A 461373-nucleotide genomic window follows, 5' to 3' on the forward strand; every position below is an offset into this window, starting at 1 on the left:
TTTGATGCTGTTGATACAGTTATTATTGATATTATCAACAATCAATATGGAGGTTTGCTATCTTTTGGTTTTATAGGGTCTATTTTTTTAATGACTAATGGTGTAAATGCAATTTTTGGTGGATTTGAATTTTCGTATCACGTAAAAGAAATTCGTAATATTTTTAGAGCCTACTTTATAGCCATGTTTGTGTCTTTTGTAATTGTGGCTTTTCTATTAATAACTGTGGTTATAATAATCTTTTTTGAATTGATTTTAAAAGATTATGTAACCCTAGCTTGGTTAGAAGATAATTTAATTTGGATTCAATTAGTGCGTGGTTCTATATTCTTAGCCATGATATTTATTACAGTTTCTATGCTTTATCATTATGGAGTAAAAGAAGGTAAATACTCTAGATTCTTTTCTCCAGGAGCTGTTTTTACAACAGTTTTATCAGTATTGTCATTTTACCTTTTTGGTTTTTATGTTACTGAATTTGCAAAGTACAATGAGTTGTATGGTTCTATAGGTACCTTGTTAATTTTAATGCTATTTATTTGGCTAAATGCCATTATTCTTCTTTTAGGTTTCGAGTTAAACGCATCTATTTATTCTTTGCGTGTTCGAAATAAAAGCAAAGCTAGCCCTGAAAATTTGTAAGATTTTCACGATATTTGCACTCGCAAAAAAGTATCCATAAACAATATTTAGATTTTTTATTTACAAACAATGAATAACTAAATATTGATAACTGAATTATATGAAACCAAGCATTCCAAAAGGAACTAGAGATTTTTCACCAACAGAAGTAGCCAATCGTTCTTATATTATGAACACTATTAAAACTACTTTCGAAACTTTCGGATTTCAGCCCATAGAAACTCCGAGTTTTGAAAACTCATCAACTTTAATGGGTAAATATGGTGAAGAAGGTGATAGGCTTATTTTCAAAATTTTAAATTCTGGAGACTTTCTTAAGAAGGCAGATGCACAATTATTGGCAGATAAAGAAAGTACAAAAGTAACTTCACAGATTTCTGAAAAAGCTTTAAGGTATGATCTTACTGTGCCTTTTGCAAGGTATGTAGTTCAGCATCAAAATGAAATCACGTTTCCTTTTAAACGTTATCAAGTACAGCCTGTTTGGAGAGCAGATCGTCCTCAAAAAGGTCGTTTTAGAGAGTTTTATCAGTGTGATGCAGATGTAGTAGGTAGTAAATCTTTATGGCAAGAAGCAGAATTTATACAATTGTTTGATACTGTTTTTACTAAATTAGGTTTAACAGAAACTACTATAAAAATTAATAATAGAAAAATCTTATCTGGAATTGCAGAAGTAATTGGGGCTCAAGATAAACTGATAGATTTTACTGTTGCTTTAGATAAGTTAGATAAAATTGGGCAAGCTAAAGTAGAAGAAGAAATGCTAGCAAAAGGTATTTCTGAAGAAGCCATTCAAAAAGTACAACCATTATTTAATTTTAAAGGCTCTAACCTAGAAAATTTAGATGCTTTAGATCTTATGTTAGCTGCTTCAGATGAGGGCTTACAAGGTGTTAAAGAATTAAGATTTGTAATAAATGCAACTACAGAATTAGGCTTGCAATCTGCAAATTTAGAAGTAGATGTAACTTTGGCCAGAGGTTTAAATTATTACACAGGAGCAATTTTTGAAGTTTCAGCACCAAAAGGCGTGAAAATGGGTTCTATTGGAGGAGGAGGAAGATATGATGATTTAACTGGTATTTTCGGAATGAAAGATGTTTCTGGAGTAGGAATTTCTTTTGGTTTAGACCGAATTTATTTAGTGCTAGAAGAACTGGGTTTATTCAAATCTGTAGATTTACCTAAGCCTAAAGTATTGTTTATTAATTTTGGAGATGCTGAAGGTTTGTATTGCATGAAAGCCATTTCTGAACTTAGAAAATACAATATTAAAGCAGAATTATATCCAGATGCTGCTAAGATGAAAAAGCAAATGACGTATGCTAATAACAGAGCAATAGAATATGTGGTTTTAGCTGGTTCTCAAGAAGTAGCACAAGAGGTATTCACATTAAAAAATATGATTACTGGAGAACAACAACAATGTTCTAAAGCAGAATTAGTAAATAAATTACAATAAAGATTTCTTTTAAGAGGCAGTAGTTGTCAATAATTATACATCAATAATGATTATTGATACAAAAGATGATAAAATACGTTGCAAACACGTAAATTTGCAAAATAATTACGTTTCAATAAGTTTGAATTAAATACCATAATGAACGAAGAAAGAATTGAAGAAATAGGAGAAAACCACGTAGGTACTTCTGCAAAAACTCCATTAAGAGCAGATGCTTTTGATATTTCTGATGATGAAAAAATAAAGAGAATTGAAGAAAGTGTTAAAGATATTTTAAACACTTTAGGTATGGATTTAACAGATGATAGTTTGCAAGGAACTCCAAAGAGAGTGGCTAAAGCCTTTGTAAATGAAATCTTTATGGGTTTAAATCCGAAACATAAACCAAAGGCATCTACATTTGATAATAATTACAATTATGGTGAAATGTTAGTAGAAAAAAACATTGTGGTTTATTCTACTTGCGAGCACCATTTATTACCTATCATTGGTAGAGCACATGTTGCTTATATATCAGATGGTAAAGTAATAGGTTTATCTAAAATGAATAGAATTGTTGAGTACTTTGCAAAAAGACCTCAAGTTCAAGAGCGTTTAACAATGCAAGTTGTACAAGCAATGCAAGAAGCACTTGGTACAGATGATGTAGCTTGTGTTATTGATGCAAAGCATTTATGTGTAAATTCAAGAGGAATTAAAGATATTGAAAGCTCTACAGTAACTGCAGAGTTTGGTGGTAAGTTTAAAAATAAAGAAACAAAAAGAGAGTTTTTAGATTATTTAAAACTAGAAACAGAATTTGATTGATTTTAGCCATAGACTTCAATAAAAAAAGAGCTTGTGTATTTTATACAAGCTCTTTTTTTATGAGGCAATTTTATATTTTAATTGGAGTTTACCTTTTTCATTTTGAAAATCAAATTCAATTTTTCCAAGCTCAATTTGATGCTTAGCTTGAATCTCATTTATAAGTAATTGGTATTTAAGTTGTGTTTTATTTACTTCTTCTGCATACTTACTTTTATTTATAGATAATTTTATTTCATTAGATCCATATTTAGTTTCTAGATTAATCAATTCTTGTTTCATTTCAAAACTTAATTTGTCAATCTTTACTGTTGTTGAATGATTTAAAGCTGTAGACTTTGTCTTTAACCTATATTCTAAAACATTGTATTCCTTTTTAAATTTTAACAAAGCCATTTTATTAGTTTGACTAAAAACAGATAGCGATAAAAAAAATAATATTGTTGTAGTTAATACTTTCATTTAAATAGATTTTTTATAAAAATAAGAATTTGATTGACGATTTAAACTATTTTTAGAATTATTCTATATTTTTTGCGACACTTTTAAAATTTTCACGTTCTTATAGTGTAAACAAAATCAACCAACTAATTTTTTGAATACCAAACAACTCATACAAGGATGTAAATCTAACAATTACCAAGCCCAAATGCAGGTTTATAATGCTTATAAAAATATGATGTTTGGAACAGCAGTAAGAATTTTAAAGAGTAGAGAAGAAGCCGAAGATATAGTTCAAGATTGTTTTATAAAAGCATTCGAAAAAATAACTCATTTAAAAGAGGATGCAAATTTAGGTGCTTGGTTAAAAAGAATTGTAATTAATAAATCTATAGATGTTTCTAAATCAAAACACAAGTTCATAGTATCTGACGAATACGATGCTTTAGAAAAAGAAGAAGAAGAAATTAATGATAATTTAGAGCAAACTCCATCTATAAAATTTGTTAAAGAATGTATGGCTAGTTTAAAAGATAAATACAGTGTTGTGCTTTCTCTTTATTTGATAGAAGAGTATACTCATAAGGAGATAGCAGAAATGCTAAATACCAAAGAAAGTACTATTAGAAATCAATTTAGAAGAGGAAAACAACAACTATTAAAATTGATTAAAAAACAAGATTTATGAAATTAGAAGATTTTATTAAAGACAATAAAAGCTCCTTTTCAAATGAGCAAATATCTAAAAAAGCTGATGCTAATTTTGAGAAAATGTTAAAACAAAAATTACATCAACCTAAAAAAAGTAGAGTTGTGTATTTAAGATATATGTCTGTAGCTGCCTGTCTTGCAATCATTTTTTCTCTTGCGTTTTGGTTTACAAACAGAGACTCAATTTCTAAAGAAGAACAAGAATTATTGGCAAACTTAGATGCAGATTCAGCAGGAAAACGTTTAGAAGGTGTTTATGCCTTTAATGATGAATATCAAAAAGAAGATACTAGAATAATAAACAGACTAATTCAAATTTTGCATCAAGATGAAAATGCAAATGTAAAAATTGCAACGATTGATGGTTTATTGCAATTTCCAAAAAATGAAAAAATAAGAAAGAATTTAATAACTGCTCTAGAGAATGAAGATAAACCTTTGGTGCAAATTAAATTAATAAAAGCATTAAGTATTTTAAGAGAAAATCGTGCACAAAAACCTCTTGAAAAAATCATTAATAGTAAACAAACATATCCTATAGTTAAAAATAATGCAACATTAGCTATGGCAAATATTAATAAATAATATCATGAAAAATATAAAATTAATTTTTACAGTAATATTTCTAATTGTGTTTTGTGCGATAAATGCACAAGAGAAAAAAATAAAGTTTAATAAAGGAACTTTAAGAATTTGTTCCTCTAAACAGTTTCAGATAGAGGGTTATGATGGAGATGAAGTTATCATTAAAAGTCTACATGAAAAAAGAGAAGAGAACTCACCTTGGGTTGTAAGGGGATATGCTAAATCAAAAAATTTAGCCAAAGTAAGTTCAACAACAATAAAAAGTAAAGACTCCATATCAAATTCTAATTTTGTTTTTTTTAATGTAGATAATGATAGAAAAAAGGGACTTAAGAAGTTAGGTAAAAAGAATCAAAATGCTGATTTGGGTATTTATTTTACTATAGAGGAAAGAGATGGAGAACTGCTTTTCAAAGACCAAAATCAAGTTCGTTTTATTATGGCAAGCAATGAAAGATATTTGGTGAAAATTCCAAACACAATAAAACTAAATTGGTCTACAAATAATTGTAGTGAAGAATCTAAGAATAGTCAAGTTCGATTTTTTAATTCAAAAGCCTCAAGTTTATCATATTTTAAAGGAGAGGTAGAAATAACATCAACCCTTAATAATATGAAATTGAAAGATGTTTCTGGTCCTGTTACTGTAAATACAATTGGAGGAAATGTTACTATCGAATTTGAAAAAGAATATCCTAAAGGTATCTTTTCTATATACAGTAATAACGGATTTATAGATGTTCAAATTCCTAATAAGTCTAGTTTACTTATAGATGCTATTGGTAAATCTGTTTATAGTGATGTAGATTTTAAGGTGTTAGAAGAAAAAGAAATGGATGATTTTGGTCATATAAATACTAGGATGAAATTAAAATATAACACAGGTAAATATAAGATGAAATTAAATAGTGGTTATGGAACTGTTTACTTAAGAAAACTTTAGTTTAATTAAGTTATAACAAAAAAACCGTTTAGATATTTCTAAACGGTTTTTTGTTTTTTATAAACGGATTAAGAATACGTTTAAAATTATGTTTTGTATGGTTTTTGTATGGCTCAATATTTTCATTTATATAAACTATTCAGTTAGCTTTACAAATAGCGTATTCACTAAATTTACTCTTATGTTAAAATACTTTCTTAGTGCACTAATTATTTTTCTTAGTTTTTCAATAAACTGTCAAACAACACAAGTTGGTAGTGGTAGTTATACAAATTCACATCCTGGAACAGATGAAGCAGGTAGAAATGGTTTTCCTTCAGGTACACCACAATTGTCTGGTAATGCTATAGGTAAACCAGTTCCAACAAATGACTGGTGGTCTAAGTTAGTTAAAGAAAATCATGCAGATAATTTATTCAATTATCCAATGACAATGAAAACTACAAATACAGGTTTAATTGTTACGTATATTCCTTGGGGAGTTATTGGAGATTCTGCTCCCATAGAAGTTAGTCTTCAAGGTTTGTCTACAGATAAAACCACAGTTTATGATTATTCAGATTGGACAGTTACCATGAATTGGAAAGATACAGACAATGAAATGAATGTAACTTCAGGAATTGGTATGCCATTTTTATATTACGAAAAAGATGCAGATGATGTTGTGGAAATAAAAGTGAATTCAGGTTCAGCAACTGTTAATAATGAAGTATTAATTATAGAAAACGCATCTGGAGACGAAGATTTTGTATTCTATGCACCAATTGGTAGTGTATGGAATCAATCAGGTGCAACCTATACATCAACCTTAAATGGTAAAACGTATTGGTCAATGGCAATGTTGCCACAAAATACCAGTAATGTTAATGATGTAGTTGAAGATCTAAAAAAGTATGCGTACGTTTTTCCAACAAATACAACTACAAATTGGAGTTATGATGAAGCAACATCTAAAGTGGCTACAACTTTTACAGTTACCACAGATGTTAAAGAAGGATCTAACTCCAATATGTTACTAGGCTTATTGCCTCATCAATGGTATAATACAAGTTCTAATTCTCCTGTACCAAGTTCTTATACTTATGCATCTGTAAGAGGTGAGTTAAAAATGCAAGAAGGAAATAGCTTTACAGTAGAAAATACATTTAAAGGAATTTTACCAACAATACCTTATTTAGCAAATTACAGCACAGGATTTAGTCCTGCTGAGCTTGAGAGTAAAATTTCTCAAATTGAAAATGATGGTTTAGCAACTTGGACGGATTCTTACAATGAAGGTCAAGTTATGAATCGTTTAATTCAAACAGCCAGAATTGCTGATCAAACAGGAAATACAGCTGCAAGAGATAAAATGATAGCCACTGTTAAAGAGCGTTTAGAAGATTGGTTAAGTTATGAGTCTGGAGAAAAAGCATTTTTGTTTTATTATAATGATACTTGGTCTGCTTTATTAGGTTATCCTTCAGGTCATGGACAAGATACAAACATCAATGATCATCATTTTCACTGGGGATATTTTATTCATGCTGCTGCTTTTATGGAACAGTTTGAACCTGGTTGGGCTTCAAAATGGGGGCCAATGATAAACACTTTAATAAAGGATGCAGCTTCAGCAGATAGAAGTGATGCCTTATTTCCATTTTTGAGAAATTTTAGTCCCTATGCAGGCCACAGTTGGGCCAATGGCTTTGCAACCTTTCCTCAAGGAAATGATCAAGAATCAACTTCAGAAAGTATGCAATTTGCTTCGTCTTTAATTCATTGGGGAACAATTACTGAGAACGATGCAATAAGAGATTTAGGAATATATATTTATACCACAGAACAAACAGCCGTAGAAGAATATTGGTTTGATGTTTATGAACGTAATTTTCAATCATCACAACAATACAGTTTGGTGTCTAGAGTTTGGGGTAATTCTTATGATAATGGCACTTTTTGGACAGCAGATATTGAAGCAGCTTATGGTATTGAGATGTATCCCATTCATGGAGGTTCTTTTTACCTTGGGCATAATCAACAATATGCACAGAAATTATGGGCGGAAATCGAAGCAAATACGGTTGTTTTAAATAATCAAGAACATCCAAATTTATGGTACGATACTTATTGGAAATATTTGTCTATGTCAAACCCACAAAAAGCAGTCGATTTATATAATGATTATCCAGAAAGAAACTTAAAATTTGGTATTTCTGATGCTCAAACTTATCATTGGCTACATTCGGTTAATGCAATGGGTGTTGTAGATGCTACAATTACAGCAAATTATCCTATTGCAGCAGTTTTTAAGCAAAATGGAGAAACAACATACGTTGCGCATAATTATTCTGATAATGAAATTACGGTTTCTTTTTCAGACGGATTTCAATTAACGGTTCCTTCAAATCAAATGAAAACAAATAGAGATTTAGATGTCTCTGGAGTTTTATCATCAGATTTTGCCCAAGCTTTTCCAAATGGTAGTGTAAATTTAACAGCCACTGTTTCTGGAAGTGGAATTACTAAGGTTGAGTTTTTTGATGGAACCACATCTATAGGTGAAGACACATCAGCTCCATACGAACTTAAAGCAGCTAATTTAGGATTGGGTATTCATGGTTTTTACGCTAAAGTTTATGTAAACAATCAATTTAGTGTTACCAATATTGTTGAAGTACAAATAGGGGAACAAGTACCTTATTTAGGTACTCCTAATAGTATTCCTGGTGAAATTGAAGCAGGTTTTTATGATAAGTTTGAAGGTGGAATTGGGCAAGGCATTACTTATGTTGATACATCTGTGGGAAATAATGGAGATTTCAGAACAGAAGAAAATATAGATGCCATTTCTGTAAATGGAGAAGGAGCAACAATAGGTTGGATTACTGCAGGAGAATGGATGGAGTATACAGTTGATGTACAAACTGCTGGAGTTTATGATCTAAGTTTTAGATATACATCTGGTAATGAAAGTGGAGGAGGTCCTTTTTATTTTGAAATTGATGGCACTAAAATTAGTCCAGATATGTCTGTGGGCTATACCTCAGATTGGGATGCTTGGCAAACTAAGAATGTTTCAGATATTCAGTTAACTAAAGGTGAAAATGTGTTGAGATTATTTATAGAAAATGGGGAGTTCAATTTAGGTAAAATGACATTTAGTTATAAAGAAGCACTGCCTTTTGTTCCTCCAGTTGCTAATGCAGGTACAAACGTTTCTGTGATACTACCTGATTCAACTGCAATGCTAGATGGTTCTGCAAGTAATGATCCTGAAGGACAAAATATAACTTATAATTGGGAGCAAATTTATGGGCCTTCAACGATCATTTTTGATAACAATACAATTGCTTCACCAACTATTTCTAATTTGGTAGATGGTATTTATAAATGCAAATTATCTGTAGATGATGGTACTTATCAAGATTCTGATGAGGTTTTGGTAATAGTTTCAAATAATGGAAATGTAAATCCGACTATTTCAATTACAGCACCAAATAACAATGCTGCCTTTAAAGAAGGAGAACAAATTACTATTTCAGCATCTGCTAGTGATTTAGATGGTACAATTGCTTTAGTAGAGTATTTTAGAGGTACTACAAAATTGGGTGAAGTTTCTAATTCACCTTATAGTTTTGTTTGGGAAAATGCAAGTATTGGTTCACATCAAATTAAAGCTGTAGCTACCGATAATTCTGGGGCAACAACTACATCAGAAGAAATTTCAATTACAGTATCAGAAGAACAAAAATGTGAAGAGGTTTCCTCTGAAGCAAGTCAAGGAAGTTTTTCACAAGGATATCGTGTGTCTTTTGAAACCATAGGAACTTCGGTTAAAATTCAATTTGAGTTGTTAGATACAGATAAAAATGGTGTCGTAGCTTATTTATGGAAACAAACTCCATTTACAGAATCTCAGATGAATCAAGAATCAGGAAATATATTTTCTAGTACAGTTGGTGGTTTATCAATAGGTGAAACTATTAGTTATGCATGTAAATTTGCTTATGCAGGTGGCTTATCTGCGACTAAATATTTTAACTATGTTGTTGGGAATAGTTGTTCAGGTAGTAATTCTGATACAACTCCCCCAGATAATTTTACGGCAAGTATTGGCAATGTGAGTGCATCAACAGTAGAAATTTTTTTAAATTCTACAGATGATTCAGGAAAAGTAATTTATGACGTTACTTATGGCAATAATACTGAATCTATAAATAGTGATTCTGGAGTTCAAAAATCAATAATGATAAGTGGTTTAACAGCAGATACTTTATATGATTTTAGTGTTTCTGCAAAAGATTTATCTGGAAATGAGGCTACTAATAATTCAATAAGTTTACAAGCAACCACGTTAGAAAATACAAATTCTGAATGTTCAGGAACAGAAAGTGAAGCAATACAAGGTGAGTTTTCTTTAGGTTATACTTATGAATTTATCACAAATGGCTCAGAAGTTACTTTTACTTTCGAATTGTTAGATACAGATAAAACAGGAGTTGTAGCTTATTTATGGAAGCAATCTCCATTTTCGGAAACTCAAATGAGTGCTGAATCTGGTAATCGATTTTCAACAACTGTAAGCGGATTTTCAGCAGGTGAATCTATTAGCTATGCTTGTAAATTTGCTTTTGCTGGTGGTTTAGCAGTTACTAAATATTTTACTTATACTGTTGGTGAAAGTTGTTCTTTAAGTACTGCAGAAAATGTTTTAAAATCGGCTTTAAAGATGTATCCTAATCCTGTGATTAATGAATTAAATATTGATTTACAAGATATTGCACTTTCAAAAATAGAAATCTACTCAGTAGTTGGTAAACGATTAAAGGTTTACAAAACAGAATTAAATAAAATAAATCTTGAAGACCTTTCTAGTGGGTTGTATCTAATAAAAGTATACGCTGATGGCCTCAGTTATACTTCAAAGTTTATCAAAAAATAGAGAATACATCTAATTACAGCATCATATAAAAAAACCGTTTAGAGATTTCTAAACGGTTTTTTTAAATGTATAATAGTTTGGTTAAATTAATTTACCAAAACCCATTCACCTTTTTGAATTAAAGGAATTGCTTGTTTAAATTTTACAACCTTTTCTTCTCCACTCATTACATTTTTAATAGTAACGCGTTCATTTCTACCAATTTTTGGTTGTTCTCTCACAACAGTTTCTACAGGTTCTGAAGATTGCTGACGAGAATTTTGAATGGCTTGTTCTGTGGTATTTTGCACATCAGCTTTACTAGTACTTAAGTTTTCTCTTTTTTGCTGACGAGCTTCAGATATCTGATTTCTATCTTGTGCAGGTAATTCACCTTTGAATAAGAAAGATAAAACCTCTCTATTAATCTCGTCTACAGTTCTCTTAAACAATTCAAAAGCTTCAAACTTATAGATTAATAAAGGATCTTTTTGCTCATAAGATGCGTTCTGTACAGATTGTTTTAAATCATCCATTTTACGTAAATGATCCTTCCAGTTTTCATCTATAATTGCAAGTGTAATATTCTTTTCGAAATCTGTAACTAAACTTTCACCTTCAGTTTCGTATGCTTCTTTTAAATTGGTAACAACTTGTAAAGATTTAATTCCGTCTGTAAAAGGTACTACAATACGTTCGTATCTATCACCTTCATTTTCGTATACATCTTTAATTACAGGGTATGCCAATACTGCATTTCTTTCAATCTTATCTTTGTAATGTTTAGTTACAATATCATACAATTGATCTGTAATTTCTTTTTCTGATAATTTGTTGAACTCATCTTCAGAAATAGGTGAAGTCATAGAAGAAAAACGAATTAATTCAAATTCGAAATTCTGAAAATCTTTAACTCCTTTATTTTTTTGAACAATAGCTTCGCATGTATCGTAAATCATATTTGCAATATCTACTTGCAAACGTTTACCATCTAACGCATTTCTTCTTCTTTTATAAACAAACTCACGTTGAGCGTTCATAATATCATCATACTCTAACAAACGCTTACGAATACCAAAGTTGTTTTCTTCTACCTTTTTCTGCGCTCTTTCAATAGATTTAGAAATCATAGAATGCTGAATTACTTCACCTTCTTTAAGGCCCATTCTATCCATCATTTTAGCAATTCTATCTGAACCAAATAAACGCATTAAATTATCGTCTAAAGCTACATAGAATTGAGAAGAACCAACATCTCCCTGTCTTCCTGCACGTCCTCTAAGCTGTCTGTCAACACGCCTAGAGTCATGTCTTTCTGTACCAATTATAGCTAAACCACCAGCTTCTTTTACTTCCTGAGATAGTTTAATATCTGTTCCACGACCAGCCATGTTTGTTGCAATAGTAACAACACCAGGTTTACCTGCTTCTGCTACAACATCTGCTTCACGCTTGTGTAATTTTGCATTTAAAATATTATGTGGAATTTTACGCATTTGTAACATTCTACCTAATAATTCAGAAATTTCTACTGATGTTGTACCTACTAAAACAGGTCTTTTTTCAGCAACTAAATTTACGATATCGTCTATAACTGCGTTGTATTTTTCACGAGCAGTTTTATAAACTAAATCATCTTTATCATCTCTTGCAATTGGCTTATTTGTAGGAATTTCTACAACATCTAATTTATAGATTTCCCAAAATTCACCAGCTTCTGTAATGGCTGTACCTGTCATTCCAGAAAGTTTTCTATACATTCTAAAATAGTTCTGTAGAGTTACAGTTGCAAAAGTTTGTGTAGCATCTTCAATTTTTACATTTTCTTTAGCTTCAATTGCTTGGTGTAAACCATCAGAATAACGACGACCATCCATGATACGTCCTGTTTGTTCATCAACAATCATCACCTTGTTTTCCATCACTACATACTCAACATCTTTTTCAAAAACAGTATATGCTTTTAAAAGTTGATTCATGGTATGAATACGTTCGCTCTTAATACTAAAGTCTTTATACAAGTCTTCTTTTAAAACTGCTTTTTCTTCTGCAGTTTTTTCAAGAGCATCAATTTCACCAACTTTTACACCAATATCTGGTAATACAAAGAAGGTGTCATTATTCGTTTTTTCTGATAAATGTGCAATCCCTTTATCAGTTAAATCAATCTGATTGTTTTTTTCTTCTACAACAAAGTATAAATCTTGATCTATTTCTGGCATCAATTTATTATTATCTTGCATGTAGGTATTCTCTGTCTTTTGCAGAATTTGTTTAATACCTTCTTGAGATAAAAATTTTATTAATGCTTTATTTTTTGGTAGACCTCTGTGAACTCTTAGTAACAATTTACCACCTTCTTTTTCATCGCCTTCTGCTAATAATTTCTTAGCTTCTGCTAATACTTTTACCAAGTTTTGCTTTTGTAAAGACACTAAATCTGATACTAAGGGTTTTAGCTCGTTAAATTCATGTACATCACCTTTTGGTACAGGACCTGAGATAATTAAAGGTGTTCTTGCATCATCAATTAATACAGAATCTACCTCATCTATAATTGCATAATTTGGCGCTCTTTGTACCAAATCGTCTTTAGAGCTAGCCATATTGTCTCTCAAATAATCGAAACCAAATTCGTTATTTGTACCATAAGTAATATCTGCATTATAGGCTTTTCTACGTGCATCTGAGTTTGGTTGATGAAAATCGATACAGTCTGTAGATAAACCATGAAATTCAAAAATAGGAGCCATCCAAGCTCTATCACGTTTTGCCAAGTAATCATTTACGGTTACTACATGAACTCCATTACCAGTTAAGGCATTTAAGTAAACAGGTAGTGTAGAAACTAACGTTTTACCTTCACCTGTCATCATTTCTGCAATTTTACCTTGATGCAAAACAGAACCACCAATTAATTGCACATCATAATGAATCATATCCCAAGTTACAGGCTTACCTGCAGCATCCCAAGAATTGGCCCAATACGCTTTATCATCTTCTAGAGAAACATTGTCTTTTTGTGCAGATAGTTCTCTATCAAAAGGAGTTGCAGTAACCTCTAATTCTTCGTTTTCTACAAAACGTTTTGCAGTTTCTTTAATAACAGCAAATGCCTCTGGCATAATATCTGCCAAAACTTTTTCTGATATCGTATATGCTTCGTCTTTTAAAGCATCTATTTCTGCATAAATATCTTCTTGTCTGTCTATATCTGCAGCTTTAGCCTCTGCCTCTAAAACAGTAATTTTATCATCTAAGGTTTTTGTAGCTTCTTTTATTTTTTCTTTGAAGGCTAAAGTTTTTGCTCTTAACTCATCATGAGAAAGATTAGCAATCTCTGCTTCAAATTTCTTAACATTGTCTACAATTGGCTGTAATAATTTTAAATCTTTCTCTTGCTTATCACCAACAAAGAGCTTTATTACTGAATCTAATATACCCATTATCAAATTTTTTTATCAGTTAAAATTAACTGTATTATGTGTTTTACATCAATAAAATTCTATTTGATTTTTTTCTACAAAAAAGCAGAAAAGAAAACAAAAAAAAAGCCTCTTTAGAGACTTTTTATATTTTTATTGAGTTTAGTATTCGTCCTCATTCCAAAGATAATCATCTTCAGTTGGATAATCTGGCCAAATTTCTATAATTGAATCATAAGCATCACCTTCATCTTCAATGTCCTGTAAATTTTCAACAACTTCTAAAGGAGCTCCAGTTCTAATAGCGTAATCTATTAATTCGTCTTTGGTTGCTGGCCAAGGTGCATCTGCTAAATAAGATGCTAATTCTAACGTCCAATACATTTCTTATTGTTTAATTTTTGTGCAAAAATAATTTTTTTGCTGAATTATGCAAGTCTTTTTTAAGAAATATAACATCAATAAAAAAAGAACTTAATTATTTTTGGTAGGAATCCATTTAATTTCGTCTACCCGTAGTTGTTTAGACAACATTCGTGCCAACACAAAAAGGTAGTCAGAAAGTCGGTTTAAGTATTTTAAAATGTCAGAATTTATAGTTTCTTCGTCATTTAACTCAACACACAAACGTTCTGCTCTTCTACAAACACATCTTGCTACGTGACAGAATGACACAGCCTGATGTCCTCCAGGTAAAATAAAATGCGTCATTTGAGGAAGCTCAGCATCCATAGCATCAATCTTGTTTTCTAAATATTGAATAGAGTTTACATTTACCTTAGGTATATTTAAACGTTCTTTTCCAGATTTTAACGTTTCTTTTTCTGGTGGAGTAGCTAACATAGCTCCTAAAGTGAACAATTCGTTCTGAATATTTAATAAAGTTTCTTTAGTGGCTTCATCTATATCTTGATCTTTAATTAAACCAATATAAGCGTTTAATTCATCTACAGTTCCATAACTATCAATTCTTAAATTGTATTTTTTAACTCTTGTACCACCAAAAAGTGCAGTTGTACCTTCATCACCAGTTTTAGTATATATTTTCATGAATTGTTTGTATTATTTACAAAGGATCAAAGTTACGAACTTTATAGGTTTAGATATGTTAAACTCTTATTATAAAATGCTCTTTGGCTTGTTCAGGTCTTAAGAAGATTAATCCGTAAAAATAATTGTTTACAGTTACTATATTTTCTGTGTCTTTAATGAAGTTTAACCAAGTTGATGTATTCTGTTTTTTTTTGTATATGTCTGTAATTATGATAATTAAATCTTTTTTTAAGTCGATAAACTGTAGTTCATCCACATTTATGAAAACTATTTTAAAGTTATCATTTTCTGTATTTTTAACTTTATCACTTGCAAAGTAAATTTGCTCTACTTCGAAATAATTGATAATTTTTGAAAGTATTTTTACTTTTTTCTTACTTAATTTTTGAAGCTCTACATTCTGCTCAATTAAACTAGATTTTTGTGATTTTTTGTAAAGACCTTTAGTTACAAAGTTGTAAACAAAAGGAGAATGAACTCCATGTTGATTGGTAGATTGAATTAAAAATTTTAAATAAGAGAAGAATGGATATAACATTAATCTTATTGGTTTACAAAATATTTAAGTTTTGCAAAAATGACTAAATTCGTTGTATTAAACTATAAAATAGCAAGAAATGGTTCCTAAAAATGAGTATGCACCTTATTTTGAACAGTATTTACAATTAGTAAATCAAGAAAAAAGTATAGTAGAAAATTTAGTAGCATCACAAAATGATTTTGAGCAGACACTAAGTAATATTGATACCTCAAAACATAATTTTGCATATGATAAAGGTAAGTGGACCTTAAAAGAATTGATACAACACACCATAGATACTGAACGCGTTTTTATTTATAGAGCCTTATGTTTTGCTAGAAATGATAAAACAGATTTACCAGGTTTTGATCAAGATATATTTACACAAAATGACAATGCTAACCAAAGGGAATTTGATGAGTTATTGAACGAAATGAAGGTGGTTAGAGAAAGTTCTATTGCACTTTTTAAGAGTTTTTCTGATGAAGCATTTCAAAGAATTGGTGTAGCTTCTAATAATAAGATGTCTGTTAGAGCTTTAGGTTATTTATTTTCTGGACATCAAATACATCATTTAAACATAGTTAAAGAAAGATATTTGTAACTTTGTGGTATATATTTTTATACAATGGAATTACCTAAATTTTTATTAGCAGATAACAGTCAGTACCCAGAAGATATTTTTGTACTGCATACAGAGTTTCCTAGATTCATGATTAATCTAAAGGATGATGAAGTAGAGTGGTTTGAAGATTTAACAGGAGAAAATGAAGAAGATATTGCTACAGAATTGGCTGTTTTAATGGATAAAGCAGGCGAATTCTATGATGAGGAAATGAAAAATTACGAATAAAAAAAAGCCCAATTTAGTTACTTAAAACTAATATTGGGCTCCAACTAACCAACCAGTTGTTATTTTAATTTCAGTTTTACAGGAACTTTGTAAACTTCTCCCTGTTTTGCGCCTACAGCGTTTAATTTTTTATAGTTTAATTTATTCTTTACGTAAGTATTAAACTCAGTTTGATTGCAATCAACAGTTAAAATGACAATTTCATTTTCTTTGTTAATCATAAATGAAACTTCAACTTTTTCTGCTTTTTTAAATTCGATTGGAATTTTTTTACCAAGCATAGAAACTATTTCAGTTCTAATTTCTTTGGTTACTTTAGAAGGGTTTTTCTCTGATGCTGATGTAGCAATTACGGTTGATAAGCTAAGAGCAATAATGGCGATGATTGATTTTAAATTTCTCATAATAAGTGTGTTAAGTTAAACGTATATCAATAAGACTTGAGAATTTTAAAAACGTTTCAGCAAAAAGTGCACTTTAGTAATTTCTTAACATCATTTAACTGAAATTAAGAATTTTACTAAGTTTTATTAAGAAAGTTTAAGAGACGAGTTGCTACTTATTTAGCCTTTTCTACCAACTCAATTTTATTAAGTGTAGTTTTTGTAGTAAAAACACCGTAATTAATGGTAACGTTTTTTCTGTCTATTTTATCTATGGTACCAACAGAGTTAGAATCTATGATTCTTACTCTATCATTTAGTTTATAAACGTATTCAGATTTTGCTTTTGCAATTTTAGCTTCTTCTTTTTTCTTTTCTTTTCTAACTTCAACTACTTTTTCTAAAACCTCTTTTTCTACCTTTTTAATTACTTCTTGAATTTGTTTTTCTACAACTTTGGCTTTGTGTTTTTGAGATTTTGTCTTTGGCTTAATTGGGTTCTTCTTGGCATGTTTTACTTTTTCATCTGCAACCCATTTATTAAAGCTCGCATTTAATTGCTTTTTATTATTGGTCTGAAAGTATTTATTTAATAGCTCATTAACCTTTCTACCCAGAGAAAGCATTTTTTGATTTTTATCATAAAGTTCTTGAAAACCAGATAACTTTTCTTGAATTCTCAATTCTTTCTCCTGTAAACTTTCTAAATGTTCTTTACCTTTTTCTTTTTGGTTTTCTAAACTATCAGAAGTTTTTTGTAAACGATTTCTTTCTTTCTGCAATTTAGAAATGGTTTTATCTAGACGTACTTTTTCTGTTTCCACACGTTTTTTAGCTTTATTTATTAAGCTAAATGGTATACCATTTTTCTGTGCAACTTCAAAAGTGAATGAACTACCAGCTTGACCTATAAAAAGCTTGTATAAAGGCTCTAAAGTGCGCTCATTAAACTGCATGTTTGCATTGGTTACATTATCTAATTCATTGGCTAGAACCTTAAGGTTAGAGTAGTGGGTTGTAATAATTCCGAATGCTTTTTTATTATAAAATTCTTCTAAGAAAATCTCGGCTAAAGCTCCACCTAATTCAGGATCTGACCCTGTACCAAATTCATCAATTAAGAACAACGTATTTTCATTACATTTTCTCAGAAAGTATCGCATGTTTTTTAAGCGATAGCTGTATGTACTTAACTGGTTTTCTATAGATTGATTATCACCAATATCAGTTAAAACAGTATCAAAAATATAAGTTTCACTTCGTTCATCAACAGGAATTAAAATTCCACTTTGCACCATAATTTGAAGTAAACCTATGGTTTTTAGAGTAATACTCTTACCACCTGCATTTGGTCCTGAAATTACAATGATCTGCTGTTGCTCATCTAGATGAATGGTTTGAGCTACCGTATTTAATTTTTGTTCCTTATTTTTTTTCCATAAAACAGGATGATAGGCATCTTTAAAAAAGATTTTCTTTTCCTTAGAAATTTTAGGCAGAATTGCATCCATATCTTGAGCATATTTGGCTTTTGCACCAACAGCATCTAAATGAATTAAAAATTCTAAATACTCTTCTAGCAAAGACACCATTGGTCTAATTGTATCTGCTAAAGCTCTTAAAATTTTAATTACCTCTTGTTTTTCTTCGTAAACTAAATTTTGATATTCTCTGCTGTAACCCAAAGTAGCTTGAGGAGCAATATATACAATTCCACCAGATTTTGAAGATCCTAATAAACTACCAGCAACTTTTCTTCTATTCATGGCAGAAACAGCCAAAACTCTTTGATTGTCTACAATAGTTTCTTTAATATCATCTAAATAACCTGCAGCAACTGCCTTAGATAAAGCTGATGAAAAACTAGAGCCAATTTTACCTCGAACATTATTGATATCTCTTCTAATTTGTTTTAGTGCTGAAGAAGCATTGTTTTTAACTTCACCAGAAATATCAATAATTCGTTTAATCTCATCATCTACGTAAGTAGTAAATTCTATTCCTTGAGTTAATTTATAAAATGTAGGAAATAGAACTTGAAATTTTTTAAAAAACTTAATTTGTTCGTTAACTGTAAGTGATGTAGCTGCAATTTTTAAAAAAGCATCTGTTTCAATAAAACTATTTTCAATAGCCAACCTTTTTATGCTTTCAGAAATATTATCAAAACCATGATTCGGAATTCTATTTTCGTTCTGAAATGAAGATAGGTACTCATCTACCAAATGCAATTCTTTAAATAAGTATTTTCTACTATAAATTGGTTTGGTTTCTAGTACTCTTTGTTTTCCTAAACCAGAAATACAAAACTCTGAAATGTGTTGTAATACTGTAGAAAATTCTAAATCTTGGAGTGTTTTTTCTGATATATTTTTGCTCAAAATGGTATCTTTGACTTTATTACAAAAATAAGAAACAATGCAGGTAAAAATAGCTGAACCTTGGAAAAATATTTTAAATCAAGAATTTGAGAAAACCTATTTTAAAAAGTTGGCTAATTTTGTGAAAAACGAGTATAGCCATTTTACTTGCTACCCAAAAGGTAATGATATTTTTGCTGCATTTGATTACTGCAATTTTAACGATTTAAAAGTGGTTATTATTGGGCAAGACCCTTATCATGGACCAAACCAGGCAAATGGTTTGTGTTTTTCTGTAAAAGATGGCATTGCTCACCCACCTTCATTAGTAAATATTTTTAAAGAAATTGCTTCTGATTTAAATGTTGATTATCCTAAAAGTGGCAATTTAGAAAGATGGGCAAAGCAAGGTGTTCTGTTATTAAATGCTACCTTAACAGTTAGAGCACATGAAGCTGGTAGTCATCAAAAAAAAGGTTGGGAAACTTTTACAGATGAAGTTATACAACAAATTTCTAAAGAGAAGGAAAATGTAATTTTTTTATTGTGGGGTGGTTTTGCAAAGAAAAAGGCAAAATTGATTGACAAAAAGAAGCATCACATTTTAGAGTCAGGGCATCCATCACCCTTAAGTGCAAATAGAGGATATTGGTTTGGCAACAAACACTTTTCTAAAACCAACGAAATCTTAACTTCTTTAAATAAAACTAAGATAGAATGGTAGGCAAAATGGTTTCATTGTAATAAGGCAAAAGAATTGATTCTATAATATCTTCTGTAGTATCTCTATATTCAATGTTTTTTACGGGTTCTGAGCTTAACCATTTGGCAATTTTTGGAATTCTTTTTTTATTTAATTTTTTAAGAACTGGCACACCCATTTGTTGTAAAGCTAATGCATTGCATTTTTGCTCATATTGGTTTTTCATAGGTATAACCATCAAACGTTTGCCTAAATACAAAGCTTCTGCAGGTGTTTCAAAACCTGCACCACATAAGACTCCGTTAGAAGATGCCATACTTTTTATAAAGTCAAATTCATTTACAGGATAAATAGTAATATTCTTTTTAAATATTAAACTTGTGGTTTCTCTAGAAAAAATATGCCATTTAACAATCGGAATCTGTGAAAGGATTTTGGCAATTTTATCGTGATTATATGCTGGTAAATACACAGTATAATGCCCTTTGTTAGATACTTTAGCGTTTCTAATTTTCTTTCTTATTATTGGTGTAAATATTGACGAATTGAAACTTGTAAAATGAAAACCAAACTTATTTTTAGAGGGTGCATAATATTTTAAAATCCATTTTTCTATCAAATGCTTATTATATTTTGGAGATGCATCATTCAAAACTGCATTTTGATGACTCAATGAAACCAGTTTACAGTTATTTAATTTTGCAGCCCAAGCAGAAACAGGTTCAAAATCATTCAGAATTAAATCATATTCTTTAAGAGAAAGACTTTTCACTTCCTTAAAGAATCTTCTTAAATTCATTTTTTTATAGCTGTTCCAAAAATCAATACCACCTTTTTTACCATGGGTAAAGTTTAATCCGAAGAATTTATATTTAATTGGATGATCTAGTTTTAATTCACAGTCATTCCCACTAATTAATAAATCTAGTTCGCCTTTTGCTTTTAAAAAGGGTATAATTTCTTGAGCTCTTGTGATATGACCATTTCCTGTGCCTTGTATTGCATAAAGTATTTTCATATTGTTGGTTTTTTTGTGCCTTGAATATCAAATTCTTTTAACAGCTCGTTAAATAATATATTATGATCTTTTTTCTTTTTCTTTTTTTTCTTTTTTGAAGTAAGTTCTAAGCCTTTAGCTAAATCATCTTTCTGATATTCATACAATGTCCATTCATTGTTATTGTATTCTAAAGCCGTTAAATTCTCTATCCAATCTCCAGAATTTAAATACAAAGTTTCACCCTTATTATTTTCTATTTTTCTTATTTCTGGTTGATGAATATGACCACAAACCACAAAATCGTAATTATTATCAATAGCTATGTCTGAGGCTGTTTTCTCAAAATCATTTACAAATTTTATTGCGCCTTTTACACTGTTTTTGATTTTTTTAGAAAGAGATAACTTTCCATATCCTAATAGTTTACTGCACCAATTAAAAAAGGTATTTAGAATAATTAGTAAATCGTAACCTTTACCACCTAATTTTGCTAACCATTTTGAGTGTTTCATGGTAACATCAAAAACATCACCATGAAAAATCCAGGCTTTTTTATTATCTAGATTTAAAACCAATTTGTTTACAATTTCTAAATTACCAAGCTTAAAACCTTTAAATTTTCGAAGCATTTCATCATGATTACCTGTTATGTAATACACTTCTGTTTCTTTGGTTAATAAAGAAGTAATATGCTTTAAAACATTCATATGACTTTTAGGAAAGTACCTTTTATTAAATTGCCATATGTCAATAATATCGCCATTTAATACTAATGTTTTAGGTTGGATGGTTTTTAAATAGTTTAATAATTCTTTTGCTCTACAACCATAAGTACCTAAATGTACATCTGAAATTACTACTAATTCTACTTGACGTTTTTTGATTTTTGCCATTCTTTGATGTTAAATAAAATGCAATGGAAATAGGATTATTTTAGAAGTTAATATTGTTAAAAACAATGCTTAAAACTAATTTCCTTTGCTTTGGTTTAACCAAATATAAAATGGTAATGTGTTGTTATTGTGAAGTTAAAATGATTATTGAGTAAGCTAAACTTTATGAAATTGTATAATAAATGTTTCATAAATATTAAGCAAAGAAAAATCCACTTAGAGAAGTGGATTTATTGAATTTGAAATTAAGAAACAAAAAGATTTAAACTAAATCTTTCTGCTTTACGATTGTTTGGGTAGTTACATCATCAGCCAAACCACATGAACTCGATGTGCTTCTGCAAGAAGAAAAACAAATTATTCCTAAAATACAAACTGCAATAAATACTACTTTTTTCATTCTATTTTATTTACGATTTAAAGGTACATATTTTTTATGAAATCACTAGAATTTTTCTTCTTTTCAATAACGTTAAAGGTTATCATTTTATTTTGAATGCGAGTTATTAAATTTTTTGTGATAGGTTTTTGGCTATTCCAATGAGTAATTTTTAGCCATTTTTGAATGTCTTCTAGTTTCTGCTTGTATCTCTTAGCCAATGTTTTATCTATATTTGGTATGGCTTTGAAATTACTTGTTTTAGCATTAATTATTTTTAAAACTTTTTGAACTTCTTCAAAATTATTTTCTAATATTTCATCTCTAACTGCAATTACAAAACAAGGCCAAGGAGTAGGGCAGTCATCTATTCTTCTAAAAACACCCTCATCTACCAAAGGTTTTGTGGTAAAATGCTCCCACATAAAATAATCGGCTTCTCCATTTGTTAAAGCTTCAATACCCCCTTCTAAATTTTTAATCACTTTAAATTTTAGCTTTGATACATCCCAACCTTGATTATAGGCATTTACAATGGCCATTAGGTGAGAGCCTGAGCCATACCTACTAATTGCAATAGTAGCATGTTCTAAATCAGCTATGGTTTTAAATTTAGATTTTGCACCCACATGAATACCCCAAACTAATGGTGATTTCACAAATGTTTGTACAATCTTAGAAGGATTTCCATTAGAAATATCCTTTATAATTCCTTCTGTTAATACAATTGCAATATCTACAGTGCCTTCTCTAAGTGCTTTGCACATTTGACCTGTGCCTCCAGGATAATCTTGCCAACGTAAATTTATGTTGTGTTCTGTATACTCTTTATTTTTAAGGGTTAAATACCAAGGATAATTGAAATGTTCAGGTACTCCACCAACTTTTAAATTCGTCATTTATTCAACTATTTTATCTAAGGTATAAACAATTAAATCCGCTACAACTTGTGCAGGTTTTTTACTAAAAGTACCATTTGCTCTATTTGCAATAATGGCATTCATAGATACAGCTTTATGGCCTAAAAGTTTAGAAAGTCCATAAATAGCAGAAGTTTCCATCTCTAAATTGGTAATTCTATTTCCTTCAAAATTAAAACTATCAATTTTACTATTTAAATTGGCATCTTGTAAGGCAAGTCTTAAAACTCTTCCTTGAGGACCATAAAAACCACCTGCAGTTGCTGTAATTCCTGTAAAAATGTCATCAGAAATAATTTTTTGAGCAAGTTCTTTGCTATTAGAAATAACTAAAGGTGCTGCTTTTTTAGGGCTCCAATTGGTTTGTTTTATAAAAGCATTCTCAATTTCTTGATGCGCTATTTCGTCTATTTGGTATGCTTGTAACATTCCATTTAAATCTATAGCATGAGAGCTCAATAAAAAAGAATCTACAGGAATGTTAGCTTGTAAAGAGCCAGAAGTACCAATTCTTAAAATATTTAAAGCTGTATGATCTTCCTTTATCTCTCTTGTTTTAAAGTCGATATTTACCAAAGCATCTAATTCATTTAAAACAATATCAATATTATCTGGCCCAATACCTGTAGACTGTACAGATAAACGTTTGCCTTTATAAAAACCAGTAGTTGTTTTAAATTCTCTTTTTTGCGTTGTAAATTCAATACTATCAAAATGTTGTGTAATTTGATCTACTCTGTCTTGATCTCCAACAAAAATAATATCATTTGAAATATGTTCTGGTCTTAAATTAAGATGATAAATACTTCCATCAGGATTTAAGATTAATTCAGATTCTTTTATAGGCATTTAAGAGGTAATTTGTAAAAGCTTATTTGCTTTGTTGTAATGCAAAAAGCTATATTTTTTAGTACCACCAAGATAAGAATTGTCATTTCTTAATTGGGCGTAATAATTTATTTGATTTTCTAAAACCTGTTTTCCTTTTTTGCTTATTTTGATTGGATTAAAAGAGGAAAAAAGACTTTTTAATTCATTAATGCTATTCGCATATTGGATATCACCAAAACCATAATCGTTTTGTTTTAATAGTTCACCTACTAATTTATCTTTAGATTTAGGTAACTTTTTGGCTGCAGTATTAAGAATTCTATTTTCAACTTCATTTAATCCATTTTCAACAGAAGGAAAACGTTTTAAATGCATTTCTATAGCTGATGCTAAATATTGAAAAGGAGAGTTGCTTTTTATTTTATAGAATGTTTCTAATCTTAAAGGAGAATCTGAACAATACAATTGCCAAATATAATCTGCATAGGCAATATCATCATCTGTGAGTGAAATTCTTTTAGTAAAATGATTCTGTATTTGATTTTCATTTAAATCTACTAATGAAAACATCTTTTTTGAATTGCCTACTTTACCACTACAAACTAAAGAAATATGATAACCCTTTCTATAACGTTTTAACCAACTTAAAACTGCAATCATATTAATTTGACAGAACAAATCGTACTCAAACCACAACACAATTTCTGTATGATCTTTTTTGTTACATAGCGCTCTATATTCTTTGAGGGTATAATCAATAAATTTTTTCTTACTTACATTATATGATGATTTTAGAAATTGAAATCTGTTTTTCCAAAAAGATTCGCTTCCCACATCTGTAGTAGTTTTACCTTCACAAAGCATTTCTCTCCAAGTAATAAATTCACCCGAAAACTGTAAACTTTTTAGATAATTTGTTGTGCTATCACCATTGGTAATATGTAAAATTGATGCCCCCATAATTTAATAACAAAAAATTTTAAATTTTGTTGTAGGAATTTTTAACCTCCAACTCGTTTTACATTAAATCCTTTTTCTTTTAACATAGCCATTATTTTGTCTCTATAATCACCCTGAATGATTATTTTATCATCCTTAAAACTACCACCAACAGAAAGTTTCTTTTTAATTTCTTTGGCTAATTGTTTAAAATCTGATGTTGCACCAGTATAACCATCTAAAATGGTTATTGGCTTTCCTTTTCTTTTTTCGTACTTGCAAAGTATTGGGTCTTCTTGCAACCAAATATTCGACTTTTCTTTTGGAGGATCAGGGGTTTCTTGATGTTCTGGAAATAAGTTTTTTAGTTGATCTTTTAAATCCATGTTTCAATGATTATCAGCGTAAATTTCTGAAATTTATTTTTTAAGTCCTAATTCTTTTAAACGCTCATCTAAAAACTCACCAGCTGTAATATCTTCGAATTTTTTAGGATTATCTTCATCTATGCAATTTTCTAAAACATCTAATTTCATATCTGAAACAGGGTGCATAAAAAATGGAATTGAATAACGTGAAGTACCCCATAATTCTTTTGGAGGATTTGTTACTCTATGAATTGTTGATTTTAATTTATTATTACTATGTCTAGATAGCATGTCACCAACATTTATCATCAATTCATCTGGTTCAGCCATTGCGTCTATCCATTCACCTTCATGATTTTGCACTTGTAAGCCTTTACCTTGTGCACCCATTAAAAGTGTAATTAAATTAATATCTCCATGTGCAGCAGCTCTTTCAGCTCCTTTTGGTTCAGTTTCTATGGGTGGATAATGAATTGGTCTTAAAATACTATTACCATTTTTTATGTAATTGTCAAAATACGTTTCTTCTAAACCTAAGTGTAAAGCTAAAGATCTTAACACGTACTTTGCAGTTTTCTCTAACATTTGATAAGTTTCTTTACCAATTTTATTAAAGTTTTCTAACTCTTCTACAATTACATTTTCTGGATATTCATTGGCGTATTTAGAGTCTTTATCTACATACTGACCAAAATGCCAAAACTCTTTTAAATCGCCTTCTTTTTTACCTTTTGCAGATTCTTTACCAAAAGATACATAACCTCTCTGACCACCAATTCCTGGAATTTCGTATTTTTCCTTAACCTCTGTAGGTAAATTGAAAAAGTTTTTAATTTCTTTATAAAGATTGTCTACTAAATTATCATCTAAAAAATGACCTTTGAGAGCTACAAAACCTATATTTTCATATGCATGACCAATTTCATCAATAAATTTTTGCTTGCGTGATTCATCATCAGATAAAAAATCGGCTAAATTAACGCTTGGTATTTTATTCATTCTATTTAATTTTTACTAAAAAGAGATTTTAAAGTTACAAAAAAAGTTAATAAGTATGCACGAATGCAACCATAACAATTTTGAACGTATTATTTGTGATGTTTACTTTCTAAAATGGAAATTATTTTTTTGAAAACGGAATTAAATAGCTAATAGTATAGTTAAATCCGAAGCCAGTTCCACTATCAAAGATTCTATTAAACCCTGGTGCATATAAAGTTTTAAAACCTTCTTGCTCTTTTACACTTATCATAATTTTATAGCTAAGGCTAAAACCAACAAATAAATTGTTAAAGGTTTCTACTTTTGCACCTACCATAAATTCAGACCAGTGAGCATTTAAATCTGCAGTTGTGTTGGGTGTAAAAGTGTTTGCAGGAAAATATTCATTGCTAATATTAGGTGTATAACTATTTAGAGTTTGTTCAAATAAACTAAAGCCATATCTAAATCCTACAAAAATTTCGTTATTCATATCTAACCAATTTTCGTAAGCGTTGTAATTAAATCCTAAACGCATATAACTACCTTTTGCTCTAGAGTTGCTGTAATCTTCTTGGTTAGTTTCATCTTCATAACCAAGTTCTGCAGCAATGTAAAATCGTTTAGAAATTCTGTAATCTCCTACAAATTCTAAACCTGAGTTATAAAAACCGTCTACAGCAGATTTAATAGGTTTGCTAATATCTAAACCCAAACGTAAACCGTACGCAGTTTTGTAAGTAATAGAGTCTTTCTCTAAGTCAGTTTGTAAGGGTTCCGTTTCTTGGGCAAAACCACTTACAAAAACGAAAAATAGAAATAGGCTAATGATATATTTGTACATGAGCTTCATTTTGGTTTTCTATAGTGGTTAAATTGCTTGGTTCAAAATCGGTTATCCAAGTATTGTCTGATGTAAAATTAACATCATTAAAAATTACTTTAAAGCCACAAGATCTTGATACAAAATCGTTTTCTGTGGTATATTGAATCGTAAACTGATTTACAACGTTATTTTTAGAAAAATTATACACTGTTTCTGTAGCTGCTGAATTTAAAGGTATAAAAAGTGAGTCTAAACTAGCGTTTATAAATAGACTGTCTTTACCTTCTGCCCAAACATATAAATTATCTACTGTTTTTACAGATTCTCTATTGGTATCGTCATAAAAACGTAAAATTAGTTTAGGTGTTACAGGGTTCTGAGTACAAAAATCATCTTTTTCGCAACTCAGAAATGTAAAAATTATTAAGCTTAAAAAAACAAATGTTTTTCTCATATTATTCTTCTACTTCTACAATTTTGTTGATGGCTTCTAACAATTTAAAATCTAATTCAGTAACACCATCAGCATCATGAGTAGTTAAAGTAATATCTAAAGTATTGTAAACATTAGACCATTCTGGATGATGATTTAACGCTTCACATTCAAATGCAATTCTATTCATGGCAGACATACAGTCTTTAAAGTTTTCAAATTCAAAATCGGTATGCAAAGCGTCTTCGTAAAATTCCCAATCTGGATAGTTTTCTAATCTTGAGTAAATTTCTTTTTCAGTAAGTTTTATCATGATGTTATTTTTAATTGCTAAAATAAAATGATTTTATGTAAATAACTGTTAAACAAATCAAGTAATTCTATCTATCAAACAAAACTACAGTTTCTATATGTGCAGTATGAGGAAATTGATCTACCAAGCTAATTTTTTTAATTTCATAGCCAGCCTCTCTTAACAATTCTGTGTCTCTTGCTTGTGTTGCTGGGTTGCAAGATACATAAACCATTCTGTCAGCATTTAAATTTATAATTTTTTGCAAAGTTTTTGGCATAATTCCAGCTCTTGCAGGATCTAAAATAATTGTTTTAATTTTATCTTGATATTCAGGATGTTGAGTTAAAAACTTACCAACATCTGCAGCATAAAATTTTAAACCTTCTATATTATTTCTTTTTGCATTTTCTTTAGCATCTTCAATTGCAGAAGCAACAATATCAACCCCAACAATTTTAGCATTTTCACTTTTAGAAGCTACTATTTGACCAATTGTACCTGTACCACAAAATAAATCCATAACAACTGTGTTGTCTACTTTAGATTTATCCTCTAAAACGTAATCTACTACTTTAGAGTATAGTTTTTCTGCGGATTTTGGATTGGTTTGAAAAAAGCTTTTCATGCTAATTTCAAAATTAAGGCCTAAAAGTTCCTCAACGATTTTATCTTTACCAAATACCAATTCTATACTTCCAGATGTTGCAATGGTTCTATCACCAACTTCATCGTTAATAGTATGTAACAAACCAGCCACTCTATCTCCAAAAAGATCCACTAAAAAGCTAGCAAATTTATTCAGATCGAATTTTGGTAAATCATAAGAAGTAGTTACTAAATTGAATAACAGTTTATTGGTTTTGAATGATTTTCTAACTACGAAATACCTAAAAAAACCATCTTTTCTTGGCCCATGCCAAGGAGCTAAACCAGTATCAAAACAATATTTACGTATGGTTTTTAAATGGTCTTCAAATTCTTTATCAAATAAACCAGAATCTTTTTCTAGATTATCTCCCATCCACCAAACTCCACGTCTTTTAAAACCAAGAGTAAACTCATCTTTATCTCTTTTTGCAACTCTATCATAACCAATTGCAGAAAAACCATATTCCATTTTATTTCTGTAATGAAATACGTTTGGTGATGTTATAAATTCATCAAATAAATCTTCGATGTTTTCGACTTTACCAATTCTTTTAAAAAGAGATAATGTACTTTCTTTTTTATACTGATGTTGTAATTCAATAGGCAATTGAATGTAAGGTGCTCCAGGTATGTCTTGAAAAGGTACTTCTACCTCATTTTCAGAAGGAACTAAAACATCAATTAATTTGGCTTCAGCATATTTTTTGCTCGATTTTTTAATCTGTGCTTTTACTAATTGCCCAGGCAATGTATTTGGCACGAAAACAACAAAACTACCTTCTTCAGAATGAATTCTTGCTATTCCTTTTCCTCCAAAAGCATAATCTTCAATTTTAAGCTCTAAAACCTGATTTCTCTTTACAAATTTGTTTCGTTCTCTTCTTGGCATTCTAAATTATTTGGATTGCAAAATTAGGAAAATTGAACACTATTTAGATTAATTTCTTATTTTTGTTTTTCTTCGAGGATGATTTCTTTCCCACGCTGAATTTCTGGTCAAAATTATTTAGACTTCAGAAGGATAAAGGTAGAACAGGAATGTTTTTAGTATAAACATTTAAATAAATTAAAATGGCTGTTTTAGACAAGTTAACATCGCAACAAGCGATTGAATTAGAAAACAAATATGGTGCTCATAATTATCATCCACTACCTGTAGTTTTAAGTAGAGGAGAAGGGGTACATGTTTGGGATGTAGAAGGTAAAAAGTATTACGATTTTCTTTCTGCATATTCTGCAGTAAACCAAGGGCATTGTCATCCTAAAATTGTAGATGCAATGACCAATCAAGCCAAAACATTAAGCTTAACATCTAGAGCATTTTATAATGATATGCTTGGTAGATATGAAAAATTTGCCTCAGAATATTTTGGTTTCGATAAATTGTTACCAATGAATACTGGTGCAGAAGCTGTAGAAACAGCTTTAAAAATTGCAAGAAAATGGGCGTATGAAGTAAAAGGAATTGATGAAAATAAAGCAGAAATTATTGTCTGCGAAAATAATTTTCATGGTAGAACAACTACTATAATTTCTTTTTCTAATGATCCTGTTGCAAGAAAAAACTTTGGTCCTTACACTAAAGGATTTTTAAAAATTGAATATGACAATCTTCAAGAATTGCAAGAAGCCCTTGAAAGTAGTAATAACATAGCAGCATTTTTGGTAGAACCTATTCAAGGTGAAGCTGGTGTATATGTACCATCTGAAGGTTATTTGGCAGCAGCTAAAAAAATGTGTGAAGATCATAATGTATTGTTCATTGCAGATGAAGTACAAACAGGTATTGCAAGAACTGGTAGGTTATTAGCAACTTGTGGTAATTGTACTTGTGAAGATAAAAACTGTTCTGGAACACCAGAAGTAAAACCAGATATCTTAATATTAGGTAAAGCATTAAGTGGTGGTGCCTATCCTGTTTCTGCTGTTTTGGCAGACGATGCTATAATGAATGTAATTAGACCTGGAAATCATGGTTCTACATTTGGTGGTAATCCTATTGCTGCTGCTGTAGCAATGGCTGCATTAGAGGTAGTTGCTGATGAAAGATTAGCAATTAATGCTGATAAATTAGGGAATATTTTTAGAGCAGAATTAACTGAGTTTTGTAAAGAAAACGATTTGGTAAAATCAGTTAGAGGTAAAGGTTTGTTAAATGCTATTTTAATAAACGATACAGAAGATAGCTCTACTGCTTGGGATATTTGTATTAAACTAAGAGATAATGGTTTATTAGCCAAGCCAACTCATGGCAATATTATTCGTTTTGCTCCACCTTTGGTAATGAATGAAGAGCAATTAAGAGAATGCATACAAATTATAAAAACTACTATTTCTGAATTTGAGAAATAGAGAATAGTTATTTCTTTATAAAGCCATGATTTTAAATTTTTAAATCATGGCTTTTTTTTATTTTTGTTAGAAACTAAATTTATTTTCATGAAAGCACACAACCCAATTACCCAATTAGAACAATTAGTTTTAACTTCTGATGCTAAACGATTTTTAAAGGAAACTGCAGGTTGGGCTTTCTTTATAGCAATATTAGGAATTATAGGTATTGCGTTTATGTTAATAGTTGGTTTAGTTTCCTTTTTTGCCTTAGATGCAATGCCTGAGGCAACTCAAGCTCAATTACCTTTTGATATGGGCTTAGCAATGGGTATCTTTTATTTGGTAATGGCATTATTGTATATTTTTCCTGTATACTATTTATTTCAGTTTTCTAATAAACTGAAAAAAGCATTAGCAAGTAAAAACGATGAAGTTTTAGCCAATGCTTTTGAGATGTTAAAGTCCCATTATAAGTACATAGGAGTGCTATTTATCATTGTCATATCACTGAATATACTAAGTGTAATTGCAGTAGCTTTAGGCGCTTTTGCAATTTAATATCTAATTACTTTTAGTTGTATCCCTTTTTCTATTGAATAAGTTTTTTAAGGTATTTTTAATTTTATCTTTTGTATCGTCTTTGTCAGTAGTTTTGGTTGAGTCTGTATTATCTGAATTAGTGTTTAATAAATCTTTCAATTTATCTTTACCTTGATTTAATAAACTCTGTTTTTGTTTTTCTACCAACTCTTTTACCAAATTAGAAGTGGCAGTTTTTAAATTTGTAGAAAAATTCGGACTAGTAAAATTACCTGTAATTGTAGCTTTTACAGGAATACTTTTAATTTCTGCAGCATCTTTAGGATTCAATTTTGCAATAATACTAGTTACATCAGAACCCAAATATTTTACAGGTACATCAAAGTTTACGTTATAATCAATGCTGTTTTCGAAAGTATGATTACCAGAAATTTCAATACCTACATCTTTATATTTTAAGGGAATTGGTTTTATGTTTACCACACCATTATCAAAAGAGAAATAGGCATTTATACCATCTAAATCTAAACGTTCTGCATCTAAGAAAGATACATTATTACTTAGTACTTGCAGTAGTTTTGAGTTTTCTGCAGTAAGCTTCGGATTTATTAATTTACCAAATAAATTACCTGTAATCGTTTTTAAACTAGGTGCCATATTTTCATCTAACACTCCAGATACATTAACTTTCGAATTCATTTTACCACCAATAGTATTTGCAATTGGAGCAATAGATTCTAACATTTCTAAACTAGAGAAAGACTCTTTAATATTTAATTCTTTTAAATCTAAATCAACCTTAAAGGTAGAGGCATTGTTTTTGGTAGAAACATTACCATTAAAACCAATTTTTCCGCCAAAAACGTCAGAATTTAGGTTTTGTAAATTAATAGTTTCGTCTTTTACATAGATGATACCTGAAACATTTTTTAAATTGATATTATCATAAGTTACACTATTGGCACTTGCAATAAACTTACAATCTGAAAAAGCAGGAATTTTAAGTGTAGATGAATTTGTTGATTTTGAATTTTGTTCAGTTGTAGTTGGCTTAGATAAAAAATCGGCAACTTTAAAATTATTCGAACTTAAATTAAAATTACCTTTTAAAACTTCATCATTAAACAAAAAGCCATAGAAATTATTTAAACTTCCGCTGATGTTTACATCTGAACTACCTGTTTTTGCTTTAAATTCATTAAGTTGAATTGTATTCGTGTTAAAATTTAAAGCGGTTTTACTGATTAAAAAAGGGTTTGCAACATCTGCAGCATCATATTTAAAATCACTTACAATGATAGCACCCGAATTTTTAATATTCTTGTAGATCCCTTTTTCAATAGAATTCATATCAAAACTGGTAGCTACATTTGCATTCACAATTCCTGCTAATTCTTGCTCTAACTGTACAGGATAAACTTGACTTAATTTGGCAAGATTCACAGTTCCTTTTGCATTTAAGTTAACAGTTGGGTTTGTAGTTAAATTAGCAATATTACCATTTGCAGCAAAAGTATCATCATCAATTTTAAAGGTTAGTTTGTTGACATCTACATAGCTATCATTAGCCAAACCAGTGCTGTTCATGATTTTAGCATCGATGTTAATTTGATTTACAGCTTTTGGTAAATCTTTGTATTTGAACATTGCATTTTTAGATGAAAATAAAATATTGAAAGTTGGTATGGTTTCATCAGACAACGTTCCTTTTACAACTCCATTTAAATCAAAATTACCTTCTGTTTTTATGCTAGCTAAATTACCTGAATATTGTTGAGGTAAAAGCGCAATTAAATTTTTGAAGTCTGAAGTTGGTGTTTTAAACTGTAAATCATAAAGTTGATTTTCATCAATTAACTGAATAAAACCATCGAACTCTAAAGGCAACTGATTTATGAAACCTTTATTTTCTTTAAAAGTATATTTTGTGTTTTTTAAATCTATACCAATTATGGCATCTAAGGTAATATTTACATCTGATAAATAATTTACCTTATTATAATCTAAACTTAGTAATGCTGTAGTTTCTGTGTCTAAATCTAAAATGTCTTGTGCAAAATTTCCTTGTCCTGAATGATTTATCTCTGATACCCTTAATTTTATATCTGAAATTTCATCAACATAATTAAATGTCATGTTCTCTAAAGCATAGTCTTCTATATCTAAAGCTATAGCATTTTGTGCTGTATCTTCTTCTACATTGCTTTGAATAGCAATGTCATAATTGTTGTTATTCTCTTTGTTGATGTAAATATTAATAAAACCGTCTTTGGTACTTATACTTTGTAATTTTAAAGCCTCATCTGCACCCTTAAATAATTCAGTAATTTTCATACTTAAATTCAGTTCATTTGCAGCATATAAAGTATCACCTAGAAAAGGAGCTTTATTAATCACTGCAATTTCTTTTACACTCAAACTAGCTAAAGGGAAATTGGTAAAAAAACTTAAATCTGTTTCAGTAAAAGAAACAGTAGCATTAATATTTTTGTTAATAGCATTGGTAACCATTTTTTCTATTTTGCCTTTAAAAATAAAAGGAGCTGTAAATAGTATAATTAATACTGTTAAAATAGATATTGAACCCCATTTTAAAACTTTTTTTCCTGTAGATGTTTTCTTAGCTGCCATTGATTTTGTTTAAGTAGTACAAAGTTACTTTAATGTTGCTATGAGATTTGTTCATATCATGTTAAATATAACTCAAAACAAAAAATCCAGCTTTATTAAAAAGCTGGATTGCATTGTAAAAAACAATAATTTCTATTGCTGATATTGTTGCATTTTTTCTTCGAATTCTAACATAAAGGTATCCCAATCTGTAGTAGCTAAACCATATAAGCTGTATAAGAAGTAAACTCCGTTAATACCTAAAGCAATTAATGCAAAAGTTTTTGCTTTGCTCATAGCTTGTATGTCATCTGCTTCATATTCTTCTGGATTTAACTCAGCCTCTTTTAATTTTTTATTGGCTATAAGGTAAGAAGGTAAGGCTAATAAAATACCTAAACCCAAACATATACAGCATACTAAACTGATAGAAGATAAAACATAAATTAAGGTAGTGTTTAGTTTTTTCATGTAAATTTTTTAAATACTAATTTTAATTAGATAGTTGATAATGATAATTGTTAAGTTTATGTACGCTAATCTACCAATAATTTTATTAGCATTTTTTATCTTTTTAAAAAAATTAAAAATTGCAAAACTAATTAGTAAAATAAGTGTAAAAATTGCAGGATACATTTTAAAAGCATCAAAAAAGTTACCATTTAAAAATAATAGAAAAGAACGTTGCAAACCACAGCCCAAACATTCTATATCTAAAAATGTTTTGCTAAAGCAAGGCAACATGTAACTTTCTAAATCCTGAAACATCTTTTATTTAAACATATCCATTCCTGGAATATTAGGCATACCACTTTTAGCTGCTATAGCCATTTCGTTTTCATTAATTGTAGAAGCTCTTTCTATAGCTTTATTTAAAGTGATAATTAAATAATCTTCTAACTCTTCTGCATCATTTAGCAAAGAATCATCTATAGAAATAGACTTTATAGTTCTATTTGCGGTAAGTGTTACTTTAATTTTGTTGTCGGCCGAATTTTCATCAACCAAAACAGTATCTAGTCTTTTTTTTGTTTCCTCTACTTTTTGTTGAGCCTCTTTTAATTTGCCCATCATTCCTGTAATATCTCCAAACATTTTTTCGTTTTATTGATTTGAAAGCAAATTTAATAAATCGATTCGAATTAAAATCAAACGAAAATCTTTAAAAGGCATATAATTAAGTCTTATTTTTGCTTTCGCCAAAAAATTACTAGAAATGAACAGCAACAATGCTAAACATCCTATTGCAGAGAAAAAGCCTACAAAATTAGAGAAACATGGAGATGTTAGAGTAGATAACTATTTTTGGATGCGTTTGTCAGATGAACAGAAATTAGCTCCTATAAAAGATGAACAAACTCAGAAAGTAACTAGTTATTTAGAGGAAGAGAATGCCTATTATAAAGAGGTTACAAGTTATACCAAAGATTTTCAAGAAAATTTATTTCAAGAAATGAAAGGTAGAATTAAAGAAGATGATTCATCTGTTCCCTATAAAAACAATGGTTATTTTTATAATACAAGGTATGAAGTAGGTAAACAATATCCTATTTACAGTAGAAAAAAAGGTAGCCTAGAAGCTCAAGAAGAAATAATTTTTGATGTTAACCAAATGGCTGAAGGTTTTGAATATTTCCAGTTGGGAGGTTTAAACGTTTCTCCAAATAATAAGTTGGCAGTTTTTGCTACAGACACTGTAAGTAGAAGACAGTATTTTTTAAGAGTTAAAAATTTAGAAACTGGCCAAATTTACGATGATATTATAGAAAATACTACTGGTGGTTCTGTTTGGGCAAATGATAACAAAACCATTTTTTATACAAAGAAAAATCCGGTTACGTTAAGAAGTGAAAAAATTTTCAGACATGTTTTAGGCACACCAACTTCAGAAGATGTTGAGGTGTATCATGAAAAAGATGACACGTTTGGAACGTATGTAACCAAGTCTAAGTCTAAGAAATTTATCATCATAAGTTCTTTTGCAACAATGACTACAGAGTCAAGATATTTGGATGCAGATAATCCAACAGGAGAATTTACTATAGTACAGCCAAGAATAAAGAATTTAGAGTATAATGTATCTCATTACAAAGATCATTTTTACTTTTTAACTAATAAAGATGATGCTACCAATTTCAAGTTGATGAAAACGCCTGTTCATCAAACAACTGTTGAGTATTGGGTTGATGTAATTCCTCATAGAAAAGAAACATTATTAGAAGATTTCTCTATTTATAGTGATTATTTAGTGCTTGAAGAAAGAACTAATGGTTTAAATAAAATACGCATTAAACGTTGGGACAACTCAGTAGATTATTACTTGCCTTTTGATGAGGAAACCTATTCTGCAGGTGTGTATGGGAATCCTGAATTTGATACAGAAATTATAAGGTATTCTTACAATTCATTTACTACTCCAAGTTCTGTTATCGACTTTAATATGGCAACTAAAGCCAAAGAAATTAAAAAGCAACAAGAGGTTTTAGGAGGTAAGTTTAAACAAAAAAAATATAGAAGTGAGCGAGTTTGGGCAACTGCAAGAGATGGAAAAAAAGTGGCCATTTCTTTAGTATATCATAAAGATACCAAGTTAAACGAAAATACACCTTTGTTACAGTATGCTTATGGTTCTTATGGTTATACAATTCCAGATAGTTTTTCTACAACTCGATTAAGCTTATTAGATAGAGGTTTTGTGTATGCATTAGCACATATTAGAGGAAGTGAATATTTAGGAAGAGATTGGTATGATGATGGTAAAATGCTAAATAAGAAAAATACTTTTTATGATTTTATAGATTGCTCTCAATTTTTAATTGATCATAAATATACTTCAGCCAAGCATTTATATGCAATGGGTGGTTCTGCTGGTGGTCTGTTAATGGGTGCAATTGTAAATATGAAGCCAGAAATTTATAACGGAATTATTGCTGCTGTGCCATTTGTAGATGTTGTTTCTACAATGTTAGATGATAGTATACCTTTAACGACTGGCGAGTATGATGAATGGGGAAATCCGAATGAAAAAGAGTTTTATGATTACATAAAATCTTATTCACCTTATGATAATGTTGAAGCTAAAGAATATCCTCATATGTTGGTTACCACAGGTTTTCACGATTCTCAAGTTCAATATTGGGAGCCAGCAAAATGGGTTGCAAAATTAAGAGAGTTAAAAACAGATAATAATCTTTTATTTTTAGATACAAATATGGAAACTGGTCATGGAGGAGCATCAGGTCGTTTTGAAGCTTTAAAAGAAACAGCCAAAGATTACACATTTATTTTAGCGCTAGAAAATAAGCTCGAAAATTAAAAAGTTCGTGCATTTTTTGTAATTCAAATAGGAAATGTACTTTTGCACTCGATTGAAATGACAAGAATGACAAGAAATCAAGGCATAAAAGATTCTATTTTAGATTTAGTTGGGCAAACTCCACTTGTAAAATTGCATAGAGTTACCAAAGATTTAAAAGGATCTTATTTCGCAAAATTAGAAGCTTTTAATCCAGGTTTATCTCAAAAGGATAGAATTGCCTTACACATTGTAGAAAATGCAGAGAAGAAAGGTATTTTAACCAAAGGTGCAACTATAGTAGAAACTACTTCAGGTAACACAGGTTATAGTTTGGCTATGATTGGTTTGGTTAAAGGGTATAAATGTATTTTGGCTGTCTCAGATAAATCATCACAAGATAAAATCGATTTGTTAAAAACAATGGGAGCAGAGGTGCATGTTTGTCCTGCAAACGTGCCTGCAGATGACCCAAGATCTTACTACGAAGTTGCAAAAAGAATTCATTTAGAAACGCCGAATTCTGTTTATATCAATCAATATTTTAATGAATTAAATAGCGAAGCTCATTACAAAACTACTGGGCCAGAAATCTGGAAACAGACAGAAGGTAAAATTACACATTTAGTTGTAGCAAGTGGTACAGGAGGTACTATTTCTGGAACAGGCCAATATTTAAAAGAGCAAAACCCAAATATTAAAATTTTAGGAGTAGATGCTGTAGGTTCTGTTCTAAAAAAGTATCATGAAACAGGCGAATTAGATTTAAATGAGGTATCACCTTATAAAATTGAAGGTTTAGGTAAAAATTTAATTCCTACTGCTACCAATTTTGATGTAATTGATATTTACGAAAAAGTAACAGACAAAGAAGCCGCTTTTGCTGCAAGAGAGATTGTACAACAAGAAGGTATTTTTTGCGGATATACTTGTGGTGCTGTTTTACAGGCAGCAAAACAATATAATGCGCAAGATTATTTTACAGAAGATGGTTTTGTGGTGTTAATATTTCCTGATCATGGTTCTAGATACATGAATAAGATTTACAACGCAGATTGGATGAAAAACCAAGGTTTTTTAGAATAATTGAATAAAATTTGTTCAAAACTTCACTAATTGCTTTAACTCTATTTTTTTGCTAACTTTGCAAACTTGAAAAAATAGTAGATAAAATGACGACAGATTTATTCGATAGAATTAAAAAAGACAAAGGTCCTTTAGGAAAATGGGCAGATCAAGCAGAAGGTTATTATGTTTTTCCTAAGTTAGAAGGTCCTATTTCTAATAGAATGTCTTTTAATGGTAAAAAAGTAGTTACTTGGAGTATTAACGATTATTTGGGTTTAGCAAATCATCCAGAAGTACTAAAAGTTGATGGTGAGGCTGCTTTAGAGCATGGAATGGCTTATCCTATGGGCGCAAGAATGATGTCTGGTCATACACCTTTACATGAACAATTAGAAGAAGAATGTGCTGCTTTTGTAGAAAAAGAAAAAGCATATTTATTAAACTTTGGTTATCAAGGTATCATGTCTGCAATTGATGCATTAGTTTCTAAAAACGATATTATAGTTTATGATATAGATACTCATGCTTGTATTATTGATGGTGTTCGTTTACATGCAGGTAAGCGTTTTGTATATCGTCATAATGATATGGAGAGTTTTGAGAAAAACATTAAGCGTGCTGCAAAAATGGCAGAAAAAACAGGTGGAGGAATTTTAGTTATTTCTGAAGGTGTTTTTGGAATGAGAGGTGAGCAAGGACGTTTAAAAGAAATTGTAGCTTTTAAAAAGGACTATAATTTTAGATTATTAGTAGATGATGCTCATGGTTTTGGAACACTTGGTGAAGGTGGAAAAGGAACTGGTTTTGAGCAAGGTGTACAAGATGAAATAGATGTATATTTTGCAACATTTGCAAAATCTATGGCAGGTATTGGAGCATTCTTAGCAGGAGATAAAGATGTAATTCAGTTTTTACAATACAATTTACGATCTCAAATGTTTGCAAAATCATTACCAATGGCAATGGTTAAAGGTGCATTAAAGCGTTTAGATATGATGCGTACAATGCCAGAATTAAAAGAGAAATTGTGGGAAAACACAAATGCTTTACAATCTGGTTTAAGAAATGCTGGTTTCGATTTAGGAACTACGCAAACTTGTATTACACCTGTATTTTTAAAAGGTGATATTCCAGAAGCAATGGCTATGGTTAATGATTTACGTGAAAATCATGGAATCTTTTGTTCAATAGTAGTTTACCCAGTAATACCTAAAGGATTAATTATTTTAAGATTAATACCAACAGCTACACATACTCAAGAAGATATTGATGAAACTATTACTGCTTTTTCTGCAATTAGAGAAAATTTAGAAAATGGAACTTATAAAAAGATTGCAGCTTCTATGATGTAATTTTTTTTGAAATACTTTAAAAAAGCCAAACAATCATGTTTGGCTTTTTTTATTTTATTTTTTTGGGTTTAAAGTGATTATTTTCTAATTATAAACCTCATTTCATTTGAATGTAGTGTTGGTAATTATTTATCTAATAGAACCTTTTCTCTTTCAACAAACGTTTTTAAATCAGTTGGATTTTTACCCGTCAATTTTTTATAACTACTTGATATTTTTGGTTCTTTCTGAAACCTAGGTAAGTAGTGTAATAATAGCATGACTATTATCATTCCTCTAGGCAAACCTTGTTGTTTTTTGATTCTGTAAAAATGAAAGGGACTAACATTTCGATATTTAATAGGATGTGTTACAATACTATTAATTATGCTAGTAACCGATTCAAAACTTTTGTTTTCTAAACCCGTAATTTCAACTATTTGATTTTTATAATGATCAAATTGGTTAAGCAAAATAGCAGTAGCCTCAGCAATATTTTTAATATCTACCCAATTGAACTTTGCATTTCCAGAAGGTAAAATAATTTCTCGATTATTTTGAATATCTGGAAGTAGAGTAGTGGTTAGGTTTTGCATAAAATAGCTTGGTCTTATAAAGACATAGTCTAGTTTATTATTAATGATTAATTGCTCTATTTTATGGTGTGGAATTACTTTACTTTTTTCAACTCCTTGCACAGATAAAAAAACGATTTTATTTACTTTATTTTCTTTTATTTTAGTAATGAAAGGTTTAAAATATTTATCTACGTTGGCAATGTTTGGTGGTCTTAATAAAAAGACTTTTTCAATTCCATTTAAGGCATTATCAAAGGTTTCTGGGTTCGTGAAATCAAAATGAGTGTATTCTAAATCTGAATACTTATGGAATTTTGCTTTGGCTCTATCAATATCTCTAACTCCAGCAACACTATTTTTTGGTGATTCTAATTTCGATAAAAAACCAATTAACTCAAAGCCAATATTGCCTGTAGCACCAGTAATTAAAATTTTAGACATTGCTGATTTTTACTTTTTATTGTTTGCTAATCGTTATTTAATCTTCCAATTGTTTTGCAATTTGATCATAGTATTCTTGAGTTACTTTATCTGTCCAAATAGTTGGTTCAGCACCATATATAGCTAAATAAGAAACATCCTTATTTTTAGAAGAGGTATGCCAATGTTCTGTATCTTTTTTACACTCAATCACATCACCCTTTTTTATGATAATAGGTTTTTTACCTTTCTCTTGATAATATCCTTTACCTTCTACAACAATAATTATTTGCTTAGTTTTATGCTTATGCCAATCTAAAGTTGAATTGGCTTTAAAAGTTGCTTTTGTAATATTTTGATTGAAATCCTGGTCAGCTTTAACCAAAAAATTAAGCCAAGCAGACCCTAAATGATGAGTATTAGGAGCTTTAATACCTTTTTCTAAATAAGAAATTGATTTAGAATTTGTTTGCTGGGCAATTGAGAAAAATGGAATTAAGCTTAGTATTATAATATAGAGATACTTCATATTTTTAATTATAAGGTCTTACAATGTAATAAAAAGTTTGATAAAGCTATTTATTTCTTTTTAAATCAGTGTAATTATACTCGCTGTCATAAAAATAAAAATACCATTACAAATAAATATAGTTTAGCTGTAATATATAAATATTGTTTACTTTTAAAAGAAACTACTATCTAATTAACTGTATTTCTTGTATTTGTATCTTTGAAATTCACTATATAAAATATAGTTTCCTATTTAAGTATAGTGTTTTATATTTGCATTATAGCAATATAATTAGCAATTAAATATGCATAAATTTAGAGGTAAAGAATATCCTTGCTGCGCAAGTCTTACAATGGGGCTAATTGGAGGTAAATGGAAAACAGTGATATTATATCATTTAATGAATAAAACACTACGTTACAACGAATTAAGAAAAGAAATGCCTACTGTTACTGAACGAACTTTAAGTTTACAGTTAAAAGCATTAGAAGAAGATGGCCTTATTAAAAGAAAAGTGTATACTAAAAAACCACCTCTAAAAGTAGAATATTCACTAACCGAATTTGGTAATACGTTAATTCCTTTAGTACAATCCATTGCCAATTGGGGAGATTTAGTGGCAGAAAAGTATGCTTAAATTTTTTAAATTGACACTGAAATTAAAAACTAATCATAGCTTAAAACTGATTTCTTTACCGTCTTTACTTTAGCATCTATCAATTTTAATTGTTTATTATAATCTGCAATTCTAGCATAGGCTGTGCCATCTATCAATAGAATTACAATTAACATAGCCATTGCTGTAATACTAATGGCTTTCCAAGTTGGAGTTTGAACCAATAAAAGAACCAAAGCAGCTATAATAATAAGAATTGGTATTACCTTAAATACCACTTTATATTCCTTTAAAGTGGCTTCTGTACGTTCCATTTCTGATTGATAAAAAGATGTTGCATTTTCGTGAAACGCTTTTTCAAATGCTGATATTCTTGATTTATTTGTGTAAAATAAACCAAGGCCAATCGTCATTAAAAGTAAACCAGCTACAAGACTGGGTATAAAATAGGCTTTTGCCAATTCTGTTTTACTCAACTGCCAAAAACCGATACTTGCTATTAAAAATAGCAACGCAAATATTATGAAAAATCGTGTTGAAAATACTTCAGATTTTGCCCAATCTGTAGCTAACTTTAATAATTCCATTTTAATTCAATTTATATTTTTCTCTGTATTCTGTAGGACTTACACCTTCCTTCTTTTTGAATAATCTAGAAAAATAGGGTGGATACTCAAAACCCAATTCATAAGCTACTTCAGCAATACTTTTATTAGGCTCTAATAAAATATTTTTTGCTTCGTTAATTAAATGCAGTTGCAAATGTTCTGTGGTAGTTTTACCAGTCTCTTTTTTTAGAGTATCACTCAAATAACGCTTAGAAACAGACATTAAACTAGCAATATTTTCAATACTTGGAATTCCGTTTTTTTCTAATTTACCTGTTGCAAAATAGTCTTCTAAATTAGCATTAAATCGTTCTAATAAATTATTAGATATTTCTTTTCTGTGCAAAAACTGTCTTTCATAAAATCGATTTGCATATTTTAAAAGAGTACTCAATTGCGATATAATAATGTCTTTACTAAACGCATCTTGATTATTTTGATATTCAATTTCTATGTTTTCTACGATGCTTTCTAATTGCTTTTCTTCTTTAGGTGAAAGGTGTAAAGCCTCATTTACAGTGTAAGAAAAGAAGCCGTATTTTTTAATTTGTTGCGCTAATTCTGTACCTTTTACAAAGTCTTCATGAAAATTAATAGAAAAACCTTTTTGTTCAAAAACTACGCTGCTATCCCATTGCAAAACTTGCCTTGGAGCAATAAGTATTAAAACTCCATTTGTAAAATCATATTTGGTTCGTCCGTAATTTAAATCACCCTCAATATATTTTTTAAAACTGATGGTATAACAATCATTAGTAATTGGAGGTGAACTTTCTCTAGGACAAGGTAAATACCCATCTTCCTTTGAATTAAATACACTTAACATAGGATGTTCAGGTTTAGGTAATCCTAAATAACTTAAAAACGATGATAGAGTTTTAAAATGTTGCATACTACAAATTTAAATATTCCATTTTATACCTGTTTCTTTTTCAGAAAGTTCCCATAATTTTTTAGCAACAGTTTTGTCTTTTGCATGGGGCTCTAATTTGTGTGCGCCAACAGGCCCAACCCAATTGCTTCTACCTGTAGGACCATAAAACAAGGTTTGATCTAAATTAGGTTCAAGAGCACACATTAGTTGAGGATAAGCACCTTTTACTGCAGATTGCGTTAATGGAGATAGTTTCATTAAATTAAAGATTATTTTCATTACAAAGCCACCACTTGTATTTATTAAGTTAGTTCTAGAAGACCCTGGATGACATGCATAGGCTTTAACATCCAATTTCCCTGCTTCTTTTAATCGATCTTGTAATTCATAAACAGTCATGATTTGCGCCAATTTACTTTGACTGTATGCATTGTTTGGAGTATAATCTTTATCCCAATTTAAATCATCAAATTTGATTGTTTTAATACCCATATCATAGCCCATACTTCCAACAGTTACAATTCTTCCTTTCGATTTTTCTATTAGAGGAAATAGTAATGCCTGAAGTGTCCAGTTACCAAAGTAGTTGGTTCCCATTTGACTTTCCCAACCATCTGTAGTTAACGTTTGTTTAGGAACTTGAGCAATGGCAGCATTACAGATAAGAGCGTCTATTTTTGGTACAGAACTTAGTACTTCTTCAGCCGCTTTTATTACAGATGCTTGTTCTGCTAAATCCATATTAATGGCCAAAACATCTATATGATTACCAATTTCTTCTTTTAATGTTAAAATAGTTTCTAAGGCTTTTCTCGCATTTCGATTTAGCATAACCACCCTAGCATTTTTAGATAGTAAAATTTTTGCGGCTTCAAAACCTGTACCACTTGTTGTACCAGTTATAACATAAGTTTTACCACTTAAATCTTCTATTCTTTCTGGTGTCCAGCCTTTATTACCAAATTGATTTGCGCTCATTTTTCTTGATGTTTATTATGAGTGACAAAGATCGGTTTAAAGCAAACAAAACCTCTTATACAGATTTTCGAATGTTGAATACTTTTTGGTAAATTGTATGTACGATGATGTTTTATCTTCTAAAATGTAACTGAATCTGAAGAATGAATTAAAGCAATCTTTAATTATAGTTGATGTTCATCAGCAGAAATAATTTTAGAGTTTAGCTAATCTGTGACTGTGATTATCTCGAATTTCCAACCTTTATCAACTTTGCGGTTTTTATTAAAGTTAGGAGATTTAATACCTGCATAAACCATTCCTGCTGCTGGAATTGTAAGCCAAAAAGCTGAGGAGTCTACTAAAACTCCAATAAGAACGCTTAAGCCAATGGTTACAGATCCAAGATAAATAAAAAAGCCTGAGGTGAAGAGGGTAGTAAAAAGAGGATTTCTTTTTAGTGCTTCTATATCAGCTAAATTAAATTGCTGGCCATTAATTGTTATTGTATTGTTGTCAGTTATGGTAAAACGTCCTTTAATTGTTTCACCATCAAATGTTTTAAGTTTAATTCTCTTGTTCTCTTTTATAACTTTTACTTTATTGGTATTTGTATTGGTGATTTTTATGGCTTGGTTTTGTGCCACAAATTGATTGAAGCAAAACAAACTGATTACTATTAGAACAAAATTTTTCATATAAGGTTAATTTAAAAGAATAAGATTGTTAATGTACATATTTTAAATACTTTAGAGTACTAAAATAGGTTTATTTTTTCTATTAAATTGGCCATTTTGTGTCCTGTAATTCTCAGTTTTAAAAGAACAAAGCAGAAAAGAATAAAATTTTAATTTTATTCTTTTCTGCTATATGTTACTTGAATTGATGTAAAGTAGATTTACCTTATTTCAATTGCGTTATTAGTTCTAATGTAAATTAATGCTTCTTCTTTCGTTGAAATTTGGTGAATGCTATTTCCTGTAGATTCAAAATAACTTCCAGGATCTAGATTTGTTATAGAATTTGCCTTAGGCATTTTATAATCAATATTTCCTGTTATAATTACTCCATAAAGAATAGTTCCTTTGCTGTAAATGTTACCTCTAAAATTTTTAGGTAACTTTACAAAAAGGCCACGAATATCATTTGAGTTTTTCCATAAAAAACTAATTTTGGCCTGATTGTTAGTTGAAATCCAATTTGTTTGAGAATGATCTAGCCAAACAATATTAGAAGCATCTATATTAATTGGACGTTCTCCATTGTCAAAAGCTTCAGTTACTGGTTCTACTAAATATGGCCCATTGTCAATTTCAATATAAGCCATAGTTTCTTCTCCTTTTGCAGAAGTAATATGAGGTTCTCCAGCAGGTTGTGTCCAAAATGAGCCAACAGGCATCCACATGTTTTCTGATTTAGGGTCATCATTATGTATTAATCCATTCATTACAATTGCACGATACGTTACATTATGGATATGAGGTGGAGATGAAAAACCGTCTTTAAATTTCCCAATATATCCAGTTGGAACCTCTGCTTTTCTATTACCCCAAATGGTGCCAGCTAAAGGACTTTTATCTTCTCTTGCTGGATTCATTTGTTCCCAAATAATATCAGAACTTAAGCCAACTTTATTTGTTGGGTTTTCTATAATTTTAGTCTTAATATTTTCATCTACATTTTCTTTTGATTCATTACAAGAAAATAGTAAACCTACAGTTAGACACAGGCATAAGATTAACTTTTTCATTATTATTTCAATTAGATTAAGGTTATTATCTCATTTTCTGATAACCTTGATTTTGGTGTTTTTTCGGTAGAATTGAAATCAGATTTAGCTCTATAACCTATAGAAACTGCAACTAAAGATGTGTAACCCTTTTCTCTTAACCCAAATTCCTCGTCTAACGCTTTTACATCTATACCTTCCATTGGTGTAGCATCAATTCCTAGAGAGGCCACTCCTAATAAAAAGCTACCTATATTTAAATAAACTTGCTTTTCCATCCAATGATTTAGATCTTTTAAGTCATATTTATGAATTCCTGCAAATGTTTTAACAGCGCCTAAAAAACCGTTCTTAACATCTTCATTAGGAAATCTTCCGCTTTTATCTTCTGTATCTGCAATATGTTGATAATATTTTTCATCAGCATCAACTTTAGAACAAAAAACTACAACTGCTGATGCATTTAATATTTTAGGTTCATTAAAATGAAAAAAGCCTTGTGTTCCCTTTGCCACTCGTTCTTTACCTTCTTTTGTTTCAGCAATGATAAAATGCCAAGGTTGAAGGTTTACGCTTGAAGGACTCATCCTCAATAAGTTTTTTACTTCCTTCATATCAGCTTCAGATATTTTTTTATTTGGATCAAATTCTTTGGTAGTGTATCTCCAGTTTAGTGTTTCTTTTAAATTCATATTATATTGTATTAAATTAAACTATCATTTTTATAGTCACAAAAGTAAGTATAGTATATTGTAATTCCAATAACGGTCAAAAATGATAGTATTCAAATTATGCAAATGAAACAGTCAATAATGCCTAAATTTTAGGGAAAAGTATTTATTAGTTGTTCAAATCTATCTTTTCAGATTGTAAATTTGAAGTGGAAAGCAGAGGCTATAATTTTGATCTTTAGAGTAAAATAGGTTGATATGAAAATGGTTACAGTTCGAAAGTAGAATTAACTAAAGGTACTCTAAAGTATTTTGTAAAAGATAAATACGTTTGCTCAATACATCAAATGAATGCCTTCATTTCAAGAGTTAAAGGTATTATAAGTATATATAATACAATAAGTTCCATTGTTATAAGAATCTAATTTTATGCTCATTGCCAATTTTTGCCTTTTCTTCAACACTAGAATCCAATCCAATTTCATTCATTTTAGTAAAGAATTCTTCAAAGTTTTTTCCAGGAATAACATAATTCAAAACTTTTGCAGTTTCATTTCCAAGGGTTTTAATTCCATGTGGAATTCCACGTGGTAAATAGATGATATCACCTTTTTTTCCTTGAATTGTTTTTTCTCCTAAAATCAATTCAACCTTACCTTCTAATACGTGAAATATTTCATCTTCTAACTCATGAATATGAAGTGGAACACTACTTCCTTTTGGCATTATTCCTTCTACAAGTTAAACATCTCCATCAGTTTCTTTAGAATTTAGTATTACATTTCTTAATCCGCCTAAAAAGTTGTTAGTTTGGTTTTCGGTTGATACTATTTTAGGTATTCTTTTCATAATTTTATTCTTATAGTAAATCAGGCAAATGTTATAGCATTTTATTTTTGAATAAATATTAAGTTTTTAATCAGCGGGTATATTTAAACTCTAGTAGGATAAATGATCCCTTAAAACAACTATTGTAAACGGATTTGGTTTAACTACCTTTTAATTTTTCACCTTTAGCTGATAGTTCAACAAGCTGATTTATCCTTTTTTGTCTTGTTTTTTCTGTCTTTGCTATTTTCAGCCAACGTAAAACAAACCTTTTACTTGAATCATTAATTGTATTAAAAAAATCGAATGCCTCAGTTTTTTGCATCAGTGCCATTTTTAAATCTTTTGGTATGATTAAATTATCAACGTCATCCATAAAATTCCACATACCATTTAATTTCGAATCTGCAATTGATTTTAACCCTGATTCGTGCATTTTATCTTCGTCAATTAGTTTTTCAACTCTTTCTTTATATGACTTTGCCCAATGTTCTACTTTTCGCCTAGAAATTAGTTGCATTGTTCTTTTATCATCTAGTTTTCTTCTAATACCATCTATCCATCCAAAGCAAAGTAATTCGTCTAAAACATCCCATCTTGATACATATTTTAGTTCGCTTTTCTTGAATGTTATCAACCAAAAACTGTTGGTATTCAAATAATTTTGAGTCAACCAATTTCTTAGATCTTCTGAAGATTCAATTTCAATCTTCTCAAATTTGTCAGTTGCTATCATTTTGGAATTTGTTTAAAAACTTAAATATTTATGATTTTATAAATTGATTTTGTTTTAAAGTTAACAAATTAATTGTAGATAGAGAGTTCGTATGGACTTTTGTCGATTAGCTAAAACGAGCAATTATTTATACACGTTGTTGTACACAGTTTTTAACTGTCCTTTTTTTATTAATTTAATTAATTCATCTCTTTTTTCCGAATTACTTTGTTCTGTAAAATTCTCTCCAATTCTTACAAAGTCGTATGGAATATATTTGATTGCTGATTCAATAGTTTTTTTAAAACTACTTTCTCCATAAGCTAAAAGTGTTGTTTTTTCAGAAGTTTCAGAACTTAATAAGACTTTTTTCAACTCTCCGTTTTTTTGTTTAAGAAAAACTCTAAACTTTGACCTGTCCAATTCTAATTCCGATGGATAAAATGCAATTCCGTTTTCATCGAATATTATTTGTTCACGTCTATGTTTTTTTTCGAAAGTTTGTCCAAAATCAGAATTGTCAATTATTATCGCTGTTCCTTTAAAATTTTCGGGTAGAATAATGTCGAATTTTTGAATGTCAGCAAAATAAAATGAAATGGAAGAATAAGTTTTCGAAACTGGAATAAACAAAATAGCTGGAATTAAAATCCAAAGTAATTTTTGTTTAATTTTTAAATTCCCAAATAGAAGTATAATAATTCCAATAACATAAATTGGAAGTCCGATTATGAAGCCAAAATAGATAAAGAATGGTATTAAAAACCCAATAATCAAAAATGATATTCCTATTTTATCTCTTGTGGTCATTCAGTTCTTTAATTGTGTACAACGTGTTTGTGTATTAAAATTTACGATTTTGTGCTATCGTTATTTTCCGAAGGAAAATATAAGATTGCAAAAAAGCTACTAACTTTGTTTAATCTAAATTTAAGCAATTTTTTACACACTTTGTTTTGTGTAGTTTATTAGCATCCTGGACAACTTATTACCATAGGTTCAATTATTTTAATCAATTCAGTTTTCTCAGGTTTTTTTGGTAATTTCCAACCATCTTTTTCAGTCCAATAATTTTTTCTTTTTTTTATATTTTCAATCCTTTTTTTTGCTTCGTGTTTCCAAAAAGAATTAGGATAATCTTTTATTAAATACTCATAATCTGAAATTATTTCATTCGGTGAGTTTTTAAATTCAAACAAAACTATTTTTTCATAAGCTTTAAAAGGTTTTAGAAATTCAGCATTCAAAGACTTTAAACTGTCTGATAGTATTTTATTTTGATTTTCAATATTAGAAATTCTACTTTCCAAATCTTTTAATTTCCTAGAATCATTACAAGAAGTAAAGATCAAAAAAGTAATTATAGTTGCGAATACGTTTTTCATTTTCTTGCCTTTTTTTTAATTACACACAACTTTGTTATATGCAGTTTTTTTATTTGTTCAGCTTATTAATTAATTCTAGAATTCTTATTCGAGTTAATTCAGATTTTTTGCTAAAAACAAACATTTTTTCATCATTTGAAATAAAGCCTATTTCATTCATGGATTCATTTAGTGGTTTCCAGATATTTTTGATTTGTATGTCAAACTGTTTAATCCATTTATTTTGTTCAATTTCTATATTTTTTACGTTAGTTTTTTTAACAACAATTAGGTCGTTGTATATAACTTTCATTAAACTATCCAATTTCATTGTATATTCAAGTTCAGTTTCGAGCATAAATTCACCAGAATCAAGTTTAAATTGATGATTTTTATCTAATTTCTTTAGTATTAAATCGTATTTGCCTTGTTGAGCAGAACAGTTCATTATTATAGTCGTAAAGAATAATAGAAATATTTTCATTCGTTTTTTGGTAACGGTTTGGTGTATGAGCAGTTGCGGATTTAAAGCGACTACCTTTCAGATTACAATATACTTTAATTAAATAGAAAAACGGTTTAAGTTAAAACTCAAACCGCTATTGTTTATACACATTGTTGTGCTAGTTATTTATGCAAGGACATAGTAGAAATCTAAATTCATAGATGTATCATCTAATAAGTTTAAAAATTCTATTCCAATTTTGTTTTTAAGATAACCATAGCAAATTTGCTTTGTTTTACCTAACGTTTGTCCAAAAGCTATTTCCGAAAATTTATTATCTTGTAATGAACCGATAAAATGTCCTTTAGAATTCGTAAAGTTATTTAAATAACCCTTTTCAAGTTCGTCACTTTTCGAGTTCAGGTTTTTTAACGAAGAAGTTGATTTTAGTAAAAATGTACCGTGCTCAACACAAGAAAAGTCTTCTGGAATTTCAAAGTTGTTTTTTTGAATGGAGTGTATATTCATTTTCACACTATCCCTTTTCATAACAGAGAAAAAGTCTTTCGCAACCTGTTCTTTACTTGCTGACTTTTGAATATTGATTAATACTTCTTCATTTTCAGCAAGTAGAACATTGGCATACGTTTTTTGTTGGTTTTTAACCAAACAATGAAATAGGATACCTTTTTGATTTTTTAAGAACTTTTCCTCAAAAGCAAGTACAGTATTGATTAATTCATCTTCTGTACTTGCGTCTTTAATTTCAAAAGATGCAAATTCCATTACTTTGGGTTGGTTGCCATTTAGTTTTATCATTTTCTTTAATTTATATGTTTAAGACAAAACTAAATTGCGTGAGTGACAACCTTATGTCAACTACGATTGGATTTTTTCAAAGTAATTTTCGAGGGAAAACGAAATATCTATTGAAAAAGGCATTAGCGTATTAGTTAACTTAATTATTTTGTCTAATCTAAATTCTCTCAATCCATTTCGTAAATGACAAAATGCAATTACAACCCAAGATGTATTCGTGAAATAAACTGATAGTGGTTCAATATCCCTAATTGTTGTTTGTTCTTTGGAAATGGAATGATAATTTATTTTTAATATTTGTTTTCTCAAAATTGACTTTTGAATTTCTGAAAGCCAACTACTTTCTGTATAATTCTGATTATTTAAGCTAAATGTTCTTGATGAAAGTAACTCAATATTATCTTTTTGAAAGTTCTTAAGTGTTGCTTTTACTTTAATTATGATTGAATTTAGATTTTTATCGATTGACTTATCTCCTTGTTTTTTCATCAATTCTTCAACAATAATTAAAGCATTAGCTTCTTCTTCAGTTAAAGCAATTGGTGGTATTCTATAACCGTCAACAATGAAATAACCAACGCCATTTTCTGAGCCGATAGGTATGCCAGCGTCTTGTAGTGTTTTAATGTCTCTGTAAACTGTTCTTAAACTAATTTCAAATCGTTGGGCTATTTCTTTGGCCGTAACAATTCTTTTAGATTGAAGCTGAATTAATATTGCTGTAACTCTGGTAAGCCTATTCATTTTTTAAATACTTATGGTTACTTCGATTTGGTCATTTTCTTTAAGTGAATTCTTTTTTCTCACCTCAGATTTTATAGGTAACAAGTAAGTATTATGTTTTTTGTCAAACCAAATTGAAGTTTCCCATTCTGAGTTTTTGATTTTAGCTGAAGATTTCATTCTTCCCCAACCTTCTTCTTGCCATTGTAAGTGTTCCTTTATTTCTTTTGAAATATGATTTGGAAGTGATACAAAATGCCATCCACTCGTCCCATTGTGTTTCCAAATTTTTGCTGAAAAGTTGTATTTTATTTTCGCTTGCAAGATATTTCTTAATTTTTGGTTTTAATTGGGCACAACGTTGTTGTGTATGATTAGTGGCGTATTTCAAGTACTAAAGTTAGCAAATAAAAACCGAATAGAAAATCCGCGAGGATTTTCGTAAGTAGGCGAGAACTAGCCATTAATTATACACGGTGTTGTGCACTGTATTTATTCTTTATTAAATTCAGCCATATTTCTTGATTCTTGATCATTTATTGAAAGAAAATGAATTGCAAGTAAAACTTGAATATTACTATCTTTCAAATCAAAATCTTTTTTGTTTTTATAAATCTGTTGCGGAAAATAAAGCGTGAATTCAAAGTCTCCAGATTTTATAAGTCGGTCAGCATATTCAGCTACTGATTTATTTTTTGTGCCTATTTCGGTCAGATAATTTGCATATTTTTTACCATATCCAGCTGCACATAAGCTTTTGTATTCAGATTTCGTTTGGTAGTTTTTAGTTTGGCAAAATACCCAAATTTCATTAAAAGTTTTCTTTGATATGCTTTTATATAATTCGTTTTGACTGTTAAAATCTAACCTTTCTAATATTGGGGAATATCCATTTTCAACCAAGTTTGGCAAATTGTCAAAACAGGTTTGAAAATCAGTCGATGCATTAGTACAAATTTGACTTTTGAAGAATTCAGTTATTTTATTAAGGTCTTCAATTTGTTCCGTTGAAAAATGATTTTTCATTTCCGTTGTTGCGAATTGACTCGAACAAGAAAATGATAAAAATGATAATATGATTATAAATAAATTTCTCAAAGTTTTTCTCATATAGTGCACAACGGGTTTGTGTATGATTTCGTTGCGTATTTCAGCAACTAAATTAGCAAATACAAACCGAATAGAAAATCCTCGAGGATTTTCGTAAACTTGCTAAAACCAGCAATTAATTTTATACGGTGTTGTGCGTTCGTTATTTTTTATTTCAGTTGTATGTGAATATGGTCATCGTGTCTTACTGCTCGACATCCGTGATATCTTATTTTATTATTCTTTAAATTCATTCTGCTTTTCAAATGTGGTTCAATAAATAATTTTCCTAAATTCTGATTTTTTAAGATTTTATCTATTAGTTTTTTTGTTCCTTTTTCTGAAAAGACTAATTCATTATTGATTTTCCCTAAAGTCAAATATTTTGGAAAGTCATATTGAAAATATCCGTTTTTTAAGCATTTTTCAATTTGATTATATTCATTTGATTTCGGATTTTCAAAAAGTCCGTAACCGCTTATAGATTTTTGTTTGTCCGTTATAATTCCGTTTTTAGTTTCGTAAATCAAACTTATATCAATTTTCTTACCGTCATTATGACTCAAATGAGGAAGTAGAGGGAATTTATTAATGAAAGGAAAATTAGCATCTAAATAATGAATTTCAATATTCGTTCCGTTTAGTTCTTTTTCCGTTTTGCTTAATAATTCATTTAGTTTTGGTCTTATATAATTTCTGTTTAATAAAACAGTCATATAGTTTGTTGGTTTTATTTTTTCCGAATGCTTTACTTTTTCTCGTCCAAAAACTGGTGCAATTAACGGAACAATTAAAAGTGTAGAAACCAAATAAAGGCTTACAAAAATAATCAGGGTTTTAAATTTCAGTTTTTTATTCCATTTTTTAGAAATCAACAGACTTATAAAATAAACTATTCCACCGATTTGAGTAATCGCAGTCAGAACGACAAAAAGGAATATTTGATATGTTGTTTTTAGTAGGATTTTCAATTTGGAATTCTGTTTTTTTAATGACGCACAACGTGTTTATATATGGTTTGTTGCGTGGTTTAAGCACATAATTTAGTAAATAATTACCAACCAAGAAAGTCCGCGAGGACTTTCGTATGTAGGTAAAAAGGCAGCAATAAATTATATATGGTGTTGCCACACGTAATTATTCAATTTTTTCTTTTTCTAAATATTCAAAACTTTGTTCAAAATATTTTTTTACAGATTGTTTCATAAATTTTGAATAATCTGTTTTTTCATTCCTTTCTTTAGATAACCAAGCCATTGAATAAGCAATTATTTGTTCAGGCAAATAACCTTGATTGCTTGATTGCCAACCAAAACCTCCATTTGTCGAAAATTGAGAAAACTTAAACCTTGAATTTCCAATAAAAATTCCAAAACCGTAAGTAATAGCGGTTAAATCTGTTAAAAATTCGTCATTCTCCTCAATTCGATTTTCTCCTAATAATATTTGATGCGATAATTCGTGAGAAATTGTTGCAATTAAAGAAATAGGATCTTTCAATTGTTGTGTTTCAATTGAAATTATTGTCTCATTTTCTTTCACTTCATACGTTCCAGAAGCACTTTCCCATTTTCCATTTATGTCAGCAGGTGTTGTAAGTATTCCTCCATTTTCAGACTCTATAATACCATCTGTAAAAAAGTCAAGTTTAATCTCACAATTTTCAATTCTCATTAGTTCCATTGTTCGTTTGAGAATAAATTCAGCGTCTTTTTCAGTTCCGTCAAAAGTTCTTTCGTAGAATTCTTTTGTTGGTGTAATTGTTCTAATTTCTTGAATATGTTCTTCTCCAAATTCAGTTCTTAACCAATTCAAATCTTCGTTAATCCAAATTCTATCTTCTTCAGTAATTGGCAGTTTCTTTTTTCTATTCCAGAACATTTTCGGTTCAGTTTTTTATGTGTGGCAACAGCCCATGTGTATCGTGTAGTAAGGCGCGCCTTACGGAGTCGATAATTGCGCCTTATTCACGATACATTTAGTTGATAGAAGTTTCGTATGTCGTAGACGCAGATATCTCTATTATAATCAATGTATTCGGCTTGCGCAATTAACATGGGCTGTTGAAAGGAATTAGCAGAAAAGGAAGAGTTTGTTAAAACTCGATTTCTGCGTGCCGTAGGCAATTGCTTTCAACGTGTTTGTGTATACTTTGTTGCGTGTTTCAGCAACTAATTTAGTAAACAAAAACGAACGCGAGAAAATTCCGAAGGAATTTTCCAAATAAGCAACGACCAAAGCAATTAATTATACACGTTGTTGTACACCGTTTATATTCTTGCGTCAATTTCTTCAATCGCCATTTTCAGACCTTCGAGATATTTTTTCTCCTTTAAAAATGGTTTTAAGATTTCAATAACTTCCTCACATTCTTTATTGGTTAATTCTTTTTTTAATTTATAATCAGTTGACAATCTAATATTTCTATCCTTTTTATCTAAAACTATAATTATTCCTCCGTTTACAGGGTATTTTCCAATTCCCCAAGAGTTTACTTGTTCAATTGAGTATTCGGTTAGGTCTTTGTAAGGATATAAATCATCTATTGTCACAATCATCAATTGAACTTTCTTTTTCGTTTCAAGATTCTTAATCTTTAATTCAATTTCGTTTTCCTCTTTATAATTTAGAGTATTGTCTATGTCTAGAACTCTTGTGAAAATACTTCCAAGAGCGTAGTGCTTAAGTTTATACTTTTTGCAGTTCTTCCACAATTCACGAGTCGTCTTGTAATTCAAAACATTTAAATCACTTAAAATATTTTCATTGAATGGATTCTTTTGAGACTCTTTTTGAATCATCTCCGTTTGTAATTTTGATTGATTTTCAAAATCATTATCAAACTGACTACATAATCGTTCAGTTATACTTTCTGTTGACATTAATTTATTCTCAGTAGTTGTTTTTTGTGCTTTACAACTAAGAAATATTGTCATTAAAATTATGATGGAGTATTTCATTTCTCAAATGGTGTACAACGTGTTTGTGTTATGGAAAGTTGCGTTTAAAGTGAACGGCTATTTTCCGCAGGAAAATAGGAGTTTACAAAAATGCAACTAATTTTGGTTAAGCTAAAAATAAGCAATTTTTTATACACGGTGTTGGCAGTAGTTTTTTAATTTATTCGGATTATTTCATTCATTTCTCTGCACCAATTAATAATATTTCCTTTGTCATTAAATTCAAAATGATAAATAACATATTTACTTTCATAAGTTTCGTAAATATTCACAAAAATTCGTTCATTTTCATTCTTTTCAATGTTTGGTGGTGTAATATATAATCTTGGGTGACTTCCCTTTCCTCTCTTTTTTATTCTGAATTTCTTTTTATTCAAATTTGAAAAGTCAAGCTCAAATCTGTCAGAGTCGATTTTGTGTTGACTTTCCACGTAAGATTCTATTTCCTTAAACTGCTCATTACTTTTCCAAACTATTCCTAAACAAGTCGGATTCGAGAATACATTTCCAGTAGGATGAAAATCTATAACATATGGATAGACTTTAACTTTCCTTTTAGTCGGAAAAGAGTTGATTATTTTTGATTGATAAAAGTCAAACGCAATTTGTTCGTAAAATGGAAATTCAGTTTGTGCAATTCCAATTCCAATTCCAAATCCAAATCCAAAGTTGAGTAAGAAAATCAGAAGTATTTTTTTTTTCAAAATCGTTTTTTTAAATTTAATTCCAACTTAATTAAATTTGTTTTTTTGAAAAGAAGTAATGAGTAAATCCTTAATTTCAATTAGTTAACGTGCTTTTTTTAATTACTGCCAACGTGTTTGTGTTATGGAAAGTTGCGATTTTGTGCCATCGTTATTTTCCGAAGGAAAATATAAGATTGCCAAAAAGCAACCAACTTTAATGTAAGCTAAAAGTAGCAATTTTTTATACACGGTGTTGGCAACTGGTTTTATTTTCCCATTTTCAGTTCGTTAATATTTATTTTCAGTTTTATAGTTTTTCGGTTGCTATAAATTCCGTATTCAATTTCAAATTCTTTTTCGTACTTTTTTTTATCAGTCCATTTTACAAACTTTGGATTATAAAAAGGTCCGATTTCGAAAAGACTTTGATTCGGTTCTTCGTCAAATTCTGAAACCGCAATTAATAAATTATGAGAAACTTCAGAGCTTTCAAATCCTGCGCTTCCAGTTCCGTTGTCAATTGTATATATTCTTACAGACAAATAATTCTCACTATTTTCTCCAATTAGTTCAGAATTATTTAAAATTTTAATCAATCGAGAATCTTCAGATTTCTTTATTTTCAGAGCATTCTGACCAAACGATATTTGTATGAAACAAATCGTTAAAATTAATATGAATGTTGATTTTATTTTCATTTTTCAGCTTGTTGCCAACGTGTTTGTGTTATGGAAAGTTGCGATTTTATGCTATCGTTATTTTCCGAAGGAAAATAAAAGATTGCAAAAAAAGCAACAAACTTTGATTTAGCTAAAAATAAGCAATTTTTTAAACACGTTGTTGCCAAAATGTTGCTTTATTTTTAATCTGATTATAAATTTTCTTAGAGATAAAACCTTAATAAAAAAGCCATTATTATTCCAAAAATAATTGTTAGAGTAATAATAATATTCGTTTTTATTTTGTCCCTTTTTCTTTTTTTAATCCATTTCTCTCTAAATTCCTTTAATTCTATTTCAGATAATTTAGGAAATTCATATTCTTTTTCTCCATTTTTTCCATATCCAATATAGTTTTCTTTAATTATCCGTAATTTTTTTCTTAAAGAAAATTTATGTTCTTCATTAGATTTTTCTTTTTTTTTCAATTCCCCAAAATGTGATAACATAAGAGTCTTTTTATTTAAGTTAGAAATTCCGTAAAGAATTTAATTCCGTACTTTCAAATTCGACATTTTGCTCAATTACGACAACTTTCTAAATTAAATATTTAAGTTACAACTCTATAATCTTGTTTTCAAAATTTAGTGTTTTCCTTTTTTATTTCTTTTAATATCGTAGTTTTCTATTTAGATTTTGCCTTATTCAGCAATTTTTGGCAACGTTGTTGTGTATTATTAGTGGCGTATTTCAAGTACTAAAGTTAGCAAATAAAAACCGAATAGAAAATCCGCGAGGATTTTCGTAAGTAGGCGAGAACTAGCCATTAATTATACACGGTGTTGTGCACTGTATTTATTCTTTATTAAATTCAGCCATATTTCTTGATTCTTGATCATTTATTGAAAGAAAATGAATTGCAAGTAAAACTTGAATATTACTATCTTTCAAATCAAAATCTTTTTTGTTTTTATAAATCTGTTGCGGAAAATAAAGCGTGAATTCAAAGTCTCCAGATTTTATAAGTCGGTCAGCATATTCAGCTACTGATTTATTTTTTGTGCCTATTTCGGTCAGATAATTTGCATATTTTTTACCATATCCAGCTGCACATAAGCTTTTGTATTCAGATTTCGTTTGGTAGTTTTTAGTTTGGCAAAATACCCAAATTTCATTAAAAGTTTTCTTTGATATGCTTTTATATAATTCGTTTTGACTGTTAAAATCTAACCTTTCTAATATTGGGGAATATCCATTTTCAACCAAGTTTGGCAAATTGTCAAAACAGGTTTGAAAATCAGTCGATGCATTAGTACAAATTTGACTTTTGAAGAATTCAGTTATTTTATTAAGGTCTTCAATTTGTTCCGTTGAAAAATGATTTTTCATTTCCGTTGTTGCGAATTGACTCGAACAAGAAAATGATAAAAATGATAATATGATTATAAATAAATTTCTCAAAGTTTTTCTCATATAGTGCACAACGTTGTTGTATAAGGAATGTTGCGTGTTTGTGTGAAAGGATTTTCCGAAGGAAAATCAGAAGCTAGCAAACGAGCAACTAACATTGCTTTAGGTAAAACTAGCAATTTTTTTTATACGGTGTTGTGCATAGTTTTTTATTCATCTACAATTCCGATAAATTTTAAATATTCAATTTCAGTATCGTAAATTTCTATTAATTCATTTTTTGTTAATTCAACTTTTTCCTTATTCAGAGTATATTCCACAAGTTCAGTCATATCCAATTCAGTATTGGATTCAGTTCCGTTTTCTGAATTCGGATTCTCGGAAATCAGTCCGATTTTATTCATATAATTTTCTTCCGCTACTAATGCGTCACGAATCAAATTTAAGTCAGATGCTTTTTTGTCCAATTTCAATGCTATAAAACAAGAAGCCTCGTCTAAATCATAGATTTCTTTTCCAGCATTATTTTCATTCACAGAACAAAATGATTCGTTTTTACAGGAATTCAAAGTGAGAATTATTAATAAAATTCCGAATATTTTTTTCATTTACTGAGTTTACTCAAATTATCCACAACGTATTTGTATAAGCTTTGTTGCGTGTTTTAAGGAGTTAATTTACTAAATAAAACACGAACTGTGAAATTCCGAAGGAATTTCCCAAGTGAGCTAAAAACAGCAATAAATTTTATACGGTGTTGTACACCGTTTTTTTATTTAATTATTTCTCCTTTTGGAATTTTGAAAATCCAAACTGCTATTACTATTGTTAAGGAATATATTAATACCCAAAATGTTTGTTCTGACCATCGGATTATAAATCCTTTATCAACTATGTAAAATGTAGTCCAAACTGATAAAAAGGAATAAATTGATAATATTAACTTTTCTTTCCAATTGGTGAATTTACTTTTTATGCTTCTTTTAATTAACCAAAAAATTATCATAGCTGGAATTGACAAAAGAAAGCCAACAATAATCATTACAAATATTATTTCATAAGAATTCAATATACTGTTGAAACTGGAATTATTAATGATGGCACCTAAAACCAATCCTATCAGAAACGGTGAAATTATTATTGTAAACAACCAAACTTTGATAAGATACTTCATTTATACACTGTTTTCTAATCTTTAAATTTCCAGTAGTCAACTGTTACATTTAGTTCAACCCATTTAATTTTAAGAGAATCTTTGCTAACTTTCAAAATTACACCATTTTCATAATATTCACTTCCCTTTACTTTGATCAAAATACCATCAAGTATAAATTCCGATGATTCAAAAAAATCTACTAGATAAAACTCGTTTTCTGTAATTCGAAAATCAGCATCTCCACCTTTTGTGGAATTCCAAATTCCATATATTAAAGTTTTGTCAATCTTATTTTTTTGAAATTTAGACGTTATATTTCTAGATTTTTTTGATTCAGTTTTCTGTTTACAAGAAATCAATATTCCAAATATTATTGCTATGTAGATTGTTTTTCTCAAATGGTGTACAACTTGTTTGTGTTATGGAAAGTTGCGATTTTGTGCCATCGTTATTTTCCGAAGGAAAATAAAAGATTGTAAAAAAAGCAACAAACTTTGATTAAGCTAAATATAGCAATTTTTTATACACGGTGTTGGTAGGCGTATTTATTTTAATGTTTTATAATATTCCTTTTTGTAGAAATTTTGCTTCATTTTTCTTTTTTTCAAAAGGTTCAAAATTTCCTTATTTTCAGTTTCAGTTAGGATTTCTTCTAGTTTAATATTTTCAGTCATTGGTAAATAAGAAACTACAAATTCACCAAGCATAAACCCTGTTCCAATGCAACCATTTTGATAATGAACAAAAGCTAATGTATCATTCAAAGCTTTTTCAAATAATTCCTTTTTCTCAACTTTTTCGTTCTTAAATAAATTCCAATAAGCGATTCCTTTTACACTTCCATTTGGATATTCAGTCAATTTTGATAATTCCCCTTCTTTCAAGTTCTCATTCAACCATTTTTGTCTGTACCATTGTTCCGTAGTTTTTCCAGCAATTCCAACAAATTCTGAAGTTAAACCTCCATATTTTTCAAAAGCAATGATTGAATCTTTAACTTCTTTTCTAATTCCATTCCAATTGAAATCATTTATTTGGTTATGAGAGAAAGAATAAATAAATAAAAGTAAAATTATTCCAACTGAAAATAAAGGAATATAATTCCCTTTTGTTTTCCTTCTATTTATTTTTTTGAACTTCATTTTCTGATATGACTACCAACGTGATTGTGTATGCTTTGTTGCGTTGGTTTAGCTTAAATTTAGCAAATAATTACTGAATAGAAAATCCGCTAGGATTTTCGTAAGTTGGCTAAAAGAAAGCAATAAAATATACACGTTGTTAGCATACGTTTTTTAATTCCTTATTTATTTAATTTAAATCTTCCTTATTAACAACAATAGTTTTTCCCCATAAATCTCCAACTCTTTGATTCAGTTCAGTATTTTTTATAGTTAAAATTCCTACAAGACCAAAAAAGAACATATCAATTGGGTCAAGTAAATGTCTTTTCAAAGATTCTACAAAAGTCAGTTTTCTATTAATTCCACTTTTTGGAATTGCTTTTAATCCTAAAATAAGATTTCCAATTGTTGCTCCAATTCCTATTTCAATTCCAATTGTCATAATTCCCCAAAAAATTATTGGAACAATTGCTGGTAATCCATTCACAGAATAACCTCCATCTTCATTTGGTTCTCCGACTGCAAAAACATAAAAGAAAAAGAAAGAATATATTAAAATATAGTCAACTAAACCTGCAACAATTCTATTTCCAATATTGGGTTTAGTCTTTATTACCTCAAATTCTTTAAATTCACTCATAGGTTTTGGTTAATGTATGCTAACGTGATTGTGTATGGTTAGTTGCGTGTTTCAGCAACTAATTTAGTAAACAAAAACGAACGCGAGAAAATTCCGAAGGAATTTTCCAAATAGGCAACGACCAAAGCAATTAATTATACACGTTGTTGTGCTTTCGTTATTTAATAATTTTTTAATTCTGATGTTATTAATTTTCTAAAATTATCATTCTCTTCAATTACTATCTCGAGTCGCGTGTTAAATTCATTCCATTTCGCATTCAGCTCAAACAAGAGTTGCTGAAATTCAATTGTTTTTGCTAATTCTATGAACCTATTTTTGTCAATTAGATTTTTATTATTTACTTTTTTGAAAGTATAATCTTTTTGGAAGTTTCTATTTTTTAGCCTGAACCAATTTTCGGTATTATATAGTTTGTGTTCCTTTAGTAATGGCTTTAAAGTGTGTTCTATTAATGGGTAAAGCTGTCTGAAATAGACTTCCTCAATATCATCGACCCTTTGTACATAAATAGTAAAGACTTCGTTAATTTTCGGATTATTAATTGGCCTTATATTTTGTATAAAATCAGAATCTACGAGTTGCTTAAAATATAGAGTTCTTCTGATAAGAAGGGGTTCAGAAATAGAATCTATTGTTTGTTCATTTTGTGCTAAACCATATAGTTCAAAATGTAGTTTATCAATCTGTTTAAACTGTTCTTTATAATAATCGAACTGAACAGAATCTATTGTTAAATTTTTGTTGATGTTATTCAGGATGATTTTTTCTGACTCTTTATTCTTTCGATTTTCATTCCAATTATTTATTCCCAACGCAATCAAAATTCCAATTACCACGAGTATAATTTCTCCAATAGCATATTTAAAATACTTTCCAGTTTTGTTTTCCATAAGTAAGTTCTGGCGAATTTTTCTAAAGAATTTTATCATTGATTAGTTGTTTCTCGAAAGTTAGTATAATTATTTCATTTTGAGTCAACTGAGTAATTACACACAACGTGTTTGTGTAAAGTTAGTTGCGTGATTTAAGCATTAAAGTTAGTAAATAAATCACAGATAGAAAGTCCGCGAGGACTTTCGTAAGTAGGCTAAAACCAGCAATTAATTTTATACGGTGTTAGGGCACGTTTAGGTTCGGTATTCAATTTTTCTTGTTTTAATCATTTTTATCTTTTTCTTTCTTAACTTCCCTTTTTTATCTTTAATATAACTAAATCTTTTTTTAGAAATCCAATTTCCTTTCTTATCATATTTATATTCGATTGTGTAGCAAACATTATCATTTTCATTCAAGTTCCTTTCCCAAAATATTAAATCACCATATTCATTGTACTTATATTGAGGTTTATGCTCGTAATCTTTTGAATATTCAATAGAATGAAAGTTTGATACAATAAATTTTCCTTTATTATTAAACTGAGAAATTTTCACTTTATTCTTTTTAATAAAGTATTCTGCTTTTTCATAACCAATTAAATTCCCATTTCCATTATAACTAGCTAATTGAATTAAATTGTTCTCCTTGTCAAACTTATACTCTAAGATATTTAATACTTGTTTGTTTGAGTTATATTGAATCTCTAAACAATTTCCAATAGAATCATATTCATATGTATTATATTTCTTTTGATAACCAACTATATTTACCCAATACTTATTTTCTAATTTGACTCTTCTATGCATGCTGTCGTAACTGTATATGTTTAACCAAGTAAGTTTCTTTTTTTCATTAAATCTCTTTAAACTAACTAGATTCATATATTCATTAAATCTTTTATATTCAGTTTCTTTCTTTATTTCATTTTTATTATAAAATTTAGTTTCTTCTATTATTTCAATGAAATTAGAATTCTTATCATATTTATAGAAGTTTGATAAATAACTTCCAATAGATTGTGAGTTACTTACAGAAATTGAAAAAAGAAAGAGAATTGTAAATGTTTTTTTCATATTTTTCAAATGTGCCCTAACGTATTTGTGTTATGGAAAGTTGCGATTTTGTGCCATCGTTATTTTCCGTAGGAAAATATAAGATTGCAAGAAAAGCTACAAAATTTGATTTGGCTAAAATTAAGCAATTTTTTATACACGTTGTTGTACGCTGGCTTTTATGTTATTATAATTAATTTCTTTCCGTTTATTTCTAATTCGACAAGTTGCAAATTATTACTCCTTTTAAAAACAAATCTGTTATTTCCTTTTTTCAATTCGGTATTAACAAAGAGTGTTGTGCTATGTCTTTTTAGTAAATGGTTTAATTCAAATTTAATGTCGTCCTCAATTTCAGATTCCAATTTGATAATTATTTTTCCTTTTCGCCTTTTTATCCGAATGTTTTTGAGTTCAGTTATTTCGTTAAGTACTGGTTTTTCAGGACGATTTATAAGAACAAATCCAAGATTACATTTTTCAGGATAAATTCCCTCGGATTCACATAGAGATTGCGTAATTTCAATGCTTTCAGCTGGAATTAATTTCAATTTTTCAAATTGTTCATTTGCAATGTCATTGGCTGTTGAAAAAATTCCACCATCTATAATTATTGTAAGCCAAAAGTCAATTTCGCCTTGTTCCGATTCTTGCTCATATTTAATTCTGTCGAAGATTTTGTTTTTACGCTCTTCAAGATTTAACTGTTTGATTTCCTTAATCCACTTTTGAGATTCCTCGTAATTTTTGAAATCTCCGCAGTTATTTTGTCCAAATGAAACTTGGCTAAATAATATAAATAGAATGAAGATTTTAATAGCTCTCATAAGTTCTCATCGCTTGCGTACAACGGTTTTGTGTATGGTTAGTTGCGTGTTTAAGTAACTAATTTAGTAAACAAAAACGAACGCGAGAAAATTCCGAAGGAATTTTCCAAATAAGCAACGACCAAAGCAATTAATTATACACGTTGTTGGCAACGGTATTTTTTATATTAAACATTGTTTGGTAATAAACACCAAGAACGATAGTTAATCTATTTTCAAATTTTTTCAGGTCATACTCGCTTGTCTTGAAAAGTTGTTTTTTAGCAAGCCTAGGACTTAATCGATATTTTGAGTTCATTCGTAAAAAACTGCTCGTTCCAATTCTCCAGTCGATTTTATTTGCAAGACAAGTTGAAAAATCAGAATTTAATTTTACTCGTATTGGATTCATCGAATTAACGTTGAATATTTTCATTTCTAAATCTGTTTCTTCTTCAGAACGTTTTGATTCAGTCCATAAATTTAAATTCCTAATTTTTAATTCCAATGAATCTTGAAAAAAGTCAATAGTTAATTCTTTATTTGCTAAATCAGATATAAATTCAAAATATGCAGCTTCAATAGAAATATCTGAATATTGCTTTTGCAGTTTATATTCAAACAATTTCACTGCTTTTTCTAATATTTCTTTTTGTTCTTTGACAACACAATCTTTCGACGATAAGACAGTCGAAGATGAATCAAATCCCGATTTACAGGAAAAAATTCCAAGAAATAATATGAATGCTAGTTTTTTCATATTGTTGCCAACGGCTCTGTATAAGCCTTGTTGCGTTGTTTTCAAGCTAAAAGTAAGCAAAATATTACTGATTAGAAAGTCCGTTAGGACTTTCGCAAGTAAGCTAAAAGCAAGCAATAAGGTTTATACCTTGTTGTAACCAGTACTTATTATGCGATTTTTAAAGTTGGATTACTTTCCGAATAAAATTCTCCAACACATAAATCAGAATTGTCAAGTTCAGGTGAAATCATAGATGTTGTTATTATTATCTGATGTCTTACTTCAATTTCGCTTGATATTTTAACCACTTCATTTTGAAAGCTCTGACTTCGAACTGGCTCCATTCCTTTGTCTTCTATATTGTCGCATAAAATAAATCTTGGATATCTAAAGAACTCTTTTTCCAGTGACGCAAAGAAAATAGCAAATCTGACACTATTCTTTAAATAGACATTTGAACTTTCCGAAAAATTATTTTCATCATCCAAAGTGAATGTGTTTTTTTCAAAGTCAAGCTTAATATTTTTACCTGTTTTAAACTCTGTTTGTCTGCCTAAATCACTATGCAAGAGTCTTAAACTATAATCTTGAATTAACTGGTATGCACTTTTAAGTCTTTTAAATTGTTCTGCTTCTTTAATTGAAATATTCGCTTTTAGTGCAGAAATTTTTATTCTTAAACTATTTAGTTCTTTCTTTAATACTTCAATTTGTTCTAAAGCTTTTAACTGTTTAATCAAATAATCATTCTTTGAACCAAGTTCACCTTTTTTAATTAATAGATTATCTAATTCTTGATTGCGTTCTGTTTTTACGTTTGAAAGTGCTTCATTTAATTCTCTTTGTAACCCTCTAACTTTTTGTTCTAAAGCAGGAAAACTGGATTTCAGCTCTAGTAAAGTATGTTCTTTTTCGATATACAATTTTTTTGATTCCCTTATTTGATTATCAATTTCTTGTTGCATTCGTTTTATTTGGGAAGAGCCTTTATCTTCTGGCAACTGCTGTTTGCATAGTTCGCAATGATTTTCGTCCAAAACAGGTTCTAATTGTGATAAACAATTAGGACAATGATTCATTTTTATGTCAACAAATGTTTCTCTTGTTAGTAGTGAATCTGATAAAGCAACTGCTCTTTTTTCTAAACTTTTTATAAAATCAGCGGAATCAATAAGTTCAAATTCATATTGATTTATATTTGATTGTAATACCGATAAACTCTGTCTTGTAGCTAGGATTTCCGTTTTGATTGAAACAATTTTCAATTCCTTTTCATTATCGTCTACTTCTACTTTTTCCTCTTCATTGTAAATCTTTTTGAGGTAGGAATCAATACTGTTAAGTTGACTGTAATTTTCTTCAATTAATGCATTTATAATTTGCGGATTAGTTTCAGTATCACTTGACTTAAAGATTTGTTCAATTCCTTCGAATTGTTTCTTCTTTACGTCAAAGTCTTTTTCAGATTCTCGAAGTGCAATTTTATCCGAATACAAAGAATCGTCATAAACACCAAATAATAAATCTGCTATGGTTTTTCTAGTTATAGCAGAATCAAAAGTATCTGTCATTAAAAGGTCAAGAGTTAAACTTTTCTGGTCAACATACAAAAGTCGAAGTATTTGGTGCATTGTAATATTGCTGTCAACATCACCTCTTAATTCAGGAAAGCCTAATGATAAGAAGAGAGCATTAGAAAAACTTTTTTTATTGCTCTTTTCGCTTCTACGATAAGGAAATATTTGCCAACCTTCACTTGCGGATTTTATTGCTTCTTCATATGTACCCCAAAAAATTGACATTGGTTGATTGCCAGAGGTTGACACAGTTCTTTTTATTGTTATTGGCTCTGTATTTACTAAAATTTCTGCATATACATCATTACAGGCTAATGATGCTTTTGTCCATTTTTTAAAATCACCTCCCAAAACATAAAATATAAAGTTGCCAATCGTTGATTTTCCAGAACTATTGTGACCTCTTATAATGTTTACACCATCGTGAAAATTTTCGTCATAGGCACTCTTTCCATCGTGAGTAAAAATAGAAAGCCTATTTAGTTTTAGAAATGGGTTATATTGAATCATATTTAAATTCTATTAGGTTAGTTCTTTCCTTTAAACCTAGATGACCAAAAAGATTCATTGATGCTAATGGACCAGTTATCAAAGTAATTAAGTTCGGATTTTCCTCGTTTGCTGACTGAATTCTTGAGAGTAAATCATCAGATAGCTTTTCATATGTTTTTTTAATATTTCCTTTTTTAAATTCTTCTGCATCGAAGATGCCATATGAAATTAAAGCCTTAATCGCAGACAATTGGATATGCTCCATTTTGAAAAACAGTCTCTTTCTGTCGATTACTCTTTCGTATTTGTTTTTTTCAGCTTTTATGTACTTTTTATATTTTTTAAAACCTCTAAAGCTTCTAATTTCCATTAATTCACTTGGAAAAGCTAAATAGAAATCCAAAATTCGCAACTTGTCAATTTCGATTACATCTTCAGTTTTCTCCATTATTTGAAGAACTCTAAACATTGTATGGTATAAATCGTACGCTTGATTATAGATTAACATATTAGTCCCATTTTATATGACAATTGCCTGTTAAAAAATATATCATTCCATTAATATCGTCATCATAAATCCTTAATAGATTTTCTCCCAATATATCTTCTAATGGTCTAATAATAAACTCACTTACTAACTCATTGATGAATATTTCAGGATGGTTTTCCTTTATTCTAGGTGCAATATTAAATTCAAAACTAGAGTAAACTTTTGCTAATAAGAATGCATAAATAAGTTGTGCTGTTTCAGAATGTTCGTTGCGTAAAAGTTTTTTAGCAAATTTTTCTTTTGATTTTTCAGCAAAATTTAAATAGCTTATTCTGTTCCCGTTTTCTAATTTCTTTTCAAGACCAATAAATTCATTTTCATCTGCATTTTTTTTGTAGTGTAAGAGGTCATCAACAATTTCACTAAAAATTGTTGAGCTTTCTCTTTCTTTTTCAAGTCTATCATATAACTTCTCCAATTGAGATTTTCCACCAATGGAGGTTCTGCCTATGTTATAGGTTGGCTTGTGAATGTCATTTCCAGCTAAATCGCCTTTAACTTCGTTGTTTGATTGACTTACTTCCTTTTTACTCATTTACGATTATTTGTTGATGTCTCTTCCTGCCATATCTCCACCAACTTTATTTTTCTTTTGAGTGACTTTATTCGATTTTTTATTTTTTCGAACTTTAATTACAATTCCAACAGCTGAAATCGCAATAATAGCAAGTATTATTTCCTTTAAATTATCTGTAATAAATTCCATAGTTTCAATTTTATTAGTTCGTTTCTCGTATTGGATACAACGTTTTTGTGTATGAAAAGTTGCGGTTTTGTGAACGAGGAATTTCCAACGGAAATTCAGAAGTTCGCAAAAAAGCAACCAATTTTAAATTAAGCTAAAAATAGCAATTTTTTATAAACGGTGTTGCCATTTCGTTTTTTTTTCAGGTTGTGATTATTCCTCCAAATTCAGTTTTCTAATTTTCTGTTTTATAGTTAATTCATTGAGTGTTTTGTTTCATTCTATTTTCAATTCCGACAAAGTGAGCAATTCCACATTTTGATAAATTCCTTCCTGAGTTGATATTAAAACAGTTAGATTTCATTTTTTGTCTTTTTTAATTTTAATTTCAATTCTTCAATTTCTCTATTTTTGTCTTTAATTTCCATTCTATAATAATATAAGCCTGTAATTAAGTAAATGATTACAAGAACATTTCTCAAACCACTACTATTCCATTCAAGTGATTCATTAAACTTACTTACAATTAGAGAAATTCCGAATAAAATAATTGAAATGTCAGAAATAATTTTTAAACCTTTTTTCATTCTTACAATTTTTCTTTTTTATTTCGTTCCGCCAATGAATGGCAACTAGTTATATGTTTATAAAATTACTCTTTTTTCATTAAATTTTACGGGATAACGTCACTTTTTTATGATCATTATCCGAAGATGCCACCTTTTGTAAAGCAACATCCAATGGATTCTGTATCTGCATTAAATCTTTTCTTTTAACATGCGTGTAAATCATTGTCGTTTCTGGCCTTGAATGCCCTAATAATGATTGTATATATCTTATATCAACACCATTTTCTAACAAATGGGTAGCATAACTATGTCTTAAAGTATGAGGCGTTACAGCTCTTTGAATTCCCGCTTTTTTACAACTTTTCTTTAGAAAAGCCCTAACAGAGCTGGCACTGTATTTTTCTCCATTCATACCTTCAACAAAAAACTCTTTAGGTTCATAAGAATAGTAGTAATTCTTTAACAAAGGCATAAAACTTTCGGCTAAACTAACATACCTGTCTTTTCTACCTTTGCCACTTTTAACAATCAATTGTTTTCTTTCTATATGAAAGTCTTTTAGTTTTAAGTTTATTAACTCACTAATTCGTAAACCACAAGAGTAGAGTAGGGCTATAATTGCTCTGTGCTTTAAATTTGTTGTTACACTTATAATGCGTAAAACTTCTTCTTGAGATAGTACTGATGGTAGTTTCTTAGATTTTTTAGGTCGTGTTAACTCTATATCATTAATTTTTGTAGAAGGATAATAATTAGTAAAAATTTTTAAAGCGCTAATAAACTGTCTTTGAGAACTTACAGAGTAATTACGTTCTATAAACACCTTTTCTATAAAAAGTTCAACATCTCTATTATCCAAATCGCTACAAGCCTTCTTGGAATGAAAATTAATGAAATCAGCAATGAAAAAAGTATAAGTTTTAAGTGTGCTTTCACTATATCTTTTACCTTTCATATAAAGATAGAATCCATTCAAGAGTTTCTTTTCGGGTTCACTCAAATTACGAGTAAACAATTGTTTTTTAGATAACTTTGAGGTGTCTAATTGAGCAATGTTTTTAAATAAGTTCTCTAAAATAGTTAAGTTTTCAGGGCTTGCTGAAGTATACCAACAAGCCAGACTTTTACTCCAATAAATATGTGGTGTACTTTTTAATTTATTGATAAGCTGCTGATGATAATCAAACTGAATTAATATTTTTAATTCTTTTCGATGAGTTTTATGTACAAGTATTACTTTGGGTAAGTTTGACAATTTTTCTTTTTTTAGCAGTCTAAATATAAGAAAAAAAATGATTATTTAATTGATTTTAACAGTTTGATTTTCAGTATTTAAAAATGTGTTAATTTGCATGCGGACGTAACTTTTATTGTATCCTGATTCAATTTGAGTTGCATCAGCATGCGATTAAAGTTGCGTCAGGGCTGATTTTTGAGGGCTATTTTACATAGTTCAAGATGAGCTGAAGGATAGTTTTTAGAAATAAAAAAACTCGATCAACATTTGTTAATCGAGTTTTATATAAATGTCTTGTAAATTTTTAGAATCTAAACTCTAAACCTGCATATGCTCCAAAAGGATGACCTGGTCTTAAACCTGCAGGAACTCTAGAAACTGCATAAGTTTCATCTAACAAATTAATAATGTTTGCAGTTAAATTTAAGTTTTTAGTTACATAGTACTTACCTGATACATCAACAATGAAGTTAGAATCTACACGTTCTGAATCTGCAATGGCTCCAGATCCTGCTAAGGTTCTAAACTCCCCATTGAAACGTCCATTAAAGTTTAATTCAAATTTGGTGTGTTCTAAAGAAAAGCCAACATTAAACTGGTGTTTTGGTATGTATGGCAATTCATCACCCACAGTTACTGTGCCCCATAAATCATTAGAACTACCAAAACTGTTTTGAAACTCGGTATTTGTATATGTGTAGCCAAAAGATAATGGTAAAGACAAGGCAGCATTTGCTTTTGCAAAATTATAGTTTACCAATAATTCTAATCCGTTTACATTAACCTCACCAGCATTAAATTGATCTAAGGAACCTGTACCACCTGTTGCAGCCAAATCGCTTCCTAATAAATTAGAATAATCATTAAAGAAACCAACTACTTCACCAGAAATACCCAAGAAATTAAAACGAGTTCCTAATTCATAGTTAATACTTTCTTCTGGCTCTTGACCATCTTGATTTCCTGGAGGCGAAAATCCTTTATGAATTCCTCCAAAAATAGAGAAGTCATTACTAAATTTATAATTTGTACCAATTCCTGGTATAAAAACGTCTACATTGTTTTCTCTTTCAGATAAATTTACACCTGTTCTATCAACATCACTTTTACCATAATCTTGTCTTTTTAAAGAGATGTTTTCATAACGTAAACCTGGGGTAAATGTCCAGTTGTTGTACTTTAATCTATAAGTAATGAAAGAGGCAAAAGCATTGGCACTAGATATTCTGTTGGCATCTGTACCAGGCACACCTGCAGTTGTTAATGTTAAATCTCCAGTATTAGAGATACTATATTGGTCTACCCATTGAAAACGATCTTCTTCATCATAATGAAAACGAACACCAAATTCAATATCATGGAAAGCATCACCATTATACCAGTGATAATCTAATTTTGACTGTATACCTTGTGAATAATATGCTCTGTTATTTGCTTTAACACCAATGGCATCTGCACCAGAATTTACGCTTCCGTTTACAATAGCAAAATGATCTGATAGTGTATTAGGATCGTCTAAAATGTTTGCAATAGATTGTTTATCGCCATTAAAAGTAATATCGTTTAATTTATACCAATTTCTAGAAAAGTTGTTACGATAAGCTGTAGTGGTTAAACGAACATTATTCGAAAAATCAGCTTTATGTGTTATAGCATATTGCGTATGATCTGTGGTCATTTTATCTTCATTAGAAGATGCATATCTAGAAAACGGATTGGCATTAAAATCTGCTTCTGTTAGTCCTAAATACGTTTCATTACCTACTTCATCTGAGTACTGAAATTTAAACTCTAAAGATTGTTTAACGCTTGCATTAGGAAATAGATTTACAGAGAATTTTGCAACAACATCATTTTTGTCAAAACCTGTATCTTTTCCACTTGGTAAAGTTTTAAAACCATCTGAACCATAGTTTAAATATTCTACCATATACCCAAAAGTGTTGTTTCCTCCACCCACTTTTGCATGCAATTGTTGTGAGTTAAAACTACCATAGCTAGCTCTAATTTTCCCTCCAAATTCAGTCGGAATTTGAGATGAAATCATATTAATAGCACCACCAGTTGTAAATGGGCCATATTGCACTTGGCTACTACCTTTTAATACTTCTACAGCTTCCATTCTTGCAATTGTAGGAAAATAATAGGCAGAAGAAGCACTATAAGGTGCAGGTGCTATTAAAATACCATCTTCCATTATTGTAATTTTAGAACTACGTTCTGGAGAGGTACCTCTTAAACTAATATTTGGCCTTAAACCAAAACCATCTTCTTCATAAATAGAAACACCAGGTACTGTTCTTAACGCTCTATTTACATCTGTAAAACTAAATTTCTGTAATTCTTTTGGTGATAAATAATAAGCAGAACCTGTTCTGTTTTTCGCTACGTATTTGTTACCAAAAATTTTAGTAGTAGAAATGATAACTTCGTCTAATTGTTGAATAGAATCTAAAGTCTTTGCTACTGCTTTCTTTTCTTGAGCGTTGATTGTTAACGTGATAAGTAATAAAATTAATACTGCTACCTTCTTCATTTTATTTAGATTAAGTATAAATAGTTTTTAAATCGGGTGCAAATATACAACCTCATAACAGTTTTTCCAAAGCTTATTTAGAATAAATTAAAATAAAATATCAGAATTATTCAAATTGATGAGAAAAGGCCTGAGAATCAAAAGAAAACGAATAAAGCATAAAATTAAATTAGTTTAAAATCATTATATATCGTAAATTTGCTCGCAATTATATCTTAATTGCCACATGATCGCACACGAAAACAAAATTTTAGGAGAAGGTCTTACTTATGATGACGTACTTCTAGTTCCAGCATTCTCAGAAGTCTTACCTAGAGAAGTTAGTATTCAAACAAAATTTACTAGAAACATTACTATTAATGTACCTATTGTATCTGCAGCTATGGATACAGTAACAGAATCTTCTTTGGCCATAGCCATAGCAAGAGAAGGTGGTATTGGTGTTTTACATAAGAATATGACTACAGAGCAACAAGCTCAAGAAGTTCGTAAAGTAAAACGTGCAGAAAGTGGTATGATTCTAGATCCTGTAACACTTCAAATGGATGCTACTGTTTTAGATGCAAAATTAAGCATGAAAGAACACAGTATTGGTGGTATACCTATTGTTGATAAAGAAGGTACGTTAAAAGGTATAGTAACCAACAGAGATTTACGTTTTGAGCATAAAAATAAAAGACCTATTGTAGAAGTAATGACCAGTGAAAACTTGGTTACTGCAGATGTTGGTACGTCTTTAAAAGATGCTGAGAAAATTTTGCAAAACTATAAAATTGAAAAGCTTTTAATTGTTGATGCAGATTATAAATTAAAAGGATTAATTACGTTTAGAGATATTACTAAAGTTACACAAAAGCCAATTGCCAATAAAGATTCTTTTGGTAGATTAAGAGTAGCTGCTGCTTTAGGAGTTACTGCAGATGCTGTAGATAGAGCTTCTGCTTTAGTAAGAGCGGGTGTAGATGCTGTAATTATAGATACTGCTCATGGGCATACAGCTGGAGTGGTTAAAGTATTAAAAGCGGTTAAAGATAAATTTCCTGAGTTAGATGTTGTTGTTGGTAATATTGCAACTGCAGAAGCAGCTAAATATTTAGTAGAGGCTGGTGCAGATGCTGTAAAAGTAGGTATTGGTCCTGGTTCTATTTGTACAACAAGAGTTGTGGCAGGAGTTGGGTTTCCTCAATTTTCTGCTGTTTTAGAGGTGGCAAACGCTATAAAAGGTAGTGGTGTTCCTGTTATTGCAGATGGAGGAATTCGTTATACAGGTGATATTCCTAAAGCAATTGCTGCAGGTGCAGATTGTGTAATGTTAGGTTCATTGCTAGCGGGTACAAAAGAATCTCCAGGAGAAACAATCATTTACGAAGGAAGAAAATTCAAATCATATAGAGGTATGGGATCTGTAGAAGCTATGAAACAAGGTTCTAAAGATAGATATTTCCAAGATGTAGAAGATGATATTAAAAAGTTAGTACCAGAAGGTATTGTAGGTAGAGTGCCTTATAAAGGTGAATTATTTGAAAGTATTCACCAATTTATAGGTGGTTTACGAGCAGGTATGGGATATTGTGGAGCTAAAGATATAGAAAAGCTAAAAGAAACAGGTAGATTCGTAAGAATCACAGCTAGTGGAATTAACGAAAGCCATCCTCATGATGTAGCTATTACAAAAGAAGCACCTAATTATAGTAGGAGGTAAGCTAACTTAATTAGATATATTTAAATCTTTTCTTGATGATGTATTCATTAAGAAAAGTTTTTTAATTGCTAAAATTCTGTTAATCCAAAAATTTCTTGTAACAAACTTTAAAACAAAACGTCATATAAATGATTGCAATAAGCGGTTTAAATTGTAGTTGTAATTTTATAACACAATTAGCTTATACCAATCATATTAGTTAGTTTTTAATAGTTTGTTAAGAGTCAGTGGCAGATATGCTTCTGGCTCTTTTCAATTAAGTTTGTTAGTTCTTTTTAGTCGGAATTTTATCTCTTTCTATCTTACCTTTTTTCAAGGCTTTGTAGTTTTCATAACAGTCTAAAACCGCTTCAATCATTTGTAAGTCAGAGGCTTTTCTAATAAAATATTCAGAGTAGTTACAATCTGTAAGCAATTCACTCAACTCTTGTCTATCCATATCAAGGTATTCCATCATAACCTCTCTATCAAACTTACCAGCTAACATTTTTCTTAAATCGTCTTCCTTTTTAAGCTTTTGTAACTTTTTAAGTTGTTTTGGTTTTTTACCAAACAGATTGTACAAATAATCTACTGGCTGAAATAGGGCAGCTAAAGGTGAAGAAAAGTCTCTTTTCTGTGGCTTACCAACCTCATAAGTTTGTCTTAACCCATTTATATGAATTCTTGTAAATCTATCTTTAGGTACTTGTTTTACATCAATTTCTAAAACTCCAATTAATTTAGTAGACTTTATAACAACTTCCTTAATTTCTTGAGGCTTTTCGTACAAAGCAATCTCTAGCTCATTACCTTTTAATAAATCGTTAGTTATTTTCAATTTTATGGATGAAAATCCAAGATAAGAAACAAGAATTGTATCATTAACACTTGTAGGTAATTCAAAAAAACCTTTATCATTAGTGATGGTTCCTTGTACTGTATTTAAATTTAAAACATGAGCAGCACTTAAAGCATCATTGGTATCAGCATGAATAATCTGACCTTTAAGAATGGTTTTTTGAATACTGTCATTTTGAGAAAATGCATTTAGCGTGAATACAAAACTCAATAAAAAGATAATTTTTCGCATAAAAACAAAATTAAGTATTAAACACGTTATAAAGGTTAATATTTTGTGAAGAAGTATAAAAAAGAGGCAAAAAGTGCGCACGAGAAGATTCGAACTTCCACAAACTTAAGTTTACAGCCCCCTCAAGGCTGCGCGTCTACCAGTTTCGCCACGTGCGCTTTGTATTTAGAAAACAAAAAAGTTAAGCAAATGCTTAACTTTTTCTCTTGTGACCGGGCTGGGGCTCGAACCCAGGACCCTCTCCTTAAAAGGGAGATGCTCTACCAACTGAGCTACCAGGTCAAAAATTAACAGGTGCAAATATACTATCAATCTTTGAAATTGAAATAGAAAAAAGCATAAATTTTTATCGATATTTGTAGAAAATTACAAATTATGAAAATTGTCTTGTTAGGTTACATGGCTTCAGGTAAATCTAGTATTGGTAAAAGATTGGCTAAATCTTTAAATATCAGTTTTATAGATTTAGATGATTATATTATTGAAAAAGAAAATTCATCTATCGCTGAAATTTTTAGTTCTAAAGGAGAAATTTATTTTAGAAAAATAGAACATGTTTACTTAAAAGAAATTCTAGATAACGAAAAAAACTTTATTCTAGCTTTAGGTGGGGGCACTCCTTGTTATGCAAATAATATGGATCTTATAAATAACAGTGCAGCAACATCTATTTACTTGCAGGGCAATGTGCCAACTTTGGTCGAAAGATTAATTAAAAAGAAAGCAAAAAGACCTTTGGTTGCCTCTTTATCTGATGAACAAATACCAGAATTTGTAGCGAAACATCTTTTTGAAAGGAGAGCGTTTTATGAACAAACAGAAATGACTTTTAAAATAGATCAAAAATCAAAGAAAGCAGTTGCTAAAGAAATTGAAGGTGTGTTGCTACTACATTAAATAAGCCTTAGCTTCGAGATCAGAAAAATCTACTTGAATATGTTCTTTAATAGAGGTGGATAGAGATACCCCTTTAAAATCTGCTTTTACAGGGTATTTTTTATGATTTCTGTTTACTAAAACTGCAGTTTTAAATCGCTTTAAAGGCACGTCTAAAAAATGCTTTACACCATATATTAAAGTGGTTCCTGAGTTTAAAACATCATCAACTAAAACTAGCGATTTATTTTTATAATCTTCTACTTTTAAAGAAGTTGTAATTGGTTCTAATGGTTTTTTCTTGTTGATAGTAACTTCACAAATGGTAACCTTTAAATTAGAAATTTCGGTTAGGGTAGCTACTAGTTTTTCAGCAAAAATATATCCATTACCAACAATACCTGCTATAATTACTTCAGTTTCATTACTATTGCTTTCAAAAATTTGATAGGCAATTCGCTTTATTTTTTGGTTAATTTGTACGTTGTCTAAAATTATATTGCTCTCAGTTGTCATTATTCTTCAGTATTATCTGTAAAACCTTCTATATCTCTTCTATCTTTTTTGGTTGGTCTGCCTGTACCTTTTTTACGGTAATAATCTTTAGAGTACTTTAATAACTCATTTTTCTGAAACTCCTCTTTTGGAGTCACGTCTTTTCGATACAGATCTACCAATTTTGCACCAACTCTACTTTCAGGTAAATCTAAAACTTTTATTTGATAATTGATTTGATTTTTTCGAACTCTTATAAGTTCATTTCCAAACACCTCTTTAGAGGGTTTAATATTAGCATCATCAATCTTTACTTGCCCTTTTTTACAAGCATTTGTAGCCAAACTTCTTGTCTTAAAAAGTCGAATACACCATAAGTATTTATCAATTCTCATAAAAAAAGTTAAAATATAGGTTTTGTCTTTTTACAAAGGTATAAAAATGGTAAATTGCGCGCTCAAATTTAAGCTATAAATGATAAAATTTAGAAATATAATTGTAGTTCTTGTACTATCAGTTTTAATATATGCATGTGGAGATGACGGTTTTTTAGTGAATCCGTTTGCAGATGTAAACCATATAGAACTTGCAAAAACAGATAACGACTCTATTGTAAAGTTTTTGCAGAACCATTATTATGATAAAGATTTAGATTCTGTAAAGCCTTTGGTAGATGGTGAAACTGCAATGATAAACGATGTTTCTAGTTTAAGAACTTTAGATATTACAGAAAATACTATTGATTATAAATTGTATGTTTATGTAGCAAGACAAGGAGATTCTGGTGCAGATCCTGATAAAGGTTTTCCAACTAGTGTAGATTCTGTTTTTGTAAAGTATGATGGACGAACAATGGGAGGTACTACTTTTTCTGAAAGCAGCTTTGATAGTAATATTTCTGGTATTTGGTTTACATTAGTAAACGTAATTAGAGGTTGGTCTTATGGTTTTACTCAAGTAAAAGGAGGTGAACTTAAGAAAGACGCGAATGGTGGTCCTTTTAATGGGCCTGTAACCTATTTAAATGGGGCAAAAGGTGTTTTATTTATTCCTTCTGGTTTAGCTTATCCATCATCTAACGTAAACAATCAAACAAATTCACTGGTAGACACGAATTTAATGTTCTATTTTGATTTGTTAACTATTGTACCAGACACAGATCATGATAATGATGGTGTACCATCAATAGCTGAAGATGTGGATGGAGATGGAATTGTAACTAACGATGATACTGATGAGGATGGTTTTCCTAACTATTTTGATGTTGATGATGATGGTGATGGTGTTTTTACCATAGATGAAGATGCTAACAATGATGGAGACCCAACTAACGATTTTAGTGATCCTAATAATCCTGATTTACCAGATTATTTAAATCCGGACATTAATTAGAATTTTTCTAATTGAATTCAATAAAAAATCGCTTTTCATAATGATGAAAAGCGCTTTTTTATGTTTGTACTTTTTTAATTAAGCTTATTTACTTTTACGTTTACAAGCCAATAAGGTATTCTTTAATAACATTGCAATTGTCATTGGACCAACTCCACCAGGAACAGGAGTAATAAATTCAGACTTTTCAGCAACTTCATCAAAAGCAACATCACCAATTAATCTAAATCCTCTTTTTTTGCTTGAATCTGCAATTCTAGTAATTCCAACATCAATTACAGTTACATTATCTTTTACCATATCTGCTTTAACAAATTCTGGTATACCAATAGCTGCAATAATGATGTCTGCCTGTAAGGTAATTTCTTTTAAGTTTTTAGTTCTACTATGACACATAGTTACAGTAGCATTACCTACTTTTCTTTTTTGTGATAATAGAATACTCATAGGGCTACCTACAATATGACTTCTTCCTAAAACAACTACATGTTTTCCTGAGGTTTCTACATTATACCTTTCTAACAATTCTAAAATTCCAAATGGAGTAGCAGAAATAAAGGTTGGCAAGTTTAAAGCCATTTTACCAACATTTGTTGGATGAAAACCATCTACATCTTTATCAGGATGAACAGCCATAATAACTTTTTGCTCATCTATATGTTTTGGTAATGGTAGTTGCACTATAAACCCATCAATATCATTATCTACATTAAGAACCGCAATTTCATTTAATAAGTCTTCTTCAGAAATATCTTCTGGTAATCGTATTAAAGTAGATTCAAAACCTACACGTTCGCAAGCCTTTACTTTTGCATTTACATAGGTTATACTTGCACCATCATTACCTACAATAATTGCAGCTAAATGAGGTGTTTTATGGCCTTTATCTTTTAAATCTGTTACTTCTAAGGCTATTTCTTCTTTAATATCTGCAGAAGTTTTTTTGCCATCTAATAATATCATGTGTTGTGTTGTTGGTGTTGTTTTGTTGTATTTGTTAACGCATTCCTTGCATCATTTGCATCATTTTTTTGCCTCCACCACCTTGCATCATTTTCATCATTTTACTCATTTGATTGAATTGCTTCATTAGCTGGTTTACTTCTTGAATAGATGTACCAGAACCTTTTGCAATTCTTTTCTTTCTACTTGCATTTATAGTTGATGGTGTGCTTCTTTCTTTTGGAGTCATTGAATGTATAATTGCTTCAATTCCTTTAAAAGCATCATCATCTATATCTACATCTTTCATGGCTTTACCTGCACCAGGAATCATACCTACTAAATCTTTCATGCTACCCATCTTTTTGATTTGCTGAATCTGATTTAAGAAATCATCAAAACCAAACTGATTTTTTGCAATCTTCTTTTGTAATTTTCTAGCCTCTTCTTCATCATATTGGTCTTGTGCTCTTTCTACTAAAGAAATAACATCTCCCATTCCCAAAATACGATCAGCCATCCTGTCTGGATAAAAGACATCAATAGCTTCCATTTTTTCACCTGTACCAATAAATTTAATTGGTTTATTTACTACAGATTTAATAGATAAAGCAGCACCACCTCTAGTATCACCATCTAATTTGGTTAAGACAACTCCATCAAAATTTAAAATGTCATTAAACGCTTTAGCAGTGTTAACAGCATCTTGCCCAGTCATAGAATCTACAACAAATAAGGTTTCTTGAGGTGTAATTGCTTTGTGAATGTTAGAAATCTCTGTCATCATTTCTTGATCTACAGCCAAACGTCCTGCAGTATCAATTATTACAACATTTTTTCCATTTGCTTTTGCGTGTTTAATTGCATTTTGAGAAATTTCAACAGGATTATTGTTGCCAACTTCTGCATAAACTTCAACGCCAATTTGTTCACCAACTACTTGTAATTGGTTTATGGCTGCAGGTCTATAAACATCACAACCAACAAGTAAAACTTGTTTAGATTTTTTTGTTTTTAAATAATTGGCTAATTTTCCTGAAAACGTAGTTTTACCAGAACCTTGTAAACCAGACATTAAAATTACAGTGGGTGAACCACCTAAATTTACACCAACAGTTTCACCACCCATTAATTTGGTTAATTCGTCTTTAACCAATTTTACCATTAACTGTCCAGGGTTTAATGTAGTTAATACATCTTGCCCAATTGCTTCAGTCTGTACTTTTTTTGTAAACTCTTTGGCTATTTTAAAGTTAACATCGGCATCTAATAATGCTCTTCTAACTTCTTTTAAAGTTTCTGCAACATTAATTTCTGTAATTTGGCCATGACCTTTTAGGGTGTGTAAGGCTTTATCTAATTTATCACTTAAATTATTAAACATAATTTGTATTCGTTTTTTGGAAACACAAATTTACAAATTACTGTTCGCTTATAAAAATTTAAAAACCTAATCTCTCTTTAAAAAAAGACTAGCTAAAAAGTTGATTAAATGAATGAAAATAGATACGAGGAATAGAAAAAATGAGATGAGAAACAAGCTGTTTAAATCGAAACTTAAGAAGGTTTCCGTTTGTAAGTTTCCTGTTTCATCTAAATTAAAAATGGCGTACAAATAGGGTAGAAGCGCAATTATTTGAAGTAAAATATGTAAAATAGTTAATATATTTTGAGGTGATTTATTCGCCCAGTTTAATGCTAAATAATTTAACCCAATTAAACCAAAATAGACAGCAGAAACATAACACCAAAAATCTACATTGATTAAATAATATATGTAAGAAATACTAACATCAATAGGTACATTTCGTTTTACAAACCCAAGAATTAAAAAAACTGGGATTAAATAAAAAAAGAAGAGATGGGGTTTGGTAATAAATTTTTTCAACTAGTAATATAATTTTAAGGAATCTAAATGGTGTTCTGTATGATGTGCTGTCCACATAATTATTTCTCTAACAGTCATTTTACCCATTAGAGGATGAGGGAGTATTAAGGTGTCTAAGTTCTTTTCGCTAATTTTTTTGGTTTTGTATTGCAGTTTCTTTTGTTGAATTTGATATCGAGTTAACAAACGATCTCTTTGTTTTAAGCTTGGTGTCTTTAAATCTTTATTAAATTTTGCAGCTCGCTCTTTATTGGCTAGTAATTTCTCTTGATATTTGTTTGCTACAGTTTCGTAATCTCTGCTTTCTCTATTGGCAACACCAAATTTATATTTAATGAAAAATCGCGGATAACTTAAAGCATTGTTCAATAATTGAATGCTATTTACCAGATGTAAAATATGCTGACCAACAGTCCATTTACCTTCTGGAGCTTCCATCCAGATCGCTCTTGGTTGTTCTTTTAACCATTCAAATAGTTCTGCATGTTTCTGTTCTAACAAGTCTGCAATGTCAACTTTATCCATCCTTCCAATATTAGTTACTAAAAGTATGAAAATTAATTAGATTCAGCATTATGATCAAGAATTTCAATCTCTTAATTCAAAAAAAACTCATTAGAAAGAAATATCTAATGAGTTTTAAAATTCGTGAAGTACAAAAACCTTATTCTTTTGGTATAAAGTTTAAAGCTACTCCATTAATACAATGACGCTTTCCTGTTGTCTTTGCTGGTCCATCATCAAAAGAATGCCCTAAATGACCACCACAGGTATTGCACTTTAATTCTGTTCTGGCATAACCAATTTTATAATCTACATCTAACTCAACATTGCCTTTTATTGCTCTATCAAAAGAAGGCCAACCTGTACCAGAATCAAACTTATGTTCTGATTTGTATAAAGGAGTTTTACATGCTGCACATACAAATGTACCCTCTTTATAATTCTTGTTTAAAGGACTTGTGAAAGGTCTTTCTGTGCCTGCTTCTCTTAAAACATAATATTCCTGAGGTGATAAAAGCTTTTTCCACTCAGCATTTGTTTTTTCAACTTTATAGGTTTTTTTATCTTTCTTTTTTGATTCTTGCGCATTTCCTGCACAGCTAATAATTAAAACGAATAGAAATAAACTTGCTATTTTTTTCATGTATGTTCTTTTATAAATTTTACAATTCTTAATGATATATTGTTATTCCTTAAAATTTTTGTGTGACCTAATCCATTAGTGATTATAAGTGCACCCTTTTGTAAACTTTGACGAATATTTATGGCACAACTTACAGCTACATCTCCATCTAAAACATCATGAACAATAAAAGAAGGAATACTTACTTTTTTGGCAGCTACACTTGTTGAATTGTCATCTAAACGAATGCCTAATTTTTTCTCAAATAGCGCTATAAATTTATTAGCAAACGAAGTATTCAATCCTATGTTTTTAATGAAGTTATAAAATATATCTGATACTTTGTCTGCAGCACCAATAGTTACTAAACATTTAAAAGCATTACAATCGGCTTGTACGTTCATCAAAACCATACCTCCAAAAGAATGTCCAATAGCAGCATCAAATGGTCCAAATTCTTTTTGAATACCCTTTACGCAATCTATATATTCAATTAAGTTTGTTGATTTACCTGAGGATGAACCATGTGCAGGTGCATCAAAAGAAATTACCATATAACCTTGTTCTAGTAAATGATTGGCAAGCATAAAAAGTTGGGTAGATCTACCTGACCAGCCATGAGCAAGCAAAACTTTCTTATCTGAAAAACCATAGGAAATAATTTGAATGGTTTTATCGATTTCTTTACAATAGAATTTCTTTTTTTGAGAACTGGCTAACATGCCTAATTCTCTTTCTGGCCTTGCAAATTGAATAGGAGTTGCAAATAACCTACTTATAACAAAAAGAGTTAATCTAGTAGATATTGCATTTAAGAATTTTATACCAACCTTTACAATCTTTGGAATGGCCAAATTAGATGAAAATTTTGGTTGTTTAAAAAACTGTTTCATGAATTACAAAATCAAATAGGTTCTTTTAATTTTCAATACAGCACAAATATTGGTTAATTAATTAATAAATTGCAGTCATTAACCGAAAAAATATTGAACAATGAAGAAAATAATAACTTTAGTAATTACCGTTTTTCTATTTGTAGAATGCAGTACAGTGCCAATTACAGGTAGAAAAAGAGTAAACTTTGTAAGTGACTCTCAGGTATTACCAGCAAGTTTTGCACAGTACAATACATTTTTAGAAGAGAATAAACTATCTACTAACAGAGCTATGAGCAACCAAGTACAAAGTGTTGGTGTAAAAATTTCTGAGGCCGTAGATCGTTTTATGCGAGCTAATAATATGGTAGAAGAAGCTAATGCATATAAATGGGAGTTTAACTTGGTAGAAGATAATACAGTAAATGCTTGGTGTTTACCAGGTGGAAAAGTAGTTTTTTATACAGGCATTATGCCAATATGTGATAATGAAGATGGAGTAGCTGCAGTAATGGGGCATGAGGTGGCACATGCATTTGCAAAACATGGGCAGGAAAGAATGTCTCAAGGTCAATTGCAACAAATTGGTGGTTTAGCAGTAGCTTTAGGAACATCTAGTCAAAACCCAGAAACACAGCAATTATGGAACACTGCTTTTGGTATTGGTTCTGGATTGGGAATGTTAAAATTTAGTAGAACTCATGAGGAAGAAGCAGATAGGTTGGGCCTAGTGTTTATGATTATGGCTGGTTATGATGGTACAGAAGCTGCAGAAGTTTGGGTTAGAATGAGCCAAAGAGCTGGAGGAGGAAGTCAAGGACCGGAAATTTTAAGTACACACCCACACAATGCATCTAGAATTCAAGATTTAAGATCGTATTTACCAACTGCTAGAAAATTAGCAGCACAATACAATACTCCTGTAAAAAGTTAAGAATTGTAAGAAATAAAATTTCTATATTGTAACCGCTCAAAATTTGTTTTGAGCGGTTTTTTTATAAAATAAAATATATGTTTAAAAAAGGTGATCAAAAACTGATAAATGCATGGGCATTTTATGATTGGGCAAACTCAGTATATTCTTTGGTAATTAGTACAGCTGTGTTTCCTTTATACTATAGTGCAGTTACAGAAGGTGAAACCGTTTCTTTTTTAGGCATGGACTGGGATCATCCTGATAGTTTATACAGTTATGCATTGTCATTTTCGTTTCTAGTGGTTGCTTTTATTTCTCCAATTTTGTCAGGTATTGCAGATTATACAGGAAGCAAAAAGAAATTTATGAAATTCTTCTGCTTTCTAGGGAGTTTATCTGTAATGAGCTTGTACTTTTTTGATGGTTTAGATACAGTATGGATTGGTATTGTATTTACAATTTTAGCCAGTATTGGTTTTTGGGCAAGTTTGGTTTTCTACAATGCATATTTGCCTGAAGTAGCTCACCCAGAACAACAAGATAGAGCAAGTGCTAAAGGATTTATGTATGGTTATGTGGGGTCTATCATTTTGTTGATTATCAATTTAATAATGATTCAAAAGCCAGATTTATTTGGTATTTCTGCTTCTTTAGCTTCTAGACTTTCTTTTGTGATGGTAGGTTTATGGTGGTTGGGTTTTGCTCAAATCACTTTTAAAAGATTACCTGATGATATTTATAACAAAAAACCAGAGAAAGACTACATATGGAAAGGTTTTAGAGAGTTAAAAATAGTTTCGAAAGAAATTGTGAATTATCCAACCTTAAAACGTTTTTTAATCTCTTTTTTCTTGTTAAGTGTAGGAGTACAAACTATTATTTTATTGGCAACCATTTTTGGTTCTACAGAATTAGGTTTGGCTACTATCGATTTAATTGTAACCGTACTTTTAATTCAAGTTGTAGCTATTTTAGGTGCTTTTTTATTTTCTAGATTGTCTGAAAGTAAAGGTAATTTCTTCGCACTTAAGGTTACTATTGTTATATGGATGGTAGTATGTTTCTGTGCTTTTCTTTTGCACAAAGATTTGCCAAATGTTTCTATTTACTTTTATTCTTTAGGAGCTATTTTAGGGTTGGTTTTAGGAGCAATTCAATCATTAACAAGATCTACTTATTCTAAATTGTTACCAGAAACAGAAGATCATGCAACCTATTTTAGTTTTTACGATGTAACAGAAAAGATTGCGATTGTATTAGGAACCTTTGTATATGGTTTGCTTTACGCAATTACAGATTCTATGCAATGGTCTGTATTATGTTTGGCGTTTTTCTTTTTAGCGTCCTTTATTATTTTAAGTACATTGAAACGTACTAAATATGTTAGCTAAAAAATAATCTTCGAATTAAGATATACACAAAGATTAAACCAGTATAAATGATAAAAAAAGGAATTATAATTTCTTTTAAATCTAATACTAGCAATGTACTAATAATAAGTAGCTGAAAGCCTAAACCAAAAGTAGAAATGCAAGACATTAACCAATTTGGTAACGGTTTTCCATTAGGTGCATTTCTATCTAAAGCATAAATGATTTTATCAAAAATTCCATATAATTTCTTGTAGATATTGAATAAGATATTTACCGATTTTTGAGTTTCACCTTTTAAGGCTGTAGGCGTAGTATCTTCAAAAACTCTACTGGTTGTATCGCCATTAAAACGATTTCTCAAAATTACATAGTAATAATTGTATAAAGTACCCTGCAATTGAATACCAAAAAAGGCCAATAAAGCGTATACAATGTTGATGTTTGTTAATTGCCAAATGGTTATGATAATGATAAAATTAAGAATAATATCTGCTATAGAATCAAAAAAACGACCTGTATAAGAAGGTGTATTTTTAATTCGGGCAAGTTCGCCATCTGCTGCATCTAAAACAGATTTAAATATGATAAAAAAAGCAGCAACAAAATAATAACTTTCAAATATGAAATACACACCTAAAAGTCCAGAGACTATGAAAGCCATGGTTAATTCAATAGGAGTTATGTTAGTGTTTTTTAGTGATTTGGCGATAATTTTGGCAACAGGTCTGCCATAATCAGATAAATCTAGAAATTGATATTCTTTAGGTAATTTAGACATAAAATGCTTTTGAAATGAGCATTTTTATTTTCTGCGAAGAATAAAACAGCACAATATTGGCGGCAAATTTAAAGAAATTAAATAGAAAAAGTCTGAAATATTTAATATTTCAGACTTTTTTAAAAAAAGAGTTTTGTTATTGTACTGTAATAGGGAAGGTAACTTCTACATCAGTACTACCTCCAGCACCAACAGAAGTTCCATCATTTGGTTTTGTTGGTTCGTGCTTTAAAATAATGGTTAATGAACCAGAGCTAGCTGCACCTGTTACTAAAGTAGTTTCAATTCCTATAGGATTTGTACCATCTGTATCTGTTTTAGTTACAGTTAAGCCAGCAGTATTTGTATAGAAAAACTCGTGCTCATCACCTTCAGCTCTTACTTCTAAGGTAATGTCTTCTGCAGGAGATTCAGTTCTGTTTAACAATTGAATAGTTCCTGTATAAGAGGTGTTTGCAGTTAAAGTACCAGAAGTAATTGTTGGTGCATTACCTGTATCACCATCTAAATCTTCCCATTCTAAAACTACAGAATTAGTTCCGTCTGTTAATGTATACAATACTGTTGTAATTAATTCTTCATCACTTCCATGGTCATGATCATCATCATGATCGTCTCCACAACTTGTAAGTACTAATGTTGATATAAATAATACTGCTAATAATTTAATCGTCTTCATTTTGTTTAAATTTTAGTAATTAATTTTAATTTTTAAATTCAAATTTCTTCCTAAGTCATCAGCAAAATAACGTAGTCTGTTTAAATTTTCTCTATAGCTTACATTAAATAGATTATCTACATTAAAACCAACTTCCATACTTCCTTTCTTAAAAGGATAAAAAACAGCAGAAGAGCTAAAGCCAAAAAGTGTGTAACTTGGTGGAGTAGAACTAATGTCTACAAAAACTTGTTGCTGTGTTACTGGATCTAAGGTTGTAAAATTATAATCTGGAAATCTATTTTGTTGTAAAACCGTTTTTTGATTTACACCAATTTTTAATTGATGAAAATCATTGTTACTATACATAATACTATTGCTAAAATTGGCAGAAGGCATATGAATTAAAGGGTTGTCATTGGTTAAGTCATCACCTTGTAATAAACTTAAACTTCCTTTATAATCGAAATGACTTGCTAATTTTTTGTTGATATCAATATCAACTCCAAAAATTCTAGCATCTACTTGGTTGTATTCCCAAACAGGAAAGGCACCTCTAATTGTAGTTCTAATTCCTGTAGGTATCAACTGTATAAAACCATCAATTTGTTTGTAATATGGACTAATAGAAAAGCCGAAATTTTCGTTATTCTTTTCTAGAGATAGTATAAACTTATTGGCAGTTTCTTTATTGATTGTTAAAAAACCAATTTCAATTCTTGCTGCACTATGATGCAAACCACCACTGAATAACTCAGATGGATTAGGCATTCTTTGTGCTAAGCCATAATTGAATAAAAAAGAGTAATCTTTACCAAATCTTTTAGAGTATCCTAAATTGGTTGAAAAATTATTGAATGTAAATTCAGGTCTTGTTAAAAGCTCTAAACCATCTACAATACCAGTATCAAATTCAGGAAATAGCACATCGTAATTCAAGGCAGTCCAATCAGACTCAACATACCATTTTCTAGCTTTTATTCTAGAATAATCATATCGAATTCCAGCACTAAATTCTGAAGTTTCGTTAATGTCAACATCTAATATAGCATATGTACCAACCTCATATTTATTGTAATCTGGTATTAACGTATTTGCACCTGTATTTACAATGGCATCATTGTTTTGGTATCTTACTAAAAAACCAGTATTAATCTTTAAATTATCAAATTTATTGATTTCTAAATTTGGTTGAATACTTGCAGTAAACAGTTGTAAATCTATAACTGGTCTGTCTCTTAAATCTCCTCTACGTAAATCAAACTCTTTTCTTCTATTTAATTGAGCATCTAACTGTAAGCTTAATTTGCCTAAGTTTTTAAAGCGTTTAAAAGCTTCTACTTTTGCTAAATGATGAAAAATGTTTTGTCTAGGAAAATTAATGTCGTAAGAAAAATCTTCTACAATTCTCGGTTCTCTATTGTTAATAGCTTCTACTAAGTCATTAACATTACCAATATGAGAAGATCTTAAAATACCTATTTTATTATTTACAAAACTATAGTAGGCATCAAACCCTTTTTCATAACTGTTAAATCCAGTTCTGAAAGATGCATTGATATTTTCTAAACCTGTATTAGTCAAATAATAATCTGGTGCTTTAAAATCTCCAAACCTCTTATAATTAGCTTGTAGTTTTGTATAATAGCCAGAATTAAATGTTTTAATAATTTCTGAGGTTACATTACCACCAAAACCATTAGAATTTATAGACGTAGTTGTGCTACCAAATAAACTATCTTTAATAGCATATTTTTTAGGTCTAATTAAAATTAAACCTCCAACTGCATCACTACCATATCTTAGAGAGTTTGCGCCCTTAATAACATCAATTCTATCACTAGAGCTAATGTCAATATTTGGTGCATGTTCATCTCCCCATTCTTGATCAAACATACGTACACTATTATTTATAATCAATAATCTACTACTGTGTAAACCGTGAATCATTGGTTTTACTATAGAGTTACCCGTATTTAAAGAAGATACACCACTTAATGTATTTAAAGCATCACCTAAAGATTTGTCTGTAAAATTCGAAATCACTTCTTTTTTCAATGATTTTTCAATACTAGTAACTTCTGTTTTCGTGTTAGTTTTTACAACAACTTCTTTAAGTTCTTCTAAATGATGTTCTAAAGATATTTCTTTAAAGGTGTTTTTAGTTAAGTTAATAACCAACCTTTTTGTTTCGCAAGCCACATGTTTTATTTCTAGTGTTAGTTTACCTTCACATAAATTATTAAATACAAATTCACCTTCTAAATTTGAGGTTGTGAATTTATTTAAATTAATAATCTGAATAGAAGCACCAACAATAAGACTGTTGTCGTGAAAATCAGTTATTTTTCCGCTAAAAGAGTAATTACAATCTTGTGCATTTGCCTGGTATATAACCATGCAAAGAGCACAAAAAATAAATAGTTTACGCATATTTGTTTTCTATATTCTAAATGAGTTTTTTAAGCTAGAATATGCAGAGGTGGCCCTCTTAAAGAAAACGATAATTGCTGATAGTTTTTTAAGAAATTATAAGGTGTACTATTGTTTGTTTTAACAATAGCTTGTGTTTGTAAACCGTAGCTGTTTAAAGCTAAATGAGGTGTGCTTTGTTTTAGAAGATTTAAATTACAATCAAAATCTTTTTCATGCAAATGTTGTACTACTTTTGAGCTACAAACTGAATGCTCATGATTCAATAACTCATGTGCCGAATTTATAGCCAATGGTAATAAAAATATTACCATTAATAAAGTACCTATATGTGCTTTTAACTTGCTGATATTAGCTTTTTTTTCTAATTCTTAAATTAAGCATTTCTACTCCTAACGAAAATGCGATTGCAAAATACAAATATCCTTTAGGAATTGCACCTACTGTTTTGTTAAAAAATTCTGTATGAGAAAGGTGAGCGCCTTCTGTAATTAGCATAAAGCCTATTAAAATTAAAAAAGACAAGGCCAACATTTGAATTGTAGGATTTCTATTTACAAATTTATTGATAGGTTGTGCAAACATCATCATTATAAGAATAGAAACAATTACGGCAATTACCATAATTATTAAAGCACCATTTACACCATTGGTCATACCAACTGCAGTTAAAATACTATCGAAAGAAAAGACAATATCAATTAAAATAATTTGAAAAATAACACTTTTAAAAGAGATTACTTTTGGTGATTTTATAACTTGCTCTTCATTGGTGTCTTCCATTTTTTGACGAATTTCATTGGTACTTTTGTACAAAAGAAAAATTCCTCCTAAAAATAAAATAAGACTCTGACCAGTTAAACCTGTCTTAAACCATCCAGCATCAATTGTCCAGAAAGGATCTTTCAAAGCAATTAAATATGAAACACTAAACAACAAAGCAATTCTTGTAATCATAGCCAATGCTAGCCCTACTAAAGTTGCTTTTCTAACTTGATTTTCGGGTAATTTATTAGCAGAAATAGATATAAAAATAATATTATCTATACCTAAAACAATTTCTAAAAAAGTTAGTGTTAATAATGAAACCCAAGTTTCAGCTTGCAAAAATATCTCCATTTATTTTACTTTATAAATTGTACCTTTTTTGGTAAATTTAGAAAAACCAATTTTAACAGTAAAATCATAAGAATCTTCTCTAATCTTATTAATCTGAATGTACATTGGGTCTTTCTGTAAGCTATTCTTAGGATTGATGTATTTTAACGTATAAAAGAAGTTATTTTTCCACTCAATAGATAAAGTATCTATATTGTTACCATACTTACTAATCTGAATACTATCTTTTCTAATGATTGTTTCTTTTACAAAGTTATCTCCAGCAGGAATTTCGAAAACGCCTTCTTTAAATTTGTCTGAATTGTCTTTAAATTCAGAATTACAAGAACTCAATAGTAAAACTCCGAAAAGAAAATAAAGTAAATTTCTCATTAGATACCTGTATAATTAGATGGTGTAATAGCTTTTAGTTCTTCTTTAATAGCATCAGAAACTTTTAAAGTATCAATAAAGTTAGCAATAGAATTTTGATTGATTTTTTCATTAGTTCTTGTTAAACCTTTTAAAGCCTCATAAGGATTTGGGTATGCCTCTCTTCTTAAAATGGTTTGTATTGCTTCTGCAACTACAGCCCAATTATTCTCTAGGTCTTGCTCAAACTTTTCTTTGTTTAATAAAAGTTTATTTAAACCTTTTAAGGTAGAAGTAAAAGCAATTATAGTATGTCCAAAAGGTACACCAACGTTTCTTAAAACAGTACTGTCTGTTAAATCGCGTTGCAAACGAGATATTGGTAATTTAGCTGATAAATGCTCAAAAATAGCATTGGCAATACCTAAGTTTCCTTCAGAGTTCTCAAAATCAATTGGATTTACTTTGTGTGGCATTGCAGACGAACCTACTTCTCCCTTTTTAATTTTTTGTTTAAAATAATCCATAGAAACATACGTCCAGAAATCTCTGTCTAAGTCTATGATGATTGTGTTTATTCTTTTTATGGTGTCAAATAGCGCAGCTAAATGATCATAATGTTCAATTTGTGTAGTAGGAAATGAATGTTGTAAACCTAATTTTTCTTGTACAAAATCAGTTCCAAATTGTTTCCAATCTGTAGTTGGATATGCTACTTTATGTGCATTGAAATTACCAGTTGCACCACCAAATTTAGCAGCACTTGGTATATCGTTCAATAAATTAAATTGTTCTTTTAAACGTACTACAAAAACATCGATTTCTTTACCCAATCTAGTAGGTGAAGCTGGCTGACCATGTGTTCTTGCCAACATAGAAATGTCTTTCCACTCAATTACTAATTCTTGTAATTTTTCTAGTACTTCTAGATAATGAGGTACAAAAACATCGTTCATTGCTTCTTTAATAGATAAAGGTATTGCAGTGTTGTTGATGTCTTGAGAAGTTAATCCAAAATGAATAAACTCTTTGTATTTCTGAAGGTTTAAAGCGTCAAACTGTTCTTTGATAAAGTACTCTACTGCCTTAACATCATGATTTGTAACCTTTTCAATGTCCTTAATTTTTTGAGCATCTTCAGCAGTAAAATCGATATAAATTTTACGTAAATCGTCAAATAAATCAGTATTGAAATCTTCTAATTGCGCTAAAGGAATTTCGCATAAAGCAATAAAATATTCAATTTCTACGCGAACTCTATATTTTATTAAAGCTTCTTCAGAAAAGTAATTAGAAAGTTTGGCTATTTTATTTCTGTAACGTCCATCAATAGGAGAGATGGCATTTAATTGAGTTAAGTTCATTTTATGATGTTATTAAATGCAAAAATAAGGATTTAAAGAGATTTATAATCTAGATTTTTGATGTTTTTCAATCAAATTTAAAATGTGTTTTCCTCTGGCTTTTGTGCCTTTGCTTTCATGAATTATTTTAGTTTCTATCAAGTGTTTTAATTCTGGATGAACCCAATCGTTTTCTAAGCCAAATAAATACAAAGTATTCATGGTATAGGCTCTCACAGCAATTTTTTGAGGGGTAATTAACCAATCAAAACCTGTTTCTATTATTTCTTGAATGTGTTCGTTTTTAAGTTTGCTTTTAAACTCATTATCTCTTTTACTGTAGTATGCATTAGCCAAATGCTCACAAATTTTTGCACAAGGTCTTATGGCACTATCAAAGGTTAAGTTTTTTAAGTTTTCTGTAAAAAAGGTTAAGTGTGGAATCATCCAACTGAGCTGATGATGTGTGCAAATCCATTCTAAAACCCATGCAGCTTTTACAGAAATTGGCTCATCAACTTGAAAAGTAACTTCTAATAAAGGCTCAAATAATTCTTTATTTTCAAGTACAATATTTGCTACCCTTTGTCTGTTGTCTTTACCAGCATTCCCTAAGTTTTGAAGTTCTTCTGTAATTTTTAGAATGCTCATTTTAATTAGAAAATTATATATTTACTTTAAATAGAAATTTCATGCTAAAGATAAAAAGACTTGGTTTTGTTATGGTGTTTTTCGCTTGCTTTTTTTTAAGTGAAAACTTTTATGGGCAAAAAATAAATCAGTTTGATGCCAATAAAAAACGAACTGGAGTTTGGAAAAAATATTATCCGAACAAAAGAATACGTTATCAAGGTCAATTTAAAGAGGGCAAAGAAGTAGGTGTTTTTAAATATTATGATATTTCTGATTCTAGATATCCAATCATCATTAAAAAGTTTAACGAAGAAAATGATTCTGTAGCAGTTTCATTTTATAGTATTTCTGGTAAAAAACAAAGTGAAGGTGTTTTTGTAAATAAAAAACGAGTAGGTAAATGGGTTTATTATTTTGATAAGGACAATATTATGTCTACCGAATTTTATGTGGATGGTAAATTGGATGGAAAAGTCATTAATTACTATCCTAATGGAAAAGCCACAGAAATTACACATTATAAAATGGGGTTTAAGGATGGATTGTCTCAAAAATTTTCAAGTGCAGGAATCTTAATAGAAGAGGTCAATTATAAGAATGATAAAGAGAATGGAATTGCCAAATATTTTGAATTAACGGGTTTGTTAAAAGAAAAAGGAGTTTACAAAGATGGAAAAAGAGTTGGTAAATGGGAGTATTACTTAGATGGTGAAATGGCTTCTGATGAAGATAATAAAAAGAAAAAAAGGTTTACTAAACCCAAAAAAAACAAATAACTATGAAATATTTTTTAACACTTGTATTAACAATTTTATTGTTTTCTTGTAATGAGAAAAACACTCACCAAAATGATAATATAGAAGGTCTTTGGCTTGTTAAAAAAGTAAATATGAACAATCAAGATTTAACTCCAATTGCAAAATGGATGCGTTTCAATGCTGATTCTACTCAAAGCTCAGGAAATGGCTGGTTACAACATACAGTAGGTTCTTGGAGCGTTTCTGCTAGCAATGAATTATCATTAACAAATACCTACGGAATTAAAGATAATGCAGAACCATTTAAAGTAAAGTTTTTGAATGGAAAAATGATTTGGAATAGAGTAGAAGAGGGTAACCCTATTGAAGTTGTTCTTGAAAGAACTGATAAATTACCAACTTCTGAAGCAAATAAATTATATGGCTTATGGAAATTTAATTCTATTATAGAAGATGATAAAGATGTTTCAAAAACTTTGAATCCGTCTAAAAATGCAATGCTTTTTTTAAGATGGGACAATACCTATGAACTTCGTAATTACCCTAAAGGAACTAAATATGGTATTTTTAAAACACATGGTCATAGATTACAATTAGATATGGTGAGTTATAGTAAAAAGCCAGAATTTCAATTTTACAACTATAATTTAAAAGATACTACGTTAGTATTAAAATCTACAAATAGTAAAAAAGAAGTCAAACTAACAAGAATCCATCAATTTTTACAATAAATCCATCAATTCTTTCAATTTATAGTTCACTTACAAAGTCGTAACTTTGCAACCTCAAAATTAAAAAATGAAACGAGTAGTTGTTGGTCTTTCTGGTGGAGTAGATTCTAGTGTTACAGCACATTTACTTAAAGAACAAGGGTATGAAGTTATTGGCTTATTTATGAAAAATTGGCACGATGATTCTGTAACAATATCTAACGAATGTCCTTGGTTAGAAGATAGTAATGATGCAATGATTGTTGCAGAAAAACTAGGTATTCCTTTTCAAGTGGTAGATTTAAGTGAGCAATACAAAGAGCGTATTGTAGATTATATGTTTGCAGAATATGAAAAAGGTAGAACTCCAAACCCAGATGTTCTTTGTAATAGAGAAATTAAGTTTGATGTTTTTATGGATATCGCCTTAAAATTGGGTGCAGATTATGTAGCTACAGGTCATTATTGTAGAAAAGCAGAAGAAATTATTGATGATAAACCCGTTTACAAATTGTTAGCAGGTAAAGACAATAATAAGGATCAATCTTATTTCTTATGTCAATTATCTCAACAACAATTAGCAAAAGCACTTTTTCCAATAGGTGAATTAACAAAACCTGAAGTTAGGGAAATTGCAAAAGAAGCAGATTTAATTACTGCAGAAAAGAAAGACTCACAAGGTTTGTGTTTTATTGGTAAAGTAAGATTGCCTGAATTTTTACAACAAAAACTACAACCTAAAAAAGGAGATATTGTTACAATACCCTCAGATTTTTCAGATTATATAAAAGAACAACCAAAGTTTGAAAGCAAAGAAGAGGAGTTAAAATATCTATCAACCAAATTTACCTATAATAAAACTGATGGTAAAGTTGTTGGAATTCATCAAGGAGCACATTACTTTACCAAAGGACAACGTAAAGGACTTAATGTCGGTGGTACAAAAGAGGCATTATATGTTATTGAGACTGATGTTGAAGAGAATGTGATTTATACAGGGGAAGGTAAACAGCATCCAGGTTTGTACAGAAATGTACTATTTGTAGCGAATGAAGAAATTCATTGGATTCGTGAAGATTTAACTTTAAAACCTAGCGAAACTATGCAAGTTGAAGCAAGAATTAGGTACAGGCAAGTTTTGGAACAAGCTACATTATATAAAGTAGATTCAGGTTTATATGTAGAATTTGAGAATAAACAATCTGCAATACAAGAAGGTCAATTTGTAGCTTGGTACAAAAATGAAGAATTGTTAGGTTCAGGTGTAATTTCTTAAATTTACCAAAAACCTTGTTTGAAAAAAGAATCGCTAATTCTATTTTTATTTATTTCATTTTTTAGTTTTTGTCAAAACAAAGAAATAATTACATATTATAATTCAAAGGGGCAAATTACCAAAGAAGCTTTAAAAGCAGTAATCATTCAAAAAGTTTCAAAAGAGAATGATTCTCTATGGTTATTTAGAAGATTTAGAAGAAATAATCAGTTGGCAGTTTATTGGTATTCCAAAACTAAAGACTCTCAGAATAAGATTGGTCAAATGGTTACTTTTGATTTGAATGATAGTATATCAAGTATTAAATATTTTAATCACCAGGGTTTAGAAAACGGAAAATTTTCCTCTTGGTTTGACAATCGAAATAAGAATTCTGAAGGGCGATATGTTAATGGTAAAAAAGAAGGACTTTGGAGACGATATTATTATTCAGGTGAATTATCTGCAAAAGCTATGTTTAAGAATGATTCATTAATTAATGAGAGATTTTATACCAAGGACGGTGCTGTAAAAGAAAAAGATAAAAATTGTTGTAGGAAGAAGCCAGAATTTAAAGGAGGAATTAAGAAATACAGGAAAATAGTTCAGAAATTTCTGAAAACTTTAGATTATAAAATTAAAGGAAGTATAACCGTTAATTATACTATTGGTATAGATGGGAAACTAACTAATGTTAGAATTTATGATGTTTTACCATTAGATTTAAAAAATAAAATAATTGATTTTTTTAATAATATAGAAGGTTGGCAACCTGGTTTTATTGGTGGTAGAGAAATGCCTTTTCAAAATTCGTTTACTATTCATTTTAAATAAATATGAAAAACAAAATCATTCAACTTTTTAATATAAAATACCCAATTATTCAAGGAGGAATGATTTGGGTGTCTGGTTACAAGTTAGCAGCTGCAGTATCTAATGCAGGTGGTTTAGGTTTAATTGGTGCTGGTTCTATGTATCCAGAAGTTTTAAGAGAACACATTCAAAAATGTAAAAAGGCAACAGACAAACCATTTGGTGTTAATGTGCCTATGTTATATCCGCAAATTGATGAAATCATGGATATCATTATTGAAGAAGGTGTTAAAATTGTTTTTACTTCAGCAGGAAATCCGAAAACGTGGACATCGCATTTAAAAGAACAAGGAATTACAGTTGTGCACGTTGTGAGCTCTGTAAAGTTTGCCTTAAAAGCGCAAAATGCAGGCGTAGATGCTGTGGTTTGTGAAGGTTTTGAGGCTGGAGGTCATAATGGACGTGAAGAAACAACTACGTTTGCACTAATTCCTATGGTAAAAGAACAATTAGAAATACCTGTTATAGCAGCAGGAGGTATTGGTTCTGGTAGAGGAATGTTAGCAGCTATGGTTTTAGGTGCAGATGCTGTACAAATGGGCAGCAGGTTTGCAGCTACAGAAGAATCTTCTGCTCACGCTAATTTTAAAGAAAGCATTGTTGCTGTAAAAGATGGGGATACTCATTTAACTTTTAAAGAATTGGCTCCTGTGCGTTTAATTAAAAATAAGTTCTTCGAGGAAGTCCAAGAATTATATCAGAAAAAACCATCTATAGACGATTTAAAAGAATTATTGGGTAGAGCAAGAGCTAAAAAAGGAATGTTTGAAGGAGATTTAGACAATGGAGAGCTGGAAATAGGTCAAATTGCAGGTTTAATTCATGATATAAAACCGGCAAAAGAGGTTTTAGAAGATATAATAACAGAATTTGAAAAAGTTAAAGCTAACGTGAGTAGGCTGTAACATGATTTTTAAAAGATTCTCTTTCTTTAACACCTTTCTAACTTAATTGGCACTATCTTTGCAACCAATATAAACGTTGCTAGGAATTAATTTAGCAGCACATAATTTTTTTATAATGAATAAAGGTACCGTAAAATTTTTCAATGAGTCTAAAGGATTTGGATTTATCACTGAAGAAGGAACAAACAAAGAACATTTTGTACATGTGTCAGGATTAGTTGACGAAATTCGTGAGAACGATGAAGTTGAGTTTGACTTACAAGATGGAAGAAAAGGATTAAACGCAGTAAACGTAAGAGTATTATAATATATATTTATTACTAGTTAAATTTTTATCTAAAAGCCTCGCAATTTGCGAGGCTTTTTTTATTTTAGTTTTTCAAGAATTATTATGATTGACGGTAGACAAAGAAAAAATATTAAAATTGGTTTATTTGTAGAAATAGTACAAAAGCCACATCAAAGATCTGGAGAATTAACTAAGGGAGAAGTAGCTAAAGTTTTAACCAAATCAATACAACATCCTCATGGAATTAAAGTTCAGTTAAAATCTGGTTTGGTAGGTAGAGTCAAAAATATATTAGCCTAATTATTATCTAATAGGTATCTTAATTTGATATAGTTTTCTACTCTTATTGTTTAAATGATTCTCTCTTAACCAAGGATTATACTTTTTAAACTCCTTATAATTTAAACCATAGTTTTTGGCAAACCTTGCAATGTTTGTAATTGCAGAATCAACTTCGATTTCTCTTGTTTTTTCTAAGGTATATAAATCACTTTCATCAAAAACAAAACCATACTTTCTAGGGTTTGAGATTACTTCTTTTAAAGCCAATATTCTAAAAATATAACGTTCAGTTTCATCTGGTAATAAAGCGTCATAATAGTTGTTAACCTGTTGTGTTTCTAATCTACTAGCCACTCCATAATTACCTGCGTTGTAAGCTGCTGCTGCAAGTGTCCAAGAACCCAATCTTTCTTTAGATTTTTTCAAATACTCAGCTGCTACTTTTGTAGATTTTTCAATATGGTAACGTTCATCAACATTCTTGTTAATTTCTAAACCATATTCTTTTCCAGTAGTTTTCATAAAATGCCACATTCCTGCTGCACCAACAGAAGAAGTTTCATCAATTAAGCCACTTTCTGCTAAAGCCAAAAACTTAAAATCGTCAGGTAAACCGTACTTTTTTAATAAGGGCTCTAGAATAGGAAAATATTGATTGGCCCTTTTTATCAATAATAAACCATTAGATTGCCAATAGGTATTTACCAATAATTCTCTATCCATTCGTTCTCTAACATCAGGAATTTCAATTGGTACTCTTTCACCTGCCAAGTTTAAATTTGCAGGTAATTCAAGTGCTTGAATTTTGTAATTTTTGTGTGTATTTGTAATTGATTGTACTTCGTTTTCATGAATAGCATTCATAAATAATACAGTCACTAGAACAATACTGGCTAAGGTTAAAAGGCGAAATGATTTTTTCATGCGAAATTTTAATTTTACTTTAAAAATAAATAAAATAATGAGTCTATGCAGTTAAAGTTTCGTGAATTATTTTAGTAATTTCTTTGGCTTTAATAATAATCATAGAATGGTTTGCATTCTCTATTCTTATACAGTTTGATATACTTTTGATTGGGAAGATTTCGTCTTTAGTACCATGAATATGAACTATACCATCTATTACATCTGTATGATTCCAGTTTATGGCATTATGAATAGACCATTTAATGTACTTTTCACCTCTAACAGATAAATATTTCTTATAAAGTTTGGCTTTCTTTTCTAAGGTTTTTCCCACAAAAAATTTAGAGTAATCCTCAAAATTAGTAACCAATTGTGTAGGAAATAATTTGTAGATTTTACTTTTACTAGCCAACACAAATCGTTTTGGTAACTCTTCTGATGATTTTACACTTGAGATGATAATCAATCTTTGAACAGCAATTAGTTTACTTATTTCTTGAACAATAATACCACCAAATGAAACTCCGACTAAAACAGGATTTTCATGTTTAATTTCTTTAGATAAGCGTAAAGCATAATTACTAATTTCTTCTTCTAAATCTAAAGGTTCAATCCAAGATAAATAATGACACTCATATATTTCTGGATTTAAAGCTAAGTTTTCAAAAATTTCTGGTCCAGCTGCTAAGCCAGGCATAAAATAAATATGAGTTTTAGCCTTATCCATGTTAATTAAATATTTACAGTTTGTTTAACGAAATCAAATCGAACTAAACCATCTTCATCAATTTTAGTAAGTTCTATGGTGTGTAGTGTATTTACTAACTCAGGATTCCAAGGCGTTTTAACTTTTACATAATTTTCGGTAAATCCATTAATATAGCCTTCTTTATTTTCATTTTCAAATAAAACAGTCAGCGTATTTCCTAACTGAGATTCATAGAAAGCCCTTCTTTTTTTAGCTGATAAGCCTCGTAACATTTTACTACGTTTTGCTCTAGTTTTTTTAGGTACAACACCATCAAAATCTACAGCTTCAGTATTTGGTCTTTCAGAGTACGTAAATACGTGTAAGTAAGAGATATTTAAATCATTCAGATAGTTATAGGTTTCTAAAAATAACTCATCTGTTTCTCCAGGAAAACCTACGATTACATCAACACCAATACAGGCATTAGGCATTACTTCCTTAATTTTATTTACTCTATTTGTGTAAGTATTTTTTAAATACCTACGTTTCATTTTTTTCAATAATTTATCACTTCCAGATTGCAATGGAATATGAAAATGAGGAACAAAAGAGTTTGATTTAGATACAAAATCTATAGTTTCATCTTTAAGAAGATTTGGCTCTATAGATGAAATGCGTAACCTATGAATACCTTCTACTAAATCTAACTCTTTCACCAATTCTAAAAAGGTATGTTCGTGCTTTTTATTACCAAACTCACCTTTTCCATAATCACCAATATTTACACCAGTTAATACAATTTCTTTAATACCTTTAGAAGATATTTCTTTGGCATTATTTATTACATTTTGTAAGGTATCACTTCTAGAAATTCCTCTAGCTAAAGGTATTGTACAATAAGTACATTTGTAGTCACAACCATCTTGAACTTTAAGAAAAGCACGAGTTCTATCACCTATCGAATAAGAACCTACATAAAAATCTGCATCTACAATTTCGCAGGAATGTACTTCTCCTAAATCATTTTTACTTAAATCATTTAAGTAACTGGTTACATTAAATTTTTCTGTAGCACCTAATACCAAATCTACACCATCAACAGCTGCTAATTCTTCTGGTTTTAATTGTGCATAACAACCTACTGCAATTAAAAAAGCATTTTCATTTTTCTTTAGTGCATTTTTTACAATAGATTTAAATCTTTTGTCTGCATTGTCTGTTACAGAACATGTATTAATTACATAAATGTCTGCAACTTCTTCAAAATCAACTTTTTCAAAACCTTCATTCACAAAATTTCTTGCAATAGTTGAGGTTTCAGAAAAATTTAATTTACATCCTAAAGTATAAAAAGCGACTTTTTTATCTGACATCATTCCTTTACTTTTATCGTGGGCAAATTTACAATAATATTGATGATTTTTGAAACTGAAAGGTTACGAATAAGATATCTTACTTTAAAAGATTTAAATTCTTTTCATAAAATGCAAAGCAATCCTAAAGTAATGCAATTTGCTGATGGTGAGGTTGATACTTTTGAAGGTCATAGAAAAGAGTTAATTACACTCATCAATAAATATGAAATAGAAAATAACGACTTCTGGATTTACGCTATAGAACGCAAAATAGATGAAAAATTTTTAGGTACATTGGCTTTGGTAAAAGATGGTGATGATGATGAAATCGGATATCGATTTTTAGAAGAATTTTGGAACAAGGGTTATGGAAAAGAAGTTTGCAAAGCTACTTTAGAGTATTGCAAACACAAAGGAATGCAGCAATTAGTAGCATATTGTATAGATGCAAATGTAGCATCTGCTAAAATATTAAAAGGTTTAAATTTTGATTCAGTTGATAAACTTACCTTTGATAATCAGCAGTTTTCAGAAACTAAATATAAAATTCAATTATGATTGTAGATCATCTTAAACCACCCTATTATGCTGTAATATTTACAACAATTATGGGCGATAATACAAAGGGTTATGCAGAAACTTCTAAAAGAATAGAAGCTTTAGCGAAACAACAAGATGGTTATTTAGGTTTGGAATTTGCAAGAAATGAAATAGGAATAACTGTTTCTTATTGGCAGAGTTTAGAAGCCATTCAAAATTGGAAAAATAACATAGAACATACAGAAGCAAGAACTTTAGGCAGAGAACAATGGTACAAGCAATACCAATTGAGAATTTGTAAAGTTGAACGTGAATATGGTTTTAAGAAATAATTAATGTACGCACAGATTCAAAAAGTTTTAGAGAAGTTTATGAGTAAAGCTAGTATTTATAAATACGGTTTTAACTTATCACCAATGTATAGAAGGTCTACAGGAAGAATTGTAGAGGTTTCTGATGATCTTTTAAAAGTAAAGATTAAGATAAAATTGAGTTATAAGAATAGCAACTATGTAGGTTCTATTTTTGGCGGAAGTTTATTTTCTGCTACTGATCCTATTTTTATGATTCAGCTTTTAAATATTTTAGATAATAATTATGTGGTTTGGGATAAAGCTGCATCTATTAAATTTAAAAGGCCAGCAAAAGAAACTTGCTATGTAGATTTTATTTTTACTCAAGAAGAAATAGCTGAAATTAAAGCAGATATTGCAATTAAAAAAGAAATTGATTTAGTCAAAAACATCAAATTAACCAATAAAGATAAAAGTGTTGTTTTTGCTGAGGTTTCTAAAACCATTTATATAGCAGATAAATCTTATTATAAGGAAAAACGGAAAAATAAAAAGCTTAAAAAATCTTCTCTTTAATTCTGTTTTTTAATTTTTCTGCAACGTCTGTTGGGAAGGGTCTATCTCCATGTAAAATATCAACCATTATGTTATTGAAATATTGGCCATATTTATCAAGCAAATAATTTCTTACAGGATTATTGTGATAGAAAAACTTAGAAAGTAAAGCTCCAGATTTTAGCTCTGGCAATAGTTTAATATTTAGTTTCTCTACATAGCGTTGTTCAGCTAACTTTGAATCTAAATTACTTTCAATAATTGCTTCAGCTACATATTTACCACTTAAAATAGCGTTTGAGATTCCTTCTGCTGTTATAGGTTCTGCAAAACCAGCAGAATCGCCTATTAAAAAGACATTATTTTTCACAAAACCATCTGTTCTTGGTGCAATCGGAATTTGAAAACCATGTGCATCTTCTTTTACAATTGAAGTTATGCCTAATGTTTTTAAGTAGGTTTGGTAATATTCTTTAAGATTTATTTTACCTTTTTTAGTGGTTAAAACTCCTAATGATAAATGATTTTTCTTAGGGAAACTCCAAGCATAGCCATAAGGAACAGCGTCTATATCAAAACGAACATTTTACTTAGTCTTTCAAAGTCTTCACTAGAAACTTCGACTTCATATTCTAAAGCAGGAATTAATTTACGAGTATCTTTTGTCCAACCAGCCATTTTTGCAGTAGGACTTAAAACTCCATCTGCAGCAATAATAAAATCAGCAGAAATATCTTGCTGTGATGTTTTTAAAATTGATTTGCCATCAATAGTAACAATACTTTTTAATTTGTGATTCTCTAATAAAGTAACTCCAAATTCTTTGGCTTTTTTCACAATTAAATGATCAAAAGAATCACGCATAATCATTGTAATTATGGGTTTATCTTTTTCTGATAGATAACATTTTTCACGATTATTAAAGTAGGTTTCAACTTTTAGAAATTCGCGTTCTACAACCGAAGAAATATCAAAAGGCATGTCTTTTTTACCTCTGTTTACAAAACCACCACCACAAGTTTTATATCTTGGTAATGTTTCTTTTTCTATGATAACTGTTGCAATACCTGCTTTTCCTAAATGAAAAGCAGTTGATGCTCCTGAAGGTCCACTACCTATAATAGCCACTGTAAAATGTTTCATAGCACTAAATATTTTACGAATTTATAATTACCAATTGATGCGAGCTTGTATTGGAAAATGATCGGAATTTTTCTCGTTAAATGAGGTAAACTGATTAATAATTGCATTTTCATCAGTTAAAATAAAATCTATTCTTAATGGAAATGCGTAATTATATGTTTTTCCAAAGCCTTTACCAGCTTCGATATAAGCGTCTTTTTTATTGTTTGATATTTGATTGTAAACCCAAGAATAAGCAGTATTGTTAAAATCTCCAGAAACAATTTTTTTACCTTTCCAATTGGCTTCATGTAGCAAGAACTCTTCTGTTTGTTCTGCTTGCTTTTTAAATCCTGCCCTTAATCTTGCCAATAATTTCTCTGAATTTTCTTGACCAAAATTCTCTGCTTCTGCATTTAATTCTAAAGATTGTAAATGTAAATTATAAATACGGATAGTGTCTTTACCTTTTAGAACATCAGCAAAAATAATATTATTAGAAGTGTCCGTTAATTCTAAAGAACCTTTGTTTATAATTTTATAGTTAGAGTAAATTGCCAAACCTATATTTGAATTGGTATTTTTAAGTTTGATGTATTTATAAGGATAATTAAATGATGGATTATCGCTATTATGAAATTCTTGTAATAGTAAAATATCTGGTTCTTTCGCAGATACAAACTCACTTATTTTATTAGGTATACCTTCTTCCTCAATCCATTGCCAATGATTAAACATCCTTACATTATAAGACATGATTTTTAAGTCGGAGTTCAATGAAGATCTGCTTTCATCAAATTTGTATAATGGCGAAGTTACAAAATAGCCAATGCCTAAAATTATGGCAGATAGTAACAATTGCTTTTTTAATTGAAGTAACCAATAGACTACAAAAAAGGCATTAACTAGTATTAAAACAGGTACTAACAAACTTAAAATGGCAAAGCTAGAGAGTGTTTTTGGAGAAACATAAGGTAATAAATAAGAGAGTAGGAGTGCAGTTGCTAACAAGGAGTTTAGCAAATAAATAATTTTATTTATGAATGACAAATTCTTCACGAATGTTATTTACTTTTTTCCTTGCTTGAATAGAAATTCCTTTTCAGCCTTAGTTAACGTGTCATAACCAGATTTACTAATCTTATCTAAAATAGCATCAACTTGCTTTTGAGTTAAATCTGTATTTTGTGAGGTAGTTTTTCTTGTTTTGTTCTTATTTTTATGAACTGTTCTTAATGGTTTTTCTTTCTTTTTGAATAAAGATGACAAATAATCGAATAGCTTAATTTCTTTATTACTAGCTTGGTTTACGTATAAAAATCCAAATAGTGCACCACCTAAATGTGCAAAATGACCACCTGCATTGTTACCAATTAAACTAATAATGTCTAAACCAATCCAAAAGGCAGCTAAATGCCAAAGTTTTACAAAACCAATAAAACGTAATTTTATTTGATAGTTAGGTATGTAAGTTGCAATACCAATAAAAATGGCAGATATACCTGCAGATGCACCTACTAAAACAGAATTATCACCTTCAAAAAGCGGAAAATAGTTTTGACTGAATAGATACAAAACACCTCCAAAAAAGGTACCTAACAAATAAAAAGTAAGCAACTGCTTTTGAGTAAAATACTCTAAAAAAAGGTTTCCAATATAATAGATAACTATTAAGTTCATTAGAATATGCAGAAAATCGGCATGCAAAAAACCATAGGAAAGTAGTGTCCAAGGTTTGGTAAAAAGTGCATTAATAGAGTTGTCTAAAGCAAACCAATTAACAATAAAGTTTGTTGAATTTGCATATAAACCCTGAAGCACATTTATTAAAATGGTAATTACAAATACAGCAATATTTATGTAGATTAGTTTCTCTACAATATTACCTTGTTTGTACCTTAATTTTAATTTATTTAAAATGCTCATTAGCTAATTTTAAATTGATTTCTTTTCCAATAATAGGCAATTATAAACCCAATTAAAGCACCTCCTATGTGTGCAAAGTGTGCAATGTTACCTACAGAATACTTGGTCATTCCAAAAAATAAATCACCTAAAATCATAATGGGTATAAAGTATTTTGCAGCAATTGGTACTGGAAAGAATATTAAAGCCAATTTTGCATCTTTAAAATACAAACCAAAGGCTACTAAAACGCCATAAACTGCTCCAGAAGCACCAACTGCAGGTGTATTGTATAAAGATGTGATTTTATTAAATTGTTCTTGAGTTATGGCATTTACCACTCTTGGATCATTTGTAGAACCAGATTTTAGAATAGATAAAATTTCAGAATCACTCAATCCAGCGTTTACAAACAATTCGAAAATTCCATTAAATTGATAATAGTTAACCAATGTATAAATAATACCAGCTCCTAAACCAGCAGAAAAGTAAAAGAACAAAAACTTTTTCTTACCCCACATTTGCTCTAAAGGTGTTCCAAAAGCCCATAAGCCATACATGTTAAATAAAATATGAGCAAAACTACCATGCATGAATAAATGCGTTACGTATTGCCACAAACCAAAATTATCATTCATTGGAAAGTGTAAAGCCAACATATTTGTAAAATCTAATTGCAATAGTTGTGGTGCAACAAATACAATTACATTAATTATAATTAGGTGTTTTATGGCATCTGTAAGTCTGTTCATACTTAGCTATTAAATAAATGATCTATTTCATTTAATGTTAATGTTTTAAAAGTAGATTTCCCAAAAGGCGAAATACTAGGCTCTTTACAAGAGAACAAGTTATTCACTAGACTTTCTTGTTCTTTCTCTGCTAATTGAGTACCAGTTTTAATAGATAATGTTTTTGCAAAAGATTTAGCCATAATATCAAAATGACTAAAACTAGTATCTGGTACTTCTAAATTCATATCATTTAATAATTCTTCTAGAATTATAGTAATTTTACTTTCAGTAACAGAAACAGGAATACCTTTAATAGTTACACTATCTTTTGTAAATTCATCAAAAGAGAAACCAGCATTTTCTAATTCTGATTTAATGGTATAAATCATTTCAATTTCTGCAGATGAAAACGAAATTTTTACAGGAAATAATAATTGCTGACTGTTCGCTTCTTTAACTGTAATACTTTCTAAAAACTCTTCATATAAAATGCGTTGATGAGCCAAAGATTGATGTATTAAAACTACACCAGATTTTATTAAGCTCATTACATATTTACGTTGAATTTGAAATGTTTTTTGTGTTTTTACCTCTTGCTGATCTGTAAATAATTCATCTTGTTTCTGCTCATCTAAAGTGGTTACAGAAGAGTATAAGGTTTCCCAATCTTGAGATTTCTGCTCTCGCTTATAAGGAAAATGTATTTCTTTCTGTTTTATTTCATTGAAAGGGTTAAAATCTGGATCTACAGTAATCTTTGGAGTACTACTTTTTACACTACTTACATTTTGATGATAAGATGTATCTAAATTAGCATCTCTATTAAAATCTAAAACAGGTGCAACATTGTATTGCCCTAAGCTATGTTTTACTGTAGCTCTTAACATCGCATACAACGCCTTTTCATTATCGAATTTTATTTCGGTTTTTGTAGGATGTATGTTGATATCTATAGTATTTGCAGGTACTTTTAAATATAAAAAATACGAAGGATGTGATCCTTGTTCCAATAAACCATCAAAAGCATTTACAACTGCATGATTTAGGTAAGAACTTTTTATAAAACGATCATTAACAAAAAAGAATTGTTCCCCTCTTTTGCGTTTGGCAAATTCTGGTTTGGCTACAAAGCCTTTAATGTCTAAAATATCTGTTTGTTCATTTATAGGAACTAATTTTTCGTTCATTTTAGCCCCAAAAACAGCAACAATTCGTTGTCTTAAATTACTGCTTTTTAAATGATAAACTTCGTTATTATTATGGTGCAATAAAAAAGCAATAGAAGGATGAGCCAATGCAACTCTTTGAAATTCATCTATTACATGCCTTGTTTCTACAGTGTCTGACTTTAAGAAATTTCTACGAGCAGGAATGTTGTAAAATAAATTTTTAACGGCAATACTAGCACCTTTTCCTGTAGATATAAAATCTTGAGAAATTACTGTACTCCCTTCAATTTTAAGGCAAGTACCTAACTCTTCATTTTCTTGTTTTGTTTTCAACTCAACATGTGCAATTGCAGCAATCGATGCTAAAGCTTCACCTCTAAACCCTTTTGTACATAAGTTAAATAAATCTTCTGCCTTTTGAATTTTAGAAGTAGCATGCCTTTCAAAGCACATTCTAGCATCTGTAGCACTCATTCCTTTACCATCATCAATAACCTGAATTAAGGTTTTACCAGCATCTTTTAATAATAATTTTATACTAGTTGCACCTGCATCTATGGCATTTTCTAACAGTTCTTTTACAACAGAAGCAGGTCTTTGCACTACTTCTCCTGCAGCAATTTGATTTGCTACATGATCTGGTAAAAGTTGAATGATGTCTGACATTATTTAGAGAAGAATATTGATAAATCAAAATCGATGATATACAAGAAACCAAAAACTAAGATTAAAATGATATAAATAATAGTTTTGTTAGTGCCTTTGTCTGATGTTTTTAAGTCATTAATAGCATCAGTAAACTTCGATTTTAATCCTTTATTTTTACCTGTGGTAGTTCTAAATTTATCTAATTTGTGCTCAATTTTAAAAGGACTTCCTTCGCCTTTATAATATCGAGGTTGATAATCAAATTTTTTATTTGTTCTTTTTAAAAATCCCATAGTTTATAGTAAAAATTGATAAAATTACACTTCTTAAAAGCAATTATTATACCAATTTAAAGGATTTCAAATTTAAAGAAATTAAAGGAATACATCAAGTATTGATGTTAAAACCTTTCTTAAAATATACGAATAGAATTAGGTTTAAAAACCAATACTTTCAGAACTACGATCTAAGTTTTTAATGGATGCCATTTTAACGGCTGCAACTGCACACTCAATACCTTTATTACCTAATTTACCTCCAGATCTGTCTAGAGATTGTTGTTTGGTATTGTCTGTTAAAACACAAAATATAACTGGTACATCATATTTTACATTTAAATCTATAATTCCTTGGGTAACACCTTCACACACAAAATCGAAGTGTTTTGTTTCTCCTTGAATTACATTTCCAATGGCAATAATAGCATCTAGTTTTTCAGCTTGAATCATTTTTTTACATCCGTAAACCAATTCAAAACTTCCAGGTACATCCCAAGAAATAATATTATTCTCAGTTGCTCCACAATCGATTAAAGTTTCTATTGCACCTTTTTTTAAATTCTGTGTAATTTCAGGATTCCATTCTGAAACAACAATCCCAAATCGAAAATTCTTCGCATTTGGGATTGTAGCTTTATCGTAATAAGATAAATTGGTTGTAGCCATAATTTTAATTATTCAGTTTACAGTTTATCAATTACAGTAGAAATAACTACTGAAAGTTAAAAAACTATTTACTTAATTTTGAGCATATTTTGCTGCATTGATAAATTTATCAATGTCTTTACCTTGGTCTGAAGTTGGATATTTTTCTTTAATTATAGAAAACATACTTTCAGCCTTATCATAATCTTTTAACAACATTGCAGTTTGTGCTCCTTTGTATAAGAATAATGGAGTAGTAAATTCATTACTTTCTACATTAGCTGCTTTTTCATAATACTCTAAAGCATCTTCTTGTTGGTCTATATCAGAAAAGGCATCTCCAATAGCACCTAAAGAAACTGCGTTTAAAACAGCGTTATCAGAGTCAAATTTACTTAAATAATCAATTGCTTTATCATACTGTTTCATTTGTAAATAAGAAACACCAGCATAATAATTTGCTAAATTTCCAGCATCTGTATTACTATAAGCATCTGCAATATCTAAGAAACCATAGTTACCATCTGCACCTTCTAAGCCTAAATTTAATAAAGAATCGATACCTGAACCTGCTGTTGCAGCTTCATCAAAATATTTTCTTGGAAAAGCCAATTCATTAGAAGCTTCTAATTCATTTGGTTCTACTATGTATTTATTGTATCCTAAAAAGGCTAAAAATACCACCACAATTGTAATTAAAGCACCAAATAACACTTTACTGTTTTTTTCTATCCATTGCTCAGATTTAGATGCAGTCTCGTCTAAAGTGTTAAAAACTTCAGCAGTTGTGCTGTCCATATCTTCTGCCTGTTGTTCAGCTTTTTTACCTTCTGGTTTGTATTTTTTCTTGTATGTTGCCATATTTCCTTAAAAATTAGTGGCGACAAAAATAGTTTTTTTAATTGGATTTTAAAAGCGGTTATTTCGCAAAATTTTCAATAATTTGCAGTCGGTTTTTAATATGATTTTTTCTACATGTATTTACAGCAACTTTCATTAGTTAATTTTAAAAATATAGCTTCTCAATCATTTGATTTTCAAGAGAAAATAAATTGTTTTGTGGGTAATAATGGAGTAGGGAAAACAAATGTTTTAGATGCCATTTATTATTTGTCTTTTACAAAAAGTTACTTTAATTCAGTGGCTGTTCAGAATATAAAGCACAATGAGTCCTTTTTTATGATAGAAGGAAATTACCTTTTAAATGATAGAAAAGAAACCATTGTTTGTAGTTTAAAAAAAGGGCAAAAAAAAATATTAAAAAGAAATGGTAAAACATATGATCGATTTTCTGATCATATAGGGCAGTTTCCTATTGTTATAATTTCTCCTGCAGATAGAGATTTAGTGACTGAAGGAAGTGATTTAAGAAGAAAATTTATTGATGGTGTAATTTCTCAGCAAAATAAATCTTACTTAAAAGATTTAATAGGCTATAATAAGGTCTTAACTCAAAGAAACGCTTTATTAAAATATTTTGCGGCTAACAGAACTTTTGATGCACTCAATTTAAGTGTTTATGATGAGCAGTTAAGCGATTTTGGTACTAAAATCTATGAGGTTAGAAGGCATTTTTTAGAAGAATTTATTCCCATCTTTAATGAAAAATATAAAGTTATTTCTGGTGATAAAGAAAATGTAAATCTCAATTATAAAAGTCAGTTACACGATTTTTCTATGCCAGATTTACTTCAAAAATCTTTAGAAAAAGATAAGATTTTACAATACAGTACTTCTGGAATTCATAAAGATGACCTAAATTTTGAGATTGGTGATTATCCTATTAAAAAATTTGGTTCTCAAGGTCAGCAGAAATCGTATTTAATTGCTTTAAAATTAGCACAATTTGAGTTTATAAAACAGCAAGCTAAAATAACTCCAATTTTATTATTAGATGATATTTTTGACAAACTAGATGAAAATAGAGTAGCTCAAATTATTGATTTAGTTAATAATGATGAATTTAGACAGATCTTTATTACAGATACTCATGCAGAAAGAACTGAGAATATTTTAAAAGAAGGAAATAAACAATATCAAATTTTTAAACTTTAAGTTTCAATAAGAAAAAGTAAAAGAAATGACTAAAAGAGAGAACGATTCTTTTTCAATAGAAGATTTAATGCAAAACTTTATCAAGGAAAATAACCTAAGTAAAGGAATGCAAAAAATAAAAGTAGAAGAGACCTGGACAAAAATGATGGGGCCAGGAGTTGCAAACCATACAACTTCTGTAAAACTGCAAAATAAAACCTTAATTGTACAGCTAAAATCTTCAGTATTAAGAGAAGAATTGAGTTATGGTAAGGAAAAAATTATCAAATTAATGAATGAAGAATTGGGTAGTTCTGTAATTTCTAAATTGATGTTGGTTTAGTTAATAAGGATAGTACTTCATATCAAACCTACCTTCGGAAACATCAAATAAAAACAACTTGAAAGCAGTGGTAAAAAATTAAGAAGAAAATAATTTTTGCTTTTCTCAATTAGCTTTTTATTTAAATGATAAAAAAAACTCATAACAATTAAGTTATGAGTTTTTATATTTTAAAAAGAATATCTATTCTTAGAATTGCTCTCTACCAGAAAAATGGAAGTTACTTTCAATTTCTGCATTTTCATCAGAATCTGAACCATGTACTGCATTTTCTCCCATAGAAGTTGCATATAACTTTCTAATCGTACCTTCAGCAGCATCAGCAGGATTTGTAGCACCAATTAAGGTTCTAAAATCATCTACAGCGTTATCTTTTTCTAAGATTGCAGCTACAATTGGTCCACGTGTCATAAATTCTACTAACTCTCCAAAAAACGGACGCTCATTATGCACAGCATAAAAAGTTTCAGCATCTGCTTTTGTCATTTGAGTTTTCTTTAAAGCTACGATTCTAAAACCTGCAGCATTTATTTTTTCTAAGATTGCACCTGTATGTCCGTTTTCTACAGCATCAGGTTTAAGCATTGTAAATGTTCTGTTTGTTGCCATTTTATTTTATAAAATTTTTGCAAAAGTACGTCTTTTAATGTGATTTGCAAGTTAATATGATTGTTTCATTTTTTGAATCAGTTTATTGTTTCTTCCTCTCATTTCTAAATCGATAAAATTCTTTTCGAAATTAAAGTTTAACACTCCAAAACTAATTTCATTTACAACCTTTAGTTTTCTAAATTTATTAGGCTCTCCTGAGTAACTGGTGTAAGAATGTGTTAACCCACTAGATGTAAAATCGGTAAGTTTAAATGGTAAATTAGGTACTTCTGTTTGTGAAAATTCAGAAATATGCCTGTCTCCAGACAAGATTAATACGCCTTTTGCTTTAGATTTAATAATTGTTTCTTTCAATTTTTCTACTTCATGAGGAAAATTACCCCAAGTTTCAAAACCATGTTCAGAAGATAAAACTTGAATACTGCTCACAATAATATTAAAATCTGCAGTCGAAGAATTTAGCTCTTTCTCTAACCAAGACCACTGTGATTTGCCTAAAATTGTTCCTTCACCTTTTTTGTTGGGCATATATCTTCTTTTACCCTTAGCTCTAGTAAGTGCTGTTCTAAAATAACGAGTATCTAATAAAATTACATTGATACTTCCTTTTGAAGTTTTAAATAATTTAGAATAGTGGATGCCTTCTTGATTTCTTCGTTCACTAGTTTTAGCAACACCTAAAAAATCTAAAAACAATTGTTGTGCCTCGTTTTTCTTTGGGAATTCTGTTCCACCATCATTCTCTCCATAATCATGATCATCCCAAGTTGCTAAAACTGGTATTTTGGTTCTAAGAGATTTATATCCATTTTGATTTAATTGTGTCTCATAATCATTTTTCATTTTATCCATATTTTCGGTATCCGAATAAATGATGTCTCCACCCCAAACCCATAAATCTGGATTATTTTTTTCTATTTCTTGCCATAAAACATTGGTTTTGTTCTGTTTATTGCAAGATCCAAAAGCAATAGTAAAATCGTGGTTTGTAGTTTGTTTAGCTAGGTCATTTTGTTTTTTTATATTGCAGTTAGAAAACAACAAACTCGACACAATTAGAACGAAATAATTTCTCATAAAAAAGAGTTAAATAAACAGTTAAATTTTTCAAATGTACTCGAAAATTTAATTAACCAATGTTAATAAATTGTATCTTCGCAACCTATGATTTTAAAAGGATTTGATGAGTTAAAAAAGTTTTTAGAAACTCCTAAAAACATTGTAATTGTAGGCCATAGAAATCCTGATGGAGATGCTGTAGGTTCTACATTAGCTTTAGGCCATTATTTAAGTAAAAAAGGGCACAATTCTACTGTTGTTATGCCTAATGATTATCCCGATTTTTTACACTGGTTGCCTGGTTCTGATAAAACATACAGATTCGATTGGCAAAACAAACAATCTCAAAGAGCAATTCAAAAATCTGATATTATATTCTTGTTAGATTTTAATGCATTCCATAGAGTAGGCTCTAACATGCAAAAAACGTTAGAAGAATATTCTAATGATTTTGCTATGATAGATCATCATCAACAGCCAGATGATGTAAAATATATGTATTCTGATGTAAATATTTGTTCTACTGCGCAAATGGTATACCAATTTATTGATATGAATAAAGATGTAGACCTAATTGATAAAGACATTGCTACCTGTTTGTATACAGGTATTATGACAGATACAGGTTCATTCAGGTTTAGATCTACAACAAGTACAACACACAGAATCATTGCTGATTTAATTGATAAGGGTGCAGAAAATGACAGAATACACAATAACGTTTATGATGCAAATTCGTATAATAGACTATTATTATTAGGTCAGGCATTAAGTAATTTGCAAATTTTACCTTCTTATAAAACCGCTTATATTACATTAACAGACGAAGAAAAGAAACGCTTTGATTTTCAAAAAGGAGATACAGAAGGAGTTGTAAATTACGCTTTGTCTTTAAAAGGAATTATTTTTGCAGCAATTTTTATTGAAGATAAAGAACAGAATATTATAAAAATTTCTTTTAGATCTAAAGGAAAGTTTTCTGTAAATCAATTTGCAAGAAACCATTTTGAGGGTGGAGGACATGATAATGCTGCAGGAGGTAAATCGCATTTATCTATGGAAGAAACTGTAACAAAATTCTCATCGCTTTTAGAGAATTATAAATCAGACTTAGAGTCGTCTTATGAAGTATAAAGTACTCCTTTTTTTACTGATGGTTTTCATGTTTTCGTGTTCTAAAATTGAACCTAGAAAGCCAATTAACCCTAAACCATCAACAACACTTTATTTTGAGGCGATGCAGCAAAATAAAATATTAAATAAAAATACAGATTTACTTATTGAGCAACTTATTCAAAAAGATTCTACACAAAATTACATACAATCTTCAGATGGTTTTTGGTATACTTACAATAATAAGATAGAAGAAGATAAACCAACACCTAAACAAGGAGATGAAATTACATTATCTTACTCCATTTCTGACCTTAATGATTCAATCATTTACAGTAAAGATGAGTTGGGTTTAAAAAATTATAAAGTAGATAAAGAAGATTTTATAACTGGCCTTCAAAAAGGAGTAAAATTGATGAAAGAAGGCGAAACAATAACATTTATATTGCCTGCTTACAGTGCATTTGGTATAACAGGAGATAACAATAAAATTGGTTTAAACCAATCAATAAAGAGTACAGTAACATTAATCAACATAAATAAATAGAAAATAATGAAAGCAATTAAAAGTTTAGCGTTAGTAGCAGGATTAGCTACTATGGTTTCTTGCAACAATCAAAAAGCAGATGTAAAATCTTTAGAAACAGAATTAGATTCAGCTAGTTATGCTTTAGGTATGGATATGGCCATTAAAATTAAATCTAATTTTAGCGAAGCTAAAACAGATATGTTTTTACAGGGCTACAGAAATGGAATGGATTCAACAAATATGTTGATGAAGGAAGAAGAAATTGGTAGTTTCTTAAGAACTTTTTTCCAAAAGCAACAATTAGAGAAAGCAGAAAACGAAGCATTAAAGAAGTTTGGTGAAGTTAAAGCTGCAGGTGAGCAATTTCTAGCTGAAAATAAAGGTAAAGATGGCGTAATTACTACAGATAGTGGTTTACAATATATGGTTTTAAAAGAAGGTGAAGGTGATGTTATAGACCCAACAAGTAAAGTAAAATTACATTATCATGGAACTACAATCGATGGGAAAGTTTTTGATAGTACAGTTGATAGAAATCAGCCATATGAAACAAAGGCAAATGTATTTATTCCAGGTTTTAACGAAGGTTTAGCTATGATGAAAGTAGGTTCTAAATACAAATTCTTTATTCCACAAGAATTGGCTTATGGAGCACAACAAAGAGGTGAATTAATCAAACCATTTTCTACTTTAGTTTTTGAAGTTGAGATTTTAGAAATTTTAGAAGACTAAATGAAAAAAGGAATATATAGCGTACTATTTTTAATACTACTTTTTAGTTGTAAGCCAGCCGAATATAAAGATCTAAATGATGGCCTTTATGCTGAAATACAAACTAATAAAGGTGATATTTTAATAGAACTTTACGCAAAAGATGTTCCTATGACTGTGGCTAATTTTGTGGCTTTATCTGAAGGTACAAATAATAGAGTAGCAGACTCTTTACAAGGTAAAAGATTCTACGATGGAATTAGATTTCATAGGGTTGTAGATAATTTTATCATTCAAGGAGGAGATCCTACAGAAACAGGAAGAGGAACTGCAGGTTATAGATTTGGAGACGAATTTACAAGAGATAAAGAAGGTTCTTTAAAGTACAAGCACGATGATGCTGGTATTTTATCAATGGCAAATGGAGGTCCGAATTCCAATGGTAGTCAGTTTTTTATTACACATAAACCAATTCCACATTTAGATGGTAAGCATAGCGTTTTTGGTAAAACTATTGTAAACTCTAAACAATTAGCAGCTTTAAAAAAGAAGTTTACAGATTCTCTTGCTTTACAAAAAGCAATAGATTCTGTAAGAATGGTTGTTGTAAATAGCATTCAAAGATTAGATACTATAGAAACTATCAAAGTTATTAGAATTGGTTCTGAAGCTAAATCTTTTGATGAAGCAGAAATTTTTGATACTAAATTATCTCAATTTGCAGAAAGCGAAGAAGATCGTCTAAAAAAGGAGAAAGATATTGAAACTGCTAGATATTCTAAATACTTAGCAGATAAAGATGCTTTTCTCGCAAAGATGGATGAATCTAAAGCTACTAAAACAGATTCAGGTTTACGTATTTTGAAGTTGAAGAGTAATCCTTCAGGCAAAAAGGTAGTAGATAATAAGCCAATTCAAGCACATTTTACATTGTATACTGCAGATGGTAAGAAAATTCAAACTACAGAAGAAAATAGCAAACCCTTTGTTTTTCAGTTAGATGATGAAGAAAGACCTATGATTACAGGTTTTAAAGAAGGAGTTAAAAACTTAAGAGTAGGAGAAAAAGTAAGACTTTTTATTCCCTATTACATTGGATTTGGAGAAGCCAAATATGGACCTTTTCCTGCCAAATCAGATTTAGTTTTTGAAGTAGAAATCTTAGAAATTGGTAAATAATTTGTTTGAAACAATATTACAGGTAGACAAGCAAGTTCTTATTTTTTTAAATAATTTAGGAACAGAACAATGGGATCCATTTTGGAGAGCAGTTACAAAGCAGTTCAATTGGATTCCATTATTTGCTACTATCATTTTTTTAGTAATTAAAGCTTTTGGATGGAAACGTGGTGGATTCATTATTCTAAGCATGATAGTTTTAGTTGCTTTTTCAGATCAATTTACCAATTTAGTTAAAAATTTTATTGAAAGGTTAAGACCGAATAACGATCCTCAAATAAAGGACTTGCTAAGAACTGTAAATGGTTATAGTCCTGGAGGTTATAGTTTTATGTCTGGCCATGCAACAACATCTACTTTTTTTACAGTTTACACACTGCTTTTACTAAAAGATAAATATCAAAAATATATATACTTAATGCTGATTTTTCCTCTAGTATTCTCTTATTCTAGACTCTACTTAGGTGTTCATTTTCCTATTGATATTTTAACAGGAATAAGTATTGGAATTATTTTTGCTAATTTATATTTTACATTGTACAAAAAATTAGATCAAAAGTTATTTAAAGTATAATTAAAGAATTTCTACCAAGTATCTGGTTTCTAATGCCTCTTTTCTAGTTTCTTTATTTACGAATTTCAAATTGAGCTTACTTACTTGAAAGTTATCAATTTTTTTTACAATCCTAAAATTTACATTATTTCTTATAAATAAATCATATTCAGTTTGATTAACGTAAAAAATACGTCCTTTTTCTTGATTTATTTTTAAAGTATCAACCCTTTTAAATCCACTATCTAAATAATATTCAAAAGCAAAATGTTTGTTTCTATTGTCTATTAAACTACCTTTCTTCTTATAATTTTCATTTACAAATCTTGCAGCAGATACTCCACCTTGATACTCTAAAATTGTTGGATAAAAATGCGTAAATAAGAAGGAATACACATTTAAAAACAGTAAAATAGTACTTAAAAAGATAAAACTAGTTTTATTTATTTTTGATTTGACAATTCTATAAAATGCAATTATAGATACTATTAAGGTTATTAAAAAGAATGCATTAAATTGTGGTTTTAGTAAATACCAAATAGCTGCAATTAAAAGTATAGCAACAGCATTTTGAAACCAAGTAATAAATTTAAAACCTTTGAATAGGTGTATTTTTCCTGTTTCTATTTTATAAATTAAATCAGCAACCATAACAGCCATAAAAGGAAAAATAATATTGGTATAATGTGCTAATTGAAATTTACTCAGCGAAAAAATAAATAAGGCAGACAGGCTTATAAAAATGGTAAAGAATTCTTCTTTAGCATTTACTTTTTTAATATTCTTTTTAATTTTAAAAAAAGTAGCTATGTAATAAAGAATTCCCCAAGGTAAAAAAGCCCATAAAATGGTATGTAGAAAAAAGAAAACATCACCTGATCCTTTTATTGGTGCTGTATTAAAAAAGCGTCCAAACTGGCTATCCCAAAAGAAAAATTTAAGACCAGAAGTGTTTTTAGAACCAAAGATTATTTTATTTGGTTGCGTATCAAATTGTATGTATAAGGTATAAAGTTCAGGCAGGATAAAAATAAAAATCAATACTATTGCTAATAACCAAATAGGATTGAATATTTCGTTCCATTTTCGTTTCACAATTAATTCTCCTCCCAAACCAATCATTAAGGGTATTATTGCAAATATACCTTTGGTCATAATTGCAAAAGCAGCAAACAAACAAGCAAAGATTAAATGCTTTATGTGTTTTGTTTTTAAGTACTTATCTATAAAATAAATGGTACTTATCATAAAAGCAGTTAAATAAGGTTCTGCTCTTACATCAAAATTAGAAATAATACTGTGTGTTGCTGTAGCCAATATTAAAGCTGCGTAAATCGCTGTTTTTATACTGTAATTTTCCCTAGTAAATTTATAGGTGAAAGAGATTCCAGAAAAAAATATTAAAACTGCAGGTAGTTTATAAGCAAAATTGGAAACACCAAAAAGTTTAAAAGATAGAGCAGTAATCCAAAATGGTAAATGTGGTTTATCTAACCAATCATGTCCTAAAGAATAAAGGTTTATAAAGTCATTATTTGTATAAATAGTCTTAGAAATACTGGCATAAAGAGCAGCATCAGGATCTATTAAGTCTAATGGCATACCAAACAAGGTAACAACCAAAATCAATAAAAATACTAGTAAGAATATTCTATTCTCTGATACTTGGAATTTTTTAAACATTTTTGTAATGCTTTTATTTTGTTTGTTTTTCTTCTAAAAGGGCATTTACAAAATTCTCAAATTCTTCTGTAAATTCTTTGTATTTATCTCCAGCTGCAGGACCATTAAAACCTGTATGTATTTTTCTAACTTTTCTATTGCTGTCTAAAAATAAGGTAGTTGGGTACGAAATTAAGTGGTTTAACATTGGTAATTTTTGTTGCGCCAAATCTTTATTGGCTGCATTGCCAAACTGAGCTAATAGTACTGGGTATTCAATACCCAATTTTTCTTTTAAGCGATTAATTCTATCATAAGCCTTTAATCTAGTTTTAGCAACTTCGAAGGCTAGAGAAATTACTTGTACATCTTCATTCAGATTTTCTTTTAAATAATTTACAAGAAACTTGCTTTCATCCAAACAATTAGGGCACCAAGTTCCCATAATTTGTATGATGATGATTTTATTTTGAAATTCAGGATCACTTAAAGAAACCACTCTTCCTCTAGTATCTGGAAAAGAAAAGTCGAAAAACTCATAACCTTCTTTTATGTAGGTTAATTCTTCTTCGTTAGGTAATTCGTAGTCAGGATTTAATTTTGCAGTAAAAGGCTCTTTCCAATGATTGTCTGAATAGAATAAACCATTTAACGTAGAATCTGTGGCTTTTGCTTTAAACAAAAAAGCATGTGCGCCATCAAAGGTGGAAAGCCTTAAAGTATCACCATCCATAACACCTTCTAAATAACGATAATCACCAGAAGTAGTTCTGAACGTTCCTGTAACAGTATTTCCTTTTTGTTCAAAAATTCCTTTTGCAATATATTTATCAACTTCAGAATTGTAACTAAAAACAGTTTCCCAATTTCCTGTTACAGAAACAATGGCTTTCTTTTTGACAGAAAAACGGGCAGAATCTTTAACCGCTTTAAAAGGAACAATTCTATCCAAACTAGGTTTATGAAAATTACCATTTAAACCATCATCATTTAATTTAGCTAAAATATATCCTTCAAAAACAGGGGTTTGAATTTTAATAGAATCATTGCTATAAGAGATTTCATCTACTTTAATTTTTTCATCAGCATTAAAAATTGTGAGTAAAGTATCATTTTCTACCTCAAATAAAAACGGAATTTCTTCATCATCTTGAATTTGTAAAAAACCTCTGTAATTTCCTTTTTCTAATGTTTTTGTTTTCTTAGAAGTACAAGAAAAACATATTAAAAATCCTATTAAGGCTACTAGTAATCGCATTTATTAAATTTAAAAGAAGGTCAAATTTACAATAAAATACTTACATCAATATTTAATAAAATAGCTAAAAAAGATTAATTTAGCCGCTGAAAAAATCAAGAGGAAAACATGAAGATATCTTACAATTGGTTACAACAATTTCTACAAATAGATTGGGATGCAGTCAAAACAGGTGAGTTGTTAACTGATTTAGGTTTAGAAGTAGAAGGTATAGAAACCAAAGAATCTATTAAAGGTAGTTTAAAGGGTATAGTTATCGGTAAAGTTTTAACCTGTAAACAACACCCAAATGCAGACAGATTAAAAGTTACTACAGTAGATTTAGGAGATGGAAACCCTGTACAGATAGTATGTGGAGCACCTAATGTTGCAGCAGGTCAAAAAGTACCTGTGGCTACTATTGGTACTTTATTGTATGATGATAAAGGAGAAAGTTTCAAAATTAAAAAAGGTAAGATTAGAGGTGAAGAGAGCCATGGAATGATTTGTGCTGAAGACGAGTTAGGTTTAGGTAGCAGTCATGATGGTATAATGGTTTTAGATGAAGAAATTAAAGAAGGTACTCTAGGTGCAGATGTTTTTAACGTAGAAACAGATTATGTTTTCGAAATAGGATTAACGCCAAACAGATCTGATGCCATGAGTCATTACGGTGTTGCCAGAGATCTAAAAGCAGGTCTAATACAACAAGACACAAAACTAGAATTAATTTCACCTTCTGTTAGTGATTTTCATGTTGATGAAAGAACGTTGCGTTTTGATGTTGAAGTAGAAGATAAAGATTTAGTGCCTCGTTATTGTGGAATTACAATTACAGATGTAACTGTAAAAGATTCTCCAGAGTGGATTCAAAATAGGTTAAAAGCAATAGGTTTAACACCAAAAAACAATATTGTAGACATTACAAATTATGTGTTGCACGAACTTGGGCAACCTTTACATGCTTTTGATGCTCAGAAGATTAAAGGAAATAAGGTAATTGTAAAAACTTTAGAAGAAGGTACAAAATTTACCACATTAGATGAAGTAGAAAGAACTCTTTCTGCAGATGATATAATGATTTGTGATGCAGAAGAAAATCCTCTTTGTATTGGTGGTGTTTTTGGTGGATTAAATTCTGGAGTTACAGAACATACAAATTCAATTTTCTTAGAATCAGCATATTTTAATCCTGTCTCTGTTAGAAAAACTGCAAAAAGACACGCATTAAATACAGACGCTTCTTTCCGTTTTGAAAGAGGTATAGATATCAATATTACAGAATATGCTTTGAAAAGAGCAGCATTATTAATTGAAGAATATGCAGGAGGTAAATTAGCCTCAGATATTTCAGATTTTTATCCTGTAAAATTAGAAGACTTTCAAGTTTTCTTGTCTTATGACAATGCATATCGTTTGATAGGTCAAGAAATTCCAAAAGAAACTATCAAGAATATTTTAGCTTCTTTAGAAATTAAAATTAATAGTGAAACTGAAGGAGGTTTAGGGCTAACCATACCATCTTATAGAACGGATGTACAAAGAGAAGCAGATATTATAGAAGAAATTTTAAGAGTGTATGGCTATAATAATATTGAGTTTTCTCATAAATTAAATACTTCTATTTCTTTTGATTCTAATAAAGAAACCAAAATAGAAAATGTAGTTGCAGAACAATTAAGTGCTTTAGGTTTTAATGAAACTATGGCAAATTCGCTTACTAAAGCAGATTATACAAAACTATCAGATAATATAAATGAGGAGGCTAATGTTGCAATGTTAAATCCTTTAAGTAATGATTTAGGAGTTTTGCGTCAGTCATTATTATTTAGTGGTTTAGAGTCAGTTTCTTATAATTTAAATCGAAAAAATAACGCTCTAAAGTTTTATGAGTTTGGTAAAACATATCATAAATATTCAGAGAAGTATCAAGAAAACAAACATCTTACGCTTTTTGTTACGGGTAACAGAACTAAAGATTCTTGGAATGCGAATGTTGCACAATCAGATTTCTTTTATTTAAAAGGTGTGTTAACTTCTGTATTTGAAAGATTAGGTATTGCTAAACTGAAAAGTACACCAACTAAAAATGATGTGTTTTCAGAAGGTTTATCTTTTAGTTTAGGTAAAATTAAGTTAGCTGATTTTGGTGTAATCAAAAGAAGTATTTTAAAAGAATTTGGTATTAAGCAAGAGGTTTTATTCGCAGATTTAAACTGGGAAAACATCTTACAATTGGCAAGTAAAAAGTCAATCAAGGTTTCTGAACTTTCTAAATTTCCTTCTGTAAAAAGAGATTTAGCTTTATTGTTAAATAATAAAACCGAGTTTAAAGAAGTATACAATTTGGCTTTTCAATCAGAAAGAAAATTGTTGAAAGAAGTTGATTTATTTGATGTTTATGAAGGTGATAAATTACCTGAAGGTAAAAAATCATATGCTGTTAGTTTTGTATTGCAAGACGAAAACAAAACTTTAGAAGACAAACAGATAGATAAAATAATGCAAAAATTGCAAGCAAGCTTCGAAAAGAATTTAGAAGCTGTATTAAGATAATTTCTAAGCTCCATTTATGGAGCTTTTTTTATATTTGTAAACTATGTATAAAGCAATCATAAGACCTATATTTTTTCTATTTGATCCGGAAAAAATTCATTATTTCACTTTTTCTTTAATTCGCACGCTTTCTAGAATTCCTGGATTTCCAGCTATTTTTAGAGGCATGTATCAAGTAAATGATAAGAAATTAGAAAGAAATTTATTTGGCTTAACTTTTAAAAACCCTGTGGGTTTAGCTGCTGGTTTTGATAAAAATGCGGTGCTATATAATGAATTAGCCAATTTTGGTTTTGGTTTTATAGAAATAGGTACTGTAACTCCAAAGGGTCAAGAAGGTAATCCTAAGAAAAGATTATTTCGTTTAAAAGATGACCAAGGAATAATTAATAGAATGGGTTTTAACAATGAAGGATTACAAGCAGCAATTCAAAAACTAAAAGGAAATGCAGGTAGATTAATTATTGGTGGAAATATTGGTAAAAACACACAGACCTTACCTGAAAATTATACAGCAGACTATATTGAATGTTTTAATGGCTTGCATCCTCATGTAGATTATTTTGTGCTGAATGTTAGTTGTCCTAATGTTGGTAGCCATGCAAAATTAAATGATAAAGATTATTTGATTGAATTAATAACTGCTTGTCAAAAACTGAATAATACTAAAGAAGTACAAAAACCTATTTTATTAAAAATTGCTCCAGATTTAAATGACATACAGTTAGATGAAATTATAGCCTTAGTTGCTGAAACTAAAATTGATGGCGTAATTGCTTCTAACACATCTACAACCAGAGCTAATTTAAAGGCATCTGAAGAACGTTTAAAAGAGATTGGTAATGGAGGTGTAAGTGGACAGCCAATTAAGAATCAGAGTACAAAAGTAATTCGTTATCTGGCAGAAAACTCTAATAAATCATTTCCAATAATAGGAGTAGGAGGTATACATTCTGCAGAAGATGCTTTAGAAAAAATTGAAGCTGGTGCAGATCTTGTGCAAATTTATACAGGATTTATTTACGAAGGTCCAAGCTTAATCAAAAAAATAAATAAGGCTATTTTAAAGACGGCTTAAACTCTTTTCTAGTGATTGAAACATTACTGTCTTTTGCTTTGGCAACATCAATCTTGGCAATTTCTCCTGGACCAGATAATATTTTTGTGCTTACTCAAAGTATTGTAAATGGTAAAAAATACGGTTTGGCTACTGTATTTGGCTTAATTACTGGTTGTTTGGTGCATACTACTTTACTCGCATTTGGAGTTTCTTTAATTATTAAAGAATCAGAAACTCTTTTTTTTATTATCAAGTTATTTGGTGCTTTCTATTTACTGTATTTGGCTTATAAAGTTTTTAAATCTGATGCAACTATTTTATTAAGTGATAAAAATGTGGCTCAAAAAACGACCAAGCAATTATTTAAACAAGGATTTATAATGAATGTTTTAAATCCTAAAGTATCAATTTTCTTTTTGGCATTTTTTCCTGGCTTTTTGTTTTCAGATGATCTTTCATCTGTAGTTCAATTTTATATTTTAGGTTTTATTTTTATGTTCGTTTCTCTAATTATTTTTTCTTCAATAGCTATTCTTGCAGGAGTAATTTCTAACAAAATAAAAGAAAATTCGAAAATAGGAGTGTACTTAAAATGGTTGCAAATAGTTGTTTTTGTTAGTATTTCTATATTTATATTGATATAAAAAAAAGCCTCACATATGTGAAGCTTTATTTTATTCAAGTGGTAATTTTTATTCTTTTACTTCAGGCTCTTTAATACCTAATTTTGCCATCACCTTTTTAGTAATGTCATAATTGTCATCTATATAAGCATATTGATTACCAGCTATGGTAAGTATTAAAGTAAAACCTTCTGCTTTTGCAATTTCATCAATGGCAGTGTTTAATTTTTTATATAATGGTCTCATTAACTCATCTTGTTTCAACTGCATTAACTTATTTCCATTTTCTTGATATTTCTTAATATCTTGTTCTAAGGCTGTTAGTTCTTGAATTAAGGTTTTCTTCATTAATTCACCCATTTCCTTCTCTTTTTCTCTAAAGTCTGCAACTCTTGTTTGATAGTCTTTCATTTTAATAGAAAATAAAGAATCTAATCTTGAACCATAAGATTGAGACCTTTCTATTACCACTTTTGCTTCTGGCATAAGGTTAATAATATAATCGCTATCAATTGTTCCTGTTTTAGATTGTGCAACAGAAATAGTACTAATTAAAGAAATAAATAAAAAGGTAATTTTGAATTTCATATTGGTGATTTTAGTGAGGCAAAGATATAAAAGAGAATGACTTACGAAAATGTGAATCCTTTAAAAAAAGTTAAAGTTTATTTGTTTAAAATTTTAGTAATTTATTGTAATCATATTCATTTTCAATTGATGATTTAGCGTCTTTTAAAAGATTTTCTATTTCAATATCTACAATCTCTTTTTTCTGATCATCATTAGTATAATTTTTTAAATCTTTTAGAAAGCTTAAAATTTTAGTTACAATAATTACATCGTGTTTGGTATACGTTCTTAAAGAAGCCATAACTCTATAAAGCAGTTCCTCAAAAGAAACGATATCTAATAAAACTACACAATTGTCTTCTTCAAAAATAAAATCGTTTTCTTGTTTTTGAATTCTTAATTTAAAAAGCTCATGTAAGTAGTCTATTGCATTCATTGCAGTTCCTGGATCATTAATTCCTGGAGACATGGCTTTTAAAGCAATTTCTTTTAGGTGTTTAAAGGCTATTAAATAGTTGTCTTCTATAAATTCATCATTAGAAAAATCGAAAGCTTTGTAAATTTTATCAATAGTATCTTCACTTAATTCTTTCTCAGTTTTGAATAGAATTTCACCTTTGTAACAAATGGCGCCTTTTTTTGAAATTACATGTAATTTACAGTCTTCTTCTAGCGCTACTTTTTTTAATAGTTGAATTGACACATCTTGAAAGTAGGCTGTGGTTTTGGTTTCGAAGGAATTCCAATTTTCTGAATCTGCAAATTCAAACGTTCTATTTTCTTCTAACTTTAATAATTTCTGTAATTTTTTCTTGGCAGTAGTACCAATTCTATTCATGATAAACTCAATTTGAATTTCTTGAGAAATAGAATGAATAAAGTAAATAAATGCGCCTAAAGAAAAGACCATTAAAACGATGCTCCATAAAACCGAAAAACCTGGTACTTGATATTTGCTTCCTGTTGGCTCTATAAAAACAAGAATAAAAATGCAGTACAAAATTGTAGCTATGTAAATACCTAATATAATTTGATGTTTTCTATTTGATATTAAACCAGGTAAAAGTCTAGGAGAAAAATTGCTAGATGCTTGATTTAATAAAATCATTACCATGGAAAAACTAAAAACCATAATCGATATTAGACCACCAATAAATGAGGTTAAAATAACTCTGGCAGTTTCTGTATCATTAATTACCAATTCTGGTAAAAACGCTATTAAATATTTAGAAATACCCCTATTTTCTGCATACATCATGAGATAAGCAAACAGAGCACCAGCAATAGAAATAATGGTAGGAAAGAAGGCTATTTTATCTTTTAGATGATAAATCCTTCTAAAAATCTGTATAAACTTATCTTTCATTTTTTATTTCTTCTTCAATAGTTGCTATTATTTTACTGCTACTCTCATTAAAATCAAACCAAATGGTATTTGGATCTTTTTTAAACCAAGTTAATTGTCTTTTGGCAAATCTTCTTGTATTTTTTTTAATTTCAGAAATAGCAAAATCCTTTGTAAATGTGCCATCAAAATAATTAAATAATTCTCTATAACCCACAGTTTGTAGTGCATTTAGGTCTTTATGCTCATACAATCTTTTGGCTTCATCAATTAAACCATTATTGATCATAATGTCTACTCGTTGATTAATTCGATCGTAAATCAAAGCTCTATCTGCAGTTAACCCAATTTTAATACTTTTAAAATTACGTTTTGCTTTTGGTTTGTTTTTAAACGAAGAATAGGTTTTGTTGGTACCAATACAAATTTCTAAAGCCCTCATTACTCTATGAGGATTTTCTAATTCGATGTTATTATAGGTCTCTATATCTAATTCCTTTAGCTTTTGCTGTAATGAGGAAATTCCATTTTCTTCTAATTCTTTGGTGAGGTCTACTCTAATTGTAGGGGCTACTTCTGGAAAATAATCCAAACCTTTTAAAACGGCATCAACATACAAACCACTTCCACCAACCATTATTTGGGTATTGTTTTCTTTAAATAAGTTGTTCAGTTTTTGCAAAGCATCTCGTTCAAATTCACCAACGTTATAAGGTTCAAAAATACTTCTATCTTGTATAAAATGATGTTTGGCTGCAGCAAGTTCTTTTTGATCTGGTACAGCTGTTCCAATTTCCATTTCTTTAAAAAACTGTCTTGAGTCACAAGATAAAATATCACTCTTAAAATGATTGGCTAATTTTATGCTTAGTGCAGTTTTACCAATAGCTGTTGGTCCAACTATGGTAATTAAAGTATTGTTTGCTTTTTTTATCATGGATTTAAAATGCTACCACAATTATAACAGAAAACTGCTTTTTCTCTATGCTTTTCCTTTAAACAATTTGGGCAAGATTGTGTGCTGGTATTGTGTTCTTCTGGTGTTTTGGTCATTTCAGAACTTACAATTCCTGTAGGTATTGCAATAATAGAGTATCCTAAAATCATTATAACACTAGAAATTAGTTGTCCTAAAGGCGTTTGTGGTGCTATATCTCCAAAACCAACTGTTGTAAGTGTTACTATAGCCCAGTAAATACTTTTAGGTATGTTATTGAAACCATTTTCTGCACCTTCTATCATATACATTACTGTTCCTAAAATGATACAGACAATTAAAACAAAAAATAAGAAAACCGCAATTTTTGCTTTGCTAGCTCTAAGTGCTAACAATAATTTATTACTTGCACCTATATATCTTGCCAATTTTAAGATTCTAAAAACCCTTAATAACCTAAGAGCTCTTAAAGCTACTAAACCTTGAGAACCTGCATATATTAGCGATAAGTAAATTGGTATGGTTGATAAAAAATCTATAATACCAAAAAAGCTAAAAATATATTTGGTTGGTTTATTGATTGATATGATTCTAAAAATATATTCTAAACTAAAAAGAATGGTAATTATCCATTCACCTATTATAAGCGTATCATGATATTTAGCATCGAAGCTATCTACACTTTCTAGCATTACAAGAATAATACTTGTTAAAATGGCTATTAGTAAAATAACATCAAACAATTTACCTTCACGTGTATCAGCCTCATAAATAATTTCATGAAGTTTATGTTTCCAGTTGCTTTTTTGAGGTTTTATTTCCAATTGAGTTTAAAATTTCTACTACAATACTACAAATATTTAATGAGTTTATAATTTTTTTTACCTCAATTTTCTCTTTGTTTATAAGGATTTTGAAAAAAAATAAAAAAAAATGAACTTTTTTAAAACCGTACTTTAAAATTCCTCGTAAGTATTAGTGAGATTCAATTATAAATAACTAAAACTCACACAATGAAAAAAACAAAAATTTTAGTAGGAGCCATTTTCGTAGCGATTATAGGTTTAATGACAGTTGCAGCAGATCATATTGATGCACCAGCAGCTGCAGGTACAAGTGCAGACATTACAGATTTCTATGCTTTTCAAGGAGAAGACACAGATAATTTAGTGTTTGTTGCTAATGTTCAAGGATTATTAAGTCCTTCAGCAACAGGTTCAGCATCTTTTGATGAAAATGTAATGGTAGAATTCAATATTGATATTGATAATGACAATATCGAGAATTTGGTAATTCAGGCAATACCAAAAGATGGTAAGATGTATTTCTTTGGGCCTTATCCTCCTCAAACAACAGGATTAAATAGTACTATCAATGAAATGGCTACAAAATCATCAGTAGATATTACTGCCTATGGTTCTAGTGCTGTAGTAAGTAATGAAAATGGTATGAAGTTTTTTGCAGGGCCAAGAGATGATCCTTTCTTTATGGACTTTGCTAGATATGGAGAAATTATTGGTGGTAATGCACCAGGTTTTAACAATCCAGGAGCAGATACGTTTGCAGGTACTAATGTATTATCTATTGTAGTAGAAGTGCCAAAAAGTCAAATAGGTAGAACAGGTACAATTAATACTTGGGTAGAAGCAAAATCAAGACAATAATTAACACAAACTTTAAAAATAATATCATGAAAATAAATATTCAAAAATATATAGCAATTTTAGCACTATCACTTATCGTAATTAGTTGTGATAATGATTCAGATGACTTAACCATAGATAGCGATTTCGCAGGAACTTTTGTTCAAAAAGATCAAATGGGTAGACCAGCAGTAAACACTGTATTTGTATCATCATCTAGTAAAGATGCATTTAATACTACAATTCCTTCTCAGCAAGGAGCAATGTTTCAATCTATGTTTGAAGCGAACTTAACTGGTTTAAGTCCTGCTTTTTCAAACCCTGGAGACACAAATGCATTAGGTTTAACAGCATCAGCATTTACAGGTTTATTAGCAACAGATGTATTAAACGTTTCTTTAGATGGTAAAACTACCTTTTTTGACGGTACAAATGTTTTAACTGGTAGAGCTTTAGCAGATGATGTAATTACAGTAGAATTATTGTTGATTTTTGGTGGAGAAGACTTTACTGAAAACCCAACACTTTCTGATGACAATGTTGATGCGAATGATAAAGACTTTTCAACGTCTTTTCCTTACCTAGCTTCACCTTGGTAAAAATATAAATAGCGAGAGCTATTACACTACTGGCGTATGTTGGGGGATGTACGTCAGTATTTTAAGAAATTTACAAAATACCCTAAAAACCCCTAGTTTAAAATTTATTTTAAACCAAAATCCCTTAAAATATACAGGTGTAAAATCCCTATTATTGCACCTGTTTTTTAATAAAAATCCAAACTAAAACAAACTACAAATCATGAAATATTTCCAACTTATTTTATTATTTGTAACTATTTCTACAACAATTAGTTGCAATACAAGTAAAACCAAACAAATAACAAACTCACAAGATTATCAAGCGTATTTAAATATTGAAGAAAATATATCGTTAAACTTGGTACAAAAAGATTTAGAATTTTGGACTGATAAAATTAACAGTACTCCAAATCAATATCCATATTATTCTAAAATGGCATCTGCCAATTCTCAAATCTTTAAATTAACAGCAGACATAAATCAACTAAAAAAAGCAGAAGAGCATTTAACTATTGCTAACGCTAAAACAAACTTTAATAATGCTGGTTACTTAAGAGCATTAGCAAGAAATTATATTTCTCAACATCGTTTTAAACAAGCTTTAGATTTATTAATAAAAGCAGAACAAAATGGTGAACATCTAAATAGAACTCAATTCATGTTGGTTGATGTTTATTTAGAATTAGGAGAAATGGATAAGGTAGAAAGCTACTTATCAAAATTAAAAAACTTTAATGATTTCGATTATTTAATCAGACTTTCTAAATACAACGATCATTTAGGAAATTTAGACAACGCAATTTTATATTTAGAAAATGCTTTAGAAATTGCAGAGAATTCTAATAATCAAAATCTTATTCAATGGAATTATACAAATTTAGCAGATTATTATGGTCATGCAGGTAGAATAGAAGATTCTTACAATGCTTATTTAAAAGCCTTGGCTATAAACCCAAATAATAGCTATGCAAAAAAAGGTATTGCTTGGATTGTATATTCTTATGAAAGAAATCCAGAAGAGGCTTTAAATATTTTAGATGCAATATCTAAGGAGAATACCTCTCCAGATTACTTCTTGTTAAAATCAGAAATTGCAGGTTTTATGGGAAATATTGTCGAAAAAGAAAAACTTGAGCAACACTATTTAAGTTCGGTTGCGAACGAGAAATATGGTGCCATGTATGCAAAATATAACGTTTTATTATTTGCAGACAAAGCCGATAAAAAACTAGAAGCAATTAATGTAGCTAAACAAGAAGTTATGGAGAGACCTACAGCACAATCTTACGATTTATTAGCTTGGTCTTATTACAAAAATGGAAATGTTGAAAAGGCTTTAGAAATCAGTAATGAATATGTTATTGGTAAAACCTTTGAACCAGAAGCATTATTACATACCGCTTATATTTTAAAGGCAAATGGTAATAAAACAGAGGCAAAAAAAATCAAAGAAGAATTATTAGGTGCTATTTATGAATTAGGGCCTGCTTCTGAAAGTGAAATAAAAAATATATAATCGATTTTAAGTTAAATAGCATGAAACAGTTAACAGTAATTTTTGTTGTGTTTGCCTTTAGTTTACAATCGGTTGCACAAAGTTTAAAAGGTAAAATTGTAGATCAATTTAATGAGCCTTTAGAAAATGTATATGTAGTAAATGATGCTACAAATACGCATACACACAGCAGTGAAAATGGTAATTTTACCATAGAAAAAACAAGAGTAAATGATGTAATTCAAATAAGCATTCTTGGGTTTGAAAAGAAAAATATAATAGTTACACAAGACAACCTAAAGAATGGAATTTTAATAAAATTAGAAACAAGAGTTTTTCAATTAGAAGAATTGGTTTTACGTAAAGAAATTAACGCTTTACAAACAATAACAAAAATAGATTTACAAGTAAACCCAGTTAATAATTCACAAGAAATTCTAAGAAAAGTTCCTGGTTTGTTTATTGGACAACATGCAGGAGGAGGAAAAGCTGAACAAATTTTCTTAAGAGGTTTTGATATTGATCATGGTACAGACATTACATTATCTGTAGATGGTATGCCAATTAATATGGTGTCTCATGCACATGGTCAAGGATATTCAGATTTACATTTTGTTATTCCTGAAACTATTAAAAATATCGACTTTGGTAAAGGACCCTATTATGCGAATCAAGGAGATTTTAATACTGCAGGTTATGTAAATTTTGCCACTAAAACAGGAATAAAAGATAATATGATATCTGTTGGTTATGGAGATTTTAACTCTTTTAGAACAGTTGCTATGTTTAATCTTTTAGAAAACTCTAAAAAAGATGATGCTTATGTTGCTATGGAATATATAGAAACAGATGGTCCATTTGAGTCTCCACAAAACTTTAACAGGCTAAACCTGTTTGCAAAGTATAATACTTTTTTAAGTGATGGAGATAGAGTAACACTAACTGCTTCTCATTTTACAAGTCAGTGGGATGCTTCTGGTCAAATACCAGAAAGAGAAGTTGCCAACGGAAATATTACAAGGTTTGGAGCAATAGATGATACAGAAGGAGGATTTACATCTAGATCTAACATCAATATTCAATTGCAAAAAACGTTAGCTAATAATTCAATTTTAGAAGCAAATGCATTTTACTCAAACTACAATTTTGAGTTGTATTCTAACTTTACTTTCTTTTTAGAAAATCCTATAGATGGAGATCAAATAAAACAATTTGAAGATAGAAATATATTTGGAATGAATGCCAAAATTATTACTGAGAAAAACTATGGTGATATAGAAGCTAAATTTACAAAAGGAGGAGGGTTACGTTTTGATAATATTACTGATAATGAATTATCTAGTACAAAGAATAGACAAGAAATATTAAATAGAATTCAGTTTGGAGATGTGCAGCAAACTAATGCTTACGCTTTTATAAATTCTGAATTTGAAATTGGTAAATTTAAAATATCACCAGCTTTAAGGTTTGATTATTTTAAGTTTTTATACAATGACAATTTAAGTACAACTTATGAAACTCTTAGTAAAACTAAGGCAATTGTTAATCCTAAATTAAATTTTTTATACACGCAGAATAACAATTTACAATGGTTTTTAAAATCAGGTATAGGGTTTCATTCAAATGATGCAAGAGTTGTATTGCAAGATAATGCAGACAAAGTTTTACCTAGAGCTTATGGTGCAGATTTTGGAAACATTTGGAAACCAACAAAAAATATTGTGTTAAACACAGCAGTTTGGTATTTGTTTTCAGAAGAAGAATTTGTTTATGTAGGTGATGCTGGTATTGTAGAACCTTCTGGAAAATCAGAACGTTATGGTTTAGATTTAGGAATTAGATATCAAATTACAGATAATATTTATTTTGATTCTGATGCTACTATTACAAAAGCAAGAAGTTTAGAAGCTAGTGCAGGCCAAGACTATATTCCTTTAGCTCCTAATTTTACGTTGGCAGGTGGTTTAGCATTTAATAATTTAGGAAATTTCTCTGGAGGATTAAGATATAGATATTTAGCAGATAGAGCTGCAAACGAAGATAATAGCATTGTTGCAGAGGGTTATTTTGTGAGCGATTTAAATATTAACTATAATCTTAAAAACATCACATTTGGATTAGCTGTAGAGAATTTATTCGATGTAGCATGGAATGAAACTCAGTTTGCCACAGAAAGCAGATTGCAAAACGAAGCAAATTCTGTAGAAGAAATACATTTTACACCTGGTACACCAATTTTTGCGAAAGCAACAATAACGTATCGATTTTAAAAATATATTGTTTGGTTAGTTTTAGTTGAATTGAAGTGCTTATAGCATTGTTACAATAAGTGCTTCTTTTCACTAAAACAATATCAACTTAAAAGTAAAACTATTGTTTGGTTAGTTTTAGTTGGATGAAATGTCTATTACAGTCTTGTAATAGGCATTTCTATTTTAGTAAACTTTAGTTTTTAGGCAAATAGAGTTGAATTTTCTCGAACTTCACATCATCTAAATGACCCATTTTTTGCTCATCATCTGTAATTAAATGCATGTGAAGATACGAATCATGATGCGTAAAAATTCCTTGGTGATTTTCTGAATAAAAACCTACAATTGTGCAATCTTCATCAAAAATTTTATAATTAACTTGCCCTTGATGTGCCTCTTTAGGAGAGCTAACCTTGCTACCTTTTGGTAAATTTTGAATATGAATTGTTGCTTTGCTAACTTTACCTTTTAACTTAAAGGTAAATGGTTTTTTAAGATCTTTGGAATTATCAGTTATAAAATTTTGTAGTTGAACAATTGATTGTATTTCTAAAGGTAAATCAACTATTTTCCAATCCTTTACGTTTGAATAAACAAAAAAGGGAGCAGAAATGGTGTTGTTCTTTTCAACACTCATTGTAGAGTCTGATGTTACTCTAGAAACATAAGTTTGGCCATCATTTATTAAAAGCTCTCCAGATAAATAACTTACTGGACCTAAACCATATAGACCTTGCGTATTTTTAATTGTATCTAGTTGAATAGAAGGGCCTAACTTACCTTTCCACATGACATCTTTCATTTGACCAACAATGTAAAATTCATTTTTCGTTTTTACAGAAGGTTTACAGCCAGATATAATTATAAGTGAAATTAAGACAAGACAAGTTTTAATACGATTCATTTTTTAAGGAAAGTTTAATCTTCAATACTTCTAACTGGTCTTACATGATTGTAACTAACAGGATTTACACGAGCTTTCTCTATAGGACCAACATTACCATTTAAAAAGAAAACAGCCATGGCATTATTAGGGTCTGAATCTTGTGTTTCTGAGCTCCAATAAAAATCATCGCTAAAATCACCTACCTTCAATTCTGCATACAATTTAGTTCTAATTTCACCTAATTCCTGCAAATCTGGTAAATACCAATCTGTAAAATCATTTACTTCGTAAGTGGAGCAGTAGTCTATTGCTTCTGGCCAATTTAATGTTTCAGGAGAATCTGTTTTTGCTGTAACTTTAATGGTTTTGGTTACCGTATTTAATTTAAAGATAATTCCATCTTGATATAGTTTTCCGTAAACACTATCTATAGGAATGTTTGCATCTAACAAATCAAAAGGAGAAACACCATCATTTAAATATTTTTGAGTAAAAGCCACATCTAAATCTTTGCAATCTACTCCAAAATAACCATCATCACAAAGACAATCACAATCTACAACAGAAGCATTTTCTTCGCAGACTAATAGGGAACAAGTATCAATTTCTTCTGTAGTTTCGTCTTCAGAACTAGAGCCAGAACAAGAAAAAAACAGAAAAGAAATGGCAAGAATACCAATTAATAAATATGTATATTTTTTCATTTTTTATAGGTAACTATAAGATTTGCAAAAATATAACAAATTTTTGTTTGGATGAAATTTAGAAATTTAATGGTTTAAGGTGCAACTGCTCCTAAAGTATATAGTTGCTCTAAGTTAGGAGATTCACTACCTCCAGCAGGTTCTAAAGTAATACCAAATGCTTCAGATTCGTTTGCGTTATCAATTGTAAATATCTTATTAGCATCAGCAGTAAAAGAGTCTAAAGTACCTAAACTTGTAGGTGTTAAAGGACTCAATTTTAAAGACCAAACTTGGTATACCTTACCTTTAGGTGGTTCAGGTAAACCCTTAGCATCTAAATAAATAGAGTTTGTTTTCTTGTCCCAATATACTTTTGCATAAGCTTCAGGATACACAGTTTGCCCATTTAAAGGAACAGAAACAATATCTTTATCTCTAAATACTTCAATTAATTTTTCAGCAGCAGCTAAACTGGTAGATGCACTATCTATTTGCGCTTCTAACGTTTGTTTTTCTAAAGCTAATTGCTCTTTTAATTGATTGTTCTGTAATATAGATAATATTAAAGTAGAGCCTAAAATAACAGCAGCAGCCCAACCCATATACGTTTTCCAATTCGATTTTGGTTTCGTTAATGGTATTACTTTTGGCTCGTTATTAGCTAACTTATCTTTAATATCTTCAAATGAATATTTAGCATCTTTTTTAGCAAAAGCAGTAAGTTGTACAATCGCTTTTTCTATCGATTCTACCTCCGATAGTAACTCAGGATTTTCTAAAATTGCATTGTGCACTTCCTCATTTTCCTTTTCAGAAAGCGAGCCTGCAACATACAGTTCTAAAATTCCAGATGCTATGTAATCTTTACTATTCATTTTTTATACGCCTAACATTGAACGCAATTCGCCAATGCAAGATCTATTTCTTGTTTTAATTGTACCAAGAGGCATGCTTAATTCTTCTGATGCTTCTTTTTGTGTAAAGCCTTTAAAGTATAAGAGTTCTATTACTGATTTACAGGTTTCTCCTAATTTGCTTACAAATTCTTTTAAACCTATTGTATTTGTAGAACTATCTAAACTTGAACTGCTCTCTAATATATCTACGAAAAAATCGGCATTAAGGTTTTGTTTAGACTGTTTAAATTTTTTAGAACGTGTATAATCTATAGCTGCATTTCTAGCTATATTAAGTAACCACGTGAAAAAACGGCCTTTTTTAGCAGAGTAGGTATCTGCTTTGTTCCAGGCTTTTATAAAAACATCTTGAGTAATTTCTTGTGCAACATCATCATTCTTAACAATATTATTTACAACACCAGAAATACTATCACAGTATAAACTGTATAGTTTTTCATAGGCCTTTACGTCCTTTTTCTGAAATTGTAATATAAGTTGTTCTTGCTCCATAAATTATTTCCGGTAGCTAAAATAGAATAAAAATATCTAATTAAATTATATTTTTTTTATAAAAATAAAATCTCCTCCTTCATCTCCAGTTCTGCTAATAGGTGCGTATTGTGGTTGGTTATCTCCAGTAGTATTATTAATTACAGGATCTTCTATCATGTTAAATAATTGACCTGCAGACAAGTACTTTTGTGTGTTCTGATTTAATCTCTTTAAAAGATATTTCATAAACACACTTTCATTAGGTACTGTGGTTAAAGTTCCGCTTGTAATTGCTTTTCTACTTGGTAACTCATATTTTTTCTGAACAGCTTTAGAGGCAGTTTTGTAAGACCTATTTGTGGTTAAAATGCTACCACTAAAACAGGCATCAGAAATAAGTAGCGTATGTTTAGAAGGTATAGCTTTAATATAGGTAACTATACTTGTGTTTAAGATGATGTTCTCTTCGAACTCCATATTAGCATTAGAAGGCATCCAATAACCCTTTTCTGTAGTTTTATCATAATTTCCATGACCTGCATAAAAAATAACTAAATTATCATTGTTGCCAACTTTTCTGCTTAGTTTTATAAACTCTCTATTGATTTGGTTTTCAGTAGGGTTTTTAAGTACTGTTACATTTTCTTTAGCAAAACTATAGTTATTGGTTAGCACATCTGCCAGTGCTTGTGCGTCTTTAGTAGGTTCACCTTTTAAACTTTGAATGGTGGTGTCTGTATAATCACTAACCCCAATTATTAATGCATAATATTTCCCAAAACCAATATCTAAATCTTTTTTAGTAGAATTATCTGTAATTACATCTTGATCTATGTTTGGTGAAGATCTTTTAATTACAAATGTTTTTGTTGATGATGCTTGCTTTAAGTCTGTTGCTTTTACAATTAGATCGTTCTTACCATATTTTAAAGGAACATTTGCAACAAAAGAACCATTTTCTTGTACGTTAGCCTCAATACCATTTACGCTTATTTCATAAATACCATCTGCATCTGTGGCTTTACCTTTAACTAAAATTCTTTTAGCTTGTACTACTTTAAAACCTCTTTTTAAATCTACATTAGGTTCAGAAATAGTAACTACTGGTGGGTTATTGTAGCTTAAAGATTGATAATCTGCCTTTAAATAATCTACAGCAATTTTTCTATCATAATAAATAGTATAACCGAATTTGTTACCAAAAAAGGGTTCAAAAGGTGCTTCATTTACATATTGATCATTAATATAGAAACGTAACAAAGCTCCTGATTTAACTATTTTAATTTTGTTAGCTTTATTTTCTCCTTGTACAATTGCAGATGAATTTGTTAAAGGAATAATTTCTTTATACTCATCATTATCAAATTTTCTGTATTTGTAACTTCCATTTCCTGATAGTAGAAACGAAAATTCATTTGCTGAATTTTTTCTACCAAATGTAAGTCCATACCAACCATCAGAAGTATTTTTTTCGTTAATGGCTGTTTCTATAATAAAATCTTTACTGGTGTTTAAATTTAAGTCTCTACTTATAAAAATTCCGCCTTTTGTTTTTCTAGATAAAAGTAATTGACCATTTTTTAGAGCTACAGCATAATCTGTGGCATCATCTAAATTCCAATTATTATTGTTGTTATTAAAATTATCTACAAGAGGTACCTCAAGCATTTTTGCTTTCTTAGTGGTGTTTTTTGAGTTATTAGACTTGGTACTTATAGTTAAATAGTCTACAGCTACCTTTTGCTTATAGTAAATAGCAAACCCCAAGTAAGTGCCATAAAAAGGCTCAAAATCTATTTTAGTCAAGAAATTATTATTGATGTAAAACTTGTAATAATCGCCTTCTTTTTTAAGTTTTAAAACGTTTATACCCTTTTTAACACTAGAAGATTTTACCCACTTAATAATATCTTCATTTTTATTATTAACGGTTCTAGTTATCTTGTAATAACCAGTATTTGTAATTAGAAAATTAAAATAGTTTGTGCCTTTCTTACCCCAAGTTATACCAAAAGGCGAATTATTATCACCTGATAAATGTTCTAATTTAGTTTCAATTTCAAAGTCTTTTTCAGTATCAAAAGACTTATTTAAATTGGTTAACCATCCTTTTTCATCTCGCTTATGATTTAAATAATATTTGCCATTTGAAACAGTTAATTCTACATTCTCTGAGTTGGTTGTAGACCATTCATTTGAGTTGTCATTAAAGTTCTCTGCAAGTACTTCTGTAAAATTGCCATCTTTTTTATAATTGCTATTACCATCATCTTTTAAATACGCGATGCTTAAATAACCAACTTTTATTTTCTGTCTGTCATAAACAATAAAGCCAACTCTTTTACCAAAATATTCAGGGCTATATTCTGTATAAACTAAATTAGAATTGATGTAGTATTTTAAGTTATTACTTTCTTGTCTTACCTCTAAATAGTTGTATTGACCTATTTCGTTTTTAATGTAACTACTTTCTGTCCAGTTTTTTACATAGGTTGTCTCGCCGTTTTTAACTTTTTTAATATTGTAAGAACCGTCTGCAGATATAAAAAACTGATTTTGATTATCGTTATTTAATCTACCAAATACAATTCCGAAACCATTGTTGGTAACTCCACTTATTTTTTTGATTTGAGCTGAAATTTTAAAATCTCTTTTGGTATCAATTTCTTTTTCTATACTTGAAGACCAACCACCAAAATCTCTTTTATGGCTTAAATGATAATCACCTTCTTTAATTTCAAAAGTTCTATCAGCATCATCTACAATAGCCCAATTGTTATTATTATTGTTATAGCCTTCAAATAAAATAGTCTTCCCTTTTTTAGTAACTGTGTTTTTTTTAGCAGCTGCGCTTTTAGCCCTAATGTAGTCTATAGAAATTTTTTGATTTTTATATAAAGCAATTGCCATTTTTTTACCTACAAATACTTTATGAGTTGTAGAGAAAGCGTATTTATTATTTATATAAAAGGTTACAGTATTTCCCTTTTTAGTTATTCTAAGAATATTTGTACTGTAATTGCCAGTGTTAACAATGCTAGATTTGGTCCAACCTTTTAAAGTAGAGTAAGAGCCATTTATTGATTGTGCTACTCTGAAATAACCATTAGTAGCAATACCCAACTCTTTGTAATTGTTTGCGTCTTTATAATCGTATTTAAAGGCGATACCTGAGTTTTCTGAACCTGAAATTTTTTGAATTTTAGTTTCTATGTCAAAATCTTTAGAACTATCTAAATCAAAAGCAGCAGTTATTATTTGCCAGCTTTTTTCTGTTCTTTTATGTTCAAAATAATATTTACCATTGTAAATACTTAGTTCTGTATTAGAGGTGTTTTCTTCTGGCCAAGAAGTACCACCATCAAAATTTTCTTCATAAACATAATTGGTTTGAGAAAAGATGGAAAGGCTTATAAAATAGAAGAATACAAATATGGATTTTAAAGTTTTCATGGCGATTTTATTGGTGATTGACTTCAATAAAAATAGGAATAATTTTTGAAGTTGCATTTTTTGAGCTGGCATTAAAAGCAATTTTGTCTTGATTAAACTTGATATCTGACCCTTTGTACATCTTGCCTGATAACACTTTTTTAACTCTTGATACAAAATCTTCAGAACCGTATTTTACTTTAGTTACTATACTATTTATGTTTAATTTTTCTTTACTGTATAAAACACATAAAATATCTCTACCAGGTTTATTATCAAACTCTATAAAGTAATCTTCATTAGGTAGCGCAATTTCGCTATTAGTATAATTAAAGAAATCGCTATAACTACCAAATGGATATAATTTATTTACGGATTTATCTGCAGAACCATAACCTAATAAATAGACATAACCTCTTTGTTTACTGTTTAGATAAATACGAAATTGTGTGCCAGAAGTATATGATTCCTTTACTCTATACGTAGTTTTAGAGGCTTTAACAATGTTGAAATTTCTAGATGCACCTTCAGTTAAAGTTACTGGCATATTCTTACCAGAGCCTAATCTAAGCTGTAATTCACCTCCTAATTTATTTGATGCAACAATATTTTTATCCTTATCTATTGTTGGGTTTGGAGTATTAAATTGATCTATTATAACATAGTTCTCTCTTGCTTGAGCTTTATAATCTTCATATTTAATCCAAAAGAAACCCTTGTTGCCCCACCAAGAACCCCAAGAATTCATAATTTCGAAAGCACCTCCATATTTATTATCATCATAACCAACTACAACTAAGGCATGCCCTTTATTTCCAGGATTTTTCTTGTAAACATAAGTGCCTGGCTCAAATATTATTTTTCCATAGCCAAACAAACCAAATAAAACAGGATGGTTTTTAGAAATTGCTTTTTTAACATTATTTACAAGATTTGCGTTGTAACCTCTATCATTTAATTTTTCGAAATGACTAATTTTATGAGCACTTGCTTTACTCACCAGATAATTTGTAGGTTTAGTAGAGCAGTTATTTACATTATATGGAAAGTCTGAATTTTTAACCACTCCAAATTTCTTAAGAACCAAGGCAGCACTAGTAAGGCTTGAGCCTGTTTCACAATTTACATCTAAACTATTGTCTCTTTTTCTTGGGTTTTTTATGGAATTGTAAATAAATGCTGGAGAAAACGTGTTTGCATCTATTTTAGTTTTATTATTCTCCCAACCATTTTTTATAGCATAAGAGATGGTTCTGGCTCCATGTGCACTTGCCCAACCAACACAGGATGACTGTGAACCTTGACTTTTTGGAGTAGGGCAGTAGGTTTTTAAACTATAAGAAGTGGGCATAGCTTTAAAACTTCTAGTAATTAGTGGAACTGTTGTTGCAATGCTGGAATAATCTTCATCTGATGCTGGTTCTAGGCCAGTAGCAAATTGAGAAAAAGAATTGATTGCGGTGAAAAATAGAAACGAAATAAGAAGTAATTGTTTCATCTGTAAAGTTTTATGGTTGCTTAACAAAGTTATTTAATTAAAGCAAATAAAAAAATACGTCAATTGACGTATTTTTTTTAAAGTGTTTCTAAGCTAATACTTGCTTTATATCATAAATTACTTTGCCTCTAAAACAATGTAAGATTTTTGACCTTGAATTATTGCATTAAACAACTGTTTTAAACTGTTATACTCGTTAGGTCTAAAAACTTCTTTATTGATACTTAATCTTGTATAAATAGTAATTGTATTTTCTTTTTGACTAGCATTTAGAATGAAACTAGCATCCTTATTGGGTAAAGCAATTGCGACATTTTCTGGTAAAGAAATAACCTTGTAATTCTCAGGAATTGTTAATTTGATATAAAAATTCACCTTTCTAGTATAACCAAAATCAACTTCGTAATTTCTTTCCTTTAGTTGAAAAGGATTAGTTTCTAATTTATCATAAAAAAATGGATTAATCCTAATTTTGTTTTGAAGTTCTTCAGCTATATCTAAGCTAACATCGTAATTTTCAATAAGAGGTTTTTCTAGTTCATTTTCAAACTTTACATTATAATCGTCTACTTCTATATTTAAATTACTGTTTTCAAAACTCTCCAAATAACTATCTTCATCAGAGTTAGAAATACTTTTTCTTTTGTTGATAGCTTCATAACCTTGACTTCTTACCAATAAGGAACCAGAAATTTCTCCATCTTCATTTAAGGTTAGTTTGGCATTACTATTCTTTGCTGTTTTAATTCTAGATTTTAAATTTACCCAGTTGCTAGATGATTTAAAATTAATAACCCTTGCATCTGGTACTAGGCATCTTTCTGGCAATTGGCCAAAAGGTAAAAACTTATCTGTAGCATCTAAATAAAAGATTTTGCCATCTATTGTAACTTGAACAACTACATAATTAAAATCAAAAATTATAGGATATAATTTAGTTGGTAATCCATTATTTCTAGTTGATAATATTGTTAAATTACAATCAATATCAGCTGCATTTAAGCTATTGTATAAAGAAATGTTGATTTCACCTGCACTACCTACCTTATCATCAAATGCATCTTTTACACTTTCATCATTACTGTTCCAATATCTCTTGTTCCAAGTGTAATGATTTTTTATAAAATTAAATATGCTTTTTGCTTTTGAGTATTTATCTTGGTTGTTTAAAATGGATTCAGGTAATCTTTTTCTAAAATATTTCTTTTTAGAGGTTTGATTGTTAAAAAAAATGGTTTTAAGTTTTTTATCAGCATTCTTCCAACTAGTGGTGTACTTAGTGACAACGCCTCTAGGACTTGTATATGTTTTTAAATCGAAAGATAATTTAGAGATATAATTCTCTTTACTTAACATATAATTTTCTTCTTTAAAAGCGGGAATATCATACATTCCAAAAGAATAGACTGAACATTCACCATCACCTATACCCTCTATATAAATACACCCTTTTTTAAGCGATGCGTTATTCTTGTTTAATTTTTGAGTACCCGTAATTCTAATATTATAATTGTAGTTACCTAATATAGCTGCATCAAATTCACTTTTTATTTTTGGAATATCTGATTGAAAATACCAATCCTTAATTCCTAAATAAGGATTTAAAATACTGTATGAATATTCAATTACGCTTCCTTCTTTAATGTTAGGTAAAGTGAATTTTTTTCGAGTATAATTTGCTGATGGATTAGTTGTGTAAATATCCTGACTAGCTAATGATGTAGTGGTTTTTGCTCCAATATCACTTAAGTTGTAGGTTGTTGCCTTAATATCTATAACGCTGTTTTCTTTATACAAGTCTATATTAACTTCAGCTAAATCAAAAGCAGTTTTATCTAAAATTTTAATTCTGAAATAGAAATCTGTTCTTGTTTTATAGTCATTTTCTTTATCTAAATAAACATTAGCATGCTCATAAAGAACTACAGCTTTTGCAGTTGGGTCTTTATCATATTTGGTTAGCTTAACTTCGTCTAAAGTAGCTAAACCCATTTGAGTAGATTTTTCTTTTTGTGCTTGTAAAAATTGGAAGGTAATTAGTAGGAGGATTAGGGGTAACTTTTTCATTTTATAATCGTATTATCTTTTTTACTTTATTTCTGTTTAGGTAATTTTTTATTATGGTTTTTGCAATTTGTTTTTCCTCTATAGGTGTTAAGACAGATTTTAATATGTCTAAATTATTTTCTTGATAAGCCAAGTTTGTGTAACCATAACTATCAACTTGATTGTTTTCTATAAGAATTACTGCATGTTCTTCAACTTCTCTGCCTTTATCAATAAGTAAAAAATCATCATTGTTAAAGTCGTCAAAAACATGTTTAAACTTCTTCTTAAAGTTAAATTTTGGAGTTAACGCTTCTAATTCTAAGTAGTATTTTAAGCGCGTAAAAAGTTCGTTTCCTGTTTTGTCAAAAGAAACAGATGTAGCTCTTTCTTGTACTCTTACAGAACGTCTTGACGTTTTTATAAAAAGGTTATTTATTTCTGCTTTTATATTTTTTCCTTTACCAATATAAATTACTTTACCATTAGCATCATGAATATAATATACCCCTAAGACAGCAGGAATTTCTTCTATTAAGTTCTTTAATTTTTGCTTTTCTAGTCGTTTATCAAAATACTTTATGGCATTCTGAATAATTGTCTTTTTATGGTCTTTCTCAAGTAAAAGTTTAAATAATTTTACGGTAGCTAAAGCATCTCCTGTAGCTCTGTGTCTATCAGAAATTGGGATTCCTAAAGATTTGGTAAGTTTTCCTAAGCTATAAGAAGGTTGATCTAAAATTAGAGCCTGACTCAATTCTACAGTACACAAAGTATTTCTTTCAAAATCAAAACCTAGTCTATCAAATTCAGTTCTTAGAATTCTATAATCAAATGCTGAGTTGTGTGCAACAATAATACAGTTCTTGGTAATTTCTACAATTCTCTTTGCAACCTCGTAGAACTTGGGTGCATTTTTAAGCATTTTGTTATTAATACCTGTAAGTCTAACAACAAATTCTTGAATTGGTTTTTCTGGATTTATAAGAGAAATAAATTGATCAACTATTTCTTGACCATCATATTTGTAAATCGCAATTTCTGTAATGCCTTCTTCATTAAATTTACCTCCAGTAGTTTCAATATCTAAAATTGCGTACAAAATTCTCTTTTTCTTTTGTCGAAATTACTAATTATAATTCCTACTGCCAAATATTGCATTTCCAACTCTAATCATAGTGCTACCATTTTTAATGGCTAGAGCATAATCTCCACTCATTCCCATAGAAAGAATTTGTAAATTACAGTTAGGTAAATTTAAGTGTTCTTTCTGTTTATCAAAAAAGGTTTTAAGTGATGAAAACTCATTATTTAATTGATTTTCATCCGAAGTAAAAGTAGCCATGCCCATAAAACCAGCTACATTAATATTTTCTAAACCAGCAAACTCATCAGAATTTAAGATGGTTTCAATTTCTGAAAAAGATAAACCAAATTTAGAATCTTCTTCTGCTATTTTTGCTTGTAATAAGCAATTGATTGTTCGATTGTGTTTTTTTGCTTCTTTATCTATAACTTTAAGTGTTTTTAATTTATCTACACCATGTATCAAATCTACAAAATGAGCCATGTACTTTACCTTATTGCTCTGTAAATGCCCAATCATGTGCCATTGAATATCTTTTGGTAAAACATCATATTTGTCTACCATTTCCTGAATTTTATTCTCTCCAAATACTCGCTGTCCTGCATCATATGCTTCTTGCAAATCTGCTACAGGTTTTGTTTTTGAAACAGCAACTAAGGTTACATTTTCTGGTAAAGTAGCTTTTATTTTTTGTAGGTTTTTTTCAATCATTTTTATAATTCGTAAATGGTTAAAGCACTTCTAAGTTTCGGTTCAATAAAGGTAGTTTTGGGTGGCATTAATAAACCAGCATCTACTATGTTTTTGAGCTCATGAATTGTTGCAGGTAACATGCCAAAAGATACTTTAAATTCTCCTGTGTCTACTTTTGTTTTCAATTCTAGGCTACCAGTTTTGTTTTGCGAATACACAATTTTAGAATCGTTTCTAATATCTTTTATGCCTAAAATTGGATTTAACACAGTACTGAATAAAATTTGAGCATCTAAACTACTCAAAGCATCTGTAATTTTATAAGCTGATTTTTTTAAATTCAGCGCATAAAATTCACCATCTAAATACATACTAAATTGATTTTTTTCTGATGGTTTAAAAATTTCTTGATGCTTTTTTTGAATCTTGAAAACTTTAGCTAATTCATCTAAAAATTCTTTGGATGACAATCCATTTAAATCTCTAATGAATCTATTAAATTCATAAATAGCTAGCTGATTATCGGGTAATAAATAACTCATAAAATAATTATAAGCTTCATCACCTGTATGGTTTTTGTTTTCTGCTGCTAACTTTTTCGCTAATAAACAAGAAGAAGTGGTTCTATGATGACCATCTGCAATGTATAAAGTAGAGATGCTTTTAAAAGCTTCTGTAATTTGACGAATTTCTTCTTTATCATCTATTACCCAAAGAAAGTGTGTATTCTTGTCTGTAGTAGCAAACTCGTATTCAGGTCTTTCTTTTTTATGCTTTTTGATGATATCTTCTATTACCTTATTTTCAGGATAGGTAAGTAAAACAGGTTCTGCATTAAACCCCGTTTTTTTTAAATATTTCTCAAAAAGAACTTCCCTTTTTTGAAGAGTATCTTCGTGTTTTTTAATTACATTATTATGATAATCTTCTGCTGAAGTTGCAGAAATAATACCACAATAAGAGTTGGCTGGAGTATTATTTTGATAAATATAAAAAGCAGGATTATCATCTTTCGAGAAGTATTTACTACTTTTAAATTCGTTATATTTTTTTTGTACTAATTGAAATCTTTGTTCACTTGAAACTTCTTGATGGTATTTGTAATCTGGATTTAAAATATGCAAAAAACTAAAAGGATTAAAGTTTAGTTTAGCACCTAATTCTGCAGGAGTATAAGCTTCATAAGATTTTGAAGAAACCAAAGCAGCTTTGTCTCTACTTGGCCTTACAGCTTTAAACGGTTTTACAATTGCCATTAATATCTTTTAGTTTATAAGAAGATGTTTAGTTTAGTAATTTTATAATTTGATTCGCCAATTCTAAACCAACTCTTTCTTGTGCCTCTTTTGTTGATGAACCAATATTGGGAGAAAGTGAAATTTCTGGATTCATTAAAAGTTGAACAGCAGGTGTAGGCTCAGTTTCAAAAACATCTAAACCAGCATATTGTACTTTTCCACTTTCTATGGCACTTACTAAATCAACCTCATTTAAAATTCCGCCTTTGGCTGTGTTAATAAAGCCAACACCATCTTTCATTTTTTCAAATTCTGTTGATGTGATAATATAATCTTCATGGTTTGTTAAATGCAAAGAAATAAAGTCTGATTCTTTTAAAACATCATCTATAGCAGTTGTATGAATAGTAAAATCTACTTTTTGATTATTATAAAAATCTAAAGTGATAGTTGCTTCTTCAACAAAATCATCATAAGCCATTACATGCATACCTAAACCAATAGCAATTTTTGCTACTTCTTGGCCAACTTTATCAAAGCCTAAAATACCAATGGTTTTTCCTCTTAATTCTGTACCTGAAGCATAGGCTTTATTTAGGTCGTTAAATCGCATATCACCTTCTAAAGGCATTTCTCTATTAGACGAATGTAAAAAACGAGCCATACCAAACAAATGTGCAAATACCAATTCTGCCACTGAACTTGCAGAAGCGTTCTTAGGATTAATAACGTGTAAACCATTATCGATTGCAAAATCAACATCAATATTATCCATATTAACACTTGAATTTCCAATCAATTTTAAAGAAGGACAAGCTTCTATTAATTCTTGTCTAATTTGCGTGTTTTTGTTTACTAAAACTGCATCTATATTATTATCGTTTATAAAATTTTCTAGCTGATTTTGAGCAACTTTAGTAATATTTACTTCAAAACCTGCTTTTTCTAAGGCTTCAATTCCTTTTAATGTAATTCCGTCGTTTGCTAATATGATCATTATCTCTCTACAAATTCAATTTCCGAAAATCTATCGTTAAAGATTTTCTAAGTATAGTTAATTATTACGTTCTAGTTCTTGCATTACATCTACCAAAGCTTGCACACTATATAAAGGTAATGCATTGTACATGCTTGCTCTGTAGCCACCTACAGATCTATGGCCATGTAAACCATTTATATTTGCATCTTGCCACATTTTATCGAATTTTTCTGATAAAGATTCATCAGTTAGCACAAATGTTGCATTCATAATACTTCTGTCTTCTTTAGCTACAATACCTTTAAATAAAGGATTTCTGTCTATCTCTGCATACAAAAGTTCTGCTTTTTTCTCATTTACCTTTTCTATAAACGGAATTCCACCTAAATCTTTTAACCACTGTAAAGTAAGCATAGAAACATACACAGGAAAAACGGCTGGCGTATTAAACATGCTTTCTTTTTCTAAATGTACTTGATAATTTAGCATAGAAGGGATGTGCCTATTTACCTTGCCAAGTATTTCCTCTTTAATTATAACTAAAGTAGTTCCTGCAGGGCCCATATTTTTTTGAGCACCAGCATAAATTAAATCAAATTTTTCAAAATCTAGTTGACGCGAAAAGATATCTGAACTCATGTCACAAACCAAAGGAACATCGGTTTCTGGGAAACTTTTCATTTGAGTACCAGCTACTGTATTGTTACTTGTACAATGAAAATAATCTGCATCTTTAGGTATTGAATATTCTTTAGGTATGTAGCTAAAACCTTTATCTTTAGATGATGCTACTTCTACAATTTTACCAAATTCCTTAGCTTCTTTTATAGCTTTAGTAGACCATGTACCCGTGTTTAAATAAGCCGCTTTTTTGTTGAGTAAGTTGTAAGCTACCATTAAGAACTCCATACTTGCACCTCCATGTAAAAACAATGCTTTGTAACCTTTGTTTTCTAATCCTAATAGTTCTAAAGCTAAACTTTTTGCCTTTTCAATTACGTTTACAAATGGTTTACTTCTGTGAGATATTTCTATTAATGATAAATTATCATCATTAAAATTTAGAATGGCTTCAGATGCTTTTTGTAAAACTTCTTCAGGCAAAATACAAGGACCAGCACTAAAATTGTGTTTTTTCATACTCTATAATTTAGATAAGAATTCTAATGTGTTTACACCATCTGCATAATCTGTTAATTTTGGATGTTGTGTTTGCCCAAAAGCAACTTCATTTTCTATAAAATCTTTAGCAACAATACATTGAATTTTTTCTTTGTCTTCATGTAACTTGATTTTTAAATCGATCTCATTATCATAATACTCGTAAAAAATTGTAGCAATAGGAGAGGAGTAGCTTTCATCTTCCTTTATCATTAAAAAACCATTTTCTAATAAATCAAATTCGCTCATTAAATAAACAGCCTTATTGTAATCGTAATTATTGGCGTATTTAGCATTATTTATAATGTCTTTTCTAGAGTACATACCATTAAAAAAGGCATCAAAATTATAATCTTTTGGAACATATAATTTAGATACAGATCTACAGCCTAGACCAAAATACTGAAAAACATCATTCGCTAAACCATCATAATCATCATCGGTTTCATTGCCTGTTATTACTGCAACAGAGTTTCTACTTTTTCTTATAATACTTGGTTTATTTTTAAAGTAATACTCAAAATATCTAGCTGTGTTGTTACTACCTGTTGCAATAACTGCATCAAAGTTGGTTAATTTTTCTTCTGGAAAAGTGATTTTATTCTTAAAATCTTCATGAACATACTCTAAGTATTTAGCTAAAAAAGGTAGTAAATGCTTATCGTTAGAAGATTGCTTTATAACAACTTTATACCCAGAAATTAATACCGATAAAAAGTCGTGAAAACCAACTAAGGGTATATTACCAGCCATTATTATAGCAACTTGTTTTTCTGATTTTTGCTCGGGATTTACATCTTTAGTAAAATCCTTTAAGTTTTCTGTAGTTAGTGCTTCTGCCCAACTTTGTAGCGCAAATAAAATATTGTCTTTTGTAAACCAAGAATTGTTTTCTTGAGCTAATTTAATTTGATGCTGGAAGCCATCAAAAAATAAATCATTATGCTCAATATTTTGTTTTTTCTCAATTTTATTTGGAGAAAACTGACTTAAAAAGTCACCTAATTTTGCGAATGCAGTAATTCTGTTTTGAATACTAGTCATTTATTTGGTTGTCTATTATTTTGGCTTTATTTTTGCAAGAGCAAAGGTACAAAAACAGAAAAGAAAATTATGGCAATTATAATAACAGATGAGTGTATAAATTGTGGGGCTTGTGAGCCTGAATGTCCTAATACTGCAATTTATGAAGGTGCAGATGATTGGAAATATGCAGATGGTACAGACTTAAGTGGAAATATTGTATTACCAAATGGAAAATCGGCAAACGCAGATGAAGACCAAGAACCTGTTTCTGATGAAATTTATTATATAGTTGCAGATAAATGTACTGAGTGTAAAGGATTTCATGAAGAACCACAGTGTGCTGCAGTTTGTCCTGTAGATTGTTGTGTGCCTGATGAAGATAATGTTGAAACAGAAGAAGTTTTGCTTGAAAAACAGGCATTTATGCATAATTCATAAAAACTTTAGAATAAGATAATAAGAAAAGCCTCTATTAATTTAGAGGCTTTTTTTTAGTTATATTTTTTAAGATATTCAGTAATTAACTGTCGATTTTTCCAACTAGTCTTGTCGTAATCTGCTTTAGAGAGGTAATTGTATTTTATGTTAGATTGGCCCTTTGCAACTTTTTCAACAGCCGTTTTTGGTATTTCACTAACATTTGTCAAGTAAACTTCTCTTATTTCTTGAGTATCAAGTTCTATTTTTATATCGAACTTTACCTTGCTTTTTTTACTCGAATTTTCTTTAAATTTTATAGGTCTATGAACATAAGCATAGGCAATCTTAGTTTCGTTATAATAAGAATTGAACACTTTATTTTCTTTATTTTTTTCATAATACAGCGTAATCTTATTTACATCTTCAGAGACTTTTATGCCTAAGAGCCATTTTAAGTTTATGTTCTGCCCTTTTTTGCCTTCTGCAAATTGATATTCTATTTTAGAGATGGTAAAATCTATAGGATTAATAAACATTTGACCTTTGTATTTTGCTTTCGATTTTCTAGGTGAAAAATTTAAAACATACATCATTTCTGAGCCTAAAAATGCATTGCTAGTTAAAGAATGTTTATAATATCTGTTATTGAGAAAATTTTGCTGTTTTTTGAAATAGAAGAATCTGCCTTTATATTTTGCGCTTGTGAATGCATTAGTAGCAGTAAAAGCATTAAAAGTATTAATTAAGTGAAGAGAATCTGCATCTTGAACTACTTCATTTATAGATAGGGAATCTTCAATTTTAAATAATCCAGAACTTATTTTATAGGTTTTATGTTTATTCAAATTTTTAAGGATGATATGCTGTAAATCCTTTTGTGCTTGTTTAATAGTAATTTGTTTGTTGTTTTTCATCGATTTAAACCCTTGAACAGTATCGATTTTATCAACATTGTAAAATTTCTTTATCTTATCTGAATACACTTTTTTGGTTTTAAATTTCCCATAAAATTCATTTGAAAAAACAGGGTCGCTATTTTGAAGATTATTGGCATATGCTGCCAATTCTTTCTCTGCTATTTTCTTGTTTTTTCTATTTAATAAAGCACTTTTATCTAAGTCTAATTCTAATTTTTTAAAATTGATGATACTATTTTCTCTAACATAAAAATCACTTATAGTTGGTCCAGAAATATAATTCTTCTTCATGCTCCTTAGTGTTTTGGTTACTATAGAGTCTACAGTGATTTTTTTAAGATTTAATTGAATTTCAGAGAGTTCATTTACTTTTTCTTCTAAGTAAATCGTATAATTTTTTGAAGTAAATTTTTGTTTGCTTATAACAACTGTTTTGTAATTAAGGTTTGTAAAAGTAATTGTATTTACATTAGAAATGTCTAATTTAAAAACGCCTAATTCATTTGTGGTAGTGCCGTTTTTTAAGTTTGTAATTATAGCAACATTGTTAATGGGTTTGCTAGAGTTTTTGCTAAGAACTTTTCCAGTAATAAACTGGGCATGAATACTCCAATTGGCAATAAAAATCAATAAAATGGTTTGTAATGTTTTTCTCATGGTTTAGTTGAATTTTTGAGAAAAATAAATCAATTTTAGTTTTGCAAATAAAAGTAAGTTTAAGTTTAACAAAGTATTATATTTGCATTCTTAAAATTTAAGAATACTTAACTTAATTTAAGTTAAATACCGTTCTTTAAACTGTAAATTTTATTTATGAAAGCTGGAATTGTAGGATTACCAAACGTAGGAAAATCGACATTATTTAACTGTTTATCTAATGCAAAAGCGCAAAGTGCAAACTTTCCTTTTTGTACTATAGAACCAAACTTAGGAGTGGTAAATGTGCCAGATACTAGAATTGAGAAGTTAGAAGAATTGGTAAACCCAGAAAAGGTGGTGCCAGCTACTGTAGAAATTGTAGATATTGCAGGTTTAGTAAAAGGTGCAAGTAAGGGTGAAGGTTTAGGAAATCAATTCTTAGCAAATATTAGAGAAACAGATGCTATTTTACATGTTTTGCGTTGTTTTGATAATGACAATATTATTCACGTTGATAACTCAATAGATCCTGTTAGAGATAAAGAAACTATTGATATTGAACTACAATTAAAAGATTTAGAAACGGTTCAAAAACGTTTAGAGCGTGTAAAAAGAACTGCAAAAACAGGTAACAAAGAAGCACAGGCTGAATTGGTTGTTTTGCAGAAAATAGAAGACACTTTATTACAAGGTAAATCTGTAAGAGCTTTAGATTTTAACGAAAAAGAAATAGAGTTTGTACAATCTTTACAATTTATTACAGCTAAGCCTGTTTTATATGTTTGTAATGTTGACGAAAACTCAGCAGTTTCTGGTAATGAATATGTAGATAAAGTAAGAGAAGCTGTGAAAGAAGAAGATGCAGAAGTTATTGTGCTGGCTGTTGGTACTGAAGCAGATATTACTGAATTAGACGACTATGAAGAACGTCAAATGTTTTTAGCTGATATTGGTTTAGAAGAAGCAGGAGTATCACGTTTAATACGTTCTGCCTACAAATTATTAAACTTACAAACTTACTTTACTGCAGGTGTAAAAGAAGTTAGGGCCTGGACAATTCCTATTGGTTCAACTGCTCCTCAAGCTGCAGGAGTTATTCATACAGATTTCGAAAAAGGATTCATTAGAGCAGAAACTATTGCTTATGAAGATTACGTTGCTTATGGTTCTGAAGCCAAAGTAAAAGAAGCTGGTAAAATGAGAGTAGAAGGTAAGGATTATATAGTTAAAGACGGAGATGTTATGCATTTTAGATTTAATGTATAATTGCTTAACTATCTAAAAAAACCATTTAACTATTAAATTATACCATTCACATAATAAGTAAAAGACAACATTCTTTAATTGTTTAGTTTTGAAGTGTTAAAACGTACAATTATGATGTTTCTTTTATTTAAAGTTATTCTGTTAAATACTTTCGTTTTTGGGTTGTTGAAATATGCAATGTCAACTCTAGTATTCTTTTTAATTTTTGCAGGAGCAAATACGCTTTTAGAAAAAGCTAAAGAAAATAGAGAACTTAAGAACGAATTACTAATAAATAAACATTAAAGATTTTCGAAATAGAATGCTTGTGGAAACACAAGTAGTGTTTGATAGCACTACCCCTACTTATTATTAAGTATCAAAACCTCAATGATCCCTAGTTATTGAGGTTTTGTCATTCTTATATTTTAGTAAGTTTTTACTTTTTGTAAAAAGGAAGTTTAACAACAGTAGCAGGAATTGCTTTCTTACGAATTTGAATTAAAATTTGTGAACCTACTTTTGAAGATGCTGTTGGTACATATCCTAAACCAATACCTTTACTCAAATTTGGACTCATAGTTCCAGAAGTAACATTACCAATCTTAGCACCTTCATCATCTACAATATCATAACCTTGTCTTGGTATACCTCTTTCATTTAGTATAAAAGCAACCAATTTTCTTGATGGTTTTTCTTCTTTTTGTTTTGCTAAAGCTTCAGAGTTTACAAAATCTTTAGTAAACTTTGTAATCCAACCTAAACCAGCCTCTATAGGAGAAGTGGTATCATCTATATCATTTCCATATAAACAATATCCCATCTCTAAACGTAAAGTATCTCTAGCAGCTAAACCAATTGGTTTAATTCCAAATTCAGCTCCAGCTAAAAATACACGATTCCAAATTTGTTCTACTTCTGAGTTTTTACAATAAATTTCAAATCCACCTGAACCTGTGTAGCCAGTTGCAGAAATTATTACATGTTCTATACCAGCAAAATCACCTACTTTAAATTTGTAGAAAGGTATATCAGCCAAATCTAAAGAAGAAAGCGATTGCATTGCTTCTACAGCTTTAGGCCCTTGAATGGCTAACAAAGAATAATCATCAGATAAATCTCTTAAATCAGCACCAAATTCTTCATTGTACTTAGAAATCCAATTCCAATCCTTCTCAATATTAGAAGCATTAACAACTAATAAATATTGATCTTCTTTAATTCTATAACAAATTAAATCATCTACAATTCCGTTTTCTGTGTTTGGGAAACAACTGTATTGTGCATCACCAATTTCTAATTTAGAAGCATCATTAGAAGTAACCTTTTGTATTAAGGCTAAAGCATTCTCTCCAGACACTAAAAATTCACCCATATGACTTACGTCAAAAACTCCCACAGATTCTCTTACAGTTAAGTGTTCTGCAGTTACGCCTTCGTATTGAACTGGCATGTTAAAGCCAGCAAAAGGCACCATTTTTGCTCCCAATTTCTCATGAACTTGATGTAAAGCAATATTTTTCATTTGTAGATTTCTTTAATTTTTGGCTAAATTATTGAAAAATCAGCAATAACCAAGCACTAAATTTGTGTTAATATTTGTACTTAAAAAAGAATTAATCTTACATTTGAGACTGTAACCAATAAATATTATTTAATGAAGGTTTTTAAAATATTCATCATACTATGTGTCGCTTTTTCATTAGACGCATTTTCTCAAGCTCCAGCAGATTTTTTGTCTAAAGATTTCCATAAAAATCGAAGAGAAGTTCTACGTTCTAAAATGCCTAAAAACTCAGTGGCTGTTGTGTTTGCAAATCCTTTAAGAAACAGAGCCAATGATGTAGATTATGTGTTTCATCAAGATCCTAATTTTTACTATTTAACAGGTTATAGAGAACCAAATGGAGTATTGGTCTTGTTTTCCGAAAATCAAACAGATGCTGAAGGTAATACTTATAACGAAATATTATATGTACAAAAGCGAGATGCCAGAGCAGAACAATGGAATGGAAAACGTTTAGGAATTGAAGGCGCTAAAAATGAATTAGGCTTTGATATGGCTTTTAATGCATCAGAATTTTTAAACTCAGATATCAACTTTAAAGGGTTTGATAAAGTTTACATAGAAAAATTTAATGATGATTATAGAAATTTAAGTGGCGCAGATATTTTTGATTTAGTTAAATCATTTAAAATCAAGGCTGAGTACAATCCTGATGCTTATTTATCTAGAATGAAAGAATATGTGTACAGTAATATTGCACAAGCTCCTGTAGAGAGTAGTGCTAACGTTATCAATATTATAGATCGCTTGGCAACAAGATCTGAAGATATTAAGAATGATGAATTATTAAAGGCTTACAAATCTGCAGAAACTGATGCAGTAAGAAAAGAAGTACAACAAAAAATTTCTTTGGCTTTAAAACCAAGTACGAATATTGATTTAAATTTTTTACCAGGAACTCTAGCTACAATGCGTGAAGTTAAGACTCAAGAAGAAGTTAAGTTATTAACAAAAGCTATTAGAATATCAGCAGTTGGTCAAATAGAGGTTATGAAAGCTATGAAACCACACATGTCTGAAACTGAGTTACAAGGTATTCATGAATTTGTGTATAAAAAATATGGTGCTGAGTATGAAGGATATCCGTCTATTGTAGGTGCAGGTAATAATGGTTGTATTTTACATTATATAGAAAATAATAAAACCAAGGTTGGTAACGATTTAGTTTTGATGGATCTTGGTGCAGAGTATAGAGGTTTTACAGCAGATGTAACACGTACAATTCCTGCTAATGGAAAGTTTACTGAAGAACAAAAACAAATTTATGATTTGGTTTACGAAGCGCAAGAAGCAGGTATTGCCTTGTATACTATTGGTGCAAAAATGAGTGCACCAAATCAAGCAGCCAGAAAAATTGTAAATGAGGGCTTATTTAAACTAGGTATTATTAAATCGGTAGATGAAAGACACAACTATTTTCCTCATGGAACTTCGCATCACATAGGTTTAGATGTGCATGATCCAGGAAACTACAATACGTTCGAAGAAAATATGATTGTTACTATGGAGCCTGGAATTTACATTCCTGATGGTAGTCCTTGTGATAAAAAATGGTGGGGAATTGGTATACGTATAGAAGATGATATTTTAGTAACCAAAAACGGGCCAGTTAATTTGTCTGGAGAAGCACCAAGAACTACAGAAGCTATAGAAGCAATGATGGCTAAAAAGTCTGTTTTAGATGAATTTATACTACCCAATTTAGATGAGTAAAGAGCAACCAAATAATCCATTGCATGGTATAAAATTGGCTACAATTCTAGAAGAATTGTATTTAGAATATGGTTGGGAAGAATTGGGTTATGCTTTAAATATTAATGCATTTAAGAACAATCCTACTTATAAATCTTCTTTAAAATTTTTAAGAACCACACCTTGGGCCAGAGAAAAAGTAGAAAAGTTTTATCTAAAAAATATGATTGATTAATTTTTAGAAGCTATTTCCAGCTTTCACTACTCGCTTTTTTAAGCTGAATAAGTTCAGCTTAAAAAGAGCTCAAACAAACCGTTCAATCTGGGCTAAACGTATTTACAAACATTTAGCATTAATCTTTAGCTAGATATAATTTTTAAAACTAATTCTTTCGTCAATGGTTTACCATTGGCGATTTTTTTTATGTTTTCGAAGGTAAACACAAAATCACAACCAGATTTGTAGTTAGAACAGCCATAAGCAGATTTACCTTTTAAAACAGTTCCTTCCTTACATTTTGGGCATGAAATTGCATCTTTATTTGCAGTTGTTTGAGTAGTAGCTACAGGTTTTATCTTAGGTTCAAGTTTTAGGTTAAAACTATCATCAAAACGAATTAAGCCTTCAACTTTTTCATCATTTAAAACAAAACCTTTAAGATTGGTTGTACAACCTTTATTTATAAGCCTTATAATTTGGTTTTCAGACACTTTTTTATCATAAATAACAAACGGAATTTTAAAATCGCAATTGTTTTTGTATTCGGAACAACCATAAGCAGAAGACCCTTTCAATAGCTTACCTTGTTTACATTTTGGGCAGGTTTTGCCTATAACTTGCTTTTTTGGTTTGCTTTTAGTCTTGGCTGCAGGTAAAGTAGCTTTTTGAGTTTCTGAAGAAATTCTTTTTTTAACTTTATTAGAACGCACTTCATAGACCAATTCATCAACCATTTTTTTCATATTGTTAATGAATGTTCCTGCATTAAACTCACCACGTTCAATTTCTTTTAAACGTTTTTCCCATCTACCAGTTAATTCAGCAGATTTTAATAGTTCATTATCGATAATGTTAATTAGATCAATACCAGTTTGTGTTGGTAAAACTAATTTCTTTTTACGTTCTATGTATTTTCTTCTAAATAGAGTTTCTATAATACTGGCTCTTGTAGATGGTCTACCAATTCCATTTTCTTTCATCAGCTCACGCATTTCATCATCATCTACCTGTTTGCCTGCAGTTTCCATGGCTCTTAGTAAACTTGCCTCTGTAAAATTTCTTGGTGGTTTTGTTTCTTTTTCTAAAAAAGAAGGCTCATGTTTACCCTTTTCACCTTTAAGAAATGAAGGTAAAGTAGCAGCTGCATTCAATTCTTTTTTGATCGAAGATTCTTTGGTTTCAAAAACAACTCGCCAACCTTTATTAATAATTTCTTTACCAGTAGTTTTAAAAGGCACTTCTGCAGCTTTGCCCATTACTGAAGTATTAGATACATCAGAATCTGGATAAAAAACAGCTATAAACCTTTTGGTAATAATATCATAAACTTGTTGCTGATTGTATTGCAAATTGCCTTGAATTCCTGTTGGAATAATAGCATGATGATCGGTTACCTTTTTGTCGTCAAAAACACGTTTGGTTTTCTTTATTTTCTTACCTAAAAGAGGTTGAGTCAGCTCGCTATAATTGGATAATTTTGATAAAATTCCGTGAATTTTTGGGTATAAATCATTAGGTAAAAAAGTAGTATCCACTCTTGGGTATGTTACTACTTTCATTTCGTATAACTTCTGCACAATTTTTAGAGTTTCATCTGCAGAAAAACCAAATTTATTATTACAATATACTTGTAAACCTGTTAAGTCGAAAAGTTTAGGAGCGTACTCTTTTCCTTTCTTTTTAGTAACCGAAACAATTTCAAAATCAGATTGAGCAACTTTGTCTGCCAATACTTGACCATCTTCCTTTTTTAGAAAACGACCATCTTCATAATTAAAAAGCGTATTTCTATAAGTAGTTTGCAGCTCCCAATAAGGTTGTGGTTTAAAATTCTGAATTTCATGATACCTATTCACTAACATTGCTAGGGTAGGAGTTTGCACTCTACCTACAGATAGCACTTGTTTGTAACCTCCAAATTTTACAGTGTACAAACGTGTAGCATTTAAACCTAAAAGCCAATCACCTATAGCTCTAGAATACCCTGCATAATACAAATTATCATATTTGTCTGCAGATTCTAAGTTATTAAAACCATCTTTTATAGCTTCCTCAGTTAAGGATGAAATCCATAAACGTTGCACTTTACCTTTGTAATTACATTGATTGATAACCCATCTTTGTATGAGTTCTCCTTCAGTTCCTGCATCACCACAATTGATAACAACATCTGCTTTTTCAAATAAAGATTTAACAATGTTAAACTGTTTTTTTATTCCAGAATCACCTGTAACTTTCGTGTCAAAACGTTCAGGTAACATGGGTAAGTTGTTCAAATCCCAACTTTTCCAATGTGGTTTATAATCTTTAGGTTCTAAAAGCGTACATAAATGACCAAAGGTGTAAGTTACAGCATAACCATTACCTTCATAAAAACCATCACATTTTGTTTTGGCTCCTAGAATATTAGCAATCTCTCTTGCTACACTTGGTTTTTCGGCTATACAGACTTTCAATATTTATAAATTAAAGAGTCGAAATTAATAAAATTAAAGGTATTATTAAGTAAAAAATGATTCCTAATTGTTTTGCTTTTATTGCATCTTCCAACTTTTTATCAAAACCATATTTTTTAAAACGTTCTATTTCAGAATCATTCATATCTTTCATTGGGAATAAGTCTGAGCCAAAACCAAAAGGAAACAAGAAGAATGGTATTTTCTCCACAAATGTCAAAGGTTCTAATTTTCTTTTATTTCTATTTCTTTTTTCTAAATCCATTATTTAACCAAAGCCAATTGAATTCTTTTGCGATGAACATCTACCTCTAAAACCTTCACTACTATTTGTTGTCGTAAAGCCACAATTGTATTCACATCTTTTACATAACTATCAGATAAATTGGAAACGTGAATTAAACCGCTTTCTTTAATGCCTATATCTACAAAGCATCCAAAGTTGGTAATATTATTTACAATACCTGGTAAGAGTTGACCAATTCTTAAATCAGCAATGGTTTTGATATTTTTGTCAAAAGAAAATACCTTGGTTTTTGCTCTTGGATCTAAACCTGGTTTTTCTAATTCGTTGACAATATCTTTGAGTGTAAGTAAACCAATACTTTCAGTAATATACTTTTCTAGTTTAATTTGCTGAATCAATTCTTTATTACCAATAATTTCTTCTACTTTTTTATTCATATCCTTGGCCATTTTATCGACTAAAAAATAACTTTCAGGATGCACAGCAGAATTGTCTAAAGGATTTTTACCATGTTTGATTCTTAAGAAACCAGCAGCTTGTTCAAAGGCTTTACCACCTAATCTTGGTACTTTTTTAATATCATTTCTGGAAATAAAAGCACCATTTTCATTTCGATATTTTATAATATTTTCAGCCAATCTGGGCCCTATTCCAGAAACGTAACTTAATAAAGATTCACTTGCAGTATTAATATTTACACCAACTGTGTTCACACAACTTTCAACTGTATTATCTAACGATTTTTTAAGTTTAGTCTGATCTACATCATGCTGATATTGGCCAACTCCAATCGATTTTGCATCAATTTTAACCAATTCAGCCAAAGGATCTTGTAAACGTCTACCAATAGAAACAGAACCACGAACTGTAACATCGTAATTAGGGAATTCTTCTCTCGCGATTTTGGAAGCAGAATAAATTGAAGCACCAGCTTCACTAATTACAAAAATATCTACAGGATTTTTAAACTGTATCTTTTTTATAAACTGCTCAGTTTCTCTAGAAGCAGTTCCATTACCAATTGCAATGGCTTCAATTTTATGAGCTTCAACCAAAAAACTAATTTTCTTGATGGCTTCTAGTTTTTTATTTTGAGGTTCATGAGGAAAAATAGTCTCATTATGTTCTAAATCACCTTGCGAATTTAAACAGACCACTTTGCAACCCGATCTAAAACCTGGATCTATTGCTAAAACTCTTTTTTCTCCTAAAGGAGCGCCTAAAAGCAATTGCTTTAAGTTTTTAGCAAAAACTAAAATGGCACTTTCATCTGCTTTTTCTTTGGCATTTGATAAAGCTTCGTTAGCTAAAGAAGGGAACAATAATCTTTTGTATGCATCTTTAATTGCCAACTCAATTTGTGCTGCACACTCATTTTGGGAACGAATAATTCTATTTTCAATTCTTTGCAATAATCTTTCTGAATCTACTTCTATTTTAATTCTGATAAAACCCTCGTTTTCAGCTCTTAAAATAGCCAATAATCTGTGAGATGGAATTCGGTTTAAAGATTCGCTCCAGTCAAAATAATCTTTAAATTTTTGTGCTTTTTCATCTTCTTTTTTAGCTTTAATCACTTTAGATGAAATCGTTGCAAAACGTTCTAATTCTCTTCTTATATTGTTTCGAATATCTGTTCTTTCATTAATCCACTCTGCAATAATAAAACGTGCACCTTCTAAAGCATCATCTATAGAATTAACATCATTTTTAATGTATTTTGATGCTGTATAGTCTAAATCATTAACACGTTGACTCATTATGATCTTGGCCAAAGGTTCTAGGCCTTGTAAACGTGCAGTTTCTGCTTTGGTTTTTCGCTTTTTCTTATAAGGTAAGTACACATCTTCTAAGGCAATTAAATCTTTAGATGTATTAACTTTTTCAGTAAGTTCTATAGTTAAAATATTCTGTTCTTCTAAGGCTTTTAAAATGGCTTTTTTACGTTTTTCTAATGCTTCAAACTCTTCTTTATACTTTACAATTTCTCCTATGTGCACTTCATCTAAGTTGCCTGTCATTTCTTTTCGGTATCTTGAGATAAAAGGAATTGTAGCATCTTCATTCAACAATGAAATAGTGTTTTCTACAGATTTTGAATTTAGTTGTGTTTGTTGAATTATATATTGATGTAGTTGCATTTGCTACTTAAGTTTATTGAAAAAAAAATCCTCATAAAACCGAATTTATGAGGATGTAAATATATTTTTAAAATTGATAGTTTTTAAGAAATAACCTTCTCAAAAGCCAAACGTTTGGCATTGTAGCTTGTGTAAATAATGCCACAATATTTATAGCCTAACTTTTTAATTAAAGATTGCATTCCAATATTATTTTCATGGGTATCAATCTTTAAACTTTTTATGTTTTGATTTTTTAGCTGTTGATGAAATTCATCAAATAAAAAGGTAGCTAAACCTAACTTTCTATACTCTTTTTTAATGGCCATTCTATGAACTACTCCATAAACTTCGTCTTCCGAAATTAACCAGTTACCTTCAAGTATTTGTTTGTAAGTAGGTTCTTTTCTTAGTGTAAACATAGAAGTTGCCATAATTGTGTTATCATCATTCACAACCACAAAACTTTCACCTTTTTTAATATCGTTTTCTACTTGTTCAGCATTAGGATATCCATTTTGCCACTGGTCAATATTTTGAGAAGCCAAATAGGTTTTAGCATCATTGATGATAACCATAATTTGTGCAACATCATTCAAGGTAGAAGGTCTAATTTTCATTTGTAAATGAATTTAAATCATTTTAAAATCTAGCAATAATTCTCCATTTACAGAACATTGTAAATGATCACCTTTAAAAATTTCTCCTTTTCCTAAAGCAGGTGTTCCTGTAAAAATTAAGTCTCCTGGTTGTAAAGTCATGTATTCAGAAATAAAAGAAATAATATCAGCAAAATTGTTAATCATGTATGCTGTATTGCTCTTTTGTTTTTCTTCCCCATTAATTTTTAAGTCAAAATCAATGTTAGCTAAATCATAATCAGTAATTGGTTTAAAACTAGAAATTGGTGCTGCTCCATCAAAACCTTTTGCAAACTCCCAGGGATGTTTTGTTTCTCTTGCATTGGTTAAGATATCTTTTGCTGTGTAGTCGATACCAATTGCAATTTCTGAAATGTAAGAATTGGCTTCTTCTTTGGTAATGTTCTTGCCTTCTTTACCAATTTTTACAACCAATTCAACTTCGTAAATTAGTTCATTGGTTATACTACTTGGGTAAGGGACATCACAATTCACAGCTAAGCTAGATTCTGGTTTTGAGAAAATAAATTTTTTACCTTTCTTTTTTTCTGGAATGTCTTTTAAGTCTGTAACGTAATTGCTTCCTATACCTAGAATTTTCATGATTTGGTTGATTTTATTGAGAGTAAATGTAAAAAAATATCCACTAAAATTTTTGATTTCTTAGTGGATTTGTAGTGATTAATAGTTATTGTTAGGCTGTTACTTCAGCTTTTTGAACTTCTTTTTTTGTTGGAAGTTCTACATTTTCTTGATTGTTTAAAATATCTTGAATGGTTTGTCTTTTTCGAATAAGGTAATCTTTACCATCTACAAGCATTACTTCTGCAGGCAAATAACGAGAATTGTAGTTAGAAGCCATAGAAAAGCAGTATGCACCAGCATTATGAAAACATAGTACATCTTCTTCAGATATTTCTGCAATTCTTCTATTAGAAGCAAAGGTGTCTGTTTCACAAATATAACCTACAACTGAGTAGTAACGATCTCTTCCTTCAGGATTTGAGATGTTTGTAATATGATGATAAGAATCATACATCATAGGTCTTACAAGATGATTAAAGCCAGAATCTACATGAGCAAAAACTGTAGATGTAGTTTGTTTAACCACATTTACTTTAGCTAAGAAGACTCCTGCTTCTGACACTAAAAATTTACCAGGTTCAAACATTAGTGTAATGTCTTTGCCATAATCTGAACAGAATTCGTTAAATCTTTCTGATAATTGAATACCTAATTGTTCAATGTCTGTAGAAATGTCTCCCTCTTTGTAAGGAACTTTAAATCCGCTTCCAAAATCGATAAAGTCGATATTCTTGAATTGACGAGCAACATCAAACAAAATGTCTGAAGCACGTAAAAAAGTATCAATATCTAGAATATCAGATCCTGTATGCATATGAATTCCGTTAATATTCATACCTGTATTCTCAACAACACGTTTTATGTGTGGAACTTGATGAATTGAAATTCCGAATTTAGAATCTATATGTCCAACAGAAATTTTAGAATTTCCTCCAGCCATAATGTGTGGATTTATACGAACACAAACTGGAATTTCTGGATGCTTTTGTCCAAAAATTTCAAGAATAGATAGGTTGTCAATATTTATTTGTACACCTAATTTTGCAACTTGTTCAATTTCCTGAAGAGAAACACCATTTGGAGTATAAATAATATTTTTAGGATTGATTCCAGTAGTTAAACCCAACTGCACTTCTTGATAAGAAACTGTATCTAAACCAGCACCTAAATTTTTAAAGAACTTTAAAATATTTACGTTAGATAAAGCTTTAACAGCGTAATTTAATTTTAAATTTTTAACGTTACTAAATGCGTTGGTTAATCTATTGTATTGAGAAGCAATTTTGTCTGTATCGTAAACATACAAAGGGCTTCCGTATTTATTTGCTAATTCTATAAGTTGAGTGTTTTCCACAATTCATCATTTTAATTCGGCTCAAAAGTAATTAAATTCAGACACCAAGCCCTATTTGTTTAAAAATACAACATATTGTTTTTTTTTGTGATTTTTAATGTTTTGATTGATGAAAATTTCGCTTCAATTATATAATTTTATTTGCTCATATTTAGCTCAAAAAATCGTTGAAATCCTGTTAATAACTAATTAATTTAGGTATTTTATTTTTAGGATGTTAATCCTATATTGCAAGTACTTCAATCCTAATAATAGTAAGCGATTACATGAGTAAAGAAACAAAATATACAGAAGATAATATTAGATCATTAGACTGGAAAGAGCATATTAGAATGCGTCCAGGAATGTATATTGGAAAATTGGGTGATGGTTCTTCTGCAGATGATGGTATTTATATTCTTGTAAAAGAAGTTTTAGACAACTCTATTGATGAGTATGTGATGGGTGCAGGTAAAACCATCGAAATTTCTATACATGGCAGTAAAGTTACTGTTCGTGATTATGGACGTGGAATTCCATTAGGTAAGGTAGTAGATGTAGTTTCTAAAATGAATACTGGTGGTAAGTACGATTCTAAAGCCTTTAAAAAATCTGTGGGTTTAAACGGAGTTGGTACTAAAGCTGTAAATGCACTATCATCTTATTTTAGAGTAGAGTCTTCTCGTGAAGGAAAATCAGCTTCAGCAGAATTTAGTCAAGGTAATTTAGAGAATGAAGAATTTTTAGAGGAAACTTCTCGTAGAAAAGGTACTAAGGTTTCCTTTATTCCAGATGAAACTATATTCAAAAACTACAAATTTAGAAATGAGTATGTAGCTAAAATGCTTAAAAATTATGTGTACCTAAATCCAGGTTTAACCATAATTTTTAATGGCGAAAAGTTTTTTTCTAAAAATGGTTTAAAAGATTTATTAGAGGATAATAATAATACAGATGATATGCTGTATCCTATCATCCATCTAAAAGGAGATGATATAGAAATTGCTGTAACTCATAGTAAAACACAGTATTCAGAAGAATACTATTCGTTTGTAAATGGCCAACATACAACTCAGGGTGGTACACATCAATCTGCTTTTAGAGAAGCTATTGTAAAAACTGTACGTGAATTTTATGGTAAAAGTTTTGAAGCTTCAGATATACGTAAATCTATAATTGCTGCAATTGCCATTAAAGTGATGGAGCCAGTTTTTGAAAGTCAGACTAAAACAAAATTGGGTTCTACAGAAATGGGAGGTGAGTTGCCAACAGTAAGAACTTATATCAATGATTTTGTTAAAACTAAGCTTGATAATTATTTACATAAAAATCCAGAAGTAGCAGACAAGCTTTTAAAGAAAATAGTTCAAGCAGAAAAGGAACGTAAGGAGTTATCAGGTATTCGAAAATTAGCTAGAGATAGAGCCAAAAAAGCAAGTTTACATAACAAAAAATTACGTGATTGTAGAATACATTTGGGCGATATCAAAAAAGAAAATTATTTAGAGACCACTTTGTTTATTACAGAGGGTGATTCTGCATCAGGTTCTATCACCAAATCCAGGAATGTAAATACGCAAGCTGTATTTAGCTTAAAAGGTAAACCATTAAATTCTTACGGTTTAAGTAAAAAAATCGTTTATGAAAATGAGGAGTTTAATCTTTTACAGGCAGCTTTGAATATAGAAGATGGTTTAGAAGATTTAAGATATAATAACATTGTAATTGCAACAGATGCAGATGTTGATGGTATGCATATTCGTTTGTTATTAATTACCTTTTTTCTTCAGTTTTTTCCTGAATTAATTAAAGAAGGGCATCTATATATTTTAGAAACGCCTCTGTTTAGAGTTCGTAATAAAAAACAAACTTTCTACTGTTATTCAGATGAGGAAAAAAGAGAAGCTATAGAAAAGTTAAAAGGAAAACCAGAAATAACTCGATTTAAAGGTTTGGGTGAAATATCACCTAACGAATTTGTACATTTTATTGGTGACGATATACGTTTAGATCCTGTTATGTTAGATAAAGAAATGTCTATAGAACAGATGTTACAATTTTATATGGGTAAAAATACACCAGACAGACAAAAATTTATCATCAATAATTTAAAGGTTGAATTAGATTACATAGAAGAGGAAGTTTAGAACATGAGCGAAGAAATTAACGAAAACGAACACGAAGAAGAGTTGACGAATCTAGATTCTAATACAGATTCGCCTCAAGAAGAAACCATTACCAAGGTTACAGGAATGTATAAAGAGTGGTTTTTAGATTACGCTTCTTATGTAATTTTAGAAAGAGCTGTACCTTCTTTAGAAGATGGTTTAAAACCCGTTCAACGTAGAATAATGCATTCTATGAAAGATCTGGATGATGGTAGATACAACAAAGTTGCAAATATTGTTGGGCACACTATGCAATATCATCCACATGGAGATGCCTCTATTGCAGATGCTATGGTTCAAATTGGTCAGAAAGAATTGCTGATTGATATGCAAGGAAACTGGGGTAATATTTTAACTGGAGATAGAGCTGCAGCATCAAGATATATAGAAGCACGTTTGTCTAAATTTGCTTTAGACGTAGTTTTCAATCCGAAAACAACTGAGTGGAAATTGTCTTATGATGGTCGTAGAAAAGAGCCTATAGACTTACCTGTAAAGTTTCCGTTATTACTAGCTCAGGGTGCAGAAGGAATTGCAGTAGGTTTATCAACAAAAATTTTACCTCATAATTTTAATGAGTTGATAGATGCTTCTATAAAATATTTAAAAGGCAGAAGCTTTAAACTTGTTCCTGATTTTTTAACAGGTGGTATTGCAGATTTTACCAATTATAATGATGGTAAAAGAGGAGGTAAGGTTAGAATTAGAGCTAAAATTTCTCAGCTTGATAAGAAAACCTTAGTAATTACTGAAATACCTTTTTCTACAACAACATCTTCTTTAATCGACAGTATTTTAAAAGCCAATGATAAAGGTAAAATTAAGATTAAAAAGATCGAAGATAATACTGCTGCAGAAGTGGAAATTTTGGTGCATTTACCACCAAACGTTTCTCCAGACAAATCTATAGATGCGTTATATGCTTTTACAAATTGTGAAACGTCAATATCACCTTTAGCTTGTACTATTAAAGATAATACTCCTGTTTTTACTGGTGTTTCAGATATGCTAAAACATTCTACAGATTTAACAGTAGAATTGTTAAAACGCGAGTTAGAAATTCAGTTAAATGAGCTAGAAGAACAATGGCACTTTTCATCTTTAGAACGAATTTTTATTGAAAATAGAATTTATAGAGATATAGAAGAAGAGGAAACTTGGGAAGGCGTAATTGAAGCAATTGACAAAGGATTAAAACCACACATAAAACATTTAAAACGTGCCATAACTGTTGATGATATTACACGTTTAACAGAAATTAGAATAAAGAAAATATCAAAGTTCGATATTGATAAGGCTAAGCAATTTATAGAAAGTTTAGAAGAAAAAATTGCGGGTGTAAAACATCATTTAGCAAATCTAATCGAATTTGCAATTGCCTATTTTAAAAGATTAAAAGACACTTATGGCAAAGGAAAAGAGCGTAAAACAGAAATACGAATCTTTGATGATATTGTAGCATCTAAAGTGGCTATGAACAATGCTAAATTATATGTAAACAGAGCAGAAGGTTTTATTGGTACTTCTTTAAAACGAGATGAATTTGTTACTGATTGTTCAGATATTGATGATATTATCGTCTTTAGAAAAGATGGTGTAATGTTGGTAACCAAAGTAGATGCTAAAACTTTTGTTGGTAAAGATATTATTCACATTGCTGTCTTCAAAAAGAAGGACAAACGTACTGTATATAATATGATGTACAGAGATGGAAAGGGTGGCCCAAGTTACATGAAACGTTTTAACGTGACTTCAGTTACTAGAGATAAGGAGTATAATTTGGCCAATGGAAGCAAAGGCTCTGTAGTACATTATTTTTCTGCAAATCCAAATGGAGAAGCAGAGGTTGTTACTATAAATCTAAGAGCTGTAGGTAGTGTAAAAAAATTAAAATGGGATATAGATTTTGCAGATTTAGCTGTGAAAGGTAGAGGTGTTCGTGGAAATACGATTACTAAATATGCCATTAAAAGTGTAGATTTTAAATCTGAAGGAGTATCTACATTAAAACCTAGAAAAATTTGGTTTGATGATGCTGTGCAACGTTTGAATGTAGACAATAGAGGAGAGCTTTTAGGTGAATTTAGAGCAGAAGATAAATTGCTTATTATTACTCAAAGTGGTAAAGCAAAAGCAGTTAAGCCAGATTTAGCAATGCATTTTGAAGATGATATGATTGTTTTAGAAAAATGGAAACCAGCTAAACCTATATCAGCAGTTTATTTTGATGGAGATAAAGAACGTTATTATGTGAAACGTTTTGTTATAGAAACGCCTGAAAAAGAAGAAGAGTTTATTTCAGATCATCCAAAAAGTCAATTAGAGATTGTAGCTACTGATCATAGACCAATTGCAGAAATACAATTTTCTAAAAGAAGTCTAGAAAATGAAAAACTTAACTTTGAGGAGTTTATAGCAGTAAAAGGAATTAAAGCTTTAGGAAACCAATTAACAACAGATAAGATTAAGAATATTAATTTGTTAGAATCTTTACCTTATGAAGAACCAGAAGAAGCTAAATCTGAGGAAATAGAGGTAGTTGATGAAGAGGTTTTAGAAGAAAAATTACCATTAGAAATTTCTGAATCTGATATTAAGAAACCAGTGGCTGATGAACTTTCTGCAGAAGAAAAAGCCAAGCTAGCCTTACAAAAATCTATAGCTAAGAAAAAAGCAGAACAAAAGAAACTAGATGATGAAAATCAAACAAAATTATTTTAAAGAATAAAGTTTAATCTATTTCATTTTTTCAAAAAACGTCAATTTATAATCTGGTAATTGTTCAGGATTTGTAATTTTAATAAGGTCTTTCAATACCAAATCTGGTCTTGTAGGTGCAATTTCGTAATAAATGATACCACCTGTGGCTCCTTTTTTAGTAGATGGTGTATAAATTTCATCATTCTTGAAAGCATTAAATTCCTTGTAAATTTCATTGTTTTTTAACATGTGCTCTTTTGATGAAAAATAACCAGGAGCAATCCAATAATTAGCTGTTGCTCCTTTGTCAAACACACTTTCAAAACTTAAGGATAAACTTCCTTTTCCTACCGTATTTTGCCATAGATAATTTAGGTTTGCATCCTTTAAAAATTGAGCAACAAAACTTTCACCAGCAGGTAAATTCCAAACATCTTTATTCATAATTGCGCCTGAGAGAATGGTTGGTTTATCTTTAAGGTTTTTTACCAAAGCTTTAGCCTCTAAATAATTCTGTTCTATACTTTTAAAGATACTATCTGCCTTTTTTTCTTTGTTATAAAGCACTCCAAAAAACTTGATCCACTCAGCTCTTCCTAAAGGAGTTTCCTCTAGCCAATCTCCATTATAAATAACAGGAATTCCGGATTTTTCAATTGTGGTTAGTGATTTATCTGCTGAGTTAACGCTATAACCAACAACTAACTGTGGCTGTAAATCCAATAAAATTTCGATATTTAAAGAAGATTCTTTACCAATTTCTACAATTTTACCATCATCAATTAATTGTCTTGTCTTTTTAGAAGAAACATATCTTGAGTAGGGGAACCCAACTATTGATGTTTGCTCATTTAAAAGCTCAACCATTGGTATATGAGTGGTTGAGGTCACCACCATTCTTTCTATAGGAACTTGAATAGAATTTGCGATTTTATTTTTTGGATTTGTATCCTTAGAGATAACAAACTCAAATGTTTTATTTGCATTCTGGAATGGAGCATTTACTAGTAGTTTCTTTACACCATTTTCTATCTTAACTTCAAAGCCTTTTGCATATTTTAGAGTTATTGCTGTTTTTGAAGTTGAGGTATTTTGTTTTACTTCCTTTTTACAAGCAATTAAACAACTAACCACCAATAAAACTTGTAGAATTTTTATTTTCATTAAGAATAAACTTGATTTTCTTGCTCTTGAACTCTGATAAACGTAGTCCTTTTTGTGAGCTCCTTTAATTTACTAGCACCTACATAAGTACAGGTAGATCTAATTCCTCCTAAAATATCAATAATTGTATTTTCTACATCTCCTTTAAACGGAACTTCAACGATTTTACCTTCAGAAGCTCTATAATTTGCGACTCCTCCTGAATATTTATTCATTGCAGTTTCTGAGCTCATTCCATAAAATGCTTTATATTTTTCGCCATTTTTTTCTATAGTATCACCACCACTTTCTGAATGACCAGCTAACATACCACCTAACATTACAAAGTCTGCACTTCCACCAAAAGCTTTAGATAAATCACCAGGAATTTTACACCCACCATCAGAAATAATATGTCCACCCATTCCATGAGCAGCATCTGCACATTCAATAATTGCAGATAGTTGAGGATAGCCTACCCCAGTTTTAACGCGAGTTGTACATACTGATCCTGGGCCAATACCAACTTTAATAATGTCTGCGCCAGCTAACAATAATTCTTCTACCATTTCGCCTGTTACTACATTTCCTGCAATAATTACTTTCTTAGGATGTTCTGAACGCATGTGTTTTACAAATTCTACAAAGTGTTCTGAATAACCATTAGCAACGTCAATACAGATAAAATTTATTTGAGGAAATTCTTCTAAGACTTGCTTTACCTTAATAGAGTCTTCTTTTCCTGTACCTGTGCTAATGGCAATATTATTTAATATTTCTTTCGGACTGTTTTTGGCAAATCTCCTCCAATCTTCAATGCTATAATGTTTGTGAATGGCTGTAAATAATTTGTGTTTTGCAAGTTCAGTTGCCATTTCAAAAGTACCAACAGTATCCATATTTGCAGCGATTATTGGTATACCTGTCCAAGTAATATCACTATGTAAAAATTTAAAATTTCTTTCTAGGCTCACTTGTGATCTAGATTTTAAAGTAGATCTTTTTGGCCTTATCATTACATCCTTAAAACCTAGTTTTAATTCGTTTTCTATTCTCATCTATCATTTTTAAAATAAGGTTTAAAGATATATAATTTGTTTGGCTTTTAATTAGATTATAATTAATAAAGCGCATATATTTGCCCCGATTTTTGGTTTTAATGTAAAAATCATTTTACATTAAATTAAAAGGGAATCTGGTTAAAATCCAGAACTGTACCCGCAACTGTAAGCTATAAAGCTTGTAACTAATTCTTTAGCCACTGACTATTTGTTGGGAAGGTTTGTTACAAGACGCAAGTCAGGAGACCTGCCTTTAATCATGAGTTAAAAACTTTCGGGATAAAAGTTTATGTACTATTTTTTTCTGTACACGAAATTTACCTGATTTATTGTAAATCAAATTTATTAAAAAATGAAAAAACAATTATTAATTGTTAGTGTATTGGCATGTAGTTTTGTCAGTACAAAAGTATTCTCTCAAGAAAAGAAAGAGAAAGTAGAAGCTTTAGATGAAGTAGTGGTAACTGCTACAAAATTTGCAACCAATAAAAAAAACGTTGGTAAAGTAGTTTATCAAATTACACAAGAAACTATTGAAAATAGTCAAGGTAAAACCATCTTAGACTTATTGAACGATGTCCCTGGAGTTGAAATTAATGGTAATTTTAGTACAAAAGGACAAAATTTAGGGTATTACATTAGAGGTGGACGAAATAGACAAGTTGCCATTTTGTTAGATGGTGTTAACGTAAATGACCCTAGTTCTTTCAATGGTGATTTTGATTTACGTCAAATAGATATCAATCAAGTTGAGAAAATTGAGGTTTTAAAAGGTGCATCCTCTACTTTATATGGAACAGGAGCTGCAACTGGGGTAATAAACATTATTCTTAAAAAAGCATCAAAGAAAGGTTTTAGAGGATCTTTTAGTTCATCAATTGGCTCTAACAGTTCAAGTGAGAACAATAGCTTATCTGCAGAAGAGTTTTCTACGAGTTTTAATTTTAATGGTACTTTAGGTAAGTTAGATTACCTTTTAGCTTTAAATGCGAATGGTTCTTCTGGTTTATCTGCAGCAGAAAGTTCAACAGCCACAGCATTTGAAGAAGATAATTTTGCTAGACAAAATGTTTTAGTAAAACTTAATTATGCATTGAGTGATCATTTTAAAATAGGATTATTAACCAGTTATGATGAGTTTTCAACAGATTTTGATGGTTTTGATTTCGATCCTGTAACTTTTGCGAGTATACCTGCAGATAGAGATAACAACTTAAACAGCGTTCAAAAGAGAGTAGGTGTGAATGCAGATTATACCTATGCTAATGGTTCTTTAAAAATTAGAACTTTTCTTACTGATATAGATAGAACAGAAACACCTTCTGAGAACTTTTTTAATGGTGAAGTGTATGGTTTTGATATTTACAACAACTACATGTTCAATGAGGAGTTTTCATTTTTAGTAGGTATAACTTCTCAATATCAAGACATGACTCAAAGAACATCTTTTAGTACTATAGAAGAAGGTTCAGGAAAACAACATTTTTATGATCCTTATTTATCTGTAAATTATATGTCTGAAAAAGGTTTAAATGTAAATGTTGGTGGTCGATTAAATATTCATAGTGAGTATGGAAATAACTTTGTTTACAACATTAATCCTTCTTATAATTTTAGAATTAATGAACATAATATCAAGTTATTTGCTTCTTACAGTACAGCTTTTATTACACCAACTTTATCTGAAATTTTTACAAAATTACCTAGTATAGATGAGTTGTTACCTGAAGAAACAACAACTGTAGAAGGTGGATTTGATATAGCTTTGGGTGATAAATTAACCTTTAATGCTACTTATTTTTATAGAGAAGAAACTAATAAAATTGGGTATGATCCAAACACGTTTCAAACCATAAACGATTTAGGAACTTTTTCTGCTAAAGGGTTTGAAACTGAAGTAATATATAGTGTTTCAAATAGTTTAAAGTTATTGGCGAATTACACTTATATAGATCGTGATGAAAATTTACTTTTGAAAATACCTCAAAATAAATTCTTTATTAAGGCCAATTATAATTTAGGTAAAAATACCTTTACTTCATTAAGCTATAGATGGGTAGATGAAACTCAAGATTTTGGAAATGTAGCTTTAGATTCTTACAATTTATTCGATTTTTTTATTAATCATAGTATCCTAGAAAATAAAGTTACTTTTTATGGAAGCTTAACCAATATTTTGAATGAAGATTTTCAAGAAATTGCAGGGTTTACTACCAGAGGAAGAAATTATAATTTAGGGGTGAAGATTCAATTATAGTAGTGGCTTATTTAATTTATTGATAATAAGTGAGTTAAATTTAACAAGCATTTATGATAAAAAAATCAATTACTGAATTAAATTTATTATATTTATACTGTAATTAAATACAACTATCTGTAAATAAATGAGTTAAAAGTTAAAGATAATTGACTTTTTTTAAAAATATATTGATGATAATTTAATGTCCCCCAATTTTTATTATTGTATGAAAAAGCCTTCTTTTAGAAGGCTTTTCTTATTAAATTAGTTTAGCAACTTCACTTTTAATAATTGCTGTTGCAGTTTCGATAACAGAAGATTTTTTACCATATTCAATTAAAATATTTTCTCTAAAATCTTGTGCTGAGTTAGATTCGTTTGCAATTAATTGTAAGTTTTTTATGATGGCTGTTTTTGTAGCGATAATTGCTTGCCAACTTTGCTCGGAAACATAAAGTTGTTGCACAAAATTATGCTCTAGCTCTTGTTCTATGTTTGCAATTAAAAGTTGAAGATAATCATTAGTATTATTAGAGATAGGTGCAACTCTAACCACTAGTTTTATGGGATTTATTCTATCACAAAATAATAACATTCTTTCATAAGCCTGCAATTTAATAGGTAAAGCTTCTTTCTTTTTATCGGAAATTAAGTCTAATTGTTTCTCTTTATTATTCTGATTAAGAAAACCTGTAAACATATAATAGGCTACAAATCCAGTTACTGCTGCAGGTAAAATGTAGGCGATACTTTCAAATAGTTTATCTTCCATGTACTAAAATAAATTTTTAAAATAGAAATAGGTAATTCCAATAATATCAGCTAAACCAATGTCCAGCAAGGTTAATATTAAAATCGATTTATTTATTTTATGTCTTTTAATGTTTTTTAAACTCCAAATATTAATATTGATTTTAAAGTCAATGAAAATATCCACCTTAAAAAATCAAGATTAATAACAAAAATAGATACAAAAAAATAAAAATATTCGGGTATTGTAACGAATTTTAATTTATTCTGATTTTCAAGCGAATTTTATTTTCATAAAATGTGAATAAAAACCAATGATCTTGCTTTATAAAAACGATTAGTTTCGCTAATTTCACACTTTCAAAAATTCTTTCAAAACAAACTATTGAATACCTATTTAGATTCTTTAAACGAACCTCAAAAACAAGCAGTATTGCAAAAAGATGGTCCTATGATTATCATTGCAGGTGCAGGTTCTGGAAAAACAAGAGTATTAACATATAGAATTGCACATTTAATGCAATCTGGAGTAGATGCTTTTAATATTTTGTCTTTAACATTTACCAACAAAGCAGCTCGTGAAATGAAAGAGAGAATTGCTGGTGTTGTTGGGCAAAGTGAAGCTAAAAATCTTTGGATGGGTACTTTTCACTCTGTTTTTGCCAGAATTTTAAGATCTGAGGCAGACAAGCTTGGTTTTCCATCAAACTTTACAATTTACGATACGCAAGATTCAGTTCGATTAATGGGTACCATTATTAAAGAAATGAATTTAGATAAAGAGCGCTATAAACCCAAGCAAATTTTGGGTAGAATCTCATCGTTCAAAAATAGTTTAATTACAGTAAGAGCCTATTTTAATAATTCTGATTTGCAAGAAGCAGATATGCATGCAAGCAGACCAAAAGTTGGTGATATTTATAGAGAATATGTAGATAGGTGCTTCAAATCTGGAGCTATGGATTTTGATGATTTACTATTGAGGACCAATGAATTGTTAGCTCGCTTTCCAGATGTTCTAGCTAAATATCAAGATCGTTTTCGTTATATAATGGTAGATGAGTATCAAGATACAAACCATTCACAATATATCATTGTTAGAGCTTTAGCAGATCGTTTTCAGAATATTTGTGTGGTGGGTGATGATTCTCAGAGTATTTATAGTTTTAGGGGCGCAAACATTCAAAACATTCTTAATTTTCAAAAAGATTATCCAGATGTTAAGACCTTTAAACTAGAGCAAAATTACAGATCTACAAAAAACATTGTAAACGCTGCAAATTCAGTAATTGCAAGAAATAAAACCAAATTAGATAAAGAAGTTTGGACAAGTAATGATGCAGGAGATTCTATAAATGTAATGCGTACCATTTCTGATGGTGAAGAAGGCAGATTTGTGGCTCAATCTATTTGGGAAAATATGATGAACCATCAATTAACTCCAGACAATTTTTGCGTACTATACAGAACAAATTCGCAGTCTAGAGCCATTGAAGACGCTTTAAGAAAAAAGAATATCGATTATACTATTTATGGTGGTATCTCTTTTTATCAGAGAAAAGAAATTAAAGACATTTTGTCTTATCTAAGAATTCTTATCAACCCAAATGATGAGGAAGCTTTAAAACGAATTATTAATTATCCTGCAAGAGGAATTGGAGCTACAACTATAGATCGATTAACGATTGCAGCCAATCATTATAAAAAATCAATTTTTGAAATTATAAAGTATATTGATAAAATTGATATTAAGATTAATTCTGGAACTAAAAAAAAGTTACAGAATTTTATGAACATGATTCTTAGGCTTCAAATAGAGGCACAAACCAAAAATGCATTCGAAATTGCAGAAGTTGTTGTTAAAGAAACTAGATTAATTAAAGATTTAGAAAAAGATGGCACACCAGAAGCTGTAAGTAAAGTAGAGAATGTTCAAGAACTTTTAAACGGAATTAAAGACTTTATCACAGATAAAATTGAGGAAGGTGAAGATGCCTCTTTAACCACTTTCTTAGAAGATGTAGCTTTGGCAACAGATTTCGATTCGAAAAAGGATAATGATAAGCCAAGTGTTTCATTAATGACCATTCATCAATCTAAAGGTTTAGAGTATTTATATGTTTATATAGTTGGTTTAGAAGAAAATTTGTTTCCTTCTGCAATGAGTATGAATACAAGAAGTGAGCTAGAGGAAGAACGTAGGTTATTTTATGTTGCATTAACAAGAGCCGAAAAAGTGGCGTATTTAAGCTATGCACAAACACGTTACAGATGGGGTAAATTGGTAGATGCTGAGCCAAGTAGATTTTTAGAGGAAATAGATGATCAATATCTGCATTATATTGCTCCTAAAATGCCTGAGCCGTCTATCAACAGATTTGTAGATAAAAGTTTGTTTGATGATGCTCCAAAAGGAATCCGTTTTCAGAAACCAATTCAACGTAAAAAAATGGAGCGAGATTTGGCAAAGAAGAAAGAAATTATCATTCCTAAAAACCTTAGAAAAGTGTCGCAAGCATCTACATCAAAAACCAATTTATTTGATGGTAATGTTGCTGTTGGTAATATTGTAGAACATAACAGGTTTGGTGCAGGAGAAGTAATTGCTTTAGAAGGTAAAGGCCCAAATCAAAAAGCAGAAATTAAGTTCAGTACAGTTGGTAAAAAGAAATTATTATTACAATTTGCCAAATTAAAAGTGATTGGTTAAAAAATAAACCATAAATAAAAATAAAGTGTTATTTTGCAACGTTTAAGAACTACAACAGTATAAGTTAGCAAATCGAAAACTTTCATTACTTAAAATGAAATTTATATTCGGTAATACACTTCACAAAAATAGATAAATGACATTCGATTTAGAATATAATTCAGAAAGAACATTAATGATTATTCCAGAGTATGGAAGACATATACAAAAACTTGTAAATCATTGTGTGGCTTTAGAAACCAAAGAAGAACGTAATAAAATGGCATTGGCAATTGTTGATGTTATGGGTAATTTACAACCGCATTTAAGAGATGTTCCAGATTTTAAACATAAATTATGGGATCAGCTTTTTATCATGTCTAAATTTAATTTAGATGTAGATTCACCTTATCCAATTCCGTCAAAAGAAGAATTGCAAGAAAAGCCAGAAGGTTTGGCTTATCCAAAATCAGCTTCTAGATATCGTTATTATGGTAACAATATTCAAACCATGATAGATGTTGCTTTAAGTTGGGAAGATGGAGATAAAAAAGAAGCATTGGTTTACACCATAGCCAATCATATGAAAAAATGTTATTTAAATTGGAATAAAGATACTGTAGATGATGCAGTAATTTTTAAACATTTATATGATTTATCCGATAAAAAAATCGATTTAAGAGATTCTGAAGAAGAACTTTCTGAAAGTAAAAACTTACTTAAGAAAAGAAATTCACAAGGACAAAATCATTCTAAGAGCAATCATAAAAAGTCTCACAGCAATAATAAAGGTAGAAAAAGATATTAAACCATGGCATCATTTAAAATAGAAGGTGGTCATAAATTAAATGGAACCATCACACCTCAAGGAGCTAAAAACGAGGTTTTACAAATATTATGTGCTGTTTTATTAACGCCAGAAAAGGTTATAGTAAATAATGTTCCAGACATTATAGACGTTAACAAATTAATTTTCATCTTAGGAGAATTAGGTGTTAAAATAGAAAAGTTAGGTAGTAATTCATATTCTTTTCAAGCAGACGAATTAAAGTTAGAATATTTAGAGTCTGAGAACTTTAAGAGAGATGGTAGTTCTTTAAGAGGTTCAATAATGATAGTTGGCCCTTTATTGGCAAGATTTGGTAAAGGTTATATACCAAGACCAGGAGGAGATAAAATTGGGCGTAGAAGATTAGACACCCATTTTGAAGGTTTTATAAGATTAGGAGCTAAATTTAGATATAATAAAGAAGAACATTTTTATGGTGTAGAAGCTGAGGAGCTTTTTGGTACAGACATGCTTTTAGATGAAGCTTCAGTTACTGGTACTGCAAATATTTTAATGGCTTCTGTTTTAGCAACAGGCACCACAACAATTTACAATGCTGCTTGTGAACCATACATACAGCAATTATGTAAAATGCTAAATTCTATGGGCGCTAACATAACAGGTGTTGGTTCTAATTTATTGGTAATAAATGGTGTAGATTCTCTAGGAGGATGTGAACATAGAGTATTACCAGACATGATAGAAATTGGTTCTTGGATTGGTGTAGCTGTAATGACAAAATCTGAATTAACTATTAAAGACGTTAGTTGGGAGAACTTAGGGCAAATTCCAAATGTATTCAGAAAACTAGGAATTCAATTTGAGAAAAGAGGAGATGATATTTATATACCAGAACAAGATTCTTATGAGATTCAAAATTATATAGATGGTTCTGTATTAACAGTAGCAGATGCACCTTGGCCTGGCTTTACACCAGATTTATTAAGTATTGTATTGGTAATTGCGACACAAGCAAAAGGTACAGTGTTAATACATCAAAAAATGTTTGAAAGTAGACTGTTTTTTGTAGATAAATTAATTGATATGGGAGCCAAAGTAATTTTGTGTGATCCTCATAGAGCAACAGTTATAGGGCATAATTTTCAAAGTGCTTTAAAAGCAACAACAATGACATCTCCAGATATTAGAGCTGGTATATCATTATTAATTGCAGCATTATCAGCCAAAGGTACTAGTACCATTCATAACATAGAACAAATAGACAGAGGTTATGAAAATATTGAAGCTAGATTAAAATCGATAGGCGCAAAAATAGAAAGAGTAGCGTAAAAAAATAAAATTCTTATTGCTAAGAAAAAGTTTCGAAAGAAGAAGAAGAGTAAATTTTGAATACCCCATAATTTAACTTTTTTAAACATGATTAGAAACTTGTATAATGAAGAATGGAAAGACATTCAGTTTGATGAAAAAATAGCCGTAAACGAGAAATACCAAATCTCTAATTATGGCAGGGTAATTAATTGTAATACAGAGGTTCCTTACCTTAGAAACAAAACCTTTATTAATGGTTATGAAACCATTTCTCTAAAACAAGAAGTGAACAAAAAATCTACAAGTAGATATGTTCACAAGCTGGTTGCCCAGCATTTTATTGACAAAGAAAATGAAGAGCAACGTTATGTAATTCATTTAGATTACGATAAAAAAAATAATGAAGTTAGTAACCTTAAATGGGCTACAAAAAGAGAAAAAGAACTGCATCAATTTAACAACCCAACTTGGGAAAGTGTGGTTAAAAAAAGAAGTAGAAATATAGGTAAACTTAGCGAAGGAAAAGTAAAAATCATTAAGCGTCAATTAAAGAATAATAGAACTAGAATTTCTATGATTGCTAAACGATTTGGAGTATCAGATATGCAAATTCATCGCATAAAAACAGGAGAGAATTGGTCTCATGTTAAAATTTAAAATAAATAGTGTCAAATTGGCACTATTTTTTTATTGGCAATGTTTTTGTCAATAAATTGTAGACAATTTAACGATTACAAAGAAATGAGTAAGAAAGAAAATATACAGGAAGAAGAAATAAAAAACGAGCAAGAAAATTCGCAAGTTGAAGAAAATCAAGATATTGAAACAAAGGAAGCTAAAAAAGAACCAACAGCAGAAGAGTTGATTCAGGCAGAAAAAGATAAGTTTTTAAGACTTTTTGCAGAGTTTGAAAACTATAAAAAGCGTACTTCAAGAGAAAGAATTGAATTATTTAAAACAGCAGGACAAGAATTAATGACATCTTTACTGCCAATTGTAGATGATTTTGAGCGTGCTTTAACACATATCGAAGATGATAAAGAAGCAGAAGAGTTAAGAAAGGGCGTACTTTTAATTTACAATAAGTTCTATAATACTTTAGAACAAAAAGGATTATCAAGAATTGAAACAAATTCTGGAGATACATTTGACGCTGAAATTCATGAAGCAATAACACAAATTCCAGCACCATCAGATGATATGAAGGGTAAGGTAATAGACTGTGTTGAAAAAGGTTATAAATTAGGAGATAAGGTTATTCGTTACCCTAAAGTTGTAATAGGACAATAATTATTGACGAATTCTTTACAAGTTAGTTATAACTGTAAATTACAAACCATAAGAAAATGGCAAAACAAGATTTTTACGAAATATTAGGTATATCAAAATCTGCAACTCAAGCAGAAATTAAAAAAGCCTATAGAAAAATGGCGATTAAATATCATCCAGATAAAAATCCAGATGATAAAGTTGCTGAAGAGAACTTTAAAAAAGCAGCAGAAGCTTATGAAGTTTTGAGTGATGAGAATAAAAAAGCAAGATATGATCAATATGGTCATGCAGCTTTCGATGGCCCTCAAGGTGGAGGAGGCTTTGGAGGTGGAGGCATGAATATGGATGACATATTTAGCCAATTTGGAGACATCTTTGGAGGTGGAGGCTTTAGTGGTGGTTTTGGTGGCTTTGGTGGTGGAGGCCAAAGGCAAGCTAGAGTTAAAGGAAGTAACATGAGAATTCGTGTTAAACTTACTTTAGAAGAAATCGCTAAAGGAATTGAGAAGAAAGTAAAAGTTAGAAGAAAAATACAGGCAGATGGTGTAAAGTATAAGACTTGTGATACTTGTAATGGATCAGGTCAAGTAATGAGAGTTACGAATACTATATTAGGTAGAATGCAAACTGCAACTACTTGTACTACTTGTTCTGGTGCTGGAGAAATTATTAGCAGTAAACCAAATGGGGCAGATGCTCAAGGTTTAGTGGTAAAAGAAGAAACAGTTTCTATTAACATTCCTGCTGGTGTAACAGAAGGAGTGCAGTTAAAAGTAGGTGGTAAGGGTAATGAAGCACCTGGTAAGAATTCTATTGCAGGAGACTTATTAGTTTTGATAGAGGAAATTCCACACGAAAAATTAAAAAGAGAAGGCACAAATATTCACTATGATCTATATGTAAACTTTTCAGAAGCAGTTTTAGGAACAAGCAAAGAAGTTGAAACGGTTACAGGTAAGGTTAAAATTAAAATAGATTCTGGTACTCAATCAGGTAAAATTTTAAGATTAAAAGGTAAAGGTTTACCAAGTATTGAGAGATATGGAACAGGAGATTTCCTAATTCATATTAATGTATGGACACCTCAAGAATTGAACAAAGAACAAAGAGAGTTTTTTGAAAAAATGTCTGAGGATGAAAACTTTTCACCAAATCCAAATACATCAGATAAATCGTTTTTTGAGAAGGTAAAAGACATGTTTTCTTAAAAAAATATTAAAATGATAATACTGAGTTAATTAATTCGATTTATCATAATAAAATATATTTTAAAATGTAGTATCTTTACAGTGTTATTGGGCAACCAATAACACTTTTTCTTTTTCATAGCAATTTTTCCCACTCAAATTTTTAATTTGAGTGGGTTTTGTTTTGAAGGATAAACTATAACATAATCATAATTTAAGCAGACTTATCTTATCGCTTTAAATATTTTTAAAGAGGAAAGTCCGGACACCAAAGAGTATTCATAGCGGATAACATCCGTCCAACGTAAGTTGAGGACAAGTGCAACAGAAAGCAAGTACAGTTAGGCTGTAGTGAAACCAGGTAAACTCTATGAGGTGCAATGTCATGTATATTAGAGCTTGAGGGCTACTCGCTCGATTCTAAAGGGTAGGCAGATAGATTTTAAAAGTAATTTTAAAACTAGATAAATGATAAGAACCAATTATATTGGAACAGAATTCGGCTTAAGAGTCTGCTTTTTATGATTAATTCAAAGAAATGCTGTTTTTCAGCGTTTTTTTTTGGAATTATACCCCAATTTTGAGCAAATAGCATTTTTTTATTTATTAATTACTGCAATCTATTATTTATTTTTCAAAATTGATTTTATTACCTTAAATTTGTCATACTAAATTTAAAAATCACAACTAAATATGGCATTTGATATTGACATGATCAAACAGGTTTACGCGAATATGACTGAACGTGTGGACGCTGCTCGTAAAATTACAGGTAAACCACTTACGCTAGCAGAAAAGATTTTGTATTCTCACTTATGGGAAGGCAATCCTACAAAAGAATTAGAAAGAGGTAAAGATTATGTAGATTTTGCTCCAGATAGAATTGCATGTCAAGATGCAACTGCTCAAATGGCATTATTACAGTTTATGCAAGCAGGTAAAGCTAAAGTAGCTGTGCCAACTACTGTTCATTGTGATCACTTAATACAAGCTAAAGAAGGTGCTGCAACAGATTTAAAGCACGCAAATAATACAAGTAGTGAAGTTTTTAATTTTTTAGAATCAGTTTCTAATAAATACGGAATTGGATTTTGGAAACCAGGAGCAGGTATTATTCACCAAGTAGTTTTAGAAAACTATGCATTTCCTGGAGGAATGATGATTGGTACAGATTCACATACAGTAAATGCTGGTGGATTAGGAATGGTAGCTATTGGAGTAGGAGGTGCAGATGCAGTAGATGTAATGGCTGGTATGGCTTGGGAATTAAAATTCCCAAAATTAATTGGTGTTAAGTTAACAGGTAAATTATCTGGTTGGACAGCTCCTAAAGATGTAATCTTAAAAGTTGCAGAGATATTAACTGTTAAAGGTGGTACAGGTGCAATCGTTGAATATTTTGGGCCAGGTGCAACTTCTATGTCTTGTACAGGTAAAGGAACTATTTGTAACATGGGTGCAGAAATAGGTGCAACCACATCTACTTTTGGTTATGACGAATCTATGGAGCGTTATTTAAGAGCTACAGATAGAGAAGATGTTGCAAATGCAGCAAATGAAATTAAAGATTATTTAACTGCAGATTCTGAAGTTTATGAGAATCCAGAACAATATTTTGATCAAGTAATTGAAATTAATTTATCTGAATTAGGACCGTTATTAAACGGACCTTTTACACCAGATTTATCTACTCCAGTAGGTGCTGCAATGGCAGATAAGGCTAATGCAAACGATTGGCCTTTAGCTGTTGAATGGGGATTAATTGGTTCTTGTACCAACTCTTCTTACGAAGATTTATCTAGAGCCTCTTCTATTGCACAACAAGCTATCGATAAAGGTCTTAAAATTAAGGCTGAATTAGGTATAAATCCTGGTTCTGAGCAAGTTAGATATACTGCAGAGAGAGATGGTATTTTAGGCATTTTTGAAAATTTAGATGCTAAAATCTTTACAAATGCTTGTGGACCATGTATTGGGCAATGGGCAAGATATTCAGATCCTAAAAATGCACCAAAAAATAGTATAGTTCACTCTTTCAATAGAAACTTTGCTAAAAGAGCAGATGGTAATCCAAATACTCACGCATTTGTTGCATCACCAGAATTAACAGCAGCAATTGCAGTTGCAGGTCGTTTAGATTTTAATCCTTTAACGGATAAATTAATCAACGAAAATGGTGAAGAAGTTATGTTTGATGAGCCAACAGGTTGGGAATTACCTCCAAAAGGTTTTGACGTAAAAGATAATGGTTACTTAGCTCCTGATGAAGATGGCAGTGGAGTAGTAGTTTCTGTAAGTGATGATTCAGAAAGATTACAATTATTAACACCTTTTACTCCTTTAGGTAGTACAATTAATGGTGCTAAATTGTTAATTAAAGCATTTGGTAAATGTACTACAGACCATATTTCTATGGCTGGACCTTGGTTACGTTTTAGAGGACATTTAGATAATATTGCAAATAATACGTTAATTGGAGCAGTAAACGCATTCAATAAGAAAACAAATTTTGTAAAAAATCAATTAACAGGTGAGTATGATGCTGTTCCTGCTGTACAAAGAGAGTATAAGAAAGAAGGTATTAAAACTGTTGTTGTTGGAGATCATAATTATGGTGAAGGTTCATCTAGAGAGCATGCAGCAATGCAACCAAGACATTTAGGTGTTGCAGCAGTAATTGTAAAATCTTTTGCTAGAATTCATGAAACTAACTTGAAAAAACAAGGAATGTTAGGTTTAACGTTTGCTAATGAAGCTGATTATGATTTAATTCAAGAAGATGATACATTCAACTTTGTAGATTTAAATGAGTTTGCTCCAGACAAACAATTAACTTTAGAGATTGTGCATAAAGATGGTAGTTCTGATACTATCAAATTAAATCACACATATAACAAAGCTCAAATTGATTGGTATAATGAAGGTTCTGCTTTAAATTTAATTAAAAAGCAAAACGCATAATCAATTAAATGATATGTAAAACTCCTGAAGAAATTCAGGAGTTTTTTTATGCTCTTTTTTTAAGAGCTATTATTCCCAATAAAGGTCCTATTCCTAGAAGCATATAAATAAAATTAGATTGAAAAGCCAAACTCAGTTTGGTAAAAATCAAGATACTTATAATGGTTATTGCGTAACCTATACAATTAACTATGGTTAAGGCAGTTCCTTTGTTTTTTGCATTTACGTTATTGGCAACCAAGGTTGAAAACATGGGTGAATCTCCAATCACTAAAAAGCTCCATATCATTAAAAAACTAATAAATAGGGTTTGATTCTCGAGCAAGAAAGCAAAAGGAGAAATTAAACAGCATATAAAAGATCCTGTTAAAAAGATAAATGAAGTTTTTTTTACGCCTATTTTATTTGAAATATAGCCTGTAAATATACAGGATATGCTACCTATACCTATAATTACAAAGGAGAGTAATGAAATATCAATATTTAGGTTAGCATACAATTGATTATAAGAAACTAATAACACAGGAACTAAGGCCCAAAAAGTATACAGCTCCCACATATGACCAAAATAACCAAAGGACGCTTGCTTAAATTTTGGTTGCTTAAAAACAGAAGAGATAATTGAAAGGTCAAAACTGTTAGATTTTTTTCTAAAAGGACCATTTTTAACAAAAAGAACCAATAATATACCACCAGAAATAGATAATACAGATGTAGTTGTAATTACAAATCTCCAAGAAGTTGTAACGAATAAATCTTTTATTAAATGGGGTAGAGCAGTACCTAAAACCAATGCTCCAACAAGATACCCTAGAGATTTGCCTAGACCTTTATCATAATAATCAGTGGCAATCTTCATTCCTACAGGATAAATTCCAGCAAGAAAAAATCCTGTTAAAAATCTAAAAATCAGTAAATAAGGTAACTCAAAAGTTTCAAGTACAAAGGAATAATTAAATAGTGCAGCACAAATTGCGCTAATAAAAAATACTTTAGATGGTGAAAAACGATCACTTATTGTAAATAGCGCAAATAATAAAGTTCCTATAATAAAACCAAACTGTACTGCAGATGTTAGGTAACCAATTGCATTTGCTTCTAAATGATATTCGTTAATAACAGCATTCATGACTCCATTTGTAGCAAACCATAAAGAGGTGCAACAAAACTGAGAAATTACAATAATAGGAAGTATGTATTTTGGTGTTTTCATTGGTTTACGAAATTAGCATAAATTAAAGATTATTCAAGGCTAAAAATTTCTATTCATCATTACTTTATCTATATTTGAATTGATGAAAAATGTCAAGATAATAGAATGTCCTAGAGATGCAATGCAGGGAATAAAATCTCACTTTATTTCTACTGATAGAAAGGCTTTGTACATAAATTCTTTATTAAAAGTTGGTTTTGATACTATCGATTTTGGAAGTTTTGTTTCACCAAAAGCAATACCTCAAATGAGAGATACTGCTGATGTTTTAGCCAAACTAGATTTAAGTAAAACCAACAGTAAATTACTTGCAATTATTGCCAATTACAGAGGGGCTGAAGATGCTGTTCAATTTGAGGAGATTGATTATTTAGGTTATCCATTTTCAATTTCTGAAAATTTTCAAATGAGAAACACACATAAAACTATTGATGAATCAATAGTTACTCTTGACAAAATTTTAAACTTAGCAGATAAATCTAAAAAAGAAGTTGTTGCGTATTTATCTATGGGATTTGGGAATCCTTATGGAGATCCATGGAATGTAGATATTGTTGCTAGTTGGACAGAGAAACTTTCAAGGATGGGAGTTCAAATTTTATCCCTTTCAGATACAGTTGGTACATCTACACCAGATGTAATTGATTATCTATTTTCTAATTTAATTCCACAATATCCAAAGATTGAATTTGGTGCTCATTTACATACAACTCCAGACAAATGGTTTGAAAAAGTAGATGCTGCTTTTAAAGCAGGATGTTTACGTTTTGATGGAGCCATAAAAGGTTATGGTGGTTGTCCTATGGCTAAGGATGAGCTTACAGGTAATATGCCAACCGAAAAATTATTAAGCTATTTTACTGCTGAAAAGGCTGAAACTAATGTAAAACCAATGAGTTTTGAAAGTGCATATAACAAGGCTTTAGAAGTTTTTAATTAGATTTTTTATTCTTATCCGTTTACTTTTAAGCTAGTCGATTCTATTTTTTTCTAAATTCTTAATGTTCTGTTAAATTCCGAATACAGCACATAATTTAATTGGATAGCGTTAATGTTAAGTTTTATTTTGTCTAACTTTACCTAAAATAAAATAAACAAAATAGAATTATGAAAAAATTTAAATTACTTTTTTTATTCGTCTTAACAAGTTTGGTGATCACAAGCTGTAATGACGATGATGATTTAATGGTTCCTGAACCTTCTGGAAACACTGTTGTGTACCAATTGGGTTCTAAAGACGTAGATGGTATTTTTGGTAAAGCCACATTCGTAGAAAACACAGATGCATCTGTAACAGTTGTGTTAGATATAGAAGGCACACCATCAGATGGTTTACATCCAGCTCATATCCATTTTAATACAGCAGCAGAAGGTGGAGACATCGGTTTAACTTTTACTCCAGTAGATGGTAACTCAGGTTTAAGTGCAACTACTTTTACTACATTAAACGATGGTACTGCAATTTCTTATGCAGAATTACTAGATTTTGATGGTTATATTAATGTACATTTAAGTGCAGATGAATTAGGTACTGTTGTAGCTCAAGGAGACATTGGTCAAAATGCATTAACAGGTACATCTATGATGTATGATTTAGGTGAGAAAGATGTTAATGGTATTTCAGGTAATATTACTTTTTCAGAAAGAAATAATGGTGAAACTTTAGCAGTTATAGAATTAGATGGTACTCCAGCAGGTGGTTCTCATCCAGCACACATCCATGCAAATACAGCTGCAGAAGGTGGAGATATTCTTTATACTTTTAATCCAGTAAGTGGAGATACAGGAGTTAGTGTTACAACTTTAAGTTCTTTAATGTTTTCTGCAATAGCAGATATTGATGCTTACGTTAACGTACATTTAAGTATGGATAACTTAGGAACAATTGTTGCGCAAGGAGATATAGGACAAAATGATTTAACTGGTACTACTAAAGTTTATGATTTAGGAGAAAAAGATGTTGCAGGAATTTCTGGAGACGTAACTTTTTCAGAAAGAGTAAATGGTGAAGCTTTAGCAGTAATTAATATTGCAAATACTCCAGCAGGAGGTATGCACCCAGCACATATTCATGCTAATACAGCAGCAGAAACTGGTGCAATTCTATTTACTTTTAATTTAGTAGATGGCGATACAGGAATGAGTGCTACAAACGTAGATACTTATACTTATGCAGATATTTTAGACTTAGATGCTTATGTAAACGTGCACTTAAGTGCAACTGCTTTAGGAACAATTGTTTCTCAAGGAGATATAGGGCAGAATGATTTAACAGGATCTACAATCGTGTATGATTTAGGAGAAAAGATGTTGCAGGAATTTCTGGAGACGTAACTTTTTCAGAAAGAGTAAATGGTGAGCTTTAGCAGTAATTAATATTGCAAATACTCCAGCAGGAGGTATGCACCCAGCTCATATTCATGAAAATACAGCAGCAGAAACTGGTGGAATATTATTTACTTTTAATGTTGTTGATGGTGATACTGGAATGAGTGCAACTAATGTTGATACTATAGCTTACAGTGAAATTGAAGCTTTAGACGCTTATGTAAATGTACATTTAAGTGCAGATAACCTAGGTACAATTGTAGCTCAAGGAGATATAGGTAGAAATGATTTAACTGGTGATTCTAAAATGTACACTTTAGCTGAAAAAGATGTGGCTGGAATTATGGGTACTGCAACTTTTTACAAAAGAGTAGATGGTAGTGCTTTAGCAGTTTTAGATATTGAAAATACAGTAGCTGGTGAAATGCACCCTTCTCATATTCATGAAAATGATGCAGCAACTGGTGGTCCAATCGCATTTTCTTTCAACCCTGTAAATGGTGATACTGGAATGAGTATGACTCAGGTTGAAGAATTAGACGATAACACAACAATTACTTATGATGAGATTTTAACTTTTGATGGATATATTAATGTTCACTTAAGTGCAACTCAATTAGGTACTGTAGTAGCTCAAGGAAATATTGGTTCTAATGAATAATTAGAGTTCTAATAATAAAATTAAAACCCATCAATTAATTGATGGGTTTTTTGTTTTATGTTGTTATTTTTGAATAAAGATTTAAGTAAAGAAATTCAGGATGAAAATTACCATTAGAATCATAATTGCTCTTACAATTTTAATATTAGGCTCTTGCAAAAAGGATGATAATAAAATAGCATTTACCTTTTTACAATTAAATGATGTTTATGAAATAGCTCCAATTCAAGGAGGTGAATTTGGAGGGTTAGCTAGAGTAGAAACTGTTCATAAAGACCTTTTAAAAGAAAACTCCAATATTATGCTTTTAATGGCAGGTGATTTTTTAAATCCTTCTTTAATAGGTACTTTAAAATTAGATGGCCAAAGAATTCGAGGTAAACAAATGATAGACGTTATGAATGCTATGAATTTCGATTTGGTAACTTTTGGAAATCATGAGTTTGACTTGTCTCAGAAAGATTTACAAAAAAGATTGAATGAAAGTAATTTCCCTTGGATTTCTGCTAATGTAAAGTTGATTAACGAACAAGAAACCACGCCATTTTATAAAGTAATCAATAATAGTAAAGAATATATTCCTGAGACTTATATAAAAGAATTTACTGACGAAGATGGTACAAAAATCAAAATTGGTTTTGTAAGCGTATGTATACCTTCAAACCCTAAAGCGTATGTGAAATACGAAAACATGTTCAATAAAGTAAGAGAATCATATACCAATTTAAAAGATTCTGTTGATGTTGTTTTTGGTTTAACCCATGTTAAAATTGTAAACGATAAAAGAATTTCGAAATTACTACCAGAAATACCATTAATTATGGGTGGTCATGAGCATACAAACATGCGAGTTGAAACGGAAAACGGAATCATAACAAAAGCAGACGCAAATGCTAAAACCGTTTATATTCATAGAGTAGAGTATGACAAGATTACAAAGAAAGTCAATATAAAGTCTGAGTTAAAAGAAATTAATGTTTCTATAAAGGAAGATGAAAAAGTAGCTAAGGTTGTTTCTAAATGGCAAACGATTCTAGAAAAAGAAATTAAGGAGGTTTTGAAAAACCCTAATGAAATAATTTATAAAACTAAAATTCCTTTAGATGGTAGAGACACGCCTATAAGAAGTGAACAAACTAATTTAGGTAAAATTATTACAACATCCATGTCTTATGCTTTTAATGATAAGGTAGATTGTGCTCTTGTAAATGGAGGTTCTATAAGAATTGATGATCAACTAATGGGTGATATAACTCCTGTTGATATTTTTAGAGTATTGCCTTTTGGTGGTGCAATTGTGAAAGTTAAAATTAAAGGACGATTACTAAAAAGAGTATTAGATTATGGAGAATTAGCTTCAGGCACAGGCGCTTATTTACATAGGTATAATGTAAAGTGGGTAGAAGATAATTGGTTTATAAATAATAAGAAATTAGATATTACAAAAACATATACTGTTGCTTTTTCAGATTATTTATTAAAGGGTTTTGACATTCCTTTTTTATCTAATGAAAACAAAGAGGTTTTATCTGTTTATCATCCTAAAGAAGATGAAGTTGCCTACGATATTCGAAAGGCAGTAGTAAATTATTTAAAAACAAAGTAGTTATAAAGTAAAAAGCTCAAGATATTCATCTTGAGCTTTTTTTATTTATTTAAGAATCTCTTCTTTTTCTTCCAAATCCTCCAGGTTTTCTGTCAGATCTGCTAGATGAAGAAGATCTTCTATCACTTCTATCACCTCTATTTCTTCCTCCACCATTATCAGAACTTCTTCTAGATGATGAACCTTCAGCACTTCTTCTTCGTCCAAAACCTCCATCTTTTTTACCAAAAGATTTCTTTTTTCCTCTTCTTCCTCCTCCTGAACGTTCTTTTTTTGTAATTTCTACGTTTACAGATCTACCATCAAAATCTGGCTGATTAGAAGCAAAAGCATCTAAGGTTTCACTCTCAAAATTCTTATCAATTTCAAAGAAAGAAAACGTATCTAGAATATCTATAGCTCCAATTTCTATCTTATCACCAATATTCTGGTCGTTAATTAAACCAATTAATTTGGCAGGATTCAAACTGTCTTTTCTACCAATATTGATGAAAAAACGAGTCATATTATCTGCAGTTGCTCTAGCTCTAGAATTCTCTCTACCTAAATCATTCAAGTCTTTAGAGTTTTCATAGTAAGCCAACATTGTGTTGAACTCTAAAGAAACAAACTTTTGTATTAATTCTTCTCTGTCTAAATCTTTTAACTTATCGTAAATGCTAGGTAAAAACTCTTTAATTTCAGACTCATTAACCTTTGTATCATTTACTTTATCAATTAAATTCATTAATTGATTTTCTACAATTTCTTTTCCTGTAGGTACTTTACCTTCAACAAATTTTTGTTTTATGATACGTTCTATAACACGTAATTTCCCTTTTTCTCTATTATTTACTAAAACAATAGATACACCTTTGTTACCAGCTCTACCAGTTCTACCACTTCTATGTGTGTAATTTTCTATTTGGTCTGGTAATTTATGGTTAATTACATGAGTTAATTCAGTTACATCTAAACCACGTGCTGCAACATCTGTTGCTACTAAGATTTGAATGGTTTTCTTTCTGAATTTCCCCATAACAGAATCTCTCTGTGCTTGAGATAAATCTCCATGTAGAGAATCTGCATTATAGCCATCCTTAATTAAATTATCTGCAACTTCTTGAGTCTCTCTTCGAGTTCTACAGAAGATAATTGCATAAATATCAGGATTTAAATCTGCTATTCTCTTTAAAGCAGGGTAACGTGTTCTTTCTGTTACTGCATAATATTCATGACTAACGTTTTCTGAACCAGAATTCTTTTCTCCAGAAGTTACTTCTACAGGAGTAGTCATATAATTTCTAGCAATAGCTTCTACTTCTCTAGGAAACGTTGCAGAAAATAGTAAGGTTTGTTTGGTTTCTGGTGTAGCTTCTAAAACTTTGTCTAGTTCTTCCTTAAAGCCCATGTTTAGCATTTCGTCAGCTTCATCTAAAACCAGCCATCTAACATTGCCTAACTTTAATGCTCTTCTATTAATTAAATCTACAGTTCTACCTGGAGTACCTACAACAATTTGAGATCCTTTCTTTAAAGATCTTATTTGATCTTCCATGCTAGAACCACCATAAACCGTTGTTACTTTTACATTTTTTAAATATTTGCAAAAATCTTTAATATTATTACCAATCTGAACTGCAAGTTCTCTTGTTGGCGATAATATAATGGCTTGAACATTGTTATTATCTTCTTCTAAAAGTTCTAAAATAGGTAAACTAAATGCTGCAGTTTTACCTGTACCTGTTTGAGCAAATGCTTTTAAATCTGTATCAGAAGATATTATTTGTGGAATTGCTTTTTCTTGAATAACAGTTGGTTTTTCGTAACCTAAATCTGTTAATGCTTTGATGATAGGTGCTTTTAGCCCTATTTCTTTAAATGTTGACATTTCTGTGATTTTGTAGATTCACAGAACGCCCACCTGTAAATCTGATTATAAATTCGACCTGATTTTAAATGAGTTACACTCAAAAATAAAATCGTGCAAATGTACTACAAATAAAATGAACTGAAGAAGAATGTGGATTTTATTACTTTTTATTCAAATTCTCTAGGTAAGGAATAAGATTATTAGAGTATAAAGAGGCATAGCCATTTACCACTTTTCCATTATGATCTACCAAAATAGTTCTAGTCATTTTACTACTTAGAAAAGTTTGTGCTAAATTGTCTTTGTTAATGTAGAATTGATTTTTAATATCTAATTTTTCAATTTTATCTTCATCTTTACCATCTGTCTTAATAATATGAAAATTGATTTCTGGAAATTTTTCTGACAAATAAATCACTCTAGATGATAAATAAGATTTTGACACATATTCAGGATTCCAGAAAAGTAAAAAAGAATTTTTATTCTTGATTAATTTATGAATAGAATGATCTGCATTTGTATAATCTGTAATTTCGAAATGTGGCAACTCGTTTCCTAAGGTAATTGCCTTAGAATCATTTAATAAACTTTGTATCTGAGTTTTATCCTTTTCGTTGGTAGATGATTTTAAGAATAAATCAAAAGCCTCTAAATTAATCTGATCTGAAGATTTATTGTAAAAATGACTTACTAAAGTTTGCTTTAAAAAGGCATTCTTAGTGTTTTGAGATTTTATTCTATTGTCTATAATATTTAATAAATCTAACGTAAAATCTGGAGTGTATTTATTTCTCATAGGTTTATGACCTTGAGCATATGTTTCATTATACAAATAGTTTCTGATGTACCTTGAGTAAGGAGGAAAATACATCATGGTATCTTTATTAATATCTATATTCTTTCTATAATCATAAAAAGAGGCATCAACTTCTGGGAAGTTTCCATCTTCAGCATATTTAGAATAAATGATAGGGTATCTTTCAAATCTAGAATAAATAGGGAAGGTGAGTGCTACTTTTAAAACTTCATTAAACCCTTCTGTTTCATTTGGATGTTCTAAAATATAGTCATTATAAGTAACCAACTTAATGGCTAACAATGAATCTGTAACCTTTTTAAATACTTCTGGTTGTTGCTTATTTAATTTGTAAAAATTCTTTTTTTCTTTCTCATCTTCTAAGAAACAGTCAATTAAAATGTTGTTTCTCTCAGCACCTTTACCCGCAAATACTAAAGTCTCATCAAAATCCCAAGTGTTTAAACGTAACATTAAACTATCTGTAGGTTCAATATAAATGTATTGATTTTCATTACCATGGACAAAATAATACAAACCTTCGTTTGCCTCTTTTAACTCGCCAATAAATTTTTGATTTTCATCTAAAAGAAAAGTATCAATTACCTGCTCCATTGAATAAAGGATTACTTTATTCGATTTCGGATTAATAATCTTACCTCCAAAATAAGTGGTTTTTTCTTTAACTTCTCTATCACAGCTAGTTAAAAAACCTATTGTAAGTATTTGTAATAAAATTAATATTTTATTATTCATATAATGTTGTGGGTATAACTCATACAAAAATAAGTATTCATTAGAGTTGCTCTTGTTAATACGTTGTTAAAAATATTCTAAAAAATTTAGCTTAAAATTTTAACGATTTACCTTAAAAACACCTAGTATATCTGCCTTAAAACAAATCAATTTACTACTTTTGCAAAAAATTAAAATAGAGTTATGTTATCAGTTTCTAATTTATCTGTTCAGTTTGGAAAACGTGTTTTGTTTGATGAAGTAAATACCAAATTTCAAACAGGAAATTGTTATGGAATTATAGGCGCCAATGGTGCAGGTAAATCTACATTTTTAAAAATAATTTCTGGTAAGATGGATCCTACCTCTGGTCAGGTTCATTTAGAGGCGGGTAAAAGAATGTCTGTACTTACTCAAGATCACTATGCTTATGATGAGTACCCTGTTTTAGAAACAGTGGTTATGGGTAACAAAGATCTTTTTAAAATTAAAAAAGAGATTGATGCACTTTATACAGATTATACCGATGAAAATGCAGAAAAAATTGGTGAACTTCAAATAGTTTTTGAAGAAATGAATGGTTGGAACGCAGATTCTGATGCAGCTGCAATGCTATCTAACCTTGGTATAACTGAAGATTTGCACTATACTTTAATGAAAGATTTAGATGGTAAGCAAAAAGTACGTGTGTTAATTGCACAAGCACTTTTTGGTAATCCAGATGTTTTAATTATGGATGAGCCTACCAACGATTTGGATTTTGAAACCATTGCTTGGTTAGAAAACTTTATTGCAAATTTTGATAATTGTGTAATTGTGGTTTCGCACGATAGGCACTTTTTAGATGCAGTTTGTACACATATTTCTGATATTGATTTTGGTAAGATTAATCATTATTCTGGTAACTATACATTTTGGTACGAATCTAGCCAGTTAGCTGCTAAACAAAGAGCTCAACAAAACAAAAAAGCAGAAGACAAAAAGAAAGAATTAGAAGAGTTTATTCGTAGATTTTCTGCAAACGTAGCAAAATCAAAACAAGCTACTTCTCGTAAAAAAATGATTGATAAATTAAACGTAGAAGATATTAAACCTTCTAGTAGACGTTATCCAGCAATTATTTTTGATAGAGATAGAGAAGCAGGAGATCAAATATTGAATGTAGAAGGCTTAAGTAAATCTTTTGAGGGTGAGAAATTGTTTGATAATATTCACATCAACCTAAATAAAGGAGATAAAGTTGCTATTATTTCTAAAAATTCAAGAGCTATTACAGCTTTTTATCAAATTATTTCAGGTAATGAACCTGCAGATTCAGGTAAATATTCTTGGGGTGTAACTACTACACAATCTTATTTGCCACTAGACAACTCAGAATATTTTCAGAATGGAGATTTAAATTTGGTAGATTGGTTAAGACAATACGCACAAACAGAAGAAGAAAGAGAAGAAGTATATTTAAGAGGCTTTTTAGGTAAAATGATTTTTTCTGGTGAAGAAGCTTTAAAGAAAAGTAATGTACTTTCTGGAGGAGAAAAAGTTAGATGTATGCTTTCTAAAATGATGATGAAAAGAGCCAACATTTTAATGTTAGATGAGCCAACAAATCACTTAGACTTAGAATCTATTCAAGCATTAAACAATTCTCTAATAAATTTTAAAGGAACCATTTTATTCTCTACACACGATCATGAGTTTGCACAAACTGTGGCTAACAGAATTATAGAATTAACTCCTAAAGGAGCTATTGATAGATATGCTACTTTTGATGATTATTTATCTGATCCAAAAATTAAAGAATTAAGAGAAACAATGTATTCTTAATAGGATATAATTGTTACAAATAGTAAAAACCCATTATATAAACTAAAAGTTTAAATAGTGGGTCTTTAAATACTGTAATACAGGTTGTTGTAAAACTATTTCTTTTGTAAAGGACTTATGATTTTTACATCAGAAAATGAAATTGCTCCTCTAACAACGCCATCAATAGTTTTCTTCAAAGCTTCTATTAATTGCATTTTTAATTGTGATTTATGATAGATTAAACTTACTTCTCTTGCAGGTGGTGGACTGTTAAATTCACGTAAAAATTTCTTGTCTGAATCATTCAAATCTAATGTATGTAAATAAGGTAATAAAGTCATTCCTAAACCTTCTTTAGATAATTTTATCAACGTATCAAAACTTCCACTTTGCAATTGAAATCCTTTTTTATTATCAATTTTATGTGCTCTACAAAGATTTATAATATTGTCTTTAAAACAGTGTCCATCTTCCAATAAAAGAATATCCTCCATTTCTAATTCATTCACATCAATATTCTTGTTTTTGAAAAGCCTGTGATTCTGTGGAATTAAACCTACAAAAGGTTCATAATATAATGGCTTTTCTTTTATAGCCTCATTCTCTAATGGAGTAGCAGCAATGGCAGCATCTATATGACCATCTGTTAACTTTCTAATTATTTCTTCTGTAGTTAGTTCTTCAATAATAATTTTAACCTTTGGATATTTTTTGGTAAAATTATTTAAGAACATAGGTAATAAGGTTGGCATAATAGTAGGTATAATTCCTAATTTGAATTCGCCTCCAATAAATCCTTTCTGCTGATGAACAATATCTAGAATTCTGTTACTTTCATCTACAATAACTTTAGCTTGTTCAACAATTTTTTTACCAACCTCTGTAAGTTCAATTGGTTTTTTAGATCTATTAAATATTTGTACATCTAATTCATCTTCAAGCTTTTGAATCTGCATACTTAATGTAGGCTGAGTCACAAAACTGTGTTCTGCAGCGACTGTAAAATTTTGATATTCTGCTACAGATAAAACGTATTTAAGTTGAGTAATAGTCATTAATAAGAATTTTTGATAAAGATATTAAATCTATCAATATTGATTATAGTTTAAGTGACTTATTTTTAATAAATTTGAGTAAATAACAAAAGAATAATTATGAATAAGAATATATTAGGATTAGATAAATCAGACTCAAAAGAATCAGTAGAAAAATTAAATGGTTTGTTAGCAAACTTTCAAATTTACTACCAAAATTTAAGAGGTTTACACTGGAATATTAAAGGTAAAAACTTTTTTGATTTACATGTAAAATTTGAGGAATTATATACAGATAGCCAAGTAAAGATTGATGAAATTGCAGAAAGAATTTTAACGTTGCAAGGCAAACCTTTACATACTTTTACAGATTATATTGCAAATAGCAGTGTACCTGTAGGTAAAGATATTTCTCAAGATGTAGAAGCTGTAGAATTAGTAGTAACTTCTTTGTCTGAATTGTTAAAAATTGAAAGAGAAATTTTAGATTTATCTGATAAGTCTGATGATGAAGGAACAAACGCAATGATGAGCGATTTGATTTCTGAACAAGAAAAAACGATTTGGATGTTAAATTCTTGGTTAGGGAAATAGATCTAATTGAATGATAAAATAAAAAAGAGGACTAACAAGTCCTCTTTTTTATTTTATAGAAAATGAATATCCTACTTGAAAACCTAATAAATTGTAACCATCATTGGGTTTTTGAAAATTTAAATTCGAAACATGGCCAATATGAGAACCTACATAAAGAAATTGGTCATTAAAAATTTCATAATTAAGACCTAAAGCAAAATTTTCTATGAAAGTAAAACCTTCTGGCAAACGTTCTGTGTTAGTGTCAATATAAGAAAAACCTAAACTTACAGAGGCTTGTACATCTAATTTACTCATTAATTGTTTACTTGCAGAAAATCCGAATTCTAAAGCATATAAATTCATGTTTTTCTTTTTAGTAAACTCGTCAATTTTAATTATATAATTTTCTTGATCTGGAGTTACGTAAAAACTATTTAGGAGTTGATGCTCTAAAAATTGTACTTGAGGCTGCACAATCAACTCAAAATTTAAAGACTTCCAATTTCCTAAATTATAGAATGCTTGTCCTTTAAAAATTTTTGCTGTGTACGTATAATCTGGATCATCATGAAAAAATTGTTCATTAGAACCAAAGGCATATAAAAAGCCTACTTTCATAGGCTTTAGTTTACTATTAGAATTCTGAGCTACGGTTTTTATCGATAGAACTAGAATTGAAAAAAGTAGGAGATATTTTCTCATAATTAGCTAAACATTTTAGCTACTTTTTCAGCTTTTCTACTTTCTGAGTAATCATAAAAACCTTCTCCTGATTTTACACCTAATTTCCCAGCCATTACCATATTTACTAATAATGGACAAGGAGCGTATTTAGGGTTTTTGAATCCGTCATACATTACATTTAAAATAGATAAACAAACGTCTAAACCAATAAAATCAGCCAATTGTAAAGGGCCCATTGGGTGTGCCATCCCTAATTTCATTACTGTATCTATTTCTGCAACACCTGCAACACCATTATATAATGTTTCTATAGATTCATTTATCATTGGCATTAATATTCTATTTGCAACAAAACCAGGATAATCATTAACTTCTACAGGAACTTTGTTAATTTTTTCACTTAAGTCTACTATGAATTGAGTTACTTCATCAGAAGTATTGTAACCTCTAATAATCTCGACCAACTTCATAATTGGCACAGGATTCATAAAGTGCATACCTATTACTTTATCTGCTCTGTTTGTTTCTGCAGCAATTTGAGTAATTGAAATAGATGAAGTATTTGTAGCTAAAATGGTGTCTTCAGGACAAACTTCATCTAACTCTCTAAAAATTTTAGATTTTAAAGCTACATTTTCTGTTGCTGCTTCTATTACTAAACTAGCATATTTTACACCTTCTTTAATAGAGGTATACGTTGTTATGTTGCCTAAGGTTTTATTTTTATCTTCTTCAGAGATTTTTTCTTTTGCAACCATTCTATCTAAATTTTTAGATATAGTTGCCAAACCTTTTTCTAAGGCTTTTTCAGAAACATCAATCAATTGAACATTATAATCGAATTGTGCAAAAGTATGTGCAATTCCATTACCCATTGTTCCAGCACCAATTACAGCTATATTTTTCATGTTATATATTTATTTATTTAATTTTTTAAGTCTTCTTCTGTTTTAAAACAATCTATTACCCATTGTGCAATTCGTAAAGCTTCTGTACCATTATGCAAAGAAACTATTGGAGTAGTATCATTTAAAATGGCATCAGCAAAAGTTTCTAATTCGTCTAAAATTGCATTGCTATTAGTTACTTCTGGATTTTCAAAATAAATTTGTTTTTCTACACCTTCATCATTTTTAAGCACCATTGCAAATTCATCTAAATCTTCTGGAGCATCTTGAATTCTAACAATTTCTGATTCCTTACTTAAAAAGTTTACAGAGATATAAGCATCCTTTTGAAAGAAACGCGTTTTACGCATATTTTTCATAGAAATTCTACTTGCAGTAAGATTAGCAACACAGCCATTTTCAAACTCAATTCTAGCATTTGCAATATCAGGAGTTTCTGAGATTACAGAAATACCACTAGCATGTACATTTTTTACTTTAGAATTTACTGAAGATAAAATGATATCAATATCATGTATCATCAAATCTAAAACTACAGGTACATCAGTTCCTCTAGGATTAAATTCGGCCAACCTATGTGTTTCTATAAACATAGGATTATTGATTTTATCTTTTACTGCTTTAAAAGCAGGATTAAAACGCTCTACATGACCTACTTGACCTTTTACATGATATTGGCTAGCTAAAGTTTTAATAGCTTCTGCTTCTAATACAGTTTTAGCAATTGGCTTTTCAATAAAAATATGTCTTCCTTTTTTAATGGCCTTTTCAGCACAATCAAAATGAGAGAGGGTAGGTGTTACAATATCCACAACATCTACAGCATCAATTAAATCATCTATAGAATTATATGAAGTGTAGCCAAATTGTTCAGCAACATTTTTTGCATTTTCTTCTGATGGATCATAGAAACCAATCAAATCATACTTTGAAGATTCTTTTAACAAACGAAGATGAATTTTTCCTAAATGGCCAGCACCTAAAACTCCAACTTTAAGCATATAGATAAATTTAAAATTTTATTAATGAATGTAATACTAAAGAATAATTTTAGTACATTATTTTTAGCTAATATGCTGATTTTTAAATCTTAAATTAGCCGAAAACAAAGATACAATTTTATAAGAGTTTATTTAGAAATATTACTATTTTTAGGCTTTAGAAACCAACCATTCATTGAAAGATACAGCAAAACATCAAGGACTTAGAAATCAACTTGTAAAAGTTTTAGAAGCTAAAGGAATACATGATAAAAATGTATTAAAAGCCATTAGTAAAATTCCAAGACACTTGTTTATAGATTCTAGTTTTGAGGCTCATGCTTATCAAGACAAAGCATTTCCTATAGCAGCAGAACAAACTATTTCTCAACCTTATACTGTAGCGTTTCAATCACAAACTTTAGAAATAAAACCTACAGATAAAATTTTAGAAATAGGTACAGGTTCTGGATATCAAACAGCTGTTTTATTGGAGTTTAAAGCAGAAGTATATACTATTGAAAGACAGCATGAACTCTTTAAAAGAACATCTTCTTTTTTACCCAAAATAAATTACAAACCCAAAAGATTTATTTTTGGTGATGGTTATAAAGGCTTGCAAGAACAAGCACCATTTGATAAAATTATAGTAACTGCTGGTGCACCTTTTGTACCTAAACCATTATTGGCACAGCTAAAAGTAGGAGGTAAGCTATTAATACCTGTTGGTGATAAAACCCAAATAATGACGTTGTTTATTAGAAAATCTAATAAAGAATTCGAAAAATTAGAATTGGGTGATTTTGCTTTTGTACCAATGTTAGAGGAAAAGAACTAATTACTCAGCTCTTTCCCAATATTTTGTTTTTCCAAAAAGTGATACACCAATAAATCCTCTAATTTTTAATTTATTGTCTTTCACTAATTTTATATAACACTTATATACCTTTCCATTTCTAGGATCTAAGATTTCTCCTCCAGACCATTCATCTTCATCTTTTTCTAATCCCGTTAAAATATCTAATCCTAATATTTTTTTGTTTTTATTTTCTCCTTCGCATGCAGTACAAACAGAATTCTGTCTTGCAGGATCCATGATTTTTACAACTTTTGCATATGCTTTATTGTCTTTTTTATAGATTTCAATAACTGAATCTACTTCACCAGTTTCTTCATTGGTACTGTTCCATTTTCCAAAAATGGTTTGGGCGTTTATCGTAAACGCAAATAATAGGGTAGCTACTGTTAATAGTTTTCTCATTTTTTTATAGTTTTTATTGTTAAGCTTCTGCATCAAAATAATCATTCCATTTTCCTTGTACTTTCAGTACTTGTTCTATAACATCTCTAACACAACCCTCTCCACCTTTTATATTAGAAATGTATTTAGAAGCATTTTGAATCTCTGGTACTGCATCATTTGGGCAACTGGCCAAACCTACTTTTTGCATAACAGGTAGATCAGGAATATCATCACCCATATACAACACATTTTCTGCAGATAAATTATACTTTTCTACAATTTCATTGTATTGTTTAATTTTATCGTGGGCACCTAAATAAATGTCTTCAATACCCAAAGCTGCTAACCTACTTCTTACAGCTTCATTAGTTCCTCCAGAAATTATACAAACCCTAAACCCTTTGTTTAATGCTATTTTCATGGCATAACCATCTTTAACATTCATGTGTCTAACCAATTCTCCACTTGGCATTATGGTTAACATTCCATTGGTTAAAACACCATCTACATCAAAAATAAAAGTTGAAATTTTAGGCAATAATTGTTTATAACTAAGCTCCATTTTGGATTGATTTTGTTAATAGTTGATAAATTTCTTTTTGATTATTATCAAGCAAATTTAAATGATTTTTTATTGTTTGATGATCTTTACGAATAGCAGGACCTGTTTGTGCATCTTTGGGAGCTAAACTTTTTATTTTTTCGGATGTTTCTTCTATCAGAGGATATAAAATCTCGAAAGGAATTTGATGTTTCTCACAAATATCATTCCCAATAGCGTACATATAATTGGTAAAATTATTTACAAAAACAGCTGCCACATGTAATTTTTCACGTTGATTAGAATCAATTTTATAAATGTTTTTACCAATAAGGCTAGCTAGTTTTTCTAGTAATTTATAATTTTTGGTATTGTCTGCTTCTAGGCAAAAAGGAACTTTAGAAAAATTTACAGGTTTGTTTTTTGTAAATGTTTGCAACATATAAAAAACACCTTTGTTATTTTTATTTTGAAGCTCTTTAATACTGCAAGCACCAGAGGTGTGCACCAAGAAATCGTTGTTAATTTTCTTTGAAACTTCAGCAATAGCATCATCAGAAACTGCTAAAATTGTAATATCTGCAGAAGGTATATTTTCTAACTTTCTAGAGTTGATTTTGGTAAGTTGTATTTCATCAACTTTGCCAAATGCTTCATTTAAATGATTTGCAACATTTCCATCTCCAACAATTAAAACTGATATCATATTACGAAGATATTGAAATTTTAAGACAACATGTTTTTAAGATTTGTTAATTTAGCAACTATAAATCATTTTATGAAAAACTCAAATAAATTAGGTATAAATTCAACCTGCGTTCATGTGGGAGAAGTGAAGGATGAGCAGTTCAAAGGTGCAGTATCACCTATGTATATGTCTACATCTTATGCTTTTGATGGAGTAGATATTAAACGATATCCACGTTATTATAATACTCCAAATCAAGAAATGCTATGTAAAAAAATAGCAGCATTAGAAAATACAGAAGCTGGATTAATTTTTAGCTCTGGAATGGCTGCAATTTCATCAGCAATGCTAGCCTTCTTAAAAAAGGGAGACCATGTAATAGTGCAGCAAGTTATTTATGGAGGTACTTATAACTTTATTGTTTCTGAGTTTGATAAATATGGAATAGATTATTCTTTTACTGAATCTGATAAGTCAGAAGATTTTAAAGCTTTAATTAAAGAAAATACGAAAGTACTATACATAGAAACTCCATCAAATCCATTATTGGGGATCACAGATATGCTAGCTATTAGTAACATCGCTAAAGAAAATAATATTTTAACGATGATCGATAATACTTTTGCTTCACCTATAAATCAAAATCCTTATGATTTTGGTATTGATATTGTAATTCATTCTGCAACTAAATATATGGGAGGTCATTCAGATATTTCTGCAGGAGCTATTGCTGCAAGTGAAGAACACATAGAACAAATTTGGAAAACAGCAATTAATTTTGGCGGTAATTTAAGTGATCAAACAGTTTGGTTGTTAGAAAGAAGTTTAAAAACGTTAAATCTTAGAGTTAAGGAACAAACGAAAAATGCACAGCAAATGGCTGAGTATTTAGAAAATAGTCCAAATATTGATTCAGTATATTATCCTGGTTTAAAAAGTCATCCTCAGTATGAATTGGCGAAAAAACAAATGAAAGGTTTTGGAGCCATGTTGTCTTTTGAGTTAAAAGAAGGTATAGATGCTATGAAGTTTCAAAACAACTTGGCCTTAATAAAACCTTCTATGAGTTTAGCTGGTTTAGAGAGTACAACTGTAAGTCCTGCTCAAACTACACATGCACTTTTAAGTGAAGAAGAACGTTTAGAAAGAGGAATAAAAGATGGTTTAATACGTTTTTCAGTGGGTATTGAAGAGGCAGAAGATTTAATAGCGGATATAGAACAAGCCATAGAAAAAGCAAAATCATGAAGTTAGATATTTTAGCATTTGGTGCTCATCCAGATGATGTTGAGTTAGGTTGTGGAGCTACTTTAGCTAAAGAAATCTCTTTAGGTAAAAAAGTCGGAATTGTAGATTTAACAAGAGGTGAACTGGGTACAAGAGGCTCTGCAGAATTAAGAGATAAAGAAGCTCAAAAGTCAGCAGAAATTCTTCGAGTAGAAGTGCGTGAGAACCTTGCATTTGCTGATGGTTTTTTTACAAACGATAAAGATCATCAATTAGCAATAATACAGATGATTCGCAAATATCAACCAAAAATTGTTCTTTGTAATGCAATTGATGATAGACATATTGATCATGGAAAAGGTAGTAAATTAGTTTCTGATGCTTGCTTTTTAAGTGGATTAGCAAGAATAACTACACATTATAATAATGAAGTTCAACAAGAGTGGAGGCCAGAAAATGTTTATCATTATATACAATGGAAAAATATTGAGCCAGATTTTGTGGTAGATGTAAGTGGTTTTATTGATTTAAAAGTACAATCTGTTTTGGCATATTCTTCGCAATTCTTTGATCCTGAAAGTGATGAGCCAGAGACACCTATAACCAGCAAAAATTTTATTGATAGTGTTACGTATAGAGCAAGAGATTTAGGAAGATTAATTGGAGTAGAACATGCAGAGGGATTTACCACAGAACGTTATGTGGCAGTAGAAAATTTAGATAAAATTTTTTAATTTTTTCTTTTAAAAAAAGTAAAAAGAAGTATATTTGCACTCACAAGCAAATGGTGGTTGTAGCTCAGTTGGTTAGAGCGTCGGTTTGTGGTACCGAAAGTCGTGGGTTCGAGCCCCATCTTCCACCCAGAATAAAAAAAAAGCCTTCTCTTTTGAGAAGGCTTTTTTTACTTTTAGGGGTATTCTTAGGGGTACTAGGGGTAAGGGGTCAATTAAGGGTATTTAATAAAAAAGCTTATCAAATATTGAAGGTCCTTTTCAATAATATGATGTTTAGGGAACATCACCTTAAAGAGTTAATTCTATTCTTCAAGCAGAACTAGGGGTTAGCTTGTTTAACAGACTCTTCAATATCTGATAATCTTTGAAGAATATCTGTAGATAATTCTTCAACTTGCTTTTTTACTATTTCTTTAATATGAAATTCAATAGGGGATTGAACTTCTGTATTATTAGGGGTATAGCTTTTAGCTTCTTCTTTCTTTAATCCAGTAAGCAGCCACATTGGATCAACATCTTTAATGTTGTCAATGATTGCGAGTAATATTGTTTCGTTAGGTTTCTTTGTGTAATTAACTACTGCACTTACCAATTGTTGAGAAACTCCAATGAGTTCCGAAAACTGTCTTTGGTTTAGTTTAGAGTCTTTAAAAACCTTTATTACTCTGTCCGCTCTTTGTCTATTTTCATCTTTCATATCTGGGGGCACTACAAATATAGTAATTATTTACCACAAACAATGATTATTTTTAAATTATTTTATATTTTTTTTAAAATTTCCAGTATTTCCGCCTTTTTACGAGAAGAAATAGGAATTGTTTTACTATCAGTTAGTATTAAATAGCCTCCATCTGCCTTAATATACTCTTTAATAAATGCTTTATTTATTAAGTGACTTTGATGAACTCTTAAGAAACCCAGTGATGATAGTAGATTGGCGTAATATTTTAATGTCTTAGAAACAACTATTCTAGAACCATTTTCTAAATAAAACGTAGTGTAATTGTTATCTGATTGACATCTTATAATGTCATTAATATCTACTAATTGTATCTTATCAACCGTGTTTAAAGAAATTTTACTCGGTTTGTGGTGAGGGTTGTTAATTATCTCTTTTAATACATTTAACTGAGGTTTTTGAGGAGATATTTGTTTTTTAGCCTTGTTTATGGCTGTTTCTAATTCTTCAATAGAGTAGGGCTTCAATAGATAGTCTATAGCAGCAAATTTAAAGGCTTTTAAAGCATAGTCTTCACTTGCAGTAATAAAGATAACCTTTGATTCCATTAAGGGAACCAGTTCTAATATATCAAAGCCAGTGCCATCTCCAAGCATAATATCAAGGAATAGTATATCTGGTTTAAGCGTTTGAAGCTGTTTGGCTGCAGACACAACACTAGAAGCTTTACCAACTATATCAATATCTTTATGATAAGTTTTAATATCACTACATATAAGGTCTAAAGCATCCTTATTATCGTCTACCACAAATGATGTAAACTTATTCATTAGTATTCTGTTTTTAATGGTAACTGAAAGAAAACTCTTGTTCCTGTTGTGTTTTCTTTAGTTTTAATAGTTGTAATATTAAATTTATTTGATTTCGAAAGATACTGAATTCTTTCTTTAGTAACCTTTAAAGCTAAAGAATTATTATTTGTGGTAGACTTATTTTTTAAGGATCTGTCTATACCTATTCCATTATCTTCTATAGTGATTTCTAGAAAATTATTAATTAATCTAATTGCAATTGTAAGTAAGCCTTCTTTATCATTAGTAAAACCATGTGCTATGGCGTTTTCTATAAATGGTTGTAGTAACATAGATGGGAAGAGTATTTCATCACTATCTATATTGCTTAATTGCAGATCTATAGTATAATTAAAGATTTTTGAACTCATTCTTTGCTCTAATTCAATGTAATTCACAATTGTGGTTAATTCTTCTTTAAGTGTTATTTCTTCTTTTCTAGAGTTGTTTAAGACGCTTCTAAGCAAGATTGCAAATTGATTTATAGTTCTGTTTAATTCAGTTACATTGCCCTTATTACCAAGAGATTTAATACCATTCAATACATTAAATATAAAATGAGGATTCATTTGTAGCTGAAGTGCCTGTTGTTCTAAAGTTAATAAGTGGTTTTTTAACTTTAATTCTTTTACTTCCTTATTATGTCTTCTTTTTAGGTTTCTTAAGTGTAAATCAAGTGTTAGATAACCAACAGTTAATAGAATTACAGTAATTATTAGGTAAAATTCATCCTTTTTATAAAAGGGTGTAGTAATTTGAAAATTTAAAACTTGAATAGGGCTCTTTAACTCATCTATCTTAGATTGTACTTTTAGCTTGTATTTACCAAAATTTAAATTAGGTAATTGTAGTTCATTATTGCTAGTCCAATTAGAAGAAGTTCCGTTTAAAGTGTATTGGTATTTTACTTTATTGGGGTTTTCTAGATCTATAGTTTTGTATTTTAATGAGATGTTATTTTGGTCAGGATTTAGTACTATAGATTTTTTCGATTGTAATAAATTGTCAACTGAATTGCCATTGACATAAAAATCTTCAAAATGTAAAATTATATCTTTGTTTTTTTTATGTAATTGATATCCATTTATATATACTCCTTTATTTAAAGTGTTTATTAATGTTAGGTTCTCAGATTTTATAACCGAATTTATCTGATTAGTATTGAGGTTATTGTATTTGCTAATGGTTTTTACAAACGAAAATGTTTCTAAATCACGAATCTCAATACCATCTGTAAACGAAGAAATCCATAAATTTTTATTAATTACAACTAAGTCTGATATGTTTTTTAATGAGGTTAAACTCTTTTCAATTTTATCATTATCTAAAACAATAATTTCATTTTTCGAAGTTGCAGCTACAAATTTATTCTTAGATTTTACAATTGTGGTAATATCATCTTTAAAAATTTGCTTGATACTATTTGGGTTTTTGAGGTTGTCAATTTTCCATAATCCACTATTTGAAGAGATGTAAAAATTACCAGCATTAAAAAATATATCTCTTATAATAGAAAAATCTAAAACAGAATTAATTTCGATTGGTACAAGATTATCGTGTTTAAATTGAAAAACACCTTCTGTAGTAGAAACATAAATGATTTTATCTTTTTCATAAAAGTTTAATATTTCTCGAGATTTTATAAAAGTCTGTTTGTTGTTTCTAATTATAGTTAATCCATTTTTATGACCTAATAGCTTCAACCTTTTTGAAGTAAATAATGCTGTCGTTTCTAAATTACTTATCTCGCTAAAAAATAACCCATCAAATTTTACAACACCTTTACATGTAGCAAGCCAAACATATCCAATATCATCTATTGAACTTGCATTTATTGTGTTACTTGGCAAGCCGTTATTTATTGTGTAATTGGTAAAATTGAATTGTTGTGCATTGCTTTTGTTTAAATAAAAGCAGCAGATAAGTAGAATGAGGTATAATCTCTTTGTCATATTTCAATAGTAAAACGTCATTAAGCAAAAGCTTTGTTAATGACGTTTATAAAACTACAATTTCTATTCCATTTTATTTCATTGCGTATAATCTTTTATTATTTGTATCTGGTTCTATATGTTGTAGCTCTCCATAAGGCTTAATTAAAGGTTTTAAAACCGTAATTACTGTAGATTTTCCTTTGATGGTTAATACACTATTTTTTACTTTAAAAGACCATCTAAACTTTTCAAGTGGAATGTTTAATTCTTTAAAAGCTTCATATAATTCTGCTCTTTGCTCAATAAAGTCCATAATTTCTTCTTGAATTTCGAAAGTAGGTACTTCATCATCTGAGTTATGATAATCTAATTCAAACTTTACAGGCACTGTTTGTTGTGTGTAATAAGCCTCTCCAATATATCTTTCTGTTTCATTATAAATTGCTTCATACCAATCTATATCTTTTTCATTCGGATATTTTTTTGCCAATTCTTTAGATAAATCTACTTTTCCAGGTGAATTTGCAGTTGGATAAAATACATAATAAGGCTTTGCTAAAAAATGATTTGAAAACTCACCGTTAAAAATTGAGTAATAAGCAGAGGCAATAACTTTAGGTGAATCTTGAGCGCTAAACGTATTTTTTAGAGCATCCATCAAATTTTTATTAGTACCTAAACCATTTGCATGAAATATTATTTTAGATTTAGATGTAATTACATTTTCAAGAATTGGTAGTTCACCCTCTTTAAGTTTCATTTTTAAACTCTCTTCAGTAACAGGTTCTCCATTTACAACTGTTTCTAGTGATAAACCTTTAAACGGATTGCTTTTATTTACAATATGAATTTCACCATAAGGTAAATCATCTGCATTTGTGTTTAGCCAATTTATAATCTCTTCTATAGAATAGGTACCATTTACAATTTCTACTTTTTGTTGTTCGAAGTAATTTCTGGCATTAGTATAATACGTATCAGAGCTTGAATCATCACCAGTAATAAAAACTACAGGTTCTCTTAATACAACATCTTCATCTATGTTAAAATCGGTTTCTTCTTGAATAATTTCTGTTGATGCAATAATTTCTGGTTCAGCCCTGTGATCACATTTTAGGCTCAAGGTTGCCATAACAATTAGCGATAATAAAATACTTGCTTTTTTAATTGGAGTGTTCATCTTTCTATTTTTTAAATGTTAATACACCGTAAAAATAAGAGGGATGTTTGCTTAAATATTTTGCTAATTAGAATTCGTAAGTAGTAAGTTAGAATTCGTTAAAGAAAATGCAATGCTAGTTGTTGGAAATAAAAAGTTGGAGGATGTATAATTGTTCTAGCATTGCATTTTAGCTGCTGTAAATGTACAATTTAACATACTTAACCTTTTAAATATGTTGTAAGTTGATTGATTTTTGTTGTTAAATTAACAATATTGCCATTTTTGTTTAACAATTAAGTATAAAACCTGTTACAAAAGTTAAAAGAAACTATCGTTCCCTTTTCAGAATTTATTGTTGCATCTGCTCCTAATTGATTTGCCAATCTTTGTATAAGTACCAAGCCAATAGATTTAGACTTGTCTACTTCTTTAACATTAAAACCCACACCATTATCTTTGAATTCAAAGTATACTTGGTTATCATTTTCATGAATTTTTATGCTTATTTCATTATTTGTAGAAGAATTAAAAGCATGTTTGTAAGAATTTGTGATTAATTCGTTTACAATTAAGCCTAGAGCTTGATTTTGTTCTAAATGAATGTATAAATTTTCTTGAATATTGATGGTAAATTTTACTTGCTCTAAAGCACCATAAACTTTTTTTAAATCGTTTACAATAGTACCTACAAAATTAGTGAGGGAAATTTTAGAAATAGTTTCATTTTTCAATAAATCTTGGTGTAAGCTAGCTATAGTAGATATTCTGTTGATACTATATTGAAATGTAGTTTTAAGATCTTCTTCAGGCAATTTGTTCATTTGCATTTTTAAAATGCTAATGATTAATTGAAGATTATTCTTAACTCTATGATTTAATTCACTGTAAAGCACTCCTTTTTCTGATAAAGCTTTTTTAATTTCTTCATTTTTGATAGCAATAAGATTATATTGTTTCTTCTCTTTTACAAAGAAATAATAGAGTAGAAGTATCATTAAAATGGCAATAACTAAAAACAAAACAATAATTTGATTACGTTTTTGTTTACGCTCGTTAGTCCTTTGAATATTAAAATTTTCTTCTTCTTTTTGAATAAGTTTTATTGGGTATTCTAAAAGATTTAATAAGCTATTATTCTTTTCTTGATTAAGTTTAAAATTGATTGCGTTAGAAAAGTCTGAGTATTTTTCTGAATAAAAAGTAGCTGAATCTAAATTTTTCTTTTTGGTATAATAGGTAGCCAAAAGCTGATATCTGTCTCCAATGTTAGCATTAAAATCTAAGCTATCTATATATTTTTTACCCAAATCAGTTTGATTTGTATTTAAATAACAGAAAGCCATATTTCTGTAAAAGTCATTTTGAAAACCCCAATTACCTTCTTTTATATGTTTTCTGGCAGATTTTGCTTCTTGAAAGAAATACATTTTTGCTGCACTGTAATCCTTCTTGTATAAATAGTACTCGCCAATGTTACCCTTAACAACTCCCATTAAAACTTCTATATCTCTAGTATGTTTAAACGAGTCTGCTTTCTTCATCGTTTTTAATAAATCGAGTGATTTCCAGAAATAATGAAATGCAGAGTCGTATTCGTTATTTCTTTTGTAAAAAACACCAAAGTCGTTTAAAGATTGCGCATTTTTAAAGCTGATGCTATCTTTATGATAATTTCTATGCTTTTTTAAAAGTCTTATAGCCAATCCTGGTTGCCCTAAAAATGAGTATATATTAGATAAGTTTGCCTTGTCAGGACATGTTTCTAGCATTTCACTATTTACATAGAACATTTCGAATATCTTATTTTCTGCTAGAAAATTTCCATTCATTCTTCTTAACAACTTACACAGATAAAATTTATCGATCTCATTTTTTGATTTAAAATATAAATCATAGGCCAAATTATTCGCAATTTCAAATTTCTTTAAGTTACTATAAATTGCAATTCTGTAGAGTTCTAGTAAAAAAACGTTCGTATTTAGACTTCTATATTTCTTTACTTCTTTGTCAAAATATTTATCCCATTCTTCTAAGGTTTTAAACTGGGTGTAGTCTTCTATCTTATTAAATAGTATTAATTTTTTATCTACATCTTTTTCTGATAAAAATTGCTGGTAGTATTCTTCTTGACTTAAATTAGGGTCTACTTGGCAAAATCCAATAGTAGCGTTAAATACTAATATAAAAAATAACAAATATTTTGATAGATTCATCATGAGGTAATATCATCTAAAATTTCGATATATTGATTAGAAATAGGTATAGTTACTTCATTTAGCATAATCGTTTTTTTATTGAATGCACTAATATAATTAGTATTTACAATATAGGATTTATGGCACCTCTTAAAGTAACCTGGTAATTGTGGTAAAAAGCTTTTTAAAGTTGCTCTTTGTAAGTGCATACTACCATCTTCACAATGCAATTCTAAATAAATATTATCTGATTTTATATACATTACATTATTAAGCACAATTTTATGTTGAAAATTATTCTTCTTTACAAAAATGATGTCTTGTGCATTTTCAGCCAATTTAGAGTCATGATTGCTAATGGCAATTTCTATAGCTGCTTTTAAATTGTTTTGATGAAAAGGTTTTACTAAATAGCCTGCAGGTGTAGTTTTTGAAGCAAGCTCTATGGTGTCTGTATCTGCATTAGAGGTTAAAAAGATGAAAGGTATTTGGTAATTTTCATTTATAAAATGAGCTAAATCTATTCCAGTTTCTTTAGAGGATATTTTAATATCTATAAATACTAAATCTACTTTTATATTTTTTAGAACAATTAAAGCATCATTGTATGAAATAACATTACCAACAATATCATGACCTAAACTCTCCATGGTAAACTGCAAATCGTCTGCAATAATAACGTTGTCCTCTACTATTAAGATATTAATTTTGCTTCTCATAATCCCATCTATTATAAATAACCTCAATTTTTAAGATTAGATATTCTTAATTTATTCAGGGGCATAGTATGTAAAAAACAAGCTATCAGTTCAATTAAAAATCCAATTTTTCAGCCAGATATTTTGCTGTATAAGATTTTTTATTTGTGGCTAATTTTTCAGGAGTTCCTTCAAAAATAAGTTCGCCACCATTTTTGCCACCTTCTAAACCAAGATCAATAATATAGTCTGCACACTTAATTAATTCTATGTTGTGCTCAATAACAATAATTGAATGACCTTTTTCTATAAGTGCATTAAAAGATTTTAATAATTTTTTAATGTCGTGAAAATGTAAACCTGTTGTGGGTTCATCAAAGATAAACAATGCTTTGTCTTTTGTAGTACCTTTTACTAAAAATGATGCTAATTTTATTCTTTGTGCTTCTCCTCCAGAAAGTGTAGAGCTAGATTGCCCTAAAGTTACATAGCCTAAACCTACGTCTTGCAAGGGTTTAAGTTTTTTAGCAATTTTGGGTACTAAGTTTTCGGTAAAGAAGGCTACAGCATCATCTATGGTTAAATTTAAGATGTCATCTATAGATTTATTATCAAAAGTAACTTCTAAAACATCTTTTTTAAAGCGTTTGCCATTACAAACATCACATTCTAAATGAACATCTGCCATAAATTGCATTTCAATAGTAACTTCACCCTCACCTTTGCAGGTTTCACAACGACCACCTTCTACATTAAAAGAAAAATGTTTGGGCTTAAAATTTCTAATTTTAGATAATTTCTGATTTGCAAAAAGCGCTCTAATATCATCATAAGCCTTAATATAGGTAACAGGATTAGACCTTGATGAACGCCCAATAGGATTTTGGTCTATAAACTCAATATTTTTTAAAGTGTCAAAATCGCCAGTAATTTCTGTATGCTGCCCAATTTTATCTCCATAACCAACTAGTTTTTTCTGCATTGCAGGATATAAAATCTTTTTAACCAACGTACTTTTTCCAGAACCAGAAACTCCAGTTATTACAGCCAAGCTATTTAAGGGAAAAGTTACATCAACATTTTTAAGATTGTGTTCTCTTGCTCCTTTAATTTGTATTTTGTGTTTTGATGTTCTACGTTTTGTAGGGACTTCAATTTTTAAGTCTTCGTTTAAATATTGAGCAGTTAAAGATTTAGATTGTAAAATTTCGCTAAAAGATCCTTCAGCTACTACATTTCCTCCAAAAGTACCTGCTTCAGGGCCAATATCTATAATGTAATCTGCTTCTTTCATGATATCTTCATCATGTTCTACAACCACTACAGTATTTCCTAAATCTCTTAAGTTTTTTAAAACGCCAATTAAACGTTCTGTGTCTTTTGGATGCAAACCAATACTAGGTTCATCTAAAATATACATAGAGCCCACTAGTGAACTTCCTAATGATGTTGCTAAATTTATTCGCTGACTTTCACCACCAGAAAGTGTATTAGATGTTCTGTTTATGGTTAAGTAAGATAACCCAACATCCGTTAAAAATTTTAGCCTATTATTTATTTCAGTTAATAAACGCTTACCAATTTTTTCTTGATATTTATCGAGTTTAAGATTCTTGAAAAACACAGCTAATTCATCTAAAGGCAATGAAACCAAATCAGAAATGGTGTTTTCATTTATCCTAACGTAATCTGCCTCTTTTCTTAAACGTTTACCACTACAAGTTGTACATTTCGTTTTACCTCGATAACGTGAGAGCATTACTCTGTTTTGAATCTTGTAGCTTTTTTCTTCTAATACTGAAAAGAAATGATGAATTCCGTTAAAAGATCTATTACCATTCCAAACCAATTCTTTTTGTTTTTCTGTTAATTGAAACCATGGTTTATGAACAGGAATATCAAATTTATATGCAACAGAAATTAAATCTTCTTTATAATGAACATAAGAAGGAGTTCTAAAAGGAAAAATAGCATCATCAAAAATAGATAAGCCAGTATTTGGTATTACTAAATCTTCATCTATACCAATTACATTTCCATAACCTTCGCAAGTTGGGCAAGCACCATATGGATTGTTAAAACTAAATAAATGTGTATTTGGTTCTAGAAAAGAAATACCATCTAATTCAAATTTATTACTAAATTCAGTAATTTTTTTATTCTCTAAGTTTTCGATGAAACAAATTCCACTTCCTTCAAAAAATGCAGTTTGTATGGCATCTGCTAATCTGTTATAAAAATCCTCATCATCCTTAGTTACAATTCTATCAACTACCAAGAATATTGATTCATTATTATACTTTTCTTGAGGAAACTCAGAAATTCGATGTACTGTGTCATTCCATTTTAAACGCGCATAACCTTGTTGTTTTAAAACTTGTAATACAGTTTTAAGATCTCTATTTTCATTTATTTCAATTGGAGCAAGCAATAAAAGTTTTGTACCAACTTCAATTTTTTGAATAAATTTTACAACATCTGTTACTGTATCCTTTTTTACTTCATTACCAGAAATAGGAGAGTAGGTCTTTCCTATTCTTGCATATAATAATTTTATGTAATCGTAAATTTCGGTTGAAGTACCTACTGTAGATCTTGGGTTGGTAGAATTCACCTTTTGCTCAATTGCAATTGCTGGTGCAATACCTTTTATATAATCTACTTTAGGTTTGTCTAGTTTTCCTAAAAATTGACGAGCATAAGAACTTAAACTCTCTACATATCTTCTTTGACCTTCTGCATATAAAGTGTCGAAAGCTAAAGATGATTTACCTGAGCCAGATAAACCTGTAATTACAACAAGTTTGTTTCTTGGTATTACAACATCAATATTTTTTAAGTTGTGCAGTTTTGCACCTTTAATAATTATATTTTCTTTCGGATTTACAGTAGAAATATCAGTCTTCATTCAGTATAATAATAAACTATAAAAATACCACTTATTTTAAAGAAACTAAAAAAGATTGGCATTGTGTTTGCTAATTTGTTTGGTAAATAGAAAATAAATTTTATATTTACGAACTTAATATTCACAAAATTAGACGCATATAGTTAAAAACTACTTTTAAAATTATTAACAAAATAATGTTTTGATGAACCACTTGTTCATCTAAAAAAGTAGTTATGGTGCGAAAAAACAAAATTTCCGACAGTACTTTAGTAAGCGATTATATAAAAGGTAATGAAGCTTCTTTAGGAATTCTTATCAACAGACATCAACAAAGGTTATTTAGCTTTATCTATAGTAAAGTACAAGATAGAGATATTACAGAAGATGTTTTTCAAGACACGTTTATTAAAGTAATTAGAACTTTAAAAAAGGGCAATTATAATGAAGAAGGTAAATTTTTGCCTTGGGTAATGCGAATTGCTCATAATTTAGTGATTGATCATTTTAGAAAATCTAACAGAATGCCATCTTTTAAGAATACAGATGAGTTTGATATTTTTTCTGTTTTGGGTGATGGAAATTTAAATGCCGAAAAACAATTGATACAAGAACAAATTTTTTCTGATGTAAGAGAACTTGTAAGCGAGTTACCAGAAGAGCAGAAAGAAGTACTTGTAATGCGCATGTATAAAGACATGAGCTTTAAAGAAATAAGTGAAAATACAGGTGTTAGTATCAACACAGCACTGGGTAGAATGCGTTATGCATTAATTAATATGCGTAAGTTAATTGAAAAACATAAAATTATTTTAGTGAATTAACAATATATGTAAAAAAGCATCGTTAATAGTTTTATAACCAAGAGACTAAATAAAATATATGATGCAACTTTACTCTAGTAAGCCATCTGATTTACAGATGCAACCTAAACAAGAAACAGTTCAATTTTTGATTAATTTTTCCAAATCGCTAACAATTGTAAAAACCAAATCAAAAGACTTCATTGAATTGAATTTGAATTAAGAGTGGAAAAAGCTTCAACATTGTTGGGGCTTTTTTTACGTCTTATAATTTTATCATTTCAATCAAACTATAAATGAAATGAGTCAATAACAACAACTAATACTTCATAATTTTACAATATGGAAAATGTATTAGTAGCAGGTGCCAATGGTACCACAGGAAAAAAAATAGTAACACTTTTAGAATCTTCACAATATTTTACACCAGTAGCAATGGTTAGAAAAGAAGAGCAAGAAGCACAATTTAAGAACAGAAATATTAAAACTGTACTTGGAGATTTAGAGAAAGATGTCTCTCATACAGTAAAAAATATCGATAAAGTTATTTTTGCAGCTGGTTCTGGTGGAAAAAAAGTTAAGGAAGTAGATGAAAATGGAGCTAAAAAATTGATTAAAGAATCAGAAAAAGAAAATATTAAAAAGTTTGTAATGTTGAGTTCTATGGGAGCAGATAACCCTGAAGAAGCAGAAGAATTACAAGAATATTTAAAAGCTAAACACAATGCAGATGAATATTTAAAAAGTAGTAATTTATCTTATTCAATTGTAAGACCAGGATCATTGACAGACGACAAAGGTTCAGGAAAAATTGAATTGGAAAGAAAATTAAACAAACAAGGAGAAATTAGTAGAGAAGATGTTGCTCAAACTTTAGTTAGAGTATTGCATGATTCTGCAGAAGTCAATGAAACTTTCGAAATTATTAAAGGAGAAACTTTAATTGGTAAAGCAATACCTAATTAATTACTGTCTTTTTATAAAACAAAAAACACCTGTTAAGGTGTTTTTTTTGTTTTATAATATTCATTTAAAACTGTTTTTCTACCTATGGTTTTAGTGATAATATCATTGTCTAAATTCCAACCACGAGCAGGAGAGTAATCTCTACCATACCAAATAATTTGTAAGTGCAAATCATTCCATAATTCTTTCGGAAAAAGGCGTTTCGCATCTTTTTCTGTTTGGTTTACGTTTTTACCATTAGATAAATTCCATCTGTACATTAATCGATGAATATGAGTATCTACAGGAAAAGCGGGCACACCAAAAGCCTGACTCATAACAACACTTGCAGTTTTATGACCAACTGCAGGTAATTCCTCTAAACCTTCAAAAGATTTTGGAACTTCACCATTATATTTTTCTATCAAAATTTTAGATAAGCCATAAATCCCTTTAGATTTCATTGGAGACAAACCACAAGGTCTAATAATTTCTTTTATTTGTTCTTGGGTCATTTTAACCATATCAAAAGGGTTATCTGCCTTTTCAAATAAAAACGGAGTAACTTTATTTACCCTTACATCTGTACATTGTGCAGAAAGTAAAACTGCAATTAATAAAGTGTAAGGATCTTTATGGTCTAAAGGAACTGGAATTTCAGGATACAAATTTTGTAAGGTTTCAATTACAAAATTTACTTTTTCTGATTTAGTCATACATGGTTATTTGATAAAGTGTAAAGTTAAAAGTTTCTAAAGATTTATAAGTTGCAAAGTAAAAAGTTTTTAGTATCGATTTTACTTTATAACTTTCCACTTTATTAATGCTAAAACAAAAGTAATGACATCATTAAAAGTAGGGGATAAAGCTCCTAAATTTGAAGCAAAAGATCAAGAAGGAAATACAATTAAATTAGCTGATTATGCAGGTAAAAAATTGGTACTTTTCTTTTATCCAAAAGCGAGTACCCCTGGTTGTACTGCAGAAGCTTGTAATCTAAGTGATAATTATGAAACCTTTTTAAGTAAGGGTTATGATGTTTTAGGTGTAAGTGCAGATTCTGCCAAAAGACAACAGAATTTCATCAATAAGAATGAATTAAAATTTCCTTTATTGGCTGATGAAGATAAATCTGTAATAAATGCATTCGGTGTCTGGGGCCCTAAAAAATTTATGGGTAGAGAGTATGATGGAATTCATAGAACCACTTTTATTATAGACGAAGAGGGTAAAATAGAAGAAGTTATTTCTAAAGTAAAAACTAAAGCGCATTCAGAGCAAATACTTGGATAAGCTACAAAAAAAAGAGGAAGCAATTAGCTTCCTCTTTTTTTTATCAATTTTAAATTGATTATAATTTAAGTGATAAACCAAATATAATTTGATTAACTCTATTGTCTATTCTTGAACTGTTTGCAAATCTTGCTTCAGATTCAGATAATCCTCTTTCCCAACGAACATCCACACCTAGATTTCCAAATTCTACACCAGCACCAAATTGTAAACCAACAGTAAACTTATCAAACTCATCTGTAGATAAATTTCCGAAGTCTAAAGAATCATCTAAAATGTATTGAAAAGATGGTCCTGCAAAAACATGTGCAAAGCCTAAGAACTTTTTACCTAAGAGCACAGGTACGTCTAATTTCTTAAAAGAATATTCGTTTGTTTGGCTTTGTTCTTCAAATTCAGTTTTGACCTGAGTATACACTAATTCTGGTCTTAAGTATAGCCCTAGTATTGGTAAATTACCTCTAAACCAAACCCCTGCATGAAAACCTGTTTTAGCACTAGCTCCATCAGCTATATCATTGGTTGCATTTTTAAAAGAGTCTTCTCCATTGTTATTGTAGTTGATACCTCCTTTAATACCAAAATTAATTTGAGCATTAGAAACTTGACTTAACCCTAAAGCTAAAAAAACTACTAAAATTACTTTTTTCATAATATATTTATTTAGTTATTAATTGAATAAATCTTTATAATAAACGTATTTATTTTCTAGAAATTACTTTTTTAACAGCTTTTACTACTGCAGCTGCATCTAAACCGTATTTAGCCATTAATTGAGCAGGTGTTCCAGATTCACCAAATGTATCATTTGTTGCTACAAATTCTTGAGGAGTAGGTGTGTTTAAAGCTAATGTTCTTGCAACACTTTCACCCAAACCTCCTAGTTTGTTATGCTCTTCTGCAGTTACAATACAACCAGTTTTAGCAATAGATTTCAAAATAATTTCTTCGTCTAAAGGTTTAATTGTGTGTATGTTAATAACTTCTGCAGATATTCCATCTGCTTCTAATTGTTCTGCTGCCTGTAAAGATTCCCACACTAAATGGCCAGTTGCAACAATGGTTACGTCTGTACCTTCAGTTAACTGAATACCTTTACCTATTTCAAATTTTGCATCTTCAGGCATAAATACAGGCACTTTTGGTCTTCCAAAACGCAAGTAAACAGGCCCTTCAAAATCAGCAATTGCTAATGTAGCAGCTTTGGTTTGGTTGTAATCACAAGGATTAATTACTGTCATTCCTGGTAACATTTTCATTAAACCAATATCTTCTAATATTTGGTGTGTAGCACCATCTTCACCTAAAGTAACTCCTGCATGAGATGCACAGACTTTTACATTTTTACCAGAATAAGCAACAGATTGTCTTATTTGATCATAAACTCTACCAGTAGAAAAGTTAGCAAATGTACCTGTAAATGGTATTTTACCACCTATAGTTAAACCAGCAGCAATACCAATCATGTTTGCTTCTGCAATACCTACTTGAAAAAAACGTTCTGGATTTTCTTTAATAAATTGATCCATCTTTAAAGAACCAATTAAATCTGCACATAAAGCAACTACGTTTGGATTTGTTCTACCTAACTCAGTTAGACCATCTCCAAAGCCTGAACGTGTATCTTTTTTTTCTGTGTATGTATATTTTTTCATTATAAATATATTGTTGTAAAAATTTTGGTAAAAATAAACTTTTATTTTTCTTTAGACTTGTTATTTTAAAGATAAGAAAGAAGACTTTTTAACAGTTTGTGAGGAAGTTTAAATTACAGCTTCATTAATTCATCATACAATTTATGAACAGGCAAACCAACTACATTAAAATAACTTCCTTCAATTTTGTCAATTCCTATAAAACCTATCCATTCTTGGATACCATAAGCACCTGCTTTATCAAAAGGTTTGTAGTTTTTTATGTAGTAATTAATTTCGTCATCAGAAAGAGTCTTGAAAGTAACTGTGGTTATATCGTTTATAATTTTCTGACTCTTTTTTGTTTTGATGCTAATAGAGGTAATAACTTCATGTGTGGTGTTTGATAACTCTTTAAGCATGTGAAAAGCGTCATCCTCATTTTTTGGTTTTCCTAATGCTTTCTCATTTAACCAAACTATAGTATCAGAAGTAATTAAAACATCATTTTCATTTAATGCTGCAAAAGCTTTAGATTTTAAATCTGCTAAGTAATCTGTTATTTCTGAACCTTTTAATTCTAAAGGATAAACTTCATCCACAGGTTTCAAGTCAATCTTAAAATCGATATCTAAATCCTTAAAAAACTGCTGTCTTCTAGGTGAGCCTGAAGCTAAAATGATGTTGTAATTTTGAAGTTTTTCTCTAAGCATTGAAGCTTTTCTTAATTCTTGCTAAATCTCTTTTGTTATCTCTATCTTTAATAACATTTCGCTTATCATGGGTTTGTTTACCTTTTGCAAGTGCTATTTCTAGCTTTGCAAACCCTCTATCATTTATAAACAGTTTTAAGGGTACTATTGTATTTCCTTTAGCTTCAACATCCTTTTTTAAACTTTTTAATTCACGCTTGTTTAAAAGTAAACGTCTTTCGCTTTTTGGTTTGTGATTAAAGTGATTACCATACATATATTCTTTGATATACATATTTACAATAAACAATTCTCCACGTTCATTAAATTCACAAAAACTTTCAGTAATTCTGGCCTGACTTTGTCTTATTGATTTAATTTCTGTTCCAGTTAATTGAATTCCAGCAACATATTTGTCTAAAATTTCAAATTCGAAACGTGCTTTTTTATTCTGAATGTTTATTTTTTTCTGCAATTCTAAATCTACTTTTTAATTTATACAAAGATACATTATTAGATTAGAGAAAGAAATGTAAATTTGACGTTTCATAAGTACTAATTTTCATAAGAAATTAATTTCATGCGTTTTTTATCTGTTCTTTTTATCGTTTTCTTGGTGTCTTGTAAATCTGAAAAAGTGGAGTTATCTGCTCAAGAAATTATTGATAAAAGTATCATAGCTTCTGGAGCTGATAAGGTTGCTAACTCTGAAATATCTTTTCGTTTTAGAGATAAGAAATACAGGGCAGTTCGTAAAAACGGAATTTTTAAACTGTACAGAAGTTTTAAACAAGATTCGTTAGAAATAGATGAGTCTATTTCTAATACTGCCTACGAAAGGTTAATCAATAAAAAACCTGTAAGGGTTGTAGATTCTATGATAACAAGTTATAGTAACTCTATAAATTCTGTTCATTACTTTTCTGTTTTACCTTTTGGTTTAAATGATAAAGCAGTATACAAAAGGTTATTACCTTCTAGAACGGTTAAAGGTATTTCTTATTATAAAATAGAAATTACTTTTGATGAAAATGGAGGAGGAGAAGACTTTAATGATGTTTTTATCTATTGGATAAACCAAGAGAATTTTCTGATAGATTACTTGGCTTATGCCTATGAAACAAATGGAGGAGGAAAAAGATTTCGTGTATTAAAAGAACAATGTTCTGTTAAAGGAATTCGTTTTGTAGATTACTATAATTACAAACCAATAGCTAAAGATTCTAAATTAATTGATTTAGATATTTCACTAGAAAACAACGAGTTGCAAAAGGTATCTGAAATAATACTTGAAGATATAGAGGTTGATTATTAACCTCTAAAAATCAATTTTTTATAAATTATTTTGTTGAAAAATTATTCAACTTTTTTTGATTCGCTTGTTACATCATCTCCTTTAATGGTAACTATAAATAACGTAGCATTATCATCATCAGATAAACTTTCATATTTGTTTTCGCCTAAAATTTTGTTTACAAAAGCAGGTGTAGTATTACTATGGCCAACTACTAAAACCGATTTTCCTTTGGTGTTTTTTTGAAAAACAGAGTCATACATATTACTTGGGTCATAGGTGTCTACCTTTAAATTTTTACTTAAAGCAGTTGGAGTAGCAGTTTGTATGGTTCTATTGTAATTGGTAGAATAGACAGCATCAATTGTTATGTCTTTAAAATACTCAGACCAATTCTGCGCTCTTTTTTCACCTTCTATATTTAAGTTCGGATTTCTATCTCTAGGATTTATTCTTTCTTTTTCTGAATGACGAATTAAGTAATAAGTTGTGGTTTCTTCTGGTGTACAGCTAAAAAATAGTGTGAAAGAAAATATAAAAAGCAGAAAAAATTTCTTCATAATAGATAGGTTTGCTGCTAATATACTTAAAAAAGAAAAGTGATGTTTTTTCAAACATCACTTTTTTACGAACTAATCCAATACACTATTAATTTTCAACTAAATCAGATTGATTTCTAAAAACTAATTTATCATCAAAAGCATCTAATAAAATAATACTATCTGTTGTAATTCTACCTGCCAAAATTTCTTTAGAAAGTTGATTCAACACTTCTTTCTGAATAACTCTTTTTACAGGTCTAGCACCAAATTCTGGTTGAAATCCTTTTTGAGCTAAATATGTAATCGCTTCATCTGTAGCGTCTAAAGTAATTTCTTGCTTACCAATCATCTTCTTTAATTGATCTATTTGTAATTTTACAATTTCAAATATATCAACTTTATTTAAAGGTGTGAACATAATAACATCATCTATTCTGTTTAAAAATTCAGGTCTTACAGACTTCTTTAATAAACCTAAAACTTCAATTTTAGCCAATTCAGTTACAGCATCTAAATCTGCTTTAGGATCAGAGAATTTTTCTTGTATAATATGGCTACCCATATTTGATGTCATAATAATTATTGCATTTTTAAAATCTGCAACTCTACCTTTATTATCTGTTAATCTACCTTCGTCTAAAACTTGAAGAAGTACATTAAAAGTGTCTGGATGTGCTTTTTCAATTTCATCTAAAAGCACTACAGAGTATGGTTTTCTTCGAACAGCCTCAGTTAATTGTCCTCCTTCATCATAACCAACATAACCAGGAGGTGCACCAACTAATCTACTCACAGAATGACGCTCTTGATACTCGCTCATATCTATTCTTGTCATCGCATTTTCATCATCAAAAAGATATTCAGCTAAAGCTTTTGCTAACTCAGTTTTACCAACTCCTGTTGTACCCAAGAATAAGAAACTTCCTATAGGTTTGTTAGGGTTTTGTAGGCCTGCTTTAGATCTTCTTACTGCATCAGAAATGGCCACAATTGCTTCTTCTTGGCCAACAACTCTTTTATGTAATTGATCTTCTAATTTCAAAAGCTTTTCGCGTTCAGATTGTATCATTTTTGTAACAGGAATTCCTGTCCATTTTGCTACAACCTCTGCAATATCATCTAAAGTCACTTCTTCTTTAATCAAAGATTTTTCATTCTGATTTTCTTGCAAAACCTTTTGATAAGCTTCTAAATCTTCTTGCGCTTTTTTAATTTTACCATATCTAATTTCAGCAACTTTTCCATAATCTCCTTCACGTTCTGCTTTTTCAGCTTCAGATTTAAAATCTTCAATAGCGGCCTTAGTATTTTGAATATTATCTACAACCTCTTTTTCCGACTTCCATTTTGCATTAATTTCATTACGTTCTTCTTTTAAATTAGCTAAATCCGAACGTAAAGAATTTAATTTTACTTCGTCTTTTTCACGTTTAATGGCTTCAATCTCTATCTCTAACTGCATTACTTTTCTATCTAATACATCTAATTCTTCTGGTTTAGAGTTGATTTCCATTCGTAATTTTGATGCAGCCTCATCCATTAAATCTATGGCTTTATCTGGTAAAAAACGGTTGGTAATATATCTTTGAGATAATTCTACAGCACCAATAATGGCTTCATCTTTAATACGAACTTTATGGTGTGTTTCGTACTTTTCTTTAATTCCTCTAAGAATAGAAATAGCGCTTTCTGTATCTGGCTCATTTACCTGTACTTTTTGAAATCTACGTTCTAAGGCTTTGTCTTTTTCAAAATATTTTTGATATTCATCTAAAGTAGTTGCACCTATTGCACGCAATTCTCCTCTAGCTAAAGCTGGTTTTAAAATATTTGCGGCATCCATTGCACCTTGTCCACCTCCAGCACCAACTAAAGTATGAATTTCATCAATGAATAAAACAATGTCACCTTCAGAAGTAGTAACCTCTTTGATTACTGCTTTTAAACGCTCTTCAAATTCACCTTTGTATTTTGCACCAGCAATTAATGCACCCATATCTAAAGAAAAAATTAATTTATCTTTTAGGTTTTCTGGTACATCACCATCTACAATTCTATGAGCTAAACCTTCTGCAATAGCTGTTTTACCAGTACCTGGTTCACCAACTAAAATCGGGTTATTCTTAGTTCTTCGAGATAAAATTTGAAGAAGTCTTCTAATTTCTTCATCTCTACCAATAACAGGATCTAACTTGTTCTCTTGGGCAAGTTGATTCAAATTTTTAGCATATTTATTTAAAGAATTGTAAGTTTCTTCTTGGTTTTGCGAAGTCACATTATCTCCTTTTCTTAACTCTTCAATGGCTGCTTTTAAATCTTTTTCATGAACTCCTTGGTCTTTTAAAACCTGGGCAATTTTACTTTTAGACTTAAAAATTGCTAAAATTAAGTGTTCTATAGAAACATAATCATCTTTCATATTTTTAGCAATGATTGATGCTTCATTTAAACTAGTTCCAGCTTCTCTGGATAACATTAATTCTGCTCCTGAAACTTTAGGTAAACTCTCTAATTGCTTATCTAAAATTTGTGTAATTAAGCCAATATTAATATTCAATTTCTTCAATAGAAAAGGTAATACATTTTCATCTACCTGAATTAAGGCTTTAAAAATATGCTCATTTTCTATTTGATTATGACCATAACCTTGCGCAATTTGTTGCGCCATTTGAATGGTCTCTTGTGATTTTGTTGTATAATTATTAAAATTCATTTTCAATTTTTATTTTCAATTTTCATACTGTTTATAGCAATAGTAGTACCATCATAAATTTGATTGAAAAAACAGTCATTTTGTCTTTAAAATGCTTGCTATTACTGACTTTTTGACTGGTTTTGTTTTGTATATTTGTGCTTCGAATTTATAAATACGAGCTATGGGTTTATTTAATAATATGTTTGGAGGTAATGATAAAGGTAATTCTAAACCTGAAAAAAAGTCACATTTAAATTGGATTCCTTTAACTGATTTGAATCAATTAGAAGAAATTAAGCACCTTTCTAAAACAGAACCAGTTTTAATATTTAAGCATTCTACTAGATGTGGAATTAGTAGTATGGTTATTAAGCAATTTGAAAAGCTTTTTAAAGAGGAACATGAAAATTTGAAGGTCTACTATTTAGATTTATTAAGATATCGAATCATTTCTGATGAAGTTGGTTATACGTTTCAAGTTATGCATCAATCACCACAACTAATTGTGGTTAAAAATGAAGTTTCTGTATTTAATGCCTCTCATTATGACATTACTTTAACAGATTTAACCAAATTTGTATAGGTAAACTTGCATTAAACCTTAATTAAGTCTTATTTTTGTATCTTAAATTTTTAAAATTTTGGCAGAAAACAGTACTTCAGAAAAGATTGTAGGTAAAGAACTATATGGTTATCAAAAAGATGCACTTCAAGAAATATTTCAAAGATTTGAAAGCGCACCAAAAGACTATCATTTATTATATCAATTACCAACAGGAGGTGGAAAAACTGTAATTTTCTCAGAAATTGTAAGACGTTACATTAAAACTTTTAAAAAGAAAGTTTTAGTACTTACCCATAGAATTGAATTAAGTAAACAAACTTCTAGAATGTTGAAGGAGTTTGGTGTACGAAACAAAATCATCAATTCTACTGCAAAACTAGATGATCAGCATGATTTTGAATGTTTTGTTGCAATGGTTGAAACTTTAAAAAACCGTTTAAACGATGAAAAACTAGATATTTCTGATATTGGTTTAGTAATTGTTGATGAGGCGCATTACAATTCTTTCACAAAAATATTTAAGTTTTTTAACGACTCTTTTATCTTGGGAGTTACAGCAACACCTTTGAGTTCTAACATTAAATTACCAATGTACGAGAACTATCAAGAATTGTTTGTAGGTGAGTCTATACAAGATTTAATAGATAATGGTTATTTAGCTAGAGCTAACATGTACTCTTATAATGTAGGATTAACATCTTTGGAGGTTGGTGCAAATGGAGATTATACCGTAAAATCTTCTGAAGATTTGTATACCAATACAGATATGTTAACCAAATTAGTTTCTGCTTATGAAGAAACAGCAAAGGGTAAAAAGACTTTAATATTTAACAATGGTATTAATACGTCTATACAAGTGTTTCATGCGTTTAAAAAAGCAGGATACCCAATTGCGCATTTAGACAATACTAATACTAAAAAAGAAAGAGAATTAATTCTTAGATGGTTTCATAAAACACCAAATGCTATAATTACCTCTGTAAGTATCTTAACAACAGGTTTTGATGAACCTAGTATAGAGGCTATTATTTTAAATAGGGCTACAAAATCATTAACATTATATTATCAAATGATTGGTCGTGGTTCGCGTATTTTTGGTGATAAGAATACATTTGATGTTGTAGATTTAGGAAACAATTTTTACAGATTTGGACCTTGGGGAGCTGATTTAGATTGGCAAAAAATGTTTAGAGCTCCAGATTACTATTTAAATGCCATTCTTTCTGATGAAGAAATAGAAAGTACGTTTAGATATGAATTACCTGCTGATGTTAAAAAGGAGTTTGCAAAATCTGAAGACACTTATTTTGATATGAAAGCTGTTTACATTGATACTATAAGATCTGGAGAATCATCTAAGCGAGTTTTAGAGAAATCTATAGCTCATCATGCAAAAATGTGTATCGAAAATAGTGAAGACGTTTTTGATGCATTAATTTTAGCTAAAATGCTAGGAGAGGAGATAGATGATAGAATAAATAGGTATGCAAAATGTATTTCTAAAAGTACACACAACTTTGTAACTTGGTTAAAAGATGATTACAGGAAAAAGCTAAATTCTTATCTAAGAGAAAATTTTGATGAGGAATATGAAAAGATTTTTGGTCATCCACCAATTGAAGAATAAAATAAATAAACGCTGATTATTCAGCGTTTTTTTTATGCCATTTTTTTGAGCTATTTATCTATAATAAATTATGGCAAACATTATTTCTTTACTATTGCTATTCAAATTTTATTTCTAGCCTTTAAAGTTAGAAAATACCTTTAAATAAAAAACCTCGCAAATTGCGAGGTTTTTCTGTGTTCAAATAACAAAAAGTATCTTATCCTTTTGTCTTATTCTTAAACTGATCAAATTTATCAGCTTCTGGCTTAGGCCAGCTGTTATTAGAAGTATCAACATCTGCAGTTTCCATATCTGGATCTACCTTGATACTTTTAATTTCTTGTGTAGAAGAGAATACTCTCTTTATAGTATTGTCATCTCTCATCCAGATTTGAGCTGGGAAAGTTTCTCTTTTAGTAGAACCATCAGCATACGTTAATTCAACGATTAATGGCATTACTAAACCTCCTGGCTTTTCAAACTCAACTGAATAAATATAAGAAGGTACTTCTTTACCATCTGCATATTGATCCATAGCATTTGGGTTTGCATCTTCTTTTTTATCTGTTATGTAAACTAAAGGTCCTAAATTATCAAAATACTGCTTGTATTGTGCTTTTAACTTAGTAACTCTTTCACTTGGCTTATCTGTTAAATATAAAGGCTTAACTTCTTTAATACCTATGTCTGTAACATCTGTAGTATAGAACCATCCTCTCCAGAACCAATCTAAATCCATACCTGAAGCATCTTCCATAGATCTAAAGAAATCTTCTGGTGTTGGGTGTTTAAACATCCATCTTTGAGAATATGTTCTAAAAGCATGATCAAATAATTCTGGACCCATAATTGTTTTACGTAACATATATAAACCAGCAGCTGGCTTAGAGTATGCATTTGGTCCGAATTGTTTTACGTAATCTCCTTGAGACATAATAGGAGAGATGTTAGACTGATCTCCACCCATATATCTTGTGATATCTTTTGCTGGATTAGAAGCAAATAATTCTGCATCATAAACATCTTCAGCTAAAATTTCTACGAAAGAATTTAATCCTTCATCCATCCAAGTCCATTGTCTTTCATCAGAATTAACAATCATTGGGAAGAAGTTATGACCAACTTCGTGTATAATTACACCTAACATACCTTTTTTAGTTCTGTCTGAATAAGTTCCATCAGGATTTGGACGACCAAAATTGAAACAAATCATTGGGTACTCCATTCCTTGTCTTTCTGAATGTACAGAAACAGCTTTAGGATAAGGATAATCGAAAGTTAACTTTGAATACTCTATTAAAGTTGTAGCTACAGCTCTTGTTGAGTGCTCTTCCCATAAAGGGTTACCTTCTTTAGGATATAATGATGTAGCCATAATTGTGTTACCATTTACGTTTACAGCCATTGCATCCCAAATATATTTTCTTGATGTTGCGAATGCGAAATCTCTAACTTTTTCAGCTTTGAACTTCCAAGTTTTAGTTCCTGTTGCACGTCCTTTTTCTGCTTTTTCAGCTTCTTCTTGTGTTACAATTAAAACTGGGTTGTCAAAACTTTTTCTAGCTTTAGCATAACGTTTACGCTGAGTTCTTGTTAGAACATCTTTTTCGTTCTGTAAAGTTCCTGTAGCTTCTACAATATGATCTGCAGGCACTGTAAGATTAACTTCATAATCTCCAAATTCTAAAGCAAACTCAGATCTACCCCAGAATTGCATATTTTGCCATCCTTCAACATTGTTATACACAGCCAATCTTGGAAAAAATTGTGCAATAGTATAGTTATTGTTACCATCATCAAAAGATTCTAATCCAGAACGACCACCATCTTTGTTGATATCATTTATTTTATAATTCCATTTAATGCTAAACTCAAACGTTTCACCAGGAGCTAATGCTTTTGGTAAATTAATACGCATCATAGTTCTATTGATAAAGTGAGATAAAGGTTTACCACCTGTCATTACACTTTCTATATTAAAACCAAAGCCTTTACCTTCATTCATATATGAAGTTTTAAAGTTGTCTGGAGTAATAAAAGCAGCTGCAGAATTAGATCTTGCCAAAGGCGTTTTAGAGTCATCTGCTCTCATGTTTTGATCTAATTGTACCCATAAATATTCTAAATCGTCTTTAGAGTTATTGTGGTAAGTAATATTTTCACTACCATAAATTTTGTTATTAGCTTCGTCTAAACGAATATCCATAACATAATCTACCTTCTGTTGAAAGTATTGATGTCCAGGAGCACCTGATGCTGCATGCTGATCATTTGGAGTTGCTAAAACATCTTTTAGTTGCCTAAATTTGTTTTCATCAGTGTGACCTAGTTGCGTTTTCTTTTTTTCTTTTTGCTCTTGAGCTATAGAAGCTGTTGCAATAAAAAATAGAGAAAAAACTAGTAAAGAGATTTTTTTCATTTGTATTGATTTGAATTTAACTAGCTATAAAATTACTGATAATTAGTACGATTTTACTAAAATGTTAAAAATTTTAACAAACCTTTATCATAAAAAAAAGGCAATATGATAACATATTGCCTTTTTCTTAGATTTGGATAGTTTTTATCCTTTCATTTTTTGTTTAAAATTATCAAACTTGTTTGCTTTTTCCCTTGGAAAAGAATTGTTCGAAACATCTACATCTGCAGTTTCTAAATCTGGGTCAATCATAATGCTTTCTATTTGCTTAGATGAAGTAAATACTTTGGTTACTTCTTTGTCATTATATCTCCAAATTTGAGCAGGATATGTTTTCTTTTCTTTACTACCATCTTTATAGGTAAATTCTACGATAATTGGCATAACTAAACCACCAGGTTTTTCATATGTTATTTCATAGTGATATTTATCTTGATTACTGGCAAAACCTAATCCTGCAGAAGTATCTTCTACAAATTCTACTGTGTTGCCCTCATCTTTAGTAGCGTATTTTTTAACTCCTTTTACACCAATATCTGTAACATCAGTAGTATAGAACCAACCTCTCCAAAACCAATCTAGATCTATACCAGAAGCATCTTCCATAGTTCTAAAGAAATCTGCAGGAGATGGATGTTTAAACATCCATCTTTGTGAATAAGTTTTAAATGCATGATCGAACAATTCTTTACCCATAATTGTTTCTCTTAAAATCCATAATGCTGTTGCTGGTTTACCATAAGCGTTAGAACCAAAACTATATACATTATCTCCTTTAGACATAATTGGGGCAATTCTTGATTGATCTCCAGACATGTATCTTACAATATTCTTTGGATAACCTCTTACAATAGGAAAATCTTTGTCATAATCTAGCTCAGCTAACATTTCCATATAAGAATTTAAACCTTCATCCATCCATGTCCATTGTCTTTCGTCTGAATTTACAATCATAGGAAAAAAGTTATGCCCAACTTCGTGTATTGTAACTTTAATCATTCTGTATTTCATTCTGTCTGAATAACCACCATCTGGTAAATCTGGTCTTCCAGGATTGAAACATATTTGCGGATATTCCATTCCCATTTGTCCATCTACAGAAATAGCTTTGTGGTAAGGATAATCAAAAGTATATTTAGAATACGTTTTTAAGGTTTGTGCTGCAGCTCTTGTAGAATGGTCACCATATAAAGGGTTTGCTTCTTTAGAGTATAAAGATTCTGCCATTACTGTTTTACCATTAATGTCTACAGCCATTGCATCATATATAAATTTTCTTGATGTTGCAAAGGCATAATCACGCACGTTTTCAGCAATAAACTTCCATGTTTTTGTCTTTGTCGCTTTTGACTTTTCAATTTTTTCAGCTTCTTCTTGAGTTCTAATTACTACAGGATTATCAAAACTTTTTCTAGCTTTTTCTCTTCTTTTTAATTCTTTCTTTGAAAAAACCTCTTTTGGATTTTGTAAAACTCCTGTTGCTCCTAACATATGATCTTCAGGCACTGTAATATTTACTGTAAAATCTCCAAATTCTAAGGCGAATTCACTTCTTCCCCAAAATTGATCATTTTGCCAACCTTCTACATTATCATAAACACACATTCTTGGGTAGAATTGTGCTATTACATAGTTGTTATTATCATTTTCAGTAAAGTGCTCATAGCCAGATCTACCACCATCTGTTCTATGATTGTTGATGTTGTACCACCAAGAAATATTAAAATCGAAAGTATCTCCAGAAGCTAAAGGCTCTTCTAAATTAATGCGCATCATAGTTTGATTAATAGTGTGTGATAATGCACTACCATCCTTATTAGTAACACTCATTATATTAAATCCGCCATCAAAACGCTCTTCAGGAAAAGCTCTGTTAAATCTGTTTTTACTAATTTTTTTAGGAATAGAATTAGGAGAAATATCTGGAGTTTTAGAATCTGCAGCTCTCATATTCTGGTCTAATTGTACCCATAGATATTCTAAATCGTCTTTAGAATTGTTGTGGTAAGTAATAGTTTCTGAACCTGTAATTTTTGTATTGACATCATCTAAAACAATATCCATTACATAATCTACCTTCTGCTGCGTATATTCTTTACCAGGTTTACCAGAAGCAGTTCTTTCTAAGTTTGGTGTGGGTAATTCTTGCTTTAATTGCTTAAACTTATTTGTATTTACATGCCCTTGTTTTGTTATTTGGCCATATGTTGTGGCTGCAAACAAGAATGAAAGCATTACTAATCCAAATTTTTTCATAAATGTTGATTTTGGGTTTGTTTAAATTAATATTCTAATAAGGTAGAACTTTCATCTTTTGTAAGTAAAACACTTTTGTTTTTTTTACCGACTTTAGATTTAATTAAGTTCTGTTGTTTTGGAAAATGTTCGATAAGTATTTTATTAGAAACATCTATACTATTTACTTTATTGATGTTTTCTATCTCCAAGTAAAAAAATACTAAATCTCCATCATATTCTTTGCCAAGATAATTAAAGTTTTTTTCTTTACCATCTACTTTAAGAGCGAGTTTATCTTTTAGATATTTTTCAAAGTAAACATCATTGTTTTTTAATTCTCTTTTGGTGGTTAGCTGCAAATCAATATCAAAATCTTTGTTTAGCGCAAGCTCTATATCATCCATAAAAACATTAATAATTATTTGCACAGCTTTTGCTTCGCTCTTATAGTTTATTTGTGTTAAACTAAGATAATATTTATGTGCTGTAAAAGAGAGTAGTGGAAGTGCTATAAATAATAGCAAGTGTATTTTTAATTTCATAAAAAGCTAAAAACAATTATTGAACCAAATTACTCATTTTTTATGATTTTAAGGTAAGAGACGCTTTCTGCCCTTAATATTTTTATTAGTTCTAGCATTCTATTTTCCTTGTGTAAATCTTCTATACCTAAAGGATTGCAGTATTCTAAGAAATGAAAGTAGTTTTCAATAGGAATTTTTAATTCATCAAAAAAGAATTTTTCTCCCAATTCAGACATTATCTTATAAGGAAATTGTCTTTTTTGATTTAGTTTATTTCTTAATGCCCATAAACGTTCTGAGTGCTTAAAAGGCATTCCTATTTTGGCTCCTGCACCAGCCATTGGCATAGCACCTTCCATAGTATTTACTAGTGGTGGTTTGGCTTTTTTTATTTCATCTATAGTAAAGTCTTTTTCTTTAAAGTTCACATTTGAAAAATCCATTACTTTTCTTAATAAAGAATCTTGTACATCTCTAGGAACATCTTTAGTATCTATACCTAATCTTCCTAACAATTGATTTCTTTTAAGTTCGAACTCATCTAACGTATAAACATTTGTATTTAATTTTATATCAAGTTCTCGTTTATCTATAATTTCTTCTGAAATGAAAATCTTTTTTGCTTTGTATTGAATAGATGAAACCCTTAACGTATCTCCTTTAGAAACAAAAATTCTATACAAACCTTGATCACTAGAAAATGTTCCTTGATACGTATTTAAATTTATGATATTTGCGTTTTTAATTACACCTAAAGAATCTGTAATCTTACCAGTAATAATATATCTTTTACTTTGAGAATTTGCTGTAAATACTACAGCTAGCATTAATATAGAAAACAGTATACTTCTTTTCATAGATTTATTAGGCTAAGTTGTACTTATAACTATCTTGAAAATTACGTAATATTTTAATACAATTTTTATAAAAATTAGTTTTTTTGAAGTAAACTAAGTTCAGTCTTATTCTTTTGAGGAAATGTTTTGCTTTCTCTCATTAAAATTGCTGTTACTTTAATTTTATCATCCTTTTTAAAAAGAGTGATGATATTTTTCTTAAAACAATAGTTCAGAAATACATTGATGTTGTCTTGCTTAATATTTAAGTCTGTAATAAAAAAATCATCTGTGTAATGCTTTCTAATGCTGGCTAACATTTTATCTTCATAGGTAAGTTTTTTTAACATTCTTTTTCTCTTGTTACTTCCGTTTAAAGCGCCTATTAGATTATCTAGGCTTACTGAAGCGCTTGTAAGTGTTGCACTTACAATTTTTGTATCTTTTTCAACTTTAGTATTAGCATATGGTAAATTAAGCTTTTTTGCATTTACTGTTGGTGGTTTTATGTATTGCTTGTCTACATAAAATATTCCTGTAGATCTTTCAAAAGTTATTTCATTTAATTCATTTACTTTTTCTTGTAAATCAATGGTTATAGATTTTTTTACATAAATTTCTTTGGTAATAATTACTTCTTTTTTCTCTAGATTTATATGCGAAACAAATAAAGTATCGTTTAAAGAAACTGGTATTTGAAAAACACCAAAATCATCTGAAGCTGCACCTTGATTTGTATTTTTGTTGATGATGTGTGCATCTGGAATTGTATTTTCTTGAAATAGAATTTTTCCTGATATAATTTTTTGAGCATCTTGCCCAAAAGAAAACCAAGATATAAATAAAAGGTAGAGTAGTAGTTGATTTTTCATTGAAACAAAGAAAATGCCTAGTCCTCTTAAAATTCTATTAAGACACTGATAAAATTTTGTTAACAGGTTACGTTTCTGCTACTTTTTATGATGAAATTAAGAATTGCAATCCATAAAAAATGACTTATTTTTGAGCTATGAAGAAAATGATTATAGCAAGCACGTCTACTATTTATGGTGGTAGTTATTTAGAATATCTTTTACCAACATTAAAGTCTTTTTTTAGTGATGTAAAAACAATCTTATTTATTCCTTATGCAAGACCGAGTGGAATTTCTTATGATGCATACACTAATATTGCTAAAGAAGCTTTTCAAAAAATAGGAATTGAAATAGAAGGTATTCATGGCTATAAAAATCCCATAGAAGCAATACAAAATGCTGAAGGTATTTTTACTGGAGGTGGAAATACTTTTGAACTGGTGAATCAGTTATATAAAAATGATATTTTAGAAACTTTAAAAAAAGTATTAGAGAATGGTACACCTTATTTAGGCACAAGTGCAGGAAGCAATATTTGTGGTATCAATATGAAAAATACTAATGATATGCCAATTGTGTATCCTCCTAGTTTTAAGACTTTAGGTTGCATACCTTTTAATATAAATGCTCATTATTTAGACCCAATAGAGGGTACAAAACATATGGGTGAAACTCGAGAAACTAGAATTAAAGAATTTCATGTATTTAATAATACTGCTGTTTTAGGATTAAGAGAAGGTAGTTGGTTAGAAGTAATAGGTGAAACAATAACTTTAAAAGGAAATTATACTGCAAGGTTATTTGAAAAAGATAAAAAACCTATTGAGTCAGGAATAGGTGAAATTTCTATATAGAAATAGTAGTGTAGTAGTAACAACAGAACAATAAAAAAGGGATAATTTTAATTATCCCTTTTCTTGTTTTAATAAGTTACGTAATCAACAATTTCTAAACCATAACCAATCATACCAACTCTTTTGGCTTGTTGGTTATTAGTTAATAGTTTTAATTTGCTGATATTTAAATCATGTAAAATTTGAGCTCCAATTCCAAAGTCTCTTTGGTCCATTGCAATCGCAGGTGCTTTTAATTCACCATTCTTCTGATTTTCTTTCAAAATATTTAATCTGCTCAATAAGTTTTTAGACTGATTTTGCTGATTGATAAATAAGATTGCACCTTTACCTTCATCATTTACAACCTGAAACATTTGATCTAATTTCTTATCTGCATTATTGGTTAGTGTACCAAGTATATCATTATTTACTAAAGTAGAATTTATTCTTGTTAAAACTCCATCTTCATTGGTCCAAGATCCTTTTGTTAAAGCTATATGTACTTGATTATTAGTAGTTTGTTGATAAGCTCTTAAACGAAATTTACCAAAACGTGTTTCAATTTCAAAGTCTTCTTTCTTTTCAATTAAAGAATCGTGTTCCATTCTATAGGCAACTAAATCTTCTATAGAAACAATTTTTATATCGAATTTTTCTGCAACCTTTAGTAATTGTGGTAAACGAGCCATGGTACCATCTTCGTTCATGATTTCTACAATAACTCCTGCTGGTTGTAAACCTGCTAACCTTGCAAAATCTATAGCTGCTTCTGTATGACCTGTTCTTCTTAAAACGCCACCTTCTTTTGCCTTTAAAGGAAAAATATGACCAGGTCTAGCCAAATCAAAAGGTTTTGTTTCTTTATCAATTAAAGCATTAATGGTTAATGCCCTGTCTGAAGCCGATATTCCAGTTGTAACACCTTTACCTCTTAAATCTACAGAAACCGTAAATGCAGTTTCCATAGGGTCAGTGTTATTATTTACCATCATTCCAAGCTCTAACTCTTTACAACGATTTTCGGTTAATGGTGTACAAATTAAGCCTCTACCATGAGTTGCCATAAAATTTACCATCTCTGGAGTTACTTTTTCAGCGGCCGCTAAAAAATCACCTTCATTTTCTCTGTTTTCATCATCTACCACAATAATAACTTTACCATTTCTGATATCATTTATTGCTTCTTCAATAGTGTTAAGTTGTGTTTGATTTGCTGAATTTGTAGTCATATCGAATTACCTTTTTTAGGTAGTATTTTTTTGAAAAAATTAGTCACTGGTTGTAAGAAAGAATTTAAATTGAAAATTCCTTTGTCTTTTGTTGCTCTGTTGGTTAATAAAATTGCTAATGGAATCATTAAAATTGCTGATATCCAAGAGCCTAGAATAGAAGTTATTGAGCTTTCTTCGGCTAAGTTTTTACCAAAAGTATTGGTAAAGAAATACAGCACATAAACTGCAATAGCTAAAATCATTGGGAGCCCAAAACCTCCTTTTCTAATAATAGAACCTAAAGGTGCTCCTATAAAAAATAGGATTACACACGATAATGAAAAAGCAACTCTATTGTAGTATTCTGTGTCATAAAAATTCACCATTTTTCGGTTCCATTTTATGCTATCTAAATTATTATTTATGGTACTTACAACTCTAGTTGTTTTGGTAACAGCAGAGTTTAGAATTGTTATTTTCTCTTGAAGTTCAAAATTGTCAATTATATTGCTGTCTAAAGATTTGTTTTTTAAAGAGTCAGGATATTCATATAAATCTTTAGCAGAAGTACTGATAAATATGTTTTTAGCTCGTAAACCTAAAATTTCATCATAATTATCCTTTAACATTGGTATTGTGTCCTTAATTTGATCTAAGGTTAGCATCATTGGTATTGTTGCTGAATTGATAGAATCTAATTGGCCTTCATCTAAAGTATCTCCAATATCAATATTAAATTCGTATTCTTTAAAAGTGGCACTAGAAGCTGCCATTTTTTTACGTTTTATAGTGGTTCTAGCAGATTTTACATGCTCCTCATAATAATTACCATTGTATAAAATAAAGGTCATATATCTACTACCTTCTTCAGTAACTATTTTCCCACTTTCTGCTGTAATTACTTTTTGATTACCTCTGTTACTCGTTAAATCGTAGATCCAAACTTTTTTAAGTAAATTTTCTTCTTCTCCATACTTTTCATCAAATTTAATTTGGTAACCAGGAATATCTGCATTAAAACTACCAGGAACTAAAGCTAAAGCTGGCTTTTTCTTTTTGATATTTAAATAGAGATTTCGCTGTTTTAAATTTGCATAAGGAAAAACATTATTCAAAAACAGAAAGTTAAGTCCGCTTAAAGCAATAGCTAAAATACCAATTGGTCTTACCAATCTTTGCAAGGAAACACCTGCTGATTTTGCAGCTGCAAATTCATAGTTTTCACCTAGATTGCCTAAAGCCATTATTGATGACAGAAGCACACCAATTGGTAATGCTTGAGGTATAATCATTAAGGTAGTATAGTATAAAAATTTAAGTATGAAAATAACGCTAATTCCTTTACCAGCAATGTTTTCGAAAGCTTGCCATAAAGCTTGCATAACCAATACAAACAATACAATTAGAAAGGTAGCAATAAAAGGAACTAGAAAGCTCTTTAAGATGTATTTATCTAATATTTTCATAAAAAAACAAAAATAGCACCTTAAATATTAAGATGCTACTAATTTTCTGTTAATTGAAATAATTAATCAATTGTGTAGTTTTGATTTAGATATTTTTGTTCATCAAACTTAAAAAAGCTATCAGAAATTGGCTGATTACTTTTAAACGATGTAATTGTAAAACTTGTTTTTGCGCCATTAGAACCAGTTTGAATTAACTTATAAATGTGTTTAGTTTTTGCATCTATACCTAATTCTACTTTTACAATATCTGAATCGCTATCAATAGGGTTTAAAGTTACGTACTGTATTTTTCTACCGTTAACATTTTTTAATTTACCCATTTCAAAATTGTAACCTTCTTTATAAAAGCTTAATAATTTAGAAGGATAAATAAAACCATCATCTGCATTCATATCACCCTCTGAAGTTGAAATTTCTTTTTCTTCATTATTAATGACATATAATTTTTTACCATCGTAAATAAAACGATTACCTAAATACAGTAAACTGTATTTTTCTCCTTTTAAATTAATTTCACCTCTAATTGGTGGTTCATCACCTTCTTCAATACCTGCTTCTTCATTACTTAAAGTCTGGCTAAATCCAATAAACATATTGTTATAAGCAGACATTTTAGTAGACACTTCATCTAATAAAGCTTTTGCCTCTAAAGAGTTTTGTGAAAGAGTTACACTTGTAATAAACAAGCTTAAAAATAATACTACTAGTTTTCTCATGTTTTGTTTAATTCTCATTTTGTTTAAGCAAAATGTTATTGTTTTTTTTCGTTTTCTAATAATTGCTCAAGAGCCATAAAATCTGGTACTAAAACTTGCCTTGCTTTACTACCTTCAAAACCACCTACAATTCCTGCTGCTTCTAATTGATCTATTAATCTACCAGCTCTATTATAACCAAGCTTTAATTTTCTTTGTAACAAAGAAGCAGATCCTTGCTGTGCTGTAATTATAATTTCTGCAGCCTCTCTAAACAATTTATCTCTGTTTGCTATATCAACATCAATACTTGTGCCACTTTCATCATCTACGTATTCAGGTAATAAATGAGCCTCTGAATATGCTTTTTGCGAACCAATAAAATCAGTAATTTTTTCAACTTCTGGTGTATCTACAAAAGCACATTGTATTCTAGTTATTGAGTTTCCATTGGTATAAAGTAAATCTCCACGTCCAATTAATTGATCTGCTCCACCTGCATCTAAAATAGTTCTAGAATCGATTTTTGAGGTAACTCTAAATGCAATTCTGGCAGGGAAATTGGCTTTAATTATACCTGTAATTACATTTACAGAAGGTCTTTGTGTGGCTACAATTAAATGAATACCAATTGCTCTTGCCAATTGTGCTAATCTAGCAATAGGTGTTTCTACTTCTTTACCAGCAGTCATAATTAAATCAGCAAATTCATCAATTACCAAAACAATATATGGCAAGAATTGATGCCCATCATTAGGATTTAATTTTCGCTTTTTAAATTTCTGATTGTATTCTTTTATATTACGAACCATTGCCGATTTTAACAAATCATAGCGATTGTCCATCTCAATACAAAGTGAATTTAAAGTATGCACAACTTTAGTGGTATCAGTAATTATAGCTTCTTCAGAATCTGGTAACTTGGCTAAATAATGACGTTCAATTTTATTAAATAAAGTAAGTTCTACTTTTTTTGGATCTACCAAAACAAACTTTACTTCTGCAGGGTGCTTTTTATATAACAGAGATGTTAAAACAGCATTTAAACCTACAGATTTACCTTGACCTGTAGCACCTGCCATTAGTAAGTGAGGCATTTTTGCTAAATCTACAACAAATGTTTCATTAGAAATGGTTTTACCTAAACCAATAGGAAGCTCCATTTGAGACTCTTGAAATTTCTTAGAAGAAATTGCAGAGTGCATAGAAACTATAGTAGATTTTTTATTTGGCACTTCTATACCAATGGTTCCCTTACCAGGTATTGGAGCTATAATACGAATTCCTAAGGCTGATAAAGATAATGCAATATCATCTTCTAAATTTTTAATTTTAGAAATTCTAATTCCTGCTTCTGGCACAATTTCATACAAGGTTATTGTTGGCCCAACAGTTGCTTTAATTTCTGCAATACCTATTTTGTAGTTTTTTAAAGTTTCTACAATTCTATTTTTATTTGCCTCTAATTCTTCAGGATCTATAGAAATACTCTCATTGTATTGCTTTAGTAGGTTAAAAGTAGGAAAACGAAAGTTTGATAACTCTAAAGTTGGATCAAATTCTCCAAAGTCTTTTAATATTTTATCAGATAAATTTTCTGTAGAGTGTTCTTCTTCTTCAGATATTTCTACATTTATATCTAAATCTAAGTCATTTTTGTCAGGTACTGTTTCCTCAACAATTGGCTCAGATATTGACTCTTCTTCAATTTTTAATGTAATTTCTTCCTTTTTACTAACATCTGAGTGCTTTGAAATAGTTGGTTGCAAGTTCTCTAGAGATAGTTCAAATTCAGATTTTTGCTCTTCTTTGGTTTCAGTAACAGATTCTTCAGTTATTGTGGTTTCTTTTTCAACATCAGGTTCTAATGCTTCATTCTCGGCTTTTTGCCTATTTGCAATTCTTTGAGCTTTCCATTTATCTAAATAACTATCTATAGTAACCTTATATCGTACAATGATGTAAGTAAAGAAAAGAAAAACTAGAACAATAGCTAAACCTGTTTTACCTAGAAAAGTTTGTAGGTAATTATTGATTTCATATCCTACAACTCCAGAAAGTAATGCATATTTCTGATGTAAAAACCCTAAGGTTATTGATAACCAAACCATGGATAGTAAACCCCAATTCCAAGAGATAATAATTTTAGCAAATTTTCTTTTAATTAATATATAAAACCCTGTGATGAATACCTGATAAACGATATAAAATGCAGCTAAACCAAAACCATCATAAATAAAGAAATGGCTTAGGTTTGCACCAATTTTACCTAATAAGTTACTACTTTTTATATTTTTATCAGATAAATGATTTAATGTGCTTTGATCTGCTTGCCAATTGAAAAAGAATGAAATAAAGGCAATAAACAAAAAAACCGAAAACAAAATTAAAAATAAACCCAAAATATTTTGAGTTTGCCTTGTTTTTAAAAAAGCAAAAACAGGTGTTTTTTCCTCTTTAGATTTTGAAGTTTTGGTTTTGGTTTGTTTTGATTTGGCCATTAAAAATTAGTGATTTTTAAAGGGTAAATATACATATTTGCTTAAAATAACAACGTTATTTTAGGCACATAAATTATAGAAGCAATAATTAAAGATATTATAGCTGCAAATGTTGGTGCACCTGCAGCTATATCTTTTATTTTACCTATTTTTTCGTGAAAATCTGGGTGAATAAAATCAGCAATTTCCTCTACGGCCGAGTTTGCAGCTTCTGCTACTAAAACAAGACCAATAGCTAAAAACTGTATACCCCATTCTAAGGCAGAAATATTAAAGAGAAAACCCAGAATTGTAGCAATAACTGCCACAAATAATTGAGCTTTAATACTGTCCTCAGAAGTAACTAGAATCCAAAGGCCTTTGAAAGCAAATTTGAAACTTCTAATTCTACCTCTTATAAAACCGTCATTTGGGTTTTTCATATTATAAAACCTCTAATGCAGCATCATAATTTGGTTCTGAGCCAATTTCTGGTACTTGCTCTGTGTAAACAATTTTTCCATCAGCATCTATGATTACAATAGCTCTAGAATGTAAGTTTTTAAAAGCGCTATCAGCAATCGTTACTTGATAATCTTTACCAAAAGAACCATCTTCAAAATCAGAAAGCATTTCTACATTATCAATACCTTCAGCACCACAAAAACGTGCTTGTGCAAATGGTAAATCTCTAGAAATACATAACACAACTGTATTTTCTAAATCGGATGCTTTTTTATTAAATTCTCTTACAGATTGTGCACATACTCCTGTATCAACACTTGGAAAAATATTTAATATGATATTTTTACCTGAATAATCTGCTAAAGACTTTTCTTTAAGTTCAACTGTTTTTAAATTAAAATCTAATGCTTTTTCACCAACTTTTGGTAAATCACCTACTGTATTTATAGGATTTCCTCCCAATGTTATTCCTGCCATCTTTATAAATTTTGTTTATTCAAAAGTAATTAATTTTATTGATAATGTTATTTTAAAACTGTGAAGTTCTCCTTAAATAAATGCAAATCTAATATGTATCTTCGCGATTTCAAATAGTAGGGTAGTAGTGAATTTAGCTCAATATACATCAGAATTTAAGTACAATTGGAAGTTGGCAGCACCTGTAATGTTAGGTATGTTAGGCCATACGTTTGTGGCGTTCATAGATAATATTATGGTTGGGCAGTTGGGTACTGCAGAACTGGCTGCAGTTTCTTTGGGAAATAGTTTTATGTTTATTGCAATGTCTATAGGAATTGGTTTTTCTACAGCAATTACACCTTTAATAGCTGAGGCTGATTCATCTAATAACTTACAACAGGCTAGAGCAACCTTTAAGAACGGCTTATTTTTGTGCACTGTGCTAGGAGTTTTACTTTTTTTAATGGTGTTTTTTGCAAAACCATTAATGTATTTAATGCAGCAGCCAGAAGAAGTAGTAGCCTTAGCCATTCCTTATTTAGATTTAGTTGCATTTTCTTTAATTCCGCTTATCGTTTTTCAAGCCATTAAACAATTTAGTGATGGAATGTCTATGACTAAATACCCAATGTATGCAACATTATTAGCCAATATTGTAAATGTAGTTTTGAATTATTTATTCATTTTTGGAAAGTTTGGTTTTCCAGAATTGGGAATAGTTGGTGCTGCTTATGGAACTTTAGCTTCTAGAATAATTATGGTAATTTATCTGTGGATTTTATTAAGTTACAAAGAGAGATCAAAGAGAATTATGAATAAACTTAAATTCTTTGTTTTAGATGTTTTAATGATTAAGAAAATCATCAATTTAGGTTCTTTAAGTGCCATGCAAATGTTCTTTGAAGTAGCTATTTTTACTGCAGCTATTTGGTTAAGTGGTCTTTTAGGTAAAAATCCACAAGCTGCAAATCAAATTGCGTTAAACTTATCTTCTATGACGTTTATGGTAGCTATGGGTTTAAGTGTGGCTTCTATGATAAGAGTTGGAAATCAAAAAGGATTGCAAAATTACAGAGAATTAAGAAGAATTGCCTTTTCTATCTTTTTATTGGGAATGATCTTTGCAACTATTTTTGCAATTTTATTTTTTATTTTTCACAATGTAATGCCAACCATTTATGTTGATTTGGGTGATGAATTGAATTACACAGATAATATGGAGGTAATTTCTATAGCTTCTAAATTGCTAATTGCAGCAGCATTTTTTCAAATTTCAGACAGTATTCAAGTAGTTGTTCTAGGTGCTTTACGTGGTTTACAAGATGTAAAAATACCCACAATTCTTACATTTATTTCTTATTGGTGTGTAGGATTCCCAGTTTCTTATTTTTTAGGTTCTGAAGAAATGTATGGTAGTTTTGGTATTTGGTTGGGCTTGTTAGCTGGTTTAACTACTGCATCAATCTTGTTATTTATACGATTTAATAAGCTGACTTTAAAGTTAATAGCAACAAAGACAGAATTAGTTAGTTAACGTATTTACTTGAACTTTACTTTCTAAGTTATCAAAGTCATAAAGGTTGGTGTCTAACAAATGCGAAGGAAATACGTTTTGTAAGGCATTCATCATTATTGCGTTTCTATTAGGGAACTCTTTTTCCCAATGAGCTATCATTTCCTTTACTTTTTTTCTTTGTAAATTTTCTTGAGAACCACACAAATTACACGGAATTATTGGGTAGTTTTTATAGTTCGAGAATTCTTCAATATCGCTCTCATTACAAAATGCAAGGGGTCTTAAAACGACTAAATCTCCTGCATCATTTTTAAATTTTGGAGGCATAGTTTCTAGCTTTCCTGAGAAAAACATATTAAGAAAAAAAGTTTCTAGAATATCATTTTTATGATGACCTAAAGCCAATTTATTGCAACCTAAGTCTTTGGCAGCCTCATATAAAGTTCCTCTTCTTAATCTAGAGCAAAGGCTGCAAGTGGTTTTGCCTTCAGGAGTTTTATCCATCACCACTTTGTAGGTGTTTTTTTCAATTATTTTAAAATCAACTTTTAGGTTACTTAAATAAGTTGGTAACACTTCTTCTGGAAAACCGGGTTGTTTTTGATCTAGATTTACAGCAATCAAATCAAAATTTATAGGTGCAACTTTTTGGAAATAAAGTAACAAATCTAATAGGGTATAGCTGTCTTTTCCTCCAGATAAACAAACCATAATTTTATCACCTTCTTCAATCATTGTGTATTGTTGAATGGCTTGTGCTACAGATTTCTGAAGTTTTTTAGTGTTTTGATGCTGTTGATTCATAGCTGCAAAAATAATAGAATCAATAAGATTTAAAAGCTACTTTTAATTTAAATGCACTCTTCAATTGCATCTAAAATTATTTGACATCCTTTTATCAGTTCTTCATCAGAAATGGTAAGTGGAGGAGTAATTCTCATAGCTCTGCCTTCAAATAATAAAAAGAAAAGTATTAAACCTTTATTTAAACATTTCATAATGATTTTAGCTGCTAATTCTGGAGATTCTACAATAGCAGCTAGCATTAATCCTTTGCCTCTAATTTCTAGAATAGATTCATGTTGCAATAGATTTCTAATGATGTTCTCCTTACGTAAACTTTCAGATATTAAATCATCTTTTAATATAACATCTAAAGTAGCATTTGCTGCTGCTGCAATTACTGGATGGCCAGCAAATGTAGAGATATGTCCAAGTTTAGGATTATCTTTTAAAAGACTCATTCTATCTTGAGAAGCAATGAAAGCACCTATTGGCATTCCACCACCTAAACCTTTACCAGTAATGATAATATCTGGAGTTACGTTATAATTTTCAAATCCCCAAAATTTACCAGTTCTACCAATGCCAGTTTGTATTTCATCAAGAATTAAGAGCGCACCAACTTCATTGCATTTAGCTTTAACTTCAGCTAAATAGTTATCAAATGGCTCAATAAAACCAGCACCACCTTGAATAGTTTCTAAAATAACTGCTGCAGTATTCTTTGTTATTTGCTCTAAACAAAAAGTACAATTAAAAGCAATAAATTTAATACCAGGAATTAAAGGCCTAAAAGCAGCATTTTGCCTTTCTACACCAGAAACACTCATTGCACCTTGAGTATTGCCATGATAAGAATTTTTGGCGGCAATAATTTCTGATCTTCCTGTAACTCTTTTTGCTAGTTTTAAAGCACCTTCTGTAGCTTCTGTTCCTGAATTTGTAATGTATATAGATTGTAAGGTTTTGGGCAGAGTAGAAGCTAATTTTTTACAAAGAGAAACTTGTGGTTCTTGTATAAACTCACCATAAACCATAACATGTGTATAGTTGTCTACTTGCCTTTTGATGGCTTTATTTACCAATGGATGGTTATGACCTAGACTATTGGCCGAAACTCCAGCTACAAAATCTAAATAGGCTTTTTTATCACTGTCATAAATGTAAGAACCATTTGCATGAGAAATTTCTATAGCTAATGGGTGAGGAGAGGTTTGTGCTTGATATTTGTAAAAATCTGATTTCAAATTATTGACCAAAACGAGAGAGGGAAGTTTGCTTTTTATCTTTCTTTTTATCTTTTGTTTTCTCATCAATAAATAATGAGGGTTTTTCTAAGGCTTTCTTTTTTATTGGAGCCTTATTTTCTTGACCATCTTTAATAAAAATATCATATTTAGTTTTAGGTTGCTCATCTTCTCTCCAAATAAAACCTTTAATTTTTCTACCTTCTAAATCGAGTTCAGAAGGAGGATATGTTTTTCCATCTGAACTTTTTAGATATTTAATAGACTGAATTTCGCCATTTTCTAAAGTAAATTCAATATTGCTAGAAACTTCCTTAGTTATGGTTTCCAAAACTTGCGTTTCTGCATTTCTATTAAAATAAATAGATTCAGCATTACCTTTAACCAAAAGAAATTTAAGCTTATTAGCATCAAATTTACCAAACATGTTTCTACCTTTTATCTGATTGTAATCCTCTTTAGCTAAAGAATCTTTAGAAACAATAAAAGCATTATTAAAAACCTTTAGAGAGTCTAGTTTTTCGGTTTCTAAATTAGATTGCAAATAGATACTATCTCCTGTTATTTGATTTTGATCTGACCAAATTACGGGGTTTCTATACATTTTAGTGTAGCCTGTTTCTTGGTTTGTATGAATAGAATCGCATTTACCTTGTAAATCTGATTTGAAAATTTTTACATTGTGATAGGTTCTAATCACACGTTTTTTAGGTTTTCCTGTCACCAATAAAGTATCTCCATGGATAAACATAGAATCTTTCTCTATAATTGATATTGCAACCGCTCTTTTTATGATAAATAGTGAATCTTTTTTCTCAAATAACTCAGCATAATTTCCTTTCGATATAAAATTTTGAACAGTATCTATTACTTTAATATTGTTTGTAGCAGAGGCAAATCCTTTATTTTTATCGTAATACAAACTATCACCTTCAACTGTTCTTTCTTTTAAAAATAATTTAGCATTCTTGGTAAAATAGGAAATGTCTGTTTTTGTATTGTAAAACCCTTTCTCTGAATATAACTTATTCTCATTCTGAGTATTGGTTATTGTTGATGGGCCATATAAATAGGCCAAGCCAGAGTCTGTATAATAATCTAAGTGATTAGAAGCTAAATTGTGCTCTGGATTTACCACAGTAACTCTAGTTGTTGCTGTAAACTTTTTATTCTCTAAATAGTAATTACCATTTTTACTTTTTAGCGTATTTGTTACGTCTCTAATAGTTGCATAATTTTGATAGTATAATTTTTGATTAATTCTATCAAACTGCAAAGTATCTGTGGTAAGCGTCATTGTAGGATCTTTTAAAACTACATTACCCCAAGAAAGTGCTTGTTTGGCATTAGCATCATAATCTGCATAATCACTAGTTTGTGTAATGGTATCACCTTGCTTAATTAACACATTACCAATGGCCTTAAAGAAATTCTCTTTTTTGTAGAAAAGAGCTTGCTGACAGGTTAAATTTATTCCATCATGTTTTATGCGAACATTACCTAAAAGAATAGTTGCTCCAGGTGTTTTCTCTTCATCTGCATATTGTATTTCTGCATTTTCTATAATAATTTTCTTTTTCTCTTGAGAATAAGAAATTATAGAAGTAAGACAAAGGCATAAAAAAAGTATTCTTTTCAAAAGATTTGTTTTGCGACAAAAATAATGAAAAGAATACCTCAAGTTCTTAATTTTAAGATAAAACTACCTTTTGATAGTTTGTTTTCTATCTGGACCTACAGAAACAATTTTTACAGGTACACCAGTTTCTTTCTCAATGAAAGCAACATAATCTAATAAATTTTGTGGTAGTTGATCTTCTTTAGTCATTTTGGTTAAATCATCTTCCCAACCTTTAAATTCTGAATAGTTTACAGATACGTTTTCAGGTTCTATATTGTAAGGTAAATGTGTAATTTCTTCACCTTTATAATTATAAGAAGTACATACTTTTAGTGTATCAAAACCAGAAAGTACATCACCTTTCATCATCATTAATTGTGTAACTCCATTTACATCAACAGCATACTTTAAAGCTACTAAATCTAACCAACCACATCTTCTTGGTCTTCCTGTTGTTGCACCAAATTCATGCCCAACTCTAGCCATTGTTGCTCCATCTTCATCAAACAATTCTGTAGGAAAAGGACCTGAACCAACTCTTGTAGTATACGCTTTAAAAATTCCGAATACTTCTCCAATTCTGTTTGGAGCCACACCTAAACCAGTACAAGCACCAGCTGCTGTTGTGTTTGATGATGTTACAAATGGATATGTTCCAAAATCAATGTCTAATAAAGAACCTTGAGCACCTTCTGCAAGAATGGTTTTCTTGTCTTTAATAGCTTGGTTTAAGAATTCTTCACTATCAATAAATTGTAGTGTTCTTAATTTATCTATTCCCTTACAAAACTCTGCTTCTAATTCATCTAAATTATATTCAATTTGAACATCAAAGAATTCTAGCATTTTAATATGCTTTTCAGTTAAAGCATCGTATTTTTCTTTCCAGTTGTCTAATTCTAAATCTCCAACTCTCATTCCATTTCTTCCAGTTTTGTCCATATACGTTGGTCCAATACCTTTTAATGTAGAACCAATTTTGGCTTTACCTTTAGAAGTTTCTGAGGCTGCATCTAGTAATCTATGAGTAGGTAAAATTAAATGTGCTTTTCTAGAAATTAACAGTTTAGAAGTGTAATCTATATTATGCTTATCTAAGTTTTCTAATTCTTTTTTAAAGATTACTGGGTCTATAACAACTCCATTTCCGACAACGTTTAAAGCTGTTTTATGAAAAATACCAGAAGGTATCGTATGTAACACGTGCTTATAACCATCAAAAATTAAAGTATGTCCTGCATTTGGCCCTCCTTGAAAACGTGCAATAATGTCGTAGTTTTGGGTTAATACATCAACAATTTTTCCTTTTCCTTCATCACCCCATTGTAATCCTAATAATAAATCTACTGCCATTTTTGTAATTGTGTAATTGTTAAATCTTTAAATTTAATTTATGATAAGTTGTTTGTGTCTTTCTTTTTTGTTCCGTAAAAATATAATGAGTGATTGTGTATATCAATGTCAAAAATATCTTCTATGGTTTTTTTGATGATTTGAATTCGTGGATCACAAAATTCTTTAACATCTCCAGAATCTGTAAATATTACATGATCGTGGTTTTTATCAAAATAACTCTTTTCATATCGAGCCATGGTTTGACCATCAAACTGATGTTTACGAACTAAACCACAATCTAAAAGTAAATCAATAGTATTGTAAAGTGTTGCTCTACTAACTCTGTAGTTTTTGTTTTTCATTTTAATGTAGAGAGACTCTATATCAAAATGCTCATCTGCATCGTAAATTTCTTGTAGGATTGCATAACGTTCAGGTGTTTTTCTGTGTTTATGCTCTTGTAAGTATGAGGTAAAAACTTTTTTAACTACTTCTTGATTTTCAAGAGAATTATTCATGGATTTAATTTTTACGAAAAAACAAATTTACAGTTATTTCTGAATAAAAATGTACTTTTCTAAAAATGATATTTACATTCTATTAACACGTTCCACTTTTTTAACTCCTTCTACTTTTTGAATGCGATTCATTAGCTTTTTCAATTGTGCACTATTCTTAACACTAAGTGATATTTTACCATCGAAAACACCTTCATCTCCAGAGATATTGATACTGTGAATAAATACACCCATGTTACTAGAAATAATTTTGGTTACTTCATTTACAATACCTGAAGTATCTACACCATTTATGTGTAAAACAACTTTAAAATCTTGTTTGGTTGAATCAATCCATTTGGCTTGCATAATTCTGTAAGCATAATTAGATTGTAAAGAAATTGCATTAGGACAGTTCTTTTTATGGACTTTAATACCATCATTAATAGTTAAAAAACCAAAAACCTGATCTCCAGGAATTGGATTACAACATTTTGAAAGTTTATAATCTAGTTTTTCTTCTTCCTTACCAAAAACTAAAGCATCGTATTTATGCGTAATTTCTTCAGTACCATCTGCATTTTCAGTAGGAGATGCGTTTCTTCTTAATTTAGTTTTAAAGAAGTTTAAAATGGTACTATTTCTTTGAGAAACAAAGGCTTTTAACTGTGTATTGTCTATGGCACCATTACCAATTCTGTAATATAAATCGAAACTAGTTCTTAACTTAAAGAAGTTAACTAATTCATTCGTTGTTTTCTCATTAAACGAAATTTTTAAATGTCGTAACTTACGTTTTAAAATGGCTTTACCTTCTTCAGCAATAAGTTTCTCTTCTTCTTTTAAGGCTGCTCTAATTTTAGTTTTTGCTCTTGCTGTAATTACAAAGTCTAGCCAACGTGCATTTGGTTTATTTGTAGAACTTGTAATTACCTCAATTTGATCTCCACTTCTCAAGGTATAACTTAAAGGAACCAGTTTACCATTTACTTTTGCACCTCTACATTTTAAACCTATATCTGTATGAATAGAAAAGGCAAAGTCTAGTGCAGAAGCATCTTTTGGTAAAGATTTTAAATCTCCTTTTGGTGTAAAAACGTAAATTTCCTTTGCATAAAGATTTAATTTAAAATCTTCTACAAAATCTACAGCATTTAAACTTTGATTTTCTAAAGTCTCTTTTAACCTGTTTAGCCAAACATCTAAACCACTTTCATTTTCATCACCTTGTTTATATTTAAAGTGAGCAGCATATCCTTTCTCTGCAATTTCGTTCATTCTTTCAGAGCGAATTTGAACCTCTACCCATTGAGCATCTGGACCGATTACTGTAATGTGTAATGCTTCATATCCTGTTGATTTGGGCTGAGAAATCCAATCTCTTAAACGTGCAGGATTTGGTCTAAAATTATCTGTAACTATAGAGTAAATTTTCCAAGCATCATGCTTTTCATCTTTAGAAATAGGTTTAAAAATTATTCTGATCGCATATTTATCAAAAACCTCTTCAAAAGTTACATTTTGCTTTTGCATTTTTCTACGAATAGAAAAAATAGATTTGAATCTACCCTTAATTTCATAGGTGAAGTTTTCTTTGTCTAGGCCATTTTTTAAAGTATCCTCAAAACGTCTTAAATAGTTTTGTTGCTCTTCTTTACTTTCTTTAATTTTTGCAACAATGCTATTGAAAACATCTGGCTCTGTGTATTTTAATCCTAAATCTTCTAACTCAGTTTTAATATTATACAAACCTAATCTATGAGCTAGAGGTGCATAAATATATAAGGTTTCTGAAGCAATTTTTACCTGTTTATAACCAGGCATTGCATCCATAGTTTGCATGTTGTGCAGCCTATCAGCAATTTTTATGAGGATAACTCTTACATCATCATGTAAGGTAAGAAGCATTTTTCTAAAGTTCTCTGCTTGAATAGAGGCATCTTGTTCTTTATTTAAACGAGAAATTTTGGTAAGTCCGTTTACAATTCTTGCAATTGTTTCTCCAAACAATTGCTCCATATCATCTAAGGTATAGTCTGTATCTTCAACAACATCATGCAATAAAGCTGCTGCAATAGAAGTAGCACCCAAACCAATTTCCATAGCTACTATTTTTGCTACTGCAATTGGATGAAAAATATAAGGTTCACCTGTTTTTCTTCTTTGCTTTGAGTGTGCATCTACAGCAATATCAAAAGCCTTTCTTATAAGTTCTTTATCTTCTTTTGATAAAACCTCATAAGTACCTTTTAGCAAATCTTTATATCGATTTGCAATTTCTTTATTTTCTTCTTCTATGGTTGCTGTATACTCCATAAATATTTTTAAAGCTTTAAAAACTAAGTGAATTTAGGAAAACCTATGTTAACGAGCAAACATTTAAGATTCTAAATTTTTAACTCTATTTAATAAAGTTGGATGAGAATAATGCATAAAAACATAAGCAGGATGTGGGGTTAAATTACTTAAACTGTTTTTAGATAATTTTTTAAGTGAAGATATTAATGGTGCTGCTTTAAAAGTATTTTTGGCATAATTATCTGCCTGATATTCAAATTTACGAGACATATAGTTCATGAATAAACCTGTAATTTCTGAAATAGGTGAATATAAAATTCCGAATGCTATTAAACCAATGTGAAAACTTGGAGTTGCAACACCCAATGCTTTTGATAATATTGGTGAATTCACAAAAAATGATAAAATGTAAAGCGTAAATCCTGTGAGTAGAACAGAGGTTATCAAATTAAAAATGATATGTTTTTTCTTGTAATGGCCAACTTCATGAGCTAAAACAGCAACAATTTCTTCTGTTTCTAAATCATTTATAAGTGTATCAAAAAGCGTAATTCTTCTCTGAGCACCAAAACCAGAAAAGTAAGCATTAGCCTTGGTAGAGCGTTTAGAGCCATCGATTACAAATATATTGTTTATGGTAAAACCAACCTTTTTAGCATATTTTTCTATAGCAAACTTTAATTCTCCATCTTCTAAAGGTGTCTGTTTGTTGAATAAAGGAACAATTAATTTAGCGTAAAACATGTTCATGAATAGCGAGAAAATAGCAATTAATGCCCAAGCGTAAATCCAAAAGTTAGGTCCAAAAAACTCATAAAACCATATGATGAGTGATAGAATTCCTCCTCCAAGAATAATAGACATTATCCAACCTTTTACTTTATCTAACCAAAAAGTTATTTTGGTAGATTTATTAAAACCAAATTTTTCTTCAATTACAAAAGTTTTATAAAATTGAAAGGGTATAGCTAAAACATCGGAAGCCAACATAATAATACCAAAGAAAATTAAAGCAACTAAAATTGAATTTGATGTTATATTTCTTGCAATTTCATCAACCCATTTAAAGCCTTCTAGAAAAAAGAATAATAAGGTTAAACATAGAGAAAAGGATGAGCTTACTAAAGAAAACCTAGCATTTTCCTTTTTGTAAGATTGAGATTTTGCATATTCTTCTTGATTGTAAACGTCTGCTAATTTTGCGGGTATTTTATCATTAAAGTGTTTGCTATTTATATAATCTAAAATTTGATCAATTAAAAAACTTACAACTATAATTGCAATTAAAATGTAAAATAGGGTAGTGGGTTGCATTAATCTTTAAGTCTTTTGCTTGCATACATAGCTGCACCTATAATACCTGCATTATTTTTAAATTTAGCTACTTTTATTGGAACATCTGTTTCTAAATATTCTTTAAAATTCTCGTATTTCTTACTAATTCCTCCGCCTAAAATTATTAAGCTTGGTGAAAATACTACTCTAGTATATTCTAATAACTCATCAAAACGAAGTGCCCATTCTTTTAAGGTTAGTTCTTCTTTTTTCCTGATAGAGTCTGCTGCATAAAACTCAATAATTTCTCCATTCGAATGCAAAAGTTTACCCAATTCTAAGTTAGGAATTAACTTCTTGTTAAAGAACAAGCCAGAGCCAATTCCTGTGCCTATAGTAATAACAATTGTAACTCCCTTTTCATTCTTACCAGCGCCTAAATTTACTTCTGCAACACCTGCTAAATCTGCGTCATTGCTAATAAAGAAAGGTAATTTCGTTTCTTTTTTAAATAGTTTATCTACCTTAACATTTAACCAGTCTTTGCTTAAATTACCTGTATGAATGCATTTTCCTTTTACTATAGTAGTTGGGAAACTACAGCCAACAGCTTTGGTCCAATTAAAGTGATCTGTCATTTCTTTAATTACCTTTGCAACAGCCACAGGAGTTGCAGGTTTTGGAGTAGGAATTCTGTGTCTTTCTGTAAGTAGTTCACCTGTTTTTGTATTTACAATAGCAGCCTTAATACCTGAACCACCAACATCTATTCCTAATATCTTCATAATATATTATTTAAATTCTCTTTGTCTTTTAGCCTCAAAAATAACAATTGCAGCAGCAACAGAAACATTCATAGAATCTATTTTACCTTGCATTGGTATATTAATGTTTTGTGTAGCTTTATCTCTCCAAATCTCAGATAAACCAGTAGCTTCTGTACCCACAACTATTGCAGAAGGTTTTTTATAATCTTCTAAATGATATTTATTAGAGTTTTGCAATGTTGCTGCATAGATAGAAATCTTATTTTCTTTTAGAAAGGTAATAATTTCTTCTGATGTACCAACAGCAATCTGGTTGGTAAACACACAACCCACACTAGATCTTATAATATTTGAATTATATAAATCAGATTTTGGATTTGCAATAATTACAGCATCTACATTAGCAGCATCTGCAGTTCTTAATAAAGCACCAACATTTCCAGGTTTTTCTAAACTTTCAGCAATTAAAATTAAAGGATTTTTATTTGAAAAGCTAATTTCTCCAAGCGAAAAGCTTTTTGCGTTAGCTACAGCAATAATGCCTTCTGTAGAATTTCTATATGCTAATTTCTCGTAAACTTCTTTCGATATTTCAATCACTTCAGTGCTGCTATCAATTAAAGTATCAACAGCTGTTTTTTGTATTAAATCAATACAAAACAATACCGTTCTAAAAGTATAATTGGCTTTTAGTGCTAAGTTAATTTCACGTAAACCTTCAATAATAAATAAACCTAGCTTTTTTCTTTCTCTAGATTTTTCTTGAAGTTTTAACAGTCCTTTTATGTAAGTGTTTTGTGAACTTGTAATCTGTTTCATTAAGGCAAATATACCTAATTGTAAGTATTGTTTTCAACTATTAAATTTTCAATATTACAATACGAAATAAAAATTTAAATTATGAAAAAATGAAATTTATTGCATTGCTGTTTATTGGATTGATAACAATGACGTCTTTTACAACTTCTAATAAGATCAACTCTGTTGTAAAACTTGAATTACCAGAAGGAAACGTAGATCAAAATGGTTGGGGTTCTTGGAAAACTACAGATTGTTTTAGAGGATTAGATTTTAGAGTGAAACGTAAGAAAAGTAGCTACTCAACAAAAACGGAATGGCTTGTTCAGTTTAGAAATAGGTACAATAATAAAATTTATTTCAATTTTGAAATTGTTCCTTATTCTCAAAGAAGTGCTATTAGAAAATCTCAAAGAACAACCAACAGAACAGATTTAAATGCGAATACCACAGAACGAAATTCTCATTATAGATATTTAGAAGAATCAAATACGGTTTATGTTCATGTAAACCGAGTAAGATTTAATAAAGATGGTTCTCAACCTTACAGTAATTGTGATTAGTAATTGTAATTTGATTAATTGAAAAAGGCTCGCAATTTGCGAGCCTTTTTTTTGAAATTAGATTATTTATTCTGATTTGTATTTGTTAGAATAACGTTTCCATAATTCAGTTTGATGTGTTTCTAAACTAATATCTCTTCCTTGAATAAAGGCTTTAGATAAAATGTTAGTTCTCATATCTAAAGCATCGCCTTCAGAAATAAATAGGGTAGCATCTTTACCAACTTCTAATGTACCAACCATATCAGAAATTCCTAATATTTTGGCACTGTTAGAGGTTATCATTTTTAATGCATCTTCTTTATTTAAACCATGAGCAGCAAATGTACCCGCATAAAAAGGTAAATTTCTAGTATTCATTCTTTCCATTTGCCCTTCCATACCAACAGCTACAGTAATTCCTTTATCCATTAAAGTTTTTGCAATAGTATAGGTATAATCGTAAGCATCATCTTCAGAGTTTGGATTTCTATGAGGTCTTTCTAAAACAACGCCAATATTATTTTGCACTAAAAGATCCGTAACACTTTCTGCGCCTTCAGCATGTACTAAAGCTATACTTTTAACTCCAGCATTTTTAGCAATAGTAATTGCGTCTGTAATTTCTTTCTGACCATTTACATGAATAAATAATCTTTGAGAACCATCAAACAAGCCTTTCATTGCTTCAAAAGGTAAGTTGATTGTTGGTTTTTGTCCAGCTAAATAATTTTTAGCATTGGCAAAATACATTGCAATATCATCTGTGTTTTTACCATATCTTGTATCTGGTTTTAAAGCAGGATCTTCTCCTAACCACCATCTACCTCTTGTAAAGCTACTTGGCCAATTCATATGGATAGCATCATCTACCTTGATAGCTGCATCTTCCCAATTCCAAGCATCTAATTGCACTATTGATGACGTACCAGAAATTGAACCACCTCTTGGTGTAATTTGAGCCATTAAAACTCCATTTGGTCTCATAGATTCTACAACTTTACTCTCAGCATTGTAAGCAATTAAACTTCTAATATGAGGATTGTTTATACCAATTTCATCTACATCTACACTGGCTTTTACTGCATCAATTTCTGCTAAACCTAAAGATGCATTTGCAGCGATAAAGCCTGGATAAATATGCTTTCCTTTTGCGTTTATAACAGTTCCCATTCTTGCAATTCTCATCATTGCAGAACCTACAAAAGTAATTTTACCTTCATTAAACATAATTAATGAGTTTTCAATTACTTCTCCATTTCCTAAATGGGCAGTTGCACCTTCAATTGAAATGGCAGTGCTCTGTTTGTCTGCAGGTGTTTGTTGTGCTATCATATTTCCTATGCAGAAAAATACTAATAGACTATATATTATTTTTTTCATCTGTTCTTAGTTTTTAAGTTCTTCTAAAGTATCACAGTGAAAGTTGATATCTCCTCTTTTCATTGGTACTTTTGTTTTACCACCATTCATCTTTTCGTTCAACATCATATTGATAAGTTTACTTTTTTCTTCTTTAATTGCTAAACGCTTTTTAGCGTCTTCGGCTCTATCAAAAAATACTTTACCATCAATAATTGTTTTTTCTACTTTAGCATAAATAGACATTGGGTGATTGCTCCATAACACAACATCTGCATCTTTACCTTCTTTAATACTACCCACTTTGTGATCGATATGTAAAAGTTTAGCAGGATTAATAGTTACAGTTTTCCAAGCTTCTAATTCAGACATTCCACCATATTTTACTGTTTTAGCAGCTTCTTGGTTTAAACGTCTAGACATTTCTCTATCATCTGAATTAATAGCGACAGTAACACCAGCATTATGCATTATTGCAGCATTGTAAGGTATTGCATCATTAACTTCGTACTTGTAAGCCCACCAGTCAGAAAAGGTAGAACCTCCAACACCATGTTCAGCCATTTTATCAGCAACTTTATAACCTTCTAAAATATGTGTAAATGTATTGATGTTAAAATCGAACTTATCTGCAACTTTCATTAACATATTAATCTCAGATTGCACATAAGAGTGACAAGAAATAAAACGTTCTTTATTTAAGATTTCAGCCAATGTTTCCATTTCTAAATCCTTTCTATAAGGTTGACCACTTTTCTTTAAAGCATCGTATTCCTTTGCTCTAGTAAAATAATCTGTAATCATTTGTTCTACACCCATTCTAGTTTGTGGAAAACGAGTTCCATTGCTACTTCTAGATTGTTTTACATTTTCACCTAAAGCAAATTTGATGAATTTTGGAGTGTCTTCATAAATCATGTTTTCTGCATTTTCTCCCCATTTTAGTTTGATAATCGCTGAACGACCTCCAATAGGATTTGCAGAACCATGTAATATTTGTGCAGTTGTTGTACCTCCAGAAATATTTCTGTAAATATTAATATCTGTAGGATCTACTACATCTTCAATAGTAACTTCTGCTGATGAGTTTTGAGCTCCTTCATTAATAGATGATGCAGCAATATGTGAGTGTTCATCTACAATACCCGCAGTTAAATGTTTACCTGTACCATCTATTTCAAAAGCTCTCCTTGCTTTTAATCCTTGTCCAATTTCAGCAATTTTACCATCTTTTAGTAAAACATCTGTATTTTCTAGGATTCCTGCATCTTCACTTGTCCAAACTGTTACGTTTTTAATTAAAATTGTTTGTTGTTCAGGTTGAACATAATTACCAAAACCAATGTTAGGATAACTTACAGGCATAACCATAGGAGCACTATTATCTGTCTCGTTTTTCTTTTTAGGACCACCTTTTGAATTAGCTACTTTTTTACTCGCGGACCAAGTTGTTTCATTTCCTTGGGTATCAAAAGCAGTTCCTTGCATTACATTAGAATTGTTGATGACTTTACCAAGCATTCTAGTGTAACCTGAATCTTCATTTAATGTAATAGAAACCCAATCATCTTTAAAAGAAAATTTAGATTTAATCTTTTTATCTCCTTGCTTAATTGAACCCTTTTGTTTTGCTCCAGAACCTGTAATAGATAACTGATAATTTTGATTATTTACAGACAACATATAATCGCCAGTAATATCTTTTACATTCATATCAGTAATTACATTTTTGGCTCCTTGTACCCAATTTTCAAAAATTTTGGTACTTGAATCAAAAACATTACCAGAAGTAATTATAAAATTTGCATAACTACCTGTTTTTAAATTACCAATAGAAGAATTTCCTAAAATAGTTGCAGGTACTGTAGTTAATGCAGCTAGTGCTTTAGTTTCATCAAAACCATATTTAATGGCCTTCTGTAAGTTTTTATGGAATGATTTAACTGATTTTAATTCATGCGTAGTTAAAGCAAAATTTACTCCATTTTTAGAAAGTACACTTAAATTCGATGGCTCTTGATTCCATTTACGCATATCTCTTAAAGAAATTTGTTGCGCTAAAAGTGGATTAGAAACATCGTAAGCACTGCTAAAATTAATAGGAATAATAAAATTGGCATTGGTTGCTTTAATATCAGCAACTCTTTCATATTCATCTCCAGAACCAACAATGGTAAATTGAACTCCAATTTCATCGCCAACTTTATCAGCTCTTAAAGCATCTAAATGATTTCCCGTTTCAAAAATTTGAGTTAAACCTTTATTAGCGTTTAAAGCCTCTAAAGCCATGTCTTTATTCTTCATATTACCTTTAGCATACCAATCTGCATCTAAATAAGTTTGACGTAATAAAGCCATTGCACCCATTCTTGAACTTGGATAAGCTTGTCTTGATTGCACACTTTTTTGAAATGAAAAGTACTGTCCAGATTTTGTATCTAGAATTCTGTAAGCATCTGATGCATTCGGATTTAGAGCAATTAATAAACCATTTCCTCTAATAATACCATCTTGCATGTGCGTATTTACAACTCCAAACCCAGCATTAATTAATTCTTTAGCTTTTTTAGAATCGAATTTAAAATCAGAAATAGGGTTGGTGTCTGGTCTAATGTGATCATTCCAATAATATCCTTCCCTAGAAGCATCATATTGTGTACCTCTAGTTCTGCTTGTAGCTCTTTTAGGTTTACTAATACCAAAACCTGAATAGGCGTCTATAAATGACGGGTATATTGTTTTACCTTCTAAATCTGTTGTTATTGTTCCTTCAGGAATCTTAACAGATTTACCAACAGCATCTACTTTGCCATCTTTAATAAGCAATGTTGCATTTTTTAAAACCTCTGTTGGTGTAACATAAATAGTTGCATTTGTAAAAGCAAATGCCGTGTTTTTGGTTGTTTTTACTCCAGAATCTGTAGGAAAATATTCCTGTGCATGAGATACATGCAGCGTAAAGAAAAAGAGTAATAAGATTAGTTTTCTCATTTAGTTTGAATTAATTTGAATTAAGTTTCTAAATTAGAGATTACCTAGTTGATTAAAGGCTAAACCAACTAATTTAACATAATTTTAAGAGATTTAAATCTGCTTAGAATCCTCTAGATAAGAGATAAGTAGGTCTACAACATAATTGTAAGAATCTGTTCCTTTAGCTTGTTTGTTGGCTTTCAAATAAGCATTGTATCCTTTTTTTAACAAGGGCTCAAAAGGATTTTTATATTGTTGCCAAAATCCATAGCTGGCGTTAAAATCTTTAATCACTCCTTTATTAACAGTTCTCCAAAGTTGTGCAGAAAGTTCAGGATTTCTTTTTCTTATTTCAGAAATGCTGTAGCCAAATGCCATTCTATAACTGGCGTATTTAAAATAAATATCGTCATTATAATTAGCCGCTAAAAAACCTACAAAATTTGCTTCATTTTCGGCAGCAAAACCTATTTGATGTGCAATTTCATGACAGGCTGTTGTTGGAAAACTTGTTTTTGAAATTCTATCATTTACTTGCGCTTCTCCTGTTAACGGATTTAAGTAACCAGATGTTCCATTGTAACTTTGTAGAGTACTCATTAATGAACTTTTAATAGAAGGCACCTTATATTTTAATTGAGGAAAATCGTTCTCTAAGTTTTTATAGCCTTTTAAAGAAATTTTATACAAATCTTCTGTGCTATAAGGGCTTTTAACTTGTATGGTATCATTCTTTGTGATTTTTAAATGATAGTTATTAAGCTGAGAAATAATGTATTCTGTACTTTTTTGTAATTGTTCTGTAGTGTATTTTTTTTGTTGATAACCCAAGTTTTTTGCCAAAGGTTCTCTGTAATAATTTAAGCCCCAGAACAAGTAAAAACAGAAATATAGTATTGATAAAAAAGCAACAAAATTTGTAGTTTTAATTAGAAAATTTTTAAATTTCGTCTTAATTAGTAAATATAAAGAACGCAAAAAAAGAAGAACGAAAATAGCCAGAAAAACGTCCCCAACTGAATAAGGTATCCATCCAAATAATCTTCTAAGTAAAATGGAGATGTAAGGATACATTCCATTAGAATAATATTTTTCAATTACTGCAGGATTATTTTCTGCCAAATGCATTAAAAGCATCTGTACAGGCAATAATAAAGCAAGAAAAATATAATTTTTATTCCATTTCATGAAGGTAAAAATAGCAATTCAATTTTAAAGGCTACTGGTTATTAACAAGATAATAACAATTTTGTTTACAATAAATGTTCACAAATTAATGTTAAGAAAGATAAAGGCTAATCAACCTAAAAAAGTACATTTGTGTCAATGGAAAAAACGAATACGATAGCAGGAAAAAAGATTGATAAATCCAGAATTATTAGTCTTGAAAAAGGTAAAATTCCACCACAGGCAGTAGAGTTAGAAGAAGCTGTGCTAGGTGCAATGATGATTGATAAAAAGGGAATAGATGATGTAATTGACATTTTACATTCAGACGCTTTTTACGATGCGAAACATCAAGAAATTTATGCTGCTATTTATGAATTGTTTCAAAATTCACAACCTATAGATATTTTAACAGTTTCTAACTTGTTGAAAAAGAATGGAAAATTAGAAATGGTTGGTGGCGATTTTTTCTTGATTCGTTTAACGCAAAAAGTAGCATCATCTGCACACATAGAATTTCATGCTAGAATCATTCTTCAGAAATATATCCAGCGTAAATTAATATCAATATCATCAGAAATAATAGAAAGTTCTTATGATGAATCTACAGATGTTTTTGATTTATTAGATGAAGCAGAAGGGAAATTGTTTGAAGTTACTCAAGGAAACCTTAAAAAGAGTTCAGAAGATGCAGGTTCACTTGTAAAACAGGCCTTAAAAAAGATTCAAGAAATTGGTAATCAAGAAGGAATGTCTGGTTTAGCTACTGGTTTTACAAAGCTAGATGCTTTAACTTCTGGTTGGCAACCCTCAGATTTAATTATTATTGCTGCTAGACCAGGTATGGGTAAAACAGCATTTGTAATTTCTATGGCAAAAAATATGGCCATTGATTTTAATCATGCAGTTGCTGTATTTTCATTAGAGATGTCATCTGTTCAGTTAATAACAAGGATGATTTCTTCAGAAACAGGATTAACATCAGAAAAATTAAGAAAAGGAAATTTAGAGCCTCATGAATGGGAGCAGTTAAATGTTAAAGTAAAACGTTTGTCTGATGCTCCAATTTTTATAGATGATACACCATCATTATCAATTTTTGATTTACGTGCAAAGGCAAGACGTTTAGTTTCTCAACATAATGTCAGAATTATTGTAATTGATTATTTACAATTAATGACAGCAGGAGGAAATGGAAAAGGTGGTGGAAATCGTGAACAAGAAATCTCTACAATTTCTAGAAACTTAAAAGCCTTAGCAAAAGAATTATCTGTACCAGTAATTGCACTTTCGCAATTGTCTAGGGCAGTAGAAACACGTGGAGGATCTAAAAGACCTTTACTTTCAGATTTACGTGAATCTGGAGCCATTGAGCAAGATGCAGATATTGTGAGTTTTATTTTTAGACCAGAATATTATGGAATGACAGAATGGGATGATGATGAACATACACCTTGTGAAGGTCAAGGAGAATTTATTGTTGCCAAACATAGAAATGGTGGTTTAGATAATATTCGTTTAAAGTTTACAGGACACTTAGCTAAATTCTCAGATTTAGAAGAAGGCTTTAGTTCTGAGTTCCAGTCTTCAATGAATGCAGATTTTCCAGATGAATTTTCTGTAAATCAAAGAATAGAACCAAAAGATGCTTTTGGTAGTGATGATGATGACGTACCTTTTTAAAACTTAAAAATTTTATAAAATATTCTAAATACACAATTGCTTTCTAGTAATTGTGTATTTTAGTTTTTAATATGAAAAAAGCTATATTAATTGTCAGTTTTTTAATTCTCTCTAATTCTATTTGGGCTTCATTTATCTATGTTCCTATGGATGATGATAACCAAAAGAATCATTTAAAAGCTTATGGAATTGTATATTTTGGTTTAGAAGCTGGATTAAAATCTAAATGGTTATTAAATTATGATGGAGGAGCATTTTTAATTGAAAACAATAAAGCTATTGAAAATGAGTGCAAAATTCGGGGAGTATCTTACGAAATTATCTCTGATGCAAAAGCACAATTAATTCTTCAAGAAATTGCATCACCCTCTTCGAACCAAGATGCTGTAACTTTAGAAAAAGCCCCTAAAATTGCGGTGTATTCGCCCAAAGATAAAATGCCTTGGGATGATGCAGTAACTATGGTATTAACTTATGCAGAAATACCTTTTGATGTTATTTATGATAAGGAAGTTTTAGAAGATAAATTATTAATTTACGAATGGTTGCATTTACATCATGAGGATTTTACAGGTCAATATGGTAAGTTTTATGGTTCTTTTAGAACTGCACCTTGGTATATAGAAGGAAAACAAAATGCAGAAAAACTTGCAAAAGAATTAGGTTTCAATAAAGTTTCTGCAGAAAAATTGGCAGTTGCAAAAAAGATTAGAGATTATGTAGTTGGTGGTGGTTTTATGTTTGCAATGTGTTCTGCAACAGATAGTTTTGATATTGCTTTATCTGCGGAAGGTGTAGATATAGCAGAAGCCATGTTTGACGGAGATGCATCAACCTTAAACTATCAATCTAAAATAAACTTTAATAAAACGTTTGCTTTTACCAATTTTCAGCTAGAAAGAAGTCCAACTAAATATGAGTTTTCTTCTATAGATATGACTCGTAAACGAAGAATACCAAAAACTTCCGATTATTTTTCCTTAATAGAATTCTCAGCAAAATGGGATCCTGTACCAACAATGTTAACTCAAAATCATACAACTTTAGTGAAAGGTTTTATGGGGCAAACTACATCTTTTGATCGAAATACAGTAAAATCGAATGTGTTGGTTTTGGGTGAAAATAAAACAAATAGAGAAGCTAGGTATATTCATGGTACTAAGGGTAAAGGAATGTTTACTTTTTATGGAGGTCATGATCCTGAGGACTATACCCACAGAGTAGGAGACCCAAAAACTGAGTTAGATTTACACCCAACATCTCCTGGTTATCGATTAATTTTAAATAATGTGTTGTTTCCTGCAGCTAAAAAGAAGAAGCAAAAAACATAAAATGCTGTCTGTTAATAAAACATCAATAAATAAATTATAATTTCTTTAGAAAGTAAATCTCTTTTGTATTTTTGCCATATAAAATTATTTTAGAAAAATGCCAACAATACAAGAATTACAAGATTTTACGCAACAAGTTCGTAGAGATATTTTAAGAATGGTACACAAAGTAAACTCTGGGCATCCAGGAGGTTCTTTAGGCTGTGCTGAGTTTTTTACTTGTTTGTATCAAGAAGTAATGGATTACTCTACAGACTTTACTATGGATGGTAAAAATGAAGATTTATTTTTCCTTTCAAATGGTCATATTTCTCCAGTTTATTACAGTGTTTTGGCTCACAGTGGTTTTTTTCCAGTAGATGAATTAAACACATTTAGATTAATAGATTCACGTTTACAAGGGCATCCTACAACTCATGAAGGCCTAGAAGGTATTAGAATTGCTTCTGGTTCTTTAGGTCAAGGACTATCTGTTGCAATTGGTGCAGCAGAAGCTAAAAAGTTAAACAATGATGATAAATTAATTTACTCTTTACATGGTGATGGAGAATTGCAAGAAGGTCAAAACTGGGAAGCAATTATGTATGCATCAGCTAAAAAAGTAGATAATTTAATTGCTACAATCGATTTGAATGGAAAGCAAATTGATGGTGCTACAGATGATGTTTTACCAATGGGAAGCATCAAAGCAAAATTTGAAGCTTTTGGTTGGGATGTGATAGAAGTTAAAGAAGGTAATGACATTGAAGCAATTTTAGCAGGATTAGCTGAAGCAAAATCATTAACGGGTAAAGGAAAACCAATTTGTATTCTTTTAGAAACAATGATGGGTAATGGAGTTGATTTTATGATGCACACTCATGCATGGCATGGTAAAGCACCAAATGATGAGCAATTAGAAAGTGCTTTGAATCAAAATCCTGTTACTTTAGGAGATTATTAAAAAAAAATAATAAATATTTTAAAAGAGTTGCACAGAATCAAGTGCAACTTTTTTTGTTTTTAGAGATTGCGATCATCATATTTTATGATTTTATTTAACACCTAAATGTAATAGAACTTTTATCTTTACAACTATAATGATAAAATCAATTAGATTTAAATTCATTTAACTTATAACTAACTTATGAAAATTGGTATTGTTTGTTATCCTACCTTTGGTGGTAGTGGAGTAGTAGCAACAGAATTAGGTATGGCTTTGGCAGATAAAGGGCATGAAGTTCATTTTATTACTTATAATCAGCCAGTTCGTTTAGACTTTATATCTCATAAATTACATTTTCACCAAGTTTTAATAGAAGAATATCCTCTATTTCAATACCAACCTTACGAATTAGCATTGTCTAGTAAAATGGTTGAGGTTGTTAAAAAATATAACTTAGAAGTTTTGCATGTACATTATGCTATACCTCATGCATATGCAGCATTTATGGCAAAACAAATGTTATTAGAAAAAGGCATTCACATAAGAGTTGTAACTACTTTGCATGGTACAGATATTACGTTGGTTGGTAGTCATCCTACCTATAAAACAGCAGTTGAATTTAGTATTAACAATTCTGATGTTGTAACTGCAGTATCTAATAATTTAAAAGACACTACGAATCAACTTTTTAATATTCATAAAAATATTGAGGTTGTTTACAATTTTATTGATGTAGATAAATATAGTAAAGCAGGTGAGGAGGAATGTAAACGGATTGCTTTGGCGAAACCAAATGAACGAATTCTAACCCACATTAGTAATTTTAGGCCTGTTAAAAGAGTGGAAGATGTTATTAGGGTGTTTTATGAAGTTCAGAAAGAAATTCCTTCTAAATTATTAATGATAGGTGAAGGTCCAGAGAGAATAAAAGCAGAAATTTTAACGAAAGAATTGGGCTTAAAAAAGAAAGTTTTCTTTTTAGGAAACAGTACTGAAATAGATCAAATTTTGTGTTATTCAGACATTTTTTTACTGCCCTCTAAAACTGAAAGTTTTGGTTTAGCTGCTTTAGAAGCGATGGCTGCAAAAACTCCTGTTATTTCTACAAATACAGGTGGTTTACCAGAAGTTAATATACATGGAGAGACTGGTTATTTAAGTAATTTAGGTGATGTTAATGATATGGCTAAAAATGCGATATCTATTTTAAAAGATGATGAAACCTTAGAGCAATTTAAGCGAAATGCAAAAGAACACACTAAAAAGTTTTCATTAGAAAACATATTACCAGTCTACGAAGAAATTTATAAATCTTGTTATAAGAGTAAGGTTTAAACATAAAAAAAAGCTCGAATGTTAAATTTCGAGCTTTTTTTATTCTTTGTAAAATCTGTTTATTTACCAAACATTCCACCTAGCATTCCTCCTAAACCAGATTTCTTACTATCTCCTCCTAAAAACATTCCTGCAACATCATCTACCACACTTCCATCTCCATCAGCATCTAGTACTTTCTCTAAAAAGCTCTGGTTATTATCAGCAGAACTTCCTCCAAGTAAACCACCAAGTAAACCAGTTAAATCACCTGCAGAACTTGCGTTATTGGCGTTTTTTTGTTTCCCTAAATAACCCATTAATATAGGTGCAGCAATTTTTAAAATTTCGCTAACAGAACTAGCATCCAAACCAGCTTTCTGACTTATAACTTGTTCTACACCTTGTTGTTTAGCTCCTAAAATATGACCTAAAATTCCAGCACCATCTTTCTTTACGCTTCTATCAACTCCACCACCAAATAGGCCACCTAAATTATCTAAGATACTTCCATCATGTTTGCTAGATAAGGCACCCATTAAACCTTCTGCTCCTTCTGGAGTAGAGGCATTTCTTTCCATAGCCTTCATTAAAACTGGCATTGCCATAGTTAATACTGAGCTAGTTTTACTAGTATCTGTTCCTGTAGAACCTGCAACCCCACTTACAATTGATTTTCCTAAATCACTATTTAATAAATCTAATATTCCTGACATTTTATGTGTAATTTTTATGATTGATATTCGGTTTTAAAAACACAATATACAAAGAAATACCCTCATGTTTTTAAATAATTTTCTATCTTTCAGCCTTAAATAATTTTAAATAGATAGATGAAGAAATTAGCATTACATTGGAAGATTTTAATAGGAATGGTTCTTGGAATTCTTTTTGGTTTTATAATGAATTCTATAGATGGTGGTAAAGGTTTTGTCACAGATTGGATTAAACCATTTGGAACCATATTTATCAATCTTTTAAAGTTAATTGCTGTTCCTTTAATTTTAGCATCATTAATAAAAGGTATATCAGATTTAAAAGATATTTCTAAGATAAAAAAAATGGGTCTTAGAACTATGATTATTTATATGATGACTACGTTAGTTGCTATTGTAATAGGGTTAGGTATCGTAAATTTAGTAAAACCAGGTACAGGAATGTCTGCAGATACCATAGAAAAAATTAAAGCGAAATACGAAACTTCTTCTGGAGTTGTAGATAAATTAACCAAAGCTTCTGCTCAAAACGATGCAGGGCCATTACAAGCTCTTGTAGATATATTTCCAAGCAACATTTTTAATGCTTTGGGTAATGCAAGCATGTTGCAAATAATATTTTTTGCATTATTCGTGGGTATTTCATTATTGTTAATTCCAGAGAAAAAAGCAAAACCATTAATGGACTTTTTTGATTCATTAAATGAAGTTGTAATGAAAATGGTAGATTTAATCATGTTATTTGCACCTTATGCAGTTTTTGCATTATTGGCAAACGTTATAATTGCTTTTGATGATACAGAAATTTTACTAAAACTTTTAGTCTATGCACTATGTGTTGTGGGTGGTTTATTATTAATGATAGGTTTCTATCTTTTATTAGTAAGTGTTTACACAAAAAAATCACCAGTTTGGTTTTTAAAACAAATTAGTCCAGCACAATTATTAGCGTTTTCAACAAGTTCAAGTGCAGCCACATTGCCTGTAACTATGGAAAGAGTTGAAGAGCATATAGGTGTTGATAAAGAGGTTTCTGGTTTTGTGCTTCCTGTTGGTGCAACTATTAATATGGATGGAACAAGTTTATACCAAGCGATTGCAGCCGTATTTATTATGCAAGTAGTTTGGCCAGAAGGTTTATCTTTTTCAAATCAATTAATTATTGTTGCTACAGCATTATTAGCCTCTATTGGTTCAGCAGCTGTGCCAAGTGCAGGTATGGTTATGTTAGTAATTGTATTAGAATCTATTAATTTTCCATCTGAATTATTGCCAATTGGTTTAGCCTTAATTTTTGCAGTGGATAGACCTTTAGACATGTGTAGAACTACCGTAAACGTTACTGGTGATGCTACTGTTTCTATGATTGTTGCAAAATCTTTAGGTAAATTGAATGATCCTAAACCCAAAAATTGGGATGACAATTATGATGCCGTTAAATAACTGAAAGTGATGAATACTTTAAATTGGAGTAAAAAAGAATTCGAAGTTTATGTACTTCTTTTCGCAGCTCATTGCAATCATTTCGAATCTCAAGAAGAGCAGGAATATATTTTAAATAGGGTTGATGAAAATTTGTATAACAAAATTCATACAGAAGTTGTTATTGATTCTGAAGAAACAAATTTGAATAAAATTCAACAATATTTATCAGAAAATGATTTTTCACAGTCAGAAAAAGAAGCTTTAATTAAAGATATTAAAAATGTATTTTTTGCAGATGGTACAGTAGATGCTATAGAAAAGAAGATTTTTGCACTGCTTAAAAAAATTATAGATTAATTATTTAACAAAAATTTTCAGCTTTAGTTTTTGGTATAATTAAAATAAAAGTAAGATATTTGTAACAACAAAATAAGACATGACATTTATTCAAAATCATCATCATCATTTTTACAATTGCTCTCAAGCGATTTAAAAATGTATTGAATAAATTCAAGATATTTATAAACCTGTTTGAGCAAATCAAACAGGTTTTTATTTTTAAACCGAATTTGCTCAAACCACTTTTAATTAAAATTTAAAAATGAGTTATTTAAGAATTGCAGTACAAAAATCAGGAAGATTAAATGAAGATTCAATGAGAATCTTAAAAGACATTGGAATTTCTATAGACAATGGTAAAGATCAGTTAAAAGCAGCTGCTAGAGATTTTCCTGTAGAAGTATTTTATTTAAGAAATGGTGATATTCCTCAATATTTAAGAGATGGAGTAGTAGATGCAGCCATTATTGGTGAGAATGTTTTAATTGAAAAAGGGAGCGATTTAGATTTTGTAGAACGTTTAGGTTTTTCTAAATGTAGAGTATCAATTGCTGTTCCAAAAGATTCTAAAGCAAATTCTTTAAAAGATTTAGAAGGCAAAAGAATAGCAACTTCTTATCCAGAAACTGTAAAACAGTTTTTGAAAAAACAAAATATAGATGCTCAATTGCACATCATTAACGGTTCTGTAGAAATTGCACCAAATATAGGGCTTGCAGATGGTATTTGTGATATTGTTTCAAGTGGTAGTACATTATTTAAAAACGGACTAAAGGAAATTGAAGTACTATTAAAATCGGAAGCTGTTTTAGCAGTCTCTCCACAAATAGATGAAGAAAGAAAACAAATTTTAGAGAAAATACAGTTTCGAATTCAGTCTGTTTTAAAAGCAAGAAACTCAAAGTATGTACTTTTAAATGCACCTAATAATAAATTAGATAAAATTTTAGATTTATTACCAGGTATGAGAAGTCCAACTGTTTTACCATTAGCAGAAGAAGGTTGGAGTTCAGTTCACACTGTAATTAGTAAGAATGATTTTTGGGAGATGATAGATGAGTTGAAAGCCAATGGTGCAGAAGGCATTTTGGTATGTCCAATAGAAAAAATGGTACTTTAATATTTTTACAATGAAGGTTATTTTAAATCCTAAAAAAGAAACTTGGTCTAAAATACTAGAAAGACCAACAAAAACTGTAGATGATATTGAAGCTTCAGTTTCTAGAATTTTTAAAGAAGTTCAAGAAACAGGTGATGATGCTGTTAATAAATATACCAACCAGTTTGATCAAGTTCAGTTAGCCTCTAATTTGGTTTCTGAAGAAGAAATAAAAAATGCAGCAAACAATGTTTCTGAAAGTTTAAAAACAGCTATTAATACTGCATATAATAATATTAGTAAGTTTCACGAGGCGCAGAAAACAAGTAAGGTTGCTGTAGAAACTACGAATGGTGTAAAATGTTGGCAGGAAAAAAGACCTATCCAAAAAGTAGGTTTATACATTCCAGGAGGGACAGCTCCTCTTTTTTCTACAGTGCTAATGTTAGCAATTCCTGCTCAAATTGCAGGTTGCAAAGAAATTGTTTTATGCTCACCACCAAATTCAGAAGGTGAGATCAATCCAGCCATATTATATACCGCTAATTTATGTGGTGTAACTAAAATAATTAAAGTTGGAGGTATACAGGCCATAGCTGGTTTAACTTTTGGTACTGCAAATATTCCACAAGTTTATAAAATTTTTGGACCAGGAAATCAATACGTAACAGTTGCAAAACAATTGGCTACAAAATTTGGTGTTGCCATTGATATGCCTGCAGGACCTAGTGAATTGTTAGTAGTTGCAGATGATGCAGCTAAAGCAAGTTATGTAGCTTCAGATTTATTAAGCCAAGCAGAACATGGAGTAGATTCTCAAGTCATCCTGGTGTCAACTTCTCAACAATTGATTGATGATGTTGAAATTGAATTAAATACTCAAATTGAACAATTGTCTAGAAAAGAAATCGCTAAAAAGGCCATTGCAAATTCAAAATCTATTCTGGTTGATAATGATGAAATAGCATTAGATTTAATAAACGATTATGGTCCAGAACACTTTATAGTTTGTACTAAAGACAATGATTATTATATAGATAACATAGCAAATGCTGGTTCTGTTTTTATTGGTAATTATACTCCAGAAAGTGCAGGAGATTATGCTTCAGGAACAAACCATACATTACCAACAAACGGATTTTCTAAAGCCTATTCAGGTGTTAACCTAGATAGCTTTATGAAAAGTATTACGTTTCAAGAAATATCTAAAGAAGGAATTTTAGATATTGGTAGTGCCATAGAAATTATGGCTGCAGCAGAAGGTTTAGATGCGCACAAAAATGCGGTGACACTTCGTTTAAAAGATTTGCAATAATATGAATGTTTTAGATTTAGTTAGAGATAATATTAAAAATATTAAACCTTATTCATCAGCTAGAGATGAATATAAAGATGCTACTTCAGAAAGTATGATTTTCTTAGATGCTAATGAAAATCCTTTCGAAAATGGTGTAAATCGTTATCCTGATCCTCAACAAAATGATGTAAAAGAAATTTTGTCAACTATTAAAAATGTTGGTAAAGAAAATATTCTATTAGGTAATGGAAGTGATGAAGTTTTAGATCTAATTTTCAGAGCCTTTTGTGAACCAAATCAGGATAATATCATCACATTACCACCAACTTACGGTATGTACAGTGTTTTGGCAAATATCAATGCAATTACAAATACAGAAGTGCTATTGTCATCAGATTTTCAGCCAAAGGTTCAACAGATTTTAGAATTGGCTGATGAACATAGTAAAATTTTGTTTTTATGTTCACCAAACAATCCGTCAGGAAATAGCTTTTCAACAGAAAATGTTAAAGAACTACTGAACAAATTTAAAGGTTTAGTGGTTGTAGATGAAGCATATATTGATTTTTCAGATCAACAAAGTTGGTTAAATCGTTTAGAAGAATTTCCAAACTTAATAATTACCCAGACACTTTCTAAAGCTTATGGTTTAGCAGGTATTCGATTAGGAGTTTGTTATGCATCCAAAGAGATTATTGCTGTTTTAAATTCAATAAAACCACCTTATAACGTTAATGAACTTACGCAACAAAGAGCTTACGAGCGTTTAAATAATAAGGATCAAGTAGCTGCAGAAATTAAAGCAATTAAAATTGAAAGAGAAAAACTAATACAGTCTTTAGAGCTTATAAATTATGTAGATAAAATTTATCCTTCAGATTGTAATTTTGTTTTAGTAAAGGTAGATGATGCCACAAAGAGATACAATCAGTTAATAAATTTGGGCATTGTAGTTAGAAATAGAACTACCCAACCTTTATGCGAAAATTGTTTAAGATTTACAGTTGGAACTGAGGAAGAAAACATAAGATTATTGGAAGCTTTAAAAGAATTACAAAATGGCTAAAAAAGTACTTTTTATAGATAGAGATGGAACTTTAGTATTAGAACCACCTGTAGATTATCAATTAGATAGTTTAGAAAAATTAGAATATTACCCAAAGGTATTTCAATATATGGCTAAATTAGCCAACGAGCTAGATTATGAATTGGTAATGGTTACCAATCAAGATGGTTTAGGTACAGATTCGTTTCCTGAAGATACATTTTGGCCTGCACAGAATAAAATTATCTCAGCATTTGAGAAAGAAGGAGTTGTGTTTTCTGAAGTTTGTATTGATAAAACTTTTCCTCATGAAAATGCAGAAACTCGCAAACCTAGAACAGGTTTGTTAACCAAATATTTTTCTGAAGAATATGATTTAGAGAATTCTTTTGTTTTAGGTGATAGAATTACAGATATGGAACTAGCAAAGAATTTAGGAGCAAAAGGTATTTATTTATCTGAGAACCCAGATTTAGGTGCAGATGAAATTGAAAGTTCGAAAAAAGAAATTATAGACGCAATTGCTTTAACAAGCACAGATTGGGCAAAAATCTATGAATTTTTAAAATTGCAAGATCGTGTTGCAGAAATCACTAGAAATACCAATGAAACTAAAATTTATATCAAACTAAATTTAGACGGTTCAGGTAAAAATGATATTGATACTGGTTTAAAATTCTTCGATCACATGTTAGATCAAATTGGTAGGCATGGAAATATGGATTTAACCATAAAGGTCGATGGCGATTTAGAAGTGGATGAGCATCATACAATAGAAGATACCATGATTGCTTTTGGAGAGTTGTTCCACAAAGCTCTAGGCAATAAATTAGGTATTGAAAGATATGGTTTTTGTTTACCTATGGATGATTGTTTAGCACAAGTTGCTGTAGATTTTGGAGGTAGAAATTGGTTAGAATGGGATGCTGAATTTAAACGAGAAATGATTGGTGATATGCCAACAGAAATGTTTTATCACTTGTTTAAATCATTCACAGATGGTGCTAAGTGCAATTTAAATATTAAAGCAGAAGGTGTAAATGAACACCACAAAATAGAAGGTATTTTTAAAGCTTTTGCAAAAGCGATGAAAATGGCAGTGAAAAGAGATGCTAATAAAATGTTTTTACCCTCAACAAAAGGAATGTTATAAAAAGCTGTTTGCCAATAGCAAAAAGATATTAAATGAAATTAGTAATTATTGATTATGGTGCAGGAAACATTAAAAGCATTCAATTTGCTTTTAAAAGGTTAGGTGTAGAAGCTGTTTTATCAAATAATATTGATGAAATTAAAGCTGCGGATAAAGTAATTTTTCCTGGTGTTGGTGAAGCAAGTTCAGCAATGCAAATGTTAAAGGAAAGTGGTTTAGATAAAGTAATACCTACTTTAACACAACCTGTTTTGGGTATTTGTTTGGGTATGCAACTAATGTGCAATTCATCTGAAGAAGGCAATACCAAAGGTTTAGCAATTTTTGATGTAGCTATTAAGAAGTTTTCTGAAAATGTGAAAGTACCTCAAATGGGTTGGAATGTTATTTACAATTTAAAATCAGACTTATTTAAAGGCATAAAAGAAAAAGAATTCATGTATTTGGTACACAGTTTTTATGCAGAAAATTGTAAGGAAGCTATAGCTACAACAGATTATGAAATAGAATATGCATCTGCACTACAAAAAGATAATTTTTACGGAGTACAATTTCATCCAGAGAAATCATCTAAAGCAGGTGAACAAATATTAAAGAACTTCTTAGAATTATAAAATGAGAATAATTCCAGCAATAGATATTATAGATGGTAAATGTGTTCGTTTAACAAAGGGCGATTACAATACCAAAAAAATATATAATAAGAATCCAATTGAGGTTGCCAAAGAATTTGAAGATTCTGGTATAAAGTATTTACATGTAGTAGATTTAGATGGCGCAAAAGCAAGTGAAATCATCAATTATAAGGTACTAGAACAAATTGCAACAAAAACCAATTTAAAAATAGATTTTGGTGGTGGTTTAAAGTCTGATAAAGATCTAGAAATTGCTTTTAACTCTGGTGCAAACCAAATTACAGGTGGTAGCATTGCTGTTAAAAATCCGACTATTTTTGAAAATTGGATTTCTAAATATGGTGCAGAGAAAATAATATTAGGTGCAGATTTTTATCCTGATACTTCAGGAGGAAAAATAGCAACCAATGGTTGGCAAGAAGAAAGTAGTTTGGCTTTAATTCCTTTTGTAGCTGATTATCAGAAAAAAGGAATTCAATATGTTATTTGCACAGATATTTCTAAAGATGGTATGTTGCAAGGCCCGAGTTTCGAAGTTTATTCAGAGTTGTTGGCTTCTGTAAATCCTTTAAAACTAATTGCTTCTGGTGGTATTTCTACTTTTGAAGAAATTCCAAAATTAGCCGAGAATGGTTGTGAAGGTGTTATTATAGGCAAAGCCATTTATGAGAATAAAATCAGTTTAAAACAATTAGAACAATTTATCATTAATAAATAGCCTTAAGCTATTAGCGTTTAGCACTTTGCTAAAAGTTAAAAGCCAAATGGCAAAAGCTATCATAATGTTAACAAAAAGAATTATTCCTTGTTTAGATATTAAAAACGGACGAACTGTAAAAGGTGTGAATTTCGTGAATTTAATTGATGCAGGAGACCCAGTAGTATTAGCAAAACAATATGCAGATTTAGGTGCAGACGAACTTGTTTTTCTAGATATAGCTGCCACATTAGAGAATAGAGGCACAACTCTAGATATGGTTTTAAAAGTAGCAGAACAAGTTAATATTCCGTTTACTGTTGGTGGTGGAATTTCTTCTGTAGATCATGTAAATGCGCTTTTAAAATGTGGCGCAGACAAGGTTTCTATAAATTCATCTGCAGTAAAAAGACCAGATTTAATCAATGAATTATCAGAAAAATTTGGTAGTCAATGTGTGGTTGTTGCCATAGATGCAAAGCAAGTTGATGGTGAATGGCTCGTTCATTTGGCTGGAGGTACAATTCCTACAGATATCAATCTTTTTGAATGGGCAAAGGAAGTTGAAAAACGTGGAGCAGGAGAAATTTTGTTTACATCCATGAACAATGATGGCACTAAAGCAGGTTTTGCAAACGAAGCTTTAGCAAAATTATCAACAGAATTAAATATACCAATCATAGCCTCTGGAGGTGCAGGTTCTGTACAGCATTTTATTGATACTTTTGTAGACGGTAAATCTGATGCTGCATTAGCTGCAAGTGTATTTCACTTTGGTGAAATTCCTATTCCAGATTTAAAACAAGAATTAAAAGAAAATAATATTCCAATTCGATTATAAATACCAATTTTAAAACTGATGACAATAGATTTTAATAAAAATAATGATGGGTTAGTGCCAGCAATCATACAAGATGCTACAACAAAAAATGTTTTGATGTTGGGGTATATGAATCAGGAAGCTTACAATAAAACCTTAAAAACCAATAAGGTTACTTTTTTTTCCAGATCTAAAAATAGATTATGGACTAAGGGCGAGGAAAGTGGAAATGTTTTGCATTTGGTAGATATTAAGAACGATTGTGATAATGATTCATTACTTATTCAGGTAAATCCTAAAGGACCAACTTGTCATAAAGGTTCAGATACCTGTTGGAATGAGGATAACACATCTAATTTCGGTTTTTTATCAACCTTAGAAAACGTAATTAGTGAGAGAGTTGCCAACAAAGAAACTAAGAAATCTTATGTGGCTAGCTTATTTGATAAAGGAATAAATAAAATTGCTCAAAAAGTAGGAGAGGAGGCTGTAGAAACAGTAATTGAAGCTATGGATAACAATGATGAGTTGTTCTTATACGAATCTGCAGATTTACTTTTTCATTATTTAATGTTACTGCAAGCTAAAGGCTTTACTTTAAAAGATATTGAAGCCGAATTAATAAAAAGACAGAAATAAAAAAAGCCTCACAATTGTGAGGCTTTTTTTTATTGTTATTAGTTTATAGTATCAATCTCTAAATTTTCATTGTCATCACTTCCTAAGCTATACAATTGATTCTCTTCATCTTTTAGAGATTTTTTAGAAGTTGATTTTGGTATTTTTCTACCAGGTACATCTAATTCTTTCCCTATAAAATCTGGTTCGTTTACTTTGTTTTTAAGCAATTCGTCATCACCATTATCATTTCTTAAATTACCAGCTTTATCACCTAAAGCTTGTAAATCGTCTTTTGTAATTTCTGAATTATAATCTATTTCTTTCTCTTTCTCTTTCATAATATTTTTTATTTACTGTTTACATAAAATGCATGTATTACTCCTGGTAACCAACCTAAAATGGTTAATAATAAATTAATCAAAAAATCTTTACCTAAACCTTTATTTAAAAATACGGCTAATGGTGGTAATAAAATGCTTATTAAAATTGTTAAAATTGACATATTGTTTGTTTTTTTAGTTTCTATAACAAAATTAAACAACAAGTAAAGTTGGTTTTGTCTTAAAAGATTTTAATCTTAACTCTATTGAAAATATTATTTTTAATTTATTGAAATATAGTTATTTACATATAATTATTAAAGTAATCATTTAATTGTAGTATTTTTTCAAATAGAATAAACGCTCACAAAAGTGTGAGCGTTTTCCAATTAGAAGTAAAATAGAAAGTTTAATACTCGTTCATTAGAATAACTTTCAAATTCGGAAATCTTGTTTTAAGTTCCTTCTCTAAACCTATAACATGAGCTGCACCAACAACAACTAAGTTTTTGTATTTATCTAAATTCTCAATCTGATTAGCAATATTATTTGCCATTCGCATATTTCTTTCATTCCAATACTTTCTTCCTTCTTTACATCCTTCTGTATCTTCTATCACATAGCTAAAAGAACTCATTGTATGCAATCTATTTAAAGATTTTCTATTATTGGTATGTTTACCTAGCTTTCTAAATACAGCTGGTAAAATAGCTGAATTGTAATCTTTTTTATACAATTTAGAATTGGCTTCATTATTTCCATTTTTACTTCCTTCTCTAGCACATTTATTCCAAGCCTTATGATAAATTCCATTTGTTTGTTGATCATCCATATTTGTGACCTTAAGGTTTTGGTGTATGGCCAGTTTGTAAGTTAAATCTCCATCTTCATGTCTAGTAGGTTTTTTAGCACCTTGCAAACCATAATTTTTAATGTAGCTCATCAATTCATAATTGCCATTATCTCTTTTGTAGATATAAGATTTAATTAAATAATCAATTTCTGTAGATGTTAGCGCTTCAAATTTTTTGGCTGCAAGTGTTTCAAATTTATTGGCGTCAAACTGAAAATTCGATTTCATTTCTTCAGACATTTTATAAAACTCTTTATAGTTTTTAGACCAACCATTTTTAAGATAGTTCCAAGAAATACTATCATTTGGCATTGGTGATTCTACAAAAATTGCTTCAGGATTGTATTTTTTTGCAAAACGTAACATAGGTTTGTAGCTATGTTTTACAATTTTTGGCACTGTGTGCATTGTACCAATAATTACAACTTCTTTTTGATTTTCTTGTGCAACTGAATTAAAAATAGATACTAATAATAAAGTAAAAAGAGTGATTCTAGATTTCATAATGATGTTTTTAATGATTAAACTTTCTGATACAAAACTAGAAAGTAACCAAGTAAAAACTCAATAAATAAAGGCGATTGGGGTGAAATACAGTTATTCTGTGGTAGAATTCAAAACCGCTTTTACATCATTTTGATAGGTTCTGGAGACTGGTACTTCTATGTGGTGAAATAACAATACAAACAATTTACTTTTTTCTGTTTTCCATTGTAAAAAATGAAAAGGATTAATCAAATAAGAACGATGTGTTCTTAAAAGCAAAGGAAACTCATCTGCAACTGCAGATAGTTTATTTCTAATTAGACTCTTTTTAATTTCTCCATTAGATTTGTAAAAAACTTCTACATAATTGTCTGAAGATTTGATACAAACAATATCATTAAAAAATAAGCGTAAGCCTTCATAATTGCCTTCTCCTTTAATCTCTATCTTTTTTGCTTCAGTTTGCTTGTTTTTATATTTTCCAAAAGCAAATCTTCCAAAAATTATAATGGGCAAAATAGTTGCTAAAGCAGGTAGTATAATTCCAGTTAAATGATATTGAAAAGAATAAGGATTTCTGTCAGGCTGAACAACGTATAAATAAAAAAGTCTTGCAGCTATAATTGCTACTAAAACAAAAATAATTAGAAATAGAAGTTCTGTTTTTACATACCAATTTTTATCATTTTTGTAATATAAATATCGCTGAATAGGCAAGAACAGAGAATAACAGGTTGCGCCTAACAATCCATACAAAGGCAAATAAATCAGTTTTTCTGTACTTCCAAACTCGTTAACATCTAAAGGTTCTGTAAAGTATAAGAATATAAAAATCCATAAGGCTAAACCTAAAGCAATGATAAAGTGATGCTTTAAAGAAGAGTCAAAAGGATATTTTTGATGTAACAATAGGTTTAATTAAGGTCAATAGCTTATCAAATATAACTAAATATAAACATTCTGCTTTATTAATCTTTTAGAACTTTTTTAGTAGTATTTTTGACATCTAAATTTAGAGAAACTGAAAAATTCTAAGGTTTTAATAATACTTTCATTCATCTCCATTTATGTTATTTGGGGCTCTACTTATTTATTCAATAAAATAGCAGTTACAGAATTACCACCATTCTTTTTAGCTTCTATACGTTTTTTCGTAGCAGGAATTTTAATGATTATTATGGCTTTAATTTTAAAGCATCCTTTAAAAATATCAAGAAAGCAAATTCTAAATTCTGCAATAGCATCTTTTTTCTTTCTGGTGTATGGTAATGGAGTTTTTGTTTGGGCACTAAGATATGTAGATAGTGGCTTTGGTGCTTTAATAGCATCTACTCAACCTTTATTTGTATTGTTTTTGTTAAGATTGACGGACAGAAAACCTTTTCAAAAGAAATCTATTATTGGAGTTATTTTGGGAATGTTTGGTATGTATCTTTTGGTTAGTCAAAAAGAATTGGTAACCTCAGAATATACTTTGTTGGGTATTTTTATGATGCTAACGTGTGTTTTAAGCTGGAGTTATGGTAGTGTTTTTGTTTCTAAAGCAGATTTGCCCAAAAGCTTTTTAGTAACTACTGGTTATCAAATGTTGGTGGCAGGTGTTTGTTTAGTTGTAATGAGTCTTGGCTTTAATGAAACTTGGATTTCACCTATTAATTGGAGTGTAGAAGTTAAAATAGCCATGTCTTTATTAGTGGTTTTTGGAGGAATTATCGCATTTACGGCTTTTAATTATTTATTAAAAAAAGTGAGCCCCGAAAAAGTATCTACTTCTGCATACGTAAATCCTGTAATTGCACTTTTTATGGGTTGGTATTTTTTAGACGAAAAACTTAGTGCACAATCTTTTGTTGCATCTTGTATTTTACTTACGGGTGTTTATTTTATTACTTCAAGAAAAAGAAAGTAAATCACTTATTTATAGCGTTTTTTACTTGAATAAGACCTAAAATTAGATTTGAATATTTCTGATAAATATTTTTTAAAATCAAAAATCTAATTATACCACAACATTAATACAACATTAACTTTATTTTAAAATTTAGATTGATAATAAAACATCCTTAAGGCCTTGTATTTATTGATTAATTAAAATATTATAAAAATAATTAGTATTTGTATACTTTTTATGCATGTAAATTATATTAATGATAAATAGTTATAAGGTAATTTGAAAACAATTAATTCTAAATTCTTATATAATGAAAAAAATTACATTCTTAATTTTATTAATAACTTCTACAATGATTTCTGCACAGAATGGAACTGTAGATTTTGAATCTGGAGGCCAAGGTGATAGTTGGACTTGGACTGTAGATCAAAATGATTCCAATCCTCCACTAGAAATTGTAGATAATCCTAACACAGCAGGATTAAATACATCTGCTAAAGTGGCTAAGTTTACAGCAAAAGCTGCTGGAAATGATTGGGCACTAGTAATTAGTGATGATATTGGTTCTTTTACGTTTGATGATACTAACAGTCTTGTAAAGCTAATGGTAAGAAAAGACATTGCCTCAAATGTTGGTGTAAAATTTGAAGGGCCAGGAGGTGTTTTTAAAGAAATTAAAGTGGCTAGTTCAGTTACCAATGGTGATTGGGAAGAGTTAACTTTTGATTTTAAAACAGAAATTGGAGTTACCTACAACAAATTAGTAATCATTCCAGATTTTGATACAAGAAGTCAAGATAACATTGTTTATTTCGATAATTTAAGTTTTAATGCACAACCAGCAGATACTGTTAATTATAATCTAGAACCAATTGATTTTGAAGATGATGGCTTTGGTGCTAATTTCACATGGACAGTAGATCAAAATGATTCAAATCCTCCATTAGAAATTGTAGCTAATCCTAAAACTAACGGAGCAAATACTTCAGCTAAAGTAGCAAAGTTTACAGCAAAAGATGCTGGTAATGATTGGGCTCTTGTAATTAGTGATAATGTTGGTTCTTTTACTTTTGACGATACAAATAGTATTGTTAAAATAATGGTGAAAAAAGATGTAGCTTCAGATGTTGGTGTAAAGTTTGAAGGCCCAGCAAATGCTGCTAAAGAAATTAAAGTAGCTAACTCTGTTACTAATGGAGATTGGGAAGAGTTAACTTTTGATTTTACATCAGAAATTGGAGTTACTTATAATAAATTGGTAATTATTCCAGATTTTGCTGCTAGAAGTCAAGATAACATTGTTTATTTCGATAATTTAACATTCAATGCAAAAGCAGATGACACTAATAATGGTAATACTAATGTTGTAACAGTAGATCCTGCTGCTGCTTGGATAGGTTATATGACTGTAACAAATACGAGTGATGGTTTTGAATTTCAAGACTTCTGGGGATTTGCAGATTTAAAGTCATCTTTTGATGGACAAAACATAGTGCTGCAACCTAATTTTAGTACATATGCAGCAGCATTGAATGGTAATGATAATGATAGAGCTTATTGGACAAATTCTTCTGATGGAGGTGCAACAGCTGGTGATAAAGGGAATAAAAACATGCAAGCGTCTAGTTTTGTGGAGCCAGGAGACACTTTTAATGGTAAAGATTTAACTTTTCAAGGAACAATCAGCTCAAATACACTTAGTTCTGATTATACAGCAAAGTTTTTCATTAAAGCATTAGACCCAAGCAATAGTTATATTGATGTATTTAATGGTAGTAAAGTTATGGATTTACCAGCAAGTGGTAACTTTTCTATATCAGCTACAGCATCAGAATTGCCTGCAGGTTTAGTAATTCAATATGGTTTTGAAATTAAAGGTCTTAATGCAAATCCAGATGATGAAACTGCTTTAGGAAGTATTATCATAGAACCAAATACTACGTTAAGTACAGAAACGATAAATCAAATTTCCGTAAGTGCTTATCCCAATCCTTCAAAATCTAATTGGACAATTAGTACTCAAGATTCAAATATAGAAGCTATTGAAGTATATAATTTACTAGGTAAAAAAGTTTTTGTATCAACAGAAATTGGTAATAGAACAGTTATCAATTCTAATGGCTTAAGCCAAGGAGTTTATTTAGCTAAAATTAAAACAGATAGAGGCCAAATGACTTTAAAGCTAATAAAAGAATAAACACTCAAATCCAACATAAACTAAAAGGATGATCTTTAATGGTCATCCTTTTTTTATTTCTATCAACAGTAAACTAAATACAGAAATATTTATAAGCTCTACAATCTTCTTAAAAATCTGTTAAGAGTTCAAAAGAGTTCATCTTAATAGCATTTAAGCAAACCAAAACACCAGTTTTAGAATAATTTTATATCAATATTAATTTAAAACAAAATAAGATGACAATTAATTTCGAATATCATGATGTAGAAGGTAGTGAAAGATTAGAGGCATATACCACAGAAAAATTAGAAAAATTATATAATAAATTCCAAATGATTGTAAGAGCAGATGTTTTCTTTAAAACAGAAAATACATCTTCAGATAATACAGGTATGATTTGTAATATTAGGTTAAGTGTACCTGGACCGCGTTTATTTGCAGAAGCTAGTCACGATAATTTTATCAGTTCTATTAACGAATCTGTAAAAGATTTAGACACACAGTTAACTAAGAAAAAAGATAAAATGTCTACTTATTAATCACAGATAATTAGAATATTAATCTTTAAATAAATTAAAATGACAAAAGAATTTTTATTACAGAACTTTAATAATATAACAGATTTACCATTAACTAATAGAGTTGTAATGGCACCTATGACTAGAAGTCGTGCAAATAATAAAGGTAATGTGCCTACAAATGATTTACATGGTTTGTATTATGAACAAAGAGCCTCTGCTGGTTTAATTATTACAGAAGGTTCTCAGGTGTCAGAAAGGGCAGTGGGTTATATCAACACACCAGGAATTCATTCTCAAGAACAAGTTGAAGGATGGAAAAAAGTAACAGAAAGAGTTCATGCTAAAGGAGGTAAAATATTTATTCAGCTATGGCATGTAGGTCGAATTTCGCACCCAGATTTTCATAATGGAGATTTGCCTTTAGCTCCATCTGCTTTGAACGCTAACGTAACTGTCTACACTCCAGAAGGAGAAAAAGATACTGTTACACCAAAAGCAATGAGTAAAGAAGATATTAATCAAACTATAGAAGATTTTAAAAATGCAGCTTCAAATGCAATAAAGGCTGGTTTTGATGGAGTTGAAATACATTCTTCAAACGGATATTTATTTCATCAGTTTTTTAACAAATCTTCTAATGTAAGAGATGACGAGTATGGAGGAAATATTGAAAATAGAGCGCGTTTCTTCTTTGAAGTTTTAGATGCTGTAAAAGAGGCAATTCCAGAAAAGAAAATAGGAGTAAGGTTTAACCCTTCTTTGCATGGTATTTTTGGAATGGAGATGGATGAAGAAACTATAACAACATTTGAATATATTATGAAAAGGTTGAACGATTACAAATTAGCCTATGTTCATTTATCAGAACCATTCAATGATGTTTCAGAGGTTAAATATGCCGTACAAAATATTGCAGAACATTTTAGACCAATCTACAATGGTACTATTATCATTAACTCAGGATTTGATCAAAAGTCAGCAAATAAAGTGTTAGAAGAAGGTAATGCAGATTTAGTCGCGTTCGGAAAACCATATATATCTAATCCAGATTTGGTAGAAAGATTTGAAAGAAATCAAGATTTAGCAGATTGGAATCAAGATACATTTTATACTCCAGGACCAGAAGGTTACACAGATTACCCAAAATTAGAAGAAAATAAATAAAAAATAAATTATGATTAAACCAAGAGAAAAAGCACCAGAATTAAAAATTAACTTAGTAAATGATACAAAATGGAGTTTGTCTGAACAAAACCCAGAAAACTTTACATTGATATTATTTTATAGAGGATTGCATTGCCCAGTTTGTAAAAAACAGTTGGAACAATTGAAAGAGAAAATGAACGATTTTACAGAGAGAGGTGTAAACTTAATAGCCATTAGTGCAGATTCAGAAGAAAGAGCAAAGAAAGCTTATAAAGAATGGGATGTAGAATCTTTACCAATAGGTTTTGAATTCTCAATTGAAGAGGGTCGAAAATGGGGCTTATTTGTTTCAAAAGGAATAAGTGATAAGGAACCTGATACTTTCTTAGAGCCAGGCTTATTTTTAATTGATAAAGAACAAAAAGTATACTGGCAATCAATACAATCTATGCCTTTTGGAAGACCAGAATTTAGAGATGTTTTAAATGGAATAGATTATATTTTAAAAGAAGGATACCCTGCAAGAGGTGAAGCCTAAAATTTAGGTAAATTGTAAAAAAAATTAATAGAAATAGAGAACAATCTTTATACATCACTGATATTAAAGGTTTAATAATTTGTTTCTGTTAATTTTTTTTATTTATATTTGTTGATAACTTTTAAATTTTAACCCCTTATGTTAAACCCTAATTTGACAGCTCAAGAGCAGTCTGTACTCAAGGCAGTACAAGCAGAACACCTAACCAGTTTCGAAATTCTTAAAAAAGTAGAAGATGTTTCTATGATATTATCATTGTATAATATTTTAGATCAACTAAACAACAAAGGTGTAATTAAAAGCTACATGAAGCAAGATCTTAAGTATCACTATGCAGCTTAAATATACTTTGTATTAAAATTTTTATAAACGTTGTTAATCTTAATTGGTATGTTAACAACGTTTTTTTATGCTTTAAATTCTGATTTTTAGCTGAATAGCATTTAATTTTGTACATTAGTCAAAAAAGAAAATGAAAAAGCAAAACCTATCAGCTATAGAGCATTCTGTTTTAGAAGCAATTCAAGAAAAAGCACTTACAAGTTTTGAGATTTTAGATAAAGTAGAGAACTTAGATATGATATTACCTCTTTATTCTGTTTTAGACAATTTAAACGATAAAGGAGTTTTGAAAAGTTATATTTCTAATGATATTAAATATCATATAGCTCAATAACTTTGGGCATAAAAAAAGGCCTGCATCAGCAAGCCTTTCTCATTCGTTTAAGTTTTTTTATTTTTTTAACGAATTGTGTAATTTTTCTGCAACTAATTTAGATGATGCAGGGTTTTGACCTGTAATCAGCAAGCCATCTTGAATGGCATGTTCTGCCCAATCATCTTTTTTAGAATAGATTCCACCATTTTCTTGCAACATATCTTCTACCAAAAATGGTACTACATCAACTAGGTTTACAGCTTCTTCTTCAGAATTTGTAAAACCGGTTACATTTTTACCTTTTACTAAGTATTCACCATTTTGTGTTTTTACACTCTTTAAAGCAGCTGGTGCATGACATACAAACGATACTGGTTTATTTTGCGCATAAAAGGTTTCAATTAAAGTAATTGATTCTGCATCATTTGCAAGATCCCATAAAGGACCATGACCTCCAGGATAAAATACTGCATCAAAATCTGAAGGATTCATCTCTGCTAATTTATGCGTGTTATTTATTAAATGCTGAGCATTCTCATCGCTTTTAAAACGTTTTGTATCTTCTGTACTTGCGTCTTCAGTGTCACTACTAGGGTCAATTGGCGCTTTTCCTCCTTTAGGAGTTGCCAGTGTAATTTCTGATCCTTTATCTAATAAAGTATAATATGGGCCTGCAAATTCTTCAATCCAGAAACCAGTCTTTTTACCTGTGTCACCTAATTGATCATGTGATGTTAATACGAATAATATTTTCATTTTGTTGTTTATTTTTAGTTCTAACAAAATTAAGCCTCATTAAATAGCAGGATTAACTCACATCAAAAATTTATGAACGCTATTCAAAAGTTTTATACCTCAATCGTTTAATTGATAGGCATTCTTCTAAGCTTATTTTAAGCTAAATTTAATTACATTCGTTTTATGAAAAGAGTACTTGTATTATTTGCCCATCCAAAATTTGAGAAATCGAATGTGAATAAGGCTTTAATTGATGAAATAAACGGATTAGAAAATGTTACTGTTCATGATTTGTATGAAGAATATCCAGATTTCCATATAGATATAAATCGAGAAAAACAGCTCTTAGAAAATCATGATATTATTATTTGGCATCATCCATTTTATTGGTATAGTTGTCCGCCTTTAATGAAACAGTGGATAGATCTTGTTCTTGAATTCAATTGGGCTTATGGTCCTCAAGGAGATGCTTTAAATGGTAAGATTTGTTTGAATACAATTACAACAGGTGGTTCTAAAGAAATGTATTGTTCAGAAGGTAATAACAGTTTTACTATTAGACAGTTTTTAAGACCTTTTGAGCAAACAGCAGTTTTGTGTGGTATGATTTATTATCCTCCATTTACTGTAATGGGTACACACAAAATTAAAGAAGAAAAATTGCTAGTTGCTAAAGAGAAATACAGCAAAATTTTAAATTTATTACAAGATGGCTTAAGTTTAAATGAATTTGATAATTCTGCATTTTTAAATGAAATACCACAACTTAATTCTTAAATAAAAATGACAGGAAGTATACTTTTTCAGGCCATAATGTTTTTAGCAGGTGCAATATTATGTGTTTCTATAGCTAAAAGATTTGGGTTAAGTTCGGTAATTGGTTATTTATTGGCAGGTGTTTTAATTGGCCCATATGTATTAGGTTTTATTGGTAATGAAGGTGATGATATTTTGCATTTTGCAGAATTTGGAGTGGTAATGATGCTGTTTCTTATAGGTTTAGAAATTGAGCCCAAAAACTTCTGGAAAATGCGTAAAACCATTATAGGAATGGGAGGATTACAAGTTGGGGCAACTATGCTTCTGGCTTATTTACTTTTTATTGCTTTGGGTTTTGATGGCAAAGTAGCTTTGGTGGTTTCTATGGCTGTAGCATTATCTTCAACAGCAATTGCTATGCAAACTATAAAAGAAAAAGGTTTAATGGATACCACTTTTGGCAATTCTGCTTTTTCGATTTTACTTTTTCAAGATATTATTGTCATTTTTATGTTGGGTTTTATTCCTTTATTGGCCAACTCAGAACAAACATCTTCAGAAAATTCTCACAGTGAATCTTTTAGTTTAATTCAAGATTTACCTGTTGCTTATCAAACCATTGCTATTATTTTATCGGTAGTTTTGATTGTTGTTGCAGGGAATTATTTAATAGTACCAATGTTACGTAAAGTTTCTAAAACTGGTGTAAGAGAGTTGCTTATTGCTGCTGCACTTTTAATTGTTTTTGGTATTTCTTTTTTAATGGAATTTGTTGGTATAAGTCCTGCATTAGGTGCTTTTTTAGGTGGTGTAGTTTTGTCTAATAGTGAATTTAAGCATGAATTAGAAAGCACTTTAGAACCTTTTAAAAATTTACTTTTAGGCTTGTTTTTTATGGCAGTTGGTGCTTCTATCAACTTTATAGTAATTGCGAATAATCCTTTAACTATTATTGGGACATTATTTGTTATTATACTTTTAAAAGCCCTCATTTTATTTATAACCGGAAGTGTTTTTAAGTTAAAATTAGATCAAAAATTAATGTTGACTTTTAGTTTAGCTCAAGTAGGGGAGTTTGCTTTTGTTCTTTTATCTTTTGCCTTTGGTTTAAATATTCTAGGTCAAGATCAAATGGATATGCTTTTAGTAATAACTGCACTTTCTATGTCTTTAACACCAATTATCACAATGATTAATGAGCGATTAATTTTACCCAAAATTGGTACAAAAGAATCTATAAAAAGGCCAATGGATCATATTGCAAAATCGCAAAAAATAATACTGGTTGGTTTTGGGCATTTTGGAAGCACAGTAGGTAGATTTTTAAGGTCTCATGGAGTAGAAGCAACTATTTTAGATCAAGATTCTAATAGAGTAGATTTTTTAAGGAAAATGGGATTTGAAGTTTATTATGGTGATGCAACAAGAATAGATTTATTAGAATCTGCAGGTATAGCAGAAGCAAAAATTATAATTTGTGCAACCAATAGATTATCAGTTTCAAAGGCAATTAGTAAAATTGTGAAAGAGAAATATCCTCATGTAGATTTAATGATTAGAACCAAAAACAGGTATGATGCTTATGAGCTTTTAAATATGGGGCATGAAAAGGTGTATAGAGAATCTTTAGATACATCTTTACTATTGGCAAGAGATGTTTTAAGCAAAATGGGGTATCGTAAATATACACTTAATACACAGCTTCAAAACTTTAGGAAATATGATGAAGAAAGTTTAAAACGTTTAGCTCAAGAACCTAAAAGAGATGAAAAGTATATTTTTAAAGTAAAAGAGGAATTAAAACAGCAAGAAAAATTCTTAAATGATGATTTAAAAAGGGGAGTAGTAGACTTTGATAATCATTGGGATAGTGAATCTATGAAAGAGGCACTTAAAGACAAAAAGTAAACGGATAAGCTTTTAATTTTAAAAGACTATTGGTACAAATAAAAATGATAGTATAGATCAAAGAATTTAAACTTTAATTTATACTATCAATTCTAAAATTAGCAAGAATTTATCTTTTGTAAATTGGAGTTCTTTTTGCTAAGAAACCTAACGTAATCTTATAGGCATTAGGAGTTTGCCAAAAAGATTGATGATCTTTGGTAAAGATGTTTTCACCTTTATCATTATAAATATTCATAGTAATATTGGTAGCATAATTTTGTTGAGTAGTTCCAAATGTGCTGCTATTTGTTTTTCGTTTATTGCTATTCCAAATATCTCCAATAATATGTCCATGTCTGTCTACTCTAAGACTATTATTTCCATTTCTTTTAGTAGTTGTATTTGTATTACTGTAAGAAGTTACTGTAGTTTTTTCTATGGAAACCATACCTTGTACCAAATACTCAACACCTAAAATATTTGCAATTTCGCCCATTGTATAACCTGCAATATTATTATTGTTGATACCAGCTTTGGCCAATAATGCATTAGTTGTATTAGGGTCTTGAAACTTTAAAGAAGCTGACTTTCGTTTAAAAATACTAAAGGTTTCTTGTTGAATTTTTTTCTGCATGGTAGCATTACTAGTTTGCTGATCTTTTAAGTAGCCAAAAGGTAAAATTGCCACTTTGTTATGATGATCTTCTAGGTTATAATTGTTGGATTTTGTATTTAGTTTATTAAAAAATTCAACTCTACCAGAACTAAAAGTAATTTTTACGATGTCAGATTTTTTAACTGTATACTCTATGGTTTCATTTTCATATACAAACTGTATTGTGCTTTCACCCATTTTTAAAACCTTACCTTTCATTTCTTCACCAGTCGTTTTTAGAATGATGTCACTTTGGGCTAGTGCAATGTTTGTGAATAAAAAACAAACTAGGGCTAAAAGTAGATTTGTGTTTTTAGCTTTAATCATTATGAATTATTTTAAATTTAGGTTATTATTTAAATCAAGTGTAATTTTTCTAATGAAAATTACTGCTACTAATTTAAATATTATTTTGTTAACTATTTATCCTGAAGTAAAAATATCAAGTTATAAAAATTAAAAAAAGTGATTCAAATTAAATTTAAATCACTTTTTAAGATTGTTGTTGAGTTTAATATATTAAGCTTGTTTTGCTTTATAATATTTTTTTCGCAGCCAGAAAGACACTCGAACCAGTAATATTAAAGCAGGTACTTCAACTAATGGACCAATGACTCCTGTAAACGCTTGACCTGAATTTAAACCAAATACAGCTATAGCTACAGCAATTGCAAGCTCAAAGTTATTACCTGCAGCAGTAAAAGCTACAGCAGCAGTTTTATCATATTCTGCACCAGTTGCTTTTGTAAAAAAGAATCCAATAATAAACATTAATGTAAAGTAAATTAATAATGGTACTGCTATAATTAAAACATCCATAGGTATTTCTACAATTAATTCTCCTTTTAAAGAAAACATAATTATAATAGTAAATAATAATGCTATCAAGGTTAATGGAGATATTGTAGGAATAAATTTTTGAGTATACCAAGCTTCACCTTTAAGCTTCACTAAAATTACTCTACTTAAAATACCTAAAACAAATGGTAAACCTAAATAAATGGCAACACTTTCAGCAATTGTTGCTATAGAAATATCTATAATTGCGCCTTCAAAACCAAAGTAGGGAGGAAGCACGGTTATAAAAATCCAAGCATAAAAGCTATAGGCAAATACTTGAAAGATACTATTTAAAGCTACTAAACCTGCTCCATATTCGCTACTACCATCAGCAAGATCATTCCAAACTAAAACCATAGCAATACATCTTGCTAAACCAATAAGAATAAGGCCAACCATGTATTCTGGATAATCTTTTAGAAAAATGATCGCCAAAAAGAACATTAAAACTGGTCCTATAATCCAATTTAATAATAATGAGATTGATAAGATTTTTGTATTTCTAAATACTTTTGGTAATAATGCGTAATTTACTTTTGCTAAAGGAGGGTACATCATTAAAATTAAACCAATGGCAATTGGTATGTTGGTTGTACCACTATTAAAAGAATTAATAATATCTGGAAATGTGGGTATAAAGTAGCCCAAAGCTACACCTATAGCCATGGCTATAAATATCCAAAGTGTTAAATTCTTGTCTAAAAAGCTTAATTTTTTCATTTGATTTTCAATCTATATTTGGTTCGTTACTATATCTTTAATAACTATATTGCAATATTACGATTAAAGATTGAATTTATTCAAATTTTATTCTTTTTTTAAATACTCATTAGAGCCGTATTCTGTAAATAGTATCATCTTATTAGAGTTAGGCATTTCAATTTTATAAGCCATTTTATCAATAGACGACGCTCCATTTCCAATACTTTTCATGGTAAGAATTAATGAATCACCTTTTAATTCCCATTTTTGATAAAGAAGTGTTTCCATATTGTCTGATCGTGCAACGCCATTTTCTAATAAGGTAAAATTTAGCTTGGCCTCAGACAGATCTATCCAAGAACCTAAAACATCTTCATTTTTAATACTAGTTGATTGACAAGCCATTACTAATAATAGCGTCACAAATAAAAGTTTGAATATATTCTTCATAAATGCTGTTTTTAGAATTACAATATAAATAAAATATAAATTCTTGAAACTTATGGATGATTAATAAATTGTTATCTGGTAAATTGATGTTTACAATTTACTAAGGGAATACTTTTAAATAGAATAGAAATTAAAAACATTTATATTGTTCTATAATTTATATTATGTAAAATAGAAAATAATAAAACCTCTATCCTACATATTTTGTGTATAATAATTGTAATCTTTTAAAACAGTGCTTATAAACTCTTTGTCACTTTTGTGAATAGATTGAATTTGAGTTACTTCCAAGATTTTCGATCTAAGTTTTATCAAAGTTGAATAATCATCAAACTTTGCAGAACTCTCAAAGGTTTCTTTTATGATTCGTACGTCATTATCAGATAATTTAACAACACTTGGATATGTAGGTTTATACGTGTCTTTTATTTCCTGCAAAATGGTTTGTGAGAATTTTACTTCATCCTTTAAATAAATAACAATGGTATTTGCAATAATATCTCCAAAACGTTGGCTTTTATTTGTGAATAAGATTAAAAAAAAGCCAATTAATTTACCAAATATAAAAAGTAAAACGAGCAAAATATATTCATCTGTTAATCCTAAGGAAGCCACATAAACAAACAATAAACTGAATAAATTAAAATCGATAACTCTTAAAAACCATCTAATAATAAAATCGGTTGTTGTTGGCTTATACCCTTCAATATTAATTACTTTTAAGTGCAATAACTTTTTACCCAATGTTTGACCATTCAATAAAATTTCTGAATACAAAGAATAGAAAGTTATAGGTATTAATACTAAGGCTTCTATGGCTTTGATGTCCCAACTATCGCCAGTTAAAGCATTTTCAAGAGAAGAAAAATCAAAAAATTCAAAGATTAAATATAGATAAGCAAACTTTATAATATTGTCTATAATAAACGCTAAAAGTCTTTGAAATACACCAGCCAAAGTAAATTTTATATTTACATTTTGTGCAGTTTTTATTTGGAGTGTTTTCATGCAATGATTAAATTCGCTCTATATGAGAGAGGTCGCTTTTATAAAGCAAAATAAAGAAAAATGGCTAGAATTTGAACAATTAATTTCAAATAAAGAGAAAAAAAGTCCAGACCTAATTGCCAATTTGCACATAAAGATAATGAACGATTTAGTTTATGCGCAAACTTACTATCCTAAAAGCAAGGTTACCAGGTATTTAAATAAATTAGCCAAATCTAGTTTCAATAAAGTCTATGACTCTAAAAAACGAAACAAAAATGCAATCCTATATTTCTTTTTAGACAAGGTTCCTCTACTCTGCTATCAATACAGAAAAATTATATACTTCTCATTTATAGTATTTTTTGTTTGTTTTTTTATTGGTTTATTAAGCACATTTAATGATGCTGATTTTGCAAGACAAATTCTTGGTAATAATTATGTAGATCAAACTCTAGAAAATATTGAAAGTGGTGATGCTATGGCTATTTACAAAAGTGGTAGCAACTGGGCTACTTTTATTGGTATTTATAATAATAATCAAAGAGTTGGGCTAAATATGTTTCTTTCAGGTCTATTTTTAGGCTTTGGTACAGCTTATTATATTGTGGTAAATGCTATAATGGTTGCAGTTTTTCAAGCATTTTTCTATCAATACAATAGTCTTTACGATAGTTTAAAAGGAATTTGGATTCATGGAACCTATGAGATTTTTGGTATAATAATAGAAGCTGCAGCTGGCTATATAATTGGAGCTAGTATTCTTTTTCCTGGCACATTAAAAAGATTAGAATCTTTTAAAATTGGCATTAGAGACGCCTTTTATATTTTTATCAGTACAATTCCTTTTACCATTATTGCTGCATTTTTAGAGGGTTATATTACTAGGTACTCTAATCAAATGCCAGATATATTTTGTTTCGCTATTATTTTCTTTTGCTTAATTACAATCAGTTATTACTATCTCATTTTGCCATTTAAAAGAGCAAAACAATATCAAGGAACTGCATGAAAAATTTAATAGCTTCCCTCCTTTTATTGTTATGCTTTAATAGTTTTGGCTTTAATCAACCAGACACTACAGATTTAAATTCTAACCATGTAGTTGGGTTAAATACTTACCAAAGAGAGTTGCCAAAAAACCTTAAAGAAAAATACAATGATGATGATTTTATTTACAAAGAGAAAAAGGAAAAGCCAAAAAAATCATCAAATATAAATTCAGCCTTTTTAGACGGATTTATCATTTTTATGAAATTTATATTTCCCTTTCTGTTAGGTATTTTTATTGTTTATATTATTTTAAAGACTGTTTTAAATATCGATATACGATTTTGGAAAAAACAAAATAATGCAACGAATACAGTTCAAAAATTAGAGTTTGATAATGATGATATTCATGAATTAGATATTGATTCTTTATTGAATACTGCTTTAAATAACAATGATTATAGACTAGCCACAAGATATTACTACCTAAAACTATTAAAATATCTAAGTGACTTAAATCATATCGATTATCAAATCGAAAAGACTAATTCAGACTATTTGTTGGAAATCAAAAAAGATGAAATTATTCCTGATTTTTCTTATCTATCTTACATCTATGCTCATATTTGGTATGGTAAATTTGCTATAGACGCAATTGGTTTTAAAAATGTGGAAAGTAAATATCAGTCATTTTTTAAAAAATTAAAGGATGACTAAATATTTCAATCATTTTGCTGCATTTATAGTTACTTTAACAATATTCAGTTGTTCAGAAACCAACTGGGAAGAAAACTTCAATTATAAAGAGAAAAGTCCTTTTGGTACATACATAATGCATGAAGAAATAAATAATTTATTTCCAAATGATAGCATCATCACCATAAAGAAAAACTTTAGAGATTATTTGGCTGATGGTAATTTTGATTCAATTTCAACTGCAAATTATGTTTGCATTAATTACAGCATGAATAAGCTAGAATATGAGGGTGTAGATTCATTGCTATCTTTTGTAAGTAAAGGAAATAATGCTTTTATTGCTCTAGAGTATTTTAGTAAAAACTTTCGTAAAAAATTAGAATTTACCTCTAACAATTTAAGTAAAGATTCTTATTTCTATGAAGATTTGAAGAAACTAAAAGGTCAGTTTTATTTGGATTCTTTGAGAACTGAAACTTACAATTTTGATCGAAATATTAAAAGAAATTATTTTGTTACCTATAATAAAAACAATACCTCAATTTTAGGATTTGCTGAAATTGATACTGAATTAGTACCTAATTTTATTCGAATAAAACATGGTAAAGGCTATTTCTATTTGCACACAAACCCTATTGTTTTTACAAATTATTATTTGTTAAAAGATGAGAATTCTTATATTAATCAACTACTCTCTTACCTCCCATCAGGAAACATTATTTGGGATCCACAATTAAGATACAGTAAGAATTCCGATAACAATAAAGACAACACCTCAGTTTTTGATTTCTTCTTAAAACACAACACGCTAACTTGGTTTTTAATTGTGTTATTAGTAGGTATACTATTGTTTATGTTATTTAATGCCAAAAGAAAACAAAGACCAATACCTAGCATTCCAAAATTAGAAAACACTACAGTTGCTTTTACACAAACAATTGCTAGTTTGTATTTAAAGGAACAAAATCATAAAAATTTAGTTGATAAAACAATTCGCTTTTTCCTAGAGAAAGTTAGAACAAAATATTTATTAAATACCAATAGACTTAATACTGAATTCATAAAGAATTTAGCATCAAAATCTGGTAATAAATTGGCAAATACCAAGTATTTAATCAATACAATTAAAACTTTAAATAAAAAGACAGAATGTACTCAAGAAGAGTTATTTGTCTTGCAAAAAATGATTACAAAATTCTTAAAAAAATAATAGTATGGATATGCATAATGAAGACCAAAATACTGGTGAATTATCTTTTGAAAATAGAATAGATTTATCTGAGTTACAGGCAAGTGTTCTAAAAATTAAAAAACAATTGCAAAAGGTAATTGTAGGTCAAAAAGAAATGGTAGATCTACTTCTAGTTTCACTGTTAGCTAATGGTCATTTATTAATTGAAGGTGTACCAGGAGTTGCCAAAACTATAACAGCAAAATTATTATCAAAAACCATAAATGTTGGATTTAGTAGAATTCAGTTTACGCCAGATTTAATGCCATCAGATATTTTAGGAACTTCTGTATTTAATGCCAAAACCTCAAACTTTGAGTTTAAGAAGGGGCCCATTTTTTCGAATATGATTTTAATTGATGAAATCAATAGAGCACCTGCAAAAACTCAAGCAGCATTGTTTGAAGTAATGGAAGAAAAGCAAATAACTATGGATGGTACAACTTATAAATTGGATGAACCTTTTGTAGTTTTAGCTACTCAAAACCCTATAGAACAAGAAGGTACATATAGATTACCAGAAGCACAATTAGATAGATTTTTATTTAAAGTTATCGTTGAATATCCTAATGCAGAAGAGGAACTAGAAATTTTAATGAAAGAGCAGGCTTTAGAAAATAGTACTAAAACCAGCCAAATAGAAACTATAATTGAAGGTTCTAAAATTGTAGAATATAGAGCTCTTGTTAATCAAATTAAAATTGAAGAAAATCTATTAAAATATATAGCAAATGTAGTTGTAAATACAAGGTCTAATTCGTTTTTATATTTAGGGGCTTCTCCAAGAGCTAGTATTGCTATTTTAAATGCTTCTAAGGCTTTTGCAGCTATTGAGGGCAGAGATTTTGTAACTCCAGAAGACATTAAAAAGGCAACAGTACCTGTTTTACAACATAGAGTAATTGTAACTCCAGAAAGAGAAATGGAAGGTTTAACGAGTAAACAAATTATTAAACAAATCATAGAAACAGTAGAAATTCCTAGATAGTCTTGAAATACTTTTACAACTCATTATTTATAAATAAACGGTTTTTCTATGCGTTAAGCATAATAGCCTCACTTTTTGTGATTGGTTTTTTCGTTGCTATATTTTTTGAAATTGCAAAAGTGCTATTATTAGTATTGGTTGGTTTACTTATCATAGATATCACTTTGTTGTATAACACAAAAAACGGAATTTCAGCAGAACGTTTTTTACCTGAAAAATTATCTAATGGCGATGAAAATAAAATTACCCTAGATATTCAAAACAAATATAATTTTGAAGCTCATATAGAATTGATTGAAGAATTGCCTTATCAATTTCAAAAAAGAGATTTTAATTTTCAACTTAGTTTACAAAAGAAAGAAATTAAAGCAGTAAAGTATAGTTTAAACCCAAAAGAAAGAGGACTTTATGAATTTGGTAATCTTAATGCTTATGCAAATACAGGTTTAAAATTGGCTACTAAAAAATACATATTAGCTAAAAAGAAAGAGTTAAAATGTTATCCATCCTTTTTAAAATTAAGAGAGTTTGATTTTCAAACATTCAATAATTCTGTAGTTTCTTATGGTACTAAGAAAGTAAGAAGAATAGGTAATTCTTTAGAATTTGAACAAATCAAGGAATACGTCTCTGGTGATGATATTCGTACTTTAAACTGGAAAGCTACAGCCAAAAGCAATCAACTTATGATTAATCAATATATGGAAGAGAAATCTCAAGCTGTATATTGTATTATTGACAAAGGTAGAGCCATGCAAATGGAATTTGAAGGTTTAAGTTTGTTAGATTATGCAGTTAATGCCACTTTAGCTATCAGCAATGTAATTTTAAAGAAACAAGATAAAGCTGGTATTTTATCATTTTCTAAAAAGCTTGAGGATATTGTAGTTGCCGAAAAACGAAATTCTCAAATGAGTTTAATTTCTGAAGCTTTGTATAGAATTAAAACTAATTTTTCTGAGTCTGATTTTAGCAGTTTGTATACAATTGTTAAAAGAAAAATTAGACAGCGAAGTTTACTTGTTCTCTTTTCCAATTTTGAAACTTTAGATGGTTTAAATAGGCAACTTCCCTATTTAAGAGCTTTAGCTAAAAATCACTTAGTTTTGGTTGTGTTTTTTAAAAATACAGAATTGAATGTATTAATTGAAAAAGAATCAAAAAATATTCAAGATGTTTATGATGCTATTATTGCAGAAAAGTTTCTGTATGAGAAAAAGCAAATTGTAAACGAATTAAAAAAATACGGTATACAATCTGTATTGACAACGCCTAAAGATCTTACAGGAGATACTATTGAAAAATATTTAAGTTTAAAATCGAGAGGATTATTTTAATTTATTATTATATTTCCATATTGAAATTAACCAAAATTATAACGAATAATTAATAAAAAAAATGAATTGGTATTTAAAAGTATTAAGACAGTATGCAGATTTTAAAGGTAGAGCTAGAAGAAAAGAATTTTGGATGTTCTACTTATTCAATACAATAATAACCTTATTTTTTCGAATATTAGATCATTTATTAGGAACAAATTATGGTGATTATGATGATCAAGGAATTTTAGAATCTATTTACGGTTTAATCGTTATAATTCCGTTTATAGCAGTAACAGCAAGAAGAATGCACGATGTTGGTAAAAGTGGATGGTTTATGTTAATTCCTTTTTACAATTTCTACTTAAGTGTTATTGATGGTGAACCACATGCAAATAAATGGGGAGATAACCCAAAAGGCATAGGTAACGACTCTATGATTAATCAAATTGGTAAAGAATAATTTACTCTTCTAATTTAGCCCATTTACCATAATAAATAATGGTAGTTCTAATGCTACTATTAATTCTTAAAGTACTGGTATTATTGGCAAATAAAGTTAGGTTAGCAGTTAAGCTTTCTTTATTGGCATTAAGAATATAAGTTAAGTTGTACCTGTTTTTACTACTGTCAAATTCTATTTTAGTTCTGGCAGGTACACCTTTAAACACAAGTCCACTCTCAGAAGTGTAATCACCACCTATTTGTTGTTCTCCATAATAAGGTAGGTACAAATCGATACTATCGTTTTTAATTTTAAAGAAATTGGGATTATTAATTAAACTAATTCTAGCCAAGTTACTTCCTGGAGGTAGTAAATTTTCTAATCCTCTTGTATTTGTGAATGCAACAGGGTTTGCTGCATCAGAAACTATTTCTATTTGAGCATTTTCTACAGCACTTTTTAAATTTGCAATTTGAGTTGCACTAACTTTATTTTTAGAACTGGCACAACCTACAATAACCATAGAAAAAATGCCTAAAATTAAATATCTCATAATGTTATTTTTTCACTTAAAATACATCAAAATTAATACCACATTCTGCGAATTGAGATTATATTTGACGATTAAAGATAAGATTTTAATATGAGCTTAGAAATTATTTATGAAGATGCATATTTGTTATGTGTAACCAAACCTAATAATGTTTTGGTACATCATGCCTACCATTCCAGAAATATGGCCGATGAAAAATCACTTCTTCAACTAGTTTCTGAAGAAACTGGGTTAAAAGTTTATCCTATTCATAGATTAGACAGAAAAACTTCTGGAGCAATTTTATTGGCAAAAGAAAAAGAATATGTGGCTAAATTTCAAGATTTGTTTACTAAGAATCAAATTCAGAAAATATATTATGGGGTTGTACGTGGTTTTTCACCATCTACAAAACGTATAGATTCTCCTGTAAAAGGTAGAGATGCTAATGTGCATAAAGAGGCGTTAACAGAATTAAAAACCTTAGCGAAAATTACTTTAGATATTGCTGTAAAACCTTATGATAGCAGCAGATATAGTTTGATTGAGCTTTTTCCAAAAACGGGTAGAATGCATCAATTAAGAGTGCATAGTAATAAAATTAGTCATCCATTAATAGGTGATGCAAAATATGGTGATAAAAATCATGATATGATGTTTGAGCAAAACTTCGGATTTAAAAACCTTTTTTTACATGCAGGTAAATTGGAATTTATTCATCCTTATACCCAAGAAACCTTAATTTTAAAATCAACTTTTCCAACTGATTGGATTCAGCTTTTTGAAAAGTTCAATTGGAAAAACCCTTTAGAATAAAAAAATCCTGCATTTGCAGGATTTTTTTATTGTTCTATAGATTGTGCTTGAAAAGCAACCAAAGTACTTTCTTCAAATTGAGGAGATATTTCTATGGGGTTGCAGCATACTTCACAATCTTCTATATAAGTTTGTTGTCTTACACTGCTGTCTAAAATCATTGAGATTTCTTCCCAACAATAAGGACATTGAAAAAAATGTTCTTGCTCCACCTCTAGTCTTCGATCACTTTTAATACTAATTTTCCTTTTTTATCTCCAGAAAACAATCTGTTATAGGTTTCATGGAAATTCTCAATGCCTTCGTAAATATCTTCTTTAGATTTTAATTTACCCTCTTTCATCCATATTCCCATTTGTTTTGCGGCTTCTCCAAATTTCTTCGTATAATCCATTACAACCATACCTTGCATTGTAGAACGAGTTACTAATAATGATAAATAATTACTTGGCCCATCCACTTTAGACTTGTTATTGTATTGAGAAATGGCACCACAAATTACAACTCTAGCATGCATTCTTAATTTGCTTAGTGCTGCATCTAAAATTTTACCACCAACATTATCAAAAAAGACATCTACACCTTGAGGACACTTTTGTTTTAATGCAGAATAGATGTTTTCTGATTTGTAATCAATAGCATCATCAAAACCTAATTCATTTACAATGTAATCGCATTTTTCTTTACCACCAGCAATTCCAATTACTGTACAGCCTTTAATCTTGGCAATTTGTCCAACAATACTACCTACAGCACCAGCCGCTCCAGAAACCAAGACAATATCACCTTCAACTATTTTACCCACTTCTGTAATTCCGAAATAAGCCGTCATTCCTGGCATACCTAAAGTTCCAATATACATAGGCATAGGTGCTAAATTCGTATCTACTTTATACCAACCATCACCATTTGTTATGGCATATTGTTGCACACCACCCCAACTTGTAACTGTATCACCAATTTCGAATTTAGGGTTTCCATTATTTTTAATGACTTTACCAACTGATCCAGCTCTCATTACTGCATCTATTTCAACTGGAGGAATGTATGATTTTGTATCATTCATCCAGCCACGCATTGCAGGATCTAAAGAAATATAATGATGTTGTACTAAAATTTCTCCTTCTTCCAATTCAGGAACTTCATTTGTTTGTAATTCCCAAGTATCTGCATCTGGCACACCTGAAGGTCTCTTTTTAAATATAATCTGTTTATTCGTCATGAATTGATCTGTTTTGAACCCTAAATTTAATTAATAATTATTTATTTCTAAAATAACATTTGTTAAGATTGATTTACTCAAATATTGTTGCTCTAAGTCTGATTGAAAGGGTATTGGAGTATCTAAACTACCTACTCTTTTAACAGGTGCATCTAAACTATTAAAACAATTTTCTGTAATTAACGCAGAAATATCACTAGCAATTCCTCCAAACAAAGAGTCTTCTTGTACAATGACAGCTTTATTGGTTTTACGTACTGATTTGTAGATGGTTTCTGTATCTAAGGGTTGTAAAGTTCTTAAGTCAATTACATCTGCAGATATTTCTTTATGTTTATTTAACACTTCTAAAACCCAATGTACAGTAGCTCCATAAGCAATAATGGTTAGATTTACACCTTCTTTTATCAGGTTTGCTTTACCAATTTCTACAGTATAGTTATTCTTTGGAACATCTTGATATACTGATCTGTATAAAGCTTTGTGCTCAAAAAATAAAACCGGATTTGGATCTTGAATTGCACTACCTAATAATCCTTTTGCATCTTCAGGAAATGCTGGATAAACTACTTTTAAACCAGGGGTTTTTGTAAACCAAGCTTCATTCGTCTGCGAATGAAAAGGGCCAGCTCCTACTCCTGCTCCACAAGGCATTCTAATGACTACATCTGCATTTTGAGCCCATCTGTAATGAGATTTTGCTAATAAGTTTACGATGGGATTAAATCCTGAAGATACAAAGTCAGCAAATTGCATTTCAACAACAGCCTTTATTCCATTTAAAGACAAACCATAGGCTGTAGAAACGATTGCAGACTCACAAATGGGTGTATTTCTGACTCGATCTTTACCAAATTTATCTGTGAAACCATCCGTAATTTTAAAAACACCACCATAACCTGCAACATCTTGACCCATAATAACAAGATGATCATCTTGTTCCATTGCCTGTTCTAAACCTTCTGAAATGGCATCTACAAAACGTATATTATTCGTTAATTTTGATGGTTTTATCTCTTTAAATTGAAATGGTTTGTAAACATCATTTAACTCTTTTTCTAAATTAGGAATGATTTTTTCTTCAGCGTAAGCGATTTCTAAATGCTCATTTATTTCTGAAGTGATGATTGTCTTAAATTCATTATCTATTTCATCATTCAAAATAGATTTGCTTCTAAGGTAATTTTCAAAATTGATAATTGGGTCTTTCGCTCCCCAAAAATCTAACAATTCTTGAGGCACATATTTAGTACCACTTGCCTCTTCATGACCTCTAACTCTAAATGTTTTGAATTCAATTAAAATAGGTCTGGGTGTTAATCGCATACTTTCCGCTAATTCTTTAACTTTAGTATACACCTCTAGAATATTATTACCTTCTATAATATGGCTTTCCATTCCATATCCTATTCCTTTATCTGCTATATTTTTACAGTTAAACTGTTCTGATGTAGGTGTTGATAAACCATAACCATTATTTTCTACACAAAATAAAACTGGTAAACTCCATACAGAAGCTATATTAAGAGCCTCATGAAAATCTCCTTCACTAGTGCCTCCTTCACCTGTAAAAACAGCACAAACTTTTTGTTTATTTTGTAGTTTATTAGCCAAAGCAATACCATCTGCAACCCCTAATTGAGGCCCCAAGTGAGATATCATTCCAATAATATTGAATTCTTGAGTACCAAAATGAAAGCTCCTATCTCTACCTTTGGTGAATCCGCTCATCTTTCCTTGCCATTGAGCAAATAATCGATATAAAGGAATTTCTCTGGTTGTAAAAACACCTAAATTTCGATGCATAGGTAAAATATATTCGTCTGTATCTAATGCTTTAGTTACACCAACAGAAATGGCTTCTTGACCAATACCAGAAAACCATTTAGATATTTTTCCTTGACGTAATAAAATCAACATCTTCTCCTCTATTAATCGAGGTTTCAACATTGATTGATATAAATTTAATAATGTGGAATGATCTAAATTATAATTTGAATTATAATCAATATTATCTGTCATAAATTATCAATTTATTAATTATAACAAACATAATGAAAGATGAATTCATTGCATAAAAAAATCCTTATCAATTTGATAAGGATTTAGTTTTATATAAAAAGTTAGAATTATAGCTCTGCAAAAATTGCATGCATCATTCTTTTCTTGTCATTAATACTCTCTTCTAAGGCAATCATAGTTTCTGTTCTGTTTACACCTGGAACATCATCTATTTGATAAATAATATCTTTTGCATCGTTTGTACCTTTCGCTCTTACTTTACAAAAAATATTGTATTTACCTGCTGTAACGTATGCTACTGTTACGTTTGGTATACGTCTTAAGTTTTCTATAACGCTTTGAGTCATTGAAGTTTTCTCTAAATAAACACCAACATGAGCTATAAAAGAATATCCCATTTTCTCATAGTTTAGCGTTAAAGTAGATCCTTGAATAATACCTTCATCTTCCATTTTTTTAACACGAACGTGTATTGTTCCAGCTGATACTAAAAGTTGTTTAGCAATGTCTGTAAATGGTGTTCTTGCATTCTCGATCAAAATATCTAATATTTGGTGATCTATTTCGTCTAAGATGAATTTTTTCATTTTTGTGTTTTATTCAATTTATGTGGCAAATTTATAAATTTAATTTAATCTAATTGAATAAAACATGAGAAAAATTTAAATATTTTTCGATTCGAAAACGATTTCGTAATGTCCTGTTTTACCAATTACGTCATTATTTGGTACTTTCTCTAACTTAGAAACCAGTCTATTATCTACAATTTCATCTATGTATTGATAGCCTTCTAGTGAACCGTTTTTATATTTATGTATTACATCTAAAAACTTTTTATCATTATTTGGAATAGTAAAATAAGCTTCGTAATCTATAAAAGTGTCTGAAATTGCAATATGATGCAAGCCCTGCAAAATACTGTAAAATGTATATTCTCTTGTTTTTTCTCTTTGATAATCTTCAGGATAATGACCAGATTCAATTAAAATAGTATTGTAACCTAATTTTTGAAAATTATCTCCTGTTGCTGTTGGGTAAAATTCATCTGTATATCTACCCACAAAAATCGGAATTAGCTGCTGTAACATGGCATTCATTGCCACAATTACATTCATTGTTTCAATTCTACCTTTTGTAAGCGCTCTAGTTTCTTCTTCTGAAGGTGCTAAAAATGAAATGGTTGCAGGGTTTTGAGTGCCTTCTACATTAAAAATGGTTCTTTGATCGTGTAAATTAAAGCAAAAAGAAGGATGGAAATCTTCTAAAACCTTTCTTAGTAAAATGCTTTCTTTTGCTACCCTATCTACAGCATCTCTATTTAAATCGACTTTATTGGCGTTAACTCTGGTATAGTTTTGAGCACCATCAGGATTTAAAATTGGGATAAATAATAAGGTACATTCCTTTAAAATTGTTTTAATTTCATCTGAGTTATTAGCAGTAAAGCAATTAAACAAATCAAAAAGGGCTCTAGTTCCTGTACTCTCATTTCCATGCATTTGCGACCAAAGCAAAACTTTCTTTTTACCAGAACCAATTTTAAATGTAAAAATGTCTCTACCTTCTTCTGACACACCTATTTTATGAATGGAAAATGCATTTTTATGCTTTTCAAATAAAGGTAAGATTTGCTCTAGGGTAATCCATTTACCAAAAAGCTTTTCTTCTTTTTGATTTTTATATAATTCTTGTAAAATTTCTGGAGATATAATATTCACTCAATATAATTTTTAACCGAAACAAATTTACACTAATGATGGCTAGCTAACAATTCTATCTTATGAAATAACACGATTTTCAAAGAAATAAACTAGTAAGATGATTTATTAAAACAAATCACTATTTTTAAATTGATTCATCATTGCTAAATATTTGAAAACGCAACTTTAAATGTATTTAAAACCCTGATATTTAAATAAATATAATTTATTAGTTAGACTTTTAGATTAAATGCAAATACTATCTTATCATTCAAATAGTTTAGGTTTAGGAATAAGATTATTATTATTTTATATTTGGTACCCTTAAAATTTTACAATGTTAAACACAGTAGCTTTTATCAATAGATTAAAACAGATTATGGAGCATCATCAATTTTCAGCTTCTTCTTTTGCTGATAAAGTTGGTGTTCAAAGATCTAGCATTTCGCATATTTTATCTGGTAGGAATAAGCCAAGTTTAGATTTTGTATTAAAAATTAATACGGTTTTTAATGATTTGGATTTAGAATGGTTGCTAAATGGCACAGGGAGTTATCCAAAGTCTCAAGATGAATTCTCAAATTCAGGTACTACAATTAAAAATACTTCAAAGTCCAAAAAGGAAATTCAAAGAATTGTAACTTTTTATACTGATGGTACTTTTGAAGAATTTATAAAATAATTTATTGACTATAAAACAATGAAAAAACCAGCTATAAAGCTGGTTTTTCTATAAAATATATGAGGTATATTTTTACTGGTTTCCTAAAATAATAGGTAATCCATCTTTTCCAGAACCAATAACAATTACCTTACTGTTTGGAGACTTAGACAATTCTAATGTAGCATCTATACCTTTTTCTTGTAAGATTTTTTCTGTTAATGAAGCACTTAATATTTTATTTGCAACAGCTTTACCTTCAGCATCAATTTTTTGTCTTTCAGCCTCTTTTTTAGCTTTTGCAAGTCTAAACTCATATTCTAAAGATTCTTGTTCTTGCTTTAATTTCGTTTCAATTGCAGTTCTAATTGTAGTTGGTAATTTAACGTCTTCTACTAATACTCTCTTTACCGTTAAAAACTGTCCTTCCAACACTAATTTTACTTCGTCTAAGATTTCTTGCTCAATTACATCTCTCTTACTAGAATATAATTGCTCTGGTGTATAACGCCCTACAACGCTTCTTGCTGCTGCATTAATTGCAGGATCTAATAATTCGCGTTCATAATCTTCACCTTTCGTTTTAATTAAAGAACCTAAGTTTGAAAATTCTGGCTCATACCAAATTGTACCATTTACTTTAACTTCTAAACCGTTTACAGAAAGTACATTCATTTCATCAGAAATAGACTGCTGACGTACTTTTCTAATAATCATTCTGTTCCAAGGCGCTACAATGTGAAAACCTTCACCATACGTTTTCTCTGTATTAATACCATCTCCTAAGGTTTCAAAGATTACTCCACCTTCACCTGGACCAATTGTTACTGTTGATTTAGAAAAAAGAATAATAACTGCAATTACAATAAGTACTAAAAAAACTCCACCTTTTGGGAAGTTGAATTCCATTTGATTATTTGCCATTTTGTATTTTATTTATTTTTATCAAATTTACGATTTATAACCTTTAAAGACAATTCATTCAAGGCTATATTTTGCCATTATATTTTCTTACAAACCATTCTATACTTAATAAACCTATAGCAACGAATAAAAGCCATTTCCAATTGATTAAATTTTCTTCGATTTTATTAGATTTTTGAATTGTGTAATAATTTTCATTACTCATTAATTCTTGACTAAGCTGCTCAATTTCATTAGGATAATACAATTGGCCATCTGTATTTAAAGCAAGTGTATTCAGTTTGTCTTTATTTGCATTTGTAAATTGTTGTTCAATTTCGAATTCTGACACTTTAAATCTACCAGTTTTTCGAATGTTTTGATTTTCAACAGTAACTTCATAGAAATAATCACCAGAAGCTAAGTTTTCTATTTCTGCTTGATACGACTTTTTTATCAAAGAAAATGGAATGGATGTAACCTCTTTACTTTCAGAATTTGTAACTTTTATTTCTAAATTTGCTCTATCATCAAATCTGTAATTTTTATCAGTATAAAAAGCAGCAATTTTAATACTTGAATTTGCAGGATGAATACTTTCAACATTTACCTCTAACCTATTTCGTTTTTTAGTAGAGGCTAAATATTGAATAATGTTTCCTATAAAATTATCAAATTCTTCAAACGAATTTGTATTTAAGTAGCTGGTAGCTCTCCATTTCCAAATACCTTCTCCTAACAAAAATCCTTTTTTAGTAGAGTTCGATTCTAAGAAAGTTAATAATGGCTGCTTGGTTATTACTCCATTTAAATTTTGAAAAATCAAAGTTTGTTTTTCACCTGAAATGGTAACATCTCCAAATTTATCGGTTAAAGGAGGCAAATTATTAAAGTTGATATCTTCTTGTAAGAAAGTTAAAAAGCTTTCATTATAAAATGGAATTAAATTTTCAGTTTGATTAATCGCATTTTTAGAAATACCTATATTTTGCTGATTGATAAAACTCCAATTCGTATTTGCACCAGAAATTAACCAATAATTAGATTCCGATTTTTTAAGTTGATTAAGTATTGCATTAAATTTTATTGTTGGTTGATAGAGTATGACTAATTGGTAGTCATTTACGTTTTCTTTAAATTTATCAATGCTAAAAATTTCTAAAGAACGTTGTTTATTGCTTTCAATAGCTTTTTTTAAGGCCCCTAAATCAGGATGAACTATTGAGCTAATTAAAGCTATTTTAGTTTGTTCGTTAATTACTTCTATAGAAAATGATTTAACATTATTCTTACTATTTTTTTCGTTCTCTAGTTTTCCTACAGAAACTGTATAATATTGTAAACCCTCAGTAAGTGATTTTAGTTCTGCTGAAATGGTAGCAGACTTTTTAGTTTTGCTAAAATTTACTTGTTTTTGATAAATTCTTTTTCCGTTTTTAATAATAGATACAGGTAATCTATTAGAAAGGGTTCCATCATAATTTAGTATGATTTCTACAGGAAATTTATTGTTTAAATAACTGTATTTATTCACATTTACTTGAGCTATACTAACATCTTCATACTTTGTAGTATCGCCAATAACTATAGGATAAATAGATTGTTCAGATGTTATAAAACTATAATCTAAACCTTTAGTTTGATTGCCATCAGTTAGAACTACAATAGGAGATTTTTTTCCTTTCTGTAATTCATTTACATCTTGAATTGCCTTAGAAATGTTAGTATTTGTATTATCAAAACTTAAGCTATCTAATATTTGTAAATCATTACCAAACGAAAATTTTTCTATTGAAAATTTATTGGCTAATGCTTTATTTCTTTCTAATAGTGTAATTAAATCGTTTACGGTTTGATTTTCTTCAAAGTAATCTATAGAGCTAGAATTATCAACTAATAAAGATAAAACAGGCTTTTCGTTTGTAGTTTTTGTGCTTTCTATTTTAGGGTTAATTAAAAGAATTAGCAGTAAAAATAGACTACTAAATTTTAAAACGAATAAAATCTTGGGAAGTGTACTATTATCACTCTGCTTATAAAAATATTGATAGTAAGCAATTAAAACACTTATTAAAAGTGCCAAAAGAATTAGAAAATAAGTAATTGCAGTCAATTTTAAAATTTAAAGGAAAGATATACATATCACATCAAAAAAAAAACCTACAACGAATAAAGTTGTAGGTTAGTTTTTATCAAATTGATATGGTTTCTATAGGGATTCCCAAAAGGGGTTTAGGGTTTACGTTTTCAGAAAGCAATAAAATTTAGGGAAATTTTTTAGGGCCTACTTTCTTTCTACACTGTAAAGATACAATGCGTTTGAAGTTAAATTTCTGAAAATTAGATAGAAACCTTGTAAGCTTAGATAATCAGTAATAAAGATTAGATAAGCTGAAATTTGTTATTATTTTTCTTTTTAGAATTGGTATTCTATGTTAGCATACCCCCATCAACAGAAAGTGTTTGTCCTGTAATGTATGCACTCATATCTGAAGCTAAGAATATGCAAGCATTTGCAATATCTTCTGGCTTCCCTCCTCTTTTTAAAGGAATAGAATCTCTCCAACTTTGAACAGTTGCTTCGTCTAATTTATCTGTCATTTCAGTTTCTATGAAACCTGGAGCAATTACATTACTTCTTACATTTCTAGAACCTAATTCTAAAGCCACTGATTTAGAAAAACCTACTATACCAGCTTTTGATGCTGCATAATTTGTTTGACCTGCATTTCCTTTTAAACCAACAACAGAACTCATGTTAATTATAGAACCAGCTCTTTGCTTCATCATTGGTCTAATTACTGCTTTTGTTAAATTAAAAACAGACTTTAAGTTTACTTCAATTACTTTATCAAAATCATCTTCAGAAATACGCATCAATAAATTATCTTTTGTAATTCCTGCGTTATTTACCAAAATATCTATTGAACCAAATTCTGCTAAAACTTCTTTAGCTAATTCTTGAGCAGCATCAAAGTTTGCTGCATTAGATTGGTAACCTTTTGCAGAAACACCTAAAGCTTTTAATTCTTCTTCTAAAGCATTTGCTGCATCAACAGATGAACTGTAAGTAAAAGCTACATTTGCACCTTGCTTAGCAAATTCGATGGCTATTCCACGACCAATACCTCTTGTTGCTCCTGTAATTATTGCTGATTTATTTTCTAATAATTTCATAAAGTTTGATTTTGTTTAACTCTAATATAAAAAAGAAATTCCCGTTTTTAACGGGAATATTCTCTTCTATATAATTAAATATGTAGTTTCTTATTTTAAAACGCTTGCTACCATTTCTCCTATTTTTGCAGGAGAACTTACTACGTGCACACCATTTTCTTCTAATATTTTCATTTTAGCTTGTGCAGTATCATCTGCTCCACCAACAATAGCTCCTGCATGTCCCATAGTTCTACCTGCAGGTGCAGTTTGCCCAGCAATAAAACCAACAACAGGTTTTCTATTACCATCAGCTTTAATCCACTGTGCAGCTTCAGCCTCTAGGTTTCCACCTATTTCACCAATCATTACAATTGCTTCAGTTTCATCATCATTCATTAACATCTCTACAGCTTCTTTTGTAGTTGTTCCAATAATAGGATCACCACCAATACCAATAGCAGTTGTTATTCCATAACCTTGTTTTACAACTTGGTCTGCAGCTTCGTAAGTTAAAGTTCCTGATTTAGAAACAATACCTACTTTACCTTTTTTAAAGATAAAACCTGGCATAATACCTACTTTAGCTTCGTCTGGAGTAATAACTCCTGGACAGTTAGGCCCAACTAATCTAGTATCTTTATCTGCTATATAAGCTTTAACTTTAACCATGTCTGCTGTAGGAATACCCTCAGTAATACAAATGATAACTTTTATTCCTGCATCAGCAGATTCCATAATAGCATCAGCTGCAAATGCTGGTGGTACAAAAATTATTGAAGTATCAGCACCTGCTTTTTCTACAGCTTCTACAACTGTATTAAAAACTGGCTTTCCTAAATGTTCTTGACCTCCTTTACCTGGAGTAACACCACCAACAACATTGGTACCATAATCAATCATTTGGCCAGCGTGAAAAGTACCTTCACTTCCTGTAAAACCTTGTACAATAATTTTTGAATTTTTATTTACTAAAACACTCATGGTTCTTTTTTTAATTTAGTTACACAAAAATAGTTATTGTTTACTTTTATAAAAAACTTATTTGCGATTTATTTTTCTTTTAGCAGTCTTTTTAATCCTGCTAATTGTTTTAACTTTTCTCTTGATTCTTCGATTGGTGTTCCGAAATAAGATTTACCTCCTGGAACTGATTTAGTAACACCTGTTTGCCCTAGAATTACAGCCCCTTTTCCTATAGTGATTCCGCTATTTGTACCTACTTGTCCCCAAATGGTTACTTCATCTTCTATAACTACACAACCTGCAATACCTGTTTGTGATGCAATTAGACATTTCTTACCTATAACTGTATCATGACCAACATGAACTTGATTATCAATCTTAGTGCCTTCTTTAATAGTAGTATCACCAGTAACTCCTTTGTCTATTGTACATGAAGCACCCAAATCTACATGATCTTCCAAAATAACTCTACCTCCAGAAATAAGCTTATCAAAACCACTTGGTCTATTTTTATAATAAAAAGCGTCTGCTCCTAAAACTGTATTTGCATGGATGGTGCAGTTATTACCAATGATTGCATTATCATAAATGGAAACGTTTGGATGTATGATACAATTACTCCCAATTTTTACGTTATTCCCAATAAATACATTAGGTTGTATTGTTGTGTTATCGCCAATAATAGCTGTTTCTGAAATACTTACAGAAGAAGCAATAAAAGGATTAAAATGATTGGTAATCTTATTAAAATCTCTAAAAGGATCATCTGAAATTAAAAGAGCTTTACCTTCAGGACAATCTACTTTTTTATTGATAAGAATCGTTGTTGCAGCAGAATTTAAAGCTTTATCATAATATTTAGGATGATCTACAAAAACAATATCACCTTTTTCAACCACATGAATTTCGTTGATTCCTAAGACTTCAAAATTTGCATCACCAATAAATTCAACATTTAGCAGTGTTGCAATTTCTTGTAAAGTTTGCGGTTTTTTAAATTTCATAAAAAGCTAAAAGCACTATTACTCTTTAATTCGCTCTTGGTAAGTACCCTTAGTTGTCTCTACCTTAATTTTATCTCCTTCATTGATAAATAAAGGGACGTTTACAGTTGCTCCTGTTTCTACAGTTGCTGGTTTAGTTGCATTAGTAGCTGTATTTCCTTTTACACCAGGTTCAGTATGCGTAACTTCTAAAATTACACTTAATGGCATTTCTACAGATAAAGGCATATCATCTTCTGAGTTGATAATAATAGTTACCACTTCACCCTCTTTCATTAATTCTGGCGTATCTAAAGCATTTTTCTGTAATTGAATCTGAGAATAATCTTGTTCATTCATAAAATGATAAGTATCACCATCATTATATAAATACTGAAATTTGTGAGTTTCTACTCTAACATCATCAATTTTTCTACCTGCAGGAAAAGTATTATCTACCACTTTACCATTGGTAACACTTTTTAATTTAGTTCTTACAAAAGCAGGACCTTTACCTGGTTTTACGTGTAAAAATTCTATAATCTTATAGATATCATTATTATATCTAATACATAATCCGTTTCTAATATCTGATGTTGTTGCCATTTATCTATTTTAATTTGCTTTGTAATATCCTTTCATGATTCCTCTATGAGAATCTTTTATAAATTGTATAATTTCATCACGTTCTGGAGTTGCTTCCATTTCTGCCTCAATTATATCTATTGCTTGTGTGTAATTGTAATTTTTTTGGAAAAGAATTCTGAATATATCCTGAATTTCTCTAATTTTTTCTGTGGTAAATCCTCTTCTTCTTAAACCAACAGAATTTATACCAACATATGATAATGGTTCTCTTGCTGCTTTAACATAAGGAGGTACATCTTTTCTTACCAAAGAACCACCTGTAACAAAGGCATGATTTCCTACAGATGCGAATTGATGTACAGCAACCATACCTGCTAATACTACATTTGCTCCTATAGTTACATGACCTGCCAAAGTTGTATTGTTTGAAAAAATACAATTTTCACCCACAAAACAATCGTGTGCAATATGACAATAAGCCATAATTAAACAATTGTCTCCAATTTTAGTAATCATTCTATCTTTTGTACCTCTATTGATGGTAACACATTCTCTTATGGTTACATTATCACCAATTTCTACAGTACTTTCTTCATCATCGAACTTTAAATCTTGTGGAATTGCAGAGATTACAGATCCTGGAAAAATTCTACAATTTTTACCAATTCTTGCACCTTCCATAATTGTTACGTTAGAACCTATCCAAGTTCCTGAACCAATCACTACATTATTATGTATGGTTGTAAAAGGTTCAATTACCACGTTTCTGGCAATTTTTGCTTGGGGATGAACGTAAGCTAATGGTTGATTCATAATTTATTTTTTCTTGGCTATTTGTGCCATTAATTCTGCTTCTGCAACTAATTTGCCATTAGCATAAGCATAGGCTTGCATATGGCAAATTCCTCTTCTAATAGGTGTAATTAGTTCAGCTTTAAATATTAAAGTATCTCCAGGTAAAACCTTTTGTTTGAACTTAACATTATCCATTTTCATGAAATACGTTAAATAATTTTCTGGATCTGGAACTGTACTTAAAACTAAAATCCCTCCACATTGAGCCATTGCTTCTACTTGTAAAACACCTGGCATTACTGGTGCTCCTGGAAAATGACCAACAAAGAAATTTTCGTTCATTGTTACATTTTTCATACCTACAACATGTTTGTCAGAAAGTTCTAAAATACGATCTACTAATAAAAAAGGTGGTCTATGAGGAAGAATATCCATAATTTGATGAATATCCATAAGTGGTGGTTGATTTAAATCGTAAGCAGGAACATTATTTCTTTTCTCTGCTTTTATAATTTTTGCCAACTTTTTAGCAAATTGAGTATTCACTAAATGACCAGGTTTATTTGCAATAACCTTACCTTTAATCCTAGTGCCTACTAACGCCAAATCTCCAATAACATCTAATAATTTATGACGAGCTGCTTCATTTGCCCAATGTAAATTTAAGTTGTCTAAGATTCCATTTGGTTTTACTGCAATATCATCTTTCTTAAAAGCTTTCTTTAATTTTTGCATAGTGCTTTGAGATAACTCTTTATCTACATAAACAATTGCATTATTTAAATCTCCACCTTTAATTAAATCATTTTCTAACAACATTTCAATTTCGTGTAAGAAACTAAAAGTTCTTGCAGCAGCAATTTCTTCTTTAAAATCAGAAATATGATCTAAAGTAGCATTTTGTGTACCCAAAATTTTAGTACCAAAATCTACCATTGTTGTAACTTGATATTCGTCTGCAGGCATTAAAATAATTTCGCTACCTGTAACTTCATCTTTATAAGAAATAATTTCTTTTACAACATACTCTTCAATTTCTGCATCTTGCTCTTCTATACCCGCTTTTTCTAAAGCTTCTATAAAATACTTAGAAGATCCATCCATAATAGGTGGTTCTGAAGCATCTACTTCTATCAATAAATTATCAATATCTAAACCCACAGCAGCAGCTAAAACGTGTTCTGATGTTTGTATTTGAACGCCGTTTTTCTCTAAATTAGTTCCTCTTTGAGTAGTAACTACATATTCTGCTTTGGCCTCTATTGTTGGAACACCTTCTAAATCAACTCTACTAAAAGCAAAACCGTGATTAACTGGGGCTGGTTTTAGGGTCATTGAAACTGTATTACCAGTGTGTAAACCTACACCTGATAACGTAACTTCTTTTTGTATTGTTTTTTGCTTTTTACTCATTACTTCTGCTTTTGAGTATTTAATTCTTTTTCTATGTTACTAACAGATGCTGCAATTTTAGGCAGATTTCTAAAGTATACATAACTTTTGTTAAAGTCTGTATATCCGAAAGCTGGTGTGCCTTGAACAACATCATTGTTTTTTAAATTTTTAGTGATTCCAGATTGCGCCTGAATCTTTACTCCATTACCTATTGTTAAATGACCAACAATACCAACTTGGCCACCAATCATACAATTTTCTCCAATTTTAGTAGAACCTGCAACCCCTGTTTGCGCTGCAATTACAGTGTTTTTACCAACTTCTACATTGTGAGCAATCTGAATTTGATTGTCTAATTTTACACCTTGTCTAATAATTGTAGATCCTAAAGTTGCTCTATCTATTGTAGATCCAGATCCAATATCTACATGGTCTTCTATGATAACATTACCAATTTGTGGAACTGCTTTAAACTGTCCTTGTTCATTTGGTGCAAAACCAAATCCATCAGAACCTATAATACAGCCTGAGTGAATTTTACATTGATTACCAATTTGTGTTTCTGAATAAATTTTAACTCCAGAAAATATAACACAATCATCGCCAATGGTAGTATTATCTCCTATATAAGTATTCGGATATATTTTTACATTATTACCAATACTTACATTCTCACCAATGTAAGAAAATGCGCCTATGTATTCATTTTCGCCAATTTTAGCAGAATCTGAAATAAAATGAGGTGCTTCTCTACCTTGTTTGTTATTCTTTACTTCATTGTAAAATTCTAACAATTTAGAGAAAGACTTATAAGCATTATCTACTTTAATTAAAGTTGTACTAATCTCTTTTTCAGGCACAAATGTTTTATCAACTATAGCAATAGAAGCATTTGTAGTATATAAATAAGGATTATATTTTGGATTAGACAAAAAGGTTAATGAACCATTTTCACCTTCTTCTATTTTAGATAATTTAGAAACTTCTTCATTTGGGTTTCCCTCAATTTCGCCTTCTAAAATGTCTGCTATTTGTTGTGCTGTAAATTTCATTAACGGCAAAAGTATAAAATTTATAAGTATTTGGCTAATTTCATTTTACTTTGGGTAGCAAATGAAATGTTTTATTACTGGTTTTGTAAGCGCTTGTAAATTTAATTGGTCTGATGCTTTAGCAATATCTTTTAATTTGCCTTTTTTACTTAAAATAAAAACTGGCTTTTCTGATTGATATGCTTGATTTCTAATTTCTCTTGTAAACACAAAATATTTTAGTTCTTCAGCTGTAATATCTAGCTTTTTAGCAAACTTAGTTTTAATCTTAGTTACTTTTTCTTCGCTAAATTCATTCTTCTGAATTTCTATTTTTAGAAGTTTTCTATTTACAATCATTTGAGATAATAATGATAGTACTTTATCTGAATGATTCGTCCATTCTTTAATGGCAGAAAGAATATCAAAATCATCTAATTTGGCAAATTGCTGTAGTGTGTTTTCAGAAAAATTATTAGATGTAATTTGATTTTTTAAGAAGTAAGTAAATGCTGAACTAGCATACAGCTCCTCACCTTTTTCAGCCAATTCCTTTGCTCTTTTTAATATATTAACCAATATATTTTCGGCAACCAAACCTGTTTTATGCAAGTAAACTTGCCAATACATAAGTCTTCTAGCAATCAAAAATTTCTCTACAGAATAAATTCCTTTTTGTTCAATAACCAATTCATCATTTTTAACATTCATCATTGTAATTAATCTGTCTGATGAAATATTACCTTCTGTAACACCTGTATAAAAGCTATCTCTTCTTAAATAATCTAAACGATCTATATCTAATTGACTAGAAATTAATTGGCATAAAAACTTACGTGGATATTTACCTTCAAAAATTTGAATTGCCAAACTAAGTTTACCTCCGAATTCATTATTTAAATCTTTCATGAATTTAAGTGATATTTCTTCATGAGATATTCCGTTTACAATACTATTTTCTAAGGCATGAGAAAAAGCACCATGACCAATATCATGCAAAAGAATGGCAATACACAGAGCATTTTCTTCCTCTTTCGAAATTTCTATTTGTTTAAATCTTAAAACACGAACAGCTTTTTGCATTAAGTGCATACAACCAATAGCATGATGAAATCGAGTATGATTAGCTCCAGGATAAACCAAACTAGAAAACCCCATTTGTGCAATTCTTCTTAATCGCTGAAAATAAGGATGTTCTATAATATCAAAAATTAAGGTGTTTGGAATTTGAATAAATCCGTAAATAGGATCGTTTAAAATTTTAAGTTTATTCGGTTTTTTTTTCTTCAAAAGATGCTGTTTTGTCAATTTCTAGCAAAGTACGAACATTATTTTTTTTGGCAATAATTTATCATTTAGAACCTTTTAAAAATATAACAAATTGGTACTTTTAACGTTCAATTTATAAATAAAACAATAGAATGAGCAATATACAGATATTATGGGTTGATGATGAAATAGAACTTTTAAAGCCTCATATTCTATTTTTAGAACGTAAAAATTATAATGTAACAACCTGTACAAATGGTGCAGATGCTATAGACTTGGTAGAAGAACAAAATTTTGATATTGTTTTTCTTGATGAAAATATGCCTGGTTTAACTGGTTTAGATACCTTATCTCAAATTAAACAGAAACAAGCCAATTTGCCTGTGGTAATGATTACCAAAAGTGAAGAGGAATATATTATGGAAGAAGCAATTGGTTCAAAAATTGCAGATTATCTTATAAAGCCCGTAAATCCAAGTCAGATTCTTTTAAGTTTAAAAAAGAATTTAGATAATTCTAGATTGGTGTCAGAAAAAACAACATCTAGTTATCAACAGGAATTTAGAAAAATTGCCATGGATTTGTCTATGGTAAATTCATACGAAGATTGGATTGAGCTTTATAAAAAACTTGTTCATTGGGAATTAGAGTTAGAAAATATTAGCGATACTGGAATGCTAGGGATTTTAGAAAGTCAAAAACAAGAGGCTAATAATCAGTTTTTTAAGTTTATGAAAAGAAACTACGAAGACTTTTTAACTTCTAATGATAAACCTACATTTTCACATACCTTATTTAAAGATTATGTTGTTCCAGAATTAAACAAAGAACAAGGTGTTTTATGGGTTGTTATTGATAATTTAAGGTACGATCAATACAGAATTTTAGAGCCTCTAATAAACAATCATTATAAAAAAGACGAAGAGTATTCTTACTTTTCAATTTTGCCAACTGCCACTCAGTATGCAAGAAATGCCATTTTTTCTGGATTAATGCCTTCTGAAATGGAAAAGAAGTTTCCGAATTTCTGGAAAAACGATACAGATGAAGGTGGAATGAATTTGTACGAAAATGATTTTTTAACGGCTCAAATAAAAAGATTAAGTTTAGACATAACTCACGAGTATTACAAGATTACTACTTTAAAAAGTGGTAAAGAATTAGCAGACAATTACAATGGTACAAAACAAAACGATTTAACAACTGTCGTTTATAATTTTGTTGATATGCTTTCGCATTCTAAAACAGAAATGGAAGTAATTAAAGAATTGGCAGGTGATGATAAAGCATATAGAAGCTTAACATTAAGTTGGTTTAAGAATTCACCACTGTTTGAAATTATACAAAAAGCTCAAAATTTAGGTCAGAAGTTAATTATTACTACAGACCATGGAACAATAAATTGCAAACATCCAACAAAAGTAATTGGAGATAAAAATATTAGTTCTAACCTTAGGTATAAAACAGGTCGAAGTTTAACGTATGAAGAAAAAGACGTCTATGCTGTTCGTAATCCTAAAGATATTTTCTTGCCAACTGTGGCAATGAATAGTCCTTTTATTTTTGCTAAAGAAGATTTCTTCTTTGCTTACCCTAACAATTTTAATCATTTTGTAAAGTATTATAAAAACACATATCAACATGGAGGTATTTCTTTAGAAGAAGTAATAATACCTTGTGCTGTGTATTCTCCTAAATAAAATTGCAACCTACTTTTTAACTCAAAAATGCCAAAAAATGAAAAAGATAACACTATTAGTGTTGGGCTTACTATGTTTAAACTTAGTAAATGCTCAAGATAAAGAACTACAATTATTAGAAAAAGCAACATATTTATATAAACAGAAACAACATAAACATGCAATTTTAAAGTTAAATGAATTGATAAAAATAAATCCTAATTTTGTTGCAGCTTACTTGTATAGAGGAAACAACAAATCTGAATTAAATCAATTTAATAGCGCTCTTACCGATTTTAAAAAAGTAGTACAACTGGACTCTTTGAACATGTTGGCACTTTTTGAAATAGCGAACAACTACTCTAATCTTTTAGATTATAATTCTGCAATTTTATATTATAACAAATCTGAAAGTTTGCATAAAAATACACCGAAATTAAGTTATTCTGGATTTATGAAAAGGTCTTTTTTAAAAGAGACTAACATGTATTTTGTAGAAGAAAATGATATTTTTTTTAATAGAGGTTTAAGTTATTTTGCATTAAAAGAATATTTGCTAGCATTTAAAGATTTCTCTAGTATTACTAATAAAGGTGTAGATGCTGACTCTAAATATATGTTAGGTTTAACTCTGTTAAAATTAAAAAAGACTAAAGAATCTTGTAAAGAATTAGATTCCGCCATTCTTTTAGGCAGTAAAAAAGCCATTATTCTAAAACAGAAAAATTGTAGTTAATTACTACTTTTTAAAAATAAAAAAAGAGCTGATAAATCAGCTCTTTTTTTCGAAAATACGATCCAAATTATAATTAGGGATTATTTTTTGAAAACTATTTTCTTGGTTCCAAAGTTTGCATTAGGAGATATAATTTTTAAGAACATTATTGAGTTTCTAACATTAAAATTAAATTCTAATTCATTGATTCCTGCTTTCAATTCTATAGTTTGATTTAAAATAACCTTACCAGTTACATCAAATAAATAAACCATTGCACTAGTTGCAGTTTCACTTTTTACTGTTGTTTTAACATAACCTACAGATGGGTTTGGATAAGCTGTAAAGCTATTATCAAATAAGTTACTTGAAGTATTTGATTTTGAAGCTACAGCAGATAAAGTTACGTTTACTGTTGCTGTAGATGCATCACCATTAGCATCTGTAATTGTATACACAAAACTGTCTGAAGTTATATTTTCATCATTTGTTGAATAGTAAGCTATTCTATCATCTGAAGGATCATTTTCTGTTCCATTATCGTCAATTTTAATTCTCATTCCGTTATTACTAGCTGTATCTGTTTTACCATTTAGTAATACTAAAGGATGATTTGCATTCTGGCCATCAGTTCCAAAATCATCATTTGCAGTTACATGTATATAAATAATTTGATTAGGCTCTGCTTCTGTTCTATTTACAGTTACTGCGTCATCTACTGCAGTTGGTGTACCATTTTGGAGTACAATTGCTTCTACAGTAATTGTAACCTTGGCACTAGAAGTATCTCCTGAATTATCTGTAATAGTATATGTAAAGGTATCTACACCTACAAAATTTGCAGCAGGGCTGTACAACACCTGATTGTTGGCTACACTTAAAGTTCCTCCTAAATCTGAATTAGCACCCACTGTTAGAGCATCATTTTGTGCTGCTCCATCATCACCATAGGTATCGTTTACTAAAACATCTATACTTGAAGAACTATCTTGATCTACTGTAACTGAATCATCTACTGCATTTGGCACATCTGTAGGAATTGCAACTGTAACAGTTACTGTTGCAGTTGATGCATCACCTGTAGCATCTGTAATTGTATAGTTAAATGAATCTTCTCCAACAAAATTTGCAGCAGGCTCATATACAATAACATCATCTGAAGTATCATTTGTACCTTTATTATCTACACTAATTAAAGCTCCATTTGCAGTAGCACTAGAAAGTGTACCATTTGTCATGGTTAACCCATTATCAATAGCACCATTTAAACCAAAATCGTCATTTAATAAAACATCAATTTCAGTTGAATTTTGTAATGCATTTATATTTACAGCATCATTATTAGCAGTAGGTGTTGCAACTGCTCCTGAACCAGTTACTGTTATTGAAACAGTAGCTATTACAGCATCTCCACTTGCATCTGTAATTCTATAGTTGAAAGTATCTTCTCCACTAAAATCTACACTTGGCGAATATAAAATTACATCATCAGATAAATCATTTGGAGTGTTATTATCACCAATAGTTAAAGAACCACCTTTAGCACTGGCATTTACCATAGATCCGTTTGCGAAGGTTAAAGGGTGTGTTGCATTAGGACCATCTGTTCCAAAATCATCGTTTACTGTTACATTTATAACATTATCTGAACTATTTTGATTTACAGTAATTGTATCATCTGTAGCAGTTGGAAGACCATTATCTGAAACTATTTCTGTTAAAGTAATAGTAACACTTGCTGTATCTGTATCTCCATTTACATCTTCTATAGTATAAGTAAAACTATCTACGCCTACAAAGCCTGTGGCTGGAGTATACACAACTAAATCATTTGCGATACTCAATTGTCCTCCTAAATCTGAGTTTGAAGGAACTGATAACGCATCACTTTGTGCAGCCCCATCTGTACCAAAACTATCATTAGATAAAACATCGATATTTATTGTTGAATCTTGTTCTAAAGTAAATGCATCATCTACAGCAAAAGGTACATCTTCTACTCTAGCAACAGTTACAGTAACTTCACCTATTGAAGCATCTCCACTTGCATCTGTAATTACATAGCTAAAAGTATCTGTACCTTCAAAACCTGTGGCTGGTGTATACATAAAAATATCATCTGATGTATCTGCGGTACTTTTATTGTCTATAGAAATGGTTGCACCATTTGCAGTGGCACTATTTAATGTTCCATTTGTCATGGTTAAACCTCCATCTATAAAACCATCTAAACCTGCTGTATCATTATATAAAACATTAATTTCATTATTTACACTATCTGTAAACACTGATACTGCATCGTTATTTGCTGTTGGTGTACCATTTACAACATCTCCTGCAATTACTGTAATTGTTACAGTTGCTGGGTCTGAAACTCCTGATGCATCTTCTAAGCTATATTCAAAAGTATCAATACCTGTGAAGTTTTCAGCTGGTGTATATTCTATTGTATAATCTAAAGGATTTCTAGAAAAATTATTCTTTACCACTAATGTACCTCCTTGAGAAGTTGTAAGATTATTAATAATTAATCTTCTTAATAGAACTCTAGCACCAATAATATCATTGTCAAAAATTGATATTTCATTACTTACGCTATTCTCATCTACTTCAACACTATCGTCAATTAAAGCTAAAAGCGTTAAATCTTCTTCTACAGTTACTGTTACAGTTGCAGTTGAAGCATCTCCATTTGCATCTGTAATTAAATAATTAAAGGTATCTGTTCCTGTAAAGTTTGTTGGAGGTGTATATGTGATATAATAATCTCCATAAGGTGAATTGTCATCATTTTTATTGATACAGAATAATGCTCCAATTGAAGTGGTTTGCATCATCCAACCTTTGTCTGTTGTTACTGGGTCATGACTTGTGATTGGTCCTTCGTTTCCAAAAGAATCGTTAGGTAAAATATCTATTACTGCTCTAACACTATTCTGAGTTATAGTAATTACATCATTTTGTGCAACAGGAACATCATTTACAAATTCTGCAGGTGTAACCATTACTGTTACTGTTGCAGTTGATGTTTGTGCTGTAGCATCTGTAATTGTATAATTAAAAGAGTCTGTACCACTAAATCCTGTTGCTGGTGTATACACAATTTTGTCATCTACAATCGAAATTGAAGCTCCATTTGTGATTGTTGGAACATTAATAGCGAACGAATTATTTTGTGCTCTACCTTCTGAACCAAAAGCATCATTTATTAAAACGTCTATAATATTATCTGAACTATCTTGTTCTAAAACTACTGCATCATTTTCTGCAGTTGGCACATCAAAAATTTCTACTTCTACAGTAATTGTAACTGTAGCTGTTGAAGCATCTCCATTTATATCTGTTATTGTATAATCAAAAGTATCTTCACCAACAAAACCTGTTTGCGGTACATAGTTAATAACATCATCTGTAGTTGTATTAGTGCCTTTATTGTCTACAAAAATGATTCCTCCATTAGATGTAGCACTACTTAAAGTACCATTTGTCATGGTTAAACCACTATCAATTAAACCATCTAATCCTTCACTATCATTTGATAAGACATTAAATTCATTTGATAAACTTTCTGAATAAACTGTATAGGCATCATTAACAGCAGTTGGACTTGTACTGTCATTATTACCTTCTACAACTGTTACTGTAACAAGAGCTGAAGTTGCATCTCCATCAGTATCAGTTAAGATATAAGTAAATGTATCTTCACCAACAAAATCGGCAGCTGGTGTGTATAAAATAACATCATCTAATAAGTTATTAGGGGTATTATTATCAGAGATAGTAAGTAAAGCACCATTATTACTAGCACTATTTAAGCTTCCGTTTAAAAAGGTGAAAGGATGTTCTACATTCGCTTCATTACCTCCAAAATCATCATTAGATAATACATCAATACTATTATTCGTGCTATTTTTATCTACTGTTGCAACATCATCTGTTGGTACTGGAATAATTGGCCTTACAATAATAGTAACAGTTGCTGTTGCTGAATCTCCATTTGTATCTTCTAAAGTATACGTAAAAGAATCTGAACCATTATAGTTTGGTTTTGGTGTAAATTGAATAAAATCATCAGTTACATCTGTTGTGCCATTATCGTTTAAAACAACAGTTCCGTTTTCCGTAGATGTTGCTCCACTAATTGTAAAACTTAAAGCACCATCTGTACCAAAACTATCATTAACTAAAACGTTTAAAGTGTTGTTAGATGAATCTTGATTTAAAGTAAATGTATCATTTACTGGTTCAGGTACAACTGCTAGAACGTTAATAGTTACTGTAATGTTTTCTGTTTCATCTCCATTACCATCTGTAATTGTGTAGGTAAAAGAATCTTCACCTACAAACTGCACTACTGGAGTATAAACAACCTCATTGTCTGAGTTTAGGCTAATTGAACCACCTTCTGTTGTGTTTGCTCCAATAGTTAAGCTACCAAAACCATCTAAATCTATATCATCATTATCTAAAACATCCAAAATGTTGTTTGAACTATCTTCGAATACAGATAATGCATCTGCAGAACCACTAGGCAATCTGTTAATAGTAATAGAAACAGTAGCTGTTGTTTTATCTCCATTTCCATCTTCTATACCATACACAAAAGAGTCTGTAGTTACATTACCTGTAGGTGTATACTCTATACTATTGTTCTGTAAATTTACATTTACTGTTCCATTAGATGGCGCAGTTTCTATATAAATTGAATTTGTATTTGCAGCTGCATCAGGACCAAAAGAATCGTTAGTTAATACTAAAATTGAGTTGTTTGTAGTACCTTCTGTTACTACAATTGCATCGTTTGATGCTGATGGTAAACCATTAACAATTACAGTTCTTGATACCACTGTAGATTCATTGTTTGAACCGTCTAAAGCTTTGTAAGTTAATGTATAACTACCAGAATTATTGGTGTCTACTGTACCAGTTATTTGTATTGTTGTGGTAGAGCAATTATCTGCACCTGTTGCTCCAGGATCAGTAAAAGTTGTACCATGTAAAATATTAATTGTCTCATCTCCATTTAAAGTGATAGTTGGTACAATATTATCTACAACTGTTATTGTAGCTGTTGCCGAAGCCGAATTATTTGCTTCATCTGTAACTGTTAAGGTTACTGTGTTACTACCTAAATTGGCACAGTTAAAAGTATCATTGTCTAAACTTAAAGTTAAATTTGATGAAACATTATCTGATGAACCATTATTTACTTGAGCTGCAGTAATTAAAGCAGCTCCATTAGTATCTAAACTTACTTCTAAATTTTGTACTACTACTGTTGGTGGTGTAGTATCTGTATTATTACTTAACCCATTATTGAATATGTAAGCAGAGCCTGAACTACTACCATTATCATCATTCGCATAAGCTCCAATAATAATGTTATTTCCATCAATTGCTGAGGCCAATCCAAAATAATCATTTGAAGCCCCATCTGAAGCAAGTAATTTAGATTGTTGAGACCATGCTGTACCATTTCTTTGAAAAACGTAGGCAGATCCTGAATTAGATCCTTTGTCATCATCTAACCTAGCACCTACAACAACTACATCTCCAGAAATATCTACAGAAATACTAAATTGGTCTCCTGCTGCTGCATCTATAGCTGTGATTATGCTTTCTTCCATCCATCCAGAATTTGTCTTATGATATATATATGCAGAGCCTGAATCACCTAAATTTGAGTTATCATTACCAAACGCTCCCACTACTATATAATCTCCATCAATTCCTATAGATTGATAACTAAAATAATCGTATGCACTTGCATCTGAAGCCGTTAATTTAGCTTCTTGGGTCCATGTATTTCCATCATTATTAAAAATATAGGCAGCACCAGCATAGCTATTATCACCAAATGCGCCTACCAATATATTATTTCCACTAATGTCTACAGCCCTGCCAAACTCTTTATATTGAGAAACATCTGCAGGTTGAATTTTTTGGGTTTGGGTCCATGATGACCCATTATAGTTAAAAACATATGCACTTCCAGAATTTACACCATTATTGTCTGTATACATTGCACCAATCACAGCTGTATTACCATCAATGGCAACATCATAGCCAAAATGATCGTATTGAACACCATCTGAAGCCAATAGTTTAGCTTCTTGATTCCACGTATTTCCAGATTTTCTAAAAACAAAAGCAGCACCATTTCTTTGGTTATTAGTTACATCATAAAAGGCACCCACTATAACTAAATCTCCTTTAATGGCAACAGAATTCCCAAAATATTCTGAAGATGCTGCGTCATTTGGAATTAGTTTAACTTGCTCTTCCCAAGTATTTAAAGCAATATTATATTTTAAAATATAAGCAGATCCAGAATTTGAACCATTATCATCATTACCTCTTGCTCCAACAATAGCGTATTCTCCATCAATAGCTACGTCATACGCATAGAAATCACTAGCAGCAGCATCAGAGGCTGTAGCTTTTACAATTTCAGTCCAGGTTTGTGCATTTAAGCCAGAGTTATAAGTTATTGTAAGCAAAAGTGCTATTACAAAATTATAATCTTTAAAAAACTTGTTACAAGTTTCTTTTAAGTTATTTACACAAGTAAATAACCTACAATAGGTAGTTTTTAACATCTTAAAGAGGATTTAATGTTAGTTAAAGTTTGGTTAGTATGTGAAAATTATGAGTATTTAAGAATCTTAAGTTGTGATTCTTGATAATTGTATATACAGATTTGCATAAACAACCTTTGTAAAGTAGTTTTCATTTTAGAGGTATTAAGGGGTTAAAAATAGATCGCTTATTATTTTTTCTGAATAACAAACTGGAATAAAATTACTTAAATTCTTGATTGCTAAGTTATAACGAAATTGATAATTAAAGGTATCATTAATAATACATTTTGTATTTTATTTCATAAAATACTGTTTATCAGTACTTTAAATTTAATGAATTCTGTAATTTTAACAAATGAGTTGCTGAAAATGAGTACAAAGAAGTACTAATTAAATAGCCTTTTCACATTAAATTTAGTTCTAAAAAGCGAATTGTAACAAAATACTAAAATTTATTAGGGAATTACAATCTATATAAAATAACTCCTTATTTTTACCTTATGATTACTACATACTCGTTAAACGATTTGCCAAAAGTGGCTAATTCTATTATTACCAATGCAAAGCATAAAGTATTACTTTTTTACGGAGAAATGGGCGTAGGAAAAACAACTTTAATTAAACAAATTTGCAAAGAACTTGGTACAGAAGATAACATCTCTTCACCCACCTTTTCTTTAGTTAATGAATATATTACCCATGATAACAATACCTTGTATCATTTTGATTTCTATAGAATTAATCATGAAGAAGAGGCTTTAGATATAGGAGTTGAAGATTATTTTTATAGCGATAATTGGTGTTTAATTGAATGGCCAGAGAATATCGAAAATTTATTACCTTTAGATGCTGTTGCAATTCATCTTTCTATTTTAGAGGATGGTCAACGTAAAATTGAACTAAAATAAATACACTATATGAGCCAGTTTTCTCCTTTTAGTAAAGAAGAATTATTACCACAAACAGAAATGTTGGAAATAAAGAAAAAGAAAGGAGAACTTTTTATTGGTCTACCCAAAGAATCTCATTTAGGAGAAAAACGTGTTTGTTTAACTCCAGACGCTGTAACCGCTTTAACTGCTAATGGTCATAGAATTGTTATAGAAACTGGTGCTGGAGATGGCGCAAATTTTACAGACAAAGAATATTCGGAAGCAGGTGCAAAAATTTCTTATGATACAGAAGAAGCATTTAAATGTAATATCATATTAAAAGTTGCACCACCTACTGAACAAGAAATTGAATATATAAATCCTCAGGCAGTATTAATATCATCACTTCAGCTAAAAACTCAATCTAAAAAGTATTTTGAGTGTTTGGCTAAAAAAAGAATTACGGCTGTTGCATTCGATTATATTAAGGATGAACATAATACGTTTCCTGTAGTAAAATCACTAAGTGAAATTGCAGGGACAGCTTCTGTATTGATAGCAGGTGAATTAATGAGTGGTGTTAATAAAGGTAATGGATTGTTATTTGGTAATATTGGTGGAGTGCCACCTACTAGTGTAGTTATTTTTGGAGCTGGTACTGTAGGCGAATATGCAGCAAGAACAGCTTTAGGTTTAGGTGCAAGAGTAAAGGTTTTTGACAATTCAATATCCAAATTAAGAAAATTACAACATGGCTTATCATCACCTATTTATACATCAACTTTACAACCAAAATCTGTTTCTAAAGCTTTAATGAGATGTGATGTTGCTATTGGTGCTATAAGAGGTAAAAACAGATCTCCTATTTGCGCCACAGAAACTATGGTAGAAACCATGAAAGAAGGGTCTATTATAGTTGATGTTAGTATTGATAGAGGTGGTTGTTTTGAAACTTCAAATGTAACCTCGCACAACAAACCAACTTTTGTGAAGCATGGAGTAATTCATTATTGTGTGCCTAATATTCCTGCAAGATACTCTAGAACAGCTTCTGTTTCAATAAGTAATATATTTACACCTTATTTATTAAATATTGCTGAAGAAGGTGGTTTTGAAAATGCTGCCAGATTTGATAAAAGTCTAAGGAATGGAATGTATTTTTATCATGGAATTTTAACAAATAAAACTGTAGCAGAATGGTTCGATTTGCCATTTAGAGATATCAATTTATTAATTTTGTAATTCTTTTCTGAACTTAAAATCTTAAATTTGCCACTCAAAATTTATTGATGTTACTAAAACGTATTGGATATTTTTTAATTGGTGCTAGTATTAGTTCTATTGGGGTGTATTTTTTCTGGCAAAAGAAAAACGCCACTTTTGATTATGGTATGGATGCTAGAACGCTTAAAACTATTAGAATTAGAGAAAGAGTCTATTCTAATGAGGCCAAAAAAGTGATGCAAACTTCAGATATTGATAGCCTTAAGATAGAAAAGATTTTAAACTTTGGCGATGTGGATTTTGGGAAAGGAAAACCAAGACAGAAGCCTTGTGCTGAGTACTTTGTTACTGGAAAGAAAGAATTAGAAAATGTTAGTTTATACATTTCTAGATGCGACTCTACTTCTACTATTCAAAAAATAATGATACAATAATTATTTATATTTATCATTTAAGCCTTTTCCTGCTTTAATTAGAGGAATAATTTTCTCAATTCTAGAATTTTTAGTGTTTTCTCTTTTGGCTGTAGAAATATACTCAGCATATTCTCTTTGCTTTGATAAGGTTAACTTATAAAATGCAACCTTTAGAGCTTTATTAGAATTCAAAACCAATTTAAGTTCAGAAGGTAAAGCAACAGGCTTGGTATTTCTAGTTGGTTTAATTTCTTTACCAGCTTTACAGTTTTCAATTGCTTCTAAAACATAAATCTTAACTAGCTCTTTATCAATTTCAGCAATAGAGCTAAATCTCATTTGCCTTAAAGCTTTTGTTTTATTCTCTTGAGCATTGATTAATAGATTTGCTTTATCCTTTAAAAATACCCCTTGATGAAACCAAAGACCCACATAATTTTTAAAAGCTGACATTCCTAAAATATTTTTACCATTAAAAATATAAGCAGGTATACCCCATTTTATATCTTCAACTAAAGGCAACTCATTTAAAATTGAACGAAGTAAAACTAACTCTTCTTTCCAAAAATCTTGTTTGGTAATGTATTCCGTAATTTCCTTATTCATCCTCTAATTGTTGGTAAAACCTTTCTTCTATTTTAGTAACATTCTTAATAGTTTCTTTAATCCATTGCAGATATAGTTGTTCCTTTTCATCGTTAGAAAGCATCCAATCAATACGTGAATTTTTAAGTCTAGTTGTTACATCTTGTAAAATAATAGCTGCAGCTACAGAAATGTTAAAACTTTCTGTAAACCCAACCATCGGAATTTTTAAAAAACCATCTGCATGTTCTTTTACAGTATCTGAAATACCTGTTGCTTCTGCTCCAAAAACAAAAGCCGTTTTTTTATCAATTTTGAAATCTTGTAAAAGATTGGCATCAGCATGTGGAGAGGTTGCTATAATCTGATATCCAGCTGTTTTTAAATGATTTAAACATGTTTTCGTATTATCACCATCTGTTTTGTATCTTTTAGTGGTAATCCATTTCTGGGCACCTTTTGTAACATATTTAGATACTCTATTAATGTACCTATTCTCTATAACATGTAAATCTTGAACACCAAAAATATCGCAGGTTCTAACTACTGCACTTGCATTATGAGGTTGATAAATATCTTCTAAAACAACTGTAAAATGTCTAGTTCTTTCTGCCAAAACTTTCTGAAAAGTCTGTTTTCTTTTGTCAGTCAAAAAACCTTCTAGATACTCCAATAACTTTTTATCTACCATAAATACAAACATATCATTTTATTATTATTTTTACTAATATGAAAAATGTAGTAGTACTTACAGGTGCAGGAATTTCCGCAGATAGTGGTATAAAAACTTTTAGAGATGCTGATGGTTTATGGGAAGGTCATGATGTTATGGAAGTTGCCTCTCCAAGAGGTTTTAGAAATAATCCTGAATTAGTTTTAGACTTTTATAATCAAAGAAGAAGGCAATTGTTAGAGGTAGAACCTAATAAAGCGCATTTAAATTTAAAGAAATTAGAAAAATATTATAAGGTAAATATCATTACTCAAAATGTAGATGATTTGCACGAAAGAGCAGGTAGTATTGCTATTACTCATTTGCATGGAGAGCTATTAAAAGTTAGAAGCACTAAAAATGAAGCAGATGTTCTAAATTGGAAGAAAGATTTAAATTTAGGTGATGTTTGTAAATTAGGATATCAATTAAGACCACATATTGTATGGTTTGGAGAAATGGTACCTATGTTAGATAAAGCAATAGAAATTACGAAAAGAGCTGATATTCTAGTGGTAATTGGCACTTCTATGCAAGTATATCCTGCAGCTAGTTTAATTGAGTTTATAGGTAATGAAGTTCCTATTTATTTTATAGACCCTAAACCAAATATAAATAGGCATTTATTTAATAAGCTAACAGTTATTAGTGATAATGCAACTAACGGAACTGATAAATTATTAGAAATTCTTAAGCTGTAAACGGTCTTACTAAACTTTTTCTACCCATTTCAGAAACACACATTAACTCTGCAATGTGAATTACTTTTAGAAAGGTTAAGCTTAGTCCCATATTAACACTTTCATCAAGGGTTACTTCGTTTTCAGTTTTTATAGAAGATTTGGCTTTTTCAATCTGACGTTCACTAAGATCGCCATAAGAGTTGATATTTAAAGCTGTAACAATTAAGGAAACTAGAATTATTAGGGATTTTCTCATGATATTTTCTTTATATCATAAAGATAACCCCAATTTGAACCTTAAAGATTAAACTTCGCTTTGTACAAATTTACTGTAGACGAATGAAACTTAAGTTACGATTAGAAACTTATAACAGATCTAAACGCTTCATTAATTCTGGTCTGTTAGATCTACTTACAGGAATTACATCCTTTTTAATTAAAACACTATTATCCTCTATATCAATAATATGTTTTACATTTATTATATAAGATCTATGGACTTTTAGAAATAAAGAATCTGGTAACTTTTCCTCTATTTTTTTAAGTGTAGAGTGCACTATATAATTCTTCTCTTCAGTTTTAATATTGATATAATCACCTTTAGCTTCAATTAGATAAATACTAGGCAAATCAATCTTTATAAGCCTTCTATCAATATTTACATAAAAGTCATTTTTTATTACTGGAGCAGGAGTTGCTTTTTCTTTTTTAGCAACTGCTAATGCCTTTTGCGCTTTCTGTATTGCCTTTTTAAATCTAGGTAATTCTACTGGCTTTAAAAGGTAATCTACAATAAAATCAAACTCAAAAGCCTCTATTGCATACTTTGCATCTGTTGTAGTAAAAATAACTTTTGGTGGGTCTTTTAATGTTTTTATAAAATCTACTCCACTAAAAGCTGGCATATGAATATCTAAGAAAATTAAATCTACCTTATTTTCATTTAAATACTTTATGGCCTCAATAGCATCAGAAAATTCTTCAACTAGGTTTACATCTTTAATTTCATTACACAGCGTTTTAATAATTACGCGTGCCATTTTTTCATCGTCTATTACTATACAATTCATGTTTCTAAATAGTTTTTAAATATTTAGTAATTGCTGCAAGTGTATTTTCAAATTCTTCTTGTAAACCTTGGTTGGATTGATTGTTTCGAAGTACTTCTTCTAATTTCACAGCACTGTTATAACTAGTTTCTAAGCCCAAAATACTAAATTTATGTTTAATGCGATGAACGTTACTCGCAATAATTTCAGAATTTTTAGTTTTTAAGCATTCAAAATATTCTTTTTTCTCATCAGGAAATTCATCTTTAATCACTTGAATTAAAGTTTGTCTTATTGAGTCATCTCCTCTGGCCAATTGTTCTATATAATTTAAATTGGGTTCTATCATAGCTACTTTCTTAAAGTAAATATTACAAGTGTTTCTTCACCTGGGTTCGATTTTATTTCAATATTACCATAATAAACTTCCACAATCTTTTTGGCAATAGATAGACCTATACCTGAAGATTGATTGTCATTATTTAATTTTTGAAAAGCATTAAAAATTTTATCTAAATACTGATTTTCTATTCCTTTTCCATTATCCTTAACACAAAATTTCCAGTAGTTTTTCTCTTCTTCAAATAGAATTTCAACCAAGCCATTCTCACCTTTATCATTGTATTTAATGGCGTTATCTATTAAATGATAAAAAAGTAAATTTAATCGATATGTATCACCACTAATTATTGGTAGATTGTCTTGAATTTTGATTTCTATTTTATTAGGATTTTTGATTAATTTTAATAAACTTTTTAATAAATCATTTAAATCAATATCTCGCTTTTTATTGTGAATTTTATCAATATTAGTATACTCGTAAACATTTTTTATTAGAGAATCCATCTTTTCTACATTCTCGCCAATTAAACGAAGTATATCTTTACCACCTTCATCTATTTGATCTTGATAATCTGTCTTTAACCAAGTAGTTAACGCTTCTATACTTTGTAAGGGTGATTGTAAATCATGAGAAATCATTTGAGCATAATCATTCAGTTCTGCATTTTGCTTTTCTAAATTAGAAAGTAAAAGATCTTTCTGCTTATTAATTTCTATAATTTCTTTGGTTTGATTATCAATAAAATCTACTAATTTTAAAGAATCTGATTCTTCTAAATTATTGGTTTCATCTAAACCATAAAACTTTAATGTATTAATTACATTATTAAGTTTAGCTATTATTTCTTTTTGAGCTTCTGATTCTTCTCTTAACTGCTGATTAGATTCAAAAAGTTCTTCTGAACTTATAGATGCAGCTCTTTGCAACATTTTAAATTGCTCATCAGAAGTATTATAAGACCTTTCAATGGCCTCTAAAAATTCATTTAAGTCATCATCTGACTTAAATTTTTCGGGTAAATATTTACGAATTTGTCTTTTAAGTAAAGAGTTCATTACTCGCTTATTAATGTAATTGCCATTGTTTGATTGTGCAGTTGACAATTAGTTTCATCTTCAAAAGGAGCAATTTCTCCATAAGAATAAAAACCGCTTACTAACGTATTTGCACCAATTACTTCCATAACTTCTTCTACTTCCTCCTCTACTCTTTGATCTAGCACCAATTTTCTACCAATACAACTAACTAATATGGCTAATTCAGGTGCATTTTTTCTTTCAGCTAATGCTTTTTCAGCACCAATTTCTGCTGCATTTACAATGCTATCTACATTTGTCATCATTAACTGTACTTGAGATCCTTCTAAAATATCTCCAGCTAAAATCATAGAATTGTCTTCTTCATTAATATTTAAAATGGTTCTAACAATCGATTTTTTATCATCTTTAGATTTTACATTTAAAGGATATAATAAGGCAGCACCTGGTAATTCTTTAGATTTTTCTCCTAAATAGGTTTTGTATAAGTCTAAGGCTGGTTTACCATCAATTTCGTACAATATATTATCTTTCGATTTGGTAACTAATCTTTCTGGTCCAAAAGGTGTCCATCCTCCATTAGAGGCAAAAGAAATTTCTAAAGATTCTCCATACAAACCAATAGCAATAATTTCACCTTCTTTTGGCAACTCGTTGTAAGAAGAAAGTGTTTTTTCAAATCTTGCTGCATCTCCACATAGTGCGCCTGTAACAATTAAATCTTGGTCTGAAGCTGAGTTCATACCAATAGCCAATTGACTTCCATTAATAAAACTACCATCAGAAATAATAAAAACGTGTTTTAAATTTTCTTGAGGTAATTGTTTTATAAGTTCTTTACCAACTTCTGTACTATTTAAACTTTCTTGATTCTCGCTAATTACGTTGGTAGTTTTAATAACAAAACTACTTTTTTCAAACTCTATAGCTGTTACAACAATAGATTCATCATCTACAGACTCTGATGTAATATTACCCGAGGTTGAACCAAAAACAAGATGACCATCAGGAAAAATAGATTTAATTTCATCATAAACAGATTCTGCTTCTAACAAATATCTACTGCCAAAAATTAAAACCAAAGGTGCTTTTAAAGTTTGTTTATCAGTAATAAATTTAAACTCTGAATTTGCTTCCCTTTTTAATTGTACAGTTTTCATTATTCTATATTTGGTTAGAGGTTTACTAAGTTATAATATTGATTGTATTATGCATAGTATAAGCACTAAATTTACAATCTTTTTGGCAATACATAATCTATTTCTGTAAGAATATTATAACAAAAATAAAAAATTATTAAAAAGAACGTTAAAACAAAGTTGCTGATAGCCAAAAGTTTAAAAAACAGATTTAGAAATTAAAATGATGATAAAGTAGGTAATAAAGAATTTAAAAAAGTAAAGTTTTTATACTTTTCTTAATTCATTCACGCTCCAATATGCCAAAACTTTTTCAATTTTTTTGACATAATCCTCATATTTAAGTGGCTTTAATACATAACCAGACATCCCTGTTTTGTAACATTCAATTAGGTCTGATTGATTACTAGAAGTAGTTAATATTACTGTAGGAATATGTAACAATTCCTCATTAGCTTTAATGATTTTCAAAAATTCAATTCCGCTAATTTTAGGCATGTTAAGATCTAATAAAATTAAATCTGGTATGTTTGATTTATCTTCTAAAAATTTTAGAGCTTCCTCTCCATTCTTTGCCTCATGAAGCGTATGGTTTAATTTTAATAATGAAATGGTTCTTTTCATTTTCATTATTTCGATTAAATTATCTTCTACAAGTAATATTTTAAGGTTTTTTTCCAACTCTGCAATTTTTGTTTTAATATTAACTACAGCAAAGTAAATCTAAACTAATTTACTTTATTAAAATTAGTGTTAGAAAGTAATTTGCATTCGATTAAATACCAATAAGTGTCGACGAATGAAATTTAACTTTATTTAAGAGACTAAACTATTTATATAATCGTAAATCTCTCCTTTAGAAATTGAACTACCTTTTTCTATTAAATCAAAGATTTCTAAATTTCTTTCACCATTGTAAGATTTACTTCCTTTAAAAATTTCTACAGAATTGTCCATAGGGTTTTGCATGAGCCATTCAAAACCTTTTTGCTCTAATAAATTAATATCCCAATTGACTTTAATAGCAATTCTGTGAATTTGTTCATCTTCACATTTAAACAAGTTTGCAGAAGTTTTAGAAAAATGTTCTACATAGTTTACTTTTGTTAAAACATCATCCCAAACCAAATCCGAAAAAATATTCATTTCTTCTTCTGCTACCTTAGGTTTATTGGTCTTAATATCTTGCCATTCTTTTACGTCTATACTTTGTGTTGCTAAAAACTGAGCAAACTCTTTATGCAAACTTTCAAATTGTTCTTTGGTAAGTTGTCTATATTTCATTTTGTTCCATTAAAAAACCGCTCAAAAAGTTTTGAGCGGTTCAAATATCTATTTATTATTTTGGTTTAGAAAATATAACGTAAACCAATTTGTGCTTGCCATCTAGATTGTAAACTACTATCAAAAGCAAACGTGTCTGTTAACGTTTCATCAAAAGTATAAGTTGGTTGCAATGTATTAGCATCAACAGAAACTCCTAATGGTTGTACATTTCTTGGTTGTTGAACAACACCCCAATCTGAATTAATTAAGTTACCAAGGTTTAAAATATCTAAACTTATTTGAATAGTATTTTCTTTACCATCTGCAACATTAAAGTTAAAGTCTTGTAATACTTTTAAATCCCAACGACCTCTCCATGGAGCTAAAGCACCATATCTTTCTACATACTGCCCTCTTCTTTCACTTAAATAATCATCTTGCTGAATGTAAGATTCAAATGCAGCAGCTTGTCCTGCACCTGTAAACTGCATTGAATTTAATTCTGATGCTGTTGGTACATATAATAAATCATTTACAGAAGAACCATCGTTATTGATGTCTCCTCCATAAGTATAATTAAATCTACCTCCTTTAGCATATTCAAAGAATGTAGTAAAAGTTGTTGGAGCTTTTTCTCCAAAAAAGTTGAACTTCTTAGAAGCAACACCAATAATTCTATGTGTATCTCCATATTTAGAGTACGCTAAAACATCGTTGTTAGCATTTCCTACAACTGGATTAAATGCGAATGCATCTCCTGTAATTTCAGCTTCAATTGAGTTTACATCTTTTGAGTTTAAGTAACTATATGCAATGTTTGTATACAAACCGTTGTCAAACGTCTTTTCTACTTTAGTAGTAAAGTTGTAAGTTCTACCTTTATTTGAGTTTGTAAATACATAACCATTGTTACCTTTATCTGAGTCTAAATAATATGCTCTATTATCTGCACCAGATAAGTTTCCTGTAGGATTTCTTAATCCCCAGTTTTGTACATGTGCACCATTGATATCTTTACTGTAAGATAAATCTGTAGAGATTACATAGTTGCTTTCTAATTTATAATCTACACCAATGTTGGTTCTCCAAACTTGTGGAAATTGAAAATCTGGATCAACTGCTTGATAAAAGAAAGCCTCTGGATTTGCAATTTGGTTTCCAATCCAAACAAAAGGCAATCTACCTGTAAAGATACCTGTTCCTCCTCTTAATTGTAATTTTCCTTCTCCATTAGCATCCCAGTTAAACCCTAATCTTGGAGAAAATAACCACTTGTCTGTTGGCATTTTTCTGTTATCTAAAGTAACTTCTTGTTGTGTATTTGGATTGTAATAAGGAATATCAGGAGCAAAACAACATGCATTATCTATAACATCTTGCGCTTTCTGAGTTGTATCAAAGAATAAAGGTTTGTCAAAACGTACTCCGTAAGTAATTTTTAAATCATCACTTGCATTCCATTCGTCCTGCACATAAAAAGCCAATTGACCTACATTAGTTTCTGCTAATGCAAAACCACCAGGATTTCCTGTACCATTTGCTAATCTTGAATTGTTTGCAGCAATTGCAGCATCAAATTGTGCTTGATAGTTTGCTACTAAAGCAGCTTCTGCTGTTGGGTTACCCACTGTGTTTCTAAAGTCTGCAATATCTCCTGAAGGGAAAAATACACCTTGAGCACCAAAAGCACCTAAGTTAAAAGAGTTATCAAACATAAATTTCTCAAAAGAAAAACCAACTGTATAAGTATGATCTCCTTTAAAAAAGCTCATGTTATTTGTAATTTGTAATACTTTTTGATCTAACTTGTTATTAATAGAAAATGGTTCATGCCCAGCAATGATGTAATTAGAACCTCCATTTAATAAAGTAATTGATGGTGCTGGAGTAGATAATGGCGTTCTAAAATCATCAAAATGAGTATACCCAACTTGAAGTTTGTTAGAAGTTTCATCATTAAAAGTTGAATTTAATTCTACTAAGAATGAATTGATATTATTATTTATTTGATAACCTGCATTCTCAAATTGTAACGTAGTTGCATTTGGCCCTCTAAAACCTAATGCTGTTGGGTGTGCTGGTTTTTCTTTAGATGCTATTAAAAAATTGTATACAAAGGCTAATCTATGATTTTCATTAATATTCCAATCTAACTTAAATAAACCTTTCGTTGAATTTGCATCGTAAGTAAACCCTTCATAAGCCCCTGGGTTATATGTTTGGCCATTTCCAATATTAACCTGGCTTAAAATACTACTTACTAATTGTAAGTCAGATTCTAAAACTCTAGACTCGTTTAGTGCTCCAGAACCTGTATTTGGTACAAATGAAGAACCTAATTCAGTAACTTCATCTTTCTCAAAATTGGCAAAAAAGAATAATTTATTTTTAATAATTGGCCCTCCAATACTAACTCCATACTGATTTTGAGTTAAACTTGGTTTGAAAACATCTTGACCATTGATTTTACCTCCTGTTAAATCTTCGTTTCTGTAAAAACCATAAACAGTTCCACGAAACTCATTTGTACCACTTTTTGTAACTGCATCTACAGAAGCTCCTGTAAATCCTGATTGAGTAACATCATAAGGTGCTACAGAAACAGAAATTTGTTCAATTGCATCTAAAGAAATTGGCTGAGCGTTCGTTTGTCCTCCTGGTGTTGCAGCATCTAATCCAAAAGGATTATTAAAAATAGAACCGTCTAAAGAAAAGTTGTTAAACTGATCGTTTCTACCCCCAAAAGAACCATTACTTGCTGTAGGCTCTAACCTAGTAAAATCTGATGCTGATCTAGAAATTGTAGGCAAAACTTTTAATTGAGTAGCTGTTACACTTGTTTGTGCTCCAGTTCTATCATTATTAAAAATTTTATTTTTTGCAGAGGAAATAACAATCTCGTCTAAAGATTCTCCTTCTTCTACTAATTTTGCATCAATGTTTGTTGTTTTACCTAAGGTTAAATAAACATCATTAACTACTTGTTCTTTAAAACCTAAATAACTAAAAGTAATTTTATACGGTCCTCCAACTCTTAAGTTTAAAACGGTATACCTACCATTATCTTGAGCAGTTGTTCCTCTTAACGTACCTGTTGGAACATGTAAAACAGAAATTGTAGCCCCAAAAAGTGCTTCTCCTGTTTCGTCTGTAACAGTACCTTTAATTTTAGATGTTGTAACCTGTGCAAACAGAACAACATTTAACATTAAAAATAATGTTGTGAAAAATAATTTTTTGTTCATTTAATTTTGAATTTAAATTAGAATTTGAATTTAATTTCGGCAAAAGTAATAAAAACAAAAAACGCTTACTACAATAGTAAGCGTTTTTTTTAACGTTTAGTTAACAGTTTATTAACTATTCTGAAACTACTTCAAAATTAATATCTGCAACTACCTCTCTATGTAATCTAACAGATGCTTCATAAACTCCTAATCTTTTTACAGAACCACCAACAACTTTAATAAATTTCTTGTCGATTTCTGTTCCTTCTTTTGCTAAAGCTGCAGCTAAATCTATGTTGTTTACAGAACCAAATAATTTGTCTCCTGAACCAGTTTTAGATGCAATTTTAATATCATATCCTTTAATTGTTTCTGCAACTTTGTTTGCATCTTCAATTAATTTAGCTTCTTTATAAGCACGTTGTTTTAAATTCTCTGCTAAAACTTTCTTTGCAGATGTAGTAGCTAAAACTGCTTGTCCTGTAGGGATTAAAAAGTTTCTACCATAACCGTTTTTCACGTCTACGATGTCATCTTTAAATCCTAAATTTTCTACGTCTTGTCTTAAAATCAATTCCATGTCTCTACCTCTTTATTATTTTAACATATCTCCAACGTAAGGCATTAACGCTAAATGACGCGCTCTTTTAATTGCTTGCGCAACTTTACGTTGATACTTTAATGAAGTTCCTGTTAAACGTCTAGGTAAGATTTTACCTTGCTCGTTTACTAAATACATTAAGAAGTCTGCATCTTTATAATCGATATACTTAATACCTTTTTTCTTAAATCTACAGTATTTAGCTTCTTTTTTAGTTTCAATGTCTAATGGTGTTAAATATCTTACATCTGCAGATTTACCACCTTTTGCTTGTTGTTCTATTGATGCCATACCTTATTTTTTAGTAGATTTAACACGTTCTCTTCTTTTCTCTGCCCATGCAGCTGCATGTTTGTCTAGTCTTACAGTTAAATAACGCATAACGCTATCGTCTCTTCTAAACTCTAATTCAAAAGCAGTAATTTCTTCTCCTGCAATTTTAAATTCAAATAAGTGATAAAAACCACTTTTCTTTTTTTGAATTGGGTAAGCTAATTTTTTTAAGCCCCAATCTTCTTTAGAAATCATTTCGGCACCTTTAGAAACCAAATAGTCATTAAACTTTTGTACTGTTTCCTTTATCTGAGTATCAGATAAAACGGGATTCAAAATGAAAACAGTTTCGTAATGATTCATAATTAAAAATTTATTGTTTATTTTTAAGGGTGCAAATATAATAACTTTTTTCTATTTAACACATAAATAAGCCATTTATAATTAAGTAATTTATTGACTGCTAATTAAACCTAAAACACTGAAATGCAAATACCTGAAATACCAGATTTAATTCATTATGCGATTCCTTTTTTTGTAGCTACTGTAATCTTAGAAATAGTACTTACTATTAAAGTTAAAATGCAGGAATACGAATATAAAGATGCAGGAACCTCAATTATTATGGGTTTAGGGAACGTATTTATAGGTTTATTTACAAAAGCACTTGTATTAAGTTTGTTTTATTTCTTTTATCAATTCAGAGTTTTTACCATTCCTTTTGCACTTTGGTCTTGGGTTGTTTTATTATTTGCTGAAGACTTCTGTTATTATTGGTTTCACAGAATTAGTCATGAAAGTAGGTTTTTTTGGGCTAGCCATGTTGTCCATCACTCTTCTAAAGAATATAATCTTAGCACAGCTTTAAGGCAAACTTGGTCTGGTAGTTTTTTTAGCTTTATTTTCTGGATTCCATTAGTTGTCATTGGTTTTCATCCAATTATGGTTTTGGTTCAGATGTCTGTAAGTTTAATCTACCAATACTGGATTCATACCAAATTAATTGATAAAATGCCAAGATGGTTTGAAGCCATTTTTAATACTCCCAGTCATCATAGAGTGCATCATGCAACAAATGCTCAGTATTTAGATAGAAATCATGCTGGAATATTTATTATCTGGGATAAATTATTCAACACTTACGAACCTGAGGTTGAAGAACCTGTCTATGGTTTGGTAGCCAATATAGATACATATAATCCTATTAAAGTAGCTTTTTTAGAGTGGTATCAAATGTTTAAAGATGCTTTTACAACTAAAACTTCTTTAAGGAATAGGCTTAATTACTTTATAAAACCTCCTGGATGGAAACATGATGGTTCTAGCATTTTATCATCTGACTTAAGAAAATCTTGGGAAGAAAAAAGAGATAAGTAAAACTACTTATCTCTTTTTTAAAATAAACAATTCTTGAATTATTCAAAAATACCTTCTAGTTCTTTATAAGTAATTTCACCTTTTACAATATTTAATCCTTTTGCTAAACTTTCATCGGTTTCACAGGCCTTTTCCCAACCTAAATTAGCCAATTTTAATATATAAGATAAAGTTACATTGGTTAATGCCATAGTTGATGTGTAAGGCACAGCACCTGGCATATTTGCGACACAATAGTGTACTACATCATCTATAATATAGGTAGGCTCTTCATGTGTGGTTGCTTTTGTTGTTTCAAAACATCCACCTTGATCTACTGCTACATCTACAACAACAGTACCTGGCCTCATTTCTTTAAGCATATCTTTAGTAATTAATTTTGGAGCTTTACCTCCTTTAACTAAAACACCACCCACTATTAAATCGTGAGTTTTGATATGTTGACGAATACTATACTCACTAGAAAAACCAGTAATTACATGATTTGGTAATACATCATTCACATAACGCAAACGTTTCATATTAATATCTAAAATGGTAACATGAGCACCTAAACCTGCTGCCATTTTTGCTGCTTGCACTCCAACAACACCTGCGCCTAAAATTAACACTTTACCTGGTGTAACACCTGGAACACCACCCAATAAAATCCCTCTACCCTTCACAGGTTTTTCTAAATATTTTGCTCCTTGCTGTATAGACATTCTTCCTGCAACTTCAGACATTGGTGTTAATAATGGTAAGGTACCCTCTGAATCTTCTACAGTTTCATAGGCAATACAAATAGACTTACTTTCTATCATTGCCTTTGTTAAAGGCTCACTAGATGCAAAATGGAAATAAGTAAAAACAATTTGATTTTCTTTAATTAAAGGATATTCTGAAGCTATTGGCTCTTTTACCTTTACAATCATTTCGCTTTTAGCGTAAACATCTTCTATAGTAGGTAAAATTTCTGCTCCAACTTCTAGGTAATCTTCATCAAAAAAACCACTTCCTTCACCAGCTGTAGATTGTACATAGACTGTATGATTATTTTTTACTAAGGCAAAAACACCTGCTGGTGTCATACCTACTCTACTTTCGTTATTTTTAATTTCTTTTGGAATACCAACTATCATCTTTAAGGTTTAAAAAATATAGACTAAAAGTAATAGGATTATTTAATATAATCTAAAATAGAATTCTGATTTTAAAAACTTTTATCATATCAACAAAAAAGCTTTTAGAAAATCATAAATCAATAATTATTTAGCACAAAAAAAGTCAATGTAATTACATTGACTTTTTGATAATATTGTTTTTAAAGATTAGTTTAAATCTAAACGAATTCCCATTGAAATATTTCTAGTTTCAGAGTTCTTAAATAATGGATTTAAATCATATTTTACATAAAAACTAGTTGATTTGTAACCAATATAACTGCTAATACCATAGTTAAATGTATTCATATTAAAGTTATCATATTGCACTTGTTTTGTTTCTACACCTGCAGCATCTGCAAACTCTAAATATTGTCGTGTACCCAATTTAAAACCAAAGAATCCACCAACTCCCAAACGTACAGATTCGTTTGTTCTATCTCTAACTCTACCATCTTTGTACACCTTGTTTCTAGATAAATCCCATTCTAAATGTAAAGGGAAAATCATTTGTACATGACGTAATCTACTTTCTGAAAGTGGATCTCCAAAGTCTTGAATTTCAGTCATATCTCCATTTTTAACGTGAATTCTATTGTCTTCTAATCTTAAGTTATTCCAAAGAAAAGAGAAACCATACTTTACATATAACTGAGATGGTTTTCTAGAAAAACGTGTTTTCCAAGTAAAGCCAAGTTCATAAAAACGAGATCTCCAAAATTGATATTCAGAATCATTTAAAGAAGATAATTCATTATCATTCAAAACATTATTAACACCCATTGCAAAAACGAATTGAGTTGTAGTTGTTCTTTGATGTTTATTTTTGTAGCTCCATCTTTCTTCTCTTTTTTTATTGCGCTCTTCAATGTCTCCTTCAGAAATATTTAGTTTAAAAACCTTATTACCTATTGTAAAGGTATTATCTTCATCTTCATTAGTAATTGAGTCTTCTGAACTTGCAATTTTACCATTAGTCTTTGCTTGTACTAAAATTTGCAACAACGCTTCTTGCTCTCCTACTAATTTTTCTATTCTCTCTGCATGATATTCTGCAGCCTCCTTCTTTAAATCATCAGCAGTATCTTTTGTTATTTTGCCTCCAGCCAAACGTTTATCGATGTTTAATACCTTAGCCTTTAATGAGTCTTTTTGCTGTTTTGTTATTAACTCTATTCTTTTAGAAATTTTGGCAACTTCTTTCTCAAATGTTTTTTCTTGAGATTGCATCATAGTTGTACATAACACAACTAATATTAGTAGTATTCCTTTCATTTTTATTGATTTTAAGATTGTTAGATTATTTTATTTTGTAGAATTAATTAATCGTTTCTACTGGCAATTGCAGAGGCAATATCTGATACTTTGCTTTTTAATGATTTTAAGAAATTATTCTGAAAATCGTCATCATCTATTGTTCTTTCTACTTCTGCTAAAATGGTATTAGGATTAACTTTTAAATTCGACTTTTTGAGCTCAATTTTTATCGTATTCAAAATAGCATCTCTATCCATATTATATTTAGCATAATACTGTTTTACTTCTTGAGAAGTATGCGTAACTGCAAAAAGTAAGTCTTCTGCATTTACTTTAATTTTACTATTCTTATAGCCTTTTTTTATTGTTGATGCCTTTTTGATATCATCTATTTGTTGTTTCTTTTTATCTACCTCAGGCTCAACATCAACAATAGCTAAGCCTTTATTTTGTCTTTTATCAGTTGCTATTTTCTTCGTTTTTTTCTTGTAAACACTATTCTTTACAACTATTTTATCTTCGGATTTCGAGAATTTATCAGCATCAATTTCTTCTTTTACTAAAGCTTCTTCTACAGGAATTTCATTTATGAATTCTTCTATTTTAGAATCGATGCTATTTTTATCTACTGGTTTTACAACCACCTCTTTTACAGGTTTAAAATCACTAGAATCTTTAGAGAATAATTGAACTCCTATAGTAACCAATAACAAAATACTTGCTGCTACACCTATATAAAAAAACCAACCAATTTTCTTTTGTTTCGGTTGCTCATCTAATTGTACAGACAAGCGTTCCCAAGCAGAAGCTGATGGCTCAAAAGTTCTGTTTTCGAACTTCTTTTTTATTTGTTGATCTAATTTATTTGTCTTCATGAACTACCTTATTCATTTTTATATAATTTTTCTGCAAAAGTTTACGCGCTTTAAACAATTGAGATTTTGATGTACTTTCAGAAATTTCTAGTTTTTCAGCAATTTCTGAGTGCTTATAACCTTCTATGGCATACAAATTAAATACCATTTTGTAACCTTCAGGCAATTGGTCTATCAACTTTTGAATATCTTCAACAGATGTGTTTTCTAAACTTTCTGTTGCAGAATCATTAAAAACATAATCTTCATCAGATAAATCAATAACATTTTTTTTACGCAAATAAGAAATACAGGTATTCACCATTATTCTTCTTATCCAACCTTCAAAACTACCTTCGTGTTTGAACCTATGTAAATTGTTAAAAACCTTTAAAAAACCTTGTAGTAATAAATCTTCTGCATGATGCAAATCTTTTACATATTGCCTGCAAACGCCTAACATTTTAGGAGAATATTGCTCAAACAACATTTGCTGCGCTTCTCTATTGTTGGCAATCGCTTTTTTAATTAGCGATTTTTCTTTGTTATGCAATTTTATAATTTTCAAGTCTCTTTAGTTGGTTTTAACTGCCTTACAAATATATAGACTACAAGGTTTTAAAAAAGGTTGCCTCATTCTATTTTTTATTTATAAATTTTTAAAGAATAGTTATTAAGGCATGAAATTTGATAAATTTATAGCGTTAAATAAAATCTATGAAAGCAAAGCTAACTATCCTATTATTTGTATGTTCTCTTTTATCTTTAGCTCAAACAACTAAAGATGCTGAACTAAAAACCATATCTGGTTTTATCTATCATAAAAACAAACCACTAAAGAATGTAACTATTTTAGTCGATAAAACAATTAGATATACTGTTTCCGATGAAAATGGTTTTTATTCAATAGAAGTAAAACCAAATGAGTATTTAACTTATAATTATGTAGGTCTAAATGAAGTAAAAGTTTTAATTGAAGATATTACAAAAACGTTAAATATAGATTTAAAACTAAAATCTAGTATTACTAGTATTGAACATGAAAAGGTTGTTAATTTAGGTGAAAGTACTTTTGGTGAAAACTTATCTAATTTTAAAGCTATAAAAATAGATCCTAAAAAGCTAAACCCCAATGCTACCACAATTACACAAGCTCTAGCAGAGAAAATTCCAGATATTCTAGTTCGTTATAATGATTATGGGCAAGAGATTATTTATTTAAGGGGTAAAGAATTAGATGGCCCAACAATTTGGGAAATAGATGAAGTAATTTTTGATTTTCCATATCCTATTTATATTTCTGAAGTAAAAGATCTTTTAATAGTTACTAGTTCAGAATTTTATCCTCAGTTAGAAATTACCAATCCACTTATAAAAGTTTCAACATCAATAGATTATAAAAAAATCAAGAATTTAAATTATAATAATTATTACTTCACAAAAGATCATTACTATTCAGGTGATGCTAAAAAAAATAAGTTTATAGAAAGTAAATATCCTTTCTTAGATAAGTTTAATAAAGTATCTAAAGATGATGAACTACTTAGTATTTATAAAAATAGTTACAATACAGATAAAAACCTTACTAATTATCATTTTGCTGTTTTTAACTATTTCAAAGAAGAAAAAGTCGATAAATCTTTACTATTGAATGTATTGTCAGACTTTGAAAAATTCACAGATAATCCAGAAGATTTAAAGGCAATTGCGTACAATTATCAGGAGATAAATGAAGGTTTAAAGGCAATAGAAGTTTATAAAAGAATTTTAAAAATTAGACCTAAGAAAAGGCAATCGTTTAGAGATTTAGCTAATGCATTTTATGAACAAAAACAATACAAGAATTTTCTTAAAACTTATGCTTATTATTTACAAAAAGGTTTAAAAATAGATGCAACTGATGTTGGTGCTATAATGTCATCAGAAATTATGTCTGTTTATAATATGGATTTGGAAACTATAAATTCTACACAAAAAATTAAAATTAGTAATCCTTTAAAAAATGAGGAAAGTGATGTAAGAGTTGTAATTGAATGGAATGTTTCTGAAGCTGAATTTGTTTTGGAATTGGTAAATCCTGAATTAGAACGATACACGTTAAAAAATACATCTTCTCATAACCCTGCTTTAATTGTAGATCAAAAAGAAAAAGGGTATCAATCTAAAGAATTAATTATAAGAGAATTAAATCCTAGAAATTACCTTTTAAATTTAACCTATTTAGGTAATAAACAATACAAACCTACCTATTTTAAAATTACAACTTATTATAATTGGGGTAGAAAAAACCAATCAAAAAAAATAGAAGTTTTTGAATTGTCTGAAAAAAATAAAAAAGTAAGATTGGGTAAAATAAATCGTAGAAATTTATAATTTTTAGTAAGCATCTACGTCTGCAATAAATCGAATTGGTCTAAATTCTTTTACAGCTTCAAAAGTATTTTTGATTTTAGCCACTTGCTGTTTAGTGTTCGCTAAACTTTGTTTTGGCGGAATTTTTATAACAATGTTTTTAATATATTGATTTCGTATTCTAGATACTGCTGGTGCTGTTGGGCCTAATACATGTTCACCAAATGAAGAATACAAAGCTTTAAATAACCAATTTACTCCAGTATCTACTTTATTATAATCTCTATGTTTTAGAGTTATTTTTATAAGTCTATAATAAGGTGGATATTTATACTGCCAACGTTCTTGCAATTGTTCCTTATACATTTCTGTATAATTTGTTGTAGATACCTGTTGCAGTATTTGATGGTATGGATTATAGGTTTGAATGGCAACATTACCTTGTTTTTTACTTCTACCTGCTCTACCAGAAACTTGTACCATCATTTGGTAAGCTCTTTCATGAGCTCTAAAATCTGGGAAATTAAGCATGGTATCAGCATTTAAAATACCAACAAGAGAAACATTATCAAAATCTAAACCTTTAGATAGCATTTGTGTACCCACCAAAATATCTATTTCTCGAGCTTCAAAAGCTCCTATAATTTTTTGATAACCAAATTTACCACGAGTGGTATCTAAATCCATTCTACCAACTTTAAAGTCTGGAAACAATTCTTTAAGTTCTAGTTCTATTTGTTCTGTTCCAAACCCTTTTGTATCTAATGTATTACTACCACAAGCCGAACATGAATTTGGCATTGATCTTTGATAACTGCAATAGTGACAACGCAACTCATTTCTATATTTATGAAAAGTTAAACTTACATCACAATTAGGGCACTGAGGAGCAACCCCACAAGTTTTACATTCTACTATAGGTGAGTAACCTCGCCTATTTTGAAATAAAATGACCTGCTCTTTTTCATCTAAAGCTTCTTGAATTAATTTTAACAATCGATCTGAGAAATGACCTTTCATTTCTTTTTTCTTATGCTTGTCTTTTACATCGATCAATTCAATTTTTGGCAACTGTAAATTTCCAAAACGCCTATTTAATTCAACAAAACCATATTTATTTTGTTTGGCATTAAAATAACTTTCTAAAGACGGAGTTGCAGAACCTAATAAAATTTTAGCATTGTGCATCTTTGCCAAAACAATGGCAGAATCTCTAGCATTATATCTTGGTGAAGGTTCAAATTGCTTATAAGAGGTTTCATGTTCTTCATCTACCACAATCAAACCCAAATTAGAAAAGGGTAAAAAAACGGATGATCTTGCACCTAAAATAATCTGTGCTTTTGATTTTTTGTTAAGCAAGTTATTCCATACTTCTACTCTTTCATTAACAGTATATTTAGAGTGAAAAACAGAAATTTGTTCTCCGAAATAAATTTGTAACCTTTTAATAATTTGAGTGGTTAAGGCTATTTCTGGTAACAAAAACAATACTTGTTTACCTTCATCTAAAACATTCTGAATTAATTTGGTATATATTTCTGTTTTACCCGAACTTGTTATTCCATGCAAAAGCGTTACATCCTTATTTTTAAAACTCTCATTAATTTCGGAGTATGCTTTTTCTTGAAATTCATTCAAACTTTTTAAAGCATTAGATTCACCTTTAAAACTTATTCTATCTGTTTGTATTTCGTAGAACTCAAGGATGTTTTTTTCTACTAGAGATTTTAAAACTGCAGCAGAAACACTTGCTTTTACTTCTAGATCTTTAGCTTTAATGGGTTTTTTAGAAGTGGTTAATTGGAAAAATGTTAATACAGCTTCTCTTTGTTTTTTAGCTCTAGATAATTCTTCTAATAATGAGTTCAATGAATCATCAGAAGTATAATCTGAATGCAAGCGAACATATTTTACCAATTTTGGTTTGTATTGTTCGTAGATTTTTTCTTGAATGAATATTGCTGATTTTTTAATAAGTTCATTAACAATAGGCATCACCTTTTTCTTACCTAAAATATCTGCTACTTGATGAATTGTGAGTTGAGATTGATGTTGTAAAGCCTCATAAATTAAAAATTCTTCGTCCTCTAAAATATCTTCGTTTATAAAACCTTCATTTTTAGAAATACTAGTTTCACTTTCTAATAAAAAAGCAGATGGTAATGCAGCTCTATAAACATCTCCCAAAGAACACATATAGTAATTGGCAATCCATTGCCAATGTTTAAGTTGTAATTCATTAACTATAGGTTTCTCATCTAATATTTGAATAATATCTGTAGTATCATATAAAGTAGGCTTTTTAGTATGTATGCTAAACACTAAACCTGTATACATATTTTTATTACCAAAAGATACTGCTACTCTCATTCCCTTTTTTAGAAAACTAGCTTCCTCATCTGTAATAGAATAGGTAAAAGTTTTAGGAATTGGTATTGGTAATATTACGTCTATGAAGTTGATGTTTTCTAAAATTTAAAGCTTTGAAAAATCAAAATTAAAGAAAAAATAGTATCTTTAGGTTTATTAACTAATATTTAATCCCCCCACATATAATGACTGCCGAGAATTGGAAAAAACTAGGTAAATATGTAACTATTGATGACAAACGTATTTTTGTTATTGATACTGGAGACCATCCTGATACTTTGGTAATCTTACATGGTTACCCAACTTCATCATACGATTATTTTAGAGTTATACCAGAACTATCTCATTACTACAGAATTGTAGTTCATGATCATTTAGGTTTTGGATTTTCAGATAAACCAGATTCATTAACTTATTCTCTAATTGATCAAGCTGATGTTGCTTTAGAATTATGGAGAAAATTGGGTTTAAAAAAAGTGTCTATACTAGCACATGATTATGGTACATCTATAGCCAAAGAAATTTTAGCTAGAAGAAATCATAATTTAATTCCGCTTAAAATTGATAAAATGTATTTGTGTAGCAGTAGTATGCGATTAGAGCACTTGCATTTAAAAAATATTGGTGTTTTACTAAGAGACAGAAAAATAGGAAAATACATTTCTAGACTTACCAACTTTGGATATCGAAAAATAAGACGTCGTTTTAAGAAAGATAATATCAATTATCAAATAAGTAAAAACTACGATATTAAAGATATGTGGAATCAAATGGATTCTTCTGAAGGTCAAAAAGAAATACATTTTGTTAGTAATTTTATTAATGAACGTTATACTTTTTTTCATAGATGGACGAATGCTTTAAGAGAAACCACAGTACCTGTTAAAATATTTTGGTCTAAAACAGATTCTTTAGCCATTAAAGAAATTGCAATTGTTTTAGCAACAGAAGAAGAAAACGAAAAACTTACTTGGGTAGAAAATGTTAAACATTATTCAATTTTAGAAACACCTAATAGTTGGATAAAGTTAGTTTTTGAATATCAAAACAGAACTAAACCTGTATTTTAAATCTAAATTTTTATGGACGTAAAAGCATGGTCAGAAAAAGGTAAAATGTTTTCTGTTTTGGGTAAAGAAGTTTTTGTTATTGATGAAGGTAGAAGTGAAAATACACTTGTTATCTTGCATGGTTATGGAACATCGACCATAGATTATCATAAAATTTTACCAGAATTAACAAAGCACTATAGAGTAGTTTTACAAGATTTAGTTGGTTTCGGCTTTTCTGATAAACCTAACAAACAATATTTTAGCATTCTAGATCAAACTGACGTAATTTTAGAATTATGGAAAATACTAGAGCTTGAAAATATAACACTGGTAAGCCATAATTTAGGTGCAGCTATTGCTTTAGAATTAATGGCTAGAAATAAAACACAGCTTTTAGATATCAAATTTAAAGAATTCGTTTTCTTAAATAGTACAGTATCTTTTAATCATGAAATAGAAGATGAAGAACATGATAACATTAGTCCTTTACAAGATTTTTCTCGTAAAATGCAATTGATGTTTTCTTCTTTTGCCTTTTATAAAATTAAAGTAAAGGACTTCTTTTTTGATGCCAATCATTTTAGTGAGGAAGACATGAAAGCAAGATGGATTTTAATGGATCATAAAGATGGAAGAGAAATTATAGATTTCCTTGCCAACTATGGTACAGAATGCAGATTGTTATGGAACAGATGGTTTACTGCTTTAGATAAAAATATATTGCCTTGTAAAATTATTATTGGTAAAAATGATATTATCTATAGCGAAATTGAAGCAGGACATTTTGCAAATCATATTAGAGATTGCAAACTACACAATATCGAAAATTGTGGGCACTACCCTATGTTAGAAAAACCAAATGAATTGATTAACTTAATCCTAAATTAAATATCAACTGCATTTTTTTTTAGTTTTCTAGAACCTTCATACAATTCATATTTTACAAACTTACAATCCAAATCTCCGTTTTTAAGAGCAATTCGTTTAGAAGTACGTAAACCAACAGATTTTAAAGCATCTGTATCTGAGGTAATTAGCCAAGCTGTAGAACCAGGATAATTGTGCTTTAAAGTATCTCCTATTTTTTTATAGAACTCATTGGTATCTATATTCAAACGTTCTCCATAAGGAGGATTAAATAATATAGTAGTATTACCAAAAACTTCTTTTGTAGAGTTGAAGAAGTTTACATGATGCACACCAATAAACTCTTCTAAATTTGCAGATATTACATTGGCTTTTGCCTTTTGAATAGCAGAAGGTGCTTTATCAAAGCCCATAATCTTAAAATGCGATGATCTTATTTTTTTAAGTAAAGCATCTTGAATGGTAAAATATAGGTCCTCATCATAATCTTTCCAATTTTCGAATGCAAAAAGCTTTCTATTAATATTTGCAGGAATATTATTGGCAATCATTGCTGCCTCAATTAAAATAGTTCCTGAACCACACATTGGGTCTATAAAGTTTTCATCTCCTGTATAACCTGAAAGTAAAACCATACCTGCAGCCAAAACCTCGTTAATTGGTGCAATATTGGTTGCTGTTCTGTAGCCCCTTTTATGTAGAGAATCTCCAGAAGAATCTAAAGAAACTGTTAACCAATCTTTCTGAATATGAATATGGATTTTTACATCTGGATATTTTAAATCTACATTTGGTCTTTTATGATATTTGTGTCTAAAATAATCTGCAATTGCATCTTTAGACTTTAATGATATATAATGTGAGTTAGAGGTAAAGTTTTTTGAGTTTACTACTGCTCCAATTGCAAAAGTACCTTCTGCATCTAAATAGTTTTCCCATTTAATTTTTTGAATAGACTCATACAAATCTTCTTCATCATAGATTTTACAGGTTTTAATTGGTTTTAAAATTCGAACAGCAGTTCTTAATGCAATATTAGCCTTATACATAAAACCTTTATCACCTCTAAAAGAAACACTTCTTACAGCCTCTTTTATATCTTGTGCACCTAACTTTTTAAGCTCTTCTGCCAAAACACTTTCTAAACCAAAAAGTGTTGTTGCTGTCATTTTAAAATCTCTATTCATACTCATTATTATAGACTGCAAAAATACATTTTCTTAAAGTATATATCAGATTTTCTTAATTTCATTTTTAGAAACGTAAGATTTAACTACTTTTGTTGACTTAGTTTATTTATGAAAACAAAAGAGTGGTTTACAGATTGGTTTAATACACCTTACTATCATATACTTTATAAGGATAGAAATGATGCTGATGCACAGTTATTTATGACAAACATAACTGAGTTTTTAGCATTACCAAGAACTACTCATATTCTAGATTTACCTTGTGGTAAAGGTCGTCATTCAGTTTATTTAAATTCTTTAGGATATAAAGTTACAGGTGGTGATTTAGCTGAAAATAGCATTACTAAAGCCAAAGTCTTTGAAAATGATACTTTAAAATTTAAAGTTCATGACATGAGAGAACCTTTCAACAATTCTTATGATGCCATTTTTAATTTGTTTACTAGTTTTGGGTATTTTGAAGACGATAAAGAAGATTTATTAATTTTAGAAAACATTAAAAACGGTTTAAAGAATAAGGGCTATTTTGTTTTTGATTTTTTAAATGTAGAGTTGGTTAAACGCAATTTAGTGGCTTCTGAAACAAAAATTGTAGAAGACATTACTTTTAATATAACAAGAGAAATTAAAGATGGTTTTATTATTAAAACCATTAATTTCTTTGCTGATGATGAACATAGAAGCTACACAGAAAGGGTAAAGTATTTAGATGAAGCCAAAATAAGAGCGTACTTTCATAAAGTTGGTTTTACCATTGAAAACACATTTGGAAATTATCATTTAAATACATTTGATGTAAATAATTCTAATCGATTAATTTTTGTAGCAAGGTGAATTACATTCTATTAATTATATCTGTTTTATTTGGTGCGCTGCTGGTTTTGTATAAAAAACCGAATAAAAATATTGTTCGATTATTATTGGCTTTTAGTGGTTCATACCTTCTATCAGTAACCATTTTACATTTATTACCAGATGTCTACACCATTACTTCAAGCGATAATTTAATAGGTATATTAATCTTAATAGGTATCATTTTACAGTCGGTTTTAGAATCATTTTCTAAAGGTGCAGAACATGGGCATATTCATATTCATTCAGATAATAAAAAATTTCCTACACTATTATTTGTGAGTTTGTGTATACACGCATTTTCTGAAGGATTACCCATTCATAATGCAGATGAAAATTTACTTTGGGCTATAATTGTTCATAAAATCCCGATTGCAATTGTACTAACTACCTTTTTACTCCATGCTAAATACAGCAAAAAAATAGTATTTACTTTCTTAACATTATTCGCTTTAATGAGTCCTTTAGGCTTGTTATTGGGAGATAAGATTAATTTCTTTCAAGCATATAATACAGAAATTACTGCGCTAATTATTGGAGTATTTTTACATATTTCAACAATAATTTTATTTGAAAGTACAGAAAATCATAAGTTTAATTTTCAGAAATTTTTGGCAATAATTTTAGGAATTGTCCTTACGCTAATAACTTTGTAGAACGATCTTCACCCTGAACGGGTTGAACTTTAATTGGCAACCTCATTTATGAATTTAATTCGCATTAAACGTAATTCATCCTCATCATAATCACCATCAAATTCATCTAAAGCTTCTTGTATTTTATCGGTTTCAGCTTCCATAAAATATTCATGAATTTCTTCTTGCTGATCTTCATCTAACAAATCATCTAAGGCATAATTAATGTCTAATTTAGTTCCAGAAAAAATAATTCTTTCCATCTCTTTAATTAGTTCATTAATTTCTAATCCTTTCGACTTTGCAATATCTTCTAAAGGTAATTTTCTGTCTGTATTCTGAATGATGTAAAGCTTTAATCCAGAATTTACACCAGTACTTTTTACGATTAAATCATCTGGTCTTAAAACATCGTTTTCTTTTACGTAAGTTTCAATAAGTTTTACAAAATCTTTACCAAATTTTCTAGCCTTACCTTCACCTACTCCATGAACTTTGGAAAGTTCTTCTAAATTTACAGGATACTTTAAAGCCATATCATCTAAAGATGGGTCTTGAAATACTGCAAATGGTGGTACTCCTTGTTTGGTAGCTACTTTTTTACGTAGATCCTTTAGTAACTTCACTAATTTTTCGTCAGTAACTCCACCTAATGATTTTGCATTGGTAATGATTGCATTATCATTGTCTTCATTATATTCATGATCTTCTGTCATCATAAATGAAGTTGGGTTTTCTAAATATGCTTCACCTTCTTTGGTAATTTTAATAACACCATATTGCTCAATCTCTTTTTTGATATAATTCACCACCAAAATTTGACGAATTAAAGCCATCCAATAAGCAGCAGATTTACTTTTACCAATTCCAAAAAATGGTTGTAAATGTGTTTTGTGTGAAGTTAGTAATGCATTTTCTTTACCAACTATGGTATTTACAACTTCTTTAGGTTTGTATTTTTGTAAAGTATCTTTAATTACATTAAGTAAAAGCACAACATCATCTTTTGCTTCGTGCTTTTTCTTAGGATTTCTAGAATTATCATCCATATCTGCACCTTCACCATTTACTTCATCAAAATCCTCACCAAAATAATGCAATAGATATTTACGTCTGTTCATAGAAGTTTCTGCATAACCCACAACTTCTTGCAATAGAGCATGCCCAATTTCTTGCTCAGCAACTGGTTTGCTTGCCATAAATTTTTCTAACTTCTCAATATCTTTATACGCATAAAAAGCCAAACAATATCCTTCTCCATCATCTCTACCTGCTCTACCAGTTTCTTGATAATAACTTTCTAAGCTTTTAGGAATATCATGATGAATTACATAACGAACATCAGGTTTATCTATACCCATTCCGAATGCAATAGTGGCAACAACCACATCACAATCTTCCATTAAAAACATATCTTGATGCTTAACTCTAGTTTTGGCATCTAAACCTGCATGATAAGGAACAGCTTTAATTCCATTTACTTGTAAAATTTGAGCAATCTCCTCAACTTTTTTTCTACTTAAGCAATAAATAATTCCAGATTTACCTTCTCTTTGTTTTACAAATCGAATAATATCTTTTTCAACCTCTTTTGTTTTAGGCCTTACTTCATAAAACAAATTAGGCCTATTAAATGATGCTTTAAATCTATTTGCATCAGTAATACCAAGTGTTTTTAAAATATCTTCTTGTACTTTTTCTGTTGCAGTTGCAGTTAAGCAAATTACAGGCACATTATCAATTGCCTTAATAATGTGTTTTAAATTTCTATACTCAGGTCTAAAATCATGTCCCCATTCAGAAATACAATGTGCCTCATCAATAGCTACAAATGAAATGGTTTGCGTTCTTAAAAAAGTAACATATTCTTCTTTTATTAAAGATTCAGGAGCAACATATAAAAGTTTGGTAATTCCGTTAGAAATATCAGCTTTAACTTGTGCTACCTCTGTTTTATTTAAAGATGAGTTTAATACATGAGCAACTCCATGTTGTTCAGAAATACCTCTAATAGCATCTACTTGATTTTTCATTAGTGCTATCAATGGAGATACAACAATGGCAGTTCCTTCTTTCATCAAAGCTGGTAGTTGGTAACATAAAGATTTACCACCACCTGTTGGCATAATTACAAAGGTATTATTGCTCTCTACAATACTTTTTATAACCTGTTCTTGTAACCCTTTAAATTTATTAAATCCAAAAAACTTTTTCAGAGGACCATGTAAATCCATATAAATATTTATTTGATTGAATAGAAAAAAGAAACCACAAACTATATAGTTTGATGAAAGCTAATTTTATAGTAAATTTGCCTGTTTCCTATATCTAAAGATATAACTTTTTTTTATTCTGAAAAAATATAAAACTTGAAAGATAAATCATCAATAATTGCCAATGCTAAAGAGACGATTTTAGCTGAAAGTAAAGCTATTTCTCAAATGGCAGAACTAGTAGATATCAATTTTGAAAACGCTATAAATTGCATATATAATTCAAAAGGTAGAGTTATTATTACTGGTATTGGAAAAAGTGCTAATATTGCTTCAAAAATAGTAGCAACCTTTAATTCTACTGGAACACCTGCAGTTTTTATGCATGCTGCAGATGCCATTCATGGAGATTTAGGAAATGTTTTAGAAGATGATGTTGTAATCTGTATATCTAAAAGTGGTAACACTCCAGAAATTAAAGTTTTACTTCCCTTAATAAAAAATTATGGAAATAAAGTAATTGCAATTACAGGAAATATTGATTCTTTTTTAGGTAAAAATGCAGACTTTGTATTAAACACTTTTGTAGAAAAGGAAGCTTGTCCAAATAATTTAGCACCAACTACAAGTACTACTGCTCAATTAGTTATGGGTGATGCTCTTGCAGTTTGTTTATTAAAATTAAAGGGTTTTACAAGTAAAGACTTTGCCAAATATCATCCAGGAGGTGCATTAGGTAAAAGATTGTATTTACGTGTTTCTGATTTGATTAAAAATAATGAATTGCCCAAAGTAGAAAAAGATGATTCTATTGCTAAGGTAATTGTTGAAATTTCCGAAAAAAGATTAGGAGTAACAGCTGTTATGGACAATAATACCATTGTTGGAATTATCACTGATGGAGATGTTAGAAGAATGCTAACCAAAACAACGCAAATAGAAAACTTTACAGCGAAAGACATTATGGGTAAAAACCCAAAAACTATAAATTCTGAAGCAATGGCTATAGAAGCATTAGAGGCATTAGAAAATGATAGTATTACACAAATTTTAGCTGTAGATGACAATAATAATTACGCAGGTGTTGTACATTTGCATGATTTAATAAAGGAAGGAATCTTTTAATGGCTGCAGAACAAAAAGAAATGTCTTTTTTAGGACATTTAGAAGAATTAAGATGGCATTTGGTTAGAAGTGCAGCTGCAATATTTATACTTGCAATTGTATTTTTTGTTTTTGCCAAACAAGTGTATACACATTTTCTTTTAGCTCATCTTCAACCAGATTTTATTACCTATCAATTGTTTTGTGATTTTTTTAATTTATTTGGAATGGATAGCTCTTTTTGTAGCATCAATTTTGGAGAAAAGAAATTACAGAGTATTAAAGTAACATCACAGTTAATGAACTCTATTTGGTCTTCATTAATTTTAGGAGTGATAGTTGCTTTCCCTTACATTTTATGGGAAATTTGGAGGTTTGTTTCTCCAGGATTAACTGAAAAAGAAATTAAAAAATCTAGAGGTTTTATCTTAATTGCTTCTTTCTTATTTTTTATAGGTGTCTTTTTTAGTTTCTATGTAATTGCTCCAATATCAATTCAGTTTTTATACAATTATCAAATTACAGAAGCAATTGAAAACAGTTTTACATTAGAATCTCATATTGGCTTAGTAACTAATATGTTATTAGGGGTTTCTGTTTTATTTGAGCTACCTGTGTTAATCTATTTTCTAACCAAAATAGGTTTAATAACACCAGCATTTTTAAGAAAATATAGAAAGCATGCATTAGTAGTTGTATTAATATTAGCAGCTATCATTACCCCTCCAGATGTTGCAAGTCAAGTTATTGTAGCAATACCAATTTTAATATTGTACGAAATAAGTATAAGAGTTTCAGCAAGAGTTATAAAAAATCAAGAAAAGAATGCCAACAAAAGTTAAAGAATTTAATGATTATCGTCAGAAAATGAACGATAAAATTTTAGCTTCAGATAATAAGGTTATCAAAAGAATTTTTAACCTAGATACAAATGCCTTTAAAGAAGGTCATTTACCTGTAAAAACAAAAGAATTATTAGGCTTAGTTGCATCTATGGTTTTAAGATGTGACGATTGTGTACAATATCACCTAGAGGCTTCTATGAAAAACGGAGTTACGAAAGAAGAAGTAATGGAAACTTTATCTATTGCCAATCTTATTGGAGGTACTATTGTAATTCCTCATTTACGAAGAGCTGTAGAATATTGGGAAGCGTTAGAAAACGAATAAATCTATTCAACAATAGGTAACGTTTAAGATTCTATTAAGAGGATTTAGATTTAGATTACCTACATTTACCTAGTATTTAATTAAGATTCGTTTTAATTCTATGATTTTAAGAGCAGATAATATTCAAAAACTTTATGGTAGTAGAAAGGTTGTAAAAGGCATTTCTTTAGAAGTACAGCAAGGTGAAATTATTGGTTTATTAGGCCCAAATGGTGCAGGTAAAACCACATCTTTTTACATGATTGTTGGTATGATAAAACCAAATTCTGGCCAAATATTTTTGAATGATTTAGAAATAACTAAAGACCCTATGTACAAACGTGCACAAAAAGGTATTGGCTATTTGGCTCAGGAAGCATCTGTTTTTAGAAAGTTGTCTGTAGAAGATAATATCATGTCTGTTTTACAATTTACTGATCTTTCTAAAAAAGAACAGAAAATGAAATTAGAGTCTTTAATTGAGGAATTCAATATAGGACATGTACGTAAAAATAGAGGAGATTTACTTTCTGGTGGTGAGCGTAGAAGAACCGAAATTGCGCGTTGTTTGGCTTCTGATCCTAAATTTATTTTATTAGATGAGCCTTTTGCAGGTGTAGATCCTATTGCTGTTGAAGATATTCAAAGTATTGTAGCTCAGTTGAAAGATAAAAATATTGGTATTCTAATTACAGATCATGATGTGCAAGCTACTTTAGCCATTACTGATAAAACGTATTTGATGTATAATGGAAGCATTCTAAAAGAAGGAACTCCAGAAGAATTGGCTGCAGATGAAATGGTAAGAAAAGTATATTTAGGAAAAGACTTTGAGCTTAAAAAGAAACGTGTTTTTAGTTCTTAAAATTACCTATATGCCAAAGGATTCCTGAAGGGTCATGTAAAAAGAATTCTTGTCCCCAATCATTCTTAACAATTTTAGATAAACGAACTTTTTCGTATTTCTTATCTAAGTTTTTCGCTTTTATTTCTTTATAATATTCAGTTAGATTTTCAACTTCTAGAAATAACATTGAATTATCTACCCAATCTTTTACATATGCTTTTTGTAAATAGAAGCCTAAATTATCATGAATAGAAAAATAAAGCATACTGTCTAAATCTACATAGCTAAAACCTAAATCTAGATAGAACTGTTTTGACTCTTCAAAGTTTTTTGCGCCAATAAATGCTCTAACTGATTTAAACATTTTATGCTGTAATATCCTTAATTAACACTTTAAATTGAAAACAAATACCTTCAGCATTATCAGCAGGATCTTCTAAAGAATACGTACCTCCTAGCCTTTCTATTATAGATTTTACTGTGGTTAAACCAATACCTGTATTATTATTTTTTTCGTTAGAAAGTGTTTCAAACATATTAAAAACTTTATCTCGATATGCTTTTGGAATTCCTGGTCCATTATCACAGTAAACAAAAGTATAATACTCGTTATCTTTAGTAAGTTCAATGCTTAATTCTACGTTTTCTTTATCTGTAAACTTAATAGAATTTGATATCAAGTTTTGAAAAACTTGCATCAATCCTATTTTAGAACTAATTATAGAAGTATTCACTAAATTGTAAGAACAAGAAACCAAGTTTTCATGGTCAATATTTGTAATAATACTCTCTATTGTCTCCTGAATATTAAATTTACTGTAAACAATATTCTCATTATTTACTTTAGTATAATGCAATATATCATCTACAAGGTTACTCATGTAACCCATTCTATCAGCAATCAAATTTAAATAATTCTTGGCTTCTTCATCAATAAATAAAGCTGCATGATCTGTTTTTAAAACTTCCACCAAAAAATTCACTCCATTTATAGGCGATTTTAAATCGTGTGTTAAACGATATGCAAAATTATTTAACTGTTCGTTTAAGTTAGAAACTTCTTTATTTACATTTTCAAGTTCGCGGTTTTTCTTTCTAAGTTCCAGTAAGTTTACTACCTGATTTGCAAGTAATTTTAATGCTTCTTTTTGCTCTTCATTTAAAGTTTTAGGCTCATTATCAATTACACATAAAGTTCCTAAAGGATAGCCATCTTCAGTGTTTAAAGGTGCACCTGCATAAAAAATTACGTTAGGATCTCCTGTAGTTAATGGATTATCGAAAAAGCGATCGTCTTTGGTAGCATCATTTATGATGAACAATTCATCTGGTTCTAAAATGCTATGGGCACAAAAAGCAAAATCTCTTGGTGTTTCTCTTGCATCTAAACCATGATTTGCTTTAAACCATTGCCTGTCTTTATCTATTAAAGATATAAGCGCAATTGGTGTATTACAAATACTTGAAGCTATTTTAGCAATAGCATCATAGTCTTCTTCTGGCAAAGAGTCTAGTATTTTATAATTCTGTAAAGATTTTAATCTTTCAGATTCGTCTTTTGGGGGAGTTGCAATGATCATCTATTATTTCTTAGTTACTACGTTCTTTAGTATCGATAAAAGAACATACAATATTATAATGATTGGAATTGAGATGTAATTTAAGAAAATTATAAATAATAACGAAATGATTAAAAATAAATAAACAAACCAATTCTTTTGAACAGAAAAACTCTTGAGTTTTAAAGAGAATAATGGTATTTCTGCATTCATTAAATAACTTAAAGTACAGGTTACAATAATTAAAAAGTAATTGCTGCCAATTAAATTATTTACAAAATCGATATTAGAATTCTCATAGATTAATGGTAATGATATTACAAACAAACACATTGCAGGCGTTGGCAAACCAATAAAGGAATCTGTTTGTCTGGTATCTAAATTAAAATTAGCTAACCTGTAACAAGCTGCTAATGTTAGCAACAATCCAATTAATGCAACATCTAAAAATGAATCATTATAAAATTCAGTTTCTCCAAAAAAATTCAATTCTATAAGTTTAAACATAATTACACCTGGTACAACTCCACTTGTAACCATATCAGCTAAAGAATCTAATTGTTTACCTAACTCACCAGAAACTTTTAACAGCCTTGCCACAAATCCATCAAAAAAATCAAGTACAATACCTAAAACTACAAATAAAGCTGCATAACTAAAATCACCTGAAACAGCGTAAATAGTTGCAATTGTTCCACATAATAAATTTCCAAGCGTTATTAAATTTGGTATATGTTGTTTAATCTTCATTGTATTTTTTTTGATGTAGCTAAAGTAATAAAAGCAAATTGGGTTGTTTTCTATATTGTTAATTTTTTGTCATATTTGTCATATAATTATACAGATGCCAATTTTACCTTCTAATTTTTCGCCAACCATTCCTTTTAGAAATGGTCATTTTAATACCATGTACAGACCATTATTTATGAAAGGTGTTGTTAACTATAAAAGAGAAAGATTACATACTTGGGATAATGATTTTCTAGATTTAGATTTTTCAAAAGTTGGTTCTAAGACCTTGGCAGTTTTAATTCATGGCTTAGAAGGTAGTTCATCTTCTCATTACATTACAGCAACTATTAAGCATCTTAATAATAAAAACTTAGATGCAGTATGCATTAATTTAAGGGGTTGTAGTGGCGAAGATAATAACCTGCTTGCTACTTATCATAGTGGAAAAACTGAGGATGTTAGTTTTGTAATGAATCATCTTTTAGATAAATATAGCTACGAAAATATTGTAATTATTGGTTTTAGTTTAGGTGGTAACTTAACCCTTAAATATTTAGGGGAACAAGGAAAAGAATTGCCATCAGAAATTAAAGGAGGTATTGCTTGTTCTGTGCCTGTAGATATTGCTTCTGCAGAAAAAGAAATGGATAAATTAAAGAATAAACTCTATATGGAAGTGTTTTTTAAAACCATGAAAAATAAAATTTTAGAAAAAGCACATAAGTTTCCTGAATATAAATTAGACAAAGACAAACTGTTTAAAGCAACCAAATTTAAACACTTAGAGCATTTATATACAGTGCCTGTTTTCGGATTTGAAAGTCCTGAAGATTATTGGCAGAAAGCTAGTTCTAAACCTTACATTCCTTCTATTAATAGACCTGCACTACTTATTAATGCTAAAGACGATACTTTCTTATCTAAAGAATGTTATCCGAAAGAAGAAGCTAAGACTTCAGATAATTTCTTTTTAGAAATTACCAAATATGGAGGTCATTGTGGGTTTATGTCTTCTTTTAAACCATCAGATAATACTTGGCTAGAAGAAAGAATTGCAAAGTTTATTCAGAGAAACATCAATATTGATATGCCCTAAACAATAACTGTTAAAAAGAACTGTTATTTTAGTAGGTTTTTAGATATTTGTTATTGGTAATTTTCAATTTTGTGAAATACAAATTTTTACTTCTTAGTATACTTTTTTCTTCCCTTTTAAGTGCACAAGCATTTAGAAATTATTCCAACGAATTTTTAAATATTGGTGTAGATGCAGCTGCTTTAGGTATGAGTAAAGCTGTTGTTGCAACTACAAATAATGTAAATGCTAGTTACTGGAATCCTGCAGGTTTAGTAGGTATAGAAGATTATCAAGGCTCATTAATGCACTCTTCTTATTTTGCAGGAATTGCCAATTACAATCATGCTGCATTTGCTATGCCCATAGATAAACAAAGTGCTTTAGGTATTTCTGTAATTCGTTTTGGAGTAGATGATATTTTAAATACTACAGCTCTAATTGATAACGATGGTAATATAGATTTTAATAGAATTAGCCTTTTTTCTGCTGCTGATTATGCATTTAACTTTTCTTACGCTAGAAATTTAATTTTCAAGGATTTAAAACTTGGGGTGAATGCAAAGTTAATTCGAAGAATTATTGGTGATTTTGCTACTTCTTGGGGTTTTGGCTTTGATGTCGGACTTCAATTTGAGAGAAATTCTTGGAAATTTGGGGTAATGGCTAGAGATTTAACTACAACTTACAATAGTTGGGCTATAGATGAAGAAGAGTTTGAAAGTATAAGAAATGCCATTCCTGGTCAAAATCAAGAATTGCCAGAAACAACAGAAATTACCAAACCAAAATTACAAATTGGTGTTGCCAAAGACTGGAAAATTGGTCGTTTTTTCAACTTACAATCCGAATTTGATTTGAATATAAGGTTTGAACAAACCAATGACATTTTTTCATCTGAAGTTGCAAGTATAGATCCTGCATTAGGTTTGCAATTAGATTATGAAAAACTCGTTTATTTAAGATTAGGAGTTGGGAATTTTCAATACACTACAGAGTTCGATAATTCAAAATCATTATCTACACAACCCAATTTTGGAGTTGGCTTTAACTATAAAGGCATTCAAGTAGATTACGCTTTAACAAATATAGGAAGTGTTGGAAACGCACTTTATTCTAATATTTTCTCTATTACTTTCGATTATTCTTTTTTTAGAAGATAACATTACATGAAGAAAAAATACTTAATTTATATACTGTTTTTATTTTTTGCTAAATCAAGTTTTGCACAACTGCAACTATCTGTTTATTCTGAGGTAAGTATTATTACTGCTGGTCCTGGTACTGAATTGTATGAGGCTTTTGGTCATTCTGCATTGCGAATTAAAGATCCTGTTTTACAACTCGATCTAATTTATAATTATGGAATGTTCGATTTTAATGCGCCTAATTTTTATAGCAATTTTACAAAAGGAAAGCTCATTTACAAATTAGGGAGATATCGTTTTGATTATTTTTTAAGAGGTTATAATGCTGACAAACGTTGGATAAAAGAACAAGTATTAAATTTAACTAGAGATGAAAAACAAGCTTTCTTTACCTATTTAGAGAAAAATGCTGCACCTCAAAATGCCTCCTATTTTTATGATCCTTATTTTAATAATTGTGCTACAAAACTAAGAGATATTACTCAAGAAGTTCTAGGTGATAAAATTAGTTGGAATGATGAAGATATTGAAGCTAATCTATCTTTCAGGCAATTAATGAATAGAGAAATACCTTGGAATACTTGGGGTAGCTTTGGTATTAATTTGGCTTTAGGAAGTAAACTTGATCAAAAAGCTGATTTTAAAGAATACATGTATTTACCAGACTATGTTTATTTAATTTTTAAAAACAGTACAATAAAATTAAACAATAAAAATACTAGCTTAGTCAAAAAAGAAAATACAATTTTACAATATGATGAATTAGAGCAAAACACCTCTTTATTAAGTCCTTTATTAATTTTTAGTTTACTAAGCTTATTAGGTTTATTCGTTACCTTTAAAGACTGCAAAAATAAGGTTAGAACAAAAGCTTTAGATTTCATTTTATTATTCGTTACTGGCATTATAGGAGCGTTAATTGTCTTTTTATGGTTCTTTACAGACCATTCTACAACACCTAACAATTTTAATGTTTTGTGGGGATTTGCACCCAATTTAATTCTAGCCTTTTTATTACTAAAGCGAAGAAATTCAGCTTGGTTTCATAAGTATTTTATTGTGCTCATTGGTTTTCTAATCGTCATACCAATGATATGGATTTCAGGAATACAATTATTTCCAACTTCAATAATTCCTTTATTGATATTATTTTTCGTTAGATATTTATATTTATTAACGTATTTCAAAACTAAATCTTAATACAATCATGAATGCAGATTTAGAAATTATTCCTTTTAAAGAGAAATATTCACAACAATTTTATGCTTTAAATGCAGCATGGCTAGAGAAATATTTTTACATAGAGCCTTATGATGAAAAAGTACTTAGCAAGCCTAAAAAATACATTATTGATGAAGGTGGCTATATCTTTTTTGCAAAATATAAAAATGAGATAGTTGGTGTGGTGTCATTAATCAATCAAAAAAACTATTTTGAATTGAGTAAAATGGCTGTGGACCCTAAGTTTCAAGGTTTAAAAATTGGTAAATCACTGGTTAAATTTTGTATCGATTTTGCTAAGAATAAAAAATGGGATAATATAATTCTATATTCTCATCGATCTTTAGAAACGGCAATTCATTTATATAGAAATATGGGTTTTGTGGAAATTCCTGTAGAAGAAAACTCACATTATGAAAGGGCAGATATAAAAATGATTTTAGAGTTGTAAGCCTACAAAAAGCTCTGAATGGCCAAATCGTAACCTTTTAAACCAAAACCAAAAAGTACACCTTTAGCAGCAGGAGCTATAAAACTTTTATGCCTAAAATCTTCACGAGCATGAACGTTAGAAATATGTAATTCAACAACAGGTGTTTCTATACCTTTTACTGCATCACCAATACCAACAGAGGTATGCGTGTAAGCTGCTGCGTTTAAAATAATTCCATCATAATCAAAACCAACTTCGTGCAACTTATCTATAATTTCACCTTCTATATTCGATTGAAAATAGCTAAGCTCTACAGTATCAAACTTCATTTGTAAAGTTCTGTAATACTCTTTAAAAGTTTGCGAACCATAAATTTCTGGTTCACGTTTACCTAATAGATTTAGGTTTGGCCCGTTAATAATGATAATCTTCATAAATTCAAAAATACAATTATTTACATAAAAAAAGGAGGCTAAAAGCCTCCTTTAAATTTTATTGATGATATTAGATTATAACGCGAACGTAAATCCTAATCCTACATTATTTGCATTTGCACCATCATCACTTATACCTTCAAAGTATAGTGATAAACTAGTAGCATCACCAACCATGTAACTTAACATTGGTTTATAGTAAAAACCACCATCATTACCATCATTAATTCCAAATGCATAACCAATTTTAGATCCTGCAGAGAAATTATTAGAAATTCTATAATGTAATGAACCAGCTACTGGTAAAAACTGAATTGATTCTGCTTCTACTGTTGTGCCTAAAAACTCATACTCTTCACCAAAATAATTAATGAATCCAGCTGAAACTCCTAACATTAAATTGCTATCTGTAGCAAAAGAGTAACCTAAATCTCCACTTAATGCAAAAGAACTTGCATCTTCTAAATCACCAACTGGTAAACCTCCATTAACGCTTACTGTAAATTGAGCGCTTGCTGCTAAACTGCTTAAAACTAAAGCACATACTAAAATTACTTTTTTCATATTTCTTAATTTTAAATTATAATACGAAACTAGAAATAATAGCATTTTCAATTTAACTCATTCACTATTTTTAAGAACGATATCAATTCAGTAAAAAGAGAAATAATTTGAGTTATTTATTATTTTTTTTAGGCTTTACAGTAAGTTTTACAATGTTTAATATTGCTGCTTCACCTTTCTTTAAATTTGCAACAACCTCATACTCTCTTCGAAAATCGTACAATTTTAATTTAGTAGTATTTGTTTCTAACTTACCTGCATCAACAGTAATAATTTTAAAGGTATTTACCTTTTCGTTTAAGTTTAACACAAAAGACTGTTTGCGTCTTGATACTTTAATGTTCTCTATAACTGGTTTATCATTTTGTAATATGGTAATTATATCACCATCTTCAATTCCATAATCCCAAACATCAATTTCTATTTTGCTAGAATAAACGAATACAGAAACTTTTTCTCCGGAATTAATTTTAGTTTCACTAAACTTTTTAAGGTAATTCTCTGGCTTCAAGTTGTCTTTAACAATACTATCTACTCTTTTTACCTTCTTAATTTTTTTATAAACCTTTTTAACTTTCTTTTTAATGAATTTTTTACCTACTAATTTAATCTTACCAGTAGCACAAGTATCTTTATCATCGTAAATACCAACAAAATTGCCATCTAACAACTTTTTATTAGAATCGCCTTTAAAATCTCCTTCAAAACTTACAAAGCAGAATTCCTCTGGCAAAAATTTAGATTTGGTATATAGAATATCACTTTCTTTAAACTGAATTTTATTTGTCTTTTTATTGTAGTAACCTCTTATATAAGATTTGGTTTCATCTTCACCATCAATGTCTGTAATAGAATAACCTTGAATAAAATTATTCTTTTCTAAGTCAAATTGAATTTTATAAGATATAAGTTGATTTTCATCTAGAACAATTGCTCCAAGCAACTCAAAATCGAATTTTTTAAGATCTTGAGCGTTAAAACTAAAAATAGCGACCAAACAAATTAATAAGCAAAAATTAAATTTCATAGATATTTTTTAGTTAACTTTAGAACAAATTAACTAAAATTATATTTGTAATTATGAAAAAATCATTAACTATTTATGCATTCCTAGTTGCCTTTTTAGCATTCTCTTTTAATGCAGAAGCTTCTTTTCCTGTAAAGAAGAAAACAAAAACTGTAGAAGTTGTAAAAGGAGATAAGGTAGAAAAATCAGAAGTTACTACATTTTCTTCTGCAGCAAGTTCAGGTAAAAGTCAAACAACAGCTTTATTACTATCTATCTTTTTAGGAGGTTTAGGTATTGATAGATTTTACCTTGGTTATACCTTATTAGGTGTTTTAAAACTAATTACTTTAGGTGGATTTGGTATTTGGTATATTATAGATTTAATTATGATTATTACTGGTGATTTACAGCCTAAAAATGGTAGTTATTCAGAAACATTGTAATACATATTTACTTATAAATTATAAACCATCCAATTTTGGATGGTTTTTTTTATATTAGTATTTAATGAATTGGAAAAACGCCATCAACGATTATCAATTATTTTTAAAAATTGAAAGAGGTTTATCTCAAAACACCATAGATAGTTATACTAGAGATTTAAATAAACTAACCCAATTTTTAAATGTAAATGATATTGAAATATCACCTATAAAAATCGATAAAGAAATTGTACAGCAGTTTATTTATGATGTTGCAAAAGGGGTGAATCCTAGAAGCCAAGCAAGAATTATTTCTGGTTTACGTAGTTTTTTTGACTATTTGGTTTTCGAAGACTTTAGAGAAACAAATCCTACAGATTTAATAGAAGCACCCAAAATTGGTAGAAAGTTACCAGACACACTTTCTGAAGATGAAATAAATTCGCTGATTCAATCTATAGATCTAAGTCATCCTCAAGGAGAAAGAAATAGAACAATTCTAGAAACCTTGTACAGTTGTGGTTTGCGTGTAAGTGAATTAATTACACTTAAAATATCTGATCTTTATTTTGACGAAGGCTTTATTAAAGTAACTGGAAAAGGAAATAAAGAGCGTTTTGTACCTATTCATTACAATGCACAGAAATACATCACAACTTATATTCATCAAATTAGAAATCAGGTAAAACCGGTTAAATCTTTTGAGGATACTTTGTTTTTAAATAGAAGAGGCAAAGGTTTAACCAGACAAATGATTTTTACCATTCTTAAAGATTTGGCTATTAAAATTGACTTGAATAAGAAAATAAGTCCACATACACTAAGACATTCATTTGCAACTCATTTATTAAAAAACGGAGCAGATTTGAGAGCCATTCAGCAAATGTTAGGACATGAAAGTATAACTACTACTGAGGTTTATGTACATTTGGATAATAGTTATTTAAAAGAAATTGTAGAAACCTATCATCCTAGAAAATAAAAAATCCCACAAAAGTGGGATTTTTAATATCAATAAATTTTTAGATTCTATTTAGCTACATTCACAGCTCTAGTTTCTCTAATTACTGTTACTTTAACTTGACCAGGATAAGTCATGTCATTTTGTATTTTCTGAGAAATATTAAATGACAACTCAGAAGCTTTAGAATCGTTTACTTTAGTACTTTCTACCATAACTCTCAATTCACGTCCAGCTTGAATAGCATAAGCCTTCTGAACTCCTGTAAAACCAAAAGCAATTGCTTCCAAATCTTTCAAACGCTGAATGTAAGAATCTAATACTTGACGTCTTGCACCTGGTCTTGCACCAGAAATAGCATCACAAACCTGTACTATTGGAGAAATTAAACTTTTCATTTCAATTTCATCATGGTGTGCACCAATTGCATTACATACATCTGGCTTTTCTCCATATTTCTCAGCCCATTCCATACCTAATAAAGCATGTGGTAATTCACTTTCTGCATCTGGCACTTTACCAATATCATGCAATAAACCAGCACGTTTTGCAACCTTAGAATTTAAGCCCATTTCTGCAGCCATAATTCCACATAAATTTGCAACTTCTCTAGAGTGCTGCAATAAATTTTGTCCATAAGAAGAACGATATTTCATTCTACCTACTGCTTTCACCAATTCTGGATGTAAACCATGAATTCCTAAATCAATTACTGTTCTTTTACCAACTTCGATAATTTCTTGAGAAATTTGTTTTTCGGTTTTCTTTACAATCTCTTCAATTCTAGCAGGGTGAATTCTACCATCTGTTACTAATTTGTGCATAGACAAACGAGCTATTTCTCTACGGACAGGATCAAAACAAGATAAAATAATTGCTTCTGGAGTATCATCTACTATAATTTCTACACCTGTAGCAGATTCTAAAGCCCTAATATTACGCCCTTCTCTACCAATAATTCTACCCTTAACATCATCAGATTCTAAGTTAAATACAGAAACACAATTCTCTACAGCCTGCTCTACACCTACTCTTTGTATAGTTCCTAAAACAACTTTTCTTGCTTCTTGCTCTGCAGTAAGTTTTGCTTCTTCAATAGATGTTTGTACAAAAGCCATTGCTTCTGTTTTTGCTTCATCTTTTAAAGAACTTACCAATTCTTTTTTAGCTTCTTCTGCAGATAAACCAGAAATTTGCTCAAGCATATCTACATGCCTTTTATGCATTTTTTCAAGTTCGTTTTCTTTCTTTTCTAAGAAATCTAGCTTAAAATCGTAGTCTTTTTCTTTTTGTTCTAAAGATTGGTTTAACCTTTTATTTTTATCGAGTTCAGAAGCTACCTTAGATTCTCTATCTCTAATTCGCTTTTCTACATCAGAAATCTTCTTTTCTCTAGATAAAATTACTTTCTCGTGTTCAGATTTTAATTCTATAAACTTTTCTTTTGCTTGTAAAATTTTATCTTTTTTAATTGATTCTGCATCAATTTTTGCTTCTTTTAGAATAGAGCTAGCTTCTTTTCTTGTGCCATTTAAAATCTTCTTTCCTTTAGATTTCTCAATTGATTTAAATATTATAAAACCTAAAGCGATTCCTACTAAAACTCCCAAAATAAGGGGAAGTATTATTCCTTCCATAATTAAAATTTGTATATAAAAAAAGCCTACATTAGTTGGTTTTTTTTAAACTCCATAATGACATATATAGGACTAACTAACTGTTCAAGGATCCACTCAAGGTGGCTTGCTTTAGTAGTTAAGACTCATCCTTCATAATAGAATAGTGTTGAGTTTAATAAACAATTACTAACGTAGGCAGTGTGTTGTTAATGTATTTTAATGAACTTATTCTAAATGAGTTTTTACCAAATTGGTAAGCTCATTTAACTTTTGCATTTCTTCTTTATTTGTGTCGTTTTTGTTTAAAGATAGTATTTCTAATTTAGATGCAAATTGCAAAGCAGACATGGCTAAAACATCTTGTTTATCGCTCACAGCATAGTTTTGCTCATACATAGCAATTAGTTTATTAATAGCATTTGCAGCTTTACGCATACCTTCTTCTTCTTTAGTGTTATTCACACTTAAAGGATATGTTCTACCAGCAATAACTATATTAATCTTTAATTTACCCACAATGTAAAGAACTTTATTCTTGAAGCTGAGTTATACATTTATCAATTTCTTTGATTAATGAATTTATTTTCAGCTTTGTATCTTTTGTATTTGAACTACTGCCTTCAATAGTTTTTGCAATTTTTAAAGATTCAAATTCTTTTTTTTGAAAGCTTAAAGCTTGCTCTTTTTCTATAAGTTCTTTTTGTAATGAAGTGTTATTTTGAAGCAAGATTTCGTTTTCTTTCTTTAAAAATTCATAATTAGAAAGAAGGTTTTTCAACGATTTTTCTAGTAAATGAATTGCTTCTAGTGTGTTACTCATTTTAAACTTTAGAATAAACTATCTCCACAAAGTTAGCATTCTGTTTTAAATATTACAACATTTAATCGCTTTTTTAATAACCTTATGATAACTAACCTTTTACATAAACAATCATTTTTGCTATTTTTACGTAAAAATATTGTCGTTTGAAAAGATTATTAATTTTTGCATTATTTTTAGTGCAAAGTATTTGTTTTGCTCAAAAAGAGTATCCTCAAAATTATTTTAGAAACCCATTAGATATCCCTATTTATTTAGGTGGATCTTTTGGAGAGTTACGTAGCAATCACTTTCATGCTGGTATAGATATTAAAACTCAAGGAAAGGAAGGGTTAAACGTCTATGCTGCTGCCGATGGTTACGTTTCTAGAATTAAAGTACAGCAATTTGGTTATGGTAAAGCATTATACATTACTCATCCTAATGGGTTTACAACCGTTTATGGGCATTTAAAAAAGTTTAATGATGAAATTGATGCCTATGTAAAATCGATACAGTATAAGAAAGAGAATTATGCAACAGGTAATTTGTATTTTAAAGAAAATCAGTTTCCTGTTTCTAAAGGAGAAATAGTTGCAATTTCTGGAGATACAGGTGGTTCAGGTGGCCCTCATTTGCATTTTGAAATTAGAAATACTGCTACAGAAAACATTATAAATCCGCTATTATTTGGTTTAAAGGTAAAAGATGATATACCACCAATCATTCAAGCAATAAAGGGGTATTCTTTAAGTGCTGATGCTAGAATAAATCAACAAAGAAATAGTTTTCAAATACCTATTAAAAAAATTTCAAAGGGTAATTATGTTGCGGATAGAATAGCTGCAAGCGGGTTAATTGGATTTGGTGTTAGTGTTTTTGATCGACTTAATGGTGCACCAAATAAAAACGGAATTTATAGTTTAGAGATGAAAGTAAATGGAAAACGATATTATTATCATGATGTTGAAACCTTTGCCTTTTCTGAAAGTAAATTTATTAACTTACACATAGATTATGCACATTACAAGCGTTATAAACGTAAATATCAACGAACATATAAGCTTACACCTAACAAACTATCTACTTATGAAGAACTTATAAATTATGGCAGAATAAGCACAAAAGAAGGTTTTAATTACATTGTAGAGATTATTGCAAAAGATTTTGAAGGAAATACAAGCATTGTAAAAATACCTGTTGCTGGGAAAAAACCAAATGCAATTTTTGATGAAGAACCAGATTCTACAGCTTATTTCATTGCTTCTAAAAAGTTCAATAAATTTTCTTCAAATAAGGTTACAGTCGCTTTTCCAAAGAATTCTTTTTACGAAGACTTGTATTTAGACTTTAAAGTCGAAGATGGTATTGCTCAAGTTCACAACTCAACAGTTCCTCTAGATAAAAATTTTACGTTAACTTTTGACGTATCTGATTATGATGAAGCTGAAAAACAACAACTTTATATTGCTAGTTTGGCTTATCCTAAATATCCAAGATATCAATATACTAGAAAGAAAGATAGTACATTTTTTACAACAAGTAAAACTTTAGGTAATTACACTTTATTAATTGATAATGAAAGACCTAAAATAAGTTTATTGTATTTTAAAGATCAACAATGGATTAGCAATTCAAAAACAATTCAAGTAAAAATTACAGATGTTGGTTCAGGTATTAAAAACTGGAGAGCTACTATTGATGGTGAATGGATTTTAATGCAATACAATCACAAAAAAAAGATTTTGACCTATAATTTTAGTGATAAAAAATTGGTTGGTAGCAAACATATCTTTAAACTTGTAGTTCAAGACAATGTTGGAAATACGAATACGCTTTCTACAACGTTCTTTAAAAAACAACTAAACTAATCTTTGTGAAGCAACTTTTTTTAATTCTATGTTTACTACCTAGTTTTTTCTATGCCCAAAAAACAACCATAGTAAAAGGTACAGTAAAAAATAGCCAGAAAGAAGGTATTGAAAAAGTTTCTATAAAATTTAATAATACAGGAACTGTAACAGATGAAAATGGTAATTATTCCATTAGAATCCCTTTAGACAAAGAAGTAACCATCACTTTTAGCCATGTTTCTTATACTACCTTTATAAAAAAGATTACAGCGAAAAACAGAAATATAATTCGCTTCTCTCCTATTTTACTTACAAAAACTGAAAACCTTAAAGAGGTTATCATAAGAGATAACAGGAAAGAAGCTGCAGGAATTACAAAAATTGACATCAATAAAGCAAAAAATATTGTTGGGCCAAATGCAGGTGTAGAAAATGTGTTAATGACTTTACCTGGGGTAAACAACAATAATGAATTGAGTACGCAATATAATGTTAGAGGTGGTAATTTTGATGAAAATCTAGTGTATGTAAATGGCATTCAGGTGTATAGACCTTTTTTGATAAGATCTGGCCAGCAAGAAGGTTTAAGTTTTATAAATTCTAACATGGTGCAAAATATTGATTTCTCTGCAGGAGGTTTTCAAGCAAAGTATGGAGATCGATTATCATCTGTTTTAGATATTACTTACAGAAAACCAACTGAAACTGCTTTAGCCATCGATGCTAGTCTTTTAGGTGCTAGTGCAACTTTTGAAGGATTGTTTTTGAATAATAAATTGAGCGCAATTACAGGAGTTAGGTATAGAGATAATAGCTTATTTGTAAATAGTAAACAAGTAGAAACGAATTTTAGACCAAGATTTACTGATGTTCAAACCTATTTATCTTATGAGTCTTCAGAAAAATTTCAACTTAGCTTTTTAGGTAATTTCTCACTTAACAATTACAATTATCAACCTTTAACAAGAAGAACACGTTTTGGAACTGTGGCTAATCCTTTAGAATTAACTGTGTTTTATCAAGGCCAAGAAGAAGATAAATATTTAACACTTTTTGGAGCGTTAGCAGCAGAATATAAAGTAAAAGATTCGTTTACATTAACCACAACTGCATCTAGATATAACACCCAAGAAGAAGAACATTTCGATATTTCTGCTCAATATAGTTTGGGAGAGGTAGATGCCAATATTGGTTCTGATAATTTTGGTGATGTTCAATTTTCTCAAGGAATTGGTTCTCAATTAAATCATGCAAGAAACGATTTGGATGCGTTAATAACCAATGTAGAACTGAAAGGAACAGTAAAGCAAGGGTCAAAACAATGGAACTTTGGAGTAAAATATCAAAAAGAAGATATTATTGATCGAATTCGTGAATGGGAAGTAATAGATTCTTTGGGCTTTTCAATTAGACCTCCTTTTCACTCTTCTAACAATCAACCTTATGAACCTTTTGAAGGTGAGATTACACCTTTTCAAAATATTAGAAAAGACAACAATGTCCAAATAAATAGAATTACGGGTTTTGCTCAATTTAATCAACGTTCTTTTTGGAACGATCATGAAGTATTTTACAATTTAGGAGTTAGAGGGCATTCATGGACAGTTACAGGAAATGGTTCTAAATCTGAGAATAAAATAATAGTGAGTCCACGTGCTCAGTTTGCAATTAAACCAAACTGGGACAAAGACATGCTTTTTAGAATTTCGGGAGGTTTGTATGCACAACCACCTTCATATAGGGAATTAAGGGATTTTAACGGAGATATCAACATAAATGTAGAAGCGCAAAAGTCTTATCATTTGGTTACTGGAATGGATTATAGTTTTAATCTTTGGAATAGACCATTTAAGTTTACTTCTGAAGCTTATTATAAGAATTTAACAGATGTTAATTCGTACACTATAGATAATGTTAGAATTAGATATAGAGCAGATAACGTTACTGAAGCTTATGCATATGGAGTTGATTTACGTTTGAATGGTGAATTTGTTCCTGGTAGTGAAAGTTGGGTGAGTTTAGGCTATTTAAAAACAGAAGAAAATATTAATGATCGAGGTTATATTGCTAGGCCATCTGATCAAAGAGTGAAATTTGGAATTCTATTTCAAGATTATGTACCTAATTTACCTGATTTAAAAGCGTATTTAAATCTGGTTTATAATACTGGAGTTCCTGGTGGTTCACCTTCCTATTCAGATCCTTATAACTTTCAAGAGCGTTTAAGAGATTATAGGCGTGCAGATTTAGGTGTATCTTATATTTTTGTAGATGCTAATAAACAATATAGCTCAGGGTGGCTATCTAATTTTAAAGAATTAAGTGCTGGTTTAGAACTTTTTAATATGTTCGATATCCAGAATGCGATTACCAATACTTGGGTTAGAGATGTTTATACAAAAACTCAATTTGGAATCCCTAATTTTATGACAGGTAGAGTGTTAAACTTTAAATTAGCGATGAAGTTTTAATTTATAGTACCTTTTTTTCTTCAATTAAAGCACCAAATTCTTTTTTATAAATTCTTACAACTACTAAGAATAAACTTATTAATAAGGGTCCAAAAATCAAACCAATAAAACCAAATAAAGGAACACCAACGATTACCCCAATAAGGGTGATTAAAGGATGAACGTTATCTAGTTTTTTAAGTAAAAATAAGCGAATAATATTATCTGTAGAACCCACCACAACCAAACCATAAATTAAGATTCCCCAAGCACCAACAGTATTACCATAAGACATACTTAATATAAAAACAGGTAAAATTCCAATTAAAGTACCTACAAAAGGAATCATAGAACCAATAGTTACTATAATAAACCAGAAAAACGGATCTCTAATACCAAAAATCAAAAATCCAATTAAGGCAATAATTCCTTGTGCTATTGCTACTAAAGGTATTCCAATGGCATTAGAACGAACCATGGCTTGAGATTCTGCTCCAATAATTTTTAAATTTTTATTACTAATAGGTATATATTCATACAGCGAATCTTTAAGTCTACGTCTATTAGTTAACATATAATAAAGAATAAAGTACATTAAACCAATACCAATAAAAATATTAAACGTACTACCAGCAAAGGTTTCCAAGTTACTTGAAATCCATGTAGAAATTTCTTCTGTATTTATTCTAGAACTTAAATCATAACCATATTCGCTTTCTATTGTTCTTATTTTGTTTTGAACTACTCTAGCTATTTCTTCTGAATTTTCTACAGCTTCACCAATTTTTTCGCCCAACATAAAAATAATACCGGTTACTGGTAAGAGAATACAAATAAAAGAGAGAAACATTAGTAGAATAGCTGCAACATCTGGATTCCAGTTTTTCTTAATTAAAATAACCATCCATTTTCTAAGAAGTACATAAATGGTAATTGCACCTAACACACCTGATAAATAAGGAATTAACTCTGTAAATATCAAGACTGCAAAAAATACTATAAGTAATAAAACAAATACCTGTCTAATAATTTTTGGTGCGATAACATCATTCATAGTAGCGTAATTTTATGGCAATTTAGAAATTTATTGAACTATAAAATGTAAAAATCCGATATAAAATTAATGCATTTAAAAATAGGAATGCTACTCCTCTTCTCTATTTACTAAATCCATAGAAAAAGCTGGGGTACAAATCGCTATATACTCGCATTCTTCTTGAAAAGGATTTGAATATTGTACTCGCACGTTTTTCTCAATCTTAATAGACTCTCCTGCACTTAAAACTATTTTCTCATCCTCTATAATAAATTGCTTTTTACCTTTAATGATGTATGTATATTCATCAAATTGTGGTGTTTGAAAAGGTTCTTTCCAATTTGGAGGAGCCACCATATGTGCAATACTTATATCTGATTGTTTTGTAGTGGCATTACCAAAATGTTCTTCAATTAATTTACCATCAGTTGTTGGCACAACAAAAGGACTTTTTTGAATTTTATATTTTTTCATCAATACTCAGAATAAATTAGAACAGTTATTGAAACCAAATTATAAATAGCTTAATTTTTGCTAAATCAGGAATTTGCTCTAAAGAAACTTTTTGATTCATGCCAAAATCTCTTAATCCTAATTCTTCTTTATCAATAGCAATTGTTGTATTTAATTCGTCTAAAAATAAAGTTACAGATTGTAACGTAGTTTCAGGTCTTGCAGCATAATTTGCATTAATTTCAGAAAATGTAGAATTTAAATTAATTCCAGATTTTGTTTTGTAACGAGAATCGTGAATTTCGATACTTTTAATAGTAGAAGTGCTATCTAGTTGCTCTTTTGGAACAATAGTTAATAAATGCTTACCTCCTTTTTCATATATTAAATAGGTGTCATCATCTTGAAAATAGTTATCTCCTAAAGCACCTTCGCTTAAGTTTTTAACGATAGAATCGTTTTTAAAAATTTCATCTAAATCAGATACAGTAGTTGTTGTAGTAATTTCACCAACTGTGCCTTTGGCTATTCCAAATTTATCGTTGTTGGTACAACTTACTATACATAATGAAAATAGTACTAGGGATAAAAAACTTCTTTTGATCATTCTATTTGGTTTTTATTAACGTTAACGCTAATATTCTTAATTTGTTATTTAATTACTTTTTTTAAAATTCCAAAAACTGCTCTAATAAATGTTGCGCTTGTTAGCACTTTTACTAAAGGATCTTGTCTTGTACTTCTTCGTCTAGAGCCTCTTCTGTACTTTTCTTCTCTTGCTTTTTGTTTGGCTAAACGTTCAATTTCTTTCTGTCTTTCAGCATCTTCAATTGCTTTTTGTTCAGCTTCATTAATATCTTTTATTTTCTGATTTAACAACTCGTAAGCACTTTCTCTGTCTAATTCATTATTGTATTTATGAATTAGTCTAGAATTATTGATAACTTGATTCAATTCTTGATCAGTTAAAATATCCATTCTACTCATAGGAGCACGTAACATGGTTCTCGCTAATGGTGTAGGAATACCTTTTTCGTTTAAAACAGAAACAAACGCTTCACCAATACCTAATTGTGTTAGAACTTCCTTGGTATCATAATATTCTGAAGTTGGATAATTCTCTGCAGCTAATTTAATTGCTTTTCTATCTTTTGCTGTAAAAGCTCTTAAAGCATGCTGAATTTTTAAACCTAACTGCGCCAAAATATCTTCTGGAACATCTTTAGGGTTTTGTGTTACAAAGTACAATCCAATTCCTTTAGAACGAATTAACTTTACAATACTTTCTATTTGATTTAATAAGGCTTTAGAAGCTTCTTCAAAAACCAAATGTGCTTCGTCTATAAATATCACCAATTCTGGTCTGCCAGAATCACCTTGTTCAGGGAAAGTTTCATAAACTTCAGCCAACAACTGCAACATAAAAGTAGAAAACAGTTTTGGCTTATCTTGTATATCTGTTAATCTTAAAACAGAAATAACTCCTCTACCATCATCATCTATTCTAGTTAAATCTTCTACTTCAAAAGATTTTTCTCCAAAAAACAAGTCTCCTCCTTGTTGTTCTATCTCAATAATTTTACGCAAAATTGCTCCTGTAGAAGAAGTCGAAATTCTACCATATTCAGCCTGAATAGCTTCTTTACCTTCTTGCGTTACAAATTGCAATACTTTCTTAAAATCTTTAATGTCTAAAAGTGGCAATTTATGATCATCACAGTATTTAAAAATAATAGCAACAATTCCACTTTGTGTCTCTGTTAAATCTAAAATTCTAGATAATAATACTGGTCCAAATTCAGAAATGGTAGCACGCATTTTAGTACCATTTTGTTCTGAAATTGATAAAACTTCTATTGGAAATTTTTTGGCTTCAAAAGGAATACCAATTTTCTGATGACGTTCATCAATTTTTGGATGTCCAGGACTTGCTTTGGCCAAACCTGAAAGATCCCCTTTAATATCCATCAATAATACAGGAATACCCTTTTCTGATAAATTCTCGGCTAAAACCTGTAAGGTTTTTGTTTTACCAGTACCTGTTGCACCAGCAATTAAACCATGCCTATTTAATGTTTTAAGTGGCACTTTTACAATAGCATTTGTAACAGTTTCTTCACCCAACATTGCAGCACCAAGTGCTATAAAATCGCCTTTGGATTTATAGCCCTCATTTATGTATTCAAAAAACGCTTCTTTTTGACTCATCAAAATAAATTTTGATAAAAATAAGTAAAGTTTAAGAAGTGGGAAATAATTTAGGGCTTTTGTGAAATATTTGTTTATATCAAAATATAAATATCGAAATCAACATTAATTAAAAAAGAGTAGTAAAAAATAATTAGCGTCTTTGTTTTCTTATCGCTTTATCTTTTTGCACCTTATCCCAGTATTTTTTAGCAACAAGTAATAAACCAAAACTTTCGCCTTTCTCTTTTCCTAAATGCTTATGATGCATTTTATGTGCCCATTTTATAGCCTTTACATAGGTATTATTACTTCTAGAAAACCATTTAAAACGTTGATGAATAATGACATCATGCACTAGAAAATAAGCAAAGCCATAAAGTGCTATACCAAAACCAATACCTGCAAGCCAGAAGACTTTATCTTGCAAACCAAACATTATACATAACCAACTTGGAATAGCAAAGATTAAAAAGAATGCATCATTTTTTTCAAAAAAGTGAGCATTTGGTTTGTGATGATCTTCATGCAAATACCATAAAAATCCGTGCATTACATATTTGTGCATTACCCAAGTTACACCCTCCATTATAACGAACGTTAGTAAAGTAATTGATAAGATATAAAGAAAAATCATTTATAAAATAAACTAATAGTTATGAAAAATATAAGTTGAATTACATACAGATAAACAGCAAATTTATTCTGTTTATTAAAACTCAAATTTACGAATAAATACTGTAAAATTAAACTTCCAAAAAACCAACATACATAGTTATAAATTGGAATTTCTCCAAGAGGATACCACTGCCAGAAATTTAATTTGATTGCAACAGGTTCTAAAAATAAATCTAAAAATACTGCAGCAAAGGCTCCAGTTATCGCCAATACATGAAACTCTAAACCCTTAGAAATGGATAAGTTATATTTAACCTTCAGCCAAGTATAGGTTTGAAAAGTTAAACTACCAACGGAATACATAGTGATAAACCATAAATTACCCAATAAAATAGGAACACCCCAAATTTTATACCCCATAACACTGGAATATTCATAATCTCCAAAAAGAAAACCTGTGTTGATACCAATAATTTCATAAATAAGACCTGCAAAAATACAAGCTAGAAAAAAGAGCCAAAGTGATTTATTAATTTTTTGATGCGTAAAAATCAACAACACCAAGGAAATAATTAAATTTAATGGTGTATTATTAATAAAAAAATCATCGTAATCAGTAAAAAGTAAACCAATAATGGCACTCACATGAAATAATAAAGTTATTCCTAAGGCTAATTTATATTTATGTAAGGTTAATTTATTCAATGTCATCTGCTACTAATTTTGCACTTTTAAAACACAAAGGAATTCCTCCTCCTGGATGAACACTTCCTCCACAGAAATATAAATTTTTATAATGCTTACTTCTATTTTGTTGCCTGAAAAAAGCAGCCATTTTACTGTTACTACTAGTTCCATATAAAGAGCCCATAAAGCTTGCCGTTTTTTCTTGAATGTTTAACGGAGATAATGTCTCTTCTACAACAATATGATTTTCAAGATTAGTATTTAATTGTTTATTTATTTGTTTAATAATAAACTTTTTAACTTTTTCTTTCTGTTCCTCCCAGTTATGCTCTTTGTGTGCAGGAGCATTTACCATTACAAACCAGTTTTCACTATTATTTGGAGCATGACTTTTGTCAAATTTAGAAGTTACATTTACATAAATGGTTGGCTCATCAGGTAAAATTGATTCTTCAAATATTTGTTGAAACTCTTTCTTATAATCTTCGCTAAAAAAGATATTGTGCAAACCTAATTCTGAAAAAGTAGTATCAATGCCCCAATAGAATATAAAAGCACTACTACTTCTTTCTTGTTTCAAAACTTTGTCAGCAAACTTTTTATCAGAAAGTAAATTTTTATAGGTGTAATAAATATCCATATTACTTACTACAATATCAGCTTCATGCTTTTTCCCATTTACAAAAACACCTGTTACTGTTTCTTTTAAAGTTTCAATTTTTTCAACTTTACTCTCTAGTTGAAATTTAACACCAATATCTTTTGCAAGTTGCACTAAAGCTTTGGTAATACTTATCATTCCTCCATCTGGATAAAAAGTTCCCTGGCTTTGCTCTAAACTTGAAATCATACTTAGCATTGCAGGCGCTTTATAAGGATTACTACCATTATAAGTTGCAAATCGATTAAAAAGCTGAATCATTTCTGGCGTTTTAAAACTTGATTCATTATAACTATTTAGTGACTTAGCAATGTATGGAAACTTAACACTAAACAACGCTTTGTAAGTTACACTTTTGGTAATTAAACTTAAATCTAAAGGAAAATCTAAAAAAAGTTCTCCTATATTTTGATAGGCTTTTTTACTGTTTTGAAGATACTTTAAAGTATTTTCTGCTGGTTCTCCAAAAACTTTTTCTGCTTCATCAGCAAATACCTTAATGCTTTTCTTTGCTACTATTTTTTTTCCGTTTGCAAAAAAATAACGACAACTTTCATCTAAATCTCGATAGGTAAAATAGCTAGAAATGTCTTTTTTGGCCAGACTAAATAGTGCTTCTATATTTTCTGGAGCTGTAAAAAGTGAAGGCCCAGCATCAAAAGTAAAACCCTCTTTTTCAATTGAAGATAGTTTTCCTCCAAAGTACGAATTTGCTTCAAAAACAGAAACATCATAATTCTTTAAAGCTAATCGAATAGAAGTTGCTAAACCACCTATTCCACTGCCTATAACAGCTACTTTCTTCATTTGTTTAATGTTTATGTAAAAGTATGAAACAAAACAATACTAAACCTTAATTTTTAATTAAAAATCTCATAATAATTAACAGCTTAATAAATCAAATTAAAAAAGAGGAAGCATTTGCCATAAGAGAAAATCAACATATTATTTTTCAATTTTTTGCAGAATAGTAAAACGTGTAAACATATCTTCACTATACCATTTTTGTTTTCTAGTTTTTTTGATAACAGCTTTATGTTGTGGCATTTTGTAAGCAAAATTTTTCATCATTGCTTTTGATTCCCAAACACTAAAAGTTGCTTGTTTAATCCAAGGAATTTCGCCAACTCCGTAAGAATTTACAAATCCTTCTGCAGTAGCCATTTGCGATGCAATTGGAGCTACATTTTTCCAAAAATAACGTAATTTGTTTAGGCGAATTGTGGCTCTAGTTAACACAGCTATTACACCTTCATAATCTGTAGTTGCTGGTAAATTGCCAAAAACCTTTTTCTTATCCCATAAACCATGACCTTCAATTGGTTTTAAGAAATAGATGGTTTGCCTTTTACAGAATAAATCAAACCATTTTAAAATGAAGCTTCCAAATTGGGATTTTAAATTCAAATCACCTTCGAAAGTTACTAAAATAGCCCATTGAGATAAATCTGGAATTTTATCAAAGGTGCCATTTTTACCAGTACCCATTAATTTATAAAATTGGATGTTTTTATTAAAAAATAATGGAATTCTAAAAATCGCCATCGATAAAAATCCAAAAATGGCAAAAATTGGGTAGTATTTTACAATGATTAAACTTGTTCTCAAAATAGTATCTATACTTCTATGAAATTATACTCAAATATAGATAAAGTTATTGAGGTGGATTCGTATTTAATTTACTGTTTTGAATATTATTTTAGATTATTTATTTCCTAAAAAAATAGTAATTAAAACTTAAGAACTCAAATTGAAAGGTTAGTCAATCCAATTTTTAAAATCTTTTACACGCTCTCTACTTACAATTATTTCTTGCTCATTATAAGAGTGTAGAATTAGTTTTAAACGTGAATTTGAATAAGCAACAATATCTTTTATTGCGTTTATATGAATAATAAACGTTCTATTTACCCTAAAAAATTGTTCTGGATCTAATTGTTCTTGCCAGTTTTCTAAAGAGTTGTCTAACAAGTAATTTCGGTTTTCTGAAGTATGAATGTAGGTCGATTTATTTTCGCTGTAAAAGCATTCAATCTCATCAATATGAATAATCTTTATATGTTGACCAACTTTAATTGAAAGTCTTTTCTTAAATTTTCTATCAACAGGATTTACCAAAAGCTTTCGAATATCATCTAGATTTACTTGTACATCAGTTTGTTTTGGTTGTTGTTTTTTAAACTGCTCTACTGCTGCAGCTAACTCATCATCATCTATTGGCTTTAAAAGATAATCTATACTATTTAGTTTAAAGGCCTTTAGAGCATACTCATCATAAGCTGTTGTAAAGATTATAGCAGATTTTACCTCTATTTCTTCAAAAATCTCGAAAGACAAACCATCAGATAATTGAATGTCTAAAAATATTAATTCTGGATGTTCATTGTTCTGCAGCCAATTTAAAGATTCTTCTACAGAGTGCAACATTTGTTGTACTTCTATACCTAGTTCTGCAAGCATTCTACTTAGTCTTCTTGCAGCAGGCTTTTCATCTTCTATAATTAATACGTTCATAGTTTTAATGCTAAAATCTTCTTTTTTCTTCTTCTTTTTCTAAATAAGCTTGTATTTTTCTTTCTTCCCAGTTTTTATCAAACCCTAAAGATTTAAAACCGAAAACTCCCATCCAATGAAAGAAGATTCCAATTCCCCAGAAAATCCAAGTTGAATATACACCAAAATTAGAAAATGCATCTGTTATTGAATAATTACTTTGCAGTAAACCAAAAATAATTATACCACTTAAAAATATATTTACAAGTACATAGACTATAGCATGAATGTAAAACCCTTTAATGGCTTTAACTCGTTTTTTAGCTCTCATGTAGTTTTGCTCTTGAATAAATTTATTGTCCATAAATCTTAACTCATTTTATTTATAAATTCTTGAATCTTTTTTTCTTCCCAGTTTTTACCAAAACCTAATTTATCAAATCCAAATACACCAAACCAATGAAAGAATAAAGCAATACAAATACCAGCAACAGCATACCAAAAGAAATAAAAATCGGGCACAAATTGTAAATTAACTAGCACTATAATAAATACTGCAAGAATAGAAACTCCAAAATGTACATAAAAACCTTTTATTTCATTGACCTTCTTTTTGGTTTTTAAATAATACTGTTCTTGAATAAATTCTGATTTATCTTCATGATCTTCTAAAACTTCATTTAGTTTCTTAGCTTCCCATTCATCTAAAAATTGTGCAGAACCAAATACATAAAACCAATGTATAATTAAGCCTACAAACCAAGCTGCTATTGCAATCCAAAACCAGTGAAATTGAGGTGCTGTTTGTAAATTGATAAACACTAAAAAAGGCGGAATAATAAATGTAGCCACTAAATGCGTATAGAAACCTTTAATCTCCTCTACTCTTTTTGCTGCCTTTAGTCTAAGCTTATGGTTGTTTGATTCGATATTCATGTTAAAAGTTTTTATTTTGTTCATCTAAATATTGCTGTACTTTTCTTTGCTCCCATTCTTTGTTGAACAACAAGCTAATGCCAAAAGTATTAATTGCTTGAAAGGCAATACCAATTCCCCAATAAAACCAAATTTTGTAATTATGATAATTGTAAAATGCTTGGCTAAATGTGTCCCCATCATTCATATCACCAACTATAAATATTGCCGATAAAAATGTGTTTACAATAAGATAAACCGCTAAATGCTTATAGAATTTACCTATTTTTTCTATACGTTTACGAGCCAAAATATACTTTTGTTCTTGTGTGTATTCTCTTTCCATTATCTTAATCTTTTTTGTTGATTTTCTTTATCCATCATTTCTTTAATCTTTCTTTCTTCCCAATTTCTCCCTAAGAATATATTATAGTTATTTACTTCTAAGAAGTGGAATAATAAGCCTATTCCCCATCCAAAAGCTGGAAACCAAAACCAGTAAAAACCTGGCGAGAATCTTAAATTGATAAATATTAAAAATGGTATTACTAAACAGTATGAAGCCAAATTTTGATAAAATTCTTTTAATTTTTCTACTCTTTCTACTGCTTTTACGTATTTGCTATTTTCTAAATCTTCTGTAAACATAATTTCGTTCATTTTATATAAGAGAGGTAAACTCACCTTAAATGTTTTATTGTAATTTTCTATTCTAACCCCCTTTTTGGTTAATAAACCATACCTATCTGCAATATTTTGTAAGCCTACTTTGGTGCTTTTACCTATTGCTTCTTTTGGGTTAATGTTATTTTCTATAATTAAAAAACTACCTTCTTGATATATAGTTATGGTTAATGGTTTAGAAGGTGAAACCACATTGTGTTTTACTGCATTCTCTAACAATAGTTGTAAAGATAAAGGCACAATCTTTAATGCTGGATCTTTAACATCTTCTGGAATATTAAACTTCACAGCCTCTTCAAATCGCATTTCTAGCAATTGCATATAGGTTTTAGCAAACTTCAATTCTTCAGAAATTGGTACTAAATCTTTATTTCTTTGCTCTAAAACATATCTATAAACCTTAGATAGTTTTGTGGTAAATTTTTCTGCTTGATATGGATTCTCGCCAATTAAACTGGTTAATACATTTAAACTATTAAATAAAAAATGTGGATCTAATTGATTTTTTAGTGACTCAAACTTTGCAGTTTCTGTTTTGGCTACAATTTGTTGTTTGGTACTTTCTTGTTTTACCGATTTTTTCCATGCAATCATAAATCCTCTAGCATGCAAAAATGCTGATACTCCAAAAGATAAAATGATGTAGAAAATGTGCATCAATAAGTAATTACCACTAAAAAAATAATCGGGATTATTTTCATTGATGATTATAAAATTCACATAATCAATTAAAAGAACTACAGGAATTGTATATAGTATCGTAGAAACTATACCTGCCCAAACTCTGGTATTTGTATCCTCTACCCAAGACCATTTTTTACTAAGAGCGTGATTAATTACACCTTGTGCAAAACCTAATCCAAAAGAATACATAGCAGAAATCAAAAAGGTGTAAGCAATATTTAATATGCTAAAATTTTGGTTGATTAAAGTAAAAACTACTGCAAAAATGATAGTAATTTTTAAACTTACAGAAACACCTTCTTTTATATTGCTTCTTACTATTCTGCTATTTGTATTCATACTTGGCAATTGTTTTTACTAAAATTTTATAATTAAAGATACATTTTTATCAGCAACTACAAACTTAGCGTTTTCATAATTTGGAGGTCCAAAACTCATATTGTTATTAGAAACTCCATAATCTTCTAATGGCATTCTGTATTCTGAAAAGTCCATTTTGTCATTATCATTTTTATCATGGTAACAAATAACTGCATATTCTCCAGGTGTAATGTTTTCAAAATCAATTTCTGTTTTACCATTTACAATCTTGGCATTTTTAGCTTGTACTGGCTCTTTCATAAAATTGTCTTTATTGTATAATGCAAAACCAACTTTACCTTCATCTGAAGAAATATTTTCTATAGTTACTGTAATTGTTTTTGTTTGAGCTGTAATTGTAGTTGAAATAAACATTACAGTTGCGAATAAAAGTGATACTACAAGTTTCATAATTTTTAGTTTTTTAGATTAATTATGTTACAAATATGCAACTGAACTACAGTTTTTAAAACTAAAGATTACTGAACTGTATTTTTTTTAGGCTGAATTGTAATTTTATATATCGTCCACTATCAAGCACTTATAATTTAGTTAGAGATTTGCAAGTTCTATTATGGATTTCAAAAAAACCTATGTCGTTTTTTTCTAATTTGATAAAAATTTTAAAAAAATGATTAATAGTTACCAAGCATAATAAAAAATAAATACATTTGTCACATAATCTTACTATATATTTTGATTAAACAACATTACATATCAGCAATTTTAAATTTTACTCCTAGTAGTAAAATTGCTTTTGTGCGTCGCTCTTTCTCTGAGCGCCCTTTGGGTGTTTAATAATTCTTAGGAATTAGGTGCGTCCAATTCCACACTTCAAAACTTTACAAAATAATTCAAACCTTAACAAATCAATACAATGCAAATTGTTATTGCAAATAAATCGCATATTATTTATGCCAACATCATCTGCGAAACTATAGCTGAAGCTGCTAAAGTTAGAGGTACAGGTATTGCTAAAAGAAAACCTGAATATGTTGCCAAAAAAATGGAAAATGGTAATGCTGTTATCGCTTTAGATGGCGATAATTTTGCTGGCTTTTGTTACATAGAACAATGGGGTCATGGAAAATTTGTAGCCAATTCTGGTTTAATTGTTCATCCTAATTATAGAAATATTGGTTTAGCAAAACAGATTAAAGAAGTCATTTTTAAACATTCTAGAACCAAGTTTCCAGATGCAAAAGTATTTAGCATAACAACTGGTCTAGCTGTTATGAAATTAAATAGCGATTTAGGTTACAAACCAGTAACCTTTTCTGAATTAACAGATGATCAAACCTTTTGGAATGGCTGCCAAACCTGCAAGAACTTCGATATTTTAACAAGAACAGAAAGAAAAATGTGTTTGTGTACAGGAATGCTTTTTGATCCTAAAAATCAAGATGAATCAGAATCAAAAGAGGTTAAAGAAAACGTATTTAAAAGATTAAAATCAATGAAACAAAATCTGTTTCTAAAAAAAGATAAAAAATGAAAAAATTAGTTATTGCTTACAGTGGTGGTTTAGACACTTCTTATTGTGCTGTAAGTTTATCGAAAGAATTCGAAGTACATGCAGTAAGTGTAAATACAGGTGGTTTTACTGAAAATGAAGTTAAAAATATAGAGCGTAATGCTTATAAAATGGGGGTTACTACTTATAAAAATATAGATGCTGTAGCTACCTTTTACAATAAGGTTGTAAAATATTTAATTTTTGGTAATGTATTAAAAAATGCTACTTACCCACTTTCTGTGAGTGCTGAAAGAATTATACAAGCTATAGAAATCATTGAATATGCTAAAAGTATAAATGCAGAATATATTGCTCATGGAAGTACAGGTGCAGGAAATGACCAAGTTCGTTTTGATATGATTTTTCAAACGCTTGCTCCAGGAATTAAAATTATTACACCAATCAGAGATCAAAAATTATCTAGACAAGAAGAAATTGATTATCTAAAAGCTGAGGGCATAGATATGAATTGGGAGAAATCAAAATACTCTGTAAACAAAGGTCTTTGGGGAACTAGTGTTGGTGGTGTAGAAACTTTAGAATCAGAAAAACCATTACCTAGTGAGGCTTATCCTTCTCAATTGATAAAAGAAGGTGAAGAAAAAGTTACATTGACTTTTAAAAATGGAGAGTTTGTTGCTTTAAATAATCAAGAAAATGCTCCTGAGGTAAATATCGAAAAGTTAAATGAAATTGCTTCTAAATACGCAATTGGTAGAGATATTCATGTTGGAGATACAATTGTTGGTACTAAAGGTAGAGTTGGTTTTGAGGCAGCTGCTGCACTAATTGTGGTAAAAGCTCATCATTTATTAGAGAAACACACCCTTACCAAATGGCAATTACAACATAAGGAATATCTGTCTAGTTTTTACGGAATGCACTTGCATGAAGGACAATATTTAGACCCTGTAATGAGAGATACTGAAGCCTTTTTGCAAAGTTCTCAAAAAATGGTTTCTGGTAATGTAGTTGTTACTTTAAAACCTTATCACTTTACACTAGATGGTATCGTTTCTAAACACGATTTAATGTCAAGTAAGTTCAGTACTTATGGTGAAGAGAATAAAGCTTGGTCTGCAGATGATGCAAAAGGTTTTATTAAGATTCTTGGTAATCAAAACAAAATATATCAACAAGTAAACTCATAATTATGTTAGAAGTAGGTATAATTGGTGGTGCAGGTTACACAGCAGGTGAATTAATACGTTTATTATTAAATCACCCAAAAACAAATATCAATTTTGTGTTTAGTACTTCTAATGCTGGCAATAAATTGTATAAAGTTCATCAAGATTTAATAGGAGCTACAGAAATTAGTTTTTCAAGCGAAATAAATGCTGATGTAGATGTATTGTTTCTTTGCTTAGGACATGGAAATTCAACTGCTTTTTTACAAAAAAACAGCTTTTCAAAAAATACAAAAATTATAGATTTAAGTAATGATTTTAGATTACTTGACGATAAAAATTTTGAGGGTAAAGAGTTTGTTTATGGTTTGCCTGAGTTAAACAAAAAAGCAATTCAATCTACTAATTACATTGCGAATCCCGGTTGTTTTGCTACAGCTTTACAGTTGGCTATTTTACCTTTAGCTTCTCATGGATTATTAAAAAATGATGTTCATATTAATGCTGTAACTGGTGCAACTGGTGCAGGAACGTCATTAACTGCAACTACGCATTTTACTTGGAGAGACAATAATTTTTCCCATTACAAAGCATTTAATCATCAGCATTTAGGCGAAATAAACCAAACAGTTCATCAGTTACAATCTGATTTTAAAAGTGAGATAAATTTTATGCCAAATAGAGGCGATTTCTCAAGAGGAATTTTTGCGACTACATACACAAAATGTGATGAACCTCTAGAGGAAGTCATAAAAATGTATGAAGCGTACTATAAAGATGCTGCCTTTACATTTGTTACCAACCAAAATTTATTTTTAAAACAAGTGGTGAATACCAACAATTGTTTTATTCAACTAGAAAAACATGGTGAAAAATTATTAATCACTAGTATGATAGATAATTTATTAAAAGGAGCTTCTGGTCAAGCCATTCAAAACATGAATTTGATGTATGGTTTTCAAGAAGATACAGGTTTAAAATTAAAGGCAAATTATTTTTAAGCCCTGCAAAAGCTTTACATACTGAACTTGTTTCAGTATCTAATTATTAACAGTTTTAACTTTTGAAAAATTTCAACTTTAAAACTCTGAAATACAAAAAATGAAAATAGCAATTATAGGTACAGGGAATTTAGGTAAATCAATTGCCAAAGGTTTAATCACCAACAATGCAATTACATCTTTATACTTAACCAAAAGAAATATTGAAGGACTTGCTGAATTTGATGGATATTCAAACGTCTTTTTAACCATAGACAATATAACTGCAGTAAAAAATTCTGATATATTGATTTTTGCAGTGCAACCTGCACATTTTGAAAATATTCTAAAAGATATTAAACCTCATTTAACAGAAAAGCATGTTGTAATTTCTACGATAACCGGTTTCTTAATTCCGCAAATTGAAGAAGAAATTGGTGCAGATAAATATATAATACGTGCCATGCCAAATACAGCCATTGCTGTTGGTAAGTCTATGACCTGTTTATGTAGCAATACACAAGGAGAAAAAAGAATACCAATTGCAGAAGCTATTTTTAATAGATTAGGCCATTCTTTAAGTATACCAGAATCTCAAATGCAAGCTGCAACTGTAGTTTGTGCAAGTGGAATTGCATTTTGGATGCGTTTAATTCGTGCTACAACTCAAGCAGCTATACAATTAGGTTTTGATGCAAAAGAGGCACAAGAATTAGCCATGTTTACCAGTGAAGGTGCAGCCAATTTATTGATAACAAATGGCAATCATCCTGAAGAAGAAATTGATAGAGTAACAACACCTAAAGGTTGTACTATAGAAGGATTGAATGAAATGGAACATAAAGGTTTAAGCTCTTCATTAATTCAAGGTATGGTTGCATCTTTCAATAAAATTAACAATATTAAAAAAGAACAAATATGAGTTTATTTAATGTTTACCCTTTGTTCGATATTACCCCAGTAAAAGCAAAAGATGTTTTTGTATACGATGAGAATAATACTCAATATTTAGATTTGTATGGTGGTCATGCAGTAATATCAATTGGGCATTCGCATCCTAAATATGTAGCTGCAATTTCTGATCAAGTTTCAAAAATGGGATTTTATAGTAACTCTATTCAGAATCCTCTACAGTCTAATTTGGCAAAGAAAATAGTTTCACTTTCTGGCTGTAAAGATTACACGTTATTTTTATGTAATTCAGGTGCAGAAGCCAACGAAAATGCTTTAAAATTAGCTTCATTTCACAATCAGAAACATAAAGTTATTGCCTTTAAAAATGGTTTTCATGGTAGAACATCTGCTGCAGTTGCAGCTACAGATAATCAAAAAATTATTGCGCCTTTAAATGCACAACAAGAAGTAGAAATTTTAGAGTTGGGCGATTTAAAAGGTTTAGAAACTGCATTAAGAAAGAACGATGTTTGTGCTGTAATCATTGAATTTATTCAGGGTGTTGGTGGTTTAGACCAAAGTACAGCTGAATTTTATGAAGGTGCAGACGCTCTATGCAAAAAATACAATACCTGTTTTATAGCAGATGAAGTGCAATCTGGTTTTGGTAGATCTGGAGATTTCTTCGCTTTCCAAAAATTTAAAGTTACTCCTGATATTATTTCAATTGCAAAAGGAATGGGTAATGGATTTCCTATTGGCGGAATTCTAATTCACCTAAATATAAAAGCATCTTTTGGTTTATTAGGTACAACCTTTGGTGGAAATCACCTAGCCTCTGTTGCCTGCACAACTGTTTTAGAAGTGATAGAGGAAGAAAAGTTGATGGAAAATGTAAAGATGATTTCAAAATACTTTGTTGAGAAAGCCAAAAGCATTCCTGAAATTAAAAATATAAAAGGCCGTGGTTTAATGTTAGGTTTAGAGTTCGATGCACCTATTGCAGACTTAAGAAAAAGACTAATATTCAATCAACATGTTTTTACAGGGAGTGCAAAGAATCCTAATTTGTTAAGAATTCTTCCTCCTTTAACACTAAAAAAAGAACATGTAGATGCATTTTTTGATGCTTTAAAATCTGAGTTATAATGAAAAAGTACACTTCTATAAATGATATTTCAGATATCAATGATTGGATAGCTGAAGCCAAAGAATTAAAAGCAAATCCGCTTCAAAATATCGAAATTGGTAAAAATAAAACCTTAGGATTATTATTTTTTAATTCGAGTTTAAGAACTAGACTCAGCACTCAAAAAGCTGCATTAAATTTAGGTATGGAGCCTATAGTGATGAATGTTTCTGGTGATGCTTGGGGCATTGAATTTGAAGATGGTACAGTTATGAATGGTTCTACAGCTGAGCACATAAAAGAGGCTGCTGCTGTTGTTTCTCAATATTGTGATGTAATTGCTGTAAGAGCTTTTCCAAGTTTAACAGACAAACAAAAAGATGAATCTGAACAAGTTTTAAGCGCATTTGTAAAACATGCTTCAGTGCCTATTATAAGTATGGAAAGCGCTACAGGTCATCCTTTACAAGGCTTAACAGATGCAATAACCATATCTGAAAATTGCAAGAAGAAAAAGGTAAAAGTGGTTTTAAGTTGGGCACCTCATATAAAACCTTTGCCACATGCAGTAGCGAATAGTTTTACACAAGCTATGCAAAAAATGGATGTTGAATTTGTTATTGCAAATCCTAAAGGATATAATCTTAACAAAGAAATTACAAAGGACACACCTATTTATCACAATCAAGAAGAAGCTTTTAAAAATGCTGATTTTGTTTACGCTAAAAATTGGAGTTCTTATGAATCTTATGGAGAAATTTTAGATGTTGATGATAATTGGACCATCACCAAAGACAAAATTGGTGATGCAAAATTTATGCACTGCTTACCTGTAAGAAGAAACGTAGTAGTAGAAGATGCTGTTTTAGATTCCGATAATTCTTTAGTTATAAAACAGGCAAACAATAGAACCTATGCAGCACAATTGGTGCTGAAAAAAATATTAGAGAATGTCTAGAACTAAATTATCCATAATTAAAATTGGTGGAAATATAATTGAAGATGAACAAGCTTTAAATACTTTCCTTTCCATATTTTCAAATATAGAAGGTAAAAAAATATTGGTTCATGGAGGAGGAAAACGTGCAACACACATTGCCTCAAAATTAGGCATTGCCTCTAAAATGATTGATGGTAGAAGAATTACTGATGCAGAGACTTTAGAAGTTATAACTATGGTTTATGGCGGTTTAGTAAACAAAAATATAGTTGCTAAATTGCAAGCGCTTCAAGAGGATGCAATTGGTTTAACTGGTGCAGACATTAATAGTATTCAGTCTGATAAAAGACCTGTTAAAGAAATTGATTACGGATTTGTAGGTGATGTAAAACAAATCGCATCAAACTCCATAAATAAATTACTTCAAGCTGACTTTACACCTGTTTTTTGTGCTATAACACATGATGGAAAAGGACAATTATTAAACACAAATGCTGATACCATTGCAAGTACAATTGCAGCAGGTATGAGTGCAATCTATGAAACATCCATTTATTATTGTTTTGAATTAAATGGCGTTTTAAAAGATTTTAATGATAAAGAATCTGTAATTAAAAACATAGATTATAATTCTTATAAAGACTTGCTTCAAAAAGGTGTCATTTCAGATGGCATGATTCCGAAATTAGACAATTGTTTTGATGCCCTAAAAAACGGAGTTACAAAAGTTCATATTGGTAATGCATCAATGTTAACGAAGGAAAACAATAATTATACAACCATAACCTTATAATGATAACTATAGATAAATTAACGGAAAAAGCAATTTCACTTTTAAAAAGTTTAATTGAAACGCAATCTTTTTCATCCGAAGAAGAACAAACTGCAGCATTAATTGAAGCTTGGTTTCAAGAGTTTAATATTCCTTTTAATAGAACCAAAAACAATGTTTGGGCTACAAATAAACATTTTACAAAAGGCAAACCAACATTACTATTAAATTCTCATCACGATACTGTAAAACCGAATTCTGCTTACACTAATGATCCTTTTAAAGCCATTGTAGAAGGAGATAAATTATATGGCTTAGGCTCTAATGATGCAGGTGGTTGTTTGGTTTCGTTAATTGCAACATTTACCATTTTTTACGCCAATGAAAATTTAAATTATAACTTGGTTATGGTAGCTTCTGCAGAAGAAGAAAGTTCAGGCCCTAATGGATTAAATAGCATGTTATCCATTATTCCTCACATAGACGTTGCCATTGTTGGTGAGCCAACCTTAATGAATTTAGCAGTTGCTGAAAAAGGTTTGGTAGTTTTTGATGCCAAAGTTGAGGGCACACCAAGTCATGCTGCACACCCAAATAATAACAATTCTATTTACAATACAATCGAAGTTTTACAGTGGTTCAAAGATTTTAAATTTAAAAAATCTTCTGAGGCTTTAGGTGATGTAAAAATGACTGTAACCCAAATAAACGCAGGTAAACAACATAATGTAGTTCCTGCTCACGTAGATTTGGTAGTAGATGTTCGTGTAAATGATGCGTATTCAAATCAAGAAATTGCAACTATCTTAAAAGAGCAATCTCCTTGCTCAGAGATTGTTCCTAGAAGTTTACGACTAAACTCTTCTTCTATTTCTTCAAATCATGATTTGGTAAAAGCGGGTATTGCAATGGGTAGAGAAACCTATGGCTCTCCCACACTTTCAGATCAATCTGTGTTAACTTGCCAGTCTTTAAAATTAGGACCTGGAGATAGTACAAGATCTCATTCTGCAAACGAATTTATATACATTTCAGAAATTGAAGAAGGAATAAAAATTTATATAGAATTGCTTAATAGAGTAATTCTAAAACAATAAAATTAAAATTATGAAACTTTGGGATAAAGGGTTTTCTATAGACAAACAAATAGAAAATTTTACAGTAGGTAATGATAGAGAAATTGATATGCATATTGCAAAATATGATGTTCAAGCTTCCATAGCACATGCAATAATGCTGGAATCTATTGGTATTATTACAGTTAATGAATTAGCTGACTTAAAAAAAGGCTTAAACGAATTAGCTACAGATATTGAAGAAGGAACATTTGTCATTGAACCTTCTTTTGAAGATGTTCACTCCAAAATTGAATGGGAATTAACCAATAAACTAGGTGAAGTTGGTAAAAAAATACACACAGCACGTTCTAGAAATGATCAAGTTTTAGTAGCATTACAATTATATTATAAAGAAAATTTAGCTATTGTTAATGGTAAAGTAAAATCACTTTTTGATACATTGTTAGATCTTGCAGAAACACATAAAGATTCATTATTACCTGGCTATACACATTTACAAGTGGCAATGCCATCTTCTTTTGGGTTATGGTTTTCTGCTTATGCTGAGTTATTAATTGACGATGTATATGTACTAAATACGGTTTCTAAAGTTGTAGACCAAAACCCTTTAGGCTCTGCTGCAGGTTATGGAAGCTCCTTCCCTATTGATAGAGAATTAACCACCAAAGAATTAGAGTTTGCAACTTTAAAATATAATGTAGTTGCAGCTCAGTTAAGTAGAGGTAAAAGTGAACGTTCAATTGCTGCTGCATTAGGAGGTTTATGTAATACATTAGCGCGTTTTTCTATGGATGTATGTTTGTATATGAGCCAAAATTTTAATTTTATTTCTTTTCCTGATGAATTAACTACAGGAAGTAGCATTATGCCTCACAAGAAAAATCCTGATGTGTTTGAATTAATTCGTGGAAAATGTAATAAAATTCAAGCTTTACATTCAGAAATGTTATTAATAACAAACAATTTACCTACAGGATATCATAGAGATTTTCAACTATTGAAAGAAAATATCATTGCTGCTTTTGAAGATGTAAAAGACATATTAGACATTTTTAATTACTCAATTCAACAAGTAATTGTAAAAGATATTGATTTAAATGATGAGAAATATCAATATTTATTTACGGTAGATTCTATTAATAATTTAGTGGTTGAGGGCATGTCATTTAGAGAAGCTTATCAAAAAATTGGTGGCCAAGTGCAAGAAGGAACATACAAACCAGATTTAGGCAAGCAACATACACATTTAGGTAGCATTCACAATTTAGGCTTAGATAAAATTAAGGCCAAATATCCTTTAAAATAGTCGCTTTAATAAAGCTTTAGAAAACAAAACAGTTGGCATTTTAGAGAATATTTTTAATTCTTCTGCAAAGTTTGTTTCCTCATCTAAGAATTTAAAAATTAGTTGAGGAGATATACTTTTAAACATTTTAGAAAATATGACTGCTCCTAATTGGTTTTTCTGTGATAAAATATCCAACAAAAGTAAATCGTAAAACCAAAAACGATTGGTTTTATAAAATGTATTTAATGGCTTCTGTTGTTTTAAATGCTGTATTAAATTGGTTGTTTTCTTATCGATATTCTTAAAAGTAAAACCTGTACTAGCTTTACTCCAACCACCTGCAGTACCTATATGAATGATATTTTTGGAATTTGATTTCCAAAATTTAAACGATGTCATTGGTATAGAGCCTTGCTCCTTCTCTATAATTTCATAATCTGTAATATTTTTTTCTTGCAGATATTCTTTTATCGCGTCTGTGTAAGTTTCGTACTTTAAAAGATCTTTAGAAAATAAAGTATATTCAAAAAGCGCTTCATCTTTTGCATATGGCAATATATACATGAATCTCGTATTTCCTTTTTGCGGAATTGTAAAATCCATAAAAGTAGCTGACGAATCATCAAAAACAGGAGATTTTGTTTTTACAAAATAACCTACAAAATGTTGCTGTAAAACTGGATATTGCTCTTGTTTTTTATAAGCATCAGAAAATAAAATACTGTTAATTACATTTTGAGAACTGTAAGTACTCAATTCCGTAATTACTTTACCTAAATTGGTTTCTTGCTGTACTTGTTTAACAGATTCTGTTTTGAACTCAATATTTTCATGCTTGGAAATTTCGACCCATATTTTATCATAGAAGTCGGTACTTCTAATCATTTTGTAATGATAAGGTTTAATTGATAAAGTTTTAGCAATTCTATCGCCTTTGAATATGATTGACCCCCAAGAGTGGTTTAAGATTGCATCCCAATCACCTTTTTTGTTTTCCCAAAAACACCAAGTTCTATCATTTCCTGTTTTTTTTACTTTATCTAAAATTAAAATTTTCTTGTTATTAAAATAAGCATCCTTGCTCATCCTATAGGCCATCATTAAACCAGAGGCACCAGCACCAACAATGATATAATCGTAATTTTTTGTTGATGAGTTCAAAGTAAATAAAGTAAAATAAGATTTAAAAAAGCGGTACTAGTTTTTATACTGTTTAAAGTATTTTAAAGGTACAAATAACATTCCAAAACATTGGCTATCTTCTTTGCCCATATTTTTATGATGGATTTTATGTGCTTTACGCAAACCCTTTAAGTACCAATTATTGGTGTTTTTAAACCATTTAAAACGTTGGTGAATTAGTACATCATGTACCAAAAAATAGGCGATTCCATAACATAATATACCTAAACCAACAAAAGTTAAATAATTGTAATTATCGTAACTACCAAAATAAAATAATGCCATGCTTGGTATTGCAAATATTACAAAAAAGGCGTCATTTTTCTCGAAACCATTGTATTTAGGCTGATGATGATCTTCATGCAAATACCATCCAAAACCGTGCATCACATATTTATGTGTACACCAAGTTATACATTCCATCAACAAAAAAACACCCAACGTAACTAAAAGGAGCATACTAAATAATGTTCAATTTGTATTTCACATAACTTCTAGCCAACAAATTTATTTTCATTGGGTCAGAAATCCTAATCCTTGTATCCATAATTTTTTCTGATGGTACAGCTTTTAGTTTCTTTAGTAATCTTCTGTAATATCTGTAAGCCATGTATACTCCGAATTTAGCTTCCACAGGTAATTTTAAAATTCCATGTGTATACGCATAATCGAAATCGGCTTCTATTTCATCTATAATAAGTTGTTTAGAAATGGCATTTAACTGCCCTAAATCTACATTAGGAAAGTAAGATCTATTTAACAATTCAAAATCATCCTTTAAATCACGTAAAAAGTTTACCTTCTGAAAAGCAGATCCTAAACGCATTGCAGCATCTTTTAACTCATTGTATCTTTTTTCATCACCATCTACAAAGACCTTTAAGCACATTAAACCAACTACATCTGCAGATCCATAAATGTACTCATCATACTCTGCTTTCGTTTCATACTGTGTTTTATGCAAGTCAGCTTTCATACTTTTCAAAAAAGCCTGAACCATTTCTTCTGGTATGTTATACCTGTTTACAGTTTGTTGAAATGAATTTAAAATAGGATTTAAACTTATTCCTTGTTCTTTAGACATGTAATAATCACGTTCAAAATGAGCCATCAACTCTTCTTTATTGTAATCGTGAAATGTATCTACAATTTCATCTGCAAAACGAACAAAACCATAGATATTGTAAATGTCTGCTCTAATTTTTGGTGACAGCATATTCACAGCCAAAGAGAATGAAGTACTATAACTTTTTGTAACCAATTTGCTACAATCGTTAGAGACACTGTCAAATAATTCTTTCATGTTACTTGTGATTTTTATTAATTAAATCTGATGCTATTTTACCTGATATTAATGCTGGAGGAACTCCTGGACCAGGAACTGTTAACTGACCAGTAAAATACAAATTACTTACTTTACTACTTTTTATTTTTGGTCTTAGAAAAGCAGTCTGCAACAGCGTATTTGCCATTCCATAAGCATTGCCTTTGTAAGAATTATATTCTTCTTCGAAGTCTTTTACACAAAAAGATCGTTTAAAGATAACACTTTTTCTAATGTCTTGATTTGTTAATTTTTCAAATCGGTTCATTATTTTCTCAAAATACGCTTCTCTCAACTCCTCTGTATCTTCAATTCCAGGTGCTAAAGGAATTAAAAAGAAACCTGCTTCTTTACCTTCTGGTGCAGATGTTTTGTCTGTCATCGAAGTAAAGTTGGCATAAAACAAAGGTGCTGTAGGCCATTTAGGTTGATCATAAATTTCTTCTGCATGCTTGTCAAAATCGGTATCAAAGAATAATGTGTGATGACTCGCGTTTTTTATTTTCTTATCAAAACCAACATAAAATAATAATGAAGATGGTGCAAAAGTTTTCTTAGCCCAATATTTTTCTGAATATTGTCTTAAATTGTCGTTCAACAAGGTTTCTGTATGATGATAATCTGCCCCACTTAAAACCAAATCAGTTTTAATTTCTTTTCCATTTACTAGTAAACCCTTAACAGCATTATTATCATCAGTAATAATTTTTTCTACGTTTGCATCAACCTGAAAATGAACACCTAAAGAAGTTGCCAATGAAACCATTCCTTCAACCACTTTAAACATTCCTCCTCTTGGATGCCAAGTTCCAAGACCAAAATCTGCATAATTCATAAAATTATAGAAAGCTGGAGTATTACTTGGTTTTGCACCTAAAAATAATACTGGGAATTCTAAAATTTCAATAAGCTTTTCATTCTTTATATTCTTACGAACTTGTTTTCTGATTGTTGAAAAGAATTGAGTAACTCTTGCAATAGTGGTAGAATTTACCAGCTCTAAAGGAGAAATCCCTGGTTTGTAAACCAAATCTTTTATGGCAGTATCATAATTTGCCTTAGCTGAATCTAAAAATGACTTCAGATGCTTAGAACTGCCTTTTTCTACACTCTCAAACAATTCGTAAATTTCCTCTAATTTATCAGAAATCTTAATAGAATCGTTTTCTCCAAAGTAGACTTCATAACCAGGACTCAATTTATCTAACGTATAATAGTCTGAGGGCTTCTTACCAAAATCTGCAAAAAATCGCTCAAAAACATCTGGCATCCAATACCAAGATGGTCCAAGATCGAAAGTAAAACCATCTTTTTTGAACTGCCTAGCTCTACCTCCAAGCGTATCGTTTTTTTCTAATACAGTAACATTATAACCTTCTTTTGATAAATAACAAGATGCTGCTAAAGAAGAAAAACCAGAACCAATTATATAGATATTCTTACCCATGGAAAATATTTGTTCAACAAATATAAATATTAATTAAACAGTTTATAAAGTTTATTATTTTTTTATAAGACTTTTAACAAATCAGGTATTGAATCATACAATTTAATATTATCATTCAATTCTAAGTGCTTAATCTTCTCAATTTTTCTACCAACAGCTATAAATTGATTGTTGGTATTTTGCATTACTTCACCTATTTCACTAAAATATTGTTCTACCTTATCATCATAAGGCTGAATAGTTAAGGAAGAAATAAAACAAATTTCTCTATCGCCTTCTAAGAAATAATTCAAGTTATTTAAAGGCAAACTTTGCCCCAAATAAATGGTATGAAAACCTCTTAACACTAACTCATAGTTTAAATATAGTAAACCTAATTCATGAATTTCGTTTTCCGGAAGAAATAAAACAAAAGTTTTATTCGTGTTACTAATACTATACTGCAGTTTTTCTGTATTAAGTTGTATTTTTTGAGCTATTAAATTAGATATAAAATGCTCATGAGCAGGTAGTAAAGTTTCTGTATGCCACAACAAACCAATATGATCTAAAAACGGAATGAACACATCTTTAAAAATTTCTCTAAAGGTTTTTTTATGTAACAATTTATGATAAGTATTGTTAAACAACACTTTATCAAACTGAAACATAGAAACTTTAAAGGTATTAATAGCTTCATCATTAGTAGCAATACTAAAGGCCAATTCACGAGATTGAGAAGTTATCTCATCATCAGACATTGCAGCTATTTTAGAAATTTTATAGTTGTTTTTGTTTAATAAAACGATATTTAGAAGCTTTGTTAAATTCTCTGGTGTGTAAAATCTTATATTTGTCTCGGTTCTTTTTGGCGTTAATAGATTATATCTTTTTTCCCAAATTCGAATTGTATGTGCCTTGATACCAGAAATGTTTTCAAGGTCCTTAATTGTAAAATCTTGCTTTATATTGTTCAATTTATATCTATTTGAGTTAAACAAATTTACAAAAAATAACGCTCTTAAAATATTTTTTAAGAAAAATGTAACAAATTAATAATTTAAGCTACCTATAGTTAACTAACTAATTTAAAGAAGTGCAGAAAGATTTAGAGGCTAAATTTTTATCGGACTTTGAAACAAATCAAAATATTGCGCATAAAATTTGTAGATTATATACTACAAATAGAGAGGCTCATAATGATTTGTTTCAAGAAATAACCATTCAACTTTGGAAAAACTATCCAAAGTTTAGAGGAGATTCTAAATTTAGTACTTGGATGTACAGAGTTGCCTTAAACACTGCAATTTCTTTATATAGAAAATCAACAAGAAGAGTTAAAACACAAGATATAAGTGACTTTGCATACAAAATAAAGTCACAAGATTATGATGATACAGAAGAATTACAGCTTAAAGCCTTGTATAAAGCTGTGCATCAATTAAATGATATTGATAAGGCCCTTATTTTTCTTTACTTGGAAGATAAGCCCTATAAAGAGATCTCTGAAACGTTAGGAATAACTTCTGTAAATGCAAGAGTTAAAATGAACAGAGCTAAGGAGAAATTAAAAAACATACTAAACCCATAGTTTATGGATGTATTAGACAATTACAAAAAAGCCTGGGAGAATCAACCAGAGGAATCAAATAAGGTTTCTAGTGTAGAAATCTACAAGATGGCGCATTCCAAATCTTCATCTATTGTAAAATGGATTTTTATAATTGGTATTTTAGAATTTATTTTTTGGGGTGCTATTAATTTAACTATTCCTGATAGTTTCTATAAAGTGTATGAAGACTTAGATTTAATGGAGTATTTAAACTTCTTTATGATTCTACACTATGTAGTAATCGCTATTTTCTTATACCTGTTTTACGTGAATTTTAAACGTGTATCTCTAGTAGATAATACCAAGAAACTAATTAATCGAATCTTAAAAATTAGAAAAACCGTTAAATATTACGTTTTCTACAACCTAGCCACTGTATTTTTAGGAAGTATTATATTAAATGTTATTATGTTTTCTGATAATAACAAGCTAATGAAAGTCATGAATCCTGATAACTTAGCTTTAGACATTAAACAAGTAATTACAATTACTGTTATTAGTCAAGTTATAGCCTTATTTATTATTTTGGTATTGCTTTGGTTGTTTTATAAACTGGTTTACGGAATTCTTTTAAAGAAATTAAACAAGAACTACAAAGAGCTTCTTAAACTGAACGAAAACTAATAAAAAACTCCTTTGCTTGGCAAAGGAGTTTTTTATTTTTAGAAGTTTTTAAGTTCTTTTAGTAAAATTTCATGCATTGCATCTGTATAATCTAAATGGGTTACAATTCTAATTTTACCTTCGCCCATTGGCGTTAATAAGATATCCTTTTTCGCCATTTTCTCAATAAAATGATCTGCTCCTATTTTATCATCAACATAAAATATTAAGATGTTTGTTTCTACAGGTTCTATTTTTGTGATGTAGGAACATGTTTCTAAAACAGCAGCAATTTCTTTTGCTTTTTTATGATCTTCTGCCAATCGTTCTACATGGTTGTCTAATGCATAATTTGCAGCAGCTGCTAAAAAACCAACCTGCCTCATTCCTCCACCCAACAATTTACGCAAACGCAAAGCTTTTTGCATCATTTCTTTACTACCAATCAACATAGAACCAATGGGTGCTCCTAAACCTTTTGAGAAACAAATAGAAATGGTATCAAACAAAGCTCCATATTGTTTCGGAGTTTCGTTTTTAGCAACTAAAGCATTAAACAAACGTGCTCCATCTAAATGAAAACTTAATTTATTCTTTTTGGCAACTTTATGAATCTTTTCAATTTCTTTAAAATCCCAACATGCACCACCTCCTTTATTAGTAGTGTTTTCCAAACAAATTAAACTGGTATTGGGCAGATAGATTTGTGGTTTTGCAGAGGCGATTTCTTCAATTTGTGCTGCTGTAAACATTCCTCTATTACCATCAATCAATTTACAAGTTACACCAGAATTAAAAGCTACTCCTCCACTTTCGTAATTATATATGTGTGCATATTTATCACAAATAACCAAATCTCCAGGTTGTGTATGTAATTTTATTGCAGTTTGATTTGCCATAGTTCCAGATGGAAAAAAAAGTGCATCTTCCATTCCGAAAAGAGTTGCCACTTTTTGCTCTAATGCATTTACTGTAGGATCCATCTTAAAAACATCATCACCAACATTTGCATTTAGCATGGCCTGCATCATTTCAGGTGTTGGTTTTGTAACTGTATCTGATATTAAATCTATTGTCATTTTTAATTGTACGCTTTAATTAGTTACCAATTGGTGAACCGTCTGGAATTTTAGGTGCAGCCGTTTTCTTGAATGAAGTTGGGTTTTTCATAAAACCATCAATCATTTTTAACATTGCTTGATTGTAAATTTGCTGCACGCCTCTGTCTTTTTTATTTTGATAGATAGTTTTAATCTCACCCAGTTTGTAAGAAGCTATTGCATTCACTTGTTTGTACTGATTTTTATTCGCTGATAAATACATCAATTCTTCTAAAAACTGTAAATTAATTACATTTTGTAATTCTTGATGATAAGAATTTTTCGGATTCACTTTTATGGTATTTTGAATTACAATATCTAGCAATTCTGCAAAACCTAATTGTGATTCGTCTAAACTTTTGTGATTAATAAGTCTAGACATTCTCTGAGGATTTAACAATAAAGAAAAAGTCATTTCAGAGGTAGTTTCCACTGCAGAAAAAGCATCAAAAGCAACACCTAATTTACTTCTAAAGGATTCTCTAGATCGTCCATAACCTATTGCTCTTGGAGGAAATAAAGCCAGTTTTTCTTTAGGAATGGCAATTTCATCTACTTGTACCGTTTTTAGAACGCTAGCCAATGCTTTTCTTTCTTCAGCTCCAGAAACTCGTTTTACGATAGTAGTATTCCCACCTTTTACAGCGTAAGAATAATCTAATCCTCCAATTAACTTAACAGTAGCTTCAGTTTGAAAACGATGCAGAAAATACAAGGGTACAAATACATCTTCTAACACAGAATAAGGTTCACCTATCTTTATATTATCTGCAGAAAAATTAGCGATTGCTGTTTTTCTAACTTCTAAAAGGTTATTTAATTCATCGTAAATAGTACTTCCATTATCCCATAAATGCGCTGTAGCACTTGCACTACCTTGTGGCCTAGCATCTGAATCAGACAAATAACGCATACCATTGTTAAAACCTTGAGTTAAAATGTTGTTTAAAGCTTGATCTTCATTCGTGTTTTCAGGAAAATCTTGATAAGAGTAAGCCACAGTTAGTTTATCCCAATCACCTATTTTGGTGTCATAAGCGTCAGAAAAATCAATTTGACCATTCTTCAACGTAAATTTTGGGTGTGGATAATCCATCACAGAAGTTCTTCCATTTGTACTTGCTGCAAAATTATGAGCAAAACCTAAAGTGTGTCCAATTTCGTGTGCAGACAACTGTCTTATTCTGGCAATTGCCATTTGCAAGGCAAATTCATCATCTGCAGTTTTTGTTTTAAAAGGCGCTTGTAAGGCTTGCGCTATTAAATAATCTTGACGAATTCGTAAACTTCCTAAACTCACATGGCCTTTTATAATTTCACCTGTTCTTGGGTCAGAAATGCTTGCGCCATAACTCCAACCTCTAGTAGATCTATGTACCCACTGTACAACATTATATCTAACATCTAACATGTCTGCACCTTCAGGTAACATTTTAAATTGAAACGCGTTTTTATATCCTGCAGCTTCAAAAGCTTGATTCCACCAACGACCACCATCTAACAAAGCAGAACGTACTGGTTCAGGTGTACCTCTATCTAAATAATAAATAATAGGTTCAACAGGCTCAGACATTGCAGCATCTGGATTTTTTTTAGCCAATCTGTGTCTATAAATAAAACGTTTTGTTAAAGATTCATTTACGGGTGTAGAATAATCTAAATAGCTCATTTGATAAGAACCAGATCTAGGATCAAACTTTCTTGGTTTGTAATTATCATCTGGCAATTCTACAAAAGAATGATGTTGATTTACAGTTACTGCACTTGCATCTGGAGCAACACTTCTAATATTATATCCTTTAGGAGAACCTTTAAAGGTTAGTAAAACATCAAACTCAGAATTTTTAGGAAACGATTTTGTTCGCTCTAAGTTAAAGGCACTTCTACTTTTATCTAAATTATAATTTCCTTGACCTTGTCTTGCTAAACTTCTTGCAACTCCATGTGCATCTCTCATAAAGAAAGAAGTAGCATCTACCAAATGGACATTGTTTTCTGTTTCTTTTACCACAAAACCATGTAAAACCGATTTTGCAAATGCCTCTTTTACTGAGTTTTGCTCTTCTATATTATCTGTAATTGCTCTATAATCTTGATTGGGCTGTACCATCAAAATTTTATTACCTGCTTTTTTAAAATGCACAACTACTCCACCTCCCAATTGTCCTCTATCTAAACCAATATCATTAGACCCTATCCCTTCAGATAGTGATCTTACATAAAGAAAATCAACATTTAATTTATCTATCTGTAAATAAATTTTATCTGAATTTTCATCGTAGTAAAAGGTATAATAACCTGTATATTTTGTAATTCCTTTTTCTAATTTTTTACCAGATTTATCTAAAAAAAACTGAGAGAAACCTTGTAAAGAAAAAGAAACAAATAATAATGTAAGTAGTACTTTTTTCATGAGTAGAATATTTTTATAAAACTATGAAATAAGGAGCAGTTTAAAAACTTGAAATCCTAAAAAATCATTTATTTTTGTTCAACTTATGATTACACAAGACCAACTTAAAGATATTTCAACAAGAATCGATAAATTAAAATCTTATTTAGAGATTGATAAAAAATTGATTGAAATAGCGAATGAAGAAGAGAAAACAGCAAACCCTGATTTTTGGAACGATCCTAAAGCAGCAGAACTTGTAATGAAAGAGTTGCGTTTTAAAAAGAAATGGGTAGAAGACTACAACACCATTATTCGATTGAATGAAGATTTGATTGTTTTTTATGAGTTTTACAAAGAAGATGAAGCTGATGAAAAAGATGTGGTACAGCAATATGAAAAAACCATTGCCTTATTAGAGGATATTGAGTTTAAGAACATGTTGTCTGATGAAGGTGATTCTCTATCTGCAGTAATTCAAATAACTGCTGGTGCTGGAGGAACAGAATCTTGTGACTGGGCAGAAATGCTATTTAGAATGTACACTATGTGGTCTGAAAAGCAAGGCTTTAAACTTAAAACGCTTAATTATCAAGCAGGAGATGCAGCCGGAATTAAAACAGTTACTGTAGAAGTAGAAGGTGATTATGCTTTTGGTTGGTTAAAAGGTGAAAATGGTGTGCACAGATTAGTACGTATTTCTCCTTTCGATTCAAATGCAAAACGTCATACAAGTTTTGCTTCTGTTTATGTGTATCCTGTTGCAGATGATTCTATAGAAATAGATATTAATCCTGCAGACATCGAAATCACGACTGCCAGATCTAGTGGTGCAGGTGGTCAGAACGTAAATAAAGTAGAAACTAAGGTTCAATTAACACACAAGCCTTCAGGTATTCAGATTTCTTGTTCTAACTCTCGTTCACAGCATGACAATAGAGCTACAGCCATGCAAATGCTAAAATCGCAATTGTATGAAATTGAGTTGCAAAAACAGCAAGCTGCCAGAGACGATATTGAGGCTAACAAAATGAAAAATGAATGGGGAAGCCAAATACGTAACTATGTGATGCATCCTTATAAATTGGTAAAAGATGTTAGAACAGCTCACGAAACAGGTAATGTAGATGCTGTTATGGATGGTAATATAAATGCCTTCTTAAAAGCGTATTTAATGTTAAATGGTCAAAAAACTAGTGAATCTTTATAATTAAAGTTCCTAAAAAATAATTACATGATAAAAATATACCATAATCCACGTTGCAGAAAGTCTAGAGAGGGATTACAGCTTTTAGAAAATTCTGGTAAAGAGTTTGAAATTGTTAAATATTTAGAAAATATTCCTACAGAAAACGAATTAAAAGAAATCATTCAGAAACTAAATATTGCTCCCATTGAATTGGTAAGAAAAACCGAAAAAATTTGGAAAGAAGAATACAAGGCTAAGAAATTGACTGATAATGAAATCGTTAAAGCAATGGTGGATAATCCTAAACTAATTGAAAGGCCAATTGTAACTCACAATAACCAAGCAGTAATAGGCAGACCTGTAGAAAATATCACAGCTATTATTTAGTTAAATTATTATAAAATTGTTTAACTTTTTTTTAACTCACTTAAACTTAAAGAAGATGAATCTTTGCAAAACAAACTAAAAAAAACTTGTTTTGACAAAAAAAATTATCCTCCTTCTTTGCTTATTTTTATCGGCAAACCAGTTATTTGCACAAGCTAAATCGAGTGCAGATGAAATTAAAATAACTGGTAAAGTAATTGAGGCTGGTTCTAATATGGCTTTAGAATACGCTACTATTGTTTTAAAAAACACAAAAACCAATGCCATTTCTGGAGGAATTACAGACATGGAGGGTAAATTCAGTATTTCTGCTCCAAAAGCAACCTATGAAATTAGTATAAAGTTTATTTCTTTCAATTCTAAAAACTATCCTGCCAAAAACATTACCTCAGATTTAGATTTGGGAGTGATCAAATTATCAGAAAATTCGAAATCTTTAGACGAAGTAGTTATTGTTGCCGAAAAAACAACCGTAGACATTCGTTTAGATAAAAAAGTTTTTAATATTGGTAAAGACCTATCTATTAGAGGTGGTAATGCTAGTGATGTGTTAGGGAACGTACCCTCAGTACAAGTAGATGTAGAAGGTACAGTGAGTTTAAGAGGTAATGAGAACGTAACTATTTTAATTGATGGTAGACCAAGTGCACTAGTTGGTTTAAATGGTGCTGAGGCCTTAAGACAAATTCCTGCTGAGGCTATAGAAAAGGTAGAAGTTATTACTTCTCCATCTGCCAGATATGATGCAGAAGGTACAGCTGGTATTTTAAATATTATTCTTAGAAAAAATAAATTAACGGGGTTTAATGGCTCTCTTCAATTAGATTTAGGATATCCTGAAAGATTGGGTGCTGCCTTTAATGCAAACTGGAGAACAGAAAAATGGAACTTATTTACCAATACAGGTTTTAGGTATAATGAAACTCCAGGTAATTCTTTAAGTGAATCTAACTTTTTATCTTCTACAGCTCAAAATGCAAGAGTTATAGAACAAAGAAATTTTGGTAGACTAGGTAGATCATTATTCACAAGTTTCGGAGCTGAATATTATTTAACCAAAAGTTCTAGTATTATTGGTAACATCGTATTTAACAGTGGTAATGATGATGATGTAAATACCAACGATATTCAAAGATATGATGCAAATGGTGGTTTAAATGAAGCTACATTTAGAACAGAAAGTGAAGGTGAAGACGAGCAGAGAATACAGTATACTTTAGATTACGTAAATAATTTTGATCAAAAAGGTAGAAAATTATCTGTGAACCTACAGTATTCTACAGAAATGGAAGATATTTTAAATAATATTACTGAGGTAGATACGCAAATCAATGAATTGAATGATTTAGAACAAGTAATTGAAGATCAAGATGAAAATAGAGCTTTATTACAAATAGATTATGTACATCCTGTAGGTGAAAACATTCAGTATGAAGCTGGTTATAGAGGTAACTATAGAGATATTTTCAACAGCTTTTATTTAGCAGAAAGACAAGTTTTTCCTGATGGGCCATTAGTGCCAGATACAGGACTAAACAATTCTTTCAATTACGAAGAATTTGTGAATGCAGCCTATTTTCAATATGGTCAAAAATTCAATAACATTTCTTTACTAGCAGGTTTACGTTATGAGTATACCTCTATAGAAATCGAGCAACAAACAGCTACAACAGTAGATTCTAGAAGTTATGGTAATCTTTTTCCAACCGTCAATTTAGGATATGAGTTTAAAGACGGAGAAAATATTACAATAGGTTATAACCGAAGAATAAGAAGACCAAGAGGACGAAACTTAAATCCTTTTCCTAGTAGATCTAGTGAAGCTAACATTTACACAGGTAATGTTGAGTTAAACCCAGTAATTACGGATGCTGTAGATATTGGATACTTAAAAAGATGGGAGAAATTTACCTTAAGTACTTCATTATATTACAATATTAGTAACGATAATTGGGAAAGAATACAAGAAGATACAGGTGAAGTTACAGATAATGGAGATCCTATTACAAGAAGGTTCCCTATTAACTTATCTACCTCAGAAAGAGTAGGTTTTGAGTTTACCTTGAACTACAGACCATTTAAAATATGGAATATTAATAGTGATTTTAACTTATATCAAGTTACAACAGATGGTGATTATACCAATCCAACTACTAATGTTACTCAAAGTTTCGATTTCGAAAACACTTCTTACTTTATAAGATTGAATCAAAAAATTACTCTAGGTAAAACAGACTTACAAATTAACTCTAATTATAGAGGACCGTCTCAAAATGCACAAACAGAAAGTCAGGGTGTATTTAGCATGAACATTGCTGCAAGTAGAGATTTCTTTGATGAAAAAGCTTCTTTAAGTGTTAACTTTAGCGATGTTTTTAACAGCAGAATTAGTAGAAGAACAACAAACATTCCTGGATTCTTAGATCAGTATTCAGAGTTTCAATGGAGAGAGCCACAATTTAGAGTAAGCTTGGTATATAGATTCAACCAAAAGAAGAAAAGATTTGGCAGAGATAGAGAAGATAATGGTGGAGATGATTTTGAAGAATAGCAAAATCAATAGTATAAAAAACAAAAAACTCGTTCATAAAATGAACGAGTTTTTTTTTATATTAAAAGCTAAAAACGACTACTTACCTTCAGCAGCTTTCTTAGCATCTCTTTTTAATTTAAAATTCTCCCAAATTGTTCCTCCAATCCAGTAAGGAACTACAAATGTTAATAAGAAAATTAACAACCAAAAACCGGCTGTAAAAATAAACATGAATAAAACTAAACCTGAAAATTCTGAAAAATCTAACATTTATTGGTAATTATATTTATATACATGCAAAAATAACAGATTTTTTTAAAAGTACACAATTAAAATTAAAGTTTTTGTGCCTATTTACCCTTGTTAATATTAAAATATTTGAGCGATATTATTTAAATTTGTTATCCTAAAATATAAAGTACATCATGACAAAGTTTAGAGTAGAAAAAGATACCATGGGTAATGTAAATGTTCCTGCCGATAAATATTGGGGAGCACAAACAGAACGTTCTAGAAACAATTTTAAAATAGGTGCACCAGCTTCTATGCCATTAGAAGTTGTGTATGGTTTTGCTTATTTAAAAAAGGCGGCTGCATTTACCAATGCTGAATTAGGTGTTTTATCTGAAGAGAAAAGAGATTTAATAGCACAAGTATGTGATGAAATTTTAGACGGAAAGCATGATGACCAATTTCCTCTAGTAATTTGGCAAACAGGTTCTGGAACGCAATCTAACATGAATGTGAATGAAGTTATTGCCAACAGAGCTCACGAAATTTCAGGTAAAGTTATTGGTGAAGGTGATAAAACCATTCAGCCAAATGATGATGTAAACAAATCACAATCTTCTAACGATACTTTTCCTACAGGCATGCACATTGCTGCTTACAAGAAAATTGTAGAAAATACCATTCCTGGTTTAGAACAGTTAAGAGATACGTTACAAGCCAAAGCAGAAGCATTTAGCGATGTTGTTAAAATTGGTAGAACGCATTTAATGGATGCTACTCCACTTACTTTGGGTCAAGAATTTTCTGGTTATGTAGCGCAGTTAAACTTTGGATTAAAAGCTTTAAGAAATACATTAGAACATTTATCGCAATTAGCATTAGGAGGTACTGCAGTAGGTACAGGTTTAAATACACCTAAAGGCTATGATGTTTTAGTGGCAAAATACATTGCAGAATTTACAGAATTACCATTTGTAACTGCAGAAAATAAATTTGAGGCATTGGCTGCACACGATGCTTTAGTAGAAACGCATGGTGCTTTAAAGCAAATTGCGGTTTCTTTAAATAAAATTGCTAACGATATTCGTTTGATGGCTTCAGGACCAAGATCTGGAATTGGAGAAATTATCATACCTGCAAATGAACCAGGTTCATCTATTATGCCAGGTAAAGTAAACCCAACACAATGTGAAGCCTTAACAATGGTTTGTGCTCAAGTAATGGGTAATGATGTTGCTGTAACTATTGGTGGTACTCAAGGACATTATGAACTGAATGTATTTAAACCAATGATGGCTGCAAATGTTTTACAATCTGCACAATTAATTGGTGATGCTTGTGTATCTTTTGATGAAAACTGTGCTGCAGGTATAGAACCAAATCATTCTAGAATTGAAGAATTAGTAAACAATTCATTAATGTTGGTTACTGCTTTAAATACCAAAATAGGCTATTATAAAGCTGCAGAAATTGCAAATACTGCTCACGATAACGGAACAACTCTTAAAGAAGAAGCTGTTCGTTTAGGGTATGTAACTCCAGAAGAATATGATGCTTGGGTAAAACCAGCAGAAATGACTGGAAGCTTAAAATAATTAATACAACTACTAAAAAAACCGAAGCTTTGACTTCGGTTTTTTTTATTTCTATAAATGCTAGTACCTATCTTCTACCCTCTTTATAAACGGTAATGCCTCCCTTTAATTTTCTTTTCATTTTAACCGAAGGCTGAAAGTTTACATGAAACTTTTTAATGTTTCTTTTAACAGTTAAGGCTTCAGGTGATTCCTCTGCTTTGCCACTAAAACCCATTTTAAATTTACCAACATCACCTAAATCAACTATTTTACCATCACTTAAATAAAAATCGAGCTTTTTACCTAGTGCTATTAAAACCGCTTTTACATCTACACTATGTAAGGTGCACTCATTACTTATGCTTTCGCTTAACGTATCTAAATCTATAGTACCTGTATTGATGGCTTGTAAAATATAGTTAGGTGTATTCTCTGAGATACTATTATTTCTTTTGGTAATTCTGTAACGTAAAGACATTTGCTAAGGTTTTAATCTAAAGTTTATAAGAAATTGTTTCATTCCTCCTCAGCAAAATACAAAAAATACTACATTATTTTATAAAATATACTAGTATATTTTGTAATTTATACTAGTATATTTTTAAAAAAGGTCTAAAGCTTTATAAAAATACTTTCGCATCTATGTTATAGAAGAAACTAAGCTTTACAATGATATCAACTAAACTATTGAATTAAGAAAGCAGTACTTAATAATTACTTTCTTTTTTAAAATTCAATATTCTAAATTTAGGATTTGTAATTCCACAAAAAAAGCCCAAAAACAAATCTTGGGCTTTTCATATTTTATATAACAATTAGACTATGGTCTAAATTCAATTTTACGCATACGTAAACTTTCTGGAGTTACTTCTAAATATTCATCTCCTTTAATATACTCCATACATTCTTCTAAAGAGAAATCTGTTTTAGGAGCAATCTTAACACTATCATCTGTTCCAGAAGAACGAACGTTTGTTAATTTTTTACCTTTAATTAAGTTTACACCCATGTCTGTATCCTTACTGTTCTCACCTACAACTTGTCCAATGTAAATTTCTTCATTAGGATCGATAAAGAAACGTCCTCTATCTTGTAAACGATCAATAGCATAAGCAGTTGCTTTACCTGCTGCAGAAGAAACAATAGCACCTTTAATATCTTCTGAAAACTCACCTTTATAAGGACCATATTCCGAAAAACGGTGGTTGATAATTGCTTGACCAGCTGTTGCAGTTAATATCTTATTACGTAAACCAATTAATCCTCTAGATGGAATGGTAAATTCTAAGTGTTGTAAATCACCTTTTGGTTCCATTACTAATAAGTCTCCTTTTCTTAAAGAAACTAAGTTAATGGCTTTAGAAGCTACATCTTCTGGAACATCAATAGATAATGTTTCATAAGGTTCTGATTTTACACCATCTATTTCTTTTAAAATAACTTGTGGTCTACCAACTTGTAACTCATACCCTTCTCTACGCATTGTTTCTATCAATACAGATAAGTGTAAAACTCCACGACCAAATACGTTAAACTTGTCTTCAGAATCAGTAGTATCTACTCTTAAAGCCAAGTTCTTTTCCATTTCTTTAAACAATCTGTCACGTAAATGACGAGAAGTAACAAATTTACCTTCTTTACCAAAGAAAGGCGAATTGTTAATGGTAAACAACATACTCATGGTAGGTTGGTCTACTTCAATTCTTGGTAATGCTTCTGGATTTTCTAAATCTGCAATAGTATCTCCAATTTCAAAACCTTCAATACCTGTAATTGCACAAATATCTCCACTTCTTACTTTAGAAGTTTTTGCTTTACCCATACCTTCAAACACATGTAATTCTTTGATTCTTACTTTTTTAGTAGAACCATCTGCTTTCATTAACATGTAATCTTTATTCTCTTCTAAATCTCCTCTAAAAACACGACCAATAGCAATTCTACCTGTAAACGCAGAAAAGTCTAAAGACGTAATTTGCATTTGAGGAGAACCTTCTCTATAAGGTGCTTCTGGGATAGACTCAATTACAGCATCTAATAAATCGATAATGTCTTCTTTTTCATCTTTCCAGTCTGTAGACATCCATCCGTTCTTAGCAGAACCGTAAATGGTAGTAAAGTCTAACTGCTCTTCTGTTGCATCTAAAGCAAACATTAAATCAAAAACCTTTTCATGTACTAAATCTGGTGTACAGTTTTCTTTGTCTACTTTGTTTACTACAACAATTGGTGTTAAACCTAATTCAATTGCCTTACCTAATACAAAACGAGTTTGTGGCATTGGGCCTTCAAAAGCATCAACTAATAATAAAACACCATCAGCCATTTTTAATACACGCTCTACTTCACCTCCAAAATCGGCGTGACCTGGTGTATCAATTACGTTAATTTTTACACCTTTATAATTTACAGACACGTTTTTAGAAAGAATAGTAATTCCTCTTTCACGCTCTAAATCATTATTATCTAATAATAAATCAGTACGTTCTTTACGATCGTCTAAAATTTTTGCTTGGTCTATAATTTTATCTACTAACGTTGTTTTACCATGATCAACGTGTGCAATAATTGCGATGTTTCTTATTGATTGCATTTATACTTTCTTAAATTTCGTGCAAAAGTAGTTGTTTCTATGTGATTTACACCTTATCTAACAGATTATTTTATTGTTAAGGTTGCAAACGACTTACTTAAAGAAAGATATTAGAGAAAAGCTGCTAATGTTCTGATGCATCTTCTCGAAACGCAGAGGGTAAAATATCTGGAATTAATTTAATTAAAAGTGGCAAAAGAATTGCGCCTCCAGGTAATAAAAAAACTGCTAATGCTGGTATGGATTTACAAATGTCTAAAATGAGAACATATATCTTTTGGCGTTCTTCTGGCGTTAATTTGACGTGTGTAGATTTACGAATTAAAGACATTGCTTCTTTACTCTGAACGAGTTCTTGATGCAATCGCAATTTATTTTTATGCAATAATGCCCTTATTTCTTCTGCTGTTTTCATTTTAGTTTTCTACGCTCGCGTTCTGTTTGCAGTAGATTTAACTCTCTACTTGTTTGGCCAGCTACAGAAGTATTTTCTTCTGCTCTTCTAATTAAGTATGGCATAACATCTCTAACAGGCCCAAAAGGCAAATACTTAGCTACATTGTAACCTTCTTTGGCTAAGTTGTAACTAATATTATCGCTCATACCAAATAATTGACCGAACCAAAGTCTTCTATCATTATTTCTAAGTTGATATTCCTTAGCTAAATCCATCAACAAATAAGAGCTTTCTTCATTATGCGTTCCTGCAAATAAAGCCATATGAGAATTGTCCATCATGTATTTAATGGCAGCATTAAAGTTTACGTCAGTTTCCTGTTTGTCTTTACATATAGGATCTCTATACCCCATTTCTTGGGCTCTTTTACGCTCTTTCTCCATATAAGCACCTCTTACTACCTTCATACCTATATGAAAACCTCTTGCTTTTGCTTTTGTATGTAGGGCTTGTAAATAGTGCATTCTATCATGTCTATACATTTGCAATGTATTAAATACAATGGCTTTTTTAGTATTGTACATCTCCATTAAATCTTCAATTAGCTCATCAGCTGCATCTTGCATCCAACTTTCTTCTGCATCAATTAATAAGGGTACATCCTTTTCTAAGGCAACTTGAGCAACTTTGTGAAATCTTTTAATAACTTGAATCCACTCAATTTCTTCTTTTTCAGTAAGCTCTTTACCTTCTGATACTTTTTGATAAAGTGCAAAACGACCAAAGCCTGTTGGTTTAAAAACGGCAAACGGAATTGATTTTTTCTCTGCACAGAAATCGATAATTTTAAGAATTTTCTGCAAGGCTTCATTAAAGCTAGCTTCTTCGTCTTTACCTTCTACAGAATAATCTAATACACTATGAACATTACCATTAGTGTGCATGTTTTCAATGATAGGTAAGCAATCATCTTCTGTAACTCCTCCACAAAAATGATCAAAAACCGTAGAACGAATTAAGCCTTCTATAGGTAAATGCGCTTTTAAAGCGAAATTAGTTACAGCACTACCAATTTTAACAAGAGGCTGATTTTGTATCATTTTGAATAAATAATAAGCTCTCTCTAACTGCGAATCTGATTTTAATGCAAAAGCAACTTCTGTATCATCAAAAAGTTTCATACTATATCGATTTAGTGGTACAAATATAGTGTTTGGATAGTAATTTTTATATAAATTCTAGTTATTTTGCACTTTCAATTTTACAAAAAATGAAGACTATAGAAGCTGTTTCTTATCCTGTTCATTTTCAGGAAGAAAGCTATGCAGAATTATCGAAATTAATTCAAAATAAAGACTATTCTACTTTATTTGTTCTGGTAGATGAAAATACCATGGAACACTGTTATCCTAAATTTATACCTAATTTAAAGACAGACAAGACCATAGAGGTTATAGAAATAGAGTCTGGAGAAATTAATAAAAACTTAGAAACTTGTGTTGGGCTTTGGAATGCCATTACAGAGTTGGGTGGAGATCGAAAAAGTTTGCTAATTACTTTAGGTGGTGGCGTAATTACAGACATGGGCGGTTTTGTGGCTTCTTGCTTTAAACGAGGAATCGATTTTGTAAACATACCAACCACATTATTATCTATGGTAGATGCTTCTGTAGGTGGAAAAACTGGTGTTGATTTGGGCGTATTAAAAAACCAAATTGGCCTGTTTGCAAATCCACAAATGGTAATTGTAGACGACCAATATTTAGCAACAGTTTCTGAACGCGAATTAAAATCTGGAATGGCAGAGATTATAAAATATGGTGTTACCTATGATGTTTCTTTGTTCGAACATATTAAAGAGCATAAAGAGGTCAATATTAGTAACCTTATTTTTAGATCTGTAGAAATTAAAAACGAAGTAGTACTTAAAGATCCTAAAGAAAAAGACTTGCGTAAAATTTTAAATTTTGGGCACACACTTGGGCATGCTATAGAATCTTTTTATTTAGAATCTGAGGATAAAGAAAACTTAACGCATGGTGAAGCTATAGCTATAGGTATGGTTTGTGAAAGTTATATTTCTAATAAATTACTTGGCTTTCCTTTACAGAAAGTAAATGATTTAAAAGAAGTGGTTTTAGCCATTTATGATAAAATTGATTTGTTGTCTGAAGATTTTTCAGCAATTATGGACTTGTTAAAACACGATAAAAAGAATGTAAATGGGCAAGTTAATTTTGTGCTCTTAAACGACTTTGAAGATTTTAAATTAGATTGTAAAGTAAGTGAAGACTTAATACAAGAAAGTTTACACTTTTATAACGCATAAAAAAATCCCATCAAACAAATGATGGGATTTTTAATATCTGGAAAAGTATCAATTATACTTTTTTAACTTTTACTGCATTCATACCACGCATACCTTTTTCTAGTTCAAAAGTTACTTTGTCATTTTCTGCAATAGTATCTATTAAACCACTAACGTGTGTAAAGTATTTTTCTCCATTATCAGAATCGATAATAAAACCAAACCCTTTAGAAGAATCAAAGAAATTCACTTTACCTTTTCTTACAGGATCTTCCTCTGGTAAATCTTCTTTTTTAGTAGTAGATATTTGAATATCTTCTAACTCATACTCTACTTTTAATTCTGGATCTGGAGGAGTATCTGTTAAGTTTCCATTATGATCTACGTAAGCAAACTGAATTCCAGAAGTTCCACTTTCTTCTTTAGCAGCTTTTCTTGCTTCCATTTTTTTACGCTTGTCTTCGCGCTTTTTTAAACGTTTTTTTTCTTTTTCACTTTTACTAAATGTCTGTTGCGATTTTGCCATTAACTATATAACTGTTTTTATGTGGTTTTTCTTACTAAATCTAAAGAAAGGTAATTGCACCTAGGGCGTTTGCTGTAGAATCAATTTTAAAAAAACAAAATGAATTTGCTATTTTATTTACCAGTAGTTCTTTAGTGCTACAAAGGTATTAAAAAATTAGCTTTTATGAAATAGCTGTAATCAAATTTAATATAAGAGTACCAATTGTTAAATTATGTTAAAAAAGAAAATCTAAAAACCAAGTTGTACTTCCTTTCGTATATATACCTGAAAACTAAAATTAAATTACAATGAAAACAATTAAGACACTTGCACTTATTGGTGCTATTGCATTAGGTTTAACCTCATGTTCAGACAATACTTCAAACGTAACAGCACAGCTAGACACAAAATTACTTTTTACCTCTAATAATGACGATGGTAATGTAAATGTATATAATGTAACGAACTTAAGTGCTGTAGCAACTTCTACTTTAACTACACCTATTTCTGCAGCTGATGGCGTGTATTATAATAGTGATGAAGACCTAGTTGTACAAGCTTCTAGATCTACATTTGGTTTAGAAGGTTATGCAGGTATTACAACATCATCTTCTCTTATTTCTACAACTGTAACTGCAAGTGTAGTTGGTAGTTTAGATATGACAAGTCCAAGAGAATTAGCCGTAAATGGCAGCTTTTATGTAGTAGCCGATAATGCTGATGCAGATGGAGATGATACTACAGATGATGGTAGATTATTTGTATACACTAAAAATGGAAATAGTTTTACATTAAGAAATACTATTACCACTGATATTAAATTATGGGGAATCATATTTATTGGTAACGATTTGTATGCTATTGCAGATACTACTAATGAATTAGCTGTTTATACCAATTTTTTAAACAACACAACAACTACAACATTGGCAACCTCAAAGAAAATTGCTGTAGAAGGTATTGTAAGAACTCATGGTTTAACTTATGATGCAATGACAGATACCATGGTTTTAACAGATATTGGTGATGCGTCTAATGGCCAAGATGATGGTGGGTTTCAAGTAATTGATAATTTTACTTCAAAATTTAGTAGTACTGTAAACGGAGCTACATTAGCTGTAGCCCAACAAACGAGAGTTTCTGGTGCAAGTACGCTTTTAGGGAACCCAGTAGACGTAGCTTATGATGGTGAATCTCAAACCGTTTTTATTGCTGAAGCAGGTAATAATGGTGGAAGAATTTTAGCCTTTAGCAATATAGGCTCAGGTGGAGATGTAGCACCAAGTTACAACTCTTCTTTAGCCAAAGCTTCTGCAGTATATTTATATAAAGAATAATAATTGAGTTAAGTTAATATGTAGAAAGCCTTTCGAACCTGATTCGAAGGGCTTTTTTTATGCTTGATTTTTAAATGTTAAAAAATCATTAAAAATTAGAATTACATTCTAAAATAATAGTATTGCTATTATATTTGCATATAAATAGTAAAACCATGAAAGATTTATTATCTACTTTAAAAATATCTGTTCCAGATAAAATATATATAAAGGATCCTGAAACCTCTCAACTGGGTAAACGAATTATAGAAAACAGTATCATTATAATTAATGAAATTGGTTTTGAGAGTTTTACTTTTAAGAAGTTAGGTATTCGAATAGGATCTAATGAAAGTTCAATTTACAGGTATTTTGAAAGCAAACATAAGCTTTTATTATACTTGTCTTCTTGGTATTGGGCTTGGTTAGAATACCAATTGGTACTAGAAACATTTAGTATTTCTAACAAAGAAGAAAAGTTAGAAAAAGCCATAACTATTTTAACAAGAACTGTAGAAAAAGACAGTAATTTTTCGCATATCAATGAGGTTTTATTGTATAAGATTATTGTGAACGAAAGTTCAAAATCTTTCTTAACCAAAGAGGTAGATAATGATAACAAAGAAGGCTATTTCGAAGTTTATAAGCGTTTGGTAACACGTTTGGAAGAAATGATTTTAAATGTGAATCCTGAATATAAATTCGCGCTAAGTTTAGCAAGTACCATTATAGAAGGTGGTTTGCATCAGCATTTTTTAAACAGCCACTTCCCTTCTATTACCAATTGTGATAATAATAAAGTACCCACAAAATTCTTTTTGCATTTAGTATTTCATACTTTAAATAAAGATAATGACTAACACAAAACTAACTCCTTGGCAGCGTTTCCTAGGACTTTTAAAATTAGAAAAAAGAGAAATCTTTCAAATTTTTTACTATGCCATTTTTGGCGGAATTGTTTCGCTTTCATTACCCTTAGGTATTCAAGCCATTATCAACCTAATTCAAGGAGCACAAATATCTACTTCTTGGATTGTTTTAGTTGTAGCTGTAACTATAGGTGTAATTTTTTCTGGTGCATTACAATTAATGCAGTTAAGAATTATTGAAACCATTCAACAACGAATTTTTACAAGAGCATCTTTTGAATTGAGCTATCGTTTTCCAAAAATGAAAATGATAGAGTTGCGTGAATATTATCCTCCAGAATTAGCCAACAGATTCTTTGATACCTTAACCATTCAGAAAGGATTGTCTAAAATATTAATAGATGTACCAACAGCCATCTTACAGATTATTTTTGCTTTGATTTTATTATCATTCTATCATCCATTCTTTATCATCTTTGGTATTTTATTATTATTACTAATCTATATTGTATTTAAGTTTACAGCTCAAAAAGGTTTAGAAACCAGTTTAGTAGAATCTAAGATTAAATATAAAGTAGCACATTGGATTCAGGAAGTTGCAAGAACTGTAGTAAGTTTTAAGTTATCTGGTAATACAAATTTAGCAATGTCTAAGAATGATGCATTGGTAGATAAATATATTGAAGCTAGAGAAAATCACTTCAAAATTTTGATACTACAATTCATGCAAATGATTGGTTTTAAAGTTATTGTAACTGCTAGTTTACTTTTAATTGGTGGTGCATTAGTATTAAACCAAGAAATGAATATTGGGCAGTTTGTAGCTGCAGAAATCATTATTCTTTTAGTAATTGCTTCTGTAGAAAAGCTAATTGTTGGTTTAGAATCTTTTTATGATGTACTTACCTCAATTGAAAAAATTGGTCAGGTTGTGGATAAGGATTTAGAATCTCAAGATGGCGAAAAACCAATCTTTAAATCAGGTTTAACTGTTGAATTAGATAATGTTTCTTATGAGGTAACCAACAGAAAAAAACCAATTATTAAGAATGTATCCTTTAAAATAGAACCTAAAAGTAGAATTCTAATTGTAGGTGAAAGTGGTGCTGGTAAATCTAGCTTACTTCGTTTAATCTCTGGAGTTATCGAGCCAACAGCTGGTAATATTTATGTAAACAACCTAGCCTTAGGTAGTTTAAACTTAAACCATTACAGATCTCAACTAGGTTTGTCTTTATCAGAAGAAACACCTTTTGAGGGTAGCATTAGAGAAAATTTAATTTTTGGTAATGATAAAATAAAAGATTCTAAAATATTTGAAGTACTAGAAATTGTTGGTTTATCTCAATTCTTAAAAGAGCAGAATAATGGTTTAGATACCATTTTAAATGCTGAGGGTAAGCAAATGTCTTACACAATTGCTAAAAAGATAATTTTAGCTAGAGCCATTATAAAAGAACCAAAAATAATGATTTTAGAAGATCCTTTAGATCAATTTAATTTAGAGGAAACTATAAATATTATTAAGTATTTAACAGATAGTGCAAGACCTTGGTCTTTAATTGTAGTAAGTAGTAAAAAGAGCTGGAGAACAGAATGCAGCCAAACTATTACAATTGATAAAGGTGAAATTAAAGCTATAAACTAGTATACAATGTTAAACATATCTAACAATCAAGTTCATAAAAAAGTAGATTTAAGACAGTTTAAATCTGGAGGAAGAGTTTACGCAAAAGAATACTATAAGGCATTCAATAAATTCTTATTGGCAGCCGCAATTATTGGTTTTATTTTCTTGTTTCTACCATGGACACAGAACATAACTGGTAATGGTATTGTAACTACCTTAACTCCTGAGCAAAGACCACAAACCATTCAATCTCAAATTCCTGGTAGAATAGAGCAATGGTATGTAAGAGAAGGAGATTATGTAGAAAAAGGTGATACTATTCTTAGAATTTCTGAAATTAAAAGTGAGTATTTTGATGATAAATTAATTGAAAGAACCAATGAGCAAATTAACGCAAAAACTTCATCTGTAGGCGCTTATGCTTTTAAAGTAGCTGCTTTAGATAGACAAATTGAGGCGCTAAAAGAAGAACAGAAATTAAAATTACAGCAAGCAAAAAACAAACTATTGCAATCTAAATTAAAAGTACAAAGTGATAGTATTGCATTCGAGGCTGCTAAAACAAATTTAAAAATTGCTCAAAGTCAGTACAATCGTGATTTTACCTTACAACAAGAAGGAATTAAAGCGGTTAAGGATGTAGAAGAAAAGCGTTTAAAATTGCAAGCAACAGAAGCAAAAATTATAGAGCAAGAAAATAAATTATTAGCCTCTATTAATGAAGTAATAAATGCTCGAGTAGAAATATCTAGAATTGATGCAAGTTATGCTGATAAAATTTCAAAAGCGCAAAGTGATAAATTCACAGCACAATCTAGTGGTTTTGATGCTAGAGCTCAAGTATCTAAATTAGAAAATAGCAATAGTAACTATAAGGTTAGAAATAGTTTATTGTACATACAAGCACCACAACATGGTTTTATCAATAAAGCCTTAAAAGGTGGAATTGGAGTAACTTTTAAAGAGGGTGAAGAAATTGTGGGCATTATGCCAGCACAATATGATTTGGCTGTAGAAACTTACATTAGACCTATAGATTTACCTTTAGTTCATATTGGTGAAGAAGTACGTGTGCAGTTTGATGGTTGGCCTGCAATTGTATTTAGTGGTTGGCCTAACATTTCTTACGGAACTTATGGTGCTAAAGTAGTAGCCATAGAAAATTTTATCAGTGATAATGGTAGATATAGAATTTTACTTGCGCCAGATGAAACCGATCATACTTGGCCAACAGCCATAAGAGTGGGTTCTGGTGCAAAAACCATTGCGCTTTTAGAAGATGTGCCTATTTGGTTTGAATTATGGAGACAGTTAAACAGCTTCCCTCCTAATTATTATCAGCCAGATGGAAAATCTGGAACTAAAAAAGGTACTAAGAAGTAAACAAAACATCAACTAATTATAGCGTTTAATTTATGAAAAAAATTATTGGTCTTCTGTTTTTACTGATGTTTCAGCAGTTTGTTGCACAGGATAAGATTGAGTCTGTAATGACGTTGTCTGAGTTTTTAGGTTATGTAAAAAACTATCATCCAATTGTAAAGCAAGCAAACTTAGTTATCAATACTAGTGAAGCTAAATTGTTAAAAGCTAGAGGTGCTTTTGATCCTAAAATAGAAATTGATTTTGATAACAAACAGTTTAAAGAAAAAGAGTATTACAATAAGTTAAATGGTACATTTAAAATACCTACTTATTATGGGTTGGAGTTCAAAGCCAATTTTGAAAACAACGATGGATTATTTTTAAATCCTGAAGCAAATGTACCCACAGATGGCTTATATGCTGCAGGAGTTTCTGCATCTTTATTAAAGGGATTATTGATCAATAAAAGAATGGCCGATTTAAAACAAGCAAAATTGTTTTTAAATCAGGCTAAAGAAGATCAACAAATTTTAGTGAATGAAATTCTTTTTAATGCATCTTTATCTTACTTTAATTGGTTAAAAATATTCAATGACAGAAATGTTTATTTGAATTTCTTAAACAATGCTGTTGTTCGTTTTGAAAGTACTAAAAGAGCTTTTCAACAAGGGGATAAAGCTGCTATAGATACTGTAGAAGCAGGAATTACTCTAAATAACCGAAAGCTAAATTTAGAAAAAGCTCGTATAAAATTAGTTAAAGCATCTTTAGAACTGTCAAACTTTTTATGGTTGAATGATAATACTCCTGTAGAATTACAAGACAATATTATTCCAGATGTGAATACTTTACAAAAGGTAGATACCACTTTTAATATTGCCCTATTTAACAATGCCAATTTTGATATAGAGAATCATCCTAAAATTAGATCTTTAAATTTTAAAGTAAAAAGTTTGGGTGTAGATAAACGATTAAAAGCTAACAATCTTTTACCGCAATTAGATGCACAATATAATTTTATTACGCAAACTCCAAGGCAAGGTAATTCATTTAATGTTGATAATTACAAAGCAGGAATTAGTTTTAAATTACCGATTTTTTTAAGAAAAGAAAGAGGAGATTTAAAATTAGCAAAAGCGAAATTACAAGATGCCGAATTTGAAACAGAAGCAGCAAAAGTTGCTATTCGAAATAAAGTAAATGCAGTACAACAAGAATTAGATTCTTATGTAACTCAAAACGATTACATTATAAATATAGTAAAAGATTATGGTACTTTATTAAAAGCGGAAGAACGTAAATTCTTCTTAGGAGAAAGCTCGTTATTCTTAGTGAATTATAGAGAATCTAAACTTATAGAAACCAAATTAAAGGCTATTGATTTAGAAAATTCTTATTTAGAAACAAAAGCCAATCTATTTAAAACAGCTGTAATTTCTATAGCTGATTAATTACTACAATAAATAATATAGATAAGAGGATGATTAAGCTAAATAAGAGTTTAATCATCCTCTTCTAATGTAAAGAATTCATTGACAGTTATATTAAAGACTTTAGACAGTTTTAAAGCCAAAACTGTACTGGGCACATATCTATTTTTTTCGATAGAATTTATGGTTTGTCTAGAAACACCAATTTGTTTCGCTAAATCGTCTTGTGTAAGATTTAAAATAGCACGTTGTACTTTTAATGTATTCTTCATCTTATTTATTAAATCTTTTCAGTTGCCAAAAAACCATTAACTGAACTACTAGCATATAAAACAATACTTGAAAGTAATCAAAGCCTTGTAATTTTTCTGTTTCATCAAAAAGCAAACCTACTCCGTAATTTACTAAGGGTTGCACCAAAGCATAAAGAATTACCAAAATAAACGCAATTCTGTAAGATTGAGATCGTAAACTATCTATATACTCATCTTCTACTTTTTCTTTAGCTAAAGAAATAACTAGCATACCAATTAATAATAAACCAGATAACACTGGCTTTACCCAAGTTGGTTCATCTACAAACTTTTTAGCAATCATTAATGCAAAAGCCGATAATGATATGATGTATCCTATTTTTTTATACTTATGATGCAGTTGAAACTTGTTCATTTTTTCTACATAACTTCTTTCCCTTTCACAGATTGATTGCTTATTCATTTTAATTTTGTTTTACAAATTGACAAATACTTTTTATATAATGACAAATATACTTTACTTTTTAAGATTCTGCAAATTTTTTACTACATTTAAAAAATCAACCAAAGAACTACAAAATGAATATCAAGAAAAAACCGAGTACTAAATTTTATATAATTGCAGTATTGGCACTTATTTGGAATTTAATGGGCGTTGGTGCTTACTTAGTCCAAGCCTTTATGACAGATGAAATGATAGCCACTTTACCAGAAGAACAACAAGCTGAATTTCTAGTAGAGCATCCTGCTTGGTATACAGCGCTTTTTGCATTAGCCGTTTTTGGTGGTGCTTTAGCTTGTATTTTTTTACTAGCTAGAAAAAAATTGGCCTATTATTTATTTATAGTATCTGGAGTTTGTGCAATTGCCCAACAAGGATATTTATTAGTCACAGTAGAACTATCTAGTGTAGTTATGCCAATTATGATTATTATTTTCTGCATCTTTTTAATTTGGTATTCTAAAAGATCTATTACAGAAGGATTATTAAATTAACCAACTGAAAAAAGCTGCTAAATGCAGCTTTTTTTTATCAATCATATTTACTAAATTTTCATACTAATTATTAAACCCATTCAAATTTTATGAAACTACAATACAAATTTATAATTGCGTTTTTTATAGGATTGCTTTCATTCCCTTTGAACGCTCAAAAAAAAGACTCCTTATCTGGTCAAGAAAAGTTTAAAGAATTGCCTTTAGAAAGTGGAAGAAAAATAAACTTTAAAACTACAGAAGGTACTTGGTTATCTTTAGATATCAGTCCAGATGGTGAAACCATTATCTTTAGTATGCTTGGTGATTTATATACCATTCCTTTTTCAGGTGGTAAAGCCACTAGAATTACAGATGGTTTAGCCTTAGATACAAAACCTAACTATAGTCCAGATGGTAAAAGCATCGCTTTTGCATCAGACAGAAGTGGTAATGATAATGTTTGGATTTTAAATTTAGAAACAAAAGAAACAAGACAAGTAACCAAGGACAAAAGAGGTGCAGTTGAATCTGTAGCTTGGTCTCCAGATGGCGAATATATTGTTGCTGCTAAAGGTAAAAGAAACTTAAAATTACACTTGTACCATAAAGATGCAGGAAGTGGTACACAACTAATTAAAGAACCTGCAAGTCTTAAAACTGTAGAACCTGTTTTTAGCCCAGACAATAAGTATATCTATTATTCATCAAGAACTGGTGGTTGGAATTACAATGCACAATTACCTCAATATCAAATTTCTAGATATGATTTAGAAACTGGGAAATCTACGAGAGTAACTTCGAGATATGGTTCTGCATTTACACCTACACTTTCAAGTGATGGTAAATACATGGTTTATGGTTCTAGATATGAAGAAAAAACTGGCTTGGTTTTAAGAGATTTAATTTCTGGTGATGAAAACTGGTTGGCTTATCCTGTTCAAAGAGATGAGCAAGAGTCTGTGGCTTCTTTAGGCGTTTTACCAGCAATGGTATTTACCCCAAATAATAAAGAGGTATTGGCATCTTATGGTGGTAAAATTTATAGAATTCCGATTTCTGGAGAAAAGGCAATAGAAATTCCTTTTGAGGTAGATGTAGATTTGGCTATAGGACCAAAATTAGAATTTAAATACCCTATTTCAGACAATCCAGAAATGTTTGCGAATCAGATCAGAAGTCCAAAAACTTCTCCAGATGGAAAACATATTGTATTTAATGCTTTAAATAAACTATATATAATGCAACTTCCTGATGGCAAGCCTAAAAGGTTAACTAAAATGGATGTAAATGAAATGCAACCAAATTGGTCTCCAAATGGTAAAGAAATTGTCTACACTACTTGGTCTGAAAAAGATGGAGGGCATTTATATAAAGTAAATGCTAAAGGAGGTAAACCAATAAAACTAACCAACACATCAGCATTATATAACACTCCTGTTTGGGATGCAAAAACCAATAGAATTGTATTTACGAAAGGAAGTGCTCAAAACTTTAAAAACGCCTACACTAGAGGTGCCTTTTCTGGCAGTGAAGATTTAGCTTGGATTTCAAGTGATGGTGGAGAAGTAAATTTTATCACTAAAACTAATGGAAGAAGAAATCCTCATTTTGTAAAAAGTGACGATAGAATATATTTAAGTAATGGATCTGGTTTAAGCTCAATTCGTTGGGATGGAACAGATGAAAAGAAAATTGTTAGCATTAGAGGTATTGTAACTTTTGGTAATTCTCATAAAGACAATGTTGATTTTGGACATGTAGATGATGATGTAAGTGAAGAAAGAAACAATGCTTCTAGACCTGTAGAAGTGTATATGGCTCCAGAAGGGGATAAAGCAATGGCTTTAATTACAAATGATGTGTATGTGGTAACAGTTCCTAAATATGGACAAACGCCTACAATCTCTGTATCTATCCCTTCTTCTGCATCATTTCCTTCATGGAAATTAACCACTTTTGGAGGTGAATTTCCTTCATGGTCTAAAGATGGCAACAGTGTGCATTGGGCTTTAGGTAAGGCATTTTTTAGTTACAATTTAAAAGAGGCAAAGCAAGTTGAACAAGATTTAAAAGACAAAAAGAAAACAAGAAAAGAAGAACTCGCTAAACTATCTGACGAAGAAAGAAAAAAAGAAGAGAAAAAAGATAAAGAAGCTGCTAAAAAAAATAAAAAGGATGAAACCTATCAACCATTAGAAATTGATATTAATGTGCCTATTAAAAGAGATATTCCAAATGGTACTGCCCTAATTAAAGGAGCTCGTTTAATAACTATGAATAACAATGATGTTATTGAAAATGGAGATATTCTTGTAGTAAATAATAGAATAAAAGCAATTGGTGAAGCTGGTTCATTAGAAGTGCCTAGAAATGCTAAAATCATAGATGCAAAAGGAAAAACAATTATACCTGGTTTTGTAGATACACATTCTCATTTAAGAACCTATGCAGGCATTCATAAAAAGCAAATATGGTCTTATGCAGCAAATTTAGCTTATGGTGTTACAGCTTCTAGAGATCCGCAAACAGGTACAACAGACGTTCTTACCTATTTTGATTTGGTAAAAACTGGTGAAATGTTAGGGCCAAGAGCCTATTCTACAGGGCCTGGTTTAGGGTATTGGGCATATAACTTAAAAAGCTATGATCAAACTAAAGAAGCTTTAAAAAAGTACAGTAAATATTACAACACGAATACCATTAAAATGTACATTGTTGGGAATAGACAACATAGACAATGGGTAATTAAAGCTGCCAAAGAACAACGATTAATGCCAACCACAGAAGGTGCTTTAGATTTTAAATTAAATATTACAGAGATATTAGACGGTTATCCAGGGCATGAACATTCATACCCAGTAACACCTTTGTATAAAGATATTATTCAATCTGTGGCAGAATCTCAAATTGCTTACACTCCTACTCTTTTAGTTTCTTATGGAGGTCCTTGGGCTGAAAACTATTTTTACTCTAGAGAAAATCCGTATCATGATAAAAAGTTAAAATACTTTACACCTTACACAGATTTAGCGAGTAAAGCTAGAAGAAGACCAGGTTGGTTTATGGATGAGGAGCATATATTTACGGAGCACGCAAAATTTGTAGAGGATTTAATTAATGCTGGAGGATTAACAGGTGTTGGAAGTCATGGACAATTGCAAGGCTTAGGTTTTCATTGGGAGCTTTGGGCAACCGCTTCTGGAACAAGTAAAATGAATGCCTTAAAAGCGGCTACCATTCTTGGTGCTAAATCAATTGGTTTAGATGGTGATATTGGTTCTTTAGAAGTTGGAAAAATGGCAGATTTTATCATTCTAGATAAAAATCCTTTAGATGATATTAGAAATACCAATACTATTTACCAAGTGATGAAAAACGGGCGTTTGTACAATGCCAATAATTTGGATGAAGTTTATCCAAGACAAAAGAAAGCTACTGATTTTTGGTGGCATCAGAAAAAACCAAATGGTTTACCTGGTATTCAAAATTAAAATTAAAAACTCTCACTTTCTAAGTTGAGAGTTTTTTTTTATCTCTTTATTCAAATAAGGCAGCCAAGAATTCGGCTACACATGCAGGTTTTTCTTGACCTTTAATTTCGATAGTGCAATTGAAAGTTACTTTAATTCCGTTATTTGCCAAAGGCTCAATTTCTTTAACAGAACTTAGCATACGTAACTCACTATTTACAGGTACAGGATTTGGAAAACGAACTTTGTTTAAACCATAATTTAAACCCATTTTTACACTTTTAATGGTAAATGCTTCCTCTAGCATTCTAGAAATCATAGCTACAGACATAAAGCCATGTGCTACAGTACTTTTAAATGGTGATTCGTTTTGTGCTCTTTCTTCATCAACATGAATCCATTGCTTGTCTAAAGTAGCATTCGCAAAGTCATTAATCATTTCTTGAGTAATTGTATACCACTCACCTTTTGGCAAATCCTTACCAAGCATTGTTTTAAACTCTTCAAAATTTTTAAATTCTTGTGCTTTCATAGTTATTGTTTTTTAGAGAATAAATCGTCATTAATTTTGGGCAATTCCAATTCGTATTTTACAGAAACTAAACGAATGATAATAATAACAGAGGCAGAGATTATAAAATTAATGTCTTTTGGAGCCTCTGCTATATTTAAAACTAAATACGATAAACCACCAGCCAAACAGGCTGATGCATAAATTTCTTTTTCAAAAATTAATGGAACCTTGTTCGTTAATACGTCTCTTAGAACGCCACCAAAAACGGCAGAAATCATTCCCATAATTAATGCAATTAATGGATGCAAATCAAAAGATAAACCCTTTTGCAAGCCTAATAAAGTAAATACGCTAATACCAATGGTATCAAATAAAAATAAGGTTTTACTTAGGAATGCAATTTTACTTTTGAATAAGAATGTTAGAAAAACCGCTAAGAAAATTGTCCATAAATAATTTAAATCGCCAATCCAATTTATTGGATGAGCATTGATTAAAATATCACGCAACATTCCACCACCAACAGCAGTTACAAAAGCAATGATAAGTACACCAAATAAATCGAACTTTTTGTCTGAAGCTACAAGTGCACCACTAATAGCAAAAGCAAAGGTTCCTAAAATATCTATGGTATAAATTAAATTCATTTACACTGTAACTTCTGTAAATTTAATGTTCAACTCTTTTTGAAGTTGATGAATTTTTTCTAATTCTGATGGTAAAATAAAGGCTAAAGATGTACCAGTTTTACCAGCTCTTGCTGTTCTACCACTTCTATGTGTATAATATTCTAATTGTTCTGGTAATTGATGATGAATTACAAACTCTAATTCTCTAACATCAATTCCACGTGCAGAAACATCTGTAGATATTAAGTATTGTAAACTTTCGTTTTTAAAAGCACGCATTACTTTATCTCGTTCTTTCTGTTGCATATCGCCTTCTAAAGCAGCTGCAGAAAAGCCTTCATCTACCAATTGTTTAGCTAAATTTTGAGCACCTGCTTTTGTTCTGCAAAAGATAATACCCCTTTGTGCTTGTCTTTTCTCTAGAAATGTAACAATATCTGCTACCTTCTCTTTTAAGGTAGTTTTTGCAAATTGATGACGAATATTGGCGTTAACCAATGTATTTTTATTAATCTCAATTCTAGGAGCATTGGCATCCATATATGTTTTTACAATACGCTTAATTTCATCTGGCATTGTTGCAGAAAACAACCATGTTTTTCTATCAGATTTCGTAGTGAACTTTAAAATTCGGTTTAAATCTTGTTTAAAACCCATGCTTAACATCTCATCAGCCTCATCTAAAATTACTGTTTTTACATGGCTAATATCAACTGCACCTCTTTCAATTAAATCTATTAAACGACCAGGAGTTGCAATTACAATATGCGTGGTTCTCTTTAAATTGTTCATTTGCCTATCTATTTTTTCACCCCCAAAAACGGCTTCTAAAAAAATACGATCATCTACATATTTCGTAAACTTGAACAATTGTTTTTTAATTTGCTGCACCAACTCTCTAGTTGGAGAAAGAATTAAAGCCTGAATGTGATCTGAATTAGCATCTATATGATGTAAAACAGGCAAACCAAAAGCGGCTGTTTTACCAGTACCTGTTTGCGCTAAACCAATAAAATCTGTAGGTGATTTTAGTAATACAGGTATTGCTTTTTCTTGAATATCTGTAGGTTTTGTAATCCCAATTTCTTTTATCGATTTTATATAATCTTTTCTAATTCCTAATCCTGCAAATGTTGACATGCTTTCTAAATTTTGTGCAAAGATACTTTTATTTAAAAGGTTGCAATAGATTTAAAATGTTTTCTCTTATTCTAACGGGTTTGTAACTTTTTGCATCTAATAAAACCCATATGGTTTTTGATTTGGCTAAAAGAGTTTCGCCCTTATAAAATTCTATGAATCGTTCAGAGGTAACACCCTTAGTATTGCCAACATAAGTTTTAGCTGTAATTTCATCACCTAAAAAAGCTTCGCTTTTATAATCAATTTCATGTCTGCTTACCACCCAAATAGTATCTGTAATTGGTTGATTTTTTGTTAAATGTGCCCAATGCATAAAAGCTACTTCATCCATCCATTTTACGTAAATAGCATTATTTACATGATTTAAATCGTCTATATCTTCTGCCTTAATTTCGATTTTAACCTCGAAAAAATTATTCATAATTATCAATTTTCGTAAACTTATAAAAATTTACTTAGGTATAGCTAATATTGATGATAGTTTACCAATTTAATAAACTATTAGTAGGATATTTGCATAGAACTATGGCACAATTAGCAAACGAATTAGGTACAGAAAAAATTAATAAGTTATTGATAAAACAAGCAGTTCCTGCTACTATTGGAATACTTGTGATGTCTTTAAATATGATTGTAGACACCATATTTGTTGGGCAATGGATTGGTGTTTTAGCAATTGCAGCAATCACAGTGGTTTTACCTATTGCTTTTTTAATTTCATCTATTGGAATGGGAATAGGAATTGGAGGTTCTTCTATAATTTCTAGGGCTTTAGGTGCAGAAAACTCAGAAAAAGCCTTTCTAACTTTTGGTAATCAAATTTGTTTAACGCTAATTTTAGCCATCATATTTGTGCTTTTGGGTAACTTTTTTAGTGTCCCAATTTTAGATTTGTTTGGAGCAAAAGGAGATATTTTACCTATTGCATCAGATTATTTTACAGTTGTTATTTATGGAGTTCCTTTTTTGGCTTTTGCAATGATGGGTAACCCTGTTATACGTGCAGAAGGTAAACCTAAATTTGCCATGTATGCTATGATGATACCTGCAGTATTAAATATTGTATTAGATATCATCTTTATAAAATATTTTGATTGGGGTATGACAGGAGCTGGCTTAGCCACTTCTATTTCATTTGCCAGTTGTGGTTTGTATATTCTGTACTTCTTTTTATCTAAAAAAAGTGAATTAAAAATTATTCCTAAAAACTTTAAACTAGATCTAAAAATTGTTAGAGAAATTGTAGAATTAGGTGGAGTTTCTGTTGTAAGACAAGGGGCAATAAGCATTTTAATGATTGTCTTAAATTATTCTTTATTTACGTATGGAGGAGAAATATCCATATCAATATTCGGAATTATAAACAGAGTAATGATGTTTGCACTATCTCCTGTATTAGGAGTTTCGCAAGGGTTTTTACCAGTGGCAGGATTTAATATTGGTGCAAATAAAAATGATCGAGTAAAGGAAACTATAAAGAAATCTATTTATTTTGGATCTCTTTTGGGTACAATAATCTTTATAGGAATAGTTGTTTTTAAAGAACAAATCATATCCATATTTACACGAGACACAACTTTATTAAGTGAAACCCCAAATGCAATGCTTATTGTATTTTTAGTTACACCAATTGTAACAATGCAGTTAATAGGCTCTGCATATTTTCAAGCAGCAGGTAAAGCAGTTCCTGCACTTATTTTAACCTTACTAAAGCAAGGTATATTTTTAATACCTCTAGCTTACTTTTTACCAAAATATTATGGTGTTGCTGGTGTTTGGTGGTCTTTTCCTATTGCAGATACACTGTCTACAATTGTTACTGTTTTGGTTTTGAAACGTGAGGTTGATAAAAATTTACAATAAATTTCTTGAAATCATAAAATGCTTTCACCATTTAAATTAGTCGTAAGAATATCACTAAATAAATTAAAAAAAGGTCTTAAAGCTAAGAAACTTTCATTTACGTTGTCTGTAAAATCTTTTGATAACACTTCTTTATCTGTAAATTTCTTCATGGCAATGAATCCTTTTTTTCTTAAAAGGTCTACGTCTTTATGATCTTTATCAAAACCTCTTGGAGCCGTTTTTAATTCGCTAAAACTGTAAAACGAGTCACCAAAATGTTTTTGAAATTCATTATCCTTCAAAATGCCTCTAATTTCTGAAGCATCTTGTTCAATTTCTTTTCTTAATCGAAATAAATCATCTTTGTTGGGCTCCCAAAATCCGCCAGCTAGAAAAGATTCTCCAGGTCTAACTTGCAGAAAATAGCCTCCTCTTAAAGAAGCTCCTAACCTTGAATATGAATTCGAAAAATGTGCTTTGTAAGGTGTTTTATCTTTAGAGAAACGAACATCTCTATAAATTCGCATCATTTTAGATTTCTCTATTTCATCATGCATTTCTAGTTTTTCTAAAACTTCTGCAAATACAGCTTTAGCATTAGCTCTTGCTTGTTCGTATGTGTTTTTATGTTCTGCAAACCAATCTCTATTATTGTTTTTGCGTAAATCTTTCAGAAATTGAAACGTAGTTTTATCTATTGTCATTTATATACTGTTTGAACTTTCAATTTACAAAATAGAAATTGTAATTTCGAATAAGAAATGGATTTTAAAACAAAAGTGATTCAAAAAAGGTATGATGGTTATTTAGCCACTTCAAGTCTATGGCTTAACCAGCCTATCTTTGGTCTACACCAATTTAAAATTGATTCTTTATCTCATAAAATTGATGTTTTACTTGATGATAAAATTCGATTAGGTAAGTACATAGAGCGATTTGTATCCAATCATTTAGCTACCAAAAATAACATTAAAATCGTTGCTGAAAATAACCAGATTCTTAAAGAAAAAAGAACTTTAGGAGAATTGGATTGTTTACTATTAAAAGACGATAAACCCATTCATCTTGAAATTATTTATAAGTTTTATTTGTATGATGATTCTGTAGGATCCAATGAAATAGAACATTTTATTGGGCCTAATAGAAAAGATGCTTTGATTGAAAAGATAACAAAACTAAAGGATAAGCAACTGCCTTTGCTTTATTCAGAAGCCTGCAAGCCTTATTTAAATCAATATAAAATCAATCTAGAAGAAGTACAACAACAAGTTTTGTTTAAAGCTCAGCTATTTCTGCCTTATTCCAATCAAGATATTGACTTTCAAATTTTAAATAAAGATTGTGTTCAAGGTTATTATATTCAACTTAAAGAATTAAAAGAATTTACAGATTTTAAATTTTACATACCAACTAAGAAAGATTGGCTTATTACACCTCATGAACAAGTAAATTGGATTGAATTCACTGAATTTAAAAGAGTTTTAGATGAGTTTGTATCTCGAAAATTTTCTCCTTTAGTTTGGATAAAATCAAAAAAAGGAAACCTAACTAAAGGTTTTGTTGTTTGGTGGGTATAAAAAAAGGGAACTCAATTTGAGTTCCCTTTTTTAATCTTTATTATTTAACAGCTTTTAGTTGTTACTAACTTCCATAATTCCTGAAGTCTTGTTCCAAATTTTAATTTCGTCTTCTTCAGTAATTCCTTCTAAAACTTCTACATTAACACCATCTGAAGTACCTAACTTTAAGGTTCTTCTTTCGAAAGTACCTTCGCCTGTTTTTACTTCTACATAAGGCTCTTCTGTTTTATTATCAAACTTTAGTAAAGCCTCTTTTATAGATAAAACACTGTCTTTTTTCTCTAAAACAATATCTGCATTAGCACTATAACCAGCTCTAATAAAATAGTTATTATCTAAGGAAACATCTGCTTTAATTTTAAATTGTACAGCACCACCTTCTTCTGTTCCTTTAGGAGCAATAAAGTTTAGTTTAGCTGGGAATTTTTTACCTTCTATAGCACCTATAGATACTTCAATATCTGCACCATTTTGTAGTTTACCTACTTCAGATTCATCTACTTTTCCTTCAAAGATCATTTTACTCATATCTGCAATAGAAGCAATTGTTGTACCTGCGTTAAAGTTGTTAGATTGAATTACTTGATCTCCTTCCTTTACAGGAATTTCTAAAATAGTTCCAGAAATCTGAGCCATAATATTGGTATTTGCAGAACCTCCAGTACCAGCAGAACCTCTTTTAATGATTAAATAATCATTTTGAGCATTTTTTAAATCTTGCTTTGCTTGGTCGTAAGTTAATTCTACGTTTTCAAATTCTTGTCTAGAAATAACACCTTTATCAAATAGATTTTTATTTCTATCATACTGTACCTTAGCATTATCTAATCTAATTTGAATGTTATTTACTCTACCTTTTGCACTAATTAATGATTGCTCATTAGGTACAACTCTTACAGTAGCAATTAAATCACCCTTTTTAACTTTAGAGCCTTCTAACAACATTATTTTATCAATAATACCTGTAATTTGTGGCTTAATTTCAATTTCTTCTAGTGGTGTAACTTTACCAGTAGCAACAGTTTTCTTAACTATTGTAGTTTTAAATGCAGTTTCTGTTTCGTACTCAACAATGCTCTTCTTGTTCTTTTTTCCGAACCAAATTAAGGCTGCTACAAATAGTACACCTATAACTATTAAAATTATTTTTGCTCTTTTACTCATGATTTTAGTTGATTATTTTTATTCTTCTCTTAATGCTTCTATTGGTCTAACAACTGTAGCCATATGTGCAGGTATTAAACCTATTAGTGTACCTAACACAATTAATGTTACAAATGCTATAATAATTATTGGAATATTTACGGTTGGATTAATTAGTGCTGCATCATCTCCTTGCCCAAAAGCAGAATCGATAAAATATAGGATTAAACCTCCAAATACAATACCCAGCATTCCTGCTATTGTTGTAAGAAATACAGATTCTAATATAATTTGTTGACGAATACTTTTAGGAGTTGCACCTAAAGCTCTTCTAATTCCTATTTCTTGTGTTCTTTCTTTAACTGTAATTAGTAAGATATTACCAATAGCAAATACTCCTGCAATTAAAGTGGCAATACCTACAAACCAAGTCATGAATTGTAACCCTGTTAAAAACCCAGTTACTTTTGCAATTTGAACTCCTAAGTTAAAAGAACCAAATGCTCTTTTATCTTCTGGGTGCACATTATGCAAACTTTTAAGCGTTAAAATTACATCACTCTCCATTTGCTCAATATCTATACCTTCATTGGCTGTAATTACCATCCAATCTATATTATTGGCTGTATTGTAAACCCTTTTGAATGTGGTAAAAGGTATGAATGCAGTATCTCCATCCAAATCAATTCCATTAGATGAGCCATAAACTCCAACAACTTTGTAATTTATACTATTAATTTTAATGTACTCACCTATTGGCTCTTCTCCTTTATCAAAAAGTTGTTTGTACATATTTTCTGAGATAACTGTTATTTTAGCTGATGATAAAATATCGTTCTCATTAATAAATCTTCCAAAGATTAATTTCTTTTTTTGAATTTGATCTAGAACTGGATAATCTCCACTTACTGAAAAATTACCAGATTTAAAATCATGTATAATTAGATTATTGGTTTGATTTCTTGGTGCTAACAATTTAATTTCATCTTGATATTCAGATTTTAACACCTCTATATCACTCATTTTAAGACGAAACCTTCTACCCTCTTGAAAACCTTTAAAAGGTGTGTCTGTAGACTGCGTCCAAACAAAAACACTGTTTGTTGCAAAGTCTCCAAAAATCTTTTTAAAACCATTGTCTACACCTCTTGCAGCTCCTAATAAAACTACTAAAAGAAATATACCCCAAAGAACACCAATAATTGTAATTGCGGTTCTCACTTTATTTTTACGGATGCTTCCGTAAATTTCTTGCCAAGTATCTGAATCAAATAAAAACTTCATAATTAATCTGCTCTTAGTGCTACAATTGGTTTAATATTGGCTGCTTTTTTAGCAGGTATGTAACTTGCTATTAAACCTGATAGAATTAATACTACAGTAGCCCCAACAACAATACCTGTGCTTACGCTTGGGTCTTTAATAAAGTAATCTTCTTCTAGACTATTACCAATTAAACTTAATAGGTATGTACCAAAAGATAAGCCTAAATACCCTGCTAATGTGGTTATTAAAACCGTTTCTTGAACTACAATACCTACAATAGATGATGGTTTTGCGCCAAGGGCTTTACGAATACCAAATTCTTTAGTTCTTTCTTTAATCACAAAAATCATAATGTTAGAAATACCTATAATACCTGCTACTAAAGTTCCTGAACCTACAAGAATTACAATGGCATAAAGTATTCCCATAAATTGGCCAACTCCTTTATTTGCTTCTGCCATATTTTGCACGGAAAGTGCACTTTGATCATCTGGATGAATGTTCATCTTATTCCTTAAATCACGCTCCATTTGATTTCCAAAAGCAACAGCTGCATCTAAACTTAATTTAGGATTGTACCCTAAGGCAATTTGACTAATATAGTCGTTATTACCATAAATCATTTGAGCTGTACTTAAAGGAATAAATGCTTTACGCTCTTCATTATCACCACCTTCATCAGAGAAAATACCAATAATTAAATAAGAACTTCCGTTAACATTTAAACGTTTACCTAAAGCTGGTTTTTGACCAAATAAATCTTCTTTAATTAATCTACCAATGACAATTACCTTCGCTTTATCTTTAATATCTCTTTCATTAACATATCTCCCTTCATTAATAATCGTTTTTTCTAAAAATTGATGATCTGGATTGATAGCCATTACACTGTAATTACTGGCCTCATTTTTATATTTAAGTGTAAAATTCTTGTAAATTCTAGATGATTTATATTGAATTTTATTTCCATATTCATCATTAATATAGTCGTAATCACCATTTCTCAATTGAATTGTTCTACCTGTCTGTAAACCCCTGTAAGGTTTTGTAGTTTTCCAAACTCTTACAAACATTGCATTCTGTGCATCATCTGCAAATGCATCTGTAAAAGTGTTACTTAACCCACTTACAATACCAAAAAGTAAGGTGAATAATAAAATTGCGAAAGCCACAGTAAAACCAGACATTACAGAACGTAATCTGTTTTTATTGATGCTCTGAAAAATTTCTCTCCATCTATCTAAATCGAACATAATTAGACTGCTTTAGATGCTTTTGTAAATTCGTCACTAATAATAACGCCATCTTTTAAACGAACAATTCTCTTTGTTTGCTCTGCTACTTCTTCTTCGTGAGTAATTACAAATACAGTCATTCCTTCGTCATTAATGTCTTTTAACAAGTCCATCACAGAATCTGTAGTTGTAGAATCTAATGCTCCTGTTGGCTCATCTGCTAAAACAACTTTTGGTTTAGTAACCAATGCTCTTGCAATGGCAACACGTTGTTTTTGACCACCAGAAAGTTCGTTTGGTAAATGATTTGCCCAATCTTTTAAACCTACTTTTTCTAAGTAATCTAAAGCAATTTGTAAACGTTCTTTTCTACCCATTCCTTTATAATACAAAGGAAGTGCAACGTTTTCTAATGCAGTTTTATATGAAATTAGGTTAAATGATTGAAATATAAATCCTAAAAATTTATTTCTTAACAGTGCTGCTTTTTTCTCATTCATGTCTTTTATAAGCTGACCATTTAAATAATAATCACCTTCATCATGAATATCTAACAAACCTACAATGTTTAGTAACGTAGATTTACCAGAACCTGAAGAACCCATAATAGATACAAATTCGCCTTCTTTAATATGTAAATCAATACCTTTTAAAACATGTAGTGAGTCTTTTCCTATTGGATAAGATTTGTGCAGTTTTTCTATTTTTATCATGGGTTGGTTAATTTTATACTAAAGTATTGAATGCTATTTGAAGCGCTTATTAATTTTTTGTTAAAAGCCCTTATTTAGAACAATACAACCATAAGACGTATCAGTATAAATTATGTTACAAAAAAATTACAAAAAGAATTAAAATTTCTAAAAATTAGTAGATGGCAGAATCATCAGGTTTACATAATAAATTCCTAAATTAGCAGTTAATCAAGATATAACATGATTACTATCCCTAAGAATAAAAAATTAATACTGTTTGATGGTGTTTGCAATCTTTGCAATTCTGCAGTATTAAAAATAATAAAGTACGATAAAAAAGATGTTTTTCTTTTTGCTGCTTTAGATTCTGATACTGGTAAAAAAGTAATTCAACATTTAAAAATTGATGTAGAAAAAATAGACTCTATCATTTTGTATGAGCCTAATGTTTCTTATGAAATTAAATCTACAGCTGCCTTAAAAATTGCCCAAGATTTTGGTGGTATTTGGTGGTTAACTAGTGTGTTTATGTTTATACCCGAAACTATTAGAAATTATGTGTATGATTACATTGCAAAAAACCGTTACAAATGGTTTGGCAAAAAACAACATTGCTTACTACCTAATTCTAAATTAAAAGCAAAATTTATTTAACATTAAACTTCCCCCTACAAATGAAAAAATTAAATTTAAAAACCGACATTAAGTTTAAATTCGCAATTGTCATTATTTCTTTATTGGTACTTATTTTAGTACTCAGTTCTCAATTCACAGATAAAAATTTCTATTTAGTAACCACAATAATTGGCGTTCTTTCTTTAATAGCCATTATTATTTCTGTAATAGGACTTTTAAGATCTATTAAAAATCTAAAACAACCCACATCTAAAAGAAGAATTACTTCAATAATTGTAATTGCATTTGTTACGTGCTTATTTTTTTACTTAATTGTAGCCAATATTATTGAAGCTTTAAAACAAATAACATAAATGAATATACCTAAAGAAATTAAATGTGTCATTTTTGATATGGATGGAGTAATTATAGACTCTGAAGAAATTCATAAAAAGGCCTATTATGAAACATTTAATTCAATTAGTGTAAACGTTTCAGATGAATTGTATAAAACATTAACAGGCTCATCTACCATAAATGCATTTCAGAAATTAGTCCATCATTTTAAGCTAGATTTAAATCCAGAAGATTTGGTATTAGATAAAAGAAAAAGGTACGTAAACTTTTTTGAGAATGATCCTACCCTTCATTTGGTGAAAGGCGTAGAAGACTTAATTAAACATTTATACCAGAATGAAGTTACGTTAGTTTTAGCCTCTTCTTCTGCTATGATTAATATTGATAGGGTTTTTACACGATTTAACCTACATCAATATTTTAAGGCGAAAATAAGTGGCGCAGATTTAAAGGAATCAAAACCAAATCCTGAGATTTTTGAAAAAGCAGCCATTTTAGGCGGAATTTCTAAAAAACATTGTGTGGTTATTGAAGATTCGGATAATGGAATTAAAGCTGCAAATGATGCAGGTATTTTTGTGATTGGCTATAAAAACCCAATGGCTAAAGATCAAACTTTAGAAAATGCAAATTATGTTTCTGATGACTTTCTTCATTTAAAAGCAGCTTTGTTTTAATGGAGAAATTAATTCAGCTCACTACAGAAGATTCAGAAAATGTAGCTCTTTGGAAAATTACCAATGATAAATCAACAAACAAACACTTATTTCTAATTCATGGAACCTTTTCTGACAAAGATTTCTTTAATGGTTTTACAGACTATTTTTTAAACTTAGGGTACACTTGTTGGGCATTAGATTGGAGAAATCATGGTGCAAGTAAAAAAACAAACAAAAAATTTAAAATAACTACTATTGGTAAATATGATGTTACAGCTGCATTCCGTTATTTAACAGCTACCGAAAATATAAATAAATTACATTGTGTTGCTCATAGTGGAGGAGGAATTGCAATTACAGTATGTTTAGTTCATCACCCTGAATTTAAAAAATTCATAAAAAGTATCACACTTTTTGGAGTACAAGCATTTGGGGCAAACACTGGCATCCTACAGAATATAAAACTACGAGTAGCTAAGTTATTTTCTAAATTAATTGGGAAAGTACCTGCAAAACTAGCAGGTTCTAAGAATAACGATGAAACCTATTTTACCATGAAACAATGGTTTAACTGGAACATCTACAGGCAATTTAAAGACAGTAATCATTTTGATTACGAACCTGAAATGAAAGAAATTAAAATACCAATCATTTCTTTCTGTGCAAAAGGTGATGACTTTATAGCGCCTAAAGAAGGTTGTCAATTATTTTTAGACGCATTTCAAAACCCAAAAAATGAGTTGGTTTATTGTGCAAAAGAACTGGGCAATTTAGAAGATTACAATCATAGCAGAATACTAAAGTCTAGAAATTCTATGAAAGAGTTGTGGCCTAAAGCTGCTGCTTGGATGCAGACACATTCGTAAATTCCTACAGCAACTTAGACATTGCTGTTTTTATAATTTCAATGTTTTTCAAGTAATTTGATTTGCTTTCTTTTTTCTGCTGATCAACCATTTTACGCATTAAGTTAATCATCACTTTATCAAAATTAAAACCAGTATACTCTTTCCCTTTCACAACCATATCATCTACTAAATTCTGAATAGCTTCTGTATTGTTGCTTACAGCAATTTGATCAAAAGCTTTTTGATATAAGACTTTTGTAGCATCATCATTCGCCAAGAACATTCCAGATACTACACTTTTGGCAACAAAAGGCAATTCAGATTCATCTTTAGCCTCAATAAATATTTTAGTTAAAGGCGTTGCTAATATTTTACGAACTTCATCTGGTAATTCTTTAGATTTTTGAATGGCCAAAGGTTGATCTATATAATACATAGAAACCAAAGCTTTACCCAATACAGAATACGATTTGCTATTTAAGGCCTTTTCAAATATTGGTTTTAATTCAGGGTCTGTTAACTTACCTAAAGTGCTTAAAGCTTCTGCCTGAACTAAGGTTTTTTCATCATTATTGGCCATTCTCATAATTTTACGAATAGCGTCTTTTTTAGAGAACTTATTTATTAAATCGATTTGTTGTAATGCCAAAATTCTAATTTTGTAAGAATCATCATCTAGTGCACTAACAATGGCATTAAACGCATTTTTATCATCTTGTTTAGAAGCTACCTGAAACAATGCCTCTCTTCTATGTGCAAAATTATCGGCATTTTTAAGTTGAAAAATATATTCGCTTAAAATTTTGTTTTCATACAAATTACATACTAAAACATTATCTGCATTTACTTGAATTAAATTAGGCTGTTTGTTGTATGGAAATGTAAAAGAAGCATCATTTGAATCTACAAAAACGGTATGTCTTGTTTTTTGATTCCCTTCAAAAATATCAATAGCAAAAGGAAACTTAAATGTTTCAGATTGCAACTGAGCAATGTTTACAGTAACTGTTTTTCTTAATGTATTGTAATCATAAGAAATTTCAATATTTGGATGATTTGCTCCAAAATACCATTGATTAAAAAACCAGTTTAAATCCTGCCCAGTAATTTCTTCGAACACCAATCTTAATTGATGTACTTCTGCAGTATCAAATTTATAATTGGTTAAATAGGTTTTTAACCCTAGAAAAAAAGCTTCATCGCCTAAATATTTTCTAAGCATGTGAAGTATTGCTCCACCTTTATTATAGCTAACTAAATCAAATAATTCTTCTCTATCATCATAATTATAACGAACTAAGCTTTTATCTTGATTTTGACCATTTTTATACGCCTCAACTTGCTCATAATAATGCATTTCTGCATCTGTTTTACCATATTTGTGTGCTCTCCAGAGATATTCACCATAATTGGCAAAAGACTCATTTAAGGTCAAGTTAGACCAACTTTCTGAAGTTACTAAATTACCAAACCAGTGATGAAAAATTTCGTGAGCAATTGTATTTTCTTGTAAATTGGCATCTATTAATTGTCCTGGTTTTTGATATGCTTGTTCACCATGCACAACTGCAGTAGTATTTTCCATGGCTCCAGAAACATAATCATGAACTACAATTTGACTGTATTTTGCCCAAGGATATTCTACCCCTAATCTCTTCTCAAAAAAACCTATCATTTCTGGAGTTAAGCCAAAAATATCTTTTGCATAGGGTGCATATTCTTTTTCTACATAATAATTAACAGGTATATTTTTATAATTGTCTTTTATAATTGCGAACTCACCAACTCCCATGAACGCTAAATAAGGAGCATGTTTTTTATCTTGTTTCCAATAATCGGTTCTGTTGTTATCCTTATTGGTTTGGCTAACTAATACTCCATTAGATAATGTTTGGTATTTATTAGGAACAGTAATCGCTATTTCTTGGGTCATTTTTTGGTTAGGTGCATCTATAGTTGGGAACCAAGCAGAATTGGCTTGTGTTTCACCTTGTGTCCAGATTTGTGTTGGTTTGGTAGCATCTTTACCATCTGCATTTATAAAATACAATCCTTTAGCATCTGTTATAGCCTTACTTCCTTCATCTTTTACCTTTTCTGGTCTTGCAGTATATTTAATATAAATTGTAAACTCTTCGTTCTTGGTATATACTCTAGGCAGTTCAATTTCTAAAACATATTCATCATATTCAAATGCGAGTGGTTTGTTATCTAAACTAACTTCGTGAATGCGCATTGAATTGGCATCTAAAGACACTTTATTTGTAGCATAGAAGTAAGGTGATGCTGTAACCCATGCTTCGCCATTCATGGTTTTATCATCAAAATTAAAATCTACATTTAACTTGGTGTGTATTAGAACATGTTTTTTCTCTTTCTCTGCTTTATAGGTACTGCTTTGTGCTAAAAGTGATGTACTAAAAATTAAAAAGCTTAAAAAGAATATGGTATTGAACTTCATAAATGGTATCGTATTGGAACTTCAAAAATAGTAAAACTGATTGTAGAAGCTGTTAATGCTCAGTTAAATTCAATAAGTATACCAAAAAAAGAAGAGAGCCAAAATTCTAAAAATTTTGACTCTCTTATTATTACAAGTTTTGGGGGAAAACTAATTTAATTCGCGTTAAAGATGTTACCTAAGTTTCCTAAGCTATTTTCATCCATTTCTACACTGCTCAACATTTGTACAATTTTAGAAGGATCCATATTATCACCTAACAAACGTACAACTCCTACTCCATTTTGATCTCCATAACCAAAGGCTACAATTTCATCAATAGCTTCTGTTTTACCAGAATAGAATACAGATACATTCATACCTTTCAATTTCATGGCCATAAGACTTTTGTAATCTTCATTGTCTTTAAAAATCTCTTTTAACTTAGCTTTTTCAGTTTCATAAGAGGCCTCATTAGCTCCTGTTTTTGGCAGAAAAACAACATTAATCTTCTTAATACTTTGCATAGTTTCTTTGACATCATCAGCTACATCTGCTTTTGGAGATAATACTGAACTTACAGGTATATCTCCTGTATAAAAACCTTCTTTACCACTAGTATCTACTAAATAGGTTTGTAAAGATTTATCATTTTTACAAGAACTCATTAGCAAAACAACTAATAGGAAAGAAAATACTGTGGTTAATTTTTTCATTTGAATATTTTTGGTTGAATAAGTTGGGCTATTACACCCAACTTATTACATTGGTTTTACTTGTTTTCTTTTACAATTTTATCTGTATAATCAGCCATTTTATTAATGTCTATATTACCTGTTAACGATAACACCATAGCTTCAGACATTCCATTAGTTTTCTTGTCTATGCCTTTAACAAACATTAAAACTTCGCTTACAAAATCTTTATTTTTAGTAGCCTTTACGTAAATTTTAACTCTAGAATCGTCTTCTTTAATACGCATTAACTCTGTAAGATTTGCTTTTTTAATGGCAGACTTTACCATGCTTTCCATTTTGTTTGCAATGGTTACATTATCTGTAGAAAACATTTTGAATTCTTTTAATTCATTTAACATTTCAAAGGCTTGCATTACATCATTACCTTCTACTTTTGCGTCTTTTGGTTTAAACTTGTTAAGCAACTCAAATGCATCTTTGGTTACAACAACCATATCTACTTCATCTAAATCTTCTAAACTATCAAAGATAGATTGTGCATTAGAAAACATTGGTGCTAATACAAATGCTATTAATACTATTATTTTTTTCATAATTTCTGTGTTTACTTGGTTTTACTAATTTATTACTTGGTTTATTTTAATACTTTTTTTACTGCAGTTCCATGCTTATAAAATTGGTCTACTGCTTGTTCTCCTTTTTTAAGGTTGCTAGACAATAAAGTGAACCCTTTATTTAATTGTGCATAAATTTTTTCTGCTTTTTTTCTTTCTTGATATTCTTTATATTCTTGCTGGCCAAGAAATACACTGAATAATAACATTACAGATGCTGCTACAGACAACCATTTAAAGTTCATCTTCTTAGATTTCTTAGGCTCTAACTTTATGGTTTTGGTATAAGTATCTTCTTTTACAGCAGTAAAATATGTAAACATATAAGCATACTCTTGCAAATGTGGAGCAACATTACCTTCTGTAAAATACGTTCTTAAGGTTTGCTCTTCTTGCAACGTAGTTTCTGCATTTTCATACTTTTCTACTAATTTTTCTATGTTAGCTAACTCCATAGTTGTGTTTTTTAATTAATTCTTCTCTAATTGTTTTTCTTGCTCTAGATAATGCTACTCTAACTGCTGTTGGCTTCATATCTACCATTTTACAAATTTCATCAAAATCATACTGTTCAACATCTCTTAATTGAATAATTATCTTTTGATTTTCTGGCAATTTCTCTATCAATTGGTGCACTTGGTTTACACTGTCTTGATATTCTAATTTCTTATCTAAAGAAGTTTCTTTCTCTTTATAATTGCTATGTACTAAGGTTAAATTACTTGCTTGCTTACTTTTTAAACGATCATAACAATAGTTTTTAGTCATTGTCATTGCAAATGCTTCAACATTTTTATAATTCCCAATTTTACCTTTGTTTTTCCATAGTTTAAAAATAAGCTCTTGGGTAGCATCTTCTGCTTCTTCTCTAGATACTAACAATCTTTTTGCTAGTCTAAAAACCTTATCTTTAAATGGTAAAACAACTTCTAAAAAGTCTGACTGGTTCATGGGTTGATTTTGTTTTTCTGATATTTTTTCATCTCTTATATCAGGTTTACATAATTACGACGAGTAACAATTTATTTTGTTACATCCATATTTAAAAAAAATACTAAAAAGGTTTACATTGCGTTAAATTTACTGTAAACATTAGACTTTTCTTTATGAAAAAAAATAAAAATATTATCTACTTCTTACTAGGTTGTGCTTTATTCTTTGGTTGTTCTAAAGAATATGAAGTACCTCAAAATTTAGTTGTGCACGATTTTGTTTGGAAAGGTTTAAACGCTTATTATTTGTATCAAGATGATATTGCAGATTTGTCTGATAGACGTTTTAATTCTGATGAAGAATTAAATGCGTACTTAAATTCTTTTGCGGATTATAATTTACTTTTTGAAAGTTTATTACTTGAAAACGATATAAAATCTACCTTAATAGAAGATTATAATACTTTAACAGTTCCTGAATTAAGAAGTAGATTTACAAATGGTTTAGAATTCGGAATTATTGCAGACCCAAACAATTCTGAAAATGTCTTGGGTTATGTAACACATATTTTACCAAATTCTAATGCTGCCAATCAAAACATTAATAGAGGTGATTATTTTAACGCTGTTGATGGTGTATTACTTACAAGACAAAATTATCAGGATATTTTATTAAATGGTCAAGATAATTTTACCCTGAATATGGCAAATTTTGATGGCAATACAATTACGCCAACTACAACTACAGTTAGTTTAGAAAAAGAAGGTTATAATTATCCTGGTGTTTTTATGGAAGACGTTTTAGCTGTGAATGCAGATAACGTAGGCTATATCATTTATAACAACGATTTCTCTACCAACTACATTAATAACTTAAAACAAACTGCAAACAATTTTGTAAGTCAGAATGTAAATAAATTGGTTTTAGATTTAAGGTATAGCATTGGTTCAGGAAGTTTTGCTAGAAATATGGAAGCATTTGCAAGCGTTATCACTGGTCAGTTCCAAAATGAAGTTCTCATCAAAGAAAATTGGAACAATAAAGCACAAGCTTGGTTTTCACAAAATCAACCAGATTCATTGGTTACACGTTTTTCTGCTAACAATGCCAACACTTCTGTTGAAGGGATGCAGGTTACAGATTTATTTATCATTTTAAATAGTGCTAATTTTGAAGGCTCATCTGCTATTGAATTACTGGTAAATAGTCTAAATCCGTATATGAATGTGCAAATAATTGGTAACAATACTGCTGGAAACAATACAGGTTCTATTACACTTTATAATTCTGAAGATTATGATTTTGGACTAAAAAACACAACACATACAGTAGCTTTACAACCTGTAGTGTTAACTTTCTCAAATAATAACGACGAAACTTATAACAACGGATTATCACCAATAATAAATCTTTGTGATCAAGAAGATATTTTAAATTTGGGCGTTTTAGGCACTAGAACAGAACCTATTTTAAATAGGGTTTTAAATTTAATTGAAACTGGAGCAGCAAATTCAAACACCAATTGCAATCCTAACAATTACGAATATCTGTTTAATAGTATTGCTCCACAAAGAAATATTGATAATGGTGTTTTTATAGAACAAGATTTACCTAATACAAATTAAATTGATGAAAAATATATTCAAAACCTTTATACTACTTGCGTTATTTACTTTTGCTTCTTGTGAAAAAACAGAGATAGATGCTATGCAAAATACCACGCAAGATGATATTAACTATTTTATATGGAAAGGTTTAAATGTGTACTACTTTTGGCAACAAGATGTGCCAGATTTAGCAGATGATCGTTTTACAACTTTTGATGATTTATATACTTATTTCAGAGATTTTTCGTCTCCAGAAACAGTTTTTGAAAGTTTATTAAATAGACCTGAAGATCGATTTTCTGTAATAGTTGATGATTATGTTGCACTTGAAAATTCGTTTCAAGGTTTAAATTTAAGCAATGGTATTGAGTTTGGCTTAGTAAGGTATAAAACCAATACTAGCAATGTTTTTGGTTATGTGCGTTATGTAGTGCCCAATTCTGATGCAGCTTCTAAAAATATAGTTCGTGGTCAAATATTTACATCCATAAATGGTCAGCAGTTAACAGATACAAATTTCAGCTCCTTATTATTTAGTAGTAATACCTCTTATTCAATGGGATTTGCTGATTATAATGATGGAGATCCTGTACAAAATGGAACTCTAGTTACTTTACAAAAAACAGATTTACAAGAAAACCCAATTGCTATTGCAAAGGTTGTTGAGGCAAACAATCAAAAAATTGGATACTTAATGTACAATCAGTTTGCAAGAAACTATGATGCTGAGTTAAATGCGGCTTTTGCAAACTTTAAATCAGAAAATATAGACGATTTAATTATCGATTTAAGATACAATCCTGGAGGATCTGTGCAAACTGCAAGTTATTTAGGAAGTATGGTTACTGGGCAATTTACAGACCAAGTTTACTCTAAAGAAATATGGAATGATAAAATATTAGCTGCAAATCCGTCAGAAAATTTTATCAATAATTTCACTAATCAAATTAGAAATGTAGATACTAATGGTAATGTAATTGTTGATGAACCTATTAATAGTTTAGGTTTAAACAGAGTCTACATCATCACTTCATCTAATACTGCTTCTGCTTCAGAATTATTAATGAATGCTTTAAGTGCATACATAGATGTAAATGTTGTAGGTACAACAACCGTTGGTAAACAAGTGGGTTCTATCACCTTATATGATTCTGATAACTTAAGAAAAACAGGTGCTAATTTTAACACAGATCATAATTATGCGTTACAACCTTTGGTTTTAGAAATCACAAATAAAAACAATGTAAACTTTCCAAACGGAATAACTCCTGGAACAGATTTACCTGGTATTGTTTTAACTGAAGATTTTGATAATTTAGGAACATTAGGTAGTGTAAATGAACCTTTATTAAGTAGAACCATTCAGTATATTATTACTGGCTCTAAATCAACATCAAAAATAGAGAAGAGTAATGTTTTCGATGAAATTTACGATTCTAAAATGGCAACACCTGCAAGTAATAACATGCAATCTGAAGGAAGAAGTATTGTTGGGTTTTAAACTTAAATGTTTAAGTTTTCTACATTATCTACACCCTCTTCAATTTCTTTATCTGTAAGAACGTCTGGCCTAAATTCGCTCATTAATTCTTCACGTTTTGATTTTGCGTATTTGTAACCAGATTTCCACCATTTGCGCATTAAAACTTCATCGAACACTAAAGAATTTGTGGTTAAAACAGTTGGAGTGTAGTATAAATTTAATTTTACATTTTTATTATTTGCAGCCAATTTTCCAATAGTAATATTATGCCTTTCTACGTGTGTTAGCATAAAATCGAAAACATCAAATAATAACGAAAACGGATTCTTTGAGGGCAACCTATTAAACTGGCTCACTTCTGTTTCTAATATAATAGCATCAATTTCTGTGGCACCTCTTAAAATAGCCTCTCTAATTGGTACTAAAGAGCCAAAACCACCATCTGCATATTGTTGCCTATCTTTTTCTAGAATACTCATGAAAGGAACATAGTTACAAGAACCCCAAATCCAATCTACAAAATCATCATAAGTACAATCATTACTCGATTTATATTCAATCTGATTTGCAGTTAAATTACTCACAGTAACCACAATTTCTTTATTTCTTTCTTTAATTTTTTCAAACATTTCTTTGGTGACATTCTTCTTAATAAGACGTCTTAAATTCTTACTCTCACCAAAAGTTTTTCTTCCTTTCAAAAAATTTCGAAGCATTCCAAAATGATTAATATTAATCACTTTTTCACCTGAGACTTTTTTTATTTTAAAGGGATTGCTATTAAAAATTGTACTCTGATTCACATTGGTATACAAATGCTTCAATTCATCTAACATATCTAAAGCCAAATGAGAAACCATTAAACTACCTGTAGACGTACCCAAAAACAAATCGTATTCTCTGTTTTCTTTCTTCATTAAATATTGAGCAACACCACCTGCAAATGCTCCTTTACTTCCACCCCCAGAAATAACCAATGCTTTTTTCATTAACCTTAAATGATTTGTTTATTTTAGTTCTATAAAAATATCAAAAATGAAAAGAATTGCGCTACTTCTACTCACATTTGTTTTATTGTATTCGTGCAAGGAAGAATATCAACCTAGAAATATAAAATCAATTGACATTCAAGAGTTTAACATAATTAACTCTAGTATTAGAGCCATTCATGCTACAGATTCTACAAAAGTTTTTTACGCTGGTTCTAGAGGAGATGTTGGTTTTAAGACTAATGAAGGTGTTTCTTTAAATGCCCTAAACATTGAATTTTCAGACAGTATTTTACCACATTTTAGAAGTTTAGCTTTTAATGGTAAAGATTATTTTGCCTTATCAATAGGTAATCCTGCTCTCTTATATAAAATTACAGAGGGTGAATATTCTTTGGTATATAGAGAAGACCATGAAAAGGTATTTTATGATTCTATGAAATTTTTTGATGATAATTTACATGGAATTGCTGTTGGAGATCCAACAGAAAACTGTGCTTCAATAATTTTAACTGCTGATGGTGGAGAAACTTGGCAGAAACTATCTTGTGATAATTTACCTGATTTTGAAGAAGGAGAAGCTTTTTTTGCTGCTAGCAATACCAATATTAAAACAATAGGTAGTACAGTTTGGATAGCTTCTGGTGGTAAAAAAGCGCGAATTTTAAAATCTACAGACTATGGTAAAACCTGGCAAATTTTTGATACTCCTATTATAAAAGGAGATGGCCCTCAAGGAATTTATTCAATGGATTTTTATGACGAAAAAACGGGAATTATTATTGGAGGCAACTATGCTAAACCACAAGAAAACAAGGCCAATAAAGCAATAACTAAAGATGGTGGTTTAACTTGGTCTTTGGTAGCAAATAACCAAAATCCTAATTACAAAAGCGGAGTTGCTTATGTGCCAAATTCAAATGGTAAAGAGATTTTTGCTGTAGGCAAAACAGGTATTTCTTATTCTAAAGATGGTGGTTTAAACTGGGTAGAAATTTCAGACAAAGGTTTTTACGCTATTACTTTTGTAGACCATAACAATGCTTGGTTAAGTGGGAGCAATAAAATTGCAAAATTTAGATTAGAATAGATGAAAAAAATTTTAATTCTTATTATAGTTGTTAGTTTACAATCCTGTTCAAAACCTTTTCAACCATTAGAAGATTTTGATTGTAATACATCTATCTTAAAAAATCTGGAAGAAGTCGAGGATTCTAAAAGCCTATTTTCTTTAAAACTGCCAAAAGAGTGGGAAACAAATCTTTATCAAGACCAAATTCAATCTTCTATTTTTAGCGCAGATACTTCAAAAAACTTAACAGAATCTATTTTGTTAGATGTTTCTTATATCAATAAAGAACTAATAATTAATGAAAATTTCATACTAAAACAAGAACAAGAATATCTACAAAAAAAATTGATTATGGTTGAAAACAGAGTTTTTAATTATAACAATACCAAAGCAATTTACATGATATTTAAAGGCAAAAAGAACAACTTAAAATATCAAATTTGTAGTATTTTTATACATCTAAATTCGTCAAATTTTGTTTTGGCCAAAATAGAATTGTATGGTGATAAAGCTATCGCAGAAAGAAGATGCAAGGCATTGTCTTTAATTGAAAACATAAAACTAAATCAATACTAAATGATTGATAAAAAACAAATTACAAATCGATTTTTAAGTTACGTAACTATAGATACTGAATCAGATCCTAACAATCCTGCCTTTCCAAGCACAGAAAAGCAATGGACCTTAGCTAGAATTTTAGAAAAAGAATTAAAAGCTATTGGTTTAGAAGATGTAGAATTAGATGAAAATTGTTACATCATGGCTACTTTACCAAGTAATTTAGATTTTGAAGTGCCTACAATTGGTTTTATTTCTCATATAGATACAAGCCCAGATTTTACTGGTGCTAATGTAAAACCTCAAATCATAGAAAATTACAATGGTAATGATATTGTACTTAATAAAGAACTTAACATTGTACTTTCTTCAAGTTATTTTGATGATTTAAAACAGTATAAAGGTCAGACTATAATTACCACAGATGGTACTACTCTATTGGGTGCAGACGATAAAGCTGGAGTTACAGAAATAGTATCTGCAATGGAGTATTTGGTTAAACATCCTGAAATTAAACATGGTAAAATTAGAATTTGTTTTACTCCAGATGAAGAAGTTGGTAAAGGAGCTCATTTGTTCGATGTGGAGAAATTTGGTGCAGATTGGGCTTATACTATGGATGGAAGTCAGATTGGAGAATTAGAATACGAAAATTTTAATGCAGCTAGTGCAAAAGTTACTGTAAAAGGTAAAATTGTGCATCCAGGATATGCAAAAGGCAAAATGATTAATTCATTGCTAATTGCTAATGAAATATTGCAGCTGTACTTCTGAAGAAGTACCAGAAAAAACAGAAGGTTATGAAGGTTTTTTTCATTTACATGATGCAAAAGGTGATGTAGAAGAAACTGTTTTAGAATACATTATTAGAGATCATGATTTTGATATTTTCGAAAAGAGGAAATATCTTATGCAAAAAATAGCCTTTGATATCAACAAAAAATTGGGAGATGATTTTATACAAGTAGCTATCAAAAATCAATATTTTAATATGAAAGAAAAGGTAACTCCTGTTATGCATATTGTAGATATTGTTGAAGAAGTTATGAACGAAATAGGTATTACACCATTAATAAAACCAATTAGAGGTGGTACTGATGGTTCTCAACTTTCTTATAAAGGATTGCCCTGCCCAAATATTTTTGCGGGCGGACATAATTTTCATGGGCGTTTTGAATACGTTCCTGTTGAATCTATGATTAAAGCAACAGAAGTTATAGTAGGTATTGCAAAAAAAGTAGCTATTAAATACCAATAAAAAAGTCTTCAGAAATTTCTTTCTGAAGACCCATTGAAACAATAGAAAACTATAGTTAATTTCTCTTGCAATAGAAAACCCCTACATCTTATATATTAAGAGAAATACTGCGCAAGTATACACGTTTATAAGTAGTTAGCCTAATTAACTAAGACAAATCAGGGTTTTTCCCTTTTATGTTTTTATAGAATGATCGCAAAAATTTAAAGTCAGATTCTTTGTCATCTGTAGGATAAAAAGGTGCTGATATTTTTATCGTTTTATTTTCAAAATCTAAAGTAGCCATAACTATAGGCACATTTGCACCTTTGGCTATGTAATAGAATCCAGTTTTCCAAGTTGTTACTTTTTTTCTAGTTCCTTCAGGTGATAAACCCAATTTAAATTCGTCTTTACTATTAAAAATAGCAATAATAGCATCAACCAAATTATTGTTTTTAGTTCTATCTACAGGTGTGCCTCCTAAAGCTCTAAAGAAAAAACCAAAAGGCCCATTAAATAGTGAAGCTTTACCAATAAAGTGTATCATTATACCAGAACTTATTCTTGCTAAAATGGCAATAGGAAAATCTACCCAACTTGTATGAGGAGCAGCAATAACAACATATTTTTTAATATCAGTAGGAAAAAAACCATCTATTTTCCAGCCTAAAATAGTAAACAATATAAATTTTGCGATTCTTTTCATTCTCTCTTTTAAAAGTGATAAATTTAAGGACTTAAATTGATACAATGATAGAATTGATAGCTTACTTTTTAATTGCACTGATTTTTAGCTTTATAGGTCTTTATATAGGTAAACTTTTAGCCAAAGTAAATTTTGAAAAAGAGAAAACAAATTTAGAAAAAGAGAAATCTACATTCGAAGAGCGCGTTTTATTGTTACAGCAAGCTAAAGACACCTTAGAAAATAATTTTATTGAATTGCAAAAAGACATAAAAACAAATCAATTAGAAAAAGAGAGTTTACTTAGAATAAATACTACTCAAGAATCTGATATAAAAAATCTGAAAAGCAAATTAGAGGAGCACAAGCAAGAAGTTGAAAATTTACAGAAGAAATTCACTAATGATTTTGAGGTTTTGGCAAACAAAATTTTAGAAGAAAAGTCAACAAAATTTACCAATCAGAATAGAGAAAACATTAAAAATATTTTAGAACCATTAGAAAAGAAAATTCAAACTTTTGAAAAAAAGGTTTCTGATAGTGATGAAAAAAGAGCTGGATTTCAATCTGCACTAAAAACACAATTAGACCACTTAAAAGAATTGAATGCCCAAATGAGCAAAGACACTATAAATCTTACAAAGGCTTTAAAGGGGGATTCTAAAATGCAAGGTAATTGGGGTGAATTGGTATTAGAACGAGTGCTAGAAAAGTCAGGCTTAGAAAAGGATAGAGAATACTTTGTACAGCAAAGTTTTACAACAAATGAAGGTAAAAAAGTATTGCCAGATGTTGTTATTCACTTACCTGATAACAAGAAAATGATTGTGGATTCTAAGGTTTCGTTAGTAGCCTATGAACGATTTACGAACGAAGAAGATGAAACTCTTAAAATACAGTATTTAAAGGAGCATGTAAACTCTTTAAAAAGACATATAGAACAACTTTCTGAAAAGAAATACGAAGATATTTACCAAATTGAATCACCAGACTTTGTATTGCTCTTTATCCCAATAGAACCTGCATTTGCAGTAGCTTTAAATTCTGATAAGCATCTATATAATAAAGCTTTCGAAAAAAACATTGTAATTGTAACTCCATCAACTTTATTAGCCACTTTAAGAACTATAGATTCTATGTGGAATAATGAAAAGCAACAAAGAAATGCCATTGAAATTGCAAGGCAAGCTGGGGCTTTGTACGATAAATTTCAAGGTTTACTTACAGATTTAGTAAGCATTGGTAAACGCATTGACGATAGCAAAAAGGAGTATTCAGGTGCCATGAACAAACTTGTTGAAGGTAGAGGAAACTTAATTACCAGTGTTGAAAAATTAAAAAAGATGGGTGCAAAAGCTAAAAAATCTATGCCAGAAAATATTATTAAAAGAGCACAATTGGAAGAATAATTTTCTTTTGAGTTAATATTTGAATTGATACCACAAACGACTACTCTATATATGTCATAAATTTGATTTGAATCTAAAAATCAACAATTTATGAGTACTGATAATAAATCAAAAGAAAACAAAGAAGAACTTAATACAGATCTTTATAAAGATGTTAAAACTGATGATACTACAAGTCATATTGTAGGTAAACCAGATATTCATACAGAAGAAACTAAAATCTTAAAATCAGAAAATAATAATGATGGTAAAGAGATTTTAATAGGTAAAGATATTAAGGAAATCGAAAAAATTGAAGCCGATCATGAATCACTTCAAAGAAAAATATTAAACAAATTATCTTAAAAATATAACTATGAGCACAGACAAACACGAAAGAGGATTGCATCCCTTAAAAGGAACAGTAAAAGAGGGTTATAAAGATAAAGACAGTAGTAAAAATAGATTAGAAGGCACAGATAAAGAAAAATTAGAAAACCAAGTGCATTCTGCTACAGATAACTCTGATAAAAGAATTGCTGATAAAATTCAGAATTCTGAGAACAAAGATAAATAGAGAATATACACTCTAAAATTTGTATTATAAAATTAAAACTAATGTTATGAATAAAGACACAAACGAAGGAACTTGGAAACAGATAAAAGGTGAGTTTAAAGAAACTTATGGAGAAATAGCTAATGATGAATCGGCAGAAGCAGAAGGTAAAAAAGATAAGCTATTTGGAGAAATCCAAGAAAAATATGGTAAAACCAAAGACGAAATTGCTGAAGCTATAAAAAGCTGGTAATTTATATTTACAATAAACAAAAAGTACTAAAGAATATTCCTTAGTACTTTTTTTATGACTTAATTATACTTCTTTTTTATATTTCTTTACTAAACCACCTACAGTTAAACCTTGGGCTATAATTGAAAATACTACTACAATATAGGTTATCACTAAAAATAAATCTCGATACATTTCTGCAGATAAACCTAAGGCTAATGCAATAGAAATTCCTCCTCTTAAACCACCCCAAGTCATTATTAAATTTGTTTTGGGCACAAAATTTAATTTCTTTTTAAATAGATTAATTGGCAGAAATAAAGAAATATATCTGCATACTAAAACTACAGGAATTGCTATTAAACCTGCTACAATATACTTACCTTCTAAAACAAGAATTAGCATTTCCATACCAATTAAAACAAACAAGATTGCGTTTAAAAGAATATCTAATAGCTCCCAGAATTTATCTACATACTTTTCTGTGGTTTCAGACATAGAAGAAGATCTTATAGTATCATTACCAACAATTAAACCAGCTGTTACCATTGCTAATGGTGCAGATAAATGAAATTTTTGTGCAATAAGTGTACCTCCCATAACTGCTGCAAGAGTAATAATAACTTCAATATCATAATCATCAATAGACTTTATTAATCTATAAGAAATATAGCCTAAAAGAGCTCCTAGTAAAATACCACCTAATACTTCTTGTCCAAATAATTGTATCACATCAAAAGCTTCAGTGTCATCGATACCAGATTTTGCAATTTGAAATATCGTTAAAAAAATTACAACTCCTACTCCATCATTAAATAAGGACTCACCTACAATTTTTGTTTCTAACTTTTTAGGTACGCCTGCTTTTTTCAAAATTCCTAATACTGCAATAGGATCTGTTGGTGATATTAATGCTCCAAATAATAAACAGTAAATAAACCCAATTTCAAAACCTAAAAGTTGCAAAACAAAATACATTACTGTACCCACAAGAAAAGTAGATGTTAAAACACCTAATGTTGAAAATAGTAGAATTGGCCAACGTTGAATTTTTAACTGTTCAAAATTGGTATGTAATGCACCAGCAAATAATAGAAAACTAAGCATTTCATCTAATAAAACCGATTTAAAATCAATATTAGAAATAATTGATTTTTCTAAGTTTAGCAAGGTTGGATCTACATAACTATACAACAAAACTCCCAAAGTAAAAATGATTGTAATAATCATTAAACCAATGGTATTTGGCATTTTTAAAAACTTAACATTGATGTATCCAAAAACAGCTGATAAGAAAATTAAAACTGTAGCTATAAAATAAGTATCCATAATTTTTTTTCTGATTGTAAGATATAAAAAAGCATCAAGAAATAAACTTGATGCTTTTAGTATTTTGAGATTTTATATGTTGTTACATTACAAAAAGTCTTCTAGAACTCATCATATCAGAAACACGCTCTCCTATTTCATGTAAAGCTTCTTCATTATCAGCATTTTGTATAGCTTCATCTATAAAGTTTACAACAGCTTCCATATCTTCAGTTTTTAAACCACGTGTTGTAATAGCAGGCGTTCCTACACGAATACCAGAAGTTACAAAAGGACTTTTATCATCAAAAGGAACCATGTTTTTGTTCACTGTAATGTCTGCTTTACCTAAAGCGATTTCTGCATCTTTACCAGAAATGTTTTTATTTCTAAGATCGATTAACATACAGTGGTTATCTGTTCCACCAGAAATTAAATCGTAACCTTTTGATACAAATGCTTTAGCCATAGCTGCTGCATTTTCTTTTACTTGAATTTGGTATTCTAAAAACTCATCTGTTAAAGCCTCTCCAAAAGCTATTGCCTTGGCTGCAATTACATGCTCTAAAGGTCCTCCTTGATTACCAGGAAAAACAGCAGAGTTTAACAACATAGACATCATTTTAGGCTTACCGCTTTTTAACGTTTCTCCAAACGGATTTTCGAAATCTTTACCAACCATTATAATTCCACCTCTTGGCCCTCTTAAAGTTTTATGCGTAGTAGAAGTTACAATATGACAATGAGGTATTGGGTCATTTAAAATACCTTTAGCAATCATACCTGCTGGATGAGAAATATCTGCCATTAAAATAGCACCAACAGAATCAGCAATTTCTCTAAAACGTTTAAAGTCAATATCTCTAGAATAAGCAGAAGCACCAGCAATAATTAAGTTTGGTAATTCAGCAGTTGCAGTTTCTTGAATTTTATCATAATCTAAAACTCCTGTTTCTTTGTCTACACCATAAAAAGAAGTTTCATATAACTTACCAGAAAAGTTAACAGGAGAACCATGAGTTAAATGCCCTCCATGAGATAAATCAAAACCTAAAATTTTATCTCCTGGCTTTAAACAAGCTGCAAAAACAGCAGTATTTGCCTGAGAACCTGAGTGAGGCTGAACATTTACATACTCTGCACCAAATAATTCTTTAGCTCTATCAATTGCAATTTGTTCTACAATATCTACAATTTCACAACCTCCATAATATCTTTTTCCTGGATATCCTTCAGCATATTTATTGGTTAAAATAGATCCTTGAGCTTGCATAACTTGGTCGCTCACAAAGTTTTCAGATGCTATTAATTCTAAACCATTTAATTGTCTTTCTTTTTCCTCTTGAATAAGGTCAAAAATTTGATTGTCTATTTGCATTTTGCTGTTATTTATTAAGTTAACAAAAATAATTAAAATAGATATGTTAGTAAAGGTATTTTTGCCATGTTTTCAACAAGTTATTAATAATTATTCTTAATAGATTAAACTAATATTAAAATTGAATTTTTAATAAAAATTTAGTTTTAAAATGAGAAAAAATTATGTAGGTTTGAATAAACGAAAAAAAAGTAAAGATGATTATAACTGCAAATAATCCAAAAAGAAAATCTTGGTTAAAGGTAGAGGAAAATTCAGATTTCCCTATTCAGAATATTCCTTTTGGTGTTTTTATTACAAGAGATGATATTATTACAATAGGAAGTAGAATTGGTGACTTTGCAATAGATTTAGGTGCATTTCATCAATTGGGTTATTTTGAGGGTATACCACTTACAGATGATATGTTCTTACAAGATAACTTGAATGACTTTATTGCTGATGGTCGTAAAACTTGGAGATTGGTTCGTAATAGAATTGCAGAAGTATTTGATGTTACCAATGGTTCTTTAAGAGATAATGCAGATCATAAAGATAAAATCATCTTTAGAATGGATGAAGTAGAAATGTTGTTACCAGTTGCTGTTGGTGATTATACTGATTTTTATGCAAGTAAAGAGCATGCTACGAATGTAGGTTCGTTATTTAGAGATCCAGAAAATGCATTATTGCCAAATTGGTTGCATATACCTATTGGCTATCATGGTCGTAGTTCATCTATAATTCCTTCTGGAACACCAATTAGAAGACCTTATGGACAAACTAAACCTGCAGAAGGTTCTAGTACACCTGGTTTTGGGCCAAGTAAATTAGTAGATTTTGAATTAGAAATGGCTTTTATTACTACAGATGCTAATGTTTTAGGTGATAGAATACCTATTGAAGAAGCAGAAGAATATATTTTTGGTTTAGTACAGTTTAATGATTGGTCTGCTAGAGATATTCAAGCATGGGAATACGTGCCTTTAGGCCCATTCTTAGGAAAGAATTTTGCTTCTACAATTTCTCCATGGATTGTTACTTTAGATGCTTTAGAGCCATTTAGAACTGAAAACCCTAAGCAAGTGCAAGAACCATTACCTTATTTAAAACAAGAAGGTAAAGGGAGTTATGATATTCATTTACAAGTTGGTATTCAACCAGAAAATGCAGAAGAAACAGTTGTGGCAAATTCTAACTTTAAATATATGTATTGGACAATGGCTCAACAATTGGCTCATCATACTGTTAATGGTTGCCCAGTTGAAGCTGGAGATATGATGGGTTCTGGAACTATTTCTGGACCTACCAAAGATAGTTTTGGTTCGATGCTAGAATTAACTTGGAAAGGTCAAAATCCAATTAAATTAAAAGACGGTTCTACTCGTAAATTTATAAACGATAATGATACTGTAATTATGAGAGCTCATTGTAAAAATGATAAGGTAAGAATCGGCTTTGGTGAATGTGTAGGTAAAATATTACCCGCAAAATAAAAACCGAATTATAAATCATAAAAAAAGCTTCACAGTATTGTGAAGCTTTTTTTATTAAAATGAATAAAGTGAAGTAACTAAGACTTCCAAAAAGTTCTTTTCTTATTTAACTCCTCTTCTGTTTTTAAGTACTCTTCTGCTTCTTCTGGAGAAAGTACTTTTAAAAATGAAGGATGTTGTTCAATAGCATATTCTATTTTAGTAACAATTTCAGCAATATCTTCATTATCATAGTCAATTTCTAAAGGCTCTTTTATCACCATTGACTGTAATACATTCTTTCGCTTAATATTTAAACCTTTCTTATCAAAAGAACGTCTAAAACCATCAATGACAATAGGCACTACAATTGGTTTAAAGGTTTTAATTATATGCGCTGTTCCTCTTCTAATTGGCTTAAAAGGCGTTGTTGTACCTTGTGGAAAAGTAATTACCCAACCATCTTTAATGGCTTTACCTATATTAGAAATATCAGAATTTTTTACCTGTCTTTTTACATCTTTACCTGCGCTTCTCCAAGTTCTATCAATAGAAACAGAACCTGCATAAGCAAAAAGTTTTGGCAGCAAACCAGATTTCATAGTTTCACCTGCTGCAACAAAGTAAATATTTAATTTTGGATTCCAGATGTAGCCAATATTTTTAATAGAATCCTCTCTACCACTTAAAGAGGCATTAAATACATGAAACATGGCAGCAACATCTGCAAAGTAAGTTTGATGATTTGAAATAAAGAGCACATTCTTATCTGGTAAGTTTCTCAAAATCTCTGAACCTTCTATATTTAGGTTATTAAATTTTCGATATCTTCCATGAGAAATGATACCAAAAATTCTAATAATCATTTTTTTTAAGAATAAAAGATGACCAAAAGGATTTCTTTTAAATAATGGCATTTAAGCTGTGTTTTTAACGTTAAACAAATTTACAAAACTAATTATTAATAGATAGTTTTTAGTAAATCTTTAATTTCTGACAACATCATACCTGTTGCACCCCAAATTATTTTATTATCAATTGAAAATGCTGGTACATCTACATTATCCATATAAGAAGTATTCATATTAATTGAAACAATACTGCTATCTGACATTAAGTCATTTACAGTAATTTCTATAGTACTCTCCACTTCATGATTAATTAAATATTTAGGTTTCTTAATTGCATAACCAATAAAAGGAGTAGCTAAAAAATTGCTAGGTGGAATGTAAACGTCTGTCATTTCACGAATAATGGTAACATCAGATTTATGAATACCAACTTCTTCAAACGCTTCTCTTAGTGCTGTTGCTTGTAAATTTTTATCACCCTTTTCTACTTTACCTCCAGGAAAACTTATTTGTGAAGAGTGCGTACCTTTATAACTAGCTCTTTGCGTTAGCAAAATAGATGCTTCATTTTTTTTATTCGGGTAAAATAAGGCCAAAACTGCTGCCTTTTTAGGATTATTTGCTGCAATTTTTTGTTGATCATATTTAAGTCTAAGTTTAGGTGCTAACTTAAATTGTGCATCTAAGCCACCTAACTTTAGTTGTCTTAATTCCTCTATATGATTGGTAAATTTTTTAAAATCCATTTTGATTAATTACTTTTAACAAACATGCCATTTTAAACCATCTTTAATTTTGGCAAGAATTTTGAACATAATAAAGCATGAACAAAAAATATAAAAAATTAATATTAAGTATCATTTTTGATGCAATAGGTATGGCTACTATTCTTCCTTTCGATTTAATCTGGGCTCCAGTTTCTGGTTATTTAATGACTAGAATGTATAAAGGTAATTTAGGTAAAGCAGCTGGTGTAATCAGTTTCTTAGAAGAAATCATTCCGTTTTCAGATGTTATACCAACCTTTACAATCATTTGGGTGTATAAATACGTGATTAAAAAAGAAGATAAGAACGAAGAAACAGTAATAATTGATATTTAATCTTCTTGCTTAAATAAAAAACCTAAACCTAATCTCGTTAGAAACTTTTTTTCAAAAGCCCAAAAGAACTTAAACTGTCCAAATACCCAGCCAACAATTGGTAAAGTAAGTTGGTAAATTGGAAAAATAAGTAATATTCTTAATGGCCAGTAAATCCAACCTGAAATAGTTTCTGGATTTAAACCTAAAAAATTCGTAACAGGTTTGGCTACCCAAGCAGCAAATGAACCATTAATTGCAAATACAATTAAAATAGCTAGAATAGACCAATTACTCTCTATTCCCCATCTTTCTTTTAATTTTTTCATTACTCTACTGTTGCTGTATTTTTAGTTTTTCTAACCATTAACCAAATACCAATTAACACTAATGGTATGCTTAAAACTTGGCCTGTGTTTAATGAATTGAACACCCAATCTTCTCTCCCATCTACTTGTGCTTCTTTCAAAAATTCTATGAAAAAACGCAATGACCATAAAACTGTCATAAACAAACCAAATAGAAATCCTGTTTGATTTTTCTTATCTGTTTTCCAGTACAAATAATACATTGCAAAAAACAGAATTAAATAACTGAATGCTTCATATAACTGAGTAGGATGCCTAGCAAAATCTTCTCCATTTGCTTTAAAAATTACTCCAAAGTCAGAATTGGTTGCTTTACCATAAATTTCTGAATTGAAAAAGTTACCAGTTCTAATAAAAAAACCTGCTAGAGCTACCATAATTGCTAATCTGTCTAAGATAAACAACCATGGTTTTTCTAAATGTTTCTTAGCATAGAAATACATTGCCAATATGATAGATATTGCTGCTCCATGACTTGCAAAACCTGTAAAACCTGTAAATTTCCAAGTGCCATTGACTTGTTTAAACGGAATTATAATTTCTAATAAATGATCTTGATAATAATCCCAACTGTAAAAAAAGACATCTCCTAATCTCATACCAATTAACATGGATACAAAGACGTACATAAAAAGTGTGTCTAATTTTTCTACAGGAATATTATCATTTATATAAATTTTCTTCATTAGATGTAAACCCAATAAAAAAGAAGCTACAAACATTAAACTGTACCAACGAACTACAAAAAATCCTAAATCGATACCTAATGATGGATCCCAATTTATTGCTAAAAAATTCATATGTGCTTTTAAAATTTATTAATAGTAAAATTATTTTTCTTTAATCTTCTCTGGTACAGGGTCATAACCTGAACCTCCCCAAGGATGACAACTAAAAATACGTTTCAAAGATAACCAACCTCCTGAAAATAACCCATGTTTTTGCAAAGCTTCTATTGTATAATGAGAACAAGTTGGGCTATACCTGCATGTTGCTGGGGTAAATGGTGATATTGCTGTTTGATAAAAACGAACCAACAATATAAAAGGATATGAAAGTATTTTTTTCAATTACTGATATAAAAATTGAGCTAAAAAGTTCAATTGTATTTAATTTATAGAAAAGGTAGTGCCTTCTTTACCATCTTTTAACTGAATGCCTAAGGCAACCAACTCATCTCTAATTTGATCTGATAAGGCCCAATCTTTATTTTCTCTTGCTTCTTTTCGTAACTTAATTAAAAGTTCTACAACACCTTTTACTTTGTCTGAATTGTCTTGAGCATCTTCGCCAATTAAACCTAAAACATCAAAAACAAAAGCTTTTATGGTAGTTTTAAATAAAGTTAAATCTGTTTCTGTTAAAGAACCTTTACCTTCTTTAATTTGATTGATTAGCTTAACAGCCTCAAATAAATGAGAGATTAAAATTGGTGTATTAAAATCATCATTCATGGCTGCATAACAATCTTTTTTCCAATTCTCAACATTGAAAGTAGATGTACTTCCTGCTTCAATTTTATCTAAAAATGCAACAGCTTCCATTAATTTAGAATGCCCTTTTTCTGAAGCTTCTAAAGCATCACCAGAAAAGTCTAAAATACTTCTATAATTGGCTTGCATATTAAAGAAACGCACTACAGATGCAGAAAATGCTTTTGGTAAAATATCATTATTACCCGTTAAAATTTCATTTGGTAAAATAAAATTACCTGTAGATTTTGCCATTTTCTGGCTATTTAGCAACAACATGTTTGTATGCATCCAATAATTTACAGGTTTTACCCCTGAACAGGTTTTAGATTGTGCAATTTCACATTCATGATGTGGAAATTTTAAATCCATTCCTCCTCCATGAATATCAAAACTTTCTCCTAAATATTTGGTGCTCATTACAGAACATTCTAAATGCCAACCAGGAAAACCATCACTCCAAGGAGAAGGCCAACGCATAATATGCCTGTCATCGGCTTTTTTCCATAAAGCAAAATCTTGTGGGTTTTTCTTATCTGATTGCCCATCTAAAGTTCTTGTATTATGAATTAAATCTTCAACTTTTCTACCAGAAAGTATTCCGTAATTTTCTTTTTTGTTGTATTCTAAAACATCAAAATATACAGAGCCATTCACTTCATAAGCAAAACCTTTTTCAATGATTTCCTTAATCATTTCTATTTGCTCTACAATATGACCTGTTGCTGTTGGCTCAATACTTGGTGGTAAAAAATTGTAATTCTCTAATACATTATGAAAGTCTACTGTATATTTCTGTACAACTTCCATTGGTTCTATTTCCTCTAATCTTGCTTTTTTAGAAATACGATCTTCACCCTCATCTGCATCATTTTCTAAATGACCAGCATCTGTAATATTACGTACATAGCGAACTTTATAACCTAAATGCAGTAAGTAACGATATACTACATCAAAAAACATAAATGTTCTAACGTTACCTAAATGTGCATTGCTGTAAACAGTTGGCCCACAAACATACATACCTACATAACCTTCTGTGATTGGTTTAAAATCCTCTTTAGATTTAGAAAGAGAATTGTATATTTTAAGTTGATTTTCTTTATAAAGTTCCATTAAAATAAGTGACTATTTATAGGGCATAAAGATAGGCACTTTAAGAAGAATAGCGAAATGGAATTTGTTAGAAGTTTTCTAAAAGAAGTGTTTACTTTATAGTAATTGTACTGTACTCTCCATTTACTTTAATGAAGTTAGTTGTAGTTGCATTTAAAGGGTTTTTGGTGGCTTTGTTATTTAATTTAACTCTGTTCACTCCGTATTTGAATTTACTTGGCACATCTTTTAAAAGTAAAATAGCTTCAGACTGACTTAAATTAATGATAAAATTACCAAAATTAGGATTAAAATTTTCTACTGTAAAAAGACCAAATTTATCTGTAACAATTACATCTTCATTAACATTGGCTACATTAACACTAGATGAATTATTAGATAATGTAGTATTAGTAACTGATGCTATTTTAGCATCAGTTACATTGTTTAAGAATAGTGTACAAGCGTTTAAATCGTTAATGGTAACTTTAGAATAATCTATTGCCAATTCACCATCAATTAAATTATTTGCTATAAAAGTACCATACTTTACTTTACCAATAGCAACTGTATTTGGCAGTTTTACTCTACAATGACGAGTGTTTAAATCGAAAGTTGCTTTTTTAGGAACTTTAATTTCCAAACGCTTTTTTATTTTAACGGTTTTACCATTAATAATAATTTCGTTTTTGTCTGAACTGAAATTCATTTTCAATTTCTTTAATTCAGCTTTGGCTTTGGCTAATTCGTTTTTAATTTTTTGTTTATCTATTTTTTTTAATTCCTCATTAGCCTTCTTCATTTCTATTTTAACCTTCTCTTTAGATTCTGCGATTTCTTTACGCATTTTCTCTTTATCTATGTTTAGCTTTTCTTTTAACTGCTTATATTCTTTGGTTTTTTTAAAGGCCTCCCACTCTTCTTTTGAAGTAATTACAATGTCATGATCATCATCTTTCCATCTAAAATCGTATTTCCCATTTTTACCCATATTTTCGTCTATGTCAATAAGAATGTTATCGAAATTAAAATCGAAATCAAAATTCATTTCTGGCAAAACAATGGTCTCAAAACTCGAAAAATCTATATCTGGCATTTCAAAATCAAAATCCATATCATCGAAAAAGACAAAGTTGTTTTTAAAACCTGCAGGCCCTTGACCTTTAGATAAAATATTTACTTTACGTTTATTACTTAATGCTTCAAACTGCCAATTGTTAAAGTACTTTTCTGCCTCTTCTTTAGAAACACCTTCAACCTCTATATAGGCATTTATTTGCACCTCGTTTTTATTCCAAGTTGTTACATCAATATCTGTATTAGATGCATCTATAACAACCTGTACATCTTTATTGGTCTTAAAGGTTTCAGTATATTTTTTATCAAACTTTTGGGCTGATACAATACTTATAAACCCAAGGCAAAATAAGGTTAGGTATAATTTATATGATTTGTTGTTCATTTTGTTTTGTGTTTAAATTTTTAAATTCATTTAACTGCTTTTTTAAACGTTGTAAAAGCTGTAGGCGTAATTGTAAATTACGAATTAATGCATCTATAGTTGCGTCATTAACCCCTTTTGTATTGAGCTCTTGGGTTAAATCTTTATACTCTTTTGTTAGTTCTGCAATTTTTAATAAATAGTTATCTACTAATTCTTTATTCTCTTCAGATAAATCTAATTGACTAATTTCTAAATTGATACTATTTGTATAGTAGGTTTCAATAGTATTGAATTCAGGTGATATATTTCCTAAAGTAATTTGTTTGGGAGTTGAATTATCATCCGTTTTAATTAAAATAGGATCTTCTTTCTTTGTAGGATAAAACTGAACTCCAATACTTACAAGTAATAAAATAGAAGCTGCTATAGATAACCATTTTATATAGTTTTTCTTAGGCTTTGTTTGATGCAATTCTTGATTTAAAAGTGCCTCGAACTTCTTAGCATGGTTGTTAGATAACTCAACCTTTTCTTCTTTATAATTTTTAAATTTATCTCTAATATCTTGCTGCATACCTCGTACTTTTTAATTCTTCTCTTAACATTCTTTTACCTCTTAACAAATGTGTTCTAGAAGTGTTTTCACTAATATTTAATACTGATGAAATCTCTTGATGATCATAACCTTCTAAAAGATATAAGGTGAGTACCAATCTATATTTATCTTTCAATTCGTTAATTTTTGACACAATTAAATCTATACAAATATCACTTTCAAAATGCCAATTATCGCTTTCTAAATTCCCTGTTATTTCTTCATTAATAGTAACCAATTCTAATTTCTTTTGTTTTAAACAATCTATACATTGGTTGATCACTATTCTCTTTAACCAAGCTCCAAATGCTACTTCGTTTTTATAAGATTTAATGTTTTTAAACGCCTTA

Annotated in this window: 453 protein-coding genes, 3 tRNA genes, 2 other RNA genes, 1 pseudogene and 1 riboswitch (2 of these 460 cut by a window edge); of the genes and pseudogenes, 175 read left to right on the forward strand and 284 right to left on the reverse strand. The window is 30.0% G+C overall.

Annotation, left to right across the window (positions count from 1 at the left end; translation table 11 throughout):
* The 3 genes from MED152_RS00720 to folE all read left to right on the forward strand — a co-directional run.
* Positions 1 to 642 carry the 3' portion of a YihY/virulence factor BrkB family protein gene (locus tag MED152_RS00720; RefSeq protein ID WP_015479921.1) on the forward strand. Its footprint begins 303 nt before the window's first position, so only the last 642 of its 945 coding nucleotides appear in the window; its start codon lies off the left edge, out of view; it ends in the stop codon at positions 640 to 642.
* Between the two features lie 100 nt (positions 643 to 742).
* The gene (gene hisS / locus MED152_RS00725; RefSeq protein WP_015479922.1) at positions 743 to 2107 is read left to right on the forward strand and encodes a histidine--tRNA ligase; all 1365 of its coding nucleotides are present in this window, start codon (positions 743 to 745) and stop codon (positions 2105 to 2107) included.
* A 138-nt stretch (positions 2108 to 2245) separates the two neighbouring features.
* A complete protein-coding gene (gene folE / locus MED152_RS00730) occupies positions 2246 to 2914 on the forward strand; it encodes a GTP cyclohydrolase I FolE (RefSeq protein ID WP_015479923.1) in 669 nt (222 codons plus the stop codon).
* 57 nt (positions 2915 to 2971) lie between these two features.
* Here the strand turns inward: folE and MED152_RS00735 are convergent, their stop codons facing one another.
* Positions 2972 to 3376 carry a hypothetical protein gene (locus MED152_RS00735; RefSeq protein ID WP_015479924.1) on the reverse strand — a complete coding sequence of 135 codons (405 nt, stop codon included), beginning with the start codon at positions 3374 to 3376 and terminating at the stop codon, positions 2972 to 2974.
* A gap of 133 nt (positions 3377 to 3509) precedes the next feature.
* On the opposite strand from MED152_RS00735, the gene MED152_RS00740 reads away from it, so the two are divergent.
* The 4 genes from MED152_RS00740 (at position 3510) to MED152_RS00755 (ending at position 10518) form a co-directional block, all read left to right on the forward strand.
* Entirely contained in the window at positions 3510 to 4043 is a 534-nt protein-coding gene (locus MED152_RS00740) for an RNA polymerase sigma factor (protein ID WP_041383259.1), read from the forward strand.
* Entirely contained in the window at positions 4040 to 4651 is a 612-nt protein-coding gene (locus MED152_RS00745; RefSeq protein ID WP_015479926.1) for a HEAT repeat domain-containing protein, read from the forward strand. Before MED152_RS00740 ends, MED152_RS00745 begins: the two co-directional genes overlap by 4 nt.
* A 4-nt stretch (positions 4652 to 4655) precedes the next feature.
* A complete protein-coding gene (locus MED152_RS00750) occupies positions 4656 to 5594 on the forward strand; it encodes a hypothetical protein (RefSeq protein WP_015479927.1) in 939 nt (312 codons plus the stop codon).
* Positions 5595 to 5775: 181 nt separating this feature from the next.
* Entirely contained in the window at positions 5776 to 10518 is a 4743-nt protein-coding gene (locus MED152_RS00755; protein ID WP_015479928.1) for a glycosyl hydrolase, read from the forward strand.
* A gap of 86 nt (positions 10519 to 10604) precedes the next feature.
* On the opposite strand, the gene secA is transcribed toward MED152_RS00755, so the two are convergent.
* The 4 genes from secA to MED152_RS13320 all read right to left on the reverse strand — a co-directional run bounded on the left by secA (position 10605) and on the right by MED152_RS13320 (position 15513).
* A complete protein-coding gene (gene secA, locus MED152_RS00760; protein WP_015479929.1) occupies positions 10605 to 13943 on the reverse strand; it encodes a preprotein translocase subunit SecA in 3339 nt (1112 codons plus the stop codon).
* Between the two features lie 141 nt (positions 13944 to 14084).
* Positions 14085 to 14306 (reverse strand): DUF2795 domain-containing protein, encoded by a 222-nt coding sequence (locus MED152_RS00765; RefSeq protein ID WP_015479930.1) that lies wholly within the window; start codon positions 14304 to 14306, stop codon positions 14085 to 14087.
* A gap of 90 nt (positions 14307 to 14396) precedes the next feature.
* The gene (locus MED152_RS00770; protein ID WP_015479931.1) at positions 14397 to 14972 is read right to left on the reverse strand and encodes a cob(I)yrinic acid a,c-diamide adenosyltransferase; all 576 of its coding nucleotides are present in this window, start codon (positions 14970 to 14972) and stop codon (positions 14397 to 14399) included.
* A gap of 58 nt (positions 14973 to 15030) precedes the next feature.
* Positions 15031 to 15513, reverse strand: a complete 483-nt coding sequence (locus tag MED152_RS13320) for a hypothetical protein (protein WP_015479932.1) — start codon at positions 15511 to 15513, stop codon at positions 15031 to 15033.
* A gap of 79 nt (positions 15514 to 15592) precedes the next feature.
* Between MED152_RS13320 and MED152_RS00780 the strand changes: the two genes are divergently transcribed.
* Both MED152_RS00780 and MED152_RS00785 read left to right on the forward strand, forming a co-directional pair.
* Entirely contained in the window at positions 15593 to 16099 is a 507-nt protein-coding gene (locus MED152_RS00780; RefSeq protein ID WP_015479933.1) for a DinB family protein, read from the forward strand.
* Positions 16100 to 16123: 24 nt separating this feature from the next.
* On the forward strand, positions 16124 to 16348 hold the full coding sequence (locus MED152_RS00785) for a hypothetical protein (RefSeq protein WP_015479934.1): 225 nt from the start codon (positions 16124 to 16126) through the stop codon (positions 16346 to 16348).
* Between the two features lie 59 nt (positions 16349 to 16407).
* On the opposite strand, the gene MED152_RS00790 is transcribed toward MED152_RS00785, so the two are convergent.
* Positions 16408 to 16752: a hypothetical protein gene (locus MED152_RS00790; protein WP_015479935.1), complete on the reverse strand. Its 345-nt coding sequence runs from the start codon at positions 16750 to 16752 to the stop codon at positions 16408 to 16410.
* A gap of 155 nt (positions 16753 to 16907) precedes the next feature.
* The gene (locus tag MED152_RS00795) at positions 16908 to 19112 is read right to left on the reverse strand and encodes a DNA mismatch repair protein MutS (protein WP_015479936.1); all 2205 of its coding nucleotides are present in this window, start codon (positions 19110 to 19112) and stop codon (positions 16908 to 16910) included.
* A gap of 37 nt (positions 19113 to 19149) precedes the next feature.
* On the opposite strand from MED152_RS00795, the gene MED152_RS00800 reads away from it, so the two are divergent.
* Positions 19150 to 19815 carry a uracil-DNA glycosylase gene (locus MED152_RS00800; protein WP_015479937.1) on the forward strand — a complete coding sequence of 222 codons (666 nt, stop codon included), beginning with the start codon at positions 19150 to 19152 and terminating at the stop codon, positions 19813 to 19815.
* On the opposite strand, the gene MED152_RS00805 is transcribed toward MED152_RS00800, so the two are convergent.
* The 12 genes from MED152_RS00805 to rlmD all read right to left on the reverse strand — a co-directional run bounded on the left by MED152_RS00805 (position 19799) and on the right by rlmD (position 29196).
* The gene (locus MED152_RS00805) at positions 19799 to 20812 is read right to left on the reverse strand and encodes a glycosyltransferase family protein (protein WP_015479938.1); all 1014 of its coding nucleotides are present in this window, start codon (positions 20810 to 20812) and stop codon (positions 19799 to 19801) included. The genes MED152_RS00800 and MED152_RS00805 overlap by 17 nt on opposite strands.
* Positions 20809 to 21678: a UDP-2,3-diacylglucosamine diphosphatase gene (locus tag MED152_RS00810; RefSeq protein ID WP_148284822.1), complete on the reverse strand. Its 870-nt coding sequence runs from the start codon at positions 21676 to 21678 to the stop codon at positions 20809 to 20811. Before MED152_RS00810 ends, MED152_RS00805 begins: the two co-directional genes overlap by 4 nt.
* A 271-nt stretch (positions 21679 to 21949) precedes the next feature.
* On the reverse strand, positions 21950 to 22087 hold the full coding sequence (locus MED152_RS13700) for a hypothetical protein (RefSeq protein WP_015479940.1): 138 nt from the start codon (positions 22085 to 22087) through the stop codon (positions 21950 to 21952).
* A gap of 17 nt (positions 22088 to 22104) precedes the next feature.
* Entirely contained in the window at positions 22105 to 22965 is an 861-nt protein-coding gene (locus MED152_RS00815; protein WP_015479941.1) for a substrate-binding domain-containing protein, read from the reverse strand.
* Positions 22966 to 23835 (reverse strand): nucleoside phosphorylase, encoded by an 870-nt coding sequence (locus tag MED152_RS00820; RefSeq protein WP_015479942.1) that lies wholly within the window; start codon positions 23833 to 23835, stop codon positions 22966 to 22968.
* Positions 23836 to 24777 carry a DUF1835 domain-containing protein gene (locus MED152_RS00825; RefSeq protein WP_015479943.1) on the reverse strand — a complete coding sequence of 314 codons (942 nt, stop codon included), beginning with the start codon at positions 24775 to 24777 and terminating at the stop codon, positions 23836 to 23838.
* 41 nt (positions 24778 to 24818) lie between these two features.
* Positions 24819 to 25142 carry a translation initiation factor gene (locus MED152_RS00830; protein WP_015479944.1) on the reverse strand — a complete coding sequence of 108 codons (324 nt, stop codon included), beginning with the start codon at positions 25140 to 25142 and terminating at the stop codon, positions 24819 to 24821.
* Between the two features lie 33 nt (positions 25143 to 25175).
* Positions 25176 to 26123: an isopenicillin N synthase family oxygenase gene (locus tag MED152_RS00835; protein ID WP_015479945.1), complete on the reverse strand. Its 948-nt coding sequence runs from the start codon at positions 26121 to 26123 to the stop codon at positions 25176 to 25178.
* Positions 26124 to 26244: 121 nt separating this feature from the next.
* Complete coding sequence (locus tag MED152_RS00840) at positions 26245 to 26949, reverse strand: DUF6048 family protein (protein ID WP_015479946.1); 705 nt, start codon at positions 26947 to 26949, stop codon at positions 26245 to 26247.
* Positions 26930 to 27385, reverse strand: a complete 456-nt coding sequence (locus tag MED152_RS00845; RefSeq protein ID WP_015479947.1) for a DUF6452 family protein — start codon at positions 27383 to 27385, stop codon at positions 26930 to 26932. The genes MED152_RS00840 and MED152_RS00845 overlap by 20 nt, the downstream gene beginning before the upstream one ends.
* 1 nt (position 27386) lies before the next feature.
* The gene (locus MED152_RS00850; protein WP_015479948.1) at positions 27387 to 27677 is read right to left on the reverse strand and encodes a 4a-hydroxytetrahydrobiopterin dehydratase; all 291 of its coding nucleotides are present in this window, start codon (positions 27675 to 27677) and stop codon (positions 27387 to 27389) included.
* A gap of 67 nt (positions 27678 to 27744) precedes the next feature.
* Positions 27745 to 29196, reverse strand: coding sequence for a 23S rRNA (uracil(1939)-C(5))-methyltransferase RlmD (rlmD, locus tag MED152_RS00855; RefSeq protein ID WP_015479949.1), 1452 nt, complete (start codon positions 29194 to 29196; stop codon positions 27745 to 27747).
* Positions 29197 to 29378: 182 nt separating this feature from the next.
* On the opposite strand from rlmD, the gene rocD reads away from it, so the two are divergent.
* Both rocD and MED152_RS00865 read left to right on the forward strand, forming a co-directional pair.
* Entirely contained in the window at positions 29379 to 30659 is a 1281-nt protein-coding gene (rocD, locus tag MED152_RS00860; protein WP_015479950.1) for an ornithine--oxo-acid transaminase, read from the forward strand.
* Positions 30660 to 30746: 87 nt separating this feature from the next.
* On the forward strand, positions 30747 to 31199 hold the full coding sequence (locus MED152_RS00865; protein ID WP_015479951.1) for a DUF5362 family protein: 453 nt from the start codon (positions 30747 to 30749) through the stop codon (positions 31197 to 31199).
* 3 nt (positions 31200 to 31202) lie between these two features.
* Here the strand turns inward: MED152_RS00865 and MED152_RS00870 are convergent, their stop codons facing one another.
* From MED152_RS00870 to MED152_RS00885, 4 genes are all read right to left on the reverse strand, one after another.
* Positions 31203 to 33812 (reverse strand): AsmA-like C-terminal region-containing protein, encoded by a 2610-nt coding sequence (locus tag MED152_RS00870; RefSeq protein WP_015479952.1) that lies wholly within the window; start codon positions 33810 to 33812, stop codon positions 31203 to 31205.
* Between the two features lie 132 nt (positions 33813 to 33944).
* Positions 33945 to 34262, reverse strand: coding sequence for a CCC motif membrane protein (locus tag MED152_RS00875; protein WP_015479953.1), 318 nt, complete (start codon positions 34260 to 34262; stop codon positions 33945 to 33947).
* Positions 34263 to 34271: 9 nt separating this feature from the next.
* Positions 34272 to 34559, reverse strand: coding sequence for a DUF2752 domain-containing protein (locus MED152_RS13460; protein WP_015479954.1), 288 nt, complete (start codon positions 34557 to 34559; stop codon positions 34272 to 34274).
* Positions 34560 to 34562: 3 nt separating this feature from the next.
* Positions 34563 to 34886, reverse strand: a complete 324-nt coding sequence (locus MED152_RS00885) for a YbaB/EbfC family nucleoid-associated protein (RefSeq protein WP_015479955.1) — start codon at positions 34884 to 34886, stop codon at positions 34563 to 34565.
* A gap of 121 nt (positions 34887 to 35007) precedes the next feature.
* On the opposite strand from MED152_RS00885, the gene MED152_RS00890 reads away from it, so the two are divergent.
* The 3 genes from MED152_RS00890 to MED152_RS00900 all read left to right on the forward strand — a co-directional run bounded on the left by MED152_RS00890 (position 35008) and on the right by MED152_RS00900 (position 39506).
* On the forward strand, positions 35008 to 37107 hold the full coding sequence (locus tag MED152_RS00890) for an oligopeptidase B (RefSeq protein ID WP_015479956.1): 2100 nt from the start codon (positions 35008 to 35010) through the stop codon (positions 37105 to 37107).
* A gap of 66 nt (positions 37108 to 37173) precedes the next feature.
* Positions 37174 to 38172 carry a PLP-dependent cysteine synthase family protein gene (locus tag MED152_RS00895; RefSeq protein ID WP_015479957.1) on the forward strand — a complete coding sequence of 333 codons (999 nt, stop codon included), beginning with the start codon at positions 37174 to 37176 and terminating at the stop codon, positions 38170 to 38172.
* An 86-nt stretch (positions 38173 to 38258) separates the two neighbouring features.
* Positions 38259 to 39506, forward strand: coding sequence for an aminotransferase class I/II-fold pyridoxal phosphate-dependent enzyme (locus MED152_RS00900; RefSeq protein ID WP_015479958.1), 1248 nt, complete (start codon positions 38259 to 38261; stop codon positions 39504 to 39506).
* A 125-nt stretch (positions 39507 to 39631) separates the two neighbouring features.
* On the opposite strand, the gene MED152_RS00905 is transcribed toward MED152_RS00900, so the two are convergent.
* Positions 39632 to 40504: an NmrA family NAD(P)-binding protein gene (locus tag MED152_RS00905; RefSeq protein ID WP_015479959.1), complete on the reverse strand. Its 873-nt coding sequence runs from the start codon at positions 40502 to 40504 to the stop codon at positions 39632 to 39634.
* A 37-nt stretch (positions 40505 to 40541) separates the two neighbouring features.
* Complete coding sequence (locus MED152_RS00910; RefSeq protein WP_015479960.1) at positions 40542 to 41012, reverse strand: cupin domain-containing protein; 471 nt, start codon at positions 41010 to 41012, stop codon at positions 40542 to 40544.
* Positions 41013 to 41298: 286 nt separating this feature from the next.
* On the opposite strand from MED152_RS00910, the gene MED152_RS00915 reads away from it, so the two are divergent.
* The gene (locus MED152_RS00915) at positions 41299 to 41631 is read left to right on the forward strand and encodes a helix-turn-helix domain-containing protein (RefSeq protein WP_015479961.1); all 333 of its coding nucleotides are present in this window, start codon (positions 41299 to 41301) and stop codon (positions 41629 to 41631) included.
* Positions 41632 to 41660: 29 nt separating this feature from the next.
* Here MED152_RS00915 and MED152_RS00920 read toward each other — a convergent pair whose 3' ends face one another.
* From MED152_RS00920 to MED152_RS01105, 37 genes are all read right to left on the reverse strand, one after another.
* Positions 41661 to 42197 (reverse strand): hypothetical protein, encoded by a 537-nt coding sequence (locus MED152_RS00920; RefSeq protein WP_015479962.1) that lies wholly within the window; start codon positions 42195 to 42197, stop codon positions 41661 to 41663.
* A gap of 1 nt (position 42198) precedes the next feature.
* Positions 42199 to 43110 (reverse strand): AraC family transcriptional regulator, encoded by a 912-nt coding sequence (locus tag MED152_RS00925; protein WP_015479963.1) that lies wholly within the window; start codon positions 43108 to 43110, stop codon positions 42199 to 42201.
* A gap of 9 nt (positions 43111 to 43119) precedes the next feature.
* A complete protein-coding gene (locus MED152_RS00930; protein WP_015479964.1) occupies positions 43120 to 44070 on the reverse strand; it encodes an SDR family NAD(P)-dependent oxidoreductase in 951 nt (316 codons plus the stop codon).
* 206 nt (positions 44071 to 44276) lie between these two features.
* Positions 44277 to 44747 carry a hypothetical protein gene (locus MED152_RS00935; RefSeq protein WP_015479965.1) on the reverse strand — a complete coding sequence of 157 codons (471 nt, stop codon included), beginning with the start codon at positions 44745 to 44747 and terminating at the stop codon, positions 44277 to 44279.
* 200 nt (positions 44748 to 44947) lie between these two features.
* Positions 44948 to 45799 (reverse strand): DUF4437 domain-containing protein, encoded by an 852-nt coding sequence (locus MED152_RS00940; RefSeq protein WP_015479966.1) that lies wholly within the window; start codon positions 45797 to 45799, stop codon positions 44948 to 44950.
* Positions 45800 to 45810: 11 nt separating this feature from the next.
* Positions 45811 to 46470: an oxygen-insensitive NAD(P)H-dependent nitroreductase NfsB gene (locus tag MED152_RS00945; protein WP_015479967.1), complete on the reverse strand. Its 660-nt coding sequence runs from the start codon at positions 46468 to 46470 to the stop codon at positions 45811 to 45813.
* A gap of 390 nt (positions 46471 to 46860) precedes the next feature.
* Complete coding sequence (locus tag MED152_RS00950) at positions 46861 to 47175, reverse strand: cupin domain-containing protein (RefSeq protein ID WP_015479968.1); 315 nt, start codon at positions 47173 to 47175, stop codon at positions 46861 to 46863.
* Positions 47176 to 47437: 262 nt separating this feature from the next.
* On the reverse strand, positions 47438 to 48013 hold the full coding sequence (locus tag MED152_RS00955) for a YdeI family protein (RefSeq protein ID WP_015479970.1): 576 nt from the start codon (positions 48011 to 48013) through the stop codon (positions 47438 to 47440).
* A gap of 123 nt (positions 48014 to 48136) precedes the next feature.
* Entirely contained in the window at positions 48137 to 48802 is a 666-nt protein-coding gene (locus MED152_RS00960) for a hypothetical protein (protein ID WP_015479971.1), read from the reverse strand.
* Between the two features lie 158 nt (positions 48803 to 48960).
* Complete coding sequence (locus MED152_RS00965; RefSeq protein ID WP_015479972.1) at positions 48961 to 49377, reverse strand: hypothetical protein; 417 nt, start codon at positions 49375 to 49377, stop codon at positions 48961 to 48963.
* Between the two features lie 49 nt (positions 49378 to 49426).
* A complete protein-coding gene (locus MED152_RS00970) occupies positions 49427 to 49840 on the reverse strand; it encodes a hypothetical protein (RefSeq protein ID WP_148284789.1) in 414 nt (137 codons plus the stop codon).
* Between the two features lie 147 nt (positions 49841 to 49987).
* A complete protein-coding gene (locus MED152_RS00975; RefSeq protein ID WP_015479974.1) occupies positions 49988 to 50620 on the reverse strand; it encodes a hypothetical protein in 633 nt (210 codons plus the stop codon).
* Between the two features lie 60 nt (positions 50621 to 50680).
* Positions 50681 to 51364: a YafY family protein gene (locus tag MED152_RS00980; RefSeq protein WP_015479975.1), complete on the reverse strand. Its 684-nt coding sequence runs from the start codon at positions 51362 to 51364 to the stop codon at positions 50681 to 50683.
* A gap of 3 nt (positions 51365 to 51367) precedes the next feature.
* On the reverse strand, positions 51368 to 51667 hold the full coding sequence (locus tag MED152_RS00985) for a DUF1905 domain-containing protein (RefSeq protein ID WP_015479976.1): 300 nt from the start codon (positions 51665 to 51667) through the stop codon (positions 51368 to 51370).
* Positions 51668 to 51835: 168 nt separating this feature from the next.
* Entirely contained in the window at positions 51836 to 52369 is a 534-nt protein-coding gene (locus tag MED152_RS00990; RefSeq protein ID WP_015479977.1) for a hypothetical protein, read from the reverse strand.
* Between the two features lie 233 nt (positions 52370 to 52602).
* A complete protein-coding gene (locus MED152_RS00995; protein WP_015479978.1) occupies positions 52603 to 53403 on the reverse strand; it encodes a hypothetical protein in 801 nt (266 codons plus the stop codon).
* A 166-nt stretch (positions 53404 to 53569) separates the two neighbouring features.
* Positions 53570 to 54313: a hypothetical protein gene (locus MED152_RS01000; protein WP_015479979.1), complete on the reverse strand. Its 744-nt coding sequence runs from the start codon at positions 54311 to 54313 to the stop codon at positions 53570 to 53572.
* A 389-nt stretch (positions 54314 to 54702) separates the two neighbouring features.
* The gene (locus MED152_RS01005; RefSeq protein ID WP_015479980.1) at positions 54703 to 55314 is read right to left on the reverse strand and encodes a YgcG family protein; all 612 of its coding nucleotides are present in this window, start codon (positions 55312 to 55314) and stop codon (positions 54703 to 54705) included.
* Positions 55315 to 55547: 233 nt separating this feature from the next.
* Complete coding sequence (locus tag MED152_RS01010; RefSeq protein ID WP_015479981.1) at positions 55548 to 56096, reverse strand: hypothetical protein; 549 nt, start codon at positions 56094 to 56096, stop codon at positions 55548 to 55550.
* A 248-nt stretch (positions 56097 to 56344) separates the two neighbouring features.
* Positions 56345 to 56776 (reverse strand): hypothetical protein, encoded by a 432-nt coding sequence (locus tag MED152_RS01015; RefSeq protein ID WP_015479982.1) that lies wholly within the window; start codon positions 56774 to 56776, stop codon positions 56345 to 56347.
* 185 nt (positions 56777 to 56961) lie between these two features.
* On the reverse strand, positions 56962 to 57246 hold the full coding sequence (locus tag MED152_RS01020; protein WP_015479983.1) for a hypothetical protein: 285 nt from the start codon (positions 57244 to 57246) through the stop codon (positions 56962 to 56964).
* Between the two features lie 346 nt (positions 57247 to 57592).
* Entirely contained in the window at positions 57593 to 58126 is a 534-nt protein-coding gene (locus tag MED152_RS01025; RefSeq protein ID WP_015479977.1) for a hypothetical protein, read from the reverse strand.
* Between the two features lie 230 nt (positions 58127 to 58356).
* Positions 58357 to 58755 (reverse strand): hypothetical protein, encoded by a 399-nt coding sequence (locus tag MED152_RS01030; protein ID WP_015479984.1) that lies wholly within the window; start codon positions 58753 to 58755, stop codon positions 58357 to 58359.
* Positions 58756 to 59335: 580 nt separating this feature from the next.
* Positions 59336 to 59701 carry a hypothetical protein gene (locus MED152_RS01040; RefSeq protein WP_148284790.1) on the reverse strand — a complete coding sequence of 122 codons (366 nt, stop codon included), beginning with the start codon at positions 59699 to 59701 and terminating at the stop codon, positions 59336 to 59338.
* Between the two features lie 147 nt (positions 59702 to 59848).
* The gene (locus MED152_RS01045; RefSeq protein WP_015479987.1) at positions 59849 to 60445 is read right to left on the reverse strand and encodes a hypothetical protein; all 597 of its coding nucleotides are present in this window, start codon (positions 60443 to 60445) and stop codon (positions 59849 to 59851) included.
* Positions 60446 to 60614: 169 nt separating this feature from the next.
* Entirely contained in the window at positions 60615 to 61067 is a 453-nt protein-coding gene (locus MED152_RS01050) for an RDD family protein (RefSeq protein WP_015479988.1), read from the reverse strand.
* Positions 61068 to 61228: 161 nt separating this feature from the next.
* Positions 61229 to 61999, reverse strand: coding sequence for a DUF6090 family protein (locus MED152_RS13325; RefSeq protein ID WP_015479989.1), 771 nt, complete (start codon positions 61997 to 61999; stop codon positions 61229 to 61231).
* Positions 62000 to 62197: 198 nt separating this feature from the next.
* Complete coding sequence (locus tag MED152_RS01060) at positions 62198 to 63019, reverse strand: hypothetical protein (RefSeq protein WP_015479990.1); 822 nt, start codon at positions 63017 to 63019, stop codon at positions 62198 to 62200.
* A 158-nt stretch (positions 63020 to 63177) separates the two neighbouring features.
* Positions 63178 to 63825: a hypothetical protein gene (locus MED152_RS01065; RefSeq protein ID WP_015479991.1), complete on the reverse strand. Its 648-nt coding sequence runs from the start codon at positions 63823 to 63825 to the stop codon at positions 63178 to 63180.
* Between the two features lie 130 nt (positions 63826 to 63955).
* On the reverse strand, positions 63956 to 64609 hold the full coding sequence (locus tag MED152_RS01070; RefSeq protein WP_041383271.1) for a hypothetical protein: 654 nt from the start codon (positions 64607 to 64609) through the stop codon (positions 63956 to 63958).
* A 104-nt stretch (positions 64610 to 64713) separates the two neighbouring features.
* Entirely contained in the window at positions 64714 to 66633 is a 1920-nt protein-coding gene (locus tag MED152_RS01075; protein WP_015479993.1) for a hypothetical protein, read from the reverse strand.
* Entirely contained in the window at positions 66620 to 67063 is a 444-nt protein-coding gene (locus MED152_RS01080) for an ABC-three component system middle component 5 (protein WP_148284791.1), read from the reverse strand. The genes MED152_RS01075 and MED152_RS01080 overlap by 14 nt, the downstream gene beginning before the upstream one ends.
* Before the next feature lie 61 nt (positions 67064 to 67124).
* Entirely contained in the window at positions 67125 to 67700 is a 576-nt protein-coding gene (locus MED152_RS01085) for an ABC-three component system protein (RefSeq protein ID WP_015479995.1), read from the reverse strand.
* 6 nt (positions 67701 to 67706) lie between these two features.
* Positions 67707 to 67871, reverse strand: coding sequence for a hypothetical protein (locus tag MED152_RS13705; protein WP_187288763.1), 165 nt, complete (start codon positions 67869 to 67871; stop codon positions 67707 to 67709).
* Positions 67872 to 68203: 332 nt separating this feature from the next.
* A complete protein-coding gene (locus tag MED152_RS01095; RefSeq protein WP_015479997.1) occupies positions 68204 to 68437 on the reverse strand; it encodes a hypothetical protein in 234 nt (77 codons plus the stop codon).
* Positions 68438 to 68516: 79 nt separating this feature from the next.
* The gene (gene xerA, locus MED152_RS01100; RefSeq protein ID WP_015479998.1) at positions 68517 to 69674 is read right to left on the reverse strand and encodes a site-specific tyrosine recombinase/integron integrase; all 1158 of its coding nucleotides are present in this window, start codon (positions 69672 to 69674) and stop codon (positions 68517 to 68519) included.
* Between the two features lie 286 nt (positions 69675 to 69960).
* Positions 69961 to 72192 carry a TonB-dependent receptor gene (locus MED152_RS01105; RefSeq protein ID WP_015479999.1) on the reverse strand — a complete coding sequence of 744 codons (2232 nt, stop codon included), beginning with the start codon at positions 72190 to 72192 and terminating at the stop codon, positions 69961 to 69963.
* A gap of 226 nt (positions 72193 to 72418) precedes the next feature.
* Here MED152_RS01105 and guaB point away from each other — a divergent pair, with 226 nt between their 5' ends.
* Complete coding sequence (gene guaB / locus MED152_RS01110) at positions 72419 to 73894, forward strand: IMP dehydrogenase (protein ID WP_015480000.1); 1476 nt, start codon at positions 72419 to 72421, stop codon at positions 73892 to 73894.
* Between the two features lie 265 nt (positions 73895 to 74159).
* Here the strand turns inward: guaB and MED152_RS01115 are convergent, their stop codons facing one another.
* The 3 genes from MED152_RS01115 to MED152_RS01125 form a co-directional block, all read right to left on the reverse strand.
* The gene (locus tag MED152_RS01115; RefSeq protein ID WP_041383273.1) at positions 74160 to 74966 is read right to left on the reverse strand and encodes a carboxypeptidase-like regulatory domain-containing protein; all 807 of its coding nucleotides are present in this window, start codon (positions 74964 to 74966) and stop codon (positions 74160 to 74162) included.
* A 74-nt stretch (positions 74967 to 75040) separates the two neighbouring features.
* Positions 75041 to 75124: transfer RNA gene (locus MED152_RS01120), tRNA-Leu, on the reverse strand.
* A gap of 51 nt (positions 75125 to 75175) precedes the next feature.
* A tRNA-Lys gene (locus MED152_RS01125) sits at positions 75176 to 75248 on the reverse strand.
* A 93-nt stretch (positions 75249 to 75341) separates the two neighbouring features.
* Between MED152_RS01125 and MED152_RS01130 the strand changes: the two genes are divergently transcribed.
* On the forward strand, positions 75342 to 75863 hold the full coding sequence (locus MED152_RS01130; RefSeq protein WP_015480002.1) for a shikimate kinase: 522 nt from the start codon (positions 75342 to 75344) through the stop codon (positions 75861 to 75863).
* Here the strand turns inward: MED152_RS01130 and MED152_RS01135 are convergent.
* Positions 75855 to 76358 (reverse strand): phosphoribosyltransferase domain-containing protein, encoded by a 504-nt coding sequence (locus tag MED152_RS01135; protein WP_015480003.1) that lies wholly within the window; start codon positions 76356 to 76358, stop codon positions 75855 to 75857. The two genes, MED152_RS01130 and MED152_RS01135, sit on opposite strands and share 9 nt — an antisense overlap.
* Positions 76358 to 76732, reverse strand: coding sequence for an RNA-binding S4 domain-containing protein (locus MED152_RS01140; RefSeq protein WP_015480004.1), 375 nt, complete (start codon positions 76730 to 76732; stop codon positions 76358 to 76360). The genes MED152_RS01135 and MED152_RS01140 overlap by 1 nt, the downstream gene beginning before the upstream one ends.
* A 79-nt stretch (positions 76733 to 76811) precedes the next feature.
* Here MED152_RS01140 and MED152_RS01145 point away from each other — a divergent pair, with 79 nt between their 5' ends.
* Entirely contained in the window at positions 76812 to 77729 is a 918-nt protein-coding gene (locus MED152_RS01145; protein ID WP_015480005.1) for an FKBP-type peptidyl-prolyl cis-trans isomerase, read from the forward strand.
* Between the two features lie 84 nt (positions 77730 to 77813).
* On the opposite strand, the gene folD is transcribed toward MED152_RS01145, so the two are convergent.
* The 5 genes from folD to MED152_RS01175 form a co-directional block, all read right to left on the reverse strand.
* The gene (gene folD / locus MED152_RS01150; RefSeq protein ID WP_015480006.1) at positions 77814 to 78692 is read right to left on the reverse strand and encodes a bifunctional methylenetetrahydrofolate dehydrogenase/methenyltetrahydrofolate cyclohydrolase FolD; all 879 of its coding nucleotides are present in this window, start codon (positions 78690 to 78692) and stop codon (positions 77814 to 77816) included.
* A 34-nt stretch (positions 78693 to 78726) separates the two neighbouring features.
* Entirely contained in the window at positions 78727 to 80055 is a 1329-nt protein-coding gene (gene ffh / locus MED152_RS01155; RefSeq protein ID WP_015480007.1) for a signal recognition particle protein, read from the reverse strand.
* 504 nt (positions 80056 to 80559) lie between these two features.
* Positions 80560 to 81084 (reverse strand): DinB family protein, encoded by a 525-nt coding sequence (locus MED152_RS01165; RefSeq protein ID WP_015480009.1) that lies wholly within the window; start codon positions 81082 to 81084, stop codon positions 80560 to 80562.
* Positions 81085 to 81223: 139 nt separating this feature from the next.
* Entirely contained in the window at positions 81224 to 81706 is a 483-nt protein-coding gene (gene msrB / locus MED152_RS01170; protein WP_015480010.1) for a peptide-methionine (R)-S-oxide reductase MsrB, read from the reverse strand.
* Positions 81703 to 82578 carry a S9 family peptidase gene (locus MED152_RS01175; RefSeq protein WP_015480011.1) on the reverse strand — a complete coding sequence of 292 codons (876 nt, stop codon included), beginning with the start codon at positions 82576 to 82578 and terminating at the stop codon, positions 81703 to 81705. The genes msrB and MED152_RS01175 overlap by 4 nt, the downstream gene beginning before the upstream one ends.
* 100 nt (positions 82579 to 82678) lie before the next feature.
* Here MED152_RS01175 and MED152_RS01180 point away from each other — a divergent pair, with 100 nt between their 5' ends.
* Positions 82679 to 83494, forward strand: a complete 816-nt coding sequence (locus MED152_RS01180) for a M48 family metallopeptidase (protein WP_015480012.1) — start codon at positions 82679 to 82681, stop codon at positions 83492 to 83494.
* A gap of 77 nt (positions 83495 to 83571) precedes the next feature.
* Positions 83572 to 84867 carry an MFS transporter gene (locus MED152_RS01185; RefSeq protein ID WP_015480013.1) on the forward strand — a complete coding sequence of 432 codons (1296 nt, stop codon included), beginning with the start codon at positions 83572 to 83574 and terminating at the stop codon, positions 84865 to 84867.
* Here the strand turns inward: MED152_RS01185 and MED152_RS01190 are convergent.
* The 8 genes from MED152_RS01190 to MED152_RS01225 all read right to left on the reverse strand — a co-directional run bounded on the left by MED152_RS01190 (position 84860) and on the right by MED152_RS01225 (position 92182).
* Positions 84860 to 85627 (reverse strand): CDP-alcohol phosphatidyltransferase family protein, encoded by a 768-nt coding sequence (locus MED152_RS01190; RefSeq protein WP_015480014.1) that lies wholly within the window; start codon positions 85625 to 85627, stop codon positions 84860 to 84862. The two genes, MED152_RS01185 and MED152_RS01190, sit on opposite strands and share 8 nt — an antisense overlap.
* A gap of 136 nt (positions 85628 to 85763) precedes the next feature.
* Complete coding sequence (locus tag MED152_RS01195; protein ID WP_015480015.1) at positions 85764 to 86306, reverse strand: hypothetical protein; 543 nt, start codon at positions 86304 to 86306, stop codon at positions 85764 to 85766.
* Between the two features lie 12 nt (positions 86307 to 86318).
* Entirely contained in the window at positions 86319 to 88685 is a 2367-nt protein-coding gene (locus tag MED152_RS01200; RefSeq protein ID WP_238559149.1) for a TonB-dependent receptor, read from the reverse strand.
* A gap of 62 nt (positions 88686 to 88747) precedes the next feature.
* Positions 88748 to 89032 (reverse strand): hypothetical protein, encoded by a 285-nt coding sequence (locus MED152_RS01205; RefSeq protein WP_015480017.1) that lies wholly within the window; start codon positions 89030 to 89032, stop codon positions 88748 to 88750.
* A gap of 37 nt (positions 89033 to 89069) precedes the next feature.
* Complete coding sequence (locus MED152_RS01210; RefSeq protein WP_015480018.1) at positions 89070 to 89837, reverse strand: TerC family protein; 768 nt, start codon at positions 89835 to 89837, stop codon at positions 89070 to 89072.
* Complete coding sequence (locus MED152_RS01215) at positions 89838 to 90209, reverse strand: hypothetical protein (RefSeq protein WP_015480019.1); 372 nt, start codon at positions 90207 to 90209, stop codon at positions 89838 to 89840.
* Entirely contained in the window at positions 90209 to 91552 is a 1344-nt protein-coding gene (purB, locus tag MED152_RS01220) for an adenylosuccinate lyase (protein WP_015480020.1), read from the reverse strand. The genes MED152_RS01215 and purB overlap by 1 nt, the downstream gene beginning before the upstream one ends.
* A gap of 42 nt (positions 91553 to 91594) precedes the next feature.
* Positions 91595 to 92182, reverse strand: a complete 588-nt coding sequence (locus tag MED152_RS01225; RefSeq protein WP_015480021.1) for a hypothetical protein — start codon at positions 92180 to 92182, stop codon at positions 91595 to 91597.
* Positions 92183 to 92223: 41 nt separating this feature from the next.
* Here MED152_RS01225 and MED152_RS01230 point away from each other — a divergent pair, with 41 nt between their 5' ends.
* From MED152_RS01230 to MED152_RS01260, 7 genes are all read left to right on the forward strand, one after another.
* Positions 92224 to 92940: a toxin-antitoxin system YwqK family antitoxin gene (locus tag MED152_RS01230; protein ID WP_041383276.1), complete on the forward strand. Its 717-nt coding sequence runs from the start codon at positions 92224 to 92226 to the stop codon at positions 92938 to 92940.
* 2 nt (positions 92941 to 92942) lie between these two features.
* Positions 92943 to 93653: a hypothetical protein gene (locus MED152_RS01235; protein WP_015480023.1), complete on the forward strand. Its 711-nt coding sequence runs from the start codon at positions 92943 to 92945 to the stop codon at positions 93651 to 93653.
* A 67-nt stretch (positions 93654 to 93720) separates the two neighbouring features.
* A complete protein-coding gene (gene mnmA, locus MED152_RS01240) occupies positions 93721 to 94908 on the forward strand; it encodes a tRNA 2-thiouridine(34) synthase MnmA (protein WP_015480024.1) in 1188 nt (395 codons plus the stop codon).
* Positions 94909 to 94926: 18 nt separating this feature from the next.
* Entirely contained in the window at positions 94927 to 95721 is a 795-nt protein-coding gene (locus tag MED152_RS01245) for a toxin-antitoxin system YwqK family antitoxin (RefSeq protein WP_015480025.1), read from the forward strand.
* Between the two features lie 2 nt (positions 95722 to 95723).
* Complete coding sequence (locus MED152_RS01250; protein ID WP_015480026.1) at positions 95724 to 96665, forward strand: nitronate monooxygenase family protein; 942 nt, start codon at positions 95724 to 95726, stop codon at positions 96663 to 96665.
* Positions 96666 to 96780: 115 nt separating this feature from the next.
* Entirely contained in the window at positions 96781 to 96972 is a 192-nt protein-coding gene (locus MED152_RS01255) for a cold-shock protein (RefSeq protein WP_015480027.1), read from the forward strand.
* Positions 96973 to 97056: 84 nt separating this feature from the next.
* Positions 97057 to 97254, forward strand: a complete 198-nt coding sequence (locus MED152_RS01260) for a YwbE family protein (RefSeq protein WP_015480028.1) — start codon at positions 97057 to 97059, stop codon at positions 97252 to 97254.
* Positions 97255 to 97257: 3 nt separating this feature from the next.
* Here MED152_RS01260 and MED152_RS01265 read toward each other — a convergent pair whose 3' ends face one another.
* Genes MED152_RS01265 through mtaB form a run of 3 tightly spaced genes read right to left on the reverse strand, consistent with a single transcriptional unit; the run spans position 97258 to position 100209 of the window.
* Positions 97258 to 98160 (reverse strand): lytic transglycosylase domain-containing protein, encoded by a 903-nt coding sequence (locus MED152_RS01265; protein ID WP_015480029.1) that lies wholly within the window; start codon positions 98158 to 98160, stop codon positions 97258 to 97260.
* 43 nt (positions 98161 to 98203) lie between these two features.
* Entirely contained in the window at positions 98204 to 98869 is a 666-nt protein-coding gene (locus MED152_RS01270) for an alpha/beta hydrolase (RefSeq protein WP_015480030.1), read from the reverse strand.
* A gap of 5 nt (positions 98870 to 98874) precedes the next feature.
* On the reverse strand, positions 98875 to 100209 hold the full coding sequence (gene mtaB, locus MED152_RS01275) for a tRNA (N(6)-L-threonylcarbamoyladenosine(37)-C(2))-methylthiotransferase MtaB (protein WP_015480031.1): 1335 nt from the start codon (positions 100207 to 100209) through the stop codon (positions 98875 to 98877).
* 39 nt (positions 100210 to 100248) lie between these two features.
* Between mtaB and MED152_RS01280 the strand changes: the two genes are divergently transcribed.
* The 3 genes from MED152_RS01280 to MED152_RS01290 are packed head-to-tail and all read left to right on the forward strand — an operon-like array spanning position 100249 to position 101597.
* On the forward strand, positions 100249 to 100746 hold the full coding sequence (locus tag MED152_RS01280; protein WP_015480032.1) for a GNAT family N-acetyltransferase: 498 nt from the start codon (positions 100249 to 100251) through the stop codon (positions 100744 to 100746).
* On the forward strand, positions 100743 to 101060 hold the full coding sequence (locus MED152_RS01285) for an antibiotic biosynthesis monooxygenase (RefSeq protein WP_015480033.1): 318 nt from the start codon (positions 100743 to 100745) through the stop codon (positions 101058 to 101060). The genes MED152_RS01280 and MED152_RS01285 overlap by 4 nt, the downstream gene beginning before the upstream one ends.
* Before the next feature lie 3 nt (positions 101061 to 101063).
* Positions 101064 to 101597 (forward strand): DUF4442 domain-containing protein, encoded by a 534-nt coding sequence (locus MED152_RS01290; protein ID WP_015480034.1) that lies wholly within the window; start codon positions 101064 to 101066, stop codon positions 101595 to 101597.
* Here MED152_RS01290 and MED152_RS13790 read toward each other — a convergent pair.
* The 9 genes from MED152_RS13790 to MED152_RS01330 form a co-directional block, all read right to left on the reverse strand.
* On the reverse strand, positions 101578 to 101946 hold the full coding sequence (locus MED152_RS13790; RefSeq protein ID WP_015480035.1) for an NAD(P)/FAD-dependent oxidoreductase: 369 nt from the start codon (positions 101944 to 101946) through the stop codon (positions 101578 to 101580). The genes MED152_RS01290 and MED152_RS13790 overlap by 20 nt on opposite strands.
* A 197-nt stretch (positions 101947 to 102143) precedes the next feature.
* Positions 102144 to 102719, reverse strand: a complete 576-nt coding sequence (locus tag MED152_RS13795) for an FAD-dependent monooxygenase (RefSeq protein ID WP_015480036.1) — start codon at positions 102717 to 102719, stop codon at positions 102144 to 102146.
* A 27-nt stretch (positions 102720 to 102746) separates the two neighbouring features.
* Positions 102747 to 103709 carry an endonuclease/exonuclease/phosphatase family protein gene (locus MED152_RS01300; protein ID WP_238559150.1) on the reverse strand — a complete coding sequence of 321 codons (963 nt, stop codon included), beginning with the start codon at positions 103707 to 103709 and terminating at the stop codon, positions 102747 to 102749.
* A gap of 57 nt (positions 103710 to 103766) precedes the next feature.
* Positions 103767 to 104624 (reverse strand): rhomboid family intramembrane serine protease, encoded by an 858-nt coding sequence (locus MED152_RS01305; protein ID WP_015480038.1) that lies wholly within the window; start codon positions 104622 to 104624, stop codon positions 103767 to 103769.
* Positions 104624 to 105355 carry a rhomboid family intramembrane serine protease gene (locus MED152_RS01310; protein WP_015480039.1) on the reverse strand — a complete coding sequence of 244 codons (732 nt, stop codon included), beginning with the start codon at positions 105353 to 105355 and terminating at the stop codon, positions 104624 to 104626. Before MED152_RS01310 ends, MED152_RS01305 begins: the two co-directional genes overlap by 1 nt.
* 2 nt (positions 105356 to 105357) lie before the next feature.
* The gene (gene mutL, locus MED152_RS01315; RefSeq protein ID WP_015480040.1) at positions 105358 to 107172 is read right to left on the reverse strand and encodes a DNA mismatch repair endonuclease MutL; all 1815 of its coding nucleotides are present in this window, start codon (positions 107170 to 107172) and stop codon (positions 105358 to 105360) included.
* On the reverse strand, positions 107172 to 107447 hold the full coding sequence (locus MED152_RS01320; RefSeq protein WP_015480041.1) for a hypothetical protein: 276 nt from the start codon (positions 107445 to 107447) through the stop codon (positions 107172 to 107174). Before MED152_RS01320 ends, mutL begins: the two co-directional genes overlap by 1 nt.
* Before the next feature lie 144 nt (positions 107448 to 107591).
* Positions 107592 to 108098: a 6,7-dimethyl-8-ribityllumazine synthase gene (ribH, locus tag MED152_RS01325; RefSeq protein WP_015480042.1), complete on the reverse strand. Its 507-nt coding sequence runs from the start codon at positions 108096 to 108098 to the stop codon at positions 107592 to 107594.
* 72 nt (positions 108099 to 108170) lie between these two features.
* Entirely contained in the window at positions 108171 to 108938 is a 768-nt protein-coding gene (locus MED152_RS01330; protein ID WP_015480043.1) for a tol-pal system YbgF family protein, read from the reverse strand.
* Positions 108939 to 109052: 114 nt separating this feature from the next.
* On the opposite strand from MED152_RS01330, the gene MED152_RS01335 reads away from it, so the two are divergent.
* Both MED152_RS01335 and MED152_RS01340 read left to right on the forward strand, forming a co-directional pair.
* The gene (locus MED152_RS01335; RefSeq protein WP_015480044.1) at positions 109053 to 110132 is read left to right on the forward strand and encodes a DNA replication/repair protein RecF; all 1080 of its coding nucleotides are present in this window, start codon (positions 109053 to 109055) and stop codon (positions 110130 to 110132) included.
* 25 nt (positions 110133 to 110157) lie between these two features.
* Positions 110158 to 110454, forward strand: a complete 297-nt coding sequence (locus MED152_RS01340; protein ID WP_015480045.1) for a DUF721 domain-containing protein — start codon at positions 110158 to 110160, stop codon at positions 110452 to 110454.
* A 189-nt stretch (positions 110455 to 110643) separates the two neighbouring features.
* Here the strand turns inward: MED152_RS01340 and MED152_RS01345 are convergent, their stop codons facing one another.
* Together MED152_RS01345 and MED152_RS01350 are read right to left on the reverse strand one after the other, a co-directional pair.
* The gene (locus tag MED152_RS01345) at positions 110644 to 111063 is read right to left on the reverse strand and encodes a nucleoside-diphosphate kinase (protein WP_015480046.1); all 420 of its coding nucleotides are present in this window, start codon (positions 111061 to 111063) and stop codon (positions 110644 to 110646) included.
* Between the two features lie 51 nt (positions 111064 to 111114).
* Positions 111115 to 112143: an alkaline phosphatase D family protein gene (locus MED152_RS01350; protein ID WP_015480047.1), complete on the reverse strand. Its 1029-nt coding sequence runs from the start codon at positions 112141 to 112143 to the stop codon at positions 111115 to 111117.
* Positions 112144 to 112230: 87 nt separating this feature from the next.
* On the opposite strand from MED152_RS01350, the gene MED152_RS01355 reads away from it, so the two are divergent.
* Genes MED152_RS01355 through MED152_RS01375 form a run of 5 tightly spaced genes read left to right on the forward strand, consistent with a single transcriptional unit; the run spans position 112231 to position 116231 of the window.
* Entirely contained in the window at positions 112231 to 113259 is a 1029-nt protein-coding gene (locus tag MED152_RS01355; protein ID WP_015480048.1) for a bifunctional oligoribonuclease/PAP phosphatase NrnA, read from the forward strand.
* On the forward strand, positions 113249 to 113785 hold the full coding sequence (gldI, locus tag MED152_RS01360; protein WP_041383279.1) for a gliding motility-associated peptidyl-prolyl isomerase GldI: 537 nt from the start codon (positions 113249 to 113251) through the stop codon (positions 113783 to 113785). The genes MED152_RS01355 and gldI overlap by 11 nt, the downstream gene beginning before the upstream one ends.
* 6 nt (positions 113786 to 113791) lie before the next feature.
* Entirely contained in the window at positions 113792 to 114499 is a 708-nt protein-coding gene (locus tag MED152_RS01365) for an FKBP-type peptidyl-prolyl cis-trans isomerase (protein ID WP_015480050.1), read from the forward strand.
* Positions 114500 to 115657: a peptidylprolyl isomerase gene (locus tag MED152_RS01370; protein ID WP_015480051.1), complete on the forward strand. Its 1158-nt coding sequence runs from the start codon at positions 114500 to 114502 to the stop codon at positions 115655 to 115657. It abuts the gene before it with no gap.
* A 1-nt stretch (position 115658) separates the two neighbouring features.
* Entirely contained in the window at positions 115659 to 116231 is a 573-nt protein-coding gene (locus MED152_RS01375; protein WP_041383769.1) for a phosphatase PAP2 family protein, read from the forward strand.
* Here MED152_RS01375 and MED152_RS01380 read toward each other — a convergent pair whose 3' ends face one another.
* Positions 116232 to 117893, reverse strand: coding sequence for a glycosyltransferase family 39 protein (locus MED152_RS01380; RefSeq protein ID WP_015480053.1), 1662 nt, complete (start codon positions 117891 to 117893; stop codon positions 116232 to 116234).
* A gap of 13 nt (positions 117894 to 117906) precedes the next feature.
* On the reverse strand, positions 117907 to 119130 hold the full coding sequence (locus MED152_RS01385; protein WP_015480054.1) for a peroxiredoxin: 1224 nt from the start codon (positions 119128 to 119130) through the stop codon (positions 117907 to 117909).
* Positions 119131 to 119238: 108 nt separating this feature from the next.
* On the opposite strand from MED152_RS01385, the gene pheT reads away from it, so the two are divergent.
* The 3 genes from pheT to MED152_RS01400 are packed head-to-tail and all read left to right on the forward strand — an operon-like array spanning position 119239 to position 123369.
* The gene (gene pheT / locus MED152_RS01390) at positions 119239 to 121665 is read left to right on the forward strand and encodes a phenylalanine--tRNA ligase subunit beta (protein WP_015480055.1); all 2427 of its coding nucleotides are present in this window, start codon (positions 119239 to 119241) and stop codon (positions 121663 to 121665) included.
* A 43-nt stretch (positions 121666 to 121708) separates the two neighbouring features.
* Complete coding sequence (locus MED152_RS01395; protein WP_015480056.1) at positions 121709 to 122743, forward strand: quinone-dependent dihydroorotate dehydrogenase; 1035 nt, start codon at positions 121709 to 121711, stop codon at positions 122741 to 122743.
* Positions 122744 to 122754: 11 nt separating this feature from the next.
* The gene (locus MED152_RS01400; protein ID WP_015480057.1) at positions 122755 to 123369 is read left to right on the forward strand and encodes a LysE family translocator; all 615 of its coding nucleotides are present in this window, start codon (positions 122755 to 122757) and stop codon (positions 123367 to 123369) included.
* Positions 123370 to 123417: 48 nt separating this feature from the next.
* Here MED152_RS01400 and MED152_RS01405 read toward each other — a convergent pair whose 3' ends face one another.
* The 4 genes from MED152_RS01405 to MED152_RS01420 all read right to left on the reverse strand — a co-directional run bounded on the left by MED152_RS01405 (position 123418) and on the right by MED152_RS01420 (position 127024).
* Positions 123418 to 123936 (reverse strand): OmpH family outer membrane protein, encoded by a 519-nt coding sequence (locus tag MED152_RS01405; protein ID WP_015480058.1) that lies wholly within the window; start codon positions 123934 to 123936, stop codon positions 123418 to 123420.
* 85 nt (positions 123937 to 124021) lie between these two features.
* Entirely contained in the window at positions 124022 to 125284 is a 1263-nt protein-coding gene (locus MED152_RS01410) for a DUF2254 domain-containing protein (protein WP_015480059.1), read from the reverse strand.
* On the reverse strand, positions 125274 to 126200 hold the full coding sequence (gene miaA / locus MED152_RS01415; RefSeq protein WP_015480060.1) for a tRNA (adenosine(37)-N6)-dimethylallyltransferase MiaA: 927 nt from the start codon (positions 126198 to 126200) through the stop codon (positions 125274 to 125276). The genes MED152_RS01410 and miaA overlap by 11 nt, the downstream gene beginning before the upstream one ends.
* Positions 126197 to 127024, reverse strand: a complete 828-nt coding sequence (locus MED152_RS01420) for an ion transporter (RefSeq protein ID WP_015480061.1) — start codon at positions 127022 to 127024, stop codon at positions 126197 to 126199. Before MED152_RS01420 ends, miaA begins: the two co-directional genes overlap by 4 nt.
* 189 nt (positions 127025 to 127213) lie before the next feature.
* Between MED152_RS01420 and MED152_RS13845 the strand changes: the two genes are divergently transcribed.
* The 4 genes from MED152_RS13845 (at position 127214) to MED152_RS01440 (ending at position 132189) form a co-directional block, all read left to right on the forward strand.
* Entirely contained in the window at positions 127214 to 127864 is a 651-nt protein-coding gene (locus MED152_RS13845; protein ID WP_015480062.1) for a DUF4331 family protein, read from the forward strand.
* 26 nt (positions 127865 to 127890) lie between these two features.
* Entirely contained in the window at positions 127891 to 128442 is a 552-nt protein-coding gene (locus tag MED152_RS13850; protein WP_015480063.1) for a DUF4331 family protein, read from the forward strand.
* Between the two features lie 202 nt (positions 128443 to 128644).
* The gene (locus tag MED152_RS01435) at positions 128645 to 129940 is read left to right on the forward strand and encodes a lipopolysaccharide assembly protein LapB (RefSeq protein WP_015480064.1); all 1296 of its coding nucleotides are present in this window, start codon (positions 128645 to 128647) and stop codon (positions 129938 to 129940) included.
* 20 nt (positions 129941 to 129960) lie between these two features.
* Positions 129961 to 132189, forward strand: coding sequence for a TonB-dependent receptor plug domain-containing protein (locus tag MED152_RS01440; protein WP_015480065.1), 2229 nt, complete (start codon positions 129961 to 129963; stop codon positions 132187 to 132189).
* A 175-nt stretch (positions 132190 to 132364) separates the two neighbouring features.
* On the opposite strand, the gene MED152_RS01445 is transcribed toward MED152_RS01440, so the two are convergent.
* From MED152_RS01445 to MED152_RS01505, 13 genes are all read right to left on the reverse strand, one after another.
* A complete protein-coding gene (locus tag MED152_RS01445; protein WP_015480066.1) occupies positions 132365 to 133075 on the reverse strand; it encodes an acetolactate decarboxylase in 711 nt (236 codons plus the stop codon).
* A gap of 14 nt (positions 133076 to 133089) precedes the next feature.
* Positions 133090 to 133761: a DUF1566 domain-containing protein gene (locus MED152_RS01450; RefSeq protein WP_015480067.1), complete on the reverse strand. Its 672-nt coding sequence runs from the start codon at positions 133759 to 133761 to the stop codon at positions 133090 to 133092.
* A gap of 74 nt (positions 133762 to 133835) precedes the next feature.
* Positions 133836 to 134618, reverse strand: a complete 783-nt coding sequence (locus MED152_RS01455) for an anti-sigma factor (RefSeq protein ID WP_015480068.1) — start codon at positions 134616 to 134618, stop codon at positions 133836 to 133838.
* 3 nt (positions 134619 to 134621) lie between these two features.
* Positions 134622 to 135152 carry an RNA polymerase sigma factor gene (locus MED152_RS01460; protein WP_015480069.1) on the reverse strand — a complete coding sequence of 177 codons (531 nt, stop codon included), beginning with the start codon at positions 135150 to 135152 and terminating at the stop codon, positions 134622 to 134624.
* A 45-nt stretch (positions 135153 to 135197) separates the two neighbouring features.
* Entirely contained in the window at positions 135198 to 138587 is a 3390-nt protein-coding gene (locus MED152_RS13330) for a caspase family protein (RefSeq protein ID WP_015480070.1), read from the reverse strand.
* A 7-nt stretch (positions 138588 to 138594) separates the two neighbouring features.
* Positions 138595 to 140064: a C1 family peptidase gene (locus tag MED152_RS01470; RefSeq protein WP_015480071.1), complete on the reverse strand. Its 1470-nt coding sequence runs from the start codon at positions 140062 to 140064 to the stop codon at positions 138595 to 138597.
* Between the two features lie 117 nt (positions 140065 to 140181).
* A complete protein-coding gene (locus tag MED152_RS01475) occupies positions 140182 to 142131 on the reverse strand; it encodes a DUF3857 domain-containing protein (RefSeq protein WP_041383282.1) in 1950 nt (649 codons plus the stop codon).
* 1 nt (position 142132) lies between these two features.
* Positions 142133 to 143212, reverse strand: a complete 1080-nt coding sequence (locus MED152_RS01480; protein WP_015480073.1) for an exonuclease domain-containing protein — start codon at positions 143210 to 143212, stop codon at positions 142133 to 142135.
* Between the two features lie 27 nt (positions 143213 to 143239).
* The gene (locus MED152_RS01485; protein WP_015480074.1) at positions 143240 to 143908 is read right to left on the reverse strand and encodes a YggS family pyridoxal phosphate-dependent enzyme; all 669 of its coding nucleotides are present in this window, start codon (positions 143906 to 143908) and stop codon (positions 143240 to 143242) included.
* A gap of 2 nt (positions 143909 to 143910) precedes the next feature.
* Positions 143911 to 145146, reverse strand: a complete 1236-nt coding sequence (locus MED152_RS01490) for a DUF1015 domain-containing protein (RefSeq protein ID WP_015480075.1) — start codon at positions 145144 to 145146, stop codon at positions 143911 to 143913.
* 28 nt (positions 145147 to 145174) lie between these two features.
* On the reverse strand, positions 145175 to 146125 hold the full coding sequence (locus MED152_RS01495; RefSeq protein ID WP_015480076.1) for a D-2-hydroxyacid dehydrogenase: 951 nt from the start codon (positions 146123 to 146125) through the stop codon (positions 145175 to 145177).
* 57 nt (positions 146126 to 146182) lie between these two features.
* On the reverse strand, positions 146183 to 147247 hold the full coding sequence (gene serC, locus MED152_RS01500) for a 3-phosphoserine/phosphohydroxythreonine transaminase (protein WP_015480077.1): 1065 nt from the start codon (positions 147245 to 147247) through the stop codon (positions 146183 to 146185).
* Between the two features lie 3 nt (positions 147248 to 147250).
* The gene (locus tag MED152_RS01505) at positions 147251 to 148312 is read right to left on the reverse strand and encodes an acyl-CoA reductase (RefSeq protein WP_015480078.1); all 1062 of its coding nucleotides are present in this window, start codon (positions 148310 to 148312) and stop codon (positions 147251 to 147253) included.
* A 69-nt stretch (positions 148313 to 148381) separates the two neighbouring features.
* Between MED152_RS01505 and MED152_RS01510 the strand changes: the two genes are divergently transcribed.
* The gene (locus MED152_RS01510; RefSeq protein ID WP_015480079.1) at positions 148382 to 148732 is read left to right on the forward strand and encodes a 4Fe-4S dicluster domain-containing protein; all 351 of its coding nucleotides are present in this window, start codon (positions 148382 to 148384) and stop codon (positions 148730 to 148732) included.
* A 53-nt stretch (positions 148733 to 148785) separates the two neighbouring features.
* On the opposite strand, the gene MED152_RS01515 is transcribed toward MED152_RS01510, so the two are convergent.
* Positions 148786 to 150288, reverse strand: a complete 1503-nt coding sequence (locus MED152_RS01515; protein ID WP_015480080.1) for a carboxypeptidase-like regulatory domain-containing protein — start codon at positions 150286 to 150288, stop codon at positions 148786 to 148788.
* A 156-nt stretch (positions 150289 to 150444) separates the two neighbouring features.
* Between MED152_RS01515 and ychF the strand changes: the two genes are divergently transcribed.
* The gene (gene ychF / locus MED152_RS01520) at positions 150445 to 151536 is read left to right on the forward strand and encodes a redox-regulated ATPase YchF (RefSeq protein WP_015480081.1); all 1092 of its coding nucleotides are present in this window, start codon (positions 150445 to 150447) and stop codon (positions 151534 to 151536) included.
* Between the two features lie 111 nt (positions 151537 to 151647).
* The gene (locus MED152_RS13710; RefSeq protein WP_015480082.1) at positions 151648 to 151821 is read left to right on the forward strand and encodes a hypothetical protein; all 174 of its coding nucleotides are present in this window, start codon (positions 151648 to 151650) and stop codon (positions 151819 to 151821) included.
* 133 nt (positions 151822 to 151954) lie between these two features.
* On the opposite strand, the gene gcvT is transcribed toward MED152_RS13710, so the two are convergent.
* Positions 151955 to 153040, reverse strand: coding sequence for a glycine cleavage system aminomethyltransferase GcvT (gene gcvT, locus MED152_RS01525; protein ID WP_015480083.1), 1086 nt, complete (start codon positions 153038 to 153040; stop codon positions 151955 to 151957).
* Between the two features lie 132 nt (positions 153041 to 153172).
* Between gcvT and MED152_RS01530 the strand changes: the two genes are divergently transcribed.
* Together MED152_RS01530 and MED152_RS01535 are read left to right on the forward strand one after the other, a co-directional pair.
* Positions 153173 to 154795: an aminopeptidase P N-terminal domain-containing protein gene (locus MED152_RS01530; RefSeq protein WP_015480084.1), complete on the forward strand. Its 1623-nt coding sequence runs from the start codon at positions 153173 to 153175 to the stop codon at positions 154793 to 154795.
* Entirely contained in the window at positions 154788 to 155009 is a 222-nt protein-coding gene (locus MED152_RS01535) for a VF530 family DNA-binding protein (protein WP_015480085.1), read from the forward strand. Before MED152_RS01530 ends, MED152_RS01535 begins: the two co-directional genes overlap by 8 nt.
* Before the next feature lie 125 nt (positions 155010 to 155134).
* Here the strand turns inward: MED152_RS01535 and MED152_RS01540 are convergent, their stop codons facing one another.
* From MED152_RS01540 to lysA, 6 genes are all read right to left on the reverse strand, one after another.
* Positions 155135 to 157450: a type IA DNA topoisomerase gene (locus MED152_RS01540; protein ID WP_015480086.1), complete on the reverse strand. Its 2316-nt coding sequence runs from the start codon at positions 157448 to 157450 to the stop codon at positions 155135 to 155137.
* Positions 157451 to 157460: 10 nt separating this feature from the next.
* Positions 157461 to 157715 carry a hypothetical protein gene (locus tag MED152_RS01545; RefSeq protein ID WP_015480087.1) on the reverse strand — a complete coding sequence of 85 codons (255 nt, stop codon included), beginning with the start codon at positions 157713 to 157715 and terminating at the stop codon, positions 157461 to 157463.
* Positions 157715 to 159838, reverse strand: coding sequence for a Tex family protein (locus tag MED152_RS01550; RefSeq protein WP_015480088.1), 2124 nt, complete (start codon positions 159836 to 159838; stop codon positions 157715 to 157717). The genes MED152_RS01545 and MED152_RS01550 overlap by 1 nt, the downstream gene beginning before the upstream one ends.
* A gap of 83 nt (positions 159839 to 159921) precedes the next feature.
* Positions 159922 to 160437 (reverse strand): GNAT family N-acetyltransferase, encoded by a 516-nt coding sequence (locus tag MED152_RS01555; RefSeq protein WP_015480089.1) that lies wholly within the window; start codon positions 160435 to 160437, stop codon positions 159922 to 159924.
* 12 nt (positions 160438 to 160449) lie between these two features.
* A complete protein-coding gene (locus MED152_RS01560) occupies positions 160450 to 161061 on the reverse strand; it encodes a fumarylacetoacetate hydrolase family protein (protein WP_015480090.1) in 612 nt (203 codons plus the stop codon).
* Positions 161062 to 161152: 91 nt separating this feature from the next.
* Positions 161153 to 162397 carry a diaminopimelate decarboxylase gene (lysA, locus tag MED152_RS01565; protein WP_015480091.1) on the reverse strand — a complete coding sequence of 415 codons (1245 nt, stop codon included), beginning with the start codon at positions 162395 to 162397 and terminating at the stop codon, positions 161153 to 161155.
* Between the two features lie 266 nt (positions 162398 to 162663).
* Here lysA and MED152_RS01570 point away from each other — a divergent pair, with 266 nt between their 5' ends.
* Positions 162664 to 164523: a DNA topoisomerase IV subunit B gene (locus MED152_RS01570; RefSeq protein WP_015480092.1), complete on the forward strand. Its 1860-nt coding sequence runs from the start codon at positions 162664 to 162666 to the stop codon at positions 164521 to 164523.
* A gap of 3 nt (positions 164524 to 164526) precedes the next feature.
* Complete coding sequence (locus tag MED152_RS01575) at positions 164527 to 167265, forward strand: DNA gyrase/topoisomerase IV subunit A (protein ID WP_015480093.1); 2739 nt, start codon at positions 164527 to 164529, stop codon at positions 167263 to 167265.
* A gap of 15 nt (positions 167266 to 167280) precedes the next feature.
* On the opposite strand, the gene MED152_RS01580 is transcribed toward MED152_RS01575, so the two are convergent.
* Positions 167281 to 168408, reverse strand: a complete 1128-nt coding sequence (locus MED152_RS01580; RefSeq protein WP_015480094.1) for an ABC transporter substrate-binding protein — start codon at positions 168406 to 168408, stop codon at positions 167281 to 167283.
* The gene (guaC, locus tag MED152_RS01585; protein WP_015480095.1) at positions 168408 to 169445 is read right to left on the reverse strand and encodes a GMP reductase; all 1038 of its coding nucleotides are present in this window, start codon (positions 169443 to 169445) and stop codon (positions 168408 to 168410) included. The genes MED152_RS01580 and guaC overlap by 1 nt, the downstream gene beginning before the upstream one ends.
* A gap of 76 nt (positions 169446 to 169521) precedes the next feature.
* Positions 169522 to 169718: riboswitch (cobalamin riboswitch) on the forward strand.
* 82 nt (positions 169719 to 169800) lie between these two features.
* Here guaC and MED152_RS01590 point away from each other — a divergent pair.
* Positions 169801 to 171705: a TonB-dependent siderophore receptor gene (locus MED152_RS01590; RefSeq protein ID WP_015480096.1), complete on the forward strand. Its 1905-nt coding sequence runs from the start codon at positions 169801 to 169803 to the stop codon at positions 171703 to 171705.
* A gap of 241 nt (positions 171706 to 171946) precedes the next feature.
* Here MED152_RS01590 and MED152_RS01595 read toward each other — a convergent pair whose 3' ends face one another.
* Positions 171947 to 172459, reverse strand: coding sequence for a hypothetical protein (locus MED152_RS01595; RefSeq protein WP_015480097.1), 513 nt, complete (start codon positions 172457 to 172459; stop codon positions 171947 to 171949).
* Between the two features lie 363 nt (positions 172460 to 172822).
* Here MED152_RS01595 and MED152_RS01600 point away from each other — a divergent pair, with 363 nt between their 5' ends.
* From MED152_RS01600 to MED152_RS01630, 8 genes are all read left to right on the forward strand, one after another.
* Positions 172823 to 175147, forward strand: a complete 2325-nt coding sequence (locus MED152_RS01600; protein ID WP_015480098.1) for an ATP-dependent helicase — start codon at positions 172823 to 172825, stop codon at positions 175145 to 175147.
* A 136-nt stretch (positions 175148 to 175283) separates the two neighbouring features.
* Positions 175284 to 175934, forward strand: coding sequence for a DUF4290 domain-containing protein (locus MED152_RS01605; protein WP_015480099.1), 651 nt, complete (start codon positions 175284 to 175286; stop codon positions 175932 to 175934).
* 3 nt (positions 175935 to 175937) lie between these two features.
* Entirely contained in the window at positions 175938 to 177245 is a 1308-nt protein-coding gene (gene murA, locus MED152_RS01610; protein ID WP_015480100.1) for a UDP-N-acetylglucosamine 1-carboxyvinyltransferase, read from the forward strand.
* Positions 177246 to 177332: 87 nt separating this feature from the next.
* The gene (locus MED152_RS01615; protein ID WP_015480101.1) at positions 177333 to 177884 is read left to right on the forward strand and encodes an NUMOD4 domain-containing protein; all 552 of its coding nucleotides are present in this window, start codon (positions 177333 to 177335) and stop codon (positions 177882 to 177884) included.
* Positions 177885 to 177968: 84 nt separating this feature from the next.
* A complete protein-coding gene (locus tag MED152_RS01620; protein WP_041383284.1) occupies positions 177969 to 178517 on the forward strand; it encodes a nucleotide exchange factor GrpE in 549 nt (182 codons plus the stop codon).
* Between the two features lie 56 nt (positions 178518 to 178573).
* The gene (gene dnaJ / locus MED152_RS01625; RefSeq protein ID WP_015480103.1) at positions 178574 to 179707 is read left to right on the forward strand and encodes a molecular chaperone DnaJ; all 1134 of its coding nucleotides are present in this window, start codon (positions 178574 to 178576) and stop codon (positions 179705 to 179707) included.
* 194 nt (positions 179708 to 179901) lie between these two features.
* An RNA gene (gene rnpB / locus MED152_RS13445) (RNase P RNA component class A) lies at positions 179902 to 180209 on the forward strand.
* 170 nt (positions 180210 to 180379) lie between these two features.
* Positions 180380 to 182647 carry an aconitate hydratase gene (locus MED152_RS01630; protein ID WP_015480104.1) on the forward strand — a complete coding sequence of 756 codons (2268 nt, stop codon included), beginning with the start codon at positions 180380 to 180382 and terminating at the stop codon, positions 182645 to 182647.
* Between the two features lie 46 nt (positions 182648 to 182693).
* Here the strand turns inward: MED152_RS01630 and MED152_RS01635 are convergent, their stop codons facing one another.
* Positions 182694 to 183860 carry a nitrate/nitrite transporter gene (locus MED152_RS01635; protein ID WP_015480105.1) on the reverse strand — a complete coding sequence of 389 codons (1167 nt, stop codon included), beginning with the start codon at positions 183858 to 183860 and terminating at the stop codon, positions 182694 to 182696.
* 82 nt (positions 183861 to 183942) lie between these two features.
* Between MED152_RS01635 and MED152_RS01640 the strand changes: the two genes are divergently transcribed.
* From MED152_RS01640 to MED152_RS01655, 4 genes are all read left to right on the forward strand, one after another.
* Positions 183943 to 184800: a hydroxymethylglutaryl-CoA lyase gene (locus MED152_RS01640; RefSeq protein WP_015480106.1), complete on the forward strand. Its 858-nt coding sequence runs from the start codon at positions 183943 to 183945 to the stop codon at positions 184798 to 184800.
* Positions 184801 to 184967: 167 nt separating this feature from the next.
* Complete coding sequence (locus MED152_RS13465) at positions 184968 to 186194, forward strand: CHRD domain-containing protein (protein WP_015480107.1); 1227 nt, start codon at positions 184968 to 184970, stop codon at positions 186192 to 186194.
* Positions 186195 to 186261: 67 nt separating this feature from the next.
* Entirely contained in the window at positions 186262 to 186849 is a 588-nt protein-coding gene (locus MED152_RS13470; RefSeq protein ID WP_015480108.1) for a CHRD domain-containing protein, read from the forward strand.
* A 100-nt stretch (positions 186850 to 186949) separates the two neighbouring features.
* The gene (locus tag MED152_RS01655) at positions 186950 to 188455 is read left to right on the forward strand and encodes a bifunctional UDP-sugar hydrolase/5'-nucleotidase (protein WP_015480109.1); all 1506 of its coding nucleotides are present in this window, start codon (positions 186950 to 186952) and stop codon (positions 188453 to 188455) included.
* A 49-nt stretch (positions 188456 to 188504) separates the two neighbouring features.
* Here MED152_RS01655 and MED152_RS01660 read toward each other — a convergent pair whose 3' ends face one another.
* Together MED152_RS01660 and MED152_RS01665 are read right to left on the reverse strand one after the other, a co-directional pair.
* On the reverse strand, positions 188505 to 190325 hold the full coding sequence (locus MED152_RS01660) for a DEAD/DEAH box helicase (protein WP_015480110.1): 1821 nt from the start codon (positions 190323 to 190325) through the stop codon (positions 188505 to 188507).
* A 142-nt stretch (positions 190326 to 190467) separates the two neighbouring features.
* On the reverse strand, positions 190468 to 191859 hold the full coding sequence (locus MED152_RS01665; RefSeq protein WP_015480111.1) for a hypothetical protein: 1392 nt from the start codon (positions 191857 to 191859) through the stop codon (positions 190468 to 190470).
* Between the two features lie 183 nt (positions 191860 to 192042).
* Between MED152_RS01665 and MED152_RS01670 the strand changes: the two genes are divergently transcribed.
* Positions 192043 to 193662, forward strand: a complete 1620-nt coding sequence (locus tag MED152_RS01670; protein WP_015480112.1) for an ABC-F family ATP-binding cassette domain-containing protein — start codon at positions 192043 to 192045, stop codon at positions 193660 to 193662.
* A 95-nt stretch (positions 193663 to 193757) separates the two neighbouring features.
* On the opposite strand, the gene MED152_RS01675 is transcribed toward MED152_RS01670, so the two are convergent.
* Entirely contained in the window at positions 193758 to 194699 is a 942-nt protein-coding gene (locus tag MED152_RS01675; RefSeq protein WP_015480113.1) for a hydrogen peroxide-inducible genes activator, read from the reverse strand.
* 99 nt (positions 194700 to 194798) lie between these two features.
* Between MED152_RS01675 and MED152_RS01680 the strand changes: the two genes are divergently transcribed.
* Positions 194799 to 195272, forward strand: a complete 474-nt coding sequence (locus tag MED152_RS01680; RefSeq protein WP_015480114.1) for a Dps family protein — start codon at positions 194799 to 194801, stop codon at positions 195270 to 195272.
* A 48-nt stretch (positions 195273 to 195320) separates the two neighbouring features.
* On the opposite strand, the gene MED152_RS13810 is transcribed toward MED152_RS01680, so the two are convergent.
* The 3 genes from MED152_RS13810 to MED152_RS01695 all read right to left on the reverse strand — a co-directional run bounded on the left by MED152_RS13810 (position 195321) and on the right by MED152_RS01695 (position 197850).
* Positions 195321 to 195875, reverse strand: a complete 555-nt coding sequence (locus MED152_RS13810) for an acyloxyacyl hydrolase (RefSeq protein ID WP_238559151.1) — start codon at positions 195873 to 195875, stop codon at positions 195321 to 195323.
* An 86-nt stretch (positions 195876 to 195961) separates the two neighbouring features.
* Positions 195962 to 196849, reverse strand: a complete 888-nt coding sequence (locus tag MED152_RS01690; RefSeq protein ID WP_015480116.1) for a 3-hydroxyacyl-CoA dehydrogenase family protein — start codon at positions 196847 to 196849, stop codon at positions 195962 to 195964.
* Positions 196850 to 196866: 17 nt separating this feature from the next.
* Positions 196867 to 197850 carry a Gfo/Idh/MocA family protein gene (locus MED152_RS01695; RefSeq protein WP_015480117.1) on the reverse strand — a complete coding sequence of 328 codons (984 nt, stop codon included), beginning with the start codon at positions 197848 to 197850 and terminating at the stop codon, positions 196867 to 196869.
* Between the two features lie 175 nt (positions 197851 to 198025).
* On the opposite strand from MED152_RS01695, the gene MED152_RS01700 reads away from it, so the two are divergent.
* Entirely contained in the window at positions 198026 to 198667 is a 642-nt protein-coding gene (locus tag MED152_RS01700) for a protein-L-isoaspartate(D-aspartate) O-methyltransferase (RefSeq protein WP_015480118.1), read from the forward strand.
* Here MED152_RS01700 and MED152_RS01705 read toward each other — a convergent pair whose 3' ends face one another.
* Genes MED152_RS01705 through MED152_RS01715 form a run of 3 tightly spaced genes read right to left on the reverse strand, consistent with a single transcriptional unit; the run spans position 198668 to position 200319 of the window.
* Positions 198668 to 199090, reverse strand: coding sequence for a DUF2147 domain-containing protein (locus MED152_RS01705; protein WP_015480119.1), 423 nt, complete (start codon positions 199088 to 199090; stop codon positions 198668 to 198670). It lies immediately after the preceding gene.
* Positions 199091 to 199109: 19 nt separating this feature from the next.
* Entirely contained in the window at positions 199110 to 199634 is a 525-nt protein-coding gene (locus tag MED152_RS01710) for an HAD family hydrolase (RefSeq protein WP_015480120.1), read from the reverse strand.
* Complete coding sequence (locus tag MED152_RS01715) at positions 199624 to 200319, reverse strand: Rossmann-like and DUF2520 domain-containing protein (protein WP_015480121.1); 696 nt, start codon at positions 200317 to 200319, stop codon at positions 199624 to 199626. Before MED152_RS01715 ends, MED152_RS01710 begins: the two co-directional genes overlap by 11 nt.
* A 72-nt stretch (positions 200320 to 200391) precedes the next feature.
* Between MED152_RS01715 and MED152_RS01720 the strand changes: the two genes are divergently transcribed.
* From MED152_RS01720 to MED152_RS01730, 3 genes are all read left to right on the forward strand, one after another.
* Positions 200392 to 201549, forward strand: coding sequence for a PLP-dependent aspartate aminotransferase family protein (locus MED152_RS01720; RefSeq protein ID WP_187288764.1), 1158 nt, complete (start codon positions 200392 to 200394; stop codon positions 201547 to 201549).
* Positions 201546 to 202262 (forward strand): bacillithiol biosynthesis deacetylase BshB1, encoded by a 717-nt coding sequence (gene bshB1 / locus MED152_RS01725; RefSeq protein WP_015480123.1) that lies wholly within the window; start codon positions 201546 to 201548, stop codon positions 202260 to 202262. The genes MED152_RS01720 and bshB1 overlap by 4 nt, the downstream gene beginning before the upstream one ends.
* 52 nt (positions 202263 to 202314) lie before the next feature.
* A tRNA-His gene (locus tag MED152_RS01730) sits at positions 202315 to 202390 on the forward strand.
* Between the two features lie 191 nt (positions 202391 to 202581).
* Here MED152_RS01730 and MED152_RS01735 read toward each other — a convergent pair.
* The 7 genes from MED152_RS01735 to uvrA form a co-directional block, all read right to left on the reverse strand.
* A complete protein-coding gene (locus MED152_RS01735) occupies positions 202582 to 202959 on the reverse strand; it encodes a helix-turn-helix domain-containing protein (protein ID WP_015480124.1) in 378 nt (125 codons plus the stop codon).
* Between the two features lie 62 nt (positions 202960 to 203021).
* Positions 203022 to 203771, reverse strand: coding sequence for a LytTR family DNA-binding domain-containing protein (locus MED152_RS01740; protein ID WP_015480125.1), 750 nt, complete (start codon positions 203769 to 203771; stop codon positions 203022 to 203024).
* Positions 203771 to 205744: a histidine kinase gene (locus tag MED152_RS01745; RefSeq protein ID WP_041383292.1), complete on the reverse strand. Its 1974-nt coding sequence runs from the start codon at positions 205742 to 205744 to the stop codon at positions 203771 to 203773. Before MED152_RS01745 ends, MED152_RS01740 begins: the two co-directional genes overlap by 1 nt.
* Positions 205745 to 205817: 73 nt before the next feature.
* Positions 205818 to 206906 (reverse strand): hypothetical protein, encoded by a 1089-nt coding sequence (locus MED152_RS01750; protein ID WP_015480127.1) that lies wholly within the window; start codon positions 206904 to 206906, stop codon positions 205818 to 205820.
* A 275-nt stretch (positions 206907 to 207181) separates the two neighbouring features.
* Entirely contained in the window at positions 207182 to 209104 is a 1923-nt protein-coding gene (locus tag MED152_RS01755) for a sensor histidine kinase (RefSeq protein ID WP_015480128.1), read from the reverse strand.
* Positions 209101 to 209802: a response regulator gene (locus tag MED152_RS01760; protein WP_015480129.1), complete on the reverse strand. Its 702-nt coding sequence runs from the start codon at positions 209800 to 209802 to the stop codon at positions 209101 to 209103. Before MED152_RS01760 ends, MED152_RS01755 begins: the two co-directional genes overlap by 4 nt.
* 94 nt (positions 209803 to 209896) lie before the next feature.
* The gene (uvrA, locus tag MED152_RS01765; protein WP_015480130.1) at positions 209897 to 212689 is read right to left on the reverse strand and encodes an excinuclease ABC subunit UvrA; all 2793 of its coding nucleotides are present in this window, start codon (positions 212687 to 212689) and stop codon (positions 209897 to 209899) included.
* 218 nt (positions 212690 to 212907) lie between these two features.
* Between uvrA and MED152_RS01770 the strand changes: the two genes are divergently transcribed.
* Complete coding sequence (locus tag MED152_RS01770; RefSeq protein WP_187288769.1) at positions 212908 to 213492, forward strand: RNA polymerase sigma factor; 585 nt, start codon at positions 212908 to 212910, stop codon at positions 213490 to 213492.
* A 321-nt stretch (positions 213493 to 213813) separates the two neighbouring features.
* Entirely contained in the window at positions 213814 to 214437 is a 624-nt protein-coding gene (locus MED152_RS01775) for an SDR family oxidoreductase (protein ID WP_015480132.1), read from the forward strand.
* Positions 214438 to 214469: 32 nt separating this feature from the next.
* Here MED152_RS01775 and nth read toward each other — a convergent pair whose 3' ends face one another.
* Complete coding sequence (gene nth / locus MED152_RS01780) at positions 214470 to 215132, reverse strand: endonuclease III (RefSeq protein WP_015480133.1); 663 nt, start codon at positions 215130 to 215132, stop codon at positions 214470 to 214472.
* Between the two features lie 124 nt (positions 215133 to 215256).
* On the opposite strand from nth, the gene bcp reads away from it, so the two are divergent.
* On the forward strand, positions 215257 to 215709 hold the full coding sequence (gene bcp, locus MED152_RS01785; protein ID WP_015480134.1) for a thioredoxin-dependent thiol peroxidase: 453 nt from the start codon (positions 215257 to 215259) through the stop codon (positions 215707 to 215709).
* 58 nt (positions 215710 to 215767) lie between these two features.
* Here the strand turns inward: bcp and MED152_RS01790 are convergent, their stop codons facing one another.
* From MED152_RS01790 to smpB, 4 genes are all read right to left on the reverse strand, one after another.
* A complete protein-coding gene (locus MED152_RS01790) occupies positions 215768 to 216361 on the reverse strand; it encodes a porin family protein (RefSeq protein WP_015480135.1) in 594 nt (197 codons plus the stop codon).
* A 49-nt stretch (positions 216362 to 216410) separates the two neighbouring features.
* Positions 216411 to 217364 carry a transketolase family protein gene (locus MED152_RS01795; RefSeq protein WP_015480136.1) on the reverse strand — a complete coding sequence of 318 codons (954 nt, stop codon included), beginning with the start codon at positions 217362 to 217364 and terminating at the stop codon, positions 216411 to 216413.
* Between the two features lie 113 nt (positions 217365 to 217477).
* Positions 217478 to 218056, reverse strand: coding sequence for a Maf-like protein (locus tag MED152_RS01800; RefSeq protein ID WP_015480137.1), 579 nt, complete (start codon positions 218054 to 218056; stop codon positions 217478 to 217480).
* Positions 218049 to 218510 (reverse strand): SsrA-binding protein SmpB, encoded by a 462-nt coding sequence (smpB, locus tag MED152_RS01805; protein ID WP_015480138.1) that lies wholly within the window; start codon positions 218508 to 218510, stop codon positions 218049 to 218051. The genes MED152_RS01800 and smpB overlap by 8 nt, the downstream gene beginning before the upstream one ends.
* A gap of 105 nt (positions 218511 to 218615) precedes the next feature.
* On the opposite strand from smpB, the gene MED152_RS01810 reads away from it, so the two are divergent.
* On the forward strand, positions 218616 to 219350 hold the full coding sequence (locus MED152_RS01810; RefSeq protein ID WP_015480139.1) for a DUF6503 family protein: 735 nt from the start codon (positions 218616 to 218618) through the stop codon (positions 219348 to 219350).
* 41 nt (positions 219351 to 219391) lie between these two features.
* Here the strand turns inward: MED152_RS01810 and MED152_RS01815 are convergent, their stop codons facing one another.
* Both MED152_RS01815 and clpB read right to left on the reverse strand, forming a co-directional pair.
* Positions 219392 to 219889 carry a histidine phosphatase family protein gene (locus MED152_RS01815; RefSeq protein ID WP_015480140.1) on the reverse strand — a complete coding sequence of 166 codons (498 nt, stop codon included), beginning with the start codon at positions 219887 to 219889 and terminating at the stop codon, positions 219392 to 219394.
* An 88-nt stretch (positions 219890 to 219977) separates the two neighbouring features.
* Positions 219978 to 222584, reverse strand: coding sequence for an ATP-dependent chaperone ClpB (gene clpB / locus MED152_RS01820; protein ID WP_015480141.1), 2607 nt, complete (start codon positions 222582 to 222584; stop codon positions 219978 to 219980).
* 163 nt (positions 222585 to 222747) lie between these two features.
* Here clpB and ytxJ point away from each other — a divergent pair, with 163 nt between their 5' ends.
* Together ytxJ and MED152_RS01830 are read left to right on the forward strand one after the other, a co-directional pair.
* On the forward strand, positions 222748 to 223149 hold the full coding sequence (gene ytxJ, locus MED152_RS01825) for a bacillithiol system redox-active protein YtxJ (protein WP_015480142.1): 402 nt from the start codon (positions 222748 to 222750) through the stop codon (positions 223147 to 223149).
* A 58-nt stretch (positions 223150 to 223207) separates the two neighbouring features.
* Complete coding sequence (locus tag MED152_RS01830; protein WP_015480143.1) at positions 223208 to 224758, forward strand: DEAD/DEAH box helicase; 1551 nt, start codon at positions 223208 to 223210, stop codon at positions 224756 to 224758.
* Positions 224759 to 224957: 199 nt separating this feature from the next.
* On the opposite strand, the gene MED152_RS01835 is transcribed toward MED152_RS01830, so the two are convergent.
* The 5 genes from MED152_RS01835 to MED152_RS01855 all read right to left on the reverse strand — a co-directional run bounded on the left by MED152_RS01835 (position 224958) and on the right by MED152_RS01855 (position 231629).
* Positions 224958 to 227159: a M1 family metallopeptidase gene (locus tag MED152_RS01835; RefSeq protein WP_015480144.1), complete on the reverse strand. Its 2202-nt coding sequence runs from the start codon at positions 227157 to 227159 to the stop codon at positions 224958 to 224960.
* Between the two features lie 144 nt (positions 227160 to 227303).
* Positions 227304 to 229415: a M1 family metallopeptidase gene (locus MED152_RS01840; protein ID WP_015480145.1), complete on the reverse strand. Its 2112-nt coding sequence runs from the start codon at positions 229413 to 229415 to the stop codon at positions 227304 to 227306.
* Between the two features lie 26 nt (positions 229416 to 229441).
* A complete protein-coding gene (locus tag MED152_RS01845) occupies positions 229442 to 229939 on the reverse strand; it encodes a DUF6702 family protein (RefSeq protein ID WP_015480146.1) in 498 nt (165 codons plus the stop codon).
* Between the two features lie 29 nt (positions 229940 to 229968).
* Positions 229969 to 230778: a hypothetical protein gene (locus tag MED152_RS01850; protein ID WP_015480147.1), complete on the reverse strand. Its 810-nt coding sequence runs from the start codon at positions 230776 to 230778 to the stop codon at positions 229969 to 229971.
* 74 nt (positions 230779 to 230852) lie between these two features.
* Positions 230853 to 231629 (reverse strand): carboxypeptidase-like regulatory domain-containing protein, encoded by a 777-nt coding sequence (locus MED152_RS01855; RefSeq protein WP_015480148.1) that lies wholly within the window; start codon positions 231627 to 231629, stop codon positions 230853 to 230855.
* Positions 231630 to 231766: 137 nt separating this feature from the next.
* On the opposite strand from MED152_RS01855, the gene pepE reads away from it, so the two are divergent.
* Positions 231767 to 232465, forward strand: a complete 699-nt coding sequence (pepE, locus tag MED152_RS01860) for a dipeptidase PepE (RefSeq protein ID WP_015480149.1) — start codon at positions 231767 to 231769, stop codon at positions 232463 to 232465.
* Positions 232466 to 232533: 68 nt separating this feature from the next.
* Here the strand turns inward: pepE and ribB are convergent, their stop codons facing one another.
* The 6 genes from ribB to tpx all read right to left on the reverse strand — a co-directional run bounded on the left by ribB (position 232534) and on the right by tpx (position 239244).
* Positions 232534 to 233676 (reverse strand): 3,4-dihydroxy-2-butanone-4-phosphate synthase, encoded by a 1143-nt coding sequence (gene ribB / locus MED152_RS01865; RefSeq protein WP_015480150.1) that lies wholly within the window; start codon positions 233674 to 233676, stop codon positions 232534 to 232536.
* Positions 233673 to 235124, reverse strand: coding sequence for an LptF/LptG family permease (locus MED152_RS01870; protein WP_015480151.1), 1452 nt, complete (start codon positions 235122 to 235124; stop codon positions 233673 to 233675). The genes ribB and MED152_RS01870 overlap by 4 nt, the downstream gene beginning before the upstream one ends.
* Positions 235125 to 235186: 62 nt before the next feature.
* Entirely contained in the window at positions 235187 to 235843 is a 657-nt protein-coding gene (locus tag MED152_RS01875; RefSeq protein WP_041383783.1) for an outer membrane lipoprotein carrier protein LolA, read from the reverse strand.
* Between the two features lie 35 nt (positions 235844 to 235878).
* Positions 235879 to 238323, reverse strand: a complete 2445-nt coding sequence (locus MED152_RS01880; RefSeq protein ID WP_015480153.1) for a DNA translocase FtsK — start codon at positions 238321 to 238323, stop codon at positions 235879 to 235881.
* Positions 238324 to 238364: 41 nt separating this feature from the next.
* Positions 238365 to 238745 carry a diacylglycerol kinase family protein gene (locus MED152_RS01885; protein WP_015480154.1) on the reverse strand — a complete coding sequence of 127 codons (381 nt, stop codon included), beginning with the start codon at positions 238743 to 238745 and terminating at the stop codon, positions 238365 to 238367.
* Between the two features lies 1 nt (position 238746).
* On the reverse strand, positions 238747 to 239244 hold the full coding sequence (gene tpx, locus MED152_RS01890; RefSeq protein ID WP_015480155.1) for a thiol peroxidase: 498 nt from the start codon (positions 239242 to 239244) through the stop codon (positions 238747 to 238749).
* A 127-nt stretch (positions 239245 to 239371) separates the two neighbouring features.
* On the opposite strand from tpx, the gene MED152_RS01895 reads away from it, so the two are divergent.
* The gene (locus MED152_RS01895) at positions 239372 to 240760 is read left to right on the forward strand and encodes an MATE family efflux transporter (protein WP_015480156.1); all 1389 of its coding nucleotides are present in this window, start codon (positions 239372 to 239374) and stop codon (positions 240758 to 240760) included.
* On the opposite strand, the gene ttcA is transcribed toward MED152_RS01895, so the two are convergent.
* From ttcA to MED152_RS01940, 9 genes are all read right to left on the reverse strand, one after another.
* Positions 240749 to 241546, reverse strand: a complete 798-nt coding sequence (gene ttcA / locus MED152_RS01900) for a tRNA 2-thiocytidine(32) synthetase TtcA (RefSeq protein WP_015480157.1) — start codon at positions 241544 to 241546, stop codon at positions 240749 to 240751. The genes MED152_RS01895 and ttcA overlap by 12 nt on opposite strands.
* A 47-nt stretch (positions 241547 to 241593) precedes the next feature.
* Complete coding sequence (locus MED152_RS01905; RefSeq protein WP_041383301.1) at positions 241594 to 242772, reverse strand: aspartate aminotransferase family protein; 1179 nt, start codon at positions 242770 to 242772, stop codon at positions 241594 to 241596.
* Position 242773: 1 nt separating this feature from the next.
* Entirely contained in the window at positions 242774 to 244411 is a 1638-nt protein-coding gene (locus MED152_RS01910; RefSeq protein ID WP_015480159.1) for an OstA-like protein, read from the reverse strand.
* A 63-nt stretch (positions 244412 to 244474) separates the two neighbouring features.
* Positions 244475 to 245746: an adenylosuccinate synthase gene (locus tag MED152_RS01915; RefSeq protein WP_015480160.1), complete on the reverse strand. Its 1272-nt coding sequence runs from the start codon at positions 245744 to 245746 to the stop codon at positions 244475 to 244477.
* A 38-nt stretch (positions 245747 to 245784) separates the two neighbouring features.
* Positions 245785 to 246246, reverse strand: coding sequence for a Fur family transcriptional regulator (locus MED152_RS01920; protein ID WP_015480161.1), 462 nt, complete (start codon positions 246244 to 246246; stop codon positions 245785 to 245787).
* Between the two features lie 72 nt (positions 246247 to 246318).
* Positions 246319 to 248541: a bifunctional (p)ppGpp synthetase/guanosine-3',5'-bis(diphosphate) 3'-pyrophosphohydrolase gene (locus MED152_RS01925; protein ID WP_015480162.1), complete on the reverse strand. Its 2223-nt coding sequence runs from the start codon at positions 248539 to 248541 to the stop codon at positions 246319 to 246321.
* A 63-nt stretch (positions 248542 to 248604) separates the two neighbouring features.
* A complete protein-coding gene (locus tag MED152_RS01930) occupies positions 248605 to 249837 on the reverse strand; it encodes a M48 family metallopeptidase (RefSeq protein WP_015480163.1) in 1233 nt (410 codons plus the stop codon).
* Positions 249837 to 250583, reverse strand: a complete 747-nt coding sequence (ppgK, locus tag MED152_RS01935; RefSeq protein WP_015480164.1) for a polyphosphate--glucose phosphotransferase — start codon at positions 250581 to 250583, stop codon at positions 249837 to 249839. The genes MED152_RS01930 and ppgK overlap by 1 nt, the downstream gene beginning before the upstream one ends.
* A 6-nt stretch (positions 250584 to 250589) precedes the next feature.
* Positions 250590 to 251384, reverse strand: coding sequence for an RNA methyltransferase (locus MED152_RS01940; protein WP_015480165.1), 795 nt, complete (start codon positions 251382 to 251384; stop codon positions 250590 to 250592).
* Between the two features lie 89 nt (positions 251385 to 251473).
* Between MED152_RS01940 and MED152_RS01945 the strand changes: the two genes are divergently transcribed.
* Positions 251474 to 251926 carry a hypothetical protein gene (locus MED152_RS01945; protein WP_015480166.1) on the forward strand — a complete coding sequence of 151 codons (453 nt, stop codon included), beginning with the start codon at positions 251474 to 251476 and terminating at the stop codon, positions 251924 to 251926.
* A gap of 66 nt (positions 251927 to 251992) precedes the next feature.
* On the opposite strand, the gene MED152_RS01950 is transcribed toward MED152_RS01945, so the two are convergent.
* The 3 genes from MED152_RS01950 to MED152_RS01960 all read right to left on the reverse strand — a co-directional run bounded on the left by MED152_RS01950 (position 251993) and on the right by MED152_RS01960 (position 257428).
* Positions 251993 to 253288, reverse strand: a complete 1296-nt coding sequence (locus tag MED152_RS01950) for an amidohydrolase family protein (protein WP_015480167.1) — start codon at positions 253286 to 253288, stop codon at positions 251993 to 251995.
* A 6-nt stretch (positions 253289 to 253294) separates the two neighbouring features.
* Positions 253295 to 256258: an amidohydrolase family protein gene (locus MED152_RS01955; RefSeq protein WP_015480168.1), complete on the reverse strand. Its 2964-nt coding sequence runs from the start codon at positions 256256 to 256258 to the stop codon at positions 253295 to 253297.
* A gap of 93 nt (positions 256259 to 256351) precedes the next feature.
* A complete protein-coding gene (locus tag MED152_RS01960) occupies positions 256352 to 257428 on the reverse strand; it encodes a DUF3810 domain-containing protein (protein ID WP_015480169.1) in 1077 nt (358 codons plus the stop codon).
* A gap of 138 nt (positions 257429 to 257566) precedes the next feature.
* Between MED152_RS01960 and dnaB the strand changes: the two genes are divergently transcribed.
* The 4 genes from dnaB to bshA all read left to right on the forward strand — a co-directional run bounded on the left by dnaB (position 257567) and on the right by bshA (position 262681).
* Entirely contained in the window at positions 257567 to 259090 is a 1524-nt protein-coding gene (gene dnaB / locus MED152_RS01965) for a replicative DNA helicase (RefSeq protein WP_015480170.1), read from the forward strand.
* A 146-nt stretch (positions 259091 to 259236) separates the two neighbouring features.
* Complete coding sequence (locus MED152_RS01970; protein WP_041383787.1) at positions 259237 to 260421, forward strand: hypothetical protein; 1185 nt, start codon at positions 259237 to 259239, stop codon at positions 260419 to 260421.
* Positions 260422 to 260518: 97 nt separating this feature from the next.
* Positions 260519 to 261364, forward strand: a complete 846-nt coding sequence (locus MED152_RS01975; protein ID WP_015480172.1) for a transketolase — start codon at positions 260519 to 260521, stop codon at positions 261362 to 261364.
* A gap of 183 nt (positions 261365 to 261547) precedes the next feature.
* On the forward strand, positions 261548 to 262681 hold the full coding sequence (bshA, locus tag MED152_RS01980) for an N-acetyl-alpha-D-glucosaminyl L-malate synthase BshA (protein WP_015480173.1): 1134 nt from the start codon (positions 261548 to 261550) through the stop codon (positions 262679 to 262681).
* A gap of 59 nt (positions 262682 to 262740) precedes the next feature.
* Here bshA and MED152_RS01985 read toward each other — a convergent pair whose 3' ends face one another.
* Entirely contained in the window at positions 262741 to 263376 is a 636-nt protein-coding gene (locus MED152_RS01985) for a DUF937 domain-containing protein (protein ID WP_015480174.1), read from the reverse strand.
* 117 nt (positions 263377 to 263493) lie between these two features.
* Between MED152_RS01985 and MED152_RS01990 the strand changes: the two genes are divergently transcribed.
* From MED152_RS01990 to hisIE, 10 genes are all read left to right on the forward strand, one after another.
* Positions 263494 to 264819 carry a dicarboxylate/amino acid:cation symporter gene (locus MED152_RS01990; RefSeq protein WP_015480175.1) on the forward strand — a complete coding sequence of 442 codons (1326 nt, stop codon included), beginning with the start codon at positions 263494 to 263496 and terminating at the stop codon, positions 264817 to 264819.
* 9 nt (positions 264820 to 264828) lie between these two features.
* A complete protein-coding gene (locus tag MED152_RS01995; RefSeq protein ID WP_015480176.1) occupies positions 264829 to 265158 on the forward strand; it encodes a hypothetical protein in 330 nt (109 codons plus the stop codon).
* A 244-nt stretch (positions 265159 to 265402) separates the two neighbouring features.
* Positions 265403 to 266260 carry an ATP phosphoribosyltransferase gene (gene hisG / locus MED152_RS02000; protein ID WP_015480177.1) on the forward strand — a complete coding sequence of 286 codons (858 nt, stop codon included), beginning with the start codon at positions 265403 to 265405 and terminating at the stop codon, positions 266258 to 266260.
* 10 nt (positions 266261 to 266270) lie between these two features.
* The gene (hisD, locus tag MED152_RS02005; RefSeq protein ID WP_015480178.1) at positions 266271 to 267554 is read left to right on the forward strand and encodes a histidinol dehydrogenase; all 1284 of its coding nucleotides are present in this window, start codon (positions 266271 to 266273) and stop codon (positions 267552 to 267554) included.
* Position 267555: 1 nt separating this feature from the next.
* Entirely contained in the window at positions 267556 to 268602 is a 1047-nt protein-coding gene (gene hisC / locus MED152_RS02010) for a histidinol-phosphate transaminase (RefSeq protein ID WP_015480179.1), read from the forward strand.
* A complete protein-coding gene (gene hisB / locus MED152_RS02015) occupies positions 268595 to 269734 on the forward strand; it encodes a bifunctional histidinol-phosphatase/imidazoleglycerol-phosphate dehydratase HisB (RefSeq protein WP_015480180.1) in 1140 nt (379 codons plus the stop codon). The genes hisC and hisB overlap by 8 nt, the downstream gene beginning before the upstream one ends.
* Positions 269735 to 269766: 32 nt before the next feature.
* Complete coding sequence (hisH, locus tag MED152_RS02020; RefSeq protein ID WP_015480181.1) at positions 269767 to 270348, forward strand: imidazole glycerol phosphate synthase subunit HisH; 582 nt, start codon at positions 269767 to 269769, stop codon at positions 270346 to 270348.
* 1 nt (position 270349) lies between these two features.
* The gene (gene hisA / locus MED152_RS02025) at positions 270350 to 271087 is read left to right on the forward strand and encodes a 1-(5-phosphoribosyl)-5-[(5-phosphoribosylamino)methylideneamino]imidazole-4-carboxamide isomerase (RefSeq protein WP_015480182.1); all 738 of its coding nucleotides are present in this window, start codon (positions 270350 to 270352) and stop codon (positions 271085 to 271087) included.
* A 64-nt stretch (positions 271088 to 271151) separates the two neighbouring features.
* A complete protein-coding gene (gene hisF / locus MED152_RS02030) occupies positions 271152 to 271907 on the forward strand; it encodes an imidazole glycerol phosphate synthase subunit HisF (protein ID WP_041383789.1) in 756 nt (251 codons plus the stop codon).
* An 18-nt stretch (positions 271908 to 271925) separates the two neighbouring features.
* A complete protein-coding gene (hisIE, locus tag MED152_RS02035) occupies positions 271926 to 272525 on the forward strand; it encodes a bifunctional phosphoribosyl-AMP cyclohydrolase/phosphoribosyl-ATP diphosphatase HisIE (RefSeq protein WP_015480184.1) in 600 nt (199 codons plus the stop codon).
* A 38-nt stretch (positions 272526 to 272563) separates the two neighbouring features.
* Here the strand turns inward: hisIE and MED152_RS02040 are convergent, their stop codons facing one another.
* From MED152_RS02040 to MED152_RS02055, 4 genes are all read right to left on the reverse strand, one after another.
* A complete protein-coding gene (locus tag MED152_RS02040) occupies positions 272564 to 272845 on the reverse strand; it encodes a hypothetical protein (RefSeq protein WP_015480185.1) in 282 nt (93 codons plus the stop codon).
* Between the two features lie 8 nt (positions 272846 to 272853).
* Complete coding sequence (locus MED152_RS02045) at positions 272854 to 273009, reverse strand: YqaE/Pmp3 family membrane protein (RefSeq protein ID WP_015480186.1); 156 nt, start codon at positions 273007 to 273009, stop codon at positions 272854 to 272856.
* 227 nt (positions 273010 to 273236) lie between these two features.
* A complete protein-coding gene (locus MED152_RS02050; protein WP_015480187.1) occupies positions 273237 to 274184 on the reverse strand; it encodes a TraB family protein in 948 nt (315 codons plus the stop codon).
* A 93-nt stretch (positions 274185 to 274277) separates the two neighbouring features.
* On the reverse strand, positions 274278 to 275075 hold the full coding sequence (locus tag MED152_RS02055) for a LytTR family DNA-binding domain-containing protein (RefSeq protein WP_015480188.1): 798 nt from the start codon (positions 275073 to 275075) through the stop codon (positions 274278 to 274280).
* Positions 275076 to 275187: 112 nt separating this feature from the next.
* On the opposite strand from MED152_RS02055, the gene MED152_RS02060 reads away from it, so the two are divergent.
* The 7 genes from MED152_RS02060 (at position 275188) to MED152_RS02090 (ending at position 281117) form a co-directional block, all read left to right on the forward strand.
* A complete protein-coding gene (locus MED152_RS02060; protein ID WP_041383306.1) occupies positions 275188 to 276075 on the forward strand; it encodes an EamA family transporter in 888 nt (295 codons plus the stop codon).
* Positions 276076 to 276367: 292 nt separating this feature from the next.
* Positions 276368 to 278254, forward strand: coding sequence for a T9SS type A sorting domain-containing protein (locus MED152_RS13340; protein WP_015480190.1), 1887 nt, complete (start codon positions 276368 to 276370; stop codon positions 278252 to 278254).
* Positions 278255 to 278472: 218 nt separating this feature from the next.
* Complete coding sequence (raiA, locus tag MED152_RS02070) at positions 278473 to 278775, forward strand: ribosome-associated translation inhibitor RaiA (RefSeq protein ID WP_015480191.1); 303 nt, start codon at positions 278473 to 278475, stop codon at positions 278773 to 278775.
* 39 nt (positions 278776 to 278814) lie between these two features.
* Entirely contained in the window at positions 278815 to 279921 is a 1107-nt protein-coding gene (locus MED152_RS02075; RefSeq protein WP_015480192.1) for an alkene reductase, read from the forward strand.
* Between the two features lie 10 nt (positions 279922 to 279931).
* On the forward strand, positions 279932 to 280441 hold the full coding sequence (locus MED152_RS02080) for a peroxiredoxin-like family protein (protein WP_015480193.1): 510 nt from the start codon (positions 279932 to 279934) through the stop codon (positions 280439 to 280441).
* A gap of 138 nt (positions 280442 to 280579) precedes the next feature.
* A complete protein-coding gene (locus MED152_RS02085) occupies positions 280580 to 280783 on the forward strand; it encodes a hypothetical protein (protein WP_015480194.1) in 204 nt (67 codons plus the stop codon).
* Between the two features lie 130 nt (positions 280784 to 280913).
* Entirely contained in the window at positions 280914 to 281117 is a 204-nt protein-coding gene (locus MED152_RS02090) for a hypothetical protein (RefSeq protein ID WP_015480195.1), read from the forward strand.
* A gap of 57 nt (positions 281118 to 281174) precedes the next feature.
* Here MED152_RS02090 and MED152_RS02095 read toward each other — a convergent pair whose 3' ends face one another.
* Entirely contained in the window at positions 281175 to 281855 is a 681-nt protein-coding gene (locus tag MED152_RS02095) for a type 1 glutamine amidotransferase domain-containing protein (RefSeq protein WP_015480196.1), read from the reverse strand.
* A 165-nt stretch (positions 281856 to 282020) separates the two neighbouring features.
* Between MED152_RS02095 and MED152_RS02100 the strand changes: the two genes are divergently transcribed.
* Both MED152_RS02100 and MED152_RS02105 read left to right on the forward strand, forming a co-directional pair.
* Positions 282021 to 282614 (forward strand): NAD(P)H-dependent oxidoreductase, encoded by a 594-nt coding sequence (locus tag MED152_RS02100; protein ID WP_015480197.1) that lies wholly within the window; start codon positions 282021 to 282023, stop codon positions 282612 to 282614.
* Positions 282615 to 282620: 6 nt separating this feature from the next.
* Complete coding sequence (locus MED152_RS02105; protein WP_015480198.1) at positions 282621 to 284504, forward strand: monovalent cation:proton antiporter-2 (CPA2) family protein; 1884 nt, start codon at positions 282621 to 282623, stop codon at positions 284502 to 284504.
* A gap of 109 nt (positions 284505 to 284613) precedes the next feature.
* Here the strand turns inward: MED152_RS02105 and MED152_RS02110 are convergent, their stop codons facing one another.
* From MED152_RS02110 to MED152_RS02125, 4 genes are all read right to left on the reverse strand, one after another.
* Complete coding sequence (locus tag MED152_RS02110; RefSeq protein WP_015480199.1) at positions 284614 to 285468, reverse strand: hypothetical protein; 855 nt, start codon at positions 285466 to 285468, stop codon at positions 284614 to 284616.
* A 192-nt stretch (positions 285469 to 285660) separates the two neighbouring features.
* Positions 285661 to 286701, reverse strand: coding sequence for an ACR3 family arsenite efflux transporter (arsB, locus tag MED152_RS02115; protein WP_015480200.1), 1041 nt, complete (start codon positions 286699 to 286701; stop codon positions 285661 to 285663).
* Between the two features lie 87 nt (positions 286702 to 286788).
* Complete coding sequence (locus tag MED152_RS02120; protein WP_015480201.1) at positions 286789 to 287133, reverse strand: lipocalin family protein; 345 nt, start codon at positions 287131 to 287133, stop codon at positions 286789 to 286791.
* A gap of 195 nt (positions 287134 to 287328) precedes the next feature.
* Entirely contained in the window at positions 287329 to 288141 is an 813-nt protein-coding gene (locus MED152_RS02125) for an RDD family protein (RefSeq protein ID WP_015480202.1), read from the reverse strand.
* Positions 288142 to 288163: 22 nt separating this feature from the next.
* Here MED152_RS02125 and MED152_RS02130 point away from each other — a divergent pair, with 22 nt between their 5' ends.
* The 6 genes from MED152_RS02130 to MED152_RS02155 all read left to right on the forward strand — a co-directional run bounded on the left by MED152_RS02130 (position 288164) and on the right by MED152_RS02155 (position 293807).
* Positions 288164 to 289132, forward strand: coding sequence for a stage II sporulation protein M (locus tag MED152_RS02130; RefSeq protein WP_015480203.1), 969 nt, complete (start codon positions 288164 to 288166; stop codon positions 289130 to 289132).
* A complete protein-coding gene (locus MED152_RS02135; protein ID WP_015480204.1) occupies positions 289129 to 289827 on the forward strand; it encodes a hypothetical protein in 699 nt (232 codons plus the stop codon). The genes MED152_RS02130 and MED152_RS02135 overlap by 4 nt, the downstream gene beginning before the upstream one ends.
* Positions 289820 to 291016, forward strand: coding sequence for a hypothetical protein (locus MED152_RS02140; protein WP_015480205.1), 1197 nt, complete (start codon positions 289820 to 289822; stop codon positions 291014 to 291016). The genes MED152_RS02135 and MED152_RS02140 overlap by 8 nt, the downstream gene beginning before the upstream one ends.
* A 4-nt stretch (positions 291017 to 291020) precedes the next feature.
* Positions 291021 to 292025, forward strand: a complete 1005-nt coding sequence (locus tag MED152_RS02145; RefSeq protein WP_015480206.1) for a MoxR family ATPase — start codon at positions 291021 to 291023, stop codon at positions 292023 to 292025.
* Positions 292026 to 292144: 119 nt separating this feature from the next.
* Entirely contained in the window at positions 292145 to 293362 is a 1218-nt protein-coding gene (locus tag MED152_RS02150; RefSeq protein WP_238559152.1) for a DUF58 domain-containing protein, read from the forward strand.
* Between the two features lie 61 nt (positions 293363 to 293423).
* Positions 293424 to 293807: a DUF805 domain-containing protein gene (locus MED152_RS02155; RefSeq protein ID WP_015480208.1), complete on the forward strand. Its 384-nt coding sequence runs from the start codon at positions 293424 to 293426 to the stop codon at positions 293805 to 293807.
* Between the two features lies 1 nt (position 293808).
* Here MED152_RS02155 and MED152_RS13345 read toward each other — a convergent pair whose 3' ends face one another.
* Entirely contained in the window at positions 293809 to 294342 is a 534-nt protein-coding gene (locus MED152_RS13345) for a DUF4251 domain-containing protein (protein ID WP_015480209.1), read from the reverse strand.
* Between the two features lie 90 nt (positions 294343 to 294432).
* Between MED152_RS13345 and MED152_RS02165 the strand changes: the two genes are divergently transcribed.
* Entirely contained in the window at positions 294433 to 295137 is a 705-nt protein-coding gene (locus tag MED152_RS02165; protein ID WP_015480210.1) for a pseudouridine synthase, read from the forward strand.
* Positions 295138 to 295163: 26 nt separating this feature from the next.
* Here the strand turns inward: MED152_RS02165 and MED152_RS02170 are convergent, their stop codons facing one another.
* The 5 genes from MED152_RS02170 to MED152_RS02190 form a co-directional block, all read right to left on the reverse strand.
* Entirely contained in the window at positions 295164 to 295349 is a 186-nt protein-coding gene (locus MED152_RS02170; protein WP_041383309.1) for a CPXCG motif-containing cysteine-rich protein, read from the reverse strand.
* Positions 295350 to 295351: 2 nt separating this feature from the next.
* Entirely contained in the window at positions 295352 to 296359 is a 1008-nt protein-coding gene (locus MED152_RS02175; RefSeq protein ID WP_015480212.1) for an NADP-dependent oxidoreductase, read from the reverse strand.
* Between the two features lie 30 nt (positions 296360 to 296389).
* A complete protein-coding gene (locus MED152_RS02180) occupies positions 296390 to 298381 on the reverse strand; it encodes a thiamine pyrophosphate-dependent enzyme (RefSeq protein WP_015480213.1) in 1992 nt (663 codons plus the stop codon).
* Between the two features lie 107 nt (positions 298382 to 298488).
* Entirely contained in the window at positions 298489 to 298968 is a 480-nt protein-coding gene (locus MED152_RS02185) for an Lrp/AsnC family transcriptional regulator (RefSeq protein WP_015480214.1), read from the reverse strand.
* A 75-nt stretch (positions 298969 to 299043) separates the two neighbouring features.
* Positions 299044 to 300099 carry a M14 family zinc carboxypeptidase gene (locus MED152_RS02190; RefSeq protein WP_015480215.1) on the reverse strand — a complete coding sequence of 352 codons (1056 nt, stop codon included), beginning with the start codon at positions 300097 to 300099 and terminating at the stop codon, positions 299044 to 299046.
* Between the two features lie 319 nt (positions 300100 to 300418).
* Here MED152_RS02190 and MED152_RS02195 point away from each other — a divergent pair, with 319 nt between their 5' ends.
* Positions 300419 to 300763, forward strand: coding sequence for a helix-turn-helix domain-containing protein (locus MED152_RS02195; RefSeq protein ID WP_015480216.1), 345 nt, complete (start codon positions 300419 to 300421; stop codon positions 300761 to 300763).
* Between the two features lie 72 nt (positions 300764 to 300835).
* Here MED152_RS02195 and MED152_RS02200 read toward each other — a convergent pair whose 3' ends face one another.
* From MED152_RS02200 to MED152_RS02245, 10 genes are all read right to left on the reverse strand, one after another.
* Positions 300836 to 301666, reverse strand: coding sequence for a prohibitin family protein (locus MED152_RS02200; protein ID WP_015480217.1), 831 nt, complete (start codon positions 301664 to 301666; stop codon positions 300836 to 300838).
* A 64-nt stretch (positions 301667 to 301730) separates the two neighbouring features.
* Positions 301731 to 303758 (reverse strand): VWA domain-containing protein, encoded by a 2028-nt coding sequence (locus MED152_RS02205; protein ID WP_015480218.1) that lies wholly within the window; start codon positions 303756 to 303758, stop codon positions 301731 to 301733.
* A 317-nt stretch (positions 303759 to 304075) separates the two neighbouring features.
* Complete coding sequence (gene fabG / locus MED152_RS02210) at positions 304076 to 304822, reverse strand: 3-oxoacyl-[acyl-carrier-protein] reductase (RefSeq protein WP_015480219.1); 747 nt, start codon at positions 304820 to 304822, stop codon at positions 304076 to 304078.
* 90 nt (positions 304823 to 304912) lie between these two features.
* Positions 304913 to 305785, reverse strand: coding sequence for a succinate--CoA ligase subunit alpha (sucD, locus tag MED152_RS02215; RefSeq protein ID WP_015480220.1), 873 nt, complete (start codon positions 305783 to 305785; stop codon positions 304913 to 304915).
* 68 nt (positions 305786 to 305853) lie between these two features.
* Positions 305854 to 306771: a UDP-3-O-(3-hydroxymyristoyl)glucosamine N-acyltransferase gene (locus MED152_RS02220; RefSeq protein ID WP_015480221.1), complete on the reverse strand. Its 918-nt coding sequence runs from the start codon at positions 306769 to 306771 to the stop codon at positions 305854 to 305856.
* 18 nt (positions 306772 to 306789) lie between these two features.
* The gene (gene efp, locus MED152_RS02225; protein WP_015480222.1) at positions 306790 to 307356 is read right to left on the reverse strand and encodes an elongation factor P; all 567 of its coding nucleotides are present in this window, start codon (positions 307354 to 307356) and stop codon (positions 306790 to 306792) included.
* A gap of 9 nt (positions 307357 to 307365) precedes the next feature.
* A complete protein-coding gene (lpxA, locus tag MED152_RS02230) occupies positions 307366 to 308151 on the reverse strand; it encodes an acyl-ACP--UDP-N-acetylglucosamine O-acyltransferase (RefSeq protein WP_015480223.1) in 786 nt (261 codons plus the stop codon).
* Between the two features lie 3 nt (positions 308152 to 308154).
* Positions 308155 to 309546, reverse strand: a complete 1392-nt coding sequence (locus MED152_RS02235) for a bifunctional UDP-3-O-[3-hydroxymyristoyl] N-acetylglucosamine deacetylase/3-hydroxyacyl-ACP dehydratase (RefSeq protein WP_015480224.1) — start codon at positions 309544 to 309546, stop codon at positions 308155 to 308157.
* Positions 309546 to 310580 carry a UDP-3-O-(3-hydroxymyristoyl)glucosamine N-acyltransferase gene (gene lpxD / locus MED152_RS02240; RefSeq protein WP_015480225.1) on the reverse strand — a complete coding sequence of 345 codons (1035 nt, stop codon included), beginning with the start codon at positions 310578 to 310580 and terminating at the stop codon, positions 309546 to 309548. The genes MED152_RS02235 and lpxD overlap by 1 nt, the downstream gene beginning before the upstream one ends.
* A 45-nt stretch (positions 310581 to 310625) precedes the next feature.
* Positions 310626 to 311849 carry an HD domain-containing protein gene (locus MED152_RS02245; protein ID WP_015480226.1) on the reverse strand — a complete coding sequence of 408 codons (1224 nt, stop codon included), beginning with the start codon at positions 311847 to 311849 and terminating at the stop codon, positions 310626 to 310628.
* Between the two features lie 131 nt (positions 311850 to 311980).
* On the opposite strand from MED152_RS02245, the gene MED152_RS02250 reads away from it, so the two are divergent.
* Together MED152_RS02250 and MED152_RS02255 are read left to right on the forward strand one after the other, a co-directional pair.
* Positions 311981 to 313528, forward strand: coding sequence for a response regulator (locus tag MED152_RS02250; RefSeq protein ID WP_015480227.1), 1548 nt, complete (start codon positions 311981 to 311983; stop codon positions 313526 to 313528).
* Between the two features lie 37 nt (positions 313529 to 313565).
* The gene (locus MED152_RS02255) at positions 313566 to 314243 is read left to right on the forward strand and encodes a tetratricopeptide repeat protein (RefSeq protein WP_015480228.1); all 678 of its coding nucleotides are present in this window, start codon (positions 313566 to 313568) and stop codon (positions 314241 to 314243) included.
* Positions 314244 to 314323: 80 nt separating this feature from the next.
* On the opposite strand, the gene MED152_RS02260 is transcribed toward MED152_RS02255, so the two are convergent.
* Complete coding sequence (locus MED152_RS02260) at positions 314324 to 320821, reverse strand: Ig-like domain-containing protein (protein WP_015480229.1); 6498 nt, start codon at positions 320819 to 320821, stop codon at positions 314324 to 314326.
* 482 nt (positions 320822 to 321303) lie between these two features.
* On the opposite strand from MED152_RS02260, the gene tsaE reads away from it, so the two are divergent.
* Genes tsaE through MED152_RS02275 form a run of 3 tightly spaced genes read left to right on the forward strand, consistent with a single transcriptional unit; the run spans position 321304 to position 323333 of the window.
* Positions 321304 to 321711 carry a tRNA (adenosine(37)-N6)-threonylcarbamoyltransferase complex ATPase subunit type 1 TsaE gene (gene tsaE / locus MED152_RS02265; RefSeq protein WP_015480230.1) on the forward strand — a complete coding sequence of 136 codons (408 nt, stop codon included), beginning with the start codon at positions 321304 to 321306 and terminating at the stop codon, positions 321709 to 321711.
* A gap of 9 nt (positions 321712 to 321720) precedes the next feature.
* Positions 321721 to 322917 carry an alanine dehydrogenase gene (locus MED152_RS02270; RefSeq protein WP_015480231.1) on the forward strand — a complete coding sequence of 399 codons (1197 nt, stop codon included), beginning with the start codon at positions 321721 to 321723 and terminating at the stop codon, positions 322915 to 322917.
* Positions 322918 to 322964: 47 nt separating this feature from the next.
* Positions 322965 to 323333: a DUF4258 domain-containing protein gene (locus MED152_RS02275; RefSeq protein WP_015480232.1), complete on the forward strand. Its 369-nt coding sequence runs from the start codon at positions 322965 to 322967 to the stop codon at positions 323331 to 323333.
* Here the strand turns inward: MED152_RS02275 and MED152_RS02280 are convergent, their stop codons facing one another.
* Both MED152_RS02280 and MED152_RS02285 read right to left on the reverse strand, forming a co-directional pair.
* The gene (locus tag MED152_RS02280) at positions 323334 to 323921 is read right to left on the reverse strand and encodes a YdeI family protein (protein WP_015480233.1); all 588 of its coding nucleotides are present in this window, start codon (positions 323919 to 323921) and stop codon (positions 323334 to 323336) included.
* On the reverse strand, positions 323914 to 324603 hold the full coding sequence (locus MED152_RS02285) for an RNA methyltransferase (RefSeq protein ID WP_015480234.1): 690 nt from the start codon (positions 324601 to 324603) through the stop codon (positions 323914 to 323916). Before MED152_RS02285 ends, MED152_RS02280 begins: the two co-directional genes overlap by 8 nt.
* Before the next feature lie 26 nt (positions 324604 to 324629).
* Between MED152_RS02285 and MED152_RS02290 the strand changes: the two genes are divergently transcribed.
* Positions 324630 to 325313: an NAD-dependent deacylase gene (locus tag MED152_RS02290; RefSeq protein ID WP_015480235.1), complete on the forward strand. Its 684-nt coding sequence runs from the start codon at positions 324630 to 324632 to the stop codon at positions 325311 to 325313.
* Here MED152_RS02290 and MED152_RS02295 read toward each other — a convergent pair.
* The 11 genes from MED152_RS02295 to rpsF all read right to left on the reverse strand — a co-directional run bounded on the left by MED152_RS02295 (position 325303) and on the right by rpsF (position 334593).
* On the reverse strand, positions 325303 to 325551 hold the full coding sequence (locus MED152_RS02295) for a hypothetical protein (protein WP_015480236.1): 249 nt from the start codon (positions 325549 to 325551) through the stop codon (positions 325303 to 325305). The genes MED152_RS02290 and MED152_RS02295 overlap by 11 nt on opposite strands.
* Positions 325552 to 325660: 109 nt before the next feature.
* Complete coding sequence (locus MED152_RS02300; protein WP_015480237.1) at positions 325661 to 326365, reverse strand: LytTR family DNA-binding domain-containing protein; 705 nt, start codon at positions 326363 to 326365, stop codon at positions 325661 to 325663.
* 4 nt (positions 326366 to 326369) lie between these two features.
* Positions 326370 to 326693, reverse strand: coding sequence for a hypothetical protein (locus tag MED152_RS02305; protein ID WP_015480238.1), 324 nt, complete (start codon positions 326691 to 326693; stop codon positions 326370 to 326372).
* Positions 326694 to 326695: 2 nt separating this feature from the next.
* Positions 326696 to 327742 carry an ATP-binding protein gene (locus MED152_RS02310; protein ID WP_015480239.1) on the reverse strand — a complete coding sequence of 349 codons (1047 nt, stop codon included), beginning with the start codon at positions 327740 to 327742 and terminating at the stop codon, positions 326696 to 326698.
* The gene (locus tag MED152_RS02315; RefSeq protein WP_015480240.1) at positions 327742 to 328884 is read right to left on the reverse strand and encodes an FIST signal transduction protein; all 1143 of its coding nucleotides are present in this window, start codon (positions 328882 to 328884) and stop codon (positions 327742 to 327744) included. Before MED152_RS02315 ends, MED152_RS02310 begins: the two co-directional genes overlap by 1 nt.
* 246 nt (positions 328885 to 329130) lie before the next feature.
* Positions 329131 to 329544, reverse strand: a complete 414-nt coding sequence (locus MED152_RS02320; protein WP_041383315.1) for a response regulator — start codon at positions 329542 to 329544, stop codon at positions 329131 to 329133.
* Positions 329545 to 329679: 135 nt separating this feature from the next.
* Positions 329680 to 330147 (reverse strand): DUF6495 family protein, encoded by a 468-nt coding sequence (locus MED152_RS02325; protein ID WP_015480242.1) that lies wholly within the window; start codon positions 330145 to 330147, stop codon positions 329680 to 329682.
* Positions 330148 to 330212: 65 nt separating this feature from the next.
* Positions 330213 to 333374, reverse strand: a complete 3162-nt coding sequence (locus tag MED152_RS02330; RefSeq protein ID WP_015480243.1) for a TonB-dependent receptor — start codon at positions 333372 to 333374, stop codon at positions 330213 to 330215.
* Between the two features lie 115 nt (positions 333375 to 333489).
* Entirely contained in the window at positions 333490 to 333936 is a 447-nt protein-coding gene (gene rplI / locus MED152_RS02335; protein ID WP_015480244.1) for a 50S ribosomal protein L9, read from the reverse strand.
* Between the two features lie 15 nt (positions 333937 to 333951).
* On the reverse strand, positions 333952 to 334248 hold the full coding sequence (gene rpsR, locus MED152_RS02340; protein ID WP_015480245.1) for a 30S ribosomal protein S18: 297 nt from the start codon (positions 334246 to 334248) through the stop codon (positions 333952 to 333954).
* Positions 334249 to 334251: 3 nt separating this feature from the next.
* Positions 334252 to 334593: a 30S ribosomal protein S6 gene (gene rpsF / locus MED152_RS02345; protein WP_015480246.1), complete on the reverse strand. Its 342-nt coding sequence runs from the start codon at positions 334591 to 334593 to the stop codon at positions 334252 to 334254.
* A gap of 123 nt (positions 334594 to 334716) precedes the next feature.
* Between rpsF and MED152_RS02350 the strand changes: the two genes are divergently transcribed.
* On the forward strand, positions 334717 to 335607 hold the full coding sequence (locus MED152_RS02350; protein WP_015480247.1) for a sterol desaturase family protein: 891 nt from the start codon (positions 334717 to 334719) through the stop codon (positions 335605 to 335607).
* 38 nt (positions 335608 to 335645) lie between these two features.
* Here the strand turns inward: MED152_RS02350 and ald are convergent, their stop codons facing one another.
* The 4 genes from ald to MED152_RS02370 all read right to left on the reverse strand — a co-directional run bounded on the left by ald (position 335646) and on the right by MED152_RS02370 (position 339428).
* Complete coding sequence (gene ald / locus MED152_RS02355; protein WP_015480248.1) at positions 335646 to 336728, reverse strand: alanine dehydrogenase; 1083 nt, start codon at positions 336726 to 336728, stop codon at positions 335646 to 335648.
* Positions 336729 to 336917: 189 nt separating this feature from the next.
* Positions 336918 to 338024, reverse strand: coding sequence for a hypothetical protein (locus MED152_RS02360; protein WP_015480249.1), 1107 nt, complete (start codon positions 338022 to 338024; stop codon positions 336918 to 336920).
* A gap of 47 nt (positions 338025 to 338071) precedes the next feature.
* A complete protein-coding gene (locus MED152_RS02365; protein WP_015480250.1) occupies positions 338072 to 338881 on the reverse strand; it encodes a hypothetical protein in 810 nt (269 codons plus the stop codon).
* The gene (locus MED152_RS02370; RefSeq protein WP_041383318.1) at positions 338868 to 339428 is read right to left on the reverse strand and encodes an RNA polymerase sigma factor; all 561 of its coding nucleotides are present in this window, start codon (positions 339426 to 339428) and stop codon (positions 338868 to 338870) included. The genes MED152_RS02365 and MED152_RS02370 overlap by 14 nt, the downstream gene beginning before the upstream one ends.
* Positions 339429 to 339577: 149 nt before the next feature.
* On the opposite strand from MED152_RS02370, the gene MED152_RS02375 reads away from it, so the two are divergent.
* Positions 339578 to 341233, forward strand: coding sequence for a carboxypeptidase-like regulatory domain-containing protein (locus MED152_RS02375; RefSeq protein ID WP_015480252.1), 1656 nt, complete (start codon positions 339578 to 339580; stop codon positions 341231 to 341233).
* Between the two features lie 3 nt (positions 341234 to 341236).
* Here the strand turns inward: MED152_RS02375 and priA are convergent, their stop codons facing one another.
* Positions 341237 to 343660 (reverse strand): primosomal protein N', encoded by a 2424-nt coding sequence (gene priA, locus MED152_RS02380; protein ID WP_041383319.1) that lies wholly within the window; start codon positions 343658 to 343660, stop codon positions 341237 to 341239.
* Between the two features lie 110 nt (positions 343661 to 343770).
* Between priA and MED152_RS13350 the strand changes: the two genes are divergently transcribed.
* Both MED152_RS13350 and MED152_RS02390 read left to right on the forward strand, forming a co-directional pair.
* Positions 343771 to 344655, forward strand: coding sequence for an alpha/beta hydrolase (locus MED152_RS13350; protein WP_015480254.1), 885 nt, complete (start codon positions 343771 to 343773; stop codon positions 344653 to 344655).
* Positions 344656 to 344667: 12 nt separating this feature from the next.
* Positions 344668 to 345525, forward strand: coding sequence for an alpha/beta fold hydrolase (locus tag MED152_RS02390; RefSeq protein ID WP_015480255.1), 858 nt, complete (start codon positions 344668 to 344670; stop codon positions 345523 to 345525).
* Here the strand turns inward: MED152_RS02390 and MED152_RS02395 are convergent.
* Positions 345522 to 346691, reverse strand: coding sequence for a class I SAM-dependent RNA methyltransferase (locus MED152_RS02395; RefSeq protein ID WP_015480256.1), 1170 nt, complete (start codon positions 346689 to 346691; stop codon positions 345522 to 345524). The genes MED152_RS02390 and MED152_RS02395 overlap by 4 nt on opposite strands.
* A gap of 111 nt (positions 346692 to 346802) precedes the next feature.
* On the opposite strand from MED152_RS02395, the gene MED152_RS02400 reads away from it, so the two are divergent.
* Positions 346803 to 347528, forward strand: a complete 726-nt coding sequence (locus tag MED152_RS02400) for a class I SAM-dependent methyltransferase (RefSeq protein ID WP_015480257.1) — start codon at positions 346803 to 346805, stop codon at positions 347526 to 347528.
* Positions 347525 to 348202: a ZIP family metal transporter gene (locus MED152_RS02405; protein ID WP_015480258.1), complete on the forward strand. Its 678-nt coding sequence runs from the start codon at positions 347525 to 347527 to the stop codon at positions 348200 to 348202. The genes MED152_RS02400 and MED152_RS02405 overlap by 4 nt, the downstream gene beginning before the upstream one ends.
* Before the next feature lie 29 nt (positions 348203 to 348231).
* On the opposite strand, the gene MED152_RS02410 is transcribed toward MED152_RS02405, so the two are convergent.
* Positions 348232 to 350415 (reverse strand): ATP-dependent DNA helicase RecQ, encoded by a 2184-nt coding sequence (locus tag MED152_RS02410; RefSeq protein WP_015480259.1) that lies wholly within the window; start codon positions 350413 to 350415, stop codon positions 348232 to 348234.
* Positions 350416 to 350550: 135 nt separating this feature from the next.
* Here MED152_RS02410 and MED152_RS02415 point away from each other — a divergent pair, with 135 nt between their 5' ends.
* From MED152_RS02415 to lptB, 4 genes are all read left to right on the forward strand, one after another.
* On the forward strand, positions 350551 to 351519 hold the full coding sequence (locus MED152_RS02415) for an SIS domain-containing protein (RefSeq protein WP_015480260.1): 969 nt from the start codon (positions 350551 to 350553) through the stop codon (positions 351517 to 351519).
* The gene (gene tatC, locus MED152_RS02420; protein WP_015480261.1) at positions 351519 to 352340 is read left to right on the forward strand and encodes a twin-arginine translocase subunit TatC; all 822 of its coding nucleotides are present in this window, start codon (positions 351519 to 351521) and stop codon (positions 352338 to 352340) included. Before MED152_RS02415 ends, tatC begins: the two co-directional genes overlap by 1 nt.
* Positions 352324 to 352668, forward strand: coding sequence for a carboxymuconolactone decarboxylase family protein (locus tag MED152_RS02425; protein ID WP_015480262.1), 345 nt, complete (start codon positions 352324 to 352326; stop codon positions 352666 to 352668). The genes tatC and MED152_RS02425 overlap by 17 nt, the downstream gene beginning before the upstream one ends.
* Positions 352669 to 352768: 100 nt before the next feature.
* Positions 352769 to 353512 carry an LPS export ABC transporter ATP-binding protein gene (gene lptB, locus MED152_RS02430; protein ID WP_015480263.1) on the forward strand — a complete coding sequence of 248 codons (744 nt, stop codon included), beginning with the start codon at positions 352769 to 352771 and terminating at the stop codon, positions 353510 to 353512.
* Here lptB and MED152_RS02435 read toward each other — a convergent pair.
* The 3 genes from MED152_RS02435 to MED152_RS02445 are packed head-to-tail and all read right to left on the reverse strand — an operon-like array spanning position 353502 to position 355803.
* Positions 353502 to 353858 (reverse strand): glyoxalase, encoded by a 357-nt coding sequence (locus MED152_RS02435; protein WP_015480264.1) that lies wholly within the window; start codon positions 353856 to 353858, stop codon positions 353502 to 353504. The two genes, lptB and MED152_RS02435, sit on opposite strands and share 11 nt — an antisense overlap.
* 1 nt (position 353859) lies before the next feature.
* The gene (locus MED152_RS02440; protein ID WP_015480265.1) at positions 353860 to 355074 is read right to left on the reverse strand and encodes an ATP-binding protein; all 1215 of its coding nucleotides are present in this window, start codon (positions 355072 to 355074) and stop codon (positions 353860 to 353862) included.
* 3 nt (positions 355075 to 355077) lie between these two features.
* Complete coding sequence (locus MED152_RS02445) at positions 355078 to 355803, reverse strand: phosphatidylcholine/phosphatidylserine synthase (RefSeq protein ID WP_015480266.1); 726 nt, start codon at positions 355801 to 355803, stop codon at positions 355078 to 355080.
* A gap of 94 nt (positions 355804 to 355897) precedes the next feature.
* Between MED152_RS02445 and MED152_RS02450 the strand changes: the two genes are divergently transcribed.
* From MED152_RS02450 to MED152_RS02465, 4 genes are all read left to right on the forward strand, one after another.
* Positions 355898 to 356881, forward strand: a complete 984-nt coding sequence (locus tag MED152_RS02450; protein WP_015480267.1) for a YheT family hydrolase — start codon at positions 355898 to 355900, stop codon at positions 356879 to 356881.
* Positions 356882 to 356952: 71 nt separating this feature from the next.
* Positions 356953 to 358023 carry a PorV/PorQ family protein gene (locus tag MED152_RS02455; RefSeq protein WP_187288765.1) on the forward strand — a complete coding sequence of 357 codons (1071 nt, stop codon included), beginning with the start codon at positions 356953 to 356955 and terminating at the stop codon, positions 358021 to 358023.
* A 6-nt stretch (positions 358024 to 358029) separates the two neighbouring features.
* Positions 358030 to 359208 (forward strand): DUF4105 domain-containing protein, encoded by a 1179-nt coding sequence (locus tag MED152_RS02460; RefSeq protein WP_015480269.1) that lies wholly within the window; start codon positions 358030 to 358032, stop codon positions 359206 to 359208.
* A gap of 7 nt (positions 359209 to 359215) precedes the next feature.
* Positions 359216 to 359680: a GNAT family N-acetyltransferase gene (locus MED152_RS02465; protein WP_015480270.1), complete on the forward strand. Its 465-nt coding sequence runs from the start codon at positions 359216 to 359218 to the stop codon at positions 359678 to 359680.
* Between the two features lie 2 nt (positions 359681 to 359682).
* Here the strand turns inward: MED152_RS02465 and aroQ are convergent, their stop codons facing one another.
* From aroQ to MED152_RS02480, 3 genes are all read right to left on the reverse strand, one after another.
* Positions 359683 to 360096, reverse strand: coding sequence for a type II 3-dehydroquinate dehydratase (gene aroQ / locus MED152_RS02470; protein ID WP_015480271.1), 414 nt, complete (start codon positions 360094 to 360096; stop codon positions 359683 to 359685).
* Between the two features lie 75 nt (positions 360097 to 360171).
* Positions 360172 to 360660 (reverse strand): outer membrane beta-barrel protein, encoded by a 489-nt coding sequence (locus MED152_RS02475; protein ID WP_041383320.1) that lies wholly within the window; start codon positions 360658 to 360660, stop codon positions 360172 to 360174.
* A gap of 112 nt (positions 360661 to 360772) precedes the next feature.
* The gene (locus MED152_RS02480; protein ID WP_015480273.1) at positions 360773 to 361687 is read right to left on the reverse strand and encodes a hypothetical protein; all 915 of its coding nucleotides are present in this window, start codon (positions 361685 to 361687) and stop codon (positions 360773 to 360775) included.
* A 53-nt stretch (positions 361688 to 361740) separates the two neighbouring features.
* Between MED152_RS02480 and MED152_RS02485 the strand changes: the two genes are divergently transcribed.
* A complete protein-coding gene (locus MED152_RS02485; RefSeq protein ID WP_015480274.1) occupies positions 361741 to 362112 on the forward strand; it encodes a TM2 domain-containing protein in 372 nt (123 codons plus the stop codon).
* 64 nt (positions 362113 to 362176) lie between these two features.
* The gene (xerD, locus tag MED152_RS02490) at positions 362177 to 363073 is read left to right on the forward strand and encodes a site-specific tyrosine recombinase XerD (protein ID WP_015480275.1); all 897 of its coding nucleotides are present in this window, start codon (positions 362177 to 362179) and stop codon (positions 363071 to 363073) included.
* A 47-nt stretch (positions 363074 to 363120) separates the two neighbouring features.
* Here xerD and rny read toward each other — a convergent pair whose 3' ends face one another.
* The 4 genes from rny to MED152_RS02505 form a co-directional block, all read right to left on the reverse strand.
* On the reverse strand, positions 363121 to 364689 hold the full coding sequence (rny, locus tag MED152_RS02495; protein WP_041383322.1) for a ribonuclease Y: 1569 nt from the start codon (positions 364687 to 364689) through the stop codon (positions 363121 to 363123).
* A gap of 47 nt (positions 364690 to 364736) precedes the next feature.
* Positions 364737 to 364843: non-coding RNA, 6S RNA (gene ssrS / locus MED152_RS13475), on the reverse strand.
* Positions 364844 to 364896: 53 nt separating this feature from the next.
* Positions 364897 to 365190, reverse strand: coding sequence for a cell division protein ZapA (locus tag MED152_RS02500; protein ID WP_187288771.1), 294 nt, complete (start codon positions 365188 to 365190; stop codon positions 364897 to 364899).
* A 10-nt stretch (positions 365191 to 365200) separates the two neighbouring features.
* Positions 365201 to 365491 (reverse strand): hypothetical protein, encoded by a 291-nt coding sequence (locus MED152_RS02505; protein WP_015480278.1) that lies wholly within the window; start codon positions 365489 to 365491, stop codon positions 365201 to 365203.
* A gap of 146 nt (positions 365492 to 365637) precedes the next feature.
* Here MED152_RS02505 and MED152_RS02510 point away from each other — a divergent pair, with 146 nt between their 5' ends.
* On the forward strand, positions 365638 to 367341 hold the full coding sequence (locus tag MED152_RS02510) for a M23 family metallopeptidase (RefSeq protein WP_015480279.1): 1704 nt from the start codon (positions 365638 to 365640) through the stop codon (positions 367339 to 367341).
* A 5-nt stretch (positions 367342 to 367346) separates the two neighbouring features.
* Positions 367347 to 369794, forward strand: coding sequence for a TonB-dependent receptor (locus MED152_RS02515; RefSeq protein ID WP_015480280.1), 2448 nt, complete (start codon positions 367347 to 367349; stop codon positions 369792 to 369794).
* A gap of 1 nt (position 369795) precedes the next feature.
* Here MED152_RS02515 and MED152_RS02520 read toward each other — a convergent pair whose 3' ends face one another.
* From MED152_RS02520 to MED152_RS02590, 14 genes are all read right to left on the reverse strand, one after another.
* Entirely contained in the window at positions 369796 to 370827 is a 1032-nt protein-coding gene (locus tag MED152_RS02520) for an AI-2E family transporter (protein ID WP_015480281.1), read from the reverse strand.
* Between the two features lie 90 nt (positions 370828 to 370917).
* Positions 370918 to 371283 (reverse strand): cupin domain-containing protein, encoded by a 366-nt coding sequence (locus MED152_RS02525; protein WP_015480282.1) that lies wholly within the window; start codon positions 371281 to 371283, stop codon positions 370918 to 370920.
* A gap of 25 nt (positions 371284 to 371308) precedes the next feature.
* Positions 371309 to 371869, reverse strand: a complete 561-nt coding sequence (locus MED152_RS02530; protein ID WP_015480283.1) for a hypothetical protein — start codon at positions 371867 to 371869, stop codon at positions 371309 to 371311.
* A gap of 44 nt (positions 371870 to 371913) precedes the next feature.
* Positions 371914 to 373470, reverse strand: a complete 1557-nt coding sequence (locus tag MED152_RS02535) for a helicase HerA-like domain-containing protein (protein WP_015480284.1) — start codon at positions 373468 to 373470, stop codon at positions 371914 to 371916.
* Positions 373471 to 373603: 133 nt separating this feature from the next.
* Positions 373604 to 374038, reverse strand: a complete 435-nt coding sequence (locus MED152_RS02540; protein WP_202950304.1) for a beta-carotene hydroxylase — start codon at positions 374036 to 374038, stop codon at positions 373604 to 373606.
* Positions 374039 to 374082: 44 nt separating this feature from the next.
* A complete protein-coding gene (locus MED152_RS13355; RefSeq protein ID WP_015480286.1) occupies positions 374083 to 374778 on the reverse strand; it encodes a carotenoid biosynthesis protein in 696 nt (231 codons plus the stop codon).
* Positions 374765 to 376222 (reverse strand): 1-hydroxycarotenoid 3,4-desaturase CrtD, encoded by a 1458-nt coding sequence (gene crtD / locus MED152_RS02550; RefSeq protein ID WP_015480287.1) that lies wholly within the window; start codon positions 376220 to 376222, stop codon positions 374765 to 374767. The genes MED152_RS13355 and crtD overlap by 14 nt, the downstream gene beginning before the upstream one ends.
* A 138-nt stretch (positions 376223 to 376360) precedes the next feature.
* Positions 376361 to 377023 (reverse strand): spheroidene monooxygenase, encoded by a 663-nt coding sequence (locus MED152_RS02555; RefSeq protein WP_015480288.1) that lies wholly within the window; start codon positions 377021 to 377023, stop codon positions 376361 to 376363.
* Positions 377024 to 377173: 150 nt separating this feature from the next.
* A complete protein-coding gene (locus MED152_RS02560; protein WP_015480289.1) occupies positions 377174 to 377929 on the reverse strand; it encodes a LytTR family DNA-binding domain-containing protein in 756 nt (251 codons plus the stop codon).
* A 10-nt stretch (positions 377930 to 377939) separates the two neighbouring features.
* Positions 377940 to 378272, reverse strand: a complete 333-nt coding sequence (locus tag MED152_RS02565) for a 2TM domain-containing protein (RefSeq protein ID WP_015480290.1) — start codon at positions 378270 to 378272, stop codon at positions 377940 to 377942.
* 5 nt (positions 378273 to 378277) lie between these two features.
* Positions 378278 to 378844 (reverse strand): 2TM domain-containing protein, encoded by a 567-nt coding sequence (locus tag MED152_RS13480; RefSeq protein WP_015480291.1) that lies wholly within the window; start codon positions 378842 to 378844, stop codon positions 378278 to 378280.
* Between the two features lies 1 nt (position 378845).
* Positions 378846 to 379169: a 2TM domain-containing protein gene (locus MED152_RS02580; RefSeq protein ID WP_015480292.1), complete on the reverse strand. Its 324-nt coding sequence runs from the start codon at positions 379167 to 379169 to the stop codon at positions 378846 to 378848.
* A complete protein-coding gene (locus MED152_RS02585) occupies positions 379169 to 380530 on the reverse strand; it encodes a 2TM domain-containing protein (RefSeq protein WP_015480293.1) in 1362 nt (453 codons plus the stop codon). The genes MED152_RS02580 and MED152_RS02585 overlap by 1 nt, the downstream gene beginning before the upstream one ends.
* Before the next feature lie 18 nt (positions 380531 to 380548).
* Positions 380549 to 380962, reverse strand: a complete 414-nt coding sequence (locus MED152_RS02590; RefSeq protein WP_015480294.1) for a DUF2141 domain-containing protein — start codon at positions 380960 to 380962, stop codon at positions 380549 to 380551.
* A 466-nt stretch (positions 380963 to 381428) separates the two neighbouring features.
* Here MED152_RS02590 and MED152_RS02595 point away from each other — a divergent pair, with 466 nt between their 5' ends.
* From MED152_RS02595 to argH, 9 genes are all read left to right on the forward strand, one after another.
* Positions 381429 to 382046, forward strand: a complete 618-nt coding sequence (locus MED152_RS02595; RefSeq protein WP_015480295.1) for a GNAT family N-acetyltransferase — start codon at positions 381429 to 381431, stop codon at positions 382044 to 382046.
* Positions 382043 to 383218: an argininosuccinate synthase gene (locus tag MED152_RS02600; protein ID WP_015480296.1), complete on the forward strand. Its 1176-nt coding sequence runs from the start codon at positions 382043 to 382045 to the stop codon at positions 383216 to 383218. The genes MED152_RS02595 and MED152_RS02600 overlap by 4 nt, the downstream gene beginning before the upstream one ends.
* A gap of 2 nt (positions 383219 to 383220) precedes the next feature.
* On the forward strand, positions 383221 to 384198 hold the full coding sequence (gene argC, locus MED152_RS02605) for an N-acetyl-gamma-glutamyl-phosphate reductase (protein WP_015480297.1): 978 nt from the start codon (positions 383221 to 383223) through the stop codon (positions 384196 to 384198).
* A 100-nt stretch (positions 384199 to 384298) separates the two neighbouring features.
* A complete protein-coding gene (gene proC / locus MED152_RS02610; protein WP_015480298.1) occupies positions 384299 to 385099 on the forward strand; it encodes a pyrroline-5-carboxylate reductase in 801 nt (266 codons plus the stop codon).
* Positions 385096 to 386220 carry an aspartate aminotransferase family protein gene (locus MED152_RS02615; protein ID WP_015480299.1) on the forward strand — a complete coding sequence of 375 codons (1125 nt, stop codon included), beginning with the start codon at positions 385096 to 385098 and terminating at the stop codon, positions 386218 to 386220. The genes proC and MED152_RS02615 overlap by 4 nt, the downstream gene beginning before the upstream one ends.
* Positions 386220 to 387158 (forward strand): N-acetylornithine carbamoyltransferase, encoded by a 939-nt coding sequence (locus tag MED152_RS02620; protein WP_015480300.1) that lies wholly within the window; start codon positions 386220 to 386222, stop codon positions 387156 to 387158. The genes MED152_RS02615 and MED152_RS02620 overlap by 1 nt, the downstream gene beginning before the upstream one ends.
* On the forward strand, positions 387151 to 387933 hold the full coding sequence (gene argB / locus MED152_RS02625) for an acetylglutamate kinase (protein ID WP_015480301.1): 783 nt from the start codon (positions 387151 to 387153) through the stop codon (positions 387931 to 387933). Before MED152_RS02620 ends, argB begins: the two co-directional genes overlap by 8 nt.
* A gap of 2 nt (positions 387934 to 387935) precedes the next feature.
* Positions 387936 to 389009 carry a M20 family metallo-hydrolase gene (locus MED152_RS02630; RefSeq protein WP_041383810.1) on the forward strand — a complete coding sequence of 358 codons (1074 nt, stop codon included), beginning with the start codon at positions 387936 to 387938 and terminating at the stop codon, positions 389007 to 389009.
* Positions 389010 to 389019: 10 nt separating this feature from the next.
* Positions 389020 to 390297 carry an argininosuccinate lyase gene (gene argH / locus MED152_RS02635; protein ID WP_015480303.1) on the forward strand — a complete coding sequence of 426 codons (1278 nt, stop codon included), beginning with the start codon at positions 389020 to 389022 and terminating at the stop codon, positions 390295 to 390297.
* On the opposite strand, the gene MED152_RS02640 is transcribed toward argH, so the two are convergent.
* The 5 genes from MED152_RS02640 to MED152_RS02660 all read right to left on the reverse strand — a co-directional run bounded on the left by MED152_RS02640 (position 390289) and on the right by MED152_RS02660 (position 395188).
* Entirely contained in the window at positions 390289 to 391440 is a 1152-nt protein-coding gene (locus MED152_RS02640) for a lycopene cyclase family protein (RefSeq protein WP_015480304.1), read from the reverse strand. The genes argH and MED152_RS02640 overlap by 9 nt on opposite strands.
* Positions 391441 to 391476: 36 nt before the next feature.
* The gene (locus tag MED152_RS02645) at positions 391477 to 391920 is read right to left on the reverse strand and encodes a sterol desaturase family protein (RefSeq protein WP_041383323.1); all 444 of its coding nucleotides are present in this window, start codon (positions 391918 to 391920) and stop codon (positions 391477 to 391479) included.
* 1 nt (position 391921) lies between these two features.
* A complete protein-coding gene (locus MED152_RS02650; RefSeq protein WP_015480306.1) occupies positions 391922 to 392764 on the reverse strand; it encodes a phytoene/squalene synthase family protein in 843 nt (280 codons plus the stop codon).
* A 1-nt stretch (position 392765) separates the two neighbouring features.
* Positions 392766 to 394232, reverse strand: coding sequence for an NAD(P)/FAD-dependent oxidoreductase (locus MED152_RS02655; protein ID WP_015480307.1), 1467 nt, complete (start codon positions 394230 to 394232; stop codon positions 392766 to 392768).
* A gap of 62 nt (positions 394233 to 394294) precedes the next feature.
* The gene (locus MED152_RS02660) at positions 394295 to 395188 is read right to left on the reverse strand and encodes a MerR family transcriptional regulator (protein WP_015480308.1); all 894 of its coding nucleotides are present in this window, start codon (positions 395186 to 395188) and stop codon (positions 394295 to 394297) included.
* A gap of 119 nt (positions 395189 to 395307) precedes the next feature.
* Here MED152_RS02660 and MED152_RS02665 point away from each other — a divergent pair, with 119 nt between their 5' ends.
* Entirely contained in the window at positions 395308 to 395802 is a 495-nt protein-coding gene (locus MED152_RS02665; protein WP_015480309.1) for an RNA polymerase sigma factor, read from the forward strand.
* Positions 395803 to 395805: 3 nt separating this feature from the next.
* Positions 395806 to 396447, forward strand: coding sequence for a hypothetical protein (locus tag MED152_RS02670; RefSeq protein ID WP_015480310.1), 642 nt, complete (start codon positions 395806 to 395808; stop codon positions 396445 to 396447).
* A gap of 38 nt (positions 396448 to 396485) precedes the next feature.
* Here MED152_RS02670 and MED152_RS02675 read toward each other — a convergent pair whose 3' ends face one another.
* Both MED152_RS02675 and MED152_RS02680 read right to left on the reverse strand, forming a co-directional pair.
* Complete coding sequence (locus MED152_RS02675) at positions 396486 to 397505, reverse strand: low specificity L-threonine aldolase (RefSeq protein WP_015480311.1); 1020 nt, start codon at positions 397503 to 397505, stop codon at positions 396486 to 396488.
* A 19-nt stretch (positions 397506 to 397524) separates the two neighbouring features.
* Entirely contained in the window at positions 397525 to 399939 is a 2415-nt protein-coding gene (locus MED152_RS02680; RefSeq protein WP_015480312.1) for a zinc-dependent metalloprotease, read from the reverse strand.
* Positions 399940 to 400024: 85 nt separating this feature from the next.
* Between MED152_RS02680 and prfB the strand changes: the two genes are divergently transcribed.
* The 3 genes from prfB (at position 400025) to MED152_RS02695 (ending at position 404045) form a co-directional block, all read left to right on the forward strand.
* Positions 400025 to 401128 (forward strand): peptide chain release factor 2, encoded by a 1104-nt coding sequence (gene prfB, locus MED152_RS02685; RefSeq protein ID WP_015480313.1) that lies wholly within the window; start codon positions 400025 to 400027, stop codon positions 401126 to 401128.
* 24 nt (positions 401129 to 401152) lie between these two features.
* On the forward strand, positions 401153 to 401494 hold the full coding sequence (gene arsC, locus MED152_RS02690; protein ID WP_015480314.1) for an arsenate reductase (glutaredoxin): 342 nt from the start codon (positions 401153 to 401155) through the stop codon (positions 401492 to 401494).
* Positions 401495 to 401585: 91 nt separating this feature from the next.
* The gene (locus MED152_RS02695; RefSeq protein ID WP_015480315.1) at positions 401586 to 404045 is read left to right on the forward strand and encodes an outer membrane beta-barrel family protein; all 2460 of its coding nucleotides are present in this window, start codon (positions 401586 to 401588) and stop codon (positions 404043 to 404045) included.
* A gap of 78 nt (positions 404046 to 404123) precedes the next feature.
* Here MED152_RS02695 and MED152_RS13715 read toward each other — a convergent pair whose 3' ends face one another.
* On the reverse strand, positions 404124 to 404297 hold the full coding sequence (locus MED152_RS13715; protein ID WP_015480316.1) for a hypothetical protein: 174 nt from the start codon (positions 404295 to 404297) through the stop codon (positions 404124 to 404126).
* A 155-nt stretch (positions 404298 to 404452) separates the two neighbouring features.
* Between MED152_RS13715 and fumC the strand changes: the two genes are divergently transcribed.
* Positions 404453 to 405853, forward strand: a complete 1401-nt coding sequence (fumC, locus tag MED152_RS02705) for a class II fumarate hydratase (RefSeq protein ID WP_015480317.1) — start codon at positions 404453 to 404455, stop codon at positions 405851 to 405853.
* 67 nt (positions 405854 to 405920) lie between these two features.
* Here the strand turns inward: fumC and MED152_RS02710 are convergent, their stop codons facing one another.
* The 4 genes from MED152_RS02710 to MED152_RS02725 form a co-directional block, all read right to left on the reverse strand.
* Entirely contained in the window at positions 405921 to 406313 is a 393-nt protein-coding gene (locus MED152_RS02710) for a DsbA family protein (RefSeq protein WP_015480318.1), read from the reverse strand.
* A 342-nt stretch (positions 406314 to 406655) separates the two neighbouring features.
* The gene (typA, locus tag MED152_RS02715; RefSeq protein ID WP_015480319.1) at positions 406656 to 408428 is read right to left on the reverse strand and encodes a translational GTPase TypA; all 1773 of its coding nucleotides are present in this window, start codon (positions 408426 to 408428) and stop codon (positions 406656 to 406658) included.
* Between the two features lie 124 nt (positions 408429 to 408552).
* Complete coding sequence (locus MED152_RS02720; protein WP_015480320.1) at positions 408553 to 408843, reverse strand: LETM1 domain-containing protein; 291 nt, start codon at positions 408841 to 408843, stop codon at positions 408553 to 408555.
* Complete coding sequence (locus tag MED152_RS02725; protein WP_015480321.1) at positions 408840 to 410006, reverse strand: proline dehydrogenase family protein; 1167 nt, start codon at positions 410004 to 410006, stop codon at positions 408840 to 408842. The genes MED152_RS02720 and MED152_RS02725 overlap by 4 nt, the downstream gene beginning before the upstream one ends.
* Positions 410007 to 410095: 89 nt before the next feature.
* On the opposite strand from MED152_RS02725, the gene aroB reads away from it, so the two are divergent.
* Positions 410096 to 411154: a 3-dehydroquinate synthase gene (aroB, locus tag MED152_RS02730; RefSeq protein ID WP_015480322.1), complete on the forward strand. Its 1059-nt coding sequence runs from the start codon at positions 410096 to 410098 to the stop codon at positions 411152 to 411154.
* 52 nt (positions 411155 to 411206) lie between these two features.
* Here the strand turns inward: aroB and MED152_RS02735 are convergent, their stop codons facing one another.
* Positions 411207 to 411659, reverse strand: a complete 453-nt coding sequence (locus MED152_RS02735; protein WP_015480323.1) for a cold-shock protein — start codon at positions 411657 to 411659, stop codon at positions 411207 to 411209.
* A gap of 290 nt (positions 411660 to 411949) precedes the next feature.
* Here MED152_RS02735 and MED152_RS02740 point away from each other — a divergent pair, with 290 nt between their 5' ends.
* The 5 genes from MED152_RS02740 (at position 411950) to MED152_RS02760 (ending at position 418272) form a co-directional block, all read left to right on the forward strand.
* Positions 411950 to 412978, forward strand: a complete 1029-nt coding sequence (locus tag MED152_RS02740; protein WP_015480324.1) for a hypothetical protein — start codon at positions 411950 to 411952, stop codon at positions 412976 to 412978.
* Positions 412979 to 413133: 155 nt separating this feature from the next.
* Complete coding sequence (locus MED152_RS02745) at positions 413134 to 413817, forward strand: TetR/AcrR family transcriptional regulator (RefSeq protein ID WP_041383327.1); 684 nt, start codon at positions 413134 to 413136, stop codon at positions 413815 to 413817.
* A complete protein-coding gene (locus MED152_RS02750) occupies positions 413810 to 415474 on the forward strand; it encodes a peptidase domain-containing ABC transporter (RefSeq protein WP_015480326.1) in 1665 nt (554 codons plus the stop codon). The genes MED152_RS02745 and MED152_RS02750 overlap by 8 nt, the downstream gene beginning before the upstream one ends.
* Positions 415475 to 415480: 6 nt before the next feature.
* Positions 415481 to 416839, forward strand: a complete 1359-nt coding sequence (locus tag MED152_RS02755) for an HlyD family secretion protein (RefSeq protein WP_015480327.1) — start codon at positions 415481 to 415483, stop codon at positions 416837 to 416839.
* Between the two features lie 32 nt (positions 416840 to 416871).
* The gene (locus tag MED152_RS02760) at positions 416872 to 418272 is read left to right on the forward strand and encodes a TolC family protein (RefSeq protein ID WP_015480328.1); all 1401 of its coding nucleotides are present in this window, start codon (positions 416872 to 416874) and stop codon (positions 418270 to 418272) included.
* 50 nt (positions 418273 to 418322) lie between these two features.
* On the opposite strand, the gene MED152_RS02765 is transcribed toward MED152_RS02760, so the two are convergent.
* Positions 418323 to 418523 carry a helix-turn-helix transcriptional regulator gene (locus tag MED152_RS02765; protein ID WP_015480329.1) on the reverse strand — a complete coding sequence of 67 codons (201 nt, stop codon included), beginning with the start codon at positions 418521 to 418523 and terminating at the stop codon, positions 418323 to 418325.
* 1 nt (position 418524) lies between these two features.
* On the reverse strand, positions 418525 to 418968 hold the full coding sequence (locus MED152_RS02770) for a hypothetical protein (RefSeq protein WP_015480330.1): 444 nt from the start codon (positions 418966 to 418968) through the stop codon (positions 418525 to 418527).
* Between the two features lie 116 nt (positions 418969 to 419084).
* On the opposite strand from MED152_RS02770, the gene MED152_RS02775 reads away from it, so the two are divergent.
* Both MED152_RS02775 and MED152_RS02780 read left to right on the forward strand, forming a co-directional pair.
* The gene (locus tag MED152_RS02775) at positions 419085 to 419501 is read left to right on the forward strand and encodes a hypothetical protein (RefSeq protein WP_015480331.1); all 417 of its coding nucleotides are present in this window, start codon (positions 419085 to 419087) and stop codon (positions 419499 to 419501) included.
* A gap of 89 nt (positions 419502 to 419590) precedes the next feature.
* Positions 419591 to 422974, forward strand: a complete 3384-nt coding sequence (locus MED152_RS02780) for an amidohydrolase family protein (RefSeq protein WP_015480332.1) — start codon at positions 419591 to 419593, stop codon at positions 422972 to 422974.
* Positions 422975 to 423020: 46 nt separating this feature from the next.
* Here the strand turns inward: MED152_RS02780 and MED152_RS02785 are convergent, their stop codons facing one another.
* The 4 genes from MED152_RS02785 to MED152_RS02800 are packed head-to-tail and all read right to left on the reverse strand — an operon-like array spanning position 423021 to position 425660.
* On the reverse strand, positions 423021 to 423485 hold the full coding sequence (locus MED152_RS02785; RefSeq protein WP_015480333.1) for a MaoC family dehydratase: 465 nt from the start codon (positions 423483 to 423485) through the stop codon (positions 423021 to 423023).
* A gap of 2 nt (positions 423486 to 423487) precedes the next feature.
* A complete protein-coding gene (locus MED152_RS02790; RefSeq protein WP_015480334.1) occupies positions 423488 to 424114 on the reverse strand; it encodes a trimeric intracellular cation channel family protein in 627 nt (208 codons plus the stop codon).
* Positions 424115 to 425236 (reverse strand): DEAD/DEAH box helicase, encoded by a 1122-nt coding sequence (locus tag MED152_RS02795; protein ID WP_015480335.1) that lies wholly within the window; start codon positions 425234 to 425236, stop codon positions 424115 to 424117. It abuts the gene before it with no gap.
* 28 nt (positions 425237 to 425264) lie between these two features.
* Positions 425265 to 425660, reverse strand: coding sequence for a thioesterase family protein (locus MED152_RS02800; protein WP_015480336.1), 396 nt, complete (start codon positions 425658 to 425660; stop codon positions 425265 to 425267).
* A gap of 104 nt (positions 425661 to 425764) precedes the next feature.
* Here MED152_RS02800 and MED152_RS02805 point away from each other — a divergent pair, with 104 nt between their 5' ends.
* Positions 425765 to 427102, forward strand: coding sequence for an MATE family efflux transporter (locus MED152_RS02805; protein WP_041383329.1), 1338 nt, complete (start codon positions 425765 to 425767; stop codon positions 427100 to 427102).
* 11 nt (positions 427103 to 427113) lie between these two features.
* Here the strand turns inward: MED152_RS02805 and MED152_RS02810 are convergent, their stop codons facing one another.
* On the reverse strand, positions 427114 to 427788 hold the full coding sequence (locus tag MED152_RS02810) for a DUF2461 domain-containing protein (RefSeq protein ID WP_015480338.1): 675 nt from the start codon (positions 427786 to 427788) through the stop codon (positions 427114 to 427116).
* Between the two features lie 57 nt (positions 427789 to 427845).
* On the opposite strand from MED152_RS02810, the gene MED152_RS02815 reads away from it, so the two are divergent.
* Positions 427846 to 428661: a DUF1853 family protein gene (locus MED152_RS02815; RefSeq protein WP_015480339.1), complete on the forward strand. Its 816-nt coding sequence runs from the start codon at positions 427846 to 427848 to the stop codon at positions 428659 to 428661.
* 54 nt (positions 428662 to 428715) lie between these two features.
* Here MED152_RS02815 and MED152_RS02820 read toward each other — a convergent pair whose 3' ends face one another.
* The 4 genes from MED152_RS02820 to MED152_RS02835 are packed head-to-tail and all read right to left on the reverse strand — an operon-like array spanning position 428716 to position 433021.
* On the reverse strand, positions 428716 to 429828 hold the full coding sequence (locus MED152_RS02820; protein WP_015480340.1) for an efflux RND transporter periplasmic adaptor subunit: 1113 nt from the start codon (positions 429826 to 429828) through the stop codon (positions 428716 to 428718).
* Positions 429829 to 429846: 18 nt separating this feature from the next.
* Positions 429847 to 431091: an ABC transporter permease gene (locus MED152_RS02825; protein WP_015480341.1), complete on the reverse strand. Its 1245-nt coding sequence runs from the start codon at positions 431089 to 431091 to the stop codon at positions 429847 to 429849.
* 2 nt (positions 431092 to 431093) lie between these two features.
* Positions 431094 to 432326: an ABC transporter permease gene (locus tag MED152_RS02830; protein WP_015480342.1), complete on the reverse strand. Its 1233-nt coding sequence runs from the start codon at positions 432324 to 432326 to the stop codon at positions 431094 to 431096.
* A gap of 2 nt (positions 432327 to 432328) precedes the next feature.
* The gene (locus tag MED152_RS02835; protein ID WP_015480343.1) at positions 432329 to 433021 is read right to left on the reverse strand and encodes an ABC transporter ATP-binding protein; all 693 of its coding nucleotides are present in this window, start codon (positions 433019 to 433021) and stop codon (positions 432329 to 432331) included.
* Positions 433022 to 433243: 222 nt separating this feature from the next.
* Here MED152_RS02835 and MED152_RS02840 point away from each other — a divergent pair, with 222 nt between their 5' ends.
* Genes MED152_RS02840 through MED152_RS02855 form a run of 4 tightly spaced genes read left to right on the forward strand, consistent with a single transcriptional unit; the run spans position 433244 to position 435500 of the window.
* Entirely contained in the window at positions 433244 to 433657 is a 414-nt protein-coding gene (locus MED152_RS02840; protein WP_015480344.1) for a thiol-disulfide oxidoreductase DCC family protein, read from the forward strand.
* Positions 433658 to 433677: 20 nt separating this feature from the next.
* Positions 433678 to 433992 carry a hypothetical protein gene (locus tag MED152_RS02845; protein WP_015480345.1) on the forward strand — a complete coding sequence of 105 codons (315 nt, stop codon included), beginning with the start codon at positions 433678 to 433680 and terminating at the stop codon, positions 433990 to 433992.
* Positions 433993 to 434652, forward strand: a complete 660-nt coding sequence (locus MED152_RS02850; protein ID WP_015480346.1) for an HAD family phosphatase — start codon at positions 433993 to 433995, stop codon at positions 434650 to 434652.
* Positions 434652 to 435500, forward strand: coding sequence for an alpha/beta fold hydrolase (locus tag MED152_RS02855; RefSeq protein ID WP_015480347.1), 849 nt, complete (start codon positions 434652 to 434654; stop codon positions 435498 to 435500). Before MED152_RS02850 ends, MED152_RS02855 begins: the two co-directional genes overlap by 1 nt.
* Positions 435501 to 435504: 4 nt before the next feature.
* Here the strand turns inward: MED152_RS02855 and MED152_RS02860 are convergent, their stop codons facing one another.
* The 5 genes from MED152_RS02860 to MED152_RS02880 form a co-directional block, all read right to left on the reverse strand.
* On the reverse strand, positions 435505 to 437943 hold the full coding sequence (locus MED152_RS02860) for a M1 family aminopeptidase (RefSeq protein WP_015480348.1): 2439 nt from the start codon (positions 437941 to 437943) through the stop codon (positions 435505 to 435507).
* 155 nt (positions 437944 to 438098) lie between these two features.
* Positions 438099 to 438638, reverse strand: a complete 540-nt coding sequence (locus tag MED152_RS02865) for a DUF4252 domain-containing protein (RefSeq protein WP_015480349.1) — start codon at positions 438636 to 438638, stop codon at positions 438099 to 438101.
* Between the two features lie 56 nt (positions 438639 to 438694).
* The gene (locus MED152_RS02870) at positions 438695 to 439213 is read right to left on the reverse strand and encodes a DUF4252 domain-containing protein (protein WP_015480350.1); all 519 of its coding nucleotides are present in this window, start codon (positions 439211 to 439213) and stop codon (positions 438695 to 438697) included.
* A 41-nt stretch (positions 439214 to 439254) separates the two neighbouring features.
* Positions 439255 to 439689: a hypothetical protein gene (locus tag MED152_RS02875; protein ID WP_015480351.1), complete on the reverse strand. Its 435-nt coding sequence runs from the start codon at positions 439687 to 439689 to the stop codon at positions 439255 to 439257.
* The gene (locus MED152_RS02880; RefSeq protein WP_015480352.1) at positions 439676 to 440185 is read right to left on the reverse strand and encodes an RNA polymerase sigma factor; all 510 of its coding nucleotides are present in this window, start codon (positions 440183 to 440185) and stop codon (positions 439676 to 439678) included. Before MED152_RS02880 ends, MED152_RS02875 begins: the two co-directional genes overlap by 14 nt.
* A gap of 155 nt (positions 440186 to 440340) precedes the next feature.
* Between MED152_RS02880 and MED152_RS02885 the strand changes: the two genes are divergently transcribed.
* Positions 440341 to 441792, forward strand: coding sequence for a S41 family peptidase (locus MED152_RS02885; RefSeq protein ID WP_015480353.1), 1452 nt, complete (start codon positions 440341 to 440343; stop codon positions 441790 to 441792).
* Between the two features lie 4 nt (positions 441793 to 441796).
* Positions 441797 to 443275, forward strand: a complete 1479-nt coding sequence (locus MED152_RS02890; RefSeq protein ID WP_015480354.1) for a S41 family peptidase — start codon at positions 441797 to 441799, stop codon at positions 443273 to 443275.
* A gap of 2 nt (positions 443276 to 443277) precedes the next feature.
* Here MED152_RS02890 and MED152_RS02895 read toward each other — a convergent pair whose 3' ends face one another.
* A complete protein-coding gene (locus tag MED152_RS02895) occupies positions 443278 to 444246 on the reverse strand; it encodes a patatin family protein (RefSeq protein ID WP_015480355.1) in 969 nt (322 codons plus the stop codon).
* Positions 444247 to 444292: 46 nt separating this feature from the next.
* Here MED152_RS02895 and MED152_RS02900 point away from each other — a divergent pair, with 46 nt between their 5' ends.
* From MED152_RS02900 to pepT, 3 genes and pseudogenes are all read left to right on the forward strand, one after another.
* Positions 444293 to 445336, forward strand: coding sequence for an oxidoreductase (locus MED152_RS02900; RefSeq protein WP_015480356.1), 1044 nt, complete (start codon positions 444293 to 444295; stop codon positions 445334 to 445336).
* On the forward strand, positions 445337 to 445894 hold the full coding sequence (locus MED152_RS02905) for a hypothetical protein (protein ID WP_015480357.1): 558 nt from the start codon (positions 445337 to 445339) through the stop codon (positions 445892 to 445894).
* Positions 445895 to 447134, forward strand: a pseudogene (gene pepT, locus MED152_RS02910) (peptidase T).
* A 148-nt stretch (positions 447135 to 447282) separates the two neighbouring features.
* Here the strand turns inward: pepT and MED152_RS02915 are convergent.
* Positions 447283 to 447822 carry a 1-acyl-sn-glycerol-3-phosphate acyltransferase gene (locus MED152_RS02915; protein WP_015480360.1) on the reverse strand — a complete coding sequence of 180 codons (540 nt, stop codon included), beginning with the start codon at positions 447820 to 447822 and terminating at the stop codon, positions 447283 to 447285.
* 44 nt (positions 447823 to 447866) lie between these two features.
* On the opposite strand from MED152_RS02915, the gene rmuC reads away from it, so the two are divergent.
* The 4 genes from rmuC (at position 447867) to MED152_RS02935 (ending at position 449998) form a co-directional block, all read left to right on the forward strand.
* Entirely contained in the window at positions 447867 to 449210 is a 1344-nt protein-coding gene (gene rmuC, locus MED152_RS02920; RefSeq protein ID WP_015480361.1) for a DNA recombination protein RmuC, read from the forward strand.
* Between the two features lie 90 nt (positions 449211 to 449300).
* Complete coding sequence (locus tag MED152_RS02925) at positions 449301 to 449555, forward strand: hypothetical protein (RefSeq protein ID WP_015480362.1); 255 nt, start codon at positions 449301 to 449303, stop codon at positions 449553 to 449555.
* Between the two features lie 10 nt (positions 449556 to 449565).
* Complete coding sequence (locus tag MED152_RS02930; protein ID WP_015480363.1) at positions 449566 to 449766, forward strand: hypothetical protein; 201 nt, start codon at positions 449566 to 449568, stop codon at positions 449764 to 449766.
* Positions 449767 to 449812: 46 nt separating this feature from the next.
* The gene (locus MED152_RS02935) at positions 449813 to 449998 is read left to right on the forward strand and encodes a CsbD family protein (RefSeq protein WP_015480364.1); all 186 of its coding nucleotides are present in this window, start codon (positions 449813 to 449815) and stop codon (positions 449996 to 449998) included.
* Positions 449999 to 450061: 63 nt separating this feature from the next.
* On the opposite strand, the gene MED152_RS02940 is transcribed toward MED152_RS02935, so the two are convergent.
* Together MED152_RS02940 and glyA are read right to left on the reverse strand one after the other, a co-directional pair.
* Complete coding sequence (locus MED152_RS02940; protein ID WP_015480365.1) at positions 450062 to 451306, reverse strand: sodium:proton antiporter; 1245 nt, start codon at positions 451304 to 451306, stop codon at positions 450062 to 450064.
* 82 nt (positions 451307 to 451388) lie between these two features.
* Complete coding sequence (gene glyA, locus MED152_RS02945; protein ID WP_015480366.1) at positions 451389 to 452663, reverse strand: serine hydroxymethyltransferase; 1275 nt, start codon at positions 452661 to 452663, stop codon at positions 451389 to 451391.
* A 197-nt stretch (positions 452664 to 452860) separates the two neighbouring features.
* On the opposite strand from glyA, the gene fahA reads away from it, so the two are divergent.
* Positions 452861 to 454138 (forward strand): fumarylacetoacetase, encoded by a 1278-nt coding sequence (gene fahA / locus MED152_RS02950; RefSeq protein ID WP_015480367.1) that lies wholly within the window; start codon positions 452861 to 452863, stop codon positions 454136 to 454138.
* Positions 454139 to 454215: 77 nt separating this feature from the next.
* On the opposite strand, the gene MED152_RS02955 is transcribed toward fahA, so the two are convergent.
* Together MED152_RS02955 and MED152_RS02960 are read right to left on the reverse strand one after the other, a co-directional pair.
* A complete protein-coding gene (locus tag MED152_RS02955) occupies positions 454216 to 455034 on the reverse strand; it encodes a 1-acyl-sn-glycerol-3-phosphate acyltransferase (protein WP_015480368.1) in 819 nt (272 codons plus the stop codon).
* Between the two features lie 44 nt (positions 455035 to 455078).
* Positions 455079 to 455714: a CoA pyrophosphatase gene (locus tag MED152_RS02960; RefSeq protein WP_015480369.1), complete on the reverse strand. Its 636-nt coding sequence runs from the start codon at positions 455712 to 455714 to the stop codon at positions 455079 to 455081.
* Between the two features lie 77 nt (positions 455715 to 455791).
* Here MED152_RS02960 and MED152_RS02965 point away from each other — a divergent pair, with 77 nt between their 5' ends.
* Complete coding sequence (locus tag MED152_RS02965; RefSeq protein ID WP_015480370.1) at positions 455792 to 456070, forward strand: hypothetical protein; 279 nt, start codon at positions 455792 to 455794, stop codon at positions 456068 to 456070.
* Here the strand turns inward: MED152_RS02965 and MED152_RS02970 are convergent.
* The 7 genes from MED152_RS02970 to MED152_RS03000 form a co-directional block, all read right to left on the reverse strand.
* Positions 456067 to 456378, reverse strand: coding sequence for a DUF6787 family protein (locus MED152_RS02970; protein ID WP_015480371.1), 312 nt, complete (start codon positions 456376 to 456378; stop codon positions 456067 to 456069). The genes MED152_RS02965 and MED152_RS02970 overlap by 4 nt on opposite strands.
* A complete protein-coding gene (lgt, locus tag MED152_RS02975) occupies positions 456378 to 457217 on the reverse strand; it encodes a prolipoprotein diacylglyceryl transferase (RefSeq protein WP_015480372.1) in 840 nt (279 codons plus the stop codon). Before lgt ends, MED152_RS02970 begins: the two co-directional genes overlap by 1 nt.
* Before the next feature lie 30 nt (positions 457218 to 457247).
* Positions 457248 to 457487 carry a membrane protein insertion efficiency factor YidD gene (yidD, locus tag MED152_RS02980; RefSeq protein ID WP_041383333.1) on the reverse strand — a complete coding sequence of 80 codons (240 nt, stop codon included), beginning with the start codon at positions 457485 to 457487 and terminating at the stop codon, positions 457248 to 457250.
* 39 nt (positions 457488 to 457526) lie between these two features.
* Positions 457527 to 459005: a cysteine--tRNA ligase gene (gene cysS, locus MED152_RS02985; RefSeq protein WP_015480373.1), complete on the reverse strand. Its 1479-nt coding sequence runs from the start codon at positions 459003 to 459005 to the stop codon at positions 457527 to 457529.
* Between the two features lie 91 nt (positions 459006 to 459096).
* Positions 459097 to 460446, reverse strand: a complete 1350-nt coding sequence (locus MED152_RS02990) for a hypothetical protein (RefSeq protein ID WP_015480374.1) — start codon at positions 460444 to 460446, stop codon at positions 459097 to 459099.
* Entirely contained in the window at positions 460427 to 461002 is a 576-nt protein-coding gene (locus MED152_RS02995) for a hypothetical protein (RefSeq protein ID WP_015480375.1), read from the reverse strand. Before MED152_RS02995 ends, MED152_RS02990 begins: the two co-directional genes overlap by 20 nt.
* Positions 460986 to 461373 carry the 3' portion of an RNA polymerase sigma factor gene (locus MED152_RS03000; protein WP_015480376.1) on the reverse strand. The gene runs 170 nt beyond the window's last position, so only the last 388 of its 558 coding nucleotides appear in the window; its start codon lies beyond the right edge, outside the window; its stop codon occupies positions 460986 to 460988. Before MED152_RS03000 ends, MED152_RS02995 begins: the two co-directional genes overlap by 17 nt.

Source organism: Polaribacter sp. MED152, from assembly GCF_000152945.2.
Lineage (GTDB): Bacteria > Bacteroidota > Bacteroidia > Flavobacteriales > Flavobacteriaceae > Polaribacter.

Bases quoted from the DNA above. Each gene is read 5' to 3' on its own strand.
- hisS (WP_015479922.1), top strand. From the start codon at position 743: ATGAAACCAAGCATTCCAAAAGGAACTAGAGATTTTTCACCAACAGAA.
- folE (WP_015479923.1), top strand. From the start codon at position 2,246: ATGAACGAAGAAAGAATTGAAGAAATAGGAGAAAACCACGTAGGTACT.
- MED152_RS00735 (WP_015479924.1), bottom strand. From the start codon at position 3,376: ATGAAAGTATTAACTACAACAATATTATTTTTTTTATCGCTATCTGTT.
- MED152_RS00745 (WP_015479926.1), top strand. From the start codon at position 4,040: ATGAAATTAGAAGATTTTATTAAAGACAATAAAAGCTCCTTTTCAAAT.
- MED152_RS00750 (WP_015479927.1), top strand. From the start codon at position 4,656: ATGAAAAATATAAAATTAATTTTTACAGTAATATTTCTAATTGTGTTT.
- MED152_RS00755 (WP_015479928.1), top strand. From the start codon at position 5,776: ATGTTAAAATACTTTCTTAGTGCACTAATTATTTTTCTTAGTTTTTCA.
- secA (WP_015479929.1), bottom strand. From the start codon at position 13,943: ATGGGTATATTAGATTCAGTAATAAAGCTCTTTGTTGGTGATAAGCAA.
- MED152_RS00765 (WP_015479930.1), bottom strand. From the start codon at position 14,306: ATGTATTGGACGTTAGAATTAGCATCTTATTTAGCAGATGCACCTTGG.
- MED152_RS00770 (WP_015479931.1), bottom strand. From the start codon at position 14,972: ATGAAAATATATACTAAAACTGGTGATGAAGGTACAACTGCACTTTTT.
- MED152_RS13320 (WP_015479932.1), bottom strand. From the start codon at position 15,513: ATGTTATATCCATTCTTCTCTTATTTAAAATTTTTAATTCAATCTACC.
- MED152_RS00780 (WP_015479933.1), top strand. From the start codon at position 15,593: ATGGTTCCTAAAAATGAGTATGCACCTTATTTTGAACAGTATTTACAA.
- MED152_RS00785 (WP_015479934.1), top strand. From the start codon at position 16,124: ATGGAATTACCTAAATTTTTATTAGCAGATAACAGTCAGTACCCAGAA.
- MED152_RS00790 (WP_015479935.1), bottom strand. From the start codon at position 16,752: ATGAGAAATTTAAAATCAATCATCGCCATTATTGCTCTTAGCTTATCA.
- MED152_RS00800 (WP_015479937.1), top strand. From the start codon at position 19,150: ATGCAGGTAAAAATAGCTGAACCTTGGAAAAATATTTTAAATCAAGAA.
- MED152_RS00805 (WP_015479938.1), bottom strand. From the start codon at position 20,812: ATGAAAATACTTTATGCAATACAAGGCACAGGAAATGGTCATATCACA.
- MED152_RS13700 (WP_015479940.1), bottom strand. From the start codon at position 22,087: ATGAAAAAAGTAGTATTTATTGCAGTTTGTATTTTAGGAATAATTTGT.
- MED152_RS00815 (WP_015479941.1), bottom strand. From the start codon at position 22,965: ATGACGAATTTAAAAGTTGGTGGAGTACCTGAACATTTCAATTATCCT.
- MED152_RS00820 (WP_015479942.1), bottom strand. From the start codon at position 23,835: ATGCCTATAAAAGAATCTGAATTAATCTTAAATCCTGATGGAAGTATT.
- MED152_RS00825 (WP_015479943.1), bottom strand. From the start codon at position 24,777: ATGGGGGCATCAATTTTACATATTACCAATGGTGATAGCACAACAAAT.
- MED152_RS00830 (WP_015479944.1), bottom strand. From the start codon at position 25,142: ATGGATTTAAAAGATCAACTAAAAAACTTATTTCCAGAACATCAAGAA.
- MED152_RS00835 (WP_015479945.1), bottom strand. From the start codon at position 26,123: ATGAATAAAATACCAAGCGTTAATTTAGCCGATTTTTTATCTGATGAT.
- MED152_RS00840 (WP_015479946.1), bottom strand. From the start codon at position 26,949: ATGTACAAATATATCATTAGCCTATTTCTATTTTTCGTTTTTGTAAGT.
- MED152_RS00845 (WP_015479947.1), bottom strand. From the start codon at position 27,385: ATGAGAAAAACATTTGTTTTTTTAAGCTTAATAATTTTTACATTTCTG.
- MED152_RS00850 (WP_015479948.1), bottom strand. From the start codon at position 27,677: ATGATAAAACTTACTGAAAAAGAAATTTACTCAAGATTAGAAAACTAT.
- rlmD (WP_015479949.1), bottom strand. From the start codon at position 29,196: ATGCCAAGAAGAGAACGAAACAAATTTGTAAAGAGAAATCAGGTTTTA.
- rocD (WP_015479950.1), top strand. From the start codon at position 29,379: ATGGCTGTTTTAGACAAGTTAACATCGCAACAAGCGATTGAATTAGAA.
- MED152_RS00865 (WP_015479951.1), top strand. From the start codon at position 30,747: ATGAAAGCACACAACCCAATTACCCAATTAGAACAATTAGTTTTAACT.
- MED152_RS00870 (WP_015479952.1), bottom strand. From the start codon at position 33,812: ATGGCAGCTAAGAAAACATCTACAGGAAAAAAAGTTTTAAAATGGGGT.
- MED152_RS00875 (WP_015479953.1), bottom strand. From the start codon at position 34,262: ATGAAAAAACTAAACACTACCTTAATTTATGTTTTATCTTCTATCAGT.
- MED152_RS13460 (WP_015479954.1), bottom strand. From the start codon at position 34,559: ATGTTTCAGGATTTAGAAAGTTACATGTTGCCTTGCTTTAGCAAAACA.
- MED152_RS00885 (WP_015479955.1), bottom strand. From the start codon at position 34,886: ATGTTTGGAGATATTACAGGAATGATGGGCAAATTAAAAGAGGCTCAA.
- MED152_RS00890 (WP_015479956.1), top strand. From the start codon at position 35,008: ATGAACAGCAACAATGCTAAACATCCTATTGCAGAGAAAAAGCCTACA.
- MED152_RS00895 (WP_015479957.1), top strand. From the start codon at position 37,174: ATGACAAGAAATCAAGGCATAAAAGATTCTATTTTAGATTTAGTTGGG.
- MED152_RS00900 (WP_015479958.1), top strand. From the start codon at position 38,259: ATGACGACAGATTTATTCGATAGAATTAAAAAAGACAAAGGTCCTTTA.
- MED152_RS00905 (WP_015479959.1), bottom strand. From the start codon at position 40,504: ATGTCTAAAATTTTAATTACTGGTGCTACAGGCAATATTGGCTTTGAG.
- MED152_RS00910 (WP_015479960.1), bottom strand. From the start codon at position 41,012: ATGAAGTATCTCTATATTATAATACTAAGCTTAATTCCATTTTTCTCA.
- MED152_RS00915 (WP_015479961.1), top strand. From the start codon at position 41,299: ATGCATAAATTTAGAGGTAAAGAATATCCTTGCTGCGCAAGTCTTACA.
- MED152_RS00920 (WP_015479962.1), bottom strand. From the start codon at position 42,197: ATGGAATTATTAAAGTTAGCTACAGATTGGGCAAAATCTGAAGTATTT.
- MED152_RS00925 (WP_015479963.1), bottom strand. From the start codon at position 43,110: ATGCAACATTTTAAAACTCTATCATCGTTTTTAAGTTATTTAGGATTA.
- MED152_RS00930 (WP_015479964.1), bottom strand. From the start codon at position 44,070: ATGAGCGCAAATCAATTTGGTAATAAAGGCTGGACACCAGAAAGAATA.
- MED152_RS00935 (WP_015479965.1), bottom strand. From the start codon at position 44,747: ATGAAAAATTTTGTTCTAATAGTAATCAGTTTGTTTTGCTTCAATCAA.
- MED152_RS00940 (WP_015479966.1), bottom strand. From the start codon at position 45,799: ATGAAAAAGTTAATCTTATGCCTGTGTCTAACTGTAGGTTTACTATTT.
- MED152_RS00945 (WP_015479967.1), bottom strand. From the start codon at position 46,470: ATGAATTTAAAAGAAACACTAAACTGGAGATACACTACCAAAGAATTT.
- MED152_RS00950 (WP_015479968.1), bottom strand. From the start codon at position 47,175: ATGCCAAAAGGAAGTAGTGTTCCACTTCATATTCATGAGTTAGAAGAT.
- MED152_RS00955 (WP_015479970.1), bottom strand. From the start codon at position 48,013: ATGATAGCAACTGACAAATTTGAGAAGATTGAAATTGAATCTTCAGAA.
- MED152_RS00960 (WP_015479971.1), bottom strand. From the start codon at position 48,802: ATGACCACAAGAGATAAAATAGGAATATCATTTTTGATTATTGGGTTT.
- MED152_RS00965 (WP_015479972.1), bottom strand. From the start codon at position 49,377: ATGAAAAACGTATTCGCAACTATAATTACTTTTTTGATCTTTACTTCT.
- MED152_RS00970 (WP_148284789.1), bottom strand. From the start codon at position 49,840: ATGAAAATATTTCTATTATTCTTTACGACTATAATAATGAACTGTTCT.
- MED152_RS00975 (WP_015479974.1), bottom strand. From the start codon at position 50,620: ATGATAAAACTAAATGGCAACCAACCCAAAGTAATGGAATTTGCATCT.
- MED152_RS00980 (WP_015479975.1), bottom strand. From the start codon at position 51,364: ATGAATAGGCTTACCAGAGTTACAGCAATATTAATTCAGCTTCAATCT.
- MED152_RS00990 (WP_015479977.1), bottom strand. From the start codon at position 52,369: ATGAAAAATCATTTTTCAACGGAACAAATTGAAGACCTTAATAAAATA.
- MED152_RS01000 (WP_015479979.1), bottom strand. From the start codon at position 54,313: ATGTTCTGGAATAGAAAAAAGAAACTGCCAATTACTGAAGAAGATAGA.
- MED152_RS01005 (WP_015479980.1), bottom strand. From the start codon at position 55,314: ATGTCAACAGAAAGTATAACTGAACGATTATGTAGTCAGTTTGATAAT.
- MED152_RS01015 (WP_015479982.1), bottom strand. From the start codon at position 56,776: ATGAAAATAAAATCAACATTCATATTAATTTTAACGATTTGTTTCATA.
- MED152_RS01020 (WP_015479983.1), bottom strand. From the start codon at position 57,246: ATGTTATCACATTTTGGGGAATTGAAAAAAAAAGAAAAATCTAATGAA.
- MED152_RS01025 (WP_015479977.1), bottom strand. From the start codon at position 58,126: ATGAAAAATCATTTTTCAACGGAACAAATTGAAGACCTTAATAAAATA.
- MED152_RS01030 (WP_015479984.1), bottom strand. From the start codon at position 58,755: ATGAAAAAAATATTCGGAATTTTATTAATAATTCTCACTTTGAATTCC.
- MED152_RS01045 (WP_015479987.1), bottom strand. From the start codon at position 60,445: ATGAAGTTCAAAAAAATAAATAGAAGGAAAACAAAAGGGAATTATATT.
- MED152_RS01050 (WP_015479988.1), bottom strand. From the start codon at position 61,067: ATGAGTGAATTTAAAGAATTTGAGGTAATAAAGACTAAACCCAATATT.
- MED152_RS13325 (WP_015479989.1), bottom strand. From the start codon at position 61,999: ATGATAAAATTCTTTAGAAAAATTCGCCAGAACTTACTTATGGAAAAC.
- MED152_RS01060 (WP_015479990.1), bottom strand. From the start codon at position 63,019: ATGAAAAAAACATTTACAATTCTCTTTCTTTTTTCAATTTCTGTAAGT.
- MED152_RS01065 (WP_015479991.1), bottom strand. From the start codon at position 63,825: ATGAGAGCTATTAAAATCTTCATTCTATTTATATTATTTAGCCAAGTT.
- MED152_RS01075 (WP_015479993.1), bottom strand. From the start codon at position 66,633: ATGATTCAATATAACCCATTTCTAAAACTAAATAGGCTTTCTATTTTT.
- MED152_RS01080 (WP_148284791.1), bottom strand. From the start codon at position 67,063: ATGGAGAAAACTGAAGATGTAATCGAAATTGACAAGTTGCGAATTTTG.
- MED152_RS01085 (WP_015479995.1), bottom strand. From the start codon at position 67,700: ATGAGTAAAAAGGAAGTAAGTCAATCAAACAACGAAGTTAAAGGCGAT.
- MED152_RS13705 (WP_187288763.1), bottom strand. From the start codon at position 67,871: ATGGAATTTATTACAGATAATTTAAAGGAAATAATACTTGCTATTATT.
- MED152_RS01095 (WP_015479997.1), bottom strand. From the start codon at position 68,437: ATGAAAAAAGGTTTAAAAATTATTTCTGACATTTCAATTATTTTATTC.
- MED152_RS01105 (WP_015479999.1), bottom strand. From the start codon at position 72,192: ATGAAGAAGGTAGCAGTATTAATTTTATTACTTATCACGTTAACAATC.
- guaB (WP_015480000.1), top strand. From the start codon at position 72,419: ATGATCGCACACGAAAACAAAATTTTAGGAGAAGGTCTTACTTATGAT.
- MED152_RS01115 (WP_041383273.1), bottom strand. From the start codon at position 74,966: ATGCGAAAAATTATCTTTTTATTGAGTTTTGTATTCACGCTAAATGCA.
- MED152_RS01130 (WP_015480002.1), top strand. From the start codon at position 75,342: ATGAAAATTGTCTTGTTAGGTTACATGGCTTCAGGTAAATCTAGTATT.
- MED152_RS01135 (WP_015480003.1), bottom strand. From the start codon at position 76,358: ATGACAACTGAGAGCAATATAATTTTAGACAACGTACAAATTAACCAA.
- MED152_RS01140 (WP_015480004.1), bottom strand. From the start codon at position 76,732: ATGAGAATTGATAAATACTTATGGTGTATTCGACTTTTTAAGACAAGA.
- MED152_RS01145 (WP_015480005.1), top strand. From the start codon at position 76,812: ATGATAAAATTTAGAAATATAATTGTAGTTCTTGTACTATCAGTTTTA.
- folD (WP_015480006.1), bottom strand. From the start codon at position 78,692: ATGATATTATTAGATGGCAAAAAAACTTCTGCAGATATTAAAGAAGAA.
- ffh (WP_015480007.1), bottom strand. From the start codon at position 80,055: ATGTTTAATAATTTAAGTGATAAATTAGATAAAGCCTTACACACCCTA.
- MED152_RS01165 (WP_015480009.1), bottom strand. From the start codon at position 81,084: ATGGATAAAGTTGACATTGCAGACTTGTTAGAACAGAAACATGCAGAA.
- msrB (WP_015480010.1), bottom strand. From the start codon at position 81,706: ATGAAAAAAATAGCAAGTTTATTTCTATTCGTTTTAATTATTAGCTGT.
- MED152_RS01175 (WP_015480011.1), bottom strand. From the start codon at position 82,578: ATGAAACAGTTTTTTAAACAACCAAAATTTTCATCTAATTTGGCCATT.
- MED152_RS01180 (WP_015480012.1), top strand. From the start codon at position 82,679: ATGAAGAAAATAATAACTTTAGTAATTACCGTTTTTCTATTTGTAGAA.
- MED152_RS01185 (WP_015480013.1), top strand. From the start codon at position 83,572: ATGTTTAAAAAAGGTGATCAAAAACTGATAAATGCATGGGCATTTTAT.
- MED152_RS01190 (WP_015480014.1), bottom strand. From the start codon at position 85,627: ATGTCTAAATTACCTAAAGAATATCAATTTCTAGATTTATCTGATTAT.
- MED152_RS01195 (WP_015480015.1), bottom strand. From the start codon at position 86,306: ATGAAGACGATTAAATTATTAGCAGTATTATTTATATCAACATTAGTA.
- MED152_RS01200 (WP_238559149.1), bottom strand. From the start codon at position 88,685: ATGGTTATATACCAGGCAAATGCACAAGATTGTAATTACTCTTTTAGC.
- MED152_RS01205 (WP_015480017.1), bottom strand. From the start codon at position 89,032: ATGGTAATATTTTTATTACCATTGGCTATAAATTCGGCACATGAGTTA.
- MED152_RS01210 (WP_015480018.1), bottom strand. From the start codon at position 89,837: ATGGAGATATTTTTGCAAGCTGAAACTTGGGTTTCATTATTAACACTA.
- MED152_RS01215 (WP_015480019.1), bottom strand. From the start codon at position 90,209: ATGAGAAATTTACTTTATTTTCTTTTCGGAGTTTTACTATTGAGTTCT.
- purB (WP_015480020.1), bottom strand. From the start codon at position 91,552: ATGAACTTAACTCAATTAAATGCCATCTCTCCTATTGATGGACGTTAC.
- MED152_RS01225 (WP_015480021.1), bottom strand. From the start codon at position 92,182: ATGAGCATTCTAAAAATTACAGAAGAACTTCAAAACTTAGGGAATGCT.
- MED152_RS01230 (WP_041383276.1), top strand. From the start codon at position 92,224: ATGCTAAAGATAAAAAGACTTGGTTTTGTTATGGTGTTTTTCGCTTGC.
- MED152_RS01235 (WP_015480023.1), top strand. From the start codon at position 92,943: ATGAAATATTTTTTAACACTTGTATTAACAATTTTATTGTTTTCTTGT.
- mnmA (WP_015480024.1), top strand. From the start codon at position 93,721: ATGAAACGAGTAGTTGTTGGTCTTTCTGGTGGAGTAGATTCTAGTGTT.
- MED152_RS01250 (WP_015480026.1), top strand. From the start codon at position 95,724: ATGAAAAACAAAATCATTCAACTTTTTAATATAAAATACCCAATTATT.
- MED152_RS01255 (WP_015480027.1), top strand. From the start codon at position 96,781: ATGAATAAAGGTACCGTAAAATTTTTCAATGAGTCTAAAGGATTTGGA.
- MED152_RS01260 (WP_015480028.1), top strand. From the start codon at position 97,057: ATGATTGACGGTAGACAAAGAAAAAATATTAAAATTGGTTTATTTGTA.
- MED152_RS01265 (WP_015480029.1), bottom strand. From the start codon at position 98,160: ATGAAAAAATCATTTCGCCTTTTAACCTTAGCCAGTATTGTTCTAGTG.
- MED152_RS01270 (WP_015480030.1), bottom strand. From the start codon at position 98,869: ATGGATAAGGCTAAAACTCATATTTATTTTATGCCTGGCTTAGCAGCT.
- mtaB (WP_015480031.1), bottom strand. From the start codon at position 100,209: ATGATGTCAGATAAAAAAGTCGCTTTTTATACTTTAGGATGTAAATTA.
- MED152_RS01280 (WP_015480032.1), top strand. From the start codon at position 100,249: ATGATTTTTGAAACTGAAAGGTTACGAATAAGATATCTTACTTTAAAA.
- MED152_RS01285 (WP_015480033.1), top strand. From the start codon at position 100,743: ATGATTGTAGATCATCTTAAACCACCCTATTATGCTGTAATATTTACA.
- MED152_RS01290 (WP_015480034.1), top strand. From the start codon at position 101,064: ATGTACGCACAGATTCAAAAAGTTTTAGAGAAGTTTATGAGTAAAGCT.
- MED152_RS13795 (WP_015480036.1), bottom strand. From the start codon at position 102,719: ATGAAACATTTTACAGTGGCTATTATAGGTAGTGGACCTTCAGGAGCA.
- MED152_RS01305 (WP_015480038.1), bottom strand. From the start codon at position 104,624: ATGAGCATTTTAAATAAATTAAAATTAAGGTACAAACAAGGTAATATT.
- MED152_RS01310 (WP_015480039.1), bottom strand. From the start codon at position 105,355: ATGAACAGACTTACAGATGCCATAAAACACCTAATTATAATTAATGTA.
- mutL (WP_015480040.1), bottom strand. From the start codon at position 107,172: ATGTCAGACATCATTCAACTTTTACCAGATCATGTAGCAAATCAAATT.
- MED152_RS01320 (WP_015480041.1), bottom strand. From the start codon at position 107,447: ATGGGATTTTTAAAAAGAACAAATAAAAAATTTGATTATCAACCTCGA.
- ribH (WP_015480042.1), bottom strand. From the start codon at position 108,098: ATGGCTACAACCAATTTATCTTATTACGATAAAGCTACAATCCCAAAT.
- MED152_RS01330 (WP_015480043.1), bottom strand. From the start codon at position 108,938: ATGGCAACATACAAGAAAAAATACAAACCAGAAGGTAAAAAAGCTGAA.
- MED152_RS01335 (WP_015480044.1), top strand. From the start codon at position 109,053: ATGTATTTACAGCAACTTTCATTAGTTAATTTTAAAAATATAGCTTCT.
- MED152_RS01340 (WP_015480045.1), top strand. From the start codon at position 110,158: ATGACTAAAAGAGAGAACGATTCTTTTTCAATAGAAGATTTAATGCAA.
- MED152_RS01345 (WP_015480046.1), bottom strand. From the start codon at position 111,063: ATGGCAACAAACAGAACATTTACAATGCTTAAACCTGATGCTGTAGAA.
- MED152_RS01350 (WP_015480047.1), bottom strand. From the start codon at position 112,143: ATGAGAAATTATTTCGTTCTAATTGTGTCGAGTTTGTTGTTTTCTAAC.
- MED152_RS01355 (WP_015480048.1), top strand. From the start codon at position 112,231: ATGATTTTAAAAGGATTTGATGAGTTAAAAAAGTTTTTAGAAACTCCT.
- gldI (WP_041383279.1), top strand. From the start codon at position 113,249: ATGAAGTATAAAGTACTCCTTTTTTTACTGATGGTTTTCATGTTTTCG.
- MED152_RS01365 (WP_015480050.1), top strand. From the start codon at position 113,792: ATGAAAGCAATTAAAAGTTTAGCGTTAGTAGCAGGATTAGCTACTATG.
- MED152_RS01370 (WP_015480051.1), top strand. From the start codon at position 114,500: ATGAAAAAAGGAATATATAGCGTACTATTTTTAATACTACTTTTTAGT.
- MED152_RS01380 (WP_015480053.1), bottom strand. From the start codon at position 117,893: ATGTTTAAAAAATTCCAAGTATCAGAGAATAGAATATTCTTACTAGTA.
- MED152_RS01385 (WP_015480054.1), bottom strand. From the start codon at position 119,130: ATGCGATTACTAGTAGCCTTAATAGGATTTTTAATATGTTTTTCTTGT.
- pheT (WP_015480055.1), top strand. From the start codon at position 119,239: ATGAAGATATCTTACAATTGGTTACAACAATTTCTACAAATAGATTGG.
- MED152_RS01395 (WP_015480056.1), top strand. From the start codon at position 121,709: ATGTATAAAGCAATCATAAGACCTATATTTTTTCTATTTGATCCGGAA.
- MED152_RS01405 (WP_015480058.1), bottom strand. From the start codon at position 123,936: ATGAAATTCAAAATTACCTTTTTATTTATTTCTTTAATTAGTACTATT.
- MED152_RS01410 (WP_015480059.1), bottom strand. From the start codon at position 125,284: ATGAAAGATAAGTTTATACAGATTTTTAGAAGGATTTATCATCTAAAA.
- miaA (WP_015480060.1), bottom strand. From the start codon at position 126,200: ATGATAAAAAAAGCAAACAATACTTTAATTACCATAGTTGGACCAACA.
- MED152_RS13845 (WP_015480062.1), top strand. From the start codon at position 127,214: ATGAAAAAAACAAAAATTTTAGTAGGAGCCATTTTCGTAGCGATTATA.
- MED152_RS13850 (WP_015480063.1), top strand. From the start codon at position 127,891: ATGAAAATAAATATTCAAAAATATATAGCAATTTTAGCACTATCACTT.
- MED152_RS01435 (WP_015480064.1), top strand. From the start codon at position 128,645: ATGAAATATTTCCAACTTATTTTATTATTTGTAACTATTTCTACAACA.
- MED152_RS01440 (WP_015480065.1), top strand. From the start codon at position 129,961: ATGAAACAGTTAACAGTAATTTTTGTTGTGTTTGCCTTTAGTTTACAA.
- MED152_RS01445 (WP_015480066.1), bottom strand. From the start codon at position 133,075: ATGAATCGTATTAAAACTTGTCTTGTCTTAATTTCACTTATAATTATA.
- MED152_RS01450 (WP_015480067.1), bottom strand. From the start codon at position 133,761: ATGAAAAAATATACATATTTATTAATTGGTATTCTTGCCATTTCTTTT.
- MED152_RS01455 (WP_015480068.1), bottom strand. From the start codon at position 134,618: ATGAATAGTAAAGATTACATAGCATCTGGAATTTTAGAACTGTATGTT.
- MED152_RS01460 (WP_015480069.1), bottom strand. From the start codon at position 135,152: ATGGAGCAAGAACAACTTATATTACAATTTCAGAAAAAGGACGTAAAG.
- MED152_RS13330 (WP_015480070.1), bottom strand. From the start codon at position 138,587: ATGAAAACTTTAAAATCCATATTTGTATTCTTCTATTTTATAAGCCTT.
- MED152_RS01470 (WP_015480071.1), bottom strand. From the start codon at position 140,064: ATGAAACAATTACTTCTTATTTCGTTTCTATTTTTCACCGCAATCAAT.
- MED152_RS01475 (WP_041383282.1), bottom strand. From the start codon at position 142,131: ATGAAAAAGTTACCCCTAATCCTCCTACTAATTACCTTCCAATTTTTA.
- MED152_RS01485 (WP_015480074.1), bottom strand. From the start codon at position 143,908: ATGATTGAAAAAAACCTACAAAAAATAAAAGCTACTTTACCAGAAAAT.
- MED152_RS01490 (WP_015480075.1), bottom strand. From the start codon at position 145,146: ATGGCAATTGTAAAACCGTTTAAAGCTGTAAGGCCAAGTAGAGACAAA.
- MED152_RS01495 (WP_015480076.1), bottom strand. From the start codon at position 146,125: ATGATCATATTAGCAAACGACGGAATTACATTAAAAGGAATTGAAGCC.
- serC (WP_015480077.1), bottom strand. From the start codon at position 147,247: ATGAAAAAACACAATTTTAGTGCTGGTCCTTGTATTTTGCCTGAAGAA.
- MED152_RS01505 (WP_015480078.1), bottom strand. From the start codon at position 148,312: ATGACTAGTATTCAAAACAGAATTACTGCATTCGCAAAATTAGGTGAC.
- MED152_RS01510 (WP_015480079.1), top strand. From the start codon at position 148,382: ATGGCAATTATAATAACAGATGAGTGTATAAATTGTGGGGCTTGTGAG.
- MED152_RS01515 (WP_015480080.1), bottom strand. From the start codon at position 150,288: ATGAGAAAAACATTACAAACCATTTTATTGATTTTTATTGCCAATTGG.
- ychF (WP_015480081.1), top strand. From the start codon at position 150,445: ATGAAAGCTGGAATTGTAGGATTACCAAACGTAGGAAAATCGACATTA.
- MED152_RS13710 (WP_015480082.1), top strand. From the start codon at position 151,648: ATGATGTTTCTTTTATTTAAAGTTATTCTGTTAAATACTTTCGTTTTT.
- gcvT (WP_015480083.1), bottom strand. From the start codon at position 153,040: ATGAAAAATATTGCTTTACATCAAGTTCATGAGAAATTGGGAGCAAAA.
- MED152_RS01530 (WP_015480084.1), top strand. From the start codon at position 153,173: ATGAAGGTTTTTAAAATATTCATCATACTATGTGTCGCTTTTTCATTA.
- MED152_RS01535 (WP_015480085.1), top strand. From the start codon at position 154,788: ATGAGTAAAGAGCAACCAAATAATCCATTGCATGGTATAAAATTGGCT.
- MED152_RS01545 (WP_015480087.1), bottom strand. From the start codon at position 157,715: ATGGATTTAGAAAAAAGAAATAGAAATAAAAGAAAATTAGAACCTTTG.
- MED152_RS01550 (WP_015480088.1), bottom strand. From the start codon at position 159,838: ATGCAACTACATCAATATATAATTCAACAAACACAACTAAATTCAAAA.
- MED152_RS01555 (WP_015480089.1), bottom strand. From the start codon at position 160,437: ATGAAAATTAGACCTTCTACCTTGAATGATGTTGCACAAATTATGGTT.
- MED152_RS01560 (WP_015480090.1), bottom strand. From the start codon at position 161,061: ATGAAAATTCTAGGTATAGGAAGCAATTACGTTACAGACTTAAAAGAC.
- MED152_RS01570 (WP_015480092.1), top strand. From the start codon at position 162,664: ATGAGTAAAGAAACAAAATATACAGAAGATAATATTAGATCATTAGAC.
- MED152_RS01575 (WP_015480093.1), top strand. From the start codon at position 164,527: ATGAGCGAAGAAATTAACGAAAACGAACACGAAGAAGAGTTGACGAAT.
- MED152_RS01580 (WP_015480094.1), bottom strand. From the start codon at position 168,408: ATGAAAATAAAAATTCTACAAGTTTTATTGGTGGTTAGTTGTTTAATT.
- guaC (WP_015480095.1), bottom strand. From the start codon at position 169,445: ATGAGAATAGAAAACGAATTAAAACTAGGTTTTAAGGATGTAATGATA.
- MED152_RS01590 (WP_015480096.1), top strand. From the start codon at position 169,801: ATGAAAAAACAATTATTAATTGTTAGTGTATTGGCATGTAGTTTTGTC.
- MED152_RS01595 (WP_015480097.1), bottom strand. From the start codon at position 172,459: ATGGAAGATAAACTATTTGAAAGTATCGCCTACATTTTACCTGCAGCA.
- MED152_RS01605 (WP_015480099.1), top strand. From the start codon at position 175,284: ATGACATTCGATTTAGAATATAATTCAGAAAGAACATTAATGATTATT.
- murA (WP_015480100.1), top strand. From the start codon at position 175,938: ATGGCATCATTTAAAATAGAAGGTGGTCATAAATTAAATGGAACCATC.
- MED152_RS01615 (WP_015480101.1), top strand. From the start codon at position 177,333: ATGATTAGAAACTTGTATAATGAAGAATGGAAAGACATTCAGTTTGAT.
- MED152_RS01620 (WP_041383284.1), top strand. From the start codon at position 177,969: ATGAGTAAGAAAGAAAATATACAGGAAGAAGAAATAAAAAACGAGCAA.
- dnaJ (WP_015480103.1), top strand. From the start codon at position 178,574: ATGGCAAAACAAGATTTTTACGAAATATTAGGTATATCAAAATCTGCA.
- MED152_RS01630 (WP_015480104.1), top strand. From the start codon at position 180,380: ATGGCATTTGATATTGACATGATCAAACAGGTTTACGCGAATATGACT.
- MED152_RS01635 (WP_015480105.1), bottom strand. From the start codon at position 183,860: ATGAAAACACCAAAATACATACTTCCTATTATTGTAATTTCTCAGTTT.
- MED152_RS01640 (WP_015480106.1), top strand. From the start codon at position 183,943: ATGAAAAATGTCAAGATAATAGAATGTCCTAGAGATGCAATGCAGGGA.
- MED152_RS13465 (WP_015480107.1), top strand. From the start codon at position 184,968: ATGAAAAAATTTAAATTACTTTTTTTATTCGTCTTAACAAGTTTGGTG.
- MED152_RS13470 (WP_015480108.1), top strand. From the start codon at position 186,262: ATGCACCCAGCTCATATTCATGAAAATACAGCAGCAGAAACTGGTGGA.
- MED152_RS01655 (WP_015480109.1), top strand. From the start codon at position 186,950: ATGAAAATTACCATTAGAATCATAATTGCTCTTACAATTTTAATATTA.
- MED152_RS01660 (WP_015480110.1), bottom strand. From the start codon at position 190,325: ATGTCAACATTTAAAGAAATAGGGCTAAAAGCACCTATCATCAAAGCA.
- MED152_RS01665 (WP_015480111.1), bottom strand. From the start codon at position 191,859: ATGAATAATAAAATATTAATTTTATTACAAATACTTACAATAGGTTTT.
- MED152_RS01670 (WP_015480112.1), top strand. From the start codon at position 192,043: ATGTTATCAGTTTCTAATTTATCTGTTCAGTTTGGAAAACGTGTTTTG.
- MED152_RS01675 (WP_015480113.1), bottom strand. From the start codon at position 194,699: ATGACTATTACTCAACTTAAATACGTTTTATCTGTAGCAGAATATCAA.
- MED152_RS01680 (WP_015480114.1), top strand. From the start codon at position 194,799: ATGAATAAGAATATATTAGGATTAGATAAATCAGACTCAAAAGAATCA.
- MED152_RS13810 (WP_238559151.1), bottom strand. From the start codon at position 195,875: ATGAAAGTAGGCTTTTTATATGCCTTTGGTTCTAATGAACAATTTTTT.
- MED152_RS01690 (WP_015480116.1), bottom strand. From the start codon at position 196,849: ATGAAAAATATAGCTGTAATTGGTGCTGGAACAATGGGTAATGGAATT.
- MED152_RS01695 (WP_015480117.1), bottom strand. From the start codon at position 197,850: ATGCTTAAAGTTGGAGTTTTAGGTGCTGGCCATTTAGGAAAAATTCAT.
- MED152_RS01705 (WP_015480119.1), bottom strand. From the start codon at position 199,090: ATGAGAAAACTATTAACAGTAGCTACCCTATTATTTGCGTTTACGATA.
- MED152_RS01710 (WP_015480120.1), bottom strand. From the start codon at position 199,634: ATGGAGCTTAGTTATAAACAATTATTGCCTAAAATTTCAACTTTTATT.
- MED152_RS01715 (WP_015480121.1), bottom strand. From the start codon at position 200,319: ATGATATCAGTTTTAATTGTTGGAGATGGAAATGTTGCAAATCATTTA.
- MED152_RS01720 (WP_187288764.1), top strand. From the start codon at position 200,392: ATGAAAAACTCAAATAAATTAGGTATAAATTCAACCTGCGTTCATGTG.
- bshB1 (WP_015480123.1), top strand. From the start codon at position 201,546: ATGAAGTTAGATATTTTAGCATTTGGTGCTCATCCAGATGATGTTGAG.
- MED152_RS01735 (WP_015480124.1), bottom strand. From the start codon at position 202,959: ATGAAAGATGAAAATAGACAAAGAGCGGACAGAGTAATAAAGGTTTTT.
- MED152_RS01740 (WP_015480125.1), bottom strand. From the start codon at position 203,771: ATGAATAAGTTTACATCATTTGTGGTAGACGATAATAAGGATGCTTTA.
- MED152_RS01745 (WP_041383292.1), bottom strand. From the start codon at position 205,744: ATGACAAAGAGATTATACCTCATTCTACTTATCTGCTGCTTTTATTTA.
- MED152_RS01750 (WP_015480127.1), bottom strand. From the start codon at position 206,906: ATGAACACTCCAATTAAAAAAGCAAGTATTTTATTATCGCTAATTGTT.
- MED152_RS01755 (WP_015480128.1), bottom strand. From the start codon at position 209,104: ATGATGAATCTATCAAAATATTTGTTATTTTTTATATTAGTATTTAAC.
- MED152_RS01760 (WP_015480129.1), bottom strand. From the start codon at position 209,802: ATGAGAAGCAAAATTAATATCTTAATAGTAGAGGACAACGTTATTATT.
- uvrA (WP_015480130.1), bottom strand. From the start codon at position 212,689: ATGAAGACTGATATTTCTACTGTAAATCCGAAAGAAAATATAATTATT.
- MED152_RS01775 (WP_015480132.1), top strand. From the start codon at position 213,814: ATGGAAAATGTATTAGTAGCAGGTGCCAATGGTACCACAGGAAAAAAA.
- nth (WP_015480133.1), bottom strand. From the start codon at position 215,132: ATGACTAAATCAGAAAAAGTAAATTTTGTAATTGAAACCTTACAAAAT.
- bcp (WP_015480134.1), top strand. From the start codon at position 215,257: ATGACATCATTAAAAGTAGGGGATAAAGCTCCTAAATTTGAAGCAAAA.
- MED152_RS01790 (WP_015480135.1), bottom strand. From the start codon at position 216,361: ATGAAAAAAGTAATTTTAGTAGTTTTTTTAGCTTTAGGGTTAAGTCAA.
- MED152_RS01795 (WP_015480136.1), bottom strand. From the start codon at position 217,364: ATGAAAAAATATACATACACAGAAAAAAAAGATACACGTTCAGGCTTT.
- MED152_RS01800 (WP_015480137.1), bottom strand. From the start codon at position 218,056: ATGCTTAGAGAAAAACTTCAAAATTACAACATCATTTTAGCTTCAGGC.
- MED152_RS01810 (WP_015480139.1), top strand. From the start codon at position 218,616: ATGCGTTTTTTATCTGTTCTTTTTATCGTTTTCTTGGTGTCTTGTAAA.
- MED152_RS01815 (WP_015480140.1), bottom strand. From the start codon at position 219,889: ATGAAGAAATTTTTTCTGCTTTTTATATTTTCTTTCACACTATTTTTT.
- clpB (WP_015480141.1), bottom strand. From the start codon at position 222,584: ATGAATTTTAATAATTATACAACAAAATCACAAGAGACCATTCAAATG.
- ytxJ (WP_015480142.1), top strand. From the start codon at position 222,748: ATGGGTTTATTTAATAATATGTTTGGAGGTAATGATAAAGGTAATTCT.
- MED152_RS01835 (WP_015480144.1), bottom strand. From the start codon at position 227,159: ATGAAAAAAATCTCTTTACTAGTTTTTTCTCTATTTTTTATTGCAACA.
- MED152_RS01840 (WP_015480145.1), bottom strand. From the start codon at position 229,415: ATGAAAAAATTTGGATTAGTAATGCTTTCATTCTTGTTTGCAGCCACA.
- MED152_RS01845 (WP_015480146.1), bottom strand. From the start codon at position 229,939: ATGAAATTAAAAATACACTTGCTATTATTTATAGCACTTCCACTACTC.
- MED152_RS01850 (WP_015480147.1), bottom strand. From the start codon at position 230,778: ATGAAAAGAAGTATACTGTTTTCTATATTAATGCTAGCTGTAGTATTT.
- MED152_RS01855 (WP_015480148.1), bottom strand. From the start codon at position 231,629: ATGAAAAATCAACTACTACTCTACCTTTTATTTATATCTTGGTTTTCT.
- pepE (WP_015480149.1), top strand. From the start codon at position 231,767: ATGAAGAAAATGATTATAGCAAGCACGTCTACTATTTATGGTGGTAGT.
- ribB (WP_015480150.1), bottom strand. From the start codon at position 233,676: ATGACTACAAATTCAGCAAATCAAACACAACTTAACACTATTGAAGAA.
- MED152_RS01870 (WP_015480151.1), bottom strand. From the start codon at position 235,124: ATGAAAATATTAGATAAATACATCTTAAAGAGCTTTCTAGTTCCTTTT.
- MED152_RS01875 (WP_041383783.1), bottom strand. From the start codon at position 235,843: ATGAGAAAACTAGTAGTATTATTTTTAAGCTTGTTTATTACAAGTGTA.
- MED152_RS01880 (WP_015480153.1), bottom strand. From the start codon at position 238,323: ATGGCCAAATCAAAACAAACCAAAACCAAAACTTCAAAATCTAAAGAG.
- MED152_RS01885 (WP_015480154.1), bottom strand. From the start codon at position 238,745: ATGAAAAACCCAAATGACGGTTTTATAAGAGGTAGAATTAGAAGTTTC.
- tpx (WP_015480155.1), bottom strand. From the start codon at position 239,244: ATGGCAGGAATAACATTGGGAGGAAATCCTATAAATACAGTAGGTGAT.
- ttcA (WP_015480157.1), bottom strand. From the start codon at position 241,546: ATGAATCAACAGCATCAAAACACTAAAAAACTTCAGAAATCTGTAGCA.
- MED152_RS01915 (WP_015480160.1), bottom strand. From the start codon at position 245,746: ATGGCAGTAGATTTATTATTAGGATTACAATGGGGTGATGAAGGAAAA.
- MED152_RS01920 (WP_015480161.1), bottom strand. From the start codon at position 246,246: ATGAATAATTCTCTTGAAAATCAAGAAGTAGTTAAAAAAGTTTTTACC.
- MED152_RS01925 (WP_015480162.1), bottom strand. From the start codon at position 248,541: ATGGAGTATACAGCAACCATAGAAGAAGAAAATAAAGAAATTGCAAAT.
- MED152_RS01930 (WP_015480163.1), bottom strand. From the start codon at position 249,837: ATGCAACCCACTACCCTATTTTACATTTTAATTGCAATTATAGTTGTA.
- ppgK (WP_015480164.1), bottom strand. From the start codon at position 250,583: ATGAAGATATTAGGAATAGATGTTGGTGGTTCAGGTATTAAGGCTGCT.
- MED152_RS01940 (WP_015480165.1), bottom strand. From the start codon at position 251,384: ATGAAACAGATTACAAGTTCACAAAACACTTACATAAAAGGACTGTTA.
- MED152_RS01945 (WP_015480166.1), top strand. From the start codon at position 251,474: ATGAAATTTATTGCATTGCTGTTTATTGGATTGATAACAATGACGTCT.
- MED152_RS01950 (WP_015480167.1), bottom strand. From the start codon at position 253,288: ATGAAAAAAATAATATATAGTCTATTAGTATTTTTCTGCATAGGAAAT.
- MED152_RS01955 (WP_015480168.1), bottom strand. From the start codon at position 256,258: ATGAGAAAACTAATCTTATTACTCTTTTTCTTTACGCTGCATGTATCT.
- MED152_RS01960 (WP_015480169.1), bottom strand. From the start codon at position 257,428: ATGAAATGGAATAAAAATTATATTTTTCTTGCTTTATTATTGCCTGTA.
- dnaB (WP_015480170.1), top strand. From the start codon at position 257,567: ATGGAAAAAACGAATACGATAGCAGGAAAAAAGATTGATAAATCCAGA.
- MED152_RS01970 (WP_041383787.1), top strand. From the start codon at position 259,237: ATGGATGATGATAACCAAAAGAATCATTTAAAAGCTTATGGAATTGTA.
- MED152_RS01975 (WP_015480172.1), top strand. From the start codon at position 260,519: ATGCCAACAATACAAGAATTACAAGATTTTACGCAACAAGTTCGTAGA.
- bshA (WP_015480173.1), top strand. From the start codon at position 261,548: ATGAAAATTGGTATTGTTTGTTATCCTACCTTTGGTGGTAGTGGAGTA.
- MED152_RS01985 (WP_015480174.1), bottom strand. From the start codon at position 263,376: ATGTCAGGAATATTAGATTTATTAAATAGTGATTTAGGAAAATCAATT.
- MED152_RS01990 (WP_015480175.1), top strand. From the start codon at position 263,494: ATGAAGAAATTAGCATTACATTGGAAGATTTTAATAGGAATGGTTCTT.
- MED152_RS01995 (WP_015480176.1), top strand. From the start codon at position 264,829: ATGAATACTTTAAATTGGAGTAAAAAAGAATTCGAAGTTTATGTACTT.
- hisG (WP_015480177.1), top strand. From the start codon at position 265,403: ATGAGTTATTTAAGAATTGCAGTACAAAAATCAGGAAGATTAAATGAA.
- hisD (WP_015480178.1), top strand. From the start codon at position 266,271: ATGAAGGTTATTTTAAATCCTAAAAAAGAAACTTGGTCTAAAATACTA.
- hisC (WP_015480179.1), top strand. From the start codon at position 267,556: ATGAATGTTTTAGATTTAGTTAGAGATAATATTAAAAATATTAAACCT.
- hisB (WP_015480180.1), top strand. From the start codon at position 268,595: ATGGCTAAAAAAGTACTTTTTATAGATAGAGATGGAACTTTAGTATTA.
- hisH (WP_015480181.1), top strand. From the start codon at position 269,767: ATGAAATTAGTAATTATTGATTATGGTGCAGGAAACATTAAAAGCATT.
- hisA (WP_015480182.1), top strand. From the start codon at position 270,350: ATGAGAATAATTCCAGCAATAGATATTATAGATGGTAAATGTGTTCGT.
- hisF (WP_041383789.1), top strand. From the start codon at position 271,152: ATGTTAACAAAAAGAATTATTCCTTGTTTAGATATTAAAAACGGACGA.
- hisIE (WP_015480184.1), top strand. From the start codon at position 271,926: ATGACAATAGATTTTAATAAAAATAATGATGGGTTAGTGCCAGCAATC.
- MED152_RS02040 (WP_015480185.1), bottom strand. From the start codon at position 272,845: ATGAAAGAGAAAGAGAAAGAAATAGATTATAATTCAGAAATTACAAAA.
- MED152_RS02045 (WP_015480186.1), bottom strand. From the start codon at position 273,009: ATGTCAATTTTAACAATTTTAATAAGCATTTTATTACCACCATTAGCC.
- MED152_RS02050 (WP_015480187.1), bottom strand. From the start codon at position 274,184: ATGAAATCTAGAATCACTCTTTTTACTTTATTATTAGTATCTATTTTT.
- MED152_RS13340 (WP_015480190.1), top strand. From the start codon at position 276,368: ATGAAAAAAATTACATTCTTAATTTTATTAATAACTTCTACAATGATT.
- raiA (WP_015480191.1), top strand. From the start codon at position 278,473: ATGACAATTAATTTCGAATATCATGATGTAGAAGGTAGTGAAAGATTA.
- MED152_RS02075 (WP_015480192.1), top strand. From the start codon at position 278,815: ATGACAAAAGAATTTTTATTACAGAACTTTAATAATATAACAGATTTA.
- MED152_RS02080 (WP_015480193.1), top strand. From the start codon at position 279,932: ATGATTAAACCAAGAGAAAAAGCACCAGAATTAAAAATTAACTTAGTA.
- MED152_RS02085 (WP_015480194.1), top strand. From the start codon at position 280,580: ATGTTAAACCCTAATTTGACAGCTCAAGAGCAGTCTGTACTCAAGGCA.
- MED152_RS02090 (WP_015480195.1), top strand. From the start codon at position 280,914: ATGAAAAAGCAAAACCTATCAGCTATAGAGCATTCTGTTTTAGAAGCA.
- MED152_RS02095 (WP_015480196.1), bottom strand. From the start codon at position 281,855: ATGAAAATATTATTCGTATTAACATCACATGATCAATTAGGTGACACA.
- MED152_RS02100 (WP_015480197.1), top strand. From the start codon at position 282,021: ATGAAAAGAGTACTTGTATTATTTGCCCATCCAAAATTTGAGAAATCG.
- MED152_RS02105 (WP_015480198.1), top strand. From the start codon at position 282,621: ATGACAGGAAGTATACTTTTTCAGGCCATAATGTTTTTAGCAGGTGCA.
- MED152_RS02110 (WP_015480199.1), bottom strand. From the start codon at position 285,468: ATGATTAAAGCTAAAAACACAAATCTACTTTTAGCCCTAGTTTGTTTT.
- arsB (WP_015480200.1), bottom strand. From the start codon at position 286,701: ATGAAAAAATTAAGCTTTTTAGACAAGAATTTAACACTTTGGATATTT.
- MED152_RS02120 (WP_015480201.1), bottom strand. From the start codon at position 287,133: ATGAAGAATATATTCAAACTTTTATTTGTGACGCTATTATTAGTAATG.
- MED152_RS02125 (WP_015480202.1), bottom strand. From the start codon at position 288,141: ATGAAAACACTCCAAATAAAAACTGCACAAAATGTAAATATAAAATTT.
- MED152_RS02130 (WP_015480203.1), top strand. From the start codon at position 288,164: ATGAGAGAGGTCGCTTTTATAAAGCAAAATAAAGAAAAATGGCTAGAA.
- MED152_RS02135 (WP_015480204.1), top strand. From the start codon at position 289,129: ATGAAAAATTTAATAGCTTCCCTCCTTTTATTGTTATGCTTTAATAGT.
- MED152_RS02140 (WP_015480205.1), top strand. From the start codon at position 289,820: ATGACTAAATATTTCAATCATTTTGCTGCATTTATAGTTACTTTAACA.
- MED152_RS02145 (WP_015480206.1), top strand. From the start codon at position 291,021: ATGGATATGCATAATGAAGACCAAAATACTGGTGAATTATCTTTTGAA.
- MED152_RS02155 (WP_015480208.1), top strand. From the start codon at position 293,424: ATGAATTGGTATTTAAAAGTATTAAGACAGTATGCAGATTTTAAAGGT.
- MED152_RS13345 (WP_015480209.1), bottom strand. From the start codon at position 294,342: ATGAGATATTTAATTTTAGGCATTTTTTCTATGGTTATTGTAGGTTGT.
- MED152_RS02165 (WP_015480210.1), top strand. From the start codon at position 294,433: ATGAGCTTAGAAATTATTTATGAAGATGCATATTTGTTATGTGTAACC.
- MED152_RS02175 (WP_015480212.1), bottom strand. From the start codon at position 296,359: ATGACGAATAAACAGATTATATTTAAAAAGAGACCTTCAGGTGTGCCA.
- MED152_RS02180 (WP_015480213.1), bottom strand. From the start codon at position 298,381: ATGACAGATAATATTGATTATAATTCAAATTATAATTTAGATCATTCC.
- MED152_RS02185 (WP_015480214.1), bottom strand. From the start codon at position 298,968: ATGAAAAAATTCATCTTAGACGAAATAGATCACCAAATATTAGATATT.
- MED152_RS02195 (WP_015480216.1), top strand. From the start codon at position 300,419: ATGTTAAACACAGTAGCTTTTATCAATAGATTAAAACAGATTATGGAG.
- MED152_RS02200 (WP_015480217.1), bottom strand. From the start codon at position 301,666: ATGGCAAATAATCAAATGGAATTCAACTTCCCAAAAGGTGGAGTTTTT.
- fabG (WP_015480219.1), bottom strand. From the start codon at position 304,822: ATGAAATTATTAGAAAATAAATCAGCAATAATTACAGGAGCAACAAGA.
- sucD (WP_015480220.1), bottom strand. From the start codon at position 305,785: ATGAGTGTTTTAGTAAATAAAAATTCAAAAATTATTGTACAAGGTTTT.
- MED152_RS02220 (WP_015480221.1), bottom strand. From the start codon at position 306,771: ATGAAATTTAAAAAACCGCAAACTTTACAAGAAATTGCAACACTGCTA.
- efp (WP_015480222.1), bottom strand. From the start codon at position 307,356: ATGGCAACAACATCAGATATTAGAAACGGATTATGTATTAGATATAAT.
- lpxA (WP_015480223.1), bottom strand. From the start codon at position 308,151: ATGAATCAACCATTAGCTTACGTTCATCCCCAAGCAAAAATTGCCAGA.
- MED152_RS02235 (WP_015480224.1), bottom strand. From the start codon at position 309,546: ATGAGTAAAAAGCAAAAAACAATACAAAAAGAAGTTACGTTATCAGGT.
- lpxD (WP_015480225.1), bottom strand. From the start codon at position 310,580: ATGAAATTTACAGCACAACAAATAGCAGACATTTTAGAAGGCGAAATT.
- MED152_RS02250 (WP_015480227.1), top strand. From the start codon at position 311,981: ATGAGCAATATACAGATATTATGGGTTGATGATGAAATAGAACTTTTA.
- MED152_RS02255 (WP_015480228.1), top strand. From the start codon at position 313,566: ATGAAAAAGATAACACTATTAGTGTTGGGCTTACTATGTTTAAACTTA.
- MED152_RS02260 (WP_015480229.1), bottom strand. From the start codon at position 320,821: ATGTTAAAAACTACCTATTGTAGGTTATTTACTTGTGTAAATAACTTA.
- tsaE (WP_015480230.1), top strand. From the start codon at position 321,304: ATGATTACTACATACTCGTTAAACGATTTGCCAAAAGTGGCTAATTCT.
- MED152_RS02270 (WP_015480231.1), top strand. From the start codon at position 321,721: ATGAGCCAGTTTTCTCCTTTTAGTAAAGAAGAATTATTACCACAAACA.
- MED152_RS02275 (WP_015480232.1), top strand. From the start codon at position 322,965: ATGTTACTAAAACGTATTGGATATTTTTTAATTGGTGCTAGTATTAGT.
- MED152_RS02280 (WP_015480233.1), bottom strand. From the start codon at position 323,921: ATGAATAAGGAAATTACGGAATACATTACCAAACAAGATTTTTGGAAA.
- MED152_RS02285 (WP_015480234.1), bottom strand. From the start codon at position 324,603: ATGTTTGTATTTATGGTAGATAAAAAGTTATTGGAGTATCTAGAAGGT.
- MED152_RS02290 (WP_015480235.1), top strand. From the start codon at position 324,630: ATGAAAAATGTAGTAGTACTTACAGGTGCAGGAATTTCCGCAGATAGT.
- MED152_RS02295 (WP_015480236.1), bottom strand. From the start codon at position 325,551: ATGAGAAAATCCCTAATAATTCTAGTTTCCTTAATTGTTACAGCTTTA.
- MED152_RS02300 (WP_015480237.1), bottom strand. From the start codon at position 326,365: ATGAATTGTATAGTAATAGACGATGAAAAAATGGCACGCGTAATTATT.
- MED152_RS02305 (WP_015480238.1), bottom strand. From the start codon at position 326,693: ATGATAGAACCCAATTTAAATTATATAGAACAATTGGCCAGAGGAGAT.
- MED152_RS02310 (WP_015480239.1), bottom strand. From the start codon at position 327,742: ATGAACTCTTTACTTAAAAGACAAATTCGTAAATATTTACCCGAAAAA.
- MED152_RS02315 (WP_015480240.1), bottom strand. From the start codon at position 328,884: ATGAAAACTGTACAATTAAAAAGGGAAGCAAATTCAGAGTTTAAATTT.
- MED152_RS02325 (WP_015480242.1), bottom strand. From the start codon at position 330,147: ATGAAATATAGACAACTTACCAAAGAACAATTTGAAAGTTTGCATAAA.
- MED152_RS02330 (WP_015480243.1), bottom strand. From the start codon at position 333,374: ATGAACAAAAAATTATTTTTCACAACATTATTTTTAATGTTAAATGTT.
- rplI (WP_015480244.1), bottom strand. From the start codon at position 333,936: ATGGAATTGATTTTAAGACAAGACGTAGAAAATTTAGGATTTAAAGAT.
- rpsR (WP_015480245.1), bottom strand. From the start codon at position 334,248: ATGGCATCAATAGAACAACAAGCAAAAGGTGGTAAATCTGCAGATGTA.
- rpsF (WP_015480246.1), bottom strand. From the start codon at position 334,593: ATGAATCATTACGAAACTGTTTTCATTTTGAATCCCGTTTTATCTGAT.
- MED152_RS02350 (WP_015480247.1), top strand. From the start codon at position 334,717: ATGCAAATACCTGAAATACCAGATTTAATTCATTATGCGATTCCTTTT.
- ald (WP_015480248.1), bottom strand. From the start codon at position 336,728: ATGATAGTTGGTATTCCAAAAGAAATTAAAAATAACGAAAGTAGAGTA.
- MED152_RS02360 (WP_015480249.1), bottom strand. From the start codon at position 338,024: ATGAAAGGAATACTACTAATATTAGTTGTGTTATGTACAACTATGATG.
- MED152_RS02365 (WP_015480250.1), bottom strand. From the start codon at position 338,881: ATGAAGACAAATAAATTAGATCAACAAATAAAAAAGAAGTTCGAAAAC.
- MED152_RS02375 (WP_015480252.1), top strand. From the start codon at position 339,578: ATGAAAGCAAAGCTAACTATCCTATTATTTGTATGTTCTCTTTTATCT.
- MED152_RS13350 (WP_015480254.1), top strand. From the start codon at position 343,771: ATGACTGCCGAGAATTGGAAAAAACTAGGTAAATATGTAACTATTGAT.
- MED152_RS02390 (WP_015480255.1), top strand. From the start codon at position 344,668: ATGGACGTAAAAGCATGGTCAGAAAAAGGTAAAATGTTTTCTGTTTTG.
- MED152_RS02395 (WP_015480256.1), bottom strand. From the start codon at position 346,691: ATGAATAGAGATTTTAAAATGACAGCAACAACACTTTTTGGTTTAGAA.
- MED152_RS02400 (WP_015480257.1), top strand. From the start codon at position 346,803: ATGAAAACAAAAGAGTGGTTTACAGATTGGTTTAATACACCTTACTAT.
- MED152_RS02410 (WP_015480259.1), bottom strand. From the start codon at position 350,415: ATGGATTTACATGGTCCTCTGAAAAAGTTTTTTGGATTTAATAAATTT.
- tatC (WP_015480261.1), top strand. From the start codon at position 351,519: ATGGCTGCAGAACAAAAAGAAATGTCTTTTTTAGGACATTTAGAAGAA.
- MED152_RS02425 (WP_015480262.1), top strand. From the start codon at position 352,324: ATGCCAACAAAAGTTAAAGAATTTAATGATTATCGTCAGAAAATGAAC.
- lptB (WP_015480263.1), top strand. From the start codon at position 352,769: ATGATTTTAAGAGCAGATAATATTCAAAAACTTTATGGTAGTAGAAAG.
- MED152_RS02435 (WP_015480264.1), bottom strand. From the start codon at position 353,858: ATGTTTAAATCAGTTAGAGCATTTATTGGCGCAAAAAACTTTGAAGAG.
- MED152_RS02440 (WP_015480265.1), bottom strand. From the start codon at position 355,074: ATGATCATTGCAACTCCCCCAAAAGACGAATCTGAAAGATTAAAATCT.
- MED152_RS02445 (WP_015480266.1), bottom strand. From the start codon at position 355,803: ATGAAGATTAAACAACATATACCAAATTTAATAACGCTTGGAAATTTA.
- MED152_RS02450 (WP_015480267.1), top strand. From the start codon at position 355,898: ATGCCAATTTTACCTTCTAATTTTTCGCCAACCATTCCTTTTAGAAAT.
- MED152_RS02460 (WP_015480269.1), top strand. From the start codon at position 358,030: ATGAAGAAAAAATACTTAATTTATATACTGTTTTTATTTTTTGCTAAA.
- MED152_RS02465 (WP_015480270.1), top strand. From the start codon at position 359,216: ATGAATGCAGATTTAGAAATTATTCCTTTTAAAGAGAAATATTCACAA.
- aroQ (WP_015480271.1), bottom strand. From the start codon at position 360,096: ATGAAGATTATCATTATTAACGGGCCAAACCTAAATCTATTAGGTAAA.
- MED152_RS02475 (WP_041383320.1), bottom strand. From the start codon at position 360,660: ATGAAAAAAGTAATTTTAGTATGTGCTTTAGTTTTAAGCAGTTTAGCA.
- MED152_RS02480 (WP_015480273.1), bottom strand. From the start codon at position 361,687: ATGAAATTTAATTTTTGCTTATTAATTTGTTTGGTCGCTATTTTTAGT.
- MED152_RS02485 (WP_015480274.1), top strand. From the start codon at position 361,741: ATGAAAAAATCATTAACTATTTATGCATTCCTAGTTGCCTTTTTAGCA.
- xerD (WP_015480275.1), top strand. From the start codon at position 362,177: ATGAATTGGAAAAACGCCATCAACGATTATCAATTATTTTTAAAAATT.
- rny (WP_041383322.1), bottom strand. From the start codon at position 364,689: ATGGAAGGAATAATACTTCCCCTTATTTTGGGAGTTTTAGTAGGAATC.
- MED152_RS02505 (WP_015480278.1), bottom strand. From the start codon at position 365,491: ATGAGTAACACACTAGAAGCAATTCATTTACTAGAAAAATCGTTGAAA.
- MED152_RS02520 (WP_015480281.1), bottom strand. From the start codon at position 370,827: ATGAATGATGTTATCGCACCAAAAATTATTAGACAGGTATTTGTTTTA.
- MED152_RS02525 (WP_015480282.1), bottom strand. From the start codon at position 371,283: ATGAAAAAATATAAAATTCAAAAAAGTCCTTTTGTTGTGCCAACAACT.
- MED152_RS02530 (WP_015480283.1), bottom strand. From the start codon at position 371,869: ATGATCAAAAGAAGTTTTTTATCCCTAGTACTATTTTCATTATGTATA.
- MED152_RS02535 (WP_015480284.1), bottom strand. From the start codon at position 373,470: ATGAGTCAAAAAGAAGCGTTTTTTGAATACATAAATGAGGGCTATAAA.
- MED152_RS02540 (WP_202950304.1), bottom strand. From the start codon at position 374,038: ATGGAGGGTGTAACTTGGGTAATGCACAAATATGTAATGCACGGATTT.
- MED152_RS13355 (WP_015480286.1), bottom strand. From the start codon at position 374,778: ATGACATTGAATAAATTAACCTTACATAAATATAAATTAGCCTTAGGA.
- crtD (WP_015480287.1), bottom strand. From the start codon at position 376,222: ATGAAGAAAGTAGCTGTTATAGGCAGTGGAATAGGTGGTTTAGCAACT.
- MED152_RS02560 (WP_015480289.1), bottom strand. From the start codon at position 377,929: ATGAACGTATTAATTATAGAAGATGAAAAGCCTGCTGCAAGAAGACTA.
- MED152_RS02565 (WP_015480290.1), bottom strand. From the start codon at position 378,272: ATGGACAATAAATTTATTCAAGAGCAAAACTACATGAGAGCTAAAAAA.
- MED152_RS13480 (WP_015480291.1), bottom strand. From the start codon at position 378,844: ATGAATATCGAATCAAACAACCATAAGCTTAGACTAAAGGCAGCAAAA.
- MED152_RS02580 (WP_015480292.1), bottom strand. From the start codon at position 379,169: ATGGAAAGAGAATACACACAAGAACAAAAGTATATTTTGGCTCGTAAA.
- MED152_RS02585 (WP_015480293.1), bottom strand. From the start codon at position 380,530: ATGAATACAAATAGCAGAATAGTAAGAAGCAATATAAAAGAAGGTGTT.
- MED152_RS02590 (WP_015480294.1), bottom strand. From the start codon at position 380,962: ATGAAACTTGTAGTATCACTTTTATTCGCAACTGTAATGTTTATTTCA.
- MED152_RS02595 (WP_015480295.1), top strand. From the start codon at position 381,429: ATGCAAATTGTTATTGCAAATAAATCGCATATTATTTATGCCAACATC.
- MED152_RS02600 (WP_015480296.1), top strand. From the start codon at position 382,043: ATGAAAAAATTAGTTATTGCTTACAGTGGTGGTTTAGACACTTCTTAT.
- argC (WP_015480297.1), top strand. From the start codon at position 383,221: ATGTTAGAAGTAGGTATAATTGGTGGTGCAGGTTACACAGCAGGTGAA.
- proC (WP_015480298.1), top strand. From the start codon at position 384,299: ATGAAAATAGCAATTATAGGTACAGGGAATTTAGGTAAATCAATTGCC.
- MED152_RS02615 (WP_015480299.1), top strand. From the start codon at position 385,096: ATGAGTTTATTTAATGTTTACCCTTTGTTCGATATTACCCCAGTAAAA.
- MED152_RS02620 (WP_015480300.1), top strand. From the start codon at position 386,220: ATGAAAAAGTACACTTCTATAAATGATATTTCAGATATCAATGATTGG.
- argB (WP_015480301.1), top strand. From the start codon at position 387,151: ATGTCTAGAACTAAATTATCCATAATTAAAATTGGTGGAAATATAATT.
- argH (WP_015480303.1), top strand. From the start codon at position 389,020: ATGAAACTTTGGGATAAAGGGTTTTCTATAGACAAACAAATAGAAAAT.
- MED152_RS02645 (WP_041383323.1), bottom strand. From the start codon at position 391,920: ATGCTCCTTTTAGTTACGTTGGGTGTTTTTTTGTTGATGGAATGTATA.
- MED152_RS02650 (WP_015480306.1), bottom strand. From the start codon at position 392,764: ATGAAAGAATTATTTGACAGTGTCTCTAACGATTGTAGCAAATTGGTT.
- MED152_RS02655 (WP_015480307.1), bottom strand. From the start codon at position 394,232: ATGGGTAAGAATATCTATATAATTGGTTCTGGTTTTTCTTCTTTAGCA.
- MED152_RS02670 (WP_015480310.1), top strand. From the start codon at position 395,806: ATGGATGTATTAGACAATTACAAAAAAGCCTGGGAGAATCAACCAGAG.
- MED152_RS02675 (WP_015480311.1), bottom strand. From the start codon at position 397,505: ATGACAATAGATTTAATATCAGATACAGTTACAAAACCAACACCTGAA.
- MED152_RS02680 (WP_015480312.1), bottom strand. From the start codon at position 399,939: ATGAAAAAAGTACTACTTACATTATTATTTGTTTCTTTTTCTTTACAA.
- prfB (WP_015480313.1), top strand. From the start codon at position 400,025: ATGATTACACAAGACCAACTTAAAGATATTTCAACAAGAATCGATAAA.
- arsC (WP_015480314.1), top strand. From the start codon at position 401,153: ATGATAAAAATATACCATAATCCACGTTGCAGAAAGTCTAGAGAGGGA.
- MED152_RS13715 (WP_015480316.1), bottom strand. From the start codon at position 404,297: ATGTTAGATTTTTCAGAATTTTCAGGTTTAGTTTTATTCATGTTTATT.
- fumC (WP_015480317.1), top strand. From the start codon at position 404,453: ATGACAAAGTTTAGAGTAGAAAAAGATACCATGGGTAATGTAAATGTT.
- MED152_RS02710 (WP_015480318.1), bottom strand. From the start codon at position 406,313: ATGTCTTTACGTTACAGAATTACCAAAAGAAATAATAGTATCTCAGAG.
- typA (WP_015480319.1), bottom strand. From the start codon at position 408,428: ATGCAATCAATAAGAAACATCGCAATTATTGCACACGTTGATCATGGT.
- MED152_RS02720 (WP_015480320.1), bottom strand. From the start codon at position 408,843: ATGAAAACAGCAGAAGAAATAAGGGCATTATTGCATAAAAATAAATTG.
- MED152_RS02725 (WP_015480321.1), bottom strand. From the start codon at position 410,006: ATGAAACTTTTTGATGATACAGAAGTTGCTTTTGCATTAAAATCAGAT.
- aroB (WP_015480322.1), top strand. From the start codon at position 410,096: ATGAAGACTATAGAAGCTGTTTCTTATCCTGTTCATTTTCAGGAAGAA.
- MED152_RS02735 (WP_015480323.1), bottom strand. From the start codon at position 411,659: ATGGCAAAATCGCAACAGACATTTAGTAAAAGTGAAAAAGAAAAAAAA.
- MED152_RS02740 (WP_015480324.1), top strand. From the start codon at position 411,950: ATGAAAACAATTAAGACACTTGCACTTATTGGTGCTATTGCATTAGGT.
- MED152_RS02745 (WP_041383327.1), top strand. From the start codon at position 413,134: ATGAAAGATTTATTATCTACTTTAAAAATATCTGTTCCAGATAAAATA.
- MED152_RS02750 (WP_015480326.1), top strand. From the start codon at position 413,810: ATGACTAACACAAAACTAACTCCTTGGCAGCGTTTCCTAGGACTTTTA.
- MED152_RS02755 (WP_015480327.1), top strand. From the start codon at position 415,481: ATGTTAAACATATCTAACAATCAAGTTCATAAAAAAGTAGATTTAAGA.
- MED152_RS02760 (WP_015480328.1), top strand. From the start codon at position 416,872: ATGAAAAAAATTATTGGTCTTCTGTTTTTACTGATGTTTCAGCAGTTT.
- MED152_RS02765 (WP_015480329.1), bottom strand. From the start codon at position 418,523: ATGAAGAATACATTAAAAGTACAACGTGCTATTTTAAATCTTACACAA.
- MED152_RS02770 (WP_015480330.1), bottom strand. From the start codon at position 418,968: ATGAATAAGCAATCAATCTGTGAAAGGGAAAGAAGTTATGTAGAAAAA.
- MED152_RS02775 (WP_015480331.1), top strand. From the start codon at position 419,085: ATGAATATCAAGAAAAAACCGAGTACTAAATTTTATATAATTGCAGTA.
- MED152_RS02780 (WP_015480332.1), top strand. From the start codon at position 419,591: ATGAAACTACAATACAAATTTATAATTGCGTTTTTTATAGGATTGCTT.
- MED152_RS02785 (WP_015480333.1), bottom strand. From the start codon at position 423,485: ATGAAAGCACAAGAATTTAAAAATTTTGAAGAGTTTAAAACAATGCTT.
- MED152_RS02790 (WP_015480334.1), bottom strand. From the start codon at position 424,114: ATGAATTTAATTTATACCATAGATATTTTAGGAACCTTTGCTTTTGCT.
- MED152_RS02795 (WP_015480335.1), bottom strand. From the start codon at position 425,236: ATGTCAACATTTGCAGGATTAGGAATTAGAAAAGATTATATAAAATCG.
- MED152_RS02800 (WP_015480336.1), bottom strand. From the start codon at position 425,660: ATGAATAATTTTTTCGAGGTTAAAATCGAAATTAAGGCAGAAGATATA.
- MED152_RS02805 (WP_041383329.1), top strand. From the start codon at position 425,765: ATGGCACAATTAGCAAACGAATTAGGTACAGAAAAAATTAATAAGTTA.
- MED152_RS02810 (WP_015480338.1), bottom strand. From the start codon at position 427,788: ATGACAATAGATAAAACTACGTTTCAATTTCTGAAAGATTTACGCAAA.
- MED152_RS02815 (WP_015480339.1), top strand. From the start codon at position 427,846: ATGGATTTTAAAACAAAAGTGATTCAAAAAAGGTATGATGGTTATTTA.
- MED152_RS02820 (WP_015480340.1), bottom strand. From the start codon at position 429,828: ATGAGTAAAAGAGCAAAAATAATTTTAATAGTTATAGGTGTACTATTT.
- MED152_RS02825 (WP_015480341.1), bottom strand. From the start codon at position 431,091: ATGAAGTTTTTATTTGATTCAGATACTTGGCAAGAAATTTACGGAAGC.
- MED152_RS02830 (WP_015480342.1), bottom strand. From the start codon at position 432,326: ATGTTCGATTTAGATAGATGGAGAGAAATTTTTCAGAGCATCAATAAA.
- MED152_RS02835 (WP_015480343.1), bottom strand. From the start codon at position 433,021: ATGATAAAAATAGAAAAACTGCACAAATCTTATCCAATAGGAAAAGAC.
- MED152_RS02840 (WP_015480344.1), top strand. From the start codon at position 433,244: ATGATTACTATCCCTAAGAATAAAAAATTAATACTGTTTGATGGTGTT.
- MED152_RS02845 (WP_015480345.1), top strand. From the start codon at position 433,678: ATGAAAAAATTAAATTTAAAAACCGACATTAAGTTTAAATTCGCAATT.
- MED152_RS02850 (WP_015480346.1), top strand. From the start codon at position 433,993: ATGAATATACCTAAAGAAATTAAATGTGTCATTTTTGATATGGATGGA.
- MED152_RS02855 (WP_015480347.1), top strand. From the start codon at position 434,652: ATGGAGAAATTAATTCAGCTCACTACAGAAGATTCAGAAAATGTAGCT.
- MED152_RS02860 (WP_015480348.1), bottom strand. From the start codon at position 437,943: ATGAAGTTCAATACCATATTCTTTTTAAGCTTTTTAATTTTTAGTACA.
- MED152_RS02865 (WP_015480349.1), bottom strand. From the start codon at position 438,638: ATGAAAAAATTAACCACAGTATTTTCTTTCCTATTAGTTGTTTTGCTA.
- MED152_RS02870 (WP_015480350.1), bottom strand. From the start codon at position 439,213: ATGAAAAAAATAATAGTATTAATAGCATTTGTATTAGCACCAATGTTT.
- MED152_RS02875 (WP_015480351.1), bottom strand. From the start codon at position 439,689: ATGGAGTTAGCTAACATAGAAAAATTAGTAGAAAAGTATGAAAATGCA.
- MED152_RS02880 (WP_015480352.1), bottom strand. From the start codon at position 440,185: ATGAACCAGTCAGACTTTTTAGAAGTTGTTTTACCATTTAAAGATAAG.
- MED152_RS02885 (WP_015480353.1), top strand. From the start codon at position 440,341: ATGAAAAAAAATAAAAATATTATCTACTTCTTACTAGGTTGTGCTTTA.
- MED152_RS02890 (WP_015480354.1), top strand. From the start codon at position 441,797: ATGAAAAATATATTCAAAACCTTTATACTACTTGCGTTATTTACTTTT.
- MED152_RS02895 (WP_015480355.1), bottom strand. From the start codon at position 444,246: ATGAAAAAAGCATTGGTTATTTCTGGGGGTGGAAGTAAAGGAGCATTT.
- MED152_RS02900 (WP_015480356.1), top strand. From the start codon at position 444,293: ATGAAAAGAATTGCGCTACTTCTACTCACATTTGTTTTATTGTATTCG.
- MED152_RS02905 (WP_015480357.1), top strand. From the start codon at position 445,337: ATGAAAAAAATTTTAATTCTTATTATAGTTGTTAGTTTACAATCCTGT.
- MED152_RS02915 (WP_015480360.1), bottom strand. From the start codon at position 447,822: ATGAAAAGAATCGCAAAATTTATATTGTTTACTATTTTAGGCTGGAAA.
- rmuC (WP_015480361.1), top strand. From the start codon at position 447,867: ATGATAGAATTGATAGCTTACTTTTTAATTGCACTGATTTTTAGCTTT.
- MED152_RS02925 (WP_015480362.1), top strand. From the start codon at position 449,301: ATGAGTACTGATAATAAATCAAAAGAAAACAAAGAAGAACTTAATACA.
- MED152_RS02930 (WP_015480363.1), top strand. From the start codon at position 449,566: ATGAGCACAGACAAACACGAAAGAGGATTGCATCCCTTAAAAGGAACA.
- MED152_RS02935 (WP_015480364.1), top strand. From the start codon at position 449,813: ATGAATAAAGACACAAACGAAGGAACTTGGAAACAGATAAAAGGTGAG.
- MED152_RS02940 (WP_015480365.1), bottom strand. From the start codon at position 451,306: ATGGATACTTATTTTATAGCTACAGTTTTAATTTTCTTATCAGCTGTT.
- glyA (WP_015480366.1), bottom strand. From the start codon at position 452,663: ATGCAAATAGACAATCAAATTTTTGACCTTATTCAAGAGGAAAAAGAA.
- fahA (WP_015480367.1), top strand. From the start codon at position 452,861: ATGATTATAACTGCAAATAATCCAAAAAGAAAATCTTGGTTAAAGGTA.
- MED152_RS02955 (WP_015480368.1), bottom strand. From the start codon at position 455,034: ATGCCATTATTTAAAAGAAATCCTTTTGGTCATCTTTTATTCTTAAAA.
- MED152_RS02960 (WP_015480369.1), bottom strand. From the start codon at position 455,714: ATGGATTTTAAAAAATTTACCAATCATATAGAGGAATTAAGACAACTA.
- MED152_RS02965 (WP_015480370.1), top strand. From the start codon at position 455,792: ATGAACAAAAAATATAAAAAATTAATATTAAGTATCATTTTTGATGCA.
- MED152_RS02970 (WP_015480371.1), bottom strand. From the start codon at position 456,378: ATGAAAAAATTAAAAGAAAGATGGGGAATAGAGAGTAATTGGTCTATT.
- lgt (WP_015480372.1), bottom strand. From the start codon at position 457,217: ATGAATTTTTTAGCAATAAATTGGGATCCATCATTAGGTATCGATTTA.
- cysS (WP_015480373.1), bottom strand. From the start codon at position 459,005: ATGGAACTTTATAAAGAAAATCAACTTAAAATATACAATTCTCTTTCT.
- MED152_RS02990 (WP_015480374.1), bottom strand. From the start codon at position 460,446: ATGAACAACAAATCATATAAATTATACCTAACCTTATTTTGCCTTGGG.
- MED152_RS02995 (WP_015480375.1), bottom strand. From the start codon at position 461,002: ATGCAGCAAGATATTAGAGATAAATTTAAAAATTATAAAGAAGAAAAG.